We start from the raw sequence: 359,061 nt of genomic DNA on the forward strand, positions 1-359,061 counted from the left end.
CGAACGCCTGACGGCTTTCCTCTTCATCAGCATGTCGGCCATCGCGGATCACCCAGCGGCCGTTGACCATCACCTCACGCACCTGACGGTCACCACCGGCAAACAGCCAACGGTTGAGAATCGCATCACCCGAGGCGGTCGCCAGGTACGGATCGTTGCCGTCGAGCACCAGCCAGTCCGCACGTTTACCGACCTCCAGCGCACCGACCGGCTGCCCCATGGCTTGAGCGCCACCGATCAGCGCGGCGTCGTACAGCGTGCGACCGACCATCGGCTGATCGGCCCGATACAGACGGTTGCGCCGCTGATCGCGCAGGCGCTGGCCGTACTCCAGCCAGCGCAGCTCCTCGACCACGCTCAACGACACATGGCTGTCCGAGCCGATCCCCCAACGCCCCCCCTGAGCGATGTAATCCACCGCCGGGAAGATGCCGTCACCCAGGTTCGCTTCGGTGGTCAGACACAGCCCCGCCACGGCGCCGCTGCGGGCCATCGATGCTACTTCGTCAACTTCGGCGTGGGTCGCGTGGACCAGGCACCAGCGCTGATCGACGTCGACGTTTTCATACAGCCATTGCAGCGGACGGCGGCCGCTCCAGCTCAGGCAGTCATCGACTTCCTTCTGCTGCTCGGCAATGTGGATATGTACCGGGCATTGCTTGTCGCTGGCCGCCAGCACCGCGTCGATCTGTTGCGGCGTGACCGCACGCAGCGAGTGGAAACACAGACCGAGCGCTTGCGCCGGCTGTTCGGCGATGACCGGCGCCAGACGCGCCTGCAAGTCCAGATAACTGTCAGTGCTGTGGATAAAACGCCGCTGGCCTTCGTTCGGTGTCAGACCGCCAAAACCCGAGTGGCTGTAGAGCACCGGCAGCAGAGTCATGCCGATCCCCACCGAACGCGCGGCCTGACTGACTTGCAGCGCCAGTTCTGCCGGATTGGCGTACGGCTTGCCGGTGTTGTCCTGATGCACATAGTGGAATTCGGCCACCGAGGTAAAGCCGCCCTTGAGCATCTCGATATACAGCTGCCGGGCAATCACACCCAGTTGCTCCGGGCTGATCTGACCGACCAGGCGGTACATCAGGTCGCGCCACGTCCAGAAACTGTCGTTGGGATTGCCTGCCACCTCGGCCAGGCCGGCCATGGCGCGCTGGAATGCGTGAGAGTGCAGATTGGGCATGCCCGGCACGACCGGACCGTTGATCCGCTCGGCGCCTTGGGCATCGGAATCACTCAGAACGCTGGTCAAAAAACCATCGACACCGACCTCGAAACGCACGTTATTGGCCCAGCCGCCAGGCAATAACGCTCGTTCGGCAAAGAAAACGGACATTGCTCTGCACCCCTCGCGTGAAATTGTCTATACATATACAGACGTTTGCTCGCCCGGTAAACTGCGACAAGCTTGTCGTCCATCACGTTAATGGTTAGCGTGTCGCCATTCGCCGCCGCCATTGGCTTTCGACGCTACGTCATCACGACTTTTGTCATAACAAGGATTTCTCTGTGCCGACTCCGCCTGCCCCTACGCCGCTGGCCGCCCAGATGGGTGACAGTCCGGCGCCGCTGTACGCCAGGGTGAAGCAAATGATCACCCAGCAGATCCAGAACGGAACCTGGCCGCCGCACCACCGCGTGCCGTCGGAAAGCGAACTGGTGACCCAACTGGGTTTCAGCCGCATGACCATCAACCGCGCCCTGCGCGAGATGACCGCCGAAGGTCTGCTGGTGCGCATGCAAGGTGTCGGCACTTTCGTCGCCGAACCCAAGACCCAGTCCGCGCTGTTTGAAGTCCACAACATCGCCGACGAAATCGCCTCCCGCGGTCACACCCACACCTGCCAGGTGATCACTCTGCGCGAGGAAGCCGCCGGCTCCGAACGCGCGCTGGCACTGGACATGCGCGAGGGCCAACGGGTGTTTCATTCGCTGATCGTGCATTTCGAGAACGGCATCCCGGTGCAAATCGAAGACCGCTTCGTCAACGCGCTGGTCGCGCCGGATTACCTGCAACAGGACTTCACCAAACAGACGCCGTACGCCTATCTCAACCAGGTGGCGCCGCTGACCGAAGGCGAGCACGTCGTGGAAGCCATTCTGGCCGAGCCGGAAGAGTGCAAGCTGCTGCAGATCGAAAAAGGCGAGCCGTGTCTGCTGGTGCGCCGTCGTACCTGGTCGGGGCGCCAGCCGGTGACCGCCGCCCGCCTGATTCACCCCGGTTCCCGTCACCGCCTGGAAGGACGCTTCACCAAATGACCCGACTGACTGCTCTGCGAGCCGCCGACTACCCGCGCATGCCCTGGAAAAACGGTGGCGGCAGCACCGAAGAAATCACCCGCGATGCCGGCGAAGGCCTGGACGGTTTCGGCTGGCGCCTGTCGATCGCCGATATCGGCGAATCCGGCGGCTTTTCGGTGTTCTCCGGTTATCTGCGGATCATCACGGTGCTGCAAGGTGCGGGCATGACCCTGACCATCGACGGCAAGGAAAGCGAGCCGTTGTTGCCGTCCGATCCATTCGCTTTCAGTGGCGGCAGCCATGTGTCATGCCGCCTGCTGGACGGACCGATTCGCGACTTCAACCTGATCTACGCACCGACCCGCTATCGCGCGCGCCTGCAATGGATCGATGTGCTGCAACCGCAGCGTTTCTTCAGTTCGGCCAATGTATTCCTGCTGTTCAGCGCCGCGGAGCAGATGGCAGCCAACGTCGGCGATCACCCGCCGCAATTGCTTGAACGCCATGATTGCCTGCAACTGGACAATCCTGACGGCTCGCTGGTGGAGGTGGTGCTGTATGCGCCACGCGCCAGCCGTTGCTGTGTGATTGAGCTGACGGCCGTCTGATCCACGCCACACCGCATCAACCTGTGGGGGCCGGCTTGCTGGCGAAAGCGTCAGACCGGCGACATCCGTGTCGATTGGCACGCCGGGTTCGCCAGCAAGCCGGCTCCTACGAAAAGCCCCCCGTTACCTGTGTTAACGTGCGCTCTTTCCGCCGGACACAGGGACGCTCATGCCGACGCTCGACACCAACCGCCAAAGCCCCAGAGCCCTCGCCATCCTTGCCAGCTTCCTCGCTTCGGAATCCGCTGGCGGCATCGTGCTGATGGGCGCTGCACTGGCCGCGATCATCGTCGCCAACTCGCCTATGGCCCCGTTCTATTTCGCCGGATTGCACAGTGTCTGGGCCGGGCTCTCGGTCGAGTTGTGGATCAACGACGGCCTGATGGCGGTGTTCTTCCTGATGGTCGGCCTTGAGATCAAACGCGAAGTGCTGGCTGGCGGACTGGCAACCTGGGGCCAGCGTGCCCTGCCCGGCTTTGCGGCGGCGGGTGGCATGCTGGTGCCGGCGCTGATCTATGTCGCCATCAACGCGGGCAACCCCGAAACCCTCAGCGGTTGGGCCATTCCGGCGGCCACCGATATCGCCTTCGCCCTCGGCGTGCTGTCGCTGCTGGGCAAGCGCGTGCCGACCTCGCTGAAAGTCTTTCTCGCCGCGCTGGCGATCCTTGATGACCTCGGTGCGGTGACCATCATCGCGCTGTTCTACAGCAGCGGCCTGAACCTGCCGATGCTCGGCGCATCGTTTGCCACCCTGGCCGTGCTGGTCATCATGAATCGCATGGGCGTGCAGCGCCTGCTGCCGTATCTGCTGCTTGGCGGGCTGTTGTGGTTCTTCGTCCTGCAATCGGGCGTGCATGCCACCCTCGCCGGCGTTGCGCTGGCGTTGTGCATTCCCCTGGGCACACGTCAGGAAGAAGCGCGCTCGCCTTTGTTGCTGCTGGAAGAAAAGCTGCATTACTGGGTCGCCTTCGCCGTGGTGCCGGTGTTCGGTTTTGCCAACGCCGGGGTGTCGCTGTCCGGCATCACCCTGGGCAATCTGGTCGATCCGGTGCCGCTGGGTGTTGCGCTGGGGCTGTTCGTCGGCAAGCAGATCGGCGTGTTCCTCGCCGCTACCCTGGCGATCCGCGCGGGGTTGGCGACCTTGCCGGAAGGCAGCAACTGGACGCAGTTGTACGGCGTCGCCCTGCTCTGTGGCATCGGCTTCACCATGAGCCTGTTCATCGGCAACCTGGCCTTTCCCGGCGCCGCACATCTGATCGACGAAGTGAAAGTCGGCGTGTTGATGGGCTCGATTCTGTCGGCAATCGCCGGTGTCTGGCTGTTGCGCAGCCGCTTGAGCCAGCACCGTTAGACGGCGACGCAACAAATACGTCTCCGTGCGTCGTAACTGTATGTTTCCCTGCCGCGCCGACAGCTATCCTCATCTGCAAATCGGAGAAAATAACCGGGCATGCCGACCACGGTGACAGCCCGGAGCCAACGCAGCGCGGCTGCGTGCGGGAGCGCAGTGGATGAACAAGAAACCGGAAACCCCCGAACAAGACGTACAAATCATCGCCGGCGAGTATGTGCTGGGCACGCTCTCGGACAGCCAGCGCGCGGAAGTCCAGCAACGCCTGGCCCATGACCCGGCGTTGCGCAAGGCTGTCGATGGCTGGCAATCGCGACTGCTGGCCCTGACCGACATGGCCGAACCCGCCCCCTCGTCCGCCGGCTTGTGGCGTCGTATCGAACGTAGCCTGGGCGATCTGTCGCAAGGCGCCAAAAGCAGCACGCGCAGTCGCCGTCCGTCGTCACGCAAATGGAACGGCCTGGTGTTCTGGCGTCGGCTGGCGGTGGTGTCGGTGATCGCCGCGCTGTTGCTCGGTACGCAACTGGCAACGCAAGTCACCCCGACTGCCGCCCCGGCATGGATGGCCGTGTTGAGTACGCCGCAGGACAAGACGCCGGGCTGGGTGATCCAGGCGATCGGCGCCAATGAAATTCAGCTGATCCCCTTGGGCAGCACATCGATCCCCGAAGACAGCACCCTGCAGTTCTGGACCGAAAGCAGCAACGGGCAAGGCCTGGTCTCGCTGGGTCGGGTCAAATCCGGAGCGGTGCTGAAAGTGCCGCTGCGCACCCTGCCGCCATTGCAGCCCAATCAGCTGTTCGAGCTGACCCTGGAGAAGGCAGCCGGTATTCCGGCCAGCAAACCCAGCGGCCCGATCCAGTTCATTGGCCGAGCGGTGAAGGTGATTTGATACCGCCGAGCATTAACGGGCCAGTGATTGACCTGTGGGAGGGAGCCCTGCTCGCGAAGGCGCCGGAACAGACACAGCCGTTTTGAATGACATGCCGCTTTCGCGAGCAGGGCTCCCTCCCACAACACTGCTCGACCGATCAAACGAGCTGTCAAAACGAAGTGAACAAGGCCCGACCATGGCCTACCAACGCAGCACCCGCGGCCCCAGCACCGCGCCGATCAACGTGGACAGCAGCAACCCCAGCAGATACCAGACGCCCCAGAACGGAATCGCCATCTCCGGGCAATGCAGGCAATAGGCGATGGTCGACAGCGACCCCGCCAGCAGACCACCACAGGCACCGGCTAGACGCAAACGGGTCGGGGCCATGCCGCGCAAGGCCCAAAACACCGAGATAAAGCCGGGAATCGCCAGCAGCGCGATATTGAATGCGCAGACGCGCCAGGTCTTGCCGAAGATCATCGCCACCCGTGTGTCCGGCGCAGCCTGAGCCAAGGCGTACAAGCCAGCCAGCCAGACCGCCGCCACTCCGACCACTACCAGCCAGCGCCCGCCCCCCGCACTCATGCCGGGCCGGGCCAGTCGCGTAACCATCCACAGCGCACCGACGCCCAGACACAACGGCAACGCGATCTTGCCCCAGAACAACGGCGTCTGGGCCACGCTCGCCAGGTCGGGACGGGCGCCGAAAATCGCCAGTACCATCAGCAGCGAGCCCAGCGCGCCCAGCACCACGGCGACACCGAAACGCCGCGCCGGCATGCGCGGATCCACCGGCGCCACACCGTCAGCAAGAAGGGAAATCAGGTCATCGGTTTTCATCGCGTACCTCGTATGCGTGCCGCCAGCGCCTTGAGGCCGCGGTGCACGCCAATCTTGACCGCCGACTCGGACAGTCCCGTCACTTTTGCAGCCTCCGTCACCGACAATCCTTCGAGCTTCACATGCAGGATCGGCAAGCGCTGGCGGTCCGGCAGCTCGTCCAGCAGCTTGCCCAGATCACGGCTGGCCTGGGCAGGCTCCAGCTCGGGCTCGGCGAACAGCTCGGCGGTGTCGTCCAGCGAGTCGTTAAATGCATCGCCCCGCGAGCGCGCACGGAAAAAGTCGCTCACCTTATATCGAGCAATGGCAAACACCCAGGCTGTCAGCGGTTGGTCGGAGCGGTAGGTGTGCCGGCCATTGTGAATCGCCAGTAACACTTCCTGGAGCAAGTCCTCGATTTCGCCGGGCTGGCGTTGCAGGCGCGCCCGCAGAAAGCCGCGCAGATGGCTGCTCAGTTCGCTCAGAAAAGTCCGGTAGGCACGCTCGTCACCTGTCTGCCCCGCCAAAAACAGCGATTGCAGGTGCATCTCCCGGCTGCGCAGTGCCGCATTGTGCGCAGCGTGATCAGTAGTTCGGTCCATCGCTCGCCCTGGTTACATCTGCGGTGAAATATTCTTATAAGGCCCACGCTCTGCGCGGGTTATCGCCTGCGCAGTAGATGCCAAACGCCGCCGCCAGACAATTCAACTTTCTGTTACCTATTGCACCGCCGTGGGGCGCGCGCACCCAAAAGTAACAATTTCCTTCGCCACGTAACGCCCCTTCACACCAGGCCAACAGCTTCGTCCGACATTCCAGCCCAGAGCCTGCAAGGCCTCCCCGTCTTTTGCAGCACAAAAATCCGAGTTGGCCTCTCGGTTGCATATGCTTGTATGTACAAGTAAATATGAGTATGCAAGAGTGTACTCGCTGCACCGGTATCGACTACCGGACGCGACACCCGATTTGCCCAACCCATATTCCGCCTGTTCGACGCAGGCACCGTCAGCCCAGTGCCTGGGCCGGATTGATCATCGAGGATTGTGACGTGACGACTGACAACAAAACCCCCGCTCAGCAATGGACCAAACGCCGTGACGTGGAAATCCGCGCCGCCCGTGGCACGCAACTGACCGCCAAAAGCTGGCTGACCGAAGCGCCGCTGCGCATGCTGATGAACAACCTCGACCCGGAAGTCGCCGAGAACCCGAACGAGCTGGTGGTGTATGGCGGTATCGGTCGCGCCGCTCGCAACTGGGAGTGCTACGACAAGATCGTCGAGAGCCTCACCCACCTGAACGAAGACGAAACCCTGCTAGTGCAGTCCGGCAAGCCGGTAGGCGTGTTCAAGACCCACAGCAACGCGCCGCGCGTGCTGATCGCCAACTCCAACCTGGTGCCGCACTGGGCCAACTGGGAACACTTCAACGAACTGGACGCCAAAGGCCTGGCCATGTACGGCCAGATGACCGCCGGCAGCTGGATCTACATCGGCAGCCAGGGCATCGTCCAGGGCACCTACGAAACCTTCGTCGAAGCCGGTCGCCAGCACTACGACGGCAACCTGAAAGGCCGTTGGGTCCTGACCGCAGGCCTGGGCGGCATGGGTGGCGCTCAACCTCTGGCCGCAACCCTGGCCGGCGCCTGCTCGCTGAACATCGAATGCCAGCAGAGCCGCATCGATTTCCGCCTGAAAAGCCGTTACGTCGACGAGCAGGCCACTGACCTCGACGACGCGCTGGTGCGCATCGCCAAATACACCGCCGAAGGCAAGGCGATCTCCGTCGCTCTGCTGGGTAACGCCGCTGAAATCCTGCCGGAACTGGTACGCCGTGGCGTGCGCCCGGACATGGTCACCGACCAGACCAGCGCCCACGACCCGCTCAACGGCTACCTGCCAAAAGGCTGGACCTGGGAACAGTACCGCGACCGCGCCATCACCGAGCCTGCTGCCGTGGTCAAGGCCGCCAAGCAATCGATGGCCGAACACGTCGAAGCCATGCTGGCGTTCCAGAAACAAGGCGTGCCGACCTTCGACTACGGCAACAACATCCGTCAGATGGCCAAGGAAGAAGGCGTGAGCAACGCGTTCGATTTCCCGGGCTTCGTGCCGGCTTACATCCGTCCGCTGTTCTGCCGTGGCATCGGTCCGTTCCGCTGGGCCGCGCTGTCGGGCAACGCTGAAGACATCTACAAGACCGACGCCAAGGTCAAGGAACTGATCCCGGACGACGCCCACCTGCACAACTGGCTGGACATGGCCCGCGAGCGCATCAGCTTCCAGGGTCTGCCGGCGCGTATCTGCTGGGTCGGTCTGGGCCAGCGCGCCAAGCTGGGTCTGGCGTTCAACGAAATGGTCCGTCGCGGCGAGCTGTCGGCGCCGGTGGTGATCGGCCGTGATCACCTGGACTCCGGCTCGGTATCCAGCCCGAACCGTGAAACCGAATCGATGCAGGACGGTTCCGACGCCGTGTCCGACTGGCCGCTGCTCAACGCCCTGCTCAACACCGCCAGCGGCGCGACCTGGGTTTCGCTGCACCACGGTGGTGGCGTCGGCATGGGCTTCTCGCAGCACTCCGGCATGGTGATCGTCTGCGACGGCACCGACGAAGCGGCCGAGCGCATCGCCCGCGTCCTGCACAACGACCCGGCTACCGGCGTGATGCGTCATGCCGACGCCGGTTACCAGATCGCGATTGATTGCGCCAAAGAGCAGGGTCTGAACCTGCCGATGATCAATAACTAAAAAGCGTTTTCCCTGTAGGAGTGAGCTTGCTCGCGATGCGTCAGGTCAGGTGTTACAGCCGGGACTGACACACCGCATCGCGAGCAAGCGAAGGCCTACAAGGGTCACCTATCTGCCGCTCATTCGCTTTAGGGGAATATTCGCAATGGCTGTTCCAGATGATCGTGCTGCACATGCTTCCGTGATCGAAAGGCGTTCGATCGACTACATCCCTGACGCGGAACGACATGGCAGTCTGTTCAGTCAATTCACCCTGTGGCTGGGTGCCAACCTGCAGATCACCGCAATCGTCACCGGGGCGCTGGCCGTGGTGCTGGGCGGCGATGTGTTCTGGTCGTTGATCGGCCTGTTCGTCGGTCAGTTGCTCGGCGGTGGCGTCATGGCGCTGCACGCAGCGCAAGGGCCGAAACTGGGCCTTCCGCAGATGATTTCCAGCCGGGTGCAGTTCGGTGTCTACGGGGCAGTAATCCCGTTGGTGCTGGTGTGCCTGATGTACATCGGCTTTTCCGCCAGCGGCTCGTTGCTGGCCGGGCAGGCCGTCGCTCAACTGATCCAGGTTCCCGACTGGCAAGGCATCGTGATCTTCGCCGCCGCCATCGTCATCCTGACCATCTTCGGCTACCGGGTGATCCACATGATCGGCCGGGTTGCCAGCGTTATCGGCGTTGTCGCCTTCATCTACCTGTTCGGCGCACTGCTGGCGGGTAACGATGTCGGTGCGCTGCTGGGCAACAAACACTTCTCGCTGAGCAGCTTCCTGCTGGCGATTTCCCTGTCGGCGTCGTGGCAGATCGCCTTCGGCCCGTACGTCGCCGACTATTCGCGCTACCTGCCGCGCAGCACCTCGGCCCGCAGCACGTTCTGGGCCGTGGGCCTGGGCGCGGTCATCGGCGCGCAGGTATCGATGGTGTTCGGCGTGTTCGCCGCCGCACTGGCCGGCAAGAACTTCGCCCACCACGAAGTGCAGTTCATCGTCAGCCTGGGCGGCACCGGCATCGTCGCCGCGCTGCTGTACTTCAGCATCGCCTTCGGCAAAGTCACCGTGACCACCCTCAACGCCTACGGCAGCTTCATGTCGATTGCCACCATCGTCAGCGGCTTCCGTGGCAACCGCCACATTTCCAGCGCCCTGCGCCTGACCTACATCTTCGCCATGGTCGGCATCGCCACCGCCCTGGCGCTGGCCGGCAAGGACTCGTTCCTCAAGGACTTCTCCGCGTTCATCCTGTTCCTGCTGGCGTTCTTCACGCCATGGAGCGCGATCAACCTGGTGGACTTCTACTGCATCACCAAAGAGCGCTATGACATCCCTGCGCTGTCCGATCCCGAAGGCCGCTACGGCCGCTGGAACTGGATCGGCATCACCATCTACGTGATCGGCGTGCTGATTCAGATGCCGTTCATTTCCACCCACTTCTACACCGGCCCCCTGGTGGCCGCGCTGGACGACACCGACGTCTCTTGGATCATCGGTCTGGTGGTGCCTGCCGCGCTGTATTACTGGGCCGCCAAACAGTGGCCCGGCAAGATTGCCGAGCGCCTGATCCTGCCGACCGAGCAAGGCCCTGCGGCAACCGAACGTACTGTTGCACCTGCGCGAGCGGCGGTGAACTGACCGAGCGTCATGCACGTCTCTTAAGCTGAAAGGAGCGGGACGGGGCCGCAGCGCCCCGCCCACAGGCTGGATGCCACGTTGCTTTTCTTACTGCCGTAATCCAACTCAAGACCAGGAGCACCACAATGAAAACGAAAAAGGCCCTGCTATCCACGTTGCTGGCCGCCGGCGTACTCGCCAGCGGCGCCAGTCAGGCAGCGGGATGGTGTGAGTCCGGCAAGCCGGTGAAATTCGCCGGGCTGAACTGGGAAAGCGCGATGCTGCTGACCGACGTGCTGCAAGTCGTTTTGAACAAGGGTTATGGCTGCGAAACCGACAGCCTGCCAGGCAACTCCATCACCATGGAAAACGCCTTGGGCACCAACGATATTCAAGTCTTCGCCGAGGAATGGGTAGGCCGCAGCGAAGTGTGGAACAAGGCTGAAGCGGCCGGCAAAGTGGTCGGCGTCGGCGCACCGGTCAAGGGCGCGGTGGAAGGCTGGTACGTGCCACGCTACGTGATCGAAGGCGATGCCAAGCGCAAGCTGGAAGCCAAGGCACCGGACCTGAAGTCCATCGCCGATCTGGGCAAATACTCGGCCCTGTTCAAGGATGCCGAAGAGCCGAACAAAGGCCGTTTCTACAACTGTCCGGCTGGCTGGACCTGCGAGCTGGAAAACAGCGAAATGCTGAAGAGCTACGGCCTCGAAGACAAGTTCACCAACTTCCGTCCGGGCACCGGCCCTGCGCTGGATGCCGCGATCCTGTCGAGCTACAAGCGTGGCGAGCCGATCCTGGCCTACTACTGGTCGCCGACGCCGCTGATGGGTCAGGTCGACATGGTGCGCCTGGAAGAAAAAGCCGGTGTGAACAAGACCATCGACATCAAGGTCGGCCTGTCCAAGACCTTCCACGAACAGGCCCCTGAACTGGTGGCGGTCATGGAAAAGGTCAACATCCCGATCGACCTGCTCAACCAGAACCTCGCGCGCATGACCAAGGACCGCATCGAATCGCCGAAACTGGCGAAGATCTTCCTCAAGGAGCACCCTGAAGTCTGGCACCAGTGGGTCAGCGAAGACGCGGCCAAAAAGGTTGATGCTTCGTTGTAAGGCTTTGATCCGGGTGCGGCATCACTTGTCGGCACACGCGACCTTGTAGGAGTGAGCTTGCTCGCGATGACATCAGCACATTCAACATCGTTTGGCGGCTGAAAGAACGCTATCGCGAGCAAGCTCACTCCTACAGGGAAAAGGCACCACCTACTTGATCGAGAAAAACCTTATGTTCCCCGAAAGCTTCACGTTCTCCATCGCCGACTGGGTCAACGACTGGGTCGACAAACTGGTCACCAACTACGGCGACGTGTTCCGGCACATCTCCGACACGCTGCTGTGGGCCATCGTCAAACTCGAAGGCCTGCTGCGCATCGCGCCATGGTGGGTGTTGCTGGCGATTGTCGGCATCATCGCCTGGCACTCGACCCGCAAGATCGCCACCACCGCCGTGATCGTCGGTCTGCTGTTTCTCGTCGGTGCCGTGGGCCTGTGGGACAAGCTGATGCAGACCCTGGCGCTGATGCTGGTCGCCACCTTCATTTCGGTGCTGATCGGCGTGCCGCTGGGCATTCTTTCGGCCCGCAGCAACCGCCTGCGTTCGGTGCTGATGCCGCTGCTCGACATCATGCAGACCATGCCCAGCTTCGTGTACCTGATTCCGGTGCTGATGCTGTTCGGCCTGGGCAAGGTGCCGGCGATCTTCGCCACCGTGATCTACGCCGCGCCACCGCTGATCCGTCTGACCGATCTGGGCATCCGTCAGGTCGACGGCGAGGTCATGGAAGCGATCAACGCCTTCGGCGCCAACCGCTGGCAGCAGCTGTTCGGCGTGCAATTGCCGCTGGCCCTGCCGAGCATCATGGCCGGCATCAACCAGACCACCATGATGGCCCTGTCGATGGTGGTGATCGCCTCGATGATCGGCGCCCGTGGCCTGGGCGAAGACGTGCTGGTAGGCATTCAGACCCTCAACGTCGGACGCGGCCTGGAAGCGGGTCTGGCCATCGTCATCCTCGCGGTCGTGATCGATCGCATCACGCAGGCCTATGGCCGCCCACGGCATGAGGCGAGCAAATGATGAGCGTCGAACCGAATAAAATCGTCGTCAAAAACGTCTACAAGATCTTCGGCGGTCGTGCCGAAGAAGCCCTGAGCATGGTCAAGCAGAAGCAGACCAAGGACCAGGTGCTGGCGCAGACCGGCTGCGTGGTCGGGGTCAACGACCTGTCGCTGTCCATCGGCAGCGGCGAAATCTTCGTCATCATGGGCCTGTCGGGTTCCGGCAAATCGACCCTGGTGCGCCACTTCAACCGCCTGATCGACCCGACCAGCGGCGAGATTCTGGTCGATGGCGAAAACATCCTGACCTACGACATGGAAGCCCTGCGCAACTTCCGTCGGCGCAAGATCAGCATGGTGTTCCAGAGCTTCGGCCTGCTGCCGCACAAGACCGTGATCGAAAACGTCGCCTACGGCCTGGCGATTCGCGGCGAAAGCAAGGCGCAATGCGCCGAGCGCGCCCAGCACTGGATCAACACCGTGGGCCTGAAGGGCTACGAGAAGAAGTACCCGCACCAACTGTCGGGCGGCATGCGTCAACGTGTCGGTCTGGCCCGCGCCCTGGCGGCGGACACCGACATCATCCTCATGGACGAAGCCTTCAGCGCCCTCGACCCGCTGATCCGCGCCGAGATGCAGGACCAGTTGCTGGAACTGCAGGCCACGCTGCACAAAACCATCGTGTTCATCACCCACGACCTCGACGAAGCCGTACGCATCGGCAACCGCATCGCCATCCTCAAGGACGGCCGCCTGATCCAGGTCGGAACACCGAAAGAAATCCTCTACTCGCCTGCCGACGAATACGTCGATCGCTTCGTGCAGCGGCGCGTGGCGACACTTTAAGCAAGGACACCCGCAGTCATGTCGCGAGCAGAACAGATCATCATCGGCGAGGCCCCGGTCACCTGGCAGGACGTGGTCGCCGTGGCCCGTCACGGCGCCACCATGAGCCTGTCGGAAAACGCCTGGGCGCGCATCGACAACGCCCAGGGCATCGTCCAGCGCATCGTCGCCAGCGGTGAGCGCGCCTATGGCGTGAACACCGGCCTCGGCGCACTGTGCAACGTGTCGTTGCAGGACGAACAGCTGAGCCGGCTGTCGCGTAACACCCTGCTCAGCCACGCCTGCGGTGTCGGCCCGGCACTGCCCGACGAACAGACCCGGGCGATCATCTGCGCCGCGATCATCAACTACACCCAAGGCAAGTCCGGCATTCACCGGCAGGTGGTGCAGGCGCTGCTGAACCTGCTCAATCACCGCATCACGCCGCAAGTGCCGTCCCAGGGTTCGGTGGGCTATCTGACCCACATGGCCCACGTCGGCGTGGCGCTGCTCGGCGTCGGTCAGGTGAGCTATCGCGGACAGACCCTGTCAGCCTTGCAAGCCTTGAGCGAAGAAGGTCTGGCCCCGGTTGAACTGGGTGCCAAGGATGGCCTGTGTCTGGTCAACGGCACGCCATGCATGACCGGCCTCAGCTGCCTGGCCATCGCCGACGTCAGCCGCCTGATGCAGTGGGCCGACGTGATCAGCGCCATGACCTTCGAGGGCCTGCGCGGTCAGCTCGACGCCTTCGACGAAACCATCATCGCGCTCAAACCGCACCCCGGCATGCAGCAGGTGGGCAAGAACCTGCGCGGCCTGCTGGCGGGCAGCGAAGTGCTGGCCAACAGTCAGGGTATCCGCACCCAGGACGCCTTGAGCATCCGCTCGATTCCGCAGGTCCACGGCGCCACCCGCGACCAGTTGGCCCACGCTACCCGGCAGATCGAAACCGAACTCAACTCGGCCACCGACAACCCGCTGCTGCTGGGCACGCCGGACGCCTGGCGCGTGGTGTCCCAAGCCAACCCCCACGGCCAGTCCGTGGCGCTGGCGGCGGACCTGCTGGCGATTGCCATGGCCGAGCTGGGCTCGATTGCCGAACGCCGTCTGGACCGTCTGATCAACCCGACCGTCAGCGGCCTGCCAGCGTTTCTTGTCAGCCAGCCGGGGGTCAACTCCGGGATGATGATCGTCCAGTACGTCGCCGCGTCGCTGTGCGCCGAAAACCGCCAGTTGGCGCAACCGGCGGTTGTCGACAACTACGTGACCTCCGGCCTGCAGGAAGACCACCTGAGCATGGGCACCAGCGCCGCGCTCAAGCTGCACAAGGTACTGGAGAACGTCACGCAGATTCTCGCCATCGAGTACCTGCTGGCCGCCCAGGCTTTCGAATTCTTCAAGGGACCGCGCTTCGGCGTCGGCACCGAGGCCGCGTGGCGACTGCTGCGTGAGCGCGTGCCGGCCTATGACGAAGACCGCTGGCTGGCCCCGGACATCGCCAGCAGCGTGACCCTGCTGAAGAATGAAGAGTGCCTGGAAACCGTATTTCAGGTCTGCCGCGACTACGCGGCCGACCCGCTCAACAACCGTCGTAACTCAAGCGCCACAAGCGCCGGACCGGCAGGAGCCAGTCCCGAGAAGACGACCGATATCAACGAAGGAGTAGCATCGTGACCGACACCCAAAAGGCGACCCCGCTGAACCTGATCCCCGGCCAGTTGACCCTGGCGCAATTGCGCGCGATCTATCAGCAACCCGTGCAGTTGACGCTGGATGCCAGCGCCGACCGGCAGATCGAAGACAGCGTGGCCTGCGTCGAGCAGATCCTCGCCGAGAACCGCACGGCGTACGGCATCAACACCGGTTTCGGCCTGCTGGCCTCGACCCGCATCGCCAGCGCCGACCTGGAAAACCTGCAGCGCTCGCTGGTGCTGTCCCACGCTGCCGGCGTCGGCCAGCCGCTGGACGACGATCTGGTCCGGCTGATCATGGTGCTCAAGGTCAACAGCCTGAGCCGTGGCTTCTCCGGTATCCGCCGCCAGGTGATCGACGCGCTGATCGCGCTGGTCAACGCCGAGGTGTATCCGCACATTCCGCTGAAAGGTTCGGTCGGTGCCTCCGGCGACCTCGCGCCGCTGGCGCACATGTCGCTGGTGCTGCTGGGCGAAGGCAAGGCCCGTCACAAAGGCCAGTGGCTCAACGCCGTGGAAGCGCTGGCGGTGGCCGGCCTGACGCCGCTGACCCTGGCTGCCAAGGAAGGCCTGGCGCTGCTCAACGGCACTCAGGTGTCGACCGCCTATGCCCTGCGCGGCCTGTTTGAAGGTGAAGACCTGTTCGCCGGTGCCTTGAGCTGCGGTGCGCTGACCGTCGAAGCCGTGCTCGGCTCGCGTTCGCCGTTCGATGCGCGGATTCATGCCGCACGTGGTCAGCGCGGCCAGATCGACGCCGCTGCGGCGTACCGCGATCTGCTGGGTGACGGTAGCGAAGTCTCCGAATCCCATCGCGACTGCGACAAGGTTCAGGACCCCTACTCGCTGCGCTGCCAGCCGCAGGTCATGGGCGCCTGCCTGACCCAGCTGCGTCAGGCTGCCGAGGTGCTGGCCGTCGAGTCCAACGCGGTGTCCGACAACCCGCTGGTGTTCGCCGCCGAAGGCGAAGTGATTTCCGGTGGCAACTTCCACGCCGAGCCGGTGGCCATGGCCGCTGACAACATCGCTCTGGCGATTGCCGAAATCGGCTCGCTGAGCGAGCGCCGCATCTCGCTGATGATGGACAAGCACATGTCGCAATTGCCGCCGTTCCTGGTGGCCAATGGCGGCGTCAACTCCGGCTTCATGATCGCCCAGGTGACCGCTGCAGCACTGGCCAGCGAGAACAAGGCTTTGGCCCATCCGCACAGCGTCGACAGCCTGCCGACCTCGGCCAACCAGGAAGACCACGTGTCGATGGCCCCGGCCGCCGGCAAGCGCCTTTGGGAAATGGCTGAAAACACCCGTGGCGTGCTGGCTGTAGAATGGCTGGCTGCGTGTCAGGGGCTGGACCTGCGCAATGGTCTGAAGACCTCGGAAAAACTGGAAATTGCCCGCACTACCCTGCGCGGCAAGGTCCCGTTCTACGAAAAAGACCGCTTCTTCGCCCCTGACATCGAGGCCGCCACCGGGCTGCTGGCTTCCAACTGCCTGAGCCAACTGGTGTCTGCTGACCTGCTGCCGAGCTTCTGATCGGGGACAGGCCAGCGGACGGCCTGTCATTGAAATGAATGCGGAATGCATCACCCCCGTAGGAGTGAGCTTGCTCGCGATCGCGATCTGTCTGAAACGGATATGTCGACTGACACTACGCAATCGCGAGCAAGCTCACTCCTACAGGTGTTCGGAGCCGAACCCGCAAACATTTCAGAGCAAAAGAAAGACTAGGAAAGTGAGATGACACCGCAAAACGCAACACAGTTGAAACGCGGGCTCAGCGCCCGCCACATTCGTTTCATGGCCCTGGGTTCGGCCATCGGCACCGGGCTGTTCTACGGCTCGGCTTCGGCGATCAAGCTGGCCGGCCCTGCCGTGCTGCTGGTCTACCTGATTGCCGGTGCCGTGGTGTACATGGTCATGCGCGCGCTCGGCGAAATGGCCGTGCGCCATCCGGTGGCCGGCTCGTTCAGCGAGTACGCCCGCATGTACCTGGGTCCGCTGGCCGGTTTCGTCGTCGGCTGGACCTACGCTTTCGAGATGATCATCGTCGGGATGGCCGACGTCACCGCATTCGGCATTTACATGGGTTTCTGGTTTCCCGAAGTACCCCGCTGGATCTGGGTGCTCGGCATCGTATTCCTGATCGGCGCGCTGAATCTGTGCAACGTCAAGGCGTTTGGCGAAACCGAATTCTGGCTGTCGCTGCTCAAGGTCGGCGCCATCGTCACCATGATCATTGCCGGCGCCGGCATTCTGATGTTCGGCATCGGTTACGTACCGGGTGAAACCGTCAGCAGCGTCAGCAACCTGTGGACCCAGGGCGGCTTCATGCCCAACGGCATCGGCGGGCTGGTCGCCGCGCTGGCCGTGGTGATGTTCGCCTTTGGCGGCATCGAAATCATCGGCATCACCGCCGGCGAAGCGAAAGACCCGGAGCGCGTGATCCCCCGTGCGATCAACGCCGTGCCACTGCGCATCCTGCTGTTCTACGTGCTGACCCTGTTCGTGCTGATGTCGCTGTACCCGTGGCAGCAGATCGGCAGCCAGGGCAGCCCGTTCGTGCAGATCTTCGACAAGCTGGGCATCCCTTCCGCCGCGGCCATTCTCAATATCGTGGTGATCTCCGCAGCGGTGTCGGCGATCAACAGCGACATCTTCGGCGCCGGGCGCATGCTGTTCGGTCTGGCCCAACAAGGCCAGGCGCCCAAAAGCTTCGCCAGGCTGTCGTCTGCGGGCGTGCCGTGGATGACCGTGCTGGTGATGGCCGCCGCCCTGCTCTGCGGCGTGGTGCTCAACTACCTGATTCCGGAAAACGTGTTCCTGCTGATCGCCGCCATCGCCACCTTCGCCACGGTGTGGGTGTGGCTGATGATCCAGCTGACCCAGATCGCCATGCGCCGCTCGATGAGCGCCGACGAAGTCGCGCAACTGAAATTCCCCGTGCCGTTCTGGCCCGTCGCCCCGATCGCCGCCACGGCGTTCATGGTGTTCGTGTTCGCCGTGCTCGGTTACGTCGAGGACACCCGCCCCGCGCTGATCGTCGGCGTGGTGTGGATTGCGTTGCTGGTGATCGCTTATCGGCTGTGGGTGAAGCCTAAACAAAACATGGTCGAAAGCGGATCAAATGGCTGAGGCCATTCTGTGGGAGCCGGCTTGCTGGCGAAAGCGTTGGGTCAGCACCTTTTTCTTTGCTGACACACCGCAGTTCGCCAGCAAGCCGGCTCCCACAGACACTCGCTCTCCATGCCATGGCAGATCATCTGAATGACCAGCATCCACAGAATTTACCTTGCTCACTGGAGGCACTGATGAAAACGCTCTGGCATAACTGCCACGCCGCAACCATGACCCACGGCACGTACTCGATCATCGAAGACGCCGCCATCGTCACCGAAGGCGCGCACATTGCCTGGATCGGCCCTCGCGGCGAGTTGCCGGATCAGCCTGATGCCCAGCGCGTCGACCTGAACGGCGCCTGGGTCACGCCAGGGCTGATCGATTGCCACACTCACACCGTGTTCGGTGGCAATCGCAGCAGCGAATTCGAACAGCGCCTGCAAGGCGTCAGTTATGCCGAAATTGCCGCCGCCGGCGGCGGTATCGCCAGCACCGTGCGCGCCACCCGCGCGGCCAGCGAAGAACAGCTTTTCGCCAGCGCCGAACAGCGTCTGCTGCACCTGCTCAAGGACGGCGTGACCACCGTGGAGATCAAGTCCGGCTACGGTCTGGACCTGACCAACGAACGCAAGATGCTGCGGGTCGCCCGCCAGCTCGGCGAGAAACTGCCGGTCACCGTGCGCAGCACCTGCCTGGCTGCCCATGCCCTGCCGCCGGAATACAAGGATCGATCCGACGATTACATCGGCCACATCTGCACCGAGATGCTGCCGGCGCTGGCCGAAGAGAAACTGGTTGATGCGGTCGACGCCTTCTGCGAGTACCTGGCGTTTTCGCCGGAGCAGGTCGAGCAGGTATTTATCAAGGCCCGGGAACTGCGCCTGCCGGTGAAGCTGCACGCCGAGCAACTGTCGTCGCTGCACGGCTCCAGCCTGGCCGCGCGCTATCAGGCGCTGTCGGCGGACCACCTGGAGTTCATGACCGAAGAAGACGCCATCGCCATGGCCGAGTCCGGCACCGTCGCCGTGCTGCTGCCGGGGGCGTTCTACTTTCTGCGTGAAACCCAGTTGCCGCCCATGGACGCCCTGCGCAAACACGGCGTGAAGATCGCCATCGCCACCGACCTCAACCCCGGCACCTCGCCGGGCCTGTCGCTGCGCCTGATGTTGAACATGGCCTGCACGCTGTTCCGCATGACCCCGGAAGAAGCCTTGGCCGGCGCGACGATTCATGCCGCCCAGGCACTGGGGTTGGCCGACAGCCACGGTTCGCTGGAAGTCGGCAAGGTCGCCGACTTCGTGGCCTGGAACATCGAACGACCTGCCGACCTCAGCTACTGGATGGGTGGCAACCTGGACAAACGCGTCGTGCGTCACGGCGCAGAAAGCCATTTCTAATCGGGAGAACAACGTGGACAAGGTTCTGAGCTTCACTCGCGGTCGCGTGCCGCTGCTGATCAGCATGCCGCACCCCGGCCTGCAACTGACCCCGGTCGTACGCGAAGGGCTGGTGGACGACGCCGTCGGCCTGCCGGACACCGACTGGCACATCCCGCGCCTGTACGACTTCGCCCACGACCTGGGTGCCAGCGTGCTGGCCGCCGAGTATTCGCGCTTCGTCATCGACCTCAATCGACCGTCCGACGACAAGCCGCTGTATGCCGGCGCCACCACCGGGCTGTATCCATCGACGCTGTTCGAAGGCGATCCGCTGTTCAAGGCCGGTCTGGAACCGAACAAGGAAGAGCGCGCCAGCTATCTGGAGAAAATCTGGACGCCGTACCACGACACGCTGCGCAACGAGCTGGAGCGCCTGCGCGATGAGTTCGGCTACGCCCTGCTGTTCGACGCCCACTCGATTCGCGGCCATATCCCGCATCTGTTCGACGGTCGTCTGCCGGACTTCAACCTCGGCACCTTCAACGGCGCCAGCTGCGATGAAAGCCTGGCCAAACGCCTGGAGGCCACCTGCGCCGCTGCCAGCGACTACAGCCATGTGCTCAACGGACGCTTCAAGGGCGGCCACATCACTCGCCATTACGGCGCTCCGGCCGAGCACATCCACGCCGTGCAACTGGAGCTGGCGCAGAGCACCTACATGGAAGAGTTCGCGCCGTTCAACTACCGCGCCGACCTGGCCGAACCGACGCGCGAGGTGCTGAAGGCAGTGCTGCAGGGCATGATCGATTGGGGTCGGGAAACCTACGGCAAGTAATCGACAGACCACCGGCCTGCTTCGGGCCGAAGGCCGTGGGAGCCGGCTTGCTGGCGAAGGCATTGGGTCAATTGCTACTGCAGCGTCTGACCTGACACATTCGCCAGCAAGCCGGCTCCCACAAGTGTCCCATGCACCGTGCAGCGCCCTTACTTGCGCAACAACCGCAACCCGTTGAACACCACCAGCAGACTCACGCCCATGTCGGCGAACACCGCCATCCACATGGTCGCCATGCCCGCAAAGGTCACCGCCAGAAAGATCGCCTTGATCACCAGCGCCAGGGCAATGTTCTGCCTGAGCACCGCCGCCGTGTCGCGAGACAGGCGGATGAACGCCGGGATCTTGCGCAAGTCGTCATCCATCAGCGCCACATCGGCGGTTTCGATGGCCGTGTCAGTGCCGGCAGCCGCCATGGCAAAGCCGATCTCCGCTCGCGCCAGCGCCGGTGCGTCGTTGATACCGTCACCGACCATGCCGACCCGGTGCTGCTGTGCGTACAGCGTCTCGATGGCTTGCAGCTTGTCCGACGGCAGCAGATTGCCCTGCGCCTGATCGATCCCTACTTGCGTGGCAATGGCCTGAGCGGTGTGCGGGTTATCGCCGGTCAGCATCAGGGTTTTCACCCCCATCGCATGCAACTGCGCGATCGCTTCGCGGCTGCTCTCCTTGACCGTGTCGGCCACGGCGAACAACGCCAGCGGGCCAGAGCCATCGAACAGCAGAACGACGGTTTTGCCCTGGCTTTCCAGCGCTTCCAACCGGGTTTCCAGTTGCGGCGAACACAGCCCGGATTCGTGTAACAGGCGGTGATTGCCCAAGTGGTACAAACGGCCTTCGACCTCGCCTTTCACTCCCAGCCCACCCAGCGCGGCAAAAGCCTCGACCGCCAGCGTGGGTTGATCGACGGCAGCCTTGGCAATCGCTTGGGAAACCGGGTGATCGGAACGTCCGGCCAGACTCGCGGAAATCACCAGCGCGCGTTCGCCCAGCGTCTCGTCGAGCAGCACGTAATCGGTCTGCACCGGCTTGCCGTGGGTCAGGGTGCCGGTCTTGTCCAGCGCCAGGTAATCGAGCTTGTGGCCCATTTCCAGATAAACGCCACCCTTGACCAGAATGCCCTTGCGCGCCGCTGCGGCCAGTCCGCTGACGATGCTCACCGGGGTGGAAATCACCAGCGCACACGGGCACGCCACCACCAGCAGCACCAGCGCGCGGTAGATCCAGTCGAACCAGACTGCGCCCATGAACAGCGGCGGAATCACCGCCACCGCCAGCGCCAGCACAAACACCGCCGGGGTGTAGACCTTCGAGAAGCTGTCGACGAAACGCTGAGTCGGCGCCCGCGCGCCTTGCGCCGCTTCCACCGCATGAATGATCCGCGCCAGCGTCGAATTGTTCGCCGCTGCGGTGACCTTGTACTCCAGCGAGCCGGCCTGGTTGATGGTGCCGGCGAACAGCTTGTCGCCCACGGACTTCTCCACCGGCAGACTCTCGCCGGTGATCGGCGCCTGATCGACACTGGACTGACCGGCCAGCACCTCACCGTCCAGCGCGATACGCTCGCCGGGACGCACGCGCACGACGCTGCCCAGCGCCACCTTGGCCACCTCAATGTCGCGCCACTCGCCGTCCTGCTGAACAGTGGCGGTTTCCGGGGTCAGTTGCATGAGACCGCTGATGGCATTGCGTGCGCGGTCCAGCGAGCGCGCTTCGATCAGTTCGGCGACGGTGAACAGAAACATCACCATCGCCGCTTCCGGCCATTGCCCGATCAACACCGCGCCGGTCACGGCAATGCTCATCAGCGCGTTGATGTTGAGGTTGCGGTTTTTCAGGGCAATCCAGCCCTTCTTGTAGGTGGTCAGGCCGCAACTGGTGATCGAGATCAGCGCAATCAACGCCACCACCCAGTTCGGTGCGGCGCTGGTGAAATGCACGACTTCTGCCGCCACGGCGGTGACACCGGACAACGCCAGCGGCCACCAGGCCTTCTTCGCCGGTGCCGAGGTCGCTGGCTGAGCCTGCGCGCCTTCGTTCATTGGCTCAGCCTGCATCCCCAACGAACCGATGGCCTCGCGGATCGGCTCGGTCGATGGCAGTTCGTGCCAGACCCCCAGCACGCGGTTGATCAGGTTGAACTCCAGCTTCTGAATGCCGGACATCTTGCCGAGCTTGTTCTGAATCAGCGTCTGCTCGGTCGGGCAGTCCATGGCTTCGATGCGGAAACGGCTCAGTTGCGCCGTGTCGCTGGCAACGCTGCCCACGGTCACCACGGCAGGCGCGCTGTCGTGGGAGCAGCAGGAATGAGCGCCGTGGTCATGCTTGCCGACAGGGGTGAATTTCACGGGCCCGTGATCATGGGAGCCGTGCTTGTGGGAAGCATGGTCATGGCCGGCATGATCGTGGCCGGCATGGTCCTGCGGGGAATGTCTGTGTACAGAGTCACTCATCGCTTGAGTCTCTTGGTGTGCTTGTTGCCAAGTGAACACCCTGTAGCCACTATAGGGTCAAGCCTCAAAAACGAGATCGGATCATGAGTGCATCGTTCAAGATCGGCGAGTTGGCGAAACTCACCGACTGCCCCGTGGAAACCATCCGCTACTACGAGCGCGAGGGCTTACTGGCCGAACCCGCCCGCAGCGAAGGCAATTACCGGCTGTACACCCAGGAACATGTCGAGCGACTGACCTTCATCCGCAACTGCCGCAGCCTGGACATGACCCTCGACGAAATCCGCAGCCTGCTGGCGTTGCGCGACAGCCCGCAGGACCAGTGTCAGAGCGTCAATGCGCTGATCGACGAGCACATCCAGCACGTCAGCGCGCGGATCGCCAGCCTGCAGGCACTGCAGGAGCAGCTAGTCGATCTGCGCCAGCGTTGCAGCGAAGGGGCGCCGGATCATTGCGGGATTCTCGACCGGCTGGAGGTCAGCGGCGGCGTGGTGGCGGCGGATGTCGAGCATTCCCATGTCGGGCGTAGCCATGGGCATTGAATCGTCTAGACCACGCACCACCGTCCAGTGTAGGAGTGAGCTTGCTCGCGATATCGATATCCCATACACAACGATGTATCTGACATAACGCCATCGCGAGCAAGCTCACTCCTACAAAGAGGCGCGTGTAAAACAACACCCCCGACCTGTCCGGCAGGTCGGGGGTTTTCATTCAACACCCATCAGCCGCGATGAATCCGCTCCACCGCCTCGGTCACACCCGCGCCATACTCCGGGTCGGCCAGGGTGCAGTGCTTGATGTGCAGGGCGATGATCGGGGCCGACACGCCGCGCAACGCACGGGCGGTGTTGTCGAACAGCGACTGTTTCTCCTGCGCGGTCATGTTGCGGAACAGGTTGCCCGGCTGCGAGAAGTAGTCATCGTCGACCCGATGGTTCCAGTGCCCCGCCGCGCCTTCGATGGACAGCGGCGGCTCACGGAAGTCCGGCTGCTCCTGGAACGCGCCCTTGGTGTTGGGCTCGTACGAGGTCATGCCGCCGCGGTTACCGTCGATGCGCATCAGGCCGTCGCGGTGGTAGCTGTTGACGTGCAGCGCGGCCTTCGGCGAGTTCACCGGAATCTGGTGGTAGTTGACGCTCAGGCGGTAGCGCTGGGCGTCGCCGTAGGAAAACAGACGGCCTTGCAGCATCTTGTCCGGCGAGAAGCTGATGCCGGGCACGACGTTGGACGGCGCGAATGCAGCCTGCTCGACATCGGCGAAGTTGTTTTCCGGGTTGCGGTTCAGTTCGAAGAAGCCCACCTCGATCAGTGGATAGTCGGCTTTCGGCCAGACCTTGGTCAGGTCGAACGGGTTGATGTGGTAAGCGCCCGCCTCCTTCTCCGGCATGATCTGCACGAACAGTTTCCAGCGCGGGAAATTGCCCTTTTCGATGTTGTCGTAGAGGTCGCGGTGATGGGATTCGCGGTCGTTGCCCACCACGGCGCCAGCCTCGGCGTCGCTCAGGTTGGCGATGCCCTGCTGCGAGACGAAGTGGAACTTGACCCAGAACCGCTCATGTTGCGCGTTGAGGAAACTGTAGGTGTGGCTGCCAAAGCCGTGCATCTCACGGTAGCTGCGCGGGATGCCGCGTTCGCTCATGACGATGGTCACCTGGTGGAAGGACTCCGGCAGTTGCGTCCAGAAATCCCAGTTGTTCTCGGCGCTGCGCATGCCGGTGCGCGGATCGCGTTTCACCGCGTGGTTCAGGTCCGGGAATTTCAGCGGGTCGCGCAGGAAGAACACTGGCGTGTTGTTACCGACCAGGTCCCAGTTGCCTTCTTCGGTGTAAAACTTCAGGGCGAAACCGCGAATGTCACGCTCGGCGTCCGCAGCGCCACGCTCACCGGCCACGGTGGAGAAGCGGGCGAACATTTCGGTTTTCTTGCCGACTTCGGAGAAGATTTTCGCGCGGGTGTATGGCGTGATGTCGTGGGTCACGGTGAAGGTGCCGAACGCGCCCGAGCCCTTGGCGTGCATGCGACGCTCCGGGATGACTTCACGATCGAAGTGCGCCAGTTTTTCCAGGAACCAGACATCCTGCAGCAGGGCCGGGCCATTGGGGCCGGCGGTCTGGATGTTCTGATTATCGACTACAGGGGCGCCGAAAGCGGTCGTCAGTTTGTTACTCATGTGCGTTCTCTCCACAGGGGTCACTGGTGTGGGCGACCTCTGCTGAAGCCGACCTTTGTCTGTCCGATGTGAAGAACGATAAGGAAAAACCGCTGTGATGGCTCATTGGGAGTCAGTACAGGGTTGATAGGGAATACCAATCGAAAAATGCTTGCTCGATAGCAAAGTACGACGAACGGGAATTTGTAGGAGTGAGCTTGCTCGCGATGCGTCAACTCAGACACCAACATGGTGTCCGAAAAAACGCTATCGCGAGCAAGCTCACTCCTACAGTTTGAGGGGGGGTCAGATTTTGCTGCGGTGATACCCGTGCGGTACGCCGCCCTTGGACAGCACCCATTGCCACAACTGAATATCACGGGCGCGGAAGGCGCCGGCGCAGGACAGCAGGTAATAGCGCCACATGCGGAAGAAACGCTCGCCCAGTTGCTCCTCGAACTGTGGCCAGGCCTTCATGAAGTTGTCATGCCAGGCCATCAGCGTCTTGTCGTAGTCCGCGCCGAAGTTATGCAAATCCTCGACGACAAACAGCCCGTCCATGGCGTCGCCCATTTGCCCGATTGAAGGCAGGTCGCCGTTGGGGAATATATATTTGTCGATCCACGGGTCAGGATAAGAGTTGCGCTGATTCTTGCCGATGGTATGCAACAGGAACAATCCGCCCGGCTTCAGGCAACGATGCGCTAACTCCATGTATTCACGATGATTTTTACGGCCGACATGTTCAAACATGCCGACGCTGGCAATGGCGTCGAACTGTTCGTCGAGTTCGCGATAGTCTTGAAAGCGGAACTCCAGTGGCAAGTGTTTGTAGCGCTCTTTGGCCCAGGCGATCTGCTCTTTGGAGATACTCACCCCCACCGCTTCGACCCCATAGTGCTCGGCTGCATAACTCATGAAACTGCCCCAACCACAACCGATGTCGAGCACGCGCATGCCCGGCTTGAGTTGCAGTTTGCGGCAGATCAGGTCGAGCTTGGCGGCCTGGGCCTCTTCCAGGTTACTGGCGTTTTCCCAATAGCCACAGGTGTAGGTCATGCGCGAGTCGAGCATCTTCCCGTAGAACGCGTTGCCCAGGTCGTAGTGGACTTCGCCGACGGTCTTGGAGCGTTTGATGTTCTGCCGGTTCATGAACTTCGCCATCAGTGCGTAGAACACCAGGCGCAGCGGTTTCACGTCGTCGGTCATGCCGGTTTTCAGCAGCCGGTGGAAAAACTCGTCCAGGTGATCACTGTCCCACTGCCCGTCCATGTAGGCCTCGCCCAGTCCGAGGTTGCCCTGCGCAAACGCCCTTTCCAGGACACCGGGACCGTTGAAGCGAATGTCCGAGGGGGCCGAGCCATTGATCTGGATACCCGCTGCGTTGAGGATGCGAGAGGCGGTGCGATAGAGGCCGGAGGTGTGAGCGGAGTACGTGTCAGTGCTGAAGTTCGTCGTGGTCATGGAGGGTTATTCCAGGCGCGTTGTCAGGCTAAAGACTTATGGGGAAGTCCCGACTATATGCCAACTAATCCACGGATTTAAACTCAATTGATTCGATCAATAGATTGAAAATATCTATCGAATCAATTTGTTTACAATTCGGCAATACACTTATTACTTGATTGCAACAATGCCAACTTCAATTAAACCAACGTATGAAAGACCGATAGAGTTTTAACCGGTTCGAACATAGTCCAATTGTGCGGTTTTTATTAGATATTGGATTTGTCGGAGGACCTGTAGGAGCTGGCTTGTCCTGCGACCGACTGCGGAGCAGTCGTAAAACCATACGCATTGGTAGTGTCGGGTACACCGCATGCACAGATTTTACGACGGGTACCCCGCCGGTCGCAGGGCAAGCCAGCTCCTACAGGGGAGCGCGTTGCGCCGGAGGGATCAGACGGCCACAGGCGCCTTGATGTTCGGATCGGCGTCGTAGCCGACGATCTCGAAGTCTTCGAAGCGGTAGTCGTAGATGCTGTCCGGGCGACGGTTGATCTTCAACTGCGGCAGCTGCTTCGGCGTACGGGTCAGTTGCGTGGCGATCTGCTCTTCGTGGTTCGAATAAGCATGGGTATCGCCCAGGCTGACGATGATCTCGTGGGGGATCAGGTCGCACTGCTGCGCCAGCATGTGAGTCAGCAACGCCAGCGCCGCGATGTTGTACGGCAGACCGAGGAACACATCGGAACTGCGGATGTACAACTGCATCGACAACTTGCCGTCCGCGACGAAGGCCTGATACAGCAGGTGACACACGGCCAGTGCCTGACGGCCAGCCTTGACGTTTTCCTGAGGCGACAGTTTCTCGTCCGGCAGGTATTCGGTGTTCCAGCCATGAAACAGGATGCGCCGGCTGTTCGGGTTGTTCTTCAGGCAGTCGACCATGTAGTCGATCTGGTTGATCTTGCCGCCGTCCTTGGTCGGCCAGCCAGTCCACTGCGCGCCGTACACCGGGCCCAGGTCGCCGTCTTCGGTGGCCCACTCGTCCCAGATGGTCACGCCATTCTCGTTGAGCCACTTGGTGTTGGTGTTGCCGCTGAGCATCCAGATCAGCTCGTTGGCGATGCTTTTGAAGTGCAGCTTCTTGGTGGTCAGCAGCGGAAAGCCGTTGGCCAGGTTGTGCCGGATTTGCCGGCCAAACACCGCAGTGGTGCCGGTGCCGGTACGGTCGCCTTTGCGGGTGCCGTTGGCGATGACGTCCTGTAACAGTTCAAGGTATTGCTTCATGGCCAGCGGCCCTCTGTGTATCGGTGAATCTGCCGGCCCCGTGGGGCCGGCACATCAAAACGGTGTACGGCGCATCAGGCCGCGGCTTTGTCGGCAGTCGGTGCGCGGTGATAGGCCAGCCAGATCAGTACCAGACCGCCGATGATCATCGGCAGGCTGAGAATCTGGCCCATGGTGACCCAGCCCCAGGCCAGATAACCGAGCTGCGCGTCCGGTACGCGGACGAACTCGACGACGAAGCGGAAGATCCCGTAGAACAGCGCGAACATGCCGGACACGGCCATGGTCGGACGCGGCTTGCGCGAGAAGAAATAGAGAATGACGAACAGCGCTACACCTTCCAGCGCGAACTGGTACAGCTGCGACGGGTGACGCGGCAACTGCGCAGGGTCGCTGAACGGCGGGAAGACCATGGCCCACGGCAGATCGGTCGGTTTGCCCCACAGCTCGCCGTTGATGAAGTTGCCGATACGCCCGGCGCCCAGACCGATCGGCACCATCGGCGCGATGAAGTCCATCAGCTGGAAGAACGACTTGCCATTGCGCTTGCCGAACCAGTACGTGGCGATCATCACCCCGATGAATCCGCCGTGGAACGCCATGCCGCCCTTCCACACTTCAAAGATCAGCAGCGGGTTGGCGACGTAGTTCGGCAGGTCATAGAACAGCACGTAACCCAGCCGGCCACCGACGATCACGCCCATGGCGACCCAGAAAATCATGTCCGAGAGTTTTTCCTTGGTCCATGTCGGGTCGAAGCGATTCAGACGGCGCGAGGCGAGAAACCAGGCGCTGCCGATACCGACCAGATACATCAGGCCGTACCAGTGAATTTGCAGCGGACCGATGGCCACGGCTACCGGGTCAATCTGCGGGTAAGGCAGCATTGCGACTCCTTAAATTGCGACGCTCGTCGAGCGCCGGATCAAATCAGAAAACTGGTCCCCACGACCACCAGCAACAGCGCGAACAGTCGTTTCAGTACCTTGGGCGACAGCTTGTGCGCCAGTTTCGCGCCGAAGCGGGCGAAAAACATGCTGGTCACCGCGATGCCGACGAGGGCCGGCAGGTACACGAAACCGAGACTATGCGGTGGCAGCAGCGGATCGTGCCACCCAAGAATCATGAAACTTATCGCACTGGCCACCGCAATGGGAAAGCCACAGGCCGATGAGGTAGCCACCGCCTGTTGCATGGTCAGGCTGCGCCAGGTCAGGAACGGCACGGTCAGCGAACCGCCGCCGATACCGAAAATCGCCGACGCCCAGCCGATCACCACACCGGCAGCGGTCAGCCCGGGTTTGCCGGGGATGCCGCGACTGGCCTTGGGTTTGATGTCCAGGGCCATCTGGATCGCCACGAGAATGGCGAACACGCCGATGATCTTTTGCAGGTTCGGGCCGGCAATGTAACTGGCGGTCAACGAACCCAGCCCGGCGCCGATCAGGATCCCTACGGTCATCCAGGCGAATACCGCCCAGCGCACGGCGCCCATGCGATGGTGCGCGCGCACCGACAGCATCGAGGTAAAGACGATGGTCGCCAGTGATGTGCCGACGGCCAGGTGAGTCAGCACCGAGCTGTCGAAACCCTGCACGGTGAAACTGAACACCAGCACGGGGACGATGATGATGCCGCCGCCCACGCCAAACAGGCCAGCAAGCACGCCGGCACAGGCGCCCAGCAGCAAATAAAGCGGAAATTCCATGGGAGCTCCCCAAAAATCAGTGCGGCATGTTACCGGACCGGACCCATCCTCTCTAGCCGCGCGCGATGGATGTCCGTTCGTACTCTGCGTACAGTGGCGAAAAAAAGGAGCTCCCGCATGTGCCTGATCGTCTTCGCCTGGCGCCCTTCGCACGCGCTGCCACTGGTATTGGCGGCCAACCGCGACGAATTCTACGCCCGTCCCACCCTGCCGTTGGCGCAGTGGGAAGACACCCCGCAAGTATATGCCGGGCGTGATCTGGAAGCAGGTGGCACATGGCTAGGCGTGAATGCCGACGGACGCTTTGCTGCGCTGACCAACATCCGCAATCCCGGCCAGCCATTGGGCCGACGCTCTCGAGGTGAGTTGGTTGCGCAGTTTTTGACCGGCTCTCTGTCGGTTGACGACTACCTGCGTGAGGTCGCCGGGCGCTCGGCTGAATACAGTGGCTTCAACCTGCTGGTGGGTGATCGCCAGGCCCTGCATTTCCTCAGCGGCGCCGAGCGAACCCCGCGCCGTCTTGAAGCAGGTGTGTATGGCCTGTCCAACGCCGGCCTCGATACGCCCTGGCCGAAGCTGGTAAAGGCGCGCTCGGCATTGTCGGCGCAACTGGACAATCCACAGCCTGAGGCGCTGTTTGGCTTTCTTGCCGACCCCACAGCCGCTCCCGATGCCGAGCTGCCGGATACCGGCGTCGGGCTGAACACGGAAAAGCTGCTGTCCAGCGTGTTTATCTCCAGCACCAACTACGGCACGCGGGCGAGCACGGTGCTGATCGTCGCGGCGGATGGCAGCCGACGATTGATCGAACACAGCTTCGGGCCGTATGGCGGGCGATTGGGAGAGGTTGAGATCAAGCTGTGAAACAACCATCGACCTGACTACACCGTTGGCAAAACAGGCTGATGAATGTTGTGGGAGGGAGCCCTGCTCGCGAAGGCGTAGGCCCAGTCAATACCGTGTTGGCTGCCCTGGCGCTTTCGCGAGCAGAGCTCCCTCCCACGGCCTGCGGCCAGAATCAAAAACCGCACTGGAAACGCACTTGTAGCAGCATGGCTTACCAGCGTCGGCGGTCTTGAGGATGCCACCGCCGACAAGCCGGACTGCTACGGAGAAGGCACTCGGTATCAGTGACCCTTGACCGACCCCGGATTGATCATCCGACCCAGACCCAGGTTTTTCAGCGCCAGTTGCAGCGAAGAACTGATGACCTGCGGGTTGTCGTTGTTCATCAGCTGCGCCAGCAGCTCTTTGGCCTTGCTCAGGTTGACCTGACGCAGCATCCATTTCACTTTCGGCAAGTTGGTGGCGTTCATCGACAGGCTGTCGAAACCCATCGCCATCAACAACACCGCCGCCGCCGGATCACCGGCCATCTCGCCGCAGATGCTGACCGGCTTGCCTTCGGCGTGAGCGTCGCGAACAACGTTCTGCAGCGCCTGCAGTACCGCCGGATGCAGGTAATCGTAGAGATCGGCCACTCGCGGGTTGTTGCGGTCGACCGCCAGCAAATACTGGGTCAGGTCGTTGGAGCCTACCGACAGGAAGTCCACCTGACGCGCCAGCTCGCGGGTCTGATAGACCGCCGCCGGGACTTCGATCATCACGCCCACTGGCGGCATCGGCACATCGGTGCCTTCGTCGCGCACTTCACCCCAGGCCCGGTGGATCAGATGCAGGGCTTCTTCGGTTTCGTGAGTGCCGGAGATCATCGGCAGCAGAATGCGCAGGTTGTTCAGGCCTTCACTGGCCTTGAGCATGGCGCGAGTCTGCACCAGGAAGATTTCCGGGTGATCGAGGGTGACGCGAATGCCGCGCCAGCCCAGGAACGGGTTGTCCTCTTTGATCGGGAAGTACGACAGCGCCTTGTCCCCGCCGATATCCAGCGTACGCATGGTCACCGGCAGCGGATGGAACGCGGCCAGTTGCTCGCGGTAGATCGCCAGCTGCTCTTTTTCGCTCGGGAAGCGCTGGTTGATCATGAACGGCACTTCGGTGCGGTACAGACCAACACCTTCGGCCCCGCGCTGCTGCGCGCGTGCCACGTCAGCCAGCAGGCCGGTGTTGACCCACAGTGGCATGCGGTGACCGTCGAGGGTCACGCAGGGCAGTTCGCGCAGGGCGTCAAGGCCCTGGGCCAGTTGCCGTTCTTCTTCGACCACATCGCCGTATTGCTTGCGCAGGACGTCGCTGGGGTTGGTGTAGACCTCGCCGTGGTAGCCATCGACGATCAGCTCGATGCCGTCGACCTTGGAATACGGCAGGTCGACCGCGCCCATGACCGTCGGAATGCCCATGGCACGGGCCAGAATCGCGACATGGGAGTTACCCGAACCCAATACCGACACCAAGCCGACCAGCTTGCCTTCCGGCACCTCACCGAGCATGGCCGGCGTCAGTTCTTCACTGACCAGAATGGTGTTGTCGGGATAGACCAGCGCCTGCTGACGCTCTTCCTGCAGATAGGCCAGCAGACGGCGGCCCAGATCCTTGACGTCCGACGCCCGCTCGCGCAGGTAATCGTCGTCCATCAGTTCGAAGCGGTTGACGTGCTCGGTGACCACCGAACGCAGTGCGCCCTGAGCCCACTGACCGGTCTTGATGACGTTAGTGACTTCACTGCCGAGCGACGCATCGTCGAGCATCATCAGGTAAACGTCGAACAGCGCGCGCTCTTCAGGGCGCAATTGCGTAGCCAACTTCGCCGAAAGCGTACGCATGTCGCTACGAACGCCCTCAAGGGCGTTCTGGAACAATTTGAGTTCGGCGTCGATGTCGGTGACGGTCTTGTCCGGCACCACCTCCAGATCAGCCGGCGGCAATACCACCAGCGCCGTGCCCACCGCTGCGCCCGGTGAACCCGGCACGCCGACGAACTTGGCTTCCTGAATCCCCTTGCCCTGACGGTCCAGACCACGGATCGAGCCGGTCGCCTCGGCATGGGCGATAACCCCGGCCAGCTGCGCGCTCATGGTCACCAGGAAAGCTTCTTCGCCCTCGTCGAACTGACGGCGTTCCTTTTGCTGGATGACCAGAACGCCGACCACACGCCGGTGGTGGATGATCGGAGCGCCGAGGAACGACGCGTAACGCTCCTCACCAGTTTCGGCAAAGTAGCGATAACGCGGGTGATCAGCGGCGTTTTCCAGGTTCAGCGGCTCTTCCCGGGTACCGACCAGGCCAACCAGGCCTTCGTTGGGGGCCATGCTGACCTTGCCGATGGAACGCTTGTTCAGGCCTTCGGTGGCCATCAGCACGAAGCGGTTGGTGTCGGGATCGAGCAAATAGACCGAGCAGACCTGGCTGCTCATGGCCTCCTTGACGCGTAACACAATAATCCCCAACGCCGCCTTGAGATCCTTGGCGGAGTTAACTTCCTGGACGATCTTGCGCAGCGTATTGAGCATGGCTCGGGGTCGAACTCCGTGTCAGTCGCGCGCCAACAGGCGCGGGGCAAGCTCTTTGAGTGCGCGGCGATACACTTCGCGCTTGAATGTCACCACCTGGCCCAACGGATACCAATAGCTGACCCAGCGCCAGCCATCGAACTCCGGTTTACCGGTCAAATCCATCCGCACCCGCTGCTCGTTGGAGATCAGGCGCAGGAGAAACCATTTTTGCTTCTGGCCGATACACAGCGGCTGGCTGTGGGTACGAACCAGACGTTGCGGCAGACGATAGCGCAACCAGCCACGGGTGCAGGCAAGAATTTCAACATCGTGCCGTTCCAGCCCGACTTCTTCATTCAATTCACGATAGAGCGCGTCTTCCGGCGTTTCCTGAGGGTTGATACCCCCTTGCGGAAACTGCCAGGCATCTTGATTGATCCGGCGAGCCCATAAGACCTGGCCAGCATCATTTGTCAGAATAATCCCGACATTAGGGCGGAAACCATCGGGGTCGATCACGGCCACAACCTCGCAAACGCATGTCGCCGCATTGTTCCACAAAGATCGTGAGGGCAGCAACGAGCCCGCAACAGCTTATCGCGACAACAGCATTAATAGATGCAGTCTCTTGATGAAACCTCGTATTCTTGTGCTCTTTTTCCAGCCATTTCAGCGAGTAACCCCATGCGCCTGGCACTCTTCGACCTCGACAACACCCTTCTCGGCGGCGACAGCGATCACGCCTGGGGCGACTACCTGTGCGAACGCGGCATTCTCGACGGCGAAGCCTATAAAGCACGCAACGATGCGTTCTATCAGGACTACTTGGCCGGCACCCTGAATCTGACCGATTACCTGAACTTCAGCCTGGAAATCCTCGGCCGCACCGAGATGGCGCAACTCGACGAGTGGCACAATGACTTTATGCGCGACTGCGTCGAGCCATTGATCTTGCCCAAGGCCATGGCCCTGATCGCCAAACACCGCGACGCCGGCGACAAGCTGGTGGTGATCACCGCGACCAACCGTTTCGTCACCGCGCCGATCGTGGCCCGCCTGGGCATCGACACCCTGCTGGCGACCGAATGCGAAATCATTGACGGCCGCTACACTGGCCGCACCACCGACGTGCCGTGCTTCCGAGAAGGCAAGGTGACTCGCCTGAATCGCTGGATCGAAGAGAACGGCTTCAATCTGGACGACAGCTACTTCTACAGCGACTCGATGAACGACCTGCCGCTGCTGGAGCAAGTCGCCAACCCGGTGGCCGTGGACCCGGACGAAAAACTGCGCGCCGAAGCGATCCGTCGTGGCTGGCCGGTGATTTCGCTGCGCGGTTGAATTGACCCAAAACCCATCGCGAGCAAGCTCACTCCTACAAAGATCGCTGCCTCCCTGTAGGAGTGAGCTTGCTCGCGATAGCCATTTCAAAAACGCACCTGCCGGCAAGCCGGACCGCTACAGGCTGCACACCCCGGACCACTGATCTACACAGGCTTGGCGCCCATCAATCCGGCAATGGCGATAAAACAGACAGCACTGAATATCGCCAGCGCCAGGGTGAACTTGCCGTTGCCGACGATGACTGGCCGGCGCAGACGGTTGACCCGCACAGCCAGCCAGGCCCAGCTCAGGGCGCCGAAGGTGTACAGCACGCTGGCAGCCAGCAGCCAGGTCTGCCCCAGCGACCAGCCGGCGTAATGCACCAGCCACCAGCCACTGATTGGCAGGACTAACAGGCACAACCCCATCAACAGCCAGACAAATGCCCAGGGGCGTTGCATGGCGCGGTTCTGCACGGTCAGATCCCCTGCCCGGCGCCCGCGGATGATCCATACCGCCAGCGCCAGGCCGCCGATAAACAGCAGCGCGGTGGTGACCATGTGCAGGATTTTCAGGGCGGCGAAGTGTTCCATGGCGATACGCTTCCTTTATAAGGCCGTGTTTTCAGCGTAGCAGCCTGCCCCTCAACGCGTACCGTGTAGGAGCCGGGCTTGTCCCGCGACCGGCTGCGCAGCAGTCGTAAATTCACCACACGCGGTGTGACAGGCAGACCGCATTTTCAGGTTTTACGACGGGTTCCCCGCCGGTCGCAGGACAAGCCAGCTCCTACAAAGGGCCATCAGGTCACCTTCGCATCAACCCAGAAACAACTTGTACGCCGGGTTATGGGTTTCATCCCAATACGGATAACCGATCTCGGCCAGCGCCTGCGGCACTAGATGCCGTTCTTCCTCTGGCACCACCAGCCCGGCGACCACGCGGCCGTCGGCGGCGCCGTGGTTGCGGTAGTGGAACATCGAGATATTCCACTTGCCGCCCAGTTTGTTGAGGAAGTTGAACAGCGCACCCGGCCGCTCGGGGAATTCGAAGCGGAACACCACTTCATCATTCACCCGCTCGGAATGTCCGCCGACCATGTGCCGCAGGTGCAGTTTGGCCAGTTCGTTGTCGGTCAGGTCCAGCACCGGGAAACCCTGTTCGGTGAGGCTGGCGATCAGCGCCTTGCGCGGGTCGTTTTCCGGATGGGTCTGCACGCCGACGAAGATGTGCGCCTCGCGGTCGGTGTGGTAGCGGTAGTTGAATTCGGTGATCTGGCGCTTGCCCACCGCTTCGCAGAAGGCCTTGAAGCTGCCTGGCTGCTCGGGGATGGTCACGGCAATGATCGCTTCGCGGCCTTCGCCCAGCTCGGCGCGTTCGGCGACGTGGCGCAGGCGGTCGAAGTTGACGTTGGCGCCGGATTCGATGGCCACCAGCGTTTGCCCGCTGACGCCGTACTGCTCGACGTATTTCTTGATCCCCGCCGCGCCCAGCGCGCCAGCCGGCTCGGTGATCGAACGGGTGTCGTCGTAGATGTCCTTGATCGCCGCGCAGATTTCATCGGTGCTGACGGTGAGCACCTCGTCGACGTAATCCTTGCAGATGTCAAAGGTGTGCTGGCCGATCTGCGCCACCGCCACGCCATCGGCGAACAGCCCGACCTGTTGCAGCACCACACGCTCGCCGTAAGCCATGGCCTGTTGCAGGCAGTTGGAGTCGTCCGGCTCGACGCCGATCACCTTGATCTCGGGGCGCAGGTATTTGACGTACGCGGCGATGCCGGCAATCAGCCCGCCGCCGCCGACCGGCACAAAGATCGCGTCCAGACGCCCCGGGTGCTGACGGAGGATTTCCATCGCCACCGTGCCCTGACCGGCGATGGTGTCCGGGTCATCATAGGGGTGGATGTAGACGTAGCCCTTTTCCTCGACCAGCTTCAGCGAATGCGCCAGTGCTTCGGGGAAAGAATCCCCATGCAGCACCACCTTACCACCGCGCGAACGCACGCCCTCGACCTTGATCTCCGGGGTGGTCTTGGGCATGACGATGGTCGCCTTGATCCCCAGTTTCTTCGCCGCCAGCGCCAGACCCTGGGCATGGTTGCCGGCCGAGGCAGTGACCACGCCACGGGCCAGTTCTTCCGCGCTCAACTGCGCCAGCTTGTTGTAGGCGCCGCGGATCTTGAAGGAAAACACCGGCTGCAGGTCTTCGCGCTTGAGCAGCACCTGGTTGCCAAGGCGCTCGGACAGCTGACGGGCGCCTTGCAGCGGGGTTTCCACGGCGACGTCGTAGACGCGGGAAGTGAGGATTTTCTTGACGTACTGTTCGAGCATCGGGAAAGCATCACTGGCGAAAGGGCAAGGCCGAGAAGTCTACTCCGCGTCCAGACGGACGACCACACGAAGACTCGGGTTTTAGCCCGCGCATGCCGCTATAATGCCGCCCCTCGGCGTATCGCTACCCCCTGTAGGAGCGCGCTTGCCCGCGATTGTGCCGTCCTGCCACCGCTAGCGTGACAGACAGAATGCAATCGCGGGCAAGCGCGCTCCTACAAGGGCATTTACCACTGGAGCCCACCCGCATGACCCAGGATCAACTCAAACAGGCCGTTGCCCAGGCCGCTGTCGACTTCATCCTTCCGAAACTCGACGACAAGAGCATCGTCGGCGTCGGCACTGGCTCCACCGCCAACTGCTTCATCGACGCGCTGGCTCAGCACAAGGGCGCTTTCGACGGCGCAGTCGCCAGCTCCGAAGCCACCGCTGCCCGCCTGAAGGGCCACGGCATTCCGGTGTATGAGCTGAACACTGTCAGCAACCTGGAGTTCTACGTCGACGGCGCCGACGAGAGTGACGACAAGCTGAACCTGATCAAAGGCGGCGGCGCAGCCCTGACCCGCGAGAAGATCGTGGCGGCCGTCGCTAGAACCTTCATCTGTATCGCCGACGGCAGCAAGCTGGTGCCGGTGCTCGGCGCGTTCCCGCTGCCGGTCGAAGTGATTCCGATGGCGCGCAGCCACGTGGCCCGCGAGCTGGTGAAACTGGGCGGCGACCCGGTGTACCGCGAAGGCGTGATCACCGACAACGGCAACATCATCCTCGACGTGCACAACATGAGCATCACCGACCCGGTGACGCTGGAAGCGCAGATCAACGCCATCGTCGGCGTCGTCACCAACGGCCTGTTCGCGGCCCGTCCGGCTGACCTGCTGCTGCTGGGCACTCAGGAAGGCGTGAAAACCCTGACCCGGTAAGCACCCATAACACAAGAGCCGGCTTGCTGGCGAACAGCGGTGTATCAGTCAATATTGATGCGCCTGACACACCGCTGTTCGCCAGCAAGCCGGCTCCTACAGTTGAAGAAACCCGGTGGCCTGCCTTACTTTTTCTTGAACGAATAAAACAGGTTCGGCTCACTGACCATGTAGATCGTGCGGTTTTCGTCCATGGTCACGCCTTCGGCGCGCGGGATGGTCTGTTTCAGGCCGTTGAGGCCGTGCAGCAGGGTCATGAAGCTGACCTTGTTACCGTGCTCGTCCAGCTCCAGCAGCATGTGCGACTCGGCGGACAGCACCAGCAAATGGCCGGTTTTCTGATCGGCATACAGCGCCGACAGATTGCGCAGGATGATGTTGTCGTTTTTCACCCGGACTTTCTCGCCACTGACGGCATTGCTGCCATCAGCCTTGAGGCTGAACAGCGCTGGCGGGCGCTCTTCACCGAACAGCAACTGCTGATTGCGCGGATCCCAGGCAATGCCTTCGAATGCCTTGTTCTGATCCTTCGACGGGCCCAGGTCATATTTGGGGAAGTCGGCGATATTCAGGGTCTTGGTGTCGGGCGTGACGGTGACGATGGTCATCAGATGCTGACGCTCGTCGACAATCGCGATATGGCCGTTACCCAGCACCGCAACGCCTTCCGGGTTGCTCCAGCCCACCAGCGGGATCTTGCGGATCACGTCGCCGTTCAGGGCCAGCTCGGCGAGAAAAGCGTTCTTGCCCATCACCGAATACAGGGTCTTGCTCACCGGATCGTAAGAAAGATCCGAGGCTTCATCCTTTTCCATGCCCACCAGCGGCTTGGCGTCGATCTCGACCTGATAGTCCGGCAGCCAGATGCTGGCCGCCTTCTCGGCCGGGCTGGCACTGCGTTCATGCAGCCACAGCAGGCCGCGATCATCCCAGTGCCAGGCGTAGGACAGCCCTGCCAGAATCACCAGCACGGCAATCAGCAACCAGGACCAGCGAAAACGCGGGCGGCGCTTGGGGGAAGTCAGCGGTGGATTGTTCACGGCCATCGAAGCGTTCCTGAGAAAAATTCCATTGATACAGCGGGACAGCGCTGCGGCTCGGCGACGGATTATCCGGATCGATTGTGAAAAAAACGGCAATCCGCATGCCCTACAAAAAAGGCCGCCTGCGAGGTATCACAGGCGGCCTTTTCAGCCGGAGACGCGGGTGATCAAAGCACTTCGCTTTCGAAGCGGCTGTGGCCCGGCAACTCCAGCACGATCTGGTCGCCGACCTGGAACGGACCGACACCTGCCGGCGTACCGGTCATGATCAGGTCACCGGCCTGCAGCGAAAACTGCGACGCCATGTGCTGAATCATCGGCACGATCGGGTTGAGCATCTGACTGCTGTTGCCGTCCTGACGCACTTCGCCGTTCACGGTCAGGCGGATCGAGATGTCGGCCAGGTCCGGGTAGCTGTCTGCCGAGACGAACGGGGCGATCACCGCCGCGCCATCGAACGACTTGGCGATTTCCCACGGCAGACCCTTTTCCTTGAGCTTCGACTGTACGTCGCGCAGGGTCAGGTCCAGGCCCGGCGCGAAGCCGGAAATCGCGTCCAGCACTTCTTCACGGCTCGGGTTCTTGCTCAGCGGCTTGCCGATCAGCACGACGATTTCGGCTTCGTAATGCACCGAACCGCGCTCCTGCGGAATGCTGAAACCGCCCTCGATCTCGACCACGCAACTGCCCGGCTTGATGAACAGCAGAGGCTCGGTCGGCACCGGGTTGTCCAGTTCCTTGGCATGCTCGGCGTAGTTGCGGCCGATGCAGACCACTTTGCCCAGCGGGAAATGGACCTTGGTCCCGTCGACGTACTTGTGCTGATAGCTCATTGAGCGCTCCTGAATGGGATTGGCGGCAGACCGCAGCTTACACCGCGAAGATCTTGCCCGGGTTCATGATGCCGTTCGGGTCGAAGGCGGCCTTGATGGCCTTCATATAGCCGATTTCTTCCGGCGAACGGCTGTATTCGAGGTAGTCACGCTTGACCAGGCCGACGCCATGCTCGGCGGAAATCGAGCCGTTGTACTTCTCGACGGTCTCGAACACCTTCTTGTTGACCGTCGCGCAACGGGCGAAGAATTCGGCCTTGTCGAGCGTTTCCGGCTTGAGGATGTTCAGGTGCAGGTTGCCGTCGCCGATGTGGCCATACCAGACCACTTCGAAATCCGGGTAATTTTCGCTGACGATGGCGTCGATTTCATTAAGGAACGCCGGCACTTTCGACACGGTGACGGAAATGTCGTTCTTGTACGGCGTGTAGTGGGAGATGGTTTCCGACAGGTATTCGCGCAACTTCCACAGGTTTTGCAGCTGCTGCTTGCTCTGGCTCATCACGCCATCGACCACCCAGCCCTGCTCCACGCAATACTCGAAGGTTTCCAGGGCCAGATTGGCGATCTCTTCGTTGCTTGCTTCGAATTCCAGCAAGGCATAGAACGGGCAGCGGGTTTCGAATGGCGCGGGCACGTCACCGCGCGCCAGGATGTGCGCCAAACCCTTGTCGGAAAAGAACTCGAATGCGGTCAGATCCAGCTTGCCCTGGAAGGCGTGCAACACCGGCATGATCGCATCGAAGCTCGGCGTACCCAGAACCATGCAGGTCAGGTTTTTCGGCTCGCGGTCCAGACGCATCGTCGCTTCGACGACAAAACCCAGCGTGCCTTCGGAGCCTATGAACAGCTGACGCATGTCGTAGCCGGTGGCGTTCTTGGTCAGGTCCTTGTTCAGCTCAAGGATGTCGCCCTTGCCGGTGACGACCTTCAGGCCCGCCACCCAGTTGCGGGTCATCCCGTAGCGAATGACCTTGATCCCACCGGCATTGGTGCCGATGTTGCCGCCAATCTGGCTGGAACCCGACGAGGCAAAGTCCACCGGGTAATACAGCCCGTTTTCTTCGGCGAAATCCTGCAACTGACGGGTCACCACGCCCGGCTGGCAGCGCACGGTGCGGTCGGTGGCGTTGAGTTCGAGAATCTGATTCATGTAGTCGAACGACACCACCACTTCACCGTTCATGGCCACCGCCGCGGCGGAAAGCCCGGTGCGACCACCCGACGGCACCAGCGCGATGCCGTGGCGATTGGCCCAGCGGACAATGGCCTGCACCTGTTCGATGGTTTTCGGAAAGACGATGGCGCCGGCGGCGGGCGCGAACTGGCGTGTCCAGTCCTTGCCGTAGGTTTCGAGAGAATCAGGGTCGGTCAGGACTTTTCCGGGCTCGACCAGGGTCTTCAGCTCATCTACCACAGCAACGTCGATCATCAGCAGAACTCTCGAACTATTCATGGTCATCCTGAGAACGCTTCACGTCGCAGGAACGGGTATTTCGCGGGGCACATATGCTAGCATACCGCCCCCGCCGAGACGTGCCTGAGGCCGACTCGCGGTGGCGCGGTTGCGCCGTGAGCGGCAGCTTGCGCTGTCCATTCCCTGCCATTTTCTCCGGGACACAGGTTTACGCAGATGAGCAAGACTTCCCTCGACAAGAGCAAGATCAAGTTCCTTCTTCTCGAAGGCGTCCACCAATCCGCAGTCGACGTCCTCAAGGCCGCCGGTTACACCAGCATCGAGTACCACACCAAGTCTCTGCCGGAAGCCGAGCTGAAGGAAAAGATTGCCGACGCTCACTTCATCGGTATTCGCTCCCGTACTCACCTGACCGAAGAAATGTTCGACTGCGCCAAGAAACTGGTCGCCGTCGGCTGCTTCTGCATCGGCACCAACCAGGTTGATCTGGACGCGGCTCGCGAGCGCGGCATCGCCGTCTTCAACGCACCGTACTCCAACACCCGTTCGGTTGCCGAACTGGTACTGGCCGAAGCCATTCTGCTGCTGCGCGGCATCCCGGAGAAGAACGCTTCCTGCCACCGTGGCGGCTGGATCAAGAGCGCGGCCAACTCCTTCGAAATCCGTGGCAAGAAACTGGGCATCATCGGCTACGGCTCGATCGGTACTCAGCTGTCGGTTCTGGCTGAAAGCCTGGGCATGCAGGTCTACTTCTACGACCCGCTGACCAAGCTGCCACTGGGCAACGCAACCCAGGTCACCAGCCTGACCGAACTGCTGGGTCTGGCCGACATCGTTTCGCTGCACGTGCCTGAGCTGCCGTCCACCCAGTGGATGATCGGCGAGAAGGAAATCCGTGCCATGAAGAAAGGCGCGATCCTGATCAACGCCGCTCGCGGCACCGTGGTCGAGCTGGAAGCACTGGCAGCCGCGATCAAGGACCAACACCTGATCGGCGCCGCCATCGACGTGTTCCCGGTCGAGCCGCGCTCCAACGACGACATCTTCGAAAGCCCGCTGCGCGGCCTGGACAACGTGATCCTGACCCCGCACATCGGTGGTTCGACCGCCGAAGCCCAGGCCAACATCGGTCTGGAAGTGGCCGAGAAGCTGGTCAAGTACAGCGACAACGGTACCTCGGTGTCGTCGGTCAACTTCCCTGAAGTGGCCCTGCCGGCTCACCCGGGCAAGCACCGCCTGCTGCACATCCACGAAAACATTCCGGGCGTGCTCAGCGAGATCAACAAGGTGTTCGCGGAAAACGGCATCAACATCTCCGGTCAGTTCCTGCAGACCAACGAGAAAGTCGGTTACGTGGTCATCGACGTCGACGCCGAGTACTCGGATCTGGCGCAAGAGAAGCTGCAACACATCAAAGGCACCATCCGCAGCCGCGTGCTGTTCTAAGCACCGCGTTGCAATGAAAAAAGGAGACCTTCGGGTCTCCTTTTTTTGTGCCTGGTGATTCTGCGGCACGACGGCTTCGCCACGTCTTCTGTGGGAGCGAATTCATTCGCGATTGGCCGGTTTGATCGACACACATGCATCGCCTGAACCACCGCATCGCGAATGAATTCGCTCCCACAGGTTGCGTCAGGTCGAAAGACGCCGACGCCGGCAAGCCGGACTGCTACAGAGTGGGTTACCCGCAGCCCCTGTGGGAGGGATCGGACGTTAGGACGGTCGCGAATGCGTTCTGTCTGACACACCGCTTTCGCGACCCTCGTTACCTCGGATCCCTCCCACAAAGGCCATTTCGCGACCGCCCACAGGCGGTATCAGCCATCACTTCACGGTGATGGTGATCTTCTGCGACTCCACCGGCGGGTTCAGCGGGATGTGGCTCTTGTCGCCGACCAGCAATTGCAAGGTGTGCTGGCCAGGGCTGAGGGTCAGTTCGGTTTCGGTCTGGCCCTTGCCGAAATGGCGGATGTTGTCGGTGGTCGGCAGCGGCGCGTTCATGTCCGGCTGATCCTTGACGTCGATCAGCAGGTGATGGTGCCCGGTATCCGGTATATCGACGCCGGCAGGCGCAACGCCCATGCCCTTGAGGCCGAACTGGACTTTAAAGGTGCCGTTGACAGTGGCGCCGTCCTTGGGCGAGATGATGTACACCTCGGCACCGGCCGGCGACGGCGTGCGCGGCACATCGGCCGCCTGCGCCATGAACGTGACGCCGAGCAACAGGCTGGCGAGGGCAGTTTTTGCAAATGCGGTCTTCATGATCTCTCCCTTCTATGGGTTCCCGGCTGCAAAACAGAGATGCGGGAACGTGGTTTACCTTAGACGGCTCTGAGGCAGACGGGGGTGAGACAGCGGCTTTATGTCGAAGATTTCATCTTCAGGCAAAGGGACAGATCCCTGTGGGAGCGGCCAGCCGCAGATTATGCGAACGACGCGCCATGTGGGAGGGAGCCCTGCTCGCGAATGCGTCAGGTCAGACGTCTCGACTTCGACTGACACACTGCCTTCGCGGGCAAGCCCGCTCCCACAAAAAAGCAGAGGTGTGCCAGATCTAGAACGGTTCGTTGCCGCGACGGCGGAACCAGCCGGTCAGCGACAGCCGCTCGCGGCTGGCGGGCAGCACTTCGTGGGGCACCTCGCCAGAGAGAAAGACCACCAGAGAGCCGCCGACGGGATGCACGTCATGCTCGCGGTCATCGTTGAGGTACATGCGCAACTGGCCGCCATGCTCGGGCAACCAGGCGTCATTCAGGTACAGCACGGCTGACACCATGCGTTTGTCGTCGTCGCGAAAGCGGTCGACATGCCGACGATAGAACGCTCCCGGCGGATACAGCGCGAAGTGGCTTTCGTAATCCTCAAGGCCCAGATAGAGCCCGCGATTGAGCGCCTCGCGCAGGCTGTCCATCAGCTCCAGATAACGGTCGCAGGCGTTCGACTGCCCCGATTCCAGCCAGAGAATGCGGTCGCCGCGAATGCCTTCACGGATTTCCTGCGTAACGCCACGCCCCACGGCAGCCGGCGCCAGTTCGCCCGCGGCCGCGCGCTGACGGCATTCGAGGGCCAGCTCGCGAGTCAGTGCGTCGGGCAGGAAAACGTCCTGCTGCGACCAGCCACGCTCAGCCAGGTCGTCGACGATATTGGACAGCAGCGGGTGATCGGAGGGTATGCGCATGGCGCGCATAGTATCCATGTGCCGGGTAATCGGACAGAGCCTGCGGTCTGCCGGGCGAGGAATATTTTTCCGGGTTTGCACGGGCGCGTGCGTTTTACCCGGACAGGCGCCGAACCCGTCGGTTTTCTTGGGGTCTGGCAACTGTTAACTCGACAAATCCCCGCCGCCCCGCCGAGAATAGCGGCCTGCCGACAGGAGTCTCCGATGCGCCGTGTGTTTTTCCTGCTGTTGATGTTCTGTGCCTTGCCCGTCCGGGCAGACAGCCACGACCAGTTGTACAAGGTTGCCGGTTGGCCGGAACAGCGCGCGCACTTCAACGACGCCCTCAAAGCCGCCCAGCAGCGTTACAAGAACAACCTGCCGCCCGCCGTTTTCGATGCACTGGTCAACAACAGCAACCAGCGCTTCGCCGCCCAGGCCATGGATCAGCGCGCCGAACGGCAACTGCGCCAGCAATTGCAGGACCCCGCCCCTGCCCTGCAATTCTTCCAGTCACCGCTGGGACGCAAGATTGTCACCGCCGAACTGACCGCCACCCGCCCGGACCAACTGGCGAAGAACGCCCAGGGCCTGCCGAAGATGCAGGCCAGCGACAACCGCCTGCTGATCATCGGCCACCTCGCCAACGCCCTGCCCGCTCGCGAAGCCGGTGCCGAAGTGACCCTGGCGATTGCCGGCGTCGCCGCTGACAGCCTGAGTTCGATGATTCCGGGGCTGATGGGCGCCGGTCCCGGCCAGAGCATGCTCGACGGCCAGCGTCAGCGCCTGATGGGGCAGATCGGCAATGATCTGAGCAATACGCTGCTGTACGTCTACCGCGACCTGTCCGATGCGGAGCTTGAGGAGTTCGCCACCTTTGCCGAGTCCGACGAGGGCAAGGCGTACTATCAGGCGGCGCTGGCGGCGATCCGCGCGGGATTGGCGGTGGGGCAGAATCTCAACTGATATCACCGCCCCCCTGTAGGAGCTGGCTTGCCCTGCGACCTGCCGGGAACCGGCAGTAAAATCAGCCAATGCGGTCTGTCAGGAATAGCGCATCCACAGGTTTTACGACGGGTTCCCCGCCGGTCGCAGGACAAGCCAGCTCCTACAAGTCTGCGGTATCAGGGAAGCAAGTGATCTAACGCATCCGCTGAGTCAAAAACGCAAAAAACTGCTCGCGCAATTCCGGTATTTCGTTGGCGAGGTGATGCCGCGCCTCGTGCAGCATGAAGATCTGCGGCTGGTCGAACTTGTCGTTGAGCACCGTCATGTTATGTACCCAGTCGACAGTCATGTCCGACTCACCCTGGATGATCAACGGGCTGCGCGCGCTGCGTGGCGCGCTTTCGATGCGTTGAATCCAGCGCGCCAGCGCACCGACCCAGACCGTCGGCAGGCGCCGTGGCTGCAAGGGGTCAGCCATGAGGAATGGCAGGAAGGTCGAGGTGTTGGTGTTCTCGCTGAAACGTCGGTCGATGCCTTTGACGAAGGCGCGCAGCAGGTAATAACTGACCTTGGACATGGTCCAGCCGCGAGGGCGAACCAGCGGCGCCAAAAGAATCGACTGGCCGTCAATCGGGCTGTTGTCGCCGTGATTGAGCAAATGATCGATGACGATCGCCCCACCGGTGCTCTGCCCGCACAGATGCCAGGGTTTCGGCAGGCCCAGGCTACCGGCCTCGACGAACAGCCGGTCGAGCACCACCTGATATTCGGAAAAATCGGTGATGCTGGCCCGCGTCCCGCTGGACAGGCCATGCCCCGGCAAATCGCAGGAAATCACTGCGAAACCCAGCTCCAGCGCCCATTCGATGACATGCCGGTACAAGCCCATGTGATCGTAGAAACCGTGCACCAGCACCAGCGTCGCCACCGGCTGCGGCGGCGTCCACAACTGCGTGACGATCTCGTAGCCGCCCACCTCGAAACGCCCCAGCCGCCCGTTCACCGAGCCGTCGCGCCCCAGATTGAGCAGGTTGTAGAAGCGCTGATAAGCCTGACCTTCCTCGGTAAGCGCTTGCAGGGCGGCGCTCAGCGGTTGCAGGCCGGCGCGCAGGTGGTCAGGGTCGAACGTGTTGGACATCGGTATTCCAGGTCAGGCAAACGGATTTCAAAAGGGCCGGATGGCAACGAGTTTCTTCTCTGCGCCCGGCCATGGCAAGCTACATCCCCCCAAACCGAAGCGACCCGATGAGCACTCATTCACAGACTCGACAGCGTACCGTTGTGCTTGCATTGATCGCCGTTCTGGTCGCGCTGGGCCTGTGGCGGGGATACGTCTGGTTTGAGGGGCGTTATCTGCGGACGTTCAGTGAGCAGACCGCCTTGTTTGCCGGCGACGTCTTGCAGCTACCCGCCCACCTGGCCGGCCCCGGTCGGATTCGCGTGGTGCATTTCTGGGACCCGGCCTGCCCCTGCAATGTCGGTAACCAGCAGCATTTGGGCGAACTGCTGGCGCGCTATGCCGATACGGGCGGCGTGGATTTCTACGCGGTGCGCAAGCCCGGTACTCAGGGTCAGTTGCCGAGTGAACTGAACGCCATCCAGCCGCTGGACAACCTGCCCGGTGCCGAGCACATCAGCGCCAGCCCCGCGGTGGCGATCTGGGACCGTCAGGGCCGGCTCGCCTATTTCGGCCCATACAGCGAGGGGCTGATCTGCGACGGCAAAAACAGCTTCATCGAGCCGATCCTGCAAGCGCTCAAGGAAGACCGCCCGGTCAACGCCGCCCACACCATGGCGGTCGGGTGTTATTGCCCGTGGCAGGGTTGACCCCACTCCCGTAGGAGCTGGCTTGCCCTGCGACCTGCCGGGAACCGTCAGTAAAATCAGCCAATGCGGTCTGTCAGTAATACCGCATCCACAGGTTTACGACGGGTTCCCCGCCGGTCGCAGGGCAAGCCAGCTCCTACAATCGTTTTCACCCTGCGCACAAATCTGTAGCCTTCTTCGCCTTCCTATCTGTTTATTCGAGCCAGCGGATGAAACGCAGTCTCTACATCTCCGCCGCGGTGATCGCCCTGATTGTCGGCGGCGGTGCCTGGTACATCCACAGCAAACAGCCCGTGCGCCATGGCGAAATCGCCCTGACGCAATTGCAGGCGCCGGTCAGCGTGCGCTACGACGAGCGCGGCGTGCCGCACATCAAGGCGCAGAATCAGGACGACCTGTATCGCGCGCTCGGCTATGTCCACGCCCAGGACCGGCTGTTCCAGATGGAAATCCTCCGGCGTCTGGCCCGAGGCGAACTGGCTGAAGTGCTGGGGCCGAAGCTGGTCAACACCGACAAGCTGTTCCGCAGCCTGCGCATTCGCGAGCATGCCGACGCCTACGTGGCCCGGCAGGACAAGAACACGCCCATGTGGAAGGCGCTGCAGGCGTATCTGGACGGCGTGAACCAGTTTCAGGCCACCCACCCGCGCCCCATCGAGTTCGACGTGCTGGGCATCGAAAAGCGCCCGTTCACCGCCGAAGACACCCTGAGCATCGGCGGCTATCTGGCCTACAGCTTCGCCGCCGCCTTCCGCACCGAGCCGCTGCTGACCTATGTGCGTGACCAACTCGGCCCGGATTACCTGAAAACCTTCGACCTCGACTGGCAGCCGCAAGGTGCCCTGCATCCTGCTCCAGCGCTGAGCAGCCGCGACTGGAAAGGCCTCAACGATCTGGCCCTGCTCAGCCAGCAAGCGCTGGAAGACGCCGGCCTGCCGCAGTTCGAGGGCAGTAATGCCTGGGCAGTTTCCGGCAGCCGTACGCAAAGCGGCAAACCGCTGCTGGCCGGCGACCCGCATATTCGCTTTTCGGTGCCATCGGTCTGGTATGAAGCGCAGCTGTCGGCGCCGGGTTTCGAGCTGTACGGGCATTTTCAGGGGCTCAACCCGTTCGCCCTGCTCGGCCACAACCTGGATTTCGGCTGGAGCCTGACCATGTTCCAGAACGACGATCTGGATCTGATCGCCGAAAAGACCAACCCGGAAAACCCCAATCAGGTCTGGTACCACGGCAGCTGGGTCGAGATAAATTCGCGCGAGGAACAGATCAAGGTCAAGGGGCAAGATCCGGTGACGCTCACCCTGCGTCAGTCCCCTCACGGCCCCATCGTCAACGACGTGCTGAACGTCAACAACTCCATGGGTGACAACGCCAGTGGCACGCCGGTGGCGATGTGGTGGTCGTTCCTCGAATCGGAAAACCCGATCCTGCAGGGCTTCTACGAAGCCAACCGCGCCGACACTCTGGACAAGATGCGCCGCGCTGCCGAGAAGATTCAGTCGCCGGGCCTCAATGTGGTCTACGCCAACGCCCAAGGCGACATCGGCTGGTGGGCAGCGGCGCAGTTGCCCAAGCGCCCGGCAGGGGTCAATCCAGCGTACATTCTCGACGGCAGCGGCAACGATGCGGACAAGGACGGCTTCTACCCGTTCAGCGCCAACCCGCAGGAAGAGAACCCGGCGCGCGGCTATATCGTCTCGGCCAACTTCCAGCCGGTGTCACCGACCGGCATGCAGATTCCCGGTTATTACAACCTTGCCGAGCGTGGCCGCCAGCTGGATCGGCAGTTGAGCGATGACACGGTGAAATGGAACCTGCAAAACAGCCAGGCGCTGCAACTGGGCACCCGCACCGATTACGCGGCGCAGATCCTCAAACCGCTGATTCCAGTCTTGCGCCGGGTCATCAGCGACCCCGAGGAACATGACGTGATCGAACGGCTGGCCGCCTGGAAAGGCGATTACACGCTGGATTCGGTAGGCGCCACGCTGTTCAACCAGTTCCTCTACAACCTCTGCGACCAGACCTTCCGCGACGAATTGGGTGATGGCCTGTTTTCGACCCTGCTGTCGACTCGGGTGATCGATATGGCGCTGCCACGGCTGGCCGCCGATGCCGACTCGCCGTGGTGGAACAACCGCAATTCGCCGGAGGCAGAAGGCCGCGACAATACGGTGAAAGCAGCCTGGCATGCTGCCGTGTCGCACCTGAAATTGCTGTACGGACAGAACCCGGATGAATGGACCTGGGGCAAGGCGCACACCCTGACCCACGAACATCCGCTGGGTCGCCAGCCACCGCTGGACATGCTGTTCAACGTCGGCCCGTTCGCTGCACCGGGCACCCATGAAGTGCCGAACAACCTCTCGGCGAGCATCACCGCCGCGCCCTGGCCGGTGACCTATGGCCCGTCCACGCGCCGCCTGATCGACTTCGCCGACCCGGGCCACGCCTTGGGCATCAACCCAGTCGGGCAAAGCGGCGTGCTGTTCGACAGGCACTATGCCGATCAGGCAAAGGCATACGTCAACGGCGGGTATGCACCGGAGCGGTTCAGTGAGGGGGATGTGGCGGGGAACAGCAAGGAAGAATTGAAGTTGATGCCGGAGAAATGAGAGCGGCATAAAACCTGTGGGAGCGAATTTATTCGCGATGGTCGATCAGGCGATACTTTTTCGCTTCCACCTCTGACACAACCCATATCTGTAGGAGTGAGCTTGCTCGCGATTGCATCGTGTCAGACACATCATCTCTGGCTGGTGCGACGCCATCGCGAGCAAGCTCACTCCTACAACGACGCGTAAGGCCAATCACATCAGTGTTGAATGACCTTGCGCCATCGCGGGCAAGCGCGCTCCTACAAAGGCATGCACCGTTCGAGAACGGCGCATGCCCTTGGATTCAAACCGGCTCCACCACCTGCGGACGACGCACTTCCGGCTGTTTCCAGCCATCCGCCGCTGCTTCTTCGATGGCCTGCTGGATGGCTTTCTTGCGCTTTTCTTCGGCACGACGGCTGAAGAACCACACCAGGAAAGTCGCCAGCGACACCGCCAGCAGAATCAGGCTGGCAATCGCGTTGATCTCCGGCTTCACGCCCAGACGCACCGCCGAGAACACTTCCATCGGCAGGGTCGTCGAGCCTGGGCCGGACACGAAGCTCGCCAGCACCAGGTCATCCAGCGACAGGGCGAAGGACATCATCGCGCCCGCCGCCAGCGACGGCGCGATCATCGGGATGGTGATCAGGAAGAACACCTTCCACGGCCGCGCACCGAGGTCCATGGCCGCCTCTTCGATGGACATGTCCAACTCGCGCAGACGCGCCGACACCACGACTGCCACGTAGGCCGCGCAGAACGTGGTGTGGGCAATCCAGATGGTGACGATGCCGCGTTCCTGCGGCCAGCCGATCAGTTGCGCCATCGCCACGAACAACAGCAGCAACGACAGACCAGTGATCACTTCAGGCATGACCAACGGCGCGGTGACCAGGCCGCCGAAGAAAGTACGGCCTTTGAAGCGAGTCACCCGGGTCAGCACGAACGCCGCCATGGTGCCCAGCGCCACTGCGGCAATCGAGGTGTACAGGGCGATTTCCAGCGAGCGCATCACTGCGCTCATCAGTTGCACGTTGTCCAGCAGGCCGACGTACCACTTCACCGACCAGCCGCCCCAGACTGTCACCAGCTTGGAGGCGTTGAACGAATAGATCACCAGGATGACCATCGGCGCGTAGATGAAGATCAGTCCCAGCACCAGCATCAGGTTCGAGAATCGGAAGCCTCTCATGCTTTGCCCTCCAGTTCTTTGGCCTGGCTACGGTTGAACAGAATGATCGGCACGATAAGGATCAGCAGCATCACCACCGCCAGCGAAGACGCCACCGGCCAGTCGCGGTTGTTGAAGAATTCCTGCCACAGGACCTTACCGATCATCAGCGTTTCCGGGCCACCCAGCAGTTCCGGAATGACGAACTCGCCCACCACCGGAATGAACACCAGCATGCAGCCGGCGATGATGCCGTTCTTGGACAGCGGCACGGTGATTTTCCAGAAGCTGTTGAAGGTGCTCGAACCCAAGTCCGAAGCGGCTTCCAGCAGGCTCTGGTCGTGCTTCACCAGGTTGGCGTAGAGCGGCAGGATCATGAACGGCAGGTACGAATAGACCACGCCGATGTACACCGCCAGGTTGGTGTTGAGGATCTGCAGCGGCTCGTTGATCACGCCCAGCCACATCAGGAAGGCGTTGAGCAGGCCGTTATTGCTGAGGATGCCCATCCACGCATAGACGCGGATCAGGATCGCGGTCCAGGTCGGCATCATGATCAGCAGCAACAGTACCGTCTGCATTTCCTTGCGCGCGATCGAGATGCCGTAAGCCATCGGATAGCCGATCAACAGGCACAGCAAGGTGCTGAAGAACGCCATCTTCAACGAACCGAGGTAAGCCGAGATGTACAGGTCGTCACCGGTCAACAGCGCGTAGTTGGCGAAGTTGAGGACGATGTCGAGCTTCTGCTCGGCGTAGGAGAAGATCTCGGTGTAAGGCGGAATCGAGACGTCGGCTTCGGCGAAGCTGATCTTGATGACGATCAGAAACGGCAGCGCGAAGAACAGGAACAGCCACAGGAAAGGAACGCCGATGACCGCCTGACGGCCATTGGGCGTTATCCGGGTAAGCGCACGTTTGACCTTTCGCATTTTCATGAGCGCAGTACCACGCCGCTGTCGTCTTCCCACCAGACGAAAACTTCGTCATCCCAGGTCGGCCGCGTGCCCAGACGCTCGGAGTTGGCGACGAAGGACTGCACCAGCTTGCCGCAGGCCAGTTGCACGTAGAACACCGAGTGACCGCCCAGATAGGCGATGTCGTGGACCTTGCCGCGCGACCAGTTGTACTCGCTGCTCGGCTGCTCGGTGGTGATCAGCAGTTTTTCCGGGCGAATGGCGTAGGTGATACGTTTGTCTTCCACCGACGTACTGACGCCGTGGCCGACGTAGATATTGCGCTCCAGCTCCGGGCTGCGGATCAGCGCGTGGCCTTCCATGTCCTCGATGACTTCACCGTCGAACAGGTTGACGTTGCCGATGAACTCACAGACCAGACGGCTGGTCGGGGTCTCGTAGATATCCACCGGGCTGCCGATCTGGGCGATCCAGCCCAGGTGCATGATGGCGATGCGCTGGGCCATGGTCATGGCCTCTTCCTGGTCGTGGGTCACCATCACGCAGGTCACGCCAACGCGCTCGATGATCTCCACCAACTCCAGTTGCATCTGCGAACGCAGCTTCTTGTCCAGTGCGCCCATCGGCTCGTCGAGCAACAGCAGCTTGGGCTTCTTCGCCAGCGAACGGGCCAGAGCCACACGCTGACGCTGACCGCCGGACAGCTGGTGCGGCTTGCGCTTGGCGTACTGGGTCATCTGCACCAGTTTGAGCATCTCGTTGACGCGGCTTTCGATCTCGTCCTTGGGCAGCTTGTCCTGCTGCAGGCCGAAGGCGATGTTCTGCGCCACGGTCATGTGCGGAAACAGCGCGTAGGACTGGAACATCATGTTGATCGGACGTTCGTACGGCGGCATGTCGGTGATGTCGACGCCGTCGAGGAAAATACGCCCCTCGGTCGGCCGCTCGAAACCGGCGAGCATGCGCAAAAGGGTCGACTTGCCGGAGCCGGAGCCGCCAAGCAAGGCGAAAATCTCGCCCTTGTTGATCTGCAGAGACACATCGTCCACAGCAACCGTCTCATCGAACTTTTTCGTGACCCGATCGATTTTGACCAGCACCGATTTCGGTTGCTGACCACCCTCGAGGGCTTTTTTGTAGGCGCCGGAGGCAACTGCCATGGGTGAAACTCCCAACTGTTTGTGCGCCCGATCAAGGTGACCGGGCGCCAAGGTCTTTATTTACCGGATTTGATCTTGGTCCAGCTGCGTGTCATCACGCGCTGAATCTTGGGTGGCAACTCGGAGTTGACGTACAGCCGCGCCTGTACGTCTTTCGGCGGGTACACCGACTCGTCGTTGCGGATGTCCTGATCCATGAGGGTATCGGAGGCCGGGTTCGGGTTGGCATAGCCGACCTGATCGCTGACCTTGGCGATGACCTCAGGCTTGAGGATGTAGTTGATGAACGCGTGGGCAGCCTTGACGTCCGGCGCATCGGCAGGAATCGCCAGCATGTCGAACCACAGGTTGCCGCCCTCTTTCGGAATCACGTAGGCGATGTTGACGCCCTTGCCCGCTTCTTCGGCACGGGCCTTGGCCTGGAACACGTCGCCGGAGAAACCGGCAGCGATGCAGATGTCGCCGTTGGCAAGGTCAGTGATGTATTTCGACGAGTTGAAGTAGGTCACGTACGGCCGGACCTTGAGCAACTTGTCTTCGGCGACCTTGTAGTCTTTCTCGTCGGTGCTGTTCGGGTTACGGCCCAGATAGTTGAGCACCGCCGGCATCATTTCATCCGCCGAATCGAGGAAGGCGACACCGCACTTCTGCAGCTTCTTGATGTTCTCCGGCTCGAACAGCACGGCCCAGGAGTCGATGGTGTCGACGCCCAGCACTTGTTTGATCTTCTCGACGTTGTAGCCGATGCCGTTGGTGCCCCACAGGTAAGGCACGGCGTACTGATTGCCCGGATCGTTCTTCTCCAGACGTTTCATCAGTTCAGGGTCGAGATTGGAATAGTTGGGCAGTTGCGACTTGTCGAGTTTCTGGAACGCACCGGCCTTGATCTGTTTGCCAAGGAAGTGGTTGGACGGCACGACCACGTCATAGCCGGTATGACCGGCCAGCAACTTGCCTTCCAGCGTTTCGTTGGAGTCGAACACGTCGTACTTGGTCTTGACCCCGGTGGCGGACTCGAAGTCCGCCAGGGTCGTGGTACCGATGTAATCGGACCAGTTATAAATGCGGACAGTGGATTCCGCGTAGGCACCGACGGCGAGCGTCAGGCCGGCCCCGAGCAGCAAGCCTTTGGAAAATAAAGAAATAGACACGTGTGCAGTCCTTTTTAAGTAGGTGAGCCTGTTGCCCGTGCCGACGACAGTAGCGACTGCCTGTGACAAATCCGGCGCGCAACTTACCTTCGATAAACCCTTCTCGCAAAAAAACTTTTTCTGACACAGGAACTGCAGGAGTGAGCTTGCTCTGGGCGGCATCACGATGGCGCCATGTCAGACGCCACGGATGTCACAGATACACCGTCATCGCGAGCAAGCTCACTCCTACACAAGCGGCATGTGCCAGCCGAAGCTGGCACATGCCATCGGCCTTATTTGCCCGACTTAATGTTGGTCCAGCTGCGGGTCATGATCCGCTGGGTGGCCGCTGGCAGGTCGGCGATGGCATACAGCTTGGCCAGGACGTCTGCCGGTGGGTATACGCCCGGGTCGGAAGTGATGTCCTTGTCGACGAACTCGGTCGCCGCAGCGTTGCCGTTCGGGAAGTGCACGGCGTTGGTGATCTCGGCCATGACTTTCGGCTGCAGGATGAAGTTCATGAACTTGTACGCGCCTTCGACGTTTTCGGCGTCTTTAGGAATCGCGACCATGTCATAGAAGCTGCCGGCGCCTTCCTTCGGAATGTTGTAGCTGACCTTGACCTTGCCACCGGCCTCTTCGGCGCGAGCCTTGGCCTGGTAGACGTCACCCGAGTAACCGACGGCTACGCAGATGTTGCCGTTGGCCAGGTCCGAGATGTACTTGGACGAGTGGAAGTAGGTGATCGAAGGACGGATCTTCTTGAACAGGGCTTCAGCCTTCTCGATGTCTTCCTTCTTCTGGCTGTCGGTCGGCAGGCCCAGGTAGTGCAGCGCCACCGGCAGCATTTCGGTTGGCGAGTCGAGGAAGCTGACACCGCACGCCTTCAGCTTGGCAGCGTTTTCAGGCTTGAACAGCAGATCCCAGGAATCCACCGGCGCATCGGCGCCCAGTGCAGCCTTGACCTTCTCCGGGTTGAAGCCGATGCCGATCGAACCCCACATGTACGGGAAGGCGTGCTTGTTGTCCGGGTCGCTGACCGACACGGCCTTGAGCAGCGACGGGTTCAGGTTTTTGTAGTTGGACAGTTTGGACTTGTCCAGCTCCTGATAAACACCGGCCTTGATCTGTTTGGCCAGGAAGTTGTTCGACGGAACAACGATGTCGTAACCCGACTTGCCGGCCAGCAATTTGGCTTCCAGCGTCTCGTTGCTGTCGAAGACGTCGTACACCACTTTGATGCCCGACTCTTTCTCGAAGTCGGCGATGGTGTTCGGGGCGATATAGTCAGACCAGTTGTAGACGTGCAGGACTTTGTCGTCAGCATGTGCAGCGGCGGACACAACGCCCGTCAGAGACAGCGCGAGGAGGGTTTTGCCAAATTTCTTCATGCGTACAGCTCCAATGATTTCCATGTTGTTGGCGGCGTTTGAAACAGCCGTTAGTCTGGCAATTTCCTGGGCGGGCTTACAAGCTGAGCGGCCTGCCATGTTGCATAACTTTCAAAGATTTCATCTGTTTGTGAACACAGGGTCCACTGTAGGAGTGAGCTTGCTCGCGATTACGTTTGATCCGGCACTGCATCTGTAGCTGACACACCGCCATCGTCGGGATGCCGCCCAGAGCAAGCTCACTCCTACAGGCCTTTACTTGTTCAACTCGGCCAAAGTCAGGTCCAGACAGTGACGCGCTTTCTCCACCAGTTCGTCGATCTCGGCCAGGCTGATCACCAGCGGCGGCGCGATGATCATGGTGTCGCCGACCGCCCGCATGATCAGCCCGTTATTGAAGCAGAAACCACGGCAGATCATGCCCACGCCCAGATCCGCATAACGCTCGCGGGTGGCCTTGTTCTTGACCAGCTCAATGGCACCGAGCATGCCGACGCCCCGAACTTCACCCACCAGCGGATGATCGCTCAGCTCGCGCAAACGCTTTTGCAAGTATGGTGCCGTTTCGGCTTTCACTCGCTCGACGATCTTTTCTTCACGCAGGATGCGGATGTTTTCCAGACCCACCGCCGCTGCCACCGGGTGACCGGAATACGTGAAGCCGTGGTTGAAATCGCCGCCCTCGTTGAGCACCGCGACCACTTCGTCACGCACGATCACGCCGCCCATGGGGATATAACCGGAGGTCAGGCCCTTGGCGATGGTCATCAGGTCCGGCTTGAGGCCGTAGAAATCGCTACCGAACCACTCACCGGTGCGACCGAAGCCACAAATCACCTCATCGGCGACGAACAGGATGTCGTATTTGGCGAGGATTTCCTTGATCTTCGGCCAGTAGGTGTCGGGCGGAATGATCACGCCACCGGCACCCTGAATCGGCTCGGCGATGAAAGCACCGACATTGTCTTCGCCGACTTCGAGGATTTTCTTTTCCAGCTGCTCGGCAGCCCAGACACCAAATTCGTCCGGGGTCATGTCGCCGCCTTCACCGAACCAGTAAGGCTGCGGGATATGCACGATGCCCGGAATCGGCAGGTCGCCCTGTTCGTGCATGTAAGTCATGCCGCCGAGGCTGGCGCCCGCGACAGTGGAGCCGTGATAGCCGTTGACCCGGCTGATGATGACCTTCTTGTTCGGCTTGCCCTTGACCGCCCAGTAGTGACGGACCATGCGCAGCACGGTGTCGTTGCCTTCGGAGCCTGAGCCGGTGAAGAAGACATGGTTCATGCCTTGCGGCGCGACTTCGGAAATGGCTTTCGCCAGTTGCAACGCTGGCGGGTGAGCGGTCTGGAAGAACAGGTTGTAATACGGCAGCTCACGCATCTGTTTGCTGGCGGCTTCGGCCAGCTCGTCACGGCCGTAACCGACAGCCACACACCACAGGCCGGCCATGCCGTCGAGGATCTTGTTGTCTTCGCTGTCCCACAGATAGACGCCCTTGGCGCGGGTGATGATGCGCGGGCCTTTCTCTTTCAACTGCTTGAAGTCGCTGAATGGCGCCAGGTGATGGTCGCTGCTGAGGGTTTGCCATTCGCGGGTTTGCGGATTGTTGGAACTCATGAACCACTCCATAGACTGGGTAACGCATGTCAGGCGCCGCGGGCCCGGAAAGCCCGGCGGCACCTGGGATCGTCAGACGGCGAAAAGCAGGAATTCCCGCTCCCACGAACTGATCACACGCTTGAAGTTTTCGTGCTCGGCGCGCTTGACCGCGACGTAGCCGGTCACAAAGGTCTTGCCGAGGTATTTCTCCACGGTCTTGCTGTTTTCCATCCGCTCCAGCGCGTCCTCGATGGTCAGCGGCAGACGCAGGTTGCGTCGCTCGTAACCACGACCGACCACCGGCGCGCTCGGATTGATGCCTTCAACCATGCCGATGAAACCGCACAGCAGGCTGGCGGCAATCGCCAGATACGGGTTGGCGTCGGCACCCGGCAGACGGTTCTCGACACGACGGTTCTGCGGGCCGGCATCCGGTACGCGCAGGCCGACGGTGCGGTTCTCTTCGCCCCACTCCACGTTCACCGGCGCCGAGGTATCCGGCAGGAAACGGCGGAACGAGTTGACGTTGGGCGCGAACAGCGGCAGCAGCTCGGGAATCAGCTTCTGCAGGCCACCGATGTGCTGCAGGAACAGCTGGCTCATGGTGCCGTCTTCATTGGCGAAGATGTTCTTGCCGGTCTCGATGTCGATGATGCTCTGGTGCAGGTGCATCGCGCTGCCGGGCTCGCCGGTCATGGGCTTGGCCATGAAGGTCGCAGCCACGTTGTGCTTGAGCGCCGCCTCGCGCATGGTGCGCTTGAACACCAGAATCTGGTCGGCCAGGGACAGTGCATCGCCGTGACGGAAGTTGATTTCCATCTGCGCGGTGCCGTCTTCGTGAATCAGCGTGTCGAGGTCCAGGTTCTGCAGTTCGCACCAGTCGTAGACGTCTTCGAACAGCGGGTCGAATTCGTTGGCAGCTTCAATGGAGAACGACTGACGACCGGTTTCTGCACGGCCGGAACGGCCCACCGGCGGCTGCAACGGATAGTCCGGGTCGTCGCTGCGCTTGGTCAGGTAGAACTCCATCTCCGGCGCGACAATCGGCTGCCAGCCCTGATCGGCATACAGTTTCAGGACTTTCTTCAGCACGTTGCGCGGCGACAGCTCGATGGGGTTGCCTTGCTTGTCGTAGGTGTCGTGAATCACCTGCGCGGTGGGCTCTATGGCCCAGGGCACCAGATACACCGCGTTCTGGTCGGGACGGCAGAACATGTCGATGTCCGCCGGATCCAGCAGTTCGTAGTAGATCTCGTCTTCTACATAGTCACCGGTCACGGTCTGGAGCAATACGCTTTCCGGCAAGCGCATGCCCTTTTCACCAATGAACTTGTTGGTTGGAGAAATCTTGCCCCGCGTAATACCGGTGAGGTCGGAAATCAGACATTCAACTTCGGTAATCCTGTGTTCTTTCAACCAATCGGTGAGCTGGTCGAGGTTGGTACTCATAAATACCTCAGGGGTTTTGAATCCTGATGGCCGTCATGGCGATCAGGCGTTTCTGGACGCCTCGGCGTCGCGTTGTGTTGCCCTTTTTCGACAGGCATCGCCAAATGCCTGAAAGATTGAAAGATAGTCGGGGTTCTGCGTCACCTGCCACTCGGGGTGCCACTGAACGCCCAGCGCAAACACATCGGCAGAAGCAAAAGGCGCGCCCGAGACTACCGAAACGGCTTCGATCAAGCCATCCGGCGCGGTGGCTTCCACCCTCAAACCAGGCGCCAGGCGCTCGATGCCCTGCCCGTGAATTGAATTGACACGAATTTCTTCGGGCAACCCCAGGCCGGCCAGAATGCCACCCGGATGGATGCGCATCGGATGGCTCGGAGCGTATTGAATTTCAACGGGTTCGTTGCTCGGTTCACGGTGATCCATGAAGGTTCCGGTTTCATGAACCTTCTGATGCAGACTGCCGCCAAACGCCACATTCATCTCCTGGAATCCGCGGCAAATGCCCAGCACAGGCACACCGGCGGCCACAGCGGCACGAATTAGGGGTAAGGTGGTGTGGTCACGCGCAGGGTCGTGGGCAGTGCCCGGAGCACTGGCAGGGCCGCTGTAGTGACTGGGTTCGACGTTGGAGGGAGAACCTGTGAAGAGCAGACCGTCGACGACCGCGAGGATGTCGGCGGGGTCGATGAGCTCAGCCAGCGAGGGCAGAATCAGCGGCAGTCCCCCGGCAGCGACAGCCACCGCGCGGACGTATTTGTCACCACTGATGTGATAGGCATGCGAGCCCATTTGCTGAGTACAGGCGGTGACGCCGATCAGCGGAAGGCGAAACATGTGACCCCCGGTATTATTGCTGTTATGGGTTGCAATCGAGCTTAGCCTTGTTCATTTTTTTACACAACAGCCCCGTAAAAAATAAAACACAGCCCGCTCAAGCCTGCAGTTCCCAAGACCTCCGACGCAAAATATTTGCCCTAAAGTGCGGCAAAAAAGCCGGTTTTGCGCCCTTTCAGGGCAAAACAGGGCTCTCTTGACTTCGTCTGGCCTTTCGGATTGACTGAAACCCGTAATGCTCGATGATTGATATTTTCAACAACAAAGGTGTTGCATCATGTCGGTACCCCCGCGTGCCGTTCAGCTTAACGAAGCGAACGCGTTCCTTAAGGAACATCCTGAGGTTCTGTACGTTGACCTTCTGATTGCGGATATGAATGGAGTGGTGCGCGGCAAGCGCATCGAACGCACCAGCCTCCATAAGGTTTACGAAAAAGGCATCAACCTCCCGGCTTCTCTTTTCGCACTGGATATCAACGGCTCGACGGTGGAAAGCACCGGCCTGGGTCTGGACATCGGTGACGCAGACCGAATCTGTTATCCCATCCCTGACACCCTCTGCAACGAACCGTGGCAGAAGCGTCCAACCGCACAATTACTGATGACCATGCACGAGCTGGAAGGCGCGCCGTTCTTCGCCGATCCTCGCGAAGTGCTGCGACGCATCGTGACCAAGTTCGACGAGCTGGGTCTGACCATCTGCGCCGCGTTCGAACTGGAGTTCTACCTGATCGACCAGGAGAACGTGAACGGTCGTCCACAACCACCACGTTCGCCGATCTCCGGCAAACGTCCGCACTCGACACAGGTCTACCTGATCGACGATCTGGACGAATACGTCGACTGTCTGCAGGACATCCTCGAAGGCGCCAAGGAACAAGGTATCCCGGCCGACGCCATCGTCAAGGAAAGCGCCCCGGCGCAGTTCGAAGTCAACCTGCACCACACCGCCGACGCGCTCAAGGCCTGCGACTATGCAGTTCTGCTCAAGCGGCTGATCAAGAACATCGCCTACGACCATGAAATGGACAGCACCTTCATGGCCAAGCCTTACCCGGGCCAGGCGGGCAACGGATTGCACGTCCACATCTCGATCCTCGATCGCGATGGCAAGAACATCTTCACCAGCGAGGATCCCGAGCAGAACGCCGCGTTACGTCACGCGATCGGCGGTGTGCTCGAGACCCTGCCGGCGCAGATGGCGTTCCTTTGCCCGAACGTCAACTCGTATCGCCGGTTCGGTGCCCAGTTCTATGTGCCAAATTCGCCGACCTGGGGTCTGGACAACCGCACCGTGGCCGTTCGCGTACCGACCGGCACTGCCGATGCGGTGCGTATCGAACACCGTGTGGCCGGCGCCGATGCCAACCCGTACCTGCTGATGGCTTCGGTACTGGCGGGTATCCACCACGGCCTGACCAACAAGGTCGAGCCGCCTGCGCCGGTAGAAGGCAACTCCTACGAGCAGCATGAGCAGAGCCTGCCGAACAACCTGCGCGATGCCCTGCGCGAGCTGGACGACAGCGAGATCATGGCGAAGTACATCGATCCGAAGTACATCGATATCTTCGTGGCGTGCAAGGAAAGCGAGCTGGAGGAGTTTGAACACTCCATCTCCGACCTTGAGTACAACTGGTATCTGCACACGGTCTGACCGTTGTGTGAAATAAGAAACGCCACCGCGCCGCGAGGTTCGGTGGCGTTTTTTATTCTGGACGAAACCCGCAGACCGCATCGCGGATGAATCCGCTCCCACAGGTTCCGGGCAGACCACAGAGATGTGTTCCACCGCAAAACCTGTAGCAGCACGGCTTGCCGCTGATTGGTGGGAGCGGGCTTGCCCGCGAAGGCATTCTGCCGGGCGGCGCTGTAGAATGCGTCTGCCCCGATCCAGAGAACCGCTCATGAACCGCCCCGCCACACCCCGCAAACCCCGCGCACGCAGTCAGGCGCGGATCGAGTCGATCCTTGATGCCGCACGCACGTTACTGGCGTCCGGCGGCGTGGCGAGCCTGTCGATCTACAGCGTGGCCGAGCGCGCGGAAATCCCGCCATCCTCGGTCTATCACTTTTTCGCCAGCGTGCCGGCCCTGCTGGAAGCGCTGACCGCCGACGTTCACGGGGCGTTTCGTGAGTGCCTGCAACAACCCATCGAGCACGACAAGCTGCAGCACTGGCACGACCTGTCGCGCCTGCTGGAACACCGCATGCTGGAGATTTACGACGCCGACGCCGCTGCCCGCCAGTTGATCCTGGCGCAGCACGGTCTGACGGAAGTGACACAGGCCGACCGCCAGCACGATATCGAGCTGGGCAATCTGCTGCATGAGCTGTTCGACCGGCATTTCCAGCTGCCGGCGCTACCCGATGACGTCGAGGTATTCGCCCTGGCGATCGAGCTGGCCGACCGGGTCTACGCACGATCGATGCAGCTGCACGACACCATCACCCCACGCATGGCCGAAGAAGGCATGCGCGTGTTCGACGCCTATCTGGGGCTGTACCTGCCGCCGTATTTGCCGAAAAAGCCCCAGTTGTAACCACCCGCCGAAAGGCCCCTATCGTAGGAGTGAGCTTGCTCGCGATTGCGCGGTATCAGACACCCACCTGGCGTCTGGAAAAACGCAATCGCGAGCAAGCTCACTCCTACAGAAACTGTGGGCCTCCTACGGGAAGCAGCAGCGACTCACAGCTTGGCGATCGACACCTCGGTGGATTTCACGAAGGCAATCACTTCGCTGCCCACGACCAGCTCCAGCTCTTTGACCGAGCGAGTGGTGATCACGGAGGTGACGATGCCCGACGCAGTCTGTACGTCGATTTCGGACAGGACGTCGCCGGTGACGATTTCCTTGATGGTGCCTTTGAACTGGTTACGGACGTTGATGGCTTTGATAGTCATGGTATGGCTTCCTTTGTGAGATCAAGTTCCGGCGCCTGATTGCGCCTGTTTACAGAGCCCAACGCAGTTGCGTCGGCAACGGTGAAGTGGGTTCGGGTTCGGGCGGGCTGCCAGGCAGCGACAGCACGCGGTTGAGGACTTCGGTTTCCAGCGCCGCCAAGCGGTGCGAACCGCGAGGCCGCGGACGCGGCAGATCGACTTGCAGGTCCAGCCCGATACGGCCTTCTTCGATGAGCAGGACGCGGTCGGCCACGGCCACCGCTTCGGCGACGTCGTGGGTTACCAGCAGCACGGTAAAACCATGTTTCTGCCACAGGCGCTCGATCAGTTGCTGCATCTCGATGCGGGTCAGTGCGTCCAGCGCACCCAGCGGCTCGTCGAGCAGCAACAGGCGCGGCTGGTGAATCAGTGCCCGAGCCAGCGCCACGCGCTGCTTCTGCCCGCCGGACAACGCCGCCGGCCATTCATCGGCGCGCTCGGCCAGCCCCACGGCTTCCAGCGCTTCCAGCGCCTTGCCACGCCAGTCGCCCGTGAGGCCCAGACCGACGTTGTCGATGATCTTTTTCCACGGCAGCAGCCGGGCTTCCTGGAACATCAGGCGGGTATCTTCCCGCGCATCGGCAAGCGCCGCGGAGCCGGCCAGCAGTTGCCCGCTGGAAGGCTTGTCGAGACCGGCCAACAGGCGCAGCAAGGTGCTCTTGCCACAGCCGCTGCGACCGACCACGGCCACGAATTGCCCGGCCGGAATGTGCAGATCGATGTCCTTGAGGACTTCACGCGAACCGAAGGTCTTCTTCAGCTTGCGCACTTGCAGGGGAATCCCGCGCAACAGGTTTGCCGGTTGTTGAAGATTGCTCATTGCGCACCACCCTTGACCGCTTGATACGCCGGGTGCCAACGCAGGCAGACCCGCTCCAGACCACGCGCCGCGAGGTCCGCCAGCTTGCCGAGAACGGCGTACAGCACGATGGCCAGGACCACCACGTCGGTCTGCAGAAACTCACGGGCATTCATTGCCAGATAACCGATGCCGGAACTGGCGGAGATGGTTTCCGCCACGATCAGCGTCAGCCACATGAAACCGAGGGCGAAACGCACACCGACCAGAATCGAAGGCATCGCGCCGGGCAGGATCACATGGCGGAACAGCGAGAAACCGCTCAGGCCGTAGCTGCGCGACATTTCCACCAGCGCCGGGTCGATGTTGCGAATGCCGTGATAAGTGTTCAGGTAGATCGGGAACAGCGTGCCCAGCGCCACCAGGAACACCTTGGCGCTTTCGTCGATGCCGAACCACAGGATCACCAGCGGGATCAACGCCAGGTGCGGTACGTTACGAATCATCTGCACCGAACTGTCGAGCAGGCGTTCGCCCCATTTCGACAGGCCAGTGATGAAGCCCAGCGCCAGGCCGATGCCACCGCCGATGGCGAAGCCGATACCGGCGCGCCAGCCGCTGATCGCCAGGTGATTCCATATCTCACCGTTGCGCACCAACGTCACGCCAGCCTCGATGACGGCGCTCGGCGCCGGCAGGATGCGGGTGGACAGCCAACCGGCGGTGACCGCCAGCTGCCAGATCGCCAGGAGCAAGACCGGTAGCAGCCAGGGCGCCAGTCTGTGAGTGATTTTTTCCACGCTCATGGAGTTGTCTCCTCTCAGGACCGGGGCTTATGGCGCTTTCGCGACAGCAGCAGGTGGCGTCCAGATCACATCGGCGATGCTGAGCGGTTTCGGAATCAGCTTGAGCTGGTAGAAGGTGTCGGCGATTTTCTGTTGCGCCGCGACCGTCTCGGGGGAGATGAACAGCGCACCATAGCCCTGCCGCTTGACCGAGATTCGGGTGATGTCTTCCGGCAGACCGAGCAGTGGCGCGACCTGTTTGGTGACTTCGTCCGGGTTGGCCTTGGACCACTCGCCCACCGCGCGCACTTCTTCGACCAGGGTCTGGATCACCTTGGGATTCTTTTCTGCGTAGGGCTTGGTCGCCAGGTAGAACTGATTGTTGTCGACGATGCCTTTGCCGTCACGCAGGGTGCGAGCCTGCAATTGCTGCTCGGCGGCGGCCTGGTACGGGTCCCAGATGACCCAGGCGTCGACACTGCCACGCTCGAACGCGGCGCGGGCATCGGCCGGCGGCAGGAACACGGTCTGGATATCGCTGTATTTCAGGCCCGCTTCTTCCAGCGCGCGGACCAGCAGGTAATGCACGTTGGAACCTTTGTTGAGGACGACTTTCTTGCCTTTGAGGTCTTTCACCGAGGTGATCGGCGAATCTTTCGGCACCAGGATCGCTTCGCTGGTCGGCGCTGGCGGCTCGGAGGCCACGTACAGCAGATCGGCGCCAGCGGCCTGAGCAAATACCGGCGGGGTTTCACCGGTCACACCGAAATCGATGGAGCCGACGTTGAGGCCCTCAAGCAGTTGCGGGCCACCGGGGAATTCGGTCCATTGCACCTGCACGCCCTGCTCGGCCAGTTTCTTTTCCAGCGAGCCTTTGGCCTTGAGCAGCACCAGGGTGCCGTATTTCTGATAACCGATGCGCAGGGTATCGGCCTGCGCTTGAAGGGTGACGCCGAAAGACACCGCCGCGGCAAACAGAGCGACCAGGCCTCGACGCAAAATGACAGTGCCCATGGCACGCTCCTTTGCTTGTAGCTGACAGGTGGCACCTGCTCGTCCGATGGCGGACCAGTGAGGTGTTGGGGTTCGTGACTGATGAATCAGTCGGGACGGGAGAACCTTAACAGCGGGGTTTTATTCTTTAAAATCATATTTATTCATTTGGTTAGAACCATATGAAATATGCAGATCATTCTGTAGGAGCTGGCTTGTCCTGCGAGCGGCGACGAAGTCGTCGTAAAATCTGACGACCATGCAGTTCTGACACACCGCATTCGCTGAATTTACGACTGCTTCGCAGCCGCTCGCAGGACAAGCCAGCTCCTACAGGGGGCACGGAGATCGGGCAAAAAAAAAGGGCCGATAAATCGGCCCGAATGTCGTGGTTGAAACGTTGAATCAGCGGTTGGGCTGTGGGGTCAGACGCAGGTACGGCGTGACGGCCTTGTAGCCTTTGGGGAAGCGCTCCTTGATCTCGGCTTCGTCCTTGATCGACGGCACGATCACTACATCCTCACCGTCCTTCCAGTTGGCCGGCGTGGCGACTTTGTAGTTGTCGGTCAGTTGCAGCGAATCGATCACCCGCAGGATCTCGTGGAAGTTGCGACCGGTGCTGGCCGGATAGGTAATGGTCAGACGCACCTTCTTGTTCGGGTCGATGACGAACAGCGAGCGTACGGTCAGGGTTTCGCTGGCATTGGGGTGAATCAGGTCATACAGCTCGGACACCTTGCGGTCGGCGTCCGCCAGAATCGGAAAATTGACGATGGTGTTCTGCGTGGTGTTGATGTCATCGATCCATTTGATGTGCGAATCCACCGGGTCGACCGACAGCGCGATGGCCTTCACGTTGCGCTTCTCGAACTCATCCTTGAGCTTGGCCGTGAAGCCCAGCTCCGTGGTGCACACCGGTGTGAAGTCTGCAGGATGGGAGAACAGCACGGCCCACTTGCCACCCAGCCATTCGTGAAATTTGATGCGTCCTTCGCTGGAATCCTGTTCGAAATCGGGGGCGATATCACCGAGTTTCAGTCCCATACGATCGTGCTCCTTTGGCAGTGAGTTATCCGGCTACTGTGCCTGCCGGGGTCTGGAAAATAAAAGACCGAAAAACGCTGTCGTCAAATCATTCGGGCATAAAAAAACCCCGCCGAAGCGGGGTTTCTTTTTCAACTCAACTCAACGCACTTATTTGAAGGCGTAGGTGTAGTTGAAGATCAGACGAGTCTGGTCGGCATCTGCAATCGAGGTGTTCTGGGCAGCAGTGCCCTTGAAGTCACCACGGTAGTTAGCACGACGCAGGGTAGCGCCGAAGCCTTTCAGAGGGCCGTCCTGGAACACGTAGTCGATACGCATGTCGCGTTCCCACTCAGAGCTGTCACCGATGTTTGCACCGCTGGTAGCTTTGATGTTGGTACCTTTCAGGTAAGCGAATGCCGCTTTCAGACCTGGAATACCTACGCGAGCGAAGTCGTACGAGTACTGACCGAAGTTGGTGGTTTCACCGGCACGGGCGAACTGGGCAATCATCGAGTCAGTGAACAGGTAGAAGCTGGAACCGCCTTCGCCTTCGATGTGAGTCGCGGCAGTACCGTCTTTGGTGATGTTGCCGTTGTTCATCCAGACGAAACCGCCGTCGTTGCCCACGTCCTGGTGACCGAGCATCAGAGAGTGGCCACCGAGGGAGTAGGTGAACATGGCCGACCAGGTCTTGTTGTCGACTTCGCCAGCGTGCTGGGCATAACCACCGTTGTTGTTGAAGCGGTAGCCGGTTTCACCGTTCTTGCCGTCGGAGCGGCTGTCGAAGTAACGCAGGTCAGTCTTGAACGACTGGTCGTCGGCGATCGGGAAGACGTGTACCAGACCCAGGAAAGTCTGCTTGTAGTAGTCTTCCAGCTGCGAGTGGTAAGCCTGCAGGGTCAGGTCTTTGGTGACTTTCCAGTCAGCACCGGCGAAGGTGAAGCTGTTGGAGTCCTGAGTACCACCGGCAACGGCCATACCGGCGTAGTTGCTCGATGCACGGCTGGCAGCTTGAGTCAGCTTACCGCCGGTGAAGGTCCAGCCATCCAGCTCTTTCGAAGTGACGATGCCGCCTTCGAAAGTTTGTGGCAGCAGACGACCGTCGTTCGCAACCAGGATCGGCAGGTTAGGCTGCAGGGCGTTACCCAGTTTCAGCTCGGTCTTGGAGATCTTGGCCTTGACGTTGCCGCCCAGACGCGCCCAGTTGTCCACGGACGAACCGTCGGTGTCAGTCGGGAAGAAGGTGTTGGAAGTGGTTGCGGTGTGGTGCTCGATGCCGCCACCCAGGTGGATGCCGTACATGCCTTGCACGTCCAGACCGAAACCTACGGTACCCGGGGTGTAGCCAGAGATGAAGTTGAACAGCAGACCTTCGGCAGTTTCGCGCTGGTCAGAAGCACGACGGCCATCACGCAGGTCGTTTTCGAAATACATGGTACGGGAACTGAGGGTTGCCTTGCTGTCTTCCAGGAAACCAGCTGCACCAGCCTGAGTGGCCAAGACACCTACAGAAACGGCCAAGGCCAGGGTGGACTTCTTCATTGTGTTTCGCTCCTCTTGAATCTAATTTTTGTAGTTCGTTGGCCCGGGGCTCGGAGGCTCAAGGCCGCGGATGCGCGATTAGCACTGGTCCCGACTCAGGGAGTCAATGGACCTACGACTAATTGACTAATCCACATAAACAGCTGGCTGCAAGGTAAGGGAATTCCTTTAATCCTAAAAAGACTTAATTGACCTGCATTTATGCTATGCAGTTATATGTCACAAGCCGTTTCAGCCGTCCGTTGCGGAGTGTATCGGCCTCGTCACGTAATTCCCAAAAAATATTTCTACCCCGTTCGTCAGATCGATAAGTTTTGCCACATCGTACGACCGGATCTCGACTCACCGGTCACGGAAAGTCTGCGAAACAAGGTGAGAATAGATACTTCAACTCGTTGAAAAATATGAACTTAATTACGGCGTAGACGTTTCTGCCAGGATTGTCACCCTGCAACCTGTCGCCTTTTTTCACGAGAGCGAAAGATGCCTCATCAGTTGACTGTTGAAGATCAACTGCGAGCGCTCCTCCACAAAAATCCATGCTGGCCCCGGTGCCAGCCCTGCAAGGCAGGGCTCGCGCGCGTGGGGCAAAATCATCCCTCAAGAAAGCCTCGGGGATGCTATTTACAAAATGTGACATTTCGATGAATGGTCAACTGGCCATCAGCTTTTTCACGGTTTTTTTCTCCGAGTGATGGGATGACGACACACATTCCTCTCTAAGCTCATGAAGAAAAGTTATTTATTTTGCGTTTCTTAGATCATTTACGCTCCGCAGCATTCCCCCTCGGCCTGCCTGACTCGGAGCCCCACCATGAAACTGCTCAAACCTCTTCGCCTGTTGGCGGCGCTGTCGCTGGCCGGCGCCAGCCTGATCGCTCAGGCTGCCGATTTCACCGTGGCTTACCAGACCACCGTCGATCCGGCCAAAGTCGCTCAGGCTGACGGCGCCTATGAAAAGGCCACTGGCTCGCACATTGCCTGGCGCAAGTTCGAAAACGGCGCCGACGTCATCACCGCCATCGCTTCGGGTGACGTGCAGATCGGTTATCTGGGCTCCAGCCCGCTGACGGCCGCGGCCACCCGCAAGTTGCCGGTGGAAACCTTCCTCATCGCGACCCAGATCGGCGCCGCCGAAGCCTTGGTCGCCCGTAACGGCGCCGGCATCAATGGTCCGCAAGATCTGGTCGGCAAGAAAATCGCCGTGCCCTTCGTCTCCACCGGCCACTACAGCCTGCTGGCCGCGTTGAAGCACTGGAACATCGACCCGTCCAAAGTGACCATCCTCAACCTTGCCCCGCCAGCCATTGCTGCGGCGTGGAAACGCGGTGACATCGATGCCACCTACGTCTGGGACCCGGCTCTGGGTGTCGCCAAGGAATCCGGCAAGGTGCTGATCACCTCCGGTGAACTGGCCAAAGTCGGCGCGCCGACGTTCGACGCCTGGATCGTGCGCAAGGACTTCGCCGACAAGCATCCGGAGATCGTCAAAGCCTTCGCCAAGACCACCCTCGATGCCTACGCCGAGTACCGCAAGGACCCGGCCGCGTGGCTGGCCAATGCCAGTAACGTCGACAAGCTGGTGAAGCTGTCCGGCGCCAAGGCCGCTGACATCCCGGGCCTGCTGCAAGGCAACGTCTACCCGCTGGCAGCTGATCAGGTGACCGAACTGGGCGCGCCGACCACCGAAGCCATCGGCAAGACCGCGGCGTTCCTCAAGGAGCAAGGCAAGGTCGATGCGGTGCTGGCGGATTACACCCCGTACGTCAGCGCGAAGTTTGTCACCCAGTAACAGATACCCCTTGTCGGCGAACGGTCTGCCCGCAACCACTGACTGTAGGAGCTGGCTTGTCCTGCGACCGGCGGGGCACCCGTCGTAAAAACCAGCGCACGCGGTATATCTGACATACCGCGTGCTCAGGATTTGCTGCCGGTCCCCGGCAGGTCGCAGGACAAGCCAGCGCCTACAGAGTTATCGCGCGTCTATATAAATGGAGTCACCCCATGGCCCTGTTACAGCTGGAGCGCATCAGCGCACAGTATCCCGGTGCGGCCGAACCGGTGCTGTCGGACATTTCCCTGAGCCTCGGCCCTCAGCAATTGCTGGTTGCCCTTGGGCCGTCCGGCAGCGGCAAGACTTCGCTGCTGAACCTGATTGCCGGTTTCGTTGCGCCGAGCGGCGGGCGTATCACCCTCGACGACAAACCGGTCCACGGCCCGAGTGCCGAGCGCGGCGTGGTGTTTCAGGACGATGCCCTGCTGCCTTGGCAAAACGTGCTCGCCAACGTCGCTTTCGGTCTGGAACTGGCCGGCGTGCCACGCCCGCAACGCGAAGCTCGTGCCCGCGAGATGCTCGCCCTGGTCGATCTGGCCGGTTTCGAGGCACGGCGTATCTGGGAATTGTCCGGCGGACAGAAACAGCGTGTCGGCCTGGCCCGCGCCCTGGCGGCCGATCCCCGCGTGCTGTTGATGGACGAGCCGTTCGGCGCGCTGGATGCCTTCACCCGTGAACAGATGCAGGAGTTGTTGCTGCAGGTCTGGCAGCGCAGCGCCAAGCCGGTGTTCCTGATCACCCACGACATCGAAGAAGCGGTGTTTCTCGCCACCGATCTGGTGCTGCTGGCGCCTCATCCGGGGCGGATCGTCGAACATCTCAAGCTCGATTTCGGCCAGCGCTACAGCGCCGGCGAGTCGGCACGGGCGATCAAGTCAGACCCGCAATTCATCGAAACCCGCGAACACGTCCTGGCCCGGGTGTTTTCCCAGCGCCAGAGCCTTCGGGAGCAGCAGGCATGAGTCAGTATCAGCAAGTGCTCACCAAGACCCCGGCAGCCAAGGCGCCTGTCACCGCGCCGGGCTTCTCTCTCAGCACCCGCGCGATCAGCGTGCTGACCCTGATCGTACTGCTCGGCGCCTGGTGGCTGGTCACTGCGCTGGCGTGGATCGAACCGCTGTTCCTGCCGCCGCCTTCCGCCGTGCTGGAAAAAGCCTGGTTGCTGATGACTCAAGGCTACATGGAATCCACCCTCTGGCAGCACCTCGGCGCCAGCTTGCAGCGCATCGGCCTGGCCTTGGTCGCCGCCGTGCTGACCGCGATTCCGGTGGGCATCGCCATCGGCCACAACCGTATCGCCCGGGGCATTTTCGACCCGCTGATCGAGTTCTACCGACCAATCCCGCCACTGGCCTATCTGCCGCTGATCGTGATCTGGTGCGGCATCGGCGAGTTTTCCAAGGTGCTGCTGATCTATCTGGCGATCTTCGCGCCCATCGCGATTGCCACCGCCACCGGCGTGCGCACGGTCGACAAGGCCCGCCTGCGCGCGGCGCAATCGCTGGGTGCCAGCCGCTGGCAGCTGATTCGCCACGTCATCCTGCCCAGTGCCCTGCCGGACATCCTCACCGGGGTGCGCATCGGTCTGGGTGTCGGCTGGTCGACCCTGGTCGCCGCCGAACTGATCGCTGCCACCAGCGGCCTGGGTTTCATGGTGCAGTCGGCAGCGCAGTTCCTCGTCACCGACGTGGTGGTGCTGGGCATTCTGGTCATCGCCCTGATCGCCTTCGCCCTGGAAATGGGCCTGCGCGCCCTGCAACGCAAACTGGTGCCATGGCACGGCCAGAACCACTGATTGATTGACTGACTACGCCGACACCTCGGCGCCGGATACTGGAAAAACCACATGAGCCTTCATATCACCCCGCTCAGCCCGGCATTGGGCGCACAGATCAGCGGCGTCGACCTGAGTCGCGAACTGACAACCGAACACCGCGATGGCATCGAGCAGGCGCTGCTCAAACACCAGGTGCTGTTCTTCCGTGAGCAACCGCTGACGCCGCAACAGCAGGCGCGCTTTGCCGCGTACTTCGGCGATCTGCACATTCACCCGATCTACCCGAACGTGCCGGAACAGCCGGAAGTGTTGATCCTCGACACAGCGGTCACCGACGTACGCGACAACGCCATCTGGCACACCGACGTGACCTTCCTGCCGACGCCGGCCCTTGGTGCGGTGCTCAGTGCCAAACAGGTGCCGGAATTTGGCGGCGATACCTTGTGGGCCAGCGGCATTGCCGCGTTCGAAGCGCTGTCGGCGCCGATGCAGCGCCTGCTGGACGGTTTGACCGCCACGCATGACTTCACCCGTTCGTTTCCGCTGGAGCGCTTCGGCAACACACCCGAAGACCTCGCCCGCTGGGAAGAAACCCGCCGCAAGAACCCGCCGCTGTCGCACCCGGTGATTCGCACCCATCCGGTCAGCGGGCGCAAGGCGCTGTTCGTCAACGACGGCTTCACCAGCCGGATCAATGAACTGGAACCGGCGGAAAGCGAAGCCATCCTGAAGATGCTGTTCGCCCATGCCACCCGCCCGGAGTTCACCATCCGCTGGCGCTGGCAGGCCAACGATGTCGCCATGTGGGACAACCGCGTGACCCAGCACTACGCCGTGGACGATTACCGCCCGCAGCGGCGCGTGATGCACCGGGCGACGATATTGGGGGATGTGCCGTTTTAAAGACCGAAGAGCGCCCCTTGTAGGAGCTGGCTTGTCCTGCGACCGACTGCGAAGCAGTCGTAAAACCGGTATGCGCGGTGTGTCTGAAAGGCATAGTCGCCAGATTTTGCGGCGGGTCCCCCGCCGGTCGCGGGACAAGCCACGCTCCTACAGGGGGTGGCACGCCTCACTTTGGGACCTGACTCCCCAAAAATGCGCGAATAGCGTGCAAAACCGATCAGAAAACAGGCAAAAACGAACGCGCATTCGAACAGGGAAAAACGACCGTTCCGCTGAAGGCCCCGCCAAACAGGCCTTAAACCGGGCTTCGCAGGGTATTTTTCAGATTTCTCCAGAGTGTTCTCCAAAACTGGCACGCACGCTGCAATAGGTTAAGCATCACCAGTTTTGGGGACCTTGGTACAGGCAGGCCGGGGATTCCCCTCTTTTATTCCTCCTGGAGACTGATCTCCAGTCTCCAGCGCCCGTCCTGAGTTGCACCGTGCCATTCACCGTGCAACGGACGGGCCGCCAGCAGGTTCAGCAACAACCCCTTGTCACTCTTCTGTACTCGCCAGCGCACATCCTTACCGTTGAGTTTCAACTCGCCCCGTTGCGCCTGACCCTGGGCGTTGAACAGCAACGCCACGGCACCGTCGATGATCTCGCCATGCAACTGCGGCTCGTGGTTGAACCACACCGCCACGCCGCCAGGCAGTACCTCGACCTGTTGCAACTCGGTAGGGTCAGGCGTGGTCAGCCGACCGATCATCAAGCCGACCATCACGCCAAAAATCGCGATAGAGCCCAAAAACCGCCGCCACAGCTTCGGTCGCGGGTCTTCTTCGGGGGTAGAATGCATCCCGTCCTTTTGTTCGGAGCCGTGCATGTTTCACGTCATCCTTTTTCAACCAGAAATTCCGCCGAATACCGGCAATATCATCAGGCTCTGCGCCAACAGCGGCTGCAACCTGCATTTGATCGAACCCTTGGGTTTCGAGCTGGATGACAAGCGCCTGCGCCGTGCAGGCCTCGATTACCACGAATACGCCACGCTGCACCGCCACGCCGATCTCGCCAGTTGCCTGGAAAGCCTCGGCCATCCGCGCCTGTTCGCTTTTACCACAAAGGGCTCGCGGCCATTTCACGACGTGGCGTTCCAGGAGGGCGATGCCTTCCTGTTCGGCCCGGAAAGCCGCGGCCTGCCACCGGAAGTGCTCGACCCGCTGTCAGGCGACCAGCGCCTGCGCCTGCCGATGCGCGAAGGCTGCCGCAGCCTGAACCTGTCCAACACCGTGGCCGTTGCCGTGTATGAAGGGTGGCGGCAGTTGGGGTTTCGGTAATTACCCCGGGCTTGAGATCGCTACACGGATGCCCTGCGGGCCGATCGCGAGCAAGCTCACTCCTACATTTTTTGCAACGTGCCGCATCCGATAGACCGAGTGGCCAGCCTTCAAGCGGACCGCCAAAGAGTTGCTGTCTGGCACCAAGGCTACCAACCCGGTCTATCAGGCCATGGCACGTTGCAAAAAATGTAGGAGTGAGCTTGCTCGCGATAGCGCCCGAAGGGCACCAAAGTAAGAATCCCAAACCACCCATCCAACCAAAACCCGCCCCCACAAAAAAAGCGCCCATCACAGGCGCTTTTTTCTTTACCGCATCAACGCTTACTGAACGGTCGGCGTCTCGCCGGATTCTTGCATGCGTTGCAGTTCCTGCGCGTACAGGGCGTCGAAGTTCACCGGGGCCAGCATCAGCGCCGGGAACGAGCCACGGACCACCAGGCTGTCGATGGTTTCGCGAGCGTACGGGAACAGGATGTTCGGGCAGAACGCGCCCAGGGTGTGGCTCATCGAAGCGGCGTCCAGGCCCTTGATCAGGAAGATACCGGCCTGTTGCACTTCAGCGATGAAAGCGATTTCTTCGCCGTTCTTCACTTCCACCGACAGGGTCAGCACGACTTCATAGAAATCGCCTTCCAGCTGCTTCTGGCGGGTGTTCAGGTCCAGGCTGACGCTTGGCGTCCACTCCTGACGGAAGATCGCCGGGCTTTTCGGCGCTTCGAAGGACAGGTCACGCACGTAGATACGCTGCAGGGAGAACTGTGGCGCTTCTTCGTTGATAGCGGTGTTCGCTTGATCGCTCATTTCAGATCCTTCTCTTTAAGGTCTTGTAGGTTTCGAATTCAGGCACTGAGCAGCGCATCGAGCTTGCCGGCACGCTCCAGGGCGAACAGGTCATCGCAGCCACCGACATGGACCGAACCGATCCAGATCTGCGGCACCGACGTACGCCCGGCCTTTTTGGTCATTTCAGCGCGGATCTGTGGTTTGCCGTCGACCTTGATCTCTTCGAAGTCGACGTTCTTGCTCTCCAGCAGGTACTTGGCGCGGGAACAATACGGGCAGTAATCGCTGGAATAAACGACGACTTCAGCCATGTCACTTCACCAGTGGCAGGTTGTCGGCACGCCAGGACGAAATGCCGCCAGACAGTTTGGCGGCGGTGAAACCGGCCTTGAGCAGCTCGCTGGCGCTGTGACCGGCGTGCTGGCCGGCGGCGTCGACGATGATCAGCGTCTTGGACTTGTACTTCTCCAACTCCGAAGTACGGCTCATCAGCTTGTCCTGCGGGAAGTTCAGCGCACCGACGATATGCCCGGTGGCGTAGTCCTTCTTGGCGCGCACGTCGATGACCACAGCCGAGTCGTTGTTGACCATCGCGGTCAGTTGGCCTGTGCTCAGGCTCTTGCCGCCCTTGCTCAGCTCGGTGGCGATCAACAGCGCCAGCAGAATGACAAAGGCACCGGAAATCAAATAGTGGTTAGTGGCAAATGCAATCAGGTGATCGACCATCATCGGGTTCCAGGGCGTTAAAATGCCGGCCAGTATACACAGCAGCCAAGGTCGGCCAAAGCCCGTACGGCGGTCATGCCATTTGAACCTGAATGCACGTGCGCTGTCCTTTCAGCACGGGCCTGCTCGCGCTGGCATGGCAACAGCCCCCAGGCGTTGACGAAATGTATCTGCGCTCGGCCATGCTGCGTTGAAAATCGGCTCGGAATGCTCATTTACAACTCGTAAACTCCGCTTCCTCGCCGCTTTTCGCCTTGCCTGGCCTTCGCTCGAAAACATTTCGAACAAAGCCTAGAATGTCGATCTTTTTTCCAATTCACCTTTTAGCCAAGAGTGGGATTCATGACTACCGCGCCTAAACCTCTGGTTCTGATCATCCTGGACGGCTTCGGTCACAGCGACAGCCATCACGGCAACGCCGTTTACGCGGCGAAAATGCCGGTCTTCGATCGCCTGTACAAGACCATGCCCAACGGCCTGATCTCCGGCTCCGGGATGGACGTCGGCCTGCCGGACGGGCAGATGGGCAACTCCGAAGTCGGCCACATGAACCTGGGTGCAGGGCGCGTGGTGTATCAGGATTTCACCCGCGTGACCAAGGCGATCCGCGACGGCGAGTTCTTCGAGAACCCGACCATCTGTGCAGCGGTGGACAAGGCAGTGGCCGCCGGCAAGGCCGTGCACATCATGGGCCTGCTGTCCGACGGCGGCGTACACAGCCATGAAGACCACCTGGTGGCCATGGTCGAGCTGGCGGTCAAGCGCGGCGCCGAGAAGATCTACCTGCACGCTTTCCTCGACGGTCGCGACACGCCGCCACGCAGCGCGCACAAATACCTCGACACCATGGAAACCGCCTACAAGCGCTTGGGCAAAGGCCGTATCGCGACCATCGTCGGCCGCTACTTCGCCATGGACCGCGACAACCGCTGGGACCGCGTCGAAGCCGCCTACGACCTGATCGTCGACAGCAAGGCCGAGTTCCAGGCCGCTGACGCCAAGGCCGCGCTGGACGCCGCCTACGAGCGCGGCGAGAACGACGAATTCGTCAAGGCCACCCGCATCGGCGACGCCGCCAAGGTCGAAGACGGTGACGCCGTGGTGTTCATGAACTTCCGTGCCGACCGTGCCCGTGAGCTGACCCGCGCCTTCGTCGAAGACGACTTCAAGGACTTCGCTCGTGCCCGCCAGCCGAAACTGGCTGGTTACGTCATGCTGACCCAATACGCCGCCAGCATCCCTGCGCCGTCGGCCTTCGCTGCCGGCAGCCTGGACAACGTGCTTGGCGAATACCTGGCGAAAAACGGCAAGACCCAGCTGCGCATCGCCGAAACCGAGAAATACGCCCACGTCACCTTCTTCTTCTCCGGCGGCCGTGAAGAGCCGTTCGAAGGCGAAGAGCGCATTCTGATTCCGTCGCCGAAAGTTGCCACCTACGACCTGCAGCCGGAAATGAGCGCGCCGGAAGTCACCGACAAGATCGTCGACGCCATCGAAAACCAGCGTTACGACGTGATCGTGGTCAACTACGCCAACGGCGACATGGTTGGCCACAGCGGCATCATGGAAGCGGCGGTCAAGGCGGTGGAATGTCTGGACGTCTGCGTCGGCCGCATCACCGAGGCTCTGGAAAAGGTCGGCGGCGAAGCGCTGATCACTGCCGACCACGGCAACGTCGAGCAGATGACCGACGACAGCACCGGTCAGGCGCACACCGCGCACACCAGCGAGCCGGTACCGTTCGTCTACGTCGGCAAGCGTGACCTGAAAGTCCGCGAAGGCGGCGTGCTGGCCGACGTGGCACCGACCATGCTGACCTTGCTGGGCCTGGAAATCCCGAAAGAAATGACCGGCACTTCGATTCTGGTCAAGCCCTGACAGGCTCAAGATCGGCCTGTCGAACTCCGACAGGCCGGCTTTAATGAAGAACGGGGCCGCTTTTTGTATGAAATGTCTGTAAGCGGCACCCACTGAGCGTTTTTTTTGCAGCCTTCGGCGGGCATACTAAGCCCGTCTTCACTCCTGGTATCGCCCAACCCCATGCTCCGCGCCCTGATCGCCCTTGCATTGATTTGCCTACTCCAACCGGCGTTTGCCGATGACGAGCGTGCGCAAACCCAAAAACAGCTGGATGCCACACGTCAGGACATTGCCGAGCTGAAGAAGGTTCTGGGCCAGTTGCAGGAAGAAAAATCCGGCGTGCAGAAAGATCTGCGCAGTACAGAAACGCAGATGGGCAAGCTGGAAAAGCAGGTGGAGGCCCTGCAAAAAGAACTAAAAAAGAGTGAAACCGAGCTGGAACGGCTCGATGGAGAGAAAAAAAAACTCCAAAGCGCACGCGTTGAACAGCAACGACTGATTGCGATACAGGCCCGCGCCGCCTACCAGAATGGCCGCCAGGAATACCTCAAACTGCTGCTCAACCAGCAGAACCCGGAAAAATTCGCCCGCACCCTCACCTACTACGACTACCTGAGCAAGGCGCGTCTGGAGCAGTTGCACACCTTCAACGAGACGCTGCGTCAGTTGGCCGAAGTCGAGAAGGAAATCGACCTGCAGCAGGCCCAGTTGCTGGTGCAGAAGAGCTCGCTGGATGATCAGAAGGCGCAGCTCGACACCGTGCGCCAGGAGCGCCAGGTCGCCCTCGCCAAGCTGAACCAGGACTACAAGGCCCGCGATCAGAAATTGCAGGCGCGCCAGCAGGATCAGGAAGACCTGACTAAAGTCCTCAAGACCATCGAAGAAACCCTCGCCCGTCAGGCCCGCGAAGCCGAAGAGGCGCGGCAGAAAGCATTGCTGGCTCAGCAGGAGGCTGAAAAGCGCCAGCGCGAGCAGGAAGCCCTCGCCAAAAACCGCGACAAGAATGACAGCGACGAAGCCCCGCGCCGACCGGTCAAGGCCCCCGGCGCACTGGTTTCCAGCGCTGGCCAGTCCTTCGGCGGAGCTTTTGAACAGGCACGGGGAAAACTTCCGTGGCCAGTCGATGGTCGATTGTTGGCGCGTTTCGGTGAAACCCGAGGCGATGATGACCGGACCAAGTGGGATGGCGTGATGATCAGCGCTGCCGCCGGCAGTCAGGTACACGCTGTGCATGGCGGTCGTGTGGTCTTCGCCGACTGGCTGCGCGGGGCTGGCCTGCTGGTCATTCTCGACCACGGCAACGGCTACCTGAGCCTGTACGGTCACAACCAGAGTCTGTTGAAGGAAGCTGGTGATGTTGTAAAAGCCGGAGAAGCAATCGCCACTGTCGGCAACAGTGGTGGCGGTCAGGACACTCCGGCGCTGTATTTCGCTATTCGTCAGCAGGGTCGCCCCAGTGATCCGGCGCAATGGTGTCGCTCTCAAGGATAAGTCGGCGCCTCAATCAGGAGTTCGTAAGACATGCTGTTTTCCTCCCGCCTCACCTCGCTGGCCCTGACTATCGCCGTGGTTATCGGTGCTCCGTTGGCCCAGGCTGCCGGTGCCGCCCCTGCGGCAACGCCTGCTGCCTCGTCGCCTGCCACGGCGGCGAACATCAAGGCGCCGCTGCCGCTTGACGAGCTGCGCACCTTTGCCGAGGTGATGGACCGGATCAAGGCCGCGTATGTCGAGCCGGTGGACGACAAGACTCTGCTGGAGAACGCCATCAAGGGCATGCTCAGCAACCTTGACCCGCACTCTGCCTATCTCGGCCCGGAAGACTTCCAGGAGCTGCAGGAAAGCACCAGCGGCGAATTCGGCGGCCTGGGCATCGAGGTCGGTGTCGAAGACGGTTTCATCAAGGTGGTCTCGCCTATCGACGATACCCCGGCATCCAAGGCCGGCATCGAGGCAGGCGACCTGATCGTCAAGATCAACGGCGCGCCGACCCAAGGCCAGACCATGCAGGAAGCGGTCGACAAGATGCGCGGCAAGATCGGCGAGAAAATCACCCTGACCCTGGTGCGTGACGGCGGCAACCCGTTCGACGTGACGCTGGCCCGCGCCACCATCCAGGTCAAGAGCGTGAAGTCGCAGATGCTGGAGCCAGGCTACGGCTACATCCGCATCACCCAGTTCCAGGTCAAGACCGGCGAAGAAGTCGGCAAGGCACTGGCCAAGCTGCGCAAGGACAACGGCAAGAAAATGAACGGCCTGATCCTCGACCTGCGCAACAACCCTGGCGGTGTGCTGCAGGCAGCGGTGGAAGTGGCCGACCACTTCCTGACCAAGGGCCTGATCGTCTACACCAAGGGCCGTATCGCCAACTCCGAGCTGCGCTTCTCCGCAGACCCGGCCGACGCCAGCGAAGGCGTGCCGCTGGTGGTACTGATCAACGGCGGCAGCGCCTCGGCTTCGGAGATCGTTGCCGGCGCCCTGCAAGACCAGAAACGCGGCATCCTGATGGGCACCGACACCTTCGGCAAAGGCTCGGTGCAAACCGTGCTGCCACTGGCCAACGACCGTGCGCTGAAGATCACCACGGCGCTGTACTACACGCCGAACGGCCGCTCGATCCAGGCACAGGGCATCAATCCGGACATCGAAGTCAAACGCGCCAAGGTCACTACCGAGGCCGACGGCGAGAACTACAAGGAGGCCGATCTGCTCGGCCACCTGGGCAACGGCAACGGCGGCGCGGACAAACCGACCACCAAGTCCAAGGCTGGCAAGGCGCGTCCGCAGGACGACGATTACCAGTTGAACCAGGGCCTCAGCCTGCTCAAGGGATTGAGTGTCACACGCGGCAATTGATATGCGCTTTCGCTTGACCGGGCTCCTCGGAGCCCTTGCTGTTATGGCGGGCATCGCCCACGGGGCGCCCGCCTCCGCTTCCGACACCGACGGCAACAAGCCGAAGGTCGCCTACCTCAGCCTGATCATCGACGACCTCGGGCAGACGCCCGAACGTGATCGCCGCGCGCTGGCCCTGCCCGGCCCGGTGACGCTGGCGATCATGCCGGACACCCCCCACGCCACCGACTTCGCCCGTCAGGCCCACAAGGCTGGCAAGACGGTGATGCTGCACATGCCCATGGACCCGGCGACCGGCCCTTACGCCTGGCGCCCCGACCTGCCGCTGCCGGAACTGGAATCGCGCCTGAATGCGGCGCTGTTGAAAGTGCCGTATGCCGCGGGCATCAACAACCACGAAGGCAGCCGCATGACTGCCGAACCGGTGGCGATGGCCTGGCTGGTGGGTGAGTTGCAACGGCGTCATCTGTTCTTCGTCGACAGCCGCACCAGCGCAAAAACCGTGGCGGCTGCCGAGGCGCAGAAAATCGGCCTGGCGAGTCTGTCGCGGGATGTGTTCCTCGATGACGAACGCACGGCGGAAGCCATCAACGGCCAATTGCAGAGCGCGATCCGGCTGGCCCACAAGCAGGGTTCGGCGGTGATGATCGGCCACCCGTACCCGGTGACGCTGGACGTTCTGGAGCGCGAGCTGCCGAAGCTCAAAGCCCAGGGCATCGACTGGATCGAGCTGCGTCACATGATCAGCGTGCGCGGCAATCAGGCGATGGCGGGGCATGGCAAAGACGGGGTGTATCGGTAGCGCCGGCATTGCAACTGGCTTGTGCTGGCCTGTAGGAGCTGGCTTGCCCTGCGACCGGCGGGGAACCCGTCGTAAAACCTGTACACCCGATTTACCTGACACACCGCATTCACCGGCATTACTGCCGGTTCCCGGCAGGTCGCAGGACAAGCCAGCTCCTACACAGTCCGTGGCAATCCGGCTTGCCGGCGGTGAAATCGCCGGGGAGGTATGGCGTTAGAGATACTTGCCCAGAATGCTGTCGACCTTGCCTTCCTTGCGCAGCTGATCCAGCGCCGCCTGCAAGCGCTTCACCACCTCATCCGGGGTGTCTTTGTTCAGCGCCAGAAACAGCTCGGCGCTGTTGAAGCGCAACACGGTCTTGAGGCCCGTCACGCCTTCCTGTCTTGCCAGATAGCGCCCCGCCGGGTCGCCCGTGGCCCACAGGTCAATCTGCCCCTCGACCAGCTTGCGGGCGTTGTCCTTGTCGCTGAGCACGGTGATCGGGTTCATGCCCTGGCGGCCCAGCTCTTCGGCGATGGCGTCGCCCTTGTAGGCACCGATCTTGTACTGACGCGCTTCTTCCAGGTTGCTCAACTGAATCGGGCTGTCGGCGCGGGCCAGCATGATCCAGTCATCCGGGCCAATCGGCCCCACCCACTTGAACAGCTTCTCGCGCTCGGTCAGCCGCGCCGTCACGAACACGCCATAGCCGGGCTTTTCCAGCGCGAGCTTGTAGATCCGCTCCCATGGGAAGCGCAGGGTCATGTTGTAGCCGATGCCGGCACGCTTGAAGGTCTCACGGACGATCTCGACGGCAATCCCCTGGATATTGCTTTCCTGGGCGAAGTTTTTGCCGTCGACGGCCATGTTGTAAGGCGGGAAATTTTCGGTCAGCAGCACCATCGAATAAGCCGGTTTTTGTGTTTCGACCGTGCCACTGTTTGGCTCTTCCGCATGAGCGACGGTACTCAGGGCACAACCGATCAGTGCATAAAGAAATGCTGAAGCCTTGCGCATACGAACGATCCCGATCCATGACACCGCACAGAGTGCAGGCGCCTCGTACCCTTGTCCAGTGCGGCCCGCATCGAGCGTGAGCACATGCATCTCGGCAATATTTATCTATGCCGTCGACCCGCGCCTTTTCTGACTAGCTGCCAGAAACCCTCAGAAAAAAGGCTGCCCATGAAACTGCAACTTCCCCTCTGCATACTCGCGACGACACTCAGTCTCGTCGCGGCGACAACCACCTGCGCCACGGATTACGCCCAGGGCCTGAAGAACCTTTCCGCCCCCATCGCTCTGGATAACGCTCAGGGTCAATACAACCACTGGCGAAGCATCGGCCGCCTGCAAATGAGCGAGGAGCAGCCGGAGGCCAGTTGTACCGCATGGCTGCTCGACTCGCGCGACAGCAACGATCAAGCCTCCGGACCGGCCTACGTCGCAACCAGTGGCCACTGCGTGATCAAGGACGCACTCAACGTCGCGGCCGATGTGCCCATGGACGGTCACATCGATTTCGACTACTTCCTCGGCAACCTGCAAAACACTCGACGCTATACCGTGAAAAAAGCCTCAGGCGCCAGCCTGCGCGGCGTCGACATCGCGATCATCGAACTGGATGCACCGCTTCAGGACCTGCTCGACATCGGCATTGAGCCGCTGAAAATCAGCACCGAAACGCCCATGACTGGAATGGACCTGATGATCGTCGGCAACCCCTCCGGCCATGCCGATGCACCGGGCCTGCGCCTGTCGACGTGTGCGCTGGACAGCATCAAGGATTTCGTCGAGGGCATTTATGTGTCTCGCGCTGCGCAAAAAAACCTTTGCCTGGGGATAGCTCCCGGAAGCTCGGGCAGCCCGGTGCTGGACCGGCACTCGAACCGGGTGATAGGCATCATCGGCACCACCACTCGCAATACCCGCGAAGAGTCCCGCTGCTACTTCAACACGCCGTGCGAGATAAACGACGGAGAAGCCGTCTGGTCAGCAGAGAGCAACTACTCAAGCCCCGTCACAGGCCTGCAGAGCTGCTTCAAGCAAGGACGGTTCGATCCGTCCGACACGCACTGCCCGCTGCAACCGGTTCGGCACATGACAGTCGACGACGAAACGGTGCCCATTTCGTTTTCACGCATTACGGTGGATGAGCATGGCAACGACGTGATCCCCACGTGGTCGTTCGCGTTCTCGCTGGACACTCCGTTCTATCGCTACAAAATCGTGCGCAGCCCGTCGGCCTGCATAATCCCGACAGGCTACAGCGACGCCATTGCCAGCACTGACGCACACATCGACGACCCCATCGGCCCGACACCTGGCATGCATATGCTCTGCATTATCGGCGTCGAATCACAGGAACAGCGGCCTGCAGCGGAAATGATGAACAAGCCCTTCATCGTGTCAGTGGAGCTTGTGGAAGCAGGACCGAGCCGCCTGCCGTGGCTGGCGATCGAGCGTGTCGCCGATGGGTATCAGGTCACACCGCAGCACGCTGAACCCTGGTTTTTTCTCTACGCCTTCAAGGCCGGCGCACCGGATGAGACGGATTGCGATGATCAGAAGGGATATGCCCAGGAGGACGGAGAACCGCTGAAGTTTGCAACAGCGCAATTGCCAGTGAAGTTGTGCTCGATCGTCGTCGACTTATCAATGCAGCGGTCTGCGCCGCGTACCGACCTGCTGGAGCCTTGATTCAGGCTACGTAGCGGCATGGCTTGCTGGCGACAGTGATCTTTGCAATCACCACCGTCGGCAAGCCAGGCCGCTGCCAACCAATGCCTTACCGAACAACGATGCCTTGCTTGGCCATGAATGCCTTGGCTTCCGGCACGGTGTATTCGCCGAAGTGGAAAATACTCGCCGCCAGCACCGCGCTGGCGTGGCCTTGCAGCACGCCATCGGCCAGGTGTTGCAGGTTGCCGACACCGCCCGACGCGATCACCGGAATGCCCAGTGCATCGCTGATGGCGCGGGTGACGCCCAGGTCGAAGCCGTTCTTCATGCCGTCCTGGTCCATGCTGGTCAGCAGGATTTCACCAGCCCCAAGGCCTTCCATTTTCTTCGCCCACTCCACCGCATCCAGGCCGGTCGGCTTGCGCCCGCCGTGGGTGAAGATTTCCCAGCGCGGCGCTTCGCCAGGGCCGGACACTTTCTTGGCGTCGATGGCGACGACGATGCACTGCGAACCGAAACGGGCAGCAGCTTCGCCAACGAATTCCGGGTTGAACACCGCAGCGGTGTTGATCGACACCTTGTCGGCACCGGCGTTGAGCAGGTTGCGGATGTCCTGCACGGTACGCACGCCACCGCCCACGGTCAGCGGGATAAACACCTGGCTGGCCATGCGCTCGACGGTGTGCAGCGTGGTATCACGGCCATCGACGCTGGCGGTGATGTCGAGGAAGGTAATCTCATCGGCACCCTGCTCGTCGTAGCGACGGGCGATTTCCACCGGGTCGCCGGCGTCACGGATGTTCTCGAACTTCACGCCCTTGACCACACGACCGTTGTCGACGTCCAGGCAGGGGATGATGCGTTTGGCGAGGGCCATGGGCCTATTCTCCGAAAACGGTTGGGGGGGTTACCCAACGTCAAAATACGTTGACTTGATCAAGGCTCCCGTAGGAGTGAGCTTGCTCGCGATAGCGATTTATCTGTGCCGGTGGTGCCGACCGACATTACGCATCGCGAGCAAGCTCACTCCTACAGGGATCGATATGCTTCAGCCCTTGTACGAGTCGCAGAACGCCTGGGCTTCCGCAACGTCGAGGGTGCCTTCGTAGATCGCACGGCCGGTGATCGCGCCGATGATGCCCGGCGCCTTGGCGTCCAGCAGGGCCTTGATGTCGCCCAGGTTGTGGATGCCGCCGGAAGCGATCACCGGGATCTTCGTGGCAGCAGCCAGCGCGGCGGTGAACGGTACGTTGCAGCCCTGCATCATGCCGTCTTTGGCGATGTCGGTATAAACGATGGCCGAGACGCCGTCCGCTTCAAAACGCTTGGCCAGGTCGATCACCTGCACCGAGCTGACTTCAGCCCAGCCGTCGGTGGCGACGAAACCGTCCTTGGCATCCAGACCGACGATCACCTTGCCCGGAAACGCGCGGCAGGCTTCAGCGACGAACTCAGGCTGCTTGACCGCCTTGGTGCCGATGATCACGTAGCTGACGCCGGCCTTGACGTAATGCTCGATGGTTTCCAGCGAACGGATGCCGCCGCCGATCTGGATCGGCAGGTTCGGGTAGCGTTTGGCGATGGCCGTGACCACTTCACCGTTGACCGGCTGGCCTTCGAACGCGCCGTTCAGGTCGACCAGATGCAGACGGCGGCAACCGCCCTCGACCCACTTGGCGGCCATGCTCACCGGATCGTCGGAGAACACGGTGGAGTCTTCCATGCGGCCCTGACGCAGGCGCACGCAGGCACCGTCTTTGAGGTCGATAGCGGGGATAATCAGCATCAGCTTTTTCCTTCGTCACAAAAGTTGCAGGCTGCAAGCCTTAAGCTGCAAGCGAGCACGCATCAATCATTCTTGCTGCTTCAAGCTCGTCGCTTTCAGCTGCTCTTTTCCAGGGCCCAGACGTCGCTTTCGAGGCTTTCAAAACGTTCTTTCAAAAGCGCCTGCGCGTCGAAGATCGCCCGGTTGTAATAGTGCGGTGCAATTTCGCGGCTGAACAATTCAAGGATTTCTGCCGCCTCGAACGAACCCAGGTCCAGTTCGAAGCGGTCCTCCATGAAGCGCTTGATCGTGTGACAGGCCGCACTCTCCTGTTCGGGAGTGAGGGTCAGGATCGGCGCCTTGTTCTTACGGTTCATTACCAGCGGCCGTCCCATGCGGCGAAGTTCTGCAGCAACTGCAGGCCATGGGTATGGCTCTTCTCCGGGTGGAACTGCACGGCAAACCGCGAACCGTCAGCCAGCGCGGCGGCAAACTCACGGCCGTAATGACCACGACCGACCACCTGACGCGGGTTCGCCGACTCGATGTAATAGCTGTGCACGAAGTAGAACCGCGCCTTGTCCGGAATGCCGTGCCACAGCGGGTGGTCCACCGACTGGGTGACTTCGTTCCAGCCCATGTGCGGGACTTTCAGGTGCTGGCCGTCTTCGTGAAGATCCTTGCCGAAGAAACGCACCTGGCCCGGAAACACGCCGATGCAGTCGACGCCGTCGTTTTCTTCGCTGCGGTCGAGCAAGGCCTGCATGCCGACGCAGATGCCAAGGAACGGACGATCATGGCTGACTTCACGGACCAGCGCATCGAAGCCCAGACGACGAATTTCAGCCATGCAGTCACGAATCGCACCGACACCGGGAAACACCACGCGGTCGGCTTCACGGATCACGTCGGCGTCGCTGGTGATCAGCACACGGCCGGCGCCTACGTGTTCGAGGGCCTTGGCCACCGAGTGCAGGTTGCCCATGCCGTAGTCAATGACGGCTACCGTCTGCATTACAGGACACCCTTGGTCGATGGCATTTGCCCGGCCATGCGATCGTCCAGTTCGACAGCCATGCGCAGCGCGCGGCCGAAAGCCTTGAACACGGTTTCGATCTGGTGGTGGGTGTTGTGCCCACGCAGGTTGTCGATGTGCAGGGTGACGTTGGCGTGGTTGACGAAGCCCTGGAAGAATTCCTGGAACAGGTCGACATCGAAGCCGCCCACGGTGGCGCGGGTGTACGGCACATGCATCTGCAGGCCCGGACGGCCGGAGAAGTCGATGACCACGCGCGACAGCGCTTCGTCCAGCGGGACATAGGCGTGGCCGTAACGGCGGATGCCTTTCTTGTCGCCGATGGCCTTGCTGAAGGCCTGACCCAAGGTGATACCGACGTCTTCCACGGTGTGGTGGTCGTCGATATGCAGGTCGCCCTTGCTTTCGATATCCAGGTCGATCAGCCCGTGACGGGCGATCTGGTCGAGCATGTGTTCAAGAAAAGGGACACCGATATCGAATCGGGCCTTTCCGGTGCCATCCAGGTTGATCGAGGCTTTGATCTGGGTTTCCAGGGTGTCGCGCTCGACGAACGCCTTACGTTCGGCCATCACCAGCTCCGCAAAATCATTGGGCGAAAAGGCGGACATTATAGGCGTGTGGCGGGGAAACAGAAACACGAAGGGTGATATGACTGACGGGCTGATTGCCGCCTGCCGAAGCTATACATGTCTGTACAAACGGACTGTAGGAGCGCGCTTGCCCGCGATAGGCATGTGTACACAAGCGAATGTGAATGCACATAAAACAATTGTGGGAGGGAGCCCTGCTCGCGAAGGCGATGTGTCAGACACCTTTGCCGTGTCTGAACTGACGCGTTCGCGAGCAGGGCTCCCTCCCACAGGTTTGGCATCGATCCGGTGAACCCGGATCAATGCCAACGACGGCTTAATGGAACAACACCGCCGTCTTCTGCAGGGTGATCCACACGCCCCACGCCAGCGGAATGCCCACCACCAGCCAGGCGGCGATCGCCAGCGGCTTGGTGCCCGGCGCCGCTTTCCACTCAAGCGACGTGGTGTGATCGGCACCGGCGTCGTGACCGATGGCCTGTTCGGCCTTCAGTTGCTCGTCAGTCATGAAGTACTTGTCGGCCACCGGGCGCACCAGCATGTTGCAGATGAAGCCCAGCACCAGCAGACCGGCGAGGATGTACAGGGTGATGTCGTAAGCGTCGGCACGGGCAACGCCGTGGCTCAACTGATACTCACGCAGGTAGTTCACCAGCACCGGACCCAGCACGCCGGCAGCAGCCCAGGCGGTCAGCAGGCGGCCGTGGATCGCACCAACCATCTGCGTACCGAACAGGTCGGCCAGGTAAGCCGGAACGGTGGCGAAACCGCCGCCGTACATCGACAGCACGACGCAGAACGCCGCCACGAACAGCGCGACGCTGCCCAGGTGACCCAGCGTCGGCACCGACGCATAGAGCAGGAAGCCCAGGGCGAAGAACACGAAATACGTGGCTTTGCGGCCAATGTAATCAGAGAACGATGCCCAGAAGAAACGACCACCGATGTTGAACAGGCTGAGCAGACCGGTGAAGCCCGCCGCGATGGCAGCGATGGCCGCCAGTTGCGAAGCGTCCAGTTGAGCGAAGCCCTGATCGGTGCCCAGCAGCTTGCCGCCGAACACTTCCTGCAGCAGCGGCGAAGCCATGCCGAGGATGCCGATACCCGCCGATACGTTCAGGCACAGCACCAGCCAGACCAGACGGAATTGCGGGGTTTTCCACGCCACGCTGACGTGGACGTGACGGTTGGTGACCATGGCGCTGTTGGATTTCTTCGCCGGCGCGGTCCAGCCTTCAGGCTTCCAGCCGGTTGGCGGAACGCGGTACGCCAGGGCGCCACCGATCATGAAGACGAAGTAGATCACCGCCATGGCGACGAAGCTCTGCCAGACGCCGACGCTGTCCGGCGTCGCGAAGTGGCTCATCAGTGCGGTCGCCAGCGGCGCACCGACCATCGCACCACCGCCGAAGCCCATGATCGCCATGCCGGTCGCCATGCCGCGCTTGTCCGGGAACCACTTGATCAGGGTCGACACCGGCGAGATGTAACCCAGGCCCAGACCGATACCGCCGATCACGCCCGAACCGATCCACATCAGCCAGATCTGGTGGGTGTACACACCCAGCGCCGAGATCAGCAGACCGCCACACCAGCACAGGGCCGAGACGACACCGGCCTTGCGTGGGCCGGCGTGTTCCAGCCAGCCGCCCCAGATGGCCGCCGAGCAGCCGAGGAAGATGAAGAACAGGGTGTAGATCCAGCCGAGCATCGAGATCGGCCAGTCACAGCTGGACGAAAAGACTTGCTCGAAGAAGCCCATGTCCGGCGCGCAGGCCACGGCGGTCTTGATGCCGATAGCCTTGGACAGCGGCAGCCAGAACACCGAGAAGCCGTAGGCCATACCGATACACAGGTGAATCGCCAGCGCAGCTGGCGGAACCATCCAGCGGTTGAAACCGCTTTTGGCGATGATGCGTTCCTTGGACAAGAACGCAGGCTGGGCGGCAGAACCACCCAGAGCAGTGCTTGTAGTCATTGAGTTGTTGCCCCTGATTTTATAGTTGTGTCCCGCAAGAATAGCGGCCGCACTTCTGTCATCTCTCTTTTTCACGCACGCGGCACAGGAGATTTATCGGCAGAAAGCCTCATTACGTGACAATTCGACGCAGCATGGCAGCCGAACGGCGAGAGATTACCATCAGGCGCGTGACAGAAAGCATTCTGCTACTACCTTTTTTATGCCATCTGTCATTGTATGGAAACGTTTCGCGATACACCCCATTGCGCCCCTTGTAGGCGCTGGCTTGTCCTGCGGCCGGCGACGAAGTCGTCGCAAATCCTGTGCATGCGGAATGCCTGATAGAACCAAGGTGTCCGGTTTTACTGCCGCTGCGCGCCAGGTCGCAGGGCAAGCCAGCTCCTACAGGGGTCATGCGGGCACCTGCAAAGACACGGTACAGCCACGCACCTACAGTTTTTTGTGTTCACATTGGCTACGCTTGCGGGCAAACGCCGCCGCAGAATCCGGCGCTTCTGCGAGTCGCTATACTCGCGGGCTAAATTTTGAACGACTCGAATACAAGGACTCGCCCATGAAAGCGTTCGGCAAAATCCTGGGACTCTTCATTCTCGGGCTGTTGCTGATCATCGTGGCTCTCGGCTTTGCCTTGACCCATCTGTTTGATCCCAACGACTACAAAGACGAGATTCGTAAACTGGTCCGCGACAAGGGCCACGTCGAACTGACCCTCAACGGCGACATCGGCTGGAGCCTGTTCCCGTGGCTGGGCCTGGAGCTGCATGACGCCAGCGTCGCCACACTGACCGAGCCGACCAAACCGTTCGCCGACCTGCAGATGCTCGGCCTGTCCGTGCGCGTGCTGCCGCTGCTGCGCAAGGAAGTGCAGATGAGCGACGTGCGCGTCGAAGGTCTGAACCTGATGCTGACTCGCGACGAAAACGGCCACGGCAACTGGGAGGACATCGGCAAGGTGCCGGCCAACCCTGCCACGACCGGCTCGACCCAGCCGCCGTCAGCTTCAGAGACGCCCGCCGACACCGCGCAGGCCAAACCCGACAGGTCCTGGCAACCGCTCAAGCTGGACATCGACAGCCTGACCGTGAACAACGCGCGCATCGAGTTCAACGACATCCCGAAAGCCCGGCAATTCACCGCCGAGAGCATTCAACTGAGCACCGGTGCCGTACACAACGCCACCGACATCCCGATCAAGCTGACCGCGTTCCTCAGCACCAACCAGCCGGTGATCCGCACCAAAACCGAGCTGACCGGCAAGCTGCGTTTCGACCGCGCACTCAAGCGCTATCAACTGGACGACATGCGTTTCTCCGGCGAAGCGGCTGGCGATCCATTGCAAGGCAAGACGGTCACTTTTTCGGCCCAAGGCCAGTTGCTGGCAGACATGTCAGCCAACGTCGCCGAATGGACCAGCCTGAAACTGTCGGCCAACCAGCTGCGCGCCATCGGCGAACTGCACGTACGCGACCTCGACAAGACCCCGCAGCTGAGCGGCGGCCTGTCCATCGCCCAGCTCAACCTGCGCCAGTTCCTCGACAACATCGGCCAGCCGGCACCGACGCTGGGTGAAAACAGTCTCAACGCGTTCGAAATGGTCACCCGCGTGGCCGCGACCCCGACCAGCCTGGCGCTGGACGACCTGACCGTGAAACTCGACGACAGCACCTTCCGTGGCCGCGTGGCCGTGGACGACTTCGCCAAACAATCCCTGCGCCTGCAACTCAAGGCCGACACCTTCGACGCCGACCGCTACCGTCCGCCACAAAGCGAGCAGGCGAAAAACGCCGGTGCCGCGCGCAAATCCGAAGTGCAGAGTGGCGAGGCCGACGCCATGGCCGCGTCCGGCACCACGCCGCTGCCGAATCAGCCGACCCAGGTAGCCTGGAGCGACACACGCCTGCTGCCGCTGGAGCGCATGCGCAAACTCGACGTCGATGCCGACCTGAGCTTCGGCAAGCTGATCGTGGAAAAACTGCCGATCGATAACGCCGCGCTGAAAACCACGGCGCTGGATGGCGTGGTCACCATCGACAGCCTGCGTGGCGATCTCTACAACGGCAATTTCGAAGTCAAAGGCAATCTCGACGTGCGCCCTGAAGTGCCGCTGGCGAGCATGCAGACCCGCGTGAACCGGGTGCCGGTGGAGCATTTCATCCAGAGCCAGGGCACCACCCCGCCACTGCGCGGCCTGCTGACCCTGAACAGCGACGTCACCGCCAAGGGCAACAGCCAGAAAGCGCTGGTGGAAAGCCTCAACGGCACCGCCAACTTCGCCCTCAACGACGGCGTGCTGGTCAACGCCAACCTTGAGCAACAGCTGTGCCGGGGCATTTCCGTGCTCAACCGCAAGACCCTGAGCGGCGAGCCACGGGGCAAGGACACGCCGTTCCAGCAACTCAACGGCAATCTGGTGTTCCGCAACGGCGTCGCCAGCAACCCCGACCTGAAAGTGCGCACACCGGGCCTGACCGTCAACGGCGATGGCGACATCGACCTGCGGGTGATGGGCATGAACTACCGCGTCGGCGTGATCATCGAAGGCGACAAGAGCGAAATGCCCGACCCGGCCTGCGAAGTGAATCCGCGCTTCGTCGGCATTGAATGGCCGATTCAATGCCGTGGCCCGCTGGAACTGGGCGCCAAGGCCTGCCGCCTGGACAACGAAGGCCTGGGCAAGGTCGCTGCGAAACTGGCGACCGACCGTCTCGGCGACAAGCTGAACGACAAGATCGACGAAAAACTCGGAGACAAGGTCAGTCCCGAACTCAAGGACGCGCTCAAGGGATTGTTCAAGCGGTAACATTGCCAGGCTGACAACACACAACCTGTAGGAGCAATCCGAGGTTACGAGGGTCGCGAAGCGGTGTATCAGACATACCGCAATCGCGACCGTCGTAACCTCCGATTGCTCCTACAACCTGCATAAAGCATTTCCTGAATCCCGGAACCCCCGATGCAACCCGAGCAGTTCTCCTCCGCCGTCCTCGACTGGTACGACCGTCACGGCCGCCACGACCTTCCCTGGCAACGCAACATCACCCCGTACCGCGTCTGGGTTTCGGAAATCATGCTGCAACAGACCCAGGTCAGCACCGTGCTGGGTTACTTCGACCGTTTCATGGACGCTCTGCCCACCGTGCAGGCACTGGCCGAGGCGCCGGAAGACGAAGTGCTGCACCTGTGGACCGGCCTGGGTTACTACACCCGCGCCCGCAACCTGCAAAAGGCCGCGAAGATCGTCGTGGCCGAGCACGGCGGTGAATTCCCCCGCGACGTGGAAAAACTCACCGAACTGCCCGGAATCGGCCAGTCCACTGCCGGCGCCATCGCCAGTATCAGCATGGGCATCCGCGCGCCGATCCTCGACGGCAACGTCAAGCGCGTGCTGGCCCGCTTCACCGCACAGGAAGGCTATCCGGGCGAGCCGAAGGTGGCGAAACAGATGTGGGCCACCGCCGAGCGCTTCACGCCACACAGCCGGGTCAATCACTACACTCAAGCGATGATGGACCTGGGCGCCACCCTGTGTACCCGCAGCAAACCCAGTTGCCTGCTGTGTCCGCTGGAGCGCGGTTGCGAAGCGCACATGCTCGGTCAGGAAACCCGCTATCCGGTGCCCAAGCCGCGCAAGGCCATTCCACAGAAGCGCACCCTGATGCCGCTGTTCGCCAACGACCGCGGCGAGATTCTGCTGTACCGCCGGCCGTCGACCGGCCTGTGGGGCGGTTTGTGGAGCCTGCCCGAACTGGACGACTTCGACGACGTGCAGCACGTCGCCGCACAGCACGCGCTGGAACTGGGCGCGCATCAGGCCCTGCCAGAGCTGGTACACACCTTCAGCCACTTCCAGCTGAGCATCGAGCCGTGGCTGGTACGGGTCGAAGGCAGCCCCCCTCACGTGGCCGAGGACGACTGGCTCTGGTATAACCTCGCCACCCCGCCGCGCCTGGGCCTCGCCGCCCCGGTGAAGAAGCTGCTGAAAAACGCAGCCGACGTTTTGAATGCAGGAGAACCCTCATGACCCGCACCGTAATGTGCCGCAAGTACAAAGAAGAACTGCCAGGCCTGGACCGTCCACCGTACCCGGGGGCCAAAGGCGAAGACATCTACAACCACGTCTCGCAGAAAGCCTGGGCCGACTGGCAGAAACACCAGACCCTGCTGATCAACGAACGTCGCTTGAACATGATGAATGCCGAAGACCGCAAATTCCTGCAGACCGAGATGGACAAGTACCTCTCCGGCGAGGAATACGCCAAGGCCGAAGGCTACGTTCCACCGTCCGAATAACCCCCTGCAGACGGCGTGAATCGTAAGCGGAGGAAATAATTCAAATTTTTTTAAAAAACTTGCTTGACGACCTCCTGAAAAACACGTCTAATGCGCCCCGTTGCCCAGATAGCTCAGTCGGTAGAGCAGGGGATTGAAAATCCCCGTGTCGGCGGTTCGATTCCGTCTCTGGGCACCACTAATACCGAAAAACCCCTGCATCGAAAGATTCAGGGGTTTTTTATTGGCTGCGATTTTTCCGGCCATCGGCGCCCGGCTACCCTTGGTAAATCCCGGCGCCTGCGTTTCAATAGCCCGGCGTCACCACCACCCTCGCCCGCAAAAGGATCGATGTGCATGGCCTCCCCAGAAAAACAGCAGAAACGCGCCCAGCGGGCCAAAGCCAAGGCCAAGCAGAACCGTTCCGGCAAGGGCAAACCGAGCGTGGTGCACCCGGTGCTGAATCACGCCTTCGTCGACGAGCCGTTCGATGACGTCGCCATCGACCTGAGCACCTTCGACTTCAACGACATCGAAGAGAACGGTTTCGACCCGGCTGACTTCGACGACCTGTTCGAGGCCATGAAGGCTGGCGAAGCGGTCAGCCTGCTGGCGATGTGCGTGGTGTTCCTGCAATACCCGGTGCTGGAGCTGGTGATTGCCGAGGAAGCCGAAGAGTCGGCCACCGACTTCATGATGGGCCTGCTGATCACCTATCGCGGGATCTTCCACGACGAAGACGAAGACACCGCGGTGGAATGGATCGGCAGCGATGCGTTCCAGAAAGCCTACTCCGAAGCCTCGCTGATTCTGGAAAAGAAGAACGCACGGGACGCCGGTCGCCGCTGACAGGCGATTTTTGATTTACATGACACCGGTCAAGACGGTAGCTTTGCGCCAGCACGAGAATGCAATTCCTTCTCAACAAGGCAACCGTTTTGACACATCCACACTCCCCTTCGCCCGCCAGCGCGGATGAAGCGAGCGCTTACTCCCGATCCCGAATCGTCCTGCACTGGCTGTCCGCGGCCATCATCCTCTGGGCCACTTTCAGCGGCTTTGGCGTGGTGCTGCTCGACCCGCAGGACCCGATCCGCCAGTGGGTCGAATCGTTCAACCCGCAACTGACCAGCCTGTTCATCCCCTTCTTCGCCTGGCGCCTGTGGCTGGCGATCAGAGCCACCCCACCGCGCGAACATAGCAGCGCACAGCAACGCCTCGCCAACGCCGCCCACAAAGCGATCTACGCGGCGGTTTCAGGGGTGTTGATCACAGGGGTGCTGATGATGAGTCATCCGGTGACACTACTGGCGCTCATCCCGCTGCCACAGCTCGTTCACTCGAAGATGGCACTGCTGGAACTGCACGAACTGCACCACCTGCTCTGCGCCGCACTGGCAGGGTTGGTCGCGCTGCACCTGGCGGCGGTGGTGATGCACCAGGTGAGGGGGAAATCGGTGTTGGGCAGGATGATAGGACGCTGATTTCGGTTTTCGCCTACTCCCCACCAAAGCAGTCCGGCTTGCCGGCAAGGCAGACTGCCACGGTGGGGCTTGGGCGCGAGCTGCCTTTGATTCTGGCCGAAGGCCGTGGGAGGGAGCTCTGCTCGCGATGGCGGTAGGTCAGTCAGCACATCATTGCCTGCAAAGACGCCTTCGCGAGCAGAGCTCCCTCCCACAGGTTATTCGTCGCCTTCGCGGGCAAGCGCGCTCCTACGGGACCGGCAAAAAAACGGCCGTCACCCCGCAAGGTGACAGCCGCTTCAACGCCCGGCGAACCGGGCTCAATCCACAATCAGTTCAGCACGACCTTGCCCGCGTTCACCGCCTTGCGACGGTTGGCGACGATCAGGCCGGCGGCCACGACCAGGATGCTCAGCAGGCCGGTAGCGATGATTTCCATGCGGTGGCCTTCCTGGAACAGCATGACGGTCAGGACCGCGATGATGAACACGATCACCGCCCAGGTCAGGCCCGGGAACAGCCACATGCGGAAAGAGATGGCTTCACCCTTGGCTTCGCGCTGGCGGCGCATGCGCAGTTGCGAAACGGCGATCACCAGGTACACCAGCAGCGCGATGGCGCCGGAGCTGGCGAGCAGGAAGTCGAACACGGCAGCGGGCGCGACGTAGTTGGCGAACACCGCAGCGAAGGCCGCAGCGGTCGACAGCAGCACCGCCCAGTACGGCGTACCGGCTTTGCTGGTGCGTTGGGAGATGGCCGGTGCGTCGCCGCGCTTGCCGAGGGAGAACAGCATGCGCGACGAGGTGTACAGCGCCGAGTTCAGGCAGCTGGTCACCGCCGCCAGAACGACCAGATCAACGATCAGCTTGGCGTTCGGGATGCCCATCAGGTCCAGCACGGTCTGGTAGGAACCGAGGCTCGCCAGACGGCTGTCGTTCCATGGCACCAGGGCCACGACGAGGAAGATCGACAGCAGGTAGAACAGGCAGATCCGCCAGATCACCGAGTTGGTGGCCTTGGTGATCTGTTGGCCCGGGTTCTTCGACTCGGCTGCAGCGATGGTGACGATTTCGGTACCCATGAACGAGAACATGGTGGTCAGCATCGCTGCCAACACCGCGCCCAGGCCGTTCGGCAGGAAGCCCTGAGTGTCCCACAGGTGGCTGACACCGCCGACCTGGCTGGTCGGCAACAGGCCGAAGACCGCCGCGATACCCAACACCACGAAGCCGATGATCGCCACGACCTTGATCAACGCGAACCAGAACTCGAACTCACCGTAGTTCTTCACGCTGAACAGGTTGGTCGCGGTCAGCAACAGGGTAATGACCAGGGTGAACACCCAGATCGCCACGTCCGGGAACCAGGCATGCAGGATCGTCGCGGCGGCGTTGGCCTCCAGCGGGATCACCAGCACCCAGAACCACCAGTACAGCCAGCCGATGGTGAAACCGGCCCAGTGGCCGATGGCGCGGTCGGCGTACGTCGAGAACGAGCCGGTATCAGGGGAAGCGACAGCCATTTCGGCCAGCATGCGCATGACCAGCACCACCAGCGTACCGGCGGCCATGTAGGCCAGCAGCACGGCAGGGCCGGCTTCGGCGATGGCGTGGCCGGAACCGACGAACAGGCCGGCACCGATCACACCGGCAATCGACAGCATGGTGATATGCCGGGATTTCAGCCCTTGTTCGAGATTTGAAGCGTTTTGGGTACCGCTCATAAATGCAACCTTTGTGTTTTTTGTACGGATCAGCGCGTGTGGTGAAGCTTCGTAAAAAGATCGCAACAGCGCTGTTATTTATTTTTTACGCAAGATTTACGCCAAAATATTTCAAAAGCGACGTCGCCTCGGGATATGCCCGTGCCAGAGCCTTCGCGCAACCTGTTGAGAGATATGCGCTTAAACGTTTCCGCGTAGGAAATGTTACCGAGCGACTCAGGGAGGAGACGTGCATGCGCACCGAAAATACACACGAACCGACGAAAAGCACCAATACAGGGCGAAAATTTCGCCTTTGGTCGTACCGATGGCCGAAATACCCTTCCACACGGCGTTTAAAGCTGGCACCATCGCGCCCTTTTTGCGCAAGGTCGCCTCGGCTGACCCGTCTCAAGCGCGCCTGAAACACATGAGGACCGCACATGGCCGAGGCCACGCCCGCCCTGGAAATCCGCAACCTGCACAAACGCTACGGCCAACTGGACGTGCTCAAGGGCATCTCCCTGAGCGCACGGGATGGCGACGTGATTTCGATCCTCGGCTCGTCCGGTTCGGGCAAGTCCACGCTGCTGCGCTGCATCAACCTGCTGGAAAACCCGCACAAGGGTGAAATCCTGGTTGCCGGCGAAGCGCTCAAACTCAAAGCCACCCGCAAGGGTGAACTGATCGCCGCCGACAACCGTCAGATCAATCGCCTGCGCAGCGAAGTCGGTTTCGTCTTCCAGAATTTCAACCTGTGGCCGCACATGAGCGTGCTCGATAACATCATCGAGGCGCCGCGCCGCGTGCTCGGGCAGAGCAAGGCCGAAGCCATCGAAGCGGCGGAAGCGCTGCTGGACAGGGTCGGTATCGCCGACAAGCGCCATGCCTACCCGACGCAACTGTCCGGCGGCCAGCAACAGCGCGCCGCCATCGCACGCACGCTGGCGATGCAACCGAAGGTCATCCTGCTCGACGAACCGACGTCGGCGCTGGACCCGGAGATGGTGCAGGAAGTGCTTAATGTGATTCGCGGTCTGGCCGAGGAAGGCCGGACGTTGTTGATGGTGACCCACGAAATGAATTTCGCCCGGCAGGTGTCCAGTGAAGTGGTTTTCCTGCATCAGGGGCTGATAGAAGAACAGGGCACGCCGCAGCAGGTCTTCGATGACCCGCAGTCGGCGCGCTGCAAACAATTCATGTCCAGCAATCGCTAACGGAGCAACATCGATGCAGACCCTGAAAAAACGCCTGCTGGCCGCTGTCGCCACGCTGCTTGTCTCCACCGGCGCCTTGGCTGCCGACACCCTGAAAATGGGCATCGAAGGCGCTTACCCGCCGTTCAACAACAAGGACGCCAGCGGTCAGGTCGTGGGCTTCGACGTGGAAATCGGCAACGCCCTGTGCGCCAAGATGAAAGTCACCTGCGAAGTGGTCACCTCGGACTGGGACGGCATCATCCCGGCGCTCAACGCGCAGAAGTTCGACTTCCTGATCTCGTCGATGTCGATCACCGACGAACGCAAGCAGGCCGTGGACTTCACCAACCCGTACTACTCGAACAAGCTGCAGTTCATCGCGCCGAAAACCACCAACCTCGGCGCCGATAACGCGGCGATCAAGGAAGCCCTCAAAGGCAAGGTGATCGGTGCCCAGCGCGCCACCCTGTCCGGCAGCTGGCTGGAAGACAACTGGGGCGACGACGTCACCGTCAAACTCTACGACTCCCAAGAAAACGCCTTCCTCGACCTGGCTTCCGGTCGCCTCGACGCCCTGCTCGGCGACAAGTACGCCAGCTACGAGTGGCTGAAAAGCGATGCCGGCAAGAACTACGAGTTCAAGGGCGAGCCGGTGTTCGACAACGACAAGATCGGCATTGCCCTGCGCAAAGGCGACCCGCTGCGCGACAAGCTCAACGCCGCGTTGAAGGAAATCATCGAAGACGGCACCTACAAGAAGATCAACGACAAGTACTTCCCGTTCAGCATCCTCTGATCCGCCCGACCGAGGCCGCTGCTCATTGTCGTGAGCAGCGGCCTCGGCGCTTGTGCAAAGCCAACTCATGAATTTCGATCTTTACGGATTCGGCCCGGCCCTCGCCGCCGGCATGCTGATGACCCTGCAACTCGCGCTGTCGGCCCTGTGCCTGGGCCTGATCCTCGGCCTGCTCGGCGCGCTGGCGAAAACCTCGCCCAATCGCGCCCTGCAATGGCTGGGTGGCACCTACTCGACGCTGGTGCGCGGCGTGCCCGAACTGCTCTGGGTGCTGCTGATCTACTTCGGCACGGTCAACGCCATGCGCGCCATCGGCCAGCTGTTCGGCCTGAGCAACTTCTCGCTGAGCGCCTTTGCCGCCGGGGTCATCGCCCTGGGCCTGTGCTTCGGCGCTTACGCCACGGAAGTGTTTCGCGGCGCCATGCTGTCGATCCCCAAGGGCCACCGCGAAGCCGGCCTGGCACTGGGCCTGTCGCGCCCGCGCATCTTCATCAAACTCGTGTTGCCGCAGATGTGGCGCATCGCCCTGCCGGGGCTGGGCAACCTGTTCATGATCCTGATGAAGGACACCGCGCTGGTCTCGGTGATCGGCCTTGAAGAAGTCATGCGCCACGCGCAGATCGCCGTGACCGCGACCAAACAGCCGTTCACCTTCTATATGGTCGCCGCCTTGATGTACCTGGCGATGACCGCGCTGTCGATGGTCGGCCTGGCCTGGCTGGAGCGTCGCGCCTCGGTCGGTTTCACAAGGAGCGCCGCATGACCTGGGAATTCATCGCCAAGTGGCTGCCCAAACTGCTGCAGGGCGCCACCCTGACCCTGGAGCTGGTCGCCATTGCCGTGGTCGCCGGGTTGATCCTCGCGGTCCCCATGGGCATCGCCCGGGCCTCGCGCAACAACTGGGTGCGCGGCCTGCCGTACGCCTACATTTTCTTCTTCCGCGGCACGCCGTTGCTGGTGCAACTGTTTCTGGTCTATTACGGCCTGGCGCAGTTCGACGTGGTCACCCAAGGCCCGCTGTGGCCGTACCTGCGCGACCCGTTCTTCTGCGCCGCGCTGACCATGACCCTGCACACCACCGCCTACATCGCCGAGATCCTGCGCGGCGCGATCCAGGCCGTGCCGCCCGGCGAAATCGAAGCCGCCCGCGCGCTGGGCATGTCCAAAGGCAAGGCGCTGCTCTACATCATCCTGCCCCGCGCCGCGCGCATCGGCCTGCCGGCCTACAGCAACGAAGTCATCCTGATGCTCAAGGCCAGCGCCCTGGCCAGCACCGTGACCCTGCTCGACATCACCGGCATGGCCCGCACCATCAACGCCCGCACCTACCTGCCGGAACAGACCTTCCTGATCGCCGGGGTGATCTACCTGGTGATGTCGTTCGTGCTGGTGCAAGGCTTCAAACTGCTGGAACGGCGCCTGCGGGTAGAAGCGATTCAGGGCCGATAACCCCTCCGGCCCCTGTGGGAGCGAATTCATTCGCGAAGAGGCTTATCAGGCGACCCCTCTCTATCACCTGATCCATTTTTCGCGAATGAATTCGCTCCCACACAATCGCCACGAAGACCGTAGGTGCGCGCTTGCTCGCGACCTGCCGCGCAGCGGCAGCAAAACCATCCCCCACGCTGCATCTGCCACCCCACACCCCGCAAATACCCCGTAAGCTTCTCGCTCATCCCTGAATACACCGCCGCCACACCATGCCAGCCACAAACCTGCACACCCACTTCCTCGCGCTCGACGCCTTCCTGCTCGCGCACCAACCCCTGTGGCGGCCCAAACCCTTCACCCACCGGCAACTGCCCTGGGAAACCGGACACCCGCAACTCGCCGCCTGGCTGCGCAACCGCAGCCTTGAAGACGCCGAACTGGCCCATAACCACCCGGAGCACCTCGACGCCCCGGAGCCGTTCCGCCAGATCGCCGCGCAATCCATCGCCCTCAGCGCCATCGACGCCCTGCCCGGCCATGCACTGCAAAGCGTGCCACCGCGCATGAGCGTCGACGTGCCCGGCCGCAAATGGCAGCAGATCGAAGCCTTCGCCAGCCGCCTCGACTTTCAGCAGACACCCAGCCACTGGCTCGACTGGTGCGCCGGCAAAGGCCACCTCGGCCGTCGCCTCGCCCATCACGGCCAGGCCCTGACCTGCCTTGAATACGACCCGGCGCTGATCGAAACCGGCCGCCAACTCAGCCACAAACTCGGCATCGCCGCCGAACACCTGCAACAAGACGTCATGGCCGCCGACACCGCCAGCCGCCTGCAGGCCGCTCACACCCCCGTCGCCCTGCACGCCTGCGGCGACCTCCACGTGCGCCTCATGCAACTGGCCAGCGACGCCCGCTGCCAACAGATGGCCATCGCCCCCTGCTGCTACAACCGCATCGCCAGCGACCACTACCAACCGCTGTCGAACGAAGGCCAGGCCTCGGTGCTGCAACTGTCCCTCGACGACCTCGGCCTGCCGCTCAGCGAAACCGTCACCGCCGGCGCCCGCGTGCGTCGCCAGCGCGACACCTCCATGGCCCGCCGCCTCGGCTTCGACCTGCTGCAACGGCAACTGCGCGGCGTCGACGACTACCTGCCCACCCCGTCGCTACCCAGCGCCTGGCTCGACAAACCCTTCGCCGACTACTGCCGCGACCTCGCCGCACTCAAACACCTGCCCGCCCCCGGCCCGCAGGACTGGCCCGCACTCGAAGCCGCCGGCTGGCAACGCTTGGCCCACGTGCGCAACCTCGAACTGCTGCGCAACCTGTTCCGCCGCCCGCTGGAACTCTGGCTCATCCTCGACCGCGCCCTCTACCTGCAACAACGCGGCTACCACGTACGCATCGGCACCTTCTGCGAAAGCCACCTCACCCCACGCAACCTGCTCATACTCGCCGAACACAAATAATCCACTTCGAGCGTCCTGCCCTGTGGATAACTCTGTTGACGAAATTCCCGCCAACGCACAGGACGCCTGACGCGCAAACGATTTCACAAATTGGTCATTTTTTAGACAGCCACTAAAAGGCCACAAAAACAGTAGCTTGCGAACGGATGAGAACCGCTCCACAAAATCGCCACCCTGCACCGCCCCCGACAGATCCATTGTGAATAACGCTAATCGCGCCCCGGCATAAGCAGCGCAAAAAAACTGAAATTAAGGCTTTACTCGACAGACCAAATCCCTATAATCAGCGCCCACACGCCGGTATAGCTCAGTTGGTAGAGCAACTGACTTGTAATCAGTAGGTCCCGGGTTCGACTCCTGGTGCCGGCACCACATTAGGCTCCATAGCATTCACCGAATGCTCTGGAAGCCCCGATAACCCGCCATTTGGCGGGTTTTTTCGTTTCAGGGCCCTCTGTCGGGATCCAACAAAATCCCCCTTCCCCGAGGGTATGTTAGGGGTAATGCGATTTTCCGGTCAGGAGCGTACCCCTATGCCACATCTAGCGATCCCTCTCAGCGACCTGCAATGCCGCACAGCCAAAACCCGCGAACGCGCCTACAAACTGTTAGACGGCGGCGGCATGTACCTTTTCGTCAAACCCAATGGCGTGAAGACCTGGCGCTTGAAGTACACCAAGCCCCGCGGCAAGGAAGGCACGCTCATCATCGGCAATTACCCCCATCGTTACCCTTTCCGTGGCACGACGTAAGCGAGACGAAGCCAAGGCGTTGCTGCAAGACAGCCTCGATCCAATGGAAGAAAAGAAAAAGGCCAAGATCGTAGCCCAACGTGCGGCACTGCTTTTCGAAACCGTTGCCCTAGAGTGGCACGCTGATATGTCCCGCCGCTGGACCGAAGGCCACGCGAAAATCGTAATGAGCCGACTGCGCATCCACGTCTTCCCGTTAATCGGCCAACGAACATCGCCGAACTCGATACCCACGACCTGCTAGAAATCACCCAGCGCATCAAGGAACGCGGCACCATGGATGCGGCGTTAAGGGTACAGAACTACTTATTCACCATCATGCGCGGGGCCAAAAGGGCTCGGCAGATCACCATGAATCCTGCTCTGGATCTGGCAGGCTCGATTCACGCGCCGCGCACAGTCCATCGCCCGGCCCTATCCCTCAATCGCCTACCCAAACTGCTACGCCCTATCGACAACTACAACGGCCGCGAGCTGACGCGCCTCGCCGTCCTGTTGACGTTGCATGTATTCGTCCGCTCCAGTGAACTACCCTTCGCTCGATGGAGTAAGTTCGACTTCCAACGCGCCATGTGGGAAATCCCCGATATGCGCGCACCGATTGAAGGGGTACGCAACTCGACACGCGGGACCAAGATGAACGGCGACATTCAAATGGTTCCGCTATCGCCGCAGGCCATCGAAATACTGGAGCGCCTGCGTAGCCTCAGTCGCTTTTCAGAGTTAGTGTTACCGGGCGACCACAAATACTGGAAACCCATGTTCGAGAACACGGTGGACACCATGCTCTGCAACGTCGGCTACGACACCAGCAAGGACGTTTGCGGCCACGGCTTCAGAACCATGGTCTGTAGCGCCCTGCTGGAGTCCGGGTTATGGACCGACGCAGCCATCGAAAGACAAATGAGCCACAAGGAGCGCAACCGCATGCGTGCCGCGTATATCCACAAGGCCGAATTCCTCGAACAGCGCAGACTGATCATGGCGTGGTGGAGCAACTACATCGACGCCAACTGCCTTGGGCATATAACGCCCCACGAATTCGCTCACCCGGTCGGCGACAACATTACCACCCTACAAGATAGCCGTGGCGCATCCAAACGTGGGTAAGCCAATGAGATCACCGCAGTCCGCCCTTCCACGCGGGTCCATCCAAACAGGGCTGCAAAGCCGCCCTGCTTGGATGGACCTCACTTAAAAATTCTAAAGCCCACGCAACTGTCTGTGGAAAACCACGATTTCCACCAGTGGACAAGTTCATCCACAGCCGCAGAGCTCCTGAAAATTCAAGCCTTGACCCAAATTATCCACAGGCGTAGAAAAGATCGGGTAAAGCGCTGTCGTTGACATCGGTCAGCAGCGGCCCATCAGGTGCCTTTCACCAAACTTAATCTTTCCCCCAAGTGCTGTCAGCAATCTTTGATCGAATCGCGGCCTCGGTGTATCCCGGCTCGCTGGAAAACTTTCTGATCGTCACATAACGCATGGCACATTCATCTCAAACAGAAGCAGTGCTAACTGAGCAGTGGTCGTAGGTGCGCACTCTGCAGGCGCGTTTTCTGGTCGTACCCGCGTTCGTACCTCTGGGTACGCACCGGGTCGACAGTGGTGCGCACCTCGATAAAAAAGGGCAATACCGCGTTAACCAGAATGGTAACCAGTCATCTGGTAACCGTTGCGCGTAATCAGAAAACGTTCTTTGTGAGTGCGCACCTGCGAGCTCGATGTGCTCAAGCCGTGGCAACTATGCTGACAACCTATTCGTGGTAACCGGCCTAGGCGCGCACTGACAACGTATCATTGTAATTAATAGTTCACTCCTCTTCCTCGAACATTTTCGGTGTTGATAGAGTCGAGAGTATGTCTGATGTGTAACGCAAGATATTTGCGCCTAATGTATATGCATATAGGCTGCTGGGCAGAAAGCGAAACTGGACATTATTGCAAGTAACATCTCCAGATATAGTTTTTGTCGTGACTAAGATTGGCTGTTTTAGCTTAGAGTGTAAGCCAGAGAACTCAACGCAGTGCCGGAGTAGAGACCACTCTTCATAGGCTCTATCCGACCATTTAACCTCTGCAATCCAGTTTGGTGACTGATTGGTGGTATTCAAAGATACGATATCTATTTCGCCATGATTCCAACGGGCATAGTAAAGAACATTTTTCTGGCTATGTTGCCACTGGCTGAAAATTGCTGTCTCAGTTAAGTGCCCCATGGCTTCTGAGCTTTCATTTATTTGACCAAATAGCGCCGCACGCATAGATGGATTGGTTAGGTAAATTTTGAAGCACATGGCACGCTTGAAGCGCTTTGCATTTTGGTCGATTCGTTCAATGCGCTGTATTAAGAAAGCAGCTTCTAGATATTCCAAATAACGTTTTATTGTATTTTTCGCAACACCCGAGCTTTTTGACAACCCTTCTAAGGATACTTCGTTTCCTGTGTTGTAAGCTAGAACTGTGAATAGTCGATTTAGCTCCTGAATATCCGATATACCATACAAACTAGGCAAGTCTCGAAGCAAAACCTTGTCGATAATATCGCTTTTGATGTATTGCCCAGGATTTGATTTTATCGTCTCTGAAAATACTGCTTCAGGATACCCCCCGAAATTAAGATAATTAACAAATTCTCGATTTAGCTCCTCGATTTTGGTGCATACATAAGTATTGGGAAAACCGTTCTCCCTGGGTTGTTCTTGTATGAGTGTTTTTTCTCGATCAATAAACTGGAGGTATTCAGCGAAAGTTAGAGGCGGCAATGTAAAATTGCTAAATCTTCCGGCGCCCGACTCGTTGCTTTTCATCCGCAACGCTGCTGCGGCTGAACCAGTGGCAACAAATTTATAATCCGGGAAAGAGTCAACCAGCGATTTGAGATGTATTTCCCAATCTTTTAAATATTGCACCTCATCAAAAAATATAAATAATTTATCCGTGCGTCCAATATCAAAAAGCGACATGAACATACTCAGGATTTTTTCTAGACGCAAACCCGTATAAAGAGGCGTTTCGAGTGATAAGTACAGAACGTTTTTACTGGGCACACCTTCTCTTATTAGCTCATCAATTGCATGATAAATCATGACTGTCTTGCCGACTCGTCGTGGCCCCATCAACACGACAGCACGTCGAACTGAGCGATCTTTTACCGACCGTAGAAACGGGGCGAAATATTTTCGCCGTGGCATTGCTGCATAGCTGATGGGCTGTTCGTTCTCCTCCCACCACGGGTTGTCGAATTTGAGCCGCCCTAGAATTTCCTGCTCAGATATTTCAAACATAATGAATCTCAAGATCAGTTGACTGATCTTAATATTGCTCATTGAAATCAGAGAGTCAATGCTCTGATCGTATTTGGTACCCGAGAGGAGGCTTGACGAACTCATCGCCTGCTTTACTGCGCTCTGCGCCTGAAAAGTCGCGGCCCATTTCTTGTTTCAACACAGTGCTACCCTTCCCACCTGCCCACAAAAAACAAGGCCCACTCTCACGTCCAAGGCCCTCCCCTTCCCTACCCCCGAAACCGAACTGCTACTGATCATCGAATTGCGCGATGTCGAGCCTGTCGTGTGGCGGCGTGTGGTGGTACCAAGGGACGTCACGCTGAACGAGTTGCATGTGGTGCTTATCGTGACGATGGGTTGGGAGGGCGATCACTTGCATGAGTTCAAGATCGGCGAGGAGCGCTATGGGATTCCTGATCCGGATGGCTGGGATTCGCCGGTGACACTTGAAGAAGGTGTTCGCCTGATCGATGCGCTAGCCGGCAAGAAGAGCTTCCGTTATCTGTACGACTTCGGTGACGGTTGGGATCATCTTGTGAAGATTGAGAACCTGCCGGCCGGTGCGACTTTTCCACATTTGCCGTATTGCCTCGAAGGCGCCAACGCCTGCCCTCCGGAAGATATCGGCGGCCCTCGGGGTTATGCCGGCTTTGTCGAGGCGTTGGCTGATCCGCGTCACCCCGACCATAAGGAGATGAAGCGCATGTTCAGACCGCCGTTCGAGCCGACGGAGTTTGATATGGCGTTAACGAATCATTGGTTGTTAGATGTTTTCTCGTAATCAGGCTTCTATGAGCCTTGAATGACAAGCGCATCGTCTACCTGCGCAGCCTCAACGCCCGCCGCAATCGGGCGTTATCAATTGCCAGCAACGCGAGCATTCCCGCTGTAAAAACATCCATCGCCTCACGCCCCAGAAAATGCCAAAAGCCCCAGGCGGCGGCTGACGCGATGATCCCTGTCACCAAAAGCAGGCCTGCGTCTTTCATGCACGTTGCTCGGTTCTATAAAAATGCCGCATCTCGATGCTCCAGATCAGATTGCTGCCTGAGAGCTGGCGAGATTGAAATCTGATGGAATGGCGTGGATAGCCAACGAGTCTCCTTTTTGCGTGGGATCTTTCCGAAAGCATCGAATCATCGGTTGGTTACAGACACGTCCGACACATCTCCCCACACAAAGCCCCGCGCCCCTGTAGGACGATTCTGAAATTAAGCTATATGCTCCTCGGCGCGTTGCGGTGCCGTAGATCGGGGCCTATCTTCCCTCCGTCGCAATGATGCGACCGGTTTTGACAGACCGATTCCTCGAATGTAACGCCCGAAAAGACCTGTAGATCTTGTGTCCGCAGGTCGAGTCATGGCGGCTGTACTTGGGGCACCTCGTGTGCGCCAGGTTCCTGGACTGGTCTGTCAACCCTCGTACAGTCGCCACCCATTTGTTTGACAGCGGAGGGTGTCGGCTCAACCTTTCAGGAAGAGACCCCATGATCCGATCCACACCCCACCCACCTGCAAACCCCGTCACCCAAACTTCCGCATTCAGCGTCAATCTCGGCAACCTCAGTCTGTTCCGCGTGCAACCCGAAGTCCGGGTCGAAGACGCGCTTGTCCTGGCTTCCGAGTATCTGGCCTGTGCAGCGGCGACAGCGTATGAGTCGGCGGATAACGCCGCCCTGGAGTTCCGGCCATTGGCGAGAGCCGTAGTGTATCAGATCGAAGCGGCAAAGGCGCTGGTTGAGGCTTCGATTGCGGGGTTAGGCAATGAGCGAGAGCAGCAGGAGAAACCGGCTTGAGCAGGGCCGTTTTGAGCCGTTAGCTGTCACGCATGAGCCGAATAACGTCGCTATTCGGCTCATTGTCACCCCGTTTCTCCATTGCTAATCCGCGGGCTTCGTATGAGCTGCAGCAGCCGCTGTCCTGAGGCCAAATACAAAACATATCGGCTCTACGGTGAGGGCAACTTGCCTTAAAAACAGCAGACGTCTCGCTTTTATTTATTCGATAGATCCCTGCGGGAAATTGCCACAAAATAGTGGCCATATGCCTTAAATCTCGTTGATCAGGGTCAGTTCAAACCCTTGAAAACCGCTCAAAAACGCCATTTTTCAGGCGTTTTAGCTGGTACGTAACCTTGACACTCTTGGTATCGGCCATTTAAAAAGTCGATACATTTGAATTTTCAAGAGACATGGATGTCCCTGCGTCCCCTTCTTCGCGCATTCCCTCACGCGCTCCTTTTCGTTTTGGTGCTGGCCTTGCTGAAAGCGTATGACCCGTTCGGCTTGTCCAGCGCGGGCGATCAGGCGTCAGCGTCGTGGCTCAACCGCATCTTTGCCGGTTTCTACCCGGAAACGGGGCAGAAGGAAATTGTGGTCATCGAGATCGACGATGACTTTCTGATACGCAACGACACGTACTGGCCCCTGCCTTTTGACGAGCAGGCCCGGCTGTTCAAGCGGTTGCTGGCGTTCAAGCCGGGTGCGGTGTTCGTTGACCTGATGTACAGCCACGAACACTCAGCGGCTGGACAGGCGCAGGGCAGTCTGTTGTTGGCCAATGTATTCGAGCGCTTTGAACGCCAGGGTATTCCGCTGTTTCTGGCGAACACCGGTCAGTCGCGTGGCGCAGGCGGCAAGGTCAATACTCTGGAGACGCTGGCGGCGTTCACACGTCCGGCGCAAGTGCAGTGGCAAGGTACCGGTGATCGTTATCCGCTGGCGGTTAATACGCCATCCGGGGTGCGTGAGACACCGGCGCTGTTGCTGTATCGGGAGCATTGTCGCCAGACAGGCTGCCCTGACCTGCCGGCCGATGCGGTCAGTGCTCAGGCGCAGGCCCCAATCTCGATTCAGTGGGGGCTGACGCTGTCACCGAAACAGCAATGGGTGGGCCATACAACGCCCTGTAAGCGCGACGACGAAGCACTGGATCAACGGGTGCGTACGCCGTTTTCCAACATGTGGACTCAAATCAGGCAGGGCTTCACCTGGAAAAGCGGCGACAACGGTCTAGCCCCGTGCCGGTATCACCTGACACTGCCCGCCAGCAGCCTGGAAGTCACCGACCCGGATGACCGCAAGCTGGTGAGCAGCTTGCTCGAAGGCCGGCTGGTGCTGGTTGGCGCCAACATCACGTCAGCCGGCGACTACGAGCGTTCACCGGTCAACGGGCAGGTTCCAGGTGTGTTTCTGCATGCAATGGCACTGGACAATCTCATTACCTACGGCATGGGCTACGACCGCGAGCCAAGCGACGTGCTGATCGACGGCATCAGTTGGCTGGACTGGCTGGAGATCGTGCTAGCGGGTACCACGTATCTGATTCAGACATGGATCACTCGCGTGACGGATCGCGAAATAGCCAGGCAGGCACTTGAGCGCCTGCACTTGCGTGTGGCCGCCCCGCTGATTGCCTGGCTGGTCGTGGTGACCATCATTGCCTTGCTCAGCTGGGCCTTGAAAGCCCTCCACATCACACCTGTGAACGTGCTCACCATTTTCATGACTTCGCTTCTGTTGCTGGGGGAAGGGCTCCGGGCTGCGCTGAAGGTTGTCGTTCATTACTGGACCCAAGGAAATCAAGGATGCTCAGAACAACACTTTTTGCACTTACCCTTCTTACCTGCCAAACAACGCTGGCGGCGGCTCCGGTCGTTGAAGCGTTTCTGGTCGACCCGGTAGCGCTGCTGGACGAGCAAGGCAAGGTTCAAGGCGAGTTGTCACGCAAGGACGCACCCACCAAGCCATTGCCTGTATTGCAGTACAACGAAGCCCTGGAGCAAGTGCAGGTCGAAGTCTCTGGCAAGAAGGTCTGGATGGACACCGCAGACCTGCGTCTGAATCCGGGGAAAATCGTCAAACTGCCCTGCCAGAAAGTCCCTACAAGTCTCGCCGCCGACGCGCACAACCCGTCCACATTGGGTTATGGCCCCGGCTGCAGCGGCCAATAAGGAGTGAGCTCGTGAAGGGAACGCTAACGACGGCGGCCGTACTGGCAGGCTCACTGCTGACGGGCTGCCATACCATGAAGGGCGCCGACGACGCCTTTATGAATCTGGTCGGCCCCTCGACGCAGTCGCGTATCAGCGGCCATTACGTCGACGCTGAGGAAGTGCGCCAGTATTACCCGCTAGACCCGCAGCGACAGAGCAAACAGCGCCTGAGCTATGACGGCCATTTGATCCCCGCCAATGAGCTTCAGCAGAACAATCAGGTGGACATTCCCATGCTGCAAGCCTATTTGCAGGGGATCGTCTCCCGGCTGCAGAAGGGGTGGCCCGGCGAAGCACCACCATTAAAGGTCAAGCTCATCGACAGCTACGCCTTCGGCCCGTTTACCGACGCCTACGGCTCGGTATTTGTCCCGCTGGGCATGCTCGACAACGTCGAAAGCGAGGATGAAATCGCGGCCATGCTGGGCCACGAGATCAGCCATGTGCTCCTGCATCACCACGACCGTTCAGCGGCGTTTCAGGAGCAGAAGTCCATGATGGTCAACGTCGCAACGATGGTGGTGATGGGGGCGAGCGTGGCCGACACCCACGTGGATCGCAGCAGCGGCGAGATGAAATTCACCAGCAAGAACCCGTTGCGTACCCAGAACACCATCAACAAGACGGTGCTCTACACCGCGTTGATCAACAGTTTTTCCGACAACGTCTGGAGTACCGCCTGGGGCCGCGCGCAAGAGGATCAGGCTGATCTGCTCGGTGCCGACCTGATGATTCGGGCCGGTTATGCACCACGCGCTGCCGGGTTCACTTTGCAGCGCCTGGATGACTTCCAGGGTAAGCAAAAGCCATTGCTCTCCAGCTTCCTCGACGAGCGCAAGACCGCGATGCAAGCGTCGCTGCAAAGTCTGAACCTGAACAGCTTCGCCAAAGAGGTGGATGTCTTCATCACGTCAGGGCTGACCACGAGCATCACGGCCACCACCCAGTATTTCAATCGCTCGCACATGTCGCCGCTGGACCGCAACGAAGATCTTCAGCAATACCTGCAGCGCGAATACCGCCAACAGCGGCGTTCTCAGGTCGATAAACGCGGCTGGCCCAAAGTCCGCGACTCAGTGCAGGTGGCAGCAGCCTTACAGGGTTATCGGGACGCGTCAGCGGTCAACGATGCGCTGGCCGCCAACAAGCTCGAGGAGGCGGAAGCCTTCAGCAAACGGGCGCTGGCTTCGCCCGTCCGCGATCAACCCGGCATCCGGCGCAGTGCTTATCTGGTGCACATGGCGCAAGGGAAACGCCAGGAAGCGCTCGCCGATCTAAATGCGATCAAGGACTGGTCGCTTGCCGCGCCGTCGGTGTATGACCTGAAGATTGGCAACGATTTGAAGTACAACAACCCGCAAGCCGCGCTGGCGATGATCGACAAGGCTGAAACCCACCTGGGTTCCGAGGAGTTGTTCATCACCGAAAAACTGCGCGCCAATCAAATGTTGCACAACGACCCGCAAGTCCAAGCGGTGCTCGGCAAATGCGCGCAGTACCCCAACCGCAAGGCGAACTGCCAGAAGCTGGTACCGACAAAAGCCTGACAGGGGAGCTTGCGCAAGAAACATGTACCGCTGTGTATCTGCCGCCCTGGCAGATACGCACGGATGCGTTTCCCCCGGTTCGGTGACACATCCGGTATACGTGCGGGGCGTTAAATGGGACCCATCGAGACAGCACACAGCGTCTCAAAACGGTCACCCACTCAACGCAAGGAGTCACGTCATGAACTGGAAAAACCTCAGCCTCGCTTCCCTGTTTGCCGTTCTGAGCCTGGGCGCTGTCGGCGCCAATGCGGCGGACGCGCACAGCTACATGTACGGTGATCACCTGGACATCGCCAAGGTGGTGTCGGTGAACGAAGGTTCGGCGTCTTGTGGTGTGGTGAATGCGCGTCTGACTTATCTGGATTCGATGGGTCAGAAGCAGGCGGTGGATTACCGGACCATTGCTCAGGGTTGCGCTCAGGACAACTGATTCTGGCGCTCACCCACGGCCAATATCGTGCGCACGCCCAAGTCGATGGGCAGTGCGCACGTTAGTCGGTGAAGGCTCAATCGTCCTCTCGGCCTTCAAGTTTGTTCATCTTCTCTAACAGTCTCGCCGCCGGGCTGAGCGGGCGCTTGCGCTTTGGGTTGGCGCCACGGCTTGGTGTTACAGGCGGCTGCTCCGGCTGCCCCAAGGGCGGCGTGTAAGTGGTTTTGCCCAGGGACATGAGCCCCAGCCGCAGGCCGAACTTGCGCAGGATGGATTCGAGGGTGCCGAGGGTCGGGTTGCCTTTGTCTTTTTCGATCTGGTACAGCGCTTTGGTCGACAGGTTGCACATGGCGGCGAACGTGTCCTGGTCGAAGCCGGTCACTTCGAGCCGCAACCGGCGAATCGCGGTGCCGAGGGTTTCGTTTCCCATCGCATGCTGCTGCATGATGTCGTCGATCAGCTTTCTGCGCTTTTCGGGCGTCACTGTGCTCATCTGAGCCCCCATTCGGTCAGGCGCCTGTCCAGGTTGTTCAGCGGGATGGATTGGGCGTTTCTCACTTCTTCCGGCAAGCCGGTCAGCAGGTCTGGCAGGGCGCGGAAGACGTCGGCGGCATCGCGCAGGCGCTGGAACAGGACGTCGGGGCTGACGATCTGCGAGAAGCCGTCGCAGATGGTTTTCCAGTCCGGGTTGCCCATGTGTTCCGAGGCCCATTTGGTGACGCGAGTGATGCCTTCCGAATCGAGCACCATGGGCGCCAGGTCGTAGATCGGCGCCAGCTCGAAGCGGCTCTGATGCCTGAAAATCGCCATGTTGCGGCCATGGTTGTCCGAGTTGCCGAGCACTCGATTGAGCAGGTCTCGGCGCAGGTATTCAAACACCAGTTCCTCCAGTTCGTTGTCCTGCGCCGCTCCACGCCACAGTTGTACCAGCCGACCGATCACGTCTTCGTGGCGCATGCTCGAGCCAGGCTCGGTGTTTTCGCACACGGAATAGACGGACTCCATGGGGATCCTTTCCACCCTGCCCTGCTCGATGCGCCTGTCAAAACGCGGCATCCACAGGCTCGGCTTCTCGGCCTCCTCCAATGCGAGCCCGTCCGTGGACACGGTATTCAGGCCAAGCTCGGCGATCGCCCGGTAATAGTGATACTCGGCGCGAAGGATGTTCTTGTCGCGCTCGGTGACCTGGTTGCGGGCAAACTTCACCAACCAATGACGGTGTGCCTGCTCATCGGCCAGCATCGCATCGGCGTACAAGTCGCCCGCGCCGTCCTCGACCATGATCAGCTTCGGCGCTTCGCCCTGCGCGCCGGTCGCGCCGCCCAGCGCCGCACCGGACTCATAGGCGTACTCCAGAAAGTCGTTGGTTCTCTCGACCACCTCTTGGCGCGCGAAGGGCTCTTGGCGCGTCTGGTCGATGTACTCGAATGACTCTTTGATGCGCAGGTGCCCGATCGGCGACGGCGTGCAGCGCTTGAGCAGGAAAAAGTCCATGCTCATGCCGTCGGGCTTTTCGTCGCCGAACCGCCTTTGCAGGGATCTACGCGCGGCGCCGGCCGGCACGATGTCGTAGATGAACGCGGGATAACCCAGGCTGTCGACAGCATCCCAGTTCAATGGCGCATTCACGCTGACGGCAGGCGTAAACGCAGTTCCTATCCGGTCAATGAAATCGACCAGATACTGGTTGTCGTAAGCCAGCGTGCAGCGCGACCTTTCAACGGCCTGTGGATCGTCGACAGACAATAACGCCGCGTCGTACCACTGGCCGTCGACACAGGTTTGCAAGGTGAGGGTTTCTGCCATGGGTATACCGCAATCGGAACTATGATGCCGACAAAGATAGTCAAATTCCTGAATTCCGGCAATTTAGTACCGGAAATCTACTATCCGACTTAGATAATCAGCATTTTAGTACCGGAATTTCACAAGCCTGTCATAAGCCAGCGCCGGTCAAAGTCTGATGGGATCAGTGCACGGCGGGAAATGTACCTCTGTGTATCTACACCTGTAACGGATACGCACGGATGCGTTTCCCCCGGTTCGGCGACACATCCGGTATACGTGCGGGGCGTTAAATGGGACCCATCGAGACGGCACACAGCGTCTCAAAACGGTTACCCACTCAACGCAAGGAGTCACGTCATGAACTGGAAAAACCTCAGCCTCGCTTCCCTGTTTGCCGTTCTGAGCCTGGGCGCTGTCGGCGCCAATGCGGCGGATGCGCACAGCTACATGTACGGTGATCACCTGGACATCGCCAAGGTGGTGTCGGTGAACGAAGGTTCGGCGTCTTGCGGTGTGGTGAATGCGCGGCTGACTTATCTGGATTCGATGGGTCAGAAGCAGGCGGTGGATTACCGGACCATTGCTCAGGGCTGTGCGCAGGACAATTGATTATTCGGGGCATGTTGTACTTGTGGGAGGGAGCCCTGCTCGCGAAAGCGTCAGATCAGACACTGCTGTGTTGACTGATAGACCGCTTTCGCGAGCAGAGCTCCCTCCCACAGGGTTTTGTGTTGTCGGCTCGATTTCGGCACAACCCAAGCCCGTAGCAGTCCGGCTTGCCGGCGGTGGCATCAGGTCAGGCGTTGCTGTGTTGACTGATACAACGCTTTCGCGAGCAGGGCTCCCTCCCACAGGGTTTTGTGGTGTCGAGTGGGTTTCGGCAGAACCAAAACCCGTAGCAGTCCGGCTTGCCGGCGGTGGCATCAGGTCAGGCACTGTTGTATTGGCTGACAGACCGCTTTCGCGAGCAGAGCTCCCTCCCACAGGGTTTTGTGGTGTCGGGTAGATTTCGGCACAACCCAAACCCGTAGCAGTCCGGCTTGCCGGCGGTGGCATCGGGTCAGGCACTGCTGCTTTCGCGAGCAGGGCTCCCTCCCACGGGGTTTTGTGTTGTTGGGTGAATCTCGGCAAAACCCGCAAGAACCCGCCCGTCGACGAATGCGTGGGTTCGTCGGCGGGCGGGATTTTGCGGGAAACTCAGCGCTCGTTTTTGTCGAGGGTGCGCAGGCGTTCTGGCAGGCCCCACAGCAGTAGGGCGGCGGCGATGATGCTGGTGACGCCGATGACGTACAGCGCCGGGGTGGTGCTGCCGGTGAGGTCTTTGATGCTGCCGACCATGACCGGGCTGACGATGCCGCCGAACTGGCCGAGAGTGTTGATCAGGGCGATGCCGCCGGCTGCGCCTGCACCGGCGCCGGCCAGCAGTTTCGGTGGCAGGGTCCAGAAGGCCGGGATGGAGGCGACGATGCCGCCGCCGAGCATGGCCAGGGACAGGATCAGCAGGCTGGTGTGCTGGGCGAAGATGCCGGCGCTGAAGAAGCCGATGGCACCGAGCACGACCAGGCCGCAGACGAACTTGCGACGCTCGCCGCTGGCGTCGGACAGGCGACCGACCACGACCATAGCGATGGCACCGCAGATGTACGGAATGGCGGTGAGCAGGCCGATCATCACCGGGCTTTCCACGCCAGCGCTGCGGATCAGTTGCGGCGCCCAGAAGTTGAGGCCGTAGGACGCCACCTGGATCAGGAAGTAGATCAGGCCGAGCATGAGGAAGCCGGGCAGCTTCAGTGCTGTCAGCAACGAGCCGCCATGCTTGTGCGGTTCATGGTGGGCAATGCGACTGGAGAGGTAGGTCTTTTCCGCATCGGTCAGCCAGTGTGCGTCGCTGACACGGTCCTTGAGGATTGCCAGCACCATCACGCCCAGCGCCACGCACGGCACGCCGCCGAGCAGGAACAGCCAGTGCCAGCCGCGCATCTGCATGACGCCGTCCAGATGGCCAAGCACCAGTCCGGATATCGGCGCACCGATCAGGCCTGCAAACGCCGAGGCGAGGAACAGCAGCGAGGTGATGCGGCCACGGTAAGTCTGCGGGAACCACAGCGTCAGATAGAACAGCACGCCTGGTGCGAAACCGGCTTCCATCGCGCCGATGATGAAACGCAGCACATAGAACTGCCAGTCGGCGTTGACGAACACCATCAGCGCGGTGGCGATGCCCCAGGAAATCATGATGCGGGCGATCCAGCGGCGGGCGCCGACCTTGTACAGCATGATGTTGCTCGGCACTTCAAACAGCACGTAGCCGATCACGAACAGGCTCGCGCCCAGGCCGTAGGCGGTGTCGCTGAGGCTCAGGTCGGTCTGCAACTGGAACTTGGCGAAGCTGATGTTGATGCGGTCGAAGAAGGCGAACAGGTAGCAGACCATGATCAGCGGCATCAGGCGCCAGGCAACCTTGCGGATCAGGGCTTTTTCGGCGCTGACAACCTCGGCGAGGCTGCTGTCCGGGTTCAGAACAGAGATAGACATGACGTTGACTCCAGTTGAGCGGCCCTGAAGGCGCCCTATTGTTTTTGTTGTCTGGACGAACACCCGTGGTGGCGTGGTCGTTCGTTTCTGTAGGAGTGAGCTTGCTCGCGATCGCGTTCGGTCAGTTACAAATTCGGTGTCTGACATTACGCATCGCGAGCAAGCTCACTCCTACAGGGGTTGCGTTGGCATTACTCCGGCAGATTCTCCGGCGTCGGGTGCAGGTCGCAGTTGCGTCCGGCCTTGGCCACTTGCCCCGGCATTTCGTGACCGAGCAGCGCGGGCAGACGACGGGACATCTGCAACAGGTGCGGCAGGTCGATGCCGGTTTCGATGCCGATCTCTTCGCACAGGTTGACCAGGTCTTCGGTGCAGATGTTGCCCGACGCGCCCGGGGCGAACGGACAACCACCGAGGCCGCCCAGCGACGCATCGAAACGCCGCGCACCGGCTTCATACGCCGCCAGCACGTTGCTCAGGCCCAGGCCGCGAGTGTTGTGGAAGTGCAGGGTCAGCGCCGACGCCGGAATCCGCGTCAGCACGCGCTGTACCAGCCGGTGCACCTGGCGCGGGTTGGCCATGCCGGTGGTGTCGGCCAGCGAGATGCCTTGCAGGCCCAGTTCCAGAAAGGCGTCGACGATCTGCAGCACGCGGTCTTCATCGATCTTGCCCTCGAACGGGCAACCGAAAGTGGTGGCGATGGAGCCGTTGAGGCTCGGCCTGACGTCTGCCGGGGTGTCGGCAACAAACGACACCACATCGGCGAAGGCATTCAGCGACTGCTCGCAGCGCATGCGCATGTTGGCGCGGTTGTGGGTCTGGCTGGCGGACATCACCAGATTCAGCTCGTCGGCACCCGCGGCGATGGCCCGCTGTGCGCCCTTGAGGTTAGGGATCAGCGCCACATAGATCACGCCAGGCTGACGCAGGATGCCGCGAAACACTTCGTCGCCATCACGCAGCGCCGGAATGGCCTTGGGCGAAACAAAAGAACCGGCTTCTATGCGGCTGAAACCGGCCAGAGAAAGCTGGTCGATCAGGGCGATCTTGTCGGCCGTCTCGACCCATTTCGGTTCGATCTGCAGGCCGTCGCGCGGGGCGACTTCCTGGACGATCAGGCGTTCGGAATAGTCGGTGATCATTGCACCACCCCGCTGGTTTTCAGTTGGTCGATGTCGGCGGCGGTCATGCCCAGATCGGCGAGCACGCTGTCGGTGTGCTGGCCCAGCGCCGGGCCTTGCCACTGCACCGAGCCGGGGGTGTCTGAAAGCTTTGGCACGATGCCCGGCATCTTCACGCTGGCGCCGCCGGGCAGTTCGGCGTCGAGGATCATGTCGCGGGCCTGGTAATGCGGATCGGCGACGATGTCGGCAACGTTATAGATGCGCCCGGCCGGCACTTCGGCCTGCTCCAGCGCTTGCAACACGTCATCGATCGGCAGGCTCGACGACCAGGCGCTGATCGCCGCATCGAGCATGTCGCTTTGCGCTGCGCGGCCATCGTTCTGGGCGAATTCCGGGGCTTCGGCCAGGTCTGGGCGGCCAATGGTGTGCATCAGGCGCTTGAAGATCGGGTCGCTGTTGCCGGCGATCACCACAAAGGCGCCCTCGGCCGTTGGGTAAGTATTGGACGGTGCGATGCCCGGCAAGGCGCCGCCGGTGCGCTCGCGAACGTGGCCGAGCATGTCGTACTCGGGCACCAGGCTTTCCATGACGTTGAACACGCTTTCCACCAGCGACACGTCGACGATCTGGCCATCGCCCTGCCCGGTTTTCACCCGCAGCAGCGACATCAACGCGCCCATCACGGCGTGCATGGACGCCAGCGAATCACCGAGGCTGACGCCAACTCGTGCCGGCGGCGAGCCCGGTGTGCCGGTGGTGTAACGGATGCCGCCCATGGCCTCGCCGATGGCGCCGAAACCGGGACGGTCACGATAAGGGCCGGACTGGCCGTAGCCGGAAATGCGCACCAGGGTGAGTTTGGGGTTGAGTGCGTGCAGCACGTCCCAGCCCAGGCCGAGTTTTTCCAGGGCGCCGGGGCGCAGGTTTTCGATCAGTACGTCAGCGCTCTCGGCCAGACGTTTGACGATGGCGATGCCTTCCGGGGACTTGAGGTTCAGCGACAGGGACTTCTTGTTGCGCGACTGCAAGTACCACCACAGCGAGGTGCCTTCGTGCAGTTTTCGCCATTTACGAAGAGGATCTCCCTGGCCCATGGATTCGATCTTGATCACCTCGGCGCCGAACTCGCCCATCAGACGGGCGGCAAAGGGCGCAGCGATCAGTGTGCCGATTTCGATCACGCGCACACCGTTCAGGGGGCCTGTCATAGCGGATACCTCAAGTGTTTCTTGGAATTTGTAACCAAGACTAGAGGACCGGGCTTTTATGAATCCAGCCGTATGTAGGCAAGTAGCGTTCGCGAAACGCGAACGACTTAGTGCAGATTCTTCTGCAAATGATCGAACAACAGGCGGCTGACTGGCGACAGCGCCTCTACATCGCGCACCACCAGAATCAGCGTGCGGTCGGCCCAGCGGTCGCTCAGCGCCACGGCGGTCAGGCCCAGCGGTGTGCCGAGCAGGTCGAAGGCTTTGCGCGGCAGCACACCGATACCCATGTTGGCCTGGACCATCCGGCACATGGCGTCGAAGCCGGGCACGTGAATGCGTACGCGCAGCGGTTTGCCGTGGGAGCGCGCGGCGGTGTGGGTGCGCATGTTGATCGAGCTGGCGGCGTGCAGGCCGATGTGGTCGCTGCCGAGGGTGTCTTCGAACGCCACCCGCTCACGGCCGGCCAGCGGATGGTCCGGGCGCATGACCACCACCAACTGGTCACGCCGATAGGGCACGCTGATCAGGCCCTGAACATCGGTGTCTTCCGAGCAGATACCGATGTCGGCGACGCCGTCGATCAGCCCCTGCACCACGCCGTTGCTGGGCCGTTCTTCGAGATCGACCTTGACCCGCTCGTGGCTGGCGACGAAGTCGTGCAGGTCTTCGGGGAGAAACTGGATGATCGCCGACAGGTTCGCCAGCATGCGCACATAGCCGCGCATGCCTTGCAGGTGTTCGTCGAGTTCCAGGCCCATCTTGTCCAGATCGGAAAGCATGCGCCGCGCGTGGTGCAGCAAGGTTTCGCCCGCCGCTGTCAGTTGCATGCCCTTGGCGTTGCGCACGAACAGGCCGATGCCGAGCACTTCCTCCAGTTCCATCAGCCGCTTGCTCGCCGCCGACGTGGCAATCGCCTCGCGGGAAGCGGCGCGGGTCAGCGTGCCTTCTTCATGCACGGCAACGAACAGCTTGAGGGTGATCAGATCGAGACGTCGGATAAGGCTTTTGTGCAGCATGGAAAATTCTCGGCCATGGGGCGACGGCAAGCATACAGGCAAACGGAAATCGGCAGTCTTGTCCGACGATTTGTCTGAAAGCCGCAACAGTGCTATCACGCACACTTATCGGGCGTATCCGGTTGGCCCCCTCCCCGATCAGGCCGCCATCTAGTAACGTATAGACACATCCGACGGGCCAGCGCCTTCCTGCAATGCGCCAAGGGCCCGCAAGCAGATACACGAAAGTAGGTCACACCGTGCACAAAGTCAGACTGATCAAGTACTTATGGAGCCACCAGACCCAGGAGATTTCCTCGGAGTGGTCCAAGCTTCTCTTTGAAATGGACCTGCCTTTCGTCCCTTTCATTGGCCTGAGCATCCAGTTGCCCGAGCAACAGGCGTGGCATATCCGCGATGTGGAATGGAACGTCGAGGAAGCCACCTTCCGCTGCCACATCGAAGACCAGTACATGAACCTGCTGGGCGTTGATGATTCCTACGAGGATTGGCTGGACACCCTGCAGGAATGCGGTTGGTCGATGAGCGGGCGTTATACCAACGAAAACGACAAGACCTGATCGCCTGCTACAGGCGACTCGGATCACGCTTGATTGCCACGGACGGCGAAAAGGAACCCGGCAAGGTCATGACCGCGTCATGAGCCAGGCAAGCGGCCTGCTTCGGCAGGTCCTGTATTTACCTTGAGCATTGCTGCCATGAAATGGATTTTCCGCTGTATCCGGGGCGCGTTCGGCGCGCTGCTGGCTTGGTCGTCGATGGCCGCTGCCGCCCCGGCGGTCGATGTGTATTTTGCTGAAGCCCCTCCGTTGACCATGCTCGACCAGAACGGCCAGCACGGCATTACCGGCGACGTGATCATCAAGGCCATGGCCATGGCCGGCTATACGCCCAGGCTGGTGTCCTCCCCGTGGCCGCGTGCGCAGCGCGATGTCGCCAGCGGCGAAAGCCTGCTGATCGCCCCCCTGTCGCGCACCAACAGCCGGGAAAACAATTACACCTGGATCGCTCCGCTGATGACCATGGACCGGGCTTTTTTCAGCCTGGACCGACGGGTTGATAGCTTCGATGAGGCCAAGAGCGCGTTCAAGATGATCGCCGTGGGGCTGGGCAGCGCGCAGGAAACCCGGCTGCGTGAGGAAGGCTTTGCCGACTCGCAGATCTACCCGCTGAAAATCGGCGACAACGCCGCGCAATTGCTGCTCAAGGGCCGGGTCGACGCCTGGTTCAATGGCGTGCCGGAAAGCCTGTACATCTGGAAACAGGTCAGTGATCGGCCGCTGATCATGGGTCGGGTGCTGATGACCGCGAATCTGTATCTGGCCTGTTCGAAGGACTGCGACCCGCAGATGGTCGACAAACTGCGCACGGCGCTGGATACGCTGGAGAGCAACGGCACCATTGACCGGATCGAGGAGAATTATCTGCGCGGGTTGCCGGTGAGGTAAGCCCCACTACGAATACATGCCAATTATCGGGTTTCTGGCCGAAGGCCGTGGGAGGGAGCCCTGCTCGCGAAAGCGGCGTGTCAGGCAGCACAGCATTGACTGGACTGACGCTTTCGCGAGCAGAGCTCCCTCCCACAGGATCGGTGGTGGCGGATGGACTTCGGTTCGGCACACACCCGTAACAGTCCGGCTTGCCGGCGGCAGCGATCTCACAGACGCCACTCTCTCCAGCCTGGACAAATGATTAAAAGTGGGAGGGAGCCCTGCTCGCGAAGGCGGTTGGTCAGCCAGCACAGCTGCGACTGGATTGCCGCTTTCGCGAGCAGGGCTCCCTCCCACAGGTCATCTACCGGCCTTGCGACCGTGTTGCACAATCGGCGGCGGGACCTTCAAGGCAACAAGATGACCTTGTCCGTCGCGCCGGCATTCACTTCGGCATAACGCGCCAAGCCTTCTTCCAGCGGCACTTCCACCAGGCCGGTCGGCAAGGGCAGCGAACCGTCGTCGAACAGCTTGCCGAACTGCTCCAGCATCCGCGCGCAGGCTTCGACGCCGTACAGCAGGGAGTTGACGCCCACCACCGAGCCGCCCTTGCGGTACAGCGCCAGCGCTGGCAGTTGCACCTGGCCGTCGACCGGTGCGGCGATGATGGCGATGCGGCCGAATGGCGCCAGCGCCGAAACCGAGGCCGGCAGCCAGAAGCCGGTGGTGTCGAAAATCACATCAGCGCCGCCGGCGAACACGGCGTTGACCTGGCTGCCGAGGTCTTCCGGCTTGTCCAGCAGGATCGCGTCGTAGCCCTGCTCTTGAAGCGTCGTGAGATGCTCCGGGCGACGCACTGCCGCCAGCACTTTCGCGCCGCGGACTTTGGCCAGGGCAATCGCCGCGCTGCCGACCGCGCCATTGGCGCCGATCACCAGCAAGCGTGTGTTGGCATCGACCAGACTGCGCTCCAGCGCATCCCAGGCGGTGGTGTAAGGCACGCCGAGACTGGCCGCCTGAACGAAACTCAGCGACTTCGGTTTGAGCGCAACGCCCTTGGCCGGCAAGGTGATGTAGCCCGCGTGGGAGCCGTCGCGCTCGAAGCCGATTTTATTACCGGTGCCCCAGACTTCCTGGCCGATCAGTTCCTGCGGGCCTTCGACGACCACGCCGGCAAAATCACGCCCCGGCACACGCGGCAGCGTGGTGTAGGGAAAACGCCCGAGCACGTTCTTCACGTCGCTGGGGTTCAGGCCCGCTGCCTTGATCTGTACCAGGACTTCGCCGGGCGCCGGCACGGGTACAGGCAGTTCGACGACTTGCAGCGCAGCCAGGTCGCCGGTGCGGGGAAATTGCAGTGCTTTCATGGGGTGTCATCCAGGTTGCGAAACGGGTGGTTCAGGACATCAGATTGGCGAGCAACTGCCGGCCCATCGGCCAGAGCTTTTCACCGGCCTGCATGCCCAGCAGGCCAACCAGCGCCACCAGTGGCGGTGCCGGCGAACGGAAATCGAGGGCGCCGTAGAGCAGGCCGACGGCGATACCAATGGCAAGAGAAATGACGTAGCTCATGACCGACTCCGGGTCTGGCGTCGTGCGGCACCATTGCGGCACGACGGCGTTCAGCGATGAGCGGAGTGTAAGGAGGGAGAAACGGGACTATCGGCCAAGTGCTTCTGAATTTCGGACAGACTGGCAGATCAGGCGGAGGGCTCGCCCAGCAGATACTGTGACGGCGCCACACCCAGCGCCCGGCGGAACATGTCGCTGAAGCTGCTCGGCGAATAGCCCATGGAGCGGGCGATCTTGCTCACCGGCACGCCCTGGATGATTTCCGCCACCGCCGTCGCCAGCTGCACCTGCCGCCGCCATTCGGCGAATCCCATGCCCAGCGCCGCCTGAAACAGCCGCGACAGCGTACGCACGCTGGCCCCGGCGTTTTCCGCATGCTGCTCGAATGACACATCGATGGAGGGCTCGATCATCACCGCCTGACAGAGATTCATCAGCCGGCGATCGCTGTCGTCGGGCATCGGCACTTTCAGCACCGAGCGCCTGGCACGCTTGAGCTCCAGCAGCGCCAGCGCAACCAGCGCGTCGTAGTACGGCGAGTCCTTGTCCGCCTCAGCCACCAGCCCGACGATCAATTCCCGCAACAACCCGCCGACTTCCAGCACCTGCACCGTGGCGTCCAGCGTCTGCGCCAGCCCCGGACGCAGGTAGATGTTGCGCATTTCCAGGTCCGACACCACGCGAATGCCATGGGGCACGCCCGGCGGCAACCACACCGCACGCTGCGGCGGCACCACCAGCGCCTCATGGGGCGTCTCGACCCACATCACCCCGGACATCGCATACAACACCTGACCCCAGTCATGTTCATGGGGCTCGGTGTAATGGCCACGGGCATAGGTGCGCGACAGCGGCTGCACGGGGACGGCTGTGTCGGTGAGGTCAGGTGGTGCGGCGAGGGCCATGGTGGTGATCGGTCAGTATCGGGGTGCTCATGTTAGCAGTCCGCCCGAGACGGTGGTGATGTGCCGAATGATGTCGACTGAAGCCAAACCTGTGGGAGGGAGCCCTGCTCGCGAAGGCGTCAGGCCTGACACTACATCATCGACTGAGACGACGCTTTCGCGAGCAGGGCTCCCTCCCACACAGGCGTCTGGCCTGAATTTTCCAGGGGTATCAAGGCCAGCGTTGGCTCAGCGCGGTGCAAACAAAAACGCCCCGATCTCTCGACCGGGGCGTTTGTCGTCGCTTCAGCTCAGACGCCGTTCAACATCAGAACACGTTGATCGGGTAGTCGATGAAGATACGGGTTTCGTTACCCTGGCGGTTGTACTGGTCGGCGTTGTTCGACACACGCAGGATCGAGTTGCGCAGGCGAACCGACAGGTCCTTGGCCGGGCCGCTCTGGACCACGTAGGTCAGCTGGCTGAACCACTCGCGCTCTTCACCACGGCCACGGTCGGAACCGTCGTCGATGTTGTCGCCGCGCACGTAGGCGATCTTGTAGCTCAGGCCCGGGGTGACCACGGTGGACAGGTTCACGCCATAGCCCAGCTGCCAGGAACGCTCGTCCTTGCCGTTGAAGTCGGACCAGTAGGAGTTGGCCAGGTAGATGGAGTTGCCACCGTCGCCGGTGCCGCCGGCATTGCGGTAGCCGCCGTAGTTGTAGCCGGTTTCGCCGGTGCTGCGCTGGTGCGCGATGGTGAACGAGTGGATACCGGTGGCCCAGGTGGCCGCCAGGCTCCAGATCTTGTTGTCACGCGCGTCGTCGACCGCGAAGTCCTTGTCCAGCTTGGTCTTGTAGCCGTTGAAGTCCAGGGTCAGGGACTGATCCTGTGGCAGGGCGAAGACGTAGTTCAGGTTCAGGTACTGCTTCTTCAGCACGTCTTCGTCGTCGGAGGCGTAGAACGCAGCGCTGAAGGCGTCGGTGAACTTGTAGCTACCGCCGTAGACGTTGATGCTCTTCAGGTCGCCACTGTCGCGGCCTTCAGCACTCTTGCGAGTCTGCGCGGTGAAGCGGCCCGCCGTCAGGGTCAGGTCCTTGATCTCGTTGGAGGTGATCAGGGTACCGGTGTAGCTTTCCGGCAGCAGACGCACGTTGTCGTAACTGAGGACCGGCAGCTCCGGCATCATGTCGCCGTATTTCAGTTCGGTCTTGGAAATGCGGAATTTGATCGCGCCACCGAAACGGGCCAGATCGTCAGCCGCGTTGCCGCTGTCGCCCTGCTTGAAGAAGTCGATACCGCCCGCGCCGCTCTTGCCCTTGCCGCCGTCCAGACGCACAGCGTACAGACCGAATGCATCAACGCCGACACCCACGGTGCCTTGCGTGAAACCGGACGAATAGTTGGCCATGAACGCCTGACCCCATTCGGCACGGTCAGTGTTGTTGGCGCCTGGGCCACCGGAGTTCTTGTAGTCGCGGCTGATGTACGCGTTGCGCAGTTTGACCTTCAGGCTGCTGTCTTCGACAAAGCCGTTGGAGTCTGCCTGGCCGTCCGCCATGGCGTGGCTGGCGGCGAAGATGCTCAGGGCGAGCAGGCCGATACGCTGTTTCATCTTGTTGTCCTTGTGTGCAGATTGATCGCGCGCTGTGGCAAAAACCGAACAGGTTATTGCGTCTCCCGAAGCTGTCGACAGTCCCGGAAGCCCGCACGAAATCATCGCAGTGGACTACTGATGCACGTACATGGCGCTTGGCCACAGGCGGTGGAGGCGCGAATGCTATCCGCGGCATGTAACAGTGTCAATTTGACGAGCGCCGAACCCACGCATGGATACGCCTCCCCAGACCTGGGAGAGGCGCCTCGTTCAACTGTCGAGAATGCCCAGCAGCGCTTCCATTTCCGCCTCGTCGATCAGACCGGAAGGGTAACGTTGCAGCAGCATAGTCCGGTAATCCGGAGCCTGCGTTTTTGGAGCCTGAGTCATCCGTAACCAGTCCGCCAGTATCTGCCGTGCTTCACTGCTCGCAGACAAACCTCGAGCCACACTCGGCTCATGACCTGCGTTCATAGGACAACCTCTTGTATCTTGAGCTGCGAAATCTACGGTGCTTTTGTTACAGACGAACGAACCGGGTAACGCGAAAACCACCCCGGATCACTTGTTTTTCAGGCAAACGAGAAAACGCTACCCACAAAAAAGCCCGTCATGCGACGGGCTTCGATGCGAGCAAGAAGTGAACCAACTCAGCGGCGTTGCGGTGCCGGCTGCTGTTGGGTCAGGCAGTGGATATTGCCACCACCCAGCAGCAGTTCGCGGCCCGGCACCATGACCACTTCGTGCTCGGGGAACAGCTGCTGCAGGATCTGCCGCGCGGTTTCGTCCAGCGGGTCGTCGAAGCTCGGGGCGATGATGCCGCCGTTGACGATCAGGAAGTTCACGTAGGAACCGGCCAGACGCACCGATGGGTTGCGCTCCTGGCTTCCGTGCACCTGATCGACGCCGGCGCACTCTTCTTCGGTGGCGAACAGCGGGCCCGGAATCGGCATCTTGTGTACGACGAACGGACGGCCTTTGGCATCGCGGGCATTTTCCAGCACCGCCATGGCGGCCTGGCAACGCGGGAAGTTCGGGTCCTGTGGGTCGTCGGTCCAGGCCAGCAGCACTTCGCCAGGGCGCACGTAGCAGCAGAAGTTATCCACATGGCCATCGGTTTCGTCGTTGTACAGGCCATCCGGCAGCCAGATGATTTTCTCCACCGACAGGTGATCGCGCAGCACCGCTTCGATTTCTTCGCGGGACAGGTGCGGGTTGCGGTTGCGATTGAGCAGGCATTCTTCAGTGGTGATCAGAGTGCCTTCGCCGTCGACATGGATCGAGCCGCCTTCCAGCACGAAGCCTTCGGTGACGTAGCGCGGGCAGCGTTCGATTTCCAGCACCTTGCTCGCCAGCGCCGCGTCCAGGTTCCATGGCGAATACAGGCCGCCATCGAAACCGCCCCAGGCATTGAAAGCCCAGTCGACGCCACGCACTTCGCCCTGATCGTTGATGACGAAGGTCGGGCCGGTGTCGCGCACCCAGGCGTCATCGTTGCTGATTTCAACGACGCGGATATTCGGCACATCCAGACGCGAACGGGCGTTGTCGTACTGCGCCGCCGACACCGCCACGGTGACCGGCTCGAAACGGGCGATGGCCTTGGCCACGGCAACATGGGCGCTCTGTACCGGCTTGCCACCCAGACGCCAGTTGTCCGGGCGCTCGGGCCAGACCATCCAGGTCTGCGTTTGCGGCGCCCACTCGGCAGGCATGTAAAAGCCGTCGGCGCGTGGTGTGCTGTTGAGTGTGGTCATGTCGGTGAAGACTCCAGAAAACCGGGGAAGGCTGTTAGCCGATACAAATCGAACTTTATAGGAAAATCAGTCGACAAAAACAGCACAATTTTCGATCAATGCGGATATTAATCGAATAATAATGACAACTGGATTGCACTGATCACTTGTAGGAGCTGGCTTGTCCTGCGAGCGGCGGGGAACCCGTCGTAAAACCTATGCACTCGGTGTACCTGACACGGCCAATGCGTATGGATTTACGACGACTGCGTCGCCGCTCGCAGGACAAGCCAGCTCCTACACAGGGTTGGCCGTTGTCCTCAGGCTTCCAGCTCGCTCAGCACCTTCGACACGTTATCGACAAAAAAATCCACGCTGCGACGGGTGGTGACCATCGGTGGCTTGATCTTGAGGATGTTCAAATAATCGCCGGTCGGCTGCATGAAAATGCCCAGCTCGCGAAGGCGATCGCACAGGTAGGTGGTTTCCTCGGTGGCCGGTTCCAGGGTTTCGCGATTGCGCACCAGCTCCAGGCCCAGATAGAAGCCCGAGCCGTGGGCCGCGCCCACCAGCGGATGTTTGTCGATCAGCGCCGACAGCCGCGCCTTGAAGTGATCGCCCACTTCACGGGCGTTGTCCCAAAGCTTTTCCTCCTCCATCACGTCCAGTACCGCCATGCCAATCCGGCAACTGACCGGACTGCCGCCCGACGACGAGAAGAAATAGCCTTCGGCTTCCAGCGCCTCGGCGATTTCACGGCGGGTGATCACTGCGCCCAGCGGATGGCCGTTGCCCATGCCCTTGGCCATGGTGATGATGTCCGGCACCACGCCCTGCTCTTCAAAGCCCCAGAAGTAATGCCCCAGACGGCCATAACCCACCTGCACTTCGTCGGCGATGCACACGCCGCCCTGGGCGCGGACCATCTGATAGACCTGTTGCAGATAGCCCGGCGGCAGCGAAATACCGCCAGCATTGCCATACACCGGCTCACAGATGAAGCCCGCGAGCTGGCGCCCCTGCTCTTTCAGCCGGTTCAAGTGCGCGTCGACACTGCGCAGATAGAATGGCGTGCTGTCGGCGCCACGGGCTTCACCGCGATAGGTGTTCGGCGCGACCACCGGATGCACCCAGTCGGGCCGGGTGCTGAGTGCCTGCGGGTTGTCGGCGATGGAGGTGGAAATGGCATCGGTCGCCACCGACCAGCCGTGATAGGCCTCCAGCACGCTGAGCACATCACGACCGCCGCTGTAGGCCCAGGCCAGACGGATCGCCAGGTCGTTGGCCTCGGTGCCGCTGTTGACCAGAAACACCCGGTCCATGCCTTCGGGCGCCAGCTTCAGCAAGCGCTCGGAAAATTCGGCGATGGCGGCGTAATGGAAACGTGAGTTGGTATTGAGCAACGACCACTGCCGCCCCGCCACTTGGGCCATGCGCGGATGGCCGTGGCCGAGCACCGCGACGTTGTTGAGCATGTCCAGGTATGACCGGCCCTGCATGTCGATCAGGTGATTGCGCCAGCCGCGCTCGATCTGCGGCGGCGCCTGATAGTAGTGCTTCTGCGAGCGGGCGAAGCTGGCGTCGCGGCGGGCCAGCAAGGCAGCCGAGTCCACGGGCGCCGGCGCATCGCAATCGAAACCCAGCAGGGCCTTGGGCGACGGGCACAGCGCTTGCCAGGCCGCCGCGCGGGACGGCGTGGTAAACAGCGGCGGGCTCAGGTCCGGCTCGCTGCACAGCTGCACGATCAACGGCCCGGCGCTCTGGCCGATCACTTCACTTGCCGCGAACTCCACCCCGGTGTCGAAATCCGAGCGCACGCCCCACAAACGCAGGGAGAAATCATCCCCCGTCAGCACCAGCGCACCGTCGGCGGTACAGCGCAACGTGCCGGCAAAAGGCGCATGCACAGCGGTGCCGCCGGGAATCACCAGCTCGACATGCAGGGCGCAGGTTTCCGGCTCGCGAGCACTGTCCGGCAGGGTCCGCGACAGGCGATATTCACCGTAGCGGCTGGCCGTCACCCCGTGGGTCTGCGCTGCCTCGGCAAGCAATTGCTCGTCGATGCCGCTCTGCTCCCAGTTGCCTGCGTCGAAATGCTCGCTGAGCACGCCGAGGTCAACGGTGGTGAAGGTCTGGCCGTTCAGCGTCGGCAGCAGCGGGGAAAAGGCATTCGCGGGCAAGCCCGCTCCCACGGGGGGCGCATTGGCAGCGGAGGCATGGGCGGACAACGGGTCGACAGCGTTGAAAATCGCCGCTTCCATCAGTGCCATCGGTATCGAAGTGGCGACGTCGAAGATGTTCCACTCGCTGGCGAGGTTGGCCTGGATGTAGCTGTTGTCCGGTTCGATGCTGGCCTGCTGCTCGCTGCTGAGCACCAATACGGCCGAGCGAGCGACGATCAGCGGCCACAGCGCCTGCAATTCTTCGGTTTGCAGCGGATTGATCGCGTGATAAGCCTGAATCGCCGGCAGGATGTACAGCGGGTCGCCATCGGCGTGATGCAGCAGCGCCGCACAGGTCACCGAGAGGTCGGTGATGCGCCAGGTGCTGACCAGATCGCCGAAGTCGATCAGCCCCTGCAATTGCCAGTGATGCTGGCTGTCGCGGGCCCACACCACGTTGTATTCGGTGATGTCCATGTGAATGGCCTGAACCGGCAGCGCCGCCACCAGCGGCAGCAGGCGCACATGGGCCTGTTCGGCAGCGTCGGCGATGCAGGCGCGGGCTTCGGCGTTGGCGATCACCGGCAGCAGGTGCTTGATCAGCGCGCTGGCGTGGCGCGGGTCCCATTGCAGAATGCGCTCAAGGCCGGGATGTTCGAAATCGGCCAGCGCCACGTCGACCCGCGCGCACAGTTCGGCCAGGCCAGTGATCACGTCCCGGCTCAAATGCGCCAGATGAGCCAGCGACTGGCCGTCGATGAATTCCAGCAGGCGGATATGCACGGCATGACCGCCGACCTCGACCGACAGCAGATCCTCGCCGTTATTGGCCGTGATGACCTGAGGCACTCGCACCTGCGGTACATCGGCCAGATGACGCAGCGCGGCGTGCTGCGCGGCCAGCTCGACGGTGGCGTAATCGCCGTGGCAGATCTTCAGCACGAAACGCCGTCCGTCGCCGGTGTCGAGCAGGAAATTACGGTCCTGATGGCTGCCCAGCTCCTTCAATGAACCGCTCAGGCCGTAGTGCGCCAACAACCATTCGGCAGCCTGTACGCTGCTGACCTGCGGGCAAGGCAGACTGGATCGGCGAATCAAGGTGGCGAGCGGCATGAGCAGGGTCCCAAGGGCATGGATGGACGGGCAATATCGCCAGTTGCCGCGTCGATAAGCAACCCCGCACAGCGCGATGTAAAGAAAATCCCGTTCGGATCGATAGATAGCGTAGTCGTTACACCCCTGAAACAGTCGCGGCGGATTTATGACGCTATCAGCGCCCGGCAATCAATTAATTTCATGGATTCCAGATGCCTTTGTGCCTTGCGCCCGTTCGCGCTGGCTCACAAGCTATGCTTCGTTATCTTGACGTCCATCCAGGGAAGAAGGTTTGGCTATGCGAATACTTGTCACCGGTGGCGCAGGTTTTATCGGCTCTGCGCTGATCCGCCATTTGATCAACAACACCGATCACGACGTACTGAACTTCGACAAACTGACGTACGCAGGCAACCTCGAATCGCTGCAGAGCATTGTCACCAATACCCGCTACGAATTCGTCCAGGCCGACATCGTCGACCAGGCTGCCGTGAGCAAGGTGCTGGAGCGCTTCAAGCCGGACGCGATCATGCACCTGGCCGCCGAATCCCATGTCGACCGCTCCATCGATGGTCCGTCGGCGTTCATCCAGACCAACATCGTCGGCACCTACAGCCTGCTCGAAGCCACCCGCGGCTACTGGCAGAACCTGCCGGACGCCGAGCGCGCTGCGTTCCGCTTCCACCACATCTCCACCGATGAGGTGTATGGCGACCTGCACGGCGTCGATGACCTGTTCACCGAAACCACGCCCTACGCGCCCAGCTCGCCCTACTCGGCCAGCAAGGCGGCGTCGGACCATCTCGTGCGTGCCTGGCAGCGCACCTATGGCCTGCCGGTGGTGGTGACCAACTGTTCGAACAACTACGGGCCGTTCCACTTCCCGGAAAAACTCATTCCGCTGGTGATCCTCAACGCCCTCGCAGGCAAACCGCTGCCGGTGTACGGCAACGGTCTGCAAGTGCGCGACTGGCTGTTCGTCGAGGACCACGCCCGCGCCCTGCTCAAGGTGGTGACCGAGGGCGAGGTCGGCGAGACGTACAACATCGGCGGTCACAACGAGCAGAAGAACATCGACGTGGTGCGCGGTATCTGCGCGCTGCTCGAAGAGCTGGCGCCGGAACAGCGCAAGGGCGTGGCCCATTACGCGGACCTGATCACCTACGTGACCGACCGCCCCGGCCATGACATGCGCTATGCCATCGACGCCGGCAAGATCGAGCGCGAGCTGGGCTGGAAGCCGGAAGAAACCTTTGAATCCGGACTGCGCAAGACCGTGCAGTGGTATCTGGACAACCTGGAGTGGTGCCGCAACGTACAGGACGGCAGCTATCAGGGTGAACGCTTGGGCACCAACGTGAAGGATCTGATCGCATGACCAAAGGCATCGTACTGGCCGGTGGTTCCGGCACGCGTCTACACCCGATTACTCTCGGCGTTTCCAAACAGCTGCTGCCGATCTACGACAAACCGATGATCTATTACCCGATCTCGGTGCTGATGCTGGCCGGCATCAAGGAAATCCTGATCATCTCCACCCCGCTGGACCTGCCGCAATACCGCGCCCTGCTCGGCGACGGCAGCCAGTTCGGCGTGCATTTCCATTACGCGGAGCAGCCAAAGCCGGACGGTCTGGCCCAGGCCTTCCTGATCGGCGAAGAGTTCATCGGCGATGACTCGGTGTGCCTGATCCTCGGCGACAACATTTTCCACGGCCAGCATTTCAGCGATCAGCTCAAGCGCGCCGCCGACCAGACCTCCGGCGCCACCGTATTCGGCTACTGGGTCAAGGACCCGGAGCGCTTCGGCGTGATCGACTTCGACGAGAACGGCCATGCGCTGTCCATCGAAGAGAAACCCAAGGTGCCGAAATCCAGCTACGCGGTCACCGGCCTGTATTTCTACGACAATGACGTCGTGCAGATCGCCAAGGAGGTCAAACCCTCCCACCGTGGCGAACTGGAAATCACCGACGTCAACAACGCCTACCTCAAGCGCGGCGACCTGCGCGTCGAGCGCTTCGGCCGCGGCTTTGCCTGGCTCGACACCGGTACCCACGACAGCCTGCTGGATGCCTCGCAATACGTGCAGACCATCGAGCATCGCCAGGGCCTGAAAGTCGCCTGCCTCGAGGAAATCGCCTTCCAGAACGGCTGGGTCGACCGCGCCCACCTGCTGCGCCGGGCTGACTATTTCGGCAAGACCGGTTACGGTCAGTACCTGTTCAAGGTTGCAGGGGAAAGTCAGTGAAAGTGATTCAAAGCGAGTTGCCTGAAGTCCTCATCATCGAACCGCGCGTGTTCGGTGATGAGCGAGGCTTCTTCTACGAAAGTTTCAACGCCAAGGCGTTCGCCGAGGCGACCGGCATCACCACACCGTTCGTGCAGGACAACCACTCGCGCTCGCAGAAAGGCGTGTTGCGCGGCCTGCACTATCAGGTGGAAAACGCTCAGGGCAAGCTGGTGCGGGTCACCGCCGGCAAGGTGCTGGACATCGCCGTGGACATCCGCCGCAGCTCGCCGAATTTCGGCAAATGGTTCGGTCTCGAACTGTCGGCGGAAAACGCCCGGCAACTGTGGATTCCAGCAGGCTTCGCCCATGGTTTCGTGGTGCTCAGCGACTACGCCGAGTTCCTCTACAAGACCACCGATTACTACACGCCCTCAGCCGAACGCTGCATCCGCTGGGACGATCCAGACTTGGGCATCGACTGGGGCCTGAGTGAAGCACCGACCCTGTCGGCCAAGGATCAGGTGGGTAAACCCCTGAAAGACGCGGACCTGTTCCCATGAGCCGATCGCTGCGGATTCTGATCAGCGGTCAACACGGTCAGGTGTCTCAGGCGCTGCAACACAGCCTCAAGGATCTGGGCGAGTTGATCGTCGCGGGGCGTGATCGCCTGGACCTCAGCCAGCCCGAATCGATTCGCGCCGTGGTTCGCGAGGTCAGCCCCGACCTGATCATCAATGCCGCCGCCCACACAGCGGTGGATCTGGCGGAAAGCGAGCCGGACCAGGCCTTCGCGATCAATGCCAGCGCTCCCGGCATCTTTGCCGAAGAGGCCGCGGCACTGGGTATCCCGCTGATTCACTACTCCACCGACTACGTGTTCGACGGCAGCAAGGACAGCCCGTGGAACGAGTCCGACACGCCCGAGCCGCTGGGCGTGTATGGCCGCAGCAAGCTGGCCGGGGAACAGGCGATTGCCGTGGTCGGCGGGCAGCATCTGATCCTGCGCACCAGCTGGGTCTATTCGCTGACCGGAAAGAACTTCCTGCTGACCATGCAGCGCCTGTTGCAGGAGCGCGAAAAGCTGACGGTGGTGGCCGATCAGATCGGCGCGCCGACCTGGGCCGGTAGTATCGCTGCCAGCACCCGGCAGTTGATCGAACGTTGGCGCGACGGCCATCCCGGTGCCTGGGGTGTCTATCACCTGACCAACAGCGGCGAAACCTCGTGGTTCGGCTTTGCCCAGGCCATCGGCGAGCAACTGGTCAAGGCCGGCAAGTTGTGCGCAGCCCTTGAGCCGATCCCGTCCAGCGCCTACCCGACCCCGGCAACCCGCCCGCTCAACTCACGCCTGGACTGCAGCCACCTGCTTCAGGAATGGGGCGTCAGCCAGCCAGACTGGCATGCCGCATTGCTGGAGTGCCTGGCGCAGCAGCGGCAGGCATAATACGGCGCATACCGGCACCGGCCGCGTGTAACCTGTTGACGACCGCTGCGCGCTCGTTCGCGGATGAATCCGCTCCCACATCGAATGGCATGTGCCTGTGGGAGCGGATTTATCCGCGATTGCCCGAGTGCATGCACCATCACATTCACTGGCACCGACGATGACCAGCACCTCCACCCTCCCACCTCGCCCACGCTGGCGCAGCCTCGCCCTGCTGGCGCTGTGTCTTGCGCCGTTGCTGTGGCCGCTGGAGCAATTGGCCGAGCGCTATTACCGCAACGAGCTGATGAGCCAGAACCGGCAGACGCTCGACCTTTACGTCGCCAACTTGCTCGGCACGCTACACCGCTACGAAGTGCTGCCGCAGATTCTCGGCGACCTGCCTGGCTTGCGCGCCATGCTCGCCAGCCCGCAGGACCGGCAGGTTCAGGAGCAGGCCAACCTGCTGCTGATGAACACCGCGCAGCAGACCGGCGCAGAGGTCATCTACCTGATGGCGCCCAACGGCGACACGCTGGCGGCGTCGAACTGGGACAAGCACGACAGTTTCGTCGGGCGCAATTTCGCCTTCCGCCCGTATTTCAGCAACGCCATGGCTGGCAAGCTCGGGCGCTTCTTCGGCCTGGGCACCACTTCGGCCAAGCGCGGTTACTTCTTCGCCGCAGCGGTACGCGACGGCGACACGGTGATCGGCGTGCTGGTGGTCAAGGTCGATCTGGACCTCACCGAAACCCTGTGGGGCAAGACCCCGGAGCAACTGCTGGTCACCGACCACAATGGCGTGGTGATCCTCACCTCCAATCCCAACTGGCGTTTCCGCGCGACCCGGCCGTTGAACGACGAGGAAAAGCAGGCCATCACCACCGTGATGCCCTACCCGACCCGCGATCCGCGCCCGCTGCAACTGGATGAAAACGGCTGGCTGACCCAGACACAACAGATCGACGAAACCGGCTGGAGCGTCAGTATCCTTGCGCCGAAAGTGCTGGTGTCGCGCCCGGTCCGCACGGTGGTCGCGGTCGGCGGTGCAACCCTGTTGGTGCTGATGTTGCTGCTGGGGCTGATGATGCAACGTCGGCGGCACTATCTGGATCGCATCAACTTCGAAGCCAAGGCCCGCCGCGAGCTGGAAATGCGCGTGGCCGAGCGCACCAGCGATCTGGAAGGCCTCAACCGGCGCCTGCGTCAGGAGGTGCTGGAGCGCGAGCATGCCCAGCAGGAGCTGTTTCGCGCCCAGGACGAACTGGTGCAGGCCGGCAAGTTGTCGGCGCTGGGCACCATGTCCGCCAGCATCAGCCACGAACTCAACCAGCCGCTGGCGGCCATTCGCAGCTACGCGGAAAACGCCGAAGTGCTGCTCGACCATCAGCGCACCGACGACGCGCGCGGCAATCTCAAGCTGATCAACGAGCTGACCGGGCGCATGGCCTCGATCATCGCCCACCTGCGCGCCTTCGCCCGTCGCGACCGTCATGCGCCGGAAAGCGTGGCCCTGCAGCCGGCACTGGACGACGCTCTGGCCCTGCTCGGCAAACGCCGCCGGGCCATGGACGTCGAGCTGATCCGCGACCTGCCGGACGCCACCCTGTGGGTGCAGGCCGGTGAAACCCGTCTGCGTCAGGTACTGGGCAACGTGCTGGCCAATGCGCTGGACGCCCTCACCGAAAAGGGCCCGCCGCGCAAACTGTGGATCAGTGCCGAATACAACGCCGAGCTCGTCAACCTGTACATTCGCGACAACGGCCCCGGGTTTTCCATGAATGCCCTGGAACATGCCCGCGAGCCGTTCTTCACCACCAAGACCCGCACTCAGGGGCTGGGCCTGGGCCTCGCCATCTGCGATACGCTGATGCGCGCACTGGGCGGCGAATTGCTGTTCGCCAACCACCCCGAGGGCGGCGCGCTGCTGACCCTGCGCATGCGCACGGCGGCCTCAGGAGTCAGTCTTCAAACGCCGGAGGATCTATCTGCATGACCACGGACACCGCCATCGACAGCCGCATTCAGGTGGTGCTGATCGACGACGACCCGCACTTGCGTCAGGCCCTGAGCCAGACGCTGGACCTGGCCGGTCTGAAAATCCTGCCATTGAGCGACGCCACGGGCCTGCAAGGGCGCATCGAGCGCGACTGGCCGGGGGTGATCGTCAGTGACATCCGCATGCCCGGCATCGACGGTATGGAGCTGCTCAAGCAGCTGCACGCGCAGGACCCGGAGCTGCCGGTGCTGCTGATCACCGGCCACGGCGATGTGCCGCTGGCGGTGCAGGCCATGCGCGCCGGCGCTTACGACTTTCTGGAAAAACCTTTCGCCAGCGATGCTCTGCTCGACAGCGTGCGTCGCGCTTTGGCCCTGCGCCGGCTGGTGCTGGACAACCGCAGCCTGCGCCTGGAACTGAGCGACCGCCAGCAACTGAGTACGCGGCTGGTGGGCCTGTCGGCGCCGATCCAGCGTCTGCGTGACCAGATCGGCGCGCTGGCGGCGACCAAGGCTGACGTGTTGATCCTCGGTGAAACCGGCGCCGGCAAAGAAGTGGTCGCCCGCGCCCTGCATGATCTGTCCAACCGTCGTAACGGCCCGTTCGTGGCGATCAACGCCGGCGCGCTGGCCGAATCGGTAGTGGAAAGCGAGCTGTTCGGTCATGAGCCGGGCGCGTTCACCGGCGCGCAGAAACGTCGCATCGGCAAGTTCGAATTCGCCAATGGCGGCACGCTGTTTCTCGACGAAATCGAGAGCATGAGCATGGACGTGCAGGTCAAGCTGCTGCGCCTGTTGCAAGAGCGCGTGGTCGAGCGGCTGGGCGGCAACCAGCAGATCCCGCTGGACATCCGGGTGATCGCCGCGACCAAGGAAGACCTGCGTCAGGCCGCCGATCAGGGACGCTTCCGCGCCGACTTGTATTACCGCCTGAACGTCGCGCCGCTGCGCATTCCGCCGCTGCGTGAACGGGGCGAAGATGCCTTGGTGCTGTTCCGTCATTTTGCCGACACCGCCAGCCTGCGCCACGGTCTGCCACAACGCGAACTGCAACCCGGCCACCGGGCGGTGCTGTTGCGTCATGGCTGGCCGGGCAACGTGCGCGAATTGCAGAACGCCGCCGAGCGTTTCGCCCTGGGCCTGGAGCTTGAGCTGGAAGGCACCCCGCAGCAGGATCTGCCGACTGTCAGCGGCGGCCTGAGCGAACAGGTCGAAGCCTTCGAGCGGGCCCTGATCGCCGCCGAACTGACCCGCCCGCACAGCTCGGTGCGCAGCCTCGCCGAAGCCTTGGGCGTGCCACGCAAGACCCTGCACGACAAGCTGCGCAAGCATGGGTTGAATTTCAGTGGTGGAGGCGTTGATGAGCATGAGTGAACCGGTGATTCCACGGACAGAGCAGTGGCATCAGGATAATTTCAGCAGGACACGTACATGAATCCGGAGTTGATTGCCCAAAGCCTGGAGGCGGTGCTGCATCAGGACATTCCCCTGACCCGTGACATGGGGGTGAAGGTGCTCGCCTGGCACGATCACCAGTTGCGCCTGCACTTGCCGTTGGGCCCCAACATCAACCACAAGAGCACGCTGTTCGGCGGCAGCCTGTATTGCGGCGCGGTGCTGGCCGGCTGGGGCTGGCTGTACCTGCGCCTGAAAGAGGCCGGCATCGACGACGGCCATATCGTGATTCAGGACGGCCAGATCAGCTATCCGCTGCCGGTGAAAAGCGATGGCGTGGCGATCTGCGATGCGCCGGACGACGCGACGTGGGACAGGTTCGTGAAGCTGTATCAGCGCCGTGGCCGGGCGCGGCTGGTCCTGAATACGCGGATCGTCGCTGAAGGCTCGGAGGAATCAGCGGTGACGTTTGTCGGGCAGTATGTGCTGCACTGCTGATGGGCAAACGCTCCCTGGCTGCCCGGAATCGTGCTGTGTTCCTTAGATTCGCTGGCTTGCGCTGCCCCTTGTAGGAGCTGGCTTGCCCTGCGAGCGGCGACGAAGTCGTCGTAAAACCAGAGCACGCGGTGTATCAGGACAACCGCATTGGCTGATTTTACGACTGCTGCGCAGCCGCTCGCAGGACAAGCCAGCTCCTACAAGGAGGGGTCATACACCCGACTTGGCCAACGCGATCAACGCCTCGCGCCACGCGGCCTCACCCGGCAACGCCAGGAAAAACGGATTGAGCAAGGACTCTCGCGGCGGATAGTCGAACGCTTCGCCGGCCAAGTTCAACACCACGCCACCCGCCCCTTCCAGCACGCCTTGCGCGGCAGCGGTGTCCCACTGCGAGGTCGGCGCCAGACGCGGATAGCAATCGGCAGCCCCCTCGGCCAGCAGGCAGAACTTCAGCGAGCTGCCGATATTGGTCAGTTGCAGCTCACCCACTGCAGCAGAAAGCCCCGCCAGCAGCTTCTCCTGCTCAGGGCTCGAATGGCGGCGGCTGGCAACCACGGTGAACGACTCCCCCGCACCCGGCTGGTTGCGCACGCTGATCGGCTCGGCCTGACCGGCATCGTCGCTGCGCCACGCCCCCAGCCCGGCGCCGCCGAAGTAGCAACGGTTGTTGGTCGGCATCGACACCACGCCGAACACCACCTGGCCGTTTTCGACCAGCGCCACGTTCACCGTGAATTCTTCACTGCCGGAAATGAATTCCTTGGTGCCGTCCAGCGGATCCACCAGCCACCAGCGCTGCCATTGACGGCGCTCGTCGACAGGAATGTTGGCGTCCTCTTCTGAAAGAATGTGGATCGTCGGATCCAGCGTTTTCAGCCCTGCCACCAACACCTCGTGAGCGGCGAGGTCCGCAGCGGTGACCGGCGAATTGTCGGCCTTGGCGGTGACTTCCACACCCGAACGCCAGAACGGCAGGATGGCTTCACCGGCACGTCGGCACAGTTCGATCACCGGCGCCAGCAGCGGGTGTGGCAATTGCGCGAACACGTCGGTCATGGCTGGAAATCTCCACGCTGGGTCAACAGGTCACGGGCCAGATACAGGGCGGCCAGCGCCCGGCCTTCGGAGAATTGCGGGTGCTGGACGAGGCTGGACAGTTCGCGCAGGTTGATCTTGTCGACGCGCATCGGCTCGGGTTCATCGCCCGGCAGCCGTTCTTCGTACAGGTCGGTCGCCAGCACCACCTGAATCTTCTGGCTCATGTAGCCCGGCGACAACGACAGCTCGGTGAGGTGCTCAAGGTTGCGCGCGCCGTAGCCGGCCTCTTCCTTGAGTTCACGATTGGCGGCCGCCAGCACGTCCTCGCCCGGCTCGATCAGGCCCTTGGGCAGGGACATTTCGTATTCGTCGGTGCCGCCGCAATATTCTTCCACCAGCACGGCATGGTCAGCATCGAGCATCGCCACGATCATCACTGCGCCATAGCCGTTGCCGCGCCCGACCAGACGTTCGTAGACACGCTCCACGCCGTTGGAAAAGCGCAGTTGCACCTCCTCGACGCGGAACAGACGGCTGCTGGCGACGATCTCGCGAGCAAGTACGGTGGGTTTCTGGCGCATGGCAGGCTCCTTGGCGTAGACGGGGTACTATACCGTGGCTTTTCCGAAAGTCTTGGTTGCAAACCGATACGCCGCCTTCAATCCGAGGATCTGTATGCCTTCTCTGCCGTGGTCTGACATCGATACCGTTCTGCTGGACATGGACGGCACCCTGCTCGACCTGCATTTCGACAACCACTTCTGGCTGGAACACCTGCCGCAGCGCTACGCCGAGCTGCACGGGGTCAGCCGGGCCATGGCCGACATGGAGTTGCTGCCGCTGTTCGAGAAAAATGCCGGGACGCTGAACTGGTACTGCACCGATTTCTGGAGCGCCGAGCTGAAACTGTCGGTCAAGGACCTGAAAGTCGAGATCGCTCACCTGATCGCTCTGCGCCCGGATGCCGAGCTGTTCTTGCAGGCGATCAAGCAGGCCGGCAAGCGAGTGATCATGATCACCAATGCCCACCGTGATTCGCTGTCGTTGAAGATGGAGCGGTTGCAACTGGCGCCCTATTTCGAACGCCTGATCAGCTCCCACGATTACGGCTACCCCAAGGAAAACCCACAGTTCTGGGACGCGCTGCACACCGACATCGATTTCGACCCGGCACGCAGCCTGTTCATCGACGACACCCTGCCGATCCTGCGCAGCGCCGGACGCTACGGCGTGAAACACCTGCTGGCGGTGCGCGAACCGGACAGCCGCAAAGGGCCAAAGGATACGGAGGAGTTTGCGGCGGTGGAGGACTATCGGGGGTTGATCGAGGGGTTGTGAGACAGCGTCCGTGGACACCGGCTTACTGGAACCGCATTACCTTTAGGATGGCGGCTTGCTGGCAACACATTACCTGTAGGAGCCGGCTTGCTGGCGAACGCGGTGTGTAAGTCGATATCCCTGTCACTGACACACTTTGGTTCGCCAGCAAGCCGGCTCCTACAGACCGCAGTGAACTAGTCGGGAATACGCAACACCTGCCCCGGATAGATCCTGTCCGGGCTTTTCAGCATCGGTTTGTTGGCTTCGAAGATCTTCTGGTACTTGTTCGGATCGCCGTACACGCGCTTGGAAATGGCACTCAGCGTATCGCCGCTTTCCACCGTGACGAATCGGGACGCTGCGGTTGTGCCCCCCGCGACGGTGATCTGATCGTCGACACTGCCTACACCGGCAATATTGCCCGCCGACAGAATGATTTTTTCCTTTTCTTCCTGACTGGCGACCTCTCCGGTCAACGTCACCTTGTCGCCCTCGACCGTCGCCTGGACGTTCGGGTTTCCCAGTCCCACCTTTGCAATGTGATCCTTCAACTGCTCGCCAGCCTGGGCATTGCCTGGCGTAAGAAGGTCTATGAGTTTTTCACCGGCTTCTTTTACAAAACTGATAAGGCTCATGACGCTTTCTCCCTGCGTTGTTATGACATCCCAGTTCAAACCATAGCCGCAACCGGCGCGGCGCCACTGGCATCCGACCAGTGACCCTTCGCGGTCCGATCCCCCATGCGACAGCGTGTCGCGCTAGAATCGGCGCGCCAGCACAGTGCCTTGCGGAGTATCCATGGACATCAAACAGCTGAAATTCCTGATCGCCCTCGACGAAACCCGACATTTCGGGCAGGCCGCCGCGCGCTGTCACATCACTCAGCCCACGCTGTCCATGCGCCTGCGCAGCCTGGAAGAAGAGCTCGATCTGCCGCTGGTCAACCGCGGTCAGCGTTTCGAGGGTTTTACCGCGCCGGGCGAGCGAGTGCTGGCCTGGGCACGTTCGGTACTGGCAGCGTATGACGGCCTGCAAGCCGAGGCAGCGGCCTGCCGCGGCCATCTGGTGGGTACGCTGCGGCTGGGCGTTGTGCCGTTGTCGAATTTCGATCCGCTGCCACTGTTGCAACGCATGCACGACGTGCACCCGAACATGCGTTTCGAGCTGTCGTCGCTCAGTTCCGAGCAGATCCTGGATCAGTTGGCGAGCAACCGTCTCGATCTCGGCGTTTCGTACCTGGACCGCCTCGACACCGACCGTTTCGACTCGCTGGAACTGGCCGAAACCCGCATGGGCCTGCTGTATGACCAGCGCCATTTCAGCTTTGGCGATGAACCGCTGAGCTGGGAAAGCCTCATCGAACTGCCGCTGGGCATGCTCACCAGCGGCATGCACTTTCGCCAGTCCATCGACCACAACTTCCATAGTCGCGGTCTGGAGCCGCAGCCGCTGATCCAGACCGATGCCGTGCATCAGTTGTTGCAGGCGGTCAATGGCGGTTTCTGCTGCGCGATCATGCCGCTGGACGGCGGTCTGGAAACCCTCACCGAACACCTGCGCCTGCAACCCATCGAACAGGCGCAAACCCTTGCCCGGCTTGGCTTGATCATGCGTCGCGCCGCCCCGCGTTCGGCGTTGGCCGAGGCGTGCTTTACCCTGTATCAGAAGATGATCAAACCGTCTTGATCGACGCCATCTATCACGACATCAGTACTAGCGATTAGACGCCATCGGGCCGGAAGCCTAGGCTGGAGGCCTGAATAATCTGCCGGTAATTCCCGATGCAAGACAAGCACACGGAGACTACGGCGCCCGCAAAACAACTGCCCGCGCCCGCCGCAAGCCAGTCCTACACCTACACCAGCCTGGGCCACGACACCTGCGAACCTGCGGTGCTGGCCGAAGAGGTGGCGCTGGCCATTGCCTACAACGGTATCAGCCAGGCCGTCATGCTGGTGACGCCCACCGATCTGGAAGACTTCATCGTCGGTTTCAGCATCGGCAGCGGCATCATCGAATCGGCAGACGAAATCTACGACCTCAAGCTGGGCGGCTGCGGTTCTGCGCAGACGGCGGAAGTGGAAATTTCCAGCCGCGCCTTCTGGAACCTCAAGACCCAGCGTCGGCAACTGGCCGGCACCAGCGGTTGCGGTCTGTGCGGTGTGGAAGCGGTGGAGCAGGCGCTGCCGGAGCTCAACGTGCTGCCCGGCGCCCCGCTGCCACCGGCCGAATGGCTCAAGGGCCTGCGCGAACGCATGGGCGAGTTCCAGCCGCTGGGCCAGTACAGCGGCGCGGTTCATGCGGCCCTGTTCATGAACGACAAAGGCGAGTTGCTGCTGGGCCGTGAAGACATCGGCCGGCACAACGCCCTGGACAAGCTGATCGGCGCCCTGATTCGCCAGAACATCCCGACCGCCGGCGGCCTGGCCATCGTCACCAGCCGCTGCAGCCTCGAACTGATCCAGAAAGTCCTTCGGGCCGGCATCCAGACGCTGGTCAGCCTGTCGTCGCCGACCGGGCTGGCTCTGCAATGGGCCCGCCGCCACAACCTCAATCTGATTCATCTGCCTAAACACAGCGCACCCAGGGTCTATAGCCCTGCCTTGGAGAAGTAAAGCGTGAGCATGCACAAACAAGCCGACAAGACCCCCGTCCCGCGCTACAAACCCTACAAGGGCGCCGCCGGCGGATGGGGCGCCTTGATCAGCGTGAGTAAAGCCTGGCTGACCAGTGACAACGCGCTGAAGAACCTGCGCATGATGCTTAAGACCAACCAGAACGGCGGCTTCGACTGCCCGGGCTGCGCCTGGGGTGACTCGCCGGAAAGCGGCATGGTCAAGTTCTGCGAAAACGGCGCCAAAGCCGTCAACTGGGAAGCCACCAAACGCCGTGTCGACCCGTCGTTCTTCGCTCGCTACAGCGTCAGCTCGCTGCTGGAGCAAAGCGACTATTGGCTGGAGTACCAGGGCCGTATCACCGAGCCAATGGTTTACGACGCCAATACCGACCGCTACAAGCCGATTGCCTGGGACGACGCCTTCGCCCTGATCGCCAGGCACCTGAACAACCTGCCCAGCCCGAACATGGCCGAGTTCTATACCTCCGGCCGGGCCAGCAACGAAGCGGCGTACCTGTATCAGTTGTTCGTCCGCGCCTACGGCACCAACAACTTCCCCGACTGCTCGAACATGTGCCACGAAGCCAGCGGCGTGGCGTTGTCGCAAAGCGTGGGCGTCGGCAAAGGCACCGTGACCTTCGATGATTTCGAACATTCCGATGCGATCTTCGTCCTCGGCCAGAACCCCGGCACCAACCACCCGCGCATGCTCGAACCGCTGCGTGAGGCGGTCCAGCGCGGCGCTCAGGTGGTGTGCGTCAACCCGCTGAAAGAGCGTGGTCTTGAGCGCTTCCAGCACCCACAGCACCCGCTGGAAATGCTCAGCAACGGCTCCGAGCCGACCAACACGGCGTTCTTCCGTCCGGCACTGGGCGGCGACATGGCACTGCTGCGCGGCATGGCCAAGTTCCTGCTGCAATGGGAACGCGAGGCGCAGGCCAAGGGCGAGCCGGCGGTGTTCGACCACGTGTTCCTCAACGAACACACCCATGGCGTGCAGGACTACCTGGCCGTGGTCGATGCCACTTCGTGGGAGTTCATCGTCGAGCAGTCCGGCCTGTCGCTGGCCGACATCGAACTGTCGGCGCGCATGTACGCCAAAGCCAATAACGTGATCATGTGCTGGGCAATGGGTATCACCCAACATCGCCATTCGGTGCCGACCATTCAGGAAGTCGCCAACCTCATGCTGCTGCGCGGCAACATTGGCAAGCCAGGCGCCGGCCTGTGCCCGGTGCGCGGTCACAGCAACGTGCAGGGCGACCGCACCATGGGCATCAACGAGCGCCCGCCGGCGTTCTTCCTCGATGCCCTGGAAAAGCGTTTCCAGTTCAAAGTGCCGCGTGAAAACGGCCACAACGTGGTCGAAGCCATTCACGCCATGCTCGAAGGCCGTTCGAAAGTCTTCATCGCTCTGGGCGGCAACTTCGCTCAAGCGACCCCGGACAGCAATCGCACCTTCGAAGCCCTGCGCAACTGCGACCTGACCGTGCAGATCAGCACCAAGCTCAACCGCAGCCACCTGACCCACGGCAAGGAAGCACTGATTCTGCCGTGCTACGGTCGCACCGACATCGACATGCAGGCCGAAGGCCCGCAAGCGGTCACCGTGGAAGACTCGTTCAGCATGGTTCACGCCTCCAACGGCCAGCTCAAGCCGCTGTCGCGCCACATGCGTTCAGAGCCGGCCATTCTGGCCGGCATCGCCAACGCGACCGTCGGCAAGAAGCCGGTGGACTGGCTGTGGCTGGTGGAGGATTACAGCCGTATCCGCGACCTGATCGCCGATACCATTCCGGCGTTCCAGGACTTCAACGAGAAGATCAAGAATCCGGGTGGCTTCTATCTGGGCAGCACCGCCGGCTCCCGTCGCTGGAACACGCCGACTGCGCGCGCCAACTTCAAGTCGAACCAGTTGCCAAGCGACCTGTTGCACGAAAACATCCGTGGCACTGGCATCACGCCGGATCTGATCATGCAGTCGATGCGCTCCCACGATCAGTACAACACCACCATCTACGGCCTCGATGACCGCTATCGCGGCGTGAAAGGCCAGCGCGACGTGATGTTCCTCAACGAGGCCGACATCATCCGTCTGGGCTTCGTGCCCGGCCAGAAAGCCGACATCGTGTCGATCTGGGGTGATGACATCGAACGTCGGGTCAAGGGTTTCACTCTGCTGCCATTCGATATCCCGGCCGGCCAGGCGGCGGCGTACTATCCGGAGGTCAACCCACTGGTGCCGCTGGAAAGCATCGGTGATGGCAGCCATACGCCGACCTCCAAGTTTGTCGCGATCAAGCTGGAGCGGCATGTGGAGACAGCGCGGATCATTTGATGCGGATCGGGAGCGTGCTCAGGCACGCTCCCGACTTGTTTCAGGTGTGCCCGCCGACTTGTAACACCGTCACGATTTGACGGACCTCGTCGATCCGGAAGGTTGCCCTCTCAGAGCCGCTGAGGCGAATCTGATATTGATTCGATGATCCACTGAGCATCTTGTAATCCATACCACCCGCCAGCTTCGCAGCGTCCTTTGGGTAGCTGCCGCGATAAATGGCGTTCTGAAAAATATCCCACTTGCCCTGTGCGCTGGCCGACAGCTGCGCACGGAATCTCGCGTTCTCTTTGTTGAGTGTCCAAATCATTACTTTTTTGATCTTTTGCTGAGGCGATGACCGGGTGTCATCGCGCCGCAGCACCTTAGCCAGAGCGATCAAAAATGTAGGCAGGATAAACGCACTTGTTTAAGGAGAAAGAACCGCGCAAAACGCAATATTTATATAAAAGTTAATAGCGATTACGGAGTTCGAGGCGTAGGATTTTTTACAAGCAAGACATGAAAAAAGCCTGAATCGCAACGATCCGGGCTTTCACCAAGTGATTTATGACACAGCAAATCGCATTAAGTTCCCGATCAAAAACAATAACTTATAGTTTTGTATACAAGTCGTGTTATTCGTCGGATTTCGATTGAGACATTTCCTACAGCATTGCAGGATCGCGTCGTCATCCCTACGAGCATCCATACATGAAGTTCTCCTCGATTCTGTTGTTGTCTCTGTCTCTGGCTAGCGGCTTCGCCTCGGCAGGCGATAACCTGAACGCCGGCGTGGGCGGCGCATTGGGCGGGGTACTCGGTTCCGTGGTCGGCCAGCAACTGGGCGGCAGCACAGGTTCGGCGATTGGTGCCGGTCTGGGCGGCGCAGCCGGTGGCGCTGTCGGTGCCAACCGTCACAACCGCGCTGAAGCCGCCATCGGCGGTGGTCTGGGCGCTGCGGGCGGTAACGTGATCGGCCGCAGTGTCGGCGGTTCGACCGGCAGCCTGATCGGCGCAGCAGCCGGCGGTGGCGCCGGTGGCGCGCTGGGTAACTACATGGGCGAACAGAGCCGTCATGACGACGACCGCCGTGGTTACCGTGGCGACCGTCGCTATTATGACCACGACCGTGGCCATCGCCATTACGACCATGGCCGTCACCGCGGCTGGCGCCACCGCTGATAGCCAGCGCGCCACGTAACAGGTTCAAACACCGGCCGCCTCATCAGGCGGCCGGTGTGCATTTCAGGCCTGCAATCGCTCCAGCGCATCACGCAGCATCGTCGGGATCGGCGCCGGCTGATTCGATGCCCGGTCGACGAATACATGCACGAAACGCCCCGCTGCTCGCGCCTCTTCTTCCCCCGCCTTGAATACCGCCAATTCGTACTGCACCGAACTGTTACCCAGCTTGCCGACGCGCAAACCGATCTCGATCAGATCCGGATAGGCCACCGATGCAAAGTAGTCACACGCAGAGCTGACCACGAAGCCAACGGTATCGCCTTCGTGAATATCCAGCCCGCCCTGCTCGATCAGATAACTGTTCACCGCGCTGTCGAAAAAGCTGTAGTAGGTCACGTTGTTGACGTGACCGTAGATATCGTTGTCGTGCCAGCGCGTGGTGATCGGTTGAAAATGGCGGTATTCGGTACGTTGCGGGGTCGATTGAGACATTCCGTTGAGGGTCCTTGAGTCCGGTTTGAAAAACGTTATCAACGATGCATCACGCGAGTCGTGACTGCACCCACTGACGCACATTCGCGTAGGGGTAATCCTCAAGCATCGCGAAACCACGAATAGTGCGCGCCTTGAGCCGGGTGAACAATGGCACGCTGATACCGCAGAGAAACCGCGTCAGGCATTCGCTCTCGGGTTTATAGCCCAGCATTTCCTCGTGCCTGGCAACGAACTCGCTACAGGTATCGTCGAAGTCCCAGCGCTCAAGCGGCGTCAGCGCCGGCGGTTCCGGCAAGCGGGCGACATGACCGGCACACACCGAACAATGGCCGCATCGATCAGGCGCTTGCGTATCACCGAAATACTCCGCCAGACGATGACTGAGGCAGCGCTCGCTGGAAAACAGCTCCAGCATCGCGTGTATCCGCGCCACCTCGGTGGTTTCGTGATGCACGAAATACTCATGCAGTTCCGCACTCAGCGCATCGGCATCGAAGTCTGCGGCCAGCAGGCTGTAAACCTCAGTCATCTGCTTGCTCTCAAGCTCGATCCAGCCTTTTTCCTGGAAGAAATCCAGTGCGGTGACCACCCTCGCCCGCTCGGCCTGGTATTGCTGATACATCGCATCGAAATCCACGGTGGCCCATGTACGCACACGCCGAGAGGTGTCCACCAGCGCCTGCACGAACTGCTGTCGTTCGCCCTGAAAACGCTGGACCAGCACATCGGGTTCGATCAGGTATTTGAACCGGTAATCGGCGAAATACGCATAGCGCGGCGCGATGATGCGGCGCAATTCCAGCTGCACCAGCAAGGTCTTGAGCGGTAACTGGCGAATGTTGCTCTGGTCCGACAGCGGCGTCAGCAGAAACTCCCACTGACCGTCACCACGGGCGTTTTGCAGGTCATCCAGCACCCGACGGATACCCGAGCGCTCGGGCGTGTCACCGTAAACGAAGTTTTCCAGCACATTGAGGCTGTCGCGGTTGGCCAGCACCAGACACTGCGAGGTCGCGCCATCGCGTCCGGCCCGGCCGATTTCCTGACTGTAATTTTCAACGGACTTGGGCAGGTCGAAGTGCACGACGTTGCGGATGTCGCTCTTGTCGATGCCCATGCCGAACGCGATGGTGGCGACGATGCAGTTCAGCCGCCCGTCCATGAACTGTCGCTGGATCACCTCGCGCTTATCGTGAGGCAGTCCGGCGTGATAGGCCTGAGCGGGAATGCCGCTTTGCGCCAGATGCGCGGCCACCAGCTCGGCGGTTCGTTGCAAGGTGACGTAGACGATGCTCGGCTGACCCGCGCGTTCGCTCAGCCACTGCACCAGCCGGCGGCGCTTGTTGCTGCCCGCGACAGGCTCGACCAGCAGCGTCAGGTTGTGTCGATAAAAACCGGTGGTCACAACATCCCCCGGAGCAATGCCGAACCTGGCCTGCATGTCGGCAATGACCTGCGGCGTCGCCGTAGCGGTCAGCAACAACGCCTGCGGAATATTGAACTCGCGCTGGTAGTCCGGAAGCTTCAGGTAATCCGGGCGAAAGTTGTGGCCCCACTCGGATATGCAGTGCGCTTCGTCGACCACCAGCAATGAAATCGGTACCTGGCTGATGAAGTGGCGAAAGCGCTCGTTTTTCAGGCGCTCCACGGAAATCATCAGGATTTTCAGCTCGCCGGAACGGGCCCGGGCCATGACGTCGGACGCGTCGTCACGACTTTGCGCCGAATCGATACTCGCGGCAGCGATGCCATGACGCTGCAGAAACGCCAGTTGATCCTGAATCAGCGCCAGCAACGGCGACACCACCAGCGTCAGGTGCGGCAGCAACAGCGCCGGCAACTGATAACACAGCGACTTGCCTGACCCGGTAGGGAAAATCGCCGCTACCGAACGCCCGCCCAACACCGCGCTGATCGCAGCCTCTTGCCCGGGCCGAAATTGCCGATAACCGAAAACCTGCTCAAGGGTTTGATGCATATGTCACCGCTCCATGGACCATTGCAAGGGCTGGAACCTTAACGCGCAGGAACCGGAGGCCATACCACGAAACCGTTACTGAAATACCGGACTGCTTACGACTTGCTACAGACTCGATACACAGTACTAGCAAAACACTATGACGGCGTTTAACCTCGCCGCCAACACGATCAAGATCAGCAGCACGCCGGACGCTTAACCCTGCGATGCGCCAAGGAGAGGCCATGCGACCCACCCAGCCGCCCGAAGACGAACGGATTGTCATGCAACGCCTGACACCCGATCAGTTCGATGTTGTACTCGGCTCCCACCCCGTAAAACGAAAAGACCTACCCAAAAAGGGAGGGCTGCCATTCAGCACGCTGGCCATTCTTCTGGCATTGGTGGCTGCGATTGTCTTTCTGATCACGCAGATGTTTCACACGTCCAGGCCAGCACCTGTCAGCGTGCCGGCAAGCCTTGCGGCACCCGAGCCCGTACCGGAAGCCATCAGGGAGGCTCCTGTGGTAACGCCATCAAGCGCTCCGGCAGCCGAACTGCGTACCACCGAGCAGGTGGTGTACACCGCGCCGAAATCCGACCAGGCGCCACCGGCAAACCGCTCGCTGGATAATTGCCTGAAAGACGGCAACGTCATCGACCGCGACGTCATCAACTGCCGTTTCGGCGACGCTCAACCCACCGACTACAACGCGCCGCGCCCGCAAGGCATGGTGTCCGACCGCTACATGGCCGAATACAAGACCGCCGCTACCAGACCCAAGGCCGAAACCGGACGTCGTTATGAAGTGGCCGGCGTGTTCATCCGCGAAATCGACGGCCGCAACCGCTACGAAGCGCGCTATCGCATCTACAACAACCACATCGAAAACAGCAGCGTGTGCATGAACTTCAAGTCCGACAGCGTCGAATACCGCGAATGCCGCCGCGCCGCCGTTCCCTTCTTCAAGGACATGTGCAGCGACTGGACCAAGAAGACGGCCAAGGACAAGAACGAGAAGAACCAGCTGGCTCAGGAGCAGTACTGCGAGGCGGCGCGGAGTTATCAACCGTGAGCCCGAAGCAATCTTTTCTGCCGGAGAAGATCGCACCGACACCACCGAGCCGGTTCAAAAATATCTAATTACCGCTGACCAATACCTTGCTTCTGAAAGTATGAGCGCCCGCCTCAGCAGCGGCCTCTATTAACCCTTGGGTAAGCAACTGGCTTGCCCAAGGTAAGTCAGCGGCGTACATTGGCAGTGATTTTCATTGAAACAACTCTCTTCACCAGGCATGCGAACGAGCTTCTCGACGACGACGGCTTGAGAGGGCTTCAACAAGCCTTGGCTCAGAACCCTTTGGCCGGACGCGTTATCGAAGGGACAGGTGGAATCCGGAAAATCCGCGTTGCGTCAAAAGGGCACGGAAAGCGTGGTGGCGCACGGGTTATCTACTACCACTTCACACGCAGTTTCCAGATTGCCCTGTTGATGATTTACGCCAAAAACGAGCAGGTCGATCTGACGCATGAAGAATGCAGAGCCCTTAAGCGGCTGATTGAAGGATGGGGTCACCAATGAGCAAATTCTTTGAGGATTTGATAGGTAGCGTCCAGGAAATGGATGAAATCATTCGCGGCGAACGAGAGCCCTCACGGGTATTTGTCGTCGACGCATTGCGAATCAAACAGATCCGCAAAGCTACCGGGCTGTCGCAAGCCAGATTTGCCGCTGCAATCGACGTGGAACTCTCCACTTTGCGGAATTGGGAACAAGGACGGCGCGAACCGACTGGCCCGGCAAAAGCATTGCTCAAGGCGATACACAATGACCCGGTCAATGTCATCAATGCGCTGGCCGGGTAACTGGTGGGCTATCGATATCCGCGTACTTGATTAGCGCTACCCGCCTGGGCGCCTGTGGAAATGAATAAATCCCAACCATAAAAAACCGCCCACAAGGGGCGGTTTTTCATTCAGGCAAACCCGCTCTTACAACTTCGGACCTGCTGCCTTGATCGCGTCGCTCACGTCGAACTTCTTGAAGTTCTCGATGAACAGACCGGCCAGCGCCTTGGCGGCTTCGTCGTAAGCGGCTTTGTCAGCCCAGGTGTTGCGTGGGTTGAGCAGGCCGCTGTCTACGCCCGGTACCGACTTCGGCACGTCGAGGTTGACGGTGTCCAGGTGCTCGGTTTCCGCGCCGATCAGAGCACCGCTCTGGATGGCTGCGATGACGCCACGGGTGGTCGGGATGTTGAAGCGTTTGCCGACGCCGTAGCCACCGCCGGTCCAGCCGGTGTTGACCAGATAGACCTTGGAACCGAAGCCACGGATGCGCTTGATCAGCAGCTCGGCGTATTCACCGGCCGGACGCGGGAAGAACGGCGCGCCGAAGCAGGTGGAGAACGTCGACTTGATGCCGGCGCCCGAGCCCATTTCGGTGGAGCCGACCAGTGCGGTGTAGCCCGACAGGAAGTGGTAGGCAGCCTGTTCTTCGCTGAGGATCGACACTGGCGGCAGTACACCGGTCAGGTCGCAGGTCAGGAAGATCACGGCATTCGGTTCGCCGCCCAGGTTGGCTTCGGAACGCTTCTCGACGTGCTCCAGCGGGTAGGCCGCGCGGCTGTTCTGGGTCAGGCTGCTGTCGGCGTAGTCGGCGTGCTTGTTGGCGTCGAGAACGACGTTTTCCAGCACGGCGCCGTGCTTGATGGCTTTCCAGATGACCGGCTCGTTCTTCTCGGACAGGTCGATGCACTTCGCGTAGCAGCCGCCTTCCATGTTGAAGACAACGCCTTCGCCCCAGCCGTGTTCGTCGTCACCGATCAGGTAACGGCTTTCGTCTGCGGACAGAGTGGTCTTGCCGGTGCCGGACAGACCGAAGAACAGGGTCACATCGCCTTCTTCGCCGATGTTGGCAGCGCAGTGCATTGGCAGCACGTCGGCGGCCGGCAGCAGGAAGTTCTGTACCGAGAACATGGCTTTCTTCATTTCACCGGCGTAGCGCATGCCAGCGATCAGCACTTTCTTCTGAGCGAAGTTGATGATGACGGTGCCGTCGGAGTTGGTGCCGTCACGCTCAGGCACGCACTCGAAGTTGGCGACGTTGAGGATCTGCCATTCTTCGCGGCCAGCCGGGTTGTACTGGGCAGGGTTGATGAACAGGCAACGGCCGAACAGGTTCTGCCAGGCGGTCTGGGTGGTCATCTTCACTGGCAGGTAGTGCTCGGCGGCAGCACCTACGTGAACGTGGGAAACGAAGTGTTCCTGCGCGTTGTTGAACGCCTCGACACGGGCCCACAGGGCATCGAACTTGTCGGCAGGGAACTTGCGGTTGATCGGGCCCCAGGCGATAGCGGCCTGAGTGCTTGGTTCTTCTACGATGAAACGGTCGACCGGCGAACGACCGGTACGGTGACCGGTTTCCACGACGAGTGCGCCGGTATCGGACAGCACGCCCTCACCGCGACTGAGGGCTTCTTTAACCAGATCGTCGACACTGAGATCGGTGTGAACGGCGTTATTGGCTTGCGTCATGAGATTCCCCGTCGGCCCGATGGCCGAGTGCTCCAAACGTTTTGTAGTAGAAAAACCCGAACTACTACAGCTAAAAAGTGGCCGGATTATGCCAGAACCGCTCGAAAAAGGTAGGGCCCTCCTGTCAGAACTACATCACGCAAGCCCAAGCCTGCCGGGCAGAAACCATTCAGCCCGGACCGGCGCACTACATCAATGGCGAGTGTCGGACGGGGTATCGGTGCCGCCACCGGCAAACAGCTGCACTACATCGGTTGCATCGAAAAGATAGCGCTGGTTGCAGAACTGGCAATCGATCTCGATGGTGCCGTTGTGCTCGGCAACCAGTTGCTGCGCGTCCTCAAGCCCCAGGCTGGTCAGGGCATTGGCCGAACGTTCGCGCGAGCAGCTGCAACGGAACACCAGAGGCTGAATATCGAACATGCGCACGGCATCTTCGTGGAACAGGCGGTGCAACACGGTCTCGTTATCCAGGCTCAGCAGTTCTTCGCCGGTCAACGTATTGGCCAGTGCCCGGACATGCTGCCAGCTGGCCTTGCGGTCATCTTCATCCTTCAGGCGCTCAGGCGGCAGTTGCTGCAAGAGGAAGCCGCGCGCGCGCTTGCCGTCGGCATACAGCCAGAACTCGGTCGGCAACTGCTCGGACTGCACGAAGTAGTCCGACAGGCAGCGCGACAGGTTCTCACCTTCGAGATCGACGATGCTCTGATAGCGCTTGCCGTGTCGCGGGTCGATGTTGATGACCAACGTCCCTTCGGGCATCAGATCCTGCAATGTGTCGCCCGGCTTGATCAGGCTCTCGTCGTAACGGGCGATACCGCGCAATTCGCGCTCGCTGGAGCACTCGACCATCAGCAGGGAAACAGGCCCCTGCGAACGCGCCTGAAGCACCAGCAGACCATCGAATTTCAGAGTGCCGACCAACAACGCTGCCGCGGCCAGCAGCTCGCCCAGCAACTGGGCAACCGGCTCGGGGTATGGATGTTTGGCGAGCACCTCGGCGTAGCTTCGTTCCAGCGAGGCGAGTTCGCCGCGAACGTCGCTCTCGTCGAACATGAAGCGCTGGGTGTTATCGGTGTCCGGGAAATCATGCATAGGAAATTGGTATCTGAAGTAATGACAAAGTGATGACGACCGCTTATAAAACGCGGCTTAGCACCGACCGGTGCACTGTCATGCCGAATGAGGCCATTTTATGGACTATCCCGTGCTGTTCCAAGCCAAGTGGAACGCCAAGAAACTCTTGTTGTGCAACGTCATTGCCCTGCTGCTGCTGCTGATCTGGGTCTGGCCCGCTGGCCACGCGGCTTTCACCCAATTCGACGAGTGGTTGTTCCACCTGCTCAACCGCCCTCTGGAACAGAGCAAAGTCTGGCTCTGGATCTGGACAGTCGCCAGCATGCGCCCTTTCGATATCGTCGTTGGCCTGATTCTGCTGATGCTGCTGATCAAGGGTGACTGGGTCTTCAAGACCGTGCAGACCCGCGCGGCGCTGATCAGCTTCGTTCTGACGCTGATCGTGCTGCTGGTGATCCGCACCGTGTTCTCGAAAATCATCGACCACACCTCGCTGCAGCATGACAGTGCATCGGTGGTGATCCCCGACGCGATCAAGCTCAGCGAGATTTTCCCGACGCTGGAAGACAAATGGCAACTCAAGGACCGCTCCAGCCAGAGCTTCCCTGGCGACCACGCGTCGGTCCTGCTGATCTGGGCCATGTTCATGACCGTATTCAGCCGCACCGTCGGCCAGCGTGTCGTGATCTGGGTGCTGGCGTTGCTGTTCATGATGCCGCGGCTGGTGGCCGGCGCTCACTGGGGCCAGGACGACTACATCGGCGGTGTGATGATCGCCCTGCTGGCGCTGGGCTGGAGCTGCTACACCCCGTTCGCAGCCAGGGTCACCGGTTTCCTGATGCGCGCTACCGCACCGATCTTCAATCTGTTCGGTCGCATTCCGCTGCTCAATTGCTTGAGCATCATGAAGCCGGGCGCACAGTTGTAACACCGTCGCCGTGGTTATCGGCGGGTGGTCGTGGGGGGGAGCCCTGCTCGCGAATGCAGGGTTCAATCAGCCTTGCAGCGTCTGACCTGACGCCTTCGCGCGCAGGGCTCCCTCCCACAGAAAGCGGCCATTCGCCGCTCAATCCCCGCCCGAGTGAAACTGAAACAGCTGCCGACGCTGTTTCTTGGTCGGCTTGCCATCAGTCGTTACCCCCAGGCTTCCGGCCTTGCGCATTTCGGCGGCCTGTTCGCGTTTCGCCAGGCTTTCCGGCGTTTCGCTGTAGAGCAGTTGCGCTTCCGGCGCCCCGCGACGAACGATGGACAGCGCCTTGACGACCACCGTGCGCTCATCGAAACCGGCGCGGATCTGATATTCATCACCGATGCGCGGCTCCTTGCCGGGCTTGCAGCGCTCGCCCCGGCAATGCACCTTGCCGCTTTCGATCGCAGCCTTCGCCAGCGCCCGGGTCTTGAAGAAACGCGCCGCCCATAGCCACTTGTCCAGGCGAACCTTGTCGTCTTCTTCCGGCTTCTGTGTCATCTGAATTCCTCAATCTGCTGATAGTCAGAACTGTACTACGCAATACCGGGGACGCAGTAATTCCACGCCTTGGTTAGAATCCGCGCACACCATCGAAGGCATGCGTTCTTGCGTTGGTCAGGCTATCGTTCTCGGGGTTGTCACAATGTGGACCGAGTCGAGCGTTAGAGTCATCGCCCAAGGCAGTGAAGCTGCCTGGAAACGTAGGCTGGCGCCGGCTGCGACATTTATTCGATGCGAGGCCTTCCGGGAGACCGGAGCCGCATCCAGGGCATGGGTTTCGGGCAGCCCCGGGATCTGGCAGAACGCGTAAACGTACGGAACCGCTTTGAAAACATTCGACCATCTCTCAGTCATCGGCCTTCGCGAATGGGTAGCTCTGCCCGATCTCGGGGTTGCGGGGTTGCGCGCGAAAATCGACACCGGGGCCAGCACCTCCAGCCTGCACGCCACGGAAATCGAACCCTTCGAGCGCGACGGTGAAAAATGGGTGCGTTTCAACGCTCACCTGGGCACGGTCGTGCAGCTGCGACACCGCCGCTGCGAGGCCCAACTGGTGGCGATGAAGACCATCAAGAGTTCCAACGGTCATGCCCAGGTGCGGTACGTGATCCGCACCACGCTGGCACTGGGTGATCGCGTCTGGCCGGTGGAATTCACCCTGGCCTGCCGCAAGGCCATGCGATATCGGCTGTTATTGGGTTCCAAGGCCCTGATCGACGGCCAACTGGTGGTCAATCCGGGCGTTACTTATGTTCAGGACAAGCCGGTATTTCCGGCTTCAATTTCCTCTGCCACAGGTGTTGCATGAAGATCGCTGTGCTTTCGCGAAACCCGCGTCTGTATTCAACTCGTCGCCTGGTCGAAGCGGGTATCCAGCGCGGCCATGAGGTCGTAGTGATCGATACCCTGCGCGCCTATATGAACATCGCCAGTCATAAGCCGCAGATCCACTATCGGGGCAAGCCGCTGGAAGGCTTCGATGCGGTGATCCCGCGAATCGGTGCATCCGTGACCTTTTACGGCTGCGCCGTGCTGCGTCAATTCGAAATGATGGGTGTCTTTCCGCTCAACGAATCCGTGGCCATTGCCCGCTCCCGGGACAAGCTGCGTTCGCTGCAGCTGCTGTCACGGCGCGGCATCGGCCTGCCGGTCACCGGTTTCGCGCACTCCCCCGACGATATCCCCGACCTGATCCAGATGGTCAACGGCGCGCCGCTGGTGATCAAGGTACTGGAAGGCACCCAGGGCATCGGCGTGGTGCTGTGCGAAACCGCGACTGCCGCCGAATCGGTGATCGAGGCTTTCATGGGCCTCAAGCAGGACATCATGGTGCAGGAATACATCAAGGAAGCAGGCGGCGCCGACATTCGCTGCTTCGTGGTCGGCGACAAGGTCATCGCCTCGATGATGCGTCAGGCCAAACCCGGCGAATTCCGCTCCAACCTGCACCGTGGCGGCACGGCCAGCCTGATCAAGATCACCCCGGAAGAACGCATGACCGCCATCCGCGCCGCCAAGGTCATGGGGCTGAGCGTGGCAGGCGTGGACATCCTGCGCTCCAACCACGGCCCGCTGGTCATGGAAGTGAACTCTTCGCCAGGGCTGGAAGGCATCGAAACCACGACCGGCAAGGATGTCGCGGGCATGATCATCCAGTACATCGAGAAAAACGGTGGCCCGCACATGACGCGGACCAAGGGCAAGGGCTGATCTCCATGATCACCCTTGTGGGAGCGAATTCATTCGCGAATGTATTTTCAGTCGATGCAGATTCGTCGCCAGTTACATCGCATCGCGAATAAATTCGCTCCTACAATGGCTCTTTTTCAATCCGCATCCCGCGGCAGCAAAAGCCCCAATGGCAGGCGCACGCGTGCCTCAAGCCCGCCACCCGAGCGGTTACGCAGTTCGACATTGCCGCCGTGCATGGCGGCGATCCGTTTGACGATGGCCAGCCCCAGGCCGGTGCCCTTGCCACCACGGGCACGGTCGCCTCGGGTGAACGGGTTGAAAATCCCTTCCAGCTCCGACGGGTCGATGCCCATGCCCCGGTCCAGCACGCTGAGCACCACGTAAGGCGCACCGCTGTCGCCCGACACATAGGCCGCAACTTCGACGCTGTCGCCGGCGTGGTGCATGGCATTGCCAATCAGGTTGTTGAGCAGGCGCTTCATCGACACCCTGCGCAGCGGAAAGGGCGGGATCGACTCCAGACGGGTGCGTACCTGCTCGACCGGATTGTTGTACGGCGCGACCACTTCCCGGATCAGCTCGACCAGATCGACTTCTTCGACCTCTTCGTCGCGCCCGTCACGAATGAACGCCAGGAACTGGTCGAGGATCGCGTCCATGTCCTCGATGTCACGCACCATGCCTTCCATGAATTCGTTGTTGCTCGGCATCAATTCCAGTGACAGACGAAGCCGGGTCAAGGGTGTACGCAGGTCATGGGAAACCCCTGCCAGCATCAACTCGCGCTCCTGCCCCGCCTGTTCGACGTCTTCGGCCATCTGGTTGAAAGCGCGGTAGACCTCGGTCATTTCACTGGGTGTGTCACTGACTGGCAGACGCACACTGCGTCCCTGACCCAACTGGCGCGCCGCAAACACCAGGCGCTTGAGCGGCTGGTTGAGCTGGCTGACGAAAATCCAGGCCGACGCTGTCGACAGCAGACCGATCGCCAGGAACCAGCCCAGCACGCTCCAGATTTTCTGGCCGCGCAACGGGTGTGGGTATAACGGCACTTTCAACCAGCCATCGCCCAGGCTTGGCGCTCGCACCCACAGCGCGGGTGGCGCATGCACGCGCAGGCGCACTTCGGTGTCAGCGCCCAGCTCGGCCTGCATCTGACGCTGGTAGATCTCCGAATAAGGCCAGTGCTGCTCGCCCTCCGGCACCCCGCCACCGACTACGCGAATCAGGCCTGCCGCATCGGCGATGGTCTGCCGATCGCTTTCATCCGCCGCCCAGTACGCCCGTAGCGTCAACGCCACACCGTGGCTGTACTGACGGTCGACCAGCACGTCCTCGTTCATCAGCAGGTACACCAGGGTCAGCGCCTTGGAAAACAGCACGACGATGAGCACCAGCCACAGGGTGCGGGAGAAAAAGCTTTGCGGAAACCAGAGCGGTGTTTTCATAAACAGCGGCTACACACTTTGCGGGCGAGAAAGGCTCGGGACATTTCGCGGAGGCAGAAAACGGCAAAAACCAGCCACATCGATCACTTCCGAGGAAGCATCGAGGTAGCTGGTCAACGTATCCGGGAACAACCCACCGGCTACACGGTTATTGCTTGCCGGCACCATCCGGGACGAACACATAACCCACACCCCAGACGGTCTGGATATAACGTGGCTTGGCTGCGTCCACTTCGATCAACCGGCGCAGGCGCGAAATCTGCACGTCGATGGAGCGCTCCAGCGCATCCCACTCGCGACCACGGGCCAGGTTCATCAGCTTGTCACGGGTCAGCGGCTCGCGGGCGTGCATCACCAATGCCTTGAGCACCGCGAATTCACCGGTGGTCAGCATGTGTACTTCTTCACCGCGCTTGAGCTCGCGGGTGGCCAGCGACAGTTCGTAATCGCCGAACGTCACGGTTTCGTCTTCACTTGCCGGCGCGCCCGGCACCGGAGCGGTCTGACGACGCAATACAGCCTTGACCCGAGCCATCAGCTCGTCAGGGTTGAATGGCTTGGCGAGGTAGTCGTCGGCGCCCAGTTCCAGGCCCTTGATCCGGCTCAGCTCGTCGCCCTTGGCGGTGAGCATGATGATCGGGATCTGGTTATTGGCGGCGCGCAGACGACGGCATGCCGAGAGGCCGTCTTCGCCTGGCAACATCAGATCCAGCACGACGAGGTGAAACACTTCGCGAGCCAGCAGCCGGTCCATTTGCTCGACGTTGGCCACGGCGCGCGCGCGATAGCCCTTGCTGGTGAAAAAACGCTCTAGCAGGCTGCTCAGGCCCGGGTCATCGTCGACGATGAGGATTTTTTCGCCTTCAGCCGTTTGTGCAATGCTGCTCATTGGAAGCTCCTTTAATCTCGGCGCGCATTATGGCGTAGCTGCTGTGATGCGCACCGTGTGCATTGTTAGCAGATTTTTCCTGAGCCGACACTGTCGCTCTCACCTGCGCATTTGCACGATGCGCGTCCAGGCATCGGAAGCCTTTGCGCCACTCTCCGATCGGCTGATCCCCTAATCCGGACTCACTGGGTATAATGCGCCGCCCTCAATGTCAGGCAGCATGCGCTCACGGCGGTTCGCCGGCAGCCGGTTTTTTTGCACACACATTTGCCAGGTGGTTTTATGGACAGTATCAACAGCCGCATCGCCGAGGAACTCGGTGTCCGCCCGCAACAGGTCGAAGCGGCCGTCGCACTACTGGATGAAGGCTCTACCGTGCCGTTCATCGCTCGCTACCGTAAGGAAGTCACCGGCAGCCTCGATGACACGCAGCTGCGTCATCTGGAAGAGCGCCTGCGTTATCTGCGCGAGCTCGATGAACGTCGCGTCGCCATCCTTGCCAGCATCGAAGAGCAAGGCAAGCTGACCCCGGAGCTGGCTCGCGACATCAAGCTGGCCGACACCAAGACCCGTCTCGAAGACCTTTACCTTCCTTATAAGCAGAAGCGCCGTACCAAGGGCCAGATTGCCCTGGAAGCCGGCCTCGGCGAGCTGGCCGACGGCCTGTTCAATGACCCGAGCCTGACCCCGGAAACCGAAGCCGCACGCTTCGTCGATGCCGAAAAAGGCTTTGCCGACGTCAAGGCGGTGCTGGAAGGCGCCAAGTACATCCTCATGGAGCGCTTCGCCGAAGACGCCACCCTGCTGGAAAAACTGCGCAGCTTCCTCAAGCAGGAAGCCGTACTCAGCGCCCGCGTGGTGGCCGGCAAGGAAGAAGAAGGCGCCAAGTTCCGCGACTACTTCGAACATGACGAGCCGCTGAAAAGCGTGCCGTCACACCGCGCCCTGGCGATTTTCCGTGGTCGCAACGAAGGCGTGCTCAGCTCCGCACTGAAAGTCGGCGAAGAGCTGCCGGGCACCCTGCACCCGTGCGAGCTGATGATCGGCGAGCGCTTCGGTGTGCAGAACCAGAACCGTCCAGCCGACAAATGGCTGGGCGAAGTGGTGCGCTGGACCTGGAAGGTCAAGCTCTACTCGCACCTGGAAACCGACCTGCTCGGCGAACTGCGCGACGCCGCCGAAACCGAAGCGATCAACGTATTCGCCCACAACCTGCACGACCTGCTGCTGGCAGCTCCTGCCGGCCCGCGTGCCACCCTTGGCCTGGACCCGGGCCTGCGCACCGGCTGCAAGGTTGCGGTGGTCGACGCCACCGGCAAGCTGCTGGATCACGCCACCGTGTATCCGCATGTGCCGAAAAACCAGTGGGATCAGACCATTGCCGTACTGGCCGCGCTCTGCGCCCGCCACTCGGTCGACCTGATCGCCATCGGCAACGGCACTGCCAGCCGCGAAACCGACAAGCTGGCCGCCGAGCTGATCAAAAAATATCCAGGCCTGAAAATGACCAAGGTCATGGTGTCCGAGGCCGGCGCTTCGGTGTACTCCGCTTCGGAGCTGGCCGCCAAGGAATTCCCGGACCTAGACGTTTCGATCCGTGGCGCGGTGTCGATTGCCCGTCGCTTGCAGGATCCGCTGGCCGAACTGGTGAAAATCGACCCGAAATCCATCGGTGTCGGTCAGTACCAGCACGACGTGTCGCAGCTCAAGCTAGCCCGTGGCCTGGATGCGGTGGTGGAAGACTGCGTGAACGCCGTTGGCGTCGACGTGAACACCGCGTCGGTCGCCCTGCTGGCGCGGATTTCCGGCCTGAACACCACGCTGGCGCAGAACATCGTCGCCCATCGTGATGAAAACGGTGCTTTCAAGACCCGCGCGGCGCTGAAGAAAGTCCCGCGTCTGGGCGAAAAGACCTTTGAACAGGCCGCCGGTTTCCTGCGCGTCATGAACGGCGACAACCCGCTGGACTCCTCTGCGGTTCACCCCGAGGCCTATCCGCTGGTGCAACGCATCGCTGCCGAAACCGACCGCGACATCCGTTCGCTGATCGGTGACACTGGCTTCCTCAAGCGTCTCGATCCGAAGAAGTTCACCGACGAAACCTTCGGCCTGCCGACCGTGACCGACATTCTGCAGGAGCTGGACAAGCCGGGCCGTGACCCGCGTCCGGAGTTCAAGACCGCCGAGTTCCAGGAAGGCGTCGAAGACCTCAAGGACCTGCAGCCGGGCATGATTCTCGAAGGCGTGGTGACCAACGTGACCAACTTCGGTGCCTTCGTCGACATCGGCGTGCATCAGGACGGTCTGGTGCATATCTCGGCGCTGTCGGAGAAGTTCATCAAAGACCCGCGCGAAGCGGTGAAAGCCGGCGACGTGGTCAAGGTCAAGGTCATGGAAGTCGACATTCCGCGCAAACGCGTCGGCCTGTCGATGCGCATGAGCGACACCCCGGGCGAGAAGATCGACGGCGCCCGTGGTGCTCGTCCAGGCGCCGCACCGCGCCAGTCGCAGGGCAATGCGAATGCTCCGCGCAAGGAAACCGTCAGCGCTGCCCCGGCCAATAACGCCATGGCTTCGCTGTTCGCCAACGCCAAGCAACTGAAGAAGCGCTGATGGACATCGCTCCCGAACTGACCGAAAGCGCGTATTTCAAGACCCTCGGCTGCAAGCTGGTGAACCTGGGCGACGGCGTTGCCCAGGTGTCTCTGGCGCTTGAGCCCCACCTGCGCAATCGCGGTAACGTGATGCACGGCGGGGCGCTGTTCAGTCTGGTCGATATCACCATGGGGCTGGCCTGTTCCAGCTCCCACGGCTTCGATCGGCAAAGCGTGACCGTCGAGTGCAAGATCAACTACATGCGCGGCGTGCCGGATGGCGAAGTCATTTGCACCGCGACCGTGCTGCACGCCGGTCGGCGCACGCTGGTGGTCGAAGCCGACGTGCGTCAGGACGACAAGCTTGTCGCGAAAGCGCAGGGCACCTTCGCGATCGTCTAGCTGTCCGGTAGTGATATGAGTTAATTTCGGCACTGTTATCAGTGTCGAAATCAACTGATTGACCTGCAGGACAGATCAGCGACGGGCATCGGCGTTCGGGCCAACAACGAGGCGAAAACGCCAGTTCCTTTCTTCACCCTTGTAGACCGCCATATCGTCCCCATATAGGGCCGACTGACGCGTGAAGGAATCCAACTTGAGCGAATTTCTCAACCGCCGCCTGGCTCTGCTCGGCGAGCCCTCTCACCTCTCCCTCCTGGAGAAGTGCTTGCACGGCATAGAGCGTGAATGCCTGCGCGTGACCGACGAAGGTCGCCTGGCGCAAACGCCGCACCCTGAAGCACTGGGTTCCGCACTGACCAACGAGCAGATCACCACTGACTACTCCGAGTCGCTGCTGGAGTTCATTACCCCGGCGCTGGCCAACCCGGCCGACACGCTGGACAGCCTCGACAAGATCCATCGCTTCGCCTACAGCAAGCTGGGCAGCGAATACATCTGGAGTCCCTCGATGCCGAGCCCGCTGCCGGCCGAGGAAGACATTCCGATTGCCTATTACGGCACCTCGAACATCGGCAAGCTCAAGTACGTCTACCGCCAGGGCCTGGCCCTGCGCTACGGCAAGACGATGCAGTGCATTGCCGGCATTCACTACAACTTCTCGCTGCCGGAAGACATCTGGTCACTGCTCAAGCAGACCGAAGCCTTTGAAGGCACCGACCGCGACTATCAGTCCCACAGCTATATCGCGCTGATCCGCAACTTCCGCCGTTACAGCTGGCTGCTGATGTACCTGTTCGGCGCCTCGCCGGCACTGGACGCCAGCTTCATGCGCGGCCGTTCGCACCAGCTCGAACAGTTCGACGCCGACACGCTGTATCTGCCGTATGCCACCAGTCTGCGCATGAGTGACCTGGGCTACCAGAGCAACGCCCAGGCCGACCTGACGCCGTGCTACAACGACCTGCTGACCTACACCGACAGCCTGCGCAAGGCGGTTGCCACGCCTTACGCGCCGTATGTCGAAATCGGCACGCACAAGGACGGCGAGTGGATTCAGCTCAACACCAACGTGCTGCAGATCGAAAACGAGTACTACTCGACCATTCGACCCAAGCGCGTGACCTACTCCGGCGAGCGCCCGATCCAGGCGCTGATGGCCCGTGGCGTGCAGTATGTGGAAGTCCGCTGCCTGGACATCAACCCGTTCCTGCCGGTGGGCATCGACCTGCAGCAGTCGCGCTTCATCGACGCCTTCGTGCTGTTCTGCGCCCTGCAGGAGAGCCCGCAACTGGCCGACTGCGAATGCGGCAACGCCAGCAGCAACTTCCTGACCGTGGTCAAGGAAGGTCGGCGTCCGGGCCTGCAACTGAGCCGCAACACCTCCACCATCGACCTGAAAGTCTGGGCTGATGAGCTGCTGGACAAGATCGAGCCGATCATCGCCCTGCTGGACAAGGCGCAAGGCATCGATGACCACGCCAAGTCGCTGGCGGCGCAACGTGCCAAGGTCGCCGATCCGTCGCTGACTCCGTCGGCCCAAGTGCTGGCCAGCATGACCGAGCACAAGGAAGGCTTCGCAGCCTTCTCCATGCGCCAGGCCCGTGCCCACGCGGAGAACTTCCGCAGCCGCCCGCTGAGCGTCGAGGATCAGACCGACTTCGAGACCCGCGCCCGCGAGTCGCTGGCGCAACAGGCAGAGATGGAACAGACCGAAGAGCCGGTGGATTTCGACACCTTCGTCGGTGCCTATCAGGCGAGCATTCTGGCGATCAGTAACTGATCCGCTGAATGAATAAAAACGGCGTGCCCTGGCACGCCGTTTTTTTATCTGCCAATCCCGATTGTGGGCTGCTGCCCAAATCCGTCAGGCGCCCCCAACCTTGTGGGAGGGTGCTCTGCCTTCGGCAAAAAGCCATCGCGGGCAAGCGCGCTCCTACGCAGGCGGTCGATGCCTTTCAGATTGCCTTCTCGAAAATCTTCGAGTTGCGCTGGTAGTTGTACAGCGAAGCCCGCGCGCTTGGCAGACGGTCGACGCTGCTCGGCTCGAAACCACGCTCACGGAACCAGTGCGCGGTGCGGGTGGTGAGGACGAACAGGGTTTTCAGGCCTTGGGCCCGCGCCCGCTCCTCGATGCGCTCTAGCAACTCATCGCCACGACCGCCGTGACGGTATTCCGGGTTGACCGCCAGACAGGCCAGCTCGCCGGCTTCGGAATCGGCAATCGGGTACAGCGCCGCACAGGCGATGATCAGCCCTTCGCGCTCGACCACACTGAACTGCTCGATTTCGCGCTCCAGCACTTCACGGGAGCGGCGCACCAGGATCCCCTGTTCTTCCAGCGGGGTGATCAGCTCGATCAGGCCACCGACATCACCAATCGACGCCTCGCGCACCAGTTCGAACTGTTCTTGCGCCACCAGCGTACCGCCACCGGCGCGGGTGAACAGCTCGGACAGCAGCGCGCCGTCTTCGGCATAACTGACGATGTGGCTGCGCGCGACTCCACCCCGGCACGCCTGGGCGGCAGCATCGAGCAATTCCGCCTGATAGTTGCTACCCAGGCGCTGCAAATGCCCCGGCACCTGCTGTGGCCGCAGTTCGCGGACCAGACGGCCCTGCTCGTCCATCAGGCCGGATTCGGCGCCGAACAGCAGCAGTTTTTCCGCCCCCAGATCGATGGCAGCGCGGGTGGCGACGTCTTCGCAGGCCAGGTTGAAGATTTCCCCGGTCGGCGAGTAACCCAGCGGCGACAGCAGCACGATGGAGCGCTCATCGAGCAGGCGGTTGATCCCCTTGCGGTCGATCCGCCGCACTTCTCCGGTGTGCTGGTAATCAACGCCCTCCAGCACGCCGATCGGGCGCGCTGTAACGAAGTTGCCGCTGGTCACGCGCAAGCGCGAGCCCTGCATCGGTGAGGCGGCCATGTCCATCGACAGCCGGGCTTCGATGGCGATGCGCAGATGACCCACCGCATCGATCACGCATTCCAGCGTCGCCGCGTCGGTGACGCGCATGTCGCGATGGAAGTGCGGCGTCAGGCCACGGGACGCCAGGCGGCTTTCGATCTGCGGGCGCGATCCGTGCACCAGCACCAGACGCACGCCGAGACTGTGCAGCAGCACCAGGTCGTGGACGATGTTGCCGAAATTCGGATGTTCAATGCCATCGCCGGGCAGCATGACGATAAAGGTGCAATCCCGGTGGGCATTGATGTAGGGAGACGCGTGGCGGAGCCAATTGACGTAATCGGGCATATCCAGAAGAGCCTGTGTAAACAGTGGACGAAGGGTAAACGCTCAAAGCGGCATGAGCTTTATCGTCGAAACAGGCATCGCAACACGCGCACTCTCCTTCTTCTGGGTGGGTTTTGGGTGGGTTTGGGCTGTAGCGCCGACCCACGCGACGGCATTTACGGGGTAGCCAGGCAGTAATGTTCGATCAATTGACGTAACAGACGCACTGTAGGCTGCAAACGTGACATTTCCAGATACTCGCCCGGTTGATGCGCACAAGCGATGTCACCCGGTCCCAGCACGATGGTTTCGCAGCCAAGGCGCTGAAGATAAGGCGCTTCGGTACCAAATGCCACCGCTTCGGCCACATGACCGGTCAGACGCTCGGCCACGCGCACCAGTTCCGCGTCGGCGCTTTGTTCAAAAGGTGCCACTTCGGAGAACAACGGCGCGTAATCGATCTGCACCTGGTGCAACTCGGCCAGCGGCTGCAGCTTCTGACGAATGGCGGAGCGCAGCATTTCCGGGTCCATGCCCGGCAACGGCCGCAGGTCGAATTCCAGCGAACACTGCCCGCAGATGCGGTTGGGGTTGTCGCCACCGTGGATGCAACCGAAATTCATGGTCGGTTGCGGCACGCTGAACTGCGGGTTGCGATATTGCTCCTGCCACTGGCGGCGCAGGCCCTTGAGCTCACCGATGGCGTCGTACATCGCTTCCAGTGCGCTATGCCCCAGCCGGGGATCCGACGAATGGCCGCTGCGCCCGAGGATCTCGATGCGCTCCATCATCACGCCCTTGTGCAGGCGGATCGGCTTGAGGCCGGTCGGCTCGCCGATCACTGCAGCACGGCCCAGTGGCGCACCGGCAGCGGCCAGCGCCTTGGCACCGGACATCGAGCTTTCTTCGTCGCAGGTCGCCAGCACGATCAACGGCTGCTTGAACGGTTGGTCGAGCAATTCACGCACCGCTTCGATGATCAGCGCGAAAAAACCCTTCATGTCGCAACTGCCGAGCCCGACCCAACTGCCGTCGACTTCGGTCAGTTTGAGCGGATCGGTTTTCCACAAGGCATCGTCGTACGGCACGGTGTCGCTGTGCCCCGCCAGCACCAACCCGCCCGGGCCACTGCCGTACGTGGCGATCAGGTTGAATTTGCCGGGGCTCACCTGCTGGATATCGCAGGCAAAACCCAGGTCGCCCAGCCAGCCGGCCAGCAGGTCAATGACCGCGCGGTTGGACTGATCCAGCGCCGGCTGGGTGCAACTGACCGACGGCGCGGCAATCAGCGCCGCGAACTGCTCTTTCATGGACGGCAACGGCATAAGCGACTCCTTGGCTACGACACGCCAGCCATCATAGGGTGATTGCTGCGCGGGAATAAACTGTCACGGCGGTTGTCCTGTACACTGCACGACCCACGCTGCCGTGTCGATTCCGGCAGTGTTCCCCCCGTTTATCAGCGATAGAGCGCCTGGATTCCCGGCCATGCAGAAAGAAACCGAAATCAAACTCCGCGTCAGCCGCGAAACCCTCACCGCCTTGCGCGAGCACCCGTTGCTGAAAAAACGCAACAAAAGTGGCTGGGAGCGGCTGGAGCTGTTCAATCAGTACTTCGACACCCCGGAGCGCGAGCTGGCAAACGCCAAAGTGGCCCTGCGCCTGCGCCGCGACGGCGATGCGATCATCCAGACCCTCAAGACCCGTGGTCAGAGCGTGGCCGGCCTGTCCGAGCGCAACGAATACAACTGGGATCTGGCCAAGGCCAAGCTGGATGTGAAGAAGCTCGACGGTGATTGCTGGCCCGAGCAACTGGCGGATCTGGACAAGAAAACCATCAAGCCGGTTTTCACCACGGATTTCGTCCGTGAAAAGGCAGAAATCGCCTGGGGCCGCGGCAAGGCCAAAGTGGTCATCGAGGCCGCTCTGGACCTGGGCAAAGTCATTGCTGGCAAGCAGGAAGAAGAAATCTGCGAGCTGGAGCTGGAACTGCGCGAAGGCGAACCGGCCGCGCTGCTGGAGCTGGCCGCCGAACTGGCGGAAAAACTGCCGCTGATGCCATGTGACATCAGCAAGGCCGAGCGCGGCTACCGCCTGTTCGACGCCGGCAGTTATTCGATCAAGCTGCCGCAACCGGAGCTGACCGCCGAGACCTCTCTGGATGAAGCCTTCACCGCACTGGCCTGGTACCTGCTGGGCAGCAGCCAGCGGCTGGCCGAGCAGTATCGCTTCAACGGTCACTGGAGCCTGCTGCAGGACTGGGTCGAGATGCTTGCCGAACTGCGCGCACTGACCGGCAGCCTCGGTCAGGCCGCTCCGCGCGCCACCACCCACGACCTGCGCGCCGTGCTCGATACCCTGCTGGAAGACTGGCGCACGCTGGTCCAGGCTGGCCAGGAAGACGCCGACGTGCGCGCTGCGGCCCACGAACAGTTCATCGAAGAGCTGCAGGACACCCGGTGGGGCCTGTTCTCGCTGACCACCTCGCGCTGGCTGATGGAGCGCCGCTGGACGGTTGACCGCAATAATCGCGGCAACCGCTTGGGCAACGCGATGCTCAGCAGCTGGATGCCACGCTTCCTCGGCGACGAGGCCACCGCGTTGAAACTGGAGCGCTATCAGCAGCAGCCAGAAGATCTGGCCGAGCAACTGCCGCGCATCGAGCGGATCCAGGTCTGGCTGCACCATGCCCGCCACACCCTGGACCTGCCAGAGCTGGATCGCCTGTACGGCGAGCTGAACAAGCTTGAGCAACTGGCGCATCTGGACATCAGCGACGAAGTGCTCGAAGCCCGCTTCCAGCAGACCGTCACCGTGCTGCAAAGCCGGGCGTGGAAGATGTTGCTGAAGATCTAAGATTTACGCGCCCGTTGTAGGAGCGCGCTTGCCCGCGATGGCGGTGTGTCTGTGACGAATCTATGCCTGACACGCCGTAATCGCTGTAGGAGTGAGCTTGCTCGCGGTGACGGTCTGTCAGGCACCGATGTGGTGTCTGATCAGGCGCATCGCGAGCAAGCTCACTCCTACAATCACTTCGTCATCGGCAAACTCGTCGTCGATTTGATCTCCGACAGCGCCACCGTCGAGTTCACCTCCTGAATCCCCGGCACCAGCGACAGCTTCTCGAAGAAGAATCGCTCATACGCCTCGATGTCCGGCGTGACGATGCGCAGCAGAAAATCCACCGAGCCCATCAGCACATAACACTCCAGCACCTCCGGAAAACCGCGAATCGCTTCGGTGAATTCGGTGAAGTTGGAGCGGCCGTGGGCGTTGAGTTTCACCTCGGCAAAGATCTGCGTGTTCAGACCGATCTTCTTGCGGTCCAGCAGGGTCACTTGCCGACGGATCACCCCTTCATCCTTGAGTCGCTGAATCCTGCGCCAGCACGGCGATTGGGAAAGTCCGACCTGCTCGGCGATCTGCGCACTGGACAGCGAGGCGTCCTCCTGCAGCAGTGCCAGAATGCGGCGGTCATAGGCGTCCAGCTCGATCGACATAAATAATTCTCGATATGTATTTACTGCACATAAACAATTCGAAAACAGCTTATCTCATCTGAATTTGGACCAGAAATTTCCCGACGGCCATGTAAAGCTTTCTTCCAGCCCAAACCCTCGTGGAAACCGGAGAGCCCAGCATGCCGCACCTCGAAACCGTCAACAGCACGCCCTTGCGTGGCGATGTCTGGTCGACCGCCAACCGGCCCTGCCGGTCGCGTTATCAGATCCTCGCCGAAGCCCAGCCAGACCTGATCTGTCGGGTGCTGAACCTGTTCGCGATGCAATACCTGATCCCGCAGCAGGTCAGCGTGTTGCAGCAGGAGGGCATGTTGATGCTGGAGATCGAAGTCGGCGAGATGAGCTGGCATCGCGCACAGACCATTGGTCAAAAAATGCGCAATCTGGTCGATGTCTGCTCGGTCGAGCTGGAACCCATCGACGATTTGCACGTCCTATCCGGGCCCGTCTCACTCGCTGTCGGTTGAGTGCGCCGAAAATATTGGCAACGCTTCACTACCTGCAGGACGCAACAACTGGCACGCTTGGGACTACTCTTGCTTACCCGTGAAGTAAGCCGTCTCACCCGAAGGAGCCTGCATGTCCGTCCTTGCCTCATCTGCCCAGGACCGCTGGCTGGATCTGAATGAAGTACTGCGCGACCTGATCGCGCAGGGTTATCTGGAGCAGGACAACGCCGACTACGCGCTGACCCTGCGCCGTACTGCGCAAAACCTGCAAACCCACCCGCTGGAATTCATCGCTGCGCAGCAGTTCGACAACCTCAAGCGGCCGGGCCGCAAGCTCGATCTGGAAACCCTGACCGCCTGGCTGGCCGAACAGGCCGGGCAGCCGTACATGCGCATCGATCCGCTGAAGATCAACGTCGCCGCCGTCACGCCGCTGATGTCCTATGCCTTCGCCCAGCGCCACAAGATCCTCGCCGTGGCCGTGGATCGCGACGCCGTGACCATCGCCAGCGCGCAGCCGTTCGTGAAGGCCTGGGAAGCGGACCTGATGCACGTGCTGAAAATGCCGATCAAGCGCGTGGTCGCCAACCCGGCCGACATCCAGAAACTGGCGGTGGAGTTCTACCGGCTGGCCAAATCGGTCAGCGGTGCAAGCGCCACCGACCAGAAAATCAGCGGCGTCGGCAACTTCGAGCAACTGCTCAAGCTGGGCGCCAGCGATCAGGAGCCGGACGCCAACGACGCGCACATCGTCAACATCGTCGACTGGCTGTTTCAGTACGCCTATCAGCAACGCGCCAGTGACATTCACATCGAACCCCGCCGTGAAGCCGGCACCGTGCGTTTCCGCATCGACGGCGTGTTGCACAACGTCTATCAGTTCCCGCCCCAAGTCACCATGGCGGTCACCAGTCGCCTGAAAAGTCTGGGCCGGATGAACGTTGCCGAAAAACGCAAACCCCAGGACGGCCGGGTCAAGACCAAGACGCCCGATGGCGGTGAAGTGGAGTTGCGCCTGTCGACGCTGCCGACCGCGTTCGGCGAAAAGATGGTGATGCGGATCTTCGACCCGGAAGTGCTGCTCAAGGATTTCGACCAACTGGGTTTTTCCGGCGACGACCTGCGCCGCTGGGAGGGCATGACCTGCCAGCCCAACGGCATCATTCTGGTGACCGGGCCGACCGGCTCCGGCAAGACCACCACGCTGTACACCACCCTGAAAAAGCTGGCGACCTCCGAGGTCAATCTGTGCACCATCGAAGACCCGATCGAAATGGTCGAACCGGCCTTCAACCAGATGCAGGTGCAGCACAACATCGACCTGACCTTCGCCAGCGGCGTGCGCGCGCTGATGCGTCAGGACCCGGACATCATCATGATCGGCGAGATCCGCGACCTGGAGACCGCCGAAATGGCGATTCAGGCGGCGCTCACCGGCCACCTGGTGCTGTCGACCCTGCACACCAACGATGCACCCAGCGCGATCAGCCGCCTGCTGGAGCTGGGCGTGCCGCACTATCTGCTCAAGGCGACAATTCTCGGTGTCATGGCCCAACGACTGGTCCGCACTCTGTGCCCGCACTGCAAGGCGCCGATGGAGATGGACGAAGTCGACTGGCAGACCCTGACTCGCCCGTGGCAAGCGCCGGTGCCCGCTGGCGCGCAGCGTGCGGTGGGCTGCGCCGAATGCCGCGACACGGGCTACCGTGGCCGTGCCGGGGTGTACGAAATCATGCTGATGTCCGATGCCGTGAAAACCCTGATCACCGCCGACCTCGACCTCACCGCGCTACGCCGCCAGGCCTTCAAGGACGGCATGCGCAGCCTGCGCCTGTCCGGGGCGCAGAAAGTCGCGGCAGGACTGACTACGCTTGAGGAAGTACTGCGGGTGACACCGCAGAGCGAGCAGCGCTGAATCGCTACCTGCACGAGACCTGTGGGAGGGAGCCCCGCTCGCGAATGCGCCAGATCAGACACCACGATGTTGACTGACACGACGCCTTCGCGAACAGGGCTCCCTCCCACGGACACCCGCCATCCGATGGGATAGCGGGGCACCACATCAATCAATATCGACAGGATGTGTTTTCGCTCACGGCACTTCGAGCGCGGCCGCTAGAATCGGCCTCTCCGGATTTTTCGACTCACATCAACAGGGACAGGTTATGCAAATCGGTAGTGTGGTTTTACTGTTCGTCGCCTTGGCCATTGCCATCGTGTTCATGGGCTTCAAGGTCGTGCCGCAGGGCTATCAGTGGACGGTCGAGCGCTTCGGTCGTTACACCAATACGCTCAAGCCGGGCCTGAACATCATCGTGCCGGTGATGGACCGCATCGGGCACAAGGTCAACATGATGGAAACCGTGCTGGACATCCCGCCGCAGGAAGTCATCACCTCCGACAACGCGACCGTGCAGATCGATGCGGTGTGTTTCTATCAGGTCATCAATTGCGCGCAGGCGGCCTATGAGGTCAACAACCTGCAGCACGCCATTCGCAACCTCCTGCAGACCAACATCCGTACCGTGCTCGGCTCGATGGAACTGGACGCCATGCTCAGCCAGCGCGACGGCATCAACGAACGCCTGTTGCGCATCGTCGACGAAGCCACCGCGCCGTGGGGCATCAAGATCACCCGTATCGAGATCAAGGACATCAGCCCGCCCGCCGATCTGATGGCGGCCATGTCCGGGCAGATGAAAGCCGAACGGATCAAGCGTGCGCAGATTCTTGAAGCCGAAGGCCTTCGTGCGTCGGCGATTCTCACCGCCGAAGGCAAGAAGCAGGCGCAGATCCTCGAAGCCGAGGGTGAACGCCAGGCCGCATTCCTGGAGTCCGAAGCCCGCGAACGTCAGGCCGAAGCCGAAGCCCGTGCGACCCAGGTGGTGTCCGAAGCCATCGCGGCCGGCGACGTGCAGGCCATCAACTATTTCGTCGCGCAGAAGTACATCGACGCGCTGGGCAAACTGTCGTCGGCCAACAACAGCAAGGTCATCCTGATGCCGCTGGAAGCCAGCCAGATGATCGGTGCGGTGGGCGGCATCGGTGAAATCGTCAAGGCCACCTTCGACAAGGGAACTCCCGACAAGAACAGGCCTGAACCCGGCAAGCGAGTCTGAGCCATGTGGGATTACCTGCAAAACCTGTCGTTCTGGGACTGGCTGGGGCTGGGCACGGTGCTGTTGATCCTTGAGGTATTCGGCGCCGGCGGCTACTTGCTGTGGATCGGCGTCGCGGCAGCCGGCGTCGGCATCCTCACTTACATCATTCCCGGCATGGCGTGGGAGGTGCAGTTTCTGCTGTTCGCCACGCTGTCGGTGCTCACCGCCCTGTACTGGTGGCGGCGCCAGCGAAGCGTATTGCGCAAGTCCGACCAGCCGGGTCTGAACATGCGAGGTTCGGAGCTGATCGGGCGGACGTTTCTGGTCCACGACGCGATTGTCGGCGGGCGCGGCAAGATCAAGGTCGGCGACGGTGTATGGATGGTGACGGGGCCGGATACGCCCGTAGGCAATCAAGTCCGGGTGATTGCGCAGGACGGGGCTATTCTGAAAGTCGAGACTGTCTGATCTTTCGCTGTAGCAGTCCGGCTTGCCGGCAGATGAGGAAGATCAGCAGCAACGCACTCGACGGACGCCTCTCCCGCAAACCGGACACTCTCGCCGACATGTAATCCGGCGCAGATGGAACTAGATCGACAGTGGACGTATCAAATCATTTCAGAACAACCACAGTCGGAGTAACCCGTCATGCGTCTGAAAATTGCTGTAGCCACGTTAGCTTTGCTCTCTCTGCCGGTCGGTTCAGCAATGGCCGACGGCTTCCTGCGCGACATCATTTCGTCGGGCGCCACCACAGGCTCCACCTACCTGACCTTCCGTCACCACAAACTGATCGTCGCCGCGCAGGATGATGCCGGCAGCTTCGTAGCCAGCAATGGCGCCATTCGTGGCCCGTATCTGGAAGCGGCCATGAACCAGCTGCGCCAGGACAACCCTGGCCTGAAAGCGTCGGACATGGATCTTGCCAACGCGATCCTGGCGAAGAATCTGGTTGCTGAGGAATAAGCGCCTACAGGACTGTAGGAGTGAGCTTGCTCGCGATTACGATTTGTCGGTGACGCCGTAGTTCGATTTGCTGACGTCATCGCGAGCAAGCTCACTCCTACAAGCAAGCGCGCCGGTAACAGTCATCGCGGGCAAGCGCGCTCCTACAGTTCTAGCGATAATCCTCCACCGGCACGCACGCGCAGAACAGGTTGCGGTCGCCATGCACGTTGTCGACACGGTTCACGGTCGGCCAGTATTTGTGCAGGCGGGTATGCGCTGTCGGCGCAATGGCTTCGGCAATGCTGTAAGGCCGGTCCCACTCTCCAAGCACATCGGCCAGCGTATGCGGCGCCCGTTTCAGCGGGTTGTCTTCGGCAGGCCAGACGCCCTTCTGCACCTGGGTGATTTCCGCGCGAATGTTCAGCATCGCTTCGATGAAGCGGTCCAGTTCAGCCTTGGACTCACTCTCGGTCGGCTCGATCATCAAGGTACCCGGCACCGGGAATGACATGGTCGGCGCATGAAAGCCGTAATCCATCAGGCGCTTGGCGACGTCTTCTTCACTGATTCCGGTATCCGCCTTGATTGGCCGCAGATCGATGATGCACTCGTGGGCGACGCGGTCGTTGCGCCCGGTGTACAGCACCGGAAACGCGCCGGTCAGCTGCTGCGCGAGATAATTGGCAGACAGAATCGCTACTTCACTGGCATCGGCCAACTGCGGGCCCATCATGGCGATGTACATCCAGCTGATCGGCAGAATGCTCGCGCTGCCCCAAGGCGCCGCGCTGACGGCAGTATTGCCGGGCTGCGGGCCGTCCAGCGGCACCACAGGATGATTGGCCACGAACGGCGCCAGATGCGCACGCACGCCAATCGGCCCCATGCCCGGACCACCGCCGCCATGGGGAATGCAAAAGGTCTTGTGCAAGTTCATGTGCGAGACATCGGCGCCGATGTCCGCCGGCCGGGCCAGACCCACCTGGGCATTGAGGTTGGCGCCGTCCATGTACACCTGACCGCCGTGTTTGTGGATAACCTCGCAGATGTCGCGGATACCCTCTTCGTACACGCCATGGGTCGACGGATAAGTCGCCATCAGGCACGACAGTTTGTCGCCCGCCGCCTGCGCCTTGGCTTTCAAGTCCTCCAGATCGACGTTGCCGGCATCGTCGCATTCGACGATCACCACACGCATGCCGGCCATCTGCGCCGAGGCCGGATTGGTGCCGTGGGCGGACGACGGAATCAGGCAAATGTCGCGCTGCCCCTGCTTTCGGCTCTCATGGTATTTGTGGATCGCCAGCAGCCCGGCGTATTCACCTTGAGCGCCAGAGTTGGGCTGCATGCAGATAGCATCAAAGCCGGTGATCGCGCACAGCCAGGTTTCCAGTTCGTCGATCATGGCCTTGTAACCGGTCGCCTGCTCCACCGGCGCGAACGGGTGCAGGTTGGCAAACGCCGGCCAGGTGATCGGGATCATCTCGCTGCTGGCGTTGAGTTTCATGGTGCAGGAGCCCAGCGGGATCATTGACTGATTGAGCGCCAGATCCTTGTTTTCCAGCTGTTTGAGGTAGCGCAGCATCTCGGTTTCGCTGTGATGGGTGCTGAATACCGGATGGCTCAGGAACGGCGAGCTGCGCTCCAGGCCGGCAGGAATCCCCGCCTGCAGGGTTTGCCCGTCCAGATCGTCGACACTCAGGCCGTGATTGGCGCCGCAGAAGATATCCAGCAACTTGTCGACGGTGCGTTCGTCGCAGCTTTCGTCGAGGCTCACCCCGAGCCTGCCATCACCGAAGATCCGCAGATTGAAATGCGCGTCGCTGGCGCTTTCCAGAATGGCGCCCTGCGCGCCGCCGACATCGAGGGTCAGGGTGTCGAAGAAGTGTTGGTTGAGACGTTTGATGCCTTTGCGTTCAAGGCCGACAGCCAGAATGGTGGTCAGCCGGTGGACGCGCCCGGCAATGCGCTTGAGCCCTTCCGGGCCGTGATAAACCGCATAAAACGCGGCAATGTTGGCCAGCAGCACCTGCGCCGTGCAGATGTTCGAATTGGCTTTCTCGCGGCGAATGTGTTGCTCGCGGGTCTGCAACGCCATGCGCAATGCGACGTTGCCCCGTGCGTCCTTCGACACGCCGATGATGCGTCCGGGAATGCCGCGCTTGAACTCCTCGCGGCAGGCGAAATACGCCGCGTGGGGGCCACCGTAGCCCATCGGCACGCCAAAGCGCTGGGACGAGCCGAGCACGACATCGGCGCCCATTTCACCGGGCGGCGTCAGTAGCACCAGACTCAGCAAGTCAGCGGCAATGCAGGCCAGCGCCTGTTGCGCGTGCAGTTGCTCGATCAGCGGTCGCAGGTCGCGAATCTCGCCGTGGGTGTCCGGGTACTGCAACAACGCGCCGAACACTTGGTGGCTGGCGAGGTTATCCACAGGACCGATCACCAGCTCGAAGCCGAAACCTTCCGCACGGGTCTGCACCACGGAAATCGTCTGTGGATGACAGTTTTCATCGACGAAGAACGTGTTGCTCCTGGATTTGGCGATCCGTTTGGCGAGTGCCATGGCTTCGGCCGCTGCGGTCGCTTCATCGAGCAGCGACGCATTGGCCATGGCAAGGCCGGTCAGGTCGATGGTCATCTGCTGGAAATTGAGCAGCGCTTCGAGGCGGCCCTGGGCGATTTCCGGCTGATAGGGCGTGTACGCGGTGTACCAGCCGGGGTTTTCCAGCACGTTGCGCAGAATGACATTGGGCGTGACGGTGCCGTGGTAGCCCATGCCGATCAGGCTGGTCCACTGCTGATTGCGCTCGGCATAACCGCGCAGCTTGCTCAAGGCAGCTTCTTCGCTGAGGGCTTCGGGCAGATCCAGCGGGCGATTGAGGCGGATGGCGGGCGGGACGGTCTGTTCGATCAGTTCGGTCCGGCTGGCCAGACCCAGGGTATCGAGCATCGCCTGTTGTTCGGCGGCATCGGGGCCGAGGTGGCGACGCAGGAAGGCATTCGGGTCGTGCAACTGGCGCAGGGATGGCGACGTAGACATGACGGCCTCTCTCTTATTGGACGACTAAAGCCGCGACGGGCGGGGCTTATTGAGTCTAGAGAGGGATTGGCGAATGTGTGGAGAATGTGTCTTTTGCAGGAACTGTAGGAGCTGGCTTGTCCTGCGACCGGCTGCGGAGCAGTCGTAAAACCGGAAAATGCGCTGCCACAGGCAGACCGCACTCTCAGGATTTACTGCCGCTTCGCGCCAGGTCGCAGGGCGAGCCAGCTCCTACAAAGGGCTGCCAGCAAGCCGGCTTCTACAGAACGTATGGACCGGCGTGACATGCGCCGGGCGGCAGATTACTCGCCGATGCTAGCCTTGTAACCCGCAGCATCCAGCAGTTTGGCCAGATCGGCGTCGGCGCTGCTTGGCTTGACCTTGAAGATCCAGGAGTCGTACGGCTTGTCGTTGAGCGATTCGGGAGTGTCGGCGAGCGCCTCGTTGACCTCGACCACCTCACCGCCTACTGGCGAGTAGATGTCGGAAGCGGCCTTCACCGATTCGACCACGCCAGCCGCGTCGCCAGCAGCGAACACCTTGCCGATCTCGGGCAATTCGACGAACACCACGTCACCCAACGCTTCCTGCGCGTGATCGGAAATACCGACAACGATCAGATCACCTTCTTTTTTCGCCCACTCATGACTTTCGGCAAAGCGCAGTTCGGCGGGAATATTGCTCATATTATTGTCCTCGACATCAGATCAGCGGAAAAACCCGCCACGGAGTTTAGATCAGGGCTTTGCCATGGCGCACAAAGGTTGGTTGCACCACGCGAACCGGGTACCACTTGCCGCGAATTTCCACTTCGGCACGGTCGGCGGTTGCCATCGGCACGCGGGCCAGGGCAATCGACTTGCTTAGCGTAGGAGAGAAACTACCACTGGTGATCTCACCTTCGCCAACTTCCGCTATCCGGACGACCTGATGGGCGCGCAGGACACCTCGCTCTTCAAGCACCAGCCCGACCAGACGCGATGCCACGCCTTTTTCGCGCTCGGCCTGCAATGCGGCACGGCCTATGAAATCGCGCTCTGTCGGGGTCCAGGTCACGGTCCAGGCCATATTGGACACCAAAGGTGACACCTGTTCGTCGATCTCCTGGCCGTACAGGTTCATGCCCGCTTCCAGACGCAGCGTGTCGCGGGCGCCAAGGCCGATCGGCGAAATGCCGGCGCCGACCATGTCGTTGAAGAACGGGCAGGCCTGATCGGCCGGCAGGATGATCTCCAGGCCGTCTTCGCCGGTATAGCCGGTGCGGGCGATGAACCAGTCGCCCTCTTGCTGGCCCTCGAACGGTCGCAGGGTATGGATCAGTTCGGCGCGTGTCTGGGTGACCAGCTCGGCAATCTTCTGCCGGGCGTGCGGGCCCTGGATCGCCAGCATGGCCAGCTCGGAGCGTTGGGTCAGCTGCACGTCGAAGCCGGCAAGATGAGCGTTCATCCAGGCCAGATCCTTCGCGCCGGTTGCCGCGTTGACCACCAGTCGATAACCGTCGTCAGTGCGGTAGACCACCATGTCGTCGATGATGCCGCCGTTGTCGTCGAGCATGGCGGTATAAAGCGCCCGGCCGACCTGTTGCAGCTTGTCGACGTCGTTAGCCAGCAGATGTTGCAGCCAGGCTTTGGCCCCAAGGCCGGATACATCGATAACGTGCATGTGCGACACGTCGAAAATGCCACAGTCGCGGCGTACCTGATGGTGTTCTTCTACTTGTGAGCCGTAATGCAACGGCATGTCCCAACCACCGAAATCAACCAGCTTCGCGCCAAGGGCGAGGTGCAGGTCAAAGAGGGGCGTACGCTGTCCCATGGGTTTCTCCTTCCGGGCGTGGCGAAGACGCGGTCCGTCGCAACCCAGGCAAGCCCCCCGTGAATAGGGGTCTGAAACCTCTGCGAGCTTGTGGAAATGTCTGACAGACCACGCCGATTGCGGCGCATTGTAGCCGCAAGGGTGTGACCCCGCACCTAGCCAATCGGTCGCGCCGAGCGTCTGATCAGGCCAATTACCGGTAGTAAACCGACAAGCACCAGTGTCAGTGCCGGTAATGCGGCACGCGCCCACTCGCCTTCACTGGTCATCTCGAACACCCGGACGGCCAGCGTGTCCCAGCCAAACGGACGCATCAGCAGGGTCGCGGGCATCTCCTTGAGCACATCGACGAACACCAGAAGCGCTGCGCTGAGGGTGCCGGGAATCAGCAACGGCAGATAAATCCTGAAAAACAATCGTGGCCCGCTGACCCCAAGACTGCGGGCCGCTTCCGGTAACGAAGGACGAATCCGCGCCAGGCTGTTTTCCAGCGGCCCGTAGGCCACCGCGATGAAACGCACCAGATACGCCAGCACCAACGCCGCCAGACTGCCGAGCAACAATGGCTTGCCCGCGCCGCCCAGCCACGCCGACAGCGGCACCACCAGTTCGCGGTCCAGATAGCTGAAGGCGAGCATGATCGACACTGCCAGCACCGAGCCCGGCAAGGCATAGCCGATATTGGCCAGACTGACCCCGGAGCGAATCCCGTGAGTCGGCGCCAGACGCCGGGCGAACACCAGAATCATCGCCACGGCCACCGTCACCAGTGCCGCGATGCCACCCAGATACAACGTGTGCAGGATCAAACCGGTGTAACGCTCATCAAGATCGAAACGCCCGCGCTGCCAGACCCAGACCAGCAGTTGCAGCAGCGGAATCACGAACGCACAGGCGAACACCAGACCACACCAGCCACTGGCCGCAGCGGCCTTGATCCCGGTCAGGTGGTACAGCGCCTTGACCCGTGGCCGCTCGTTGCTCGGTCGGCTGGCCCCGCGAGCGCGGTGTTCGCCGTACAGCACCAGCATCACCGCCAACAGCAGCAGGCTCGCCAGTTGCGCCGCGCTGGACAGGCTGAAGAAGCCATACCAGGTCTTGTAGATGGCGGTGGTGAAGGTGTCGAAGTTGAACACCGAGACGGCGCCAAAGTCCGCCAGCGTCTCCATCAGCGCCAGCGCCACCCCGGCGCCGATGGCCGGACGTGCCATCGGCAAGCCCACGCGCCAGAACGCCTGCCACGGGGACTGACCGAGGATGCGCGCGGCTTCCATCAAACCTTTGCCCTGGGCGAGAAACGCCGTACGTGCCAGCAGGTAGACGTAGGGATAGAACACCAGCACCAGCACGGTGATGACCCCGCCCGTAGAGCGCACGCGAGGCAATCTGAAACCGTTGCCGAACCATTCGCGCAGCACGGTTTGCACAGGGCCTGCGAAGTCAAACAGGCCGACGAAAACGAACGCGAGCACGTACGCCGGAATGGCGAACGGCAGCATCAACGCCCAGTCCAGCCAGCGCCGCCCGGGAAACTCACACAACGCAGTCAGCCAGGCCAGACTGACACCCAACACCGTCACACCGATACCGACGCCGACTACCAACGTCAGGGTGTTGCCCAGCAAGCGCGTCATCTGGGTTTCCCACAAGTGGCTCCAGATTTCGTGGTCGATGGTTTGCCAGGAAAGCAGTAATACGCTCAGCGGCAACAGCACCAGTGCGGCGATGGCGAAGACCAGGGGATACCAGCGGCGCTGGGCGGGATGGGCCAAGAGAAGGGGTCTCAAGAAGCTGGATAAATAGAATTTAACGGTGTGGGAGCGAATTCATTCGCGATGCGGTGGTTCATCCGGCAAACATGTTGTGGATGTACCGGCCAATCGCGAATGAATTCGCTCCCACAGGATCGTCATTCCGCCGCCCGACGGGCATTGCATCGAACACCCGCAGGCATGCGCGTCAATTCCAGCCAGCACGATCCATCATGCGGATCGCTTCGGCTTGACGACGTCCGGCGATTTCCACTGGGATGGTGTCTGCCTTGAACGCGCCCCAGCTCGCCACTTCTTCGGAGGGCGACACTTTCGGGTTGGCCGGGAATTCCTGGTTGATGCCGGAGAAAATCGCCTGAGCATCCGGGCCGGTCATCCATTCGACCAGTGCCTTGGCGGCGTCCGCGTGCGGCGCGTATTTGGTCAGGCCGATGCCCGACAGGTTAACGTGTACGCCACGGTCCGCCTGATTCGGCCAGAACAGACGCACCGCCAGATCCGGGTTCTGCTTGTGCAGGCGGCCGTAGTAATAGGTGTTGACGATGCCGACGTCGCATTGCCCGGCATTGATCGCCTCCAGCACCGCGATGTCATCGGAGAACACGTCGGTGGACAGGTTGTTGACCCAGCCCTTGAGAATCTTCTCCGAAGCCTCGGCGCCGTGAGTTTCGATCAGCGTGGCGGTCAGCGACTGGTTGTAGACCTTCTTCGCCGTGCGCAGGCACAGGCGGCCTTCCCACTGCTTGTCGGCCAACGCTTCGTAAGTGGTCAGCTCTTCGGGCTTCACTCGGTCAGTCGAATAGGCAATGGTCCGCGCGCGCAGGCTCAAGCCGGTCCAGGCATGGGTCGAAGAACGGTATTGCGGCGGGATGTTGGCATCGATCACCGGCGAGGTGAACGGCTGCAGAATGCCCATCTGTTCGGCCTGCCAGAGGTTACCGGCGTCGACGGTGAGCAGCAGATCGGCCGTCGCGTTCTGCCCTTCGGCCTTGATGCGCTGCATCAACGGCGCTTCCTTGTCTGTGATGAACTTGATCTTCACGCCGGTCTTGGCCGTGTAGGCATCGAACACCGGTTTGATCAGTTCGTCGATTCGCGAGGAGTACACCACCACTTCGTCAGCGGCCTGGGCGGTGCTGCCGAGCACGGTCAATGCCAGGGCAGCCAGAAGACGCTTGCTCGCCTGCATGCTGAGATCTCAAGTCTGTGAAATGAGGCGAAATGGTAGTGAATCGCAACAACGAAATCCGCGCGGAGGCGTTACCAGATGTTGCAAGGCAAATCACAAAGATGAGCTGTGGGAGGGAGCCCTGCTCGCGAAGGCGTCAGGTCAGTCGATGCTATATCGCCTGATTCACCGCGTTCGCGAGCAGGGCTCCCTCCCACTGGGTTTTATGTTGACCGACAGATTTCGGCACACCCTTAACGGAAGAGCTAGCTCGCTCAGACCTTTGCCAACTCCGGCAAATCCCCGGTCAGCCCCAGTGCCTGGCGCACGAACATGGCCTTGGCTTCCGCCGATTGATCGACCATTTTCAAACCGGTGTTACGCAGCCAGCGCACCGGCAGCGGATCGGCCTGGAACAGCCGCTCGAACCCTTCCATTGCCGCCATCAAGGCCAGGTTGTGCGGCATGCGCCGACGCTCGTAGCGGCTCAGCACGCGTTCATCGGCCAGACGCTCGCCACGCTCGGCAGCCGCGTGCAGCACTTCGGCCAGCACCGCCGCATCGAGGAAGCCAAGGTTCACGCCCTGCCCGGCCAGCGGGTGAATGGTGTGAGCTGCATCGCCGATCAGCGCCAGTCCCTCAGCCACATAGCGCTTGGCATGACGCTGACGCAGCGGTACGCACAAACGCGGATCGGCGGAAATCACTTGGCCCAGACAGCCTTCGAACGCCTTCTCCAGTTCCCGGCAGAACGCTTCGTCATCCAGCTTCATCAGCCGCTCGGACTCGCCCGGCGTCACCGACCAGACAATCGAACACCAGTGCTCGCCTTCAGGGTGCGCAAGCGGCAGAAACGCCAGCGGGCCATCGTCGGTGAAGCGTTGCCAGGCAGTCTTGCGATGACTGTCGGCGGTGCGCACGCTGGTGACGATAGCGTGGTGCATGTAATCCCATTCGCGGGTCGCCGTGCCGGTCATGCGTCGCACGGTCGAGTTGGCGCCATCGGCGGCCACCACCAACGGCGCACGCAAGGTGCGGCCATCGGCCAGGGTCAGCAGCCAGTCATCGCCGGAGCGACGCATCTGCTCCAGCCGGGCATTGGCCAGCAGGCCGATGTCGCAATCGTGCAGGCGCTCGATCAGGGCATCCTGAACCACGCGGTTTTCGACGATATGGCCGAGCACGTCGGCATGCACGCTGGACGCGGAAAAGTGCACCTTGCCGGTCCCGCTGCCGTCCCACACGTGCATTTCGCCGTAAGCACAGGCACGCCGCGCGACAATCCCGTCCCACACCTGCAGGCGTTCGAGGATGCGCTGACTGGCAACCGACAGGGCACTGACTCGCGGCTCGAAAGCGGCGGTCTTGTCGAACGGCCTGACGCTCAACGGACTGCCGTCCACCAGCAGGATGTTCAGCCCGCTGTTTTGCAGGGCCAGCGCCAAGGCGCTACCGACCATTCCGGCTCCGACAATCAGCAGATCTGCGCGCGTTTCCATGCTTTAAATCGTTCTCGCGTGTGGCCGCGAACGGCCATGAAAAGAAAATTCAGACATCCGCCCGCGTCCCCAGCCCCATGGCCTGACGGGCGAACCAGCGCTTGGCCGACGGCAGCAGATCCAGACCGAGCAGACCCAGATTGCGCCCTGCCGTGATCACCGGCTGTTGGCTGCCAAACAGGCGAGTGACCTGATCGGAAAAGCCCACGGTCAGTTGCTGATCCAGCCGCTGGCGTTCGCGATAGGCCTGCAGGGTTGCCAGATCGCCCGGCGTGGCGTCGCTGGCGAGCAAGGCTTCAGCCAAGGACGCCGCATCGCGCAGCGACAGGTTGAAGCCCTGTCCGGCAATCGGATGCAGGCTGTGCGCGGCGTTGCCCAATACCACCAGATGCGAGCGCACCTGCTCTTCGGCTTCGATCAACGACAGCGGATAGGTGTGGCGCACCCCCACCTGTTTCAACGCGCCCAGGCGATAACCGAAAACGTCCTGCAGCTCCCGCAGGAAGCTGCGGTCGTCCAGCGCCAGCAGCCGCTGCACCTCGTCGCCGGTGCGAGTCCAGACCAACGCACAGCGATTTTCCGGCAGCGGCAGCAACGCCATCGGGCCGTCATCGGTGAAGCGCTCGAACGCCTGCCCGCAATGGGCTTCCCCGGGGGTGATGTTGGCGATCAGCGCGCTCTGGTCATAGGGCGTGCTGCGTACGCCGATGCCCAGTTGCTCGCGCAGGTTAGAACGACCACCGTCGGCCAGGACCGCGAGATCGCACTCGATCTGGGTTTCGTCGCTCAACGTCAGGCGATACCCGTCGGACAGCGCCTGCATGTGTTTCACTTCCGCCGGCACGCGCCAGGTCACCACCTCCTTGTCCAGCCCCTGCCACAGGCACTGGCCGAGCCAGGCGTTTTCCGCCACGTAACCCAATGCCGGCACGCCCTCTTCCATCGCAGACAGGCGGGTAGCGCCGAAGCGGCCCTTGTCCGAGACCTGAATCTGCAGGATCGGCTCGGCGCGGCGGCTGATCTGTTGCCACAGCCCCAGGCGCTCGTAAATCTGCCGCGCGCCGAAGGACAGCGCCGACGAGCGAGCGTCGTAACTCGGCTGCCAGGTATCACCGGGGGCGAACGGCTCGATCATCACGATCTTCCAGCCGCGCTCCTTGGCGCCGGCCTGCAAGGCCAGCGCGAGGCTGGCGCCCACCAGACCACCGCCGACGATTGCCAGATGAAAGCGGCTCATGCGGCTTCGGTCCGGGCAGCGGCCATCAACGCCTCGATCTCGGCGACTGACTTGGGCACGCCGCCGGTGAGGATTTCACAGCCTTTTTTGGTCACCACGACATCGTCCTCGATTCGCACGCCAATTCCGCGCCATTTCTTGGCGACGTTCTGGTTGTCCGGCGCCACGTAAATGCCCGGTTCAACGGTCAGCGCCATGCCGACTTCCAGCACACGCCATTCACCACCGACGCGATATTCGCCAACATCATGCACGTCCATGCCCAGCCAGTGCCCGGCACGGTGCATGTAGAAGGCTTTGTACGCTTCGCTCTCGATCAGCTCCGCCACGTCGCCCTGCAACAGGCCCAGTTCCACCAGCCCGGTGGTGATCACCTGCACCGTGGCTTCGTGCGCCTGGTTCCAGTGATTGCCCGGCTTGATCGCGGCGAATGCGGCTTCCTGCGACTTGAGCACCAGTTCGTAGATCGCCTTTTGCTCGGGAGAAAACCTGCCGCTGACCGGGAAGGTGCGGGTGATGTCGCTGGCGTAGCAATCGATCTCACAACCGGCGTCGATCAGCACCAGATCACCGTCCTTGAGCGGCGCATCGTTCTCCTGATAGTGCAGGATGCAAGCGTTGCGGCCCGCCGCGACGATGGAGCCATAGGCGGGCATCTTCGCCCCGCCCTTGCGGAATTCGTAATCCAGCTCGGCTTCGAGGCTGAATTCATGCAAGCCGGCGCGGCTGGCCTGCATGGCCCGCACATGGGCGCGCGCGGAGATCTGCGCGGCTTCGCGCATGACCTTCACTTCCGCCGCCGATTTATACAGGCGCATGTCGTGGAGCAGATGATCCAGCGCGACGAATTCCTTCGGCGGCTGCGCGCCCAGGTGCGCCTTGGAGCGGATGACGTTGATCCACTCCATCACGTGGCGGTCGAATTCCGGGTTGCTGCCCATGGACGAATACACCCGGTCACGGCCTTCAATAAGGCCCGGCAGGATGTCGTCGATGTCGGTGATGGGAAACGCATCGTCAGCGCCAAAATCGCGGATCGCACCGTCCTGACCGGCGCGCAGGCCGTCCCACAGCTCTCGCTCGGGATTGCGTTCGCGGCAGAACAGCACGTACTCGCCGTACTCACGGCCAGGGATCAGCACGATCACCGCCTCAGGCTCGGGGAAGCCGCTCAGGTACTGAAAATCGCTGTCCTGACGATACACATGCTCGACATCACGATTGCGGATGGCCACGGCCGCCGCTGGCAGAATGGCGATGCTGTTGGGCTCCATCTGCTCCATCAGGGCTTTGCGGCGACGGGCGTATTCGGCTTTCGGGATACGGATCATGGGCAGGTACGGTCCTCGGGATGAACGCTGCGGCCATCGTCACTTTTGCTGCGACGATGGCCGGATTGCAGCGACGGCAATCAGTGCAGGGACGGTTTCGCTTCCGGTGCCGCTTTCTTGTTGAACTCGGTGAACAGCAGCAGTGGCGCGACGCGCAGGTATTCCATGACTTCCATATAGTCGTTTTCTGCGTCTTCCGACTCTTCCAGCGCGTCCTGAATCTGCGCGATGGCGGCAAGATCCTGCAGCACGTCCTTGGCATCGTCGCTCATCGGCTGACCACCGACGCGGGCAAAACCATGGAGGAAGCCCTGGCACCACTGGCCCAGCGCGGTCGCGCGTGCAGCCAGCGGCTCATCGTCGCCGGGCAGCAGCAATACGACCGCCATGTCATCGCTGGTCAGTTCGCTTTTGACCATTTCCTGCAGGCCGATCAAGGCCTGACGGACATTGGACTCGGGCTCGGTCTGCAGCAGTTCCTGCGCGTCGTCGAACCAGCCCTCGGCTTCAAAACCTGCGCCTGCGCAACTGCGACCCAGCAACAGGCCGTGCAATTCGGCAGGAGAAACAGGATGGCCCGCGCTATTGAGCAGGGTGGCGAAGGCGTTGTACGGAGAATTTTGAGTAGGCATGGGCAACTAGGCGCCAGGCGGCGCAATGTCTAGAATGTGGCCTTGTATCGTAGCACCGGCAGACGCGCCCAAGCTATCAGGCGATATCCAAGGCGGGTCCGGACGCCAGCTCCTGCACCACTCATCAGAAAATAATCAGTGGAAAACAATGGAAGACACCGACCTGCAAGCGCTGATGGCTCGACTGGAGTTATTGATCAATCGCGTCGAGCAACTTAAAAGTCAAAACGGACTCTTATTAGCTCAGGAAAAAACCTGGCGCGAGGAACGCGCCCATCTCATCGAAAAGAATGAAATCGCCCGGCAAAAGGTCGAGTCGATGATTTCGCGCCTCAAGGCCCTGGAGCAAGACTCATGAGTAATGGCAATAGCGTCACCGTGCAGATCCTCGACAAAGAGTATTCGATCATCTGCCCTCAGGAAGAGCGCACCAATCTGGTCAGCGCCGCCCGCTATCTGGACGGCAAGATGCGCGAGATCCGCAGCAGCGGCAAAGTGATTGGCGCCGACCGCATTGCGGTGATGGCCGCGCTGAACATTACCCACGATCTACTGCACAAACAGGAGCTTCCGGAAGCCAACGCTACAGGCGCCACCCGCGAACAGGTGCGTGACCTGCTCGAACGCGTGGATCTGGCCCTTGCCACGGATTCGGATAAAGCACAAGGCTGATTGTTCGGACATGTTTCGTTATACTGGCCGCCGCTCCCTGGAGTGCTTGCCAGTCGGTCATGTCCCTGAGCCGATACGCACAACCACGGGGGTTGCACGTTGGGGTTGGTGTGCATGTCCGCTCGACGGAAAGCCTTAAAGCCTCCTGCAATCTCCACCTTGAACTTTCGGGTTCAAGGGCTACACCGACAGCGGTTCGTCGGGGAGTCTCGAATGTTTTACCCATGGCCAGGCGTTCTGTCTGGCGGTGGGGATCGTGAATCTTGTCGACTCACACGATCAACCTCTGCCCTTTTCACGGACCCGCCTGCATGACCTCTTCTGGCGCCGCTTCCCTGAACGCTTCCACCTCTCTCACCCGTCCGCAATTGCGTCGTCTGCTGCGCAAGGCTCGCCGAGCGCTGAATCGCGCCGAACAGCGACAGGCGGCAGAGGGTTTGTACCGCCAGCTGGCGCAAAACCCGCTGTTTCGTCGCGCCCGCCACGTTTCTCTGTACCTTCCGATGGACGGTGAAATCGATCCGCGCCTGCTGCTGCGCGAGGCTCAGAAACGCGGCAAGGCCACCTATCTCCCGATCCTGAGCGCCTGGCCACGAACGAAAATGGTGTTTCAGAGGGTGCGCCCTGGCGAGAAATTCCGCCCCAATCGGTTTCGCATTCCCGAGCCGACCATCAACCCACGCAAACAACGCAAGATCTGGGCACTGGACCTGATTCTGATGCCGCTGGTGGGGTTCGACGATCAAGGCGGCCGGCTAGGCATGGGCGGCGGGTTCTATGACCGCAGCCTGGCTTATCAGGCGCGACGCAAAGCCTGGCAGAAACCGCTGTTACTCGGTCTGGCTCACGAATGTCAGAAGGTGGAGAAGCTGGCGGTGGCCAGTTGGGATGTGCCGTTACAGGGGACGGTGTCGGACAGAAGCTGGTATATGGCGTGAAAACGAACCCATTGCGGGAGCGAATTCATGCGCGACGTGTTCCAGGCAAAATTGCTGTATCGACCGGACTGCCCTCTCGCGAATAAATTCGCTCCCACAGGTCAGTCATCCATCAATTGCCAGAATGACTAAAAGGAAATCAGCGACGGAAAGGTTGCGGCTGTTGTTGAGTGATCTCAACCGGGGCATCAGCCTTGGCAGCCCACAGACTTTGCGCATAACCGGTGGTGACAATACCCAAGCCGAACAAAATGACCAGAATCCACAGCAAATCCGGCTTGCGTTGCATCGATTGTCCCCCTTTGGTGAGCCTTGTCCGAACGCCCGCAGCCTCTTTTTGACGGGCTGCGTAGCGGTGTAGCGCTTGAAGTGGCGGCATTCTCCAATAACGTGATCCAACACGCAAATACTGGCGTCAACCGACTGTCGGTTTGTCATGAAAGCGTCGGACAACCTGCCCAGACCCTATCGAGGAGCCCAAAAAATGGCCTATTGGCTGATGAAATCCGAGCCTGACGAACTGTCCATCAGCGGGCTGCAAAAACTCGGCCACGCTCGGTGGGACGGCGTGCGCAACTACCAGGCACGCAACTTTCTGCGAGCGATGGCAGAGGGCGACGAGTTCTTCTTTTATCACTCCAGCTGCCCGGAGCCGGGGATTGCCGGCGTCGGCAAAATCATCCGGACGGCCTATCCCGACCCCACCGCGCTTGACAACAAAAGTCACTATTTCGATGCCAAGGCCAGCGAAGAAAAGAATCCGTGGACGGCGATCGATGTCGCCTTCGTGGACATTTTCCCCAAAGTGCTCGGTCTGGGTTACCTCAAGCAACAGGCCGCGCTGGAACAATTGCCACTGGTACAGAAAGGCACCCGGCTTTCGGTGATGCCGGTCACGCCGGAACAGTGGGCAGCGGTGCTGGCGTTGCGTTGATTAGCCGCAACGCTTCGCAATATTCCTGTGGGAGGGAGCCCTGTTCGCGAAGGCGTCAGGTCAGTCGATGCCATATCGCCTGATTCACCGCTTTCGCGAGCAGGGCTCCCTCCCACAACGCTCATCGGCCGCGACAGATGCGCACGGCCAACCATCGATCACTGCGCAATAAAGTTATTGAACAGCAGATCATCCACCACTGGCTTGCCGGTTTCCTGGCTCAGCACCTGTTGGGTCTGCTTCAACGCTTCCTGGCGCAACTTTTCCTTGGACTCGACGCTGCTCATGCTCTCGATGGTCTGCTGGGTAAACAGCGCCACCAACTGATTACGGATCAGCGGCTCGTTCGCCTTGACCAGTTTCTGCGCCTCGGCACCCGTCACGCGCAGCGCCACGTCAGCCTTGTAGACGTGCAGCCGCGGTCCGCCATCCAGTGCGTAGTTGCCCACGAACGGCGGGGTCAGCGCTACGTAAGCCACCTTGTTCGGGTCCTCTTTCTCTCCGCCACCCTCTTCGGCCATTGCCACTACCGGCATCGACAACGCCAACAACATCAGAATCCACGCTTTCACAGTCCACTCCTCAATCCGTTTTGCGCCATAGCCTACTTCAGCTTATGCACACCTATCAGGCCGGGGCATGCTGATTGACCCGAAAACCTCTCTACCTGTACTTATCGGCCATCACTGGAAAAGGAATAGTCCCCGATGAAAGCCGTGCTCTGCAAAGCCTTCGGTCCCGCCGAAACCCTGGTGCTGGAAGAGGTTGCCGACCCGCAGCCGAAGAAGAACGAGATCCTGCTCGACGTGCACGCCGCCGGGGTCAACTTCCCTGACACGCTGATCATCGAAGGCAAGTACCAATTCAAGCCGCCCTTTCCGTTTTCGCCAGGCGGCGAGGCGTCGGGCGTGGTCAGCGCCGTCGGGGAAAACATCAAGCACCTCAAACCCGGCGACCGGGTCATGGCCCTGACCGGCTGGGGCAGCTTTGCCGAGCGCATCGCCGTGGCCGGCTACAACGTCCTGCCGATTCCCGAAGCGATGGACTTCACCACCGCCGCCGCCTTCAGCATGACCTACGGCACCTCGATGCACGCGCTCAAACAGCGCGCCAACCTGCAACCCGGTGAAACCCTGCTGGTCCTCGGCGCCTCCGGCGGCGTCGGCCTGGCCGCCGTGGAAATCGGAAAAGCCATGGGCGCGCGCGTCATCGCCGCCGCCAGCAGCGCCGACAAACTCGCCGTGGCCAGAAACGCAGGTGCCGACGAGCTGATCAACTACAGCGAAAGCAGCCTCAAGGACGAACTCAAACGCCTGACCAACGGCAATGGCGTCGGCGTCATCTACGACCCGGTCGGCGGCGATCTTTTCGACCAGGCCGTCCGTGGCCTGGCCTGGAACGGCCGTCTGCTGGTGGTCGGCTTCGCCAGCGGTCGCATCCCCGAACTGCCGGTCAACCTCGCTCTGCTCAAGGGGGCTTCCGTGATCGGCGTGTTCTGGGGCTCTTTCGCCCAGCGCCAGCCGCAAGACAATGCAGCCAACTTCCAGCAACTGTTCAAATGGTTCAGCGAAGGAAAACTGAAACCACTGGTGTCGAAAGTTTATCCGTTGGAGCAGGCGGGCGAAGCGATTGACTCGCTGGGCCAGCGCAAGGCCGTGGGCAAGGTTGTGGTAGGCGTAAAGTAAGGACGTGCGCCCGGGACTCTGTCATCACGAGTCCCGCCGTTCCCAGGAAATCAGCATTCGCAACCCTTGCTCACGCAGCGCCTGATCGAACACGAACAACACCGTCTCGCGGATCTCGGCCGGCATTCTCTCGGTCACGCGCCAGGGTTTGAAACGCCACTGTCTGACTGCCGAGCGCGCAATATCGGCCACCAGCGGGTCCGTGCTTTCGATGATCCGGATGGCGTGAACGGAGCCGTCATGGTGAATGTCGTAGTCGACACGCACGCTGGCGAGCAAGCGGTCCTTGAGCAGCGTGGACGGGTAGTCCGGCGTCACGTACCGCTCGAACAGCGGGTGATCCGCTTCGGCCCCCACTGCGCCCGCCAGCGCCAACGCACAAAACCCCAAAAAAATTGACCACTTCCTTACCGACTTCATCCTGACCTCGTCCCTGAATGCCTTTTGGCAGATGGCGACGATGGTAGGAGTCAGTTCCCGGCAGCCGTAAGCCCATCATTTCCTATGGAGACGTAGGATCTATCCCAAACTCAAAACATGCTCTTACACATTTACATCATTCCCACCGGGGCACTGTGAATCAGGGATACTCTTGGCGAGCGTGGAGCACGTTGACGACTTCGATGCGATCAGTGACGCGATAGACAACGACATAGTTAGGGTGGACAACAACCTCACGAGTCGAAGAGACGCGTCCCGATCGATAGAGATAGGGGTGCTCGACAAGCAACGAGATCAGCTTTTGAATTTCAGCATGCAGAGCATCGGCGGTTTGCGGATTGCGCTCATCCAGATACTCCAGTATTTCCCACAGATCATTACGAGCCTCCGGGCGCCACTCAACGATCATTCAGGCGTTTTTCCCGCCGGGCAGCGAGTCGGGCACTCATTTCAGCCATAACTTGATCATGGGAGACATTCGGTTGCGGGTCGTCCAGAGAGGCCTTTACCTTACCCCTGAACCATTTGTCATACCGCGCAGCGTGCTCTTCGGATTCTATTTCCGACGCCATCGGGGAAGTTCGGGCACTCACAGCAATGCTCCTGTCATCGATTGAGCCGAGTTTAGCGCGTCCTGGCAGCAGGCCGACGACACATATGTCTAGCAGTGCTCAAACCGCCAACATCACCGGCCGGCAACGCTTCAGACGCTCTTCCAGGCTCAGGTCCGGCATCGAGTGGCTGCGCAATGCATTCAGGGTCTGTTCGACGTATTCTTGCGTCGTTCCGTAGCGGCCGCTGGCATTGGCCAGGACCTGAGTCAGCACGCTGTCGGGCAGGTTGCCGGCGTAGCTGGGCAGGTGGCGTTCGAGGACGAAGCCGAGCGCCTGTACCTTGCTGCCATCGTCCAGCCGGGCACTGAGCCAGTGCGGGCGGTAGGACGGGTAAGGCATTTCCCTCTGCCACAGCGCCAGCAGCGATTCTTCGATGTTTTCTTCGGGCAGCCGATAGGCGAAGCCGCTGCAGGAACCACCACGGTCAAGGCCGAATACCAGCCCGGGACGCTCAGGCGTACCACGATGTTCGTGGGACCACAGATACAAGCCGCGATGATAGCCGTGCACCCGCGCACGCCGACGCTCCGCCGAAGAGCACTCCGGACGCCAGATCAGTGACCCATAGGCAAACAGCCAGACAGGCCCGCCCTGATGGCGGCTCATGGTGGCATGCATGGAGGCGAGGAGTTGGTCGTGGGTCAGTTTCGGACCGAGGTCGATAACAGGCGGGTAGGCAAGGCCGAGACCATCATGTACGGCCTCTGCCAAGCTGTTGATTTGATTCGCCATCTGGCTTCCTTCTGACCCTGCAGAGTCAGTGTAGCGCTGAATACAGGTGAAACCGGTCGCGTACGGCAGGCATTCCACATCACGACCCTGTGCCTATCAGACTCAAACCTGACGCAATCCGTCACGCCAGAAAAGCGGATATGTACGGATCTTCGATGCAATTCGCACTCCATCCTGCGAGAAGTCCGACAAAACGCGGCTTGCGCGGGCGATGACCATCTGTCGATTAGACTAATAGGACGTTTCCTACAAAAACCACAGAACTATCATCTTATTAAGGGAAGGCTGCTTACGTATAAGTCCGCTCGTTCGCGCCTGGTGCGTGCTGATATCCGAAAGGGATTCCGAGTGAATACGTTCAAGACAGCTTTGGCGCTCTTGCTATCGAGTGGCGCATGGGCCGGTCAAGCAGTTGCAGACCCCGATGAGCAAGGTTTCTGGCAAATACAGACAAGCGTTTATACCCGCCACTTCTCTCCCTCCTCCGAACACAACAATCAGCAAAACCTGATCGGCCTGGAGCGCAACGAGGCATCGGGGTGGCTGTACGGCGCGGCGACCTTTCGCAACTCGTTCTACCAGAGGTCGTTTTATGCCTATGCCGGCAAGCGCTTCGAGAGCGCAGACCATCCCTTCTACGCCAAGCTCACCGGCGGTCTGCTGTATGGCTACAAAGGGAAGTACCGCGACAAGATTCCACTCAATCGCTTCGGCATCGCGCCGGCGCTGATTCCCGGCGTCGGCGTTCACCTGGGACCGGTGACCGCCGAACTGGTGTTGCTGGGCATGTCCGCCGGGATGATCAACGTCGGGCTGAGATTTTAGCGCAGGCTCAGTTGCGTGGCGCGTAGGCGAACACGTCGGCGCGCATCTGGTGCGCATCCATACCCGCGACGACCAGCGCGTCCAGTGTCGAATAGACCATTGCCGGCGAACCGCTGGCGTAGACCTGCAGTGCCTTGAGATCGCTGAAATCCTCGCAGACCGCCTCGTGCAGCATGCCGCAGCGCCCTTCCCAACCGCACGCATCGCTGACGATCTTGTGCAGGAACAGGTTCGGCAGCGTCTGCCATTCATCCCAGTGACGCAGCTCGTAGAAGTCTTCGGGACGACGCACGCCCCAGTACACATGCACCGGATACGGGAAGCCCTTGGCCCGGCAATGCTCGATGAGGCTATGCATCTGCCCCATGCCGGTGCCAGCGGCGATCAGCACCAGCGGCCCATCGGGTATTTCGCCAAGATGGGTGTCGCCAAATGGCAATTCGATCCGGGCGGTGCCGTCGCGCTGCAGTTGCTTGATCAGATTTTGCGCACTGGCTTCGCGGGCCAGAATGTGGATCTCCAGGTCGCGACCGTCTTCCGGCGCCGAGGCCATGGAGAACGCCGATTTTTCGCCATCGTCGCGAGCAATCATCATGTACTGGCCGGCGTGGTAACGCGGCGGCTTGCCGGCCGGCGCACGCAATCTGACTCGCCAGACATCGCCGCCAGCGTCCACGCATTCGGTCACCTGGCAGCCGAACTTGCGTACCGGCAGCTCGCCCAAGGGCAGCACGCTGTCCCAGAGCACCACGCAGTCTTCCTGAGGAACGGCGATGCAGGTGTAGATTTCGCCATGACCGTGCAGCTCACCGGCCTGCATCACGCTGCCTTCCACCAGCAGCGCCGAACAGATGTGGCAATTGCCGTTGCGACAGCTCTGTGGGCATTCGTAGCCCAGGCGTTGGGCGGCGTCGAGAATCCGCTCGCCGGGCAATGTCTCGAGTACTGCGCCCGACGGCTGCAAGGTTACGCGCATCAATCTATTCCCAGCTGGTTCCAGAGTTCGTCGATCCGGCGGGTCACGGCGTCGTCCTTGACGATGGCGCGTCCCCATTCACGGGTGGTTTCGCCCGGCCATTTATGGGTGGCATCGAGCCCCATCTTCGAGCCCAGACCGGACACCGGCGAGGCGAAGTCGAGGTAGTCGATGGGTGTGTTGTCGATCATCACCGTGTCGCGCTTGGGGTCCATGCGCGTGGTGATCGCCCAGATGACATCGTTCCAGTCGCGGGCGTTGATATCGTCGTCGGTGACGATAACGAACTTGGTGTACATGAACTGTCGCAAAAACGACCAGACACCCAACATCACGCGCTTGGCGTGGCCGGGGTACTGCTTCTTCATGGTCACCACCGCCATGCGATACGAGCAGCCTTCCGGCGGCAGGTAGAAGTCGGTGATTTCCGGGAACTGCTTCTGCAGGATCGGCACGAACACTTCGTTCAGCGCCACGCCGAGAATCGCCGGCTCATCCGGCGGACGGCCGGTGTAGGTACTGTGGTAGATCGGCTTGATGCGGTGCGTGATGCGCTCGACGGTGAACACCGGGAAGCGGTCGACTTCGTTGTAGTAACCGGTGTGGTCGCCGTAGGGCCCTTCATCGGCCATTTCGCCGGGATGAATCACGCCTTCCAGCACGATCTCGGCGCTCGATGGCACTTGCAGATCATTGCCACGGCATTTGATCAGTTCGGTGCGGTTGCCACGCAGCAGGCCTGCGAAGGCGTATTCGGACAGGCTGTCCGGCACCGGAGTGACCGCCCCGAGAATGGTCGCAGGGTCGGCGCCCAGGGCAACGGACACCGGGAATGGCTGGCCAGGGTGCTTGTCGCACCATTCCTTGAAATCCAGCGCACCGCCGCGGTGGCTGAGCCAGCGCATGATGACCTTGTTGCGGCCGATGACCTGCTGGCGATAGATGCCGAGGTTCTGCCGTTCCTTGTTCGGGCCTTTGGTGACGGTCAGGCCCCAGGTGATCAGCGGGCCGACGTCGCCGGGCCAGCAGGTCTGCACCGGCAGCATGCCGAGGTCGACGTCGTCGCCTTCGATCACCACTTCCTGGCACGGCGCATCCTTGACCACTTTCGGCGCCATGGCGATGACTTTCTTGAAAATCGGCAGCTTCGACCAGGCATCTTTCAGCCCCTTCGGCGGCTCTGGCTCCTTGAGGAAGGCCAGCAGCTTGCCGATTTCCCGCAGTTCGTCGGTGGACTCGGCGCCCATGCCCATCGCCACGCGCTCCGGCGTGCCGAACAGGTTGCCGAGCACCGGAATGTCGAAGCCGGTCGGGTTCTCGAACAGCAAGGCCGGGCCCTTGTTGCGCAGGGTCCGGTCGCAGACTTCGGTCATTTCCAGCACAGGGGAAATGGGAACCTGGATGCGTTTCAACTCTCCGCGCTGCTCAAGCTGCTGCACGAAATCCCGTAGATCCTTGAATTTCATTAACCCGGCCACTTAACAAATAGATGCACATCCTACCTGCTCTGGCGGCCGACAGCAGCTATCGCACGTGCGATCAACCGCCCTGAGCGGCGTTTTCGCCGAGGAAAACCGGCGCCAGCAGCGGCTTCATGCGTTCGCCGCCCTTATCCGACAGGTGATTTTCATCCATGTACTGCGAATAACCGTCGAATTCGGCGCGGCAGATTCCGGCCGGACACAGCAGGCCCGCCGGGTCGATCACCCGCACCTGCGGGTCCTGCGCGCTCAAGCGGTCGAACAGGGTGGCGAGAAACTGCTGCCGTGCACGATGCTCGGCCAGCGGTCGGCCAAGTTTTTCGGCAGAGCGCCCGACCATCGCCAGACTGCCCAGCCGCGCCACCGTACCCTGCCGCTGCAGCGGCACTTCCTTGAACAGCCACACCCGCGCGCCCGTCTCGCGCACGGCTGCCACCATGGCGCTCAAGTCCCTCGCCAATTGCTGCTCGGCTACGGGGCGGCTGTCGTTGCGGTAAAGGACGTGCTGCATGTCGCCGTCTTCCTCGCCGTACAGATACAGACTCCAGCGCGCCGCCAGCACCACGTCGCGAATCTTGTGGGTGCGGATGGCTTCCAGCGTGTTGCGATTGAAGTCCTGACATTGCTGGCGGGTTTCGTGCCCGAGAATCGGCAGGCAGCCGGACAGGCTCGCCAGCCACACCGGTATGCCGTAGCGGTCGGCGTCGGACTCGATGGCGGGCAACAATGCCGCAGCGTGACTGTCGCCCCACACCAGCTGTACTGGCGACACGTCTTCACCGCCGCCAAAATGGCAGACCTTGCTCAGGTCCGGACTGTCGCGCTGCAGCAGGCAGTCTTTCTGCCCGCGCTGCCAGTCACGGGCCTCGGCGTATTGCTGCGCCTGGGCTGACAACCGCTCCGGCACACCATCAGCCGTGCGAACCCACTGACCGACCGCTCCGACGACCAGCAACGTCGCCAGCCCCGCCGCCAGCACAGGCTTGCGCCCGGCCAGCAGGCGCTTTTCCCGGAACGGCAACTCCACCAGACGCCAGCTCAGCCATGCCAGCAGCAAAGTCAGAAGCACCCAGCCGGCCGCCTCTTGCGTTTGCATGCCATCCACCGAAACCGCATTGGCGTAGACGAACACCGGCCAGTGCCACAGGTACCACGAATAGGAAATCAGCCCGATCCCGACCAGCAGACGCAAGCTGAGCAGGCGCCCCACCAGCGTTTCGGCATGGCCGTTGGACCAGATCATCGCCGTGGCCCCGAGTACCGGCAGCAGCGCTGCCCAGCCGGGGAACGCGGTGTATTTGTCGAAGCCGAAAATCGCGTACAGCACCGCCAGCAAGCCAGCCAGACTGATGCCCTGATACACCCATGGCGCCAGTTTGCGCTCCGATGCCGGCAGTACCGCCAGCATCGCCCCGCACAGCAGTTCCCAGGCGCGCATCGGCAACAGAAAGAACGCCGCGTCGGGCTGGCGCTTGATCACCCAGACATTCAGCACGAACGACAGCAGCAACAGCCCGCCCAGCACCCAGCGCCACTGCCGCAGGAAGCGGGTCAACAGCACCATCAATAAAGGAAAGAGAATGTAGTACTGCTCTTCGACCGAGAGCGACCAGGTGTGCAGCAGCGGTTTGAAGTCGGACGCCGGGTTGAAGTAGCCGTCCTGACGCATGAACAGGATGTTGGAGATGAACATCGCCTGATAGCGAACGGCGCGACCCAGCTGCGAATAGTCATTGGCCGGCATCAGCAGCCAGCCGACCAGCAGCGTCGCCAGCATCATCACGCTCAGCGCCGGAATGATCCGCCGGGCCCGTCTGGCCCAGAAATCGACGAAGCTGAAGCGCCCGGCCCCGATCTCGCGAAAGATGATCGAGGTGATCAGGTAGCCGGATATCACGAAAAACACATCGACCCCGACGAAGCCGCCGCTGAACACGCCAAACCCGAAGTGGTACAACACCACCGGAATGACGGCCAGCGCCCGTAGCCCATCGATGTCCCGACGATTGCCAAATGTATGCATGACGCTCCTTGTCCCGCTTTTGTAGTCTTCAGGGGCAAAAAAAATGGTGTCCGAAAGGACACCATTTTTCTACAGCCGTTCAGCGCTTGAACATTACTTGCGCTTCATCGACAGGAAGAACTCATCGTTGGTCTTGGTCTGCTTCAGCTTGTCGACCAGGAACTCGATGGCCGCGACTTCATCCATCGGATGCAGCAGCTTGCGCAGAATCCACATGCGCTGCAGCTCGTCGTCGGCGGTCAGCAACTCTTCGCGGCGGGTGCCGGAACGGTTGATGTTGATGGCCGGGAAGACGCGCTTTTCCGCGATCTTGCGGTCCAGTGGCAGTTCCATGTTGCCGGTGCCCTTGAACTCTTCGTAGATCACTTCGTCCATCTTCGAGCCGGTTTCGACCAGCGCGGTGGCGATGATGGTCAGCGAGCCGCCTTCTTCGATGTTACGGGCGGCACCGAAGAAGCGCTTCGGTTTTTCCAGCGCGTGGGCATCGACACCACCGGTCAGCACCTTGCCGGAGCTCGGGATAACGGTGTTGTAGGCTCGAGCCAGACGGGTGATGGAGTCCAGCAGGATGACCACGTCCTTCTTGTGCTCGACCAGGCGCTTGGCCTTCTCGATCACCATTTCGGCGACCTGCACGTGACGGGTCGGTGGCTCGTCGAAGGTGGAGGCGACCACTTCGCCGCGCACGGTGCGCTGCATTTCGGTCACTTCTTCAGGACGTTCATCGATCAGCAGAACGATCAGATGGACTTCAGGGTTGTTGCGGGTGATGTTCGACGCGATGTTCTGCAGCATGATGGTCTTGCCCGCCTTCGGCGGAGCAACGATCAGACCACGCTGGCCTTTACCGATCGGGGCGCACAGGTCGATGACACGACCGGTGAGGTCTTCGGTGGAACCGTTACCGGCTTCCATCTTCATGCGCACGGTCGGGAACAGCGGCGTCAGGTTTTCAAACAGAATCTTGTTCTTCGCGTTTTCTGGACGGTCGAAGTTGATGGTATCGACCTTGAGCAGTGCGAAGTAACGCTCGCCTTCCTTCGGTGGGCGGATCTTGCCGACAATGGTGTCGCCAGTGCGAAGGTTGAAGCGGCGGATCTGGCTTGGCGAGACGTAGATGTCGTCAGGGCCGGCCAGGTAGGAGGCGTCTGCAGAACGCAGGAAGCCGAAGCCATCCTGGAGGATCTCCAGCACGCCATCACCCGAGATTTCCTCGCCGCTTTTCGCGTGCTTTTTCAGCAGAGAGAAAATCACGTCCTGCTTGCGCGAACGGGCCATATTTTCTATGCCCATCTGTTCGGCCATTTCGAGCAGATCGGTAATAGGCTTTTGCTTGAGTTCAGTCAGGTTCATATGGGAATGACGTAATCATGTATGGAGGGGGAAATTAAGCTTCTGGCTTAATGAGGCCGCGCCGCAGAGAAGGCGACAGGATCGCGTAAAAATCGAAAGGAGAGCGTCGGCGACGGCTAGCAGGGGGCAACGGAGAAGCCGTTGCGGGGCCGAATGTACCACTTGATTTTCCGAGCGTCTAGTGTAACGCCAGAAAAAAGCCCCGCTGTTTGCGGGGCTTTTGCGCCATCAGATGTTGGCGTCGAGGAACGCTTGCAGCTGCGACTTGGACAGTGCGCCGACCTTGGTCGCCGCGACTTCGCCGTCCTTGAACAGCATCAGGGTAGGGATACCGCGAACGCCGTGCTTGGCCGGAGTTGCCTGGTTTTCGTCGATGTTCAGCTTGGCAACGGTCAGCTTGCCTTCGTAGGAAGACGCGATGTCGTCCAGAACAGGGGCGATCATTTTGCAAGGGCCACACCACTCAGCCCAGTAATCCACCAGCACAGGGCCGCTAGCCTTCAGGACATCGGCTTCGAAGCTCGCGTCGCTGACGTGTTTGATAAGGTCGCTACTCATGAGAACTCTCCGAGGTCATAGGCAAAAAAACGTGGGTCATCATAACTGTGTCAGCCCGTGACAGGAAGGCACAGGCGATTGTCTCTTGCTATGGAGGTTAGTGACTACGTGTATTGAAGTGACTGCACAATGAACTGCTCGCCACCTCCGCCGCGCTCCCACAGTAGCGGGCTTGGCCGGATCGAGCGTTGTCACCCCGCCGGATCGGACGCTGCGATGCTGGTTGAACCTACGCATTCGCGGGCAAGCCCGCTCCCACAGAGGCGTTGGTCTGATGCGCACGGAGGATTCTCTACCGACATGACTGCCAAGCGCTGAAGGGAGCGAGACGCCGACTTATGCCATGAAGACCTGGCGCCTGAGAGAGGCTTTCATTTGTCGATAGCAGCTTTCAGTTCTTCTTTCTTAACAGCACCAACAAACCTGGCAAACTCCTGCCCACCTTTGAAAACAATCGAGGTCGGGAAGTCGTAGGCCTTGAGATGATTGACAGCATCCGGGTTTTCTTCCGGGTTCAATTCGAAAAACAACATTTTTCCAACGCATTCCGCCTGAAGGGCTTCGACTGCTGGGGCAAGCATTTTAGCCGTCGTACTCCAATCAACTGAGAGGAAGATGAATACTGGCACCCCGGCCTCGATTAGACCTTTCTTGACAGCACCGAAGTAGGCATCCGTTATCACGTTTAATTTAGTGGTGTACATGGGAGACTCCTGTCATCCGTGGTGACTGCCGACCGCCTTCCATGCTCCTTCTGGCAGTACTTTAAGCGTAGCCCCGTCAGCACTCCCCCCATTTCCCGCTGGATCAACGGTCTACATTCACCCCGCCGGCGCCACAAACACGATGCCGGTGCGCAACGCCGCGCCGCGGATGTGTTCCTGCATGGCCTTCTGTGCCGGCCCCGAGGCGTTGCGTGCCAGGGCGCGGAGGATCTTGCGGTGTTCCTGCCAGGTTTCCATGGCGCGTCCGGCACGAATGAAGGGCAGTTTCTGGCTCTCCAGAAAGATGTCGGCACTCGCGGTGATGATGCCGAGAATCGCCTGATTGCCGCTGGCGACCAGAATGCCTCGGTGGAAATCGAAATCCAGCTTCGCCGCGCTGTCGAAATCTCCCGCCTTGAGTTCAAGGCGCATGGCTTCGACGTTGTCTTCCAGCACATCGCGCTCGTCGGCAGTCAGCGTGACCGCCGCCAGCCCCGCCGCAAAGCCTTCCAGCGCATACCGCAACTGAAAGGTTTCCGAGGGCGACGCATGGGATGCGAACGGCCAGGAAAAACCGTTCGTGCGCTGTTGTGGTTCAGGATGGGCCTGGACGAACACGCCTTTGCCCGGCTGCACGCTGACCACGCCCAGGGCGCTCAGCGACGACAGCGCTTCTCTTAATGAAGCGCGGCTGACACCCAGGCGGATCGCCAGATCCCGCTGCGAAGGCAGGCTGTCGCCGGGGCCATAACCCTGCTCGACGATCAGTTTGCGGATCGCCTGAAGGGCGGCTTCGGGTACTGCGATGGGGCTCGGATGCATGACGATTCGGGCGCGCTGATCGTGGAAAAATCCACTTGTATAACCATCGCGACGATTCGGCAAGTCACGCCCAAGCAAGGGGCGCCGGGGCTTTGCGTCGCGCCAAAGCAGGGCGGGCATTCTGCCAACTGTTCAGACCAGTCAGACCCGAATCGCCTTGCAGCCCGCATTCCATGGTCGCTTTTCGGTGGCTGGCATGGGCTGTGCACTGGAGCCTCGCCATCACTCATTCGGAGACGTCACATGACCAAGCGTTCCAGTGCCTTGCTTGCCGCCCTGTTTGCCAGCCTCATGCTCGGCCAGGCCCCTGCCCACGCCAATGGCCTGGAGGATGTGACCGCACGCGGCACGCTGAAAGTCGCCGTACCACAAGACTTCCCGCCGTTCGGCTCGGTCGGCCCGGACATGAAGCCGCGCGGCCTGGACATCGACACCGCGCAGCTGATCGCCGATCAGTTGAAGGTCAAACTGGAGCTGACCCCGGTCAACAGCACCAACCGCATTCCATTCCTGACCACCGGCAAGGTCGATCTGGTGATCTCAAGCCTGGGCAAGAACCCGGATCGCGAGAAGGTCATCGACTTCTCCCGCGCCTACGCGCCGTTTTACCTCGCCGTGTTCGGCCCGCCGGAAGCCGCTATCAGTGGCGTCGACGATCTCAAGGGCAAGACCATCAGCGTCACCCGTGGCGCCATCGAGGACATCGAGCTGACCGCCGTCGCGCCGAAGGAAGCCACCATCAAGCGTTTCGAAGACAACAACTCGACCATCGCCGCCTACCTGGCCAACCAGACTGACCTGATCGCCAGCGGCAACGTGGTGATGGTCGCAATCAGCGAGAAGAACCCGAAGCGTATCCCGGCGCTGAAAGTGAAACTCAAGGACTCGCCGGTCTATGTCGGCGTCAACAAGGGTCAGCCGGAGCTGCTGGCGAAGGTCAACGAAATCCTCGAAGCGGCGAAGAAAGACGGCGCTCTGGAAAAGAACGCGCAGACCTGGCTGAAACAGCCGCTGCCTGCCGATCTCTGATGGCCGCTTTCAAGTAACTGCATCTGATCCGGGGCGCTCAATGGCTTACCAGTTCGATTTCATACCGGTCCTGCACAACGCCGACCTGCTGCTGCGCGGGGCGCTGTTCACGCTGGAGCTGACGGCCATCGGCACCCTGCTCGGGGTCGGCGTGGGCATCGTCGGCGCGATTGTGCGGGCGTGGAAGATCCAGCCGTTCTCGGCGCTGTTCGGCGTCTATGTCGAGCTGATCCGCAACACGCCGTTCCTCGTGCAACTGTTCTTCATCTTCTTCGGCCTGCCGTCGCTGGGGCTGCAGATTTCCGAATGGCAGGCGGCGGTGCTGGCGATGGTGATCAACCTGGGTGCCTACTCCACGGAAATCATCCGCGCCGGGGTGCAGGCCATCCCGCGCGGACAGCTGGAAGCCTCGGCGGCACTGGCGATGACGCGCTTTGAAACCTTCCGCCATGTGGTGCTGATCCCGGCGCTGGGCAAGGTCTGGCCGGCGCTGAGCAGCCAGATCATCATCGTCATGCTTGGCTCGGCGGTCTGTTCGCAGATCGCCACCGAGGAGTTGAGCTTCGCCGCCAACTTCATCCAGTCGCGCAACTTCCGCGCCTTTGAGACCTACATCGTCACCACGCTGATCTATCTGGCCATGGCGTTGCTGATCCGCCAGTTGCTGGCCTGGATCGGCCAGCGCTACATCGCGAGGAACCGCTGATGGATTTCACCCTCTGGGACATCGTGCGCAACCTGCTCACCGGCCTGCAATGGACACTGGCCCTGTCGCTGGTGGCCTTTATCGGCGGCGGCGTGATCGGCTTACTGGTCATGACCCTGCGCATTGGCCAGACGCCGTTTCTGCGCGGCGTCGCCCGTGGCTACATTGAGCTGTTTCAAGGCACGCCGCTGCTCATGCAACTGTTTCTGGTGTTCTTCGGCGTGGCGCTGCTGGGCGTGGACATTTCGCCCTGGCTAGCCGCCGCGCTGGCCCTGACCCTGTTCACCAGCGCCTATCTGGCCGAGATCTGGCGCGGCTGCGTGCAATCGATCGGCAATGGCCAGTGGGAAGCCTCGGCGAGTCTGGCGCTGACCCGCTTCGAACAGCTGCGCTACGTGATCCTGCCCCAGGCCCTGCGCATTGCCGTGGCGCCGACCGTGGGCTTCTCGGTGCAGGTGGTCAAGGGCACGGCGGTGACCTCGATCATCGGCTTCACCGAGCTGACCAAGACCGGCGGCATGCTCGCCAACGCTACGTTCCAGCCTTTCATGGTCTACGGCTTCGTCGCCCTGGGCTACTTCCTGCTTTGTTATCCGCTGTCGCTCAGCGCGCGCTACCTGGAAAGGAGACTTCATGCCTCTGCTTAGAATTTCCGCCCTGCACAAATACTACGGCGACCACCATGTGCTCAAAGGCATCGACCTGAGCATCGAGGAAGGTCAGGTGGTGGCGATCATCGGCCGCAGTGGCTCGGGCAAGAGCACGTTGCTGCGCACGCTCAACGGCCTGGAGTCGATCAACGACGGCGTCATCGAAGTCGACGGTGAATACCTCGACGCCGCGCGCGCCGACCTGCGCAGCCTGCGGCAGAAAGTCGGCATGGTGTTTCAGCAGTTCAACCTGTTTCCGCACCTGACTGTCGGCGAGAACGTCATGCTCGCGCCGCAGGTGGTGAAGAAGGCGTCCAAGGCCGAAGCTGGCAAACTCGCCCGGGAAATGCTGGCCAAGGTCGGACTGAGCGAAAAATTCGATGCCTTCCCCGACCGCCTGTCCGGCGGCCAGCAACAGCGCGTGGCGATTGCCCGGGCGCTGGCGATGTCGCCGAAAGTGCTGCTGTGCGATGAAATCACCTCGGCGCTGGACCCGGAGCTGGTCAACGAAGTGCTCAGCGTGGTGCGTCAGCTGGCAAAAGACGGCATGACCCTGATCATGGTGACCCACGAAATGCGCTTCGCCCGCGAGGTCGGCGACAAGCTGGTGTTCATGCACCAGGGCAAGGTACACGAAGTGGGCGACCCGAAGGAGCTGATGGCCAGCCCGAAAACGCCGGAACTGGCGAATTTCATTGGGTCGGTGGAGCACGCTTGAACCACTGAACCGCTGCAATGGGGCGAACGCTAATCCTGTAGGAGCTGGCTTGCCCTGCGACCGGCTGCGTAGCAGTCGTAAATCCGACAGACTCGGAGTGGCAGGCAGACCGCATTTGCCGGATTTGCGACGGGTTCCCCGCCGGTCGCAGGACAAGCCAGCTCCTACAGGTTTTTCGGTGTTTGATGTCGTCCCGTTTGGCGGCAATGGCGGATCGTGGCACGATGTCGGGGTTATCGACCGGGACTTTGACCATGCCGCCATCCACCGAAAAAAACTTCTCGCTGATCGCCGCGATCGACTTGGGTTCCAACAGCTTCCACATGGTGGTTGCCAAGGCCCACCAAGGCGAAATCCGCATCCTTGAGCGTCTCGGCGAGAAAGTGCAGCTGGCCGCCGGCATCGACGACGAGCGCAAGCTCAATGAAGAATCCATGCAGCGCGGGCTCGATTGCCTCAAGCGTTTTGCCCAGCTGATCAACGGCATGCCACCGGGCTCGGTGCGTATCGTCGGCACCAACGCCCTGCGCGAGGCGCGCAACCGCAACGAGTTCATTCACCGTGCCGAAGAAATCCTTGGTCATCCGGTGGAAGTCATTTCCGGTCGTGAAGAAGCGCGTCTGATCTATCTGGGCGTCTCCCACACCCTGGCCGACACACCGGGCAAACGCCTGGTCGCCGACATCGGCGGCGGCAGTACCGAATTCATCATCGGCCAGCGCTTCGAGCCGCTGCTGCGCGAAAGCCTGCAGATGGGTTGCGTCAGCTTCACCCAGCGTTATTTCAAGGACGGCAAAATCACCCCGGCACGTTATGCACAGGCCTACACGGCGGCGCGGCTGGAGATCATGAGCATCGAGCACGCCCTGCACCGCCTGACCTGGGATGAAGCCATCGGCTCCTCCGGCACCATCCGCGCCATCGGTCTGGCCCTTAAGGCCGGCGGCCATGGCACTGGCGAGGTCAATGCCGAAGGCCTGGCCTGGCTCAAGCGCAAGCTGATGAAGCTCGGCGAAGTCGACAAGATCGACTTCGACGGCATCAAACCCGACCGCCGTGCAATCTTCCCGGCAGGTCTGGCGATTCTCGAAGCCATCTTCGACGCCCTCGACCTGCAACGCATGGATCACTGCGAAGGCGCCCTGCGTGAAGGCGTGCTGTATGACCTGCTCGGCCGTCATCACCACGAAGACGTGCGCGAACGCACCCTCAGCTCGCTGATGGACCGTTATCACGTCGATCTGGAACAGGCCGCCCGCGTCGAGCGCAAGGCACTGTCGGCGCTGGACCAAGTGGCCCAGGCCTGGGAGCTGGAAGACGAGCTGTATCGCGATCTGCTGAGCTGGGCGGCCAAGGTCCATGAAGTCGGTCTGGACATCGCCCACTACCACTACCACAAGCACGGCGCGTATCTGATCGAGCACTCGGATCTGGCCGGGTTCTCGCGGGAAGACCAGCAAATGCTGGCGCTGCTGGTGCGCGGCCATCGCCGCAACATTCCCAAGGACAAGTTCGCCGAGTTCGGCGATGAAGGCGTGAAGCTGATTCGTCTGTGCGTGTTGCTGCGCTTCGCGATCCTGTTCCACCACATCCGCGGCACCCAGGAAATGCCACAGCCGGTGCTGACCGCCAATGGCAATAACCTGGATATCCTGTTCCCGGACGGCTGGCTGGAAAACAACCAGCTGACCCAGGCCGACTTCGAGCTTGAGGCCGAATGGCTGACCCGGGTCGGGATCGTCCTCAGCGTACGCTGAGGACTGGATTGCTCAACTTCTCCAGCAACGCCGCCTGCACATTGCGGGCGTTCTGGTTGCCGGTCGGCGTGCTGCGGATGTAACGGCCGTCGGCCTGCAGAATCCAGGCGTGGGTGTTGTCGGTCAGATACCCCTCGATTTCCTTCTTCACCCGCAGAATCAGTTTCTTGCCCTCGACCGGGAAGCAGGTCTCGACGCGCTTGTCGAGGTTGCGCTCCATCCAGTCGGCGCTGGACAAGAACATCTGCTCGTCACCGCCGTTGAGGAAGTAGAACACCCGCGTGTGCTCCAGGAAGCGACCGATGATCGAACGCACCTGAATGTTGTGCGACACGCCCGGCACGCCCGGACGCAGGCAGCACATGCCACGCACGATGAGGTCGATCTTCACTCCGGTCTGGCTGGCCTTGTACAGCGCGCGGATGATCTTCGGATCGGTCAGCGAGTTGAACTTGGCGATGATGTGCGCCGGCTTGCCCTCGGCCGCGAACTGGGTTTCGCGGGCGATCATGTCGAGCATGCCTTTCTTCAGGGTGAACGGCGCGTGCAGCAGCTTCTTCATGCGCAGGGTCTTGCCCATGCCGATCAACTGGCTGAACAGTTTGCCGACGTCTTCGCACAGCGCGTCGTCGGACGTCAGCAGGCTGTAGTCGGTGTACAGACGGGCGTTGCCGGCGTGGTAGTTACCGGTGCCGAGGTGCGCATAACGCACGATTTCGCCCGCTTCGCGACGCAGGATCAGCATCATCTTGGCGTGGGTCTTGAAACCGACCACGCCGTAGATCACCACCGCACCCGCCGCTTGCAGGCGGCTGGCCAGTTGCAGGTTGGACTCTTCGTCGAAGCGCGCGCGCAGTTCGATGACCGCCGTGACTTCCTTGCCGTTACGGGCAGCGTCCACCAGCGCGTCTACGATTTCCGAGTTGGCGCCACTGCGGTAAAGGGTCTGACGCACCGCCAGGACGTGAGGGTCTTTCGCTGCCTGTCGCAGCAAATCCACCACCGGCGTGAAGGACTCGAACGGGTGCAGCAGCAGAATGTCCTGCTTGCTGATCACGTTGAAGATGTTTTCGCTGTTCTGCAAAAGCTTCGGAATCGCCGGGGTGAACGGCGTGTATTGCAGCTCAGGGTGGCTGTCGAGGCTGGTGATGCTGAACAGACGGGTCAGGTTGACCGGGCCGTTGACCTGATACAGCTCGGTCTCGCTCAGGTTGAACTGTTTGAGCAGGTAATCGGACAGGTGTTTCGGGCAGGTGTCGGCCACTTCCAGACGCACCGCATCGCCGTAGCGACGGGAGAACAGCTCGCCGCGCAGTGCACGGGCCAAGTCTTCGACGTCTTCGGAGTCCAGTGCCAGGTCGGCGTTACGGGTCAGACGGAACTGATAGCAGCCCTTGACCTTCATGCCCTGAAACAGGTCATCGGCGTGGGCGTGGATCATCGACGACAGGAATACATAGTTGTCGCCCGGGCCGCCGAACTCTTCCGGCACCTTGATGATGCGCGGCAGCAGGCGCGGTGCTGGAATGATTGCCAGACCGGAGTCGCGACCAAAGGCGTCGATGCCTTCCAGCTCGACGATGAAGTTCAGCGACTTGTTCACCAGCAACGGGAACGGGTGGGTCGGGTCCAGGCCGATCGGCGTGATGATCGGGGCGATTTCGTCGCGGAAGTAACGGCGCACCCAGGTTTTCAGCTTGGCGGTCCAGTAACGGCGGCGGATGAAGCGCACCTGATGCTTTTCCAGCTCCGGCAGCAGAATGTCGTTGAGGATCGCGTACTGGCGGTCGACATGGCCGTGAACCAGTTCGCTGATACGCGCCAGCGCCTGATGCGGCTGCAGACCGTCGGCACCCGCCTGTTCACGAGCGAAGGTGATCTGTTTCTTCAGACCGGCGACACGAATTTCGAAGAACTCATCCAGGTTGCTGGAGAAGATCAGCAGGAACTTCAGACGCTCCAACAGCGGATAGGACTCATCCAGCGCCTGCTCCAGCACGCGAATGTTGAACTGCAATTGCGACAGTTCGCGGTGAATATAAAGGCTGCTGTCATCCAGGTTGGGCACGACCACGGCAGGTGCCGCTGGCGGATGCGGCTCAGGCGCCGGGACCACCTCGATGGTCGGCTCGACCACGGCGGTGATTTCCTGGGTCAGGCCCTGAGGGTCAAGTTCTACTGCAGCTTCGGTGGTTCCTTCGGTACTCATGAATGATCCTGTAGGCAATTGCCCGTCTGACAGTAAGCCGTTTGAACGGCTGAAGAGATCGATCTGCCGGTCCCGTCACATCAGGAGGGACGTTCAGCAGCGCAGACCGGTCACGCCGGACACCTGCGGGGGCCCGAGATGCGGGCAAACGTGACAGTTATAAGCCAGCATTATGACTCTTGCGTGACAGTTGTATGTCGAACATACCGCGTAGGACGTAAACGCGCCTACTAGACGGCAAATCGACTTAGGTCGTAGGAAACTTTAACGCCGAGACACATTTCCACACTTTCCTGAATGTCTTCGGCGAGTTAGGCTGCGCGTTCATTTCGCCAGCACCCATATGATGCTCCAGCATTTTTTACAAGAATTTGGCTACTTCGCCCTTTTCCTCGGAACCTTCTTCGAAGGCGAGACCATTTTGGTCCTGGCCGGCTTCCTGGCATTCCGCGGGTACATGGACATCAATCTGGTCGTGGTAGTTGCCTTCTTCGGCAGCTACGCAGGCGACCAGCTCTGGTATTTCATGGGGCGCAAGCATGGCCGCAAGCTGCTCGCCCGCAAGCCGCGCTGGCAGATGCTCGGTGATCGCGCGCTGGAGCATATCCGCCGCCACCCGGACATCTGGGTGCTGAGCTTCCGTTTCGTCTACGGCCTGCGCACGGTCATGCCGGTGGCTATCGGCCTGTCCGGCTATCCGCCGGGGCGCTATCTGCTGCTCAACGGTATCGGTGCCGCCGTCTGGGCCGCTGCACTGGGTGCGGCGGCCTACAAGTTCGGCGCCGTGCTGGAAGGCCTGCTGGGTAACGTCAAGAAGTACGAGCTGTGGGTGCTGGGCGCCCTGCTGATACTGGGCGGCATCCTCTGGCTGCGCCGCCGCATCAAGAACGCGCGCATTGCCCGCGAAGCTCGGCTGGCACCGGCCACGGTCGATACCGAAGTCAAGAACCGGCCAGACGAGTGAACCGCCCACGAGCGCAATACACCGCGATTGCGCTCAACAGGGTGTAGGCCAACAGCGCTACCCAGCCCAGGGCGCTGACCGGCCACAACCCCACCATTGGCGCCAGCGCCATCAGCGGCAGATTCGCCACCAGCCGCATCCCCTCCAGTTTCAGCGCCGACGGACGATTTTCCAGCGCCGCGCCGAACACGAACAAACCCAGTGCCACCCAACTCCAGCCGACGATCAGCGCCGACCAAGACAGCACCTCGCCGTTCGACAGCAGGTAACTGCCCAGCAGCGTGTAAAGGGAAAACTGCACGCCCACGTAAACCTGCTGCGTCAGGCTCAACGGCACCTCGAACTTGCGGAACTGGCTCAGCTCGGGCTTGTGGATCGGATACTGCGCCGCGACATCCGCCGGGCGCCAACCGGTGGGCATGAACCAGATCCGCAATTTGTCGCGCCACGACGCCGTGCGCCGCGCATCGTCGAGCAATTGGGCATAGAACTGCACGTTGGCCCACAGCGGGTTCCAGCTGCGCAGGGGCGTGGTCACGCCGAAGATTGCCGGCTCGCTGTCCAGTTCCTCCTGAAACGTGCCGAACAGCCGGTCCCAGACGATGAATACCCCACCGTAGTTACGATCCATGTAGACGAGGTTCTGCGCATGGTGCGCGCGATGATTGGACGGGGTGACGAAGAACCATTCGAACCAACCCAACTTGCCGATGTGCCGGGTATGCACCCAGAACTGGTACAGCAGATTGAGCGAAGCGACCGCGACGAACACAACCAGCGGCACGCCGATCACCGCCAGCGGCAGGTAGAAGATCCAGCTCAGCAGAAAGCCGGTGCTGGTCTGGCGCAGGGCGGTGGACAGGTTGTAGTCCTCGCTTTGGTGATGCACCGAGTGCGCCGCCCAGAGGATGTTGCGCTCGTGGCCCATACGGTGCAGCCAGTAATAGCAGAGGTCATACAGAATGAAGGCAAAGACCCAGACCCACAGGCTGTCGGCGGACAGCTGCCAAAGCGCCAAATGATCGAGAGCAAAGGCATACGTCACCAGACCCACGCCTTTGGTCAGCAACCCGGTGGTGGTCGACAGCACGCCGGTGCTGAGGCTGTTGATCGCATCGGCGACCCGGTAATTGCTGACCTTGCGCCAGCGGTCGGCAAGCAGTTCGACGGCAATCAGCACGAAGAAAAACGGCACTGCGTACAGAATGAAATTCATCAACGCCACCCAGCGACGAAACACGGAAGATTAGATCCGGCAACGGCAAAACCCTATGGCAACGAATGACAAATTAGTAGACATTTGACGACATCGTTGGCATCGCGCGCACAGCGGATCGCCATGGAGAACGACCAGACCGGCGTACCCGGCACCGACCCGGATCGCCCCAGAGAGGGAGCACCCATGAGCAAACGAGTTGCTGTCATTCTTTCCGGCTGCGGCGTCCAGGACGGCGCGGAAATCCAGGAGAGTGTGCTCACCCTGTTGCGCCTCGACCAGCGCGGTGCCGAGGTGAAGTGTTTTGCGCCGAACATCGCCCAGCACCACGTCATCAACCACCTGACCGGTGAAGAGATGGCGGAAAGCCGCAACGTGCTGGTGGAATCGGCGCGCATCGCCCGCGGCGCCATCGAAGACATCCGCGAAGCCGATATCACCGAGTTCGACGCGCTGATCATTCCCGGCGGCTTCGGCACCGCGAAAAACCTGTCCAACTTCGCCAGCCAGGGCGCCGGCTGCAAGGTCCAGGCGGAAGTGCTGGCGATGGCCGAAGCCTTTGCCGAAGCCGGCAAACCCATCGGCCTGATCTGCGTGTCGCCGGCACTGGCGGCGAAGATTTACGGCCCGGGCGTGACCTGCACCATCGGCAACGACGCCGACACTGCCGCCGCCATCACCAAGATGGGTGGCAAGCATGAAACATGCGAAGTGACCGACATCGTCGAAGACAAGGACCGCAAGCTGGTCAGCACCCCGGCCTACATGATGGCCACGTCGATCAGCGAAGCGGCATCGGGGATCAACAAGCTGGTGGACCGGGTGTTGGAGTTGGTGCAGGAAGAGCAGTGATGCCCGTTCTTTGGGATATGTATCTGGCTTTGTAGGAGTGAGCTTGCTCGCGATAGCGGTCCGTCAGGAAGCACGTTCGTTGCTGAACTGACGTGATCGCGAGCAAGCTCACTCCTACAGGTTTGGCGGCGATCCACAAAACGTGTGGCCGACATCGATCCTGTGGGAGGGAGCCCTGCTCGCGAAGGCGTCAGTCCAGATAGCGCAATGTTGACTGACACACCGCTTTCGCGAGCAGGGCTCCCTCCCACAGGATTGGGTGTCAGCTGATCTGGCCGCGCGCCAAACGTGTGAGGATGCGATCCAGCGAATTGGCGAAGGCCTGTTTCTCACGATCCCCGTAAGCGCCCTGCCCGCCGCCGACCTGCCCTTGCTCGCGCAGGTCGGTGAACAGGTTGCGCACCGCCAGACGCTCGCCCATGTTGCGCTCGTCGAACTCCTTGCCGCGCGGGTCCAGCGCCGCCACGCCCTTTTTCACCAGACGGTCGGCCAGCGGCACGTCGCTGCAGATAACCAGCTCACCGGGCACCGCGTTTTCCACCAGATAATCATCCGCGGCATCCGGCCCGCTGGGGACCACGATGAGTTTCACCACAGCGAACGCCGGTTTGGGCACCGCCTGACCGGCGACCAGCACCACCTCGAACTGACGCTTGAGGGCGAACTTGACCACCTGATCCCTGGCCGCTTTCGGACAGGCATCGGCGTCGATCCATACACGCATGTGTTTTAACCAGAATTCAGATTGAATGCAGAACCTGTAGGAGTGAGCTTGCTCGCGATCGCGGCGCATCAGGCGACATCAATGTGAAAGATCCATCGTGATCGCGAGCAAGCTCACTCCTACAACCTATTCAGGCGGCTTCGGCCCGGCGTTTTTCCGCCAACCGGCTACGGCCATACAACACCACAATCGCCAGCAGCGCCACGGCCTGGGCCGACAGCGAATAGGCGTCGGCGTGGATACCCAGCCAGTCGAACTCGAAGAACGGCACCGGCCGCGTACCGAAGATACCGGCTTCCTGCAGCGCCTTGACGCCATGTCCGGCGAAAACCACCGACAGCGCACACAGCAGCGCCGCGTTGATGCCGAAGAACATCGCCAACGGCAGCTTCGACGAACCGCGCAGGATCACCCAGGCCAGGCCGACCAGCAGCACCAGCGCCGTGGCGCCGCCGGCCAGCACGGCGTTGTGACCGGCGGGACCGGCCTGCAGCCACAGGGTTTCGTAGAACAGGATCACTTCGAACAGTTCGCGATAGACCGAGAAGAACGCCAGCAGGGCAAAGCCGAAACGCCCGCCACCGCCAACCAGGCTGCTCTTGATGTAGTCCTGCCAGGCCGCCGCATGACGGCGGTCGTGCATCCATACGCCGAGCCAGAGCACCATGACGCTGGCAAACAGCGCCGTGGCGCCTTCCAGCAGTTCCCGTTGCGAGCCGCTGACATCAATGACGTACGCCGCCAGCGCCCAGGTGCCCAGACCGGCCAACAAGGCCAGGCCCCAACCGACGTTGACGCTGCGCACCGCCGATTGCTGGCCGGTGTTACGCAGGAACGCCAGAATCGCCGCCAGTACCAGAATCGCTTCCAGACCTTCGCGCAGCAGAATCAGCAGGCCGGAAATGAAGCTCAGCGACGCGCTCAAGCCGTCGCCGCCCAACAAATCCGCCGACTCTTTGAGTTTGGCCTTGGCAGTCGCCAGTTTTTGCGCGGCCTCAGCCGCTGGCAGGCCGTCCTGCAGCGACTGCCGGTAGGCCATCAGGGCCTTTTCAGTGTCCTTGCGCACGTTGGCGTCGACGTTGTCCAGCGAGCTCTCTACCAGCTCGAAGCCTTCCAGATACGCCGCCACCGACAAGTCGTAGGCCTGTTCGCGGTCACCGGACTGGTACGCCGCCAGACTCTTGTCCAGCGTGCTGCTGGTGTAATCGAGCAGTTGCGCCGGACCGCGCTGTACCTGCGGCGGTTGCGCGCGCTGGGCACGGAACGCAGCGGCAGCTTGCGGGCCTTCGGCGGCGATGATTTCGGCCGGGGTCTGTCGGGCCAGATCAGCCAGATTGAAGGTTTTGACCGCTTCAGCCTTGGCGTCGGCGCTGAAGCTGGCGATATAGGTCGCCACGTCCCAGCGCTGACGATCATCCAGCTGATCGGCGAACGACGGCATGTCGGTGCCTTCGATCCCCAGACCGAGGGTGTTGTAAACGTCGTACAGACTCAGACGGTCCAGCCGTGCGGCATCACGCAGATTGGCCGGCGCCGGGGTCAGACCGATGCCCGCCGGACCATCGCCCGCTCCCGCGTCGCCGTGGCAGACCGCGCAATGCTGGCCGTACAGCGGCGCGCCTCGGCTCGGGTCCGGGGTGATCACCGGCGCCTGACTCACTTCATAGGCAACTGCCAGCCTGGCCCCCAGCTGTCGCGCCTGACGGGCAACCTGCGCGCCATCCTGTTTCTGCTCGACAGCATCCTGCAACGCCTTGACGCCCTGCTCCAGCTCGGCGCGCTCCGCCCGTGCCGGCAAGGCCACGATCAGGCCCTGCAACGCACCGAGGAACTCGACCTGTTCACGGTATTCGGCGTCATCGACCACCTTGCCGTCGGCCACCGTCGGCGGGTAATCGGCACTGACGTAGTCGAGCAGATGCAGGGCCTGGGCGGCACCGTCAACGGAATCGGCCCGGGCGGCGACGCTGAACAGGGTCAGCAGCGCCAGACCCAGACAGGCCATAAAGCGTGAGGGGGCAAACATGAGTGAATCTCAAATATAAATGCGAAGGGTTGTTATTGTTCATGTACAGCGCGGCTCACTCAAGCTTTCACGGCCTTTTGTTGCCGATTTTGTTGGCTACCCGAGCCATGAACCGCTCTGTAGGGCGCTTCTGAAAATATTGAGCGCTATCAAAAAGCCATTGCCCTGATCATCACTCTCTTTATAATCGCCGCCACTTTATGGCAGTCAGCCACCATCGCTGACGCCTTTCATTGGAGGCCCACGCCACGCCTCTGCAAATGGATTTTGCACAGCCGGCACACCCCGCCGAGTTGGCCCTTTCAAGGAACGACCTCGATGTCCACCCGCGCCCTGACTGCACTCGCCCTGATCGCGAGCGTGCAACTGACCGGCTGCGCCGCCTTTCGCAACTACGACAGCGAACTGCAACAGACCAACCAGCAACTGGGCAGCGGTAACGTCGACGGCGCACTGACCCTGCTGGAAAAGAACAACACCGGCGAAGACAAAGACCTGCTCTATTACTTCGAAAAAGGCGAGCTGCTGCGTTCCAAGGGTGATCTCAACGGCAGCCAGGTCGCCTGGGGCCGCGCCGACCAGACGGTCATGGCCTGGGAAGACTCGGTCAAACTCGACGCCGGCAAGTACCTGGCCCAGTTCGGCAGTTTTCTGGTCAATGACAAGGTCCGTCGTTACGAAGGCTACGACTACGAAAAGGTCATGCTGACCACGCAGATGGCGCTGAACCGGCTGGCGCAGAACGACTTCGACGGCGCGCGCACCGAAATCAAGAAGACCCACGAACGTGAAGCGGTGATCGCCGAGCTGCGCGACAAGGAATACCTCAAGAGCGAGGACGAGGCGAAAACCCAGGGCGTGACCACCCAATACAAGGATCTCAAGGGCTATCCGGTGGAGTCCCTCGATGCGCCGGAAGTGGTCGGCCTGAAGAACAGCTACCAGAGCGCGTTCAGCCATTACCTGGCCGGTTTCGTCTACGAAGCCCTGGGCGAGAAGGACCTCGCTGCGCCGGGTTACCGTCAGGCGGCCGAGTTGCGCCCGAACACGCCGTTGCTGGATCAGGCCCTGCTCAACCTCGACGCCGCCGGCAGCAAGAACGCCAGCAAGGACGGCAACAGCGAAGTGCTGCTGGTGGTGCAGAGCGGCTTCGCCCCGGCCCGCGATTCGGTGCGTATCCCGCTGCCGCTGCCGATCAACAACAATCTGGTGATCACGCCGCTGTCGTTCCCGGTGATCAAGGCTGACAACTCGACGCCGTTCTTCAACCAGGTCGGCCTCGACGGTCAGCCGCTGAACCTGACCCTGCTCAACAGCACCACTGCCATGTCGCGCCGCGCTCTGCGTGACGACATGCCCGGCATCATCGTGAGAACTACGGTGCGCGCCATCAGCCGTGGCGTGGCCCAGAAGAAACTCAACGACACCAACCCGCTGGCCGGTCTGGCCGTGGGCATTGCCTCGGCCATCGTTGAAGGCGCCGACACCCGCACCTGGCGCACCCTGCCGGACAACACTCTGGTAGCACGCGTACGCCTCAAGCCGGGCGAGCATCAGGTGGTGTTGCCATCGTCGCTGGGCGGCACCCGTGTCCAGCTGAAAATCGACCGCCCTTATCAAGTGGTCACGCTGCGCGCCATCGGCAACCAGGTGTACGCCGACGGCCTCGCCGCTCAAGTGACCCCGTCGGTCCTGCCACAGGCCGTGGCCGTCAACAAACCCTGATCGGAGACTTTCCATGCGTTGCAAGATTTTCGGCCTGATGGCCCTGGCGTTGCTCGCCGGTTGCGCCACCCCGCCGCCACCGGCTCCCGGCAGTGCCGCCAGCAAGGTGGTCGCCATGGGCGATCTGAAAAACATCGAGATCGGCCCGATGCGCGTCGCCCGCGAAAACGGCTTCATGACCGTCAACGTCTCGCTGAACAACACCAGCAGTTACAACAAGACGATGTACTACCGCTTTGCCTGGCTGGGCAACGACGGTTTCCCGGTCGCCGAGCCGGAAACCTGGAAAAGCCTGACCCTGTATGGCTCGCAGAGCAGCTTCCTGCCCGCCATCGCGCCGGTGCCGAAGGCCACTGACTTCCGCCTTGAAGTCAAAACCCCTTAACCGTCATTGCCCCGAATCGACCGAGAGAATTCAGACATGCTGTCCATCCGCCTTTCCGCCCTCGCCGCCGTCGCCCTGCTGGCCACCGGCTGTGCCAACAACTCGCCTGCACTGGGCAGCAAGAACATCAGCTACGGCGACACCAAGGCCGTCGAAACCGTGACCAACGAGTTCGGCTCCACCGATTTGCAGATGATCGCCGAGAGCATGACCCGCTCGCTGGCGCAGTCCGGCACCCTGCAGGGCCGTCCGGTGGTGCAGGTCTACGACGTGAAGAACAAGACCAGCGAGTACATCGACACCCGCGAGATCACCACCTCGATCAAGACCCAGTTGATGAAGTCCGGCACCGCCCGTTTCGCCAGCGACAACACCGACATGCAGAGCCAGGTCGATCAGCTCAAGCTGCAGAACCAGAGCGGCCTGTACAAGAAGTCGACCGTGAGCAAGACCGGCAACATGGTCGCCGCCAAGTACCGTCTGGAAGGCTCGATCAGCTCGATCGTCAAGCGCAGCAGCGACTACAAGGACGTCTTCTACAAATTCAGCCTGCAGCTGATCGACGTCGAAAGCGGTCTGGCCGAGTGGATGGACGAGAAAGAAATCCGCAAGACCACGGAGCGCTGAACAATGCGTGCATGGATCGGCATTATTGGCCTGTGCTGCGCAGTGAGCGCGCAGGCCGCACCGAAAGTCGCGGTGACCGACATGGCCTTCGAGCGCCAGGTGGAACAGTACATCCACACGGTGTCGGCACAGACCAGCTTCCAGGCCAACCGCTTCAGTGCCGGTGGCTCGGCCAGCTATAACGAGTACGAAGCGCTCAACAGCTACATCGAGCAAGGCGAGCTGCGCAAATTCAGCGGCGACATCAAGGGCGAGATTCTGAAGTCCGGGATGTTCCAGCTGGTGCAAGGCACGCCGTATACCGCAGGCTCGAAAGAGGACGTGTACGACGTCATCAAGCGGATCAAGAACGGCAACTTCAAGGGTGCCGACTATGTGCTGTTCGGCACGGTGTCGGACATCGACTTCCACCAGGACGTCAACGAGATCGCCAACACCAACAGTGCCTCAGCGGTGCTGAGCCTGACCCTGGTCGGCGATTTCAGCCTGATCAACACCAAGACCCTGCAGATCACCTCGGCGTTTACCGCCATGGGTGAAGGTCAGGACACCAAGCTGGTGAACGGCCGCGACGTGCGGGTCACGCCAAACCGTGGGCTGGTGGTGCGGGAAGTGTCGAAGTCGATCGGCCTGGACGTCGCGCGCCAGTTGCGCGAGCAATTGCATGGCGAAGTGGAGTACTCGCAAGAGCAACCGCCACAGCGCAACAACCTGCCCCGCGACGAAGCGCCGAAGATTCTGAGGTAGTCACAAGCCCTGTAGGAGTGAGCTTGCTCGCGATTGGGCAATGTCTGCAATGAATACGTTGCCTGGCACACCGCTATCGCGAGCAAGCTCACTCCTACACGTTATTCGCCATTCGGCGTTCAAGCGCGATGCAAGGTCGCCAGAAACGCCGCCGCACTGACAAACAACCCTGCAAACGTGCGGTTCATCCGCCGCTGCTGCTTCGGCGTCTTCAGCGCACGCAGCACCTTCGACGCCAGCCCGGTGTAGCCCGCCATCACGATCAGATCCACGGTGACCATGGTCGCGGCGATGGTCAGGTATTGCGCCAGCAATGGCTGGTGGGTGTCGATGAACTGCGGCAGGATTGCCAGCATGAACACCAGCGCCTTGGGGTTGCTGATGTTGACCAGAAAGCCCCGGAAGACCAGCGCCAGCGGTTTGCCGATCGGGCGAATGGCCGCGTCTTCGGAAAGGTCAGTGGGCAGCGCGCGCCACTGTTTGATGCCCAGATAAACCAGGTAGGCGACACCGAACCACTTGATCAGGGTGAACGCCAGCGCTGAAGTCGCCAACACCGCGCCGAGGCCGGCAGCGATGATCGCGATTTGCACGATCAGGGCCAGTTGCAGGCCCAGCGCGTTCCAGTAACCGCGCCAGAAGCCGTATTGCAGACCGCTGGACATCGACGCAATGGCACCGGCACCCGGCGACAGACTGATGACCCAGCAGGCGGCAAAAAAGGCCAACCATGTTTCGAGCGACATGACACACCTCAGGCAAGAGCAAAAACTGCCTCTAACCTAGTGTTTCCGCGGCCTGAAGGCCAATTATTTCTAACTGTTGCGCCAAACTGGCAGATAGCTGTGCAGGTGCTTCAGCGCTGCGTCTGCTCGCCCGCACGCTTCTCGCCGGACACGATGGGCGTGCCGTCATTGCCGCGCCAACGGCGAATCGACTTCTGGAAGAACTGGCTGTTGGGCACCTGCACCAGCGTGCCGCCCAGCTCGGCCGGCTCGACCAGCGTGGTGAACATCAGGTTGATCGCCGTGACCCGGCCCTTGATGCCGGGCTTGTCGGTGGTGTCCACCAACTCCACCACATCACCGATGCGGAACGGCCCCATGGTGAAGATGAACACCGCGCAGAGCAGGTTCGACAACACGCTCCACATGGCGAAGAACGCCACGGCGGCCACCGCGACAAAGCCGGACAGTGCCGCCCACAACACCGAAGCGGAGACACCCAGGCGGCCGAGCACCGCCACCAGCGCGGTGCCCATGATCAACCAGCGCAGGCCGCCGCGCACCATCACCAGCAACTCGGGCGGCAGCAGCGGATAGCGCTCGGCCATGCGGGTCAGAAAACGCGCCACGAAACGTTGCAGCGTGTAGCCAACGAGCAGGATCAGCAGAATCTGCAATCCCACCAGAATCGGTTCGATCCAGTAGGCCGGGACCGGCAATGCCAACGACTCCATCAGGCCACAGACTCCATCAAGACAGCGCTTCCAGCTCGGCCTGCATCGACTCCAGCAACTCCAGCGCCTCCATCCACGCCTCTTCCACCTCGGCTTCGCGAGCTTTCAGCTTGGCCTGATCGGCCAGCAGATCGCGCAGCTTGTCCTTGTTGGCGGCTTCGTAGATGGCGCTGTCGCCCAGCGCAGCTTCAACCTTCGCCAGCTTTTCATGCAGCGTGTTGAGCTCTTTTTCCAGCTTCTCGGCTTCGCGCTTGTGCGGCGCCAGTTGCTGACGCAAGGCGGCCGCCTGCTGACGCTGGGCCTTCTTGTCAGTCTTGTCCGGGTTGACCGGAGTGTTGCTGACCGGCGCGTTGCGCTGACGGTAATCGGCCAGCCAACGGGTGTAATCGTCGAGGTCGCCATCGAACTCTTCGACCACGCCATCGGCGACCAGCATGAAATTGTCGGTGGTGCTCTTGAGCAAGTGACGGTCGTGGGAGACCACCAATACCGCACCACTGAACTCTTGCAAGGCCATGGTCAGTGCCAGGCGCATTTCCAGATCCAGGTGGTTGGTCGGTTCGTCGAGCAGCAGCAGGTTCGGTTTGTCCCAGGCGATCAACGCCAGAGCCAGACGGGCCTTTTCGCCACCGGAGAAATTCAGCACTGGCTCTTCCAGGCGCGCGCCACGGAAGTCGAAGCCACCGAGGAAGTCGCGCAGGGTCTGTTCGCGCTCGGTCGGCGCAATGCGCTGCAAGTGCAGCAGTGGGCTGGCCTTGGCGTCGAGGGAATCGAGCTGATGCTGGGCGAAGTAGCCAACGGTGGTGTTTTCGCCACGGTACAGACGGCCGCTCAACGGCGACAGCTCGCCGGCGAGGTTCTTGATCAGGGTGGATTTACCGGCGCCGTTCGGGCCCAGCAAACCGATGCGCGCACCCGGCGCCAGTTGCAGCTTGACATTCTGCAACACAGCTTTGTCGCCATAGCCCAGTTGCGCATCGGCCATGTCCAGCAACGGGCTGGAAATCTTGTCCGACTCACGGAAGGTGAAGTTGAATGGCGAGTCGACGTGGGCCGCCGACAGCTCTTCCATGCGCTCCAGCGCCTTGATCCGGCTCTGCGCCTGACGGGCCTTGGTGGCCTGGGCCTTGAAGCGGGCGATGTACTTTTCCATGTGCGCGCGTTGCGCCTGCTGCTTCTCGTAGGCCTGTTGCTGCTGGGCCAGACGCTCGGCACGGGCGCGCTCGAAAGCACTGTAGCCACCGCGGTACAGGGTGATCTTTTTCTGCTCGACGTGAGCGACGTGATCGACCACCGCGTCGAGGAAATCACGGTCGTGGGAAATCAGCAGCAAGGTGCCGGGATAACCCTTGAGCCAGTCTTCGAGCCAGAGAATGGCGTCGAGGTCCAGGTGGTTGGTCGGCTCGTCGAGCAGCAGCAGGTCCGATGGACACATCAGGGCCTGCGCCAGGTTCAGACGCATCCGCCAGCCACCGGAGAAATCACCGACTCGCCGTTCCATCTGTTCATTGGTGAAACCCAGACCGGCGAGCAATTTGCGCGCACGGGCGTCGGCGGTGTAGCCGTCGGCGCTGTCCAGCTCCACATGCAGACGCGCCAGTGCAGCGTTGTCGTGGGACGCTTCAGCGGCGGCCAGATCATTCTGGATCTGCCGCAGACGCACATCGCCGTCGAGGACGTAATCCACCGCGAGGCGGTCGAGGGTATCGACCTCCTGACGCATGTGCGCAATGCGCCAGTCCGGCGGCATCGAGCAGTTGCCGTTGTCGGGCGACAGCTCACCGCGCAGCAGGGCGAACAGGCTGGATTTGCCGGCGCCGTTGGCGCCAATCAGGCCGGCTTTCTGGCCGGCGTGCAGAGTCAGCTCGGCGTCTTCTAGCAGACGTTGCGGACCACGCTGTAAGGTAAGGCTTTGAAGTCGGATCATAATGGCGGCGGAGTCTACCAGCTTCGTCCAGAACAGGTAGATGACTATGCCTTCTGACCTTTGGAGTTTCACCCTGGATTTTTACGCCCGGCCGGGCGTGGAGCAGGCCTGTCTGGCGCTGCAGGCCAGCGGCGGCAACGTCTGCGCACTGTTGTGCGGCGTCTGGCTGGACCAGGGCGGGGTGTTGTTCGACGCACAGCGCGCCGGAGAAATCAGACAATTGGCGACGCCCTGGCACGATCAGGTGGTCGGACCGTTGCGGGCACTGCGCACGCAATGGAAAGCCGAAGCAGTGAGCGATCCGGAGTTGGCGGCATTGCGTGAACGATTGAAGACGCTGGAACTGGATGCCGAGCGTGAATTGCTGGTGCGGCTGGAGCGCTTGACTCAGGGTTGGCCTGAACAGGGCACGCCGTTACCCGGCGTCTGGCTGGAGGCGCTGGCGGGGGACGCCGCGTCCGACAACCCCGACGCGCTGCAGATCCTGCAACGCGCCGGGACGGATATCACTTAGGAAGCGCTGCTCGGGGTCGAACCGGCAGCCGGTGTTGCGGCCGGTGCGGCTGGAGCAGTCGATGCTGCTGGCGCCGCCGGAGTCGCGGTGGCGGTCGGTGCCGGAGTGGCTGGCTTGGCGGCGGGTTTCGCTACCGGCTTGGCAGCGGGTTTGGCAGCAGCAGGTTTGCTGGCCGATTTGGCCGCAGGTTTCGCAGCAGCAGGCTTGGCGGCAGCAGGTGCCTTCGCAGCCGGTTTGGCAGCAGCGGGTTTGGCCGGAGCTTTTGCGGCAGCAGGTTTTGCAGCAGCGCTGGCAGCAGGTTTGGCGGCTGGCGCCTTGGCAGCGGTTTTGGCAGCAACCGGTTTAGCGGCTGGTTTGGCAGCGGGCTTCGCTGCAACTGTCGCCGGCTTGGCTGCTGGTTTGGCAGCGGCGGTTTTCGCCGGTGCCTTCGCAGCGGTAGCGGGTGCTTTGGCAGCAGGTTTCGCCGCTGGCTTGGCAGCCGCTTTTGCTGCGACAGGAGCCTTGGTTGCAGCCGGTTTGGCCGCTGCGGTTTTCGCTGGAGCCTTGGCCGCAGGTTTCGCTGCTGCTGGTTTGGCAGTTGCTTTAGCAGGTGCCTTGGCGGCCGGTTTGGCGGCCGCAGCTTTGGCCGGAGCCTTGGCAGCAGCAGGTTTCGCAGCCGGTTTAGCCGCAGGCTTGGCAGCCTTGGCCGGAGCTTTCGCTGCACGATCACTCAGCGCTTTCGCCACGGCTTCTTTTACGCGACCCACGCCCTGCGCCAGCTTCAGGCTTTCCTGAGCATCGCGCTTGAGGTTGAGGATGTACGTGCGGGTTTCGGTCTGACGATCTTTCAAGGCATCGAGCAAAGCTTCCAGTTCACCGATGCTGTCCTTGGCCTTGGCTTGCGCCTTGGCTTTGCCGGCCGCTGCAGCGTCCTGCAATTTGGTACGCGACTTGTGCAGTTTCTCTTGTGCTTTACCGCGTTGTTTCTCCAGCTTGGCGAGCAGTTTTTCAGCGTCAGCCAAAGCCTGGGAGCAGGCATTTTCGAGATGTTCGAGCAGGCTGCCCGAGAGTTGTTGGAGCAAATGCAACGGAGTGTTTACTGGCTTCTTGGTGGCCGACATGATTTACCTCCTGTCTGATTTGAATGCGGCTCATACTAGACCTCTGCCCGCACTGCCGCTAGGGCATCTTGACACTACAATTTCTAGTCTGTTGCAAGACATGGAAAATCCCTTCAACTGCCCATCACATTCGGTCGCCGGCGCTGGCATAATCGCCACTCCCCAGGCCGGAGAGCATTCATGTCGCGCTACCCGTTATTGTCGTTGTTCCTCTTGGTTCCACTTGCTCACGCGACCGATGCTCCACCCTCCGATAATGCCCATGACCTGGCCTACAGCCTGGGTGCGAGCCTGGGTGAGCGTCTGCGCCAGGAAGCCCCGGATCTGCAATTGCAGGCACTGGTCGATGGGCTGCAGCAGGCGTATCAGGGCAAGCCTCTGGCGATCAAGCCGGAACGCATGGAGCAGATTCTCAACGACCACGACGCGGCGCTCGCCCAGGCGGAAAACTCCGGTCAGTCCGAACCACAGACAGAAGCAGCGCTGAAAGAAGAGCGACGCTTCATGGACGTCGAGAGAGCCAAGCCTGGTGTGCGCCAACTGGCGGACGGCATTCTCATGACCGAGCTGACGCCGGGCAACGGCCCCAAGCCGGACATCAACGGCCGCGTGCAGGTGAAGTACGTCGGACGCCTGCCTGACGGCACGATCTTCGACCAGAGCCAGCAGCCGCAATGGTTCCGTCTGGACAGCGTGATCGCCGGCTGGACCACCGCCCTCGCCGACATGCCGGTGGGTGCCAAATGGCGTCTGGTGATTCCTTCCGCGCAGGCCTACGGTGCAGAAGGTGCTGGCGACCTTATCGATCCGTTCACGCCACTGGTGTTCGAAATCGAGCTGATGGCGGTGTCGCAATAAAAAAGGGTGCCTCGAAGGCACCCTTTTTTCATGTCCTGAACAGCGTCAGGCCTGAACGGCGTCCTGCGCCTTGTGCGCGGTGTGCAGCACCTCGATCAGGCAGTCCTCCAGTTCGAAACGCTCGTGCAGCAAGCCACCCAACTCCTTGAACTTCTCGGCCACACACTGGCCCTTGTCGCAGAGGTCGTTGAAGGCCAGCAGCTTCTCGGTGATGACATCGATACGTGGATAGAGGGTGTCAGCCAGCTCAAGGCCGCGCGTGTCGTTGAAGGCCTTGGCCTCGCCCGTGAGCTGCTCGTAGATTTCGAAGTGTCCGGCAGAAACGTAGTCGACCAGAGTGGCGCAGAATTCCTGCAATGGTTTTTTGGTTTTGGACAATGCTTCGGGCTCTGCGCCCAGATCGTCATAGGCCCGAATCAGCTCGTTACGCTCCTGGAGCCAACGGTCGATCAGCTTGTGCACACCGCCCCAGCGTTCCTGAGCATTCTGACAACTTTCCAGCATGATGTTCTCTCTTCCCTTCAGGGGCACACGACCTGAATCCGCTCCGGTACGGGCCGATGCCTATGAAAACCGGCTGTGAAAAAACGTCGACAGCAGCATTGTTCCGATGACGCGTGCGGCCCAGATTATGCCCGCACGTTCAGCGCTTCAAGGTACGCAGGTGAGAAAGTTCATACAAGTGTTTAATCCGACGCCCCCGAATCCACGGGTCGCGGCAGGCGAAATTCGATGCACAGGTAGTACAGGGCAAACAGGCTTGCACCCGCAAACGCCAGCAGGCTCCACTCCGGCAGACTGATGCCGAACAGTGACCAGGTGATTTCGTTGCAACCGGCGCTGCCCGCCAGGATCGACGTCATCACGTTTAACCATGACTCGGTGTCGATCAGATGCTGCAGGCTGTCGAGGCAAGATTCCATGTTCTCCGGCGGCGACGCCTGCAGCCAGACCTGACGGGCCGCCGCAGCGGCGCCCATTGACGCAACCAGCAAAAGAACGCCGGAGTAGACACGCCAGCCGGCTCTTCCGGGCGAATGAACCGTAGCCAGCAGGCATACGATCGAGAACGAAAACAGCAGGGCACGCTGCACATAACACAGCGGGCAAGGCATGACGCCAATGACGCGTTCCAGATACACGACCACTCCCATGATCAACACACAGGCGAAAGACGCCAGAAAAAACAGGGAGCGTGTGCGGGCCAGATGCATGGATATTCCGTAACAAAAGACGAAGGCGGCTACGGTAGAGGAAACGGAGACTCGCTTTCAAGGTAACTGGAGGGCGATATTTCTTGGTTTCCGTAAGGAATTACCGATATTGGTCTCAAGACTTCTTACTGATTTTCATCGGAAGAATCGCAGCAATTAATTACGGCATGGAAATGTCCTACGCATTTCGCAGGGCGTAGGCAAAATCCGTAGGAGCGCGCTTGCCCGCGATTGCGTCCTGTCAGACCAGACATTTTTTGCAGACACGGCGCCATCGCGGGCAAGCGCGCTCCTACAGTCAGGCGAATACGCAAAAATCGGGCATCAAAAAAAAGGCCCCGCAGGGCCTTCTTTTTCAGACGCTCACGACAACGCCGGCAACGGTCGCGCCAGCAGGCGCTCGTCGAGCAGGCCCAGACCTTCCTGGAACAGTTGATTGCTGCGAACCGTTTCGCCCAACTGTCCCAGCAGCCGCGCCAGCTCGGCACAGGCTTCCGGGTTGCGTTGTAGCTTCAGGCTGGCTTCCAGGTAATCCCGGGCCTTGCCCCACAGCGCGCCTTGCAGACACAGACGCCCCAGCGTCAGCAGCAGACCAGGGTCATCCGGGTGCTGCTTCAGCCAGCCCTCGGCGGCCTGCAGTTGCTTGACCGGGTCAGCACCGCGAACCAGGCCGTAGAGCCGCGCCAGGTGGCTGTTGTAATCACGCTTGAGCGCTGCCCGCAGCACTTCTTCGGCCTGCACATCGGCACCGTGCCGACGCAGTTGCTCGGCGTACGCCAGAATCAGCGCAGGCTCCTGACGCTGGGCCGATGTCAGCTGTTGCCAGGCCTTGTCCAGCGCAGGCAGGCCGGCAGGCCCAGCCTCGTTGCCGGTTTCCCGGTAAGCGGCCAGCGACAGGTTTTCACTCCATGCGCGTTTTTCCAGCTCTGCCAGTTCCTGGGCAGGCAACACTTTGTCCTTGCGCAGCTCCGGCATCAGGCGGATCAGATCGGACCACTCGCCGCGCTGGCGGTACAGCCGCTGCAACTGGCGCAGCACCTGCGGATTGTGCGGATGGCGCTCCTGCATGGCCTGCAATGTGTCACGGGCGCCTTCGCTGTCACCCCGATCAAGCTGCAACTGCGCGTGGTTCAGGGCAATCGCCAGTTCGGCCTGCGGCTGACGCTCAAGGGCGCGCTCCAACAGATTGTCGCTCTCCTCGTAACGGCCCTGCTCGTTGGCCGCCCGTGCGGCGCCGAGGTAATACAGCAGTGGCTGACGATCAGCTTCGGCAGCCCGATGCAGATGGCGCTGGGCGCTGGCCCAACGGCCTTCAGCCAGATCCATCTGCCCTTGTTCGATGGCGATCTGCACCCGACGGCTGCGGTTGCGCCGCGACCATGGGTTGACCACGCCACCGGACGTGGTGAGCAACAGCAGCAACCCGCGTATCACCCAGACCAGCAACCCGATGACCACCAACAGACCCAGTGCCGCCCACAGGCTCGACTCGTAGCGGAAGCTGTCATAGGCGATCAGCACGTAGCCGGCATGGCGAGAAATCGCGAGGCCGACCAGCGCCGCCAGCACGATCAGAACGAAGACGATCACATAAGCGCGCTTCATGGGCGACTCCCCGGCTGCGCTCCGTCAGCCTGTTTGTCCAGCGCGCCGCCGACCGGCGTGTGGCGCTGCTCCAGATAAGCCTGCACCGCACCCAGGCTCTGCGCCAGGTCCGGCGTCAGCACCGACACTGGCTGTTTGGCCAGTTCGTCGAGGCGCTCGCCCATGACCTTGCTCTGCGGGTTGTCGCGATTGAAGTTGCTGTCCAACACGCTGCGAGCTTCGGCGACCGCCTTGCTGTAGACCGCCGCTTCGCCATTGAGCGCGGCCCACTGCGCCTGCTCCAGTGCGAGGCTCAACGCCAGACGCACCTGGGTCAGACTCTGCCCGGCCAACAGCGGACGAATGCTCTTGTCAGCGTTGAAGTCGATGCGGATGTAATGGGAAATGTTGTCCCACCACTTGGCCCAGTAGCTGTCCTCGCTGCCATCGGTGAGACCGAACAGTGAACCACCCTTGTCCTTGTACTCCGGCGCCAGCGCGTTCAGCTCGATGGCCTGATCGCGCAGGGCCGCCAATTGCAGGAACAAGCCGGTGCGGTCCGGCTGATCGACACTGCGCAAGGCTGCCAGGCTTTTCGCCAACTGTTCGCGGGCAGCGAAGGCACCCGGGTCGTCCTGCTCGCGGAGAATTTCGTCGGCGCCCTGCACCAGCGCCTGGGCGCTGTTGATGTCTTGCAACGCCGACAGGCGCAGGCTGGCCAGACGCAGCAGATGCTCGGCCTCGGCCAGACGCCAGTCCTTGCGGCTCGCGCCCAGCACGGTTTCCAGACGCTGGCTCAGACGCTGCTGATCGCCCTGCAACTGGGTCACCAGACGGCGGCGGTCTTCCAGCTCTTCAGCCGGCGGCAATTGCGCCAGCCGCGCGGCCAGTTGCTGCTCGCTCTGTTTGAGCATCTGGGTCTGCGCGCCGATGTCCTGCAATTGCCCGGACTGTTGCTGGTGACCGGCTTGAATCGCGCGCAATTGCCACACGCTCCAGCCGCCCACGGCCACACCGGCAGCGCCCAGCAGCAGAGCCAGCACCGCCAGCCCCTGACCGCCACGACGTCTGGAAGGTTGTTGTTGCGCTGGGTCCGACAGCGGTGCCGACTGGGTCACCACCGGTTCAACGTCATCTTTTGGCAAGACTGTTTCGCTCACGTATCCATCCTTTGCATGGGGCGTAACCGCGTAAACCGACGAGTCGGTGATTACGCCTGTAAGGCAGGCGCGGGATGTTCCCGCAACGCTGCCAGCAAGGCCGAAGCACTGGCGCCACGGCAGTCGACTACGGCAAGAGCCCCGGCATTGCGCGCAAGTTGCGCGACCCGGGGACTCGGTACAAATAAAGGTAACTGCGCAAGCGTCGGCCAGGCATCGCCAGCCAATTCGCGCAAATGCTCAAACCCCTGTCCACTGCTGACCACCAGCCCGTTCAGGCGTTCCGCCGCAACACGCTGCGGCAGGGCAAAAGCCGGGTATTGCGGCAGATGGCGACGGTACAGCGGCAGGTAATCGACAGTAGCACCGCGCTCGCGCAAGCGCTCGGCCAGCAGCTCGCGGCCCTCTTCGCCACGCAGGATCAGTACTTTGGGATCGAAGCCGGACAGGGCCCGCTGCAACTCGGGCAGATCGAGCAACGCTTCGCTGTCGTCGCCCTGTTCGGGGTAGTGCACCCGCAGCCCGTAGTCATCGAGGATCTGCGCAGTGGCGGCGCCCACGGCGAACCAGGTCTGCACCTGCATCGGCGGCTGCGGCCAGATTTCGTCGACCAGTTCCAGCCCGAGGCGTGCCGCAGGCTTACTGACCGCGATCACCGCGCAGTAGGTGGCCAGGTTGTAGATGATCGAACGGTTTTCTTCCGAAACCGGCAGCGGCTCGATCTCCAGCAGCGGCAGGCTGGCACTGAACACGCCTTGATCGGCGAGCGTCTGCGCGAGCGCCTGCGACTCTTCGGCCGGACGGGTCAGCAACAGACGCCAGTTGCTCACGCCTCGTCCGCCTCGCCGTACACCGCCTTGAGGATGGCGCCGGCCCCCTGGCTCAGCAGCGCTTCGGCCACCTGCACGCCCAACGCCTGAGCATCGCTCTGCGGCGCTCGCGACTCGGCGCGCAGCAGCAAGCCGCCCGCCGGATCACCGACTAGGCCGCGCAGCCACAATTGATCGTTTTCCAGCACGGCGTAGCAGGCAATCGGCACCTGACAGCCGCCATTGAGGTGTTTGTTCAGCGCCCGCTCGGCAGTCACCCGTACAGCGGTTTCGGCGTGATGCAGCGGCGCCAGCAAGGCGTGCAGCTCGGTGTCGACGCTGCGGCACTCGATACCCACGGCCCCTTGTCCGCCAGCCGGCAGACTGTCGTCGATGCTGATGGCAGCGGTGATGCGGTCCTCGAAGCCGAGGCGGATCAGACCGGCAGCAGCGAGGATGATCGCGTCGTACTCGCCGGCATCCAGCTTGGCCAGCCGAGTGTTGACGTTGCCGCGCAAGAACTGGATTTTCAGATCCGGACGGCGCGCCAGCAGTTGAGCCTGACGACGCAGGCTGGACGTGCCGACAACACTGCCGGCCGGCAACTCGTCGAGGCTGGCGAAGGTATTGGACACGAACGCATCGCGCGGGTCTTCACGCTCGCAGATGCAAAACAGGCCCAGCCCCTGCGGGAAATCCATCGGCACGTCTTTCATCGAATGCACGGCGATGTCGGCTTCGTGTTCCAGCAGCGCGGTTTCCAGCTCTTTGACGAACAAGCCCTTGCCGCCGATTTTCGACAGCGGCGAATCCAGCAGCTTGTCGCCACGGCTGACCATCGGCACCAGTGTCACGATCAGGCCCGGATGCGCCTGTTCCAGGCGGGCCTTGACGTATTCGGCCTGCCAGAGGGCCAGTGCGCTTTTGCGGGTGGCGATGCGGATTTCGCGAGAGGACATGGATCAATCCGTACTGAATGAATGCGGCGAATGATAACAGCTCGGCCCGGCGGGGCCGATGGCTGTCTGCGACGCCTCATGATCTCAAATCGTCCACCGAACGCCATGCGGCGGCGTGTCACTACCCGGCATTGTGACCATCACAAAAACCTGTGGGAGCGAATTCATTCGCGAGAGGCCGGTACATTCGACAGGAATTCGTCGGCTGTGCCACCGCCTCGCGAATGAATTCGCTCCCACAGGCCATCCGTGATCCAGCGAATCAGAGGCTAGAGCTGCTGCATCATCTTGCGCACACCCGCCACATGCCGGCGGCTGACAATCAGCGCATCGCCGTTGAGCCCCTTGAGGAACAACTGGAAATGCCCCAACGGTGTGCGTTGCAGACGCTCGATACGGTCGCGAGCCACCAACGCGTTGCGGTGGATACGCACGAAGCGGTCACCGAACTCGTCCTCCAGCGCCTTCAGCGGCTCGTCGAGCAGCACCTCGCCGTCCTCATGGCGCAAGGTCACGTATTTGTGGTCGGCAATGAAATAGATCACGTGATCCAGCGGGATCAGCTCGATGCCTTTGCGGGTCCGCGCGCTGATATGGCTGCGCGGACCGTTGCCGCTCTCGGCGGCGGGCCGGGTCATGGCTGCCAGTTGCACGCGGTTCGGCCGTTCGGCCTTGCGCAGGGCTTCGAGCAGGTTTTCCGGACGCACCGGTTTGACCAGATAACCCACGGCACTGACTTGAAAGGCTTCCAGGGCAAATTCGTCGTGGGCGGTGCAGAACACCACGGCTGGAGGTGTATCGCGCTCACACAGTTTGGCGGCGACCTGCAGACCGTCCAGACCCGGCATGCGGATGTCGAGTAACACCACATCGGGTTTCAGGCTGTCGATCAGCGTCAGGGCTTCTTCGCCATTGGTGGCACTGGGTTCAAGGACCCGATAACCCTCAAGATCGCCCACCATACGGCTCAGGCGATCGCGGGCTAGGGGTTCGTCATCAACGATCAGGACATTCATATTGCTCTGGCTTCCTGCGTGAGTCTCGCACAAGGATAGCGTAGACAGGTGAAGTGACGACCGTCACGGCGCTCCACGCTCAGACTCGCGAGGGGGCCAAAAAGTGCCGTGATGCGGGCGCCGATATTTGCCAAGGCCTGCTGAGTGCCGCTTGAAGTCTGCCGTCGGGCGACTTCGTCATAGGGATTACTGACACGCAATATGAATACTCCCCGTTCGTAGTCCGCCTCGACTCTGACCACGCCACCTTCGACACGGGGCGCGATTCCGTAGATCAACGCGTTCTCAAGTAATGGCTGCAAGGTTAGCTGGGGAATCGGCAAATCGTCGGGAATTGCACTGATATCCCAGTCCAACTGTAGACGCTCGCCAAGTCGATATTGCTCAATCGACAGATATCGCCTGGCCAGCTCCAGCTCTTCGCGCCACGTGGTCAGGCTGCCGGGCTTGCCCAGGCTGGCGCGAAACAGGTCCGACAGATCCAGCACCGCCTGTTCTGCCTTGGCCGGGTCGCTGGTGACCAGGCTGGCGATGCTGTTGAGCGTGTTGAACAGGAAATGCGGACGGATCCGCGCCTGTAACGACTCGATCCGCGCCTGCAACTCCGCTTGCTGCTGTTTGCGCCACTGACTCTGTAGATAAAAGTAGCGCAACATCAGCGCGGACATGATCACGGCAATCAATGAATAGCGCAGATAGCGTTCGAGCGCGCCATCGACCGGGGTGACGCCGGCCAGCTGGCAGTAATCGGTGACTGCCGTACACAGCACCGTCACGGCCACCACCAGCAGGCAGCCGATGGCACCGGCCATGCCCGCAGGCAAGCGTGCCAGCCAGGGACGCAGCCCGCACAGCAACGCCGCCGAGAGCAGCACGATCCATTGCACGAACAGGGAAATCAGCGCCAGCCGCACCCAGTCGAATGCCGGACGCATGGGCTCGACCAGCACCAGCACCATGACCAGCAATTCCGCCAGCACGACCAGCACCAGCAGCGCCTGCGGCAGGCACAGTTCCGGAAGGAAGAACTCTTTTCCGGGCGAAGCGCTCTGGCCCGGCTGATTGCGCTCGTTTTGCATGGCTCCAGTCTCTGCGCTCATCCGGTTATGGGCAAGCTGTCCGGGATAAAAAAACGGCAATGCTGTTATCATCGCCCGCGCCTTTTAAAATCGGCCTTGCCATTTCTTCATCAGTACAGCAACCAGCAGAGCAGCGAGCGAATCCATGAGCACCGACAAGACCAACCAGTCCTGGGGCGGCCGCTTCAGTGAACCCGTCGACGCCTTCGTCGCACGCTTCACCGCCTCGGTCACTTTCGACCAGCGCCTTTACCGCCACGACATCATGGGCTCCATCGCCCACGCCACCATGCTGGCCAAGGTCGGCGTGCTGACCGACGCCGAGCGCGACAGCATCATCGACGGCCTGAAGACCATTCAGGGCGAGATCGAAGCCGGCAGCTTCGACTGGCGCGTGGACCTGGAAGACGTGCACATGAACATCGAAGCGCGTCTGACCGATCGCATCGGTATCACTGGCAAAAAACTGCACACTGGCCGCAGCCGCAATGACCAGGTCGCCACCGACATCCGCCTGTGGCTGCGTGACGAGATCGACCTGATCCTCGCTGAGATCACCCGCCTGCAACAGGGCCTGCTGGGCCTGGCCGAGCGCGAAGCCGACACCATCATGCCGGGCTTCACTCACCTGCAGACCGCACAGCCGGTGACTTTCGGCCACCACATGCTGGCGTGGTTCGAAATGCTCAGCCGCGACTACGAGCGTCTGGTCGACTGCCGCAAGCGCACCAACCGCATGCCACTGGGCAGCGCGGCGCTGGCCGGCACCACCTACCCGATCGACCGCGAGCTGACCTGCCAACTGCTGGGCTTCGAAGCCGTGGGCGGCAACTCACTGGACAGCGTCTCCGACCGCGACTTCGCCATCGAATTCTGCTCGGCGGCCAGCGTGGCGATGATGCACCTGTCGCGCTTCTCCGAAGAACTGGTGCTGTGGACCAGCGCGCAATTCCAGTTCATCGATCTGCCGGACCGCTTCTGCACCGGCAGCTCGATCATGCCGCAAAAGAAAAACCCTGACGTGCCGGAACTGGTCCGTGGCAAGAGCGGCCGCGTGTTCGGCGCCCTGATGGGCCTGCTGACCCTGATGAAAGGCCAGCCACTGGCCTATAACAAGGACAACCAGGAAGACAAGGAACCGCTGTTTGACGCCGCCGACACCCTGCGCGACTCCCTGCGCGCATTCGCCGACATGATTCCGGCCATCAAGCCCAAGCACGCGATCATGCGTGAAGCGGCCCTGCGCGGTTTCTCCACCGCGACCGACCTGGCCGACTACCTGGTACGCCGCGGCCTGCCGTTCCGTGACTGCCACGAAATCGTTGGCCATGCCGTGAAATACGGCGTGCAGACCGGCAAGGATCTGGCGGAAATGTCGCTGGACGAGCTGCGCCAGTTCAGCGACCAGATCGAGCAGGACGTATTCGCCGTGCTGACCCTCGAAGGTTCGGTCAACGCCCGTAACCATATCGGCGGTACCGCGCCGGCGCAGGTTCGCGCCGCCGTGGTTCGCGGTCAGCAACTGCTGGCCAGCCGCTGATTCCGCAAGCGGGGCGATGATCGTCATCATCGCCCCGCCCTGCTTCACCCTGCCGCTACCGCCTGCACGCGCTTGAGAAAGATCGGATAGTCGAGTTCCCGATCCGCCGCGACGATCCGCGCACTGGGCCTGTCGTTCAGTCGTGCCAGCAACTCCCTCGCCCCCTTGATCTCACTCAACAGATCCAGCCCGAACAGGCGCTCGCCGACCTGCTGCGCCAGATCCACGCTGTACATGAAATAGATATCCGCCAGAGTGAACTCGGCGCCGACCAAATAAGGGCTGAACCTGACCCTGCGCGCCAACGCTGCAAAACCCTTGATCAGATCTCGCCGGGCCTTGGCCTTCAACGCTTCGGGTGTCGCTCGCCCGCCAAACAGCGCCTCGACATAACACAGCCGCGCTGGCAGCTCGATATACAGCTCGATTTCCTTGACGGTTGTCCAGACCTGGGCCCGGCTGAACGGGTCGGCAGGCAACAGCGGGATGTAGGGCTGGGTGTCTTCCAGATAACGCAGGATGACGTCGGTTTCACTGATGAACCCCTGTTCGGTCTCCAGCACCGGCACCTTGCCACGGGCACTGACGGCCAAGGTTTTCGGGTTCTGACAGCCATGCATGGGCACGACGTCGAAGGGCAGTTGCTTCTCCAGAAGCGCCATCTTGACCATGTTGAAGTAGTTGCTTGAAGCGAATCCGTACAGCTTGAACATTGACAGGCCTCCTTGGCCATTTGGGCATTCATTGGCCGCTCGCCGACCTGCACATCGCAGAATCCGCAGCGACAAAAAATCTTACACAGCAGTAAAAAATATTTATTGCTTGATGTCAGAAGCAATGCCGATCTCTTTCGTAGGAAATTACAGCTAGACTGCGGGATTGTTCTGAGGAGCCCGAAATGAGTGATCCAATCGACACCGATAACGACGACGAAGCCTTCGCCGAATCGACCCTGACCCAAGCCATCGAAAACCAGATCGAAAGCGGCGAGCCGCCAGCGGCCAAGGCCACCTTCAACAAGCTGACGCTGGTCGGTTACGAGCGTGACGACATCCTCAACATGATGGCCCACGTGCTGGCGGTGGAGATCGACGGCATCCTCGAAGAAGACCGCCCGTTCAACACCGAATGGTACGAACAGGCCCTGCGCGCCCTGCCAGAACTGCCGCCGGGTGTGGAACTGGACGACGAAGAGTAAGCCCGCCCGCTAACGGTTCTCCGTAGCATTCCGGCTTGCTGGCGGTGGCGGTCTCTCGAACGCCTTTGCGGGCAAGCCCGCTCCCACAGAAGTTCTGTGTTTCGCCGGCCTTTGATCTGGCTTTTGATCTGTTTTTGATCTGGGGCCCCGTCCCAGAAGGCCGAACGCAGGCGATGCGCAGTGGGTCGAGCGACAGGATGTCGCGAGAGCCGCGTGGGCCATGGATGGCCCATTCGCGGCGGGCCCACGGAGCATTGCCGGAGTGCGGGTACATCGAGCCTAGGCGAGATGCCGTATGGCGGGGTAAGAAGCCCTTGGTTACTTGGGGCTTTTCCAAGTAACTCGCCGTGAGGCGAAACAGGGCTGCGTTAGCAGCTAAAGCGTCAGGCCTGACATACCGAGTGCACAGGATTTACGACGACTTCGTCGCCGGTCGCAGGGCAAGCCAGCTCCTACACTGGTCCGCGTAACTCGCCGCCAGGTGAAACCAAGCTGCGTTAGCAGCTACAGCGATCAGCCAGACATACCGTGTGCACAGGATTTACGACGACTTCGTCGCCGATCGCAGGGCAAGCCAGCTCCTACAAGGGGCCGCGTCTTCCACCTGACCACCGGCCAGCAACTTTCTGCAAAACCTCCAGACGCTAACTACACTGCAAAAGCCTCGCTGCCGGTTGTCCACGAGGCTGTCACGCCTGCGATTCCCGTCGCGGTGTATCCACTGGAAAAAGTCTGGAGCACCTATGTCGTTTACCCCCGAACTGATTGCTGAACTGGAAATCCTGTCACTGTTCAACCTGAGCAATACCCAGGAGGGTCTGAAGGTTCACCACGTTGCGGCGCCATCTGCCGTCGCCGCGGCCAGACGCCTGCACGAAAAAGGCCTCACCACCCAGGTCGACGGAGGCTATCTGACCAGCCTGGGCCTGGACGCCGCCGAACACGCTCAATCGCTGCTGACCATCCTCACTGTCAGCCAGGAAGCCGCCTGAAACCAACCGCTCGCGAAACCTTTCAACGACATCGTAAATAAAGGTTTCGCGAACCCTGATTTTGTACGATGCTGCGCCGATAAAATTCTGGCGCCAGAAAAAAGACACGCAGTCGCCTTACCCAAAGCCGCCTGACGCTGCACTTTCCATTCAGCTGCCTTGCTCGCCACCCCTGCAGTGCCGCTCGCCGGCTTTGAGTCGCGATGATGCATAGTTCTGAAATCCGCCCCGACCTGGATGAGGGCATCGACCGCAAGGTCCTCAGCCAGTTGCGCAAGCGCTTTCTGACTCTGAACGAGGGTCGGCTGGCGCGCGCCAACGAAGGCCTGTCAACTCGCCAGCAAGGCGTGCTGACGCTGCTGCCGCTGTTCTTTCACGTCAATCATCCGCTCTTGCCCGGCTATGTCAGCGGCGCGACCCCGGCCGGCGTATCCGGTTACGAACCCGAAGCCGAGGTGCTGGCTGAAGCCCAGCGCCTGACCCGCTCGTTTTCCTACAAGCCGCGCCGGGGCAATCCGCCACAGCCAATCCATGGCATTTTCCTGATGGGCAGCCTGGGCACCCTCGCCCAGGCCGATCAGAGCGACATGGACGTGTGGATCTGCCACGACTCGGCCCTGCCGCCGGAGCAGGTCCAGGAGCTGCGCAAGAAATGCCAGGCACTGGAGGAATGGGCCGCGACCCAGGGCGCTGAAGCGCATTTTTTCCTGATCGACCCTGAACGCTTCGTGCTCGGCGAACGCGATTCGCAACTCAGTGGCGAAGACTGCGGCACCACACAACATTACCTGCTGCTCGACGAGTTCTACCGCACCGCCATCTGGCTGGGCGGTCGCACGCCCATGTGGTGGCTGGTGCCGGTGTATGAAGAAACGCGCTACGCGCAGTACACCCACACCCTGCTGTCCAAGCGCTTCATCCGCGCGGACGAGGTGCTCGACCTGGGCAACATGTCGCACATTCCGCCGGGCGAATACATCGGCGCCGGCTTGTGGCAGCTGTTCAAAGGCATCGAGTCGCCTTACAAATCGGTGCTCAAGCTGCTGCTCACCGAAGCCTATGCCAGCGAGCACCCGCAGGTGCAGTGCCTGAGCCTGCGCCTCAAGCAAGCCGTGTTCGCCAACCGCGTCGATCTCGACGAGCTGGACCCGTACATGATGGTGTACCGACGGATCGAGGAGTACCTGCTGGCGCGCAACGAGCCGGAGCGGCTGGAACTGGTCCGCCGCAGCCTGTATCTGAAGGTCAACAAGAAGCTCACCGGTTCGCCGCGCTATCGCAGCAACGGCTGGCAGCGCCAGTTGCTGGAGCGACTGGTGCAGGAATGGCAGTGGAACGAACGCCAGCTGGTACTGCTCGACAGCCGCAGCCAGTGGAAGGTGCGCCAGGTCGCCGGTGAACGGCGGGCGCTGGTGGGCGAACTCAACTACAGCTATCGCTTCCTCACCCAGTTCGCCCGCACCCAGAAAACCGCCGGCCCGGTGAATACCCGCGACCTCAACGTGCTGGGTCGACGCCTGTACGCCGCGTTCGAGCGCAAGGCCGGCAAGGTGGAGTTCATCAATCCGGGCATTGCCCCCGATCTGGCCGAAGACACCCTGACCCTGGTGCAGTCGCCCAATCGGCGCGAGCCCGGCAAATACCAGTGGGGCCTGTACAACGACAACCTCGGCATCCACGAGTGGGAAAATGCCGTCCCGATCAAGCGCAGTCGCGAACTGGTGGAGCTGCTTGCCTGGTGTCATCGCAACAACGTCATCGACAGCAGCACGCGGCTGGCGCTGCATCCGGGCAGCAGCGACCTGAGCGAATTCGAGCTGTTCAACCTGCAGGGCGCCCTCCAGCAAAGCTTTCCCATGCCGCTGCCCGTGGTTGAAGAAAACGTGCTGCTGCGCCCCAGCGTGCCGAGCGAAATCCTGCTGCTGGTCAACGTCGGCGTCGACCCGCTCAAGCACCACAAGGATCTGAACATCCTGATGACCACTGAGCGCACCGACTCGCTGAGCTATGCCGGGGTTCGGGAAAATCTGGTGCTGACGTTCGACCAGATCACCCTCAACAGCTGGAATGAGCTACTGGTCAGCCGCTTCGACGGGCCGCACGCGCTGCTGGACTGCCTGACCGAACTGCTCAACAGCCTCCCCACCGCACAGCCGATGCCGGTGATCCGCGTGCGCTGTTTCTGTCACAACCGCGCGCCGGCCATTGCCCAGCGCGTCGAAGAACTGATCAACACCGCGCAACTGTTGCTCAGTCGGCGCCTGAATCATCGTTATCTGATTCAGGTCGAGCAGCGCTATCACGTCCTGGAAATGGCGCCCGAACAAGTCAGCCATGTCGCCCTGCCCGACATGCCGGCACTGCTGGCGTATCTGGGCGAGGAACTGTCGCGCTACAGCCCGATACACCTGGACCCGCAGGCGCTGGACGACAGCGACCTGTCGCTGATCATTCCTTACGGCCAGCCCGAGTGCATTCAGGTGTTCTACCGGATCAACGAACCCCACGCCGACCTGTATGTGCTCGATGAACACAACGCCCTGTGGCACCAGCGCTTGCCGTACCACGATGAGCCGAGCCTGTTGCTGCCGCTACAGCGCTTTCTGCAATCGTTGATGTACCGGCGTGGCGCACTGTTGCCGCTGGACAATCCGCTGGAGCCGGCCTCGCTGGAAACGCTGTTCTACCGCGTCACTCCGGACGGCGCGACCCGGGCGCGACGCATCGAACAGCGTCAGCCGCCGCAGGCCTCGACGGACAAACCGTTCTACGACGTACAGGCCATCGTCGAGGAGGCCACGCCAGGCCAGGTGCATGTGACGCTGTATTGCGACGGTATGGAGTTTTCCGAGCTGGAATTCGGCGAACAGCTGTTCAGCGTGGTGGCCCGACAGATTCTCGACCAACGCCGCGAGAGCCAGCGCTACCGCTGCTACATCACCGACCTGGACCTGTCCGGCATTCTCGGCGACAGCCGCGGCGAGACCATCCTGTTCCTGCGCTACAAGGCGGAGCTGGAAAAATCGCTGAATGCGGCGATGGATGAGGCGTGAGGCCGTTTGCGAGATTTGCTTCGCGAGCACTGGTTTGCGCGCCCCTCTGTAGGAGCTGGCTTGCCCTGCGACCGGCTGCGCAGCAGTCGTAAAATCAGCAAATGCGATCTATCTGATCCACCGCATTTATCGAATTTACGACGGGTTCCCCGCCGGTCGCAGGGCAAGCCAGCGCCTACAGGAGGCGGACAGGCCGACCTACAGACCTGTGCGGCGCTGTTCGGCCTGGCGGACAATCTCCCGCCGCCGCTCATCGGTCGCCGCGCGCCATTCGCGGATGTCTTCGACATGACGAAAACAGCCGGTGCAGACTTTCGCCTCGTCCAGTCGACAGACGCTGATGCAAGGCGACTGCACCGCCGGGCTGACGTTGCTGTACAGCGGCTTCGGCGGGCGCACGGGGGCGGCGCTGGCGGTCACGATCAGTTGCCGTCGATGGCGTCGAAATCGATCTCGACACCGGCCTGTTTCTGCGCCAGACGCTGCAGCATCTCGCCCAGCAGCTCTTCGGATTTGTCGCAGACCCAGCGCTTCTCCTGTTCGTCGTAGTCGAAGTGGAAACCACCGGCGACCGCCGCCAGCCACAACTGACGCAGCGGCTCCTGGCGACTGAAGATGAACTGAGTGCCGTTCTCGAATTTCACGGTCAGGACACCGGCCGAACTCTCGAGGTCCAGATCCAGATCCGTCTCGTCGAAGATGTCCTCAAGCTTTTCTTGAGTGGCATCGACCAGATCGTGAAAGCGGGCTTCGGTCAAACTCATTGCAGGAACCTCGAAAAATGACGACTGATTGCGCAGCGACGCACGATACGGTCGCTCTGCGGCAATTGCAAAGCATACCCGCCCAATCGCCACCTGCCGCGCCAAAAAACCGCACGCGCTTTTCGCCGGGATCAGGCGCCTGCGTCAAAGCCCCGCCGGACGGGAACTCCAGCGCATAGGCAATCTGTCGGGTGGTCGGTATACTCGGGCGCAATTAATGCTTATACAAAGGATTTCGCCATGAAGCGCCTGATTTCCTCACTGGCTGCGCTCCTCGCGGTTGCGTGCCTGGTCTCTGCCTGCGGTCAAAAAGGTCCGTTGTATCTGCCCGACGGGGAGCAGTCCAATGCACCTGGCGCCCAGAACCAATCGCACTCGCACAAGCACTCGACCTACTAGGAATCAGTCATGGACGCCTTTAACTACCGCGACGCCGAGCTGTTCGCGGAGGGAGTTGCATTGTCTGCCATCGCCGAGCGTTTCGGCACGCCGACCTACGTCTACTCCCGCGCCCACATCGAAGCCCAGTACCGCGCCTACGCCGATGCTCTCGACGGCATGCCGCATCTGGTCTGCTTCGCGGTAAAAGCCAACTCCAACCTCGGCGTGCTCAATGTCCTGGCGCGTCTGGGCGCCGGTTTCGACATCGTCTCCCGTGGCGAACTGGAACGCGTACTGGCCGCTGGCGGTCAGGCCGACAAGATCGTCTTCTCCGGCGTCGGCAAGACCCGCGACGACATGCGCCGCGCCCTTGAAGTCGGCGTTCATTGCTTCAACGTCGAATCCACCGACGAGCTGGAGCGTCTGCAGGTCGTGGCTGCGGAAATGGGCGTACGTGCGCCAATTTCCCTGCGGGTCAACCCGGATGTCGACGCCGGTACTCACCCGTACATCTCCACCGGCCTCAAGGAAAACAAGTTCGGCATCGCCATCGAGCAGGCCGAAGACGTCTACATTCGTGCCGCTCAGCTGCCGAACCTGGAAGTGGTCGGCGTCGATTGCCACATCGGCTCGCAACTGACCACGCTCGAACCGTTCGTCGATGCGCTGGACCGCCTGCTGGATCTGGTCGATCGCCTGAGCGACTGCGGCATCCAGCTGCGTCACCTGGACCTCGGCGGTGGCCTGGGCGTGCGTTATCGCGATGAAGAGCCGCCACTGGCCGGCGATTACATCAAGGCCGTGCGCGAGCGTCTGCAGGGTCGCGACCTGGCGCTGATGTTCGAACCGGGCCGTTTCATCGTCGCCAACGCCGGCGTGCTGCTGACCCGCGTCGAATACCTCAAGCACACCGAGCACAAGGATTTCGCCATTGTCGATGCGGCAATGAACGACCTGATCCGTCCGGCGCTGTACCAGGCCTGGATGAACGTCACCGCCGTGCAGCCGCGCGAAGGCGCTGCCCGCAGCTACGACATCGTCGGCCCGATCTGCGAAACCGGCGACTTCCTCGCCAAGGAACGCGATCTGGTGCTGGCCGAGGGCGATCTGCTGGCTGTGCATTCGGCCGGTGCGTATGGCTTCGTCATGAGCTCCAACTACAACACTCGCGGCCGTACCGCCGAAGTGTTGGTCGATGGCGATCAGGCATTCGAAGTGCGTCGCCGTGAAACCGTGACCGAGTTGTTTGCCGGCGAAAGCCTGCTGCCGGAGTAATCCCATGCTGCTGCGTTTTACCAAGATGCATGGCCTGGGCAACGATTTCATGGTGCTGGACCTCGTCAGCCAGCACGCGCACATCCTGCCCAAGCACGCCAAGCAATGGGGCGATCGGCACACCGGTATCGGTTTCGATCAGCTGCTGCTGGTCGAAGCGCCGAGCAACCCGGATGTCGATTTTCGCTACCGGATCTTCAATTCCGACGGTTCGGAAGTCGAGCAGTGCGGCAACGGCGCGCGCTGCTTCGCCCGCTTCGTGCTGGACAAGCGCCTGACCGCGAAAAAACAGATCCGCGTCGAAACCAAAGGCGGCATCATCGAGTTGGACGTGCGCAACGACGGCCAGATCAGCGTCGACATGGGGCCACCTCGCATGGTGCCTGCGGACATCCCGTTCCAGGCGCCGCAGCAGGCCACTTCCTACACGCTGGATGTCGACGGTGAATCCGTCGAGCTGGCGGCGCTGTCCATGGGCAACCCCCATGCGGTGCTGCGGGTCTACGACATCAACAATGCGCCGGTCCACTCGCTGGGCCCGAAAATCGAAAACCACCCGCGCTTTCCGGCGCGGGTCAACGTCGGCTTTCTGCATGTGATCGACCGTCAGCGCGCGCAGTTGCGCGTCTGGGAACGCGGCGCCGGGGAAACCCAGGCCTGCGGTACCGGCGCCTGCGCGGCTGCCGTTGCCGCCATCAGCCAGGGCTGGATGGATTCGCCGCTGCTGATCGACCTGCCCGGCGGACGCCTGTCCATCGAATGGGCCGGCCCTGGCCATCCGGTGCTGATGACCGGCCCCGCCGTCCGGGTCTATGAAGGCCAAGTACGTTTATGAGTGAGAGCAACCAATGACCGACCAGCCTCAGACTTCAACCGACTCCCCTGCCGATAACGCAGTGCCGAACCTTGAAGCCGAGGCTGTCGCGGCCTGGCTGCAGCAACACCCTGAATTCTTCAGCGAGCGCGACGACCTGCTCGTCGCGATGCGCGTTCCCCACCAGCGCGGCGATACCGTGTCGCTGGTCGAGCGCCAGCTCAAGCTGCTGCGCGAACGCAACATCGAGATGCGCCACCGTCTTTCACAGCTGATGGATGTGGCCCGCGACAACGACCGCCTGTTCGAAAAGACCCGCCGCCTGATTCTGGCGCTGATGGATGCCACCAGCCTGGAAGAAATCGTCATCGCCGTGGAAGACAGCCTGCGTCAGGAGTTTCAGGTACCTTTCGTCAGCCTGATCCTGTTCAGCGACAACCCGATGACCGTGGGCCGCTGGGTCAGCAGTGCCGAAGCACAGAAAGCCATCGGCGGCCTGATTTCCAGTGGCAAGACGGTGTGCGGCGCGTTGCGCGAGCACGAGCTGGAGTTCCTGTTCGGCGCCGAGCAGAGCAAGGAAGTCGGCTCTACCGCCATTGTCACCCTCAATCATCAGGGTCTGCATGGCGTGCTCGCCATCGGCAGCCGTGATCCACAGCATTACAAAAGCTCCGTCGGTACGCTGTTTCTCACCTATATCGCCGACGTTCTCAGCCGCTTGCTGCCACGCTTCGCCAACGCCCTGCGCTCGGTACGCTAGCCATGGAACGGCAGCTGGACGCTTACTGCACGCACCTGCGCAGCGAGCGCCAGGTGTCGCCCCATACACTGGACGCCTATCGCCGCGACTTGGGCAAAGTGCTGGGTTACTGCGAAAAACAGCATATCGACAGCTGGAAACAGCTCGATACCCAAGCCATGCGCAGCCTTGTCGCACGCCTGCATTCGCAGGGACAGTCCTCACGCAGCCTGGCCCGTCTGCTGTCGGCGGTGCGCGGGTTCTATCAGTACCTCAACCGCGAAGGCCTCTGCGAACACGATCCGGCCAACGGCCTGTCGCCGCCCAAGGGTGAGCGACGCCTGCCCAAGACCCTCGATGCCGACCGTACCGGGCAGTTGCTCGACGGCGGTGTCGAAGACGAATTTCTGGCTCGCCGCGATCAGGCAATTCTGGAGCTGTTCTATTCCTCTGGCCTGCGTCTTTCCGAGCTGACAGGGTTGAACTGCGAACAGCTGGATCTGGCCGACGGTCTGGTGCAGGTACAGGGCAAAGGCAGTAAAAGCCGCGTGCTGCCGGTGGGCCGAAAAGCCCGGGCGGCGCTTGAGGAATGGCTCAAACAGCGAACGCTCGCCAACCCGGTGGACGATGCGGTGTTCATCAGCCAACAGGGCCGCCGTCTGGGGCCGCGCTCGATTCAGCTGCGGGTCAAGGCCGCAGGCGAGCGTGAGCTGGGGCAAAATCTGCACCCGCATATGCTGCGGCACTCCTTCGCCAGCCACCTGCTGGAGTCGTCACAGGACCTGCGCGCGGTGCAAGAGCTGCTGGGCCACTCCGACATCGCCACCACACAGATTTACACTCACCTGGATTTCCAACATCTGGCGACGGTGTACGACAGCGCCCACCCCAGGGCCAAACGCAAGGATTCTTCCGAAAATGAGCATTAAGCTGATCACCTTCGATCTGGACGACACGCTGTGGGAAACCGCACCCGCCATTGTCAGCGCAGAAGCCATGCTTCGCGACTGGCTGGGCGAACACGCGCCCAAGCTGGGGCCGGTGCCGGTGGAACATTTGTGGGAGATCCGTTCACGCCTGGTGGAAGCCGACCCCAGCTTCAAGCACCGAATCAGTGCACTGCGTCGCCGAGTGCTGTTCCATGCGCTGGAAGACGCCGGTTATCCACAGGCCGAAGCGCAGGATCTGGCCGAGCAGAGCTTCGAGGTATTCCTGCATGGCCGCCATCAGCTGGATATTTTTCCGGAAGTGGTGCCGACCCTGGAAATCCTCACCCGCACCTACACCCTTGGCGTGGTGACCAACGGTAACGCCGATGTACGTCGGCTGGGCCTGGCCGACTATTTTGCGTTCGCCCTGTGCGCCGAAGACCTCGGCATCGGCAAGCCCGACCCGGCACCGTTTCTGGAAGCACTGAAACGCGGCAAGGCCGAGGCCGGCAACGCCGTACACGTCGGCGACCACCCCGGCGACGACATCGCCGGCGCGCAACAGGCCGGCCTGCGGGCGATCTGGTACAACCCGGCCGGCAAAGTCTGGGAAGCGGATCGCCGGCCAGATGCGGAAATCAGCAGCCTGACGCAGTTGCCTGAGGTGTTGAGGCGTTGGGGGTGATGTGGGTTGGTTTGGGATCGCTAGGTTTTGGCTTGGGATTGTGACATTGATGCCCTTCGGGCGCTTTCGCGGGCAAGCGCGCTCCTACATTTTTTGCAACGTGCCATGGCCTGATGGATCGAGTTGGTAGTTTTGGTGCATGGCGTTAGATGGCGACTTTGATGCCCTGCGGGCTCGTTCGCCAGCAAGCCGGCTCCTACATTTTTTGCAACGTGCCATGGCCTGATTGACCGAGTTGGTAGCCTTTAAAGCAGACCGTGATGCTGCGGCATGCACAAAGGCAATCTACTCGGTCTGTCAGAATGCGGCACGTTGCAACAAATGTAGGAGTGAGCTTGCTCGCGATAAGGCCCGAAGGGCACCAAAGTAAGAATCCCAAGCCAAAAACAGCCAAAAAAAAGCCCGCAGCGACAGCGGGCTTTTTTTTCAGCGTTCCAGCAGGTACCCATCGCCCTTAGATAGGGCGGCTACCGTACTTGTTGTCTGGCTTCTTGGGCGGATCGGCGACCACGTTGGCCTCCACTTCCTGAATCTTGCCCCCGCGCGAAAGAAACTCTTCCATCGCGCGTGCCAGCGCATCACGTTCCTTGTTCTTGGCTTCGACGCTAGGCAGTTCATCGACCGAGACCGCAGCCTTGGCCTTGCCTTTGGACGGAGTTGCCGCCGCTTCGGGACTGTCGTCTACGTCCGAACCGTCGTCATCGGGAGCCGCTGCGAGCTCCTCACCATCCTCTTCGTCTTCCAGACCGTCATCAACCAGATCGTCGTTGTCGTCGTCGCTCATGTTCTACCTCATGACTTGCTAAAGCAGATTAGTTATAGCCCAACCGCACTTAATTTCTAAGACGGCCAGAAAAAATTCAACCACCGCCGACAATCAGCGGTCGTGCCCCTCACCCTGCAGGGTGGCGAGGACTTTGCGGGCACCGCCGACATCACGGTGCTCGCCTAAATAAACACCTTGCCAGGTACCCATCGCCAGACGGCCGTCCGTTACCGGAATCAGCAGCTGACAGCCCAGCAGGCTGGCCTTGAAGTGCGCGGGCAGGTCGTCCGGGCCTTCGTCGTCATGTTCATAGCCGCCCTGCCCCTGAGGCACTAGGCGGTTGAAGAAACGCTCGAAGTCGCGACGTACTGCCGGGTCGGCGTTTTCGTTGATGGTCAACGAGGCCGACGTATGCTGCAGCCAGAGGTGCAACAACCCGATGCGGCAATCCTTAAGGCCCGGCAAGGCCGAAACGATCTCGTCAGTTACCAGATGGAATCCGCGAGGCCTTGCCCGCAGGGTAATTCTGGTCTGTTGCCACATACGCTTCTCCGCCCTTCGGCGCGCATTCTAACGCGCTGAAAAAAAAAACAAAGCGTGCAATGAACGACGTTTTCTGTAAGTCGTACGCCCATACAGATATTCGTCTGAAACCGTTCTGGCACCACCGTTCCAGCCGCATGCCTGCGAGCTTCACGGAGTATTGTGCGGCGCCTTGCGCCCAGCCCTCCTATCGACAAACGCCAGACAAAAAAATGCCCGGTAATCCGGGCATTTTTTCACGATGTCGTGATTACAAGTTGTAGCCACGCTCGTTGTGTTGCGCAAGGTCCAGACCGACCGCTTCTTCTTCCTCGGTGACACGCAGGCCCATGACCGCGTCCAGTACCTTGAGGATGATGAAGGTGACGATCGCGGTGTAGATCACCGTGAAACCGACGCCTTTGCACTGAATCCAGACTTGTGCGGCGATGTCGGTGACAGTGCCGAAGCCGCCCAGCGACGGGGCTGCGAACACACCGGTCAGGATCGCGCCGAGGATACCGCCGATACCGTGTACGCCGAAGGCGTCCAGGGAATCGTCGTAGCCCAGCTTGCGTTTCAGGCTGGTGGCGCAGAAGAAGCAGACCACGCCAGCGGCCAGACCGATGACCAGACCGCCCATCGGGCCGACAGTACCGGCAGCCGGGGTGATGGCAACCAGACCGGCAACCACGCCCGAGGCGATACCCAGTGCGCTTGGCTTACCGTGGGTCAGCCATTCGGCGAACATCCAGCCCAGCGCTGCAGCAGCGGTGGCGATCTGGGTGACCAGCATGGCCATGCCGGCAGTGCCGTTGGCGGCGGCTGCGGAACCGGCGTTGAAGCCGAACCAGCCTACCCACAGCATTGCAGCGCCGACCAGGGTGTAACCCAGGTTGTGCGGAGCCATCGGAGTGGTCGGGAAGCCTTTGCGCTTTCCCAGTACCAGGCACGCCACCAGACCGGCGACACCGGCGTTGATGTGGACCACGGTGCCGCCCGCGAAGTCGAGCACGCCCCAGTCCCACAGCAGGCCGCCTACACCGCTCCAGACCATGTGCGCGATCGGCGCATAGACCAGGGTGAACCAGATGGCCATGAAGATCAGCATCGCGGAGAACTTCATGCGCTCGGCGAAGGCACCGACGATCAGCGCCGGGGTGATGATGGCGAAGGTCATCTGGAAGGTGACGAACACCGCTTCAGGGAACAGTGCCGCAGCACCCGTGATGCTGGACGGGGTGATACCCGCCAGGAACGCCTTCGACAGACCGCCGACGAAAGAGTTGAAGTTCAGAACGTTGGCTTCCATACCGGTGGTATCGAACGCCAGGCTGTAGCCGTAGACCATCCACAGGATGCTGATCAGGCCGGTGATGGCAAAACATTGCATCATGACCGACAGAACGTTTTTCGAACGAACCATGCCGCCGTAGAACAGCGCCAGGCCCGGAATGGTCATGAACAGCACCAGTGCGGTGGAGGTCAGCATCCAGGCGGTATCGCCTGAGTTGAGTACAGGGGCTGCCACTTCGTCCGCCGCCATGGCCAGGCCAGGGGTTACGAGGGACAACAGGGCTCCTAGCCCTGCGAATTGACGCAGAGTCATATTGTTTTCTCCTGGGGCGTTGGGTTTGGCGGCTTAGATGGCGTCGGTATCGGTTTCGCCGGTACGGATGCGAATAGCCTGTTCCAGATTGACCACGAAGATCTTGCCGTCACCGATCTTGCCGGTGTTGGCGGCCTTGGTTATCGCTTCGATAACGCGGTCCAGATCCTTGTCGTCGATCGCAACATCGATCTTCACCTTGGGAAGGAAGTCGACTACGTATTCCGCACCGCGATACAGCTCGGTGTGGCCTTTCTGACGTCCGAAGCCTTTGACTTCAGTTACCGTGATGCCCTGCACGCCGATTTCGGACAACGACTCGCGGACGTCGTCCAACTTGAACGGCTTGATGATGGCAGTGACTAGCTTCATGAAACTTTCTCCCGAATTGGTGGACTTGCCCCAGGAAAACAAACCCGTCTCAAGTCTAAGCGCAGTGTCTGGCTTTGTAACGCGTCGAAGGCCCGAAACAGACCTGACCCTTTCCAGAAAACCGCTTCTGACGAAACACTTCCCCGCTCCGCCTGCCGCACTGCATTCGTCACAGCGACTGCATCAGTGCATGGGTCACATGCCTCTAAGCAGAAAGCTTGCCATCTCGCGAAAACCCGCCAATTACGGCGCTTTGATGGCCACTCGCTGCGCCCGGATCGCCATCATCCAATCCAGCCGCACGATAACAGTGCGCACGCCCGCGACCCGATGCGCGAAAATCGTGCAGGTCTGCGCCGTGAATTGACTGTAGACGCTGCGTGTTACACTGCCGCCCCGCTGACCGAGGAAAGACACCATGCTCGCGCCCAAAGCCTTTATCGACGCCCTGAGTGGCCACGCTTCGCGGCTGTTCAACGGCGAGACGCCACTGCCGCGCAACGAATTCGAAACCCAGTTCAAGGCCCTGCTGCAAAGCGGTTTCAGCAAGCTGGATCTGGTCAGCCGGGAAGAGTTCGACAGCCAGATGGTTGTCCTCGCCCGCACCCGTGCCCGTCTTGAGGCACTGGAAGCGAAAATGGCCGAGCTGGAAGCGCAACTGGCGGCGCAACCCAAGGAATGATTCACCGGAGTGCGTCGCTGCTGCCCTGTCATTGAACATGGGCAGTACCGACCGTCACCCACACCCTGTGGGAGCGAATTCATTCGCGATTGGCCCGTACAGCCGACATGGACTCTGTGTCCGCGACACCGCATCGCGAATGAATTCGCTCCCACAGTGCAGCTTCCCATCCAAATACTTCAGAAACGTCCTACATCTTTCCCCCGGGCAACTTGCTAATTTCCCCGCCCTCGCGACCACGACGTTTCATACATCCCGATAGCCCTGTTCTCACGCTGGCAGCACTGACTTCGGTGCGGCCTGTGTCACATCGGCTACGCATTCGTCAGCGTGCGCCGACCTGCGGACTATGCTGCTGAGCACGGAGAATGATGACGGCCAGCAGTTGCTGCCGATTGTCGTGACCGATCAGACGCTGCTTCCACTTGGCCGGGACCCGACCAGATGCCCTCGATTTACCAGCTCAAACCCGCGTTTCAGAATCTTTTGCGCCCCTGCGTGCAGCGCCTGTATGACCGGGGCGTGACCGCCAATCAGATCACCCTGCTGGCCGCGCTCGGCTCAGTGCTGGTCGGCGCGCTGATCGCGCTGTTTTCCACACACCTCGGCGTCTTCATCCTGGTGCCGCTGTGGATGCTGATTCGCATGGCGCTCAACGCCATCGACGGCATGCTCGCCCGCGAATTCGGGCAGAAGTCCGATCTGGGGGCGTATCTCAACGAACTTTGCGACCTGATTGCCGACAGTGCGCTGATCCTGCCTTTTCTATTGATCCCCGAAGTGAGCTTACTGCTGGTCCTGCTCGCCACCTTGCTGGCGTGGCTCAGTGAATACGCTGGCGTCATGGGGCCGATGATCGGCGCCAGCCGCCGTTATGACGGCCCGATGGGCAAAAGCGACCGGGCCTTTGCCTTCGGCGTCATCGCCACCGGCATTGCCCTTGGCTGGCTCGGCGCGACCTGGATCAACCTGCTGCTGGCGCTGATCTGCGCCCTACTGCTGTACACCCTGATCAACCGGATCCGTCAGGGATTGAAAGAAGTTCAGGAACACACCCCTTCTGCATAAGGATGTTGCAATGCGCGCGTTTCACAACCAGACCTTCACCTGCCACGACGGCGTCGAGCTGTTCTACCGCCACTGGCCGGCCACCGAAACGACGCAGGACGCACCGCGCCAGGCCGTCGTGCTGCTGCATCGGGGACATGAGCATTCCGGGCGCATCGCCCATCTGGTCGATGAACTGAACCTGGCCGGTTTCGACTTCTTCGCCTGGGACGCCCGGGGCCACGGCCAGTCGCCGGGGGCGCGTGGCGACAGCCCGAGCTTCGCCACCAGCGTGCGCGACTTGCAGACCTTCTGCGATCACCTGACGAAAGAACACGGCATCGCCAGCAGCGATCTTGCGGTGGTCGCACAAAGCGTGGGCGCCGTCATCGCCGCCACCTGGGTTCACGATTACGCGCCGCGCATTCGTTCGCTGGTGCTGGCATCGCCGGCCTTCAAAGTGAAACTGTACGTGCCGTTCGCCCGCACCGGGCTGGCATTGATGCGCCGCTTTCGCGGCAACTTTTTCGTCAACAGCTACGTCAAGGCGCGCCTGCTGACCCACGATGCGCAGCGCGCTGCGTCCTATGACAGCGATCCGCTGATCACCAAGGCCATATCGGTCAATGTACTGCTGGGGCTGTACGAAGCCGCCGACCGGGTGGTCGCCGATGCCCAGGCGATTCAGGTACCGACGCAGGTGCTGATTTCCGGCGCCGATTTCGTGGTCGAGCGCAAACCCCAGGAGCAGTTCTTCGAGCGACTGGGCAGCCTGCACAAGGAAAAACATATTCTGCCGGGGCTGTTCCACGACACCCTTGGCGAGCGCGACCGCGCGCCCGCCATCGCCAGCATCCGGCGTTTCATCCTGCAGACGTTCGCCGCCCCGCTGGCCCAGCGCTCGCTGCTGGACGCCGACCGCGTGGGCCTGACTTGTGCCGAATCCGAGTCGCTGGCCGCGCCGCTGCCGCGCAACTCGCTGCGCGATCTGTACTGGCGAGCGACCCGCGCCAGCATGCGTTTCGGCAGCACGCTGTCGGCCGGGGTGAAACTGGGTTTCGACACCGGCTTCGATTCCGGCAGTACGCTGGATTACGTCTACCGCAATCAGGCCACCGGCACCTCGGCGCTGGGCCGGCTGATCGACCGTAATTATCTCGACTCCATTGGCTGGCGCGGGATCCGCCAGCGCAAGCTGCATGTCGAAGAACTGCTGCGTCTGGCAATGGACACCCTGCGTGCGGACAATCGCGAAGTGCGCATCGTCGACATCGCCGCCGGCCATGGCCGTTACATTCTCGACGCTCTGTACGGGGTCAATCCGCTGCCGGAATCGATCCTGTTGCGCGATTACAGCGACATCAACGTGCGCGACGGCAGCGCGCTGATCGAGCAGAAAGGCCTGGGGGACATCGCCCGGTTTGCCAAGGGCAATGCGTTCGATCGCGAGGATCTTGCGGCGCTGTCTCCGGCGCCGACGCTGGCCGTGGTCTCGGGCCTGTACGAACTGTTTGCCGACAACCGCATGGTCGGCGATTCGCTGGCCGGGCTGGCACAGGCCGTAGAACCCGGTGGCTACCTGATCTACACCGGTCAGCCGTGGCATCCACAACTGGAGCTGATCGCCCGCGCCCTGACCAGCCACCGCGAAGGCCAGGCCTGGGTCATGCGCCGCCGCACACAGGTGGAAATGGATCAGCTGGTCGAGGCCGCGGGCTTCAGAAAGATCACTCAACGCGTCGATGAATGGGGCATTTTCAGCGTGTCGCTGGCTCAGCGGGTGCAATGACAATGGCGATTGCCGTGTCGATGCGACGGGAGCCCGGCCTGTTGAAACCAGCGTTGTTGTGGCTGTGCCTGCTGGCGCCGTTTTTCTTCGCCAGCTACGGCTTTGCGACCTGGGTCACCAGCCAGCGCAGCGACGTGCCGAGTCTGGCCTTTGAGTGGGAGCGGCAAATGCCGTTCTGGGCCTGGACGATTCTGCCGTACTGGTCCATCGACCTGCTCTACGGCTTTTCGCTGTTGTTGCCGCGCAGCCGCGAGGCATTGAAGTGCCACGCGTTGCGCCTGCTGACGGCGCAGGTCATCGCAGTCAGTTGTTTTCTGCTCTGGCCGTTGCAGTTCAGCTTTGCCCGTCCGGAAACCGACGGCCTGTTCGGCTGGCTGTTTCAGGTACTGGCTGGCTTCGACAAACCCTTCAATCAGGCACCGTCGCTGCACATCGCCCTGCTCGTGGTGCTGTGGGTCTGTTACGCGCAGCACACCGTCGGTTTCTGGCGCTGGCTGGTGCATGGCTGGTTCGCGCTGATCGGTCTCTCCGTGCTGACCACCTATCAGCACCACTTTATCGACGTGCCCACCGGCGCACTGGCCGGCTGGTTGTGCGTCTGGCTATGGCCGCAAGGACGCCCCGGCCTGCTGCGCGGTTTGCGCGTGACGAACAATCGGCGACGCAGGCAGCTGGCCTGGCGATACGCCGCAGCAGCACTGCTGTTGGCTGCGTTGGCCTTCACCATTGGCGGGATAGCGCTGTGGCTGTTCTGGCCGGCGGTGTCGTTGCTGCTGGTGGCGCTGAATTATCTGACGTTCTCGGCAGCCGGCTTTCAGAAGCAGTCGGACGGGCGCTTGAGCAAGGCCGTGCAATGGCTGCTGGCGCCTTATCTGGCGGCGTCGTGGATCAACTCTCGGCTGTGGACCCGCAAGCACCCGCAACCCAATCAGGTTGTGGATAACGTCTGGCTCGGCCGTATTCCCGATGCGCGAGAGCTGCAACAGGGCTTGTTCATGGCCGTGGTCGACCTTTGCGCCGAACTGTCGCTGGATGCCCGAGCCATCGCGTATCGCTCTCTGCCGGTGCTCGATCTGACGCCACCCAGCGTCGAACAATGCCGCGAGGCGGCCCAAGCCATCGAACAGTTGCGTCAGCACGGCCCACTTTTGGTGTGCTGCGCACTGGGCTATTCACGCAGCGCCACCGCCGTCGCCGCCTGGCTGTTGCAGACGGGGCGCGCTGTCAGTGTCGAAGCTGCCATTCGCCAGATTCAGCAGGCGCGTCCGCACATCGTGCTGCACGACGAACATCGCCAGGTCCTGGCCGCATTCTTGACCTCCGGGGAGCACGACCATGGTCACTGATATGGAACTGCATGTGCTGGCCAGCCTGCTGCGACGCGGCAAGTCGCTGGATGAGTTATCCACAGGCCTGGCGCTGGTCGGTACCTTGATCGCTGCCGGTCATGGCCTGCTGGTCGCCGTCAGCCCGTGGATTGCAGCGTTTGGCGTTGCACTGCTGATCATGGGCCTGCTGCAGAAATACTGGGCGATTCGCGTGGCCTTCGATGCCGATCTGTTGCAGCGTCTGGCCGACAGCCCGCAGGCATTGGCCGACAACACCGAGGCGCTGGATCACGCATTGGCAACGCTGGCCCTGCAACCCGCCGACAAGGCCGGGCGCCCGTGGAACCTACGCCTGCGCGGCGCCCTCGCTTTGTTGTACCGACAAGCCGCGCTGCTGGCGGCGCAGATCGTGCTGACCCTGGGCTTCGTCCTCGCATCGCCCTGGCTGCTCAACGCTGGATAAGGAGATTTCATGCTCGAACCTCTGGTCGCAAGGCTGATCACCGGCGCGGCACGCACCATCACCGGTGCGCGCAGTCTCTGGCTGGGTTGTTCACCGCAGCCGCAGCAACGCATCTATTTCGCCAACCACAGCAGCCACGGCGATTTCGTCTTGCTCTGGGCGTCGCTGCCGCCGGCATTGCGCAACGTGACGCGGCCTGTGGCCGGTGCCGATTACTGGCAGAAAAGCCCGATCCGCCGCTACCTGATCAACCGGGTGTTCAACGGTGTGCTGGTGGACCGCGAGCGCAAGGTGCCGACGGACAACCCGCTGCAAGTGATGCTCGATGCGCTGGCCAGCGGCGACTCGCTGATCATCTTCCCCGAAGGCACGCGCAACCTGGAAAGCGGCCTGCTGCCGTTCAAGAGCGGCCTCTATCATCTGGCAAAGAGTTACCCACAGGTCGAGGTCATCCCGGTGTGGATCACCAACCTCAACCGGGTCATGCCCAAAGGCCGCTTTCTGCCGTTGCCGCTGCTGTGCACCACCACTTTCGGCAGCCCGCTGGCGGTCGAAGACGGAGAAAGCAAAGAGCAATTTCTCGAACGCAGCCGCGCCGCGCTGCTGGCACTGGACCCGGAGCAGGCCTGACATGGACAGACAGACCCTCATGCTGTTCGCCGGCATCGGCGCAATTCTGCTGCTGGCCTCAGTGGTCGGCGTCATCCTCAAGCGCCGGAGCGGCACCGAACCCAACGCGGTGATCGACAACCTCAACTCGCGCATCAACGCCTGGTGGGTCATGGTGCTGGTGATCGGCATCGCCTTCTGGCTCGGCACCACCGCCGTCATCCTGCTGTTCTACGCGCTGTCCTTCTATGCCCTGCGCGAGTTCCTGACCCTGACGCCGACCCGCAGCAGCGACTATCCCGCACTGCTGGCGGCGTTCTACCTGGGCTTGCCGCTGCAATACCTGCTGATCTACATCGACTGGTACGGGCTGTTTTCGATCCTGATCCCGGTCTACGGCTTCCTGCTGCTGCCGATCCTCTCCACCCTCGGCGGCGACAGCACACGCTTTCTGGAACGCGCCTCCAAGGTCCAGTGGGGCCTGATGATCGCGGTGTATTGCGTATCGGCCGTACCGGCGCTGCTGACCCTCGACATCGCCGGCTACGAAGGTCGTAACCTGCTGCTGATCGCCTACCTGGTGATCGTCGTGCAGCTCTCCGACGTGTTGCAGTACGTCTGCGGCAAACTCTGGGGCAAACACAAGATCGCGCCGAAGCTGTCACCCTCGAAAACCGTCGAAGGCTTCGTCGGCGGCGTACTGCTGGCCTCGCTGATCGGCGGCGCGCTGTGGTGGATCACCCCGTTCACGATCTGGCAGTCGTTCCTGATCGCCCTGCTGATCAACCTGCTCGGCTTCGCCGGCGGCATCGTCATGTCAGCGATCAAACGCGACCGCGGCGTCAAGGACTGGGGCCACATGATCGAAGGCCACGGCGGCATGCTCGACCGCCTCGACTCAGTGTGCTTCGCCGCGCCGATCTTCTTTCATCTGATTCGGTATGGGTGGACGTGAACCAGACCGGATCAAGGGCTGTTCAGGCGCAATGTGCGAGGCATCGCACCTGCGCTTTTATTTCCGAGCCCCGCTCTATTTCGGCTTTGCGTAAATCGTAGGTGAGCTGCAGGTTCAGCCAGAACTCCGGAGAAGTTTCCAGGCAGGCAGCCAGGCGCAAAGCCACGTCGGCGCTGACCCCTCGCCTCTGCAATACAATGTCATTGACCGTGGGCGTCGAAACATTAAGCGCCCGAGCGAGCGCCGCCGAGGTCAATCCCAGCGGCTCCAGATATTCCTCTTTGAGGATTTCCCCCGGATGTACCGGGCGCATTCCGTTTTTGGTCATGAGGTTGTCTCAGTGGTAATCGACGATTTCAACGTTCTCCGGGCCATTCGAGCCCCAGATGAAGCAAATCCGCCATTGCGCATTGATGCGTATGCTGTGCTGCCCCTTACGATCGCCACCCAGTGCCTCAAGGCGATTACCCGGTGGCGACTTCAAATCCAGCAGCGATGTCGCAGCATCCAGCATTGCGAGCTTACGTTCCACAACCGAAAGGATCGCAGACCACACTCTTGTTCTGCCTTCCCGGAAGAGAAACTCTGTATCCGTACACTTGAAGCTTACAATCATCACTAACGCTTAACGTTATTCGTTAAGGTCGAATTGTAGAGGTAAGCGGATGACGGGTCCAGTTCATCCGCCAGAGTTATCACTCAGGCCATTACCCCTTCGCCACACTGAACCCTGAAAACAGGCTGGTGGCCGGTTTGTGATCGCCTTCGTTGCGGTACTGACCGAACTTGGCGTACGAGTCGCTGCTGTGGGTGTCGAACATGGTCGAGATGCCTTTCTCGCTGAACAGCGCCTGGCCGTTTTTGGACACGGTGATCTCGCCGTTGCCGATGCCGCGTTTGAAGTCGATCTGGAAGTCGGCCCATTTGCCGACGTCTTTCGCGGCGTCGCCGGGTTTGCCGATGTTGATGACCTTGGACGGCGCGTTGCTGTCGTCGCTGGTCTTCAGGTGCAGCTGATACTGGCCGTCCTTGGTCGCCAGCCAGGCACGCGGGCTGGGTTTGGCGTTGTTGTGATCAAGCACCTGGAAGAAAGTGCCGTCGTTGTTGGACTCGCGTTTCATGCCGAACTTGAAGCTGTAGGGCTGGCCTTCCTGCAGCTGGGTGCCGTCCTTGATTTCGGCGCGGGGACTGGTGGAATGTTCGGTGTAATGGCCTTTTTTGAAGTCGACCCCGATCACGTTGCCACGCTCCGGGTCGTTGACCATGCCAATGCGGTCTTCCGGGGCTTTCTGCACGCTCAATTGATTGCCCAGCGAATGCTCGGAAAAGTTGCCGCTGGCAGGACTGCCACCGTCGGTCTTGCCGGTTTGCGGCGTGCCCTGCGGCCCCTCGGCGTAGTTGACTGCCCCACCGGTCTTGCCACCACCGCCATTGCCGTCGACACCTGAACCACCGCCGCCCGCCGGTTCGCTGCTCCCTCCGGAACCGCCCTGAATCATGGCTTGCAGGCGTTGCAGGATTTCCTGGATCAACCCCATCAGTTGCGTCAGCGGGTCGCTCTGATTGCCGTTGGCGCTGAGATTCTGGGCATTCTGCGGCGGTTGCTGGAGGTTGTTCTGGCCGCCGAAGTTGATCTGCGAATTCTGCGGGCCCGCCGCAAAAGACACCGCCGTGTTGCCGTTACCCGTCGGCGTGCGCTGCCCGGTCTGAGTTTCTGGCGGCGTGAACGGCGTGTGTGAAACATCGACAAGTGGCGTGCGAATCAGCGAATTGATCGGGGTCATGATGTCGTCCTGTGCTGTAAACCCGGCGGCGAAAGGCTGGCTGTGCGCAGTGAGTGGCTGTCACGCCGCAAGTGGTTCCCGCCCCGGACATATGCCGTAGAACATGCGCCGGTACTGCCCCGGCGAGCCTGACTATCCTTGAGCGCGCCTCCGGAACTGCCGCCATTCAAGGAAAGATCATGTCCCTCGCCATCGTCCTCAGCCGCGCCCAAGTCGGCGTCGAAGCGCCTGCCGTTACTGTCGAAACCCATCTGGCCAACGGTTTGCCCAGCCTGACCCTGGTCGGTCTGCCGGAAGGTGCCGTGAAGGAAAGCAAAGACCGGGTGCGCAGTGCGATTCTCAATTGCCGGCTGGATTTTCCAGCGCGGCGCATCACCCTCAACCTCGCGCCCGCTGACTTGCCCAAGGACGGCGGCCGCTTCGATCTGGCCATCGCCCTTGGCCTGCTGGCGGCCAGTGCGCAGGTGCCGTCGCTGATGCTCGACGGGCTGGAATGCCTTGGCGAACTGGCACTGTCCGGGGAGATCCGCCCGGTACAGGGTGTGCTACCTGCCGCGCTGGCAGCACGGGATGCCGGGCATACGCTGGTGGTGCCGGCGGTGAACGCCGAAGAAGCCTGTCTGGCGTCCGGACTCAAGGTGATCGCCGTGGGGCATCTGCTGGAACTGGTCTCGCACCTCAATGGCCACACGACCATCGCGCCCTACAAATCCAATGGGCTGATCCTGCAAAGCCAGCCCTACCCCGACCTCAGCGAAGTACAGGGCCAGATCGCCGCCAAACGTGCATTGCTGGTCGCCGCAGCGGGCGCGCACAACTTGTTGTTCAGCGGCCCGCCCGGCACCGGCAAGACCTTGCTCGCCAGCCGCCTGCCCGGTTTGCTGCCGCCGCTGGATGAACGGGAAGCGCTGGAAGTTGCGGCGATTCAATCAGTCGCCAGCCACGCACCCTTGACCAGTTGGCCGCAGCGGCCATTTCGTCAGCCCCATCACTCGGCCTCGGGCCCGGCGCTGGTCGGCGGTGGCAGTCGTCCGCAACCCGGCGAGATCACCCTCGCCCACCACGGTGTTCTGTTCCTCGACGAGCTGCCGGAATTCGACCGCCGCGTGCTTGAAGTACTGCGCGAACCGCTGGAGTCGGGACATATCGTGATTTCCCGCGCCCGCGACCGCGTGCGTTTTCCGGCGCGTTTTCAGTTGGTGGCGGCGATGAATCCCTGCCCGTGTGGCTACCACGGCGAGCCGACCGGGCGCTGCCGCTGCTCCACCGACCAGATCCAGCGTTACCGCAACAAACTCTCCGGCCCGCTGCTCGACCGTATCGATTTGCACCTGACCGTCGCCCGCGAAGCCACCTCACTGAACGCCACAGCCGCCTGCGGTGAAAACAGTGTTAGCGCCGCACTGCAAGTATCCGAAGCCCGCGAGCGTCAACAAAAACGCCAGGGCTGCGCCAACGCCTTCCTCGACCTGCCCGCCCTGCGCCAACACTGCGCCCTGCAAGCCGAAGACGAAGCCTGGCTGGAAAGCGCCTGCGAACGCCTGAGCCTTTCCTTGCGCGCCGCCCACCGCCTGCTCAAGGTCGCCCGCACCCTGGCAGATCTGGAACACACCGACGCCATCGCCCGCAGCCATATCGCCGAGGCATTGCAGTATCGGCCGTCGGCTCAATGAATACGAACATTGCTCGTATCTCAATTGAGATACACACTGAATTTTTTTGGGAGGCAATGGCATGGCTACGCAAACTTCGATGCTGCATGTACGAATCGACGATGAACTCAAAACCCAGGCAGCGGAAACGCTGGCGAAGTTCGGTCTGACCGTTTCTGACGCCGTGAGGATCCTGCTGACGCGAGTTGCCAGAGAAGGTGCCCTGCCAACGGGTTTCACCAGTGATGCGGACGCTTACGACAAATGGTTTCGCGCCAAAGTCCGCGAAGCCATGGAAGACCCGGGCCCGACGGTTGCTCATGAAGACGTGATGGCAGACGCCAGAAAATTACTTGAAAGGAAGCGCGGTGCTGACAGTTGAATGGAGCAAACACGCCAGGGCCGATCTATTGGCCATTCTCGACTACATCTCGGATGACAACGCAGCTGCGGCATGGCGGCTCAAGGACGAAATTGACAGACGCATCGACCACCTGCGCGATCATCCAAGGCTTTATAAGGCTGGCAGGGAAGCCGGGACCCGAGAAATGGTGGTTCAGGAAAACTATCTGGTGATTTATATGGAGGATGCCCGTGGCCTGCTCATTCTGCGAATCCTCCACACCGCACAACGATGGCCCGAGCTGAAAGGAGAGCTTTAGCTCACGCCTTCCACACACTTGACGAACCGGTCATCTCTGACCGGCCCTTCTTCTGTTCAAACCTCGATCAATTCCGATCAACGAAACCGATCCACCTCATTGCGCAGATCCGCCGCCAGCGAGTTGAGTTCCTGGGCGGTGATGGCGAGGTTCGAGACCACTTCGCGCTGTTCACTGTTGGCCAGGGCGATGCTTTGCAGGTTGGCGCTGAGCAGTGTTGCGGTGTTGCTCTGCTCCTGAGTCGCAGTGGTGATCGCAGCGAACTGGTCGCCGGCCGAACGGCTTTGTTCGTCGATACGGGCCAGTGCCGCCGCCACTTTGGCGTTGCGTGCCAGGCCTTCCTGCATCAGCGTGTTGCCTTGTTCCATGGTGCTGATGGCGTTGCCGGTTTCCTGCTGGATGCTGGCGATCATGCCGGAGATTTCGTCAGTGGCCTGACGGGTCCGCGACGCCAGGTTGCGCACTTCGTCGGCAACCACAGCAAAGCCGCGGCCTTGCTCGCCGGCCCGTGCTGCTTCGATGGCGGCGTTGAGCGCCAACAGGTTGGTCTGTTCGGCAATCGAGGTGATCACGCTGACGATGCCGCCGATTTCCTGGGAGCGCTGGCCCAGCGTGTCGATCACTGCCGCCGTGCTGCCCAGGGAGCCGGCGATCTGCTCCAGCGACGCTGATGCCTCGTCCATTTCCGAACGGCCGATGCGGGTCTGTTGGGCATTGCCCTGGGCCAGGCGCTCGGTGTTGCCCATGTTGTCGGCGATGGTCAGGGCGGTGGCGCTAAACTCTTCGACAGCGCCGGCCATGCTGGTGATTTCGCCAGACTGCTGCTCCATGCCCTCGTACGCGCCCCCCGACAGACCGGACAGTGCCTGGGCACGGCCGCTGACTTCCTGCGCAGCGGTGCGGATGTGCGAAACCATGGTTTCCAGCGCCTGGCCCATCTTGTTGAAGCTGCTGGCCAGTTGGCCGATTTCGTCATGGCTGGCGACGTTCAACCGCACGCTCAGGTCGCCAGCGCCCAACGCTTCGGCCTGATTCACCAGTTCAGACAATAGCCGCAATTTGCTGCGCAGCAGCCAGATCGCCGCGCCGACCGCGATCAGCATCGCCAGCAGGCTGCCGATGGCCAACTGCGTGCCGACGCTCCAGGTTACGGCGCTGATTTCATTCTTGGGCATGCTGGCCAGAATCACCCACGGGCCACCGGCGAACGGCTCGGCCACGGTGTAGATGTCGTCACCGCCGTCCTGCCAGAAACGCCCCTTGCCCGGCTTTTTGACCAGATCGGTGAGGGTTTTCGCCGCCTGATCCAGATCCCTGACCCCGGCTGGCGGCACCAGCCATTTGTTCTGTTCGTCGAGCAGCGCCAGCGAGCCGGTCGCACCGATGCGGAAGCTCTTGAGGTTGTCGAACTGAGCCTTTTGCGCATCGGTGTAATCGAAGCCGACGAACAGCACGGCGATGACCCGGCCACCGGTGTCGCGCACCGGGGTGTACTGGGTCATGTAGAGACGGTCGAACAGCAGCGCGCGGCCCACATACTCCTGCCCCGCTAGCAGGCGTTCATACGCCGGGTGCTTGTGATCCAGCGCGGTACCGATGGCCCGCGAGCCGTCCTGCTTGCTCAGGGAAGTGCTGATGCGGACGAAATCGTCACCACTGCGTACAAACACCGTCGCCACGCCTGCGGTCATCTTCTTGAAGTCGTCGACTTCGGCGAAGTCGTTGTTCAGCGGATTGCCGTTGAGCAGCAAGGCCGGAGTCTGCACACCGGCCACCGTGATCTGCCGGTCGTTCTGCACGCTGAGGCCGCTGTCGAACCGCTTTTCGAACAGGCCGGCCAGACGCTGGGTGCTATCACGCAAGGTGCTGTGGAAGGTGTTCAGCTGGTCAGCCAACAACCGCGCTTCGCTGCCCATGTGTTCTTCACGGATGGCGAGGTTCGCCGAATCCAGTGAACGCAGGGCGAACAGGGTACTGCCGCTGATGACGACGGCCAGGATGACCGCAAGGGCAATTCCGAGCTGCGAGGCAATTCGGGCGCGAGGCTGAGGCATGAAGACTCCTTGCCGAACGACTGGATCATCCTGATCTCAAGGACACCATTCGGACTGTTTTCTAATAGAGGGGATCGATGAACCGATTGGAACCATGGTTCCGCAACTAGACATTCGGCTGACACGGGAAATACTTGAGTCCTACGCCGGGTCTTAGGACGGAAGGTGGCGCAACTGACTCCACGAACGGCGACTCCCCGGATTTGCGGCTTGTCGCTTGTCGACTCTGCCCGAAGGGCGTAGGAGCGTGGCTTGCCCGCGATCTGGCGCGAAGCGGCAGTAGAACCTGCCGACCGATTCTGCCTGACACACCGCGAGCTCAGGATTTGCTGCCGGTACCCGGCAGTTCGCAGGCAAGCCAGCTCCTACGCCCTCCGGGCAGACGCGGACTTTCCCGGTCACTCCAGAATCGTCACTTCCGGCAACTCCATCGCCTGCACTTCACTCTGCAGAAAATCACTCAACCGACGCAGGCGTTCGCCGCCGGGGCGGGTCTTGGGCCAGACCAGGTAGTAATTTTCGCCACTGACCACCGCCGTGCGCCACGGCAGGCTCAAACGTCCTTGAAGCACGTCTTCAGCGACCATCAGCAGATCGCCCATAGACACGCCATAACCGCGCGCGGCGGCGATCATGCCCAGCTCCAGCGTGTCGAACACCTGCCCGCCCTTGAGTGACACCTGATCCGACAACCCCATGCGCTCCAGCCAGCTGCGCCAGTCGCGGCGGTCCGGTGTGGGGTGCAACAGCTCGGCACTCGCCAGCCGCTCGACGTCCCACGGGCTGTCGTCGAGCAGGCTCGGTGAGCCCACCGGAATCAACAGCTCGGGAAACAGATAGGTCGCCTCCCAGTCCGGCGGAAAGTGTCCACGGCTGAGCAGCACCGCGCAGTCGAAAGGCTCCTGGGTGAAATCGACGCTGTCGACGTCCATCCACGCGCTGGTCAGTTGCACTTCGTTGCCCACCTGCAGATGGCGGAAGCGGCTGAGCCGCGCCAGCAGCCAGCGCATGGTCAGGGTCGACGGCGCTTTCATGCGCAGGATGCCTTCCTCGGCCATCAATGCACTGCACGCCCGCTCCAGTGCGGAAAAACCCTCGCGAATGCCTGGCAGCAACTCACGCGCCGCTTCGGTGAGTTGCAGATTGCGCCCCTGACGCCGGAACAGACGACAGGCGAAATGCTCTTCAAGAGTACGAATGTGCCGGCTCACGGCACTTTGCGTGATCGACAGTTCCTCCGCCGCGCGGGTGAAAGAGCTGTGGCGCGCCGCCGCTTCGAATGCACGCAACGCATATAACGGCGGGAGACTGCGGGGCATCGGCGCTTCCTCACAAGGCGGGCACATAGACCCGAAGCACTCTACCGGAAAATTCTCAGGATGAGTTTTACTCATGCCAATGATCGTATTTATCGCTTTGTGCATTGGCGGCCAAATCCCCAGAATGAGCTGCTCACCAATGCCTCCAGCTTCGAGCGCCCAGACCATGCAACAGCACGCCTTCAAAGAACTGTGGATCATCCTGCGCCTGGCCGGGCCGCTGATCGCTTCGCAGATGGCGCACATGCTGATGGTGTTCACCGACACGGTGATGATGGGCAAGCTCGGCCCGCAAGCCTTGGCAGGCGGCGGTCTGGGTGCGGCCAGCTACAACTTCGTGTCGTTTTTCTGCGTTGGCGTGATGGCGGCGGTCGGTACGCTGGTGGCGATCCGGCATGGCGCCAACGACGCTGCCGGTGCAACCCGCCTGACTCAGGCCGGGCTGTGGCTGGCCTGGGGCATGGCGCTGATCGCCGCGCTGATCCTGTGGAATCTCGGGCCGATCCTCCTGCATTTCGGTCAGGACGAAGCCAACGTACACATGGCCAGCCAGTTCCTCATCACCCTGCCGCTGGCCCTGCCCGGTCTGCTGAGCTTCATGGCCCTGCGCGGTTTCACCAGCGCGCTGGGCCGCGCCACACCGGTGATGGTCATCAGCCTGGTCGGGGTGGTGCTCAACTTCGGCCTCAACTATGCGTTCATCCACGGCCTGTTCGGCTTGCCGCACTGGGGCCTGATGGGCATCGGTCTGGTCACCGCCGTCGTCACCAACAGCATGGCGCTGAGTCTGTTTCTGTACATCCGTTACAACAAGGTTTACGCCGCGTACCCGCTGCACAAGGGGTTTTCGCAGTTGTCACGCACCTGCCTGAAAGAACTCTGGCGCCTGGGTCTGCCGATTGGCGGCACGTACGCGGTGGAAGTCGGACTGTTCACCTTTGCCGCCTTTTGCATGGGCGCCATGGGCAGCACGCAGATGGCCGCGCACCAGATCGCCCTGCAATCGGTGTCGATGGCGTTCATGGTGCCAGTGGGGATTTCTTATGCGGTGACCATGCGCATCGGCCTGCATTACGGCGCCGGCAACCTGCTGCTGGCGCGCACGGCCGGGCGTCTGGGGATCGGCTTTGGCGGTCTGTTGATGCTGGCGTTCGGCATTCTGTTCTGGGTCGCACCCCATGCAGTGGTCAGCCTGTTCGTCGACATCGACAATCCGGAATATCAGCCAGTGGTGGAGCTGGCGGTGAAGCTGCTGGCGATTGCCGCGTGGTTCGAGATCCTCGACGGCACGCAGACCATTGCGATGGGCGCCATTCGCGGCTTCAAGGATGCCAAGACCACGTTCCTCATCGGTCTGGCCAGTTATTGGGTGGTGGGCGCGCCGCTGGCCTGGGGCTTCGGCTTCCTCGCGCACAAAGGCGCCGAGGGCGTGTGGTGGGGGCTGGCACTGGGGCTGCTGTGCTCGGCGGTGGCGCTGACCTGGGCGTTCGAACGCAAGACGGCGCGGCTGTTGCGCAAAGAGGCGACGGGTGTGGTGGTGATGGGCTAAACGCGATCTCTCGTAGGAGCTGGCTTGCCCTGCGACCGGCGACGAAGTCGTCGTGAACCCTGCGAATGCGATCTGTCTGAATCACCGCAGTTATCGGATTTACTGTCGCTGCGCGCCAGGTCGCAGGACAAGCCAGCTCCTACAGGGTGAGTGCCCGTCACAAATCCAGCGGATGAGCCGAAACATGTAGCAGCATGGCTTGCCAGCGGTGAGGCACTTGAGATCACGGACGCCGGCAAGCCGGACTGCTACGGAGATCGCGTGCGGTCAAACCTGCTGCGCGACACGCCCTTTGCCGTGACCGAACAGCAAATGCTCGATCAGCTCCGGCAGCGCCAGCGGGTGGCTGATCAGGTAGCCCTGGGCCTGGTCGCAGTTGAAGCTGCGCAACAGGGCCAGTTGCCCGGCGGTTTCCACGCCTTCGGCCACCACTTCCAGGCTGAGGTTGTGCGCCAGGTTGATCATGGCGTGGACCAGCTTGCGATTCTCTTCGCGCTGTTCCATCTCGCCGACGAAGCTCCTGTCGATCTTCAGCAAGGTGATCGGCAGGCTGTTGAGGTGGACGAACGAGGAGAAGCCGGTGCCGAAATCGTCCAGCGAAAAACGCACGCCCAGTCGACCCAGCGCATCCATGGTCTGTTTGACCAGATCGCTGCGGCGCATCACCGCGGTTTCCGTCAGCTCGAACTCCAGCCATTGCGCGTCCACGCCCCGTTCGGCGATCAGGCGGCTGAGGGTCGCCAGCAACTGGTTGTCCTGAAACTGACGGAACGACAGGTTGATCGCCATGTGCAGCGGCGGCAGGCCTTTTTCACGCAGGGTCTGCATGTCACGCAGGGCGCGGGAGATTACCCAGTAGCCCAGCGGCACGATCAGCCCGCTCTGCTCGGCCAGCGGCACAAACTCGCTCGGCGGCAGCAGCCCGCGCTCGGCATGGCGCCAGCGCACCAGCGCTTCCAGACCGAGGATGCGACCGGTGTTCAGGCACAGGCGCGGCTGGTAATGCAGTTCCAGCTCGTCGCGACGCAGCGCCCGGCGCAGTTCGCTTTCCAGATCGGCAAGGCTGCGGGCGTTGCGGTTGATGTGTTCGTTGAAGACGTGAAAGGTGCAGCCTTGCACGCCCTTGGCCTGCTGCATGGCGATATGCGCGTGCCACATCAGCGGGTCGGCGCCACCGTTGACCCGGGCGTGGGCGATGCCCAGGCTGCAGCCGATCAGCAGGCTTTCACCATCGACCCAATAAGGCTCCGACAACGCCTCGGTGATGCGTTCGGCCATCCACTCGGCGCGCTCGGGCGCCCGGCGGGTGTCGATCAGCAGGGCGAATTCATCGCTGCCCAGCCGCGCCAGTTGGTCGCCAGCTTCGAGCTGACTTTTCAGCCGCGACACCACCTGCAGAATCAGACGGTCACCGGCCTGATGGCCGAGGGCATCGTTGGCACGGCGGAAGTTGTCCAGGTCCAGATGGCCCAGCGCCAGCCCGCGACCGTCGGACTCGGCCAGGCGTGCCGCCAGCAGGGTCTGAAAGCCCTGACGGTTGGCGATGCCGGTCAGCGGATCCTGTTCGGCGAGGCGATTGAGGGTATTTTCCAGCGCGCGACGCTCGCGGACATGGCGCAGGCAGCGGCGCAGGCTGTGCGGCGTCAGCGTGTCGCGCACCAGCCAGTCGGCGACATCGTCGGGTTCGACGTCAGGTTCGGCGTCGAGCAGCAATACAGTGGGGCCGCTGTACTGGCCGGTGGCCGGTTGCAGGGCGGGCGTGGTCAACAGCACGCAGGCTTGCGTGGGGTCGAACTGTTCGGTCAGGGCCTGCGGGCTTTCTACACAGTCCAGATACACGGTCTCGCCCAACGGCGTCAGGCACTCGCGCAACAACGCCGCCCATTCGGGCGTGTCCGCCAGAAGCAGCAAACGCAAGGGTTCGACAGGCGTAGACAAGCTAGGTCCCCAGACAAACATAAGAAATTGACGGCCACTCAAACGGGTGCTGTCAAACGCGTGATCCACCGCGTGATGCGCAAATGTAACAAAACGGCGAAATATAGATAGCGTCACCTATCACAGTGTCGGACGGTCGCTGCACAATCCGTGGACCCTGTTAAAATGCCCGCCCATTTTCGCAAGCGATCCCTTTTTTCCCCATGTCCCGACTCAATCCCCGGCAACAGGAAGCCGTGAACTACGTCGGCGGCCCTCTATTGGTGCTCGCCGGTGCCGGCTCTGGCAAGACCAGCGTGATCACGCGCAAGATTGCCCACCTGATCCAGAACTGTGGCATCCGCGCCCAGTACATCGTCGCCATGACCTTCACCAACAAGGCAGCGCGGGAAATGAAGGAGCGGGTCGGCACCCTGCTGCGCAGCGGCGAGGGCCGGGGCCTGACGGTGTCGACCTTCCACAACTTGGGCCTGAACATCATCCGCAAGGAATACGCTCGCCTGGGTTACAAGCCTGGCTTCTCGATCTTCGACGAGACCGACGTCAAGGCCTTGATGACCGACATCATGCAGAAGGAATACTCGGGCGACGACGGCGTCGACGAGATCAAGAACATGATCGACTCCTGGAAAAACGACCTGATCCTGCCGCCCGAAGCGCTGGAAAACGCACGCAATCCCAAGGAAAAGACCGCCGCCATCGTCTACACCCACTACCAGCGCACGCTCAAGGCGTACAACGCAGTGGACTTCAACGACCTGATCCTGCTGCCGGTGAAGCTGTTCGAAGAGCACAAGGACATCCTCGAAAAGTGGCAGAATCGGGTGCGCTACCTGCTGGTGGACGAATATCAGGACACCAACGCCAGCCAGTACCTGCTGGTGAAAATGCTGATCGGCACGCGCTGCCAGTTCACCGTGGTGGGCGACGACGACCAGTCGATCTACGCCTGGCGTGGCGCGCGTCCGGAAAACCTGATGCTGCTCAAGGAAGACTACCCGTCGCTGAAAGTGGTCATGCTGGAGCAGAACTACCGCTCCACCAGCCGCATCCTGCGCTGCGCCAACGTGCTGATTTCCAACAACCCCCACGAATTCGAGAAGCAGTTGTGGAGCGAAATGGGTCACGGCGATGAAATTCGCGTGATCCGCTGCCGCAACGAAGACGCCGAAGCCGAGCGCGTGGCCGTGGAAATCCTCAGCCTGCACCTGCGCACCGACCGCCCGTACAGCGATTTCGCCATCCTCTATCGCGGCAACTACCAGGCCAAGCTGATCGAGCTGAAACTGCAGCACCACCAGATTCCTTATCGTCTGTCCGGCGGCAACAGCTTCTTCGGCCGTCAGGAAGTGAAAGACCTGATGGCCTACTTCCGCCTGCTGGTGAACCCGGACGACGACAACGCCTTCCTGCGGGTGATCAACGTGCCGCGCCGGGAAATCGGCTCGACCACCCTGGAAAAACTCGGCAACTACGCCACCGAACGCAAGGTGTCGATGTACGCTGCCACCGACGAGATCGGCCTGGGCGAGCATCTGGACAGCCGTTTCACCGACCGTCTCAAGCGCTTCAAGCACTGGATGGACGGCGTGCGTCAGCAGTGCGCGCAGAATGACCCGATTGCCGCCCTGCGCAGCATGGTCATGGACATCGACTACGAAAACTGGATTCGCCAGAACAGCTCCAGCGACAAGGCCGCCGATTACCGCATGGGCAACGTGTGGTTCCTGATCGAGGCGCTGAAAAACACGCTGGAGAAAGACGAAGACGGTGGCATGACCATCGAGGAAGCCATCGGCAAACTGGTCCTGCGCGACATGCTCGAACGTCAGCAGGAAGAGGAAGACGGCGCCGAAGGTGTGCAGATGATGACCCTGCACGCCTCCAAGGGTCTGGAATTCCCTTACGTGTTCATCATGGGCATGGAAGAGGAAATCCTCCCGCACCGCTCCAGCATCGAGGCCGACACCATCGAGGAAGAACGCCGTCTGGCCTACGTGGGCATTACCCGCGCGCGCCAGACCCTGGCGTTTACCTTCGCCGCCAAGCGCAAGCAGTACGGCGAGGTGATCGATTGCCTGCCGAGCCGCTTCCTCGATGAGCTGCCGCCGGACGATCTGGCCTGGGAAGGCAATGACGACACGCCGACCGAAGTAAAAGCCGTACGCGGCAATAACGCGCTGGCCGACATCCGAGCGATGTTGAAGCGCTAGCCAACAACCGATCTACTACATTTATTTCGCGCGTTTTGCGCCCTGAGGAACACCGCCGTGGAAGCACTGCACACAAAAATTCGCGAGGAAGGCATCGTACTTTCCGAACAGGTCCTGAAGGTCGATGCGTTTCTGAACCATCAGATCGACCCGGTCCTGATGCAGCAGATCGGCGACGAATTCGCCACGCTGTTCGCCGATTCCGGCATCACCAAGATCGTCACCATCGAAGCCTCGGGTATCGCCCCGGCGGTGATGACCGGTCTGAAGCTGGGTGTGCCAGTGATTTTCGCGCGCAAGCACCAGTCGCTGACCCTGACCGAGAACCTGTTCTCGGCCACTGTGTATTCGTTCACCAAACAGACCGAAAGCACCATCGCCATCTCTACCCGCCACCTGACCAGCAGCGACCGCGTGCTGATCATCGACGACTTCCTGGCCAACGGTAAGGCGTCTCAGGCGCTGATCTCGATCATCAAACAGGCCGGCGCCACCGTGGCCGGCCTGGGCATCGTCATCGAGAAATCCTTCCAGGGCGGCCGTGCCGAACTGGACGCTCAGGGCTATCGTGTGGAATCCCTGGCGCGGGTGAAATCGCTGGCGGGCGGTGTTGTGACTTTCGTCTGATCTGCAATACCTCCTGTAGGAGTGAGCTTGCTCGCGATTGCTTTCTGTCAAATACCTATGCATCACCTGACAAGACGCTATCGCGAGCAAGCTCACTCCTACAATGATCCGCTGATATCGGTAAAAACGGAGAGCTGAAATGATCATCGGCGAAAAACTGAGCATCGAAGCGTTTTTCGACCCGCAGACTTCGACCATCAGCTACCTGGTGATCGACCGCTCGACGCGCAAGGCTGCGCTGATCGACAGCGTGCTCGACTACGACCCCAAAGCCGGGCGCACACGTACCGAGTCGGCCGACAAGCTGATCGCTCGCGTGCGCGAGCTGGGGTTGAGCGTGGAATGGATTCTGGAAACCCACGTCCACGCCGATCACCTCTCCGCTGCGGCCTATTTGAAGGAACAGCTTGGCGGCACCATCGCCATCGGCAGCCACATCACCCGCGTGCAGAAAGTCTTCGGCACGCTGTTCAACGCCAAGGGCGAATTCGCCCGCGACGGCAGCCAGTTCGACCGTCTGCTCGACGACGATGAACCCTTCAACATCGGTTCGCTGCAAGCCCGCGCCCTGCATACGCCGGGGCACACCCCCGCGTGCATGACTTATCTGGTGGAGAGTGGCGGTGAAACCGTGGCGTTCGTCGGCGACACGCTGTTCATGCCCGATTACGGCACCGCACGTTGCGACTTCCCCGGTGCCGATGCGCGCACGCTGTACCGCTCGATCGGGCGGATTCTCTCGCTGCCGCCGCAGACCCGGCTGTTCATGTGCCACGACTACCTGCCCAACGGCCGCGCGCTGATGTACATGACCACCGTGGCCGAACAGCGTGCCAGCAACATTCATATCCGCGAAGGCATCGATGAGGACGCGTTCGTCGCCATGCGCGAAAAACGTGACGCGACGCTGGACATGCCGGTGCTGATCCTCCCCTCGGTGCAGGTCAACATGCGCGGCGGCCAGATGCCCGAACCGGAAGACAACGGCGTGAGCTATCTGAAGATTCCGATCAACGCGATGTGATTGATCATGCGGGTATCACGGCTCCCTGCTTCTGGCCGAAGGCCGTGGGAGGGAGCCCTGCTCGCGAAAGCATCATTGCTGTCAACGCTGCATCGACTGACACTCCGTCTTCGCGAGCAGGGCTCCCTCCCACAGGATTCCCCGAACGCCCGGGACATTGATTAACGGACGAATTCACTTTCATGGTTGAACACGAACTGATCGGAGCCGGCCTCGGTACGATCATTGGCGCAGTACTGGCGCTGACCGGTGCCGGCGGTGGCATTCTCGCGGTGCCGTTGTTGGTATTCGGCCTCGGTCTGTCGATGGTCGAAGCGGCGCCAGTCGGGCTGCTGGCGGTCGGACTGGCTGCCGCCGTCGGTGCGCTGCTGGGCTTGCGTCAGGGCATCGTGCGTTACCGCGCCGCGCTGTTCATCGCTGCCATCGGCATCGTCTGTTCGCCGCTGGGCCTGTGGCTGGCCCATCAACTGCCCAACGCGCCGCTGGCGCTGGGGTTCGCCTGCGTGCTGGTGTATGCCTGCGCGCGCATCTACCGCAAGGCCGCTCACGAACTGCACCACGGCGAACCGCCACCGCGCGCCGCCTTTCTGCCGTGTGTGGTCAATCCGCTGGAAGGCCGTCTGCGCTGGACCCTGCCCTGCGCCCGCTCACTAGCGGTGACCGGCATGCTCTCAGGCCTGCTTTCCGGCTTGCTCGGGGTCGGCGGCGGCTTTGTCATCGTCCCGGCGCTGGCGCGCTACACCGATCTGGACATCAAAAGCATCGTCGCCACGTCGCTGGCGGTGATTGCCCTGGTGTCCACCGGCAGCGTGGTCAGCGCCAGCGTCAGCGGCGTGATGCACTGGACCGTCGGCCTGCCGTTCGCGGCGGGCGCGGTGGCAGGGTTGATGGGCGGGCGTCAGGTCAGCCGCTTTCTCGCCGGGCCGAGGTTGCAGCAATTGTTCGCCGTGACCGGGGTGCTGGCGGCGGTGTTGTTGGTGATCAAGACGCTGACCTGAACGCCGCCCCCTTGTAGGAGCTGGCTTGCCCTGCGACCGCCTGCGCAGCAGCCGTAAACCCATACGCATTGGGAGTGTCAGACACATTGCATGCACAGGTTTTACGACGACTCCGTCGCCGGTCGCGGGACAAGCCACGCTCCTACAAAGGCTCAAACGCCGGTGGCTTGAAGACCCGCCAGCAACAGCCGCTGATACAACTCCTCCCGCAACCCCTGTGGCCGGTCCAGGCCCATACGTTGCAGGTGCTCGGAATACACCTCCGGCTCCGGCGCCTCCAGCGTGGCTTTGCCCAGCTCGATGATTTCCGTGAGCTTGAACTTGCTCTTCAGCCAGTTCAGCGCCCGCAGCAGGTCACGCTCGACGTCGGTGAAATCGCTGCCCAGCGGGTATTCGATGAACAGCGACGGAAACCGGTCGCGAATATCCTTCAAACGCTCCGGTGTGTTCTGACTGAACAGCGGGTCCAGACGGAAATGCTTCGGCAGTTTGCCAGCCTTCTGCGCCTGTTCGATCAGCGTGGGCTGGAAGCGTGAGTCACTGATGTTGAGCAACGCTTCGATCACCGACGCGTCGGTCTTGCCGCGCAAGTCGGCGATGCCGTACTCGGTGATGACGATGTCGCGCAGATGCCGGGGAATGGTGGTATGCGCATACTCCCAGACGATGTTGGAGCTGATCTCGCCGCCGGACTCGCGCCAGCTGCGCAGCATCAGGATCGAGCGCGCACCCTCCAGCGCATGGGCCTGGGCGACGAAGTTGTACTGGCCGCCAACACCGCTGACCACCCGGCCATCAGCCAACTGGTCCGACACCGCCGCGCCCAGCAGGGTGACGGTGAAACAGCTGTTGATGAACCGCGCATGCCGCCGTTGCAGGCGCTTGAGCGGTTCATCGCCGTACAGTTCGTTGATGTAGCTGATCGCGGTCATGTCGATCTGCGCAAGCTGCGCCGATGGCAGTTCGCGCAGACGCTGATAGAAACTGCGCGGCCCGAGGAAGAATCCGCCATGGATCGCTATGCCGTCACTGTGCAGCGTCTCGTCGAGCAGACCAGCGTCGGCCTGCTTCTGCAGGGCCGAGTCGGCATACACCTTGCGCCGGACAATGCCCGCGTCGAACAGCGCCAGCAGACCGTTGACCAGCATTTCGCTGCAACCATAGAGACCGCTGGCGAACGGCATGACCCCGCCCTCGCCTTCGATCAGCGGTTTCCAGGTGGAAATGCCGTCCAGCTCGCCGAGGCAGGCGCGATAGCTGTCGTTGTCTGCCTGCCGCGCCAGCAACGCTGCGGTCAACGCGTCGCCCATGGCGCCGATGCCGATTTGCAGGGTGCCGCCGTCACGCACCAGAGTGCTGGCGTACAGGCCGATGAAATGGTCCTGAAAACCCACCGGCATGTTCGGTGTGGAGAACAGCGTGCTGCGTTCTTCGTGTTCGATCAGCAGGTCAAAGGTGTCGATGCCGACTTCGGAGTGGCCGGGCATGTACGGCAGCTCGCCGTGGACATGGCCGAGCAACAGGATCGATTCGCCCGCCGCCCGGCGCTTTTCCAGCATCGGCAGCAGGTCGAGGGTGATATCGGGGTTGCAGCTCAGGCTGAGGCGGTCCGGCCGCTGTGGATCGGCGGCCACCAGTTGCGCCACCAGGTTGAGGCCGTTGGCGTTGATGTCGCGGGCGGCGTGGCTGTAGTTGCTGCTGACATAGTCCTGCTGCGCCGACGCACTGCCCAACAGACTGCCCGGCTGCATGAAGAACTGCTCGACCCGGATGTTGGGCGGCAGGCTGTCCTTGTGCAGATCGGCGAGGAAATCCAGCTCCGGGTAGTCGCCGAACACCCGCTCAAGGAAGGGTTCAAGGAACCGCGCCTGCAAGCCGTTGCCCGCCGCCGGACGTCCCAGGCACAACGCGGTGTACACCGTCAGTTGTCGCTGCGGCAGCGACTTGATCCGCGCATACAGCGCGTTTACGAACCGGTTGGGCTTGCCCAGTCCCAGCGGCAATCCCAGGCGAATGTGCGCAGGCAACTCGGCCAGCACGTGGTCGACGGCTTGCTCGATCGAGCAGGAATGCGGCATCCGGCCTCTCCTGTTGAGTCATTCGATGGAGCTTGGACCGGAGGCCGACACAGATTGTTCTGCCGCGCCGCAAACACGAGCCCGCCCTGTGGGAGCGAATTCATTCGCGATGCGGTGTTTCAGACAACAGATATGTGTCGGCAAGAATGGCTATCGCGAATGAATTCGCTCCCACAGAGAATCCCGGTCAATCCATGAGATCGGCTGGTGCGGGCGTGAATCAATCCCTGCGCATTTCAATCGACACTAGCTTGTCCTCGACAAAACGCAGGTGCTGACTGGCCCCATTGCGCGGGCCGTAGACCCAATGGGTAATCTTCGCCGCATTGAGTTGCGGCACGCCATTGCTGCGCACCGCAGGCATTTCGTCGACAGCACTGTCGGGAGGTCCGCATTTTTCCCGCACGACGCTGGCGCTATCGCCCACGCTGATCAATGCAGTGCCGCAACGCATCGTCGCCGACGCGCTGCCGGCGAACGACAACGCGACAAGCCCCGCCAGCAGCCATGTTCTGTTCATCGAGTCCCGTTCTTATTGCAACCCGGACATCTTCTTGATCGCGCCTTTCAGCTCGTCGTCGGTGCAATCGGCGCAGGTGCCTTTCGGTGGCATCGAGTTGATGCCGGTGATGGCCTTGGCCAGCAACCCGTCGACACCGCCCTGCTCTTTAGCACGCTTGCCCCAGTCGGCGCTGTCACCGATTTTCGGCGAGCCCAACAGGCCGGTACCGTGGCAGGCGTTGCAATGTTTGCCGATCACGTCGTCCGGCGATTTGGCGCCGCCGCCACCCGCCGTCGCCGCGACGTCCATGCCCGGACATTCCTTGCCTTGAACGCAGACCTGGCCGACCGGCTCAAGCCGTTTGGCAAGATCGTCCTTGGTCGTGGCCTGGGCGGTCAGGGCCCACAGCGCGAGGAATGAAACAGCAGCCAGGATCTTATTGGTATGGTTCACGCTTTCACCCTCATGGTGGCTATATCGCTCCCGCCGTCACGGTAATTTGGCAGGCGGTGAGAGTATAGCGGCTGGTCCGAGGGTCGTAACGGCCTTGAAGAAAGCAGGGTTATTGGCGCAAAAGCCCCATCTGCGAACAGACGAGGCCATGCAAAAGATCAGAAATTCGCCGGTGTCGCCGCGCTGATCAGCCGCGCGGGCACGTCGAACGGATTGCGAAAGCGGTGCGGACGCGTGCTTTCGAAGTAGTAGCTGTCGCCGGCTTCGAGCACGTAAGTGTCGATGCCGACCACCAGTTCAAGGCGGCCTTCGACGAGGATGCCGGTCTCTTCGCCTTCATGAACGAGCATTTCATCGCCGGTGTCGGCGCCCGGAGGATAGACCTCGGTGAGAAAGGCAATGGCCCGGCCGGGATGGGATTTACCGACCAGTTTCATGGTCACCGCGCCGTCCGAGATATCGATCAGCTCGCTGGCCTTGTAGACCACCTGGGTCGGGTTTTCGGGTTCGAGCTCTTCGGAAAAGAACTCCACCATGGACATCGGTATGCCGCCCAGCACCTTGCGCAGCGAACTGATCGAGGGGCTGACGCTATTCTTCTCGATCATCGAAATGGTGCTGTTGGTCACGCCCGCTCGCTTGGCGAGTTCGCGTTGGGACAGACCTTTGAGTTTACGAATGGATTGCAGTCGTTCACCGACGTCCAATGCGGGAGTCCTCCTGATCATCTAATGGGGGGGGCAAGTGATGGGCATGATCGCAACAGCGTTCAGTATTTACAACACTTGCGCCCCTCAGAGATTAGCAAAGGGACTAATGGCCGCTAGCAGTAACCGTGTGATCCGTTCAGCAAAAACGACAGCAGGCTGTCAGGCCCCGGAATAGAGCCTTGGCACGCGTTTGAGGTTGCAGAAGATCTGATACGGAATGGTGCCCGCTCTGGCGGCGACGTCGCTGGCGAGCACGTTTTTGCCCCACAGTTCGACGCGACTGCCCATCCCGGCGCCCGCCACGTCGGTGAGATCGACGCAGAGCATGTCCATCGACACGCGGCCCAGCAAGCGGCTGCGCTGACCGTCGATCATGACCGGCGTGCCGGTCGGCGCCTGACGCGGGTAACCGTCGGCATAGCCCATGGCAACCACACCGATGCGCATGGCGCGATCGGTGATGAAACCGCCGCCGTAACCCACCGGTTGACCCGCTGGCAGTTCCTGCACACAGATGACCTTCGACTCCAGAGTCATTACCGGTTGCAGCCGGTCGGCGACCGCCTGGGGCTGATCGAACGGCGTGGCGCCATACAGCATGATGCCCGGACGCACCCAGTCGCTCGGCACATTCGGCCAGCCCATCACGCCCGGCGAGTTGCGCAGGCTGACTTCCGCCGCCAGCCCGGCGCGCGCAGCCTCGAAGGTGGCGACCTGTTCTTCGGTGCGCAGGCTGTCGAGCTCATCGGCGCGAGCGAAGTGGCTCATCAGCACCACACGGGCGACCTTGCCGCTGGCCAGCAGACGCTGATAGGCCGTCGCATAGTCAGCCGGTTGAACACCGACGCGGTGCATGCCCGAGTCCATTTTCAGCCAGATGTTCAGCGGCTTGCCGACCACGGACTTTTCGATAGCCTCGACCTGCCACAACGAATGCACCACGCACCACAGGTCGTACTCGGCGATCAGTGCCAGCTCGTCCGCCTCGAAAAAGCCTTCCAGCAGCAGCACCGGCGCGCGAATGCCGGCCTGACGCAGCTCCAGTGCCTCTTCGATGCAGGCCACGGCAAAACCGTCGGCTTCAGCCTCCAGTGCCTGCGCCACCTGCACCGCGCCATGGCCGTAGGCATCGGCCTTGATCACGGCCAATGCCTTGGCCCCGGTGGTTTCACGGGCCAGTTGGTAGTTGTGGCGCAGGGCTTGAAGATCGATAAAAGCGCGGGCTGGACGCATGGTGGGGCTTCTTGTTCAAAGAATTCAGATGGCTTGTAGGAGTGAGCTTGCTCGCGATTGTTGTATCTGGCGCCACGGAGGTGACTGACGGATTGCAATCGCGAGCAAGCTCACTCCTACAAAGCAGGTTTGCGCATGAAAAGGATGTGCGCGTATGCGTTACGGCAACGCTGCAGTCACCGACATCTCAACCAGAATCTCCGGCTCGCACAGCTTCGATTCCACGGTCGCGCGGGCCGGGGCGACGCCTTTCGGCAGCCACGTGTCCCACACGCTGTTCATCCCGGCAAAGTGCGCGTCGATGTCCTTCAGGTAGATCGTCACCGACAGGATGCGGGTCTTGTCGGTGCCGGCCAGGTCCAGCAGGCGCTCGATGTTGCCGAGCGTCTCGCGGGTTTGCTGCTCGATGCCTGCGTTCAGGTCGTCAGCCACTTGTCCGGCCAGGTAAACGGTGCCGTTGTGGGCGACGATCTGACTCATGCGCTCATTGGTGAGCTGGCGCTGGATTGCCATGTCGTGTGATCTCCCTTGAATTGCCATAACGAGAAATGTCGAGGCCTTCGGCGCTGATCTGCGGCTGTTTGCGCGCAATCAGGTCGGCCAGCAGACGACCCGAACCGCAGGCCATGGTCCAGCCGAGCGTGCCGTGACCGGTATTGAGGAACAGGTTGCGATACGGCGTGGCACCCACGATCGGCGTGCCGTCCGGCGTGGTCGGACGCAGCCCGGTCCAGAAACTGGCCTGGGTCAGATCACCGCCCTGAGGATAGAGATCGTTGACGATCATCTCCAGCGTTTCGCGCCGACGCGGATTGAGCGACAGGTCGAAACCGGCGATTTCTGCCATGCCGCCAACGCGGATGCGGTTGTCGAAGCGGGTGATCGCGACCTTGTAGGTCTCGTCGAGAATGGTCGAAGTCGGCGCCATGTCCGCGTTGGTGATCGGCACGGTCAGCGAATAACCCTTGAGCGGATAGACCGGCGCCTTGATGCCCAGCGGCTTGAGCAGTTGCGGCGAATAGCTGCCCAGCGCCAGCACGTAGCGGTCGGCGGTTTCCAGTTTGCCGTTGACGCGCACGCCATTGATGCGGTCGCCGGCGAAATCGATTGATTCGATGGACTGGCCGAAACGGAATTCAACGCCTAACTTCACACACATCTCTGCAAGACGTGTGGTGAACAGCTGGCAATCGCCGGTCTGGTCGTTGGGCAAGCGCAATGCACCGCTGAGGATATTGCTGACACTGGCCAGCGCCGGTTCGACGCGGGCGATGCCTTCGCGGTCGAGGACTTCATACGGCACGCCGGCCTGTTCGAGCACGGCGATGTCCTTGGCGGCGTTATCCAGTTGCTCCTGGGTGCGGAACAGTTGAGTGGTGCCCAGCGTGCGCCCTTCGTAGGCAATACCGGTTTCCGCGCGCAGTTCGTCGAGGCAATCGCGGCTGTACTCGGACAGACGCACCATGCGCTCCTTGTTCACCGCATAGCGATTTTTCGTGCAGTTGCGCAGCATCTGCGCCATCCACAGATACTGATCGATGTCGGCGGTCGCCTTGATCGCCAGCGGCGCGTGGCGCTGCAACAGCCATTTGATGGCCTTGAGCGGCACACCCGGTGCGGCCCAGGGCGACGCGTAACCCGGCGACACCTGGCCGGCGTTGGCGAAGCTGGTTTCCATGGCAGCGGCAGGCTGACGGTCGACGACAGTCACCTCGAAGCCCGCACGTGCCAGGTAATAAGCACTGGTGACACCGATCACGCCACTTCCAAGGACCAGAACGCGCATGTTGATTTCCTCATCGCGGATATCCGCTGACGTTTTGAAGTTTTAAGCAAGGATGTGCGCAGTATAAAAAGCATCGAGCAGTGCCTTTCACTGTATAAATGCCTATATTCAGCGTTAATTCTCGACAACGAAGGCTTTAGCAAGAGGGGGTTTGGCAATGCGTACCCAACACCAGTCAAAACGTGAGCTGGACAAGATCGACCGCAACATCCTGCGCATCCTGCAGGGCGACGGCAGAATCTCATTCACGGAGTTGGGAGAACGCGTCGGGCTGTCTACTACGCCTTGCACGGAGCGGGTCCGGCGCCTGGAGCGCGAAGGCATCATCATGGGCTACAGCGCCCGGCTCAATCCGCAAAACCTCAAGGCCAGCCTGCTGGTGTTCGTCGAGATCAGCCTGGATTACAAGTCAGGCGACACCTTTGAGGAATTTCGCCGGGCGGTGCTGAAACTGCCCCATGTGCTGGAGTGCCACCTGGTGTCCGGCGACTTCGACTACCTGGTGAAAGCGCGGATTTCGGAGATGGCCTCCTACCGCAAGCTGCTGGGCGACATCCTGCTCAAACTGCCCCATGTGCGGGAATCGAAGAGCTACATCGTCATGGAAGAGGTGAAGGAGAGCCTGAATCTGCCGATTCCGGAGTGAAAGCGCTGGGCACGCGGGCGACGAACCAATGCCGTGGATACCGCCTGCTCGAAGACTTACGCAATCCCTGTGGGAGGGAGCTCTGCTCGCGATTGCGCAAGGTCAGACGCAGCTTCAGTGACTGACAGGTCGCTATCGCGAGCAGAGCTCCCTCCCACGCAAATGCGCAGCGCCGGCTGAACAAGCGCTCGCCCCTACACCAACACCTGCCTAGTGGTGGCAATGAACTCGTGGACCTGCTGCTCGACCCGTGGATGAATCAACACCTCCGGGCGGCGGCCGTTGGGGCATGGCAGGCTCGGCGTGGTGCCGAATAACCGGCAGATCAGTGGGCGTTCGTCATACACCGTGCAGCCGTTGGGGCCGAGGTGGACGCAGTTCAGTTCGTTGAGCGCCGCTTCCTGCTCGGCGGCGGTCTTGCGCGGCAGACGCGCCATTTCTTCGGACGATGTGGTCACCGGCCCGCAGCAATCGTGGCAGCCGGGCACGCAGTCGAACGACGGGATCTGCCGCCGCAGATCGCGGATTTTCTGGCTGCTGCATGGCATCGCGGGAGATTCTCCTGTGGTGGGTGGGCCAATTGTGCACCAGACGCCATCGCTTTTGCCGTCCTTGCCCCCTCGCCGACTGACGGCTACCCTCCGTAAAATTTTCCAAACAGCCTTCTCGGGATATTCAACATGAACGCCCGCGCCCAACAGCCCGGCATCACCGGCCACACCACGTCCTACTACGCCGCCAGCAGCCATAAACAGCCGGAGTACCCTGCCCTCGCAGGTGAAATAAAGGCCGATGTCTGCATCGTCGGCGGCGGCTTTTCCGGCCTGAACACCGCCATCGAACTGGCCGAGCGCGGCCTGAGCGTGGTGTTGCTGGAAGCGCACAAGATCGGCTGGGGCGCCAGCGGGCGCAATGGCGGGCAACTGATTCGCGGCGTCGGCCATGGCGTCGAGCGTTTTCAACCGGTCATCGGCGATGAAGGCGTGCGCCAGTTGAAGCTGATGGGTCTGGAGGCGGTGGAAATCGTCCGGCGGCGGGTCGAGCAGTATCAGATTGATTGCGACCTGACCTGGGGCTACTGCGACCTTGCCAACAAGCCCAAGGAGTTCAGCGGTTTTGCCGAAGATGTCGACGAACTGCGCGGACTGGGCTATCGCCATGAACTGCAACTGATCCAGCCGCAGGACCTGCGCAGCTTCATCGACTCCGCCAACTACGCTGGCGGCCTGCTGGACATGGGCTCGGGCCATCTGCACCCGCTCAACCTGGCGCTGGGTGAAGCCGCAGTGGCGCAGTCCTTGGGCGTGCAGTTGTTCGAGCATTCGCCGGTGACCCGTCTGGAATACGGCCCGCAGGTACGCGTACACACCGCACAGGGGCTGGTCCGCGCCGAGACGCTGGTGCTTGGCTGCAACGCCTATCTCAACGGTCTCGATCCAACCCTGAGCGGCAAGGTGTTGCCAGCAGGCAGTTACATCATCGCCACCGAGCCGCTGGACGAAACCCTGGCCCGGCAACTGCTGCCGCGCAATACAGCCATGTGCGACCAGCGTGTGACGGTCGACTATTTCCGTCTTTCCGCCGACCGGCGCCTGCTGTTCGGTGGCGCTTGCCACTATTCAGGGCGCGATCCGCAGGATATCGGCGCCTACATGCAGCCGAAGATGCTCAAGGTTTTCCCGCAACTGAAGGACGTGAAGATCGATTTTCAGTGGGGCGGCATGATCGGCATCGGCGCCAACCGCCTGCCGCAGATTGGCAGGTTGCAGGCGCACCCCAACGTCTTTTACGCCCAGGCGTACTCGGGGCATGGCCTCAACGCCACGCACCTGGCCGGCAAACTGCTGGGCGAAGCCATCAGTGGCCAGCACAGCGGTGGCTTCGAGCTGTTCGCCAAAGTGCCGCACATGACCTTCCCCGGCGGCAAGCATCTGCGCTCGCCACTTTTGGCGCTGGGGATGCTGTGGCATAGGTTGAAGGAGCTGGTGTAAGTAGATTCCTCCCACAAACGCCACTGATACCGTGGGAGGGAGCCCTGCTCGCGAAGGCGTCAGATCAGTCAACTCAGCATCGTCAGTCAGAACGCCTTCGCGAGCAGGGCTCCCTCCCACGGGTTTCATGTCGCTGCAGAAACCGGAGTAGCCAGGATCTAACGCTCACTCCTTCCAGAACGGCTTGACCCCCTCGTGATACGCCTGCTCGTAAGTCAGGCCAATATCGCGCAGTTGCTCCCGAGTCAGGTTCAGCAGGGACCGGCGTGTACGGCGACGATGCTGGAACAGCCCCCAGAGACTCAGCCCCTTGGGTGCATTCACACGCACAGTGGGCTCTTGTTCCTGCAGCAGTTCCCCGGCGTGCAGCGTCAGTCGAACATCGCTCATCCCGTTCATTTGGCAGATACCTCAACATGGGTTTCAAGTGAGGCCCATGATGCGACCGCCCGCCAAACCATTACAGATTCAAAAATATTTATTTTTTACGTACAGATCCAATACAGAACGGCCTGAATGCTGTATTTTTGCCCTATCTGTATCGGTTGCCAGCACGACATTGTGCGGGAGTACGCCATGACCCTGTATGTGAATCTCGCCGAACTGCTCGGCACCCGTATTGAAAACGGCTTCTATCGCCCGGGCGACAGACTGCCGTCGGTGCGTGCCCTGAGCCAGGAACATGGGGTCAGCCTGAGCACCGTGCAACAGGCCTACCGCGTGCTGGAAGACAACGGCCTGGCCTCGCCGCGGCCCAAATCCGGCTACTTCGTACCGGCGAGCCGCAAGACGCCGGCACTGCCCGCCCTCGGTCGTCCGGCCCAGCGGCCTGTGGATATCTCCCAGTGGGATCAGGTGCTGGAACTGGCCCGTGCCGCGCCCAGCCCCGACGTGGTGCAACTGGCACGCGGCATGCCGGACATCACCAGTCCGACCTTGCGCCCGCTGACTCAGGCGCTGGGCAAGATCAGCCGCCGTCAGGACATGCCCGGCCTGTATTACGACAATATCCACGGCACCCAATGCCTGCGCGAACAAGTGGCCCGACTGCTGCTGGATTCCGGCACAGCCGTCGACCCGGATGATCTGGTGATCACCACCGGCGCCCAAGAGGCGCTGGCCGTGAGTATTCGCTCGATCTGCCAGCCGGGCGATATCGTTGCGGTCGACTCGCCGAGCTTTCACGGCGCCATGCAGGCGCTCAAGGGCCTGGGCATGAAGGCGCTGGAGATCCCCACCGACCCGCTCACCGGCATCAGTCTCGACGCCCTCGAACTGGCTCTGGAACAGTGGCCGGTCAAGGCCATACAGTTGACCCCCAGCTGCAACAACCCGCTGGGCTACAACATGCCCGAGGAGCGTAAACGCGCGCTGCTGACCCTCGCCCAGCGTTTCGACGTGGCGATCATCGAAGACGATGTGTATGGCGACCTCGCCTACACCTATCCGCGGCCACGCACGATCAAGTCCTTCGATGAAGACGGCCGCGTGCTGCTGTGCAGTTCGTTTTCCAAGACGCTGGCGCCCGGCCTGCGGGTTGGCTGGGTGGCGCCGGGGCGCTATCTGGATCGCGTGCTGCACATGAAATACATCAGCACCGGCTCTACCGCGACCCAGCCGCAGCTGGCGATCGCCGAGTTTCTCCAGGCCGGGCATTACGAGCCGCACATGCGGCGGATGCGCAATCAGTACCAGCGCAGCCGCGATCAGATGACCGACTGGGTGACTCGTTATTTTCCGGAAGGCACCCGCGTCAGCCGGCCACAGGGCGGTTTCATGCTGTGGATCGAGTTGCCGGAGAGCTTCGATTCGCTGCGCCTGAACCGTGCGCTGGAAGGTCAGGGCGTACAGATTGCTCCCGGCAGCATTTTTTCGGCGTCAGGCAAATACAGAAATTGCCTGCGCATGAACTTCGCCGCCAAACCGACGGCGAAGATCGAAGAGGCGGTGCGACGGGTCGGCGCCACCGTGGCGAAATTGATGGCCCAGGAAGAACCGGCATGATCCCAACCTTTTGCCGATAATGCGGTCATAACGCCATGGCCTGACTTGCGGATGACACCGTTGACCAACACATGGGCATTGCCCCTCCTACTGGCCTTCGCGCTCGTCGTCAGCGGTTGTGCCCATACACCGACGCCACCGGTGCCGAGCCAGGCGCTGCCACCGAGCGAGTCAGCGTTCGGCCGTTCGATCATGGCCCAGGCCGCGCCCTATGAGGGACGCTCGGGCTTTCGCCTGCTGCCCAACAGCACCGAAGCCTTCATGGCCCGCGCCGAGCTGATCCGCAACGCCAAGACCAGCCTCGATCTGCAGTACTACATCGTCCACGACGGCCTCAGTACCCGCGCCTTGATCGACGAACTGCTCAAGGCCGCCGACCGCGGCGTGCGCGTACGCATTCTGCTCGACGACACCACCAGCGACGGACTCGACGAGGTGATTGCCACCCTCGCCACTCACCCGAACATTCAGATCCGCCTGTTCAACCCGCTCAACCTGGGCCGCAGCACCGGTGCGACCCGCACGATGGGCCGCCTGTTCAACCTGTCCGTGCAGCATCGACGCATGCACAACAAGCTGTGGTTGGCCGACAGCGCGGTCGCCATCGTCGGTGGACGCAACCTGGGCGACGAGTATTTCGACGCCGAGCCGAATCTGAATTTCACCGACATCGACATGCTCGGCGTCGGCCCGGTCGCCGAACAGCTCAGCCACAGCTTCGACCAGTACTGGAACAGCACCCTGAGCAAACCGGTCGATGACTTCCTCTACTGGCCGCCCGACACCAAGGACCTGGCCGCCGCCCGCGTGCGCCTAAGCGCCTCGCTGGAAAAAGCACACATCGAGAAAAAGGCGCTGTATGAACGGCTGATGGCCTACAAGACCCAGCCGCGCCTGAAAACCTGGCTCAACGAGTTGATCTGGGCGCACAACCAGGCGCTGTGGGACGCGCCGACCAAGGTGCTGTCGCGGGATGAACCGGACCCGCACCTGCTGCTGACCACGCAATTGGCCCCCGACCTGCGTAACGTGCATCAGGAATTGATGATGATCTCGGCCTATTTCGTGCCGGGCCAACAGGGGCTGACCTACCTGACAGGACTGTCCGACAGTGGCGTGTCGGTGAGCCTGCTGACCAACTCGCTGGAGGCCACCGACGTGCCGGTCGTGCATGGCGGCTATGCGCCTTATCGCAAGGCTTTGCTGGCCCACGGCGTGAAACTCTTCGAACTGCGTCGCCAACCGGGCGATCCGGGCAGCCATCGAGGCAGCGGGCCGGGTTTCCTGCGCGCCAAGCCCTTCAGGGGCGGCTCGGAGTCCAGCCTGCACAGCAAGGCAATGATTTTCGACCGACAGAAAATCTTCGTCGGCTCGTTCAACTTCGACCCGCGCTCGGTGCTGTGGAACACCGAAGTCGGCGTGCTGGTGGACAGTCCGGAGCTGACCAACTACCTGCGCGAACTGGCGCTGCAAGGTATGGCACCGGCCATTAGTTATCAGGTGAAGCTGGAGAATGACCGGCTGGTGTGGGTCACCGAAGACAACGGCCAGATCCACACCTTGCACAAAGAGTCCGGCGACTGGTGGCGCCGTCTGAACGCCTGGTTCGCCAGCGCCGTAGGCCTGGAGCGAATGCTCTAGGCCGTTGCCGGTTGCACACCGAACGCCAGCGGTCGGCGCGCCAGAATCACCAGCCCGAATGCACCGGCCGCCATCAGCAATGGCAGCGCCTGGCCGCTGACCCACTGCCCGCCAGCCCCCGCCGCCAGCGGCCCGAGCAGGCAGCCGATGCCCCACAGTTGCGCAACGTGGGCATTGGCGCGGACCAGCGCATCGTCGCGATAACGCTCGCCAATCAGGATCAGCGACAAGGTGAACAACCCGCCAGCACTGGCGCCGAACAGCACCCATAGCGGCCAGATCGCCAGCGTGTCCACCAGCAACGGAATCGCCAGACTCGACAGCATCAGCGTCAACGCACAGCCGGAAAACAACAGCCGACGGGACATGCGGTCGGCCAGCGCGCCAATGGGCAATTGCAGCAAGGCATCGCCGACGACGACGGTACTGACCATCGCCAAAGCGATTTCCGGAGTAAAGCCCTGTTGCAGGCAATACACCGGCAGCAGCGTCAGAATCATCGCCTCGAAACCGGCAAACAGGGCGATTGCCCACGCTATTGCGGGCAGCGACCGACAAAAACCACCCAGATCACTGAAAGTGACATGGCTGGATTCGGCACTCGGCGCACCCGTGCGCCCCAGCAGCAGGAAGGGTGACGTCGCGAGCAGCGCGGTGCCGACCCAGAAACCGTAGTCCGCCTCCGTCCCGATAACCCCCAGCAACACAGGCCCGCCCAGCTGGCTCAACGCATAGCTGCTGCCATACAGCGCCACCAGCTTGCCGCGCAGGCGCTCGATAACCAGCTGATTGATCCAGCTTTCACCCAGAATGAAGACGATGGTCAGGATCATCCCGAGCATCAACCGCAGAACCAGCCAGATCCAGTAATTGGGCAGCACGGCCACCAGCCCTACGGAAATCGAGCCGCCCCACAGGCACAGACGCATGAGGTTTGCCGTGCCCAGCATCGACGCCAGCCGGCTGGCCAATCCGGCGCCGCACAGCACGCCAATCGCCGGCATCGCCGCCATGACCCCGATGGCAAACGCACCATAACCCCAGGCCTCCAGGCGCAACGACACCAACGGCATGCTCACGCCCAGCGCCAGCCCGACGCTCAGGACCGAGGCTAGCACGGCGAAATAAGTACCCCAACGCATCACCACGCTCCTGTGGGTGAGACAAAACAGCCGGGCTAGATGGCCCGGCTGTTGAAATGCAGATCAACTGTGGGAGCGAATTCATTCGCGAGAGGCCAGTCCGGTACATGCATCGTTGCCGGATGAGAAACCGCATCGCGAATGAATTCGCTCCCACAGGGGTTCGTCTTCTACAGAAAATACCCGTGACTCTTACAACTTGATCCAGGTCGCCTTCAGTTCGGTGTATTTGTCGAACGCGTGCAGCGACTTGTCGCGGCCGTTGCCCGATTGCTTGAAACCACCGAACGGCGCGGTCATGTCGCCGCCGTCGTACTGGTTGACCCAAACGCTGCCGGCACGCAGGGCCTTGGCGGTCAGGTGCGCCTTGGACAGGTCTGCCGTCCACACCGCCGCTGCCAGGCCGTATGGCGTGTCATTGGCAATCTGTACCGCTTCCTCGGCCGTGTCGAAGGTCAGCACCGAGAGCACTGGCCCGAAGATTTCTTCCTGGGCGATTTTCATGGCGTTGGTCACGCCGTCGAAAATCGTCGGCTCGACATAAGTACCGCCGGTTTCCTGGAGAATGCGCTTGCCACCGGCCACCAGTTTCGCGCCGTCGCTGTGACCAGCATCGATGTAGGACAGCACGGTGTTCATCTGCTGGGTATCGACCAGCGCACCAACGCTGGTAGCCGGATCCAGCGGATTGCCCGGCTTCCAGGCTTTCAGCGCCTCGATCACCATCGGCAGGAATTTGTCCTTGATCGAACGCTCGACCAGCAGACGCGAACCGGCGGTGCAGACTTCGCCCTGGTTGAAGGCAATGGCGCTGGCAGCCGACTCGGCGGCGGCCTGCAGGTCCGGCGCGTCAGCGAAGACGATGTTCGGGCTCTTGCCGCCGGCTTCCAGCCAGATGCGCTTCATGTTCGATTCGCCGGCGTACACCAGCAATTGCTTGGCGATCTTCGTCGAACCGGTAAACACCGCAGTGTCGACGTCCATATGCAGCGCCAACGCCTTGCCAACGGTGTGACCATAGCCTGGCAGCACGTTGAGCACGCCCGCCGGAATGCCGGCCTCGATCGCCAGTTGCGCGACGCGAATGGCCGTCAGCGGCGATTTTTCCGAAGGCTTGAGCACCACCGAGTTACCGCTGGACAGCGCCGGGCCGAGTTTCCAGCAGGCCATCAGCAGCGGGAAGTTCCACGGCACGATGGCAGCAACCACGCCCACCGGCTCGCGGGTCACCAGACCCAGCTGGTCGTGCGGCGTGGCGGCCACTTCGTCATACAGTTTGTCGATGGCCTCGCCGCTCCAACTCAACGCCTGCGCGGAGCCCGGAATGTCGATGCCATAGGAATCGCTGATCGGTTTGCCCATGTCGAGGGTTTCGAGCAGAGCCAACTCTTCGATGTGTTGCTTGATCAGGCCGGCAAAGCGAAGCATCGCCGCCTTGCGTTTGACGGGTGCCAGGCGCGACCAGGCGCCGGAATTGAACGTGGAGCGGGCGTTTTCCACTGCGCGCTGGGCGTCGGCGGCATCGCAACTGGCGACTTTGGCGAGGAAACGGCCGTCGACCGGGCTGATGCAGTCGAAGGTGGCACCGGACGCAGCGTCGGTGTATTCGCCATTGATGAAGGCGCGGCCTTCGATCTTCAGATCCTGGGCACGTTTTTCCCAGTCAGCGTGGGTCAGGGTGGTCATGAAACGTCCTCCTCTTATGAATTGTGCGCGCCCTCGCGCTCATGAACCGTGCTTCAGGACATCGCCTGACAGGCTGCCGGATCGGCCAAAGGCATCCGTCACCCTAAACCAGGGTTGGCCGAATTTCCAATATATTGGACAAAACCGGGCAAAACGGCGGCAGATCGTGCATTTTATTCAACATGCCTGTCATTCAGCGCATGGCACTCTCTACAGGTGCCGTCATCCAACCCGCATTGCCCTTGCCATTCAGGAGCCAGCAACATGAGCATCGAGAGCGTCGTCGACTTCAGCGAAGCCACCACGGCCGCCGAGCGTTACACCCCCGCAGCGGAAAAAATCCTCAAGGGCGAGCCGCAGCAAACCGTCTACAACCACTACAACAGCCCCTGCGGGCAGATGAACGCGGGCGTGTGGGAAGGTGAAGTCGGGCGGTGGAAGGTCAATTACACCGAACACGAATACTGCGAGATCGTGCAGGGGGTGTCGGTGCTACGCGATGAAGACGGCAAGGCGAAGACCTTGCGCGCGGGCGACCGCTTCGTGATTCCGGCGGGCTTCAAAGGTACTTGGGAAGTGCTGGAGGCGTGCCGCAAGATTTACGTGGTGTTCGAGCAGAAGGCTTGAACCGTCCACGTTGTAGGAGTGAGCTTGCTCGCGATTGCGGCGTGTCGGACAACACTGAACCGCCTGACCTAACGCAATCGCGAGCAAGCTCACTCCTACAAGTTCGGATCGACACGCACAAAAAAGCCCGCACAAGGCGGGCTTTTTCGCAAAGACAAAAATCAATTACTTGATTTTGCCTTCTTTGTAGATCACGTGCTTACGGACGACCGGATCGTATTTCTTGATCTCGATCTTGTCCGGAGTAGTGCGCTTGTTCTTGTCAGTGGTGTAGAAGTGACCAGTGCCAGCGCTCGAAATCAAACGGATCAGTTCACGCATGATGCTCTCCCTTAAACCTTGGCGCCATCGCGGCGAATGTCGGCCAGAACGGCATCGATGCCGCGCTTGTCGATGATGCGCATGCCTTTGGCAGATACACGCAGACGTACAAAGCGTTTCTCGCTCTCAACCCAGAAGCGGTGATGCTGCAGGTTTGGCAGGAAACGACGACGGGTTTTGTTATTCGCGTGGGAAATATTGTTCCCGGTTACCGGACCCTTACCGGTAACTTGACAGACTCTCGACATGCCTCAGCCCTCTAAAACCACATGCCCAACCCGGCATGGGTTGGCCGCTTAATCTCTCAGTCATTTGGCGCCAGGCGCCGCGTTTCTTCAGGGGTCTTACCGGCCACACCTACGAAGAAGGAAGCGGGCCCCTAGAAAAGAGCGCTGCTTTATACCAGAAACCCTAGGGTGCAACAACACAAACGACGAAATACCTGCAAGAAACCCGGGGCCATATGCCTGCCGACGGCGGCAGCAAGGGGCGCGGCGGCAAATATACCACTCGTCGCGCCGGATCGATTGTCCTGCGCCGACGCATGGTCTAGGGTAAGCCTCTCGCCAGACTGCGCCGGCAGATGGGCTCTCTCTGAAAGGAAATTCGCCATGCGCCTAGCTGTTTTACCCCTTTTGCTTGCCTCTCTGACCGCGCCACTGATGGCTCAAGCCGCCACGAGTCTGAGTGTCTGTACCGAAGCCAGCCCCGAAGGCTTCGACGTGGTGCAGTACAACTCGCTGACCACCACCAACGCCTCGGCCGACGTGCTGATGAACCGTCTGGTCGATTACGACGCCCAGACCGGCAAGCTGGTCGCCAGCCTGGCAGAAAGCTGGAGCGTCTGGCCGGACGGTCTGACCTACGATTTCAAACTGCGCTCCGGGGTGAAATTCCACCACACCGACTATTTCACCCCGACTCGCGACCTGAACGCCGATGACGTGGTGTTCAGCTTCCAGCGCATGCTCGACCCGACCAACCCGTGGAACAAGGTCGCCGTGCAGGGCTTCCCGCACGCCCAGTCGATGCAGTGGCCGTCGCTGATCAAGAAGGTCGAAGCGGTCGACGCCAGTACCGTGCGCATTACCCTGGACCACCCGGACGCGACGTTCCTGGCGACCCTGAGCATGGGCTTCGCGTCCATTTACTCCGCCGAATACACCGCGCAATTGATGAAAGCCGGTACGCCGGAGAAGCTCAACAGCCAGCCGATCGGCACCGGCCCGTTCGTGTTCAAGCGTTTCCAGAAGGATTCGGTGGTGCGTTACGAGGCGAATCCGGACTACTTCGCCGGCAAGCCCGCCGTTGACACGCTGGTGTACGCGATCACCCCGGACGCCAACGTGCGCCTGCAACGCATCCGTCAGAACGAGTGCCAGGTTGCCCTGTCACCCAAGCCACTGGACGTCGCTGAAGCAGGCAAGGATCCGGCGCTGAAAGTGGAAAAAACCGATGCGTTCATGACGGCTTTCGTAGCAATCAACAGCCAGCATCCACCGCTGGACAAGCCGGAAGTGCGGCAGGCGATCAACCTGGCGTTCGACAAGGACACCTACCTCAAGGCGGTATTCGAAGGTTCTGCGCGCGCCGCCAATGGCCCGTACCCGCCGAATACCTGGGGTTACGCCCACGACCTGCCCGGCTACAAGCATGACGTCGCCAAGGCCAAGGAGTTGCTGGCCAAGGCCGGTCTGAAAGATGGCTTCAAGACCACGATCTGGACCCGCCCTTCCGGCAGCCTGCTCAACCCGAACCCGAGCGCGGGCGCGCAACTGCTGCAGAACGATCTGGCGGCCGTCGGCATCAAGGCGGAAATCAAGGTCATCGAGTGGGGCGAACTGATTCGCCGAGCCAAGACCGGCGAGCACGACCTGTTGTTCATGGGCTGGGCTGGCGACAACGGCGACCCGGATAACTTCCTGACACCGCAGTTTTCGTGCGCAGCGGTCAAATCCGGCACCAACTTCGCCCGCTATTGCGACGAAGGCCTGGACAAGCTGATCAGCCAGGGCAAGGCAGTGACCGACCAGGACCAGCGCAGCAAGCTCTATCATCAGGTTCAGGAACAGATCCAGAAGCAAGCCCTGTGGCTGCCGCTGGCGCACCCGACAGCCTTCGCCCTGACCCGCAAGAACGTGCTGGGTTACAGCGTCAGCCCGTTTGGCCGGCAGGATTTCGCCAATGTAATGCTGAAATAAACCTGTAGGAGCGCGCTTGCCCGCGAATGCAATCCATCAGTGTCAGTTGCACCGACTGACACGATGCAATCGTCCGGATGCGGCCCAGACCAAGCGCGCTCCTACGGAAAGGATCTACCGCCTACATCAACCCATACTCGACCATCGACAGCGGATCACCATCGCCAATGATCAGGTGATCCAGCACCACGACATCCACCAGCCCCAGCGCCGACTTCAGATGGCGGGTCAGCTCGATATCGGCCGGGCTGGCATCGCTGACGCCGGAAGGATGGTTGTGGCAGAGAATCACTGCCGCCGCATTGTGCGCCAGCGCCCGTTTGACCACCTGGCGGGCGTGGACGTGGGTCAGATTGATAGTGCCGTGAAAGAGGATTTCAAAAGCCTGCACCCGGTGTTTGCTGTCCAGAAACAGACAACCGAACACCTCGTGGGGCTCATGCCTGAGCGTGGCTTTCAGATAAGTCCGCACCTGGGCCGGACTTTCCAGCACAGACTCGCGGCGCAGCTTTTCACCCATATTGCGTCGGGCCATCTCCATGACCGCCTGCAATTGCGCAAATTTGGCGGGGCCGAGCCCCAATTCATTGCTGAAGGTGGACAGATTGGCGTCAAGCAGCGTGCGCAGGCTGCCGAACTGATTCAAGAGATGGCGGGCGAGATCCACCGCAGACTTTCCACTCACTCCGGTGCGCAGGAAGATCGCCAACAATTCGGCATCGGACAGACTCGCCGCACCCCGCTCCAACAGCTTCTCCCGCGGGCGTTCTGCCGCCGGCCAGTCGCGAATACTCATTGCATCTCCCTGTCTTGAGCGCCGCTGTCCCCGTGCGGTCGCTGTGCTATCTTAGCCATCTTTTTTACGCGTCGATCCGGCCCGGGGAGGCCATATGATTGCCGCGTGTAACTCGACCAAAAGGCAGGCCTATGCAGCGGCTGTATCGGAAACGCATCGTTCTTGGCGTCGGCGGCGGCATCGCAGCCTACAAGAGCGCCGAACTCGTCCGTCGCCTGCGCGACCATGGCGCCGAAGTGCGCGTGGTCATGACCAAGGGCGGCGCAGAGTTCATCACCCCGCTGACCATGCAGGCTCTGTCCGGGCACCCGGTACACATGGACCTGCTCGACCCCGCCGCCGAAGCGGCCATGGGGCATATCGAGCTGGCCAAGTGGGCTGACATGGTGCTGATCGCGCCGGGCACGGCCGATCTGATCGCCCGCCTGGCCCAAGGTATCGCCAATGACCTGCTGACCACCGTGGTGCTGGCCACCGACGCCATCGTCGCGGTCGCCCCGGCCATGAACCAGGCCATGTGGCGCGACCCTTCGGTGCAGGCCAATCTGCAGGTGCTGGAATCTCGCGACTTCCGCGTCTTCGGTCCGGCCAGCGGCAGCCAGGCCTGTGGCGACGTGGGTTACGGGCGCATGCTCGAACCCAATGACCTGGCGCAACTGGCTGCGGACTGCTTCCAGCGCCTGAGCCTGACCGGCAAGCATGTGCTGATCACCGCGGGCCCGACCCAGGAAAACATCGACCCGGTGCGCTACATCACCAACCACAGCTCCGGCAAGATGGGCTTCGCCCTCGCCGAGGCGGCCGCCGAAGCCGGTGCACGGGTCACGCTGATCACCGGCCCCGTGAGCCTTGCGACGCCAGACCGCGTGTCGCGCATCGACATCGTCAGCGCCCGCGACATGCTCGCCGCCTGCGAAGCCGCGATGCCCTGCGACCTGTTTATTGCCTCGGCAGCGGTCGCCGACTACCGTCCGGAAGTCGTCGCGCCACAGAAACTGAAGAAAGATCCCACGACCGGCGACGGCCTGTTGCTGCAGATGGTCCGCAACCCGGACATTCTCGCCACCATTGCCCAGCGCCCGGATCGTCCGTTCAGTGTCGGCTTCGCCGCCGAAACCGAACACCTGCTCGACTACGCCGCACGCAAGCTCAAGGACAAGAACCTCGACCTGATCGTCGCCAACGATGTCGCCAATCCGAGCATTGGCTTCAACAGCGAAGACAACGCGTGCAGCGTGATCGACCGAGCGTTGCAGGAAACGCTCTTCGCCCAGACCAGCAAGGCCAAGATCGCCCGCCAGCTGGTGACTTTTATCGCCGATCGCATGAACCAGGTTTAATCACGTATGCACGCTCTACAAGCCAAGATCCTCGACCCTCGCATTGGCAGCGAATTCCCGCTCCCGGCCTACGCCACCACAGGCTCCGCCGGCCTGGACCTGCGCGCCATGCTCAAAGAGGACACGGTGCTGGAACCCGGCCAGACCCTGTTGATTCCTACAGGCCTGTCGATATACATCGGAGACCCGGGCCTGGCCGCGCTGATTCTGCCGCGCTCCGGACTGGGCCATAAGCACGGCATCGTGCTGGGCAACCTGGTCGGCCTGATCGACTCCGACTACCAGGGCGAATTGATGGTGTCCTGCTGGAACCGCGGCCAGACTGCTTTCAAGATCGTCGTCGGCGAACGCCTGGCGCAGCTGGTGCTGGTGCCGGTGGTGCAGGCGCATTTCGAACTGGTCGAAGAGTTCGATGAAAGCCAGCGCGGCGCAGGCGGTTTCGGTCACTCCGGCAGGAGCTGAACCACGCCCCTGCATGCGCAGCGTTCAAGGCCCGAGCAGCCTTGAACGCTGCAACATTTACACGATTGCCTCAGGAAGACCGAGCAGGGAGAGTCAAGTTTGAAAGGCATCAAGCGCACAGCCAAAGCAGGTTCCACCCAGGAAACGACTGACGCTAAGGGCAAGGACTCGACATTGAGCCTGGCCAGCCCCGGCCTTCTCCCCTCCCTCATCGGCCTGATCGCCGCCGCCGTCCTGGTCTGGCTTGGCCTGTTCAGCCAGCCACAGGAAAAGGAGCAACTGATCGACGCCTGGGGCACCGCTCAAGCCGGCGCCGTCAACAAGGCTCTCCGGCAGATCAACGCCGCCACGCAGGCGGCCGCGATGGACAGCACGCTGGCGCAGGCCCTGCAAAGCAACAATCCGGCAACCATAGAGAGCGCACAGAATCAGTTGCGCTATCGGGATCAGGTAATCGGGGCGCGACTGAACCCACTCGGCGTCAACACCGTCGACAATCAGGGCCCGCTGCCGGTCAGCTTTGCCACCCTGGACATGCTGACCAAGGCCGGCAAAGGCGAAGTACCACCGCCCGAAGCCCGCAAGATTGGCGACACCTGGGTCATCTACAGCGTTGCGCCGCTGCGCACGACCGCCGACGCGCCGATCACCGGCACACTGCTGTTGGCCTTCAACCTGCAACGTTTGACCAACGCCCTGCCGGAATCGCCCGTCAACGTCGGGCAGATGGTGCTCAGCCAGCAATTCGGCAGCGCGGCGGCACAGAGTTTTCTGACGCGCGGCGAGAGTGATGGCAGCCGTGCGGTCGACTTCCCGACCGGCTTCCCCAACTGGAAGCTCTCTTTCACGCCCGGCCCGGCTCTGCAAGCCTCCATTCCCTGGCTGATGTTGCTGCTGGCTGCGGTCGTGGCGCTCGGCGGTGTGCTGCTGGGGCTTTACCTGAACGAGAGCGCCCTGAAACGCCGGGTCGCGGCAGACGCCCGACAACTGGAGCAACTGCTGCAAGAACTCTCCGGCGGCAAGGCCGTCAAAGCTTTCGGCTTGAGCCTGCCGGCGCTGAATGGCCTTGCCCAGAGTCTGGCGCGCCTGTCTTTGCGCGACCAGCCCAAAGCGGTGCCGGTGGCCAGCAATACATCCGGTGCCACGAGCAGCAAGGCGGTGTTTGCGCCAGTCGAGCCCGACGATGCCGAGCTGACCGACCCGCTGTTCCAGGACACCGACATTCTCGACATCGACTTGCTCGATGACCCTCAGGATCTGCAGAAGTCGGAGCACGACCACGCAATGAGCAGTACCGTATCCGCCGCCCCGGAATTTCCGGAGTCCATCTTTCGCGCCTACGACATCCGCGGCATCGTCGGCGAAACCCTGAGCGGCGAAACCGCCTACTGGATCGGTCGTGCCGTCGGCGCACAGACCATCGCCCAGGGCGAACCCAATGTCTGCGTCGGCCGCGACGGTCGCCTGTCCGGTCCGGAACTGATCGCGCAACTGGTCAAAGGCCTGTACGACAGCGGCTGCCACGTCAGCGACGTCGGCCTGGTACCGACCCCGGCGCTGTATTACGCCGCCTGCGTGCTGGAAGGCCGCACCGGGGTGATGCTCACCGGCAGCCACAACCCCAAGGACTACAACGGCTTCAAGATCGTGATCGCCGGCGACACCCTCGCCAACGAACAGATCAAGGCCCTGCATCAGCGCATCAAACGCAACAATCTACCGCCTGGCAAAGGCAGCGTAAGCAAGGTCGACATCCTCGACCTGTACGCCGGGCAGATCACCAATGACGTGGTGCTGGCGCGCCGCATGAAAGTGGTGGTCGACTGCGGCAACGGTGCCGCGGGCGTGATCGCCCCACAACTGATCGCCTCGCTGAATTGCGAGGTCATTCCGCTGTTCTGCGACGTCGACGGCAACTTCCCCAACCATCACCCCGACCCGGGCAAGCTGGAAAACCTTGAAGACCTGATCGCCAAGGTCCGGGAAACCGGCGCCGACCTGGGCCTGGCGTTCGACGGCGATGGTGATCGCGTAGGTGTCGTGACCAACGCGGGAAGCGTCGTATACCCCGATCGCCTGCTGATGCTGTTTGCCCGTGATGTGGTGAAGCGCAATCCCGGCGCCGATGTCATTTTCGATGTGAAATGCTCGCGCCGTCTGATTCCGCTGATCCAGGAATATGGCGGTCGCCCGGTAATGTGGAAGACCGGCCATTCGTTGATCAAGAAGAAGATGAAGGAAAGCGGTGCGCTGCTGGCTGGCGAAATGAGCGGCCATATCTTCTTCAAGGAACGCTGGTTCGGCTTTGACGACGGCATCTACAGCGCTGCGCGCCTGCTGGAAATTCTCAGTCAGGAAACGCAAACCGCCGAAGAGCTGTTCGCCACCTTCCCCAACGACCTGTCGACCCCGGAAATCAACATCAAGGTCACGGAAACCAGCAAGTTCAGCATCATCGAGGCGCTGGAGCGCGATGCGCAGTGGGGCAACGCCAGCCTGACCAGCATCGATGGCGTGCGTGTCGATTATCCGAAGGGCTGGGGCCTGGTCCGCGCTTCCAATACCACGCCGGTGCTGGTATTACGCTTTGAAGCCGAAACCGAGGCCGAGCTGCAACGGATCAAGGATGTGTTCCATACCCAGCTGAAAAACGTAGCACCGGATCTAGAACTTCCTTTTTGATCAAATTTTTTGAGTGGAGCCCAAATGACCCTCGAACGTGATGCCGCCGCCAATGCCGCCAAGGTCCTTTCCGAAGCGCTGCCCTACATCCGCCGCTTCGTCGGCAAGACGCTGGTCATCAAGTACGGCGGCAACGCCATGGAAAGCGAGGAGCTGAAGACCGGCTTCGCGCGCGACATCGTGCTGATGAAGGCCGTGGGCATCAACCCGGTGGTGGTTCACGGTGGCGGCCCGCAGATCGGTGATCTGCTCAAGCGCCTATCCATCGAAAGCCACTTCGTCGACGGCATGCGCGTCACCGACTCGGCAACCATGGACGTCGTGGAAATGGTGCTGGGCGGCCAGGTCAACAAGGACATCGTCAACCTGATCAACCGCCATGGCGGCAGCGCCATCGGCCTGACCGGTAAAGACGCGCAGCTGATCCGCGCGAAGAAAATGAACGTCACCCGCCAGACGCCGGAGATGACCAAGCCGGAAATCATCGACATCGGCCACGTCGGTGAAGTGGTCGGCATCAACACCGACCTGCTGAACATGCTGGTCAAGGGCGACTTCATTCCAGTAATCGCACCGATTGGCGTGGGCGCGGACGGTCAGTCCTACAACATCAACGCCGACCTGGTCGCAGGCAAGGTCGCCGAAGCGCTGAAAGCCGAGAAGCTGATGCTGCTGACCAACATCGCCGGCCTGATGGACAAGGAAGGCAAGGTCCTGACCGGCCTGACCACCGAGCAGGTCAACGGCCTGATCGCCGACGGCACCATCTACGGCGGCATGCTGCCGAAGATCCGCTGCGCACTGGAAGCTGTCCAGGGTGGCGTGACCACCTCGCATATCATCGACGGTCGCGTACCGAATGCCGTGTTGCTGGAAATCTTCACCGACACCGGCGTCGGCACCCTGATCAGCAACCGCAAGCGTCACTGATCACGGCTGCGGCGAAAAAGCCGCTGCGATAAAAAAGGCCCCGTCGGTATACACCGGCGGGGCCTTTTTTCATTGCGGCAACAGCTGCTGCACCCGTGCCCGGTCGCGGGCAAAGTCGCTGTCGGCCTGTTGTCGCGCGGCCTGATAGCGAAGAATCTCGGCCTTGAGGTTCTGCTGCTGGTCGCTCAGGTCGTTCATCTGATCGATCAGCGTCTGCGACACCGGATGCCCGGCGCGCTCCTGATCGGCAGCCTGACTCTGCAGCGCAGCCTGCTGATTGGTCAGCCCCTGAATGTTGCCCTGCGCCACCGAAATCATCGCATCGAGCTCCGCCAGCTTCCGCGCGCGGGCACGGTCGACATCCGACACGCTGCTGTACAGATGCAGCAACTGCGCATCGGCGTCGGACTGCACCTTGGCCGCCTGTGCGGCGGCCTGAGCCTGGCGCAGCTCATCGGCGCTCGGTGCCGGCGGCACGGTCTGAATGACCCGGCCGCGCTGGTTCAGCACCTCGTAACCCTTGCCCGCATACTCAGGAGGAACCCCCTGACGGTCGAGCACGGTGACGCCGCGACTGTCGACATAGCGATAGAACACGATTTCAGGCGCATCTTCGGCCCGGGCCACAGCGGCCCAGCCCATGCACAACGACAAACAAAGACCTGCTGTGCTCAGCTTGAGCATAACGACGAGATCCTCTGACGACTCAGATTCCGTACTGAGCCCGATACGCTTCGACTGCCGGCAGATGCTGCTTGAGCTGCGGATCGTCGGCCAGGAATTCCAGCACCTGATTCAGCGACACGATGCTGACCACCGGGATGCCGAAGTCACGCTCGACTTCCTGAATGGCGGAAAGCTCGCCGTTGCCACGCTCCTGACGGTTCAGGGCGATCAGCACACCGGCGGCATTGGCGCCCTGGGCCTTGATGATCTGCATGACCTCGCGAATCGCGGTGCCGGCGGTGATCACGTCATCGATGATCAACACCTCGCCGGTCAGCGGCGCGCCCACCAGGCTGCCGCCTTCGCCATGATCCTTGGCTTCCTTGCGGTTGAAGCACCACGGCAGATCGCGGCCATGATGTTCGGCCAAAGCCACGGCCGTCGCGGCCGCCAGCGGGATGCCCTTGTAGGCCGGCCCGAACAGCACGTCGAAGGAAATACCGCTTTCCACCACGGCGGCAGCATAGAACTTGCCCAGTTGAGCAAGGGCCGAGCCGCTGTTGAAAAGACCGGCATTGAAGAAGTAAGGACTGGTGCGTCCCGACTTCAAAGTGAACTCACCGAAGCGCAAAACCCCGCGATCGATGGCAAAACGAATGAAATCGCGCTGATACGCCTGCATGAAAAAAGCCCCGAATACCACGGATTTAGCTAATTAGTAAGAGCTCGGGTATCATACACGCACGTGATTTTTGGGGCCATTTATGCGGATCATCAGTGTGAACGTTAATGGTATTCAGGCTGCAGTCGAGCGTGGTTTGCTCAGTTGGCTGCAAGCCCAGAATGCCGACGTCATCTGCCTTCAGGACACCCGCGCCTCCGCCTTCGAACTGGACGACCCGGCCTACCAACTGGACGGTTACTTCCTCTATGCCTGCGATGCCGAAGTCCCCGCCCAGGGTGGTGTGGCACTGTACTCGCGGTTGCAGCCGAAAGCGGTGATCAACGGTCTGGGCTTTGAAACAGCCGACCGTTACGGGCGTTACCTGCAGGCCGATTTCGACAAAGTCAGTATTGCAACCTTGCTGCTCCCGTCCGGGATGAACGGTGATGAAGACTTGAACCAGAAGTTCAAGCTCATGGACGACTTCGCCAAGTATCTGGACAAGCAGCGGCGCAAACGTCGCGAGTACATCTACTGCGGCTCGCTCTACGTTGCGCAGCAAAAGCTGGACATCAAGAACTGGCGCGACAGCCAGCAGTCCCCCGGCTTCCTGGCGCCCGAGCGTGCCTGGATGGACGAGATTGTCGGCAACATGGGCTATGTCGATGCCCTGCGCGAAGTCAGCCGTGAAGGCGACCAGTACAGCTGGTGGCCGGATAACGAACAGGCCGAGATGCTCAATCTGGGCTGGCGCTTCGACTATCAACTGCTGACCCCGGGTCTGCGCCGCTTCGTGCGTAGCGCTCGCCTGCCACGCCAGCCGCGCTTCTCGCAGCACGCGCCGCTGATCGTGGACTACGACTGGACGTTGACCATCTGACGCTCAGTTGCTCAAAAGAAAAGCCGACGTGAAGTCGGCTTTTGTTTGTCTGCGGGCTGTTCGTATCGCCCCCTGTAGGAGCTGGCTTGCCCTGCGACCAGCGGGGAACCCGTCGTGAAATCTGACGACTTTGCAGTCCTGACACACCGCGGTTGCTGGATTGGCTGCCGGTTCCCGGCAGGTCGCAGGACAAGCCAGCTCCTACGACGGTTACACCGCAAGCCGCCCCCCCCTGCTCGCTACTTGATCAACCGCCAGGTAAACGGATAGCGATAGGCAACGCCGTCGTTGGCCTTGATCCCGGCGATGATGGTCAGCACCAGCGCACCCACGCTCACCAGCATCAACAACGGAAAGCCGATGACGATGACCATCAGCAAAAAGCAGAGCATCACCGCGATGGCCACAGTGATCTGGAAGTTGAGCGCTTCCTTGCCCTGAGCATCGATGAACGGGTCCGCTTCTTTCTTCAACTGCCAGACAATCAGCGGCCCGAGCAGGTTGCCGAAGGGGAAGATCAGCCCGAAGAAAGCGGAAAAATGGCAGAGCATCGCCCACTGACGGGCTTCCTTGCCTGGCGTGGGCAGCGGTGGCTGGCTATCGATCATCATGCGTTCCCTGTTGATGGTGAAAAAGTGATCAGTCAGCCAGTGCGGCCTGTTGCAGCTCGAACAGCTCGGTCATGCCCTTTTGTGCAAGGGCCAGCATGGCATTCAGCTCTTCAGGCTGGAACGGCGCGCCCTCGGCGGTGCCCTGCACTTCGATGAAGCCACCCGTGCTGGTCATGACCACGTTGAGGTCGGTCTCGGCAGCGGAGTCTTCCAGGTAGTCCAGATCCAGCACCGGCTCGCCCTGATACATGCCCACGGACACCGCAGCGATCATCTGCTTGAGCGGATCACCGGCCTTCAGGCCACCGCGCTTCTTGATTGCTTTCAGTGCGTCGACCAGTGCGACCATGGCGCCGGTGATGGACGCTGTACGGGTGCCGCCGTCGGCCTGGATCACATCGCAGTCGACGTACAGAGTGATGTCGCCCAGCTTGGACATGTCCAGCGCTGCGCGCAGCGAACGGCCGATCAGGCGCTGGATTTCCAGAGTCCGGCCGCCCTGCTTGCCCTTGCTCGCTTCACGCTGGTTACGCTCGCCGGTCGCTCGCGGCAGCATGCCGTATTCGGCGGTCAGCCAGCCCTGGCCCTGGCCTTTGAGGAAGCGCGGCACGCCGTTTTCGACACTGACGGTGCAGATCACTTTGGTGTCGCCGAACTCGACCAGCACAGAACCCTCGGCGTGTTTGGTGTAGTTGCGGGTGATGCGGATCGAGCGGAGCTGATCGGCAGCGCGACCACTTGGACGTTTCATCTGGGATACCTGTACTGGGACGGAAAACTGACGTGCATTATAGAGGCGTGTGCCGACGCTGGGCACTTCTAATGCTGCATCGATGACCATTGGCGCCCTGCACGGCTTATGAAATTGCGCTGCAAAACACTGAAAGGGCGACACCCGGGGGCCCTTGCGACACCGTCGCATTTGGGCGCATACCCCGCACTGCGCTACAATCCTGCGCCTTTATAGCCTGTGGCTTTCTTTCACGACGTCCGGGCCGACCATCGCCCGTGCAGGCTAGTCCAAACGCCTGACTTTATAGAGGTACTTGCCATGGTGCACAGCATGACGGCTTTCGCCCGCGCCGAACGGGCCGGCACCCAAGGCACGCTGAGCTGGGAATTGCGCTCGGTGAACCATCGCTATCTCGAACCGCACCTGCGCCTGCCGGAGTCCTTCCGCGATCTGGAAGGCGCCGTGCGCGAAGCGCTGCGTCAGGGCCTGTCCCGTGGCAAGGTCGAGTGCACCCTGCGCTTTACCGAAGAGTCCGCCGGCAAACCGCTGCAGGTCAATCAGGAGCGCGCCAGCCAACTGGTCGCCGCCGCCGAGATCGTCGCCGGCCTGATCAAGCAGCCTGCCGCGCTGAATCCGCTGGAAGTGCTCGCCTGGCCGGGCGTTCTGGTGGCCGATGCCGCCGACCCGCAGGCGCTGAACAATGACGCCATGGCGCTGTTCAACGAAGCCCTCGACGAGCTCAAGGCCGGCCGCGCCCGCGAAGGTGCCGATCTGGCCAAACTTCTCGACGAACGGCTGACCGCAATCAAGACCGAAGTCGCTACCCTGCGCACCCTCGTGCCGCAGATGCTTGCCACACAGCGCCAGAAGGTGCTCGATCGCTTCGCCGACATGAAGGCCGAGCTCGATCCGCAGCGCCTGGAACAGGAAATGGTCCTGCTGGCGCAGAAAAGCGACGTCGCCGAAGAACTCGACCGTCTGAGCACCCACGTCACCGAAGTACGCCGCGTGCTCAAGACCGGCGGACAGGCCGGCCGGCGTCTGGATTTCCTGATGCAGGAACTCAACCGCGAAGCCAATACCCTGGGCTCCAAAGCTTTCGACCCTCGCAGCACACAAGCCGCCGTCAACCTCAAAGTGTTGATCGAGCAGATGCGCGAACAAGTGCAGAACATTGAGTAAGGCCACCTCCGACATGACCCACAGCACCGGCACCCTGTACATCATTTCCGCCCCTTCGGGCGCGGGCAAGACCAGCCTGGTCAAGGCCCTGATCGATGCCCAGCCGCAGATTCGCGTTTCCGTTTCCCACACCACGCGCGCCATGCGCCCGGGTGAAGTGGACGGCGTGAACTACCACTTCGTCGACCGCGCCGAGTTTCTGGCCATGGTCGAGCATGGCGATTTCCTTGAGCAGGCCGAGGTATTCGGCAATCTCTACGGGACTTCGCAGAGCCGTCTGCAGCAGACCCTGGACGAAGGCCACGACCTGATTCTGGAAATCGACTGGCAGGGCGCCGAACAGGTGCGCAAGCTGATGCCTCACGCCCGTTCGATCTTCATTCTGCCGCCGACCCAGCAGGCGCTGCGCCAGCGCCTGACCAACCGTGGTCAGGACAGCGACGAGATCATCGAAGGCCGGATGCGTGAAGCGGTCAGCGAAATGAGCCATTACGTCGAGTACGACTACATTGTCATCAACGACGACTTCGCCACAGCGCTGGAAGACCTCAAGGCGATCTTCCGTGCCAACCTGCTCAGCCAGGAACACCAGCAACAGCGTCACAGCCAGTTGCTGACGCAATTGCTGGCCTGAGGCTGCCGTCGTTCGCACTGCGAACACGGCCTCCTGCAGGAGTGAGCTTGCTCGCGATGCGCCAAGTCGGACACCATCGCGTATCAGACAAACAGCCATCGCGAGCAAGCTCACTCCTGTAAAAAGCCTGTCCGGCACGCGATCGCAGGCTGTGAAAACCGACCGCTCGTGGCTTGCTGCTTGAAGCTTGCGACTGTCCGCTTGTAAACTACCGAGTCCGCTCGCCCATCCGGGCAACGCGCATACCGCATTTGCTACGAGGAATACCCATGGCCCGCGTGACCGTTGAAGACTGCCTGGAACATGTAGATAACCGCTTTGAGCTGGTCATGCTTGCCACCAAACGTTCGCGTCAACTGGCAACCGGTGGCAAAGAGCCGAAGCTGGCCTGGGAAAACGACAAGCCTACCGTTGTTGCCCTGCGCGAAATCGCAGCTGGCCTGATGGACTACGCCGTCATTGCAGAAGCTGAAATCGTTGAAGATGAACCACTGTTCGCTGCGTTCGAGGACGAGTCCAACGAGGCCGTCTAAGCCTATGCCCGGTCGACGTAGCAAGGCGCAGGGTCAACGCCATCGGCAAGGAGTCGCATCTTGCCGAGCATAGACGCCCTCGCCGATCGCCTGTCGACCTACCTCGGCAAAGACCAGGTCAATCTGGTACGCCGAGCGTATTTCTACGCCGAACAAGCCCACGACGGCCAACGCCGTCGTAGCGGTGAAGCCTACGTCACGCACCCGCTGGCGGTGGCAAGCATTCTCGCCGACATGCACATGGACCATCAGAGCCTGATGGCCGCGATGCTGCATGACGTGATCGAAGACACCGGTATCGCCAAGGAAGCGCTCTGTGCGCAGTTCGGCGAAACCGTGGCCGAACTGGTCGACGGGGTCAGCAAACTGACCCAGATGAACTTCGAGACCAAGGCCGAAGCCCAAGCCGAAAACTTCCAGAAAATGGCCATGGCCATGGCACGCGACATTCGCGTGATCCTGGTCAAGCTCGCCGACCGCCTGCACAACATGCGCACGCTGGAAGTGCTGTCCGGCGAAAAACGCCGGCGCATCGCCAAGGAAACCCTGGAAATCTACGCGCCCATCGCCAACCGCCTGGGCATGCACAGCGTACGCATCGAATTCGAGGACCTCGGCTTCAAGGCCATGTACCCCATGCGCTCTTCGCGCATCGGTCAGGCCGTCAAACGCGCCCGTGGCAACCGCAAGGAACTGGTCAACAAGATCGAAGAGTCCCTGAGCCACTGCCTGGCGGTGGACGGCATCGAGGGTGAAGTCAGCGGGCGACAGAAACACCTCTACGGCATCTACAAGAAGATGCGCGGCAAGCGTCGAGCCTTCAACGAGATCATGGACGTCTACGCGTTCCGCATCATCGTCGACAAGGTCGATACCTGCTACCGCGTGCTCGGCGCCGTGCACAATCTGTACAAGCCGCTGCCTGGCCGATTCAAGGACTACATCGCGATTCCCAAAGCCAACGGCTATCAGTCGTTGCACACCACGCTGTTCGGCATGCACGGCGTGCCCATCGAGATCCAGATCCGCACCCGCGAAATGGAAGAGATGGCCAACAACGGCATTGCCGCGCACTGGCTGTACAAATCCTCGGGCGACGAGCAGCCGAAAGGCACCCATGCCCGCGCCCGTCAGTGGGTCAAAGGCGTGCTGGAAATGCAGCAACGCGCCGGCAACTCGCTGGAATTCATCGAGAGCGTGAAGATCGACCTGTTCCCGGACGAGGTCTACGTGTTCACGCCCAAGGGCCGGATCATGGAGCTGCCCAAAGGCTCCACGGCGGTGGACTTTGCCTACGCCGTACACACCGACGTCGGCAACAGCTGCATCGCCTGCCGCATCAACCGCCGGCTGGCGCCGCTGTCCGAACCCCTGCAAAGCGGTTCGACGGTCGAGATCGTCAGCGCACCGGGCGCCCGGCCAAATCCGGCCTGGCTCAACTTCGTGGTCACCGGCAAGGCACGCACGCACATTCGTCACGCCCTCAAACTGCAGCGCCGCTCGGAGTCCATCAGCCTTGGCGAACGCCTGCTGAACAAGGTGCTCAACGGTTTCGACAGCACCCTGGACAAGATCCCGCAGGAACGCGTGCAGGCCGTTCTGGCCGAGTATCGGGTCGAGGTCATCGAAGACCTCCTCGAAGACATCGGTCTGGGTAACCGCATGGCGTATGTCGTCGCGCGCCGGCTGCTGGCCAGCGAAACCGAAGCGCTGCCAAGCACCGAAGGCCCGCTGGCGATTCGCGGCACCGAAGGCCTGGTCCTCAGCTACGCCAAGTGCTGCACGCCGATTCCGGGCGACCCTATCGTGGGCCACCTGTCCGCGGGCAAAGGCATGGTCGTGCACCTGGACAACTGCCGCAACATCAGCGAAATCCGCCACAACCCGGAAAAATGCATCCAGCTTTCCTGGGCCAAGGACGTCACCGGCGAATTCAATGTCGAGCTGCGCGTCGAGCTGGAACATCAGCGCGGCCTGATCGCCCTGCTGGCCAGCAGCGTCAACGCCGCCGACGGCAACATCGAAAAAATCAGCATGGATGAACGCGATGGTCGTATCAGCGTGGTCCAACTGGTGGTCAGCGTACACGACCGTGTGCACCTGGCCCGCGTGATCAAGAAACTGCGTGCCCTGACCGGGGTGATCCGCATCACCCGCATGCGCGCGTAGCCAACCCGCCCAAGGAGTTCTTCATGAGCAAGACCGTCATCTCCAGCGACAAAGCCCCTGCCGCCATCGGCACGTACTCGCAGGCCATCAAGGCTGGCAATACCGTGTACATGTCCGGCCAGATTCCGCTGGATCCGAAGACCATGGAACTGGTTGAGGGCTTCGAAGCCCAGACCGTTCAGGTCTTCGAGAACCTGAAAGCCGTGGCCGAAGCGGCAGGCGGTTCGTTCAAGGACATCGTCAAGCTGAACATCTTCCTCACCGACCTGAGCCACTTCGCCAAGGTCAACGAGATCATGGGCAAGTACTTCGCTCAGCCTTACCCAGCTCGCGCCGCCATCGGTGTTGCCGCACTGCCACGTGGTGCCCAGGTTGAGATGGACGCGGTACTGGTTCTCGAGTAAATCCCTCGGCGGAGCGTGTTCACGCTCCGCCTTCCAAAAGCACTGAAAGGACTCCGCCCATGCGCGTCGCGTTCGCCCTCTCACTGCTGGCCGCGCTGCTCAGCGGCTGCGCCAGCCACTCCAACCAAAGCCCGGACGGCACCTGGATCAACCAGGCGGCCATCGATGCAGCAGCCGAAGGCGGCAACCTGCGTCAGGCCCTGCTGGCCTACGGACCGAATCTGGAATGGAACATCAACACCAAAGCCCATCAAGCTGTGGCTTCCAACGGTTTCGAGCTGAGCGAAGGCACCATTGCCAGCAACGTCGACGGCAAGTTGCGTGTCGACTTTTACGGCAATACGTCCGACGAGCTGGTGATCAAGGGCAAGGATCTGGTGCAAAGCGCCAGCGACTCCAGCCCTGAACAACACTTCCGCGCACCCAAGGAAGCGGCTCCGGTCGGCGCCCAACCGGGCACCAGTTTCGAGCGCGCACTGTATTCGGCTTACATCGGCGGCAAATGGACCATCGTCAGCGGCGAAGGCCAGGGCAGCGTTGTCGAGTTCCAGCCTGACGGCAGCGTGAGTGGCCTGCCGGGCAATGACCGCTATGCGTTGTGCCTGGCCGGCGACTGTGCCGCCATGAGCGGCGAGTACGACAGCATGTGGCTGGAGAAGAACGAGCGCGGCAACCCGTGGATTTTCGTGCGTCAGGGCAAACAGCTGGAAATCTTCCAGGCAGTGAACCAGGCCCAGGCCACCGAGATGCCCGACCTGCGTCCGGGCGAACGCCACTGGGTGCTGGAGCGCAAGTAATGCTGTGGCTCTTTGTGGGAGGGAGCCCTGCTCGCGAATGCGTTCGGTCAGACACTACTGCAATGACTGGCACTACGCTTTCGCGAGCAGGGCTCCCTCCCACAGAGCTTGTGGCGATTGAGAAGCTTCAGCACGACGCATGATCAGTTAGTCATCACTCCTGCAACATCGCCTCATACCCCTCGCGATAACTCGCATAACGAGGCACCCAGCCCAACGCCCGTGCCCGGGCATTGCTGCAACGCTTGCTGCCGGCGCGGCGCACGCTGTTTTCGTCCGCCCATTGCGTCACTCCCAGGCGCTGGCGCAGCCAGTCGACCACCTCGGCCAGCGGCGCGGGCGCATCGTCGACACCCAGGTAGCAATCCTCCAGCGCGCTCCCCTTCACGTCGGCCTGCAGCAGAAACGCCAGCAACCCTGCCGCATCGTCGGCATGAATACGGTTGCCGTACAGCGGCGGATCGATAGCGACGCTGTAGCCCTGACGCACACGGTTCATCAGGTCGCTGCGACCGGGTCCGTAAATGCCGGTGAGCCGCACGATGCTGGCGGGGAAGCCGCAACTCAGCGCCAGCGCTTCAGCCTCGCGCATGACCACACCGGAAAAACCGGTCGCTTCGGCCGGCGAGGTTTCATCGATCCATTCGCCCTGCTGCTGCCCGTAAACGCTGCTGCTGGACACGAAAATCACCCGTTTTGGCTTCTGCCCGCTGCGCTCGGTCCAGCTCAGAACATGCCGCAGCCCCTCGACATACGCTGCGCGATAGCCGGCCTCGTCGCGCTGAGAAGGCGTCGCGCAGTACACCAGATAGTCGATACGGCCTTCCGGCCACTGCTCCGGCATGCGCGCGTCGAACAGGTCGCCGCTGACACCCAGAACCCCCGCTGGCAGCTTCGCCACCGATCGGCGCAGGCCGCATACCGTCCAGCCATGGGGCAACAATTGCGAAGCCAGTCGGCCGCCGATATCACCGCATCCAGCAATCAAAACAGAGGGGGCAGCCATGGACATTCTCCAGACAAAATGACGTTTCAAGCCGCAAAACCGGACTGCGAAGCGACCATCGGGACGCATTACCGGCAAAAAAAAGCGACGCTATTACTTCTGTTAACAAGAATTACTTGCAATAATGTCGGCCCTTTGTTCTTCTCCGCTCGCCTCGTGCCAGCGCGACGCATCAGAACGAAACACCTATCTTCATTTCAGGTCGGGCCAGCATGACATCTATTCAATCCGCCGCTTCGTCAACCTCCGCCTCGGGTCTGCCACGCGCAGGGCGCGCCCTCGCTGCCGTGCTGTTCAGCCTGATGCTGACGCCTGTCGCCCTCGCTGACTCCAGCGCTCCGGCACCACAAGCCCCTGCCGCACAGGCAGCAGCGCCGGCGTCCGCTTCGGTTGACAACGCCGCTGCGCCGACGGCTCAGGATACTGCCGCCGCCGCGCCGGTTGAATCGCTGGAACCCGCCGCAGGCGAAGACAACAGCCTGGGCATGTCCCACGACCTGTCGCCATGGGGCATGTACAAGAACGCCGACATCATCGTCAAAGCCGTGATGATCGGTCTGGCCATCGCCTCGATCATCACCTGGACCATCTGGATCGCCAAGGGTCTGGAACTGCTGGGCGCCAAACGCCGTCTGCGTGGCGAAATCGCCGCCCTCAAGCGTGCCCGCACGCTGGAAGAAGCCAGCGCCGGTGCCAAGAAGGAAGGCACTCTGGCCAACCTGCTGGTGCATGACGCCATGGAAGAAATGCACCTGTCGGTCAACAGCCGCGAGCGTGAAGGCATCAAGGAACGCGTCAGCTTCCGCCTGGAACGTCTGGTCGCCGCCTGTGGACGCAACATGAGCATGGGCACCGGCGTGCTCGCCACCATCGGTTCGACCGCGCCGTTCGTGGGCCTGTTCGGTACCGTGTGGGGCATCATGAACAGCTTCATCGGCATCGCCAAGACCCAAACCACCAACCTCGCCGTCGTGGCGCCGGGTATCGCCGAAGCCCTGTTGGCGACCGCGCTGGGTCTGGTTGCCGCGATTCCTGCTGTGGTCATCTACAACGTCTTCGCCCGCTCCATCGCCGGCTACAAGGCGCAGGTATCCGACGCATCGGCCCAGGTGCTGCTGCTGGTCAGCCGCGATCTGGACCACCAGCCGGTCGCCGAGCGTCAGCAGCCGCACATGGTCAAGATGGGGTAATTCATGGGCCTGCATCTTAACGAAGGTGGCGACGACCTCGCCGAGAACCACGAAATCAACGTGACGCCGTTCATCGACGTCATGCTGGTACTGCTCATCATCTTCATGGTGGCAGCACCGCTGGCCACCGTGGACATCAAGGTTGATCTCCCCGCCTCGACCGCGAAACCCGCGCCCAGGCCGGAGAAGCCGATCTTTCTCAGCGTCAAGGCCGACCAGAGCCTTTACCTGGGCGACGACAAGGTCGCCCGCGAGCAGATCGGGCCGATCCTCGATGCCAAGACCAAAGGCAACAAGGACACCACCATCTTCTTCCAGGCCGACAAAGGCGTGGACTACGGCGACCTGATGGAAGTCATGAACGCCCTGCGTGGCGCCGGCTACCTGAAAGTCGGTCTGGTCGGTCTTGAGACGGTTGGTAAGAAATGATCAATACGCGCCAAAAACTGACGCGCTATAGCGGTAGTCTGTTGTTGGTGCTGGCGGTTCACGCCGTGGCGATTATTGTCGCGCTGCGCTGGTCCGCCCCGCAGGCCATCGAGCTGCCACCCGCAGCGATGATGGTCGAGCTGGCGCCGATACCCGAGCCTGCTCCACCGCCGCCACCGAAAGTGGTGCAACCGCCGCAGCCGCCCGCACCGGAAGAACAGTTGCCGATTCCGCCGATCGCCGAGGCGCCGAAGCCGGAAATCGCCATCCCGAAACCGGTCAAGCCAAAACCCAAGCCTCAGCCGCCCAAACCGGTGAAGAAGGTCGAGCCGCCGAAGGAAGAGAAGCCTGCCGATGAAAAACCGGTAGACACTCCGCCCTCCAACGCCAAACCGGAAAAATCGGCTGCACCGGAACCGGCTCCGCCGACGCCACCGAGCACCGCACTGCCAAGCTGGCAGGGTGATCTGTTGCGCCACCTGAGCAAGTTCAAGCGTTATCCGGAAGACGCTCGCCGCCGTGGCATGCAGGGCATCAACCGCCTGCGCTTCGTGGTGGATGGCGAAGGTCGCGTGCTGTCGTACGAAATTGCCGGTGGTTCCGGCAGCGCGGCGCTGGATCGGGCCACGCTGGAAATGATCCGTCGTGCCCAGCCACTGCCAAAGCCACCAGCCGAATTGCTCAACAACGGCACGCTGGAAGTGGTCGCTCCGTTTGTTTACTCGCTGGACAAGCGTTGAAATCACGGATTTTGCGACAACGGAGGGTCTGATAACGTGCGTCTATCGATTGCACCCGCTATGCTGGGGCCGCAACTTCATGGACGCACGCTATGACCCTCACAGAATTGCGCTATATCGTAACCCTCGCTCAAGAGCAGCACTTCGGCCACGCGGCCGAACGCTGCCACGTCAGCCAGCCGACCCTGTCGGTAGGCGTCAAGAAGCTGGAAGATGAACTCGGTGTGCTGATTTTCGAGCGCAGCAAGAGTGCGGTACGTCTTACGCCGGTTGGCGAGGGCATCGTGGCTCAGGCGCAGAAAGTCCTTGAACAGGCCCAGGGCATTCGTGAACTGGCGCAGACCGGCAAGAACCAGCTGACCGCCCCGCTGAAAGTCGGCGCGATCTATACCGTCGGTCCTTACCTGTTCCCGCATCTGATTCCGCAACTGCACCGGGTCGCCCCCCAAATGCCGTTGTACATCGAAGAGAACTTCACCCATATCCTGCGCGACAAGCTGCGCAATGGTGAACTCGACGCGATCATCGTCGCTCTGCCGTTCAATGAGGCCGACGTGTTGACCATGTCGCTGTACGACGAACCGTTCTCGGTGCTGATGCCGGCCGACCATCCATGGACCCAGAAAGAAACCATCGACGCCTCGGCGCTCAACGACAAGAGCCTGTTGCTGCTGGGTGAAGGTCACTGCTTCCGCGATCAGGTGCTGGAAGCCTGTCCGACGCTGGTCAAGGGTGGCGACAGCGCCAAGCACACCACGGTGGAATCCAGCTCGCTGGAGACCATCCGCCACATGGTCGCTTCGGGGCTGGGCGTATCGATCCTGCCGATGTCGGCAGTCGACAGCCACCATTACGCGCCCGGCGTGATCGAAGTGCGTCCACTGTCGGCACCGGTGCCTTTCCGCACTGTGGCCATCGCCTGGCGTGCCAGCTTCCCGCGACCAAAAGCCATCGAAATCCTCGCCGACTCGATCCGCCTGTGTTCGGTCGCCCGCCCTAAAGCCCAGGCGCAGGCGAGCTAAGCGACGGTATGACAGAGCTGTCCCACGTCTCGGTCACGGCGCTCAAGGGCGTCGGCGAGGCCATGGCGGAAAAGCTGGCGAAAGTCGGTCTGGAAAACATACAGGACGTGCTTTTCCACCTGCCGCTGCGTTATCAGGACCGCACCCGCGTCGTGCCGATTGGTGCCCTGCGCCCCGGCCAGGACGCGGTGGTCGAAGGCGTCGTCAGCGGTGCCGATGTGGTCATGGGCAAACGCCGTAGCCTGCTGGTGCGTCTGGGTGACGGCACCGGCGTGCTGAGCCTGCGCTTCTACCACTTCAGCAACGCGCAGAAGGACGGCCTCAAACGCGGCACCCATCTGCGTTGCTACGGAGAAGCACGGCCCGGCGCTTCGGGGCTGGAGATCTATCACCCCGAATACCGCTCGATCACCGGCGAAGAACACATCGCCGTGGAACAGACGCTGACGCCGATCTACCCGACCACAGAAGGCCTGACCCAGCAGCGCTTGCGCCAGCTGAGCCAGCAGAGTCTCGGCATGCTCGGCCCGCGCAGCCTGCCGGACTGGTTGCCGGACGAACTGGCCCGGGATTACCAGTTGGCGCCACTGGCCGACGCCATCCGCTATCTGCACCATCCACCGGCAGACGCTGACGTCGAAGAACTTGCCCTCGGCCACCACTGGGCCCAGCACCGGCTGGCATTCGAAGAACTGCTGACCCATCAGCTGTCCCAGCAACGCCTGCGCGAAAGCCTGCGCTCCCAGCGCGCACCGGCATTGCCGCTCGCCAAACGCCTGCCCAAGAAATTCCTCGCCAACCTTGGCTTCCCTCCCACGGGGGCACAGCAACGGGTAGGCAAGGAAATCGCCTACGATCTCAGTCAGCAGGAGCCTATGCTGCGCCTGATCCAGGGTGACGTGGGTGCCGGCAAGACCGTGGTCGCTGCGCTGGCCGCCCTGCAGGCACTGGAAGCCGGTTATCAGGTGGCGTTGATGGCGCCGACCGAGATTCTCGCCGAACAGCATTTCATCAACTTCACTCGCTGGCTGCAGCCGCTGGGTATCGAAACCGCATGGCTGGCCGGCAAGCTCAAGGGCAAGGCCCGCGCCGCGTCGCTGGAACAGATCGCCAACGGCGTGCCGATGGTCGTCGGTACCCATGCGCTGTTTCAGGACGAAGTGCAGTTCAAAAACCTTGCGCTGGTGATCATCGACGAGCAACACCGCTTCGGCGTCCAGCAACGGCTGGCGCTGCGCAAGAAAGGTGTCGGCGGAAACATGTGCCCGCACCAATTGATCATGACCGCCACGCCGATCCCGCGCACCCTGGCGATGAGCGCCTATGCCGACCTCGACACGTCGATCCTCGACGAGCTGCCGCCGGGGCGTACGCCGGTCAACACCGTACTGGTGGCCGACAGCCGCCGCATCGAAGTGGTCGAGCGGGTGCGCAATGCGTGTGCCGAGGGGCGCCAGGCGTATTGGGTCTGCACGCTGATCGAGGAGTCGGAAGAGCTGACCTGTCAGGCCGCCGAAACCACTTTCGAAGAGCTGACCAGCGCCTTGGGCGAACTCAAGGTCGGGTTGATCCATGGCCGCATGAAGCCTGCTGAAAAGGCGGCCGTCATGGCCGAATTCAAACAGGGCAATCTGCAATTGCTGGTCGCCACGACAGTCATCGAAGTCGGCGTGGACGTCCCCAATGCCAGCCTGATGATCATCGAAAACCCGGAACGTCTGGGGTTGGCGCAACTCCACCAGTTACGCGGTCGGGTCGGACGTGGCAGCGCTGTCAGCCATTGCGTGCTGTTGTACCATCCACCGCTGTCGCAGATCGGTAAACAGCGACTGGGGATCATGCGTGAAACCAACGACGGCTTCGTCATCGCCGAAAAGGATCTGGAGCTGCGAGGCCCTGGCGAGATGTTGGGAACACGGCAAACCGGCCTGCTGCAATTCAAGGTGGCGGACCTGATGCGCGACGCCGATCTGCTGCCGGCAGTACGCGACGCGGCACAGGCATTGCTGGAGCGTTGGCCGCATCATGTCAGTCCGCTGCTGGAACGCTGGCTGCGACATGGGCAGCAATATGGCCAAGTGTGAAACAGTCAGCGCAATTACGAGTGTGTCTCACCTATAGAACAACTAAGCTGGTTATACTTCAGCAATTGTAGGAATCTGGATACAGACCATGACAGAAGTTGCCCAAATCGACGCAACCCAACACGCCCCGTCTGTCATCCGGCAGTTGCTTGGCACAGCCGCCATCAGCTACCGCGAAGTCATGGACGACGAAACACTTCCGGCCGCACAGAAAGTCCAGGCCATTCTGGTCGGTGACTCGGTCGGCGCGATGCTGATCCTGTTCCCGCAGAATCAGTTGCTGGACCTCAATCGCATCACCGACCTGACCGGACGCAACATGACCGCGATGCCTCGCGAGCGTCTGGAACAACTGCTGAGCCGCCAGAGCCTGCACTCCCTGCCTGCCATTCCGGCCCTGATCGGTTCGCCGTGCCTGTACGACGAGCGCTTGCTGCAGGAAAGTACCCTGCTGATCGACTCCGGCGAGCCGGGCCTGCTACTGGAAATCAGCAGCAATGACTTCAAGACCCTGATGAGCAAGGCCAGCGCTGCACGCATCGGCGAAGCCGTGACCTCGGTCCAACCCAATCTGACGCGCCCGACCGACGACGTCGAAGAAATCACCAAGGCGGTACAGAATTTCACTGCGCGCCGCATCCAGCAGCGCCTGGAAGCCACCGTTGAAATCCCGCCGCTGGCCGACACTGCGCAGAAAATCATCAAGCTGCGGGTCGACCCTGACGCCACCGTCGACGACATCACCGGCGTGGTCGAAACCGACCCGGCACTGGCTGCACAGGTCGTGAGCTGGGCGGCGTCGCCGTACTACGGCTCGGCCGGCAAGATCCGTTCGGTGGAAGATGCCATCGTCCGCGTGCTGGGCTTCGATCTGGTGATCAACCTGGCACTGGGTCTGGCCCTGGGCAAGACTCTGGCGCTGCCGAAAGATCATCCGCAACACGCCACGCCGTACTGGCAGCAGTCGATCTACACCGCCGCCGTCATCGAAGGCCTGACCCGCGCCATGCCGCGCGCCAAGCGTCCGGAAAGCGGCCTGACCTACCTGGCCGGCCTGCTGCACAACTTCGGTTATCTGCTGCTGGCCCACGTGTTTCCGCCGCATTTCTCGCTGATCTGCCGGCAGATCGAGGTCAACCCGCACCTGCATCACAGCTTCGTCGAGCAGCACCTGCTGGGCATTTCCCGCGAGCAGATCGGCGCCTGGCAGATGCGCAGCTGGGACATGCCGGAAGAGCTGACCACTGCCCTGCGCTTCCAGCACGACCCGCAGTACGCCGGCGAGTACCACGAGTACGCCAACCTGGTGTGCCTCGCGGTTCGCCTGCTACGCAAGGAAGGCATCGGCTCGGGCCCGATGGAGGCCATTCCTGACGAGCTGTTCGAGCGTCTGGAACTGACCCGCGAAAAGGCCCAGGACGTTGTGCAGAAGGTGCTGGAAGCCGAAACGCTGCTGCGTGAACTGGCTTCGCAGTTTCACTGAGTCGAACCACAAGCCGCGTCCTGCAACAACTGTAGGAGCGCGGCTTGTCCCGCGACCTGCCGGGCACCGGCAGTAAATCCTGAGAATGCGCTGTTTCAGACACAACCGAGGTAGCTGATTTTACTGCTGCTTCGCAGCAGGTCGCGGGACAAGCCACACTCCTACAGGAATCTCAGCCCTTCTTCTTCCTTGGCTTCAAATACTTCGTCAGCCCCTGAAACCACATCACCAGCCCGGTATTGCCGCTGACCTGGATGTGCTTGTCCTGAATCCCCTGCATGAACGCCAGTTGCTTGTTCTTCGCCTGCATTGTGGCAAAGCCGTAGGCGGCATCGCGAAAGGCAATGGCGAAGGCCGGTTCGGCAATCGCGCCGGCGCGGCTGCTGACACGCTGATCACGCACCCGGAAATGCCGGGCCACCTTGCCATCGGACGTCTGTAGCTGGAAGGTCAGGTCCTTGCCCGCCAGTTGCTGCTGAAAGGCCGGGTTGTTGCGGCTGGCACGGGCCATCAACAGGCCCAGCATCCAGAGAAGAAAACGAAATTTCATGCTCAAGGCCTCATGGGGTCGGCTGCGAAAAGCGCAGTCCGCCGCAGTGTAACGGGCTTGAAGATCGGCCGTGCGACGAGAACCAGGCGGTCGCAAAGTGGCGAGCCAGAGCTGTAGGAGCGCGCTTGCCCGCGATGGCGTTCGCCTTGGCACATCGATATCGCCTGACACGTCGCCATCGCGAGCAAGCTCACTCCTACAATATTTCATGCATGAAAAATGGGCACCCAACCGCATTGGTGTGCCCATTTTGCTGTACGCGCCGTTCGCCTTCCGCAAGACGTCCGGCGTTGGATTACGGGTTGACGCTGTCCTTCAGGAATTTGCCTGGCTTGAAGGCCACGGTGTTGCTGGCCTTGATCTTGACCGGCTCGCCGGTTTGCGGGTTTTTGCCGGTGCGCGCGCCACGATGGCGTTGCAGGAAGGTGCCGAAGCCTACCAGCGTCACACTGTCCTTTTTGTGCAGAGCGTTGGTGATTTCATCGAGGACCGCATTGAGGACGCGGTTGGCTTGTTCTTTGGTGAGATCTGCTTTTTCAGCGATAGCGGCTGCGAGTTCTGGTTTACGCATATGAAGCCTCTTGTACGGTTTTTTGTTTTTATGTCCCGTCGTGTCCTTCCCGAACAGCGAGCGGGTGCCGCGACGGCTCTACGTAGCGGCAGACCGCAATGAGGATGGCATGCTGCCGAAGCACGCGCCAGTACGTGCGCCACGTTTGTATCAACAAAAACAGGGCTTATCCGACAGAACGACCGCTTTTTACGCCAGCAAGGCCGGCAACACCTTATTCAGCGCCAGTTTGTCCATTACCGCAGCGCCAGTCAGCGCGTAGCCCAGCAGGTTGCCGTCGGCATCACGGCACAGCGCCTTGATATCGGCGCCCTCGCCCTCGACTGTCCAGACGCCTTCCGTGCCCTTCGGTGGCGGCGATACCACCAGTGGGCAGACCGGGGTTTTCACGGTGATCGGCATCGGACCGTACTTCACCGCCGTCGGCGTTCCGGCCAGGGTTTGCGCCAGTGCGCGAGCGCAGCTCATCAGCGGCATGACGTACAGCAGGTTCAAGCCATCGACCTCGGCGCAGTCGCCCAGGGCGTAGATATTGGCGTGGGACGTCTGCAGCTGACGGTCAACGATCACGCCACGCCCGGTTTCCAGACCCGCCGCAGCGGCCAGGTCGACCCGTGGTCGCAGACCGATGGCCGAGACCACCAGATCGCAGTGCAGCACTTCGCCGTCGGACAGGTGCGCTTCCAGGCCGTCCCCCGAGCGCAACAGGCGCGTCAGTACCGGCCCCAGATGGAAACGCGCACCCAGACTTTCCAGGCCAGCCTGCACCGCAGCGGCTGCTGCCGGATGCAACAGGGTCGGCATGACTTGCTCGCACGGCGCCACCAGATCGACCTCATAGCCACCGACGATCAGGTCGTTGGCGAATTCGCAGCCGATCAGACCGGCACCGAGAATCAGCACCCGCCGCTTGCCCGCCGCTGCCGCGCGAAAACGCGCGTAATCTTCCAGATCGTTGATCGGGAAGATCGCGTCCTCGGCATCGCCGGTGACCGGGACTCGCACGGTGTCCGCCCCCCAGGCCAGCACCAGATCGCGGTAGTACACCGCCTCCTCGCCGATCCACAGGCGCTTGTGACCCGGATCGATGCCGCTGACGCGGGTGTGGGTACGCACTTCGGCTTTCAATTGCTCGGCCATGGCGCCCGGTTCGGCCATGCTCAGGCCGTCGGCTTCCTTGTTCTTGCCAAAGCCGGTGGACAACATCGGCTTGGAATAGGAACGGCCGTCATCGGTGGTGATCAGCAACAGCGGCGTTTCGCTATCGAGCTTGCGAAATTCCCGAGCCAGGTTGTAACCGGCCAGGCCAGTGCCGACGATCACCACAGGTGCGTTCATGCGTATCTTCCTATTCAGTTGAAAAATGGCTGTATGGATCAGCCGATTTCGATCATCTCGAAGTCCATCTTGCCCACCCCACAATCCGGGCAGAGCCAGTCTTCCGGCACGTCTTCCCAGCGTGTACCGGGGGCAATGCCGTCATCCGGCCAACCGTCGGCTTCGTTGTAAATCAGGCCACAGACAATGCATTGCCACTTTTTCATCGCTTGGTTCTCTCGTTCTTCACAGGCTGGACAGACCCGACCGCCATGGCTACGTTCGCGCATCTTTTTCGATCGGGTCTGGGCGTTTTACTGATCACGGGGCCTTCACGCAAGCGTCATCGACACACAGGCCAGAGCCCGGGGCTCAGTGCGCCCGCGCAATCATGCTAAGCTCGCCGCCTCGATTGCCGCCAATAAACGCTCACCGTGATCCAGCACAATCCTGCCAGTCCGACGCCCCAGTGGCAGTCGCGCGATCAACTGATCGATGCACCTGCGCCACTGGGCCTTGAGTGGTTGTTCCACGAAGACTCCCTCACTCGCCGCCTCACCCGCTTGTCCCATGACGGTTTCAGCGTCGTGCCGCTGTTCGAAGGCTGGCAGTTTCTGCGTGATGACGAGTGCAGCGCGTTGCGCCTGCCCGCCGGCAGCGAAGGCTGGGTGCGTGAGGTGTACTTGCTAGGCCACGGCGAACCCTGGGTATTCGCCCGCAGCGTGGCGGGCCGCCAGGCGCTGGAACACGACGGTCTGCACATGGACGAACTCGGCACCCGCTCGCTGGGCGAACTGCTGTTCAGCGACAGAGCCTTCGCCCGTGGGCCGCTGGAAATCTGCCGCTACCCTGCACCATGGCTGCCCGACGCCGACCGCGAAGACCAACTGTGGGGGCGCCGCTCCTGTTTCAGCCGGGGGCCGCTGAGCATTCTGGTGGCCGAAGTCTTTCTGCCGACCGTCTGGCACGCCATCGAAACCGCCGATTCCAACGCCAAGGAGCGCCACTGATGTACCTGTCGTTGCTCAAATCCTTGAACCGCCTGCATCCACGGGCCTGGGATTTCATTCAACTGATGCGGATCGACAAGCCCATCGGCATTTATCTGCTGCTGTGGCCGACGCTGTGGGCCTTGTGGATTGCCGGCAAGGGCTCACCGTCGCTGGGCAACGTGCTGATTTTCGTGGTCGGCGTGTTCCTGATGCGCGCTGCCGGCTGCGTGATCAACGACTTCGCCGACCGCAAGGTCGACGGCCACGTCAAACGCACCGAATTGCGTCCACTGGCCAGCGGCAAGGTCAGTTCCAAAGAAGCCCTGATGCTGTTCGCCGTGCTGGTGGGCCTGAGTTTCGTGCTGGTCCTGCTGACCAACGCCACCACCATTTGGCTGTCGTTCGGCGGTCTGGCGCTGGCGGCCTGTTACCCGTTCATGAAGCGCTACACCTATTACCCGCAGGTGGTGCTGGGCGCGGCATTCTCCTGGGGCATGCCGATGGCGTTCACCGCCGAGACCGGCGACCTGCCGGCGGCTGCGTGGCTGCTGTACATCGCCAACCTGCTGTGGACCGTGGGCTACGACACTTACTACGCGATCACCGACCGCGAAGACGATCTGAAGATCGGCGTGAAATCCACCGCCGTGCTGTTCGGCGAGGCCGACCGGGTGATCATTCTGACCCTGCAAGGCCTGGCGCTGTTCTGCCTGATGCTGGCCGGGTCGCGCTTCGAGCTGGGCCTGTATTTCTTCCTGGGCCTGCTGGTGGCTGCCGGCTGCTTCGCCTGGGAATTCTGGTCAACCCGGGACAAGGATCCACAGGCCTGCTTCAGGGCGTTTCTGCACAATCATTGGGCAGGCCTGGCGATTTTCCTGGGGATCGTGGTCGATTACGCGCTGCGCTGACCCTGTCGGCCAGCGCAACGTAGAGGTGAATCAGGGTTTGGCGAGGTGCCAGACGTCGTTCTTGCCGTCGCCGGTCTTGTCGCCAGCGGCCTTGTCGCCCTTGAAGGTGTACAGCGGCTTGCCTTTATAGACCCACTGCGACGCACCGTCGTCGCGCTTGATGATGGTCCAGTCGCCCTCGGCCTTTTCGCCGGCGGCGGCCACCAGCGGCGGCCAGTTCACCGCGCACTGATCGTTGCACACTGACTTGCCGGCGGAGGTGTCCTTGTCGAAGGTGTACAGCGTCATGCCGTGGTGGTCGGTCAGTACGCCGTCCTTCTCCATGGCCTGGTGATGGGCGAAAGCCATTCCGGAAGTCGTCAGCGCAGCAGCAGCCAAAAGCCCTAAAACAGCAGATGAAATTTTAGCCATCAGATAAAGCCCCATTTTGTGGTGGTTGTTTGGACAGTTCTTGCAGCACGAGCCGACAAGCTTAGCTCTGGACCGTGCGTTTCGCCTGTGCCCAACTAACCTGTCACACGACTGCAATAATTCCGTTATCTAATGCGCCCCAAGACAGTTAAATGACATGAGGTTCGAGGCATGGTTGGCAGGAGCATTCTGATCGTCGACGACGAAGCGCCCATTCGCGAGATGATCGCCGTCGCGCTGGAAATGGCCGGCTATGACTGCATGGAGGCAGAGAACTCTCAACAGGCCCACGCCGTCATCGTCGACCGCAAACCCGATCTGATCCTGCTCGACTGGATGCTGCCCGGCACCTCCGGCATCGAGCTGGCCCGTCGCCTGAAGCGCGACGAGCTGACCGGTGATATCCCGATCATCATGCTCACCGCCAAAGGCGAAGAGGACAACAAGATCCAGGGTCTTGAAGTCGGCGCCGATGACTACATCACCAAGCCGTTTTCCCCGCGCGAACTGGTCGCCCGCCTCAAGGCCGTGCTGCGCCGCGCTGGCCCGAACGACGGTGAATCGCCCATCGAAGTCGGCGGCCTGCTGCTCGATCCGATCAGCCACCGCGTGACCATCGACGGCAAACCTGCCGAGATGGGCCCGACCGAATACCGTCTGCTGCAGTTCTTCATGACCCACCAGGAGCGCGCCTACACCCGTGGCCAGCTGCTCGATCAGGTCTGGGGCGGCAACGTCTATGTCGAAGAGCGCACCGTCGACGTGCACATCCGCCGTCTGCGCAAGGCTCTCGGCGATGCCTATGAAAATCTGGTACAAACCGTCCGCGGCACTGGCTACCGTTTTTCCACCAAAAGCTGAACCGGCTTTTGGCGGCGGTCAGCCCGCCTGCTTCAGACAAGGACGCGTTAATTGAATCAAAACTGGCATGGCACCCTGATCCGCCACTTGCTGCTATTGGTCACGGCTGCGCTGCTGACCGGGCTGGTCAGCGGGCATTATGGCTGGTGCCTGGCGACCGCCTTGGGCCTGTACCTGGCCTGGACCCTCAAGCAGTTGTTGCGCCTGTATCACTGGCTGCGCCATCACAAACCCGACGAACCGCCACCGGACGGCTATGGCCTGTGGGGCGAGGTCTTCGACAGCATCTACCACCTGCAACGCCGTGACCAGCGCGTACGCGGACGCCTGCAGGCGGTCATCGACCGGGTCCAGGAATCCACCGCTGCCTTGCGCGACGCGGTGATCATGCTCGACAGCGAAGGCAACCTGGAGTGGTGGAACATCGCGGCCGAGACGCTGCTTGGCCTGAAAACTCCGCAGGACAGCGGCCAGCCAGTGACCAACCTGGTGCGGCATCCGCGCTTCAAGGAATATTTCGCCCAAGGCAACTACGCCGAGCCTCTGGAGATCCCCTCGCCGGCCAACGACCGCATGCGGATCCAGATGCTGATCACCCGCTACGGCAACAACGAGCACCTGATGCTGGTGCGCGACGTGACCCGCATCCACCAGCTGGAACAGATGCGCAAAGACTTCGTTGCCAACGTTTCCCATGAACTGCGCACGCCGCTGACAGTCATCTGCGGCTATCTGGAAACCCTGCTCGACAATGTCGAGGAAGTGAACCCACGCTGGGTCCGCGCCCTGCAACAGATGCAGCAGCAAGGCGGGCGCATGCAGACGCTGCTCAACGACCTGCTGCTGCTGGCCAAGCTGGAAGCCACCGACTACCCCTCGGACAATCAGCCCGTCTCCGTGCCGGGCTTGCTACAGAGCATCAAGAACGACGCCCAGGCGCTGTCCGGCAGCAAGAATCAACAGATCACTCTGGATGTGGAAAGCGACGTCAGCCTCAAGGGCAGCGAAGCCGAACTGCGCAGCGCCTTTTCCAACCTGATTTTCAACGCGGTGAAGTACACCCCTGCCGAAGGCAAGATCCGTATCCGCTGGTGGAGCGACGGTCGCGGCGCGCACCTGAGCGTGCAGGACTCCGGGATCGGCATCGACAGCAAGCACATCCCGCGTCTGACCGAACGTTTCTATCGGGTCGATTCAAGCCGGGCATCCAATACCGGCGGCACCGGTCTGGGGCTGGCGATCGTCAAACACGTGCTGTTGCGCCATCGCGGCACGCTGGAGATCAACAGCGTGCCGGGCAAGGGCAGCGTATTTATCTGCAACTTCGCGCCTGCGCAAATGACCAAACCCTAGGCAATCTGGCAGAGAGCCGCTACATTGCGGCTCTTGTGTCCCCATGTTTCGGGGCACCTCTTTCCCTTATCTGTAAACACGGAACCCGCAAAACTCCATCATGGACCCTTCCCCTGGTTTGAGCCTCGCTTCAATTTTCGCCGACTTCGGCATGATTCTTTTTGCAATGCTGCTGGTGCTACTCAACGGCTTCTTCGTTGCCGCCGAGTTCGCCATGGTCAAGCTGCGCGCCACCCGCGTTGAAGCCATCGCCGAGAAAAACGGCTGGCGTGGCCGCATCCTGCGCACAGTTCACAGCCAGCTGGACGCCTACCTGTCGGCGTGCCAGTTGGGTATCACCCTCGCCTCCCTGGGCCTGGGCTGGGTCGGTGAGCCGGCTTTCGCCCACCTGCTGGCACCGGTGCTGGAAGCCATCGGCGTCGCCTCGCCGGAAGTGATCAAGGGCGTGTCGTTCTTCACCGCCTTCTTCGTCATCTCGTACCTGCACATCGTCGTCGGCGAGTTGGCCCCGAAGTCTTGGGCGATCCGCAAGCCCGAGCTGCTGTCGCTGTGGACGGCGGTGCCGCTGTACCTGTTCTACTGGGCGATGTACCCGGCGATCTACCTGCTCAACGCCAGCGCCAACGGCATTCTGCGCATTGCCGGTCAGGGTGAACCCGGCCCGCACCATGAGCATCACTACAGCCGTGAAGAACTGAAGCTGATCCTGCACTCCAGCCGTGGTCAGGACCCCAGCGACCAAGGCATGCGCGTGCTGGCCTCGGCAGTGGAAATGGGCGAACTGGAAGTGGTCGACTGGGCCAACTCCCGTGAGGACATGGTGATTCTCGACGCCGACGCGCCGCTCAAGGAGATCCTTGCGCTGTTCCGTCGCCACAAGTTCAGCCGCTATCCGGTGTACGACTCCGAACGCGAGGAGTTCGTCGGTCTGCTGCACATCAAGGACCTGCTGCTGGAACTGGCGGCACTGGACCACATTCCCGAGTCCTTCAACCTGTCGGAGCTGATCCGCCCGCTGGAGCGCGTGTCCAAGCACATGCCGCTGTCGCGCCTGCTGGAACAATTCCGTCAGGGCGGCGCGCACTTCGCGGTGGTCGAGGAAGCCGACGGCAAGGTCATCGGCTACCTGACCATGGAAGACGTGCTGGAAGTGCTGGTGGGCGACATCCAGGACGAGCACCGCAAGGCCGAACGCGGCATCCTCGCCTACCAGCCGGGCAAACTGCTGGTACGGGGCGATACGCCGCTGTTCAAGGTCGAGCGCCTGCTGAGCATCGACCTGGACCACGTCGAGGCGGAAACCCTCGCGGGTCTGGTCTACGACAGCCTCAAGCGCGTGCCCGAGGAAGAGGAAGTCATGGAAGTCGAAGGTCTGCGCATCATCATCAAAAAGATGAAAGGGCCGAAGATCGTGCTGGCCAAGGTGTTGAAGCTGGATTGATAGGCAGGCGCCGGCTACCTGCAGGAGCGCGGCTTGTCCCGCGACCTGCCGGGAACCGGCAGTAAAACCTCAGAACACAGTGGATCAGTCAAAACGCGTATGCAGGTTTTACGACGACTGCGTCGCCGGTCGCAGGACAAGCCAGCTCCTACATAGAGCACAGCCACAGCGCTAATTCCCGCCAATCGCAAAATTCGGCAGGCTCTGCACCGGCTGGGCGAATTCGTATGGGATCGATTCCAGCGCCAGCCCGACGTTGCGCTGCACCACGAAGTGCAGGTGCGGCCCGGTGCTGTTGCCGGTGTTGCCGGAACGGCCCAGCGGACTGCCGACCGACACATGATCGCCTTCCTTGACGCTCACCGAGCCCTGCATCAGGTGCAGATAAACCCCCATGGTGCCGTCGTCATGCAGGATGCGCACAAAGTTGCCCGAGGGGTTAGCCCCGCGCCCGGACTGGCCGTTTTCGGTCTTGATCACCGTTCCGCCACGGGCCGCAATGATCGGCGTGCCTTCGGGCATGGCGATGTCGATGGCGTAGCGGGCCTTGGCGCCGAAATGGCTGTATTGGCCGTTAGGGCCCTGGCTGATGCGGAACGGCCCGCCGACCCACGGCAGTGGATAACGATAGCCGCCACTGCCCGCCACCAACCCGCGTGAAGGGTCGCCGACAATCGAACGCAGGTTCGATTTGTAGGCCATGGCCTTGCTCGGGATCTGTGGACTGAGGGCAATCAGGCGTTCGTTGCTGCGGGCGGGAATGGTACGTCGAATGGTCTGGTCGGCCACACCGATCACGTTCTTCACGCCGGACAGCTTCAGCTCGACTTCCACCGGCGCATACAGGTCGTTACGCACGTACAGACTGTCGGTGCCCTTGGCTTTCTTGACGCTCAGGCGCACCTGGCTGTCGATCCGCTCGACCATGCGTTCTCGAAGTTTCATCACCTGCGCGCCAGGGACGGGGTGATCGGTAAACGAAACCACTCCGTTGGCATCGGTGAATCGGTAGATGGTGACTGCCCCGGCCGACTGCGCTGCCAGTAACAATGCACACACCATCAGCAAGCGCTCTAACATCTGGATAGGCCTGGCTTGTGGACAAGTGGGGCCAAGCCTAGCAGCGATACCGATAGAAATGGACTCATCCGTATCAATCGGTAATAGACAGAGCGTCAAGGAAATCGCGTCAGGGCCGGACGCGAGGAGATTTGCAAATTCTATGCAGGGTCTAGCCCCCGTGCGACGACCTGTAGGAGCCGGCTTGCTGGCGAATGCGTAGTGTCAGGCACAGCTTCGTTGAATGACACGCCGCATTCGCCAGCAAGCCGGCTCCTACAGGTTGAGATCAGCGCCCGGCGTCAGGCACCCGGCACAAAGTGCTTCTGCGCCGTGCCGCGGGCGATCAGGCGCGACAGGTAGTCCATCTTCTGCGTGTCCTGGTCGACGAAGCGGAAGGTCAGTTGCAGCCAGTCGCTGTCCGGCTTCTGCTCGAACGCGGCGATGGCGTGCAGGTAGCCGTTCAGGCGGGCGACCTCGGCGTTCTCACCCTGCTCCAGATCGAGCACGGCGCTGTCCAGAATCTGCGGCAGGGTGTCCGTGCGACGGACCACCAGCGCGGCTTCCTTGAGGGTCAGCGCCTTGATGATGCACGGCGTGGTGCCGCTGGACAGGCGCAACTGGCCCTGACCACGGCCGCTCGGCTCAGCCGACGGCGCCGGTTTGGCCATTGGCTGGATCAGCGGCTGTGCAGCAGGCGCAGCCGCCTGCGGCGTGGCGCTGACCACTTCCGGACGGTTGCCGGTCAAGGCGCCCAGCGAATCGTTGGCGAACGCTGCGCTCATGCGCGCAGGGCCACTGTTCATCAGGGCTTCCAGCTTGCCGACCTTGTGCAGCGCCTTTTTGACCTTGGTCAGCAGCTGCTCGTTGGTGAATGGCTTGCCGATGTAATCGGAGACACCGGCCTGGATCGCCTGGATGACGTTTTCCTTGTCGCCACGGCTGGTCACCATGATGAACGGCATGGTCTTCAGGCTTTCCTGCTGACGGCACCAGGTCAGCAGCTCAAGCCCGGACATTTCCGGCATTTCCCAGTCGCACAGCACCAGGTCGAACGGCTCGCGGGTCAGCAGGACCTGAGCCTTGCGGCCGTTGACGGCATCCTCCAGATGGATACCGGGAAAGGTGTTGCGCAACCCCTTCTTTACCAGGTCGCGGATGAACGAGGCGTCATCCACCACCAACACACTGACTTTACTCATCGACGCTCCTGCTGGCGTGTTCACCGCAAATGGCGAGCATATCGCTGGCTGATGGCCAGCGGCCAAACTGTTTGACGACACCGGGATATTAATTCGCGGGTGACAGGAAAAATTCGCGGCCCTGCAAACGGCCGACGCTTCCAAAAAAAAGCCCGGCAATGGCCGGGCGTTTTTTCTCAGGCAATCTTATTTATCGTCAGGAGCGTGCGGAACATTAGCGCTTTCGGCGGACAGTCCCTGGACTTCTTCCTGCATGCGCTTGAGGCCCAGGTGACGCACGTCGGTGCCGCGAACCAGATAGATCACCAGCTCCGAGATGTTGCGGGCGTGGTCGCCGATGCGCTCCAGCGAACGCAGCACCCAGATGACGTTGAGCACGCGAGAGATCGAGCGTGGGTCTTCCATCATGTAGGTGACCAGCTCACGCAGGGCGGTTTTGTATTCGCGGTCGATGGTCTTGTCGTACTGGGCTACCGACAGGGCCAGATCGGCGTCGAAGCGGGCGAAGGAGTCCAGTGCATCACGGACCATGCTGCGCACCTGGTCGCCGATGTGGCGCACTTCCACGTAGCCGCGCGGCGATTCGCCTTCTTCGCAGAGCTGGATGGCACGACGGGCGATCTTGGTGGACTCGTCACCGATGCGCTCCAGGTCGATCACCGACTTGGAGATGCTGATGATCAGGCGCAGGTCGGAAGCAGCCGGCTGACGACGGGCCAGAATGCGCAGGCATTCTTCGTCGATGTTGCGCTCCATCTGATTGATGCGGTCATCGACCTCACGCACGCGCTGGGCGAGGCCCGAGTCGGCGTCGATCAGTGCGGTGACCGCGTCGTTGACCTGCTTCTCGACCAGACCACCCATTTCCAGCAGGTGGCTGCGAACATCTTCCAGTTCAGCGTTGAACTGCTGGGAGATGTGATGTGTATGGCTGTCTTTGATCATGCTGAGTGTCCGTCCGATTGATTGCGCGGTGGTTCAGGGCTGACGAAGCACGTGCTAGCCGTAACGACCGGTTATGTAGTCTTCAGTCTGTTTTTTGGCCGGATTGGTGAACAACGTATCGGTGTCCCCGAACTCGACCACCTTGCCCATGTACATAAAGGCGGTGTAATCCGATACACGCGCCGCCTGTTGCATGTTGTGGGTAACGATCACAATGGTGTATTTGGATTTCAGTTCGTAGATCAGCTCTTCGACTTTTAACGTCGAGATCGGGTCGAGCGCGGAGCACGGCTCATCCAGCAGCAGTACTTCGGGTTCGACGGCGATAGTGCGGGCGATCACCAGACGTTGCTGCTGACCACCGGAAAGTCCGAGCGCCGACTCGTGCAGGCGGTCCTTGACCTCCTCCCACAGTGCCGCGCCGCGCAGTGCCCACTCGACGGCCTCGTCGAGGGTGCGTTTCTTGTTGATGCCCTGGATCCGCAGGCCGTAGACCACGTTTTCGTAGATGGTCTTGGGGAACGGGTTGGGCTTCTGAAAGACCATGCCGACCCGCCGCCGCAACTCGGCGACATCCTCGCCCTTGCTGTAGATGTCGTGGCCGTGCAGCTTGATCTCGCCCTGTACGCGGCAGCCTTCGACCAGGTCGTTCATGCGGTTGAAGGTGCGCAGCAAGGTCGACTTGCCGCAGCCGGACGGGCCAATGAACGACGTCACCCGCTGCTTGGGGATATTCATCTGGATGTCGAACAGCGCCTGCTTGTCGTCATAGAACAGGTTCAGGCCGGGCACTTCGAGGGTGATTTCCTCGCCCGCCAGATCCAGCCCCTGACGCTTGCGCCCCAGTGCCGACATGTTCACCCCGTGGGTATGAGAATCTTGCTGCATCTTCGGGTCTCTCTCTCAGCTGCAAGCTTCAAGCTGCAAGCTACAAGTCAGGTGCAAAAACAGAACGGCTTTAGTTTGCCGCTTGAAGCTTGATGCTTGTTGCTGCTTCAACCGTCGAGCGCGCGGTACTTTTCGCGCAGGCGGTTGCGGATAGTCACGGCCGACAGGTTCAGCAGGGCAATCACCAGCACCAGCAACAACGCTGTGGCGTACACCAGCGGGCGTGCCGCCTCGACGTTGGGGCTCTGGAAGCCAACGTCGTAGATGTGGAAGCCCAGGTGCATGATCTTCTGATCCAGGTGCAGATACGGGTAGTTACCGTCCACCGGCAGCGACGGCGCCAGCTTGACCACGCCCACCAGCATCAACGGCGCCACTTCGCCTGCGGCACGGGCCACGGCAAGGATCAGGCCGGTCATCATCGCCGGGCTGGCCATCGGTAAAACGATCTTCCACAGCGTCTCGGCCTTGGTTGCACCGAGGGCCAGCGAGCCTTCGCGCAGGGTCAGCGGAATCCGCGCCAGACCTTCTTCAGTGGCGACGATCACCACCGGCACGGCCAGCAGCGCCAGAGTCAGCGAGGCCCACATCAGGCCCGGCGTACCGAAGGTCGGTGCCGGCAGCGCTTCGGGGAAAAACAGCCGGTCGAGCGAACCGCCCAGCACGTAGACGAAAAAGCCCAGACCGAACACGCCGTAGACGATGGCCGGCACGCCGGCGAGGTTGTTCACGGCGATACGGATCAGCCGCGTCATCGGCCCCTGGCGGGCGTATTCACGCAGGTAGACGGCCGCCAGCACGCCGAACGGGGTGACGATCACGGCCATGATCAGGGTCATCATCACCGTGCCGAAAATAGCCGGGAAAATGCCGCCTTCGGTGTTGGCTTCGCGAGGGTCTTCGCTGAGGAATTCCCAGAGTTTCTTGAAGTAGAAGCCCAGCTTGGTCGCCGTGCCCATCGCGTTCGGCTGATAGGCATGCACCACCTTGCCCAGGCTGATCTCGACTTCCTTGCCATTGGCGTCGCGGGCTGTGAGGCTGTCGCGGTTGAAGTCGGCGTGCAGCGCACCCAGACGCGCCTCGATTTCCTTGTAGCGGCTGTCGTATTCGGCGCGCTCGGCGGCCATGTCGGCCTGCGCGGTGGCGTCCAGTTTGCCGTCGAGTTCCAGCTTGCGTGCGTGCAGGCGCAGACGCTCGATGCCGTGGTTGATCGCACCGATATCGGCCTTTTCCAAGCCGTCCAGCTCGTCGGCAATCCGTTGCACGCGCTTGATCCGTTCCTGCAACTGCGGCCACGCCGCTTCGCCTTCGGCAACGATCTGGCCGTTTTCCTTGACGTTGACCAGATAGCCGTAGAAGTTGCCCCACTCGCGGCGCTCCAGGGTCATCAGCGCGGCAGGCGTGCTCTGCTCTTTCAGCCAGTCGCCGATCACCCAGCTGAAATCGCTGGGGTTGAGGTCACGGTTACCCACCTTGAACAGGTCGCGGGTCATGAATTCCGGGCCTTGGTCCGGCACCGGCAAACCGGCGCCCTTGAGCCGTGCGCGCGGCACCAGCTCTTCCTGCACGCGCTCGCCGACCAGCACTTGCGGCGCCTGGCCCGGCACTTCGTAGCGGGCGGAAATCACGTCGGCCGGCCAGAAATGCCCCAACCCGCGCACGGCGATCACCGCCAGCAGGCCGATGGTCATGATCACCGCGATGGACACCGCGCCCGCGCTCATCCAGACGCCGGGAGCGCCGCTTTTGAACCAACTCTTCAGGGAGGTCTTTTTCATCTTCGGCCGGCCCTAGAGAGACGAGTATTTCTTGCGCAGGCGCTGACGGATCAGCTCTGCGAGGGTGTTCATGATGAAGGTGAACATCAGCAACACCAGCGCGGCGAGGAACAGCACGCGGTAATGGCTGCCGCCCACTTCCGACTCGGGCATTTCTACGGCGACGTTGGCCGCCAGCGTGCGCATGCCTTCAAACAGGTTCATGTCCATGATCGGCGTGTTGCCGGTGGCCATCAGCACGATCATGGTCTCGCCGACCGCGCGGCCCATGCCGATCATCAGCGCCGAAAAAATGCCCGGGCTGGCTGTCAGCAGCACCACACGGGTCAGGGTCTGCCACGGCGTGGCGCCCAGCGCCAGCGAGCCCAGAGTCAGGCCACGGGGCACGCTGAACACGGCGTCTTCGGCGATGGAGTAAATGTTGGGAATGACCGCAAAACCCATTGCCAGCCCCACCACCAGAGCGTTGCGCTGGTCGTAGGTGATACCCAGGTCGTTGGTGATCCACGCGCGCATGTCGCCGCCGAAGAACCAGTTCTCCATGTGCGTGCTCATGCCCAGTGAGGCCCAGCCCACCAGCAGGATCACCGGAATCAGAATCGCGCTTTCCCAGCCGTCCGGCACCCGCAGACGCAGCGATTCAGGCAGGCGAGTCCAGCAGAAGCCGGCCAGCAGAATGCCGATCGGGGTGAATATCAGCAGGCTGAACACGCCCGGCAGATGGCCTTCCAGATACGGTGCGAGGAACAGCCCGGCGAAGAAGCCGAGGATCACCGTCGGCAGCGCTTCCATCAACTCGATCACCGGCTTGACCTTGCGGCGCATGCCCGGGGCCATGAAGTACGCGGTGTAGATCGCCGCCACCACCGCCAGCGGCGCTGCCAGCAACATGGCGTACAGCGCGGCCTTGAGGGTGCCGTAAGTCAGCGGCGCGAGGCTCAGCTTGGGTTCGAAATCACTGTTGGAGGCCGTGGATTGCCAGATGTATTTGGGTTCGTCGTAATTTTCGTACCAGACCTTGTCCCACAACGCGCTCCACGACACTTCCGGATGCGGGTTTTTCAGGTCAAGGGGCTGCAACTTGCCGTTCTGCTCGACCACGATCATGTTCGCGCGCGGCGACATCGCCATCAGCGCCGGACCGTCAGCGACCTGATCGATCAACAGCGTGCGGTGCGCAGTGCTGTGGAACACGCCCAGCTTGCCGGCGGCGTCCATGGCGATGAAGCCCTTGCGCCGCTGCTCGGGCACGATCTGCGCAATCGGCGCGCCGCCCATCTTGAAGTCACGGATGTGCTGCAGGCGCATCTCACCGTCGACGTCCCGCGCCATGAACCATTGCCCGATACCGCCCCGGGAGTTGCCGATCATCAGCGAAATACCGCCGACCAACTGGATACTGGCGGTGGTTTCGGCGTTGGCGTCTTCCAGCAGCTTGTAACGGCCATTGAGCGTGCGGTCGTGCAGGTCGAACACGTCCGCCAGCGCACGGCCATTGATCACGTACAGCCATTGCTGACGCGGATCGACGTAAATCGCCTTCACTGTCTCGGACAACTGTGGCAGCTCGATGCGGCTCTGTTCCTGGGTGGTTTCGCCGGTCATCAGGTTTTCGGCCTGGGTCAGCGACAGCACATGCAGTTGGGATCCGGTGGAGCCGGCAAGAATCAGCGCGGTATCGCTGGTGTTCAGGCCGATGTGTTCTACCGCCCGCCCCTCGTCGTCCAGCACCAGCGGCGCTTCGCCGTAAGGCCAGCTGATGGTCGGGGTGATGGTCTTGCGGTTTTCGGGGTAACTGATCGGGTAGGCGTGCCTGAACACCAGCACCTGGCCGTTGGACAGGCCGACCGCGATCACCGGCTTGCCGGGTTGATCCTTGGCCACCGAGGTCACATGGGCGCCCGCGGGCACGGGCAGCGTCACGCGGGACAGCTCGACGCCATCGCTGATGCGAAAGAACAGCGCTTCACCCTTGTCGGACACGCGCATGCCGACCTCATTCTGCTCTTCCAGGGCCATAACCATCGGTTTGCCAGCGTCCTGCATCCAGGCCGGGCTCAGAGCGGCTTTCGCGGTCAGGCTCGCGCCCTGAAACAGCGGTGCAACGACGTAGGCCAGATAGAAGAAGATCAGCGTGATTGCTGCCAACACCGCAAGACCGCCCACCAGCACATACCAGCGCGTCAGACGATCCTTGAGCGCGCGAATACGACGCTTGCGTTGCAACTCCGGCGTATTGAAATCAATGCGCTCGGGAGGGGATTTTTCGGTCATCGATGAATTGGCCAAATCATTCATGCGCACACCCTAGTCGCTATGTATGACAGATACATTACAGCGTGGTGACGCAAAAAAGCCCGTCGCCCCGGAATCGTGGCAACGGACTGTTCATTGTTTCGCGAGCCTCGTTCCATAAGGCCTTTTTCGTTCGTGGCGGGACGAACCTGTCACCCCGCGTCCGGGTTTTCCGGGCAGCGCTGGTGCGCGCCGCCGTTGTTATAGCCCCAGATCAGCCAATGCCTTGCTGACGACCTTGGCTGGAAGAGGAATGTACCCGTCTTTCATGACAACTTCCTGACCTTGTTTGGACAGAACCAGTTTGATGAATTCGGCTTCCAGCGGGTTCAGTGGCTTGTTCGGCGCCTTGTTGACGTAAACGTACAGGAAACGCGCCAGCGGATAGGTGCCATTAAGGGCGTTGGTTTCGTTGTCTTCGACGAATTCGCCGCCTTCTTTTTTCGCCAGCGGCACGGTGCGCACGCTGGATGTCTTATAACCGATGCCCGAATAGCCGATGCCGTTCAGCGAGCTGCTGATGGAGCTGACCACCGAGGCCGAACCCGGCTGCTCGTTGACGTTCGGCTTGAAGTCGCCTTTGCACAGGGCTTCTTCCTTGAAGTAGCCGTAGGTGCCGGACACCGAGTTGCGACCGAACAACTGGATCGACTTGCCGGCCAGGTCGCCGGTCACACCGATGTCGCCCCAGGTTTTCGCATCGGCTTTGGCGCCGCACAGGCGGGTCGCCGAGAAAATCGCATCGACCTGCTGCAACGTCAGGCCCTTGATCGGGTTGTCCTTGTGCACGAACACCGCCAGCGCATCCACCGCCACCGGAATCGCGGTCGGTTTGTAGCCGTATTTCTGCTCGAAGGCCGACAGCTCGCCGTCCTTCATCTTGCGGCTCATCGGGCCCAGGGTTGCGGTGCCCTCCGTCAGAGCGGGTGGCGCGGTGGACGAGCCGGCGGCCTGAATCTGGATGTTGACCGTCGGGTATTCCTTTTTATAGGCCTCGGCCCACAGGGTCATCAGGTTGGCCAAGGTGTCCGAACCGACGCTCGACAGGTTGCCGGAAACCCCGGAGGTTTTGGTGTAAGGCTTGATCGCCGGGTCGACGGCTGCAACAGCTTGCACGGTGGCGACACTGCTCGCCACCAGAGTAAATGCGGTCATCCAACGCTTGAGTGTCATGCCTGGCTCCTGGCGAGGTCGAAAAGGTCGGCCGCAACAATGATGGCCATGTGACTACTCTATGAATGAAGTGTGACAAAAAGATTAAAGGCCGCCCCTCAATCCGAGGAGCGGCCTTTATTTTGACCGGTCATTTGCAACAAGGCATTGCAGTCGGTCAGGCGATTTTCTTCTTCAGCAAATAGACGCCGATCAGCATGCCCAATCCGCACAGGATCGCCACATACCAGGCCGGCCCCATCGGGTTGGCCTTGAGCATGAGCGTCACCACCATCGGGGTCAGGCCGCCGAAGATCGCGTAGGCCAGGTTGTACGAGAACGACAGACCGGAGAAGCGCACCACCGGCGGGAACGCCTTGACCATCACGAACGGCACCGCGCCGATGGTGCCGACGAACAGCCCGGTCAACGCGTACAGCGGATAGAGCAGATCCGGGTGGGTGCCGACGGTGTGATAGAAGGTCCAGGAGCTGAGCAACAGGCACAGCGAGCCGATCAGGAACACCAGGCCCGCGCCGATGCGGTCAGCCAGGGCACCGGAGGCGATGCAGCCCAGGGTCAGCATGACAATCGCGAAGCTGTTGGCTTTCAGGGTCACCGCCGGGGTGAAACCGTAGCCGGTCTGCAGCAGGGTCGGGGTCATCAGGATCACCACCACGACACCGGCCGACAGCAGCCAGGTCAGCAGCATCGACAACACCACGGCACCACGATGATCACGCAGAACGGCCTTGAGCGGCACTTCTTCGGCCAGTTGCTTGCGCAACTGCAATTCAGCAAAGACCGGCGTCTCGTGCAGCCAGCGGCGCAGGTACACCGACATCAGGCCGAACACGCCGCCGAGCAGGAACGGAATCCGCCAGGCGTAATCAGCGACTTCGGCCGGGGTGTACAGGCTGTTGATCCAGGTGGCGACCAGCGAGCCGAGCAGAATTCCGGCAGTCAGGCCGGAAGTGAGGGTACCGCAGGCGTAACCGACGTTACGTGAGGGAACGTGCTCGGAAACGAATACCCACGCACCCGGCACTTCGCCACCAATGGCAGCGCCCTGGATGATCCGCATCAGCAGCAACAGAAGCGGCGCCCAGATACCAATCTGCGCATAGGTCGGCAGCAGGCCCATGATCAGCGTCGGCACGGCCATCAGGAAGATGCTCAGGGTGAACATCTTCTTGCGGCCCAGCAGGTCGCCGAAGTGCGCCATGACGATGCCGCCCAGCGGGCGAGCCAGATAACCGGCGGCAAAAATGCCGAAGGTCTGCAGCAGACGCAGCCATTCAGGCATGTCCACCGGGAAGAACAGCTTGCCGACCACGGCGGCAAAGAACACGAAGATGATGAAATCGTAAAACTCCAGCGCGCCGCCCAGGGCGGAAAGCGACAGGGTTTTGTAATCGTTGCGGGTCAACGGCCGTTGCGGCTGCGCGGCGCTGGAAGACACAGAGGACATGACGGAGGCTTCTCTTGATGCGTGCTTGAGACAAGGAAATCGGCGACGAACTCGGCTGCGGATAGCAGCCCTGCACGCGATTTATCGACTCGAAGGTGTAATCGGGCATCAAAATTGCGTGACAAAATATGGCGGGATGCGCCAGATCGGTCCGGCAAGATAGCAAATTGTGCCCACAAGCACATGAATGTAACCGGCAACCGGTCAAAATCGCAGCCCGACGGTCGAAGCAGGAGGCATCGCCCGATATACTTGCCGGCCGCGACTCGCCCGGTCATTCAGGGAATTTGTGCGAAACCATTTGCCCAAGTCGATTTCGCAGAGTTTCCCTTTTTAACGTGAAGACTATGAGAGTCATGGGTCAGACATGATAGAGCTCGAACAGGAAGATCCGATCCCGCAAGGCGATCTGGCATTGCAGATCACTGCCTTGCCCCGCGAAACCAACGGTTTCGGCGACATTTACGGCGGTTGGCTGGTGGCCCAGATGGACCTGGCCGGCACGGCCATGGCCAGCAAGGTGGCAGCCGGTCGCGTGGCGACCGTGGCCATCGACCGCATGGCGTTTCTGGTCCCGGTGGCCGTGGGCGCCCAGCTGTCCTTCTATACCCAGACCCTGGAAATCGGTCGCAGCTCGATCCGCATGATGGTTGAAGTGTGGAGCGACGATCCGCTGTCCAGCGAATGGCGCAAGGTGACCGAAGCGGTGTTCGTCTTCGTCGCCATCGACGGCAGCGGTCGCACCCGCTCGGTTCCGGCCCGGCGCTGAACCGTCCGGCCGTCTGCACCGCGGTACTTGGCTTTGCGCAGTAAACTCATCAAGCTTGGCGCAGTCTGATTTCGTCACTGTCCTTAATGAGTCGAGAACCCTTATGCCAACGCCAGAAGTCGAATCCATTCAGCTCGGTGAGCTCAATTGCTGGCGCATTCGCCACGGCAAGGCCGAATTGACGGTCGCCCAACAGGGCGCGCACATCGTCAGCTTTCAGATCGACGGCGAGGAGCCGCTGATCTGGTCCAATCCGAGCGCGGTGTACAAGCACGGCAAGGCGATCCGTGGCGGCATGCCGATCTGCTGGCCGTGGTTCGGCAATTTCCAGCGCAACCCGCAAAGCGTGCAGGCCATGCGCCAGAGCAACGAGCCGGCCAACGCTCATGGCGAAGTCCGCGCCATCGACTGGGAATTGACCAACATGGCCGAGGATGGCGATGCGCTGATCATCGAATTCATCCAGCTCAAGGCCGAAGGCCATCTGCCCGGCTGGCCGCACACCGTTGGCCTGAAACTGAGCATTCGCCTGGAAGGTGAAGCGCTGCACGTCAGCCTGCTCAGTTTCAACGCGGGCGACCACGACGTGACCCTGAGCCAGGCGCTGCACAGCTATTTCGCCGTCAGCGACGTGCATCAGGTCAGCATTCAGGGCCTGGACGGTGTGAGTTATCTGAACACGCTGGAAAGCTGGGACACGCCGCAGGTGCAGGCCGGCGATATCACCTTCAGTGGCGAAACCGACCGCATCTATCAGGACACCCCGGACCTGATCAGCATCGTCGACCCCGAGTGGAAGCGTCGCATCCAGATCCAGACCCACGGCTCGAAGTCGTCGGTGGTCTGGAACCCATGGATCGAAAAGACCAAGACCTTCAGCGACATGGACGCCGATGGCTGGAAAGGCATGGTCTGCGTCGAAACAGCCAACGTGCTGAGCGACGTCGTCACCCTCAAGCCGGGCGACATGCACGGGATGAGCGTGAGCGTGTGGGCGGAGCCGCTGACTCAGGAATAACGCGGCTTTCGATTCTGGCCAACGGCCGTGGGAGGGAGCCCTGCTCGCGAATGCATTAGTTCAGTCAATGCTTCTATGACTGACACCGCGCTTTCGCGAGCAGGGCTCCCTCCCACATCAGACGCTCATGTACCCATCTCGAACGGTTTGCCTTACAAATCCGCCTCGGTCACCACCCGTACCTTCGACGCATCCAGTGCGTAGGCCGCATCGGCCAGATCGTTGCTGACCTTCTCGATCTTCAACGGCCCGGTCACCCACAGCGGTGTATAGATGTCGTCGATCTTCAAACCCTTCGGATAGCGCACCAGCACCAACTGGTTCGGCGGCGGTGGCGGCACGTGGATGCAGGCGCCCGGATACGGGACCAGGAAGAACAGCGTGCTGCGGCCTTTGGCGTCGGTTTCCAGCGGCACCGGATAGCCACCCAGACGGATGTTCTTGCCATCCATCGCGGCCACAGTCTTGGTCGAATACATCACAGCCGGCAGGCCCTTGCTCTGTTTCAGGCCGCCTTTGCTGTCGAACGTGCCCTGGGCTTCCGGCGAGTTGTGGTCGATCTCCGGCATGGCTTCAAGGGCCTTCTGGTCGGACTTGGGCATCAGCTCCAGCCAGTCGGTTTCAGGAAGATCAGCGGCGCGTGCCAGTCCGCAGACCAGCAGCAGGGAAATGAAAAGAAGACGGCGCATCGAGAGCTCGGCAAGAAGGGTGGGAAATGCCGCGCATTCTAGCCCTCTGCGCGGCAATCGCGCAGAGGGCAGAAGGGGAGTTTCAGTTCTTTTTGACCATGCTGTAGATCACCAGCAGGATGATCGCGCCGACCAGAGCGCCGAGGAAACCTGCGGCCTGCCCCGCTTCGTAGATCCCCAGCGCCTGACCGCCATAGGTCGCGACCAGCGAACCTGCGATCCCCAGAATGATGGTCATGATCCAGCCCATGCTGTCGTCGCCTGGCTTGAGAAAGCGCGCCAGCAGACCGACGATCAGGCCGATGAAGATGGTTCCTATGATTCCCATGCCACTTCCCTCTGATTGAGTGCCTGAACCAAAGCCTAGTCGGCTATTGGCAACACGCTATGAGAGGGGGTGTAGGGGGGAATGGTTCCGCTGGACCATTCAATGCCCCAATACAACTGTAGGAGTGAGCTTGCTCGCGATTGCAGAGTGTCAGGCAATACATTCGTCGCAGGCCGACAGCAATCGCGAGCAAGCTCACTCCTACAAAAGATCAGCTGGCCTGATCAATTCTTGATCAACGCCTCAACCAGCTTCACCTGACGATCCAGGGTCGCGCGGTCCTTGCTGCGCACGGTGGCGTGACCCACTTTGCGCCCGACCTTGAAGGCCTTGCCGTAGTGATGCAGGTGGCAGTCGTCGATGGCGATGACCTTGTCCACCGGCGGTACTTCGCCAATGAAGTTGAGCATTGCGCTCTCGCCCACCTTGGCCGTCGAACCCAGCGGCAGGCCGGCCACGGCGCGCAGGTGGTTTTCGAACTGGCTGCACTCGGCGCCTTCGGTGGTCCAGTGCCCGGAGTTGTGCACGCGCGGGGCGATTTCGTTGGCCTTCAGGCCGCCGTCGACTTCGAAGAACTCGAAAGCCAGCACGCCCACGTAATCCAGCTGCTTGAGCACACGACCGGCGTAGTCTTCGGCCAGCGCCTGCAACGGGTGATCGGTGCTGGCGATGGACAGACGCAGGATGCCGCTGTCGTGGGTGTTGTGTACCAGCGGGTAGAAACGGGTTTCACCGTCGCGGGCACGCACGGCGATCAGCGAGACTTCGCCGGTGAACGGCACGAAGCCTTCCAGCAGGCACGGCACGCTGCCCAGCTCGGCGAACGTGTCGACCACGTCTTCCGGCTTGCGCAGGACTTTCTGGCCCTTGCCGTCGTAACCCAGGGTGCGGGTTTTCAGCACGGCAGGCAGGCCGATGCTGGCGACAGCGGCGTCGAGGTCAGCCTGGGACTGGATGTCGGCGAAGGCCGGCGTCGGAATGCCCAGGTCCTTGAACATGCTCTTTTCGAACCAGCGGTCGCGGGCGATACGCAGGGCTTCGGCGCTCGGGTAGACCGGTACGAATTGCGACAGGAAGGCCACGGTTTCCGCCGGCACGCTTTCGAATTCGAAGGTGACCAGATCGACTTCGTCAGCCAGCTGACGCAGATGGTCCTGATCGCCGTAATCGGCGCGCAGATGCTCGCCCAATGCAGCGGCGCACGCATCCGGCGCTGGGTCCAGGAAGGCGAAGTTCATTCCCAGCGGAGTCCCCGCCAGAGCCAACATGCGACCCAACTGGCCGCCACCGATTACGCCGATCTTCATGGGAACCTCAGGCCTCGCGCGGGTCTGGATTGTCCAGAACGCTGTCTGTCTGCTCGGTACGGAACTGCTTGAGTACCGCGTGGAATTGCGGGTGCTTGGCGCCCAGGATGCTCGCCGACAACAGCGCGGCGTTGATCGCGCCGGCCTTGCCGATAGCCAGGGTGGCGACCGGAATGCCTGCCGGCATCTGCACGATGGACAGCAGCGAATCGACGCCCGAGAGCATCGACGACTGCACGGGCACGCCCAGCACTGGCAGGTGAGTCTTGGCAGCGCACATGCCTGGCAGGTGAGCAGCACCGCCGGCACCGGCGATGATCACTTCGATGCCACGGCCTTCGGCCTCTTCGGCGTACTGGAACAGCAGGTCAGGCGTACGGTGCGCCGAGACCACTTTGACTTCGTACGGAATGCCGAGCTTTTCCAGCATGTCGGCGGTGTGGCTAAGGGTGGACCAATCGGACTTGGAGCCCATGATCACGCCAACCAGTGCGCTCATCGTCGTGCCTCTTCATCGGGCGCCCGCAGGCGCGTCTAAAAACAACAAGCCACGCGGGAGGACCGGCGTGGCTTGTTGTACGAATAATGACCAGTGCAACCGGTCAAAGGCCGCGCAGTATACCGCAAAGTGTTGCGTTTGACAGAACGCTGAAGACCTCCTGTCAGCCGATCGTTCATGGCGCCAGCCCTTGTGTTTACTGACTTCGAGGTCAGACCGCCGCTTGTGCCGCGCCCCCCTCCAGCTTGCGCCACAACAGGCGCACGTTGGCCTTGCGCACCAGCGCGCAGCGGTACAGGCGAATCTCCAGCGGCACATGCCATTGCGGGCCACCGCAGATCACCAGCTCACCGCGCTCCAGCTCGGCTGTGACACTCAGTCGCGGCACCCAGGCGATGCCCAGGCCCTGCAGCGCCATGCCCTTGAGGCTGTCGGCCATCGCCGTCTCGTACACCGTGGTGAAACGCAGGTTGCGCTGACGCAGCAGCAGGTTCACCGAACGACCGAGAAACGCCCCGGCGCTGTACGCCAGCAGCGGCACACTGTTGTCGGCCTCAAGGTCGAACAGCGGCTGGCCGGCGGCGTCCACCGAGCACACCGGCAGCATTTCGGTCACGCCCAGGTGCATCGACGGGAAGATTTCCGCGTCCATCTGCAAGGCGGCGTCCGGGTCGTAGAACGCCAGCATCAGGTCGCAACCGCCTTCACGCAGGGCATGTACGGCGTCACCGACGTTGGTCGCGACCAGCCGCGTGGCGATGTTCAGGCCTTCGTTGCGCAGTTGCGCGATCCAGCGCGGGAAGAAGCTCAGCGCCAGCGAGTGCGCGGCGGCGATCTGCATGACCTCGCCCTGGCCGCTTTCCAGATGGTGCAGGTGGCGCATCACTTCGCCGAGTTGTTCGACCACGGTGCGCGCGGTGACCAGGAACAGTTGCCCGGCAGCGGTCAGTTCCACCGGCGTGCGCGAGCGATTGACCAGCGTCAGGCCCAGCGCCGCTTCGAGGCTGCGAATACGGCGGCTGAACGCCGGTTGCGTGACGAACCGGCGCTCCGCCGCCTGGGAAAAACTGCGGGTGGCGGCCAGGGCGCTGAAGTCTTCCAGCCATTTGCTTTCCAGGTTCATCGTGTCCTCCCAGGGACAGGGACTGCGTTATTTCTTGGGGCTTGGCTCCCTGTAGGAGCGCGGCTTGTCCCGCGACCGGCGGGGAACCCGTCGTAAAACCTGTGCACGCGGTGTGCCTGACACGGCCAATACGCATGGTTTTACGACTGCTTCGCAGCCGGTCGCGGGACAAGCCGCGCTCCTACAGGTGAACGACAACTCATCACTGCTCATTCATACGCTCGACACAATCCGAACGTCACATCGGCATTATGCCGTTTGTGCATGGGGCAGTGTTTAACAGCATTGGTCCAGAATAGCCCACAAGCCTAGTATTAAAGGCGTTCCGGCTTAGTCCGTGTCTCTCCTGAGAGTTTCTCTATCATGTCCTCCGCTGCATCATTTCGCATCGAAAAAGACCTGCTTGGCACCCTCGAAGTACCTGCCGATGCCTACTTCGGCATTCAGACCCTGCGTGCGGTGAACAACTTTCACCTGTCTGGCGTTCCGCTGTCCCACTACCCGAAACTCGTGGTGGGCCTGGCGATGGTCAAACAGGCCGCCGCTGACGCCAACCACCAGTTGGGTCATCTGAGCACCGAGAAGCACGCAGCCATCAGCGAAGCCTGTGCCCGTCTGATCCGCGGTGATTTCCACGAGCAGTTCGTGGTCGACATGATTCAGGGTGGCGCCGGTACGTCCACCAACATGAACGCCAACGAAGTCATCGCCAACATCGCGCTGGAAGCGATGGGCCATGCCAAGGGCGAATACAAGTACCTGCACCCGAACAACGACGTGAACATGGCGCAGTCGACCAACGACGCCTACCCGACGGCCATCCGCCTGGGTCTGCTGTTGGGTCACGACGCCCTGCTCGCCAGCCTCGACAGCCTGATCCAGGCGTTCGCGGCCAAGGGCCAGGAATTCAGCCACGTTCTGAAAATGGGTCGTACCCAGCTGCAGGACGCCGTGCCGATGACCCTCGGCCAGGAATTCCGCGCCTTCGCCACCACCCTGACCGAAGACCTCAACCGCCTGCGCACCCTGGCGCCGGAGCTGCTGACCGAAGTCAACCTGGGCGGTACCGCCATCGGTACCGGCATCAACGCTGACCCTGGCTATCAGCATCTGGCGGTGCAGCGTCTGGCGACCATCAGCGGCCAACCGCTGGTTCCGGCAGCCGACCTGATCGAAGCGACCTCCGACATGGGTGCTTTCGTACTGTTCTCCGGCATGCTCAAGCGCACCGCCGTGAAGCTGTCGAAGATCTGTAACGACCTGCGCCTGCTGTCCAGCGGCCCGCGCACCGGCATCAATGAGATCAACCTGCCGCCGCGTCAGCCGGGCAGCTCGATCATGCCAGGCAAGGTCAACCCGGTGATCCCGGAGGCGGTGAACATGTGTGCCTTCGAAATCATGGGCAACGACTTGGCCCTGACCGTGGCGGCCGAAGGCGGCCAGCTGCAGCTGAACGTGATGGAACCGCTGATCGCTTACAAGATCTTCGACTCGATTCGCCTGCTGCAGCGCGCCATGGACATGCTGCGCGAGCACTGCATCGTCGGCATCACCGCCAACGAAGTGCGCTGCCGCGAACTGGTCGAGCACTCGATCGGTCTGGTCACCGCGCTGAACCCGTACATCGGCTACGAGAACGCCACCCGTATCGCCCGCGTTGCGCTGGAAACCGGCCGCGGCGTACTGGAACTGGTGCGTGAAGAAGGACTGCTCGACGAAGCCATGCTCGCCGACATCCTGCGCCCGGAAAACATGATTGCCCCACGATTGGTGCCACTGAAGGCCTGATCACGCTGCTCCCGCTTGACTGCAACACGATCACCAGGCTGAGGGCCTAGACACCCCTCACCCTTTTGAGGGCCTGAAGCGCATGCTTCCGGGCCCTTTTTTTTGCCTGAGACAAACCGAGCGCAAGACACATCCCGTGGGAGGGAGCTCTGCTCGCGATAGCGTCCCATCAGACAACACTGCATTGACTGAAGAAATGCCATCGCGAGCAGAGCTCCCTCCCACAGGATCGTGTTGCCAGATCCATTTCGTTCCGACGTCGGACTGCGACATGCCGCGCGAGGCGGTTTTGAGTATCCTGCACATCCGCCCTCATCACTCAAAACAGCCCAGGGAGACAGGCATGAATCGCCAGAACCACGCACCGGCCCGCAATGTAATGGTGCTCTACACCGGCGGCACCATCGGCATGCAGGCCAGCGCGAACGGCCTGGCCCCCGCCTCCGGCTTCGAGACGCGCATGGCCACGCAACTGGCCGAGCAACCGGCGCTGGTCTTGCCAGCGTGGCAGTTCCGCGAGATGTCGCCGCTGATCGACAGCGCCAACATGACGCCGGCCTACTGGCAGCGCCTGCGCGAAGCGGTGGTCGATGCGGTCGAAAGCAAGCGCTGCGATGCCGTGCTGATCCTGCACGGCACCGACACCCTGGCCTACAGCGCCGCCGCCATGAGCTTTCAACTGCTGGGCCTGAATGCCCCGGTGGTGTTCACCGGTTCGATGCTGCCAGCCGGTGTGCCGGACAGCGACGCCTGGGAAAACGTCAACGGCGCCCTGCTGTCGCTGGGCAATGGCCTGGCGGCGGGCGTGCATCTGTATTTCCACGGCGAACTGCTGCAGCCGACCCGCTGCGCGAAGATCCGCAGCTTTGGCCGCCACCCGTTCGCGGCGCTGAACCGCGCACGCGGCGGCGAAGCGGCTGCCGAGCTGCCCGCTGCGCTGGACTACCGCCAGGCGAAACAGCTGGCCAACGTCGCCGTGCTGCCACTGTTCCCCGGCATCGGCGCCGCACAACTCAATGGCCTGGTCGACAGCGGCATCCAGGGCCTGATTCTCGAATGCTTCGGCATCGGCACCGGCCCAAGCGACAACCCGGCCTTCCTCGACAGCCTTGAGCGCGCGCGCCAGCAAGGCATCGTCGTGGTCGCAATCACCCAATGCCACGAAGGCGGCGTCGAACTGGACGTCTACGAAGCCGGCAGCCGCCTGCGCGGCGTCGGCGTCCTCTCCGGCGGCGGCATGACCCGCGAAGCCGCCTTCGGCAAACTGCACGCCCTACTCGGCGCCGGCCTGCCGCTGGACGACGTGCGCCGGCTGGTGGAGCTGGATGTGTGTGGGGAGTTGCGCTGAGGGCGTTGCGCCCCGATCAGATGATCGCCTGCAAACCTTTGTCGGCGATCACGTTCAACAGCTTCAAAGCCGGCCCCGCAGGTCGGCTGTCCCCTTGCTCCCATTTGCGGATCGTCGATGCCGTGGTGTTGAGGTGCAGCGCGAACACCGGCTGGCTGAAATTCAAGGCCAGACGCAGATCACGAATATCCGCTGCGCTAAACGCCCGAACCGACGTAGGGCAAATGGCCTCGAACTCGCGCATCGTAACCTTGCTGACCGCGCCCGCCTGGTACAACTCGGCGATGTCCTCGCGCAAGGATTCAATGATTTTGCTGGTCACAATGAACCTCCTCCAGTGTTCCGGCTTGCAATGCGAGCGCCAGAGCGTCACCTGACAGACTCAGAAACAGCTTGCCTGCATAGCGCATCGCTTTCTTTTCTTCAGTGGAGACGTTGGCCCGGGCGCTCTTGGCGAAACCAAATAAAAACACATACCGGTCGCCCGACCTTGCCGAGAGCAGCGTGCGGTATCCGGCACTTTTGCCACTCCCCGTTCGGGCGATTCGCTTCTTGTAGAGGCATCCGCCCAGATCAGCATCGATCAGACCGCTCTCCATCTCCCTCACTGCATTGCATAGCGCACCGTCAGATAAATCTTCACTGACCTGCCATCTGGCGAAGTCCCTTCGCTTTAAAACTACCATCCACTCACCCGCCCATATATACCCGCAACGGGTACGATTTGAAAGCTGACGACTCGACGGTATCCGATCGAACGAGCGGGCAGGCGTTACATACGTGTTCATGGATTTATCCCTCGGCACAGCTCTTGCTCCCCCTTTCCGATCCAGAACCATCGGAAGGTCACCATGCTGCATTCCCACCTCACTACCCTCAACGCCGTGTCGCTGGTGCTGGAGACGTTCGCTGCCGAGGGCTGGGGCAGTGAGGCGTTGCTGGCCGGGAGCGGGATCAGTGAGGCGGACCTGAGCCGGCCGGATATCCGCATCACCACCTTCCAGGAAATGCAGGTCTGCGCCAATGCCGTGGCGTTGCGGCGGGAGATCGGTTTGCCGCTGGGGCGGCGCATGCACGTGTCGTCCTACGGGATTCTCGGTTACGCCCTGCTCACCAGTGCCACTTTCGGTGACGCCCTGCGACTGGCGCTGGCCTATCCTGCGTTGCTCGGCACTTTGTTCGAGCTGCAATTGGTCGAGGACGGCGAGCGCATCTGGTTCAGCGCCAGCGACTATCGCGATGAAGAAAATCTGCGGGTGTTCAACGCCGAGCTGTGCATGGCTTCACTGAAGGTGATTTGCGATGACCTGCTGGGCAAACCGTTGCCGCTGCTGGGGGCGCGCTTCGCCCATGCCGCGCCGGATTACCAGGCCAGCTACCGCGAAAGCTTTCCCTGTCCGTTGCACTTCGATGCTGCCGACAACGCGTTTGCCTTTGAACGTCGCTGGCTGGAACAGCCGCTGACGCTGGCCGACCCGGTCACTCACCGTGACATGCGTGAACGCTGTCGACGGCAGAACATCGAATTCACCGGGCGGCAAGTGTGGCTGGGTCGAATCCGGCAACTGCTGGCCAGCCAGCTCGACCAGACGCCCAGCCTCGGTGTGCTTGCACAAAAAATGAACTGCTCCGAGCGCACCCTGCGCCGCCACCTGCAAGCCACCGGCAGCAGCTATCAGCAATTGCTCGACGAGCTACGCTTCGAGCGCGCCAAGCAGTTGCTGCATGAAGACCAATTGCCGATTCATCGCATCGCCGAAGCATTGGGCTTCAGCGAAACAGCGAGCTTTCGCCATGCATTCATTCGCTGGAGCGGTGTGGCGCCGAGCCAGTTTCGGGTTTGAAGGATCGCCCTGTCGGTCACCGAGAAACCTTGTGGGAGCGAATTCATTCGCGATGGTCCGTACATTCGATAGCGACTCTTCGCCTGTACTACCGTCTCGCGAATGAATTCGCTCCCACAAAGGCGGTGGCGATTGAAAGGACGTATTCGCGAGCAGGGCTCCCTCCCACAAAAGCAACATCACACCAGCCCGCTATTAACAGATCGCCTCGAAACAGGGCGTTCGCGCCTCATTAAAGGGCGATTTACGGACAGTTTTTATGGCCGGATAAATCCCCTTTTGGCCGTTCCCGCCGTTCTCCGATTAGCCCACAAACCTCAAGAATGGCGAACGTCTTAGCTGAGGAGAACAAGAAATGCTGACGATCTATTCAGACGATCACCATCTGCATCACGGCCGCTGCGAGTTGATCGACGGCAAGCTGATGCCCTGCTTCGAAATGCCGTCTCGCGCCGACCACGTCCTGCAACGGGTCAAGGACCGCGAGCTGGGTGCCGTGGAAGGCCCGCAGGATTTCGGCATCGAGCCGATCAAGCGCATTCACACCGAAGCGTTTCTGGAATTCTTCAAGGGTGCCTGGGCACGCTGGGCCGCGACCAACCCGGAAGGCGACCTGCTGCCGTACACCTGGCCGGCGCGCACGCTGCGCTCGGTCATCCCCACCAGCCTGCATGGTCAGCTGGGTTATTACACGTTCGACGCCGGCGCGCCGATCACCGCTGGCACCTGGCAGGCCGCTTATAGCGCTGCTCAGGTCGCCCTCACCGCTCAGGCCGCGATCCAGAACGGCGCACGCAGCGCCTTCGCCCTGTGCCGACCACCGGGGCATCACGCCGCCAGCGACGTCATGGGTGGCTATTGCTACCTGAACAACGCCGCCATTGCCGCCCAGGCGTTCCTCGATCAGGGCCACAAGAAGGTCGCGATCCTCGACGTCGATTACCACCACGGCAACGGCACGCAGTCGATTTTCTACGCGCGCAGCGACGTGCTGTTCACCTCGATCCACGGCCACCCGGAAGCGGAATTCCCGTTCTTCCTCGGCTACGAGGACGAGCTGGGCGAAGGTGCTGGCGAAGGCTTCAACTTCAACTATCCACTGGCAGCCGGCAGTGACTGGGCGACCTGGAGCGCCGCACTGGAAAAGGCCTGCGACGAAATCGATCGTTTCGGCGCCGACATCGTCGTGGTGTCGCTGGGTGTGGACACGTTCAAGGATGACCCGATCTCGCAGTTCAAGCTCGACAGCCCGGACTACCTGCGCATGGGCGAGCGCATCGCGCGGCTGGGCAAGCCGACCCTGTTCGTGATGGAAGGCGGTTACGCCGTCGAGGAAATCGGCATCAATGCCGTGAATGTGCTGGAAGGTTTCGAACGCGTCTGACCCTGCGAATCAGAAGAAGAGAGAAAAACCATGAACAGACTCAAGCGTTTCATCGCACCCGCGCTGTTGGCGGCGTCCTGCGCGGCCATGCTCGCCGGCACGGCGCAGGCCGACGAGCCAAAGACCCTGCGCGTCTACAACTGGTTCGACTACATCACCCCGCAGACCCTGGAAAACTTCAAAAAAGACACCAAGATCCCGCTGATCTACGACATCTTCGACACCAACGAAGCGCTGGAAGCCAAGCTGCTGACCGGTAACTCCGGCTATGACGTGGTGGTGCCGTCCAACGTGTTCCTCGCCAAGCAGATCGAAGCCGGCGTGTTCCAGCCGCTGGACAAGAGCAAGCTGCCGAACTATTCGCACCTCGATCCGAGCCTGATGAAGCTGCTGGAGGCCAACGATCCCGGCAACAAGTTCGCCGTGCCTTACATGTACGGCACCATCCTGATCGGCTTCAACCCGGACAAGGTCAAGGCCGCGCTGGGCGACAAGGCACCGGTGGACAGCTGGGATCTGATCTTCAAGGAAGAGAACATCAGCAAGCTCAAGCAATGCGGTGTGGCCCTGCTCGATTCGCCGTCGGAAATCCTGCCGCTGGCCCTGCAGCACCTGGGGCTGGACCCGAACAGCAAGAACCCGAAGGACTACGAGAAGGGTGAAGCGCTGCTGCTGAAGATCCGTCCGTACATCACCTACTTCCACTCGTCCAAGTACATGGCTGACATCGCCAACGGCGACATCTGCGTGGCCGTGGGTTACTCGGGCAGCTTCTCCCAGGCTGCCAACCGCGCCAAGGAAGCCAAGAACGGCGTGGTGGTGGACATGCGCCTGCCCAAAGAAGGCGCGCCGATCTGGTTCGACATGCTGTCGATTCCGAAGGGCGCCAAAGACCCTGAAGACGCCTACACCTTCATCAACTACCTGCTGCAACCGAAGGTGATTGCGCCGATCAGTGACTTCGTCGGCTACCCGAACCCGAACAAGGACGCCACCGACCTGGTCGACCCGGCGATCCGTAACAACCCGAACCTGTACCCGACCGCCGAAGCGATGAAGACGCTGTACACGCTGACGCCGCTGCCCCGCGACGCCGAACGCGCGCGGACGCGGGTGTGGACCAAGATCAAGGCGGGGACGTAAGCAACACTGCAGTCCCTTTGTAGGAGCTGGCTTGTCCTGCGACCGGCTGCGCAGCAGTCGTGAATCCATACGCATTGGTAGTGTCAGACACACCACATACGCAGATTTTACGGCGGGTTCCCCGCCGGTCGCAGGACAAGCCAGCTCCTACAGGTCCGCGCTGTGTGCGTGCTGTCAGCGCTGCTTCTCGGTCGCGTCCTGCAACATCGAATTCAGATTCCCCGAGATGTTCGCGCACAGTGCCTTCATCTGGATCTCATGCTCGGAAGCCTTGAACGGGCTCTGCAAATCGGTGCCGATCTTTTCGATCGCCAGCAGCATGAAGCCCACCACGGTCGACGCCAGCGGCGTGAACCAGCCCAGTGTTTCCACCAGCCCGATCGGCACGATGATGCAGAACAGGGTGATGAACAGCCGGGGAAAGGTCACGTACGGGTAAGGCAACGGCGTGTTGGCGATCCGCTCCATGCCGCCCTGGCAATTGGAGATGTCCACCAGCGTCGACTCCAGCCGCGCCAGGCGGATGCTGTCCAGCCGCCCTTCCTTGTATTCCTGGGCGATAACCGCCGCCGATTCGTTGAGAATCGCGTTGGGAAAATTGTTGGTGCGCTTGCGCCGTTCGTATTCCTCGCGGGGAATCATGGCCGTCACGTCCTCGCCACAGTCACCGCCCTTGAGGTGCGCCGACAGACATTCCACGTAGGCCACATGCCGACGCAGCAACACCGCCTTGACCGGGTTCAGCTCGTGTTCGTCATCAATCAACGTCAGCACCTGCCGGGCAAAGCTGCGCGAATTGTTGACCAGCGCGCCCCACAACGTGCGCGCCTCCCACCAGCGGTTGTAGGCACTGGAATTGCGAAAGCTGGTCAGTACCACCAACGCCGAACCCAGCAGCGTCAACGGCATCGACGGCAAAGTGATCTGCGGCTCCAGAAACAGCATGAAATCCACCGTGACGATCACATCCCAGATCAACAGCCAGAACAGCGACCAGCCGATGTAGGTGAAGGTCCTGATCATGGCCCGGTATTTCTCGACGATCATCTTCTGCAATGGCCACCCCCCGTTTGCAGCATGCGTGGAAAGGCCCGGCGGTACGCCACACCCAAATGGGTTCGAATGCATGGGGGGCAGATCGTTCTGCCTCGCATCATTTTGTCGATAAATGAAATCCTGTAGGAGTGAGCTTGCTCGCGATGGCATTCGCCCAATGCCAGATGTATCAGCTGACCAGACGCTATCGCGAGCAAGCTCACTCCTACAGTTGGCTGGCCAACCAGCCCGTCACGTCACCGATATTTCATGGAACGAACCCGCCCTCCCCGCGCTCAACCCTGTCTGATGCTTCAGCCGTACGTCACGAGGAGAACACCATGGGCTCACCTGCCACGTCGAACGCCAACGAACGCGACCAACTGACCATCAACACGATCCGCACCCTGGCGATGGATGCCGTGCAGAAGGCCAACTCCGGCCACCCCGGCACGCCCATGGCGCTGGCGCCGGTCGGCTACACGCTGTGGAAGGATTTCCTGCGCTATCACCCGCAGCATCCGGACTGGCCGAATCGCGACCGTTTCGTGCTGTCGGTGGGTCACGCCTCGATGCTGCTGTATTCGTTACTGCACCTGGCCGGCGTGGTGGAAATCGACGAACGCGGCCAGCCGTCCGGCAAGCCTGCCGTCAGCCTCGATGACATCAAACAGTTCCGCCAGTTGGGCTCGAAAACCCCTGGCCACCCGGAATACCGCATGACCACGGGTGTGGAAACCACCACCGGCCCACTGGGCCAGGGCTGCGCCAACAGCGTCGGCATGGCGATGGCCGAGCGCTGGCTGGGCGAGCACTTCAACCGCCCCGGCGCCACGCTGTTCGATTACAACGTCTACGTGCTCTGCGGCGACGGCGACATGATGGAAGGCGTGACCGCCGAGGCCGCGTCGCTGGCCGGCCATTTGAAGTTGTCGAACCTGTGCTGGATCTACGACAACAACACCATCAGCATCGAGGGCCACACCGAACTGGCCTACAGCGACGACGTGCAGACCCGCTTCGAAGGCTACGGCTGGAACACTCTGCACGTTGCCGATGCCAACGATGCGGAGGCACTTGCCCGGGCGCTCAAGCTGTTCCGGCAGACCAACGATGCGCCGACGCTGATCGTGGTCGACAGCGTCATCGGCTACGGCTCGCCGAACAAGCACAACACCGCCTCGGCCCACGGTGAGCCGCTTGGCGAAGAAGAAATCAGGCTGACCAAGAAGGCCTATGGCTGGGACGAAAACAGCCAGTTCCTGGTCCCCGAAGACGCCCGCCACGCCTTGCGTGACGCCCTGCTGGAACGCAACGGCGACGATTACGAAGCGTGGCAGCAAACCGTCGCCCGCTTCGAAAAAGACCAGCCGGCCCTGGCCGACGAACTGCAACGCATGCGGGCCGGTGAAATGCCCGAAGGCTGGCGCAACACCGCGATCAGCTTTGAAGCCGACGCCAAAGGCATTGCCACCCGTGCTGCGGGCGGCAAGGTGCTGAACGGCTTCGCCCAGCAGATTCCGTGGCTGATCGGTGGCTCGGCGGACCTTTCGCCCTCGACCAAAACCAACCTGACGTTTGAAGGTGCGGGTAGCTTCGAAGCTGGCAGCTACAGCGGTCGCAACCTGCATTTCGGGGTGCGCGAGCATGCCATGGGCGCCATCGCCAACGGTCTTGCGCTGTCGTACCTGCGCCCGTACACCTCGACATTTCTGGTGTTCAGCGACTACATGAAGCCGCCGATCCGCCTGGCCGCGATCATGGAGTTGCCGGTGGTGTTCGTCTTCACCCACGACTCCATCGGCGTCGGCGAGGACGGCCCGACCCATCAGCCCATCGAGCACCTGACGCAGCTGCGCGCCACGCCGGGCCTGCTGACATTGCGGCCGGGCGATGCCAATGAAACCGCCGAAGCGTGGAAGATCGCCCTGGCTCAGACGCACCGGCCAAGCTGCATCGTGCTGTCACGCCAGCCGCTGCCGACGCTGGATCGTTCGGTCTACGCCAGCCCTGAAGGCCTTGGCAAAGGCGCCTATGTGCTGGCCGACGCCAGGCCCGGCAAGGTGGAGGTGATCCTGATCGCCACCGGCAGCGAAGTCGGCATGACCGTCGAGGCGTTCGAACGCCTGAAAGCTGAAGGCGTGGCGGCGCGGGTGGTGTCGATGCCCAGTTGGGAGCTGTTCGAGGATCAGGACAAGGCCTACCGCGACAGCGTACTGCCGCCGGATATCACGGCGCGGGTCGTGGTGGAACAGGCCGGCCCCGTGGGCTGGGACCGCTACGTCGGGCAAAGCGGCGCGAAGATCGTGATGAACACCTTCGGCGCCTCGGCGCCCATCGACAAGCTACAGGCCAAGTTCGGGTTTACGGTGGAGAACATCGTGAAGGTGGCGAAGGTACAGCTGAGTTGAAGCAGGCACTGTAGGAGCTGGCTTGCCCTGCGACCGGCGACGCAGTCGTCGCAAATCCGGTAAACGCGGTACACCAGAAAGACCGCATTCACCAATTTTACGACTGCTGCGCAGCCGGTCGCAGGACAAGCCAGCTCCTACAGGGTCACGCGATCAATGCCTTAACAACCGCTCAACACCACCGGACGGCGCTCACCCTCAAAGAAAAACGGCCGGATCCGCACGCCCACCGCATTACCGGCAAACGCTGCGATCAGCCACAACCAGCCATGCAGGCTGCCCGAGGCGATGCCGCTGAAATACGCGCCGATGTTGCAGCCATAGGCCAGACGCGAACCGTAGCCCAGCAGCAGACCGCCAATCACCGCCGCCACCAGCGAACGAGTCGGGATTTTCAGGCTTGGCGCGAAACGACCGGCCAGCCCTGCCGCCACAGCGGCGCCGAGCATGATGCCGATGTCCATGACCGTGGTGATGTCTTCCCACACCGGGGCTGCCAGCGCCTTGGCGTTGGCCGGCATCTGCCAGAACGCCCAGCTGCCGACGTCGACACCCAGACTGCCCGCCGCCTTGGCGCCCCATAGCGCGAAGGCCGAGGTGATGCCCCACGGACGACCGGCCAGCGCCAGGGTCGCGTAGTTGAGCAGCGCCAGCGCCACCGCACCCCACACCAACGGCCACGGGCCGCGCAGGAAACGGCGCAGGCCGACGTGCTCGCTGGTGACCGGCGCTTCAAGTTCGCCGTGGCGGCGCTTTTCCAGCTTGACGGTGACCAGCGCGATCACCGCGAACACCGCCAGGCTCATGGCCAGCGCCGGCAGCACGCCGAAAGTCTTGACGATGGACGTGGCCGGGAACGACGGCAGCGAGAACCACCAGTCGACGTGGTGGGTAGCGATCAGCGAGCCGATGATGAAGAACAGCAGCGTCACCAGCATCCGCGCGTTGCCGCCGCCGACGGTGAACAGCGTGCCCGAGGCGCAACCGCCGCCCATTTGCATGCCGATGCCGAAGATGAAGGCGCCGAACACCACTGACACACCTGCAGGCGCGACCAGCCCGGTGACCGGCGTGCCGAACAGCGTGCCAGCGCCCAATGCCGGGAAGAACAGCAGCACGGCAATCGTCAGCATGACAATCTGCGCACGCAGACCGGCGCCACGGCGCTCATTGATGAACACCCGCCAGGCCGAGGTAAAACCGAACGCGGCGTGGTATAGCACCAGACCCAGCGCAGCGCCGACGATCAGCAACAGCACCTGCTTGCCGCCAACGGCCGATTGCAGAAACAGCGCGCCGAGCACCAGCAGCACAAAGGCGATCAGCGGCGTGCCGAGCTTGCGCTGCGGCGCCGCGGAGAGAGGAAGACTCATGAACGTATCTCGGAAAAATTGCGATGGGCGCGAGTATACGCCCCTCAGGCGAGGGTGAAATGCGATCGATTGTGGGAGCGAATTCATTCGCGATCGCCCGGCGCATCCAATAAATCTCTGTCGGATGTACAACCGCATCGCGAATGAATTCGCTCCCACAGGGGTTAGATGCTGCCTGTAGGAGCTGGCTTGCCCTGCGACCGGCTGCGCAGCAGTCGTAAAATCGGCCATCACGGAGTGTCAGACAGACGCGAGTCGTCAGGTTTTACGGCCGGTTCCCGGCCGGTCGCAGGACAAGCCAGCTCCTACAAAGGAGTTACTGCCAGACCCTGCGCAACCTCTCCAGCGCCGACGCGATATCCGCCTCCGGCACCGTGGCAAATCCCAGCACCAGTCCTGCGCGGTTATCCACAGGGGTGTCGGAATCCGGCAGCCAGTAATCACTCAACGGCGCCACCTCGACCCCGACGCTCTCGGCCTTGCTCACCAATTCCTGCTCCCGCGCCAGACTTTCCACACTGACCGACACATGCAACCCGGCAACCGGCCTAGGCATCGGACTGCACCCGCGCAGATCGTCCGGCCACCCTGCCAGCAAGGCGTCGCGGCGGCTTAACGCGGCCCGGCGCATGCGGCGAATGTGTCGCTGAAAATGCCCGGCGGCGATGAACTCGGCCATCACCGCCTGAGTACCGACCTCCGAATGGCGCATGTCCACCGCGCGCCGCTGGCTGAACGGCTCGACCAGATTGCGCGGCAACACCAGATACCCCAGGCGCAACGCCGGAAACGCCACCTTGCCGAAAGTACCGACGTAGAGCACCCGACCGTGACGGTCCAGCGCCGCCAGCGGTGCCAGCGGCACGCCGCTGTAACGGTATTCGCCGTCGTAGTCGTCCTCGACGATCCAGCCGCCACTGCGCTCGGCCCAGGCCAGCAATTCCAGGCGCCGCGCCAGGCTCATGGTCACGCCCAGCGGGTACTGATGGGACGGCGTCACATAGGCCAGCTTGCAGTCGCCGTCGTTGGCCTCTGGAGGACACATGCCCTCGGCATCCACTGGCCGGCCACGCAGGGTCGCCCCGGCCACGGCGAAGGCATGACCGGCAGCGCGGTAGCCGGGATTTTCGATGGCGACCCCATCGCCGTCGTTCAACAGCAACTGTGCACAAAGGGTGATTGCCTGCTGTGCGCCACTGGTGATCACAATTTGCTCAGGGACACAGTGCAAGTCACGAGATGTTCTTAAATACACCGCGATCAGCTCACGCAGACGCCACTCCCCCGCCGGGTCGCCATAACCGAGCTGGTGCAGACCCGGTTTTCGCCAGAAAGCCGCATGCAGCTTGCCCCATACGTCGAACGGGAACAGGTCGAACGCCGGTAAACCGACCCTAAACGCCCTTGGCAGACTGCCTTTCGGTTGCGCCAGATGATGCTTCTGCAAGCGCTCAAGCGCATCACTGTGGATAACTTTACTGGATGAAAATCCAGTCTCATTTAGCGATTTTGTGGATAAACCTGTCGATAACCCTGGTGATAAGCCTGTGGACAGTTTTGTGGATATTTTTTTCGCCGGCAGCGTTTTGTCCGGCAATTGAGCCACATAGGTGCCGTCCCCCACTCGTGCTTCGGTAAAACCCTCGGCGTAGAGCTGGTCGTAGGCACGCATCACGCTGTTGCGGGAAATCGACAGAACCAGCGCCAGATCGCGGCTGGCCGGCAAGCGCGTGCCGCTGCCCAGCCGACCGTCAAGAATGCGCTGGCGCAAGGCCTGATACAGCTGACGGCTCAGGCCATGGCGGCGATCCAGCTCGATGCCGGCGAAATCGAAGGTCAGGGATGGCGTGACAGGAGGCATGGATTGGTCCTATGAAATCGACCATTAATGGTTCTTACAACAGGCCAATAAGCTGCCCTAGGATGAGGCCAATCGCCAAGGAAAATCTCATGTACACACCCGGCTACTTCAAAGATGACGACCTCGCCAGCCTGCACCGGCAGATCGAAGGCACTCGCCTGGCGACGCTGGTCACGTTTGACGAAAGCGGCCTGCAGGCCAGCCATATACCGCTGCTGCTGAACACCGACGAAGGCCCCAACGGCACGCTGTACGGGCACCTGGCCAAAGCCAACCCGCAATGGAAGGCGCTGGCATCCGGTCAGGCGCTGCTGATTTTTCAGGGCCCCGACGCCTACATCAGCCCGTCTTTCTATGCGGCCAAGGCCGAGCACGGCAAGGTGGTGCCGACCTGGAATTACCTGGCCGTGCATGTCTACGGCCACGCCGAGGTGTTCACCGACGCCGAGCGGCTGCTCGCGGTGGTCAGCGGCCTGACCGATAAACACGAAGCCGCCCGCGCCGAACCGTGGGCGGTGAGTGACGCACCGAGCGACTACATTGACGCCATGCTGCGCGCCATCGTCGGCTTTGCGATTCCCATCGAACGCATCGAAGGCAAGCGCAAGCTCAACCAGAACCGCAGCGCCGAGGATATCGCCGGCGTCGCCCGAGGACTGGCCGCCAGCCAGGATCAAACCGATCAGCAAATCGCTCGCTTGATGAGCTCTGGAGAACCCCGTGCCTGACGTTCACATCCGCCCCGTCACCGCCGACGACTACGCCGCCTGGCTGCCGCTGTGGAAGGCCTACCTGACCTTCTACAAGACCGAACTGCCCGAGGCGGTGATTCAAAGCACTTGGCAACGCTTCCTCGACCCCGTCGAGCCGACCAACGCGGCGCTGGCCTGGCAGGACGGCAAGGCGGTGGGCATGGTGCATTTCATCTGGCACCGGTCGAACTGGAGCATCAACTGGTCGTGCTACCTGCAAGACCTGCTGGTGGCCCCGGAACAGCGCGGCACCGGCCTCGGCCGCAAGCTGATCGAACACGTCTACGCCAGCGCGAAGCAGTATGGCGCCGACAAGGTTCACTGGCTGACCCACGAAACCAACGCTACGGCCATCCAGCTCTACGAGCGCATCGCCGAACGCCCTGGCTACATTCAATTTCGCAAAATGCTGTAACGACCGGGAAGCCTGAACATGTCCAACCTCGAACACTGGCAAGCCGCCAGACTGCCTGACACACGTACCCTCGACGGGCGTTTCATCCGCCTGGAAAAGCTCGACGCCGCCCGTCATGCCGAAGGGCTGTGGGCTGCTTTGCAAGGCCCGGGCAGCGATCCGAAACTGTGGGACTACCTGGCCGTCGGGCCGTTTACCGAACGCGGCGCGTTTGACGATTACCTGATCGGCCTGCAAGCGTCGACCGATCCGTGGTTCTACACCGTGATCGACCAGCAGACCGGCGCCATCGACGGTTTTCTCAGCCTGATGTCCATCGTGCCGAGCCAGGGCCGCATCGAGATCGGCCACGTCACCTTCGGCGCGTCGATGCAGCGCACGCCGAAAAGCACCGAGGCGGTGTATCTGCTGGCGAAAGAGTCATTCGCCCTGGGCAACCGTCGCCTGGAATGGAAATGCAATGCCGACAACGCCCGCTCGATGCGCGCCGCCGAGCGTTTCGGTTTCAGCTTCGAAGGCACCTTCCGCCAGCACATGGTGGTCAAGGGCAAGAACCGCAACACGGCGTGGTTCTCGATCATCGACAGCGAATGGCCGGAAATAGAGCCCGCCTTCACTGCCTGGCTGGCTGTGGATAACTTCAAGGATGGGCAGCAGATCTGCACGCTGGAGCAACTGCGCCAAGTGTGAACGCGACTCTCCCGGATAACAGCAGCCCTGTGGGAGCGGGCTTGCCCGCGAAAGCGGCGTGTCATTCGGCACTGCAATTTCTGACACACCGCCTTCGCGACCCTCGTAACCTCGGATCCCTCCCACAAAGGCGGATGTGCCGCGCTATCTACAGGGGCCAGGCGCATTCCTTCAGACAACATCAACCCTGTGGGAGGGAGCTCTGCTCGCGATAGCATCAGCTCAGACACTTAAATGCTGACTGACACGACGCCATCGCGAGCAGAGCTCCCTCCCACGGGGTTTTGTGTTGTTCACAAAGGCAGCGACTCAGCCTCAAACCACGGACAAAAAAAGGGGAGCCACGAGTGCTCCCCCAGAGGTAACTGTCAGCCGGTCCCGCGTCTGTGCACGGGCGGCTGTCTATTTTTGTAACGTCGCGATCACTCGATCTCGACGAGAATCTCGCCCGGATTGACGCGGTCGCCCTTGGCGACGTGGATCGCCACGACCTTGCCGGAAACGGCGGCCTGCACCTCGGTTTCCATCTTCATCGCTTCGGTGATCAGCACCGCCTGACCGGCCTTGACCGTGTCGCCTTCCTTGACCAACACATCGACGATGTTACCCGGCATGGTGGTGCTCACATGGCCCGGCTTGTTGGCCTGACCGCGCTTGCCGACGCCACCGCTGGCGACGAAGTCGTTGAGCGGTTCGAACACCACTTCTTCCGGCATGCCGTCGATGGACAGGTAGAAGTGACGCTTGCCTTCGGCTTTGACGCCCACACCGGTGATGTCGACGCGGTAGCTCTCACCGTGGACGTCGATGACGAACTCGGTCGGTACGCCCTCGCCAGTGGCCCTGGCGACCGCACCCGGCTCGGGGATCGGCAGCAGCGGCTCGGGAGCCAGAGTACCGGCAGCACGTTCTTCGAGGAACTTGCGGCCAATGTCCGGGAACATGGCGTAAGTCAGTACGTCTTCTTCGGATTTCGCCAGTGCGCCGATGTCGGCACGCAGCTTGGTCATTTCCGGCTTGAGCAGGTCAGCCGGACGCACGTCGATCAGTTCTTCGTTGCCGATGGCCTGACGACGCAGCTTCTCGTCGACCTGACCCGGCGCCTTGCCGTAACCACCGGTGAGGTACAGCTTCACCTCGTTGGTGATGGTCTTGTAGCGCTCGCCAGCCAGCACGTTGAAGAACGCCTGGGTGCCGACGATTTGCGAGGTCGGGGTCACCAGCGGCGGGTAGCCCAGGTCCTTGCGCACGCGCGGGATCTCGGCCAGCACCTCGTTCATGCGGTTCAGCGCGCCCTGCTCCTTGAGCTGGTTGGCGAGGTTGGAGATCATCCCGCCCGGCACCTGGTTGACTTGCACACGGGTATCGACAGCGGTGAATTCGCTTTCGAACTGGTGGTACTTCTTGCGCACGGCATAGAAGTACAGGCCAATTTCCTGCAACAGCTCCAGATCCAGACCGGTGTCGAACTCGCTGCCTTTCAGCGCCGCGACCATCGATTCGGTGCCCGGATGGCTGGTGCCCCAGGCGAAGCTGGAGATGGCGGTGTCGATATGATCGGCGCCGTTTTCTACCGCCTTGAGCTGGCACATGGCGGCCAGACCGGCGGTGTCATGGGAGTGGATGAACACCGGCAGCGACTGCTCGGCTTTCAGCGCCTTGACCAGCTCGCCGGTGGCGAACGGGGTCAGCAGGCCGGCCATGTCCTTGATCGCCACCGAGTCGCAACCCATGGCTTCCATCTGTTTGGCCTGAGCGACGAAGGCTTCGATGGTGTGCACCGGGCTGGTGGTGTAGGCGATGGTGCCCTGGGCGTGTTTGCCGGCGGCTTTCACCGCTTCGATGGCAACGCGCAGGTTACGCACGTCGTTCATGGCGTCGAAGATGCGGAACACGTCGATGCCGTTGACCGCCGCCTTGGCCACGAAGGCACGGACCACGTCGTCGCTGTAATGGCGATAGCCCAGCAGGTTCTGACCGCGCAGCAACATTTGCAGACGGGTGTTCGGCAGCGCCGCACGCAACTGGCGCAGGCGCTCCCACGGGTCTTCCTTCAGAAAGCGCACGCAGGCGTCGAAGGTCGCGCCGCCCCACACTTCCAGCGACCAGTAGCCGACTTTGTCGAGCTTCTCGCAGATCGGCAGCATGTCTTCGGTGCGCATGCGGGTGGCGAGCAGCGATTGGTGACCGTCGCGCAGGATGGTGTCGGTTACGAAAATCTTCTTGGACATTATTGTGTTCCTCACAGGCCTGCGTGGGCGGCAATGGCGGCGGCGATGGCCAGAGCCAGCTCTTCGGGTTTGCGCTTGATCGAGTAGTTGGTCAGTTCAGGGTGGCTTTCCACGAAGCTGGTGTTGAACTGGCCGCTGCGGAATTCCGGATTGCGCAGGATTTCCTGGTAATAGGCGGCAGTGGTCTTCACCCCTTGCAGGCGCATGTCGTCCAGCGCGCGCAGGCCGCGGTCCATCGCCTCTTCCCAGGTCAGCGCCCAGACAATCAGCTTCAGGCACATGGAGTCGTAGAAGGGGGGAATGGTGTAGCCGGTATAGATCGCCGTATCCGTGCGCACACCCGGGCCGCCGGGGGCGTAATAACGGGTGATCTTGCCGAAGCTGGGCAGGAAGTTGTTTTTCGGGTCTTCGGCGTTGATGCGGAACTGCAACGCGAAACCACGGTGGATGATGTCTTCCTGCTTGACCGAGAGCGGCAGGCCCGAAGCGATGCGGATCTGCTCACGAACGATGTCGATGCCGGTGATTTCTTCGGTGATGGTGTGCTCCACCTGCACCCGGGTGTTCATTTCCATGAAGTACACCTCGCCCTCGGCGAGCAGGAACTCCACGGTGCCGGCGTTCTCGTAACCGACCGCCTTGGCCGCACGCACCGACAGGTCGCCGATGTAGGCACGCTGTTCCGGGGTCAGTTGCGGGCTCGGGGCGATTTCGATGAGCTTCTGGTTGCGGCGCTGGATCGAGCAGTCACGCTCGAACAGGTGCACGACATTGCCGAAGCTGTCACCGAGGATCTGCGCCTCGATGTGCTTGGGGTTGACGATGCATTTTTCGAGGAACACTTCGGCCTTGCCGAACGCCTTGGTCGCTTCCGAGATGACCCGTGGAAACGCCTGCTCCAGTTCTTCGCGGCTGTTGCAGCGACGGATGCCGCGACCGCCACCACCGGAAGTGGCCTTGAGCATCACCGGGTAACCGATGCGGTCGCCTTCGGTCAGCGCTTCGGCGATGTCGGCGACGTTGCCTTCGGTGCCCGGCGTGACCGGTACGCCGGCCTTGATCATGCTGCGGCGCGCTTCGGTCTTGTCGCCCATACGGCGAATGACTTCAGCGGACGGACCGATGAACTTGATCCCGCGTTCGGCGCAGATCTCTGCCAGTTCGGCGTTTTCCGACAGGAAACCGTAACCGGGATGCAGCGCATCACAGCCGGTTTCCACGGCCAGGTTCACCAGCTTGCGCGGGTTCAGGTAGCCCTCGAGCGGTTCGGAACCGATCCCGTAGGCTTCGTCTGCACGTTTGACGTGGAGCGCGTGGCGGTCCGCGTCAGAGTAGATCGCCACCGAGCGAATGCCCATTTCGGCGCAGGCGCGCACGATCCGGACAGCAATTTCTCCACGGTTGGCGATCAGGATTTTTGTTATCACAGGCGTTTCCTCGACCGGTCTGTACGGAGCGACATTCAGTAACTGCATGTTGCGTCGCAGCGATGTGGGCACCCTATGACGAATCAGCAATTAACAAAAATGAGTAAAAATTGGGTTAAGCATCAGGAAAACCTTATAGTCAGCTTTTCAGCCATGTCCGGAGCGATTGAAAAGTGCGTAAGTCATTGATGCGTATGACATTGCGTCAGTTGCGAATTTTCAATGAGGTGTGCGACCTGCGCTCCTACAGCCGCGCCGCCGAGGAAATGTCGCTGACCCAGCCTGCCGTCAGTCTGCAGATTCGCCAGCTCGAAGAGCTGATCGGCCAGCCGCTGTTTGAATACGTCGGCAAGAAGCTTTACCTCACCGAAGCCGCCGAAGCGCTGCAGCAGGCCAGCCGTGATGTCTTCGGCCGGCTGGAAAGCCTCGACATGCAACTGTCGGACATGCAGGGTTCGTTGCAGGGGCAGTTGAAGCTGGCGATCGAATCCAGCGCCAAGTACTTCATTCCCCACTTGTTCGCCGCCTTCAAGCGCCAGTTTCCGGAAGTCATGCTTAACCTGACCGTGGTCAATCGCGCTCAGGTGATTCGCCGTCTCTCCGACAACCGCGACGATCTGGTGGTGATGTCCATGGTCCCGCAGGACATGGGCCTGGAGTTTCTACCGTTCCTCAACAACCCCATCGTTGCCGTGGCGCGGCCCGATCACCCGCTGTGCCAGCTGGAAAAGCCGACGCTCAAGGACCTGGAAGCTTCGACGCTGGTGATCCGCGAGCCGGGCTCAGGCACCCGCAAGGCCTGTGAGGAATACTTCAAGGAAAAGCGCGTGCATTTCGAGCACACCCTGGAGGTGTCGTCGGCTGAGGCACAGCGCGAATGCGTGGTGGCCGGGCTGGGCGTGGCCCTGCTGACACGGCATGCGTTGAGCCTGGAGCTGGCCACCGGCACGCTGCGCGAGCTGCCGGTCGCCGAATTGCCGCTGTACCGAAGCTGGTGCGTGGTGCAGGGACGGGACCGACGACTGTCGCCGGTCGCTCACGCCTTCCTGGCGTTCATCCGCACCGAACGCGCGCAGATCAGTGATCTGGTCACGCGCTTTGACGGCGTCCTTCCGAAACCCTAGCGCTTTGCCAGAAAGCGTCAGTGACATCCAGATAGTCATCAAATTCGAGGGTCAGGCGCCGGTCTTCGAACCGGGTTTCGATAGCGCGGCGAAACGCCATGCGCCGCTGGTCTTCCTGCTGACGCCGGGTCTTGGCGCTGGAGCTGTGCGAGTCATCGTAGTGCCGAGGCATATCCTGTCTCCCAGTGCATGTGCGGGAGTACAGGATGGCCTTGAGGCATGACGAACAGGCGGCGGACCGATGACAAGTTGGTGACGATGGCCACCAGGCCAGTCAGTCTTCGTGTGTTTTGACCGACTTGGGTGACAACCGCAAGCTGCGCAAGCTGCGCTTCACGCTCTTGAGGTGATTGACCAAGCTCGGGCCGCGCGCCATGGCAACGCCCATCGCCAACACATCGATCACCACCAGATGGGCAATTCTCGACGTCAGCGGCGTATAGATTTCGGTGTCTTCGTGCACATCGATCGCCAGGTTGACCGTGGACAATTCGGCCAGCGGGGTCTGACTTGGGCACAAGGTGATCAGGTTGGCACCGCTTTCACGCACCAGGTTGGCAGTGATCAGCAGGTCCTTGGAGCGCCCGGACTGGGAAATGCACACGGCCACGTCAGTCGGCTTGAGGGTCACGGCAGACATCGCCTGCATGTGCGGGTCCGAGTACGAAGCTGCGGTCAATAGCAGGCGGAAGAACTTGTGCTGCGCGTCCGCCGCAACTGCACCCGATGCCCCGAAACCGTAGAACTCGACACGGTGGGCCGCCGCCATGACGGTCACAGCCGCCTGCAGGGCGTGAGGGTCGAGTTTCTCGCGCACTTCCATCAACGTGTGCAGCGTGGTGTCGAAAATCTTCAGGCTGTAGTCGGCAACCGAATCGTCTTCATGGATGGCGAACTGACCGAAACTCGCGCCCGCTGCCAGACTCTGGGCCAGCTTGAGTTTCAGGTCCTGAAAGCCGGTACAGCCGATGGCGCGGCAGAAGCGCACGATGGTCGGCTCGCTGATGCCTACGCTGTGGGCCAGATCGGCCATTGAGCTGTGCATCACGGCCGCCGGATCGAGCAGCACGTGATCTGCTACTTTCAGCTCCGACTTGCGCAAGAGGTGGCGTGACTGGGCGATGTGCTGCAACAGATTCAAAGGACAGGACTCAATAGGAAGGATGGCCGGGCTGTAGCTTTCTTGTAGTTATACTACATGACCTGCAAACCGCACAGCTAAACGAGCTTGCTGTTGGCAATCGATGACCGCCTGCGGACTGATCGAGCTCAAGTGTAGGACTTTTCATGCGCGACTCCAGACATCACTGACGCGATTACGCAGGATGTCGCCCATGGCCTTCACCTCGACCGGCCGGCTGATCAGATAACCCTGCACTTCATCGCAGCCATGGGCTTCGAGAAACTCCAGCTGCGCTGAGGTTTCCACGCCTTCGGCGACCACCTTCAGCTCCAGGCTGTGGGCCATGGCAATGATTGCCCGAGTGATCGCGGCATCTTCAGTGCTGTCGTTGAGCCCGCGAATGAATGCCTGATCGATCTTCACGTAATCCACCGGAAAACGCTTGAGATAGCTCAGCGACGAGTAGCCGGTGCCGAAGTCGTCGATCGCCAGCTTCACACCCAGCTCACGCAATTGGCGGAAGGTGCTGACGATGTGTTCGACGCTGTCGAGCAGTTGGCTTTCCGTGAGCTCCAGTTCGAGGCATTCGGGCATCAGCCCGGTTTCGTCGAGTACTTGCTGCACCAGCCCGACCAGCGTGCCCTGTCGTAATTGATGCACGGACAGATTCACCGACACGCGGATCGGCGCCAGCCCGTCGCGCTGCCAGGCAAACGCCTGCCGACAGGCCTGACGCAGCACGAATTCACCGATGTCGGCGATCAGGCCGGTTTCTTCCGCCAGGCCGATGAACTCGCCCGGCGGCACCATGCCACGCTGCGGATGGCGCCAGCGCACCAGCGCTTCGGCCGAATTCAGCCGACCGCTGGCCAGCTCCAGTTTCGGTTGGTAGAACACCTCCAACTGACCTTCCTCGATGGCTCGGCGCAGCTGGATTTCCAGTTGCAGCCGTTCCAGCGTGCGCGCCTGCAGGCTCTCGGTGAAGAACTGCATGTTGTTGCCGCCAAGGTGTTTGGCATGCTGCATCGCCGAATTGGCCTGGCTGACCAGCGCTGCCGTGTCGCCGGCCGAGTCGGACAATAGCGCAACGCCAATGGAGGCGCTGACCACCAGTTCGTGCCCGGACACCTGCATTGGCGAGCGTAGCTTGGCCAGCAGGCGGGTGGTCATGCGCGTCAGGGTGGCGAGGTTGCTGTGGCTGTCCAGCAGCACGGCGAATTCGTCGGCAGACAGCCGCGCGACGGTGTCGGCGTCCGCCAGTTCCGCGCTCAGCCGCCGCCCGACCTGGCGCAGCAACTGGTCGGCAACGTCGTGGCCGAGACTGTCGTTGAGCAATGTGAAACGGTCGAGGTTGATATGCAGCAACGCCAGCGTGCCGCCGTTCTCGCGCACATGCTGGTTGGCTTCGCGCAAGCGTTCGTTGAACAGCGCGCGGTTGGCAAGGCCAGTCAGTTCGTCGTAATGGGACAGGTAGCGCGTGCGCTCTTCGTACTGGCGGGCCAGTTCGCGGTTCAGCTCTTCGCTGCGCGCCTGGGCCTGTTGCAGGTGTTCGATCAGCGCCTGGTTCTGGAAGCGCCGGGTCAGCCCGCGCTGGATCAGTCGGTTGACCTGCGCGGCCACCACAATCAGCGCCAGCAGCAGAATCAGCCCCAGCCAGCCCCAGCCGCGCAACGGCACATCACCGCCCCAGAACAGGTAAACGATGGGCGGCAACAGACACGGCACGGTAAAGGTCAGAAACGCCGGAATGCTCGCGGCATAGGCCACGCTGGCCGACAACGTGGCCGCACCGATCAGGCCGAACACCCAGGCCTGCTGGACGAAGCTCTCCACCGGCACCAGTATCAGCGCCGCACTCGACAGGGTGAAACCGCTGACACAGGCGCCGGCGAGAAACATCCGCCGCCAGATCGGCTGCGCCTGACGTTCCGGCGGGGCGGCGCGAAATGCCGCCACTTGCAGAATCCGCAGGCAGACCAGCACCGACAGCCAGCCCAGCCAGACGCTGACCAGCACATAGCGCTCCGGGCTCCAGAGCAGCCAGGCGCAAAGCAGACCATTGATGAACATGAACAGGGTCGGCAGCAGCGACCCTTGATAAAGAAGACGGGTGCGCTCGACGGCAAGCTGGGTCGCGTACTGTTTGCGGATGACACGGCGTGTCGCCACAGAGTCGGCCGGGGCTTCTGAGCTGGTGGTCATGGCAATTCTTGTAATTAGTGGGCCTTGATCGTCAACGGAGCATACACAAGCCGCCAGAGAGACCAAACAGTCACAAACATAAAATTGCGCGGGCATGACTCGCGCCTCTCTGTAGCAGTCCGGCTTGCCGGCGGTGGCGCGATCGAAATCAACACCACCGGCAAGCCAGGTACCTGATCAGTGGGAGGGAGCTCTGCTCGCGAAAGCGTCGATCCAGACGATGCCGTGTCGACCGATACGCCGCCTTCGCGAGCAGAGCTTGTGTCTTTAGCTGAGGTAATGTCAGAGGTGAGAGGGGTGGATGGCAGCTGATGAGCAGCGGTGCCTTTTGAGCACGTGAGGGAGCCAAGCTGCCATCCACTCTTTTCACTCTGGTTCCAAGCTCGAACAGTTGACTGAGTCCGACCTCGAACAACAAGCGTGAGCCAGACCAGAGTGACCTCTCTCCCCTAAGCCTAGAGGTTTTGCTCATGACTGCCTACGCCGGAATTGATGTATCGAAGGCCACTTTGCAAATCGCGTTATTTCCCCAGGCAGGCGAACTGAGCGTGCCCAACACCGCCGAAGGGCTAGCCATACTGTCTGACTGGCTGGGTGAGAGACAGGTGGTGCGTGTTCTGATCGAAGCCACTGGCGGCTACGAAAAGCTGTCGGTGCGACTGCTGGCCAAGACCGGTTTCAAGGTTCAGCGAATCAACCCGTTTCGCGCTCGCCAGTTTGCACAGGCCATGGGCAAGCGCGCCAAAACCGATCCGATTGACGCGCGAATGCTGGCGACGTTTGCTTCGGCCCTGGAGGAAAAAGACTTCGTGCTCCCCGATGGGGACCGCGACAAGCTGACCGAGCTGGTGAATCAGCGTGATGCCTTCATCCAGCAGCGAGACGATAACCGGCGCCGTATTCAACAG

At 61.5% G+C, this 359,061-nt stretch carries 337 protein-coding genes, 2 tRNA genes, 1 other RNA gene and 1 pseudogene (1 of these 341 cut by a window edge); 169 read left to right on the forward strand and 172 right to left on the reverse strand.

What is annotated here, in order from left to right:
- Positions 1-1,336: the 5' portion of a formimidoylglutamate deiminase gene (locus ACIPL0_RS01335; RefSeq protein WP_400594528.1), read on the reverse strand. It extends 29 nt beyond the left edge of the window; the window shows 1,336 of its 1,365 coding nt (coding positions 1-1,336); its start codon is at positions 1,334-1,336; its stop codon lies off the left edge, out of view.
- Positions 1,337-1,548: 212 nt separating this feature from the next.
- Between ACIPL0_RS01335 and hutC the strand changes: the two genes are divergently transcribed.
- From hutC to ACIPL0_RS01355, 4 genes are all read left to right on the forward strand, one after another.
- A complete protein-coding gene (gene hutC, locus ACIPL0_RS01340) occupies positions 1,549-2,259 on the forward strand; it encodes a histidine utilization repressor (protein WP_400595177.1) in 711 nt (236 codons plus the stop codon).
- Positions 2,256-2,849: a HutD family protein gene (locus ACIPL0_RS01345; RefSeq protein ID WP_400594522.1), complete on the forward strand. Its 594-nt coding sequence runs from the start codon at positions 2,256-2,258 to the stop codon at positions 2,847-2,849. The genes hutC and ACIPL0_RS01345 overlap by 4 nt, the downstream gene beginning before the upstream one ends.
- A 169-nt stretch (positions 2,850-3,018) precedes the next feature.
- On the forward strand, positions 3,019-4,200 hold the full coding sequence (gene nhaA / locus ACIPL0_RS01350) for a Na+/H+ antiporter NhaA (RefSeq protein ID WP_400594519.1): 1,182 nt from the start codon (positions 3,019-3,021) through the stop codon (positions 4,198-4,200).
- Between the two features lie 160 nt (positions 4,201-4,360).
- On the forward strand, positions 4,361-5,092 hold the full coding sequence (locus ACIPL0_RS01355; protein ID WP_400594517.1) for an anti-sigma factor domain-containing protein: 732 nt from the start codon (positions 4,361-4,363) through the stop codon (positions 5,090-5,092).
- 183 nt (positions 5,093-5,275) lie between these two features.
- Here the strand turns inward: ACIPL0_RS01355 and ACIPL0_RS01360 are convergent, their stop codons facing one another.
- Together ACIPL0_RS01360 and ACIPL0_RS01365 are read right to left on the reverse strand one after the other, a co-directional pair.
- Positions 5,276-5,917 (reverse strand): DUF1109 domain-containing protein, encoded by a 642-nt coding sequence (locus tag ACIPL0_RS01360; RefSeq protein ID WP_400594515.1) that lies wholly within the window; start codon positions 5,915-5,917, stop codon positions 5,276-5,278.
- A complete protein-coding gene (locus ACIPL0_RS01365) occupies positions 5,914-6,498 on the reverse strand; it encodes a sigma-70 family RNA polymerase sigma factor (protein ID WP_400594512.1) in 585 nt (194 codons plus the stop codon). The genes ACIPL0_RS01360 and ACIPL0_RS01365 overlap by 4 nt, the downstream gene beginning before the upstream one ends.
- A 446-nt stretch (positions 6,499-6,944) precedes the next feature.
- Between ACIPL0_RS01365 and hutU the strand changes: the two genes are divergently transcribed.
- The 10 genes from hutU to hutG all read left to right on the forward strand — a co-directional run bounded on the left by hutU (position 6,945) and on the right by hutG (position 20,197).
- Positions 6,945-8,642 (forward strand): urocanate hydratase, encoded by a 1,698-nt coding sequence (gene hutU, locus ACIPL0_RS01370; RefSeq protein ID WP_400594509.1) that lies wholly within the window; start codon positions 6,945-6,947, stop codon positions 8,640-8,642.
- 145 nt (positions 8,643-8,787) lie between these two features.
- Positions 8,788-10,257, forward strand: a complete 1,470-nt coding sequence (locus tag ACIPL0_RS01375) for a purine-cytosine permease family protein (protein ID WP_400594507.1) — start codon at positions 8,788-8,790, stop codon at positions 10,255-10,257.
- 125 nt (positions 10,258-10,382) lie between these two features.
- The gene (locus tag ACIPL0_RS01380; RefSeq protein WP_400594504.1) at positions 10,383-11,348 is read left to right on the forward strand and encodes an ABC transporter substrate-binding protein; all 966 of its coding nucleotides are present in this window, start codon (positions 10,383-10,385) and stop codon (positions 11,346-11,348) included.
- A gap of 172 nt (positions 11,349-11,520) precedes the next feature.
- Positions 11,521-12,372, forward strand: coding sequence for an ABC transporter permease (locus ACIPL0_RS01385; RefSeq protein WP_400594501.1), 852 nt, complete (start codon positions 11,521-11,523; stop codon positions 12,370-12,372).
- Complete coding sequence (locus tag ACIPL0_RS01390; protein ID WP_400594498.1) at positions 12,369-13,199, forward strand: glycine betaine/L-proline ABC transporter ATP-binding protein; 831 nt, start codon at positions 12,369-12,371, stop codon at positions 13,197-13,199. The genes ACIPL0_RS01385 and ACIPL0_RS01390 overlap by 4 nt, the downstream gene beginning before the upstream one ends.
- Positions 13,200-13,217: 18 nt before the next feature.
- Positions 13,218-14,852, forward strand: a complete 1,635-nt coding sequence (gene hutH / locus ACIPL0_RS01395; protein WP_400594495.1) for a histidine ammonia-lyase — start codon at positions 13,218-13,220, stop codon at positions 14,850-14,852.
- Positions 14,849-16,399 carry a histidine ammonia-lyase gene (hutH, locus tag ACIPL0_RS01400; RefSeq protein WP_400594492.1) on the forward strand — a complete coding sequence of 517 codons (1,551 nt, stop codon included), beginning with the start codon at positions 14,849-14,851 and terminating at the stop codon, positions 16,397-16,399. Before hutH (ACIPL0_RS01395) ends, hutH (ACIPL0_RS01400) begins: the two co-directional genes overlap by 4 nt.
- Before the next feature lie 204 nt (positions 16,400-16,603).
- Positions 16,604-17,998, forward strand: coding sequence for an amino acid permease (locus ACIPL0_RS01405; protein ID WP_400594489.1), 1,395 nt, complete (start codon positions 16,604-16,606; stop codon positions 17,996-17,998).
- A 176-nt stretch (positions 17,999-18,174) separates the two neighbouring features.
- Positions 18,175-19,380, forward strand: coding sequence for an imidazolonepropionase (gene hutI, locus ACIPL0_RS01410; RefSeq protein ID WP_400594486.1), 1,206 nt, complete (start codon positions 18,175-18,177; stop codon positions 19,378-19,380).
- A 13-nt stretch (positions 19,381-19,393) separates the two neighbouring features.
- On the forward strand, positions 19,394-20,197 hold the full coding sequence (gene hutG, locus ACIPL0_RS01415) for an N-formylglutamate deformylase (RefSeq protein WP_400594483.1): 804 nt from the start codon (positions 19,394-19,396) through the stop codon (positions 20,195-20,197).
- Between the two features lie 149 nt (positions 20,198-20,346).
- On the opposite strand, the gene ACIPL0_RS01420 is transcribed toward hutG, so the two are convergent.
- On the reverse strand, positions 20,347-22,650 hold the full coding sequence (locus tag ACIPL0_RS01420; RefSeq protein ID WP_400594480.1) for a heavy metal translocating P-type ATPase: 2,304 nt from the start codon (positions 22,648-22,650) through the stop codon (positions 20,347-20,349).
- Positions 22,651-22,733: 83 nt separating this feature from the next.
- Between ACIPL0_RS01420 and cadR the strand changes: the two genes are divergently transcribed.
- Positions 22,734-23,192, forward strand: coding sequence for a Cd(II)/Pb(II)-responsive transcriptional regulator (cadR, locus tag ACIPL0_RS01425; RefSeq protein ID WP_400594477.1), 459 nt, complete (start codon positions 22,734-22,736; stop codon positions 23,190-23,192).
- A gap of 182 nt (positions 23,193-23,374) precedes the next feature.
- Here cadR and ACIPL0_RS01430 read toward each other — a convergent pair whose 3' ends face one another.
- From ACIPL0_RS01430 to ACIPL0_RS01450, 5 genes are all read right to left on the reverse strand, one after another.
- Positions 23,375-24,823 (reverse strand): catalase, encoded by a 1,449-nt coding sequence (locus ACIPL0_RS01430; RefSeq protein ID WP_400594474.1) that lies wholly within the window; start codon positions 24,821-24,823, stop codon positions 23,375-23,377.
- A 285-nt stretch (positions 24,824-25,108) separates the two neighbouring features.
- Positions 25,109-26,266, reverse strand: a complete 1,158-nt coding sequence (cfa, locus tag ACIPL0_RS01435) for a cyclopropane fatty acyl phospholipid synthase (RefSeq protein ID WP_400594471.1) — start codon at positions 26,264-26,266, stop codon at positions 25,109-25,111.
- A gap of 435 nt (positions 26,267-26,701) precedes the next feature.
- Positions 26,702-27,535: a thymidylate synthase gene (locus ACIPL0_RS01440; RefSeq protein WP_400594468.1), complete on the reverse strand. Its 834-nt coding sequence runs from the start codon at positions 27,533-27,535 to the stop codon at positions 26,702-26,704.
- 74 nt (positions 27,536-27,609) lie between these two features.
- Entirely contained in the window at positions 27,610-28,422 is an 813-nt protein-coding gene (lgt, locus tag ACIPL0_RS01445; protein ID WP_400594466.1) for a prolipoprotein diacylglyceryl transferase, read from the reverse strand.
- A gap of 38 nt (positions 28,423-28,460) precedes the next feature.
- Positions 28,461-29,243 (reverse strand): sulfite exporter TauE/SafE family protein, encoded by a 783-nt coding sequence (locus ACIPL0_RS01450; protein WP_400594464.1) that lies wholly within the window; start codon positions 29,241-29,243, stop codon positions 28,461-28,463.
- A 117-nt stretch (positions 29,244-29,360) separates the two neighbouring features.
- Between ACIPL0_RS01450 and ACIPL0_RS01455 the strand changes: the two genes are divergently transcribed.
- Complete coding sequence (locus ACIPL0_RS01455; protein WP_400594461.1) at positions 29,361-30,107, forward strand: NRDE family protein; 747 nt, start codon at positions 29,361-29,363, stop codon at positions 30,105-30,107.
- A 263-nt stretch (positions 30,108-30,370) separates the two neighbouring features.
- Here ACIPL0_RS01455 and ptsP read toward each other — a convergent pair whose 3' ends face one another.
- Positions 30,371-32,650, reverse strand: a complete 2,280-nt coding sequence (ptsP, locus tag ACIPL0_RS01460) for a phosphoenolpyruvate--protein phosphotransferase (protein WP_400594458.1) — start codon at positions 32,648-32,650, stop codon at positions 30,371-30,373.
- A 21-nt stretch (positions 32,651-32,671) separates the two neighbouring features.
- Complete coding sequence (locus ACIPL0_RS01465) at positions 32,672-33,151, reverse strand: RNA pyrophosphohydrolase (RefSeq protein ID WP_062379340.1); 480 nt, start codon at positions 33,149-33,151, stop codon at positions 32,672-32,674.
- 165 nt (positions 33,152-33,316) lie between these two features.
- On the opposite strand from ACIPL0_RS01465, the gene ACIPL0_RS01470 reads away from it, so the two are divergent.
- On the forward strand, positions 33,317-33,973 hold the full coding sequence (locus ACIPL0_RS01470; protein WP_400594455.1) for an HAD family hydrolase: 657 nt from the start codon (positions 33,317-33,319) through the stop codon (positions 33,971-33,973).
- Positions 33,974-34,119: 146 nt separating this feature from the next.
- Here ACIPL0_RS01470 and ACIPL0_RS01475 read toward each other — a convergent pair whose 3' ends face one another.
- Complete coding sequence (locus ACIPL0_RS01475; RefSeq protein ID WP_400594452.1) at positions 34,120-34,548, reverse strand: DUF2269 family protein; 429 nt, start codon at positions 34,546-34,548, stop codon at positions 34,120-34,122.
- A 222-nt stretch (positions 34,549-34,770) separates the two neighbouring features.
- Complete coding sequence (gene ilvA / locus ACIPL0_RS01480) at positions 34,771-36,285, reverse strand: threonine ammonia-lyase, biosynthetic (RefSeq protein ID WP_400594449.1); 1,515 nt, start codon at positions 36,283-36,285, stop codon at positions 34,771-34,773.
- 248 nt (positions 36,286-36,533) lie between these two features.
- Here ilvA and rpiA point away from each other — a divergent pair, with 248 nt between their 5' ends.
- Positions 36,534-37,205, forward strand: a complete 672-nt coding sequence (gene rpiA, locus ACIPL0_RS01485; protein WP_400594446.1) for a ribose-5-phosphate isomerase RpiA — start codon at positions 36,534-36,536, stop codon at positions 37,203-37,205.
- A 125-nt stretch (positions 37,206-37,330) separates the two neighbouring features.
- Here the strand turns inward: rpiA and ACIPL0_RS01490 are convergent, their stop codons facing one another.
- From ACIPL0_RS01490 to ACIPL0_RS01500, 3 genes are all read right to left on the reverse strand, one after another.
- Complete coding sequence (locus ACIPL0_RS01490) at positions 37,331-38,251, reverse strand: SdiA-regulated domain-containing protein (protein ID WP_400594443.1); 921 nt, start codon at positions 38,249-38,251, stop codon at positions 37,331-37,333.
- 164 nt (positions 38,252-38,415) lie between these two features.
- A complete protein-coding gene (locus ACIPL0_RS01495) occupies positions 38,416-39,081 on the reverse strand; it encodes a fumarylacetoacetate hydrolase family protein (RefSeq protein ID WP_400594440.1) in 666 nt (221 codons plus the stop codon).
- Between the two features lie 37 nt (positions 39,082-39,118).
- Positions 39,119-40,513: an FAD-binding oxidoreductase gene (locus ACIPL0_RS01500; protein ID WP_400595175.1), complete on the reverse strand. Its 1,395-nt coding sequence runs from the start codon at positions 40,511-40,513 to the stop codon at positions 39,119-39,121.
- A 201-nt stretch (positions 40,514-40,714) separates the two neighbouring features.
- Here ACIPL0_RS01500 and serA point away from each other — a divergent pair, with 201 nt between their 5' ends.
- Positions 40,715-41,944, forward strand: coding sequence for a phosphoglycerate dehydrogenase (gene serA, locus ACIPL0_RS01505; protein WP_400594437.1), 1,230 nt, complete (start codon positions 40,715-40,717; stop codon positions 41,942-41,944).
- 378 nt (positions 41,945-42,322) lie between these two features.
- Here the strand turns inward: serA and ACIPL0_RS01510 are convergent, their stop codons facing one another.
- Together ACIPL0_RS01510 and ACIPL0_RS01515 are read right to left on the reverse strand one after the other, a co-directional pair.
- Entirely contained in the window at positions 42,323-42,703 is a 381-nt protein-coding gene (locus ACIPL0_RS01510) for a DUF4399 domain-containing protein (RefSeq protein ID WP_400595173.1), read from the reverse strand.
- Positions 42,704-43,052: 349 nt separating this feature from the next.
- On the reverse strand, positions 43,053-43,685 hold the full coding sequence (locus ACIPL0_RS01515; protein WP_400595171.1) for a 2OG-Fe(II) oxygenase: 633 nt from the start codon (positions 43,683-43,685) through the stop codon (positions 43,053-43,055).
- A 195-nt stretch (positions 43,686-43,880) separates the two neighbouring features.
- Between ACIPL0_RS01515 and ACIPL0_RS01520 the strand changes: the two genes are divergently transcribed.
- Positions 43,881-44,621 carry a DUF2059 domain-containing protein gene (locus tag ACIPL0_RS01520; RefSeq protein ID WP_400594434.1) on the forward strand — a complete coding sequence of 247 codons (741 nt, stop codon included), beginning with the start codon at positions 43,881-43,883 and terminating at the stop codon, positions 44,619-44,621.
- Positions 44,622-44,796: 175 nt separating this feature from the next.
- On the opposite strand, the gene ACIPL0_RS01525 is transcribed toward ACIPL0_RS01520, so the two are convergent.
- The gene (locus tag ACIPL0_RS01525) at positions 44,797-45,741 is read right to left on the reverse strand and encodes an alpha/beta hydrolase (protein ID WP_400594431.1); all 945 of its coding nucleotides are present in this window, start codon (positions 45,739-45,741) and stop codon (positions 44,797-44,799) included.
- Positions 45,742-45,812: 71 nt separating this feature from the next.
- Between ACIPL0_RS01525 and ACIPL0_RS01530 the strand changes: the two genes are divergently transcribed.
- The gene (locus ACIPL0_RS01530) at positions 45,813-46,430 is read left to right on the forward strand and encodes a DUF6436 domain-containing protein (RefSeq protein ID WP_400594428.1); all 618 of its coding nucleotides are present in this window, start codon (positions 45,813-45,815) and stop codon (positions 46,428-46,430) included.
- Between the two features lie 209 nt (positions 46,431-46,639).
- Positions 46,640-49,045: a penicillin acylase family protein gene (locus ACIPL0_RS01535; RefSeq protein ID WP_400594425.1), complete on the forward strand. Its 2,406-nt coding sequence runs from the start codon at positions 46,640-46,642 to the stop codon at positions 49,043-49,045.
- Between the two features lie 286 nt (positions 49,046-49,331).
- Here ACIPL0_RS01535 and ACIPL0_RS01540 read toward each other — a convergent pair whose 3' ends face one another.
- From ACIPL0_RS01540 to ACIPL0_RS01575, 8 genes are all read right to left on the reverse strand, one after another.
- Positions 49,332-50,222, reverse strand: a complete 891-nt coding sequence (locus tag ACIPL0_RS01540; protein WP_400594423.1) for an ABC transporter permease subunit — start codon at positions 50,220-50,222, stop codon at positions 49,332-49,334.
- Positions 50,219-51,139 carry an ABC transporter permease subunit gene (locus ACIPL0_RS01545; protein WP_400594420.1) on the reverse strand — a complete coding sequence of 307 codons (921 nt, stop codon included), beginning with the start codon at positions 51,137-51,139 and terminating at the stop codon, positions 50,219-50,221. Before ACIPL0_RS01545 ends, ACIPL0_RS01540 begins: the two co-directional genes overlap by 4 nt.
- On the reverse strand, positions 51,136-52,278 hold the full coding sequence (potA, locus tag ACIPL0_RS01550) for a polyamine ABC transporter ATP-binding protein (protein WP_400594418.1): 1,143 nt from the start codon (positions 52,276-52,278) through the stop codon (positions 51,136-51,138). Before potA ends, ACIPL0_RS01545 begins: the two co-directional genes overlap by 4 nt.
- A 56-nt stretch (positions 52,279-52,334) precedes the next feature.
- A complete protein-coding gene (locus tag ACIPL0_RS01555) occupies positions 52,335-53,429 on the reverse strand; it encodes a polyamine ABC transporter substrate-binding protein (protein WP_400594415.1) in 1,095 nt (364 codons plus the stop codon).
- Between the two features lie 275 nt (positions 53,430-53,704).
- Entirely contained in the window at positions 53,705-54,802 is a 1,098-nt protein-coding gene (locus tag ACIPL0_RS01560) for a polyamine ABC transporter substrate-binding protein (RefSeq protein WP_400594412.1), read from the reverse strand.
- A 255-nt stretch (positions 54,803-55,057) separates the two neighbouring features.
- A complete protein-coding gene (locus ACIPL0_RS01565) occupies positions 55,058-56,422 on the reverse strand; it encodes an aspartate aminotransferase family protein (RefSeq protein WP_400594409.1) in 1,365 nt (454 codons plus the stop codon).
- A 72-nt stretch (positions 56,423-56,494) separates the two neighbouring features.
- Positions 56,495-57,853: a glutamine synthetase family protein gene (locus ACIPL0_RS01570; RefSeq protein ID WP_400594406.1), complete on the reverse strand. Its 1,359-nt coding sequence runs from the start codon at positions 57,851-57,853 to the stop codon at positions 56,495-56,497.
- 42 nt (positions 57,854-57,895) lie between these two features.
- Positions 57,896-58,690 (reverse strand): gamma-glutamyl-gamma-aminobutyrate hydrolase family protein, encoded by a 795-nt coding sequence (locus ACIPL0_RS01575; protein WP_400594403.1) that lies wholly within the window; start codon positions 58,688-58,690, stop codon positions 57,896-57,898.
- Between the two features lie 277 nt (positions 58,691-58,967).
- Between ACIPL0_RS01575 and ACIPL0_RS01580 the strand changes: the two genes are divergently transcribed.
- Both ACIPL0_RS01580 and ACIPL0_RS01585 read left to right on the forward strand, forming a co-directional pair.
- Positions 58,968-60,344, forward strand: coding sequence for a glutamine synthetase family protein (locus ACIPL0_RS01580; protein ID WP_400594400.1), 1,377 nt, complete (start codon positions 58,968-58,970; stop codon positions 60,342-60,344).
- 250 nt (positions 60,345-60,594) lie between these two features.
- Positions 60,595-61,230: a TetR/AcrR family transcriptional regulator gene (locus ACIPL0_RS01585; RefSeq protein ID WP_400594397.1), complete on the forward strand. Its 636-nt coding sequence runs from the start codon at positions 60,595-60,597 to the stop codon at positions 61,228-61,230.
- Between the two features lie 146 nt (positions 61,231-61,376).
- Here the strand turns inward: ACIPL0_RS01585 and ACIPL0_RS01590 are convergent, their stop codons facing one another.
- The 6 genes from ACIPL0_RS01590 to ACIPL0_RS01615 form a co-directional block, all read right to left on the reverse strand.
- Positions 61,377-61,592 (reverse strand): molybdopterin-binding protein, encoded by a 216-nt coding sequence (locus ACIPL0_RS01590; RefSeq protein ID WP_062379390.1) that lies wholly within the window; start codon positions 61,590-61,592, stop codon positions 61,377-61,379.
- A 49-nt stretch (positions 61,593-61,641) separates the two neighbouring features.
- Positions 61,642-62,451 carry an aliphatic sulfonates ABC transporter ATP-binding protein gene (gene ssuB / locus ACIPL0_RS01595; RefSeq protein WP_400594395.1) on the reverse strand — a complete coding sequence of 270 codons (810 nt, stop codon included), beginning with the start codon at positions 62,449-62,451 and terminating at the stop codon, positions 61,642-61,644.
- Complete coding sequence (gene ssuC, locus ACIPL0_RS01600) at positions 62,448-63,236, reverse strand: aliphatic sulfonate ABC transporter permease SsuC (RefSeq protein ID WP_400594392.1); 789 nt, start codon at positions 63,234-63,236, stop codon at positions 62,448-62,450. The genes ssuB and ssuC overlap by 4 nt, the downstream gene beginning before the upstream one ends.
- A 27-nt stretch (positions 63,237-63,263) precedes the next feature.
- Entirely contained in the window at positions 63,264-64,229 is a 966-nt protein-coding gene (locus ACIPL0_RS01605) for a sulfonate ABC transporter substrate-binding protein (RefSeq protein WP_400594390.1), read from the reverse strand.
- Positions 64,230-64,613: 384 nt separating this feature from the next.
- Entirely contained in the window at positions 64,614-65,252 is a 639-nt protein-coding gene (locus tag ACIPL0_RS01610) for a peroxiredoxin (RefSeq protein WP_274133164.1), read from the reverse strand.
- A gap of 150 nt (positions 65,253-65,402) precedes the next feature.
- Positions 65,403-66,776 carry an OprD family outer membrane porin gene (locus ACIPL0_RS01615; RefSeq protein ID WP_400594387.1) on the reverse strand — a complete coding sequence of 458 codons (1,374 nt, stop codon included), beginning with the start codon at positions 66,774-66,776 and terminating at the stop codon, positions 65,403-65,405.
- An 814-nt stretch (positions 66,777-67,590) separates the two neighbouring features.
- Between ACIPL0_RS01615 and tauA the strand changes: the two genes are divergently transcribed.
- The 4 genes from tauA to tauD all read left to right on the forward strand — a co-directional run bounded on the left by tauA (position 67,591) and on the right by tauD (position 71,290).
- The gene (gene tauA / locus ACIPL0_RS01620) at positions 67,591-68,568 is read left to right on the forward strand and encodes a taurine ABC transporter substrate-binding protein (protein ID WP_400594384.1); all 978 of its coding nucleotides are present in this window, start codon (positions 67,591-67,593) and stop codon (positions 68,566-68,568) included.
- 212 nt (positions 68,569-68,780) lie between these two features.
- On the forward strand, positions 68,781-69,572 hold the full coding sequence (gene tauB / locus ACIPL0_RS01625) for a taurine ABC transporter ATP-binding subunit (protein ID WP_400594381.1): 792 nt from the start codon (positions 68,781-68,783) through the stop codon (positions 69,570-69,572).
- Positions 69,569-70,405 carry a taurine ABC transporter permease TauC gene (gene tauC, locus ACIPL0_RS01630; protein WP_400594378.1) on the forward strand — a complete coding sequence of 279 codons (837 nt, stop codon included), beginning with the start codon at positions 69,569-69,571 and terminating at the stop codon, positions 70,403-70,405. Before tauB ends, tauC begins: the two co-directional genes overlap by 4 nt.
- Positions 70,406-70,456: 51 nt before the next feature.
- Entirely contained in the window at positions 70,457-71,290 is an 834-nt protein-coding gene (gene tauD, locus ACIPL0_RS01635) for a taurine dioxygenase (protein ID WP_400594375.1), read from the forward strand.
- A 427-nt stretch (positions 71,291-71,717) separates the two neighbouring features.
- On the opposite strand, the gene ACIPL0_RS01640 is transcribed toward tauD, so the two are convergent.
- Complete coding sequence (locus tag ACIPL0_RS01640) at positions 71,718-72,158, reverse strand: hypothetical protein (protein ID WP_400594372.1); 441 nt, start codon at positions 72,156-72,158, stop codon at positions 71,718-71,720.
- Here ACIPL0_RS01640 and trmL point away from each other — a divergent pair.
- Positions 72,157-72,612 carry a tRNA (uridine(34)/cytosine(34)/5-carboxymethylaminomethyluridine(34)-2'-O)-methyltransferase TrmL gene (trmL, locus tag ACIPL0_RS01645; RefSeq protein WP_400594369.1) on the forward strand — a complete coding sequence of 152 codons (456 nt, stop codon included), beginning with the start codon at positions 72,157-72,159 and terminating at the stop codon, positions 72,610-72,612. The genes ACIPL0_RS01640 and trmL overlap by 2 nt on opposite strands.
- Positions 72,613-72,936: 324 nt before the next feature.
- Here the strand turns inward: trmL and secB are convergent, their stop codons facing one another.
- From secB to ACIPL0_RS01660, 3 genes are read right to left on the reverse strand one after another with little or no spacing between them, the layout of a single operon-like run.
- Positions 72,937-73,416 (reverse strand): protein-export chaperone SecB, encoded by a 480-nt coding sequence (gene secB, locus ACIPL0_RS01650; RefSeq protein ID WP_400594366.1) that lies wholly within the window; start codon positions 73,414-73,416, stop codon positions 72,937-72,939.
- A 38-nt stretch (positions 73,417-73,454) separates the two neighbouring features.
- Entirely contained in the window at positions 73,455-73,709 is a 255-nt protein-coding gene (grxC, locus tag ACIPL0_RS01655) for a glutaredoxin 3 (protein ID WP_062379408.1), read from the reverse strand.
- Position 73,710: 1 nt separating this feature from the next.
- Positions 73,711-74,124, reverse strand: a complete 414-nt coding sequence (locus ACIPL0_RS01660; RefSeq protein ID WP_400595169.1) for a rhodanese-like domain-containing protein — start codon at positions 74,122-74,124, stop codon at positions 73,711-73,713.
- Positions 74,125-74,466: 342 nt separating this feature from the next.
- Between ACIPL0_RS01660 and gpmI the strand changes: the two genes are divergently transcribed.
- From gpmI to ACIPL0_RS01680, 4 genes are all read left to right on the forward strand, one after another.
- A complete protein-coding gene (gpmI, locus tag ACIPL0_RS01665; RefSeq protein ID WP_400594363.1) occupies positions 74,467-76,002 on the forward strand; it encodes a 2,3-bisphosphoglycerate-independent phosphoglycerate mutase in 1,536 nt (511 codons plus the stop codon).
- A 162-nt stretch (positions 76,003-76,164) separates the two neighbouring features.
- Entirely contained in the window at positions 76,165-77,475 is a 1,311-nt protein-coding gene (locus ACIPL0_RS01670; protein ID WP_400594360.1) for a murein hydrolase activator EnvC family protein, read from the forward strand.
- A gap of 30 nt (positions 77,476-77,505) precedes the next feature.
- A complete protein-coding gene (locus ACIPL0_RS01675) occupies positions 77,506-78,837 on the forward strand; it encodes a S41 family peptidase (protein WP_400594357.1) in 1,332 nt (443 codons plus the stop codon).
- Between the two features lies 1 nt (position 78,838).
- A complete protein-coding gene (locus ACIPL0_RS01680; RefSeq protein WP_400594354.1) occupies positions 78,839-79,639 on the forward strand; it encodes a divergent polysaccharide deacetylase family protein in 801 nt (266 codons plus the stop codon).
- Positions 79,640-79,855: 216 nt separating this feature from the next.
- Here ACIPL0_RS01680 and ACIPL0_RS01685 read toward each other — a convergent pair whose 3' ends face one another.
- The gene (locus tag ACIPL0_RS01685; RefSeq protein ID WP_400594352.1) at positions 79,856-80,638 is read right to left on the reverse strand and encodes a substrate-binding periplasmic protein; all 783 of its coding nucleotides are present in this window, start codon (positions 80,636-80,638) and stop codon (positions 79,856-79,858) included.
- A gap of 168 nt (positions 80,639-80,806) precedes the next feature.
- Here ACIPL0_RS01685 and ACIPL0_RS01690 point away from each other — a divergent pair, with 168 nt between their 5' ends.
- Positions 80,807-82,321 (forward strand): trypsin-like serine peptidase, encoded by a 1,515-nt coding sequence (locus ACIPL0_RS01690; RefSeq protein WP_400594349.1) that lies wholly within the window; start codon positions 80,807-80,809, stop codon positions 82,319-82,321.
- 88 nt (positions 82,322-82,409) lie between these two features.
- Here the strand turns inward: ACIPL0_RS01690 and hisF are convergent, their stop codons facing one another.
- From hisF to ACIPL0_RS01720, 6 genes are all read right to left on the reverse strand, one after another.
- Positions 82,410-83,180: an imidazole glycerol phosphate synthase subunit HisF gene (gene hisF / locus ACIPL0_RS01695; protein WP_400594346.1), complete on the reverse strand. Its 771-nt coding sequence runs from the start codon at positions 83,178-83,180 to the stop codon at positions 82,410-82,412.
- Between the two features lie 171 nt (positions 83,181-83,351).
- Entirely contained in the window at positions 83,352-84,089 is a 738-nt protein-coding gene (gene hisA / locus ACIPL0_RS01700; RefSeq protein ID WP_400594344.1) for a 1-(5-phosphoribosyl)-5-[(5-phosphoribosylamino)methylideneamino]imidazole-4-carboxamide isomerase, read from the reverse strand.
- A 95-nt stretch (positions 84,090-84,184) separates the two neighbouring features.
- Positions 84,185-84,445, reverse strand: coding sequence for a DUF2164 domain-containing protein (locus tag ACIPL0_RS01705; RefSeq protein WP_400594341.1), 261 nt, complete (start codon positions 84,443-84,445; stop codon positions 84,185-84,187).
- On the reverse strand, positions 84,445-85,083 hold the full coding sequence (gene hisH, locus ACIPL0_RS01710) for an imidazole glycerol phosphate synthase subunit HisH (RefSeq protein ID WP_400594339.1): 639 nt from the start codon (positions 85,081-85,083) through the stop codon (positions 84,445-84,447). Before hisH ends, ACIPL0_RS01705 begins: the two co-directional genes overlap by 1 nt.
- Complete coding sequence (gene hisB, locus ACIPL0_RS01715) at positions 85,083-85,676, reverse strand: imidazoleglycerol-phosphate dehydratase HisB (RefSeq protein ID WP_062379429.1); 594 nt, start codon at positions 85,674-85,676, stop codon at positions 85,083-85,085. The genes hisH and hisB overlap by 1 nt, the downstream gene beginning before the upstream one ends.
- Before the next feature lie 337 nt (positions 85,677-86,013).
- The gene (locus ACIPL0_RS01720) at positions 86,014-87,675 is read right to left on the reverse strand and encodes an OFA family MFS transporter (RefSeq protein WP_400594336.1); all 1,662 of its coding nucleotides are present in this window, start codon (positions 87,673-87,675) and stop codon (positions 86,014-86,016) included.
- A gap of 556 nt (positions 87,676-88,231) precedes the next feature.
- Between ACIPL0_RS01720 and ACIPL0_RS01725 the strand changes: the two genes are divergently transcribed.
- The 6 genes from ACIPL0_RS01725 to ACIPL0_RS01750 all read left to right on the forward strand — a co-directional run bounded on the left by ACIPL0_RS01725 (position 88,232) and on the right by ACIPL0_RS01750 (position 93,431).
- Positions 88,232-90,478: an AsmA family protein gene (locus tag ACIPL0_RS01725; RefSeq protein WP_400594333.1), complete on the forward strand. Its 2,247-nt coding sequence runs from the start codon at positions 88,232-88,234 to the stop codon at positions 90,476-90,478.
- 153 nt (positions 90,479-90,631) lie between these two features.
- Entirely contained in the window at positions 90,632-91,699 is a 1,068-nt protein-coding gene (gene mutY / locus ACIPL0_RS01730) for an A/G-specific adenine glycosylase (RefSeq protein ID WP_400594330.1), read from the forward strand.
- Entirely contained in the window at positions 91,696-91,968 is a 273-nt protein-coding gene (locus ACIPL0_RS01735) for an oxidative damage protection protein (RefSeq protein WP_400594327.1), read from the forward strand. The genes mutY and ACIPL0_RS01735 overlap by 4 nt, the downstream gene beginning before the upstream one ends.
- A 102-nt stretch (positions 91,969-92,070) precedes the next feature.
- Positions 92,071-92,146, forward strand: a tRNA-Phe gene (locus tag ACIPL0_RS01740).
- A 158-nt stretch (positions 92,147-92,304) separates the two neighbouring features.
- Entirely contained in the window at positions 92,305-92,796 is a 492-nt protein-coding gene (locus ACIPL0_RS01745; RefSeq protein ID WP_400594324.1) for a hypothetical protein, read from the forward strand.
- A gap of 59 nt (positions 92,797-92,855) precedes the next feature.
- Positions 92,856-93,431, forward strand: a complete 576-nt coding sequence (locus ACIPL0_RS01750; protein ID WP_400594321.1) for a cytochrome b — start codon at positions 92,856-92,858, stop codon at positions 93,429-93,431.
- A 310-nt stretch (positions 93,432-93,741) separates the two neighbouring features.
- Here the strand turns inward: ACIPL0_RS01750 and gabP are convergent, their stop codons facing one another.
- Entirely contained in the window at positions 93,742-95,133 is a 1,392-nt protein-coding gene (gene gabP, locus ACIPL0_RS01755) for a GABA permease (RefSeq protein ID WP_400594318.1), read from the reverse strand.
- Positions 95,134-95,555: 422 nt separating this feature from the next.
- Between gabP and ACIPL0_RS01760 the strand changes: the two genes are divergently transcribed.
- The 7 genes and pseudogenes from ACIPL0_RS01760 (at position 95,556) to ACIPL0_RS01790 (ending at position 101,869) form a co-directional block, all read left to right on the forward strand.
- A complete protein-coding gene (locus tag ACIPL0_RS01760; RefSeq protein WP_400594315.1) occupies positions 95,556-96,329 on the forward strand; it encodes an ABC transporter ATP-binding protein in 774 nt (257 codons plus the stop codon).
- A gap of 13 nt (positions 96,330-96,342) precedes the next feature.
- Positions 96,343-97,107 carry an ABC transporter substrate-binding protein gene (locus ACIPL0_RS01765; protein WP_400594312.1) on the forward strand — a complete coding sequence of 255 codons (765 nt, stop codon included), beginning with the start codon at positions 96,343-96,345 and terminating at the stop codon, positions 97,105-97,107.
- Between the two features lie 67 nt (positions 97,108-97,174).
- Positions 97,175-97,870 carry an ABC transporter permease gene (locus tag ACIPL0_RS01770; protein ID WP_400594309.1) on the forward strand — a complete coding sequence of 232 codons (696 nt, stop codon included), beginning with the start codon at positions 97,175-97,177 and terminating at the stop codon, positions 97,868-97,870.
- Entirely contained in the window at positions 97,867-98,556 is a 690-nt protein-coding gene (locus tag ACIPL0_RS01775) for an ABC transporter permease (RefSeq protein WP_400594306.1), read from the forward strand. The genes ACIPL0_RS01770 and ACIPL0_RS01775 overlap by 4 nt, the downstream gene beginning before the upstream one ends.
- 251 nt (positions 98,557-98,807) lie before the next feature.
- Complete coding sequence (locus ACIPL0_RS01780) at positions 98,808-100,007, forward strand: methyltransferase (protein WP_400594303.1); 1,200 nt, start codon at positions 98,808-98,810, stop codon at positions 100,005-100,007.
- 296 nt (positions 100,008-100,303) lie between these two features.
- Positions 100,304-100,379 (forward strand) — tRNA-Thr (locus ACIPL0_RS01785).
- A gap of 161 nt (positions 100,380-100,540) precedes the next feature.
- Positions 100,541-101,869, forward strand: a pseudogene (locus ACIPL0_RS01790) (tyrosine-type recombinase/integrase).
- A 704-nt stretch (positions 101,870-102,573) separates the two neighbouring features.
- Here ACIPL0_RS01790 and ACIPL0_RS01795 read toward each other — a convergent pair.
- Entirely contained in the window at positions 102,574-104,046 is a 1,473-nt protein-coding gene (locus ACIPL0_RS01795) for an ATP-binding protein (protein WP_400594300.1), read from the reverse strand.
- 151 nt (positions 104,047-104,197) lie between these two features.
- On the opposite strand from ACIPL0_RS01795, the gene ACIPL0_RS01800 reads away from it, so the two are divergent.
- Entirely contained in the window at positions 104,198-104,830 is a 633-nt protein-coding gene (locus ACIPL0_RS01800; RefSeq protein WP_400594297.1) for a plasmid pRiA4b ORF-3 family protein, read from the forward strand.
- 37 nt (positions 104,831-104,867) lie between these two features.
- Here the strand turns inward: ACIPL0_RS01800 and ACIPL0_RS01805 are convergent, their stop codons facing one another.
- Complete coding sequence (locus tag ACIPL0_RS01805) at positions 104,868-105,038, reverse strand: hypothetical protein (RefSeq protein ID WP_400594294.1); 171 nt, start codon at positions 105,036-105,038, stop codon at positions 104,868-104,870.
- 497 nt (positions 105,039-105,535) lie between these two features.
- Between ACIPL0_RS01805 and ACIPL0_RS01810 the strand changes: the two genes are divergently transcribed.
- From ACIPL0_RS01810 to ACIPL0_RS01830, 5 genes are all read left to right on the forward strand, one after another.
- Positions 105,536-105,844, forward strand: a complete 309-nt coding sequence (locus ACIPL0_RS01810) for a DUF6124 family protein (protein WP_400594291.1) — start codon at positions 105,536-105,538, stop codon at positions 105,842-105,844.
- Positions 105,845-106,243: 399 nt separating this feature from the next.
- Positions 106,244-107,731: a CHASE2 domain-containing protein gene (locus ACIPL0_RS01815; protein ID WP_400594289.1), complete on the forward strand. Its 1,488-nt coding sequence runs from the start codon at positions 106,244-106,246 to the stop codon at positions 107,729-107,731.
- A 35-nt stretch (positions 107,732-107,766) separates the two neighbouring features.
- Positions 107,767-108,000 (forward strand): hypothetical protein, encoded by a 234-nt coding sequence (locus tag ACIPL0_RS01820; RefSeq protein WP_400594286.1) that lies wholly within the window; start codon positions 107,767-107,769, stop codon positions 107,998-108,000.
- Positions 108,001-108,011: 11 nt separating this feature from the next.
- Entirely contained in the window at positions 108,012-109,589 is a 1,578-nt protein-coding gene (locus tag ACIPL0_RS01825) for a M48 family metalloprotease (RefSeq protein WP_400594283.1), read from the forward strand.
- A gap of 181 nt (positions 109,590-109,770) precedes the next feature.
- Positions 109,771-110,022 carry a DUF2790 domain-containing protein gene (locus ACIPL0_RS01830; protein WP_400594276.1) on the forward strand — a complete coding sequence of 84 codons (252 nt, stop codon included), beginning with the start codon at positions 109,771-109,773 and terminating at the stop codon, positions 110,020-110,022.
- A gap of 76 nt (positions 110,023-110,098) precedes the next feature.
- On the opposite strand, the gene ACIPL0_RS01835 is transcribed toward ACIPL0_RS01830, so the two are convergent.
- Positions 110,099-110,515: a helix-turn-helix domain-containing protein gene (locus ACIPL0_RS01835; protein ID WP_400594281.1), complete on the reverse strand. Its 417-nt coding sequence runs from the start codon at positions 110,513-110,515 to the stop codon at positions 110,099-110,101.
- Entirely contained in the window at positions 110,512-111,828 is a 1,317-nt protein-coding gene (locus ACIPL0_RS01840; RefSeq protein ID WP_400594278.1) for a type II toxin-antitoxin system HipA family toxin, read from the reverse strand. The genes ACIPL0_RS01835 and ACIPL0_RS01840 overlap by 4 nt, the downstream gene beginning before the upstream one ends.
- Positions 111,829-112,167: 339 nt before the next feature.
- On the opposite strand from ACIPL0_RS01840, the gene ACIPL0_RS01845 reads away from it, so the two are divergent.
- Entirely contained in the window at positions 112,168-112,419 is a 252-nt protein-coding gene (locus ACIPL0_RS01845; RefSeq protein WP_400594276.1) for a DUF2790 domain-containing protein, read from the forward strand.
- Positions 112,420-113,007: 588 nt separating this feature from the next.
- Here ACIPL0_RS01845 and ACIPL0_RS01850 read toward each other — a convergent pair.
- The 4 genes from ACIPL0_RS01850 to ACIPL0_RS01865 all read right to left on the reverse strand — a co-directional run bounded on the left by ACIPL0_RS01850 (position 113,008) and on the right by ACIPL0_RS01865 (position 117,696).
- Complete coding sequence (locus tag ACIPL0_RS01850; protein ID WP_400594274.1) at positions 113,008-114,345, reverse strand: MFS transporter; 1,338 nt, start codon at positions 114,343-114,345, stop codon at positions 113,008-113,010.
- A gap of 191 nt (positions 114,346-114,536) precedes the next feature.
- The gene (locus ACIPL0_RS01855; protein ID WP_400594271.1) at positions 114,537-115,487 is read right to left on the reverse strand and encodes a hydroxymethylglutaryl-CoA lyase; all 951 of its coding nucleotides are present in this window, start codon (positions 115,485-115,487) and stop codon (positions 114,537-114,539) included.
- Complete coding sequence (locus ACIPL0_RS01860) at positions 115,484-116,677, reverse strand: CaiB/BaiF CoA transferase family protein (protein ID WP_400594268.1); 1,194 nt, start codon at positions 116,675-116,677, stop codon at positions 115,484-115,486. The genes ACIPL0_RS01855 and ACIPL0_RS01860 overlap by 4 nt, the downstream gene beginning before the upstream one ends.
- A 107-nt stretch (positions 116,678-116,784) precedes the next feature.
- Complete coding sequence (locus ACIPL0_RS01865; protein ID WP_400594265.1) at positions 116,785-117,696, reverse strand: LysR family transcriptional regulator; 912 nt, start codon at positions 117,694-117,696, stop codon at positions 116,785-116,787.
- 239 nt (positions 117,697-117,935) lie between these two features.
- Between ACIPL0_RS01865 and ACIPL0_RS01870 the strand changes: the two genes are divergently transcribed.
- Positions 117,936-118,256 carry a hypothetical protein gene (locus ACIPL0_RS01870; protein WP_400594262.1) on the forward strand — a complete coding sequence of 107 codons (321 nt, stop codon included), beginning with the start codon at positions 117,936-117,938 and terminating at the stop codon, positions 118,254-118,256.
- 138 nt (positions 118,257-118,394) lie between these two features.
- Positions 118,395-119,144 carry a substrate-binding periplasmic protein gene (locus ACIPL0_RS01875; protein WP_400594260.1) on the forward strand — a complete coding sequence of 250 codons (750 nt, stop codon included), beginning with the start codon at positions 118,395-118,397 and terminating at the stop codon, positions 119,142-119,144.
- Between the two features lie 389 nt (positions 119,145-119,533).
- Here the strand turns inward: ACIPL0_RS01875 and ACIPL0_RS01880 are convergent, their stop codons facing one another.
- The 7 genes from ACIPL0_RS01880 to ACIPL0_RS01910 form a co-directional block, all read right to left on the reverse strand.
- Positions 119,534-120,493: a zinc-binding alcohol dehydrogenase family protein gene (locus ACIPL0_RS01880; protein WP_400594257.1), complete on the reverse strand. Its 960-nt coding sequence runs from the start codon at positions 120,491-120,493 to the stop codon at positions 119,534-119,536.
- 31 nt (positions 120,494-120,524) lie between these two features.
- Positions 120,525-120,698 (reverse strand): DUF1427 family protein, encoded by a 174-nt coding sequence (locus tag ACIPL0_RS01885; RefSeq protein WP_400594254.1) that lies wholly within the window; start codon positions 120,696-120,698, stop codon positions 120,525-120,527.
- Positions 120,699-120,826: 128 nt separating this feature from the next.
- Positions 120,827-121,603: an AraC family transcriptional regulator gene (locus ACIPL0_RS01890; protein WP_400594251.1), complete on the reverse strand. Its 777-nt coding sequence runs from the start codon at positions 121,601-121,603 to the stop codon at positions 120,827-120,829.
- Between the two features lie 307 nt (positions 121,604-121,910).
- The gene (locus ACIPL0_RS01895; protein ID WP_400594248.1) at positions 121,911-123,197 is read right to left on the reverse strand and encodes an OprD family porin; all 1,287 of its coding nucleotides are present in this window, start codon (positions 123,195-123,197) and stop codon (positions 121,911-121,913) included.
- A gap of 252 nt (positions 123,198-123,449) precedes the next feature.
- Complete coding sequence (locus ACIPL0_RS01900) at positions 123,450-123,653, reverse strand: hypothetical protein (protein ID WP_400594245.1); 204 nt, start codon at positions 123,651-123,653, stop codon at positions 123,450-123,452.
- Between the two features lie 176 nt (positions 123,654-123,829).
- Positions 123,830-124,936, reverse strand: coding sequence for an agmatine deiminase (gene aguA / locus ACIPL0_RS01905; RefSeq protein ID WP_400594242.1), 1,107 nt, complete (start codon positions 124,934-124,936; stop codon positions 123,830-123,832).
- A gap of 299 nt (positions 124,937-125,235) precedes the next feature.
- Positions 125,236-128,190: an aminotransferase gene (locus ACIPL0_RS01910; RefSeq protein ID WP_400594239.1), complete on the reverse strand. Its 2,955-nt coding sequence runs from the start codon at positions 128,188-128,190 to the stop codon at positions 125,236-125,238.
- A 280-nt stretch (positions 128,191-128,470) separates the two neighbouring features.
- Here ACIPL0_RS01910 and rfbB point away from each other — a divergent pair, with 280 nt between their 5' ends.
- From rfbB to ACIPL0_RS01945, 7 genes are all read left to right on the forward strand, one after another.
- Entirely contained in the window at positions 128,471-129,550 is a 1,080-nt protein-coding gene (rfbB, locus tag ACIPL0_RS01915) for a dTDP-glucose 4,6-dehydratase (RefSeq protein WP_400594236.1), read from the forward strand.
- Positions 129,547-130,422 (forward strand): glucose-1-phosphate thymidylyltransferase RfbA, encoded by an 876-nt coding sequence (rfbA, locus tag ACIPL0_RS01920; RefSeq protein ID WP_400594233.1) that lies wholly within the window; start codon positions 129,547-129,549, stop codon positions 130,420-130,422. Before rfbB ends, rfbA begins: the two co-directional genes overlap by 4 nt.
- Positions 130,419-130,964 (forward strand): dTDP-4-dehydrorhamnose 3,5-epimerase, encoded by a 546-nt coding sequence (gene rfbC / locus ACIPL0_RS01925; protein ID WP_400594230.1) that lies wholly within the window; start codon positions 130,419-130,421, stop codon positions 130,962-130,964. Before rfbA ends, rfbC begins: the two co-directional genes overlap by 4 nt.
- Positions 130,961-131,848: a dTDP-4-dehydrorhamnose reductase gene (gene rfbD, locus ACIPL0_RS01930; RefSeq protein ID WP_400594227.1), complete on the forward strand. Its 888-nt coding sequence runs from the start codon at positions 130,961-130,963 to the stop codon at positions 131,846-131,848. The genes rfbC and rfbD overlap by 4 nt, the downstream gene beginning before the upstream one ends.
- A 160-nt stretch (positions 131,849-132,008) precedes the next feature.
- Complete coding sequence (locus ACIPL0_RS01935) at positions 132,009-133,823, forward strand: ATP-binding protein (protein WP_400594224.1); 1,815 nt, start codon at positions 132,009-132,011, stop codon at positions 133,821-133,823.
- Positions 133,820-135,199 (forward strand): sigma-54-dependent transcriptional regulator, encoded by a 1,380-nt coding sequence (locus ACIPL0_RS01940; RefSeq protein ID WP_400594221.1) that lies wholly within the window; start codon positions 133,820-133,822, stop codon positions 135,197-135,199. The genes ACIPL0_RS01935 and ACIPL0_RS01940 overlap by 4 nt, the downstream gene beginning before the upstream one ends.
- 57 nt (positions 135,200-135,256) lie before the next feature.
- Positions 135,257-135,718 carry a YiiD C-terminal domain-containing protein gene (locus tag ACIPL0_RS01945; protein WP_400594218.1) on the forward strand — a complete coding sequence of 154 codons (462 nt, stop codon included), beginning with the start codon at positions 135,257-135,259 and terminating at the stop codon, positions 135,716-135,718.
- A gap of 210 nt (positions 135,719-135,928) precedes the next feature.
- Here the strand turns inward: ACIPL0_RS01945 and cysQ are convergent, their stop codons facing one another.
- Both cysQ and nudE read right to left on the reverse strand, forming a co-directional pair.
- Positions 135,929-136,777, reverse strand: coding sequence for a 3'(2'),5'-bisphosphate nucleotidase CysQ (cysQ, locus tag ACIPL0_RS01950; RefSeq protein WP_400594215.1), 849 nt, complete (start codon positions 136,775-136,777; stop codon positions 135,929-135,931).
- A complete protein-coding gene (nudE, locus tag ACIPL0_RS01955; protein ID WP_400594212.1) occupies positions 136,774-137,340 on the reverse strand; it encodes an ADP compounds hydrolase NudE in 567 nt (188 codons plus the stop codon). The genes cysQ and nudE overlap by 4 nt, the downstream gene beginning before the upstream one ends.
- A 94-nt stretch (positions 137,341-137,434) precedes the next feature.
- Here nudE and yrfG point away from each other — a divergent pair, with 94 nt between their 5' ends.
- Complete coding sequence (gene yrfG / locus ACIPL0_RS01960) at positions 137,435-138,097, forward strand: GMP/IMP nucleotidase (protein WP_400594209.1); 663 nt, start codon at positions 137,435-137,437, stop codon at positions 138,095-138,097.
- Positions 138,098-138,273: 176 nt separating this feature from the next.
- Here the strand turns inward: yrfG and lysM are convergent, their stop codons facing one another.
- Positions 138,274-138,714: a peptidoglycan-binding protein LysM gene (gene lysM / locus ACIPL0_RS01965; protein ID WP_400594206.1), complete on the reverse strand. Its 441-nt coding sequence runs from the start codon at positions 138,712-138,714 to the stop codon at positions 138,274-138,276.
- 163 nt (positions 138,715-138,877) lie between these two features.
- Between lysM and ACIPL0_RS01970 the strand changes: the two genes are divergently transcribed.
- From ACIPL0_RS01970 to ACIPL0_RS01980, 3 genes are all read left to right on the forward strand, one after another.
- Positions 138,878-139,765 (forward strand): LysR family transcriptional regulator, encoded by an 888-nt coding sequence (locus ACIPL0_RS01970; protein ID WP_400594203.1) that lies wholly within the window; start codon positions 138,878-138,880, stop codon positions 139,763-139,765.
- A 95-nt stretch (positions 139,766-139,860) separates the two neighbouring features.
- Entirely contained in the window at positions 139,861-140,694 is an 834-nt protein-coding gene (fdhD, locus tag ACIPL0_RS01975; RefSeq protein WP_400594200.1) for a formate dehydrogenase accessory sulfurtransferase FdhD, read from the forward strand.
- 9 nt (positions 140,695-140,703) lie between these two features.
- Complete coding sequence (locus ACIPL0_RS01980; RefSeq protein ID WP_400594197.1) at positions 140,704-143,034, forward strand: FdhF/YdeP family oxidoreductase; 2,331 nt, start codon at positions 140,704-140,706, stop codon at positions 143,032-143,034.
- A 40-nt stretch (positions 143,035-143,074) separates the two neighbouring features.
- On the opposite strand, the gene ACIPL0_RS01985 is transcribed toward ACIPL0_RS01980, so the two are convergent.
- Positions 143,075-143,344, reverse strand: a complete 270-nt coding sequence (locus ACIPL0_RS01985) for a hypothetical protein (protein ID WP_400594194.1) — start codon at positions 143,342-143,344, stop codon at positions 143,075-143,077.
- 383 nt (positions 143,345-143,727) lie between these two features.
- Here ACIPL0_RS01985 and ACIPL0_RS01990 point away from each other — a divergent pair, with 383 nt between their 5' ends.
- Positions 143,728-144,198, forward strand: coding sequence for a glycine zipper domain-containing protein (locus tag ACIPL0_RS01990; protein ID WP_400594191.1), 471 nt, complete (start codon positions 143,728-143,730; stop codon positions 144,196-144,198).
- Between the two features lie 63 nt (positions 144,199-144,261).
- Here the strand turns inward: ACIPL0_RS01990 and ACIPL0_RS01995 are convergent, their stop codons facing one another.
- Positions 144,262-144,693 carry an acyl-CoA thioesterase gene (locus ACIPL0_RS01995; protein ID WP_400594188.1) on the reverse strand — a complete coding sequence of 144 codons (432 nt, stop codon included), beginning with the start codon at positions 144,691-144,693 and terminating at the stop codon, positions 144,262-144,264.
- A 49-nt stretch (positions 144,694-144,742) separates the two neighbouring features.
- Positions 144,743-146,674, reverse strand: a complete 1,932-nt coding sequence (locus ACIPL0_RS02000) for an ATP-dependent DNA helicase RecQ (RefSeq protein ID WP_400731264.1) — start codon at positions 146,672-146,674, stop codon at positions 144,743-144,745.
- Positions 146,675-147,177: 503 nt separating this feature from the next.
- Between ACIPL0_RS02000 and ACIPL0_RS02005 the strand changes: the two genes are divergently transcribed.
- From ACIPL0_RS02005 to nadS, 3 genes are all read left to right on the forward strand, one after another.
- The gene (locus ACIPL0_RS02005; RefSeq protein ID WP_400594182.1) at positions 147,178-147,729 is read left to right on the forward strand and encodes a hypothetical protein; all 552 of its coding nucleotides are present in this window, start codon (positions 147,178-147,180) and stop codon (positions 147,727-147,729) included.
- A gap of 186 nt (positions 147,730-147,915) precedes the next feature.
- Positions 147,916-148,236 (forward strand): type II toxin-antitoxin system RelE/ParE family toxin, encoded by a 321-nt coding sequence (locus tag ACIPL0_RS02010; protein ID WP_400595167.1) that lies wholly within the window; start codon positions 147,916-147,918, stop codon positions 148,234-148,236.
- Positions 148,233-148,520 (forward strand): NadS family protein, encoded by a 288-nt coding sequence (gene nadS, locus ACIPL0_RS02015; RefSeq protein ID WP_400594179.1) that lies wholly within the window; start codon positions 148,233-148,235, stop codon positions 148,518-148,520. Before ACIPL0_RS02010 ends, nadS begins: the two co-directional genes overlap by 4 nt.
- Positions 148,521-148,646: 126 nt before the next feature.
- Here nadS and ACIPL0_RS02020 read toward each other — a convergent pair whose 3' ends face one another.
- Positions 148,647-150,188: a phosphoenolpyruvate carboxykinase gene (locus ACIPL0_RS02020; protein WP_400594176.1), complete on the reverse strand. Its 1,542-nt coding sequence runs from the start codon at positions 150,186-150,188 to the stop codon at positions 148,647-148,649.
- A gap of 192 nt (positions 150,189-150,380) precedes the next feature.
- On the reverse strand, positions 150,381-151,283 hold the full coding sequence (gene hslO, locus ACIPL0_RS02025; protein ID WP_400594173.1) for an Hsp33 family molecular chaperone HslO: 903 nt from the start codon (positions 151,281-151,283) through the stop codon (positions 150,381-150,383).
- A 100-nt stretch (positions 151,284-151,383) separates the two neighbouring features.
- Between hslO and ACIPL0_RS02030 the strand changes: the two genes are divergently transcribed.
- Entirely contained in the window at positions 151,384-152,193 is an 810-nt protein-coding gene (locus ACIPL0_RS02030; protein ID WP_400594170.1) for a phosphatase PAP2 family protein, read from the forward strand.
- Between the two features lie 138 nt (positions 152,194-152,331).
- On the opposite strand, the gene ACIPL0_RS02035 is transcribed toward ACIPL0_RS02030, so the two are convergent.
- On the reverse strand, positions 152,332-152,733 hold the full coding sequence (locus ACIPL0_RS02035; protein ID WP_400594167.1) for an RNA-binding S4 domain-containing protein: 402 nt from the start codon (positions 152,731-152,733) through the stop codon (positions 152,332-152,334).
- Positions 152,734-153,088: 355 nt separating this feature from the next.
- Here ACIPL0_RS02035 and ACIPL0_RS02040 point away from each other — a divergent pair, with 355 nt between their 5' ends.
- Positions 153,089-153,544, forward strand: a complete 456-nt coding sequence (locus tag ACIPL0_RS02040; RefSeq protein WP_400595165.1) for an ATP-dependent zinc protease — start codon at positions 153,089-153,091, stop codon at positions 153,542-153,544.
- Positions 153,541-154,446, forward strand: a complete 906-nt coding sequence (gene rimK / locus ACIPL0_RS02045; protein WP_074757922.1) for a 30S ribosomal protein S6--L-glutamate ligase — start codon at positions 153,541-153,543, stop codon at positions 154,444-154,446. The genes ACIPL0_RS02040 and rimK overlap by 4 nt, the downstream gene beginning before the upstream one ends.
- A gap of 116 nt (positions 154,447-154,562) precedes the next feature.
- Here the strand turns inward: rimK and ACIPL0_RS02050 are convergent, their stop codons facing one another.
- Complete coding sequence (locus tag ACIPL0_RS02050; RefSeq protein ID WP_400594164.1) at positions 154,563-155,876, reverse strand: ATP-binding protein; 1,314 nt, start codon at positions 155,874-155,876, stop codon at positions 154,563-154,565.
- 148 nt (positions 155,877-156,024) lie between these two features.
- Positions 156,025-156,765 (reverse strand): two-component system response regulator OmpR, encoded by a 741-nt coding sequence (gene ompR, locus ACIPL0_RS02055; RefSeq protein WP_400594161.1) that lies wholly within the window; start codon positions 156,763-156,765, stop codon positions 156,025-156,027.
- 282 nt (positions 156,766-157,047) lie between these two features.
- On the opposite strand from ompR, the gene ACIPL0_RS02060 reads away from it, so the two are divergent.
- The 3 genes from ACIPL0_RS02060 to gshA all read left to right on the forward strand — a co-directional run bounded on the left by ACIPL0_RS02060 (position 157,048) and on the right by gshA (position 161,544).
- The gene (locus tag ACIPL0_RS02060) at positions 157,048-159,378 is read left to right on the forward strand and encodes a Tex family protein (RefSeq protein ID WP_400594158.1); all 2,331 of its coding nucleotides are present in this window, start codon (positions 157,048-157,050) and stop codon (positions 159,376-159,378) included.
- Entirely contained in the window at positions 159,378-159,761 is a 384-nt protein-coding gene (locus ACIPL0_RS02065) for a PaaI family thioesterase (RefSeq protein WP_400594155.1), read from the forward strand. Before ACIPL0_RS02060 ends, ACIPL0_RS02065 begins: the two co-directional genes overlap by 1 nt.
- Before the next feature lie 196 nt (positions 159,762-159,957).
- On the forward strand, positions 159,958-161,544 hold the full coding sequence (gene gshA, locus ACIPL0_RS02070; RefSeq protein ID WP_400594152.1) for a glutamate--cysteine ligase: 1,587 nt from the start codon (positions 159,958-159,960) through the stop codon (positions 161,542-161,544).
- Between the two features lie 175 nt (positions 161,545-161,719).
- On the opposite strand, the gene argA is transcribed toward gshA, so the two are convergent.
- Both argA and argE read right to left on the reverse strand, forming a co-directional pair.
- Positions 161,720-163,018 carry an amino-acid N-acetyltransferase gene (argA, locus tag ACIPL0_RS02075; RefSeq protein ID WP_400594149.1) on the reverse strand — a complete coding sequence of 433 codons (1,299 nt, stop codon included), beginning with the start codon at positions 163,016-163,018 and terminating at the stop codon, positions 161,720-161,722.
- Positions 163,019-163,173: 155 nt separating this feature from the next.
- Complete coding sequence (gene argE / locus ACIPL0_RS02080; RefSeq protein ID WP_400594146.1) at positions 163,174-164,322, reverse strand: acetylornithine deacetylase; 1,149 nt, start codon at positions 164,320-164,322, stop codon at positions 163,174-163,176.
- A 163-nt stretch (positions 164,323-164,485) separates the two neighbouring features.
- On the opposite strand from argE, the gene ACIPL0_RS02085 reads away from it, so the two are divergent.
- The gene (locus tag ACIPL0_RS02085) at positions 164,486-165,853 is read left to right on the forward strand and encodes an inorganic triphosphatase (protein ID WP_400594143.1); all 1,368 of its coding nucleotides are present in this window, start codon (positions 164,486-164,488) and stop codon (positions 165,851-165,853) included.
- Between the two features lie 173 nt (positions 165,854-166,026).
- On the opposite strand, the gene ACIPL0_RS02090 is transcribed toward ACIPL0_RS02085, so the two are convergent.
- The gene (locus tag ACIPL0_RS02090) at positions 166,027-166,497 is read right to left on the reverse strand and encodes an Lrp/AsnC family transcriptional regulator (RefSeq protein ID WP_400594140.1); all 471 of its coding nucleotides are present in this window, start codon (positions 166,495-166,497) and stop codon (positions 166,027-166,029) included.
- Between the two features lie 140 nt (positions 166,498-166,637).
- On the opposite strand from ACIPL0_RS02090, the gene ACIPL0_RS02095 reads away from it, so the two are divergent.
- The 5 genes from ACIPL0_RS02095 (at position 166,638) to ACIPL0_RS02115 (ending at position 171,034) form a co-directional block, all read left to right on the forward strand.
- A complete protein-coding gene (locus tag ACIPL0_RS02095) occupies positions 166,638-166,985 on the forward strand; it encodes a hypothetical protein (protein ID WP_400594137.1) in 348 nt (115 codons plus the stop codon).
- A gap of 112 nt (positions 166,986-167,097) precedes the next feature.
- On the forward strand, positions 167,098-168,882 hold the full coding sequence (locus ACIPL0_RS02100; protein WP_400594134.1) for a GspE/PulE family protein: 1,785 nt from the start codon (positions 167,098-167,100) through the stop codon (positions 168,880-168,882).
- Positions 168,883-169,132: 250 nt separating this feature from the next.
- Positions 169,133-170,086 carry an SPFH domain-containing protein gene (locus ACIPL0_RS02105; RefSeq protein WP_400594131.1) on the forward strand — a complete coding sequence of 318 codons (954 nt, stop codon included), beginning with the start codon at positions 169,133-169,135 and terminating at the stop codon, positions 170,084-170,086.
- Between the two features lie 3 nt (positions 170,087-170,089).
- Positions 170,090-170,536, forward strand: a complete 447-nt coding sequence (locus ACIPL0_RS02110) for an NfeD family protein (protein ID WP_400594129.1) — start codon at positions 170,090-170,092, stop codon at positions 170,534-170,536.
- Between the two features lie 180 nt (positions 170,537-170,716).
- Entirely contained in the window at positions 170,717-171,034 is a 318-nt protein-coding gene (locus ACIPL0_RS02115) for a DUF2388 domain-containing protein (protein WP_400594126.1), read from the forward strand.
- Between the two features lie 151 nt (positions 171,035-171,185).
- Here ACIPL0_RS02115 and gcvP read toward each other — a convergent pair whose 3' ends face one another.
- From gcvP to ACIPL0_RS02160, 9 genes are all read right to left on the reverse strand, one after another.
- Positions 171,186-174,059 carry an aminomethyl-transferring glycine dehydrogenase gene (gcvP, locus tag ACIPL0_RS02120; RefSeq protein WP_400594124.1) on the reverse strand — a complete coding sequence of 958 codons (2,874 nt, stop codon included), beginning with the start codon at positions 174,057-174,059 and terminating at the stop codon, positions 171,186-171,188.
- A 302-nt stretch (positions 174,060-174,361) separates the two neighbouring features.
- Complete coding sequence (gene gcvH, locus ACIPL0_RS02125) at positions 174,362-174,745, reverse strand: glycine cleavage system protein GcvH (RefSeq protein WP_400594122.1); 384 nt, start codon at positions 174,743-174,745, stop codon at positions 174,362-174,364.
- A gap of 46 nt (positions 174,746-174,791) precedes the next feature.
- On the reverse strand, positions 174,792-175,874 hold the full coding sequence (gene gcvT, locus ACIPL0_RS02130; RefSeq protein ID WP_400594119.1) for a glycine cleavage system aminomethyltransferase GcvT: 1,083 nt from the start codon (positions 175,872-175,874) through the stop codon (positions 174,792-174,794).
- Positions 175,875-176,029: 155 nt separating this feature from the next.
- A complete protein-coding gene (locus tag ACIPL0_RS02135) occupies positions 176,030-177,646 on the reverse strand; it encodes an ABC transporter permease (protein ID WP_400594116.1) in 1,617 nt (538 codons plus the stop codon).
- A 187-nt stretch (positions 177,647-177,833) separates the two neighbouring features.
- Positions 177,834-178,835 (reverse strand): extracellular solute-binding protein, encoded by a 1,002-nt coding sequence (locus ACIPL0_RS02140; RefSeq protein WP_400594113.1) that lies wholly within the window; start codon positions 178,833-178,835, stop codon positions 177,834-177,836.
- Positions 178,836-179,089: 254 nt separating this feature from the next.
- Entirely contained in the window at positions 179,090-180,313 is a 1,224-nt protein-coding gene (locus ACIPL0_RS02145) for a 2-octaprenyl-3-methyl-6-methoxy-1,4-benzoquinol hydroxylase (protein ID WP_400594110.1), read from the reverse strand.
- A gap of 49 nt (positions 180,314-180,362) precedes the next feature.
- Entirely contained in the window at positions 180,363-181,550 is a 1,188-nt protein-coding gene (gene ubiH / locus ACIPL0_RS02150) for a 2-octaprenyl-6-methoxyphenyl hydroxylase (RefSeq protein WP_400594107.1), read from the reverse strand.
- The gene (gene pepP / locus ACIPL0_RS02155) at positions 181,547-182,881 is read right to left on the reverse strand and encodes a Xaa-Pro aminopeptidase (RefSeq protein WP_400594104.1); all 1,335 of its coding nucleotides are present in this window, start codon (positions 182,879-182,881) and stop codon (positions 181,547-181,549) included. Before pepP ends, ubiH begins: the two co-directional genes overlap by 4 nt.
- 80 nt (positions 182,882-182,961) lie before the next feature.
- Entirely contained in the window at positions 182,962-183,513 is a 552-nt protein-coding gene (locus ACIPL0_RS02160; protein WP_400594101.1) for a YecA family protein, read from the reverse strand.
- A 148-nt stretch (positions 183,514-183,661) separates the two neighbouring features.
- Between ACIPL0_RS02160 and ACIPL0_RS02165 the strand changes: the two genes are divergently transcribed.
- The 4 genes from ACIPL0_RS02165 (at position 183,662) to ACIPL0_RS02180 (ending at position 185,123) form a co-directional block, all read left to right on the forward strand.
- Positions 183,662-183,871, forward strand: coding sequence for a TIGR02449 family protein (locus tag ACIPL0_RS02165; protein WP_400594098.1), 210 nt, complete (start codon positions 183,662-183,664; stop codon positions 183,869-183,871).
- On the forward strand, positions 183,868-184,185 hold the full coding sequence (locus ACIPL0_RS02170; RefSeq protein WP_400594095.1) for a cell division protein ZapA: 318 nt from the start codon (positions 183,868-183,870) through the stop codon (positions 184,183-184,185). The genes ACIPL0_RS02165 and ACIPL0_RS02170 overlap by 4 nt, the downstream gene beginning before the upstream one ends.
- A 31-nt stretch (positions 184,186-184,216) precedes the next feature.
- A non-coding RNA gene (gene ssrS / locus ACIPL0_RS02175) (6S RNA) lies at positions 184,217-184,395 on the forward strand.
- Positions 184,396-184,496: 101 nt separating this feature from the next.
- Entirely contained in the window at positions 184,497-185,123 is a 627-nt protein-coding gene (locus ACIPL0_RS02180) for a 5-formyltetrahydrofolate cyclo-ligase (RefSeq protein ID WP_400594092.1), read from the forward strand.
- A gap of 139 nt (positions 185,124-185,262) precedes the next feature.
- On the opposite strand, the gene ACIPL0_RS02185 is transcribed toward ACIPL0_RS02180, so the two are convergent.
- Entirely contained in the window at positions 185,263-185,412 is a 150-nt protein-coding gene (locus ACIPL0_RS02185; protein WP_400594090.1) for a hypothetical protein, read from the reverse strand.
- Positions 185,413-185,607: 195 nt separating this feature from the next.
- On the opposite strand from ACIPL0_RS02185, the gene ACIPL0_RS02190 reads away from it, so the two are divergent.
- Positions 185,608-186,057 (forward strand): EVE domain-containing protein, encoded by a 450-nt coding sequence (locus ACIPL0_RS02190; RefSeq protein WP_400594087.1) that lies wholly within the window; start codon positions 185,608-185,610, stop codon positions 186,055-186,057.
- 158 nt (positions 186,058-186,215) lie between these two features.
- Here the strand turns inward: ACIPL0_RS02190 and ACIPL0_RS02195 are convergent, their stop codons facing one another.
- Positions 186,216-186,629, reverse strand: a complete 414-nt coding sequence (locus ACIPL0_RS02195) for a flagellar basal body-associated protein FliL (protein ID WP_400594085.1) — start codon at positions 186,627-186,629, stop codon at positions 186,216-186,218.
- Between the two features lie 135 nt (positions 186,630-186,764).
- Here ACIPL0_RS02195 and ACIPL0_RS02200 point away from each other — a divergent pair, with 135 nt between their 5' ends.
- Positions 186,765-187,742, forward strand: coding sequence for an NADPH:quinone oxidoreductase family protein (locus ACIPL0_RS02200; RefSeq protein ID WP_400594082.1), 978 nt, complete (start codon positions 186,765-186,767; stop codon positions 187,740-187,742).
- A gap of 24 nt (positions 187,743-187,766) precedes the next feature.
- On the opposite strand, the gene ACIPL0_RS02205 is transcribed toward ACIPL0_RS02200, so the two are convergent.
- The 4 genes from ACIPL0_RS02205 to ACIPL0_RS02220 all read right to left on the reverse strand — a co-directional run bounded on the left by ACIPL0_RS02205 (position 187,767) and on the right by ACIPL0_RS02220 (position 189,529).
- Complete coding sequence (locus ACIPL0_RS02205) at positions 187,767-188,099, reverse strand: TonB family protein (RefSeq protein ID WP_400594079.1); 333 nt, start codon at positions 188,097-188,099, stop codon at positions 187,767-187,769.
- Positions 188,100-188,322: 223 nt separating this feature from the next.
- On the reverse strand, positions 188,323-188,592 hold the full coding sequence (locus ACIPL0_RS02210; protein ID WP_400594076.1) for a type II toxin-antitoxin system RelE/ParE family toxin: 270 nt from the start codon (positions 188,590-188,592) through the stop codon (positions 188,323-188,325).
- Entirely contained in the window at positions 188,582-188,755 is a 174-nt protein-coding gene (locus ACIPL0_RS02215) for an antitoxin (protein ID WP_400595163.1), read from the reverse strand. The genes ACIPL0_RS02210 and ACIPL0_RS02215 overlap by 11 nt, the downstream gene beginning before the upstream one ends.
- 99 nt (positions 188,756-188,854) lie before the next feature.
- Complete coding sequence (locus ACIPL0_RS02220) at positions 188,855-189,529, reverse strand: gamma-glutamylcyclotransferase (protein ID WP_400594073.1); 675 nt, start codon at positions 189,527-189,529, stop codon at positions 188,855-188,857.
- A 348-nt stretch (positions 189,530-189,877) separates the two neighbouring features.
- Here ACIPL0_RS02220 and ACIPL0_RS02225 point away from each other — a divergent pair, with 348 nt between their 5' ends.
- The gene (locus ACIPL0_RS02225) at positions 189,878-190,354 is read left to right on the forward strand and encodes a sn-glycerol-3-phosphate transporter (RefSeq protein ID WP_400594070.1); all 477 of its coding nucleotides are present in this window, start codon (positions 189,878-189,880) and stop codon (positions 190,352-190,354) included.
- Positions 190,355-190,361: 7 nt separating this feature from the next.
- Here the strand turns inward: ACIPL0_RS02225 and ACIPL0_RS02230 are convergent, their stop codons facing one another.
- From ACIPL0_RS02230 to ACIPL0_RS02260, 7 genes are all read right to left on the reverse strand, one after another.
- Positions 190,362-191,330: a CDP-6-deoxy-delta-3,4-glucoseen reductase gene (locus ACIPL0_RS02230; RefSeq protein ID WP_400594067.1), complete on the reverse strand. Its 969-nt coding sequence runs from the start codon at positions 191,328-191,330 to the stop codon at positions 190,362-190,364.
- A complete protein-coding gene (gene ubiD / locus ACIPL0_RS02235) occupies positions 191,330-192,796 on the reverse strand; it encodes a 4-hydroxy-3-polyprenylbenzoate decarboxylase (protein ID WP_400594064.1) in 1,467 nt (488 codons plus the stop codon). Before ubiD ends, ACIPL0_RS02230 begins: the two co-directional genes overlap by 1 nt.
- A 73-nt stretch (positions 192,797-192,869) precedes the next feature.
- Positions 192,870-194,834: an acyltransferase family protein gene (locus ACIPL0_RS02240; RefSeq protein ID WP_400594062.1), complete on the reverse strand. Its 1,965-nt coding sequence runs from the start codon at positions 194,832-194,834 to the stop codon at positions 192,870-192,872.
- A gap of 93 nt (positions 194,835-194,927) precedes the next feature.
- Positions 194,928-196,187 (reverse strand): transcription termination factor Rho, encoded by a 1,260-nt coding sequence (gene rho / locus ACIPL0_RS02245; RefSeq protein WP_027979976.1) that lies wholly within the window; start codon positions 196,185-196,187, stop codon positions 194,928-194,930.
- A gap of 228 nt (positions 196,188-196,415) precedes the next feature.
- The gene (gene trxA, locus ACIPL0_RS02250) at positions 196,416-196,745 is read right to left on the reverse strand and encodes a thioredoxin TrxA (protein ID WP_400594059.1); all 330 of its coding nucleotides are present in this window, start codon (positions 196,743-196,745) and stop codon (positions 196,416-196,418) included.
- Positions 196,746-197,116: 371 nt separating this feature from the next.
- Positions 197,117-197,449, reverse strand: coding sequence for a thioredoxin family protein (locus tag ACIPL0_RS02255; RefSeq protein WP_400594056.1), 333 nt, complete (start codon positions 197,447-197,449; stop codon positions 197,117-197,119).
- A gap of 117 nt (positions 197,450-197,566) precedes the next feature.
- Entirely contained in the window at positions 197,567-198,271 is a 705-nt protein-coding gene (locus tag ACIPL0_RS02260) for a FadR/GntR family transcriptional regulator (RefSeq protein ID WP_400594053.1), read from the reverse strand.
- Positions 198,272-198,514: 243 nt separating this feature from the next.
- Between ACIPL0_RS02260 and ACIPL0_RS02265 the strand changes: the two genes are divergently transcribed.
- The 5 genes from ACIPL0_RS02265 to ppx all read left to right on the forward strand — a co-directional run bounded on the left by ACIPL0_RS02265 (position 198,515) and on the right by ppx (position 203,131).
- Positions 198,515-199,300: a transporter substrate-binding domain-containing protein gene (locus ACIPL0_RS02265; protein ID WP_400594051.1), complete on the forward strand. Its 786-nt coding sequence runs from the start codon at positions 198,515-198,517 to the stop codon at positions 199,298-199,300.
- A 40-nt stretch (positions 199,301-199,340) separates the two neighbouring features.
- Positions 199,341-200,006, forward strand: a complete 666-nt coding sequence (locus ACIPL0_RS02270; protein ID WP_400594049.1) for an amino acid ABC transporter permease — start codon at positions 199,341-199,343, stop codon at positions 200,004-200,006.
- Positions 200,003-200,653, forward strand: coding sequence for an amino acid ABC transporter permease (locus ACIPL0_RS02275; RefSeq protein ID WP_400595161.1), 651 nt, complete (start codon positions 200,003-200,005; stop codon positions 200,651-200,653). The genes ACIPL0_RS02270 and ACIPL0_RS02275 overlap by 4 nt, the downstream gene beginning before the upstream one ends.
- On the forward strand, positions 200,640-201,374 hold the full coding sequence (locus tag ACIPL0_RS02280; protein ID WP_400594047.1) for an amino acid ABC transporter ATP-binding protein: 735 nt from the start codon (positions 200,640-200,642) through the stop codon (positions 201,372-201,374). The genes ACIPL0_RS02275 and ACIPL0_RS02280 overlap by 14 nt, the downstream gene beginning before the upstream one ends.
- A gap of 254 nt (positions 201,375-201,628) precedes the next feature.
- Positions 201,629-203,131, forward strand: a complete 1,503-nt coding sequence (ppx, locus tag ACIPL0_RS02285) for an exopolyphosphatase (protein ID WP_400594045.1) — start codon at positions 201,629-201,631, stop codon at positions 203,129-203,131.
- Here the strand turns inward: ppx and ppk1 are convergent.
- Positions 203,118-205,340, reverse strand: a complete 2,223-nt coding sequence (gene ppk1, locus ACIPL0_RS02290; RefSeq protein WP_400594042.1) for a polyphosphate kinase 1 — start codon at positions 205,338-205,340, stop codon at positions 203,118-203,120. The genes ppx and ppk1 overlap by 14 nt on opposite strands.
- 343 nt (positions 205,341-205,683) lie before the next feature.
- On the opposite strand from ppk1, the gene ACIPL0_RS02295 reads away from it, so the two are divergent.
- Positions 205,684-206,304 carry a DedA family protein gene (locus tag ACIPL0_RS02295; RefSeq protein WP_400594040.1) on the forward strand — a complete coding sequence of 207 codons (621 nt, stop codon included), beginning with the start codon at positions 205,684-205,686 and terminating at the stop codon, positions 206,302-206,304.
- Here the strand turns inward: ACIPL0_RS02295 and ACIPL0_RS02300 are convergent.
- On the reverse strand, positions 206,282-207,520 hold the full coding sequence (locus tag ACIPL0_RS02300) for a sterol desaturase family protein (protein WP_400594038.1): 1,239 nt from the start codon (positions 207,518-207,520) through the stop codon (positions 206,282-206,284). The genes ACIPL0_RS02295 and ACIPL0_RS02300 overlap by 23 nt on opposite strands.
- Before the next feature lie 186 nt (positions 207,521-207,706).
- On the opposite strand from ACIPL0_RS02300, the gene elbB reads away from it, so the two are divergent.
- Positions 207,707-208,372 carry an isoprenoid biosynthesis glyoxalase ElbB gene (gene elbB / locus ACIPL0_RS02305; RefSeq protein WP_400594036.1) on the forward strand — a complete coding sequence of 222 codons (666 nt, stop codon included), beginning with the start codon at positions 207,707-207,709 and terminating at the stop codon, positions 208,370-208,372.
- A gap of 262 nt (positions 208,373-208,634) precedes the next feature.
- On the opposite strand, the gene ACIPL0_RS02310 is transcribed toward elbB, so the two are convergent.
- Positions 208,635-209,096: a YaiI/YqxD family protein gene (locus tag ACIPL0_RS02310; RefSeq protein ID WP_400594034.1), complete on the reverse strand. Its 462-nt coding sequence runs from the start codon at positions 209,094-209,096 to the stop codon at positions 208,635-208,637.
- 130 nt (positions 209,097-209,226) lie between these two features.
- On the reverse strand, positions 209,227-211,122 hold the full coding sequence (locus ACIPL0_RS02315) for an FTR1 family protein (RefSeq protein ID WP_400594032.1): 1,896 nt from the start codon (positions 211,120-211,122) through the stop codon (positions 209,227-209,229).
- Between the two features lie 318 nt (positions 211,123-211,440).
- Between ACIPL0_RS02315 and ACIPL0_RS02320 the strand changes: the two genes are divergently transcribed.
- From ACIPL0_RS02320 to ACIPL0_RS02335, 4 genes are read left to right on the forward strand one after another with little or no spacing between them, the layout of a single operon-like run.
- On the forward strand, positions 211,441-212,847 hold the full coding sequence (locus ACIPL0_RS02320; protein WP_400594030.1) for a COG3014 family protein: 1,407 nt from the start codon (positions 211,441-211,443) through the stop codon (positions 212,845-212,847).
- Positions 212,848-212,860: 13 nt separating this feature from the next.
- The gene (locus ACIPL0_RS02325) at positions 212,861-213,232 is read left to right on the forward strand and encodes a YcfL family protein (RefSeq protein ID WP_400594028.1); all 372 of its coding nucleotides are present in this window, start codon (positions 212,861-212,863) and stop codon (positions 213,230-213,232) included.
- Between the two features lie 39 nt (positions 213,233-213,271).
- Positions 213,272-213,859 carry a penicillin-binding protein activator LpoB gene (gene lpoB, locus ACIPL0_RS02330; RefSeq protein WP_400595159.1) on the forward strand — a complete coding sequence of 196 codons (588 nt, stop codon included), beginning with the start codon at positions 213,272-213,274 and terminating at the stop codon, positions 213,857-213,859.
- 3 nt (positions 213,860-213,862) lie between these two features.
- Positions 213,863-214,606 carry a penicillin-binding protein activator LpoB gene (locus ACIPL0_RS02335; RefSeq protein WP_400594026.1) on the forward strand — a complete coding sequence of 248 codons (744 nt, stop codon included), beginning with the start codon at positions 213,863-213,865 and terminating at the stop codon, positions 214,604-214,606.
- A gap of 119 nt (positions 214,607-214,725) precedes the next feature.
- On the opposite strand, the gene ACIPL0_RS02340 is transcribed toward ACIPL0_RS02335, so the two are convergent.
- The 3 genes from ACIPL0_RS02340 to ACIPL0_RS02350 all read right to left on the reverse strand — a co-directional run bounded on the left by ACIPL0_RS02340 (position 214,726) and on the right by ACIPL0_RS02350 (position 217,992).
- Positions 214,726-215,352, reverse strand: a complete 627-nt coding sequence (locus tag ACIPL0_RS02340) for a LysE family transporter (RefSeq protein WP_400594024.1) — start codon at positions 215,350-215,352, stop codon at positions 214,726-214,728.
- Positions 215,353-215,462: 110 nt separating this feature from the next.
- A complete protein-coding gene (locus ACIPL0_RS02345; protein ID WP_400594022.1) occupies positions 215,463-216,065 on the reverse strand; it encodes a mechanosensitive ion channel family protein in 603 nt (200 codons plus the stop codon).
- A gap of 16 nt (positions 216,066-216,081) precedes the next feature.
- A complete protein-coding gene (locus tag ACIPL0_RS02350; RefSeq protein WP_400731266.1) occupies positions 216,082-217,992 on the reverse strand; it encodes an ATP-binding cassette domain-containing protein in 1,911 nt (636 codons plus the stop codon).
- 46 nt (positions 217,993-218,038) lie between these two features.
- Here ACIPL0_RS02350 and ACIPL0_RS02355 point away from each other — a divergent pair, with 46 nt between their 5' ends.
- Entirely contained in the window at positions 218,039-218,506 is a 468-nt protein-coding gene (locus ACIPL0_RS02355; RefSeq protein ID WP_400594017.1) for a TIGR02444 family protein, read from the forward strand.
- On the opposite strand, the gene ACIPL0_RS02360 is transcribed toward ACIPL0_RS02355, so the two are convergent.
- Positions 218,503-219,606 carry an AlgP family protein gene (locus ACIPL0_RS02360; RefSeq protein ID WP_400594014.1) on the reverse strand — a complete coding sequence of 368 codons (1,104 nt, stop codon included), beginning with the start codon at positions 219,604-219,606 and terminating at the stop codon, positions 218,503-218,505. The two genes, ACIPL0_RS02355 and ACIPL0_RS02360, sit on opposite strands and share 4 nt — an antisense overlap.
- Before the next feature lie 180 nt (positions 219,607-219,786).
- Between ACIPL0_RS02360 and ACIPL0_RS02365 the strand changes: the two genes are divergently transcribed.
- Positions 219,787-220,464 (forward strand): FKBP-type peptidyl-prolyl cis-trans isomerase, encoded by a 678-nt coding sequence (locus ACIPL0_RS02365; RefSeq protein WP_400594011.1) that lies wholly within the window; start codon positions 219,787-219,789, stop codon positions 220,462-220,464.
- A 45-nt stretch (positions 220,465-220,509) separates the two neighbouring features.
- Here ACIPL0_RS02365 and rsd read toward each other — a convergent pair whose 3' ends face one another.
- The 8 genes from rsd to ACIPL0_RS02405 all read right to left on the reverse strand — a co-directional run bounded on the left by rsd (position 220,510) and on the right by ACIPL0_RS02405 (position 228,285).
- Positions 220,510-220,968: a sigma D regulator gene (gene rsd, locus ACIPL0_RS02370; protein ID WP_400594008.1), complete on the reverse strand. Its 459-nt coding sequence runs from the start codon at positions 220,966-220,968 to the stop codon at positions 220,510-220,512.
- Positions 220,969-221,150: 182 nt separating this feature from the next.
- Complete coding sequence (locus ACIPL0_RS02375) at positions 221,151-221,678, reverse strand: disulfide bond formation protein B (RefSeq protein ID WP_400594005.1); 528 nt, start codon at positions 221,676-221,678, stop codon at positions 221,151-221,153.
- Between the two features lie 363 nt (positions 221,679-222,041).
- The gene (locus ACIPL0_RS02380; RefSeq protein ID WP_400594002.1) at positions 222,042-223,283 is read right to left on the reverse strand and encodes a heme biosynthesis HemY N-terminal domain-containing protein; all 1,242 of its coding nucleotides are present in this window, start codon (positions 223,281-223,283) and stop codon (positions 222,042-222,044) included.
- Positions 223,280-224,362, reverse strand: coding sequence for a uroporphyrinogen-III C-methyltransferase (locus ACIPL0_RS02385; protein ID WP_400595157.1), 1,083 nt, complete (start codon positions 224,360-224,362; stop codon positions 223,280-223,282). The genes ACIPL0_RS02380 and ACIPL0_RS02385 overlap by 4 nt, the downstream gene beginning before the upstream one ends.
- 110 nt (positions 224,363-224,472) lie before the next feature.
- Positions 224,473-225,252: a uroporphyrinogen-III synthase gene (locus ACIPL0_RS02390; RefSeq protein ID WP_400593999.1), complete on the reverse strand. Its 780-nt coding sequence runs from the start codon at positions 225,250-225,252 to the stop codon at positions 224,473-224,475.
- Entirely contained in the window at positions 225,249-226,190 is a 942-nt protein-coding gene (gene hemC, locus ACIPL0_RS02395) for a hydroxymethylbilane synthase (protein WP_400593996.1), read from the reverse strand. Before hemC ends, ACIPL0_RS02390 begins: the two co-directional genes overlap by 4 nt.
- Before the next feature lie 269 nt (positions 226,191-226,459).
- Positions 226,460-227,206: a LytTR family DNA-binding domain-containing protein gene (locus ACIPL0_RS02400; protein ID WP_093466028.1), complete on the reverse strand. Its 747-nt coding sequence runs from the start codon at positions 227,204-227,206 to the stop codon at positions 226,460-226,462.
- A complete protein-coding gene (locus ACIPL0_RS02405; protein WP_400595155.1) occupies positions 227,203-228,285 on the reverse strand; it encodes a sensor histidine kinase in 1,083 nt (360 codons plus the stop codon). Before ACIPL0_RS02405 ends, ACIPL0_RS02400 begins: the two co-directional genes overlap by 4 nt.
- 145 nt (positions 228,286-228,430) lie before the next feature.
- On the opposite strand from ACIPL0_RS02405, the gene argH reads away from it, so the two are divergent.
- Positions 228,431-229,825, forward strand: coding sequence for an argininosuccinate lyase (argH, locus tag ACIPL0_RS02410; RefSeq protein ID WP_400593993.1), 1,395 nt, complete (start codon positions 228,431-228,433; stop codon positions 229,823-229,825).
- A 44-nt stretch (positions 229,826-229,869) separates the two neighbouring features.
- Here argH and ACIPL0_RS02415 read toward each other — a convergent pair whose 3' ends face one another.
- Positions 229,870-230,538: a glutathione S-transferase family protein gene (locus ACIPL0_RS02415; protein ID WP_400593990.1), complete on the reverse strand. Its 669-nt coding sequence runs from the start codon at positions 230,536-230,538 to the stop codon at positions 229,870-229,872.
- Positions 230,539-230,723: 185 nt separating this feature from the next.
- Between ACIPL0_RS02415 and ACIPL0_RS02420 the strand changes: the two genes are divergently transcribed.
- The 3 genes from ACIPL0_RS02420 (at position 230,724) to ACIPL0_RS02430 (ending at position 235,068) form a co-directional block, all read left to right on the forward strand.
- The gene (locus ACIPL0_RS02420) at positions 230,724-231,023 is read left to right on the forward strand and encodes a hypothetical protein (protein WP_400593987.1); all 300 of its coding nucleotides are present in this window, start codon (positions 230,724-230,726) and stop codon (positions 231,021-231,023) included.
- Between the two features lie 743 nt (positions 231,024-231,766).
- Entirely contained in the window at positions 231,767-232,015 is a 249-nt protein-coding gene (locus tag ACIPL0_RS02425) for a TIGR02647 family protein (protein ID WP_400596690.1), read from the forward strand.
- Positions 232,016-232,218: 203 nt separating this feature from the next.
- A complete protein-coding gene (locus ACIPL0_RS02430; RefSeq protein WP_400596691.1) occupies positions 232,219-235,068 on the forward strand; it encodes a class I adenylate cyclase in 2,850 nt (949 codons plus the stop codon).
- 198 nt (positions 235,069-235,266) lie between these two features.
- Here ACIPL0_RS02430 and ACIPL0_RS02435 read toward each other — a convergent pair whose 3' ends face one another.
- The gene (locus tag ACIPL0_RS02435; RefSeq protein ID WP_400596867.1) at positions 235,267-235,494 is read right to left on the reverse strand and encodes a DUF1289 domain-containing protein; all 228 of its coding nucleotides are present in this window, start codon (positions 235,492-235,494) and stop codon (positions 235,267-235,269) included.
- Positions 235,491-235,832: an iron donor protein CyaY gene (gene cyaY, locus ACIPL0_RS02440; RefSeq protein WP_400596692.1), complete on the reverse strand. Its 342-nt coding sequence runs from the start codon at positions 235,830-235,832 to the stop codon at positions 235,491-235,493. The genes ACIPL0_RS02435 and cyaY overlap by 4 nt, the downstream gene beginning before the upstream one ends.
- A gap of 240 nt (positions 235,833-236,072) precedes the next feature.
- Here cyaY and ACIPL0_RS02445 point away from each other — a divergent pair, with 240 nt between their 5' ends.
- From ACIPL0_RS02445 to ACIPL0_RS02470, 6 genes are read left to right on the forward strand one after another with little or no spacing between them, the layout of a single operon-like run.
- The gene (locus ACIPL0_RS02445; RefSeq protein ID WP_400596693.1) at positions 236,073-236,231 is read left to right on the forward strand and encodes a lipoprotein; all 159 of its coding nucleotides are present in this window, start codon (positions 236,073-236,075) and stop codon (positions 236,229-236,231) included.
- 9 nt (positions 236,232-236,240) lie between these two features.
- Positions 236,241-237,488 carry a diaminopimelate decarboxylase gene (gene lysA, locus ACIPL0_RS02450; RefSeq protein ID WP_400596694.1) on the forward strand — a complete coding sequence of 416 codons (1,248 nt, stop codon included), beginning with the start codon at positions 236,241-236,243 and terminating at the stop codon, positions 237,486-237,488.
- A 4-nt stretch (positions 237,489-237,492) separates the two neighbouring features.
- Positions 237,493-238,323 carry a diaminopimelate epimerase gene (gene dapF, locus ACIPL0_RS02455; protein ID WP_400596695.1) on the forward strand — a complete coding sequence of 277 codons (831 nt, stop codon included), beginning with the start codon at positions 237,493-237,495 and terminating at the stop codon, positions 238,321-238,323.
- Between the two features lie 13 nt (positions 238,324-238,336).
- On the forward strand, positions 238,337-239,062 hold the full coding sequence (locus tag ACIPL0_RS02460; protein WP_400596696.1) for a DUF484 family protein: 726 nt from the start codon (positions 238,337-238,339) through the stop codon (positions 239,060-239,062).
- Between the two features lie 2 nt (positions 239,063-239,064).
- A complete protein-coding gene (gene xerC / locus ACIPL0_RS02465) occupies positions 239,065-239,970 on the forward strand; it encodes a tyrosine recombinase XerC (protein ID WP_400596698.1) in 906 nt (301 codons plus the stop codon).
- Positions 239,960-240,655, forward strand: a complete 696-nt coding sequence (locus tag ACIPL0_RS02470; protein WP_400596699.1) for an HAD family hydrolase — start codon at positions 239,960-239,962, stop codon at positions 240,653-240,655. The genes xerC and ACIPL0_RS02470 overlap by 11 nt, the downstream gene beginning before the upstream one ends.
- A gap of 454 nt (positions 240,656-241,109) precedes the next feature.
- Here the strand turns inward: ACIPL0_RS02470 and sutA are convergent, their stop codons facing one another.
- The 4 genes from sutA to glnK all read right to left on the reverse strand — a co-directional run bounded on the left by sutA (position 241,110) and on the right by glnK (position 243,924).
- Entirely contained in the window at positions 241,110-241,439 is a 330-nt protein-coding gene (gene sutA, locus ACIPL0_RS02475; RefSeq protein WP_400596700.1) for a transcriptional regulator SutA, read from the reverse strand.
- A 93-nt stretch (positions 241,440-241,532) separates the two neighbouring features.
- Positions 241,533-241,964, reverse strand: a complete 432-nt coding sequence (locus tag ACIPL0_RS02480; RefSeq protein WP_400596701.1) for a secondary thiamine-phosphate synthase enzyme YjbQ — start codon at positions 241,962-241,964, stop codon at positions 241,533-241,535.
- Between the two features lie 250 nt (positions 241,965-242,214).
- Positions 242,215-243,552: an ammonium transporter gene (locus ACIPL0_RS02485; protein ID WP_400596702.1), complete on the reverse strand. Its 1,338-nt coding sequence runs from the start codon at positions 243,550-243,552 to the stop codon at positions 242,215-242,217.
- 33 nt (positions 243,553-243,585) lie between these two features.
- Entirely contained in the window at positions 243,586-243,924 is a 339-nt protein-coding gene (glnK, locus tag ACIPL0_RS02490) for a P-II family nitrogen regulator (RefSeq protein ID WP_002555808.1), read from the reverse strand.
- Between the two features lie 418 nt (positions 243,925-244,342).
- On the opposite strand from glnK, the gene ACIPL0_RS02495 reads away from it, so the two are divergent.
- The 7 genes from ACIPL0_RS02495 (at position 244,343) to ACIPL0_RS02525 (ending at position 250,797) form a co-directional block, all read left to right on the forward strand.
- Complete coding sequence (locus ACIPL0_RS02495) at positions 244,343-244,606, forward strand: accessory factor UbiK family protein (RefSeq protein ID WP_400596703.1); 264 nt, start codon at positions 244,343-244,345, stop codon at positions 244,604-244,606.
- Positions 244,607-245,050: 444 nt separating this feature from the next.
- Entirely contained in the window at positions 245,051-245,674 is a 624-nt protein-coding gene (locus ACIPL0_RS02500) for a CDP-alcohol phosphatidyltransferase family protein (protein ID WP_400596704.1), read from the forward strand.
- Positions 245,675-245,684: 10 nt separating this feature from the next.
- Positions 245,685-247,442, forward strand: coding sequence for a bifunctional alpha/beta hydrolase/class I SAM-dependent methyltransferase (locus ACIPL0_RS02505; RefSeq protein WP_400596705.1), 1,758 nt, complete (start codon positions 245,685-245,687; stop codon positions 247,440-247,442).
- A gap of 2 nt (positions 247,443-247,444) precedes the next feature.
- A complete protein-coding gene (locus ACIPL0_RS02510) occupies positions 247,445-248,788 on the forward strand; it encodes a phosphatase PAP2/dual specificity phosphatase family protein (RefSeq protein ID WP_400596706.1) in 1,344 nt (447 codons plus the stop codon).
- On the forward strand, positions 248,778-249,233 hold the full coding sequence (locus ACIPL0_RS02515) for a hypothetical protein (protein ID WP_400596708.1): 456 nt from the start codon (positions 248,778-248,780) through the stop codon (positions 249,231-249,233). The genes ACIPL0_RS02510 and ACIPL0_RS02515 overlap by 11 nt, the downstream gene beginning before the upstream one ends.
- 9 nt (positions 249,234-249,242) lie before the next feature.
- Complete coding sequence (locus ACIPL0_RS02520; RefSeq protein ID WP_400596710.1) at positions 249,243-249,863, forward strand: lysophospholipid acyltransferase family protein; 621 nt, start codon at positions 249,243-249,245, stop codon at positions 249,861-249,863.
- A gap of 1 nt (position 249,864) precedes the next feature.
- Positions 249,865-250,797, forward strand: a complete 933-nt coding sequence (locus ACIPL0_RS02525) for a phosphatidate cytidylyltransferase (RefSeq protein ID WP_400596711.1) — start codon at positions 249,865-249,867, stop codon at positions 250,795-250,797.
- Between the two features lie 22 nt (positions 250,798-250,819).
- On the opposite strand, the gene ACIPL0_RS02530 is transcribed toward ACIPL0_RS02525, so the two are convergent.
- The 3 genes from ACIPL0_RS02530 to ACIPL0_RS02540 form a co-directional block, all read right to left on the reverse strand.
- Positions 250,820-251,125, reverse strand: coding sequence for a HigA family addiction module antitoxin (locus ACIPL0_RS02530; protein WP_400596712.1), 306 nt, complete (start codon positions 251,123-251,125; stop codon positions 250,820-250,822).
- A 9-nt stretch (positions 251,126-251,134) separates the two neighbouring features.
- Positions 251,135-251,413: a type II toxin-antitoxin system RelE/ParE family toxin gene (locus ACIPL0_RS02535; RefSeq protein ID WP_400596713.1), complete on the reverse strand. Its 279-nt coding sequence runs from the start codon at positions 251,411-251,413 to the stop codon at positions 251,135-251,137.
- Positions 251,414-251,504: 91 nt separating this feature from the next.
- Complete coding sequence (locus ACIPL0_RS02540; protein ID WP_400596714.1) at positions 251,505-252,581, reverse strand: heparin lyase I family protein; 1,077 nt, start codon at positions 252,579-252,581, stop codon at positions 251,505-251,507.
- A gap of 179 nt (positions 252,582-252,760) precedes the next feature.
- Between ACIPL0_RS02540 and ACIPL0_RS02545 the strand changes: the two genes are divergently transcribed.
- From ACIPL0_RS02545 to ACIPL0_RS02555, 3 genes are all read left to right on the forward strand, one after another.
- Positions 252,761-254,254 carry a YifB family Mg chelatase-like AAA ATPase gene (locus ACIPL0_RS02545; protein WP_400731269.1) on the forward strand — a complete coding sequence of 498 codons (1,494 nt, stop codon included), beginning with the start codon at positions 252,761-252,763 and terminating at the stop codon, positions 254,252-254,254.
- Positions 254,255-254,315: 61 nt separating this feature from the next.
- Positions 254,316-254,615, forward strand: a complete 300-nt coding sequence (locus ACIPL0_RS02550) for a type II toxin-antitoxin system RelB/DinJ family antitoxin (protein WP_400596769.1) — start codon at positions 254,316-254,318, stop codon at positions 254,613-254,615.
- Entirely contained in the window at positions 254,602-254,895 is a 294-nt protein-coding gene (locus tag ACIPL0_RS02555; RefSeq protein ID WP_400596770.1) for a type II toxin-antitoxin system RelE/ParE family toxin, read from the forward strand. The genes ACIPL0_RS02550 and ACIPL0_RS02555 overlap by 14 nt, the downstream gene beginning before the upstream one ends.
- A 77-nt stretch (positions 254,896-254,972) precedes the next feature.
- Here the strand turns inward: ACIPL0_RS02555 and ACIPL0_RS02560 are convergent, their stop codons facing one another.
- Together ACIPL0_RS02560 and ACIPL0_RS02565 are read right to left on the reverse strand one after the other, a co-directional pair.
- Entirely contained in the window at positions 254,973-256,949 is a 1,977-nt protein-coding gene (locus ACIPL0_RS02560) for a methyl-accepting chemotaxis protein (RefSeq protein WP_400596771.1), read from the reverse strand.
- Between the two features lie 398 nt (positions 256,950-257,347).
- Complete coding sequence (locus ACIPL0_RS02565) at positions 257,348-258,268, reverse strand: LysR substrate-binding domain-containing protein (protein WP_400596772.1); 921 nt, start codon at positions 258,266-258,268, stop codon at positions 257,348-257,350.
- A 166-nt stretch (positions 258,269-258,434) separates the two neighbouring features.
- On the opposite strand from ACIPL0_RS02565, the gene ACIPL0_RS02570 reads away from it, so the two are divergent.
- Entirely contained in the window at positions 258,435-259,817 is a 1,383-nt protein-coding gene (locus ACIPL0_RS02570) for a NorM family multidrug efflux MATE transporter (RefSeq protein ID WP_400596872.1), read from the forward strand.
- A 267-nt stretch (positions 259,818-260,084) separates the two neighbouring features.
- On the opposite strand, the gene ACIPL0_RS02575 is transcribed toward ACIPL0_RS02570, so the two are convergent.
- Positions 260,085-261,755, reverse strand: a complete 1,671-nt coding sequence (locus ACIPL0_RS02575) for a putative bifunctional diguanylate cyclase/phosphodiesterase (RefSeq protein ID WP_400596773.1) — start codon at positions 261,753-261,755, stop codon at positions 260,085-260,087.
- Between the two features lie 203 nt (positions 261,756-261,958).
- Between ACIPL0_RS02575 and rep the strand changes: the two genes are divergently transcribed.
- The 4 genes from rep (at position 261,959) to ACIPL0_RS02595 (ending at position 266,617) form a co-directional block, all read left to right on the forward strand.
- Entirely contained in the window at positions 261,959-263,968 is a 2,010-nt protein-coding gene (gene rep / locus ACIPL0_RS02580) for a DNA helicase Rep (RefSeq protein ID WP_400596775.1), read from the forward strand.
- 57 nt (positions 263,969-264,025) lie between these two features.
- Positions 264,026-264,595 carry a xanthine phosphoribosyltransferase gene (locus ACIPL0_RS02585; protein ID WP_400596776.1) on the forward strand — a complete coding sequence of 190 codons (570 nt, stop codon included), beginning with the start codon at positions 264,026-264,028 and terminating at the stop codon, positions 264,593-264,595.
- A gap of 139 nt (positions 264,596-264,734) precedes the next feature.
- Positions 264,735-265,619, forward strand: a complete 885-nt coding sequence (locus ACIPL0_RS02590; RefSeq protein WP_400596777.1) for an MBL fold metallo-hydrolase — start codon at positions 264,735-264,737, stop codon at positions 265,617-265,619.
- A 182-nt stretch (positions 265,620-265,801) separates the two neighbouring features.
- Entirely contained in the window at positions 265,802-266,617 is an 816-nt protein-coding gene (locus ACIPL0_RS02595) for a sulfite exporter TauE/SafE family protein (RefSeq protein WP_400596778.1), read from the forward strand.
- 152 nt (positions 266,618-266,769) lie between these two features.
- Here ACIPL0_RS02595 and ACIPL0_RS02600 read toward each other — a convergent pair whose 3' ends face one another.
- From ACIPL0_RS02600 to dadA, 7 genes are all read right to left on the reverse strand, one after another.
- On the reverse strand, positions 266,770-268,695 hold the full coding sequence (locus ACIPL0_RS02600; RefSeq protein WP_400596779.1) for an acetyl-CoA hydrolase/transferase C-terminal domain-containing protein: 1,926 nt from the start codon (positions 268,693-268,695) through the stop codon (positions 266,770-266,772).
- A gap of 220 nt (positions 268,696-268,915) precedes the next feature.
- Entirely contained in the window at positions 268,916-269,215 is a 300-nt protein-coding gene (locus ACIPL0_RS02605) for a DUF2845 domain-containing protein (RefSeq protein ID WP_400596780.1), read from the reverse strand.
- 12 nt (positions 269,216-269,227) lie between these two features.
- Positions 269,228-269,650 carry a c-type cytochrome gene (locus tag ACIPL0_RS02610; RefSeq protein WP_400596781.1) on the reverse strand — a complete coding sequence of 141 codons (423 nt, stop codon included), beginning with the start codon at positions 269,648-269,650 and terminating at the stop codon, positions 269,228-269,230.
- 158 nt (positions 269,651-269,808) lie between these two features.
- Positions 269,809-270,357: a cupin domain-containing protein gene (locus tag ACIPL0_RS02615; protein ID WP_400596782.1), complete on the reverse strand. Its 549-nt coding sequence runs from the start codon at positions 270,355-270,357 to the stop codon at positions 269,809-269,811.
- A gap of 162 nt (positions 270,358-270,519) precedes the next feature.
- Positions 270,520-271,593, reverse strand: a complete 1,074-nt coding sequence (gene alr, locus ACIPL0_RS02620) for an alanine racemase (protein ID WP_400596783.1) — start codon at positions 271,591-271,593, stop codon at positions 270,520-270,522.
- Between the two features lie 159 nt (positions 271,594-271,752).
- On the reverse strand, positions 271,753-272,106 hold the full coding sequence (locus ACIPL0_RS02625; protein ID WP_400596784.1) for a RidA family protein: 354 nt from the start codon (positions 272,104-272,106) through the stop codon (positions 271,753-271,755).
- Positions 272,078-273,379 carry a D-amino acid dehydrogenase gene (gene dadA, locus ACIPL0_RS02630; protein WP_400596785.1) on the reverse strand — a complete coding sequence of 434 codons (1,302 nt, stop codon included), beginning with the start codon at positions 273,377-273,379 and terminating at the stop codon, positions 272,078-272,080. The genes ACIPL0_RS02625 and dadA overlap by 29 nt, the downstream gene beginning before the upstream one ends.
- Positions 273,380-273,536: 157 nt before the next feature.
- Between dadA and dadR the strand changes: the two genes are divergently transcribed.
- The gene (gene dadR / locus ACIPL0_RS02635; protein WP_274133097.1) at positions 273,537-274,025 is read left to right on the forward strand and encodes a transcriptional regulator DadR; all 489 of its coding nucleotides are present in this window, start codon (positions 273,537-273,539) and stop codon (positions 274,023-274,025) included.
- Positions 274,026-274,219: 194 nt separating this feature from the next.
- Here dadR and ACIPL0_RS02640 read toward each other — a convergent pair whose 3' ends face one another.
- Positions 274,220-274,573 (reverse strand): YkgJ family cysteine cluster protein, encoded by a 354-nt coding sequence (locus tag ACIPL0_RS02640; protein ID WP_400596786.1) that lies wholly within the window; start codon positions 274,571-274,573, stop codon positions 274,220-274,222.
- Positions 274,574-274,705: 132 nt separating this feature from the next.
- Here ACIPL0_RS02640 and ACIPL0_RS02645 point away from each other — a divergent pair, with 132 nt between their 5' ends.
- Positions 274,706-276,016 carry an NAD(P)/FAD-dependent oxidoreductase gene (locus ACIPL0_RS02645; protein ID WP_400596787.1) on the forward strand — a complete coding sequence of 437 codons (1,311 nt, stop codon included), beginning with the start codon at positions 274,706-274,708 and terminating at the stop codon, positions 276,014-276,016.
- A 165-nt stretch (positions 276,017-276,181) separates the two neighbouring features.
- Here ACIPL0_RS02645 and ACIPL0_RS02650 read toward each other — a convergent pair whose 3' ends face one another.
- Positions 276,182-276,415, reverse strand: a complete 234-nt coding sequence (locus ACIPL0_RS02650) for a DUF1127 domain-containing protein (RefSeq protein ID WP_400596788.1) — start codon at positions 276,413-276,415, stop codon at positions 276,182-276,184.
- Between the two features lie 177 nt (positions 276,416-276,592).
- Between ACIPL0_RS02650 and ACIPL0_RS02655 the strand changes: the two genes are divergently transcribed.
- Together ACIPL0_RS02655 and ACIPL0_RS02660 are read left to right on the forward strand one after the other, a co-directional pair.
- A complete protein-coding gene (locus ACIPL0_RS02655; RefSeq protein ID WP_400731271.1) occupies positions 276,593-278,020 on the forward strand; it encodes a PLP-dependent aminotransferase family protein in 1,428 nt (475 codons plus the stop codon).
- 60 nt (positions 278,021-278,080) lie between these two features.
- The gene (locus ACIPL0_RS02660) at positions 278,081-279,661 is read left to right on the forward strand and encodes a phospholipase D family protein (protein WP_400596791.1); all 1,581 of its coding nucleotides are present in this window, start codon (positions 278,081-278,083) and stop codon (positions 279,659-279,661) included.
- Here ACIPL0_RS02660 and ACIPL0_RS02665 read toward each other — a convergent pair.
- Complete coding sequence (locus tag ACIPL0_RS02665; RefSeq protein WP_400596792.1) at positions 279,658-280,803, reverse strand: MFS transporter; 1,146 nt, start codon at positions 280,801-280,803, stop codon at positions 279,658-279,660. The genes ACIPL0_RS02660 and ACIPL0_RS02665 overlap by 4 nt on opposite strands.
- 192 nt (positions 280,804-280,995) lie before the next feature.
- A complete protein-coding gene (locus ACIPL0_RS02670) occupies positions 280,996-282,489 on the reverse strand; it encodes an aldehyde dehydrogenase (RefSeq protein WP_400596793.1) in 1,494 nt (497 codons plus the stop codon).
- A gap of 264 nt (positions 282,490-282,753) precedes the next feature.
- On the opposite strand from ACIPL0_RS02670, the gene ACIPL0_RS02675 reads away from it, so the two are divergent.
- Positions 282,754-283,116 (forward strand): cupin domain-containing protein, encoded by a 363-nt coding sequence (locus ACIPL0_RS02675; protein WP_400596794.1) that lies wholly within the window; start codon positions 282,754-282,756, stop codon positions 283,114-283,116.
- 165 nt (positions 283,117-283,281) lie between these two features.
- Here ACIPL0_RS02675 and rpmG read toward each other — a convergent pair whose 3' ends face one another.
- Positions 283,282-283,437: a 50S ribosomal protein L33 gene (rpmG, locus tag ACIPL0_RS02680; RefSeq protein WP_003177274.1), complete on the reverse strand. Its 156-nt coding sequence runs from the start codon at positions 283,435-283,437 to the stop codon at positions 283,282-283,284.
- Positions 283,438-283,448: 11 nt separating this feature from the next.
- Positions 283,449-283,685, reverse strand: coding sequence for a 50S ribosomal protein L28 (gene rpmB / locus ACIPL0_RS02685; RefSeq protein WP_400596795.1), 237 nt, complete (start codon positions 283,683-283,685; stop codon positions 283,449-283,451).
- Positions 283,686-284,048: 363 nt separating this feature from the next.
- Here rpmB and ACIPL0_RS02690 point away from each other — a divergent pair, with 363 nt between their 5' ends.
- Positions 284,049-285,638: an ABC transporter substrate-binding protein gene (locus ACIPL0_RS02690; protein WP_400596796.1), complete on the forward strand. Its 1,590-nt coding sequence runs from the start codon at positions 284,049-284,051 to the stop codon at positions 285,636-285,638.
- Positions 285,639-285,759: 121 nt separating this feature from the next.
- Here ACIPL0_RS02690 and radC read toward each other — a convergent pair whose 3' ends face one another.
- Positions 285,760-286,434: a DNA repair protein RadC gene (gene radC / locus ACIPL0_RS02695; RefSeq protein ID WP_400596797.1), complete on the reverse strand. Its 675-nt coding sequence runs from the start codon at positions 286,432-286,434 to the stop codon at positions 285,760-285,762.
- A gap of 131 nt (positions 286,435-286,565) precedes the next feature.
- Between radC and coaBC the strand changes: the two genes are divergently transcribed.
- From coaBC to argB, 4 genes are all read left to right on the forward strand, one after another.
- Positions 286,566-287,774: a bifunctional phosphopantothenoylcysteine decarboxylase/phosphopantothenate--cysteine ligase CoaBC gene (gene coaBC / locus ACIPL0_RS02700; protein ID WP_400596798.1), complete on the forward strand. Its 1,209-nt coding sequence runs from the start codon at positions 286,566-286,568 to the stop codon at positions 287,772-287,774.
- A 6-nt stretch (positions 287,775-287,780) separates the two neighbouring features.
- Positions 287,781-288,236 (forward strand): dUTP diphosphatase, encoded by a 456-nt coding sequence (gene dut, locus ACIPL0_RS02705; protein ID WP_400596799.1) that lies wholly within the window; start codon positions 287,781-287,783, stop codon positions 288,234-288,236.
- A gap of 108 nt (positions 288,237-288,344) precedes the next feature.
- Positions 288,345-290,918, forward strand: coding sequence for a phosphomannomutase/phosphoglucomutase (locus ACIPL0_RS02710; RefSeq protein WP_400731282.1), 2,574 nt, complete (start codon positions 288,345-288,347; stop codon positions 290,916-290,918).
- Positions 290,919-290,942: 24 nt separating this feature from the next.
- A complete protein-coding gene (gene argB / locus ACIPL0_RS02715) occupies positions 290,943-291,848 on the forward strand; it encodes an acetylglutamate kinase (protein WP_400596801.1) in 906 nt (301 codons plus the stop codon).
- Between the two features lie 69 nt (positions 291,849-291,917).
- Here the strand turns inward: argB and ACIPL0_RS02720 are convergent, their stop codons facing one another.
- Positions 291,918-292,490, reverse strand: coding sequence for a DUF4124 domain-containing protein (locus ACIPL0_RS02720; protein WP_400596802.1), 573 nt, complete (start codon positions 292,488-292,490; stop codon positions 291,918-291,920).
- A gap of 64 nt (positions 292,491-292,554) precedes the next feature.
- On the reverse strand, positions 292,555-293,196 hold the full coding sequence (gene pyrE, locus ACIPL0_RS02725) for an orotate phosphoribosyltransferase (RefSeq protein ID WP_400596803.1): 642 nt from the start codon (positions 293,194-293,196) through the stop codon (positions 292,555-292,557).
- Positions 293,197-293,278: 82 nt separating this feature from the next.
- On the opposite strand from pyrE, the gene ACIPL0_RS02730 reads away from it, so the two are divergent.
- The gene (locus ACIPL0_RS02730) at positions 293,279-294,058 is read left to right on the forward strand and encodes a catabolite repression control protein Crc (RefSeq protein WP_400596804.1); all 780 of its coding nucleotides are present in this window, start codon (positions 293,279-293,281) and stop codon (positions 294,056-294,058) included.
- A 239-nt stretch (positions 294,059-294,297) separates the two neighbouring features.
- Here ACIPL0_RS02730 and ACIPL0_RS02735 read toward each other — a convergent pair whose 3' ends face one another.
- Positions 294,298-294,666 carry a DUF4870 domain-containing protein gene (locus ACIPL0_RS02735; RefSeq protein ID WP_400596805.1) on the reverse strand — a complete coding sequence of 123 codons (369 nt, stop codon included), beginning with the start codon at positions 294,664-294,666 and terminating at the stop codon, positions 294,298-294,300.
- A gap of 31 nt (positions 294,667-294,697) precedes the next feature.
- Complete coding sequence (gene rph, locus ACIPL0_RS02740; RefSeq protein ID WP_400596806.1) at positions 294,698-295,420, reverse strand: ribonuclease PH; 723 nt, start codon at positions 295,418-295,420, stop codon at positions 294,698-294,700.
- A 300-nt stretch (positions 295,421-295,720) separates the two neighbouring features.
- Between rph and ACIPL0_RS02745 the strand changes: the two genes are divergently transcribed.
- From ACIPL0_RS02745 to ACIPL0_RS02770, 6 genes are all read left to right on the forward strand, one after another.
- Complete coding sequence (locus ACIPL0_RS02745; RefSeq protein ID WP_400596807.1) at positions 295,721-296,584, forward strand: YicC/YloC family endoribonuclease; 864 nt, start codon at positions 295,721-295,723, stop codon at positions 296,582-296,584.
- A gap of 13 nt (positions 296,585-296,597) precedes the next feature.
- Positions 296,598-297,218 carry a guanylate kinase gene (gene gmk / locus ACIPL0_RS02750; RefSeq protein ID WP_400596873.1) on the forward strand — a complete coding sequence of 207 codons (621 nt, stop codon included), beginning with the start codon at positions 296,598-296,600 and terminating at the stop codon, positions 297,216-297,218.
- A 269-nt stretch (positions 297,219-297,487) separates the two neighbouring features.
- Entirely contained in the window at positions 297,488-297,751 is a 264-nt protein-coding gene (rpoZ, locus tag ACIPL0_RS02755) for a DNA-directed RNA polymerase subunit omega (protein WP_004887180.1), read from the forward strand.
- A 60-nt stretch (positions 297,752-297,811) separates the two neighbouring features.
- Positions 297,812-299,920 carry a bifunctional GTP diphosphokinase/guanosine-3',5'-bis pyrophosphate 3'-pyrophosphohydrolase gene (spoT, locus tag ACIPL0_RS02760; RefSeq protein ID WP_400596808.1) on the forward strand — a complete coding sequence of 703 codons (2,109 nt, stop codon included), beginning with the start codon at positions 297,812-297,814 and terminating at the stop codon, positions 299,918-299,920.
- A 23-nt stretch (positions 299,921-299,943) separates the two neighbouring features.
- The gene (locus tag ACIPL0_RS02765; protein ID WP_400596809.1) at positions 299,944-300,324 is read left to right on the forward strand and encodes a RidA family protein; all 381 of its coding nucleotides are present in this window, start codon (positions 299,944-299,946) and stop codon (positions 300,322-300,324) included.
- A 59-nt stretch (positions 300,325-300,383) separates the two neighbouring features.
- Positions 300,384-301,121, forward strand: a complete 738-nt coding sequence (locus tag ACIPL0_RS02770) for a hypothetical protein (protein WP_400596810.1) — start codon at positions 300,384-300,386, stop codon at positions 301,119-301,121.
- 154 nt (positions 301,122-301,275) lie between these two features.
- On the opposite strand, the gene ACIPL0_RS02775 is transcribed toward ACIPL0_RS02770, so the two are convergent.
- A complete protein-coding gene (locus tag ACIPL0_RS02775) occupies positions 301,276-302,127 on the reverse strand; it encodes an SDR family oxidoreductase (RefSeq protein WP_400596811.1) in 852 nt (283 codons plus the stop codon).
- A 212-nt stretch (positions 302,128-302,339) separates the two neighbouring features.
- Between ACIPL0_RS02775 and exbB the strand changes: the two genes are divergently transcribed.
- The 6 genes from exbB to ACIPL0_RS02805 all read left to right on the forward strand — a co-directional run bounded on the left by exbB (position 302,340) and on the right by ACIPL0_RS02805 (position 309,075).
- Positions 302,340-303,317: a tonB-system energizer ExbB gene (gene exbB / locus ACIPL0_RS02780; protein WP_400596812.1), complete on the forward strand. Its 978-nt coding sequence runs from the start codon at positions 302,340-302,342 to the stop codon at positions 303,315-303,317.
- 3 nt (positions 303,318-303,320) lie between these two features.
- Positions 303,321-303,746 carry a TonB system transport protein ExbD gene (gene exbD, locus ACIPL0_RS02785; RefSeq protein WP_400596813.1) on the forward strand — a complete coding sequence of 142 codons (426 nt, stop codon included), beginning with the start codon at positions 303,321-303,323 and terminating at the stop codon, positions 303,744-303,746.
- On the forward strand, positions 303,743-304,486 hold the full coding sequence (locus ACIPL0_RS02790) for an energy transducer TonB (RefSeq protein ID WP_400596814.1): 744 nt from the start codon (positions 303,743-303,745) through the stop codon (positions 304,484-304,486). Before exbD ends, ACIPL0_RS02790 begins: the two co-directional genes overlap by 4 nt.
- Before the next feature lie 92 nt (positions 304,487-304,578).
- Positions 304,579-305,508 (forward strand): hydrogen peroxide-inducible genes activator, encoded by a 930-nt coding sequence (locus tag ACIPL0_RS02795; RefSeq protein ID WP_400596815.1) that lies wholly within the window; start codon positions 304,579-304,581, stop codon positions 305,506-305,508.
- 8 nt (positions 305,509-305,516) lie between these two features.
- Positions 305,517-307,592 (forward strand): ATP-dependent DNA helicase RecG, encoded by a 2,076-nt coding sequence (gene recG, locus ACIPL0_RS02800; RefSeq protein WP_400596816.1) that lies wholly within the window; start codon positions 305,517-305,519, stop codon positions 307,590-307,592.
- A gap of 88 nt (positions 307,593-307,680) precedes the next feature.
- Positions 307,681-309,075, forward strand: coding sequence for an aminoacyl-tRNA deacylase and HDOD domain-containing protein (locus ACIPL0_RS02805; RefSeq protein ID WP_400596817.1), 1,395 nt, complete (start codon positions 307,681-307,683; stop codon positions 309,073-309,075).
- A 172-nt stretch (positions 309,076-309,247) separates the two neighbouring features.
- Here ACIPL0_RS02805 and ACIPL0_RS02810 read toward each other — a convergent pair whose 3' ends face one another.
- The 4 genes from ACIPL0_RS02810 to ACIPL0_RS02825 form a co-directional block, all read right to left on the reverse strand.
- The gene (locus ACIPL0_RS02810; RefSeq protein ID WP_400596818.1) at positions 309,248-309,625 is read right to left on the reverse strand and encodes an SCP2 sterol-binding domain-containing protein; all 378 of its coding nucleotides are present in this window, start codon (positions 309,623-309,625) and stop codon (positions 309,248-309,250) included.
- 295 nt (positions 309,626-309,920) lie between these two features.
- Positions 309,921-310,196, reverse strand: a complete 276-nt coding sequence (locus ACIPL0_RS02815) for an HU family DNA-binding protein (protein ID WP_037017594.1) — start codon at positions 310,194-310,196, stop codon at positions 309,921-309,923.
- A 189-nt stretch (positions 310,197-310,385) separates the two neighbouring features.
- Positions 310,386-311,534: an NAD(P)/FAD-dependent oxidoreductase gene (locus ACIPL0_RS02820; protein ID WP_400596819.1), complete on the reverse strand. Its 1,149-nt coding sequence runs from the start codon at positions 311,532-311,534 to the stop codon at positions 310,386-310,388.
- Between the two features lie 38 nt (positions 311,535-311,572).
- The gene (locus ACIPL0_RS02825) at positions 311,573-311,740 is read right to left on the reverse strand and encodes a rubredoxin (RefSeq protein ID WP_062379816.1); all 168 of its coding nucleotides are present in this window, start codon (positions 311,738-311,740) and stop codon (positions 311,573-311,575) included.
- A 207-nt stretch (positions 311,741-311,947) separates the two neighbouring features.
- On the opposite strand from ACIPL0_RS02825, the gene ACIPL0_RS02830 reads away from it, so the two are divergent.
- Both ACIPL0_RS02830 and ubiA read left to right on the forward strand, forming a co-directional pair.
- Complete coding sequence (locus ACIPL0_RS02830; protein ID WP_400596821.1) at positions 311,948-312,523, forward strand: chorismate--pyruvate lyase family protein; 576 nt, start codon at positions 311,948-311,950, stop codon at positions 312,521-312,523.
- Positions 312,523-313,413: a 4-hydroxybenzoate octaprenyltransferase gene (ubiA, locus tag ACIPL0_RS02835; protein ID WP_400596822.1), complete on the forward strand. Its 891-nt coding sequence runs from the start codon at positions 312,523-312,525 to the stop codon at positions 313,411-313,413. The genes ACIPL0_RS02830 and ubiA overlap by 1 nt, the downstream gene beginning before the upstream one ends.
- 30 nt (positions 313,414-313,443) lie before the next feature.
- On the opposite strand, the gene ACIPL0_RS02840 is transcribed toward ubiA, so the two are convergent.
- Positions 313,444-313,824 (reverse strand): hypothetical protein, encoded by a 381-nt coding sequence (locus ACIPL0_RS02840; RefSeq protein WP_400596823.1) that lies wholly within the window; start codon positions 313,822-313,824, stop codon positions 313,444-313,446.
- Positions 313,825-313,995: 171 nt separating this feature from the next.
- Between ACIPL0_RS02840 and phoB the strand changes: the two genes are divergently transcribed.
- The 3 genes from phoB to ACIPL0_RS02855 all read left to right on the forward strand — a co-directional run bounded on the left by phoB (position 313,996) and on the right by ACIPL0_RS02855 (position 317,479).
- On the forward strand, positions 313,996-314,685 hold the full coding sequence (gene phoB, locus ACIPL0_RS02845) for a phosphate regulon transcriptional regulator PhoB (RefSeq protein ID WP_062379821.1): 690 nt from the start codon (positions 313,996-313,998) through the stop codon (positions 314,683-314,685).
- 51 nt (positions 314,686-314,736) lie between these two features.
- Positions 314,737-316,038, forward strand: a complete 1,302-nt coding sequence (phoR, locus tag ACIPL0_RS02850) for a phosphate regulon sensor histidine kinase PhoR (RefSeq protein WP_400596824.1) — start codon at positions 314,737-314,739, stop codon at positions 316,036-316,038.
- 100 nt (positions 316,039-316,138) lie between these two features.
- Positions 316,139-317,479: a hemolysin family protein gene (locus ACIPL0_RS02855; RefSeq protein ID WP_400596825.1), complete on the forward strand. Its 1,341-nt coding sequence runs from the start codon at positions 316,139-316,141 to the stop codon at positions 317,477-317,479.
- Between the two features lie 171 nt (positions 317,480-317,650).
- Here ACIPL0_RS02855 and ACIPL0_RS02860 read toward each other — a convergent pair whose 3' ends face one another.
- The 8 genes from ACIPL0_RS02860 to ACIPL0_RS02895 all read right to left on the reverse strand — a co-directional run bounded on the left by ACIPL0_RS02860 (position 317,651) and on the right by ACIPL0_RS02895 (position 328,269).
- Complete coding sequence (locus ACIPL0_RS02860; protein WP_400596826.1) at positions 317,651-318,559, reverse strand: peptidoglycan DD-metalloendopeptidase family protein; 909 nt, start codon at positions 318,557-318,559, stop codon at positions 317,651-317,653.
- A gap of 281 nt (positions 318,560-318,840) precedes the next feature.
- Positions 318,841-319,740 (reverse strand): response regulator, encoded by a 900-nt coding sequence (locus ACIPL0_RS02865; protein ID WP_400596827.1) that lies wholly within the window; start codon positions 319,738-319,740, stop codon positions 318,841-318,843.
- A 186-nt stretch (positions 319,741-319,926) separates the two neighbouring features.
- Positions 319,927-320,685: a phosphate signaling complex protein PhoU gene (phoU, locus tag ACIPL0_RS02870; RefSeq protein WP_400596828.1), complete on the reverse strand. Its 759-nt coding sequence runs from the start codon at positions 320,683-320,685 to the stop codon at positions 319,927-319,929.
- A gap of 54 nt (positions 320,686-320,739) precedes the next feature.
- Positions 320,740-321,573 carry a phosphate ABC transporter ATP-binding protein PstB gene (gene pstB / locus ACIPL0_RS02875; RefSeq protein WP_400596829.1) on the reverse strand — a complete coding sequence of 278 codons (834 nt, stop codon included), beginning with the start codon at positions 321,571-321,573 and terminating at the stop codon, positions 320,740-320,742.
- A gap of 107 nt (positions 321,574-321,680) precedes the next feature.
- Positions 321,681-323,351 (reverse strand): phosphate ABC transporter permease PstA, encoded by a 1,671-nt coding sequence (gene pstA, locus ACIPL0_RS02880; protein ID WP_400596830.1) that lies wholly within the window; start codon positions 323,349-323,351, stop codon positions 321,681-321,683.
- A 12-nt stretch (positions 323,352-323,363) separates the two neighbouring features.
- Positions 323,364-325,649 (reverse strand): ABC transporter permease subunit, encoded by a 2,286-nt coding sequence (locus tag ACIPL0_RS02885; protein ID WP_400596831.1) that lies wholly within the window; start codon positions 325,647-325,649, stop codon positions 323,364-323,366.
- 198 nt (positions 325,650-325,847) lie between these two features.
- On the reverse strand, positions 325,848-326,819 hold the full coding sequence (locus tag ACIPL0_RS02890) for a phosphate ABC transporter substrate-binding protein PstS family protein (RefSeq protein ID WP_400596832.1): 972 nt from the start codon (positions 326,817-326,819) through the stop codon (positions 325,848-325,850).
- Positions 326,820-326,976: 157 nt separating this feature from the next.
- The gene (locus tag ACIPL0_RS02895) at positions 326,977-328,269 is read right to left on the reverse strand and encodes an MFS transporter (protein ID WP_400596833.1); all 1,293 of its coding nucleotides are present in this window, start codon (positions 328,267-328,269) and stop codon (positions 326,977-326,979) included.
- Positions 328,270-328,636: 367 nt separating this feature from the next.
- On the opposite strand from ACIPL0_RS02895, the gene ACIPL0_RS02900 reads away from it, so the two are divergent.
- Together ACIPL0_RS02900 and ACIPL0_RS02905 are read left to right on the forward strand one after the other, a co-directional pair.
- On the forward strand, positions 328,637-329,038 hold the full coding sequence (locus ACIPL0_RS02900; protein ID WP_400596834.1) for an acyl-CoA thioesterase: 402 nt from the start codon (positions 328,637-328,639) through the stop codon (positions 329,036-329,038).
- A 103-nt stretch (positions 329,039-329,141) separates the two neighbouring features.
- Positions 329,142-330,056, forward strand: coding sequence for a D-hexose-6-phosphate mutarotase (locus tag ACIPL0_RS02905; RefSeq protein ID WP_400596836.1), 915 nt, complete (start codon positions 329,142-329,144; stop codon positions 330,054-330,056).
- A gap of 152 nt (positions 330,057-330,208) precedes the next feature.
- On the opposite strand, the gene ACIPL0_RS02910 is transcribed toward ACIPL0_RS02905, so the two are convergent.
- From ACIPL0_RS02910 to ACIPL0_RS02930, 5 genes are all read right to left on the reverse strand, one after another.
- Positions 330,209-330,745 carry a DUF3299 domain-containing protein gene (locus ACIPL0_RS02910; protein ID WP_400596837.1) on the reverse strand — a complete coding sequence of 179 codons (537 nt, stop codon included), beginning with the start codon at positions 330,743-330,745 and terminating at the stop codon, positions 330,209-330,211.
- A gap of 82 nt (positions 330,746-330,827) precedes the next feature.
- Positions 330,828-331,073 (reverse strand): GlsB/YeaQ/YmgE family stress response membrane protein, encoded by a 246-nt coding sequence (locus ACIPL0_RS02915; RefSeq protein ID WP_400596838.1) that lies wholly within the window; start codon positions 331,071-331,073, stop codon positions 330,828-330,830.
- A 224-nt stretch (positions 331,074-331,297) separates the two neighbouring features.
- Positions 331,298-332,380, reverse strand: a complete 1,083-nt coding sequence (locus ACIPL0_RS02920; RefSeq protein ID WP_400596839.1) for a 5-(carboxyamino)imidazole ribonucleotide synthase — start codon at positions 332,378-332,380, stop codon at positions 331,298-331,300.
- 7 nt (positions 332,381-332,387) lie between these two features.
- The gene (gene purE, locus ACIPL0_RS02925; RefSeq protein WP_400596840.1) at positions 332,388-332,879 is read right to left on the reverse strand and encodes a 5-(carboxyamino)imidazole ribonucleotide mutase; all 492 of its coding nucleotides are present in this window, start codon (positions 332,877-332,879) and stop codon (positions 332,388-332,390) included.
- A 211-nt stretch (positions 332,880-333,090) separates the two neighbouring features.
- Positions 333,091-334,002, reverse strand: coding sequence for a LysR substrate-binding domain-containing protein (locus ACIPL0_RS02930; RefSeq protein WP_400596841.1), 912 nt, complete (start codon positions 334,000-334,002; stop codon positions 333,091-333,093).
- A 363-nt stretch (positions 334,003-334,365) separates the two neighbouring features.
- On the opposite strand from ACIPL0_RS02930, the gene ACIPL0_RS02935 reads away from it, so the two are divergent.
- The gene (locus tag ACIPL0_RS02935) at positions 334,366-335,790 is read left to right on the forward strand and encodes an aspartate ammonia-lyase (RefSeq protein ID WP_400596842.1); all 1,425 of its coding nucleotides are present in this window, start codon (positions 334,366-334,368) and stop codon (positions 335,788-335,790) included.
- A gap of 343 nt (positions 335,791-336,133) precedes the next feature.
- Complete coding sequence (locus tag ACIPL0_RS02940; RefSeq protein WP_400596843.1) at positions 336,134-337,138, forward strand: asparaginase; 1,005 nt, start codon at positions 336,134-336,136, stop codon at positions 337,136-337,138.
- A 16-nt stretch (positions 337,139-337,154) separates the two neighbouring features.
- Here ACIPL0_RS02940 and ACIPL0_RS02945 read toward each other — a convergent pair whose 3' ends face one another.
- On the reverse strand, positions 337,155-337,460 hold the full coding sequence (locus ACIPL0_RS02945) for a helix-turn-helix domain-containing protein (protein WP_400596844.1): 306 nt from the start codon (positions 337,458-337,460) through the stop codon (positions 337,155-337,157).
- On the reverse strand, positions 337,441-337,824 hold the full coding sequence (locus tag ACIPL0_RS02950; RefSeq protein WP_400596874.1) for a type II toxin-antitoxin system RelE/ParE family toxin: 384 nt from the start codon (positions 337,822-337,824) through the stop codon (positions 337,441-337,443). The genes ACIPL0_RS02945 and ACIPL0_RS02950 overlap by 20 nt, the downstream gene beginning before the upstream one ends.
- 165 nt (positions 337,825-337,989) lie before the next feature.
- Here ACIPL0_RS02950 and ACIPL0_RS02955 point away from each other — a divergent pair, with 165 nt between their 5' ends.
- From ACIPL0_RS02955 to ACIPL0_RS02965, 3 genes are all read left to right on the forward strand, one after another.
- Positions 337,990-338,982 (forward strand): AraC family transcriptional regulator, encoded by a 993-nt coding sequence (locus ACIPL0_RS02955; protein WP_400596845.1) that lies wholly within the window; start codon positions 337,990-337,992, stop codon positions 338,980-338,982.
- A gap of 355 nt (positions 338,983-339,337) precedes the next feature.
- Entirely contained in the window at positions 339,338-340,366 is a 1,029-nt protein-coding gene (locus ACIPL0_RS02960; RefSeq protein ID WP_400596846.1) for a histone deacetylase family protein, read from the forward strand.
- 30 nt (positions 340,367-340,396) lie between these two features.
- Entirely contained in the window at positions 340,397-341,509 is a 1,113-nt protein-coding gene (locus ACIPL0_RS02965; RefSeq protein WP_400596847.1) for a polyamine ABC transporter substrate-binding protein, read from the forward strand.
- 174 nt (positions 341,510-341,683) lie between these two features.
- Here ACIPL0_RS02965 and ACIPL0_RS02970 read toward each other — a convergent pair whose 3' ends face one another.
- Positions 341,684-342,556: a bestrophin family protein gene (locus tag ACIPL0_RS02970; protein ID WP_400596875.1), complete on the reverse strand. Its 873-nt coding sequence runs from the start codon at positions 342,554-342,556 to the stop codon at positions 341,684-341,686.
- Between the two features lie 329 nt (positions 342,557-342,885).
- Between ACIPL0_RS02970 and tkt the strand changes: the two genes are divergently transcribed.
- The gene (gene tkt, locus ACIPL0_RS02975) at positions 342,886-344,955 is read left to right on the forward strand and encodes a transketolase (RefSeq protein WP_400596848.1); all 2,070 of its coding nucleotides are present in this window, start codon (positions 342,886-342,888) and stop codon (positions 344,953-344,955) included.
- Between the two features lie 161 nt (positions 344,956-345,116).
- Here the strand turns inward: tkt and ACIPL0_RS02980 are convergent, their stop codons facing one another.
- Both ACIPL0_RS02980 and ACIPL0_RS02985 read right to left on the reverse strand, forming a co-directional pair.
- A complete protein-coding gene (locus ACIPL0_RS02980) occupies positions 345,117-346,328 on the reverse strand; it encodes a YeeE/YedE family protein (RefSeq protein ID WP_400596849.1) in 1,212 nt (403 codons plus the stop codon).
- Between the two features lie 316 nt (positions 346,329-346,644).
- Complete coding sequence (locus ACIPL0_RS02985; RefSeq protein ID WP_400596850.1) at positions 346,645-348,189, reverse strand: PLP-dependent aminotransferase family protein; 1,545 nt, start codon at positions 348,187-348,189, stop codon at positions 346,645-346,647.
- 89 nt (positions 348,190-348,278) lie between these two features.
- Here ACIPL0_RS02985 and ACIPL0_RS02990 point away from each other — a divergent pair, with 89 nt between their 5' ends.
- The 3 genes from ACIPL0_RS02990 to ACIPL0_RS03000 are packed head-to-tail and all read left to right on the forward strand — an operon-like array spanning position 348,279 to position 350,046.
- Entirely contained in the window at positions 348,279-348,917 is a 639-nt protein-coding gene (locus ACIPL0_RS02990; RefSeq protein ID WP_400596851.1) for an FMN-binding negative transcriptional regulator, read from the forward strand.
- Positions 348,910-349,356 (forward strand): GNAT family N-acetyltransferase, encoded by a 447-nt coding sequence (locus ACIPL0_RS02995; RefSeq protein WP_400596852.1) that lies wholly within the window; start codon positions 348,910-348,912, stop codon positions 349,354-349,356. The genes ACIPL0_RS02990 and ACIPL0_RS02995 overlap by 8 nt, the downstream gene beginning before the upstream one ends.
- A gap of 18 nt (positions 349,357-349,374) precedes the next feature.
- Positions 349,375-350,046, forward strand: coding sequence for a GNAT family N-acetyltransferase (locus ACIPL0_RS03000; RefSeq protein ID WP_400596853.1), 672 nt, complete (start codon positions 349,375-349,377; stop codon positions 350,044-350,046).
- Positions 350,047-350,468: 422 nt separating this feature from the next.
- On the opposite strand, the gene oadA is transcribed toward ACIPL0_RS03000, so the two are convergent.
- Together oadA and ACIPL0_RS03010 are read right to left on the reverse strand one after the other, a co-directional pair.
- Complete coding sequence (gene oadA / locus ACIPL0_RS03005; protein ID WP_400596854.1) at positions 350,469-352,277, reverse strand: sodium-extruding oxaloacetate decarboxylase subunit alpha; 1,809 nt, start codon at positions 352,275-352,277, stop codon at positions 350,469-350,471.
- An 11-nt stretch (positions 352,278-352,288) separates the two neighbouring features.
- On the reverse strand, positions 352,289-353,704 hold the full coding sequence (locus tag ACIPL0_RS03010) for an acetyl-CoA carboxylase biotin carboxylase subunit (protein ID WP_400596855.1): 1,416 nt from the start codon (positions 353,702-353,704) through the stop codon (positions 352,289-352,291).
- 173 nt (positions 353,705-353,877) lie between these two features.
- Between ACIPL0_RS03010 and ACIPL0_RS03015 the strand changes: the two genes are divergently transcribed.
- Complete coding sequence (locus tag ACIPL0_RS03015) at positions 353,878-354,828, forward strand: LysR family transcriptional regulator (protein ID WP_400596856.1); 951 nt, start codon at positions 353,878-353,880, stop codon at positions 354,826-354,828.
- On the opposite strand, the gene ACIPL0_RS03020 is transcribed toward ACIPL0_RS03015, so the two are convergent.
- The 3 genes from ACIPL0_RS03020 to ACIPL0_RS03030 all read right to left on the reverse strand — a co-directional run bounded on the left by ACIPL0_RS03020 (position 354,794) and on the right by ACIPL0_RS03030 (position 358,153).
- A complete protein-coding gene (locus tag ACIPL0_RS03020) occupies positions 354,794-355,000 on the reverse strand; it encodes a PA3496 family putative envelope integrity protein (RefSeq protein WP_400596857.1) in 207 nt (68 codons plus the stop codon). The genes ACIPL0_RS03015 and ACIPL0_RS03020 overlap by 35 nt on opposite strands.
- Positions 355,001-355,102: 102 nt before the next feature.
- Positions 355,103-355,969 carry a transcriptional regulator HexR gene (gene hexR / locus ACIPL0_RS03025; protein ID WP_400596858.1) on the reverse strand — a complete coding sequence of 289 codons (867 nt, stop codon included), beginning with the start codon at positions 355,967-355,969 and terminating at the stop codon, positions 355,103-355,105.
- A 144-nt stretch (positions 355,970-356,113) separates the two neighbouring features.
- Positions 356,114-358,153, reverse strand: coding sequence for a putative bifunctional diguanylate cyclase/phosphodiesterase (locus ACIPL0_RS03030; RefSeq protein WP_400596859.1), 2,040 nt, complete (start codon positions 358,151-358,153; stop codon positions 356,114-356,116).
- Between the two features lie 470 nt (positions 358,154-358,623).
- On the opposite strand from ACIPL0_RS03030, the gene ACIPL0_RS03035 reads away from it, so the two are divergent.
- Positions 358,624-359,061: transposase (locus ACIPL0_RS03035; RefSeq protein WP_400731274.1), on the forward strand; the 438-nt coding region annotated here is incomplete at its 3' end.

It is taken from the genome of Pseudomonas sp. NPDC090208 (assembly GCF_044746785.1).
In the GTDB taxonomy this organism is placed as follows: domain Bacteria; phylum Pseudomonadota; class Gammaproteobacteria; order Pseudomonadales; family Pseudomonadaceae; genus Aquipseudomonas.

Coding starts and splice junctions, on each gene's coding strand:
- ACIPL0_RS02790 (WP_400596814.1), top strand. CDS start 303,743: ATGATCAATACGCGCCAAAAACTGACGCGCTATAGCGGTAGTCTGTTG.
- ACIPL0_RS01355 (WP_400594517.1), top strand. CDS start 4,361: ATGAACAAGAAACCGGAAACCCCCGAACAAGACGTACAAATCATCGCC.
- ACIPL0_RS02765 (WP_400596809.1), top strand. CDS start 299,944: ATGAGCAAGACCGTCATCTCCAGCGACAAAGCCCCTGCCGCCATCGGC.
- ACIPL0_RS01515 (WP_400595171.1), bottom strand. CDS start 43,685: ATGCGCGCCATGCGCATACCCTCCGATCACCCGCTGCTGTCCAATATC.
- sutA (WP_400596700.1), bottom strand. CDS start 241,439: ATGAGCGACGACGACAACGACGATCTGGTTGATGACGGTCTGGAAGAC.
- ACIPL0_RS02525 (WP_400596711.1), top strand. CDS start 249,865: ATGGACAGACAGACCCTCATGCTGTTCGCCGGCATCGGCGCAATTCTG.
- ACIPL0_RS01760 (WP_400594315.1), top strand. CDS start 95,556: ATGGCCGAGGCCACGCCCGCCCTGGAAATCCGCAACCTGCACAAACGC.
- ACIPL0_RS02035 (WP_400594167.1), bottom strand. CDS start 152,733: ATGACACAGAAGCCGGAAGAAGACGACAAGGTTCGCCTGGACAAGTGG.
- ACIPL0_RS02655 (WP_400731271.1), top strand. CDS start 276,593: ATGACCCTGTATGTGAATCTCGCCGAACTGCTCGGCACCCGTATTGAA.
- ACIPL0_RS02430 (WP_400596691.1), top strand. CDS start 232,219: ATGATGCATAGTTCTGAAATCCGCCCCGACCTGGATGAGGGCATCGAC.
- ACIPL0_RS02930 (WP_400596841.1), bottom strand. CDS start 334,002: ATGAACCTGGAAAGCAAATGGCTGGAAGACTTCAGCGCCCTGGCCGCC.
- dapF (WP_400596695.1), top strand. CDS start 237,493: ATGCTGCTGCGTTTTACCAAGATGCATGGCCTGGGCAACGATTTCATG.
- nadS (WP_400594179.1), top strand. CDS start 148,233: ATGAGCAAATTCTTTGAGGATTTGATAGGTAGCGTCCAGGAAATGGAT.
- ACIPL0_RS01850 (WP_400594274.1), bottom strand. CDS start 114,345: ATGTCTATCTCTGTTCTGAACCCGGACAGCAGCCTCGCCGAGGTTGTC.
- dadA (WP_400596785.1), bottom strand. CDS start 273,379: ATGCGCGTTCTGGTCCTTGGAAGTGGCGTGATCGGTGTCACCAGTGCT.
- ACIPL0_RS01375 (WP_400594507.1), top strand. CDS start 8,788: ATGGCTGTTCCAGATGATCGTGCTGCACATGCTTCCGTGATCGAAAGG.
- oadA (WP_400596854.1), bottom strand. CDS start 352,277: ATGTCCAAGAAGATTTTCGTAACCGACACCATCCTGCGCGACGGTCAC.
- ACIPL0_RS02775 (WP_400596811.1), bottom strand. CDS start 302,127: ATGGCTGCCCCCTCTGTTTTGATTGCTGGATGCGGTGATATCGGCGGC.
- ACIPL0_RS01390 (WP_400594498.1), top strand. CDS start 12,369: ATGATGAGCGTCGAACCGAATAAAATCGTCGTCAAAAACGTCTACAAG.
- ubiD (WP_400594064.1), bottom strand. CDS start 192,796: ATGAAATTCAAGGATCTACGGGATTTCGTGCAGCAGCTTGAGCAGCGC.
- ACIPL0_RS02345 (WP_400594022.1), bottom strand. CDS start 216,065: ATGGAGTCGTTGGCATTGCCGGTCCCGGCCTACTGGATCGAACCGATT.
- ACIPL0_RS01780 (WP_400594303.1), top strand. CDS start 98,808: ATGCCAGCCACAAACCTGCACACCCACTTCCTCGCGCTCGACGCCTTC.
- ACIPL0_RS01610 (WP_274133164.1), bottom strand. CDS start 65,252: ATGGGACTGAAACTCGGTGATATCGCCCCCGATTTCGAACAGGATTCC.
- ACIPL0_RS02105 (WP_400594131.1), top strand. CDS start 169,133: ATGCAAATCGGTAGTGTGGTTTTACTGTTCGTCGCCTTGGCCATTGCC.
- ACIPL0_RS02160 (WP_400594101.1), bottom strand. CDS start 183,513: ATGCCTACTCAAAATTCTCCGTACAACGCCTTCGCCACCCTGCTCAAT.
- hutH (WP_400594495.1), top strand. CDS start 13,218: ATGTCGCGAGCAGAACAGATCATCATCGGCGAGGCCCCGGTCACCTGG.
- ACIPL0_RS02445 (WP_400596693.1), top strand. CDS start 236,073: ATGAAGCGCCTGATTTCCTCACTGGCTGCGCTCCTCGCGGTTGCGTGC.
- ACIPL0_RS02140 (WP_400594113.1), bottom strand. CDS start 178,835: ATGCAGGCGAGCAAGCGTCTTCTGGCTGCCCTGGCATTGACCGTGCTC.
- elbB (WP_400594036.1), top strand. CDS start 207,707: ATGAGCAAACGAGTTGCTGTCATTCTTTCCGGCTGCGGCGTCCAGGAC.
- ACIPL0_RS02420 (WP_400593987.1), top strand. CDS start 230,724: ATGAGTGATCCAATCGACACCGATAACGACGACGAAGCCTTCGCCGAA.
- ACIPL0_RS01855 (WP_400594271.1), bottom strand. CDS start 115,487: ATGATCACCGACTATTCCGAACGCCTGATCGTCCAGGAAGTCGCCCCG.
- ACIPL0_RS01495 (WP_400594440.1), bottom strand. CDS start 39,081: ATGAGCTATCAGCACAAGTACGTCGACGGGACCAAGGTCCATTTCCCG.
- ACIPL0_RS01545 (WP_400594420.1), bottom strand. CDS start 51,139: ATGAAAATGCGAAAGGTCAAACGTGCGCTTACCCGGATAACGCCCAAT.
- ACIPL0_RS02065 (WP_400594155.1), top strand. CDS start 159,378: ATGGACATCGCTCCCGAACTGACCGAAAGCGCGTATTTCAAGACCCTC.
- ACIPL0_RS01890 (WP_400594251.1), bottom strand. CDS start 121,603: ATGGCCCTCGCCGCACCACCTGACCTCACCGACACAGCCGTCCCCGTG.
- ACIPL0_RS02675 (WP_400596794.1), top strand. CDS start 282,754: ATGAGCATCGAGAGCGTCGTCGACTTCAGCGAAGCCACCACGGCCGCC.
- ACIPL0_RS01430 (WP_400594474.1), bottom strand. CDS start 24,823: ATGAGTAACAAACTGACGACCGCTTTCGGCGCCCCTGTAGTCGATAAT.
- ACIPL0_RS02020 (WP_400594176.1), bottom strand. CDS start 150,188: ATGACGCAAGCCAATAACGCCGTTCACACCGATCTCAGTGTCGACGAT.
- ACIPL0_RS02335 (WP_400594026.1), top strand. CDS start 213,863: ATGCGTGCATGGATCGGCATTATTGGCCTGTGCTGCGCAGTGAGCGCG.
- ACIPL0_RS02400 (WP_093466028.1), bottom strand. CDS start 227,206: ATGAATGTCCTGATCGTTGATGACGAACCCCTAGCCCGCGATCGCCTG.
- rpiA (WP_400594446.1), top strand. CDS start 36,534: ATGACCCAGGATCAACTCAAACAGGCCGTTGCCCAGGCCGCTGTCGAC.
- ACIPL0_RS02965 (WP_400596847.1), top strand. CDS start 340,397: ATGAACAGACTCAAGCGTTTCATCGCACCCGCGCTGTTGGCGGCGTCC.
- aguA (WP_400594242.1), bottom strand. CDS start 124,936: ATGACCACACTCAACAGCACACCACGCGCCGACGGCTTTTACATGCCT.
- ACIPL0_RS01895 (WP_400594248.1), bottom strand. CDS start 123,197: ATGAAACAGCGTATCGGCCTGCTCGCCCTGAGCATCTTCGCCGCCAGC.
- ACIPL0_RS02340 (WP_400594024.1), bottom strand. CDS start 215,352: ATGTCGCTCGAAACATGGTTGGCCTTTTTTGCCGCCTGCTGGGTCATC.
- ACIPL0_RS02520 (WP_400596710.1), top strand. CDS start 249,243: ATGCTCGAACCTCTGGTCGCAAGGCTGATCACCGGCGCGGCACGCACC.
- ACIPL0_RS02180 (WP_400594092.1), top strand. CDS start 184,497: ATGACCTCTTCTGGCGCCGCTTCCCTGAACGCTTCCACCTCTCTCACC.
- ACIPL0_RS01365 (WP_400594512.1), bottom strand. CDS start 6,498: ATGGACCGAACTACTGATCACGCTGCGCACAATGCGGCACTGCGCAGC.
- cadR (WP_400594477.1), top strand. CDS start 22,734: ATGAGTGCATCGTTCAAGATCGGCGAGTTGGCGAAACTCACCGACTGC.
- ACIPL0_RS02935 (WP_400596842.1), top strand. CDS start 334,366: ATGTCCTCCGCTGCATCATTTCGCATCGAAAAAGACCTGCTTGGCACC.
- ACIPL0_RS01455 (WP_400594461.1), top strand. CDS start 29,361: ATGTGCCTGATCGTCTTCGCCTGGCGCCCTTCGCACGCGCTGCCACTG.
- fdhD (WP_400594200.1), top strand. CDS start 139,861: ATGCAAGACAAGCACACGGAGACTACGGCGCCCGCAAAACAACTGCCC.
- ACIPL0_RS01420 (WP_400594480.1), bottom strand. CDS start 22,650: ATGAGTGACTCTGTACACAGACATTCCCCGCAGGACCATGCCGGCCAC.
- ACIPL0_RS01675 (WP_400594357.1), top strand. CDS start 77,506: ATGCTGTTTTCCTCCCGCCTCACCTCGCTGGCCCTGACTATCGCCGTG.
- ACIPL0_RS02595 (WP_400596778.1), top strand. CDS start 265,802: ATGGTTGAACACGAACTGATCGGAGCCGGCCTCGGTACGATCATTGGC.
- ACIPL0_RS01840 (WP_400594278.1), bottom strand. CDS start 111,828: ATGGCAGAAACCCTCACCTTGCAAACCTGTGTCGACGGCCAGTGGTAC.
- hslO (WP_400594173.1), bottom strand. CDS start 151,283: ATGCATGATTTCCCGGACACCGATAACACCCAGCGCTTCATGTTCGAC.
- ACIPL0_RS02545 (WP_400731269.1), top strand. CDS start 252,761: ATGTCCCTCGCCATCGTCCTCAGCCGCGCCCAAGTCGGCGTCGAAGCG.
- ACIPL0_RS01970 (WP_400594203.1), top strand. CDS start 138,878: ATGGACATCAAACAGCTGAAATTCCTGATCGCCCTCGACGAAACCCGA.
- ACIPL0_RS02970 (WP_400596875.1), bottom strand. CDS start 342,556: ATGATCGTCGAGAAATACCGGGCCATGATCAGGACCTTCACCTACATC.
- ACIPL0_RS01945 (WP_400594218.1), top strand. CDS start 135,257: ATGAATCCGGAGTTGATTGCCCAAAGCCTGGAGGCGGTGCTGCATCAG.
- argB (WP_400596801.1), top strand. CDS start 290,943: ATGACCCTCGAACGTGATGCCGCCGCCAATGCCGCCAAGGTCCTTTCC.
- ACIPL0_RS02950 (WP_400596874.1), bottom strand. CDS start 337,824: ATGGTAGTTTTAAAGCGAAGGGACTTCGCCAGATGGCAGGTCAGTGAA.
- ACIPL0_RS02360 (WP_400594014.1), bottom strand. CDS start 219,606: ATGTCGGCCACCAAGAAGCCAGTAAACACTCCGTTGCATTTGCTCCAA.
- ACIPL0_RS01725 (WP_400594333.1), top strand. CDS start 88,232: ATGAAAGCGTTCGGCAAAATCCTGGGACTCTTCATTCTCGGGCTGTTG.
- hisB (WP_062379429.1), bottom strand. CDS start 85,676: ATGGCCGAACGTAAGGCGTTCGTCGAGCGCGACACCCTGGAAACCCAG.
- rpmB (WP_400596795.1), bottom strand. CDS start 283,685: ATGTCGAGAGTCTGTCAAGTTACCGGTAAGGGTCCGGTAACCGGGAAC.
- ACIPL0_RS02690 (WP_400596796.1), top strand. CDS start 284,049: ATGCGCCTAGCTGTTTTACCCCTTTTGCTTGCCTCTCTGACCGCGCCA.
- ACIPL0_RS02185 (WP_400594090.1), bottom strand. CDS start 185,412: ATGCAACGCAAGCCGGATTTGCTGTGGATTCTGGTCATTTTGTTCGGC.
- radC (WP_400596797.1), bottom strand. CDS start 286,434: ATGAGTATTCGCGACTGGCCGGCGGCAGAACGCCCGCGGGAGAAGCTG.
- ACIPL0_RS02190 (WP_400594087.1), top strand. CDS start 185,608: ATGGCCTATTGGCTGATGAAATCCGAGCCTGACGAACTGTCCATCAGC.
- rfbA (WP_400594233.1), top strand. CDS start 129,547: ATGACCAAAGGCATCGTACTGGCCGGTGGTTCCGGCACGCGTCTACAC.
- ACIPL0_RS01985 (WP_400594194.1), bottom strand. CDS start 143,344: ATGATTTGGACACTCAACAAAGAGAACGCGAGATTCCGTGCGCAGCTG.
- ACIPL0_RS02505 (WP_400596705.1), top strand. CDS start 245,685: ATGCGCGCGTTTCACAACCAGACCTTCACCTGCCACGACGGCGTCGAG.
- ACIPL0_RS02670 (WP_400596793.1), bottom strand. CDS start 282,489: ATGACCACCCTGACCCACGCTGACTGGGAAAAACGTGCCCAGGATCTG.
- rsd (WP_400594008.1), bottom strand. CDS start 220,968: ATGCTGGAAAGTTGTCAGAATGCTCAGGAACGCTGGGGCGGTGTGCAC.
- ACIPL0_RS02665 (WP_400596792.1), bottom strand. CDS start 280,803: ATGCGTTGGGGTACTTATTTCGCCGTGCTAGCCTCGGTCCTGAGCGTC.
- ACIPL0_RS02480 (WP_400596701.1), bottom strand. CDS start 241,964: ATGTGGCAACAGACCAGAATTACCCTGCGGGCAAGGCCTCGCGGATTC.
- hutC (WP_400595177.1), top strand. CDS start 1,549: ATGGGTGACAGTCCGGCGCCGCTGTACGCCAGGGTGAAGCAAATGATC.
- ACIPL0_RS01690 (WP_400594349.1), top strand. CDS start 80,807: ATGAAACTGCAACTTCCCCTCTGCATACTCGCGACGACACTCAGTCTC.
- ACIPL0_RS02890 (WP_400596832.1), bottom strand. CDS start 326,819: ATGACACTCAAGCGTTGGATGACCGCATTTACTCTGGTGGCGAGCAGT.
- ACIPL0_RS02955 (WP_400596845.1), top strand. CDS start 337,990: ATGCTGCATTCCCACCTCACTACCCTCAACGCCGTGTCGCTGGTGCTG.
- lysA (WP_400596694.1), top strand. CDS start 236,241: ATGGACGCCTTTAACTACCGCGACGCCGAGCTGTTCGCGGAGGGAGTT.
- ACIPL0_RS02090 (WP_400594140.1), bottom strand. CDS start 166,497: ATGTCGATCGAGCTGGACGCCTATGACCGCCGCATTCTGGCACTGCTG.
- ACIPL0_RS01575 (WP_400594403.1), bottom strand. CDS start 58,690: ATGTTTCGCCTTCCGCTGATCGGCGTCACCGCCTGTACTCAGCAAATG.
- mutY (WP_400594330.1), top strand. CDS start 90,632: ATGCAACCCGAGCAGTTCTCCTCCGCCGTCCTCGACTGGTACGACCGT.
- ACIPL0_RS01980 (WP_400594197.1), top strand. CDS start 140,704: ATGCACAAACAAGCCGACAAGACCCCCGTCCCGCGCTACAAACCCTAC.
- dadR (WP_274133097.1), top strand. CDS start 273,537: ATGCGTACCCAACACCAGTCAAAACGTGAGCTGGACAAGATCGACCGC.
- recG (WP_400596816.1), top strand. CDS start 305,517: ATGACAGAGCTGTCCCACGTCTCGGTCACGGCGCTCAAGGGCGTCGGC.
- ACIPL0_RS02815 (WP_037017594.1), bottom strand. CDS start 310,196: ATGCGTAAACCAGAACTCGCAGCCGCTATCGCTGAAAAAGCAGATCTC.
- ACIPL0_RS01765 (WP_400594312.1), top strand. CDS start 96,343: ATGCAGACCCTGAAAAAACGCCTGCTGGCCGCTGTCGCCACGCTGCTT.
- ACIPL0_RS02405 (WP_400595155.1), bottom strand. CDS start 228,285: ATGCAAAACGAGCGCAATCAGCCGGGCCAGAGCGCTTCGCCCGGAAAA.
- ACIPL0_RS01640 (WP_400594372.1), bottom strand. CDS start 72,158: ATGCACGGCTCCGAACAAAAGGACGGGATGCATTCTACCCCCGAAGAA.
- ACIPL0_RS01900 (WP_400594245.1), bottom strand. CDS start 123,653: ATGAACGCAGGTCATGAGCCGAGTGTGGCTCGAGGTTTGTCTGCGAGC.
- ACIPL0_RS02060 (WP_400594158.1), top strand. CDS start 157,048: ATGGACAGTATCAACAGCCGCATCGCCGAGGAACTCGGTGTCCGCCCG.
- nudE (WP_400594212.1), bottom strand. CDS start 137,340: ATGCGCCAGAAACCCACCGTACTTGCTCGCGAGATCGTCGCCAGCAGC.
- ACIPL0_RS02905 (WP_400596836.1), top strand. CDS start 329,142: ATGCCAACGCCAGAAGTCGAATCCATTCAGCTCGGTGAGCTCAATTGC.
- ppx (WP_400594045.1), top strand. CDS start 201,629: ATGCCGCCATCCACCGAAAAAAACTTCTCGCTGATCGCCGCGATCGAC.
- grxC (WP_062379408.1), bottom strand. CDS start 73,709: ATGGCTGAAGTCGTCGTTTATTCCAGCGATTACTGCCCGTATTGTTCC.
- ACIPL0_RS01685 (WP_400594352.1), bottom strand. CDS start 80,638: ATGCGCAAGGCTTCAGCATTTCTTTATGCACTGATCGGTTGTGCCCTG.
- ACIPL0_RS02860 (WP_400596826.1), bottom strand. CDS start 318,559: ATGTTAGAGCGCTTGCTGATGGTGTGTGCATTGTTACTGGCAGCGCAG.
- lgt (WP_400594466.1), bottom strand. CDS start 28,422: ATGCTGCCTTACCCGCAGATTGACCCGGTAGCCGTGGCCATCGGTCCG.
- gcvP (WP_400594124.1), bottom strand. CDS start 174,059: ATGTCTACGTCGCCATCCCTGCGCCAGTTGCACGACCCGAATGCCTTC.
- ACIPL0_RS01815 (WP_400594289.1), top strand. CDS start 106,244: ATGTCCCTGCGTCCCCTTCTTCGCGCATTCCCTCACGCGCTCCTTTTC.
- ACIPL0_RS02470 (WP_400596699.1), top strand. CDS start 239,960: ATGAGCATTAAGCTGATCACCTTCGATCTGGACGACACGCTGTGGGAA.
- ACIPL0_RS01380 (WP_400594504.1), top strand. CDS start 10,383: ATGAAAACGAAAAAGGCCCTGCTATCCACGTTGCTGGCCGCCGGCGTA.
- rfbD (WP_400594227.1), top strand. CDS start 130,961: ATGAGCCGATCGCTGCGGATTCTGATCAGCGGTCAACACGGTCAGGTG.
- ACIPL0_RS02820 (WP_400596819.1), bottom strand. CDS start 311,534: ATGAACGCACCTGTGGTGATCGTCGGCACTGGCCTGGCCGGTTACAAC.
- ACIPL0_RS01745 (WP_400594324.1), top strand. CDS start 92,305: ATGGCCTCCCCAGAAAAACAGCAGAAACGCGCCCAGCGGGCCAAAGCC.
- ACIPL0_RS02530 (WP_400596712.1), bottom strand. CDS start 251,125: ATGACCAAAAACGGAATGCGCCCGGTACATCCGGGGGAAATCCTCAAA.
- ACIPL0_RS02940 (WP_400596843.1), top strand. CDS start 336,134: ATGAATCGCCAGAACCACGCACCGGCCCGCAATGTAATGGTGCTCTAC.
- ACIPL0_RS02910 (WP_400596837.1), bottom strand. CDS start 330,745: ATGCGCCGTCTTCTTTTCATTTCCCTGCTGCTGGTCTGCGGACTGGCA.
- ACIPL0_RS02115 (WP_400594126.1), top strand. CDS start 170,717: ATGCGTCTGAAAATTGCTGTAGCCACGTTAGCTTTGCTCTCTCTGCCG.
- hisH (WP_400594339.1), bottom strand. CDS start 85,083: ATGCAGACGGTAGCCGTCATTGACTACGGCATGGGCAACCTGCACTCG.
- rpoZ (WP_004887180.1), top strand. CDS start 297,488: ATGGCCCGCGTGACCGTTGAAGACTGCCTGGAACATGTAGATAACCGC.
- ACIPL0_RS01475 (WP_400594452.1), bottom strand. CDS start 34,548: ATGGAACACTTCGCCGCCCTGAAAATCCTGCACATGGTCACCACCGCG.
- ACIPL0_RS01405 (WP_400594489.1), top strand. CDS start 16,604: ATGACACCGCAAAACGCAACACAGTTGAAACGCGGGCTCAGCGCCCGC.
- ACIPL0_RS02985 (WP_400596850.1), bottom strand. CDS start 348,189: ATGCCTCCTGTCACGCCATCCCTGACCTTCGATTTCGCCGGCATCGAG.
- ACIPL0_RS02825 (WP_062379816.1), bottom strand. CDS start 311,740: ATGAAAAAGTGGCAATGCATTGTCTGTGGCCTGATTTACAACGAAGCC.
- ACIPL0_RS01500 (WP_400595175.1), bottom strand. CDS start 40,513: ATGATCGACGTTGCTGTGGTAGATGAGCTGAAGACCCTGGTCGAGCCC.
- ACIPL0_RS02960 (WP_400596846.1), top strand. CDS start 339,338: ATGCTGACGATCTATTCAGACGATCACCATCTGCATCACGGCCGCTGC.
- ACIPL0_RS02295 (WP_400594040.1), top strand. CDS start 205,684: ATGATGCTCCAGCATTTTTTACAAGAATTTGGCTACTTCGCCCTTTTC.
- ACIPL0_RS02885 (WP_400596831.1), bottom strand. CDS start 325,649: ATGAATGATTTGGCCAATTCATCGATGACCGAAAAATCCCCTCCCGAG.
- ACIPL0_RS02640 (WP_400596786.1), bottom strand. CDS start 274,573: ATGCCATGCAGCAGCCAGAAAATCCGCGATCTGCGGCGGCAGATCCCG.
- ACIPL0_RS02100 (WP_400594134.1), top strand. CDS start 167,098: ATGTCCGTCCTTGCCTCATCTGCCCAGGACCGCTGGCTGGATCTGAAT.
- ACIPL0_RS02915 (WP_400596838.1), bottom strand. CDS start 331,073: ATGGGAATCATAGGAACCATCTTCATCGGCCTGATCGTCGGTCTGCTG.
- ACIPL0_RS01845 (WP_400594276.1), top strand. CDS start 112,168: ATGAACTGGAAAAACCTCAGCCTCGCTTCCCTGTTTGCCGTTCTGAGC.
- ACIPL0_RS01830 (WP_400594276.1), top strand. CDS start 109,771: ATGAACTGGAAAAACCTCAGCCTCGCTTCCCTGTTTGCCGTTCTGAGC.
- ppk1 (WP_400594042.1), bottom strand. CDS start 205,340: ATGAGTACCGAAGGAACCACCGAAGCTGCAGTAGAACTTGACCCTCAG.
- ACIPL0_RS02230 (WP_400594067.1), bottom strand. CDS start 191,330: ATGCGCGTAACCTTGCAGCCGTCGGGCGCAGTACTCGAGACATTGCCC.
- pyrE (WP_400596803.1), bottom strand. CDS start 293,196: ATGCAGGCGTATCAGCGCGATTTCATTCGTTTTGCCATCGATCGCGGG.
- ACIPL0_RS02510 (WP_400596706.1), top strand. CDS start 247,445: ATGGCGATTGCCGTGTCGATGCGACGGGAGCCCGGCCTGTTGAAACCA.
- ACIPL0_RS02265 (WP_400594051.1), top strand. CDS start 198,515: ATGACCAAGCGTTCCAGTGCCTTGCTTGCCGCCCTGTTTGCCAGCCTC.
- ACIPL0_RS01585 (WP_400594397.1), top strand. CDS start 60,595: ATGAACCGCCCCGCCACACCCCGCAAACCCCGCGCACGCAGTCAGGCG.
- ACIPL0_RS01705 (WP_400594341.1), bottom strand. CDS start 84,445: ATGAACCGTAAGAACAAGGCGCCGATCCTGACCCTCACTCCCGAACAG.
- ACIPL0_RS02485 (WP_400596702.1), bottom strand. CDS start 243,552: ATGACTCTGCGTCAATTCGCAGGGCTAGGAGCCCTGTTGTCCCTCGTA.
- ACIPL0_RS01520 (WP_400594434.1), top strand. CDS start 43,881: ATGCGCCGTGTGTTTTTCCTGCTGTTGATGTTCTGTGCCTTGCCCGTC.
- ACIPL0_RS02920 (WP_400596839.1), bottom strand. CDS start 332,380: ATGAAGATCGGCGTAATCGGTGGCGGCCAGTTGGGTCGCATGTTGGCT.
- ACIPL0_RS02300 (WP_400594038.1), bottom strand. CDS start 207,520: ATGAATTTCATTCTGTACGCAGTGCCGTTTTTCTTCGTGCTGATTGCC.
- trmL (WP_400594369.1), top strand. CDS start 72,157: ATGTTTCACGTCATCCTTTTTCAACCAGAAATTCCGCCGAATACCGGC.
- ACIPL0_RS02590 (WP_400596777.1), top strand. CDS start 264,735: ATGATCATCGGCGAAAAACTGAGCATCGAAGCGTTTTTCGACCCGCAG.
- ACIPL0_RS02210 (WP_400594076.1), bottom strand. CDS start 188,592: ATGATCGTTGAGTGGCGCCCGGAGGCTCGTAATGATCTGTGGGAAATA.
- ACIPL0_RS03020 (WP_400596857.1), bottom strand. CDS start 355,000: ATGCCTCGGCACTACGATGACTCGCACAGCTCCAGCGCCAAGACCCGG.
- ACIPL0_RS02735 (WP_400596805.1), bottom strand. CDS start 294,666: ATGATCGATAGCCAGCCACCGCTGCCCACGCCAGGCAAGGAAGCCCGT.
- tauC (WP_400594378.1), top strand. CDS start 69,569: ATGAGTCAGTATCAGCAAGTGCTCACCAAGACCCCGGCAGCCAAGGCG.
- ACIPL0_RS02310 (WP_400594034.1), bottom strand. CDS start 209,096: ATGCGTGTATGGATCGACGCCGATGCCTGTCCGAAAGCGGCCAGGGAT.
- cfa (WP_400594471.1), bottom strand. CDS start 26,266: ATGACCACGACGAACTTCAGCACTGACACGTACTCCGCTCACACCTCC.
- gcvT (WP_400594119.1), bottom strand. CDS start 175,874: ATGGGACAGCGTACGCCCCTCTTTGACCTGCACCTCGCCCTTGGCGCG.
- ACIPL0_RS02535 (WP_400596713.1), bottom strand. CDS start 251,413: ATGATTGTAAGCTTCAAGTGTACGGATACAGAGTTTCTCTTCCGGGAA.
- ACIPL0_RS02745 (WP_400596807.1), top strand. CDS start 295,721: ATGGTGCACAGCATGACGGCTTTCGCCCGCGCCGAACGGGCCGGCACC.
- ACIPL0_RS01605 (WP_400594390.1), bottom strand. CDS start 64,229: ATGGGCACTGTCATTTTGCGTCGAGGCCTGGTCGCTCTGTTTGCCGCG.
- ACIPL0_RS02650 (WP_400596788.1), bottom strand. CDS start 276,415: ATGAACGGGATGAGCGATGTTCGACTGACGCTGCACGCCGGGGAACTG.
- phoB (WP_062379821.1), top strand. CDS start 313,996: ATGGTTGGCAGGAGCATTCTGATCGTCGACGACGAAGCGCCCATTCGC.
- ACIPL0_RS02425 (WP_400596690.1), top strand. CDS start 231,767: ATGTCGTTTACCCCCGAACTGATTGCTGAACTGGAAATCCTGTCACTG.
- ACIPL0_RS02600 (WP_400596779.1), bottom strand. CDS start 268,695: ATGCCGCATTCCTGCTCGATCGAGCAAGCCGTCGACCACGTGCTGGCC.
- ACIPL0_RS01450 (WP_400594464.1), bottom strand. CDS start 29,243: ATGGAATTTCCGCTTTATTTGCTGCTGGGCGCCTGTGCCGGCGTGCTT.
- ACIPL0_RS02500 (WP_400596704.1), top strand. CDS start 245,051: ATGCCCTCGATTTACCAGCTCAAACCCGCGTTTCAGAATCTTTTGCGC.
- ACIPL0_RS01795 (WP_400594300.1), bottom strand. CDS start 104,046: ATGTTTGAAATATCTGAGCAGGAAATTCTAGGGCGGCTCAAATTCGAC.
- ACIPL0_RS02810 (WP_400596818.1), bottom strand. CDS start 309,625: ATGAAATTTCGTTTTCTTCTCTGGATGCTGGGCCTGTTGATGGCCCGT.
- ACIPL0_RS02030 (WP_400594170.1), top strand. CDS start 151,384: ATGGACTATCCCGTGCTGTTCCAAGCCAAGTGGAACGCCAAGAAACTC.
- ACIPL0_RS02270 (WP_400594049.1), top strand. CDS start 199,341: ATGGCTTACCAGTTCGATTTCATACCGGTCCTGCACAACGCCGACCTG.
- tkt (WP_400596848.1), top strand. CDS start 342,886: ATGGGCTCACCTGCCACGTCGAACGCCAACGAACGCGACCAACTGACC.
- pstA (WP_400596830.1), bottom strand. CDS start 323,351: ATGAAAAAGACCTCCCTGAAGAGTTGGTTCAAAAGCGGCGCTCCCGGC.
- ACIPL0_RS02355 (WP_400594017.1), top strand. CDS start 218,039: ATGCCTTCTGACCTTTGGAGTTTCACCCTGGATTTTTACGCCCGGCCG.
- ACIPL0_RS02730 (WP_400596804.1), top strand. CDS start 293,279: ATGCGGATCATCAGTGTGAACGTTAATGGTATTCAGGCTGCAGTCGAG.
- exbD (WP_400596813.1), top strand. CDS start 303,321: ATGGGCCTGCATCTTAACGAAGGTGGCGACGACCTCGCCGAGAACCAC.
- ACIPL0_RS02840 (WP_400596823.1), bottom strand. CDS start 313,824: ATGGCTAAAATTTCATCTGCTGTTTTAGGGCTTTTGGCTGCTGCTGCG.
- gpmI (WP_400594363.1), top strand. CDS start 74,467: ATGACTACCGCGCCTAAACCTCTGGTTCTGATCATCCTGGACGGCTTC.
- ACIPL0_RS01490 (WP_400594443.1), bottom strand. CDS start 38,251: ATGGCCGTGAACAATCCACCGCTGACTTCCCCCAAGCGCCGCCCGCGT.
- coaBC (WP_400596798.1), top strand. CDS start 286,566: ATGCAGCGGCTGTATCGGAAACGCATCGTTCTTGGCGTCGGCGGCGGC.
- ACIPL0_RS01935 (WP_400594224.1), top strand. CDS start 132,009: ATGACCAGCACCTCCACCCTCCCACCTCGCCCACGCTGGCGCAGCCTC.
- ACIPL0_RS01910 (WP_400594239.1), bottom strand. CDS start 128,190: ATGCCGCTCGCCACCTTGATTCGCCGATCCAGTCTGCCTTGCCCGCAG.
- ACIPL0_RS01875 (WP_400594260.1), top strand. CDS start 118,395: ATGAAATGGATTTTCCGCTGTATCCGGGGCGCGTTCGGCGCGCTGCTG.
- ACIPL0_RS02200 (WP_400594082.1), top strand. CDS start 186,765: ATGAAAGCCGTGCTCTGCAAAGCCTTCGGTCCCGCCGAAACCCTGGTG.
- ACIPL0_RS02095 (WP_400594137.1), top strand. CDS start 166,638: ATGCCGCACCTCGAAACCGTCAACAGCACGCCCTTGCGTGGCGATGTC.
- ACIPL0_RS02515 (WP_400596708.1), top strand. CDS start 248,778: ATGGTCACTGATATGGAACTGCATGTGCTGGCCAGCCTGCTGCGACGC.
- dut (WP_400596799.1), top strand. CDS start 287,781: ATGCACGCTCTACAAGCCAAGATCCTCGACCCTCGCATTGGCAGCGAA.
- ACIPL0_RS02855 (WP_400596825.1), top strand. CDS start 316,139: ATGGACCCTTCCCCTGGTTTGAGCCTCGCTTCAATTTTCGCCGACTTC.
- ubiA (WP_400596822.1), top strand. CDS start 312,523: ATGTACCTGTCGTTGCTCAAATCCTTGAACCGCCTGCATCCACGGGCC.
- ACIPL0_RS01530 (WP_400594428.1), top strand. CDS start 45,813: ATGGCAAGCTACATCCCCCCAAACCGAAGCGACCCGATGAGCACTCAT.
- argE (WP_400594146.1), bottom strand. CDS start 164,322: ATGCCGTTGCCGTCCATGAAAGAGCAGTTCGCGGCGCTGATTGCCGCG.
- ACIPL0_RS02805 (WP_400596817.1), top strand. CDS start 307,681: ATGACAGAAGTTGCCCAAATCGACGCAACCCAACACGCCCCGTCTGTC.
- ssuB (WP_400594395.1), bottom strand. CDS start 62,451: ATGAGCAATCTTCAACAACCGGCAAACCTGTTGCGCGGGATTCCCCTG.
- ACIPL0_RS01880 (WP_400594257.1), bottom strand. CDS start 120,493: ATGAAAGCACTGCAATTTCCCCGCACCGGCGACCTGGCTGCGCTGCAA.
- ACIPL0_RS02770 (WP_400596810.1), top strand. CDS start 300,384: ATGCGCGTCGCGTTCGCCCTCTCACTGCTGGCCGCGCTGCTCAGCGGC.
- pepP (WP_400594104.1), bottom strand. CDS start 182,881: ATGATCCGTATCCCGAAAGCCGAATACGCCCGTCGCCGCAAAGCCCTG.
- ACIPL0_RS02375 (WP_400594005.1), bottom strand. CDS start 221,678: ATGCATCTGGCCCGCACACGCTCCCTGTTTTTTCTGGCGTCTTTCGCC.
- ACIPL0_RS02380 (WP_400594002.1), bottom strand. CDS start 223,283: ATGAAGCGCGCTTATGTGATCGTCTTCGTTCTGATCGTGCTGGCGGCG.
- ACIPL0_RS01775 (WP_400594306.1), top strand. CDS start 97,867: ATGACCTGGGAATTCATCGCCAAGTGGCTGCCCAAACTGCTGCAGGGC.
- argH (WP_400593993.1), top strand. CDS start 228,431: ATGAGCACCGACAAGACCAACCAGTCCTGGGGCGGCCGCTTCAGTGAA.
- ACIPL0_RS02900 (WP_400596834.1), top strand. CDS start 328,637: ATGATAGAGCTCGAACAGGAAGATCCGATCCCGCAAGGCGATCTGGCA.
- ompR (WP_400594161.1), bottom strand. CDS start 156,765: ATGAGCAGCATTGCACAAACGGCTGAAGGCGAAAAAATCCTCATCGTC.
- ACIPL0_RS01680 (WP_400594354.1), top strand. CDS start 78,839: ATGCGCTTTCGCTTGACCGGGCTCCTCGGAGCCCTTGCTGTTATGGCG.
- exbB (WP_400596812.1), top strand. CDS start 302,340: ATGACATCTATTCAATCCGCCGCTTCGTCAACCTCCGCCTCGGGTCTG.
- ACIPL0_RS02255 (WP_400594056.1), bottom strand. CDS start 197,449: ATGTACACCACTAAATTAAACGTGATAACGGATGCCTACTTCGGTGCT.
- hutI (WP_400594486.1), top strand. CDS start 18,175: ATGAAAACGCTCTGGCATAACTGCCACGCCGCAACCATGACCCACGGC.
- ACIPL0_RS01360 (WP_400594515.1), bottom strand. CDS start 5,917: ATGAAAACCGATGACCTGATTTCCCTTCTTGCTGACGGTGTGGCGCCG.
- ACIPL0_RS01540 (WP_400594423.1), bottom strand. CDS start 50,222: ATGAGAGGCTTCCGATTCTCGAACCTGATGCTGGTGCTGGGACTGATC.
- ACIPL0_RS02460 (WP_400596696.1), top strand. CDS start 238,337: ATGACCGACCAGCCTCAGACTTCAACCGACTCCCCTGCCGATAACGCA.
- ACIPL0_RS03000 (WP_400596853.1), top strand. CDS start 349,375: ATGTCCAACCTCGAACACTGGCAAGCCGCCAGACTGCCTGACACACGT.
- ACIPL0_RS01670 (WP_400594360.1), top strand. CDS start 76,165: ATGCTCCGCGCCCTGATCGCCCTTGCATTGATTTGCCTACTCCAACCG.
- ACIPL0_RS02145 (WP_400594110.1), bottom strand. CDS start 180,313: ATGGAAACGCGCGCAGATCTGCTGATTGTCGGAGCCGGAATGGTCGGT.
- ACIPL0_RS02315 (WP_400594032.1), bottom strand. CDS start 211,122: ATGTTTGCCCCCTCACGCTTTATGGCCTGTCTGGGTCTGGCGCTGCTG.
- tauA (WP_400594384.1), top strand. CDS start 67,591: ATGAAACTGCTCAAACCTCTTCGCCTGTTGGCGGCGCTGTCGCTGGCC.
- ACIPL0_RS02865 (WP_400596827.1), bottom strand. CDS start 319,740: ATGAGTAAAGTCAGTGTGTTGGTGGTGGATGACGCCTCGTTCATCCGC.
- ptsP (WP_400594458.1), bottom strand. CDS start 32,650: ATGCTCAATACGCTGCGCAAGATCGTCCAGGAAGTTAACTCCGCCAAG.
- ACIPL0_RS02645 (WP_400596787.1), top strand. CDS start 274,706: ATGAACGCCCGCGCCCAACAGCCCGGCATCACCGGCCACACCACGTCC.
- ACIPL0_RS01525 (WP_400594431.1), bottom strand. CDS start 45,741: ATGTCCAACACGTTCGACCCTGACCACCTGCGCGCCGGCCTGCAACCG.
- ilvA (WP_400594449.1), bottom strand. CDS start 36,285: ATGCTCGAACAGTACGTCAAGAAAATCCTCACTTCCCGCGTCTACGAC.
- ACIPL0_RS03030 (WP_400596859.1), bottom strand. CDS start 358,153: ATGACCACCAGCTCAGAAGCCCCGGCCGACTCTGTGGCGACACGCCGT.
- hisF (WP_400594346.1), bottom strand. CDS start 83,180: ATGGCCCTCGCCAAACGCATCATCCCCTGCCTGGACGTCGACAACGGT.
- ACIPL0_RS02215 (WP_400595163.1), bottom strand. CDS start 188,755: ATGGCGTCGGAAATAGAATCCGAAGAGCACGCTGCGCGGTATGACAAA.
- ACIPL0_RS01810 (WP_400594291.1), top strand. CDS start 105,536: ATGATCCGATCCACACCCCACCCACCTGCAAACCCCGTCACCCAAACT.
- rep (WP_400596775.1), top strand. CDS start 261,959: ATGTCCCGACTCAATCCCCGGCAACAGGAAGCCGTGAACTACGTCGGC.
- ACIPL0_RS02990 (WP_400596851.1), top strand. CDS start 348,279: ATGTACACACCCGGCTACTTCAAAGATGACGACCTCGCCAGCCTGCAC.
- ACIPL0_RS01615 (WP_400594387.1), bottom strand. CDS start 66,776: ATGAAGAAGTCCACCCTGGCCTTGGCCGTTTCTGTAGGTGTCTTGGCC.
- ACIPL0_RS01580 (WP_400594400.1), top strand. CDS start 58,968: ATGTCGGTACCCCCGCGTGCCGTTCAGCTTAACGAAGCGAACGCGTTC.
- ACIPL0_RS02365 (WP_400594011.1), top strand. CDS start 219,787: ATGTCGCGCTACCCGTTATTGTCGTTGTTCCTCTTGGTTCCACTTGCT.
- ACIPL0_RS01990 (WP_400594191.1), top strand. CDS start 143,728: ATGAAGTTCTCCTCGATTCTGTTGTTGTCTCTGTCTCTGGCTAGCGGC.
- ACIPL0_RS01750 (WP_400594321.1), top strand. CDS start 92,856: ATGCAATTCCTTCTCAACAAGGCAACCGTTTTGACACATCCACACTCC.
- ACIPL0_RS02170 (WP_400594095.1), top strand. CDS start 183,868: ATGAGTAATGGCAATAGCGTCACCGTGCAGATCCTCGACAAAGAGTAT.
- ACIPL0_RS02165 (WP_400594098.1), top strand. CDS start 183,662: ATGGAAGACACCGACCTGCAAGCGCTGATGGCTCGACTGGAGTTATTG.
- ACIPL0_RS01835 (WP_400594281.1), bottom strand. CDS start 110,515: ATGAGCACAGTGACGCCCGAAAAGCGCAGAAAGCTGATCGACGACATC.
- ACIPL0_RS02325 (WP_400594028.1), top strand. CDS start 212,861: ATGCGTTGCAAGATTTTCGGCCTGATGGCCCTGGCGTTGCTCGCCGGT.
- ACIPL0_RS02220 (WP_400594073.1), bottom strand. CDS start 189,529: ATGGCGAATCAAATCAACAGCTTGGCAGAGGCCGTACATGATGGTCTC.
- nhaA (WP_400594519.1), top strand. CDS start 3,019: ATGCCGACGCTCGACACCAACCGCCAAAGCCCCAGAGCCCTCGCCATC.
- cyaY (WP_400596692.1), bottom strand. CDS start 235,832: ATGAGTTTGACCGAAGCCCGCTTTCACGATCTGGTCGATGCCACTCAA.
- ACIPL0_RS02980 (WP_400596849.1), bottom strand. CDS start 346,328: ATGAGTCTTCCTCTCTCCGCGGCGCCGCAGCGCAAGCTCGGCACGCCG.
- rph (WP_400596806.1), bottom strand. CDS start 295,420: ATGAAACGTCCAAGTGGTCGCGCTGCCGATCAGCTCCGCTCGATCCGC.
- ACIPL0_RS02605 (WP_400596780.1), bottom strand. CDS start 269,215: ATGAACAGAACATGGCTGCTGGCGGGGCTTGTCGCGTTGTCGTTCGCC.
- hemC (WP_400593996.1), bottom strand. CDS start 226,190: ATGTCCTCTCGCGAAATCCGCATCGCCACCCGCAAAAGCGCACTGGCC.
- serA (WP_400594437.1), top strand. CDS start 40,715: ATGAGCAAGACTTCCCTCGACAAGAGCAAGATCAAGTTCCTTCTTCTC.
- secB (WP_400594366.1), bottom strand. CDS start 73,416: ATGAGCGATCAAGCGAACACCGCTATCAACGAAGAAGCGCCACAGTTC.
- ACIPL0_RS02540 (WP_400596714.1), bottom strand. CDS start 252,581: ATGACCCCGATCAATTCGCTGATTCGCACGCCACTTGTCGATGTTTCA.
- yrfG (WP_400594209.1), top strand. CDS start 137,435: ATGCCTTCTCTGCCGTGGTCTGACATCGATACCGTTCTGCTGGACATG.
- ACIPL0_RS01470 (WP_400594455.1), top strand. CDS start 33,317: ATGCGCCTGGCACTCTTCGACCTCGACAACACCCTTCTCGGCGGCGAC.
- ACIPL0_RS01995 (WP_400594188.1), bottom strand. CDS start 144,693: ATGTCTCAATCGACCCCGCAACGTACCGAATACCGCCATTTTCAACCG.
- ACIPL0_RS01590 (WP_062379390.1), bottom strand. CDS start 61,592: ATGACTATCAAAGCCATCAACGTCCGTAACCAGTTCAAAGGCACCATC.
- ACIPL0_RS01885 (WP_400594254.1), bottom strand. CDS start 120,698: ATGAGCTACGTCATTTCTCTTGCCATTGGTATCGCCGTCGGCCTGCTC.
- rpmG (WP_003177274.1), bottom strand. CDS start 283,437: ATGCGTGAACTGATCCGTTTGATTTCGAGCGCTGGCACTGGTCACTTC.
- ACIPL0_RS01570 (WP_400594406.1), bottom strand. CDS start 57,853: ATGAGTACCAACCTCGACCAGCTCACCGATTGGTTGAAAGAACACAGG.
- ACIPL0_RS02085 (WP_400594143.1), top strand. CDS start 164,486: ATGCAGAAAGAAACCGAAATCAAACTCCGCGTCAGCCGCGAAACCCTC.
- ACIPL0_RS02320 (WP_400594030.1), top strand. CDS start 211,441: ATGTCCACCCGCGCCCTGACTGCACTCGCCCTGATCGCGAGCGTGCAA.
- ACIPL0_RS02260 (WP_400594053.1), bottom strand. CDS start 198,271: ATGCATCCGAGCCCCATCGCAGTACCCGAAGCCGCCCTTCAGGCGATC.
- phoU (WP_400596828.1), bottom strand. CDS start 320,685: ATGATCAAAGACAGCCATACACATCACATCTCCCAGCAGTTCAACGCT.
- ACIPL0_RS02000 (WP_400731264.1), bottom strand. CDS start 146,674: ATGCATCAAACCCTTGAGCAGGTTTTCGGTTATCGGCAATTTCGGCCC.
- ACIPL0_RS01805 (WP_400594294.1), bottom strand. CDS start 105,038: ATGAAAGACGCAGGCCTGCTTTTGGTGACAGGGATCATCGCGTCAGCC.
- rfbB (WP_400594236.1), top strand. CDS start 128,471: ATGCGAATACTTGTCACCGGTGGCGCAGGTTTTATCGGCTCTGCGCTG.
- ACIPL0_RS02110 (WP_400594129.1), top strand. CDS start 170,090: ATGTGGGATTACCTGCAAAACCTGTCGTTCTGGGACTGGCTGGGGCTG.
- trxA (WP_400594059.1), bottom strand. CDS start 196,745: ATGAGTAGCGACCTTATCAAACACGTCAGCGACGCGAGCTTCGAAGCC.
- rimK (WP_074757922.1), top strand. CDS start 153,541: ATGAAGATCGCTGTGCTTTCGCGAAACCCGCGTCTGTATTCAACTCGT.
- tauD (WP_400594375.1), top strand. CDS start 70,457: ATGAGCCTTCATATCACCCCGCTCAGCCCGGCATTGGGCGCACAGATC.
- argA (WP_400594149.1), bottom strand. CDS start 163,018: ATGCCCGATTACGTCAATTGGCTCCGCCACGCGTCTCCCTACATCAAT.
- xerC (WP_400596698.1), top strand. CDS start 239,065: ATGGAACGGCAGCTGGACGCTTACTGCACGCACCTGCGCAGCGAGCGC.
- ACIPL0_RS01735 (WP_400594327.1), top strand. CDS start 91,696: ATGACCCGCACCGTAATGTGCCGCAAGTACAAAGAAGAACTGCCAGGC.
- gcvH (WP_400594122.1), bottom strand. CDS start 174,745: ATGAGCAATATTCCCGCCGAACTGCGCTTTGCCGAAAGTCATGAGTGG.
- purE (WP_400596840.1), bottom strand. CDS start 332,879: ATGAGCGCACTGGTTGGCGTGATCATGGGCTCCAAGTCCGATTGGTCC.
- ACIPL0_RS01535 (WP_400594425.1), top strand. CDS start 46,640: ATGAAACGCAGTCTCTACATCTCCGCCGCGGTGATCGCCCTGATTGTC.
- ACIPL0_RS01440 (WP_400594468.1), bottom strand. CDS start 27,535: ATGAAGCAATACCTTGAACTGTTACAGGACGTCATCGCCAACGGCACC.
- ACIPL0_RS01860 (WP_400594268.1), bottom strand. CDS start 116,677: ATGACAGGCCCCCTGAACGGTGTGCGCGTGATCGAAATCGGCACACTG.
- ACIPL0_RS02350 (WP_400731266.1), bottom strand. CDS start 217,992: ATGATCCGACTTCAAAGCCTTACCTTACAGCGTGGTCCGCAACGTCTG.
- glnK (WP_002555808.1), bottom strand. CDS start 243,924: ATGAAGCTAGTCACTGCCATCATCAAGCCGTTCAAGTTGGACGACGTC.
- ACIPL0_RS01510 (WP_400595173.1), bottom strand. CDS start 42,703: ATGGCGCAGGCGGCCGATGTGCCGCGCACGCCGTCGCCGGCCGGTGCC.
- ACIPL0_RS02565 (WP_400596772.1), bottom strand. CDS start 258,268: ATGCCCCGCAGTCTCCCGCCGTTATATGCGTTGCGTGCATTCGAAGCG.
- gabP (WP_400594318.1), bottom strand. CDS start 95,133: ATGAGCGGTACCCAAAACGCTTCAAATCTCGAACAAGGGCTGAAATCC.
- ACIPL0_RS02560 (WP_400596771.1), bottom strand. CDS start 256,949: ATGCCTCAGCCTCGCGCCCGAATTGCCTCGCAGCTCGGAATTGCCCTT.
- ACIPL0_RS01940 (WP_400594221.1), top strand. CDS start 133,820: ATGACCACGGACACCGCCATCGACAGCCGCATTCAGGTGGTGCTGATC.
- ACIPL0_RS02050 (WP_400594164.1), bottom strand. CDS start 155,876: ATGAAAACACCGCTCTGGTTTCCGCAAAGCTTTTTCTCCCGCACCCTG.
- ACIPL0_RS02625 (WP_400596784.1), bottom strand. CDS start 272,106: ATGGCAATCCAGCGCCAGCTCACCAATGAGCGCATGAGTCAGATCGTC.
- ACIPL0_RS01565 (WP_400594409.1), bottom strand. CDS start 56,422: ATGAGTTCCAACAATCCGCAAACCCGCGAATGGCAAACCCTCAGCAGC.
- ACIPL0_RS01720 (WP_400594336.1), bottom strand. CDS start 87,675: ATGACTACAAGCACTGCTCTGGGTGGTTCTGCCGCCCAGCCTGCGTTC.
- ACIPL0_RS01865 (WP_400594265.1), bottom strand. CDS start 117,696: ATGCTGCACAAAAGCCTTATCCGACGTCTCGATCTGATCACCCTCAAG.
- alr (WP_400596783.1), bottom strand. CDS start 271,593: ATGCGTCCAGCCCGCGCTTTTATCGATCTTCAAGCCCTGCGCCACAAC.
- cysQ (WP_400594215.1), bottom strand. CDS start 136,777: ATGACCGACGTGTTCGCGCAATTGCCACACCCGCTGCTGGCGCCGGTG.
- ACIPL0_RS02550 (WP_400596769.1), top strand. CDS start 254,316: ATGGCTACGCAAACTTCGATGCTGCATGTACGAATCGACGATGAACTC.
- ACIPL0_RS01385 (WP_400594501.1), top strand. CDS start 11,521: ATGTTCCCCGAAAGCTTCACGTTCTCCATCGCCGACTGGGTCAACGAC.
- ACIPL0_RS02720 (WP_400596802.1), bottom strand. CDS start 292,490: ATGGGCTGGGCCGCTGTGGCCCGGGCCGAAGATGCGCCTGAAATCGTG.
- hisA (WP_400594344.1), bottom strand. CDS start 84,089: ATGCTGATTATCCCCGCTATCGACCTCAAAGACGGTGCCTGCGTGCGC.
- ACIPL0_RS01560 (WP_400594412.1), bottom strand. CDS start 54,802: ATGAAGAAATTTGGCAAAACCCTCCTCGCGCTGTCTCTGACGGGCGTT.
- ubiH (WP_400594107.1), bottom strand. CDS start 181,550: ATGAGCCGCTTTCATCTGGCAATCGTCGGCGGTGGTCTGGTGGGCGCC.
- lysM (WP_400594206.1), bottom strand. CDS start 138,714: ATGAGCCTTATCAGTTTTGTAAAAGAAGCCGGTGAAAAACTCATAGAC.
- ACIPL0_RS01345 (WP_400594522.1), top strand. CDS start 2,256: ATGACCCGACTGACTGCTCTGCGAGCCGCCGACTACCCGCGCATGCCC.
- potA (WP_400594418.1), bottom strand. CDS start 52,278: ATGGCAGTTGCCTCCGGCGCCTACAAAAAAGCCCTCGAGGGTGGTCAG.
- pstB (WP_400596829.1), bottom strand. CDS start 321,573: ATGCAGCAAGATTCTCATACCCACGGGGTGAACATGTCGGCACTGGGG.
- ACIPL0_RS02495 (WP_400596703.1), top strand. CDS start 244,343: ATGCTCGCGCCCAAAGCCTTTATCGACGCCCTGAGTGGCCACGCTTCG.
- ACIPL0_RS02415 (WP_400593990.1), bottom strand. CDS start 230,538: ATGTTCAAGCTGTACGGATTCGCTTCAAGCAACTACTTCAACATGGTC.
- ACIPL0_RS02570 (WP_400596872.1), top strand. CDS start 258,435: ATGCAACAGCACGCCTTCAAAGAACTGTGGATCATCCTGCGCCTGGCC.
- ssuC (WP_400594392.1), bottom strand. CDS start 63,236: ATGAGCGTGGAAAAAATCACTCACAGACTGGCGCCCTGGCTGCTACCG.
- ACIPL0_RS01660 (WP_400595169.1), bottom strand. CDS start 74,124: ATGGTCGATCACCTGATTGCATTTGCCACTAACCACTATTTGATTTCC.
- ACIPL0_RS02895 (WP_400596833.1), bottom strand. CDS start 328,269: ATGTCCTCTGTGTCTTCCAGCGCCGCGCAGCCGCAACGGCCGTTGACC.
- ACIPL0_RS02240 (WP_400594062.1), bottom strand. CDS start 194,834: ATGCATACATTTGGCAATCGTCGGGACATCGATGGGCTACGGGCGCTG.
- tauB (WP_400594381.1), top strand. CDS start 68,781: ATGGCCCTGTTACAGCTGGAGCGCATCAGCGCACAGTATCCCGGTGCG.
- ACIPL0_RS02280 (WP_400594047.1), top strand. CDS start 200,640: ATGCCTCTGCTTAGAATTTCCGCCCTGCACAAATACTACGGCGACCAC.
- gmk (WP_400596873.1), top strand. CDS start 296,598: ATGACCCACAGCACCGGCACCCTGTACATCATTTCCGCCCCTTCGGGC.
- ACIPL0_RS01770 (WP_400594309.1), top strand. CDS start 97,175: ATGAATTTCGATCTTTACGGATTCGGCCCGGCCCTCGCCGCCGGCATG.
- ACIPL0_RS02795 (WP_400596815.1), top strand. CDS start 304,579: ATGACCCTCACAGAATTGCGCTATATCGTAACCCTCGCTCAAGAGCAG.
- rho (WP_027979976.1), bottom strand. CDS start 196,187: ATGAACCTGACTGAACTCAAGCAAAAGCCTATTACCGATCTGCTCGAA.